Annotated in this window: 441 protein-coding genes and 4 tRNA genes (2 of these 445 cut by a window edge); 209 read left to right on the top strand and 236 right to left on the bottom strand. The window is 67.1% G+C overall.

Going from position 1 to position 451,072, the window contains the following annotated elements; genetic code table 11:
* Positions 1-167 carry the beginning of an efflux RND transporter periplasmic adaptor subunit gene (locus WG901_RS12495; protein WP_339587398.1) on the bottom strand. 898 nt of this gene lie to the left of the window's left edge, so 167 of the gene's 1,065 nt are visible here — the first part of the coding sequence; it begins with the start codon at positions 165-167; the stop codon falls past the left edge of the window.
* Complete coding sequence (locus WG901_RS12490) at positions 167-1,618, bottom strand: efflux transporter outer membrane subunit (RefSeq protein ID WP_339587397.1); 1,452 nt, start codon at positions 1,616-1,618, stop codon at positions 167-169. Before WG901_RS12490 ends, WG901_RS12495 begins: the two co-directional genes overlap by 1 nt.
* Before the next feature lie 125 nt (positions 1,619-1,743).
* On the opposite strand from WG901_RS12490, the gene WG901_RS12485 reads away from it, so the two are divergent.
* From WG901_RS12485 to WG901_RS12470, 4 genes are all read left to right on the top strand, one after another.
* The gene (locus tag WG901_RS12485) at positions 1,744-2,373 is read left to right on the top strand and encodes a TetR/AcrR family transcriptional regulator (RefSeq protein WP_339587396.1); all 630 of its coding nucleotides are present in this window, start codon (positions 1,744-1,746) and stop codon (positions 2,371-2,373) included.
* A 272-nt stretch (positions 2,374-2,645) separates the two neighbouring features.
* Entirely contained in the window at positions 2,646-2,921 is a 276-nt protein-coding gene (locus tag WG901_RS12480) for an HU family DNA-binding protein (protein WP_339587395.1), read from the top strand.
* 260 nt (positions 2,922-3,181) lie between these two features.
* Positions 3,182-4,294 (top strand): NADH:flavin oxidoreductase/NADH oxidase, encoded by a 1,113-nt coding sequence (locus WG901_RS12475; protein WP_339587394.1) that lies wholly within the window; start codon positions 3,182-3,184, stop codon positions 4,292-4,294.
* Positions 4,295-4,530: 236 nt separating this feature from the next.
* Positions 4,531-6,108, top strand: coding sequence for an ATP-binding cassette domain-containing protein (locus WG901_RS12470; RefSeq protein ID WP_339587393.1), 1,578 nt, complete (start codon positions 4,531-4,533; stop codon positions 6,106-6,108).
* Here the strand turns inward: WG901_RS12470 and WG901_RS12465 are convergent.
* From WG901_RS12465 to WG901_RS12455, 3 genes are read right to left on the bottom strand one after another with little or no spacing between them, the layout of a single operon-like run.
* Complete coding sequence (locus WG901_RS12465) at positions 6,105-7,517, bottom strand: TolC family protein (protein ID WP_339587392.1); 1,413 nt, start codon at positions 7,515-7,517, stop codon at positions 6,105-6,107. The genes WG901_RS12470 and WG901_RS12465 overlap by 4 nt on opposite strands.
* Positions 7,510-10,584: an efflux RND transporter permease subunit gene (locus WG901_RS12460; RefSeq protein WP_339587391.1), complete on the bottom strand. Its 3,075-nt coding sequence runs from the start codon at positions 10,582-10,584 to the stop codon at positions 7,510-7,512. The genes WG901_RS12465 and WG901_RS12460 overlap by 8 nt, the downstream gene beginning before the upstream one ends.
* Before the next feature lie 4 nt (positions 10,585-10,588).
* The gene (locus WG901_RS12455) at positions 10,589-11,713 is read right to left on the bottom strand and encodes an efflux RND transporter periplasmic adaptor subunit (RefSeq protein ID WP_339587390.1); all 1,125 of its coding nucleotides are present in this window, start codon (positions 11,711-11,713) and stop codon (positions 10,589-10,591) included.
* A gap of 144 nt (positions 11,714-11,857) precedes the next feature.
* Here WG901_RS12455 and WG901_RS12450 point away from each other — a divergent pair, with 144 nt between their 5' ends.
* On the top strand, positions 11,858-12,487 hold the full coding sequence (locus WG901_RS12450) for a TetR/AcrR family transcriptional regulator (protein ID WP_339587389.1): 630 nt from the start codon (positions 11,858-11,860) through the stop codon (positions 12,485-12,487).
* Here the strand turns inward: WG901_RS12450 and WG901_RS12445 are convergent.
* The 3 genes from WG901_RS12445 to ahpC all read right to left on the bottom strand — a co-directional run bounded on the left by WG901_RS12445 (position 12,484) and on the right by ahpC (position 15,816).
* Positions 12,484-13,440, bottom strand: a complete 957-nt coding sequence (locus tag WG901_RS12445) for a sensor histidine kinase (protein WP_339587388.1) — start codon at positions 13,438-13,440, stop codon at positions 12,484-12,486. The two genes, WG901_RS12450 and WG901_RS12445, sit on opposite strands and share 4 nt — an antisense overlap.
* Before the next feature lie 72 nt (positions 13,441-13,512).
* The gene (gene ahpF, locus WG901_RS12440) at positions 13,513-15,093 is read right to left on the bottom strand and encodes an alkyl hydroperoxide reductase subunit F (protein ID WP_339587387.1); all 1,581 of its coding nucleotides are present in this window, start codon (positions 15,091-15,093) and stop codon (positions 13,513-13,515) included.
* 156 nt (positions 15,094-15,249) lie between these two features.
* Positions 15,250-15,816 carry an alkyl hydroperoxide reductase subunit C gene (gene ahpC, locus WG901_RS12435; protein WP_264444102.1) on the bottom strand — a complete coding sequence of 189 codons (567 nt, stop codon included), beginning with the start codon at positions 15,814-15,816 and terminating at the stop codon, positions 15,250-15,252.
* 242 nt (positions 15,817-16,058) lie between these two features.
* Between ahpC and WG901_RS12430 the strand changes: the two genes are divergently transcribed.
* Together WG901_RS12430 and WG901_RS12425 are read left to right on the top strand one after the other, a co-directional pair.
* Positions 16,059-18,320 (top strand): TonB-dependent hemoglobin/transferrin/lactoferrin family receptor, encoded by a 2,262-nt coding sequence (locus WG901_RS12430; protein ID WP_339587386.1) that lies wholly within the window; start codon positions 16,059-16,061, stop codon positions 18,318-18,320.
* Between the two features lie 19 nt (positions 18,321-18,339).
* Positions 18,340-19,311 carry a DUF6607 family protein gene (locus tag WG901_RS12425; RefSeq protein WP_339587385.1) on the top strand — a complete coding sequence of 324 codons (972 nt, stop codon included), beginning with the start codon at positions 18,340-18,342 and terminating at the stop codon, positions 19,309-19,311.
* 46 nt (positions 19,312-19,357) lie between these two features.
* Here WG901_RS12425 and WG901_RS12420 read toward each other — a convergent pair whose 3' ends face one another.
* The 4 genes from WG901_RS12420 to WG901_RS12405 all read right to left on the bottom strand — a co-directional run bounded on the left by WG901_RS12420 (position 19,358) and on the right by WG901_RS12405 (position 21,839).
* Entirely contained in the window at positions 19,358-20,296 is a 939-nt protein-coding gene (locus WG901_RS12420; RefSeq protein WP_339587384.1) for a hypothetical protein, read from the bottom strand.
* A gap of 99 nt (positions 20,297-20,395) precedes the next feature.
* Complete coding sequence (locus WG901_RS12415; protein ID WP_339587383.1) at positions 20,396-20,671, bottom strand: hypothetical protein; 276 nt, start codon at positions 20,669-20,671, stop codon at positions 20,396-20,398.
* Positions 20,668-21,378, bottom strand: coding sequence for an HTTM domain-containing protein (locus tag WG901_RS12410; protein WP_339587382.1), 711 nt, complete (start codon positions 21,376-21,378; stop codon positions 20,668-20,670). The genes WG901_RS12415 and WG901_RS12410 overlap by 4 nt, the downstream gene beginning before the upstream one ends.
* Entirely contained in the window at positions 21,375-21,839 is a 465-nt protein-coding gene (locus WG901_RS12405) for a hypothetical protein (RefSeq protein WP_339587381.1), read from the bottom strand. The genes WG901_RS12410 and WG901_RS12405 overlap by 4 nt, the downstream gene beginning before the upstream one ends.
* 53 nt (positions 21,840-21,892) lie before the next feature.
* On the opposite strand from WG901_RS12405, the gene WG901_RS12400 reads away from it, so the two are divergent.
* Complete coding sequence (locus WG901_RS12400) at positions 21,893-22,297, top strand: thiol-disulfide oxidoreductase DCC family protein (RefSeq protein WP_339587380.1); 405 nt, start codon at positions 21,893-21,895, stop codon at positions 22,295-22,297.
* 290 nt (positions 22,298-22,587) lie between these two features.
* Here WG901_RS12400 and WG901_RS12395 read toward each other — a convergent pair.
* Positions 22,588-22,662: transfer RNA gene (locus WG901_RS12395), tRNA-Gly, on the bottom strand.
* Between the two features lie 201 nt (positions 22,663-22,863).
* Between WG901_RS12395 and WG901_RS12390 the strand changes: the two genes are divergently transcribed.
* Together WG901_RS12390 and WG901_RS12385 are read left to right on the top strand one after the other, a co-directional pair.
* Positions 22,864-23,772, top strand: coding sequence for a tetratricopeptide repeat protein (locus WG901_RS12390; protein WP_339587379.1), 909 nt, complete (start codon positions 22,864-22,866; stop codon positions 23,770-23,772).
* Between the two features lie 25 nt (positions 23,773-23,797).
* Positions 23,798-24,406 (top strand): LON peptidase substrate-binding domain-containing protein, encoded by a 609-nt coding sequence (locus WG901_RS12385; RefSeq protein WP_339587378.1) that lies wholly within the window; start codon positions 23,798-23,800, stop codon positions 24,404-24,406.
* A 71-nt stretch (positions 24,407-24,477) separates the two neighbouring features.
* On the opposite strand, the gene WG901_RS12380 is transcribed toward WG901_RS12385, so the two are convergent.
* The 7 genes from WG901_RS12380 to WG901_RS12350 form a co-directional block, all read right to left on the bottom strand.
* The gene (locus tag WG901_RS12380) at positions 24,478-25,101 is read right to left on the bottom strand and encodes a MarC family protein (RefSeq protein ID WP_339587377.1); all 624 of its coding nucleotides are present in this window, start codon (positions 25,099-25,101) and stop codon (positions 24,478-24,480) included.
* A 1-nt stretch (position 25,102) separates the two neighbouring features.
* Positions 25,103-25,846 (bottom strand): hypothetical protein, encoded by a 744-nt coding sequence (locus WG901_RS12375; protein ID WP_339587376.1) that lies wholly within the window; start codon positions 25,844-25,846, stop codon positions 25,103-25,105.
* Positions 25,843-26,742, bottom strand: coding sequence for a bifunctional methylenetetrahydrofolate dehydrogenase/methenyltetrahydrofolate cyclohydrolase FolD (gene folD, locus WG901_RS12370; RefSeq protein WP_339587375.1), 900 nt, complete (start codon positions 26,740-26,742; stop codon positions 25,843-25,845). Before folD ends, WG901_RS12375 begins: the two co-directional genes overlap by 4 nt.
* Positions 26,739-27,032, bottom strand: a complete 294-nt coding sequence (locus tag WG901_RS12365; protein WP_339587374.1) for a YggT family protein — start codon at positions 27,030-27,032, stop codon at positions 26,739-26,741. Before WG901_RS12365 ends, folD begins: the two co-directional genes overlap by 4 nt.
* 79 nt (positions 27,033-27,111) lie before the next feature.
* A complete protein-coding gene (locus WG901_RS12360) occupies positions 27,112-27,672 on the bottom strand; it encodes a hypothetical protein (protein WP_339587373.1) in 561 nt (186 codons plus the stop codon).
* Between the two features lie 47 nt (positions 27,673-27,719).
* On the bottom strand, positions 27,720-28,631 hold the full coding sequence (gene argB, locus WG901_RS12355; RefSeq protein ID WP_339587372.1) for an acetylglutamate kinase: 912 nt from the start codon (positions 28,629-28,631) through the stop codon (positions 27,720-27,722).
* A 40-nt stretch (positions 28,632-28,671) separates the two neighbouring features.
* On the bottom strand, positions 28,672-29,346 hold the full coding sequence (locus WG901_RS12350; protein ID WP_339587371.1) for a queuosine precursor transporter: 675 nt from the start codon (positions 29,344-29,346) through the stop codon (positions 28,672-28,674).
* Positions 29,347-29,452: 106 nt separating this feature from the next.
* On the opposite strand from WG901_RS12350, the gene WG901_RS12345 reads away from it, so the two are divergent.
* Positions 29,453-30,685 carry a NupC/NupG family nucleoside CNT transporter gene (locus WG901_RS12345; protein WP_339587370.1) on the top strand — a complete coding sequence of 411 codons (1,233 nt, stop codon included), beginning with the start codon at positions 29,453-29,455 and terminating at the stop codon, positions 30,683-30,685.
* Between the two features lie 106 nt (positions 30,686-30,791).
* On the opposite strand, the gene WG901_RS12340 is transcribed toward WG901_RS12345, so the two are convergent.
* Complete coding sequence (locus WG901_RS12340) at positions 30,792-33,278, bottom strand: TonB-dependent receptor domain-containing protein (RefSeq protein WP_339587369.1); 2,487 nt, start codon at positions 33,276-33,278, stop codon at positions 30,792-30,794.
* Positions 33,279-33,828: 550 nt separating this feature from the next.
* Here WG901_RS12340 and sugE point away from each other — a divergent pair.
* Positions 33,829-34,149 carry a quaternary ammonium compound efflux SMR transporter SugE gene (gene sugE / locus WG901_RS12335; RefSeq protein ID WP_339587368.1) on the top strand — a complete coding sequence of 107 codons (321 nt, stop codon included), beginning with the start codon at positions 33,829-33,831 and terminating at the stop codon, positions 34,147-34,149.
* Here sugE and WG901_RS12330 read toward each other — a convergent pair.
* Positions 34,146-35,609, bottom strand: coding sequence for a carboxylesterase/lipase family protein (locus WG901_RS12330; protein WP_339587367.1), 1,464 nt, complete (start codon positions 35,607-35,609; stop codon positions 34,146-34,148). The genes sugE and WG901_RS12330 overlap by 4 nt on opposite strands.
* Before the next feature lie 63 nt (positions 35,610-35,672).
* Here WG901_RS12330 and WG901_RS12325 point away from each other — a divergent pair, with 63 nt between their 5' ends.
* On the top strand, positions 35,673-36,464 hold the full coding sequence (locus tag WG901_RS12325) for an SDR family NAD(P)-dependent oxidoreductase (RefSeq protein WP_339587366.1): 792 nt from the start codon (positions 35,673-35,675) through the stop codon (positions 36,462-36,464).
* A 38-nt stretch (positions 36,465-36,502) separates the two neighbouring features.
* Complete coding sequence (locus WG901_RS12320; protein ID WP_339587365.1) at positions 36,503-36,850, top strand: DMT family protein; 348 nt, start codon at positions 36,503-36,505, stop codon at positions 36,848-36,850.
* Here WG901_RS12320 and WG901_RS12315 read toward each other — a convergent pair.
* On the bottom strand, positions 36,813-37,079 hold the full coding sequence (locus WG901_RS12315; protein WP_339587364.1) for a KTSC domain-containing protein: 267 nt from the start codon (positions 37,077-37,079) through the stop codon (positions 36,813-36,815). The genes WG901_RS12320 and WG901_RS12315 overlap by 38 nt on opposite strands.
* 74 nt (positions 37,080-37,153) lie before the next feature.
* Between WG901_RS12315 and WG901_RS12310 the strand changes: the two genes are divergently transcribed.
* Complete coding sequence (locus WG901_RS12310; RefSeq protein ID WP_339587363.1) at positions 37,154-37,588, top strand: hypothetical protein; 435 nt, start codon at positions 37,154-37,156, stop codon at positions 37,586-37,588.
* On the opposite strand, the gene WG901_RS12305 is transcribed toward WG901_RS12310, so the two are convergent.
* Genes WG901_RS12305 through ispG form a run of 3 tightly spaced genes read right to left on the bottom strand, consistent with a single transcriptional unit; the run spans position 37,579 to position 39,425 of the window.
* Entirely contained in the window at positions 37,579-38,061 is a 483-nt protein-coding gene (locus tag WG901_RS12305; RefSeq protein ID WP_339587362.1) for a GNAT family N-acetyltransferase, read from the bottom strand. The two genes, WG901_RS12310 and WG901_RS12305, sit on opposite strands and share 10 nt — an antisense overlap.
* Position 38,062: 1 nt before the next feature.
* Positions 38,063-38,320 (bottom strand): hypothetical protein, encoded by a 258-nt coding sequence (locus tag WG901_RS12300; protein ID WP_339587361.1) that lies wholly within the window; start codon positions 38,318-38,320, stop codon positions 38,063-38,065.
* Positions 38,292-39,425 carry a flavodoxin-dependent (E)-4-hydroxy-3-methylbut-2-enyl-diphosphate synthase gene (ispG, locus tag WG901_RS12295; protein WP_339587360.1) on the bottom strand — a complete coding sequence of 378 codons (1,134 nt, stop codon included), beginning with the start codon at positions 39,423-39,425 and terminating at the stop codon, positions 38,292-38,294. The genes WG901_RS12300 and ispG overlap by 29 nt, the downstream gene beginning before the upstream one ends.
* Positions 39,426-39,724: 299 nt before the next feature.
* On the opposite strand from ispG, the gene WG901_RS12290 reads away from it, so the two are divergent.
* Positions 39,725-40,339, top strand: a complete 615-nt coding sequence (locus tag WG901_RS12290; protein ID WP_339587359.1) for an energy transducer TonB — start codon at positions 39,725-39,727, stop codon at positions 40,337-40,339.
* 189 nt (positions 40,340-40,528) lie between these two features.
* Here the strand turns inward: WG901_RS12290 and WG901_RS12285 are convergent, their stop codons facing one another.
* The 9 genes from WG901_RS12285 to WG901_RS12245 form a co-directional block, all read right to left on the bottom strand.
* Positions 40,529-41,050, bottom strand: coding sequence for a GNAT family N-acetyltransferase (locus WG901_RS12285; protein ID WP_339587358.1), 522 nt, complete (start codon positions 41,048-41,050; stop codon positions 40,529-40,531).
* Positions 41,047-41,508, bottom strand: coding sequence for a GNAT family N-acetyltransferase (locus WG901_RS12280; protein ID WP_339587357.1), 462 nt, complete (start codon positions 41,506-41,508; stop codon positions 41,047-41,049). The genes WG901_RS12285 and WG901_RS12280 overlap by 4 nt, the downstream gene beginning before the upstream one ends.
* Complete coding sequence (locus WG901_RS12275) at positions 41,505-42,437, bottom strand: RDD family protein (protein WP_339587356.1); 933 nt, start codon at positions 42,435-42,437, stop codon at positions 41,505-41,507. The genes WG901_RS12280 and WG901_RS12275 overlap by 4 nt, the downstream gene beginning before the upstream one ends.
* On the bottom strand, positions 42,434-43,468 hold the full coding sequence (locus tag WG901_RS12270; RefSeq protein WP_339587355.1) for a stage II sporulation protein M: 1,035 nt from the start codon (positions 43,466-43,468) through the stop codon (positions 42,434-42,436). Before WG901_RS12270 ends, WG901_RS12275 begins: the two co-directional genes overlap by 4 nt.
* Positions 43,468-44,802, bottom strand: a complete 1,335-nt coding sequence (locus tag WG901_RS12265) for a DUF58 domain-containing protein (protein ID WP_339587354.1) — start codon at positions 44,800-44,802, stop codon at positions 43,468-43,470. Before WG901_RS12265 ends, WG901_RS12270 begins: the two co-directional genes overlap by 1 nt.
* A gap of 2 nt (positions 44,803-44,804) precedes the next feature.
* A complete protein-coding gene (locus tag WG901_RS12260) occupies positions 44,805-45,761 on the bottom strand; it encodes an AAA family ATPase (RefSeq protein ID WP_339587353.1) in 957 nt (318 codons plus the stop codon).
* A gap of 8 nt (positions 45,762-45,769) precedes the next feature.
* Positions 45,770-47,062 carry a DUF4350 domain-containing protein gene (locus WG901_RS12255; RefSeq protein ID WP_339587352.1) on the bottom strand — a complete coding sequence of 431 codons (1,293 nt, stop codon included), beginning with the start codon at positions 47,060-47,062 and terminating at the stop codon, positions 45,770-45,772.
* On the bottom strand, positions 47,059-47,751 hold the full coding sequence (locus tag WG901_RS12250; protein WP_339587351.1) for a hypothetical protein: 693 nt from the start codon (positions 47,749-47,751) through the stop codon (positions 47,059-47,061). Before WG901_RS12250 ends, WG901_RS12255 begins: the two co-directional genes overlap by 4 nt.
* 294 nt (positions 47,752-48,045) lie before the next feature.
* Positions 48,046-48,939 carry a prephenate dehydratase gene (locus tag WG901_RS12245; RefSeq protein WP_339587350.1) on the bottom strand — a complete coding sequence of 298 codons (894 nt, stop codon included), beginning with the start codon at positions 48,937-48,939 and terminating at the stop codon, positions 48,046-48,048.
* Between the two features lie 131 nt (positions 48,940-49,070).
* Between WG901_RS12245 and WG901_RS12240 the strand changes: the two genes are divergently transcribed.
* On the top strand, positions 49,071-49,739 hold the full coding sequence (locus WG901_RS12240; protein WP_339587349.1) for a c-type cytochrome: 669 nt from the start codon (positions 49,071-49,073) through the stop codon (positions 49,737-49,739).
* 284 nt (positions 49,740-50,023) lie between these two features.
* On the opposite strand, the gene WG901_RS12235 is transcribed toward WG901_RS12240, so the two are convergent.
* Positions 50,024-50,683 carry an RlmE family RNA methyltransferase gene (locus tag WG901_RS12235; protein ID WP_339587348.1) on the bottom strand — a complete coding sequence of 220 codons (660 nt, stop codon included), beginning with the start codon at positions 50,681-50,683 and terminating at the stop codon, positions 50,024-50,026.
* Positions 50,684-50,706: 23 nt separating this feature from the next.
* A complete protein-coding gene (locus WG901_RS12230; RefSeq protein WP_339587347.1) occupies positions 50,707-51,918 on the bottom strand; it encodes a Ppx/GppA phosphatase family protein in 1,212 nt (403 codons plus the stop codon).
* Between the two features lie 131 nt (positions 51,919-52,049).
* On the opposite strand from WG901_RS12230, the gene WG901_RS12225 reads away from it, so the two are divergent.
* Positions 52,050-52,123 (top strand) — tRNA-Gln (locus WG901_RS12225).
* 181 nt (positions 52,124-52,304) lie between these two features.
* Here WG901_RS12225 and WG901_RS12220 read toward each other — a convergent pair.
* Positions 52,305-52,967, bottom strand: coding sequence for a TetR/AcrR family transcriptional regulator (locus tag WG901_RS12220; RefSeq protein ID WP_339587346.1), 663 nt, complete (start codon positions 52,965-52,967; stop codon positions 52,305-52,307).
* Between the two features lie 117 nt (positions 52,968-53,084).
* On the opposite strand from WG901_RS12220, the gene WG901_RS12215 reads away from it, so the two are divergent.
* Entirely contained in the window at positions 53,085-54,485 is a 1,401-nt protein-coding gene (locus WG901_RS12215; protein ID WP_339587345.1) for an aromatic ring-hydroxylating oxygenase subunit alpha, read from the top strand.
* Positions 54,482-54,943 (top strand): hypothetical protein, encoded by a 462-nt coding sequence (locus tag WG901_RS12210; protein WP_339587344.1) that lies wholly within the window; start codon positions 54,482-54,484, stop codon positions 54,941-54,943. The genes WG901_RS12215 and WG901_RS12210 overlap by 4 nt, the downstream gene beginning before the upstream one ends.
* Here the strand turns inward: WG901_RS12210 and WG901_RS12205 are convergent.
* On the bottom strand, positions 54,940-55,902 hold the full coding sequence (locus WG901_RS12205; protein WP_339587343.1) for a 3',5'-cyclic-nucleotide phosphodiesterase: 963 nt from the start codon (positions 55,900-55,902) through the stop codon (positions 54,940-54,942). The two genes, WG901_RS12210 and WG901_RS12205, sit on opposite strands and share 4 nt — an antisense overlap.
* A gap of 179 nt (positions 55,903-56,081) precedes the next feature.
* Between WG901_RS12205 and WG901_RS12200 the strand changes: the two genes are divergently transcribed.
* On the top strand, positions 56,082-57,446 hold the full coding sequence (locus WG901_RS12200; protein ID WP_339587342.1) for a hypothetical protein: 1,365 nt from the start codon (positions 56,082-56,084) through the stop codon (positions 57,444-57,446).
* A 74-nt stretch (positions 57,447-57,520) separates the two neighbouring features.
* On the opposite strand, the gene WG901_RS12195 is transcribed toward WG901_RS12200, so the two are convergent.
* The 9 genes from WG901_RS12195 to WG901_RS12155 all read right to left on the bottom strand — a co-directional run bounded on the left by WG901_RS12195 (position 57,521) and on the right by WG901_RS12155 (position 65,597).
* Positions 57,521-58,153 (bottom strand): DUF4198 domain-containing protein, encoded by a 633-nt coding sequence (locus WG901_RS12195; RefSeq protein WP_339587341.1) that lies wholly within the window; start codon positions 58,151-58,153, stop codon positions 57,521-57,523.
* The gene (locus tag WG901_RS12190; RefSeq protein ID WP_339587340.1) at positions 58,150-58,437 is read right to left on the bottom strand and encodes a DUF3325 domain-containing protein; all 288 of its coding nucleotides are present in this window, start codon (positions 58,435-58,437) and stop codon (positions 58,150-58,152) included. The genes WG901_RS12195 and WG901_RS12190 overlap by 4 nt, the downstream gene beginning before the upstream one ends.
* A complete protein-coding gene (locus tag WG901_RS12185) occupies positions 58,434-60,047 on the bottom strand; it encodes a PepSY-associated TM helix domain-containing protein (RefSeq protein ID WP_339587339.1) in 1,614 nt (537 codons plus the stop codon). The genes WG901_RS12190 and WG901_RS12185 overlap by 4 nt, the downstream gene beginning before the upstream one ends.
* Positions 60,044-60,361, bottom strand: coding sequence for a hypothetical protein (locus WG901_RS12180; protein WP_339587338.1), 318 nt, complete (start codon positions 60,359-60,361; stop codon positions 60,044-60,046). The genes WG901_RS12185 and WG901_RS12180 overlap by 4 nt, the downstream gene beginning before the upstream one ends.
* An 11-nt stretch (positions 60,362-60,372) precedes the next feature.
* A complete protein-coding gene (locus tag WG901_RS12175) occupies positions 60,373-62,616 on the bottom strand; it encodes a TonB-dependent siderophore receptor (RefSeq protein WP_339587337.1) in 2,244 nt (747 codons plus the stop codon).
* A gap of 106 nt (positions 62,617-62,722) precedes the next feature.
* A complete protein-coding gene (locus WG901_RS12170) occupies positions 62,723-63,475 on the bottom strand; it encodes an SDR family NAD(P)-dependent oxidoreductase (protein ID WP_339587336.1) in 753 nt (250 codons plus the stop codon).
* A 15-nt stretch (positions 63,476-63,490) separates the two neighbouring features.
* On the bottom strand, positions 63,491-63,973 hold the full coding sequence (locus WG901_RS12165) for a nuclear transport factor 2 family protein (protein WP_339587335.1): 483 nt from the start codon (positions 63,971-63,973) through the stop codon (positions 63,491-63,493).
* The gene (locus tag WG901_RS12160) at positions 63,970-64,893 is read right to left on the bottom strand and encodes an NAD-dependent epimerase/dehydratase family protein (RefSeq protein WP_339587334.1); all 924 of its coding nucleotides are present in this window, start codon (positions 64,891-64,893) and stop codon (positions 63,970-63,972) included. The genes WG901_RS12165 and WG901_RS12160 overlap by 4 nt, the downstream gene beginning before the upstream one ends.
* 122 nt (positions 64,894-65,015) lie before the next feature.
* Positions 65,016-65,597 carry a TetR/AcrR family transcriptional regulator gene (locus WG901_RS12155; RefSeq protein ID WP_339587333.1) on the bottom strand — a complete coding sequence of 194 codons (582 nt, stop codon included), beginning with the start codon at positions 65,595-65,597 and terminating at the stop codon, positions 65,016-65,018.
* Between the two features lie 86 nt (positions 65,598-65,683).
* On the opposite strand from WG901_RS12155, the gene WG901_RS12150 reads away from it, so the two are divergent.
* Positions 65,684-66,136, top strand: coding sequence for a VOC family protein (locus tag WG901_RS12150; protein ID WP_339587332.1), 453 nt, complete (start codon positions 65,684-65,686; stop codon positions 66,134-66,136).
* Positions 66,133-66,456, top strand: a complete 324-nt coding sequence (locus tag WG901_RS12145) for a putative quinol monooxygenase (protein ID WP_339587331.1) — start codon at positions 66,133-66,135, stop codon at positions 66,454-66,456. Before WG901_RS12150 ends, WG901_RS12145 begins: the two co-directional genes overlap by 4 nt.
* Here the strand turns inward: WG901_RS12145 and WG901_RS12140 are convergent.
* The 8 genes from WG901_RS12140 to WG901_RS12105 all read right to left on the bottom strand — a co-directional run bounded on the left by WG901_RS12140 (position 66,453) and on the right by WG901_RS12105 (position 79,217).
* Positions 66,453-68,489 carry an MGH1-like glycoside hydrolase domain-containing protein gene (locus tag WG901_RS12140; RefSeq protein WP_417602839.1) on the bottom strand — a complete coding sequence of 679 codons (2,037 nt, stop codon included), beginning with the start codon at positions 68,487-68,489 and terminating at the stop codon, positions 66,453-66,455. The genes WG901_RS12145 and WG901_RS12140 overlap by 4 nt on opposite strands.
* A 160-nt stretch (positions 68,490-68,649) precedes the next feature.
* A complete protein-coding gene (locus tag WG901_RS12135; RefSeq protein WP_339587329.1) occupies positions 68,650-71,457 on the bottom strand; it encodes a TonB-dependent receptor in 2,808 nt (935 codons plus the stop codon).
* Positions 71,458-71,654: 197 nt separating this feature from the next.
* Positions 71,655-73,073 carry a glycoside hydrolase family 43 protein gene (locus WG901_RS12130; protein WP_339587328.1) on the bottom strand — a complete coding sequence of 473 codons (1,419 nt, stop codon included), beginning with the start codon at positions 73,071-73,073 and terminating at the stop codon, positions 71,655-71,657.
* Between the two features lie 23 nt (positions 73,074-73,096).
* Positions 73,097-74,110 (bottom strand): arabinan endo-1,5-alpha-L-arabinosidase, encoded by a 1,014-nt coding sequence (locus tag WG901_RS12125; protein ID WP_339587327.1) that lies wholly within the window; start codon positions 74,108-74,110, stop codon positions 73,097-73,099.
* On the bottom strand, positions 74,110-75,672 hold the full coding sequence (locus tag WG901_RS12120; RefSeq protein ID WP_339587326.1) for an alpha-N-arabinofuranosidase: 1,563 nt from the start codon (positions 75,670-75,672) through the stop codon (positions 74,110-74,112). The genes WG901_RS12125 and WG901_RS12120 overlap by 1 nt, the downstream gene beginning before the upstream one ends.
* Before the next feature lie 37 nt (positions 75,673-75,709).
* Positions 75,710-76,636 carry a Gfo/Idh/MocA family protein gene (locus WG901_RS12115; RefSeq protein ID WP_339587325.1) on the bottom strand — a complete coding sequence of 309 codons (927 nt, stop codon included), beginning with the start codon at positions 76,634-76,636 and terminating at the stop codon, positions 75,710-75,712.
* A gap of 4 nt (positions 76,637-76,640) precedes the next feature.
* Positions 76,641-77,639: an AraD1 family protein gene (araD1, locus tag WG901_RS12110; protein WP_339587324.1), complete on the bottom strand. Its 999-nt coding sequence runs from the start codon at positions 77,637-77,639 to the stop codon at positions 76,641-76,643.
* 51 nt (positions 77,640-77,690) lie between these two features.
* Positions 77,691-79,217, bottom strand: a complete 1,527-nt coding sequence (locus WG901_RS12105; RefSeq protein ID WP_339587323.1) for an aldehyde dehydrogenase (NADP(+)) — start codon at positions 79,215-79,217, stop codon at positions 77,691-77,693.
* A gap of 113 nt (positions 79,218-79,330) precedes the next feature.
* Here WG901_RS12105 and WG901_RS12100 point away from each other — a divergent pair, with 113 nt between their 5' ends.
* Positions 79,331-80,086, top strand: coding sequence for a FadR/GntR family transcriptional regulator (locus WG901_RS12100; RefSeq protein ID WP_339587322.1), 756 nt, complete (start codon positions 79,331-79,333; stop codon positions 80,084-80,086).
* Between the two features lie 6 nt (positions 80,087-80,092).
* On the opposite strand, the gene WG901_RS12095 is transcribed toward WG901_RS12100, so the two are convergent.
* Positions 80,093-81,442 (bottom strand): sugar MFS transporter, encoded by a 1,350-nt coding sequence (locus WG901_RS12095; protein WP_339587321.1) that lies wholly within the window; start codon positions 81,440-81,442, stop codon positions 80,093-80,095.
* A 134-nt stretch (positions 81,443-81,576) separates the two neighbouring features.
* Here WG901_RS12095 and WG901_RS12090 point away from each other — a divergent pair, with 134 nt between their 5' ends.
* The 6 genes from WG901_RS12090 (at position 81,577) to WG901_RS12065 (ending at position 89,548) form a co-directional block, all read left to right on the top strand.
* Positions 81,577-82,725, top strand: coding sequence for an aldose epimerase family protein (locus WG901_RS12090; RefSeq protein ID WP_339587320.1), 1,149 nt, complete (start codon positions 81,577-81,579; stop codon positions 82,723-82,725).
* Between the two features lie 10 nt (positions 82,726-82,735).
* The gene (locus WG901_RS12085; RefSeq protein WP_339587319.1) at positions 82,736-84,532 is read left to right on the top strand and encodes an IlvD/Edd family dehydratase; all 1,797 of its coding nucleotides are present in this window, start codon (positions 82,736-82,738) and stop codon (positions 84,530-84,532) included.
* 33 nt (positions 84,533-84,565) lie between these two features.
* Positions 84,566-85,420 carry an SMP-30/gluconolactonase/LRE family protein gene (locus WG901_RS12080; protein ID WP_339587318.1) on the top strand — a complete coding sequence of 285 codons (855 nt, stop codon included), beginning with the start codon at positions 84,566-84,568 and terminating at the stop codon, positions 85,418-85,420.
* A gap of 81 nt (positions 85,421-85,501) precedes the next feature.
* Positions 85,502-87,769 carry an NADP-dependent malic enzyme gene (locus WG901_RS12075; RefSeq protein WP_339587317.1) on the top strand — a complete coding sequence of 756 codons (2,268 nt, stop codon included), beginning with the start codon at positions 85,502-85,504 and terminating at the stop codon, positions 87,767-87,769.
* Positions 87,766-88,920: a sensor histidine kinase gene (locus tag WG901_RS12070; protein ID WP_339587316.1), complete on the top strand. Its 1,155-nt coding sequence runs from the start codon at positions 87,766-87,768 to the stop codon at positions 88,918-88,920. The genes WG901_RS12075 and WG901_RS12070 overlap by 4 nt, the downstream gene beginning before the upstream one ends.
* Complete coding sequence (locus WG901_RS12065; RefSeq protein ID WP_339587315.1) at positions 88,913-89,548, top strand: response regulator transcription factor; 636 nt, start codon at positions 88,913-88,915, stop codon at positions 89,546-89,548. Before WG901_RS12070 ends, WG901_RS12065 begins: the two co-directional genes overlap by 8 nt.
* Here WG901_RS12065 and WG901_RS12060 read toward each other — a convergent pair.
* The 12 genes from WG901_RS12060 to ccoN form a co-directional block, all read right to left on the bottom strand.
* Complete coding sequence (locus tag WG901_RS12060) at positions 89,541-89,894, bottom strand: hypothetical protein (protein WP_339587314.1); 354 nt, start codon at positions 89,892-89,894, stop codon at positions 89,541-89,543. The genes WG901_RS12065 and WG901_RS12060 overlap by 8 nt on opposite strands.
* 2 nt (positions 89,895-89,896) lie before the next feature.
* The gene (locus WG901_RS12055; protein ID WP_417603060.1) at positions 89,897-90,583 is read right to left on the bottom strand and encodes a Crp/Fnr family transcriptional regulator; all 687 of its coding nucleotides are present in this window, start codon (positions 90,581-90,583) and stop codon (positions 89,897-89,899) included.
* Positions 90,584-90,673: 90 nt separating this feature from the next.
* A complete protein-coding gene (gene hemN, locus WG901_RS12050) occupies positions 90,674-91,987 on the bottom strand; it encodes an oxygen-independent coproporphyrinogen III oxidase (protein ID WP_339587312.1) in 1,314 nt (437 codons plus the stop codon).
* A gap of 44 nt (positions 91,988-92,031) precedes the next feature.
* Positions 92,032-92,268 carry a hypothetical protein gene (locus tag WG901_RS12045; RefSeq protein ID WP_339587311.1) on the bottom strand — a complete coding sequence of 79 codons (237 nt, stop codon included), beginning with the start codon at positions 92,266-92,268 and terminating at the stop codon, positions 92,032-92,034.
* Entirely contained in the window at positions 92,265-92,417 is a 153-nt protein-coding gene (gene ccoS / locus WG901_RS12040; RefSeq protein ID WP_339587310.1) for a cbb3-type cytochrome oxidase assembly protein CcoS, read from the bottom strand. Before ccoS ends, WG901_RS12045 begins: the two co-directional genes overlap by 4 nt.
* The gene (locus WG901_RS12035; RefSeq protein WP_339587309.1) at positions 92,414-94,534 is read right to left on the bottom strand and encodes a heavy metal translocating P-type ATPase; all 2,121 of its coding nucleotides are present in this window, start codon (positions 94,532-94,534) and stop codon (positions 92,414-92,416) included. The genes ccoS and WG901_RS12035 overlap by 4 nt, the downstream gene beginning before the upstream one ends.
* On the bottom strand, positions 94,531-95,058 hold the full coding sequence (locus WG901_RS12030) for a FixH family protein (RefSeq protein WP_339587308.1): 528 nt from the start codon (positions 95,056-95,058) through the stop codon (positions 94,531-94,533). Before WG901_RS12030 ends, WG901_RS12035 begins: the two co-directional genes overlap by 4 nt.
* The gene (gene ccoG, locus WG901_RS12025; RefSeq protein WP_339587307.1) at positions 95,055-96,494 is read right to left on the bottom strand and encodes a cytochrome c oxidase accessory protein CcoG; all 1,440 of its coding nucleotides are present in this window, start codon (positions 96,492-96,494) and stop codon (positions 95,055-95,057) included. The genes WG901_RS12030 and ccoG overlap by 4 nt, the downstream gene beginning before the upstream one ends.
* Positions 96,475-97,371, bottom strand: coding sequence for a cytochrome-c oxidase, cbb3-type subunit III (gene ccoP / locus WG901_RS12020; RefSeq protein ID WP_339587306.1), 897 nt, complete (start codon positions 97,369-97,371; stop codon positions 96,475-96,477). The genes ccoG and ccoP overlap by 20 nt, the downstream gene beginning before the upstream one ends.
* Positions 97,361-97,534, bottom strand: coding sequence for a cbb3-type cytochrome c oxidase subunit 3 (locus tag WG901_RS12015; protein WP_339587305.1), 174 nt, complete (start codon positions 97,532-97,534; stop codon positions 97,361-97,363). Before WG901_RS12015 ends, ccoP begins: the two co-directional genes overlap by 11 nt.
* Entirely contained in the window at positions 97,531-98,280 is a 750-nt protein-coding gene (gene ccoO / locus WG901_RS12010) for a cytochrome-c oxidase, cbb3-type subunit II (protein WP_339587304.1), read from the bottom strand. The genes WG901_RS12015 and ccoO overlap by 4 nt, the downstream gene beginning before the upstream one ends.
* A gap of 11 nt (positions 98,281-98,291) precedes the next feature.
* Positions 98,292-99,950 (bottom strand): cytochrome-c oxidase, cbb3-type subunit I, encoded by a 1,659-nt coding sequence (ccoN, locus tag WG901_RS12005; protein WP_339587303.1) that lies wholly within the window; start codon positions 99,948-99,950, stop codon positions 98,292-98,294.
* Positions 99,951-100,235: 285 nt separating this feature from the next.
* On the opposite strand from ccoN, the gene WG901_RS12000 reads away from it, so the two are divergent.
* Positions 100,236-100,910, top strand: coding sequence for an OmpW/AlkL family protein (locus WG901_RS12000; protein ID WP_339587302.1), 675 nt, complete (start codon positions 100,236-100,238; stop codon positions 100,908-100,910).
* A 116-nt stretch (positions 100,911-101,026) separates the two neighbouring features.
* On the opposite strand, the gene WG901_RS11995 is transcribed toward WG901_RS12000, so the two are convergent.
* Entirely contained in the window at positions 101,027-101,431 is a 405-nt protein-coding gene (locus tag WG901_RS11995; protein ID WP_339587301.1) for a group II truncated hemoglobin, read from the bottom strand.
* Positions 101,432-101,554: 123 nt separating this feature from the next.
* On the opposite strand from WG901_RS11995, the gene WG901_RS11990 reads away from it, so the two are divergent.
* Positions 101,555-102,385, top strand: coding sequence for a sterol desaturase family protein (locus tag WG901_RS11990; RefSeq protein ID WP_339587300.1), 831 nt, complete (start codon positions 101,555-101,557; stop codon positions 102,383-102,385).
* A gap of 164 nt (positions 102,386-102,549) precedes the next feature.
* Here WG901_RS11990 and WG901_RS11985 read toward each other — a convergent pair whose 3' ends face one another.
* The 4 genes from WG901_RS11985 to WG901_RS11970 all read right to left on the bottom strand — a co-directional run bounded on the left by WG901_RS11985 (position 102,550) and on the right by WG901_RS11970 (position 107,683).
* Complete coding sequence (locus WG901_RS11985) at positions 102,550-102,762, bottom strand: hypothetical protein (protein ID WP_339587299.1); 213 nt, start codon at positions 102,760-102,762, stop codon at positions 102,550-102,552.
* Between the two features lie 78 nt (positions 102,763-102,840).
* Positions 102,841-104,394, bottom strand: a complete 1,554-nt coding sequence (locus tag WG901_RS11980; protein WP_339587298.1) for a SpoVR family protein — start codon at positions 104,392-104,394, stop codon at positions 102,841-102,843.
* Positions 104,391-105,713 carry a YeaH/YhbH family protein gene (locus tag WG901_RS11975; RefSeq protein ID WP_339587297.1) on the bottom strand — a complete coding sequence of 441 codons (1,323 nt, stop codon included), beginning with the start codon at positions 105,711-105,713 and terminating at the stop codon, positions 104,391-104,393. The genes WG901_RS11980 and WG901_RS11975 overlap by 4 nt, the downstream gene beginning before the upstream one ends.
* Before the next feature lie 26 nt (positions 105,714-105,739).
* The gene (locus WG901_RS11970; protein ID WP_339587296.1) at positions 105,740-107,683 is read right to left on the bottom strand and encodes a PrkA family serine protein kinase; all 1,944 of its coding nucleotides are present in this window, start codon (positions 107,681-107,683) and stop codon (positions 105,740-105,742) included.
* Positions 107,684-108,006: 323 nt separating this feature from the next.
* Between WG901_RS11970 and WG901_RS11965 the strand changes: the two genes are divergently transcribed.
* From WG901_RS11965 to WG901_RS11955, 3 genes are read left to right on the top strand one after another with little or no spacing between them, the layout of a single operon-like run.
* The gene (locus WG901_RS11965; protein ID WP_339587295.1) at positions 108,007-109,707 is read left to right on the top strand and encodes an NAD(P)/FAD-dependent oxidoreductase; all 1,701 of its coding nucleotides are present in this window, start codon (positions 108,007-108,009) and stop codon (positions 109,705-109,707) included.
* Complete coding sequence (locus WG901_RS11960) at positions 109,704-110,009, top strand: UBP-type zinc finger domain-containing protein (RefSeq protein WP_339587294.1); 306 nt, start codon at positions 109,704-109,706, stop codon at positions 110,007-110,009. The genes WG901_RS11965 and WG901_RS11960 overlap by 4 nt, the downstream gene beginning before the upstream one ends.
* Positions 110,010-110,048: 39 nt before the next feature.
* On the top strand, positions 110,049-110,537 hold the full coding sequence (locus WG901_RS11955; RefSeq protein ID WP_339587293.1) for a GAF domain-containing protein: 489 nt from the start codon (positions 110,049-110,051) through the stop codon (positions 110,535-110,537).
* Here the strand turns inward: WG901_RS11955 and WG901_RS11950 are convergent.
* Both WG901_RS11950 and WG901_RS11945 read right to left on the bottom strand, forming a co-directional pair.
* A complete protein-coding gene (locus tag WG901_RS11950) occupies positions 110,524-111,798 on the bottom strand; it encodes a cell wall hydrolase (protein ID WP_339587292.1) in 1,275 nt (424 codons plus the stop codon). The genes WG901_RS11955 and WG901_RS11950 overlap by 14 nt on opposite strands.
* A 69-nt stretch (positions 111,799-111,867) precedes the next feature.
* Positions 111,868-112,521, bottom strand: a complete 654-nt coding sequence (locus WG901_RS11945) for an FABP family protein (RefSeq protein WP_339587291.1) — start codon at positions 112,519-112,521, stop codon at positions 111,868-111,870.
* A gap of 184 nt (positions 112,522-112,705) precedes the next feature.
* On the opposite strand from WG901_RS11945, the gene WG901_RS11940 reads away from it, so the two are divergent.
* Positions 112,706-112,792: transfer RNA gene (locus WG901_RS11940), tRNA-Leu, on the top strand.
* 219 nt (positions 112,793-113,011) lie between these two features.
* Positions 113,012-113,257 carry a GlsB/YeaQ/YmgE family stress response membrane protein gene (locus WG901_RS11935; protein WP_339587290.1) on the top strand — a complete coding sequence of 82 codons (246 nt, stop codon included), beginning with the start codon at positions 113,012-113,014 and terminating at the stop codon, positions 113,255-113,257.
* A gap of 4 nt (positions 113,258-113,261) precedes the next feature.
* Here the strand turns inward: WG901_RS11935 and WG901_RS11930 are convergent, their stop codons facing one another.
* From WG901_RS11930 to WG901_RS11910, 5 genes are all read right to left on the bottom strand, one after another.
* Complete coding sequence (locus WG901_RS11930) at positions 113,262-115,172, bottom strand: glycosyltransferase family 2 protein (RefSeq protein WP_339587289.1); 1,911 nt, start codon at positions 115,170-115,172, stop codon at positions 113,262-113,264.
* Positions 115,173-115,324: 152 nt separating this feature from the next.
* Complete coding sequence (locus WG901_RS11925) at positions 115,325-116,086, bottom strand: SDR family NAD(P)-dependent oxidoreductase (RefSeq protein ID WP_339587288.1); 762 nt, start codon at positions 116,084-116,086, stop codon at positions 115,325-115,327.
* A 25-nt stretch (positions 116,087-116,111) separates the two neighbouring features.
* Positions 116,112-116,585 carry an SRPBCC domain-containing protein gene (locus WG901_RS11920; protein ID WP_339587287.1) on the bottom strand — a complete coding sequence of 158 codons (474 nt, stop codon included), beginning with the start codon at positions 116,583-116,585 and terminating at the stop codon, positions 116,112-116,114.
* The gene (gene nadB / locus WG901_RS11915) at positions 116,582-118,159 is read right to left on the bottom strand and encodes an L-aspartate oxidase (RefSeq protein ID WP_339587286.1); all 1,578 of its coding nucleotides are present in this window, start codon (positions 118,157-118,159) and stop codon (positions 116,582-116,584) included. The genes WG901_RS11920 and nadB overlap by 4 nt, the downstream gene beginning before the upstream one ends.
* A gap of 1 nt (position 118,160) precedes the next feature.
* Complete coding sequence (locus WG901_RS11910; protein ID WP_339587285.1) at positions 118,161-119,105, bottom strand: ABC transporter ATP-binding protein; 945 nt, start codon at positions 119,103-119,105, stop codon at positions 118,161-118,163.
* 88 nt (positions 119,106-119,193) lie between these two features.
* Between WG901_RS11910 and WG901_RS11905 the strand changes: the two genes are divergently transcribed.
* From WG901_RS11905 to WG901_RS11875, 7 genes are all read left to right on the top strand, one after another.
* The gene (locus WG901_RS11905) at positions 119,194-119,403 is read left to right on the top strand and encodes a zinc-finger domain-containing protein (protein ID WP_339587284.1); all 210 of its coding nucleotides are present in this window, start codon (positions 119,194-119,196) and stop codon (positions 119,401-119,403) included.
* Positions 119,404-119,440: 37 nt separating this feature from the next.
* On the top strand, positions 119,441-120,868 hold the full coding sequence (gene tldD / locus WG901_RS11900; protein ID WP_339587283.1) for a metalloprotease TldD: 1,428 nt from the start codon (positions 119,441-119,443) through the stop codon (positions 120,866-120,868).
* A gap of 67 nt (positions 120,869-120,935) precedes the next feature.
* Positions 120,936-121,337 carry a hypothetical protein gene (locus WG901_RS11895; protein WP_339587282.1) on the top strand — a complete coding sequence of 134 codons (402 nt, stop codon included), beginning with the start codon at positions 120,936-120,938 and terminating at the stop codon, positions 121,335-121,337.
* A 113-nt stretch (positions 121,338-121,450) separates the two neighbouring features.
* Positions 121,451-122,077 (top strand): TetR/AcrR family transcriptional regulator, encoded by a 627-nt coding sequence (locus tag WG901_RS11890; RefSeq protein WP_339587281.1) that lies wholly within the window; start codon positions 121,451-121,453, stop codon positions 122,075-122,077.
* 180 nt (positions 122,078-122,257) lie between these two features.
* Positions 122,258-124,603 carry a TonB-dependent receptor gene (locus tag WG901_RS11885; protein WP_339587280.1) on the top strand — a complete coding sequence of 782 codons (2,346 nt, stop codon included), beginning with the start codon at positions 122,258-122,260 and terminating at the stop codon, positions 124,601-124,603.
* A 35-nt stretch (positions 124,604-124,638) separates the two neighbouring features.
* Positions 124,639-125,160, top strand: coding sequence for a DUF924 family protein (locus tag WG901_RS11880; protein ID WP_339587279.1), 522 nt, complete (start codon positions 124,639-124,641; stop codon positions 125,158-125,160).
* Entirely contained in the window at positions 125,157-125,558 is a 402-nt protein-coding gene (locus WG901_RS11875; RefSeq protein ID WP_339587278.1) for a DoxX family protein, read from the top strand. The genes WG901_RS11880 and WG901_RS11875 overlap by 4 nt, the downstream gene beginning before the upstream one ends.
* Here WG901_RS11875 and WG901_RS11870 read toward each other — a convergent pair.
* Positions 125,555-125,899, bottom strand: coding sequence for a hypothetical protein (locus WG901_RS11870; protein ID WP_339587277.1), 345 nt, complete (start codon positions 125,897-125,899; stop codon positions 125,555-125,557). The genes WG901_RS11875 and WG901_RS11870 overlap by 4 nt on opposite strands.
* A gap of 174 nt (positions 125,900-126,073) precedes the next feature.
* Between WG901_RS11870 and WG901_RS11865 the strand changes: the two genes are divergently transcribed.
* On the top strand, positions 126,074-127,375 hold the full coding sequence (locus tag WG901_RS11865; protein WP_339587276.1) for an Hsp70 family protein: 1,302 nt from the start codon (positions 126,074-126,076) through the stop codon (positions 127,373-127,375).
* 88 nt (positions 127,376-127,463) lie between these two features.
* Positions 127,464-128,393, top strand: a complete 930-nt coding sequence (locus WG901_RS11860; protein ID WP_339587275.1) for an alpha/beta fold hydrolase — start codon at positions 127,464-127,466, stop codon at positions 128,391-128,393.
* A 27-nt stretch (positions 128,394-128,420) separates the two neighbouring features.
* Here the strand turns inward: WG901_RS11860 and guaA are convergent, their stop codons facing one another.
* Positions 128,421-129,980 carry a glutamine-hydrolyzing GMP synthase gene (gene guaA / locus WG901_RS11855; RefSeq protein ID WP_339587274.1) on the bottom strand — a complete coding sequence of 520 codons (1,560 nt, stop codon included), beginning with the start codon at positions 129,978-129,980 and terminating at the stop codon, positions 128,421-128,423.
* A 612-nt stretch (positions 129,981-130,592) separates the two neighbouring features.
* On the opposite strand from guaA, the gene gyrB reads away from it, so the two are divergent.
* Both gyrB and WG901_RS11845 read left to right on the top strand, forming a co-directional pair.
* Positions 130,593-133,112, top strand: coding sequence for a DNA topoisomerase (ATP-hydrolyzing) subunit B (gene gyrB / locus WG901_RS11850; RefSeq protein WP_339587273.1), 2,520 nt, complete (start codon positions 130,593-130,595; stop codon positions 133,110-133,112).
* A 119-nt stretch (positions 133,113-133,231) separates the two neighbouring features.
* Entirely contained in the window at positions 133,232-134,929 is a 1,698-nt protein-coding gene (locus tag WG901_RS11845) for a bifunctional metallophosphatase/5'-nucleotidase (RefSeq protein ID WP_339587272.1), read from the top strand.
* On the opposite strand, the gene WG901_RS11840 is transcribed toward WG901_RS11845, so the two are convergent.
* Entirely contained in the window at positions 134,926-135,975 is a 1,050-nt protein-coding gene (locus WG901_RS11840; protein ID WP_339587271.1) for a class I SAM-dependent methyltransferase, read from the bottom strand. The two genes, WG901_RS11845 and WG901_RS11840, sit on opposite strands and share 4 nt — an antisense overlap.
* Entirely contained in the window at positions 135,972-136,856 is an 885-nt protein-coding gene (lgt, locus tag WG901_RS11835) for a prolipoprotein diacylglyceryl transferase (RefSeq protein ID WP_339587270.1), read from the bottom strand. Before lgt ends, WG901_RS11840 begins: the two co-directional genes overlap by 4 nt.
* 122 nt (positions 136,857-136,978) lie before the next feature.
* Between lgt and WG901_RS11830 the strand changes: the two genes are divergently transcribed.
* Both WG901_RS11830 and WG901_RS11825 read left to right on the top strand, forming a co-directional pair.
* On the top strand, positions 136,979-138,679 hold the full coding sequence (locus WG901_RS11830) for a class I adenylate-forming enzyme family protein (protein ID WP_339587269.1): 1,701 nt from the start codon (positions 136,979-136,981) through the stop codon (positions 138,677-138,679).
* Positions 138,676-141,426 carry a [protein-PII] uridylyltransferase gene (locus WG901_RS11825; RefSeq protein ID WP_339587268.1) on the top strand — a complete coding sequence of 917 codons (2,751 nt, stop codon included), beginning with the start codon at positions 138,676-138,678 and terminating at the stop codon, positions 141,424-141,426. The genes WG901_RS11830 and WG901_RS11825 overlap by 4 nt, the downstream gene beginning before the upstream one ends.
* Here the strand turns inward: WG901_RS11825 and bluB are convergent.
* The 4 genes from bluB to WG901_RS11805 all read right to left on the bottom strand — a co-directional run bounded on the left by bluB (position 141,423) and on the right by WG901_RS11805 (position 145,437).
* Positions 141,423-142,046, bottom strand: a complete 624-nt coding sequence (gene bluB, locus WG901_RS11820) for a 5,6-dimethylbenzimidazole synthase (RefSeq protein WP_339587267.1) — start codon at positions 142,044-142,046, stop codon at positions 141,423-141,425. The two genes, WG901_RS11825 and bluB, sit on opposite strands and share 4 nt — an antisense overlap.
* An 8-nt stretch (positions 142,047-142,054) precedes the next feature.
* Positions 142,055-143,395: a glutamate--tRNA ligase gene (gene gltX / locus WG901_RS11815; protein WP_339587266.1), complete on the bottom strand. Its 1,341-nt coding sequence runs from the start codon at positions 143,393-143,395 to the stop codon at positions 142,055-142,057.
* Positions 143,392-145,047 carry an NAD+ synthase gene (locus tag WG901_RS11810; RefSeq protein WP_339587265.1) on the bottom strand — a complete coding sequence of 552 codons (1,656 nt, stop codon included), beginning with the start codon at positions 145,045-145,047 and terminating at the stop codon, positions 143,392-143,394. Before WG901_RS11810 ends, gltX begins: the two co-directional genes overlap by 4 nt.
* Before the next feature lie 105 nt (positions 145,048-145,152).
* Positions 145,153-145,437 carry a hypothetical protein gene (locus WG901_RS11805; protein WP_339587264.1) on the bottom strand — a complete coding sequence of 95 codons (285 nt, stop codon included), beginning with the start codon at positions 145,435-145,437 and terminating at the stop codon, positions 145,153-145,155.
* A 198-nt stretch (positions 145,438-145,635) separates the two neighbouring features.
* Between WG901_RS11805 and WG901_RS11800 the strand changes: the two genes are divergently transcribed.
* Genes WG901_RS11800 through metH form a run of 5 tightly spaced genes read left to right on the top strand, consistent with a single transcriptional unit; the run spans position 145,636 to position 151,789 of the window.
* A complete protein-coding gene (locus WG901_RS11800; protein WP_339587263.1) occupies positions 145,636-146,643 on the top strand; it encodes an ArsR/SmtB family transcription factor in 1,008 nt (335 codons plus the stop codon).
* Positions 146,640-147,563, top strand: coding sequence for a methylenetetrahydrofolate reductase (metF, locus tag WG901_RS11795; protein WP_339587262.1), 924 nt, complete (start codon positions 146,640-146,642; stop codon positions 147,561-147,563). Before WG901_RS11800 ends, metF begins: the two co-directional genes overlap by 4 nt.
* Entirely contained in the window at positions 147,560-148,606 is a 1,047-nt protein-coding gene (locus WG901_RS11790; RefSeq protein WP_339587261.1) for a homocysteine S-methyltransferase family protein, read from the top strand. Before metF ends, WG901_RS11790 begins: the two co-directional genes overlap by 4 nt.
* A 4-nt stretch (positions 148,607-148,610) precedes the next feature.
* Entirely contained in the window at positions 148,611-149,153 is a 543-nt protein-coding gene (locus WG901_RS11785; protein WP_339587260.1) for a GNAT family N-acetyltransferase, read from the top strand.
* Positions 149,150-151,789 (top strand): methionine synthase, encoded by a 2,640-nt coding sequence (gene metH, locus WG901_RS11780; RefSeq protein WP_339587259.1) that lies wholly within the window; start codon positions 149,150-149,152, stop codon positions 151,787-151,789. Before WG901_RS11785 ends, metH begins: the two co-directional genes overlap by 4 nt.
* Before the next feature lie 29 nt (positions 151,790-151,818).
* On the opposite strand, the gene WG901_RS11775 is transcribed toward metH, so the two are convergent.
* Together WG901_RS11775 and WG901_RS11770 are read right to left on the bottom strand one after the other, a co-directional pair.
* Complete coding sequence (locus WG901_RS11775; protein ID WP_339587258.1) at positions 151,819-152,508, bottom strand: SDR family NAD(P)-dependent oxidoreductase; 690 nt, start codon at positions 152,506-152,508, stop codon at positions 151,819-151,821.
* A complete protein-coding gene (locus tag WG901_RS11770) occupies positions 152,484-152,684 on the bottom strand; it encodes an SDR family NAD(P)-dependent oxidoreductase (protein ID WP_339587257.1) in 201 nt (66 codons plus the stop codon). The genes WG901_RS11775 and WG901_RS11770 overlap by 25 nt, the downstream gene beginning before the upstream one ends.
* A 132-nt stretch (positions 152,685-152,816) precedes the next feature.
* Here WG901_RS11770 and WG901_RS11765 point away from each other — a divergent pair, with 132 nt between their 5' ends.
* Positions 152,817-154,133, top strand: a complete 1,317-nt coding sequence (locus WG901_RS11765; protein WP_339587256.1) for a hypothetical protein — start codon at positions 152,817-152,819, stop codon at positions 154,131-154,133.
* A 132-nt stretch (positions 154,134-154,265) separates the two neighbouring features.
* Positions 154,266-155,525, top strand: a complete 1,260-nt coding sequence (locus WG901_RS11760; RefSeq protein WP_339587255.1) for an HD-GYP domain-containing protein — start codon at positions 154,266-154,268, stop codon at positions 155,523-155,525.
* On the opposite strand, the gene WG901_RS11755 is transcribed toward WG901_RS11760, so the two are convergent.
* A complete protein-coding gene (locus tag WG901_RS11755; RefSeq protein WP_339587254.1) occupies positions 155,522-155,746 on the bottom strand; it encodes a hexameric tyrosine-coordinated heme protein in 225 nt (74 codons plus the stop codon). The genes WG901_RS11760 and WG901_RS11755 overlap by 4 nt on opposite strands.
* An 89-nt stretch (positions 155,747-155,835) precedes the next feature.
* Positions 155,836-156,624 (bottom strand): oxygen-binding di-iron domain-containing protein, encoded by a 789-nt coding sequence (locus WG901_RS11750; protein WP_339587253.1) that lies wholly within the window; start codon positions 156,622-156,624, stop codon positions 155,836-155,838.
* 118 nt (positions 156,625-156,742) lie between these two features.
* On the opposite strand from WG901_RS11750, the gene recQ reads away from it, so the two are divergent.
* The gene (gene recQ / locus WG901_RS11745; RefSeq protein WP_339587252.1) at positions 156,743-158,533 is read left to right on the top strand and encodes a DNA helicase RecQ; all 1,791 of its coding nucleotides are present in this window, start codon (positions 156,743-156,745) and stop codon (positions 158,531-158,533) included.
* Here recQ and WG901_RS11740 read toward each other — a convergent pair.
* On the bottom strand, positions 158,530-158,835 hold the full coding sequence (locus WG901_RS11740) for a hypothetical protein (protein WP_339587251.1): 306 nt from the start codon (positions 158,833-158,835) through the stop codon (positions 158,530-158,532). The genes recQ and WG901_RS11740 overlap by 4 nt on opposite strands.
* A gap of 118 nt (positions 158,836-158,953) precedes the next feature.
* Between WG901_RS11740 and WG901_RS11735 the strand changes: the two genes are divergently transcribed.
* A complete protein-coding gene (locus WG901_RS11735; protein WP_339587250.1) occupies positions 158,954-159,928 on the top strand; it encodes an alpha/beta hydrolase in 975 nt (324 codons plus the stop codon).
* Here the strand turns inward: WG901_RS11735 and WG901_RS11730 are convergent, their stop codons facing one another.
* From WG901_RS11730 to WG901_RS11720, 3 genes are all read right to left on the bottom strand, one after another.
* On the bottom strand, positions 159,929-161,113 hold the full coding sequence (locus tag WG901_RS11730; RefSeq protein ID WP_339587249.1) for an amidohydrolase family protein: 1,185 nt from the start codon (positions 161,111-161,113) through the stop codon (positions 159,929-159,931).
* 82 nt (positions 161,114-161,195) lie between these two features.
* On the bottom strand, positions 161,196-161,468 hold the full coding sequence (locus WG901_RS11725; RefSeq protein WP_339587248.1) for a hypothetical protein: 273 nt from the start codon (positions 161,466-161,468) through the stop codon (positions 161,196-161,198).
* A 40-nt stretch (positions 161,469-161,508) separates the two neighbouring features.
* The gene (locus WG901_RS11720; protein WP_339587247.1) at positions 161,509-162,369 is read right to left on the bottom strand and encodes a TIGR03620 family F420-dependent LLM class oxidoreductase; all 861 of its coding nucleotides are present in this window, start codon (positions 162,367-162,369) and stop codon (positions 161,509-161,511) included.
* Between the two features lie 150 nt (positions 162,370-162,519).
* Between WG901_RS11720 and WG901_RS11715 the strand changes: the two genes are divergently transcribed.
* Positions 162,520-164,451, top strand: coding sequence for a PKD domain-containing protein (locus tag WG901_RS11715; RefSeq protein ID WP_339587246.1), 1,932 nt, complete (start codon positions 162,520-162,522; stop codon positions 164,449-164,451).
* 215 nt (positions 164,452-164,666) lie between these two features.
* On the opposite strand, the gene WG901_RS11710 is transcribed toward WG901_RS11715, so the two are convergent.
* The 6 genes from WG901_RS11710 to WG901_RS11685 form a co-directional block, all read right to left on the bottom strand.
* A complete protein-coding gene (locus WG901_RS11710; protein WP_339587245.1) occupies positions 164,667-166,772 on the bottom strand; it encodes a putative bifunctional diguanylate cyclase/phosphodiesterase in 2,106 nt (701 codons plus the stop codon).
* 108 nt (positions 166,773-166,880) lie between these two features.
* Positions 166,881-168,269, bottom strand: a complete 1,389-nt coding sequence (locus WG901_RS11705) for a L,D-transpeptidase family protein (protein ID WP_339587244.1) — start codon at positions 168,267-168,269, stop codon at positions 166,881-166,883.
* Between the two features lie 164 nt (positions 168,270-168,433).
* Complete coding sequence (holA, locus tag WG901_RS11700) at positions 168,434-169,456, bottom strand: DNA polymerase III subunit delta (RefSeq protein WP_339587243.1); 1,023 nt, start codon at positions 169,454-169,456, stop codon at positions 168,434-168,436.
* Between the two features lie 24 nt (positions 169,457-169,480).
* Complete coding sequence (gene lptE / locus WG901_RS11695; protein ID WP_339587709.1) at positions 169,481-169,915, bottom strand: LPS assembly lipoprotein LptE; 435 nt, start codon at positions 169,913-169,915, stop codon at positions 169,481-169,483.
* Between the two features lie 56 nt (positions 169,916-169,971).
* Positions 169,972-172,497, bottom strand: coding sequence for a leucine--tRNA ligase (gene leuS / locus WG901_RS11690; protein WP_339587242.1), 2,526 nt, complete (start codon positions 172,495-172,497; stop codon positions 169,972-169,974).
* Between the two features lie 15 nt (positions 172,498-172,512).
* Positions 172,513-172,938, bottom strand: a complete 426-nt coding sequence (locus tag WG901_RS11685) for a DUF3576 domain-containing protein (RefSeq protein WP_339587708.1) — start codon at positions 172,936-172,938, stop codon at positions 172,513-172,515.
* 302 nt (positions 172,939-173,240) lie between these two features.
* Here WG901_RS11685 and WG901_RS11680 point away from each other — a divergent pair, with 302 nt between their 5' ends.
* The 3 genes from WG901_RS11680 to WG901_RS11670 all read left to right on the top strand — a co-directional run bounded on the left by WG901_RS11680 (position 173,241) and on the right by WG901_RS11670 (position 175,136).
* Positions 173,241-173,999 (top strand): hypothetical protein, encoded by a 759-nt coding sequence (locus WG901_RS11680; RefSeq protein WP_339587241.1) that lies wholly within the window; start codon positions 173,241-173,243, stop codon positions 173,997-173,999.
* Positions 174,000-174,169: 170 nt separating this feature from the next.
* Positions 174,170-174,892 carry an acetoacetyl-CoA reductase gene (gene phbB / locus WG901_RS11675; protein WP_339587240.1) on the top strand — a complete coding sequence of 241 codons (723 nt, stop codon included), beginning with the start codon at positions 174,170-174,172 and terminating at the stop codon, positions 174,890-174,892.
* Between the two features lie 4 nt (positions 174,893-174,896).
* The gene (locus tag WG901_RS11670; RefSeq protein ID WP_339587239.1) at positions 174,897-175,136 is read left to right on the top strand and encodes a ribbon-helix-helix domain-containing protein; all 240 of its coding nucleotides are present in this window, start codon (positions 174,897-174,899) and stop codon (positions 175,134-175,136) included.
* A 3-nt stretch (positions 175,137-175,139) separates the two neighbouring features.
* Here the strand turns inward: WG901_RS11670 and WG901_RS11665 are convergent, their stop codons facing one another.
* Together WG901_RS11665 and murA are read right to left on the bottom strand one after the other, a co-directional pair.
* Positions 175,140-175,385, bottom strand: a complete 246-nt coding sequence (locus WG901_RS11665; RefSeq protein ID WP_339587238.1) for a hypothetical protein — start codon at positions 175,383-175,385, stop codon at positions 175,140-175,142.
* Positions 175,386-175,444: 59 nt separating this feature from the next.
* On the bottom strand, positions 175,445-176,728 hold the full coding sequence (gene murA, locus WG901_RS11660; RefSeq protein ID WP_339587237.1) for a UDP-N-acetylglucosamine 1-carboxyvinyltransferase: 1,284 nt from the start codon (positions 176,726-176,728) through the stop codon (positions 175,445-175,447).
* Between the two features lie 304 nt (positions 176,729-177,032).
* Here murA and WG901_RS11655 point away from each other — a divergent pair, with 304 nt between their 5' ends.
* Genes WG901_RS11655 through WG901_RS11630 form a run of 6 tightly spaced genes read left to right on the top strand, consistent with a single transcriptional unit; the run spans position 177,033 to position 188,852 of the window.
* Entirely contained in the window at positions 177,033-178,349 is a 1,317-nt protein-coding gene (locus WG901_RS11655; protein WP_417603056.1) for a multiheme c-type cytochrome, read from the top strand.
* Complete coding sequence (locus WG901_RS11650; protein ID WP_339587235.1) at positions 178,349-180,367, top strand: heme-binding protein; 2,019 nt, start codon at positions 178,349-178,351, stop codon at positions 180,365-180,367. The genes WG901_RS11655 and WG901_RS11650 overlap by 1 nt, the downstream gene beginning before the upstream one ends.
* Positions 180,367-182,289 (top strand): hypothetical protein, encoded by a 1,923-nt coding sequence (locus WG901_RS11645; RefSeq protein ID WP_339587234.1) that lies wholly within the window; start codon positions 180,367-180,369, stop codon positions 182,287-182,289. The genes WG901_RS11650 and WG901_RS11645 overlap by 1 nt, the downstream gene beginning before the upstream one ends.
* Positions 182,289-186,422, top strand: a complete 4,134-nt coding sequence (locus WG901_RS11640; protein ID WP_339587233.1) for an LVIVD repeat-containing protein — start codon at positions 182,289-182,291, stop codon at positions 186,420-186,422. The genes WG901_RS11645 and WG901_RS11640 overlap by 1 nt, the downstream gene beginning before the upstream one ends.
* Before the next feature lie 18 nt (positions 186,423-186,440).
* Positions 186,441-187,979 carry a DHA2 family efflux MFS transporter permease subunit gene (locus tag WG901_RS11635; protein WP_339587232.1) on the top strand — a complete coding sequence of 513 codons (1,539 nt, stop codon included), beginning with the start codon at positions 186,441-186,443 and terminating at the stop codon, positions 187,977-187,979.
* A 54-nt stretch (positions 187,980-188,033) separates the two neighbouring features.
* A complete protein-coding gene (locus tag WG901_RS11630; protein WP_339587231.1) occupies positions 188,034-188,852 on the top strand; it encodes an SDR family NAD(P)-dependent oxidoreductase in 819 nt (272 codons plus the stop codon).
* Here WG901_RS11630 and WG901_RS11625 read toward each other — a convergent pair.
* The 4 genes from WG901_RS11625 to WG901_RS11610 are packed head-to-tail and all read right to left on the bottom strand — an operon-like array spanning position 188,849 to position 194,898.
* Positions 188,849-189,700, bottom strand: a complete 852-nt coding sequence (locus WG901_RS11625) for a phosphodiesterase (RefSeq protein WP_339587230.1) — start codon at positions 189,698-189,700, stop codon at positions 188,849-188,851. The genes WG901_RS11630 and WG901_RS11625 overlap by 4 nt on opposite strands.
* 34 nt (positions 189,701-189,734) lie before the next feature.
* On the bottom strand, positions 189,735-191,447 hold the full coding sequence (locus tag WG901_RS11620) for a cytochrome c3 family protein (RefSeq protein ID WP_339587229.1): 1,713 nt from the start codon (positions 191,445-191,447) through the stop codon (positions 189,735-189,737).
* A gap of 29 nt (positions 191,448-191,476) precedes the next feature.
* Positions 191,477-192,400 (bottom strand): hypothetical protein, encoded by a 924-nt coding sequence (locus tag WG901_RS11615; RefSeq protein ID WP_339587228.1) that lies wholly within the window; start codon positions 192,398-192,400, stop codon positions 191,477-191,479.
* Positions 192,400-194,898: a cyclic nucleotide-binding domain-containing protein gene (locus WG901_RS11610; RefSeq protein ID WP_339587227.1), complete on the bottom strand. Its 2,499-nt coding sequence runs from the start codon at positions 194,896-194,898 to the stop codon at positions 192,400-192,402. Before WG901_RS11610 ends, WG901_RS11615 begins: the two co-directional genes overlap by 1 nt.
* Before the next feature lie 130 nt (positions 194,899-195,028).
* Here WG901_RS11610 and WG901_RS11605 point away from each other — a divergent pair, with 130 nt between their 5' ends.
* The gene (locus WG901_RS11605; RefSeq protein WP_339587226.1) at positions 195,029-195,979 is read left to right on the top strand and encodes a tetratricopeptide repeat protein; all 951 of its coding nucleotides are present in this window, start codon (positions 195,029-195,031) and stop codon (positions 195,977-195,979) included.
* A gap of 55 nt (positions 195,980-196,034) precedes the next feature.
* Here WG901_RS11605 and WG901_RS11600 read toward each other — a convergent pair whose 3' ends face one another.
* The 9 genes from WG901_RS11600 to WG901_RS11560 form a co-directional block, all read right to left on the bottom strand.
* A complete protein-coding gene (locus WG901_RS11600; RefSeq protein WP_339587225.1) occupies positions 196,035-196,634 on the bottom strand; it encodes a Pycsar system effector family protein in 600 nt (199 codons plus the stop codon).
* A gap of 17 nt (positions 196,635-196,651) precedes the next feature.
* On the bottom strand, positions 196,652-198,007 hold the full coding sequence (gene gdhA / locus WG901_RS11595; RefSeq protein WP_339587224.1) for an NADP-specific glutamate dehydrogenase: 1,356 nt from the start codon (positions 198,005-198,007) through the stop codon (positions 196,652-196,654).
* A 142-nt stretch (positions 198,008-198,149) separates the two neighbouring features.
* Positions 198,150-199,250 (bottom strand): TrbI/VirB10 family protein, encoded by a 1,101-nt coding sequence (locus WG901_RS11590; RefSeq protein ID WP_339587223.1) that lies wholly within the window; start codon positions 199,248-199,250, stop codon positions 198,150-198,152.
* Positions 199,247-200,032, bottom strand: coding sequence for a TrbG/VirB9 family P-type conjugative transfer protein (locus WG901_RS11585; RefSeq protein WP_339587222.1), 786 nt, complete (start codon positions 200,030-200,032; stop codon positions 199,247-199,249). Before WG901_RS11585 ends, WG901_RS11590 begins: the two co-directional genes overlap by 4 nt.
* Positions 200,029-201,279 (bottom strand): TrbL/VirB6 family protein, encoded by a 1,251-nt coding sequence (locus WG901_RS11580; RefSeq protein ID WP_339587221.1) that lies wholly within the window; start codon positions 201,277-201,279, stop codon positions 200,029-200,031. The genes WG901_RS11585 and WG901_RS11580 overlap by 4 nt, the downstream gene beginning before the upstream one ends.
* Positions 201,279-203,690, bottom strand: a complete 2,412-nt coding sequence (locus WG901_RS11575; RefSeq protein WP_339587220.1) for a VirB4 family type IV secretion/conjugal transfer ATPase — start codon at positions 203,688-203,690, stop codon at positions 201,279-201,281. Before WG901_RS11575 ends, WG901_RS11580 begins: the two co-directional genes overlap by 1 nt.
* A gap of 10 nt (positions 203,691-203,700) precedes the next feature.
* On the bottom strand, positions 203,701-203,982 hold the full coding sequence (locus tag WG901_RS11570) for a VirB3 family type IV secretion system protein (protein WP_339587219.1): 282 nt from the start codon (positions 203,980-203,982) through the stop codon (positions 203,701-203,703).
* A 6-nt stretch (positions 203,983-203,988) separates the two neighbouring features.
* On the bottom strand, positions 203,989-204,285 hold the full coding sequence (locus tag WG901_RS11565; RefSeq protein ID WP_417602782.1) for a TrbC/VirB2 family protein: 297 nt from the start codon (positions 204,283-204,285) through the stop codon (positions 203,989-203,991).
* A gap of 130 nt (positions 204,286-204,415) precedes the next feature.
* A complete protein-coding gene (locus WG901_RS11560) occupies positions 204,416-204,988 on the bottom strand; it encodes a lytic transglycosylase domain-containing protein (protein WP_339587217.1) in 573 nt (190 codons plus the stop codon).
* Positions 204,989-205,386: 398 nt separating this feature from the next.
* Between WG901_RS11560 and WG901_RS11555 the strand changes: the two genes are divergently transcribed.
* From WG901_RS11555 to WG901_RS11520, 8 genes are all read left to right on the top strand, one after another.
* Entirely contained in the window at positions 205,387-206,406 is a 1,020-nt protein-coding gene (locus WG901_RS11555) for a sulfate ABC transporter substrate-binding protein (protein ID WP_339587216.1), read from the top strand.
* A gap of 42 nt (positions 206,407-206,448) precedes the next feature.
* Positions 206,449-207,309: a sulfate ABC transporter permease subunit CysT gene (gene cysT, locus WG901_RS11550; protein ID WP_339587215.1), complete on the top strand. Its 861-nt coding sequence runs from the start codon at positions 206,449-206,451 to the stop codon at positions 207,307-207,309.
* On the top strand, positions 207,309-208,151 hold the full coding sequence (cysW, locus tag WG901_RS11545) for a sulfate ABC transporter permease subunit CysW (RefSeq protein ID WP_339587214.1): 843 nt from the start codon (positions 207,309-207,311) through the stop codon (positions 208,149-208,151). Before cysT ends, cysW begins: the two co-directional genes overlap by 1 nt.
* Entirely contained in the window at positions 208,148-209,125 is a 978-nt protein-coding gene (locus WG901_RS11540) for a sulfate/molybdate ABC transporter ATP-binding protein (protein WP_339587213.1), read from the top strand. Before cysW ends, WG901_RS11540 begins: the two co-directional genes overlap by 4 nt.
* Entirely contained in the window at positions 209,122-209,301 is a 180-nt protein-coding gene (locus WG901_RS11535) for a YezD family protein (RefSeq protein WP_339587212.1), read from the top strand. Before WG901_RS11540 ends, WG901_RS11535 begins: the two co-directional genes overlap by 4 nt.
* 106 nt (positions 209,302-209,407) lie before the next feature.
* Positions 209,408-211,885 carry a TonB-dependent receptor gene (locus WG901_RS11530; RefSeq protein ID WP_339587211.1) on the top strand — a complete coding sequence of 826 codons (2,478 nt, stop codon included), beginning with the start codon at positions 209,408-209,410 and terminating at the stop codon, positions 211,883-211,885.
* Between the two features lie 74 nt (positions 211,886-211,959).
* Entirely contained in the window at positions 211,960-212,664 is a 705-nt protein-coding gene (locus WG901_RS11525) for a glutamine amidotransferase (RefSeq protein ID WP_339587210.1), read from the top strand.
* A gap of 46 nt (positions 212,665-212,710) precedes the next feature.
* Positions 212,711-214,027, top strand: a complete 1,317-nt coding sequence (locus WG901_RS11520) for an MFS family transporter (RefSeq protein ID WP_339587209.1) — start codon at positions 212,711-212,713, stop codon at positions 214,025-214,027.
* Positions 214,028-214,151: 124 nt separating this feature from the next.
* On the opposite strand, the gene WG901_RS11515 is transcribed toward WG901_RS11520, so the two are convergent.
* On the bottom strand, positions 214,152-214,493 hold the full coding sequence (locus WG901_RS11515; RefSeq protein WP_339587208.1) for a hypothetical protein: 342 nt from the start codon (positions 214,491-214,493) through the stop codon (positions 214,152-214,154).
* Positions 214,494-214,655: 162 nt separating this feature from the next.
* Positions 214,656-214,730 (bottom strand) — tRNA-Thr (locus tag WG901_RS11510).
* Positions 214,731-214,863: 133 nt separating this feature from the next.
* Between WG901_RS11510 and WG901_RS11505 the strand changes: the two genes are divergently transcribed.
* The 10 genes from WG901_RS11505 (at position 214,864) to WG901_RS11460 (ending at position 223,155) form a co-directional block, all read left to right on the top strand.
* A complete protein-coding gene (locus tag WG901_RS11505) occupies positions 214,864-215,007 on the top strand; it encodes a hypothetical protein (protein WP_339587207.1) in 144 nt (47 codons plus the stop codon).
* A gap of 47 nt (positions 215,008-215,054) precedes the next feature.
* Positions 215,055-215,741: a 2,3-diphosphoglycerate-dependent phosphoglycerate mutase gene (gpmA, locus tag WG901_RS11500; RefSeq protein WP_339587206.1), complete on the top strand. Its 687-nt coding sequence runs from the start codon at positions 215,055-215,057 to the stop codon at positions 215,739-215,741.
* Position 215,742: 1 nt separating this feature from the next.
* Complete coding sequence (gene purE, locus WG901_RS11495) at positions 215,743-216,222, top strand: 5-(carboxyamino)imidazole ribonucleotide mutase (protein ID WP_339587205.1); 480 nt, start codon at positions 215,743-215,745, stop codon at positions 216,220-216,222.
* 4 nt (positions 216,223-216,226) lie between these two features.
* A complete protein-coding gene (locus WG901_RS11490; RefSeq protein WP_339587204.1) occupies positions 216,227-217,285 on the top strand; it encodes a 5-(carboxyamino)imidazole ribonucleotide synthase in 1,059 nt (352 codons plus the stop codon).
* A 4-nt stretch (positions 217,286-217,289) separates the two neighbouring features.
* Complete coding sequence (locus tag WG901_RS11485) at positions 217,290-217,775, top strand: dihydrofolate reductase (RefSeq protein ID WP_339587203.1); 486 nt, start codon at positions 217,290-217,292, stop codon at positions 217,773-217,775.
* 12 nt (positions 217,776-217,787) lie between these two features.
* Positions 217,788-218,723 (top strand): bifunctional riboflavin kinase/FAD synthetase, encoded by a 936-nt coding sequence (locus WG901_RS11480; protein ID WP_339587202.1) that lies wholly within the window; start codon positions 217,788-217,790, stop codon positions 218,721-218,723.
* Between the two features lie 78 nt (positions 218,724-218,801).
* Positions 218,802-221,642 carry an isoleucine--tRNA ligase gene (ileS, locus tag WG901_RS11475; RefSeq protein ID WP_339587201.1) on the top strand — a complete coding sequence of 947 codons (2,841 nt, stop codon included), beginning with the start codon at positions 218,802-218,804 and terminating at the stop codon, positions 221,640-221,642.
* Complete coding sequence (lspA, locus tag WG901_RS11470) at positions 221,639-222,172, top strand: signal peptidase II (RefSeq protein WP_339587200.1); 534 nt, start codon at positions 221,639-221,641, stop codon at positions 222,170-222,172. Before ileS ends, lspA begins: the two co-directional genes overlap by 4 nt.
* 3 nt (positions 222,173-222,175) lie before the next feature.
* A complete protein-coding gene (locus WG901_RS11465) occupies positions 222,176-222,589 on the top strand; it encodes a DUF3035 domain-containing protein (RefSeq protein ID WP_339587199.1) in 414 nt (137 codons plus the stop codon).
* Positions 222,590-222,720: 131 nt separating this feature from the next.
* Entirely contained in the window at positions 222,721-223,155 is a 435-nt protein-coding gene (locus WG901_RS11460; protein WP_339587198.1) for an EF-hand domain-containing protein, read from the top strand.
* 141 nt (positions 223,156-223,296) lie between these two features.
* Here the strand turns inward: WG901_RS11460 and WG901_RS11455 are convergent, their stop codons facing one another.
* From WG901_RS11455 to panC, 3 genes are all read right to left on the bottom strand, one after another.
* Complete coding sequence (locus tag WG901_RS11455) at positions 223,297-223,446, bottom strand: hypothetical protein (protein WP_339587197.1); 150 nt, start codon at positions 223,444-223,446, stop codon at positions 223,297-223,299.
* A 154-nt stretch (positions 223,447-223,600) separates the two neighbouring features.
* Complete coding sequence (locus WG901_RS11450; RefSeq protein WP_417603053.1) at positions 223,601-224,338, bottom strand: CsgG/HfaB family protein; 738 nt, start codon at positions 224,336-224,338, stop codon at positions 223,601-223,603.
* 196 nt (positions 224,339-224,534) lie between these two features.
* The gene (gene panC / locus WG901_RS11445; protein ID WP_339587195.1) at positions 224,535-225,401 is read right to left on the bottom strand and encodes a pantoate--beta-alanine ligase; all 867 of its coding nucleotides are present in this window, start codon (positions 225,399-225,401) and stop codon (positions 224,535-224,537) included.
* A 103-nt stretch (positions 225,402-225,504) separates the two neighbouring features.
* Here panC and WG901_RS11440 point away from each other — a divergent pair, with 103 nt between their 5' ends.
* Genes WG901_RS11440 through pgmG form a run of 3 tightly spaced genes read left to right on the top strand, consistent with a single transcriptional unit; the run spans position 225,505 to position 228,034 of the window.
* The gene (locus WG901_RS11440) at positions 225,505-226,329 is read left to right on the top strand and encodes a division plane positioning ATPase MipZ (protein WP_339587194.1); all 825 of its coding nucleotides are present in this window, start codon (positions 225,505-225,507) and stop codon (positions 226,327-226,329) included.
* 10 nt (positions 226,330-226,339) lie between these two features.
* Positions 226,340-226,615 carry a J domain-containing protein gene (locus tag WG901_RS11435; protein WP_339587193.1) on the top strand — a complete coding sequence of 92 codons (276 nt, stop codon included), beginning with the start codon at positions 226,340-226,342 and terminating at the stop codon, positions 226,613-226,615.
* 15 nt (positions 226,616-226,630) lie between these two features.
* On the top strand, positions 226,631-228,034 hold the full coding sequence (gene pgmG, locus WG901_RS11430) for a phosphoglucomutase/phosphomannomutase PgmG (protein WP_339587192.1): 1,404 nt from the start codon (positions 226,631-226,633) through the stop codon (positions 228,032-228,034).
* 192 nt (positions 228,035-228,226) lie between these two features.
* Here pgmG and WG901_RS11425 read toward each other — a convergent pair whose 3' ends face one another.
* Entirely contained in the window at positions 228,227-229,183 is a 957-nt protein-coding gene (locus WG901_RS11425; protein ID WP_339587191.1) for a BON domain-containing protein, read from the bottom strand.
* Between the two features lie 227 nt (positions 229,184-229,410).
* On the opposite strand from WG901_RS11425, the gene WG901_RS11420 reads away from it, so the two are divergent.
* Positions 229,411-231,876, top strand: coding sequence for a ligase-associated DNA damage response DEXH box helicase (locus tag WG901_RS11420; RefSeq protein ID WP_339587190.1), 2,466 nt, complete (start codon positions 229,411-229,413; stop codon positions 231,874-231,876).
* Between the two features lie 67 nt (positions 231,877-231,943).
* On the opposite strand, the gene WG901_RS11415 is transcribed toward WG901_RS11420, so the two are convergent.
* The 4 genes from WG901_RS11415 to WG901_RS11400 form a co-directional block, all read right to left on the bottom strand.
* Positions 231,944-232,396 carry an ExbD/TolR family protein gene (locus tag WG901_RS11415; RefSeq protein ID WP_339587189.1) on the bottom strand — a complete coding sequence of 151 codons (453 nt, stop codon included), beginning with the start codon at positions 232,394-232,396 and terminating at the stop codon, positions 231,944-231,946.
* 32 nt (positions 232,397-232,428) lie between these two features.
* The gene (locus tag WG901_RS11410) at positions 232,429-232,959 is read right to left on the bottom strand and encodes an ExbD/TolR family protein (protein WP_339587188.1); all 531 of its coding nucleotides are present in this window, start codon (positions 232,957-232,959) and stop codon (positions 232,429-232,431) included.
* Between the two features lie 116 nt (positions 232,960-233,075).
* The gene (locus WG901_RS11405) at positions 233,076-233,852 is read right to left on the bottom strand and encodes a MotA/TolQ/ExbB proton channel family protein (RefSeq protein ID WP_339587187.1); all 777 of its coding nucleotides are present in this window, start codon (positions 233,850-233,852) and stop codon (positions 233,076-233,078) included.
* A 72-nt stretch (positions 233,853-233,924) separates the two neighbouring features.
* Positions 233,925-234,581, bottom strand: a complete 657-nt coding sequence (locus WG901_RS11400) for an energy transducer TonB (protein ID WP_339587186.1) — start codon at positions 234,579-234,581, stop codon at positions 233,925-233,927.
* 394 nt (positions 234,582-234,975) lie between these two features.
* On the opposite strand from WG901_RS11400, the gene WG901_RS11395 reads away from it, so the two are divergent.
* The 5 genes from WG901_RS11395 to WG901_RS11375 all read left to right on the top strand — a co-directional run bounded on the left by WG901_RS11395 (position 234,976) and on the right by WG901_RS11375 (position 240,143).
* Positions 234,976-235,773, top strand: a complete 798-nt coding sequence (locus WG901_RS11395; RefSeq protein WP_339587185.1) for a hypothetical protein — start codon at positions 234,976-234,978, stop codon at positions 235,771-235,773.
* An 88-nt stretch (positions 235,774-235,861) separates the two neighbouring features.
* A complete protein-coding gene (locus WG901_RS11390; protein WP_339587184.1) occupies positions 235,862-237,196 on the top strand; it encodes a homoserine dehydrogenase in 1,335 nt (444 codons plus the stop codon).
* Positions 237,197-237,315: 119 nt separating this feature from the next.
* Positions 237,316-238,296: a class II fructose-bisphosphatase gene (glpX, locus tag WG901_RS11385; protein ID WP_339587183.1), complete on the top strand. Its 981-nt coding sequence runs from the start codon at positions 237,316-237,318 to the stop codon at positions 238,294-238,296.
* A 129-nt stretch (positions 238,297-238,425) separates the two neighbouring features.
* Positions 238,426-239,361 carry a ribose-phosphate pyrophosphokinase gene (locus WG901_RS11380; protein ID WP_339587182.1) on the top strand — a complete coding sequence of 312 codons (936 nt, stop codon included), beginning with the start codon at positions 238,426-238,428 and terminating at the stop codon, positions 239,359-239,361.
* Complete coding sequence (locus WG901_RS11375) at positions 239,361-240,143, top strand: inositol monophosphatase family protein (RefSeq protein ID WP_339587181.1); 783 nt, start codon at positions 239,361-239,363, stop codon at positions 240,141-240,143. The genes WG901_RS11380 and WG901_RS11375 overlap by 1 nt, the downstream gene beginning before the upstream one ends.
* Before the next feature lie 30 nt (positions 240,144-240,173).
* Here the strand turns inward: WG901_RS11375 and WG901_RS11370 are convergent, their stop codons facing one another.
* Together WG901_RS11370 and WG901_RS11365 are read right to left on the bottom strand one after the other, a co-directional pair.
* Positions 240,174-240,464, bottom strand: a complete 291-nt coding sequence (locus tag WG901_RS11370) for an antibiotic biosynthesis monooxygenase (protein WP_339587180.1) — start codon at positions 240,462-240,464, stop codon at positions 240,174-240,176.
* A 145-nt stretch (positions 240,465-240,609) separates the two neighbouring features.
* A complete protein-coding gene (locus tag WG901_RS11365; protein WP_339587179.1) occupies positions 240,610-242,124 on the bottom strand; it encodes an alpha/beta hydrolase domain-containing protein in 1,515 nt (504 codons plus the stop codon).
* A gap of 94 nt (positions 242,125-242,218) precedes the next feature.
* Between WG901_RS11365 and WG901_RS11360 the strand changes: the two genes are divergently transcribed.
* The 12 genes from WG901_RS11360 (at position 242,219) to WG901_RS11305 (ending at position 253,892) form a co-directional block, all read left to right on the top strand.
* A complete protein-coding gene (locus WG901_RS11360; RefSeq protein WP_339587178.1) occupies positions 242,219-242,659 on the top strand; it encodes a MarR family winged helix-turn-helix transcriptional regulator in 441 nt (146 codons plus the stop codon).
* A gap of 133 nt (positions 242,660-242,792) precedes the next feature.
* Positions 242,793-242,996, top strand: coding sequence for a 50S ribosomal protein L35 (rpmI, locus tag WG901_RS11355; protein WP_339587177.1), 204 nt, complete (start codon positions 242,793-242,795; stop codon positions 242,994-242,996).
* Positions 242,997-243,015: 19 nt separating this feature from the next.
* Entirely contained in the window at positions 243,016-243,372 is a 357-nt protein-coding gene (rplT, locus tag WG901_RS11350; protein WP_339587176.1) for a 50S ribosomal protein L20, read from the top strand.
* A gap of 131 nt (positions 243,373-243,503) precedes the next feature.
* Positions 243,504-244,403 carry a helix-turn-helix domain-containing protein gene (locus WG901_RS11345; protein WP_339587175.1) on the top strand — a complete coding sequence of 300 codons (900 nt, stop codon included), beginning with the start codon at positions 243,504-243,506 and terminating at the stop codon, positions 244,401-244,403.
* Between the two features lie 64 nt (positions 244,404-244,467).
* Complete coding sequence (gene pheS / locus WG901_RS11340; RefSeq protein WP_339587174.1) at positions 244,468-245,568, top strand: phenylalanine--tRNA ligase subunit alpha; 1,101 nt, start codon at positions 244,468-244,470, stop codon at positions 245,566-245,568.
* Between the two features lie 10 nt (positions 245,569-245,578).
* Positions 245,579-247,987 carry a phenylalanine--tRNA ligase subunit beta gene (pheT, locus tag WG901_RS11335; RefSeq protein ID WP_339587173.1) on the top strand — a complete coding sequence of 803 codons (2,409 nt, stop codon included), beginning with the start codon at positions 245,579-245,581 and terminating at the stop codon, positions 247,985-247,987.
* A gap of 138 nt (positions 247,988-248,125) precedes the next feature.
* Entirely contained in the window at positions 248,126-249,007 is an 882-nt protein-coding gene (locus tag WG901_RS11330; RefSeq protein ID WP_339587172.1) for an aldose 1-epimerase family protein, read from the top strand.
* Between the two features lie 9 nt (positions 249,008-249,016).
* Positions 249,017-250,537 carry a peptide chain release factor 3 gene (locus WG901_RS11325; RefSeq protein WP_339587171.1) on the top strand — a complete coding sequence of 507 codons (1,521 nt, stop codon included), beginning with the start codon at positions 249,017-249,019 and terminating at the stop codon, positions 250,535-250,537.
* Between the two features lie 45 nt (positions 250,538-250,582).
* Complete coding sequence (locus WG901_RS11320) at positions 250,583-251,161, top strand: pyridoxamine 5'-phosphate oxidase family protein (RefSeq protein WP_339587170.1); 579 nt, start codon at positions 250,583-250,585, stop codon at positions 251,159-251,161.
* An 8-nt stretch (positions 251,162-251,169) separates the two neighbouring features.
* Positions 251,170-251,874: an endonuclease/exonuclease/phosphatase family protein gene (locus WG901_RS11315; RefSeq protein WP_339587169.1), complete on the top strand. Its 705-nt coding sequence runs from the start codon at positions 251,170-251,172 to the stop codon at positions 251,872-251,874.
* A 151-nt stretch (positions 251,875-252,025) separates the two neighbouring features.
* Positions 252,026-252,364, top strand: a complete 339-nt coding sequence (locus WG901_RS11310; protein ID WP_217404757.1) for a P-II family nitrogen regulator — start codon at positions 252,026-252,028, stop codon at positions 252,362-252,364.
* 40 nt (positions 252,365-252,404) lie between these two features.
* The gene (locus tag WG901_RS11305; RefSeq protein WP_339587168.1) at positions 252,405-253,892 is read left to right on the top strand and encodes an ammonium transporter; all 1,488 of its coding nucleotides are present in this window, start codon (positions 252,405-252,407) and stop codon (positions 253,890-253,892) included.
* Between the two features lie 158 nt (positions 253,893-254,050).
* Here the strand turns inward: WG901_RS11305 and WG901_RS11300 are convergent, their stop codons facing one another.
* A complete protein-coding gene (locus tag WG901_RS11300; protein ID WP_339587167.1) occupies positions 254,051-254,482 on the bottom strand; it encodes a protein tyrosine phosphatase family protein in 432 nt (143 codons plus the stop codon).
* A gap of 284 nt (positions 254,483-254,766) precedes the next feature.
* On the opposite strand from WG901_RS11300, the gene WG901_RS11295 reads away from it, so the two are divergent.
* From WG901_RS11295 to WG901_RS11265, 7 genes are all read left to right on the top strand, one after another.
* The gene (locus WG901_RS11295; RefSeq protein WP_339587166.1) at positions 254,767-255,546 is read left to right on the top strand and encodes a cold-shock protein; all 780 of its coding nucleotides are present in this window, start codon (positions 254,767-254,769) and stop codon (positions 255,544-255,546) included.
* 164 nt (positions 255,547-255,710) lie between these two features.
* Positions 255,711-256,904 (top strand): aspartate aminotransferase family protein, encoded by a 1,194-nt coding sequence (locus WG901_RS11290; protein WP_339587165.1) that lies wholly within the window; start codon positions 255,711-255,713, stop codon positions 256,902-256,904.
* Positions 256,901-257,827 carry an ornithine carbamoyltransferase gene (gene argF / locus WG901_RS11285; RefSeq protein ID WP_339587164.1) on the top strand — a complete coding sequence of 309 codons (927 nt, stop codon included), beginning with the start codon at positions 256,901-256,903 and terminating at the stop codon, positions 257,825-257,827. Before WG901_RS11290 ends, argF begins: the two co-directional genes overlap by 4 nt.
* Before the next feature lie 4 nt (positions 257,828-257,831).
* Complete coding sequence (locus WG901_RS11280; RefSeq protein WP_339587163.1) at positions 257,832-258,746, top strand: Hsp33 family molecular chaperone HslO; 915 nt, start codon at positions 257,832-257,834, stop codon at positions 258,744-258,746.
* A gap of 166 nt (positions 258,747-258,912) precedes the next feature.
* Positions 258,913-259,278 (top strand): DUF3617 domain-containing protein, encoded by a 366-nt coding sequence (locus WG901_RS11275; RefSeq protein ID WP_339587162.1) that lies wholly within the window; start codon positions 258,913-258,915, stop codon positions 259,276-259,278.
* Between the two features lie 41 nt (positions 259,279-259,319).
* On the top strand, positions 259,320-260,021 hold the full coding sequence (gene queC / locus WG901_RS11270; RefSeq protein ID WP_339587161.1) for a 7-cyano-7-deazaguanine synthase QueC: 702 nt from the start codon (positions 259,320-259,322) through the stop codon (positions 260,019-260,021).
* A complete protein-coding gene (locus tag WG901_RS11265; protein WP_339587160.1) occupies positions 260,008-261,573 on the top strand; it encodes a spinster family MFS transporter in 1,566 nt (521 codons plus the stop codon). Before queC ends, WG901_RS11265 begins: the two co-directional genes overlap by 14 nt.
* On the opposite strand, the gene WG901_RS11260 is transcribed toward WG901_RS11265, so the two are convergent.
* The 3 genes from WG901_RS11260 to WG901_RS11250 form a co-directional block, all read right to left on the bottom strand.
* Positions 261,560-262,111, bottom strand: coding sequence for a superoxide dismutase family protein (locus tag WG901_RS11260; protein ID WP_339587159.1), 552 nt, complete (start codon positions 262,109-262,111; stop codon positions 261,560-261,562). The genes WG901_RS11265 and WG901_RS11260 overlap by 14 nt on opposite strands.
* 108 nt (positions 262,112-262,219) lie before the next feature.
* Positions 262,220-263,311, bottom strand: coding sequence for an OmpA family protein (locus tag WG901_RS11255; protein WP_339587158.1), 1,092 nt, complete (start codon positions 263,309-263,311; stop codon positions 262,220-262,222).
* A 187-nt stretch (positions 263,312-263,498) separates the two neighbouring features.
* Positions 263,499-263,960 (bottom strand): DUF2793 domain-containing protein, encoded by a 462-nt coding sequence (locus WG901_RS11250; protein ID WP_339587157.1) that lies wholly within the window; start codon positions 263,958-263,960, stop codon positions 263,499-263,501.
* Positions 263,961-264,011: 51 nt separating this feature from the next.
* Between WG901_RS11250 and WG901_RS11245 the strand changes: the two genes are divergently transcribed.
* Together WG901_RS11245 and WG901_RS11240 are read left to right on the top strand one after the other, a co-directional pair.
* Entirely contained in the window at positions 264,012-264,188 is a 177-nt protein-coding gene (locus tag WG901_RS11245) for a hypothetical protein (protein ID WP_339587156.1), read from the top strand.
* A gap of 221 nt (positions 264,189-264,409) precedes the next feature.
* On the top strand, positions 264,410-265,054 hold the full coding sequence (locus tag WG901_RS11240) for a YqaA family protein (RefSeq protein WP_339587155.1): 645 nt from the start codon (positions 264,410-264,412) through the stop codon (positions 265,052-265,054).
* A gap of 17 nt (positions 265,055-265,071) precedes the next feature.
* Here WG901_RS11240 and WG901_RS11235 read toward each other — a convergent pair whose 3' ends face one another.
* Positions 265,072-265,722 (bottom strand): peptidase, encoded by a 651-nt coding sequence (locus tag WG901_RS11235; RefSeq protein ID WP_339587154.1) that lies wholly within the window; start codon positions 265,720-265,722, stop codon positions 265,072-265,074.
* A gap of 76 nt (positions 265,723-265,798) precedes the next feature.
* A complete protein-coding gene (locus WG901_RS11230) occupies positions 265,799-266,521 on the bottom strand; it encodes an IclR family transcriptional regulator (protein WP_339587153.1) in 723 nt (240 codons plus the stop codon).
* A 77-nt stretch (positions 266,522-266,598) separates the two neighbouring features.
* Here WG901_RS11230 and WG901_RS11225 point away from each other — a divergent pair, with 77 nt between their 5' ends.
* The 4 genes from WG901_RS11225 (at position 266,599) to WG901_RS11210 (ending at position 269,276) form a co-directional block, all read left to right on the top strand.
* Entirely contained in the window at positions 266,599-267,465 is an 867-nt protein-coding gene (locus WG901_RS11225; RefSeq protein ID WP_339587152.1) for an alpha/beta fold hydrolase, read from the top strand.
* A gap of 99 nt (positions 267,466-267,564) precedes the next feature.
* Entirely contained in the window at positions 267,565-268,119 is a 555-nt protein-coding gene (locus WG901_RS11220; RefSeq protein WP_339587151.1) for a nuclear transport factor 2 family protein, read from the top strand.
* A gap of 56 nt (positions 268,120-268,175) precedes the next feature.
* Complete coding sequence (locus tag WG901_RS11215) at positions 268,176-268,739, top strand: NADPH-dependent FMN reductase (protein ID WP_339587150.1); 564 nt, start codon at positions 268,176-268,178, stop codon at positions 268,737-268,739.
* Positions 268,740-268,820: 81 nt separating this feature from the next.
* On the top strand, positions 268,821-269,276 hold the full coding sequence (locus WG901_RS11210; RefSeq protein WP_339587149.1) for a c-type cytochrome: 456 nt from the start codon (positions 268,821-268,823) through the stop codon (positions 269,274-269,276).
* A 50-nt stretch (positions 269,277-269,326) separates the two neighbouring features.
* Here WG901_RS11210 and WG901_RS11205 read toward each other — a convergent pair whose 3' ends face one another.
* Both WG901_RS11205 and WG901_RS11200 read right to left on the bottom strand, forming a co-directional pair.
* The gene (locus WG901_RS11205; RefSeq protein WP_339587148.1) at positions 269,327-270,142 is read right to left on the bottom strand and encodes a TerC family protein; all 816 of its coding nucleotides are present in this window, start codon (positions 270,140-270,142) and stop codon (positions 269,327-269,329) included.
* 219 nt (positions 270,143-270,361) lie between these two features.
* On the bottom strand, positions 270,362-270,805 hold the full coding sequence (locus WG901_RS11200; RefSeq protein WP_339587147.1) for an Lrp/AsnC family transcriptional regulator: 444 nt from the start codon (positions 270,803-270,805) through the stop codon (positions 270,362-270,364).
* A gap of 85 nt (positions 270,806-270,890) precedes the next feature.
* On the opposite strand from WG901_RS11200, the gene WG901_RS11195 reads away from it, so the two are divergent.
* On the top strand, positions 270,891-271,499 hold the full coding sequence (locus WG901_RS11195) for a LysE family translocator (protein WP_339587146.1): 609 nt from the start codon (positions 270,891-270,893) through the stop codon (positions 271,497-271,499).
* Between the two features lie 7 nt (positions 271,500-271,506).
* Here the strand turns inward: WG901_RS11195 and spt are convergent, their stop codons facing one another.
* From spt to WG901_RS11180, 3 genes are all read right to left on the bottom strand, one after another.
* A complete protein-coding gene (spt, locus tag WG901_RS11190; protein ID WP_339587145.1) occupies positions 271,507-272,736 on the bottom strand; it encodes a serine palmitoyltransferase in 1,230 nt (409 codons plus the stop codon).
* Positions 272,737-272,743: 7 nt separating this feature from the next.
* On the bottom strand, positions 272,744-272,983 hold the full coding sequence (locus WG901_RS11185) for an acyl carrier protein (RefSeq protein WP_339587707.1): 240 nt from the start codon (positions 272,981-272,983) through the stop codon (positions 272,744-272,746).
* 112 nt (positions 272,984-273,095) lie between these two features.
* Positions 273,096-273,473, bottom strand: coding sequence for a response regulator (locus WG901_RS11180; RefSeq protein ID WP_264444461.1), 378 nt, complete (start codon positions 273,471-273,473; stop codon positions 273,096-273,098).
* An 84-nt stretch (positions 273,474-273,557) separates the two neighbouring features.
* On the opposite strand from WG901_RS11180, the gene WG901_RS11175 reads away from it, so the two are divergent.
* Genes WG901_RS11175 through WG901_RS11155 form a run of 5 tightly spaced genes read left to right on the top strand, consistent with a single transcriptional unit; the run spans position 273,558 to position 276,849 of the window.
* Positions 273,558-273,821: a DUF3572 domain-containing protein gene (locus WG901_RS11175; RefSeq protein ID WP_339587144.1), complete on the top strand. Its 264-nt coding sequence runs from the start codon at positions 273,558-273,560 to the stop codon at positions 273,819-273,821.
* A complete protein-coding gene (locus tag WG901_RS11170; RefSeq protein WP_339587143.1) occupies positions 273,818-274,474 on the top strand; it encodes an HAD family hydrolase in 657 nt (218 codons plus the stop codon). The genes WG901_RS11175 and WG901_RS11170 overlap by 4 nt, the downstream gene beginning before the upstream one ends.
* The gene (locus tag WG901_RS11165) at positions 274,471-274,944 is read left to right on the top strand and encodes a RidA family protein (protein WP_339587142.1); all 474 of its coding nucleotides are present in this window, start codon (positions 274,471-274,473) and stop codon (positions 274,942-274,944) included. The genes WG901_RS11170 and WG901_RS11165 overlap by 4 nt, the downstream gene beginning before the upstream one ends.
* The gene (locus WG901_RS11160) at positions 274,916-275,689 is read left to right on the top strand and encodes a glycerophosphodiester phosphodiesterase family protein (RefSeq protein WP_339587141.1); all 774 of its coding nucleotides are present in this window, start codon (positions 274,916-274,918) and stop codon (positions 275,687-275,689) included. The genes WG901_RS11165 and WG901_RS11160 overlap by 29 nt, the downstream gene beginning before the upstream one ends.
* Positions 275,686-276,849: a GNAT family N-acetyltransferase gene (locus WG901_RS11155; RefSeq protein ID WP_339587140.1), complete on the top strand. Its 1,164-nt coding sequence runs from the start codon at positions 275,686-275,688 to the stop codon at positions 276,847-276,849. Before WG901_RS11160 ends, WG901_RS11155 begins: the two co-directional genes overlap by 4 nt.
* 72 nt (positions 276,850-276,921) lie before the next feature.
* Here WG901_RS11155 and WG901_RS11150 read toward each other — a convergent pair whose 3' ends face one another.
* Entirely contained in the window at positions 276,922-277,260 is a 339-nt protein-coding gene (locus WG901_RS11150) for an SEL1-like repeat protein (protein ID WP_264444469.1), read from the bottom strand.
* Between the two features lie 295 nt (positions 277,261-277,555).
* Here WG901_RS11150 and dksA point away from each other — a divergent pair, with 295 nt between their 5' ends.
* The 5 genes from dksA to WG901_RS11125 all read left to right on the top strand — a co-directional run bounded on the left by dksA (position 277,556) and on the right by WG901_RS11125 (position 280,775).
* On the top strand, positions 277,556-278,014 hold the full coding sequence (gene dksA / locus WG901_RS11145; protein ID WP_339587706.1) for an RNA polymerase-binding protein DksA: 459 nt from the start codon (positions 277,556-277,558) through the stop codon (positions 278,012-278,014).
* 125 nt (positions 278,015-278,139) lie between these two features.
* Positions 278,140-278,523 (top strand): PilZ domain-containing protein, encoded by a 384-nt coding sequence (locus WG901_RS11140; protein ID WP_417602756.1) that lies wholly within the window; start codon positions 278,140-278,142, stop codon positions 278,521-278,523.
* A 65-nt stretch (positions 278,524-278,588) separates the two neighbouring features.
* Complete coding sequence (locus WG901_RS11135) at positions 278,589-280,070, top strand: ABC transporter substrate-binding protein (RefSeq protein ID WP_339587139.1); 1,482 nt, start codon at positions 278,589-278,591, stop codon at positions 280,068-280,070.
* 53 nt (positions 280,071-280,123) lie between these two features.
* Positions 280,124-280,543, top strand: coding sequence for a DUF4112 domain-containing protein (locus tag WG901_RS11130; protein ID WP_339587704.1), 420 nt, complete (start codon positions 280,124-280,126; stop codon positions 280,541-280,543).
* A 37-nt stretch (positions 280,544-280,580) separates the two neighbouring features.
* Positions 280,581-280,775 (top strand): hypothetical protein, encoded by a 195-nt coding sequence (locus WG901_RS11125; RefSeq protein WP_339587138.1) that lies wholly within the window; start codon positions 280,581-280,583, stop codon positions 280,773-280,775.
* A gap of 2 nt (positions 280,776-280,777) precedes the next feature.
* Here the strand turns inward: WG901_RS11125 and arfB are convergent, their stop codons facing one another.
* The 4 genes from arfB to pabB form a co-directional block, all read right to left on the bottom strand.
* Complete coding sequence (gene arfB / locus WG901_RS11120) at positions 280,778-281,197, bottom strand: alternative ribosome rescue aminoacyl-tRNA hydrolase ArfB (RefSeq protein ID WP_339587137.1); 420 nt, start codon at positions 281,195-281,197, stop codon at positions 280,778-280,780.
* Complete coding sequence (locus tag WG901_RS11115) at positions 281,190-281,843, bottom strand: RluA family pseudouridine synthase (RefSeq protein ID WP_339587136.1); 654 nt, start codon at positions 281,841-281,843, stop codon at positions 281,190-281,192. Before WG901_RS11115 ends, arfB begins: the two co-directional genes overlap by 8 nt.
* A gap of 145 nt (positions 281,844-281,988) precedes the next feature.
* A complete protein-coding gene (locus tag WG901_RS11110; protein ID WP_339587135.1) occupies positions 281,989-283,158 on the bottom strand; it encodes a pyridoxal phosphate-dependent aminotransferase in 1,170 nt (389 codons plus the stop codon).
* Positions 283,155-284,939, bottom strand: a complete 1,785-nt coding sequence (gene pabB, locus WG901_RS11105) for an aminodeoxychorismate synthase component I (RefSeq protein WP_339587134.1) — start codon at positions 284,937-284,939, stop codon at positions 283,155-283,157. The genes WG901_RS11110 and pabB overlap by 4 nt, the downstream gene beginning before the upstream one ends.
* A 143-nt stretch (positions 284,940-285,082) precedes the next feature.
* Here pabB and WG901_RS11100 point away from each other — a divergent pair, with 143 nt between their 5' ends.
* Together WG901_RS11100 and WG901_RS11095 are read left to right on the top strand one after the other, a co-directional pair.
* On the top strand, positions 285,083-286,648 hold the full coding sequence (locus tag WG901_RS11100; protein WP_339587133.1) for a helicase HerA-like domain-containing protein: 1,566 nt from the start codon (positions 285,083-285,085) through the stop codon (positions 286,646-286,648).
* Between the two features lie 58 nt (positions 286,649-286,706).
* A complete protein-coding gene (locus WG901_RS11095; RefSeq protein ID WP_339587132.1) occupies positions 286,707-289,352 on the top strand; it encodes a M1 family metallopeptidase in 2,646 nt (881 codons plus the stop codon).
* On the opposite strand, the gene WG901_RS11090 is transcribed toward WG901_RS11095, so the two are convergent.
* Genes WG901_RS11090 through WG901_RS11080 form a run of 3 tightly spaced genes read right to left on the bottom strand, consistent with a single transcriptional unit; the run spans position 289,345 to position 292,149 of the window.
* A complete protein-coding gene (locus WG901_RS11090) occupies positions 289,345-290,757 on the bottom strand; it encodes a sensor histidine kinase (RefSeq protein WP_465263051.1) in 1,413 nt (470 codons plus the stop codon). The two genes, WG901_RS11095 and WG901_RS11090, sit on opposite strands and share 8 nt — an antisense overlap.
* 35 nt (positions 290,758-290,792) lie before the next feature.
* Positions 290,793-291,515, bottom strand: a complete 723-nt coding sequence (locus WG901_RS11085; RefSeq protein ID WP_339587130.1) for a response regulator — start codon at positions 291,513-291,515, stop codon at positions 290,793-290,795.
* Positions 291,516-291,540: 25 nt separating this feature from the next.
* A complete protein-coding gene (locus WG901_RS11080; protein WP_339587129.1) occupies positions 291,541-292,149 on the bottom strand; it encodes an EF-hand domain-containing protein in 609 nt (202 codons plus the stop codon).
* A 297-nt stretch (positions 292,150-292,446) separates the two neighbouring features.
* Between WG901_RS11080 and WG901_RS11075 the strand changes: the two genes are divergently transcribed.
* Both WG901_RS11075 and WG901_RS11070 read left to right on the top strand, forming a co-directional pair.
* Positions 292,447-293,838: a M48 family metalloprotease gene (locus WG901_RS11075; RefSeq protein WP_339587128.1), complete on the top strand. Its 1,392-nt coding sequence runs from the start codon at positions 292,447-292,449 to the stop codon at positions 293,836-293,838.
* 9 nt (positions 293,839-293,847) lie between these two features.
* Positions 293,848-294,591, top strand: a complete 744-nt coding sequence (locus tag WG901_RS11070; protein ID WP_339587127.1) for a DsbA family protein — start codon at positions 293,848-293,850, stop codon at positions 294,589-294,591.
* A 128-nt stretch (positions 294,592-294,719) separates the two neighbouring features.
* Here WG901_RS11070 and WG901_RS11065 read toward each other — a convergent pair whose 3' ends face one another.
* From WG901_RS11065 to WG901_RS11055, 3 genes are read right to left on the bottom strand one after another with little or no spacing between them, the layout of a single operon-like run.
* On the bottom strand, positions 294,720-295,850 hold the full coding sequence (locus WG901_RS11065) for an adenylate/guanylate cyclase domain-containing protein (protein WP_339587126.1): 1,131 nt from the start codon (positions 295,848-295,850) through the stop codon (positions 294,720-294,722).
* Positions 295,840-296,880, bottom strand: a complete 1,041-nt coding sequence (locus tag WG901_RS11060; RefSeq protein ID WP_339587125.1) for a TIR domain-containing protein — start codon at positions 296,878-296,880, stop codon at positions 295,840-295,842. Before WG901_RS11060 ends, WG901_RS11065 begins: the two co-directional genes overlap by 11 nt.
* A 26-nt stretch (positions 296,881-296,906) precedes the next feature.
* On the bottom strand, positions 296,907-297,875 hold the full coding sequence (locus tag WG901_RS11055; protein WP_339587124.1) for a TIR domain-containing protein: 969 nt from the start codon (positions 297,873-297,875) through the stop codon (positions 296,907-296,909).
* Between the two features lie 108 nt (positions 297,876-297,983).
* Between WG901_RS11055 and WG901_RS11050 the strand changes: the two genes are divergently transcribed.
* From WG901_RS11050 to WG901_RS11035, 4 genes are all read left to right on the top strand, one after another.
* Complete coding sequence (locus WG901_RS11050) at positions 297,984-299,144, top strand: sensor histidine kinase (RefSeq protein ID WP_339587123.1); 1,161 nt, start codon at positions 297,984-297,986, stop codon at positions 299,142-299,144.
* 56 nt (positions 299,145-299,200) lie between these two features.
* Positions 299,201-299,998, top strand: coding sequence for a LytR/AlgR family response regulator transcription factor (locus WG901_RS11045; RefSeq protein ID WP_339587122.1), 798 nt, complete (start codon positions 299,201-299,203; stop codon positions 299,996-299,998).
* Positions 299,999-300,142: 144 nt separating this feature from the next.
* Complete coding sequence (gene nadC, locus WG901_RS11040) at positions 300,143-301,000, top strand: carboxylating nicotinate-nucleotide diphosphorylase (RefSeq protein ID WP_339587121.1); 858 nt, start codon at positions 300,143-300,145, stop codon at positions 300,998-301,000.
* On the top strand, positions 300,997-301,698 hold the full coding sequence (locus tag WG901_RS11035) for a ribonuclease T2 family protein (RefSeq protein WP_339587120.1): 702 nt from the start codon (positions 300,997-300,999) through the stop codon (positions 301,696-301,698). The genes nadC and WG901_RS11035 overlap by 4 nt, the downstream gene beginning before the upstream one ends.
* Positions 301,699-301,714: 16 nt before the next feature.
* Here WG901_RS11035 and WG901_RS11030 read toward each other — a convergent pair whose 3' ends face one another.
* Positions 301,715-302,170, bottom strand: coding sequence for a nucleoside deaminase (locus WG901_RS11030; RefSeq protein ID WP_339587119.1), 456 nt, complete (start codon positions 302,168-302,170; stop codon positions 301,715-301,717).
* Between the two features lie 128 nt (positions 302,171-302,298).
* On the opposite strand from WG901_RS11030, the gene rpmB reads away from it, so the two are divergent.
* Complete coding sequence (gene rpmB / locus WG901_RS11025; protein ID WP_339587118.1) at positions 302,299-302,589, top strand: 50S ribosomal protein L28; 291 nt, start codon at positions 302,299-302,301, stop codon at positions 302,587-302,589.
* A 34-nt stretch (positions 302,590-302,623) separates the two neighbouring features.
* Here rpmB and WG901_RS11020 read toward each other — a convergent pair whose 3' ends face one another.
* The 6 genes from WG901_RS11020 to xseA form a co-directional block, all read right to left on the bottom strand.
* The gene (locus tag WG901_RS11020; protein WP_339587117.1) at positions 302,624-303,652 is read right to left on the bottom strand and encodes an esterase-like activity of phytase family protein; all 1,029 of its coding nucleotides are present in this window, start codon (positions 303,650-303,652) and stop codon (positions 302,624-302,626) included.
* Between the two features lie 37 nt (positions 303,653-303,689).
* Positions 303,690-305,705, bottom strand: a complete 2,016-nt coding sequence (locus WG901_RS11015; protein ID WP_339587116.1) for a tetratricopeptide repeat-containing sulfotransferase family protein — start codon at positions 305,703-305,705, stop codon at positions 303,690-303,692.
* 70 nt (positions 305,706-305,775) lie between these two features.
* Positions 305,776-308,922, bottom strand: coding sequence for a TonB-dependent receptor domain-containing protein (locus tag WG901_RS11010; RefSeq protein WP_339587115.1), 3,147 nt, complete (start codon positions 308,920-308,922; stop codon positions 305,776-305,778).
* A 269-nt stretch (positions 308,923-309,191) separates the two neighbouring features.
* Positions 309,192-310,070, bottom strand: a complete 879-nt coding sequence (locus tag WG901_RS11005; protein ID WP_339587114.1) for a M23 family metallopeptidase — start codon at positions 310,068-310,070, stop codon at positions 309,192-309,194.
* The gene (locus WG901_RS11000) at positions 310,070-310,273 is read right to left on the bottom strand and encodes a DUF2093 domain-containing protein (protein ID WP_339587113.1); all 204 of its coding nucleotides are present in this window, start codon (positions 310,271-310,273) and stop codon (positions 310,070-310,072) included. The genes WG901_RS11005 and WG901_RS11000 overlap by 1 nt, the downstream gene beginning before the upstream one ends.
* Before the next feature lie 27 nt (positions 310,274-310,300).
* Entirely contained in the window at positions 310,301-311,779 is a 1,479-nt protein-coding gene (gene xseA, locus WG901_RS10995; RefSeq protein ID WP_417602745.1) for an exodeoxyribonuclease VII large subunit, read from the bottom strand.
* On the opposite strand from xseA, the gene purD reads away from it, so the two are divergent.
* Together purD and WG901_RS10985 are read left to right on the top strand one after the other, a co-directional pair.
* Positions 311,779-313,068: a phosphoribosylamine--glycine ligase gene (gene purD, locus WG901_RS10990; protein WP_339587111.1), complete on the top strand. Its 1,290-nt coding sequence runs from the start codon at positions 311,779-311,781 to the stop codon at positions 313,066-313,068. The two genes, xseA and purD, sit on opposite strands and share 1 nt — an antisense overlap.
* A 106-nt stretch (positions 313,069-313,174) precedes the next feature.
* Positions 313,175-314,059 (top strand): HlyD family secretion protein, encoded by an 885-nt coding sequence (locus WG901_RS10985; protein WP_339587110.1) that lies wholly within the window; start codon positions 313,175-313,177, stop codon positions 314,057-314,059.
* 29 nt (positions 314,060-314,088) lie between these two features.
* Here WG901_RS10985 and WG901_RS10980 read toward each other — a convergent pair whose 3' ends face one another.
* Positions 314,089-315,078, bottom strand: coding sequence for an adenosine kinase (locus WG901_RS10980; protein ID WP_339587109.1), 990 nt, complete (start codon positions 315,076-315,078; stop codon positions 314,089-314,091).
* A 141-nt stretch (positions 315,079-315,219) separates the two neighbouring features.
* Between WG901_RS10980 and WG901_RS10975 the strand changes: the two genes are divergently transcribed.
* A complete protein-coding gene (locus tag WG901_RS10975) occupies positions 315,220-315,663 on the top strand; it encodes a hypothetical protein (RefSeq protein ID WP_339587108.1) in 444 nt (147 codons plus the stop codon).
* Positions 315,664-315,733: 70 nt separating this feature from the next.
* Positions 315,734-316,537, top strand: coding sequence for a hypothetical protein (locus tag WG901_RS10970; RefSeq protein WP_339587107.1), 804 nt, complete (start codon positions 315,734-315,736; stop codon positions 316,535-316,537).
* On the opposite strand, the gene WG901_RS10965 is transcribed toward WG901_RS10970, so the two are convergent.
* The 9 genes from WG901_RS10965 to WG901_RS10925 form a co-directional block, all read right to left on the bottom strand.
* Positions 316,534-316,929 carry a VOC family protein gene (locus tag WG901_RS10965; protein ID WP_339587106.1) on the bottom strand — a complete coding sequence of 132 codons (396 nt, stop codon included), beginning with the start codon at positions 316,927-316,929 and terminating at the stop codon, positions 316,534-316,536. The two genes, WG901_RS10970 and WG901_RS10965, sit on opposite strands and share 4 nt — an antisense overlap.
* A 40-nt stretch (positions 316,930-316,969) precedes the next feature.
* Complete coding sequence (locus WG901_RS10960; protein WP_339587105.1) at positions 316,970-317,326, bottom strand: HesB/IscA family protein; 357 nt, start codon at positions 317,324-317,326, stop codon at positions 316,970-316,972.
* The gene (locus WG901_RS10955) at positions 317,326-317,802 is read right to left on the bottom strand and encodes an SUF system Fe-S cluster assembly protein (protein ID WP_339587104.1); all 477 of its coding nucleotides are present in this window, start codon (positions 317,800-317,802) and stop codon (positions 317,326-317,328) included. Before WG901_RS10955 ends, WG901_RS10960 begins: the two co-directional genes overlap by 1 nt.
* A complete protein-coding gene (locus tag WG901_RS10950) occupies positions 317,799-319,004 on the bottom strand; it encodes an aminotransferase class V-fold PLP-dependent enzyme (protein ID WP_339587103.1) in 1,206 nt (401 codons plus the stop codon). The genes WG901_RS10955 and WG901_RS10950 overlap by 4 nt, the downstream gene beginning before the upstream one ends.
* The gene (locus WG901_RS10945; protein ID WP_339587102.1) at positions 319,001-319,738 is read right to left on the bottom strand and encodes a SufD family Fe-S cluster assembly protein; all 738 of its coding nucleotides are present in this window, start codon (positions 319,736-319,738) and stop codon (positions 319,001-319,003) included. Before WG901_RS10945 ends, WG901_RS10950 begins: the two co-directional genes overlap by 4 nt.
* Positions 319,735-320,487 carry a Fe-S cluster assembly ATPase SufC gene (gene sufC / locus WG901_RS10940; protein WP_339587101.1) on the bottom strand — a complete coding sequence of 251 codons (753 nt, stop codon included), beginning with the start codon at positions 320,485-320,487 and terminating at the stop codon, positions 319,735-319,737. The genes WG901_RS10945 and sufC overlap by 4 nt, the downstream gene beginning before the upstream one ends.
* 78 nt (positions 320,488-320,565) lie before the next feature.
* The gene (locus WG901_RS10935) at positions 320,566-321,075 is read right to left on the bottom strand and encodes an endonuclease domain-containing protein (protein WP_339587100.1); all 510 of its coding nucleotides are present in this window, start codon (positions 321,073-321,075) and stop codon (positions 320,566-320,568) included.
* Complete coding sequence (sufB, locus tag WG901_RS10930; RefSeq protein ID WP_339587099.1) at positions 321,072-322,553, bottom strand: Fe-S cluster assembly protein SufB; 1,482 nt, start codon at positions 322,551-322,553, stop codon at positions 321,072-321,074. The genes WG901_RS10935 and sufB overlap by 4 nt, the downstream gene beginning before the upstream one ends.
* Positions 322,550-322,996, bottom strand: a complete 447-nt coding sequence (locus WG901_RS10925; protein ID WP_339587098.1) for an SUF system Fe-S cluster assembly regulator — start codon at positions 322,994-322,996, stop codon at positions 322,550-322,552. The genes sufB and WG901_RS10925 overlap by 4 nt, the downstream gene beginning before the upstream one ends.
* A gap of 335 nt (positions 322,997-323,331) precedes the next feature.
* On the opposite strand from WG901_RS10925, the gene WG901_RS10920 reads away from it, so the two are divergent.
* From WG901_RS10920 to WG901_RS10910, 3 genes are all read left to right on the top strand, one after another.
* Positions 323,332-324,363, top strand: a complete 1,032-nt coding sequence (locus tag WG901_RS10920) for a quinone-dependent dihydroorotate dehydrogenase (protein WP_339587097.1) — start codon at positions 323,332-323,334, stop codon at positions 324,361-324,363.
* 10 nt (positions 324,364-324,373) lie between these two features.
* The gene (ggt, locus tag WG901_RS10915; protein ID WP_339587096.1) at positions 324,374-326,086 is read left to right on the top strand and encodes a gamma-glutamyltransferase; all 1,713 of its coding nucleotides are present in this window, start codon (positions 324,374-324,376) and stop codon (positions 326,084-326,086) included.
* A gap of 69 nt (positions 326,087-326,155) precedes the next feature.
* Positions 326,156-327,991 (top strand): AMP-dependent synthetase/ligase, encoded by a 1,836-nt coding sequence (locus WG901_RS10910; protein ID WP_339587095.1) that lies wholly within the window; start codon positions 326,156-326,158, stop codon positions 327,989-327,991.
* A gap of 18 nt (positions 327,992-328,009) precedes the next feature.
* Here the strand turns inward: WG901_RS10910 and WG901_RS10905 are convergent, their stop codons facing one another.
* From WG901_RS10905 to WG901_RS10890, 4 genes are all read right to left on the bottom strand, one after another.
* On the bottom strand, positions 328,010-329,104 hold the full coding sequence (locus tag WG901_RS10905; protein ID WP_339587094.1) for a calcium:cation antiporter: 1,095 nt from the start codon (positions 329,102-329,104) through the stop codon (positions 328,010-328,012).
* A 62-nt stretch (positions 329,105-329,166) separates the two neighbouring features.
* The gene (locus tag WG901_RS10900; protein ID WP_339587093.1) at positions 329,167-329,694 is read right to left on the bottom strand and encodes a hypothetical protein; all 528 of its coding nucleotides are present in this window, start codon (positions 329,692-329,694) and stop codon (positions 329,167-329,169) included.
* A 272-nt stretch (positions 329,695-329,966) separates the two neighbouring features.
* On the bottom strand, positions 329,967-330,977 hold the full coding sequence (gene thiS / locus WG901_RS10895; RefSeq protein ID WP_339587092.1) for a sulfur carrier protein ThiS: 1,011 nt from the start codon (positions 330,975-330,977) through the stop codon (positions 329,967-329,969).
* An 18-nt stretch (positions 330,978-330,995) separates the two neighbouring features.
* The gene (locus tag WG901_RS10890) at positions 330,996-331,367 is read right to left on the bottom strand and encodes a MerC domain-containing protein (RefSeq protein WP_339587091.1); all 372 of its coding nucleotides are present in this window, start codon (positions 331,365-331,367) and stop codon (positions 330,996-330,998) included.
* 118 nt (positions 331,368-331,485) lie between these two features.
* Between WG901_RS10890 and WG901_RS10885 the strand changes: the two genes are divergently transcribed.
* The 9 genes from WG901_RS10885 (at position 331,486) to WG901_RS10845 (ending at position 337,204) form a co-directional block, all read left to right on the top strand.
* Positions 331,486-332,541: a COX15/CtaA family protein gene (locus WG901_RS10885; RefSeq protein WP_339587090.1), complete on the top strand. Its 1,056-nt coding sequence runs from the start codon at positions 331,486-331,488 to the stop codon at positions 332,539-332,541.
* Positions 332,541-332,864 (top strand): divalent-cation tolerance protein CutA, encoded by a 324-nt coding sequence (gene cutA / locus WG901_RS10880; RefSeq protein ID WP_339587089.1) that lies wholly within the window; start codon positions 332,541-332,543, stop codon positions 332,862-332,864. Before WG901_RS10885 ends, cutA begins: the two co-directional genes overlap by 1 nt.
* Positions 332,861-333,580 (top strand): hypothetical protein, encoded by a 720-nt coding sequence (locus WG901_RS10875; protein WP_339587088.1) that lies wholly within the window; start codon positions 332,861-332,863, stop codon positions 333,578-333,580. The genes cutA and WG901_RS10875 overlap by 4 nt, the downstream gene beginning before the upstream one ends.
* Before the next feature lie 151 nt (positions 333,581-333,731).
* A complete protein-coding gene (rplM, locus tag WG901_RS10870) occupies positions 333,732-334,211 on the top strand; it encodes a 50S ribosomal protein L13 (RefSeq protein ID WP_264444540.1) in 480 nt (159 codons plus the stop codon).
* On the top strand, positions 334,211-334,744 hold the full coding sequence (gene rpsI / locus WG901_RS10865; protein ID WP_339587087.1) for a 30S ribosomal protein S9: 534 nt from the start codon (positions 334,211-334,213) through the stop codon (positions 334,742-334,744). The genes rplM and rpsI overlap by 1 nt, the downstream gene beginning before the upstream one ends.
* A gap of 171 nt (positions 334,745-334,915) precedes the next feature.
* On the top strand, positions 334,916-335,386 hold the full coding sequence (locus WG901_RS10860; protein ID WP_339587086.1) for a 2TM domain-containing protein: 471 nt from the start codon (positions 334,916-334,918) through the stop codon (positions 335,384-335,386).
* A 154-nt stretch (positions 335,387-335,540) separates the two neighbouring features.
* Positions 335,541-335,921: a PadR family transcriptional regulator gene (locus tag WG901_RS10855; protein ID WP_339587085.1), complete on the top strand. Its 381-nt coding sequence runs from the start codon at positions 335,541-335,543 to the stop codon at positions 335,919-335,921.
* Positions 335,911-336,477 carry a DUF1700 domain-containing protein gene (locus WG901_RS10850; RefSeq protein ID WP_339587084.1) on the top strand — a complete coding sequence of 189 codons (567 nt, stop codon included), beginning with the start codon at positions 335,911-335,913 and terminating at the stop codon, positions 336,475-336,477. The genes WG901_RS10855 and WG901_RS10850 overlap by 11 nt, the downstream gene beginning before the upstream one ends.
* Before the next feature lie 13 nt (positions 336,478-336,490).
* On the top strand, positions 336,491-337,204 hold the full coding sequence (locus WG901_RS10845; protein ID WP_339587083.1) for a GIN domain-containing protein: 714 nt from the start codon (positions 336,491-336,493) through the stop codon (positions 337,202-337,204).
* 72 nt (positions 337,205-337,276) lie between these two features.
* On the opposite strand, the gene WG901_RS10840 is transcribed toward WG901_RS10845, so the two are convergent.
* The 3 genes from WG901_RS10840 to WG901_RS10830 all read right to left on the bottom strand — a co-directional run bounded on the left by WG901_RS10840 (position 337,277) and on the right by WG901_RS10830 (position 339,355).
* Positions 337,277-338,155, bottom strand: a complete 879-nt coding sequence (locus WG901_RS10840) for a metallophosphoesterase family protein (protein ID WP_339587082.1) — start codon at positions 338,153-338,155, stop codon at positions 337,277-337,279.
* A complete protein-coding gene (locus WG901_RS10835; protein WP_339587081.1) occupies positions 338,145-338,999 on the bottom strand; it encodes a diacylglycerol/lipid kinase family protein in 855 nt (284 codons plus the stop codon). Before WG901_RS10835 ends, WG901_RS10840 begins: the two co-directional genes overlap by 11 nt.
* A gap of 89 nt (positions 339,000-339,088) precedes the next feature.
* Positions 339,089-339,355, bottom strand: a complete 267-nt coding sequence (locus WG901_RS10830) for a hypothetical protein (RefSeq protein WP_339587080.1) — start codon at positions 339,353-339,355, stop codon at positions 339,089-339,091.
* 222 nt (positions 339,356-339,577) lie between these two features.
* Here WG901_RS10830 and WG901_RS10825 point away from each other — a divergent pair, with 222 nt between their 5' ends.
* Positions 339,578-339,880, top strand: a complete 303-nt coding sequence (locus WG901_RS10825; RefSeq protein ID WP_339587079.1) for a UrcA family protein — start codon at positions 339,578-339,580, stop codon at positions 339,878-339,880.
* A gap of 114 nt (positions 339,881-339,994) precedes the next feature.
* Here WG901_RS10825 and WG901_RS10820 read toward each other — a convergent pair whose 3' ends face one another.
* The 3 genes from WG901_RS10820 to WG901_RS10810 all read right to left on the bottom strand — a co-directional run bounded on the left by WG901_RS10820 (position 339,995) and on the right by WG901_RS10810 (position 343,728).
* Positions 339,995-340,750, bottom strand: a complete 756-nt coding sequence (locus WG901_RS10820) for a LytR/AlgR family response regulator transcription factor (protein WP_339587078.1) — start codon at positions 340,748-340,750, stop codon at positions 339,995-339,997.
* Positions 340,743-342,095 carry a sensor histidine kinase gene (locus WG901_RS10815; RefSeq protein WP_339587077.1) on the bottom strand — a complete coding sequence of 451 codons (1,353 nt, stop codon included), beginning with the start codon at positions 342,093-342,095 and terminating at the stop codon, positions 340,743-340,745. Before WG901_RS10815 ends, WG901_RS10820 begins: the two co-directional genes overlap by 8 nt.
* Positions 342,096-342,201: 106 nt before the next feature.
* A complete protein-coding gene (locus tag WG901_RS10810; protein WP_339587076.1) occupies positions 342,202-343,728 on the bottom strand; it encodes a fumarate hydratase in 1,527 nt (508 codons plus the stop codon).
* A 194-nt stretch (positions 343,729-343,922) separates the two neighbouring features.
* Here WG901_RS10810 and WG901_RS10805 point away from each other — a divergent pair, with 194 nt between their 5' ends.
* The 5 genes from WG901_RS10805 to WG901_RS10785 are packed head-to-tail and all read left to right on the top strand — an operon-like array spanning position 343,923 to position 347,381.
* Positions 343,923-344,525: a protein-L-isoaspartate O-methyltransferase family protein gene (locus WG901_RS10805; protein ID WP_339587075.1), complete on the top strand. Its 603-nt coding sequence runs from the start codon at positions 343,923-343,925 to the stop codon at positions 344,523-344,525.
* Between the two features lie 2 nt (positions 344,526-344,527).
* Entirely contained in the window at positions 344,528-346,036 is a 1,509-nt protein-coding gene (locus WG901_RS10800) for a TolC family outer membrane protein (protein ID WP_417602731.1), read from the top strand.
* A gap of 5 nt (positions 346,037-346,041) precedes the next feature.
* Entirely contained in the window at positions 346,042-346,527 is a 486-nt protein-coding gene (locus WG901_RS10795; protein WP_339587074.1) for a DUF2497 domain-containing protein, read from the top strand.
* Positions 346,528-346,557: 30 nt separating this feature from the next.
* Positions 346,558-347,004, top strand: coding sequence for an acyl-CoA thioesterase (locus tag WG901_RS10790; protein WP_339587073.1), 447 nt, complete (start codon positions 346,558-346,560; stop codon positions 347,002-347,004).
* Entirely contained in the window at positions 347,001-347,381 is a 381-nt protein-coding gene (locus WG901_RS10785; RefSeq protein ID WP_339587072.1) for a (2Fe-2S) ferredoxin domain-containing protein, read from the top strand. The genes WG901_RS10790 and WG901_RS10785 overlap by 4 nt, the downstream gene beginning before the upstream one ends.
* On the opposite strand, the gene WG901_RS10780 is transcribed toward WG901_RS10785, so the two are convergent.
* Complete coding sequence (locus tag WG901_RS10780) at positions 347,378-347,674, bottom strand: hypothetical protein (RefSeq protein WP_339587071.1); 297 nt, start codon at positions 347,672-347,674, stop codon at positions 347,378-347,380. The genes WG901_RS10785 and WG901_RS10780 overlap by 4 nt on opposite strands.
* Positions 347,675-347,800: 126 nt before the next feature.
* Between WG901_RS10780 and WG901_RS10775 the strand changes: the two genes are divergently transcribed.
* The 4 genes from WG901_RS10775 to xth all read left to right on the top strand — a co-directional run bounded on the left by WG901_RS10775 (position 347,801) and on the right by xth (position 350,545).
* Positions 347,801-348,229 carry a CBS domain-containing protein gene (locus WG901_RS10775; protein WP_339587070.1) on the top strand — a complete coding sequence of 143 codons (429 nt, stop codon included), beginning with the start codon at positions 347,801-347,803 and terminating at the stop codon, positions 348,227-348,229.
* Between the two features lie 52 nt (positions 348,230-348,281).
* On the top strand, positions 348,282-349,244 hold the full coding sequence (locus WG901_RS10770) for a DUF481 domain-containing protein (protein WP_339587069.1): 963 nt from the start codon (positions 348,282-348,284) through the stop codon (positions 349,242-349,244).
* Positions 349,245-349,426: 182 nt separating this feature from the next.
* Positions 349,427-349,759 carry a HesB/IscA family protein gene (locus WG901_RS10765; RefSeq protein ID WP_339587068.1) on the top strand — a complete coding sequence of 111 codons (333 nt, stop codon included), beginning with the start codon at positions 349,427-349,429 and terminating at the stop codon, positions 349,757-349,759.
* 9 nt (positions 349,760-349,768) lie between these two features.
* Positions 349,769-350,545 (top strand): exodeoxyribonuclease III, encoded by a 777-nt coding sequence (xth, locus tag WG901_RS10760; RefSeq protein WP_339587067.1) that lies wholly within the window; start codon positions 349,769-349,771, stop codon positions 350,543-350,545.
* 151 nt (positions 350,546-350,696) lie between these two features.
* On the opposite strand, the gene WG901_RS10755 is transcribed toward xth, so the two are convergent.
* The 10 genes from WG901_RS10755 to WG901_RS10710 all read right to left on the bottom strand — a co-directional run bounded on the left by WG901_RS10755 (position 350,697) and on the right by WG901_RS10710 (position 357,144).
* Positions 350,697-351,338, bottom strand: coding sequence for a cell wall hydrolase (locus WG901_RS10755; RefSeq protein ID WP_339587066.1), 642 nt, complete (start codon positions 351,336-351,338; stop codon positions 350,697-350,699).
* 203 nt (positions 351,339-351,541) lie between these two features.
* Positions 351,542-351,865: a DUF1491 family protein gene (locus WG901_RS10750; protein WP_339587065.1), complete on the bottom strand. Its 324-nt coding sequence runs from the start codon at positions 351,863-351,865 to the stop codon at positions 351,542-351,544.
* A gap of 2 nt (positions 351,866-351,867) precedes the next feature.
* Positions 351,868-352,365, bottom strand: a complete 498-nt coding sequence (locus WG901_RS10745; RefSeq protein WP_339587064.1) for a PaaI family thioesterase — start codon at positions 352,363-352,365, stop codon at positions 351,868-351,870.
* On the bottom strand, positions 352,340-352,801 hold the full coding sequence (locus WG901_RS10740; protein WP_339587063.1) for a PTS sugar transporter subunit IIA: 462 nt from the start codon (positions 352,799-352,801) through the stop codon (positions 352,340-352,342). The genes WG901_RS10745 and WG901_RS10740 overlap by 26 nt, the downstream gene beginning before the upstream one ends.
* Before the next feature lie 112 nt (positions 352,802-352,913).
* Positions 352,914-353,480 (bottom strand): ribosome hibernation-promoting factor, HPF/YfiA family, encoded by a 567-nt coding sequence (gene hpf, locus WG901_RS10735; protein WP_339587062.1) that lies wholly within the window; start codon positions 353,478-353,480, stop codon positions 352,914-352,916.
* A gap of 24 nt (positions 353,481-353,504) precedes the next feature.
* Positions 353,505-354,194 carry a DNA polymerase III subunit epsilon gene (gene dnaQ, locus WG901_RS10730; protein ID WP_339587061.1) on the bottom strand — a complete coding sequence of 230 codons (690 nt, stop codon included), beginning with the start codon at positions 354,192-354,194 and terminating at the stop codon, positions 353,505-353,507.
* Between the two features lie 49 nt (positions 354,195-354,243).
* Complete coding sequence (gene coaE, locus WG901_RS10725) at positions 354,244-354,855, bottom strand: dephospho-CoA kinase (RefSeq protein ID WP_339587060.1); 612 nt, start codon at positions 354,853-354,855, stop codon at positions 354,244-354,246.
* Entirely contained in the window at positions 354,852-355,709 is an 858-nt protein-coding gene (gene aroE / locus WG901_RS10720) for a shikimate dehydrogenase (protein ID WP_339587059.1), read from the bottom strand. Before aroE ends, coaE begins: the two co-directional genes overlap by 4 nt.
* Entirely contained in the window at positions 355,706-356,290 is a 585-nt protein-coding gene (locus tag WG901_RS10715; RefSeq protein WP_339587702.1) for a Maf family protein, read from the bottom strand. The genes aroE and WG901_RS10715 overlap by 4 nt, the downstream gene beginning before the upstream one ends.
* Positions 356,291-356,301: 11 nt before the next feature.
* Positions 356,302-357,144, bottom strand: coding sequence for a pyruvate, water dikinase regulatory protein (locus tag WG901_RS10710; RefSeq protein ID WP_339587058.1), 843 nt, complete (start codon positions 357,142-357,144; stop codon positions 356,302-356,304).
* Between the two features lie 343 nt (positions 357,145-357,487).
* Here WG901_RS10710 and hemE point away from each other — a divergent pair, with 343 nt between their 5' ends.
* The 5 genes from hemE (at position 357,488) to WG901_RS10685 (ending at position 361,520) form a co-directional block, all read left to right on the top strand.
* Positions 357,488-358,516: a uroporphyrinogen decarboxylase gene (hemE, locus tag WG901_RS10705; protein ID WP_339587057.1), complete on the top strand. Its 1,029-nt coding sequence runs from the start codon at positions 357,488-357,490 to the stop codon at positions 358,514-358,516.
* 20 nt (positions 358,517-358,536) lie between these two features.
* Positions 358,537-358,980, top strand: a complete 444-nt coding sequence (locus tag WG901_RS10700; protein ID WP_339587056.1) for a CopD family protein — start codon at positions 358,537-358,539, stop codon at positions 358,978-358,980.
* A gap of 15 nt (positions 358,981-358,995) precedes the next feature.
* Positions 358,996-359,361, top strand: coding sequence for a hypothetical protein (locus WG901_RS10695; RefSeq protein ID WP_339587055.1), 366 nt, complete (start codon positions 358,996-358,998; stop codon positions 359,359-359,361).
* 164 nt (positions 359,362-359,525) lie between these two features.
* Positions 359,526-360,782 (top strand): transcription termination factor Rho, encoded by a 1,257-nt coding sequence (gene rho / locus WG901_RS10690; protein ID WP_339587054.1) that lies wholly within the window; start codon positions 359,526-359,528, stop codon positions 360,780-360,782.
* Between the two features lie 9 nt (positions 360,783-360,791).
* A complete protein-coding gene (locus tag WG901_RS10685) occupies positions 360,792-361,520 on the top strand; it encodes a YjbE family putative metal transport protein (protein ID WP_339587053.1) in 729 nt (242 codons plus the stop codon).
* 75 nt (positions 361,521-361,595) lie between these two features.
* Here the strand turns inward: WG901_RS10685 and WG901_RS10680 are convergent, their stop codons facing one another.
* Positions 361,596-362,543, bottom strand: a complete 948-nt coding sequence (locus WG901_RS10680) for a quinone oxidoreductase family protein (protein WP_339587701.1) — start codon at positions 362,541-362,543, stop codon at positions 361,596-361,598.
* A gap of 21 nt (positions 362,544-362,564) precedes the next feature.
* On the bottom strand, positions 362,565-363,263 hold the full coding sequence (locus WG901_RS10675) for a dienelactone hydrolase family protein (protein ID WP_339587052.1): 699 nt from the start codon (positions 363,261-363,263) through the stop codon (positions 362,565-362,567).
* A 109-nt stretch (positions 363,264-363,372) separates the two neighbouring features.
* Here WG901_RS10675 and WG901_RS10670 point away from each other — a divergent pair, with 109 nt between their 5' ends.
* The 7 genes from WG901_RS10670 (at position 363,373) to WG901_RS10640 (ending at position 370,901) form a co-directional block, all read left to right on the top strand.
* The gene (locus WG901_RS10670) at positions 363,373-363,609 is read left to right on the top strand and encodes a DUF6489 family protein (RefSeq protein ID WP_339587051.1); all 237 of its coding nucleotides are present in this window, start codon (positions 363,373-363,375) and stop codon (positions 363,607-363,609) included.
* A gap of 26 nt (positions 363,610-363,635) precedes the next feature.
* A complete protein-coding gene (gene mnmE / locus WG901_RS10665) occupies positions 363,636-364,910 on the top strand; it encodes a tRNA uridine-5-carboxymethylaminomethyl(34) synthesis GTPase MnmE (protein WP_339587050.1) in 1,275 nt (424 codons plus the stop codon).
* A gap of 77 nt (positions 364,911-364,987) precedes the next feature.
* On the top strand, positions 364,988-366,835 hold the full coding sequence (gene mnmG / locus WG901_RS10660; RefSeq protein WP_339587049.1) for a tRNA uridine-5-carboxymethylaminomethyl(34) synthesis enzyme MnmG: 1,848 nt from the start codon (positions 364,988-364,990) through the stop codon (positions 366,833-366,835).
* The gene (gene rsmG, locus WG901_RS10655) at positions 366,832-367,485 is read left to right on the top strand and encodes a 16S rRNA (guanine(527)-N(7))-methyltransferase RsmG (RefSeq protein WP_339587048.1); all 654 of its coding nucleotides are present in this window, start codon (positions 366,832-366,834) and stop codon (positions 367,483-367,485) included. Before mnmG ends, rsmG begins: the two co-directional genes overlap by 4 nt.
* Entirely contained in the window at positions 367,482-368,258 is a 777-nt protein-coding gene (locus tag WG901_RS10650; protein ID WP_339587047.1) for a ParA family protein, read from the top strand. Before rsmG ends, WG901_RS10650 begins: the two co-directional genes overlap by 4 nt.
* A complete protein-coding gene (locus WG901_RS10645) occupies positions 368,255-369,223 on the top strand; it encodes a ParB/RepB/Spo0J family partition protein (protein ID WP_339587046.1) in 969 nt (322 codons plus the stop codon). The genes WG901_RS10650 and WG901_RS10645 overlap by 4 nt, the downstream gene beginning before the upstream one ends.
* A gap of 211 nt (positions 369,224-369,434) precedes the next feature.
* Positions 369,435-370,901, top strand: coding sequence for a PQQ-dependent sugar dehydrogenase (locus tag WG901_RS10640; protein ID WP_339587045.1), 1,467 nt, complete (start codon positions 369,435-369,437; stop codon positions 370,899-370,901).
* 36 nt (positions 370,902-370,937) lie between these two features.
* Here the strand turns inward: WG901_RS10640 and WG901_RS10635 are convergent, their stop codons facing one another.
* On the bottom strand, positions 370,938-371,768 hold the full coding sequence (locus WG901_RS10635) for a DUF815 domain-containing protein (RefSeq protein ID WP_339587044.1): 831 nt from the start codon (positions 371,766-371,768) through the stop codon (positions 370,938-370,940).
* The gene (locus WG901_RS10630) at positions 371,765-373,507 is read right to left on the bottom strand and encodes an acyl-CoA dehydrogenase (protein ID WP_339587043.1); all 1,743 of its coding nucleotides are present in this window, start codon (positions 373,505-373,507) and stop codon (positions 371,765-371,767) included. Before WG901_RS10630 ends, WG901_RS10635 begins: the two co-directional genes overlap by 4 nt.
* Before the next feature lie 86 nt (positions 373,508-373,593).
* On the opposite strand from WG901_RS10630, the gene WG901_RS10625 reads away from it, so the two are divergent.
* Positions 373,594-374,565 carry an L-threonylcarbamoyladenylate synthase gene (locus WG901_RS10625; RefSeq protein WP_339587042.1) on the top strand — a complete coding sequence of 324 codons (972 nt, stop codon included), beginning with the start codon at positions 373,594-373,596 and terminating at the stop codon, positions 374,563-374,565.
* Here the strand turns inward: WG901_RS10625 and WG901_RS10620 are convergent.
* From WG901_RS10620 to WG901_RS10595, 6 genes are all read right to left on the bottom strand, one after another.
* Positions 374,562-374,948: a hypothetical protein gene (locus WG901_RS10620; RefSeq protein ID WP_339587041.1), complete on the bottom strand. Its 387-nt coding sequence runs from the start codon at positions 374,946-374,948 to the stop codon at positions 374,562-374,564. The two genes, WG901_RS10625 and WG901_RS10620, sit on opposite strands and share 4 nt — an antisense overlap.
* A gap of 35 nt (positions 374,949-374,983) precedes the next feature.
* Entirely contained in the window at positions 374,984-375,304 is a 321-nt protein-coding gene (locus WG901_RS10615; RefSeq protein WP_339587040.1) for a hypothetical protein, read from the bottom strand.
* Between the two features lie 153 nt (positions 375,305-375,457).
* On the bottom strand, positions 375,458-375,988 hold the full coding sequence (locus tag WG901_RS10610) for a CarD family transcriptional regulator (protein WP_339587039.1): 531 nt from the start codon (positions 375,986-375,988) through the stop codon (positions 375,458-375,460).
* 291 nt (positions 375,989-376,279) lie between these two features.
* A complete protein-coding gene (gene fdxA / locus WG901_RS10605) occupies positions 376,280-376,618 on the bottom strand; it encodes a ferredoxin FdxA (protein WP_339587038.1) in 339 nt (112 codons plus the stop codon).
* Positions 376,615-376,929 (bottom strand): RNA-binding S4 domain-containing protein, encoded by a 315-nt coding sequence (locus WG901_RS10600; RefSeq protein WP_339587037.1) that lies wholly within the window; start codon positions 376,927-376,929, stop codon positions 376,615-376,617. Before WG901_RS10600 ends, fdxA begins: the two co-directional genes overlap by 4 nt.
* 13 nt (positions 376,930-376,942) lie before the next feature.
* Positions 376,943-379,465 carry a helicase-related protein gene (locus tag WG901_RS10595; protein ID WP_339587036.1) on the bottom strand — a complete coding sequence of 841 codons (2,523 nt, stop codon included), beginning with the start codon at positions 379,463-379,465 and terminating at the stop codon, positions 376,943-376,945.
* 163 nt (positions 379,466-379,628) lie between these two features.
* Here WG901_RS10595 and WG901_RS10590 point away from each other — a divergent pair, with 163 nt between their 5' ends.
* The 6 genes from WG901_RS10590 to WG901_RS10565 are packed head-to-tail and all read left to right on the top strand — an operon-like array spanning position 379,629 to position 385,872.
* Positions 379,629-381,203 carry a M23 family metallopeptidase gene (locus tag WG901_RS10590; protein WP_339587035.1) on the top strand — a complete coding sequence of 525 codons (1,575 nt, stop codon included), beginning with the start codon at positions 379,629-379,631 and terminating at the stop codon, positions 381,201-381,203.
* A 45-nt stretch (positions 381,204-381,248) separates the two neighbouring features.
* Complete coding sequence (hemB, locus tag WG901_RS10585) at positions 381,249-382,244, top strand: porphobilinogen synthase (RefSeq protein ID WP_339587034.1); 996 nt, start codon at positions 381,249-381,251, stop codon at positions 382,242-382,244.
* A complete protein-coding gene (locus WG901_RS10580; protein ID WP_339587033.1) occupies positions 382,241-382,765 on the top strand; it encodes a GNAT family N-acetyltransferase in 525 nt (174 codons plus the stop codon). The genes hemB and WG901_RS10580 overlap by 4 nt, the downstream gene beginning before the upstream one ends.
* On the top strand, positions 382,762-385,032 hold the full coding sequence (locus WG901_RS10575) for a hypothetical protein (RefSeq protein WP_339587032.1): 2,271 nt from the start codon (positions 382,762-382,764) through the stop codon (positions 385,030-385,032). The genes WG901_RS10580 and WG901_RS10575 overlap by 4 nt, the downstream gene beginning before the upstream one ends.
* Complete coding sequence (locus tag WG901_RS10570) at positions 385,029-385,613, top strand: gamma carbonic anhydrase family protein (RefSeq protein WP_339587031.1); 585 nt, start codon at positions 385,029-385,031, stop codon at positions 385,611-385,613. The genes WG901_RS10575 and WG901_RS10570 overlap by 4 nt, the downstream gene beginning before the upstream one ends.
* Positions 385,594-385,872, top strand: a complete 279-nt coding sequence (locus WG901_RS10565) for a DUF167 domain-containing protein (RefSeq protein ID WP_339587030.1) — start codon at positions 385,594-385,596, stop codon at positions 385,870-385,872. Before WG901_RS10570 ends, WG901_RS10565 begins: the two co-directional genes overlap by 20 nt.
* A 277-nt stretch (positions 385,873-386,149) precedes the next feature.
* On the opposite strand, the gene WG901_RS10560 is transcribed toward WG901_RS10565, so the two are convergent.
* From WG901_RS10560 to WG901_RS10535, 6 genes are all read right to left on the bottom strand, one after another.
* Positions 386,150-386,416: a hypothetical protein gene (locus tag WG901_RS10560; protein ID WP_339587029.1), complete on the bottom strand. Its 267-nt coding sequence runs from the start codon at positions 386,414-386,416 to the stop codon at positions 386,150-386,152.
* Positions 386,413-386,688, bottom strand: a complete 276-nt coding sequence (locus tag WG901_RS10555; RefSeq protein ID WP_339587028.1) for a hypothetical protein — start codon at positions 386,686-386,688, stop codon at positions 386,413-386,415. The genes WG901_RS10560 and WG901_RS10555 overlap by 4 nt, the downstream gene beginning before the upstream one ends.
* 5 nt (positions 386,689-386,693) lie before the next feature.
* The gene (locus tag WG901_RS10550) at positions 386,694-388,319 is read right to left on the bottom strand and encodes a cisplatin damage response ATP-dependent DNA ligase (protein WP_339587027.1); all 1,626 of its coding nucleotides are present in this window, start codon (positions 388,317-388,319) and stop codon (positions 386,694-386,696) included.
* Positions 388,320-388,464: 145 nt separating this feature from the next.
* Entirely contained in the window at positions 388,465-389,478 is a 1,014-nt protein-coding gene (locus tag WG901_RS10545; protein WP_339587026.1) for a ligase-associated DNA damage response exonuclease, read from the bottom strand.
* A gap of 93 nt (positions 389,479-389,571) precedes the next feature.
* Complete coding sequence (gene clpA, locus WG901_RS10540) at positions 389,572-391,962, bottom strand: ATP-dependent Clp protease ATP-binding subunit ClpA (RefSeq protein WP_339587025.1); 2,391 nt, start codon at positions 391,960-391,962, stop codon at positions 389,572-389,574.
* A 124-nt stretch (positions 391,963-392,086) separates the two neighbouring features.
* Positions 392,087-392,290 (bottom strand): DUF1192 domain-containing protein, encoded by a 204-nt coding sequence (locus WG901_RS10535; RefSeq protein WP_339587024.1) that lies wholly within the window; start codon positions 392,288-392,290, stop codon positions 392,087-392,089.
* A 93-nt stretch (positions 392,291-392,383) separates the two neighbouring features.
* On the opposite strand from WG901_RS10535, the gene WG901_RS10530 reads away from it, so the two are divergent.
* The 4 genes from WG901_RS10530 to WG901_RS10515 all read left to right on the top strand — a co-directional run bounded on the left by WG901_RS10530 (position 392,384) and on the right by WG901_RS10515 (position 396,889).
* Positions 392,384-393,385, top strand: a complete 1,002-nt coding sequence (locus WG901_RS10530) for an NAD(P)H-quinone oxidoreductase (protein WP_339587023.1) — start codon at positions 392,384-392,386, stop codon at positions 393,383-393,385.
* A 67-nt stretch (positions 393,386-393,452) separates the two neighbouring features.
* Positions 393,453-394,097 (top strand): glutathione S-transferase family protein, encoded by a 645-nt coding sequence (locus WG901_RS10525; protein ID WP_339587022.1) that lies wholly within the window; start codon positions 393,453-393,455, stop codon positions 394,095-394,097.
* A gap of 160 nt (positions 394,098-394,257) precedes the next feature.
* The gene (locus WG901_RS10520; RefSeq protein WP_339587021.1) at positions 394,258-394,959 is read left to right on the top strand and encodes a DUF1013 domain-containing protein; all 702 of its coding nucleotides are present in this window, start codon (positions 394,258-394,260) and stop codon (positions 394,957-394,959) included.
* 241 nt (positions 394,960-395,200) lie between these two features.
* On the top strand, positions 395,201-396,889 hold the full coding sequence (locus WG901_RS10515) for an AMP-binding protein (protein WP_339587020.1): 1,689 nt from the start codon (positions 395,201-395,203) through the stop codon (positions 396,887-396,889).
* 46 nt (positions 396,890-396,935) lie between these two features.
* Here the strand turns inward: WG901_RS10515 and WG901_RS10510 are convergent, their stop codons facing one another.
* On the bottom strand, positions 396,936-397,304 hold the full coding sequence (locus WG901_RS10510; RefSeq protein WP_339587019.1) for a bactofilin family protein: 369 nt from the start codon (positions 397,302-397,304) through the stop codon (positions 396,936-396,938).
* A gap of 7 nt (positions 397,305-397,311) precedes the next feature.
* On the bottom strand, positions 397,312-398,451 hold the full coding sequence (locus WG901_RS10505; RefSeq protein ID WP_339587018.1) for a peptidoglycan DD-metalloendopeptidase family protein: 1,140 nt from the start codon (positions 398,449-398,451) through the stop codon (positions 397,312-397,314).
* Positions 398,452-398,718: 267 nt separating this feature from the next.
* Here WG901_RS10505 and WG901_RS10500 point away from each other — a divergent pair, with 267 nt between their 5' ends.
* The 10 genes from WG901_RS10500 to WG901_RS10455 all read left to right on the top strand — a co-directional run bounded on the left by WG901_RS10500 (position 398,719) and on the right by WG901_RS10455 (position 407,130).
* Positions 398,719-400,005 carry a glutamate-5-semialdehyde dehydrogenase gene (locus tag WG901_RS10500; RefSeq protein ID WP_339587017.1) on the top strand — a complete coding sequence of 429 codons (1,287 nt, stop codon included), beginning with the start codon at positions 398,719-398,721 and terminating at the stop codon, positions 400,003-400,005.
* Positions 400,006-400,066: 61 nt separating this feature from the next.
* The gene (locus WG901_RS10495) at positions 400,067-401,113 is read left to right on the top strand and encodes an aldo/keto reductase (protein ID WP_339587016.1); all 1,047 of its coding nucleotides are present in this window, start codon (positions 400,067-400,069) and stop codon (positions 401,111-401,113) included.
* Positions 401,110-401,754 (top strand): nicotinate-nucleotide adenylyltransferase, encoded by a 645-nt coding sequence (locus tag WG901_RS10490; protein WP_339587015.1) that lies wholly within the window; start codon positions 401,110-401,112, stop codon positions 401,752-401,754. Before WG901_RS10495 ends, WG901_RS10490 begins: the two co-directional genes overlap by 4 nt.
* Before the next feature lie 169 nt (positions 401,755-401,923).
* Positions 401,924-402,334 (top strand): ribosome silencing factor, encoded by a 411-nt coding sequence (rsfS, locus tag WG901_RS10485; RefSeq protein ID WP_339587014.1) that lies wholly within the window; start codon positions 401,924-401,926, stop codon positions 402,332-402,334.
* Position 402,335: 1 nt separating this feature from the next.
* A complete protein-coding gene (locus WG901_RS10480) occupies positions 402,336-402,761 on the top strand; it encodes a 23S rRNA (pseudouridine(1915)-N(3))-methyltransferase RlmH (RefSeq protein ID WP_339587700.1) in 426 nt (141 codons plus the stop codon).
* A gap of 10 nt (positions 402,762-402,771) precedes the next feature.
* A complete protein-coding gene (locus WG901_RS10475; RefSeq protein ID WP_339587013.1) occupies positions 402,772-404,007 on the top strand; it encodes a murein hydrolase activator EnvC family protein in 1,236 nt (411 codons plus the stop codon).
* A 108-nt stretch (positions 404,008-404,115) separates the two neighbouring features.
* A complete protein-coding gene (locus WG901_RS10470; protein ID WP_339587012.1) occupies positions 404,116-405,474 on the top strand; it encodes a S41 family peptidase in 1,359 nt (452 codons plus the stop codon).
* A gap of 8 nt (positions 405,475-405,482) precedes the next feature.
* Entirely contained in the window at positions 405,483-405,968 is a 486-nt protein-coding gene (locus WG901_RS10465) for a disulfide bond formation protein B (RefSeq protein WP_339587011.1), read from the top strand.
* Positions 405,965-406,477, top strand: coding sequence for a demethoxyubiquinone hydroxylase family protein (locus WG901_RS10460; protein WP_339587010.1), 513 nt, complete (start codon positions 405,965-405,967; stop codon positions 406,475-406,477). The genes WG901_RS10465 and WG901_RS10460 overlap by 4 nt, the downstream gene beginning before the upstream one ends.
* Positions 406,478-406,587: 110 nt before the next feature.
* Positions 406,588-407,130 (top strand): hypothetical protein, encoded by a 543-nt coding sequence (locus tag WG901_RS10455; protein WP_339587009.1) that lies wholly within the window; start codon positions 406,588-406,590, stop codon positions 407,128-407,130.
* Between the two features lie 177 nt (positions 407,131-407,307).
* Here WG901_RS10455 and WG901_RS10450 read toward each other — a convergent pair whose 3' ends face one another.
* Complete coding sequence (locus WG901_RS10450) at positions 407,308-408,204, bottom strand: response regulator transcription factor (RefSeq protein WP_339587008.1); 897 nt, start codon at positions 408,202-408,204, stop codon at positions 407,308-407,310.
* A gap of 330 nt (positions 408,205-408,534) precedes the next feature.
* Here WG901_RS10450 and WG901_RS10445 point away from each other — a divergent pair, with 330 nt between their 5' ends.
* From WG901_RS10445 to WG901_RS10410, 8 genes are all read left to right on the top strand, one after another.
* The gene (locus tag WG901_RS10445; RefSeq protein ID WP_339587007.1) at positions 408,535-408,843 is read left to right on the top strand and encodes a helix-turn-helix domain-containing protein; all 309 of its coding nucleotides are present in this window, start codon (positions 408,535-408,537) and stop codon (positions 408,841-408,843) included.
* A gap of 114 nt (positions 408,844-408,957) precedes the next feature.
* Positions 408,958-410,442, top strand: a complete 1,485-nt coding sequence (locus tag WG901_RS10440; protein ID WP_339587006.1) for a TolC family protein — start codon at positions 408,958-408,960, stop codon at positions 410,440-410,442.
* Between the two features lie 2 nt (positions 410,443-410,444).
* Complete coding sequence (locus tag WG901_RS10435) at positions 410,445-412,553, top strand: ATP-binding cassette domain-containing protein (protein ID WP_339587005.1); 2,109 nt, start codon at positions 410,445-410,447, stop codon at positions 412,551-412,553.
* Entirely contained in the window at positions 412,550-413,722 is a 1,173-nt protein-coding gene (locus tag WG901_RS10430) for an HlyD family efflux transporter periplasmic adaptor subunit (RefSeq protein ID WP_339587004.1), read from the top strand. Before WG901_RS10435 ends, WG901_RS10430 begins: the two co-directional genes overlap by 4 nt.
* A gap of 393 nt (positions 413,723-414,115) precedes the next feature.
* A complete protein-coding gene (locus WG901_RS10425) occupies positions 414,116-415,186 on the top strand; it encodes an Ig-like domain-containing protein (RefSeq protein WP_339587003.1) in 1,071 nt (356 codons plus the stop codon).
* Between the two features lie 88 nt (positions 415,187-415,274).
* Positions 415,275-417,686, top strand: coding sequence for a beta strand repeat-containing protein (locus WG901_RS10420; RefSeq protein ID WP_339587002.1), 2,412 nt, complete (start codon positions 415,275-415,277; stop codon positions 417,684-417,686).
* A gap of 175 nt (positions 417,687-417,861) precedes the next feature.
* On the top strand, positions 417,862-419,403 hold the full coding sequence (locus tag WG901_RS10415; protein WP_339587001.1) for a class I SAM-dependent methyltransferase: 1,542 nt from the start codon (positions 417,862-417,864) through the stop codon (positions 419,401-419,403).
* A gap of 323 nt (positions 419,404-419,726) precedes the next feature.
* Positions 419,727-420,326: a M23 family metallopeptidase gene (locus WG901_RS10410; protein WP_339587000.1), complete on the top strand. Its 600-nt coding sequence runs from the start codon at positions 419,727-419,729 to the stop codon at positions 420,324-420,326.
* A 1-nt stretch (position 420,327) separates the two neighbouring features.
* Here WG901_RS10410 and WG901_RS10405 read toward each other — a convergent pair whose 3' ends face one another.
* The 27 genes from WG901_RS10405 to WG901_RS10275 all read right to left on the bottom strand — a co-directional run.
* The gene (locus WG901_RS10405) at positions 420,328-421,929 is read right to left on the bottom strand and encodes an ArnT family glycosyltransferase (RefSeq protein ID WP_339586999.1); all 1,602 of its coding nucleotides are present in this window, start codon (positions 421,927-421,929) and stop codon (positions 420,328-420,330) included.
* 103 nt (positions 421,930-422,032) lie between these two features.
* Positions 422,033-423,391, bottom strand: coding sequence for a hypothetical protein (locus WG901_RS10400; protein WP_339586998.1), 1,359 nt, complete (start codon positions 423,389-423,391; stop codon positions 422,033-422,035).
* Positions 423,388-423,777 carry a GtrA family protein gene (locus WG901_RS10395; RefSeq protein WP_339586997.1) on the bottom strand — a complete coding sequence of 130 codons (390 nt, stop codon included), beginning with the start codon at positions 423,775-423,777 and terminating at the stop codon, positions 423,388-423,390. The genes WG901_RS10400 and WG901_RS10395 overlap by 4 nt, the downstream gene beginning before the upstream one ends.
* Before the next feature lies 1 nt (position 423,778).
* Positions 423,779-424,717, bottom strand: coding sequence for a glycosyltransferase family 2 protein (locus WG901_RS10390; protein WP_339586996.1), 939 nt, complete (start codon positions 424,715-424,717; stop codon positions 423,779-423,781).
* Positions 424,707-425,831: a GumC domain-containing protein gene (locus tag WG901_RS10385; protein ID WP_339586995.1), complete on the bottom strand. Its 1,125-nt coding sequence runs from the start codon at positions 425,829-425,831 to the stop codon at positions 424,707-424,709. The genes WG901_RS10390 and WG901_RS10385 overlap by 11 nt, the downstream gene beginning before the upstream one ends.
* The gene (locus tag WG901_RS10380) at positions 425,828-427,567 is read right to left on the bottom strand and encodes an SLBB domain-containing protein (RefSeq protein WP_339586994.1); all 1,740 of its coding nucleotides are present in this window, start codon (positions 427,565-427,567) and stop codon (positions 425,828-425,830) included. Before WG901_RS10380 ends, WG901_RS10385 begins: the two co-directional genes overlap by 4 nt.
* A 295-nt stretch (positions 427,568-427,862) precedes the next feature.
* The gene (locus tag WG901_RS10375; RefSeq protein ID WP_339586993.1) at positions 427,863-428,885 is read right to left on the bottom strand and encodes an NAD-dependent epimerase/dehydratase family protein; all 1,023 of its coding nucleotides are present in this window, start codon (positions 428,883-428,885) and stop codon (positions 427,863-427,865) included.
* Positions 428,886-428,892: 7 nt separating this feature from the next.
* Positions 428,893-430,653, bottom strand: coding sequence for a thiamine pyrophosphate-binding protein (locus WG901_RS10370; protein WP_339586992.1), 1,761 nt, complete (start codon positions 430,651-430,653; stop codon positions 428,893-428,895).
* A complete protein-coding gene (locus tag WG901_RS10365) occupies positions 430,650-431,354 on the bottom strand; it encodes a hypothetical protein (protein WP_339586991.1) in 705 nt (234 codons plus the stop codon). Before WG901_RS10365 ends, WG901_RS10370 begins: the two co-directional genes overlap by 4 nt.
* Entirely contained in the window at positions 431,354-432,136 is a 783-nt protein-coding gene (locus WG901_RS10360) for a hypothetical protein (RefSeq protein WP_339586990.1), read from the bottom strand. Before WG901_RS10360 ends, WG901_RS10365 begins: the two co-directional genes overlap by 1 nt.
* A complete protein-coding gene (gene rfbH / locus WG901_RS10355; RefSeq protein WP_339586989.1) occupies positions 432,102-433,460 on the bottom strand; it encodes a lipopolysaccharide biosynthesis protein RfbH in 1,359 nt (452 codons plus the stop codon). Before rfbH ends, WG901_RS10360 begins: the two co-directional genes overlap by 35 nt.
* Positions 433,457-434,551, bottom strand: coding sequence for a CDP-glucose 4,6-dehydratase (gene rfbG, locus WG901_RS10350; RefSeq protein WP_339586988.1), 1,095 nt, complete (start codon positions 434,549-434,551; stop codon positions 433,457-433,459). The genes rfbH and rfbG overlap by 4 nt, the downstream gene beginning before the upstream one ends.
* Entirely contained in the window at positions 434,548-435,318 is a 771-nt protein-coding gene (gene rfbF, locus WG901_RS10345; RefSeq protein WP_339586987.1) for a glucose-1-phosphate cytidylyltransferase, read from the bottom strand. Before rfbF ends, rfbG begins: the two co-directional genes overlap by 4 nt.
* A 600-nt stretch (positions 435,319-435,918) precedes the next feature.
* A complete protein-coding gene (locus WG901_RS10340; protein ID WP_339586986.1) occupies positions 435,919-437,532 on the bottom strand; it encodes a CAP domain-containing protein in 1,614 nt (537 codons plus the stop codon).
* 1,577 nt (positions 437,533-439,109) lie between these two features.
* A complete protein-coding gene (locus tag WG901_RS10335; RefSeq protein WP_339586985.1) occupies positions 439,110-439,727 on the bottom strand; it encodes a GNAT family N-acetyltransferase in 618 nt (205 codons plus the stop codon).
* A gap of 19 nt (positions 439,728-439,746) precedes the next feature.
* Complete coding sequence (locus tag WG901_RS10330) at positions 439,747-440,778, bottom strand: N-acetylneuraminate synthase family protein (RefSeq protein ID WP_339586984.1); 1,032 nt, start codon at positions 440,776-440,778, stop codon at positions 439,747-439,749.
* A 26-nt stretch (positions 440,779-440,804) separates the two neighbouring features.
* Complete coding sequence (locus WG901_RS10325) at positions 440,805-442,592, bottom strand: thiamine pyrophosphate-binding protein (protein WP_339586983.1); 1,788 nt, start codon at positions 442,590-442,592, stop codon at positions 440,805-440,807.
* 17 nt (positions 442,593-442,609) lie between these two features.
* Positions 442,610-443,086 (bottom strand): 3-hydroxyacyl-ACP dehydratase FabZ, encoded by a 477-nt coding sequence (gene fabZ, locus WG901_RS10320; protein ID WP_339586982.1) that lies wholly within the window; start codon positions 443,084-443,086, stop codon positions 442,610-442,612.
* A complete protein-coding gene (locus WG901_RS10315) occupies positions 443,083-443,331 on the bottom strand; it encodes an acyl carrier protein (RefSeq protein WP_339586981.1) in 249 nt (82 codons plus the stop codon). Before WG901_RS10315 ends, fabZ begins: the two co-directional genes overlap by 4 nt.
* 36 nt (positions 443,332-443,367) lie before the next feature.
* Positions 443,368-444,573 carry an acyl-CoA reductase gene (locus tag WG901_RS10310; protein ID WP_339586980.1) on the bottom strand — a complete coding sequence of 402 codons (1,206 nt, stop codon included), beginning with the start codon at positions 444,571-444,573 and terminating at the stop codon, positions 443,368-443,370.
* Positions 444,557-445,645, bottom strand: coding sequence for a LuxE/PaaK family acyltransferase (locus tag WG901_RS10305; protein WP_339586979.1), 1,089 nt, complete (start codon positions 445,643-445,645; stop codon positions 444,557-444,559). The genes WG901_RS10310 and WG901_RS10305 overlap by 17 nt, the downstream gene beginning before the upstream one ends.
* Positions 445,642-447,078, bottom strand: coding sequence for an AMP-binding protein (locus tag WG901_RS10300; RefSeq protein ID WP_339586978.1), 1,437 nt, complete (start codon positions 447,076-447,078; stop codon positions 445,642-445,644). Before WG901_RS10300 ends, WG901_RS10305 begins: the two co-directional genes overlap by 4 nt.
* Before the next feature lie 18 nt (positions 447,079-447,096).
* Positions 447,097-447,870 (bottom strand): cephalosporin hydroxylase family protein, encoded by a 774-nt coding sequence (locus tag WG901_RS10295; protein WP_339586977.1) that lies wholly within the window; start codon positions 447,868-447,870, stop codon positions 447,097-447,099.
* A gap of 23 nt (positions 447,871-447,893) precedes the next feature.
* Positions 447,894-449,003 carry a DegT/DnrJ/EryC1/StrS family aminotransferase gene (locus tag WG901_RS10290; protein WP_339586976.1) on the bottom strand — a complete coding sequence of 370 codons (1,110 nt, stop codon included), beginning with the start codon at positions 449,001-449,003 and terminating at the stop codon, positions 447,894-447,896.
* Between the two features lie 24 nt (positions 449,004-449,027).
* Positions 449,028-450,269, bottom strand: coding sequence for a glycosyltransferase family 2 protein (locus WG901_RS10285; protein ID WP_339586975.1), 1,242 nt, complete (start codon positions 450,267-450,269; stop codon positions 449,028-449,030).
* 4 nt (positions 450,270-450,273) lie between these two features.
* Complete coding sequence (gene rfbC, locus WG901_RS10280; RefSeq protein ID WP_339586974.1) at positions 450,274-450,807, bottom strand: dTDP-4-dehydrorhamnose 3,5-epimerase; 534 nt, start codon at positions 450,805-450,807, stop codon at positions 450,274-450,276.
* Positions 450,804-451,072 carry the 3' end of a class I SAM-dependent methyltransferase gene (locus WG901_RS10275; RefSeq protein ID WP_339586973.1) on the bottom strand. It continues 967 nt past the right edge of the window, so 269 of the gene's 1,236 nt are visible here — the last part of the coding sequence; its start codon lies beyond the right edge, outside the window — the gene reads right to left on this strand; it ends in the stop codon at positions 450,804-450,806. The genes rfbC and WG901_RS10275 overlap by 4 nt, the downstream gene beginning before the upstream one ends.

Here is a 451,072-nt window from a genome sequence, read left to right as displayed (position 1 = left end):
AAGCGGCCCGAAGCGGTCAGCGCGCCCGAGATGTCGTGCTGCGCGGCCGCGACGACTGTGACCGTCTGGGGCGGCAGCTCCTTGTTGGCATCCGACGTCTTCCTACCGCAGCCGCCAAGAGCGAGCGCGACGGCGAGGACGGAAACGGTAAGGGGAAGACGGTGCATCAAGGGGCTTCCGGAGTGGTCGGCGCGGAGGAGGACGGCAGCGGCGCCTGCGCGCCGAGATCGGTCTGCGGGTCCCAGCCGCCGCCGAGCGCGCGCACGGCGGTGACGGTGTCGGACAGCAGACCGAAACGCGCGGCATTGAGCGTCGCGAGGTTCTGCAGCCAAACGCGCTGGGCTTGCAGCAGGGTGGTGAGATCGGTCAGCCCGGCCGCATAACCGCGCCGCGCGGCGTCGAAGGCGAAGCGCGCTTCGTCGGTCGCGCGCACGAGTTGGACGATCCGTCGGCGCCCGGCCTCGACACGGGTCGTCGCGTTCTCGGCCTCGCCGAAAGCGGCCTGCACCGCGCGTTCGTAGCTGATCACCGCCTGCTGCCCGCGCGCCTCGCTGATCCGCAGGCTGGCGAGCAGGCGCGCGCGGTCAAGGATCGGCAAGGTCATGCCTGCGGCGAGCGACCAGAGCCCGGTGCCGCCGGCGTCGGTGGCGTTGAGCACGGCACCGGGCTGGATCGAGAAGCGCGGGAAGAGCGCGAGCCGGTCGATCTCGACCGTGCGCGCGGCCGAGGCGAGCGCCAATTCGGCGCGACGCACGTCGGTCCGTCGCGCGAGCAGCAGGCCCGGCGTCGTTTCGGGCAAGGTTGGCGGCGGCGCCAGCGCTGCCTCGATCGCGAGCGTGTCGGTCGCAGCGGCGGGATCGCCAATGAGGATCAGCAGCGAACGCTTGGCGGCGCGCAGCTCGGCCTCGAGCCGGATGACCTCGCCCTCGCCGCTCGCCAGATCGGCTTGGAGCCGGGCCGCATCCTGGCCCGAAGTCAGCCCCCGCGCGCGGCCGAGCTCGCCGGTGCGCGCCAGATCGCGCGCTATGCCCAATGTGTCGCGCGCGTTCGCGAGCTGGACCGCAAGGAACCGCGCCTGGAACAGCGCCGCGGCGACGTCGCCGGCAAGCGCCAGCCGCGCGCCGTGGAAATCGAGCGCGGCGGCGCGATAGTCGAGATCGGCACGCTCACGGATTGCGCCGAGCCGGCCGAACAAATCGATTTCCCAGCTCGGGTAGAAGGTGGCCTGATAGGCTTCGCCGCCACCCTGCGAAAGACCGTTGCCCCAAAGCCGTTCGCTGCCCTGCTCGGTGGCCGTGGCGGAAAGGCTGCCGGTGGGCAGGGTCGTGGCCCGACTCTGGCGGCGTGTCGCGCGCGCCTCGACGATCCGCGCATAGGCAAGGCGCGCCGTGGTACTGCGATCGAGCGCGGTGGCGATGAGGCCGGTAAGCTGCGGGTCGTCGAAGCCGTTCCACCAGCGGTCGAGCACGACGGCATCGGCCGCGACGGGCGCCGGCTTTTCGAAACCGGTGGGCAGATGCGTGTCGGGAGAAGGCAGGTGAACCGTCGGCGCGCAGCCGGCCAGAACAACCGAACCGACGGCGAACAGAACGGGGACAAGATATCGCGGCCGCGCCATCGTCGTGAAAGTCGATCCGTTTCAGTCCTGCCGCTCGACTAGCAGCGCGCAATTAAATAAACAAGCGTGTTTCTTTTATGCCGACACTCGCTTAAGGCTCACGGAGCCAGGCTGAAAGGATGGGAATGGCTGTTGGGATACGCGGCAAGGGCCGGCCAAAGCTGACCGAAACGGCAGAGATCGACCTCGCGATCCGCGAGGCGACGCTACAGGCGATGCTCGAGCATGGTGAGGCGGCCACGATGCATGCGATAGCCCAGGCGGCCGGGCTCTCGCGCAAGTCGCTCTATGCGCGCTATCCGAACAAGCAGGCGCTTTTCGTCGGCATCATCCGCGACGCGCTGACCAACGCCGAAGCGCTGCAGTATGAAGGCGGCGGATCCGCAGAGGAACGTCTGCTTCACTATATCGAAGCCGCGCTTGCCGCGATCACCCGGCCGGAATCGCAGGCACTCCAGCACCTGCTGCGCCGCGATCACGGATATATATCGGCGCTGAAGACCGAAATGCTCGATGCGACGCGCAAGATCTTCTTCGCACCGCTGGCCGCGCTGCTCGGCGAAGCAAAGGCCGCTGGGGAGTTGGCGATCGACGATGTCGAAGCCACGGCGCGTGCCACGATCCAACTCATATTTGCCGAGGGCCTCAGACCCGACGACGACCGGCCTCGGGGCCTGACTCACGGGCTCCGGGGAGACTATGCCGCCTTCCTGACGCGGCTGCTGACGCGTGGCCTGACCCCGCGTCGGCCGTGATCGCCCGCCGGACAGCGCAAAAACGCCTCGTTTGGGGCTTTTCCCTGCCGAAAACTCACGCAAATCGTGCTTCTTGCGATTTGCTTCGGCCGCGCGTGATGCTAGTCGAAGGCCATCGTCCGTTTCGGGTCCGGTGAGGGGAGCCGTCATCGGACGATGCCGATCCCGCCCCGCTATGGCGGAAACAGTACGATTCCGGATGGTTGGCACTGGAAATTGCCAGCTTCCTCGTCTAGCGGGCGCGCCTCATCACTGAAGGGAAACCGATTTCCATGAACAACAACGACATCGCAGACAGCCTCGCGGGCGAGCACGGCATCACCAAGGCCGACGCTCGCAAGTACGTCGACGGCGTTTTTGCCGCGATCGCTGACGCTGCCGGCAAGGGTGAGGAAGTCTCGCTGAACGGTTTCGGCAAGTTCAAGGTCAAGGACAGCCCGGCTCGCGAAGGCCGCAACCCGGCGACCGGCGCCGCGATGCAGATCGCTGCCTCGAAGAAGCTGACCTTCGCCGCTGCCAAGGCGGTCAAGGACAAGCTGAACGGCTAAGCCCTTCGTTTCGCGCCTCCTCTTTCGGGCGGAGCGCGAAGCTTGCTACCTTCGGTAGCACGACGAGTTCGGAGAGGGGCGGCCACCGAGGCGACCCCTCTCCAACTATCGTCGGGACCAGATTTTCTTTCGGTCCCCCTGCGCGTGCCGGCGCTTGTATTCCGGCCGATCCTCGCCAGCTTCTCCGAGCGCGGCCGTCCGGCCCACGCATCGGCCCGCGAGCATCCTTCCGTGCCGAAACCTGCGAATTAGGAGGCACGGTGTCCACACCCCGTTTGTTCGAACCCCTGACAGTGGGTGACCAGACCCTGGCCAACCGCATCGTCATCGCACCGATGTGCCAGTATTCGGCGGTCGATGGCCGCATGACCGACTGGCACACGATCCATCTCGGCCAGCTTGCGCTGTCGGGCGCCGCCCTGCTCACGATCGAGGCGACCGCGGTCCTGCCCGAAGGCCGCATCTCCTACGCCGATGTCGGCCTGTGGGATGACGCGACCGAAGCGGCGATGGCCGATGTCCTCGCCAGCGTGCGCAAGTGGTCGGACATGCCGATCGCGATCCAGCTCGCGCACGCCGGGCGAAAGGCTTCGACCGACCTGCCCTGGCACGGCGGCAAGCAACTCGCCCCCGATCACGAAAACGGCTGGCAGACCGTCGCGCCCTCGGCGCTCGCCTTCGAGCCGGACGAGGTGCCGCCCCTCGCGCTCGACAAAGCCGGCCTCGACGAAATCCGCGAAGCCTTCGCCGCCGCGGCCCGGCGCGCCGCGCGGCTCGATCTCGCCGCGGTGCAGATACACATGGCGCACGGCTACCTGCTCCACGAATTCCTCTCGCCGCTGTCGAACCACCGCGAGGACGAATATGGCGGCAGCCTTGAGAACCGTCTGCGCTTCCCGCTCGAAGTGTTCGACGCGGTGCGCGCCGCCTTCCCCGCGGACAGGCCCGTCACCGTCCGCGTCTCGGGCACCGACTGGGCCGAGCATGGCTGGGACATCGAGCAGACGGTAGCCCTGGCCCAGGCGCTCGAAGCGCGCGGCTGCGCGGCGATCCACGTCTCGAGCGGCGGGCTCGCGCATCATCAGAAGATCCCCGTCGGTCCCAGCTACCAGGTGCCGCTGGCGCGCGCGGTCAAGCAGGCAGTGACCATGCCCGTGGTCGCAGTCGGCCTGATCACCGAGTTCGAACAGGCCGAGGCGATCGTCGCCACCGGCGATGCCGATGCGATCGCGCTCGCCCGCGGCATCCTCTACGATCCGCGCTGGCCATGGCACGCCGCTGCGCATCTCGGCGCCAGCGTCAAGGCGCCGCCACAATACCTGCGCTCGCAACCGCGCCAGTATCGCGACCTGTTCGACGTGGAGGCGGACTGACATACAACCGGTCGTCCCCGCGAAAGCGGAGAGCGCTCGCGATCATTCCCGCAATCTCGTAAAGATCCGAAAGCGCCCCCCGCTTTCGCGAGGATGGCTGGCTGGGTTTGACCGGCAGGCGACGCAATCCTATATAGTCCCTGCGCCGGCGTCGTGTCGGCAGGGCACAGGAGGATGGAATGGACCGGAAGACGCGCTGAACCAGCCCGTCCTTTTTGATTTCCCGGTGCCTATCCATGCCTGTCTTTCTCACCCTCGCCTCTGTCGCGGCGGCTACGCCGTCGGGCAAGCCGCTGTTTTCCGATCTTTCGCTGAGCTTCGGCGCCGAACGCACGGGCCTCGTCGGCCGCAACGGCGCCGGCAAGTCGACCTTGCTGCGCATGATCGCCAGCGAACTGACGCCCCTGGCGGGCACGATCACGCGATCGGGCAGCATCGGCATGCTGCACCAGGCCCTGCTTGCCGATGACGCGAGCGTGGCCCAGGCGCTGGGGGCTGGCGAAGCCCTCGCCCGGCTCGATCGCATCGAGGCCGGCTTGGCCGACGAGGCCGACTTCGACCTGGCCGACTGGACCCTGCCCGCGCGCATCGACGAAGCCTTCGCCCAGGCTGGCCTGTCCGCGCCCGCACTCGATCGCCCGCTCGCGAGCTTCAGCGGCGGTGAGCGCACGCGCATCGGGATCGCGCGGCTACTGATCGATCCGCCCGACCTGCTGCTGCTCGACGAACCGACCAATAATCTCGATGCGGAGGGCCGCCAGGCCGTGGCAGAACTGCTCGCGGGTTGGTGCGGCGGCGCGATCGTCGCCAGCCACGACCGGGTCCTGCTCGAAGCGATGGACCGCATCGTCGCGCTTTCCCCGCTCGGCGCGACCGTCCACGGCGGCGGCTGGTCGTCCTGGGTCGCTGCGCGCGATGCCGCACGCGAAGCCGCCGAAAGCGATCTCGACCGCGCCGCGCGACAAGTCCGCAGCCAAGCGCGCGAGGCGCAGGTCGCGCAGGAACGTCAAGCCCGACGCGACAAGGCCGGCCGCACCTATGCCGCGAGCGGCTCGGCGCCCAAGATCCTGCTCGGCCGTCAGAAGGAACGCGCCGAAAACACCGCCGCGCGCGGCTCCACCCTCGCCGGCCAGCGCAGCGCCGAGACCCAGGCCGTACTCGACGGCGCGCGGGCGCGGGTCGAGGTCGTCACCCCGTTGACGATCGATCTGCCTTCGTCAGGCCTGCCCGCCAACCGCGTGCTCGTCGACTTCGACGAGGTGTCCTGGGGACCGGGCGAAAACGCGCTGATCGAGCATCTATCCTTCACGATCACCGGCCCCGAGCGGATCGCGATCACCGGTCGCAACGGCGCGGGCAAGACCAGCCTGCTACGTCTCGTTAGCGGCGTGACCGCCCCCCGTAGCGGGCGCGTGAAGGCGGCCTCCGATCGCATGGCCCTGCTCGACCAACAGGTCGCACTGCTCGATCGCGAGACCAGCATCGTCGCCAACATGCATCGGCTGAACCCCATGCTGACCGACAACGAGGCGCGCGCCGCGCTCGCGCGCTTCGCCTTCCGCAATGTCGATGCCGAAAAGCCGGTGTCGGTGCTGTCGGGCGGCGAGGCGCTGCGCGCGGGGCTGGCCTGCGTGCTCTCGGCCGCGCCGGTGCCGCAACTGCTCCTGCTCGACGAGCCGACCAATCATCTCGACATCGAATCGCTCGAAGTAATCGAGGCTGCGCTACGCGGCTACGACGGCGCGATTCTGGCGGTCAGCCACGATCCCGCCTTCCTCGCAGCGATCGGCGTGACGCGTGAGATCGCGCTCTAGTTCAGGCGTGGGGCCTCGGGTGGCAAGTCCGCCCAGCCACCACCAAGCGCCTTGAACAGGTCCACCCGCAGCGAGCCCAGCTGCTGGTCCGACGCCGCCAGAGCGCTGCGCGCGGCGATCAGCTCGCGCTGCGCGTCGAGCTGATCGAGCAGGCCGGTCGAACCCGCACGATAGCGCTGGTCGGACAGGCGATAGGCGACGTCGGCATGGCCCACGGCCTCGCGCAACCGCTGGTTGCGTTCGGTCTCGGCGGCATAGGTCGACAGCGCCTGCTCGGTCTCCTTGAGCGCGGTCAGCACCGCCCCGTCGAAGCTCGCCAGCGAAGCGCGGGTCGTCGCCTCGGCCTGGTCGATCCGGGTGCGGCCGGCGAGGACGCTGGGGAAGGACCACGAAAGCAGCGGCCCGAGCGCGAAAGTGAACGAGTCCGAACCACGCACCTGGCCGTTGCGGAAGAAGTTGCCCGAACCACCGAGCGAGATCTTCGGATAGAGCTCGGCCGTGGTCACGCCGATCCGCGCGGTGTCGGCGGCGAGCTTGCGCTCGGCCTCGCGCACGTCGGGGCGGCGCGCGATCAGCGCCTGGCCGTCGCCGACCGGAATTGCCTGGAGCACCTTGGGCGCCCGTGCGCAGGCCTGGGCTTCGGCGGGAACTTCGGCCGGGGTCAGCCCGAGAAGCGCCGCCAGTTCGAACAGCGACGCACGGCGGCGGCCTTCGAGCGTGGGCAGTTCGGCGCGGATGTTGGCGAGCGTGGTAGCCGAACGCTCGCTGTCGAGCCGCGCCGCGGCGCCGGCGCGCACGCGCTGATCGATCAGGCCGAGCTGGCGCTGGGCGATGTCGGCCGAACTGCGCGCGACCGCGATGCTCTCCGCCAGCGCGCAGGCATCGACATAGGCGCGCGCGGTCTCGGCCGCGACGGTCAGCGCAACGCGATCGCGCGTGGCCGCGGTCGCATCGGCATCGGCGCGCGCGGCTTCGACCGTGCGACCGATGCGGCCGAACAGGTCGAGCTCCCACTCGATGTTGATGCCGCCGTTGTAGATCCACTCCGAAGAGCGCCCGCCCTGGCCGACGAAACCGCCGGAGTTGCCGTATTGGCCGCTGCCTGTGGTCTGGCCCTGCGGCCGGTAATTGGCCCGCGCCTCGCGCAGCACGGCCTGGGCGCGCTCGAGATTGGCGCGCGCGGCGCGCAGGTCGGTGTTGGCCGCGAGCGCGCGCTGGATCAGGCCGTCGAGCGCGGGATCGTCGTAGAGCCGCCACCACTTGTCCTCGGCCGGGGCGCTCGAAAGCCCGGGCGCGACGGTCTGGAAGGTCCCCACCGCCGGCGGCGGCGTGGTCGGGCGCTTGTAGTCGGGGCCCACCGCGCAGGCAGAAGCCAGCAGCGGCAGCAGGATCGCGGCGAGCTTACGCATGCGAGAAGTCCTCCGGCCCGACCGTTGTCTTCGAGCGTTCGCTGTCGGCCGCGGCGCTGTGGTCGCGCGCGATGAAGCTGTAGACCGTGGGCAGCACGAACAGTGTGAACAGCGTGCCGATCAGCATGCCCATGACCACGACGATGCCGATCGCGAAACGGCTGGCCGCGCCCGCGCCGCTGGCGAAGAGCAGCGGGACCAGGCCCGCGACCATCGCCGCCGTGGTCATCAGCACCGGCCGCATGCGCACCGCCGCGGCCTTGCGGATCGCCGCCGTGCGGTCGAGCCCTTCGTTGTGCTGCATCTCGTTCGCGAAGGAGACCATCAGGATGCCGTGCTTCGATATCAGGCCGATCAGCGTGACGAGACCGATCTGGGTGTAGATGTTGAGCGTGGTGAAGCCGAGGTAGAGCGGGATCAGCGCGCCGCAGACCGCGAGCGGGACGGTGACCATGATCACCAGCGGATCGCGGAAGCTTTCGAACTGCGCGGCGAGCACGAGGAAAATGACGATCAGCGCGAAGCCGAACGACACGGTCAGCGCATTGCCCTCGTAGACGTATTGCCGGCTGTCCGAGAGCCAGTCGACCTCGAAGCCTGGGGGCAACGGCTGCGACTGGAGGAAGTCGACCGCCTGGCCCATCGTCGCGCCGGGCGCGAGAATCGCCGAGAGCGTCGCCGAATTCATCTGGTTGTACTGCGGCAGCTGGTTGGCCTGCGGGCGCATCTCGACCGTAACCACGGTCGAAAGCGGGACGAGTTGGCCCGACTGCGCTTTTACGTAGAACCGGCCGAGACTGTCGGGCGTCAGGCGACGGTCCTGCGGCACCTGCGCGATCACGTCGTAAGAGCGATCGTGATAGTTGAAGCGGTTGACGTAGTTCTCGCCCACCAGGGTCGCGAGAGTCGAGGAGATCGCCTCCATCGTCACGCCGAGTTCGCCGGCCTTGGCGCGATCGATCGTGATGCGCGCTTCGGGACTGTCGAAGGCGAGATCGCTGTCGACGAAGGCGAAGACGCCCGAACCCCAGGCCGCGCCCTTGATCGCTTCCATCTGCTGGTAGATCTCGCCAAAATCGGCCGAGGAGCGGATGACCATCTGCACGGGCAGGCCACCCGAGCCCGCGGGCAGCGAAGGCGGCTGGAACACCGCGGCGAAGACGCCGGTCAGGCCCGAACCCGCGGCGTTGAGTGCGGCCTGGATCTCGCCGGCGCTGCGATCGCGGTCTTCCCAGTTCTTGAGGATGACGCCGCCGAAACCGGTATTGCCCGGCCCTGCCCCGAACCACGACGAGCGGAACTCGCCCTGGTTCTGGAAGATCTTGGTCATCTCGCCCGCATAGCGCGCGGTATAGTCGACGTTGGCGTATTGCGGCCCCTTGATCTGGGTGAAGATCACGCCCTGATCTTCTTCGGGCGCCAGCTCGCGCTGCGCACCGGCGAACAGCAGGACGATACCCGCCAACACCGCCAGGCCCGCCAGCAGCACCGCGCCGCGCATCGCCAGGGTCTTGCCGAGCAGCCGGTCGTAGCGGTTGGTCAGCCCCTGCATCGTGTGCTCGATCTTCTGCGACAGCTTGCCGTCGTTGACCTTGTCGTTGAGCAGGTAGGAACTCATCATCGGCGACAGCGTCAGGGCGACCACGCCCGAGACGATCACCGATCCCGCCAGAGTGAAGGCGAATTCGCGGAACAGCGCGCCGGTGAGCCCGCCCATCAGACCGATCGGTGTATAGACCGCGGCCAGGGTGATCGTCATCGCGATCACCGGCCCGACGATCTCGCGCGCGCCGACAAGCGACGCCTTGATCGGCGACAGGCCTTCCTCGATGTGGCGGTGAATGTTCTCGACGACGACGATCGCGTCATCGACCACCAGGCCGATCGCCAGGACCATGGCCAGCAGGGTCAGCAGGTTCAGCGAGAAGCCGAAAGCCAGCATCAGCGCGGCGGTGCCGACCAGCGACAGCGGGATCGTGACGACGGGAATGATCACCGCGCGGAACGAGCCGAGGAACAGGAAGATCACGATCACGACGATCACGATCGCCTCGATCAGGGTCGAACGGACTTCCTCGATCGAGGCATTGACGAAGTGCGCGACGTCGAACTGGTTGAACACCTTGGTGCCCGGCGGCGCGACGCGCTCGATCCCGGGCAGCAGCTTGTTGACCGCGTCGACGATCTCGAGCGGGTTGCCGTCGGGCGTCGGCGCTATCGCGATGAACACCGCCGGCTTGCCAGAGCTGCTCGCGCTGCTGTCGTAGTTCTGGCCGCCGATTTCGACCGTGGCGACGTCGGCCAGGCGGACGATCGAGCCATCGGTGCTCTTGATCACCATCGAACGGAAGTCCTCGACGCTGGTCAGGTCGGTCGAGGCGGTGATGTTGATCGCGGTGCGCGCGCCCTTGAGCTGGCCAGGGGCCGACTGGACGTTGTTGGCCTGCAGCGCCTGCGCCACTTCGCCCGCCGAAATGCCGCGCGCGGTCAGCTTGTCGGGATCGAGCCAGATGCGCATGGCCAGAACCTGGCCGCCGCCGGTCTCGATCGAGCCGACGCCCGGAACCGAAGTGAACAGCGGCTCGGCCACGCGGCTGGCGAAGTCGGTCAGCTGCGGGATCGTCATCTTCGGGTTCTGGAAGGTGATGTACTGCACCGCCGAAGCGCCGTCGGTGATCTTGTTAATCACCGGATCGCGCGCGCCGGGTGGCAGGCGGTTCTTCACCTGCTGCACGCGCGCCAGAATCTCGGTCATCGAACGATCGGCATTCGCGTTGAGCACGAGCTTGGCGCTGACCGTGGAGAGCCCCTGGCTCGAGGTCGAGGTCAGGTATTCGATTCCGTTCGCAGTGGCGATCGCCTGGCTGATCGGGGTCGTGACGAAGCCCTGCATCACCTCTTGCGTCGCGCCGGGATAGGCGGTGGTGACGACGATCGTCGCGCTTTCCATGTTCGGATATTCGCGCGTGTTGAGCATGAACAGCGAGGCGCCGCCGACCAGAAGGATCAGCAGCGACACCACGATCGCCAGGATCGGGCTGCGGATGAAGCGATCGGTGAACTGCACCGGCCTATTCCCCCGCGGCCGGGATCAGCTTGGAAACCTTGAGATCGGCCCCGGGCTGGACGCGCAGCTGGCCCTCCGTGACGACGACGTCGCCTGCCTTGAGCCCGCTGGTGACCACGACCGAATTGCCGAAACGGCGCCCGGTCTTGACCGCGACCGGCTCGGCCTTGCCCTCCTTGCGAGCCTGAGCGCCGCGTACCGCCATGACCGAGTCGCCTTGGGCAGAGGTCATGATCGCGGTGACCGGGACGACCAGCGCGTTGGGTATCGGATCGAGTGCGAGCGCGGCGGTGATGTACATGCCCGGGCGCAGCGCGCGATCGGGATTGGCCAGGGTCGCCTGGACCCAGATGTTGCGGCTCGCCTCATCGACGCGCGGCTCGATCGTGGTGACGCGCGCAGTGAACACGCGACCGGGGAAGGCATCCGATGTCACACGCACCTCGCGGCCCGCCTGGAGCTTGGCCAGTTCCTGCTGCGGCACGGTGAAATCAACGAACAGCTGGTCGAGCGCGGTCAACGAAGCGACCTTGTCGCCGGGATTGAGATACTGGCCGGGGTTGATCTGGCGCACGCCGATCTGGCCCGAGAAAGGCGCCGCGACGCGCTTTTGCACAAGGCGGGCATCGAGCTGGTGCACGGCCGCTACGGCCTGAGCATATTCGGCCTGGCGCTGCTGAAGCATCTCGCGCGATTCGGCTCCGGTGGGCACGAGTCCGCGCGTGCGAGCGAGCTGGAGCCGGGCGAATTCGGCCTTGGCAGCGGCGGCCTGGCGATCGGCACGCTCGGGGCCGTCGTAGAGCTGGACCAAGGTCGCGCCGGCGCCAACGTACTGCCCGCCCGAGAAAGCGATCCGCGAGACGCGGCCGGCGACTTCGGGTGCGAGCATGACCTCGCGCACCGCGCGCAGCGAGCCGACAGCTTCGAGCGACGAGGGAACACTGATCGGATTGACCACCGCGGCGACCACGGCGGTGGGCGGCGGCGCAGGCGGCGGCGGTGCGGAATTGCGCCAAGAGCGCCAGCCGAACAGCAGCGCGAAGACCGCGATGACCGCGATCACGACAATTATCGCCGCACGCTTCTGCGGCCGTTGCGCGGGCTCGCCCGCTTCGTGTTCCGTTACCACCCCATCGCCCGACATTGCCGAACCGCCCTCATCTGTATAAATCGACTGGTGGTCGATTATTGACGCATCGGTTATCGCCGGAGCGGAACAAGGTCAATTGCAATTTGTTCGCAATAAGCACTCGATGAGAGTAATGATGCGCTGATGTCACCACCGCCACCCGTCACGCTTCTCCGCCCCAGCCGCGCCGCCGGCGCCCGTCCCGGACCGCGTCGACGCGACGAACGCCTCGCCAGCCTGCTCGATGCGGCCGCCGCGCTCTTCGTCGAAAAAGGCGTTACAGCCACCAGTATCGAGGACATCGCCGAGCGCGCCGGCGTCGCCAAAAGCACCTTCTACCACTACTTTCACGACCGTGCGGCGATGCTCGAAGCGCTGCGCAAACGCTATTCGCAACGCTTCGCCGATCTCGTCGACGCGGCTATGGAAGCCTGTCCGCCACAGGACTGGAATGCGCGACTCGCGGCCTGGACGCGATCGACGGTCGACGAATATCTCGCCACCTATCTGCTCCACGACGCGATCTTCCACGATCCCGACGTGTGCCAGCGCTGCGTGATCAGCGAAGAGGCCTTCGTCGTCAGCCTCGCCGCGCTGCTGCGCGCTGGGGCCGACGACCGCGCCTGGCAGATCGAGGATCCGCTGACCACGGCCGCCTTCATGTTCCACGGCCTGCACGGCCTGCTTGACGAAGCGATCGCGTCGGAATCGGAAACCGCGACGCTTGCGGACCGCGTCACCCGGCTGTTCAGCCAGCTCGTTCGCGCCGGCTAGCCCGACTCAGCCGCGATCACCGTCATTTCGCAGGTGACCCCGGCCGGGGCAAAGCGCAGGTCGACCGTCGGTATTCCGCCCGCCGGACGCAGCAAGCGACTACCGAGCCCGCGATGGACCGGCGCGCTGACCGGAGGTCCGCCGATCTCTTCCCAACGGATCTGGTAAAGTCCTTCCTCCTCCGCGGCTTGCCAGGCGATCCGCACTTTGCCGCTCGCGACCGAGAGGGCACCATACTTGCTGGCATTGGTCGCCAATTCGTGGAGCGCCATCATCAACGGCGTACAGGCGTTGCGCGCCACGGCCCAGGACGATCCGTCGACCTCGAACTGCGCGCCATTGAACGGCGCGATCGCAGCGCCGACGAGGTCGCCGATCGCGCAGGACTTTAGCGCGCCGAATCGCAGCAGTTCGTTCGCCTTGGCCAAGGCGCCGAGACGGCCCGCGAGCATCTCGTAGAATTCGGCCGGGTCGGTCGCCTTCGAAGCCTGAGAGGCCAGCGCGCGCATCATCTGCAGCGAATTCTTGGTGCGATGCTGCAGCTCCTGGTTGAAGTCGTCGCTCTGTCGCGTGCGCTCCTCCATCTCGATCAAGGCGTTGCGCAGCAGGTTGCCGACCCAGACCATCGTCGCCGCGGACACCGCGAAGAGGGCCAGCGCCACCATCTGCGACCAGGCGAACGAAAAGCCGAACTGCGGCGGCAGGAAAACGCCCCAGGCTGCGATCGCGCTGCCGAAGGCCGTCAGCGCCCCCCAGCGCCAACCGAGATAGGTCGAGATCATTTGGATCGCGGGAAAATACAGGACGAAGGGAACGCCCGAAGCGCCCGCGTCGATCAGCCAGCGCATCAGCGTCGGGATCGCCACGGCCAGCGCCGCACGGACAAGGCCCTCACCCAGCGAGGGCGCCGTCCGAATGAACCTTGTGATGTAGGCGAAGCTACGTGTCTTCATATCATCCCACCCGCTCCGTTGTCGGGGCGGGTGGGAAGCGAGTCAATCGAAAGCAGCCGGGGAATTCCCCCGTTACGCGGGTTCGAGCACGCTCGACCGGATCAGGTGATCGAAGGCCGAGAGCGAGGCCTTCGAGCCTTCGCCCATGGCGATGACGATCTGCTTGTACGGCACGGTCGTCACGTCGCCGGCGGCAAAGATGCCAGGAACGCTGGTGGCGCCGCGGGCATCGACTTCGATCTCGCCGCGGTTCGACAAGGCCACCGACCCTTCGAGCCATTCGGTGTTCGGGATCAGGCCGATCTGCACGAAGATGCCTTCGAGCTCGACCAGATGCTCGTCTTCCGAATTGCGATCACGATAGCGCAGGCCGACAACCTTCTCGCCATCACCGAGCACTTCGGTGGTCAGCGCCGAGGTGACGACGGTGACGTTGGGCAGGCTGCGCAGCTTGGCCTGGAGCACGGCATCGGCCCGTAGCTGGCTGTCGAACTCGATCAAGGTGACGTGGGCGGTGATGCCCGCGAGGTCGATCGCCGCCTCGACACCAGAGTTGCCGCCGCCGATCACCGCCGTGCGCTTGCCCTTGAACAGCGGGCCGTCGCAGTGCGGGCAATAGGCGACGCCGCGGTTGCGATATTCGTCCTCGCCGGGGACGCCCATCTGCCGCCAGCGCGCGCCGGTCGAGAGGATGATGGTCTTCGACTTCAGGCTGGCGCCGTTCTCGAGGCGAACCTCGTGCAGCCCGCCCAGATCCTTCGCCGGGATCAGCTCGACCGCCTTCTGCAGGTTCATCACGTCGACCTCGTAGTCCTTGACGTGCTGCTCGAGCGCGGCGGCCAGCTTGGGGCCTTCGGTGTGGCTGACCGAGATGAAGTTCTCGATTGCCAGCGTATCGAGCACCTGGCCGCCGAAGCGTTCGGCGGCGACGCCGGTGCGGATGCCCTTGCGCGCGGCGTAGATCGCCGCGGCCGCGCCGGCGGGGCCACCGCCGACGACGAGCACGTCGAACGGTTCCTTGGCCTGGATCTTCTCGGCGGCGCGCGCGGTGGCGCCGGTGTCGAGCTTGGCAACGATCTGCGCGAGATCCATGCGGCCCTGGCCGAACAGCTCACCGTTGAGGAAGATAGCGGGGACGGCCAGCACCTTGCGTGCCTCGACCTCGTCCTGGAACAGCGCGCCGTCGATCGCGACGTGACTGACGTTGGGGTTCAGCGCAGCCATGATGTTGAGCGCCTGCACGACGTCCGGGCAGTTCTGGCACGATAGCGAGAAGAAGGTCTCGAACCTGTACTCGCCCTCCAGGTTGCGGACCGCGTCGAGCAGTTCTTCCTCTTCCTTGGGCGGATGGCCGCCGACGTGGAGCAGCGCGAGGATCAGCGAGGTGAATTCGTGGCCCATCGGCAGGCCGGCGAAGACGACTTCGGCACGGGGATCGTCGACCGCATGGATCGCGAAGCTGGGCTTGCGCGCGTCGTCGCCGTCGGTGCGAGCGGTGACCTTGTCGGATAGCACCGCGATCTCTTCGACAAGGCTACGGATCTCCGCCGACTTGGGCCCGTCGCCGAGGCTGGCGACGAGTTCGATCGGACGGCGCAGGTTGCCGAGGTACTGCTTGAGCGTGGCGGTTGTGGAAGCGTCGAGAACGGGCATGACTGGCCTTTCCTGAACATGTCGCGTCGCACCGCGAGGCGGCGTCGCGAAGGTGAACTAACGAAAGCGGTTGCGGTTCGGGTCGCACGCGACCTGAAACGAAACGGCTCTCGGAGAGGATGGCCGGACGGGCGAACCGCCCGGCCTCTCCAAAAATCAGATCTTGCCGACGAGGTCGATCGAGGGCGCGAGGGTCTCGGCGCCTTCTTCCCACTTCGCGGGGCAGACCTGGCCCGGATGCTCGCGCCAGTACTTGGCGGCCTTGATCTTGCGCAGCAGCTCGGCAGCGTTGCGGCCCACGCCCTCGGGGGTGATCTCGACGAGCTGGATCGTGCCGTCGGGATCGGTGACGAAGGTCGCGCGGTCGGCCAGGCCGACGCCTTCGCGCAGGACGCCGAAGTTGTTGCTCAGCACGTGGTTCTGGTCACCGAGCATGAAGTAGTTGATCTTGCTGATCGCCGGCGAGGTGTCGTGCCAGGCCTTGTGACTGAAGTGGGTGTCGGTCGAGACCGAATAGACTTCGACGCCAAGGCCCTGCAGTTCGCCGTAGATGTCGGCCAGATCTTCGAGCTCGGTCGGGCAGACGAAGGTGAAGTCGGCCGGGTAGAAGAAGAACACGCCCCACTTGCCCTTCACCGTCTCCTCGGTGATGCCTTCGACGAACTTGCCCTGGTGGAAGGCGGTCGCATTGAACGGCTTGAGCTGGCTTCCAACGATTCCCATGTGATTCTCCAATGTGGCTCGGGATGAAACTGACCGAGCCTAGCTAGGGGTTGAGGCCGTGCTTATCCAATAGGAAATCTCGCCCCCATTGATCGGTTGTACCGATTAATCACCGCATACTATTTTCATATAGTCGATCAGCGACGCTCATAGAGCGAGCCGTCGCAATCCTATCATGCTTGACCCTGCGCAGCATTCTGCACATAGGCTAATGCGAATCATATTCATTAGCAGGGAAAAAGATGGGGCATTACCGATTTTCGCCGGCGCACGCCTGTGCTCCGCTGGCGCTCGCCGTGGCGCTCACCGCCGGTCCGGTCGCGGCGCAGGACAATGACGGTCTGTTCTGGGCCGAGCGCAAGGGCCAGATCGTCGTCAGCGCCACGCGCACCCCGGTGAAGATCGAAGACGTGCCTGCGACGATCTCGATCAAGACCGACGAGCAGATCGCCGACGAGATGGTCTCGGATATCAAGGATCTCGTCCGCTTCGAACCCGGGGTCTCGGTCCGGCAGGCGCCCAGCCGCTTCGGCGCGGCGCAGGGCGTCACCGGCCGCGACGGCGCGGCGAGCTTCAACATCCGCGGACTCGACGGCAATCGCGTGCTGATGCTGGTCGATGGCGTGCGCGTGCCCGAGGGCTTCGAATTCGGCGCCCAGGCCGCGGGCCGCGGCGCCTATGTCGATCTCGGCCTGGTCAAGTCGATCGAGATCCTGCGCGGCCCCGCCTCGGCGCTCTACGGCTCGGACGGCCTCGCCGGTGCGGTCAGCTTCGTCACCAGCGATCCGTCGGACCTGCTCGGCGAGCACAACGTTGCCGGGCGCGTCAGCGCCTCTTACGATTCGGCCGACGAGGAATTCAGCGAGACCGCGATCCTCGCCGCACGCGGCGGCGCGATTTCGGGCATGATCGCCTACACGCGTCGCGACGGGAAGGAACTCGACAACCAGGGCGCCAACGAAGCGCTCAACGCCACGCGCACCGCGCCCAACCCGCAGGACACCAAGTCCGATGCGCTGCTCGGCAAGCTGGTGCTCGACACCGGCACCTCGAGCCGCCTGCGCCTGACCGGCGAATGGCAGAAGGGCGTGGTCGATACGAACGTGCTCAGCGGCATCACCGCGCCTTCGACAACCGGCGCGCCGCTGGCAGCAACCGCGGTGATCGGCCTCCTCGCCCACGACACGGTCGAGCGCAAGCGCGCCGCCATCGACTGGCGCTACGAGGGAGAGGGCGGGATCGATTTCATCCAACTCACCGCCTATTGGCAGCAGGGCGAGAACCGCCAGTGGATCGCCGAGGACCGCAACACCGCGGCCGACCGCATCCGCATCAACACCTTCGACAACCGCGTGATCGGCGGCGCCGCCGACTTCCGCACCAAGCTCGCCACCGGCGCGATCCAGCACGAACTCGCCTGGGGCCTCGACGCCTCGGTCACGCGGCAGAAGGGGCTGCGCGACGGCACCGTGCCGACCGCGCCCGACGTCTTCCCGATCCGCGCCTTTCCGGTGACCGACTTCACGCTCGCGGGTGCCTACGTCTCCGACCGGATCCTGATCGCCGACGGCGCGCTGACGCTCTACCCGGCGCTGCGCTTCGATCACTACAAGCTCAGCCCGCAGGCGGATCCGCTGCTGCCGACTTTCGTCGCCGCCAAGCAGGACGGCTCGCGCCTCTCGCCCAAGATCGGCGCCGTGGCCAAGCTCGGCTCGGCTTTCTCGGTCTTCGCCAACTATGCGCACGGCTTCAAGGCGCCCGCGCCCAGCCAGGTGAACCAGTTCTTCGAGAACCCGACCTCAGCCCAGGGCGCCTATCGCACGATCACCAACCCGAACCTCAAGCCCGAGACGAGCAAGACGATCGAGGGCGGGCTGCGGATCAATGCGAAGCACGTCTCGGCCGGAATCATCGGCTTCTCGGGCCGCTACAACAACTTCATCAGCCAGGAACAGATCAGCGGCGTCGGCACGCCGGGCAATCCGATCGTGTTCCAGTACATCAACCTGGCGCGCGTGAAGATCGAAGGCATCGAGGGCAAGCTCGACCTGCGCTCCGAAAGCGGCCTCACCGGCCAGTTGGCGATCTCCTACGCCAAGGGCACGACGACGCGGAACGGGGTTGATACGCCGCTCGCCTCGATCGATCCGCTCAAGCTCGTCGCCGGCGTGGGCTATCGCGACCGGCAGGACCGCTTCGGCGGCCAGCTGATCATGACCCATTCGGCGCGCAAGTCGCCCGACGACGCGCCGGTCAACGCCTATCTGTCCAACGGCTTCACCATCCTCGACGCCACGGTGTTCGTGAAGCCCATGCCCAGCCTGACCCTGCGCGCGGGCCTGTTCAACATCACCGACGCCAAGTACGCCTGGTGGAGCGACGTCCGCGGCGTCTCGCGCGTGGCCGCCACGGCGCCCGCCACCGGCTTCGTCGACCCACCGGTCGCCGACGCCTATACCCAGCCCGGACGCAACGTCAGCGTTTCGGCCAGCTATCGCTTCTGATCCCGGGGAACGAGAGACCATGACCAAGCTTCATCACCTTCTCGGCGCCGGGCTGCTCGCCCTCGCCTGCGCGGTCAGCCCCGCGCTCGCGCATCCGCCGATCGCCGCCGCGCCTGCGCCAAGCTTCGACCAGGATAGGGCAGATATCCTCGCCATGGCCGGAACCTTCGAGGTCGAATTCGACATGCAGGAATCGACGCGCTGGGATCCCGCCTATACGCCGCTTCCCAACAAGCTCTCGGGCGGCAACGAGGTCGTCCGCGTGATCGAGGACACCGGCCGCAAGATCGTGCTCCAGCACCTGCTGGTGATCGAGCACGAGGGCAAGACGATGATCATCAAGCACTGGCGCCAGGACTGGGAATACGAGCCCGCGCGCGTCCTGTCCTATGCCGATCGCAACGAATGGCGCTGGGATGAGATTCCCGAAGCCCTCCGCAAGGGCCGCTGGTCGCAGACCGTCTGGCAGGTCGATGATTCGCCGCGCTACGGCGGATGGGGTCAGTTCGAATCACAGGCCGGCGTGCGCCGCTGGCGCTCGTCGTGGACCTGGCGCCCGCTCGCCCGCCGCGACGCCGTGCGCAAGCCGGTCTACGACCGCTACCTGTCGATCAACCGCCACCAGCCGAGCCCCGACGGCTGGATCCACTGGCAGGACAACACCAAGCTCGGCCTGCGCGACGAAAAGCTCGTGCCTTTCGTCCAGGAATACGTGCTCAACACCTATACGCGTAAGAGCGACTTCAATGTGAAGGCCGCCGACGACTACTGGGCTGCAACCAAGGACTACTGGACGCAGATTCGCGCGCTATGGGACGGCATTGCCGCCGGCGGCCAGGGCATCGGCGTGACCGAGGAGGCCGAGACCGGCACCGTCGTCAGCGGCCGCCTGCTCGAGCTCGCCGACGAGATCAAGGCGGGCAAGACCACCACCGCCAAGGCGCTGACCGAAGCCAAGGCGCTGGTCGCCGCCAAGGTTCGCAAGCTCTGACGGGGAGCGGCGGGCCGGTTATCTTGCAGCCGGCTCGCCGACTTTCTTATGCCTCGCCAAGCCTGACTTCGCCGCGGACGATCCGGCGGAAGGTCTCCGACGGACAGAACTCCTGGTTGTCGCCCCAAAAGGTCTCGCCGGCGACGTCCCATTCGGCGAGCGACCAGATGACCGTGTGATCGGTATAGCCGGTGAAGACCAGCCCCGGATCGATCGTGCCGCGCGCGGTGATCGTCCGGCCCAACGTATCGACGCCTTCGAACAGCACTCGCGCCGGACCGTGCGCGCCATATTCGAGCACGCTCCGCTTGCCCGAGGCGAGCGGTGCCATCTCGCCGTCGCGCAGCAGGAAGCCGCCCATGGTCTTGGCCTCTGGCTTCTTGCCCATGCACAGGGTCTGGAAGCTGCCGCTCTCTCCCATACCCCAGAAATAACCGCCATGCGGCCAGACCTCGGTGTCGTAGGGGCCCGAGGAGCCGTCGCGCATCGACCAACAGTCGACCGCCAGTTCCTCGCCGTGGCGGCGGATCACGCCTTTCATCCGCCCAGGGTGCTCGTAATGGAAGGCAGCGGTCTTGGCTTGGTCGGGATCGCCGGTCTCGAGCCGGTGGAGCGGGGCGACCGCGGTCCACTCGAGATCCATCAGGAAGCCTTCCTTGTCGTAGTCGATCTTGTAGCGCTGGAGCGGCTCGACAACCTTCACCGACAGCGAATTGCGCGCGACCACGTCGAACTTCTCGGCCCCCTCCGGAATCGCCTGGAGATGGCTCCAGTTATAATAGAGACAGTTCCACTGGTAGATGCCCGAAGGGTCCCACAGCACCGGCCCGCCGTTGAGCACGTTCATGTTCGGCCGGAAGAAGTGCTGGATCAGTCCGTGGATGCGTCGTTCGGGGATCGAGACCGAGAACCACGAGTTCTCGTTCCAGTAGGGATTGTCGGTGCGGCCGTCGCTGAAACGGTCTGCGGCAGGCAGTTCGCCCATGTCTGCTCTCCCCGGCCGCATGTCGGGCCCGGCACAAACCTAGCATCGCCATAGGGGGCCGCAATCGCGGCGGCTTGATCCGATCGGCAAAGCGTCCGGCTAGCGGCGCCCGGGCGGGTCGAGCGATTCGACGAGTTCGACGACCTCGAAATCGTAGCGCTCCCAGCCCCGCTGCCGCGCCGCGTCGGCGGTCGCGGCCTTCTTCTTCGTGGCTTCCTTGAGCGAGGTCGTGTGCCCCCAGAAGACTTCGGTGCGCCCGCCGCCGAGCTCCGCGACGATGCGCCAGTAATGGGTGAACGGCGAGGCCGTCGGGCCGATCGTCTTGACGTAGCCGTCGGCCATCGTCGCGGTCAGGTAGCGCTTGCGGCTTTTCACAGCACCCGCTCCTGCAGCCACAGGATCGATGGATAGGCGCAGATCCAGATCCAGAAGAAGCGGTTGAGCCCGAACAGGCAGGCGTTGGCGCCGTGGAACAGCGCCGCGATCACGAGCCCCGCGAGCAAGGTCGCCTGCGAGAGGAAAGTGAGCGGGAAAGCCAGCTCGAAGCCGATCACCGCCCAGCCCATGACGAACAGCACACGCGGGCGCTCGGCCCAGCGCCGCAGGTTTTCGCCGGCGGGATAAGCGGAAAACAGAAAGACGTCGCGGAGCGCGCGACCGCTGCGCCAGTCTCGGTTCACCACTTTGACCCAGCCCGCCATGAAGTAGGACAGCAGCAGTTGCAGGCCGAGATAGGCGAAGGCCAGTTCGCGCCAGGCGGGCTCGGGCAGATTGTAGGCCGCGGTCAGGCAGAGCAGCACGAGCAGGCTCATCCGGTCGGCCCCGCCGTTGTAGGGGCCATTGAAGAAGGGCAGGATGAAGAGGTGATTCACCACCAGCGCCAGCGTGAGGACACCCGGATCGAGCCCCGGCAGCCGCGCGCCGAGGCTGACCGCCAGCAAAAGCAGTGACAGGACCAGGCGCGGCGCGAAGAGCAGGCGCTCCGATCGCCGCACGGCCGGGCGCAGATGCTCGAGACTCTGCTGGACGAAGGCCAGCGCCATCAATGCCGCGGTCAGCTGTATCGCGCCGTCGAGCATCATGGTGTGAGCAGCCCCGCGATCGCACAGGGGCCGGACTGGTAGACGACCGCCTCGCCGATCGCGTCGCCCGGACCCGTGCGACTGACAAGCCGCAGACGAATCTGCAGATAGTCTTCCGGATTGCAGACAGCATGTCGATCGAGGTCTCGCGCCACGCGCAACAGCAGTTCACGCTGGCTATGCGCCGCGGTTTCGGCCGAAGTCGCGCTCATCAACCGCTCGGCCAGACTGACGAGAAACAGGCTCTCGTTCCACTGCGGGTTCCATAAAAGACGGCGCAGCATCGTGTCCGGCCGTAGCACCGCAGGACGCGGGCGGAACTCGCGCCATGGCTCGGCCGGCGTCTCGGGCGCGGACAGGAGCGCGTAGTCGAGACGGGGACTGGCGGTCACCGCATCGAAGAAGCGCCACGACGGCACGATCGCGGGCAGCAGAAGGCGCAGGCCGGTGAACGGAAACACCCGGCAGCGACTATCCTGTCGGTTTCGCGGTATCAACCGGCTAAGACGTCCCGATGGACGAAGCGCATCCCATCATCGTGTTCGACGCCGAATGCGTGCTGTGCTCGCTCAACGCCCGCTTCGTGCTGCGCCACGACCGCCACGGCCACTTCCGGCTCGCCTCGATGCAGGGCGCGGTCGGCGCCGCACTCTATCGCCGCTTCGGCATCGATCCGGCCGATCCCGAGACGCTGATCGTCGTCACCGGCGACGAGGCATTGCGCGACAGCACGGCGATCCTCGCGATCTGGTCGGGCTTGGGCTGGCCCTGGCGCGCGCTGACCATATTGCGCCTGGCGCCTCGAGCGCTGCGCGATCCGCTCTACCGGCTCGTCGCGCGCAACCGCTATCGCCTTTTCGGCAAGCGCCGGACCTGCTGGGTGCCACGCCCAGACCAGGCCAGCCGCGTGCTGCCTTAGCGGATCGTGCGGCGCGGGCATGAAAAAGCCCCGCGGGTGGAGGAACCGCGGGGCTCTATTCAACCAATAAAAGATCAGGCCGCGCACGGCTTCCGGATGACGGTCCGGCGGCTGCGACGGCGATGTTCATGAGCTATACCGTCATTTCGCCAGAGTCCATGGCTTCGCGCGGGCACTACGACCAATGTCCACCGATCGTTCAGCAGCGGGACACAATGAAAATGGGTCCGATCGGGCCTCGGCCCGGCGCCTGGTGGCCTGTGCGGCCTCGGCAATGTCTCGAGAGAGACTGGAGCGGGCGAAGGGATTCGAACCCTCGACCCCAACCTTGGCAAGGTTGTGCTCTACCCCTGAGCTACGCCCGCTCGAACGTCTCAGCCCACTCGATCAAGTGCCGGTGGGCCGGGGTGAGGCGCGCAACTAGCAGCGGCTTTTGGACCCGGCAAGGGGGAAAATGCGATAAAATTTCAAACCCCCGTCCCGCGCGCTTTCGCCCTTCACAAATGCGGCGAAAAGCCCACATTGGCCGCCAACCAACCATCCAGCGCACCAGTGGAGAACCTGCCTTGGCAAGCCTCGGCCTCAATATAGAAGAGCAGAAAGCCGTCGACCGGTTCCGCAGCCAAGTGGCCGAACCCTCGATGACCTCGCTCGTCATCCTCGATTTCTGGGCAGAATGGTGCGGGCCGTGCAAGGCGCTGACGCCGTTGCTCGAAAAGGTCGCGGCCGACTATGCCGACAAGGGCGTCATCCTGGCCAAGGTCAACGTCGACGAAGAGCGCTTCATCGCCGACCAGTTCCAGATCCGCTCGATCCCGACGGTCTATGCAATGTTCCAGGGCCAGCCCGTCGCGGACCTGACCAATGCGCGCACCGAATCGCAGCTCCAGGGCATGCTCGACCAGCTCCTGGCGAAGCTGCCGATCCAGCCAGGGGGCGAAGCCGCGCCAGACCTCGCGCCGCTGCTGGCTATGGGCGAGGAGGTTCTTGCGGAAGGCGACGGCGAGCGCGCGGCGAGCGTCTTCGCTCAGATCGCCGACATGGCGCCCGATAATGTCCAGGCGATCGGCGGCCTGATTCGCGCGCTGATCGTCGCTGATCGCATCGACGAGGCCGAAGAGACGCTGGCGGCGCTCGACCCCGCCCTCGCCGCAGACCCGGCGATCGAACGCGCGCGTTCGGCGCTCGAACTCGCCAAGGCCAAGCCCGACGACAGCGAACTGGCCACCCTGCGCGCCGCCGCGGCCGAGCGCCCGGCCGATCTCGACGCGCAGTTCGCTTTCGCCAATGCCGCCTTCGCGGCGGGCGAGCGCGACGCCGCTGCCGACACCTTGCTCAAGATGGTCGCCGCCGACCGCGAGTGGAACGAGGGCGCCGCACGGACCAAACTGCTGCAGATGTTCGAGGCGATCGGCCTGGAAGATTCCTGGGTCGCCGCGACACGACGACGGCTTTCGACCGTGCTGTTCGGCTGACGGCCGGGCGGCGGAGAGGAGGCAGATGCGCATCACGATCTTCCCGCTGACCGGCGCGATCCTCTATCCGGATCTGCACCTGCCGCTGCACATCTTCGAGCCGCGCTATCGCGCGATGATCAGCGATGCGCTGGCGCGCGACCGACGCATCGGCATGATCCAGCCGCAGCGCGAGTTCGAAGGCGCGCCGCTGTTCCAGGTCGGCTGCCTCGGCCGGATCGGCGATGTCGAGGCACTCGACGACGGGCGTTTCAACGTCGTGCTCGAAGGCGAATCACGCTTCCGCGTGCTGCGCGAGCTCGATGTCACCACCCCCTTCCGCCAGATCGAAGCTGAACTGCTCGACGAGCCCGACGAGGAGGTGCTCGCCGCCATCGAGCGCGCCGGTTTCGAGCGCGAGGCGCGCCGCTTCGCCGATGCGCAAGGCTATCGCGTCGATTGGGATTCGGTCTCGCGGCTCGACGACGTCTCGCTGATCAACGGCGTCTGCCAGATCGCGCCGTTCGACGCCGCCGCCAAGCAGGCGCTACTCGAAGCCAATGGCATCAACGAACGCTGCGAACTGCTGATTCAACTCATGCAGTTCTTCGCCCGGCGCGACAGCGACGACGAGGATGGCGAGACGCTACAGTAGTTGGCGATGCTCCACCGGGTGCTTCGGCAAGCTCAACCTGAGCTTGTCGAAGGCCACGATGCGGCCTTTCGTCAGCTCGCGATCACCGCGCGCAGGCCGTCGATTACATATTGCGCCGCCAGCGCCGCCAGCAGCACGCCAAGCAGCCGCGTGACCACGGCTTCGGCCTTGGCGCCGACCAGGCGCATGATCGGCCCCGCGGCCATCAGCGCGGCGAGGCACAGGAACATTACCGCGACCAGCGCGGCCAGGATCATCAAGGTCGCCTCGGTCCCCTGCGCACGCGACATCAGTAGCATGATCGTCGCGATCGAGCCGGGTCCGGCAATCATCGGGATCGCCAGCGGAAACACCGAAACATCGTCGACCTCGGCCGCGGTACGGACCTCCTCGGCGCGCTTCTCGCGGCGTTCGGTACGCTTCTCGAAGACCATGTCGATGGCGATCAGGAACAGCATGATGCCGCCGGCGATACGGAACGAGTTGAGCTCGATGTGCAGCGCGCCGAGCAGCTTTTCGCCGAACAGCGCGAAGACCAGCAGGATCATCGTCGCGATCAAGCAAGCGCGCACCGCCATGTGCCGCGCCGCGGCGGGTGGGGCGGTGGAAGTCAGCCCGGCGAAGATCGGCGCACAGCCCGGCGGGTCGATGACGACGAAGAGCGTGACGAAGGCCGAGATGAATAGCTCGAGCATGTCAGCCGCCTGCCCCCGTACCCGTGACACGCTCATTGCGGACATCCCGCACCTCGCCATCGCTGGCCATCCGCGCGACGAAGCTGCGCGCACCATCGGGCGAGACATTGACGCTCCAGGTCAGCGAGCCATCGTTCGAGCGGCCTTCGCGATGCGCGGGATCGAACGGCACCGGCGGCGCTTTCGGCGGCTTCGCCGGCTTGCGGGGCTTCGCTCCGGGCCCGGGGCGCGGTCCGGCGCGGCGCTCGGGACATTCGGCAACGCGGGCCGAGAGCATGTCGGGCGCCTCGATCGCCTCCCTGGTCTCATCGCCGTGGTCGAGCACCCATTTGTAGCCGCCCTTCTCCTGGCGTTGCCAGACGGTGGTGAACCAGCCGTGCTTGGCGCCGTTCTGCCAGGCACCGTGGGTGACCATCAGCGAGCCGTCGCAGCTCGACCAAACCTCGTGCGGTTGCCAGTTCAACCCCGCGGGCGGATTGGCGCGATCCTTGAGCCAGGTCTGCGCGAGCACCATGCGCGGCGTGAACATCACCGCATCCTCGGCCGAGGTCGCCTTGAAGGCGGTCCACTGGCCCTTCTCCTGCGCGAGCCGCGCGAAGGCAATCTCCGCGGCAATCGCCGCACTGGGATTGGCCAGGCTGCCGAGGCGAACGCCGCCGCCCCTTGGCGCGCCCGAAGGGCCATCCTGCGCCAGCGCCGCTGGCGTGAGAGCCAGCAGCGCAAGGCAGGCGGCCAGATGCTTCAAATCGCGTCCTCGGCCAGCGCGAGATCGGCGTTGCGGTGCGCGGCGACGATCGTGTTGCGCAGCAGGACGGCGATGGTCATAGGCCCGACGCCGCCGGGCACCGGTGTGATCGCACCCGCGACCGTGCTGGCATCGGCGAAATCGACGTCACCCACGAGACGCCCCTTCTCGGAGCCCTCGGCCGGCGGCAGACGGTTGATGCCGACGTCGATCACGGTCGCGCCGGGCTTGATCCAGTCGGCCTTGACCATCTCGGGCCGGCCGACCGCCGCGACGACGATGTCGGCGCGGCGCACCACCTCGGGCAGGTCCTGGGTGCGGCTATGCGCGATCGTCACGGTGCAGTTCTCGCCGAGCAGCAGCTGTGCCATCGGCTTGCCGACGAGGATCGAGCGACCGATGACCACGGCGTTGAGCCCCGAGAGATTGCCGAGCCGATCCTTGAGCAGCATCAGCGAGCCCAGCGGCGTGCAGGGCACGAGCCCGGGCAGGCCGAGCGCGAGACGGCCCGTGCTGATCGGGGTCAGCCCGTCGACGTCCTTGCTCGGGCTGATCCGGTCGACCACCGCTTGCTCGTCGAGGTGCTTGGGCAGCGGCAGCTGGACGAGGATGCCGTCGACCAGCGGATCGGCATTGAGCTGGTCCACCAGCGCGAGCAGCACGTCCTGCGTCGTGTCCTCGGGCAGCTTGTGCTCGAAGCTGGCCATGCCGCAGGCGACGGTCTGCTTGCCCTTCGAACGGACATAGACCTGGCTCGCCGGGTCCTCGCCCACGAGCACGACCGCAAGGCCCGCCTTGCGGCCCGCGGCCGGTTCGAACTTGGCGGCGAGTTCCGCGACTTTGCCGCGCAGGCCTTCGGCGAATGCCTTGCCGTCGATGATCGATGCTTGGGTCATAGCGCTGCGTAGGCCAGGTTCTTGAGGACGATCTGGATGATGGTCAGCCCGATGATCAGCACCATCGGCGAGAGGTCCACCGATCCGGTGTTCGGCATGATGCGGCGGATCGGCGCGAGCACGGGCTCGAGGATCGCGTTCACCGCCTGCCATATGGCGGCGACGAAATTGTTGTGCAGGTTCACCACGTTGAACGAGATCAGCAGGCTCAGGACGAACTGCACGATGACGACGACGACGATGATGTTGATGAGGTAGGAAATGATTTCGTAGAGCGTGAAGAACAGCAAGGCCGTGCCTTTCAGCGGTCGGGGTTCGGCCGCTGATAGCCGAGCACGGGCAGAGGGGGAAGAGCGGCTATGCGGCGCGCTACTGCTGCCCCGCGCCGATCGTGCTGCGCTCGATGTGCCAGCGCAGTTGATCGGCCGAGGCGCCGTCGACATCGTTGACCCGCCGCAGCACGAGGCTACCGCGTTCGGGCCGGGCATTGCCGAAGCGCAGCACGACAGGGGCTTCGTAGAAGAGCGAACCGGCACCCGCATCCTGCTGACCCTTGCCGACTTCGAGCACGGGCGCTTCGGCGCGATCGTAGGAGGCCTTGAGTGTGGTCGCGGTGACCCCGCTGCCCTTGCCCCAGGCCTTCGCCGCCGCCGTCCAGTCACGCGCGGCGAGCGCCGCGGCGTAGTAGCGAAGCAGGCGATCGGGGTTCTTGCGGTCCTGCAGCGCGGCACTGTCGAGCGCGGGCGCGGTCTCGCTCGGCGTCGGCGTAGGCGTGGGGACGGGCGGCGGCACGATCATGGGCGGCGGCAGCGGCGCGGGCGCCGTCGCGCTCGCGGTGGGTTCAGGCGTCGGCTCCGGCTTGCGTTCGCAGGCGGCCACCGACAGGCCGAGGATCGCGAGCCCTGCCAGGGTCGAAAGGCAATGGGTCATGGTCGCAAAGCGCACCGCCCTGTCCCCGGTTCCCGCCATCGACCCGCTTACCCCGCGCGGATCAGCGTGCCCGCGCCGCGCGAGGTGAAGAATTCGAGCAGCATGGCGTGCGGCACGCGACCATCGAGCACGACCGCCGCCTCGCAACCCGCGAGCACCGCGTGGACGCAGGTCTCGAGCTTGGGGATCATGCCGCCCTGGATCGTGCCATCGGCGCTCAGCCGGTCGATGTCGGCCGGGGTCAGGCTCGTCAGCAGGTTCTTGTCCTTGTCGAGCACGCCGGTGACATCGGTCAGCAGGAACAGCCGCGCCGCGCCGATCGCTGCAGCGATCGCGCCGGCCATGGTGTCGGCATTGATGTTGTAGGTCTCGCCGTCGGCGCCCGCGGCGATCGGCGCGATCACCGGGATCATGCCCGCGGCCGAGAGCGTGTCGATCACCGTGGTGTCGACCAGTTCGGGCTCGCCGACGAAGCCGAGATCGAGCACCTGCTCGATATTGCTCTCGGGATCCTTCTTGGTGCGGCGAACCTTGCTGGCCGTGACCATGCGGCCGTCCTTGCCAGATATGCCGATGGCCTTGCCGCCGGCGCCGCTGATCCAGTTGACCAGTTCCTTGTTGATCGATCCCGAGAGGACCATCTCGGCGACCTCTGCGGTCGCCTTGTCGGTCACGCGCAGGCCGTCGATGAACTGCGATTCGACGCCGAGCTTCTTGAGCATCGCGCCGATCTGCGGGCCGCCGCCGTGGACCACCACGGGATTGATGCCGATCGCCTTGAGCAGCACCACGTCCTCGGCGAAATCGCGCGCCAGTTCGGGATCGCCCATGGCGTGGCCGCCGTATTTCACCACGAAGGTGCGACCGGCATAGCGCTGCAGATAGGGCAGCGCCTCGATGAGCGTTTCGGCCTTGGCCAACAGCGCGTCGCGCTGCGCGGGATCGTTGGGATTCGACATGCCCGCGCTTTACCCCCGTCTGCGGGGATTTGAAGTGATTTTAGCTCGCCCGATCGAGCCGCCGCCCCAGCTGCACGAACAGATAGATGAACGGCGGCACCATGATCGTCGAAAGCACGAGCTTCGAGATGATCTGGCCCTCCATGATCTGGACGATCGGCATGGCCTGGCCGCTCTGATCGACCACGCCGTAGAACGAGATTGAGATGAACAGCACAGTGTCGACGATCTGCGAGAGCATCGAGGCCACCCAGGCGCGCAGCAGCAGGAATTTTCCCTGCCCGCCGGCGATCCGCGAGAACAGCGCGACGTTGAGCGTCTGCGAGGTGCCGTAGGAGATCAGCCCGGCGAACTGCATCCGCGCACCCTGGCCGAGCAGGCGGGCGAAAGCATCCTGGTCGCTCCAGAACGGCGCCGGCGGCACCACATGGATAACCAGGGTCAAAAGGATCATCGAGACGATCAGCGGGATGAAGCCATACCGCACGAGACGGTTGGCCATGTTCTGGCCGAACAGCTCGGCCACGGCACTCGACAGCACGACGAGGAGCAGGAAGGCGAATATCCCCGATTCCACCGCAAGATCGCCGAGCAGCGGCCAGTGCCCGAGCGACGCGAGCTTGGTGCCGAGCACGCCCGCGAGCACGGCGAGACCGCCGTAGAGCAGCGAGAAGACGAAAAGCGACCGGGGAATGGCCCCACCCTGTTCCTGCATCGAAAGACCCTTAGCGCCCTGGCGGAGCATTTGCACTATGCGCGATGACCGCGCCTCGTTACCTGTCGCGCTGTAAGTAACCGCGCAACGGGGGGAACCGGCGCCGATGCAAGTCGTCCACAGCCTGCTAGGCATTGTTCTGATTCTTGTCGTGGCAGTGCTGCTCTCGTCGAACCGCAAGGCGATCCGCCTGCGCGTGGTCGGCGCAGCCTTCGCGCTGCAGGCGGGGCTCGCCGCACTCGTGCTCTATTTCCCGCCGGGCAACCGCATTCTCCAGGCCGTCGCCGCGGGCGTATCCAGCCTGCTCGGCTATGCCCATGCCGGCACCGCCTTCCTGTTCGGACCGCTCGCCAACCCGGAGATCGGCGGCACCAGCTTCGCGATCTCGGCGCTGCCCGTGATCATCTTCTTCGCCGCGCTGATCTCGATCCTCTATTACGTCGGCATCATGCAGCTCGTGATCCGCTGGATCGGTGGCGGGCTCGAGAAGATCACCGGCGTCAGCAAGGTCGAGAGCCTCTGCGCCGCCTCGAACATCTTCGTCGGCCAGAGCGAGAGCCCGCTGGTGATCCGGCCCTACCTCGCCAGCCTGATGCCCTCGCAGCTGTTCTGCGTGATGACCGTGGGCATGGCCGGCGTCGCCGGGACGATCCTGGCCGCCTATGCCTCGATGGGCATCCGCATCGACTACCTCGTCGCGGCGGCCTTCATGTCGGCGCCGGGCGGCATCCTCATGGCCAAGCTGATCATGCCCGACCCGCAGGGGCTCGAGATCGACGCGCCACTGGACGTACCGGTCGAGCATCTCGACGAAGAACGCCCGGCCAACGTCATCATGGCCGCCAGCCAGGGCGCGCAGACCGGCGTCAAGCTGGCCGTCGCCGTGGGTGCGATGGTGCTCGCCTTCGTCGCGCTGGTCGCTCTGGCCAATGGCTTCGTCGGCTGGATCGGCGAGATGCTCGGCGCCGAGGGCCTGACCTTCCAGTCGTTGCTCGGCTATGTCTTCGCGCCGATCTTCCTCCTACTCGGTGCCGCCGACTGGGCCGAAGCGCTGCACGCCGGCAGCCTGTTCGGCACCAAGATCGTGCTCAACGAATTCGTCTCGTTCATCGATCTGGGCCAGGCGACCGACCTTACGCCACGCACCGCTGCGGTCGTGACCTTTGCCTTGTGCGGCTTCGCCAATTTCAGCTCGATCGCAATCCAGATGGCGGTGACCGGCGGGCTCGCCCCCAACCAGCGCCCGGCAATCGCGCGGCTAGGGCTCAAGGCCCTGCTCGCGGGCAGCCTGTCCAACCTGATGAGCGGCGCGCTCGCCGGACTCTTCCTGGGGCTCTGAAAGCAGAAACGGCACCGGTCCCGCGAGGGAGGCCGATGCCGCTTCCACTGGTTTGAGGAGCCGGCCGGAGCTTGGGGAGGGCTAGCGCTCCGGCCGATCCTCGGCCTTAGAAGTCGAACCGCAGCGAAGCGGAGACCGTCCGGCCGTTGGCCGTGCGCGCCTGGACGATTCCCGTGGCGGGGATCGTGGTGTCCTGGGCTTCGATGATCGCCAGCTTGTTGAACAGGTTGTTGGCGTTGACCGACAGCTGCACGCGGTCGGTGACGCGGTACTGCACGAAGCCGTTGACCAGCGTGTAGCCGGGCATCTTCAGGCCGTCGTTGTCACCGGCATAGCTGCTGGTAGTGCCGAGGAAGTTCGCACCGATGGTGAAGCGCTCGGTCTCTATCTGCGGCGTGACCTGGAAGATCAGATCAGCCTGATGCTTCGGCGTATTGCCCACCGTGGCGGCGACCAGAGCGTCCTTGGTGATCTCGGCCTTGGTGTAGGTCGCGCCCGCGTTCAGGCGGAACGGACCCTTCTTGATCGAACCCTCGAGCTCGACGCCATAGGCGCGATACGAGCGGTCGAGACCGATGTTGTGCTCCTTGGTCTTGGCGAAGAAGCCCGTGACGTAGAGCTCGGCGTCCTGGCCGCGATACTTCACGCCCGCTTCGGCCTGGGTGACTGGATCGTAGGCGGCGTCCTTGCGGGCAAGGCTGCCGTCGGTGGCGTTGATGTAGTTCGAGAACAGGATGCGGTCGGCATTGGCGCGGCCACCACGGCTGTAGCGCGCGAAGACCGACATGTCGTCGGCGAGGCGATAGTTCACGCCCAGCGAGTACGAGAGGTAGTCGTAGTTGTAGTTGACCGGTGCCGGGCGCGTCAGCGGGTAGATCGCCACGCGCGTTTCGGCGGCCGAGATCACGCCGTCGCCGTTCACGTCGTACGAGGTGATGCCCGTACGGCCACCGCCGAGGTCGGCACCGAACACCTGACCGCGGGCCGTGCCGAAGTCGTAACGGATCGAACCGCCGATCGCGAGCGCGCCGACATGGTAGTTCAGCGAGGCATAGGGCGCGTTCACCGAATAATCGGTGTCGTAGATGCTGCGGCGCGAATTGCCGAAGAAGGTCGAACCGAAGCCATAGAACCCGTTGAGCGTCAGCGGCACGCCAGCGGCCGAGGTCAGGTTCAACAGCGCGGCCTGGCCGTCACCCTTCACTTCCTGGAACACCGACGAGAAGTGCCAGGTCGTGTTGATCGTCTGCGCGGCCTTGTAGAAGCCCGCCGTGGCGGTCAGCTTGCCGCCACCGACGTTCCACACGCGGCTGGCGCGAATGTCGTTGGTGACGTTGGTCAGATCGTTGAGATCGGCGTCGAACAGCGTGGTCGACGAGACCAGGCCGTTGCCGTTGAGCGTCGACGGGCTGGTGATGACCTGGCCGGCGAGCGGGCCGTTGGCATAGCTGAGCACCGCACCGGGGCCGCCCCAGATGCCCGTGACCACCGAAGCCGGGCCGGTCAGCGAGGGCGCCAGGAAGGTGCCGCGGAACGAGCCCGAGATGTCGGCATAGCGGAAGCGCTCGGTCACGGTCCAATCGCCGATCTCGAACTGGGCCTCGCCGCCGATCGACTTGACCTTCGAATGCATGCCGTCGGTGTAGTCGTAGCGCGTGAACTGGTTGTTCTCGTTCATCGACAGGTTCGACGGCAGATAGCGCGAATACATCGTGTCCTGGCGCGGGTCGAAGCCGGGAACGGTCGAATACTTCGGATCGGCGTTGGTGCCGGTCACGCGCAGCGGCGCCGAGCTGTAGTTCGGCGACTTGTCGTCGAGGAACTTGCCGTAGAGGCGGACGTAACCGCCCTCGAAGGTCTTGGTCAGGTTGAACTTGAACTGGCCGCCCTTGTAGGCGTCATAGCCGGTTGCGCGCGGACCTTCACCCTGGCGATAGAAGCCGCCGATGTTGAAGCGCAGCGTGTCTGTGATCTTGCCGCCATAGTCGAAATCCATGCGGTAGGTTTCGTAGTCGAGCCCCGTGGTCAGCTCGACCGCGCCGCCTTCTTCCTCACCGGTCTTCGAGATCAGGTTGATCACGCCGCCCGGCGAGTTCGACGAGAAGGTCGAGGCCGAACCGCCGCGGATCGCCTGAACCTGCGACAGCGTCAGGTCGGCACGCAGGAACTGGTCGGCGTTGCCGAAGGCGATGTCGCCGAATTCGAGAACCGGCAGGCCGTCTTCCTGCAACTGCAGGAACTTGGCACCGCCCAGCGCGATCGGCAGGCCGCGGATCGAGATGCTCGAGTAGCCCTCACCCGCATAGGCTTCCGAGCGCATGCCCGGGATATTGCGAAAGATCTCGCTGACCGAACGCGGTGCGAACTTCTGGATCTCGCTCTCGTCGAGCGAGCTGGTCGAGATGGCGCTGTCGAGCAGGTCGCGGCCGCGGGCGACGCCCGTGGTGAAGGCGCGCTTGGTCGGCTGCGCAGCATCGGCGGATGGGCTCGATCCGGCTTCGACCTGCGTATCCTTGGCGGCGCCGGCATCCTCAGCGTAGGCCGAAGCCGGGAAGGCGACGGCTGCGGCGAGAAGAAGATATTTCAGTTTCATGTTGTCCCCATTGTCCCTGTTTGAACTTGGTGAACGGGGCGCTAGGCAAGACAGCGTTAACGCGATCATCCGCCAATATTACGGGAAATTACGAGGAGAGTGGTGCCTATGTGCTTTCGCGGCAACAGTCGCAATTGTCGCCAATGATGACATTGACCGTCGAATATTGCATTGATCTTCAAAATGAATCGAATTTGCTTCATTGGCAATTTGAACGCCGCGAATCAGCGGTTTCGAGACGGTGCGCCCGCGCGCATCTACTCGAGCGGAGAACGGGCCGAGCAAGCCCAGATGTATCCCCTTGCTCGGCTCTCGATCAGCGCGCGAGGCCATTGAGCGAGACTATCTCATTTTTTTGAACTCATGTTCAGCGACAGGGCGATCATAGGGAAAACGCTGTTCGTCGGACGGTTTTCTGCCCCTTGGCCGCGCGCCTTGCGGGTTGAACCGATGGGACCGGAAACTATATGCCGGGCAGCGAGGCCACGTCCTCCCCTGCATGCAGGCTGAAGTCCGGGACGGCCCGGCGGCTACGCCAAAGGGTGCCGTGATGGCCTGGTTCTGTCTGATAATCGCCGGCCTGCTCGAAGTGGTCTGGGCCTATGCGATGAAGCTGTCCGACGGCTTCTCGCGGCCGATCCCATCGGCGATCACGATCGCGACGATGATCGCCAGCTTCGGCCTGCTGTCCTACGCGATGCGTTCGTTGCCGCTCGGCACCGCCTATACGATCTGGACCGGCATCGGCGCGGTCGGCGCTTTCGCGCTCGGTATCGTCGCACTGGGCGAGCAGGCGAGCCTGATGCGGATCGGCGCCGCGGTGCTGATCGTGACCGGCCTGGTCCTGATGAAGCTGTCTTCGCCGGCCTAGCCCCGCACCAGTCCCGGGGTAACGTCGCGCCCGGCCCAGGCTGCGAAGCGGGCGGCTTCGGGATCGGTCTCCAGCCGATCGACCAGGCCGTAGATCCGCACGTTCCGGCTATCGGGCGCATAGGCCGGCCAGTCCGAGCCAGGCCTGCCGTGGCGCACGAAATGGGCGACGTCCGCACGCATGCGTCGGCCGAGCGCAGCACGCCGGCCGCTGTCGGGGCCACCACGGGCGAGCGCCATCTTGAAACCGGTGAACGGCCAGAACAGCGTGAGATCGAGCCCGTGCGTCGCGCCGGCGATCGGGTGGCTATAGTCGAAGCGGTAGAACCAGGTCGGCTGGGTCCGCGCGTGGCGATCGGCGAAATTGCGCGTCGGCATGACGAAGGTCAGATCGCTCGCCAGCGCGGTGCGCCCTTTGCGCGTGCGCGGATAGGCGGCGAGCACGGCTGCGGCCTGCGTCGCTGGAAGCTGACCGTGTAGCAGCGCTTCGAGATCGGGCCATTTCGAGGGCAGGATGTCGCCCGGCATCAGTTCGAACAGGCGAATTTCGTCGCGCGTCGCCCCGGCGAGCAGCGGCACGGGCGCCGTTTCCTGCGCATGCGCCTCGGCCAGCGAGGCCGGCAGCAGGTCGCCATCGTACCACGGCGCCGCGGGAATGCCGTTGCGGATCTCCTTGGCGACCGTGGCCTGGGCCTCGATCAGGCGGGCGATGTCCATCGTCCGCAAGGCCTCGAAGTCGCCCTGGTTGACCCCGAGCAATTCGGCGAAGCGGCGCGCGTCCTGGATCGAACGCTCGCGGTCATGGATCAGGCTGACCGCGCCGCTCTGCGCGATGGCGCCATGGAACAGGCTGCGCGCCTTGGGCGAAAGCATCAGCAACGAGACCGACATCGACCCTGCGGATTGGCCGCAGATGGTGACCTTGCCCGGATCGCCGCCGAAACCCGCGATGTTGTCGCGCACCCATTCGAGCGCGGCGATCTGGTCGCGCAGGCCAAGGTTCGAGGGGATCGTCGGCAGGCCCAGGGCATCGCCGAAATTGACGAAGCCGAGCACGCCGATGCGATAGTTAATCGTCACGACGACGATGTCGCCCTCGCGCGCCAGCGCCGCAGCGTCATAGGGATTGGCGCTGCCGGCCATGAAGGCGCCGCCGTGGATCCAGACCATCACGGGTTTGAGACCGGGCGCGCCGCCATCGGGCGTCCAGACGTTGAGATAGAGGCAATCTTCGCCATAGTCGGCGCTGTCGAGCGTCTCGCGGCGCACCTTGGGTCCGTACTGCTGCGCGCATTGCTTGCCGAAGTCTTGGGTGGATCGGACGCCGGGCCAGGGCGCCACCGGCTCCGGCGCGCCGAAGCGTTCGGCCCGCGCATAAGGAATGCCGCGCCAACGGCGAAGCCCCGGCCGCGCCGCCCCTTCGACTGCACCCGCCTTCGTCTGGACGATCAGTTCCGCCATCCTGCTTCTCCCCCTCTGCTCGCCATGGCATAGCCAGCACCAAGGCCGAAGACGAGGGTACCCATGACAAAAAATTCATTTCATGAACAATATGGTCCGGTCGCGCTGATTACCGGTGCCTCGTCGGGTATCGGCTGGGCCTTTGCCGAAGAACTGGCACAGCGCGGCTTCGACCTCGTACTCGCGGCGCGACGCACCGAGCGGCTCGAGGCGCTCGCGGCCAAACTCGCCGCCGCGCATGGCACGCACTCGCGCCTCTGCCAGTCGGATCTGTCGCAGCCCGATGCCCCCGCGAAGTTGCTCGCCGAGACGGCCGATGCCGAGATCGGCTTGGTGATCAGCAATGCCGGCTTCAACATCCGCGGCTATTTCGAGCAGACCGACGCCGCGCAGATGGCCGAGATGCTCACGGTCAACTGCCACGCGCCGATGCAGCTCGCCCACGGCTTCCTGCCGCGCCTCAAGGCGCGTGGGAAAGGTGGGCTGATCTTCACGAGTTCGGTCGAAGGCCTGATCGGCTGCCCGTTCTCGACTGCCTATTCGGCGACCAAGGCGCTCGTCGTCGGGCTCGGCGAAGGTCTCTGGGGCGAGCTCCAAGGCACCGGCGTCGACGTGCTGACGCTCTGCCCCGGTGCGACCGAAAGCGAGGCGACGGCGAAATATGCCGAGCAATATGCCGCCGTGCCCAACATGCAGCCCGCCGACGAGGTCGCGCGGCTCGCGCTCGACAACATCGCCGAGGGTCCGGTCTTCGTACCAAACGCGCATTACGAGGCGCAGTTCGAGCAGCTCACCGCGCTGCCGCGCCGGCAGGCGCTGACGGCGATGGCCGCGGGAATCAAGGCCACGCTCTAGGACTTGCACGCGCGCCGAGGCGAAAGCACAAGGCCGCCATGCCGACGCTGATCCTGCTCATCATCTCGAACGTCTTCATGACCGCGGCCTGGTACTGGCACCTCAAGGGCGGGCCGGAAGTGGCCAATGCCCGCCCGATCGCGATGGTGATCGCCGTGTCCTGGGGAATCGCGCTGATCGAATACTGCTTCGCCGTGCCCGCGAACCGGATCGGCTATGCCCAGGGCTGGAGCGCGGGCCAGCTCAAGATCGCGCAGGAAGCGATCGCGCTGATCGTCTTCGGCGTGTTCATGGTGACCGTGCTGGGCGAGGCCGTGACCTGGCGGCACTTCGCCGCCTTCGCCTGCATCATGGCCGCCGCTGGCTTCCTCTTCCTGGGGAAATAGCTGCGGACGCGGAGATCGCCGCCTCGGCCGCGGTCTCGAGCTCCTCGAACGGAAACCGATCGCGGATTCGCTCGTTGAAGTAGCGGCCCATCGAAAAGGCCTGATCGAGACCGTCCGCGACATAAGGCGGCACCAGGAAGTAGCGGTAGCGGCGCCCGCTGAAGAAGGTCACTTCCAGCGCAGCACTGGCGCGGTCGTAGGCATAGCTGTGAATGACGCTCGACGGCATGGCTCTCTAACCGCTGCCCGACGAAACGGTTTCCCCGCTGGCGGGATCTGTCGATCGATCCTAAGTCTTTCGCGATGAAGCGATTCTTCCTTGGCCTCGCCATGCTGACCCTGATCGGCGCGAGCACCGCGCCTGCGACGCGGATCCACGATTCCGCCGCGGCGGCGCGGCTGCGCGCGAACAAGGGCGTGACCTTGCAGTGGATCGACTGGAACAGCCGCGGCAGCGCGCATGTCAGCGTCCGCAAGGGCGTCTGGACGCTGCGCGCCGCCCAGGCCCAGGCGGGCGGTGCGGGCCGGCTGTTCCTCGACGGCACGATCACCGAGATCGGCCGCGACTATTTCCTGTTCGACGGTGTGGTGAAGATCACCGACACCCCCGACGCGGGCCGGGCCTGCGAGAAGCGCGACGTCTGGCGCTTCGCGGTCACCCAGAACCGCCGCTACTGGCGCATCCGCACGTTCGAGTGGTGCGACGGCCTGACCGACTACGTCGACATCTATTTCTGAAGCGAGAGCGCGGTGAGCGCCAGCCCGTCGACCCGCATCACCGTCCAGTCGTCGAGCGGACGCGCGCCGAGCTTGCCATAGAAACCGATCGCCGGTTCGTTCCAGTCGAGCACCGACCATTCGAGCCGGGCGCAACCGCGCTGCACGGCCAATGCGGCAAGGTGGGCCAGCAGCGCCTTGCCGAGCCCCGCGCCGCGCGCCTCGGGCCGCACGAAAAGGTCTTCGAGGTAGATCCCCGGCTTGCCCTCGAAGGTCGAGAAATTGTGGAAGAACAGCGCGAAGCCCTGGGCCACGCCATCCACTTCGCCGATCGCGACCTCGGCCATCGGCCGCGCGCCGAACAGATGACTGGCGAGCACCGCGGGTTCGAAACGGACTTCGTGGGCCAGCTTCTCGTAGTCGGCCAGTTCGCGGATCAGCGCGGCGATCAGCGGCAGGTCGTCCGGCGCGGCCGGACGGATCGACAAGGTCATCCTATTCGCCGACCTCGATCGAGCCGATCCGCAAGCGATCGATCTTGGCGTCCTTGATCCGCAGCTTGCCGATCGCCAGCGCGCCGATCGCGACCGCGCCCATGGCGATCGCCCCGAGCGCGAAGGAGCCCAGCGCCAGGGTCCCGGCCGACATCGCGCCGATGCCCACGGCGGGCAGCTTGGCGGGCGGCAGCTTGACCACGCCCTTCCGCGCCAGCTTGTCGTCGAGCTTATTCTGCAGCGTCGGCTTGTCCCGCATCGTCGTTCTCCGCTTCGATCTCGGCGGCCTTGGCTTCGACCAGCGAGACGATGTGATCGAGCATGGCCTCGCTCGACACCGTGTGATCGGTCACGCCCGAGAGATAGACCATGTGCTTGCCGTTGCCGCCGCCGGTCAGGCCGATGTCGGTCTCGCGCGCCTCGCCGGGGCCATTGACCACGCAGCCGAGCACCGAGAGCGACAGCGGCGTCTTGATGTGGCTGAGCCGCGATTCCAGCGCCTCGACCGTGCGGATCACGTCGAAGCCCTGGCGCGCGCAGCTCGGGCACGAGACCACGCGAACGCCGCGCGTGCGCAGGCCCAGCGCCTTGAGCATCTCGAAGCCGACGCGCACCTCTTCCTCGGGCTCGGCCGAGAGCGAGACGCGGATCGTGTCGCCGATCCCGGCCCAGAGCAGGTTGCCCATGCCGATCGAAGACTTGACCGTGCCGCCGATCAGCCCGCCCGCCTCGGTGATGCCGAGGTGCAACGGACAGTCGACCGCATCGGCCAGGCCCGAATAGGCGGCGACCGCGAGGAACACGTCGCTGGCCTTCACCGCCACCTTGTATTCGTGGAAATCGTGGTCCTGGAGCAGCTTGATGTGATCGAGCGCGGATTCGACCAGCGCTTCGGGGCACGGCTCACCGTATTTCTCGAGCAGGTCCTTCTCGAGGCTGCCGGCGTTGACGCCGATGCGGATCGCGCAGCCGTTGGCCTTGGCCGCGCGGACGACCTCGGCGACGCGATCGGACGAGCCGATGTTGCCCGGATTGATGCGCAGGCAGGCGGCACCGGCATCGGCCGCCTCGAGCGCCCGCTTGTAGTGGAAATGGATGTCGGCGATCAGCGGCACGCGCGCAGCACGCGCGATCTCGCGGAAGGCTGCGGTCGATTCGACATCGGGGCAGGAGACGCGGATCAGATCGGCGCCCGCATCCTCGCAGCGACGGATCTGATCGATCGTCGCCTTGGCGTCGGAGGTCAGCGTGTTGGTCATCGTCTGCACGGTGATCGGCGCATCGCCGCCGACGGGCACCGAACCCACCATGATCTGCCGGCTCTTGCGGCGCGCGATATCGCGCCAGGGTCTGATCGAAGACATCGATTAATTCCGCGTTTCTAATTCAAAGATGACGAAAGTGACAAAGGTGACGCGATCCTGCGTTTCAAAATGCGGGGCATGACGAGATCCGAGGGGGCCGACAGACCTTTGGACCGCGAATGTGACGGGAAGGCTCATGCCCCGCGCCATAGCAGGTGGGCAGGCTTTAGGAAAACACCAAGCCAGCCGGCGTGTTTGCGAACGATTCGCATTTGTTCGGGGATAGCCTTTCGGCGCATCTCGACGCAGGCGACGCCATCGGCCATTCGGCATCACGCTATCGCGGAGGAGCCGATCTCATGAGCGCCTGGTTGTCCATCGTCCTCGCCGGCGCGGCCGTATCGCCCGCCACCCCCGTCGAACCGAACACCTGGTTCAACAGCAAGGACAATCCCAAGACCGCGATGCGCGTGGCCGAGCGCGGCCATGTCACCTACACGATCGACGTGGCGGCCGACGGCACCCCGCTCCGCTGCACGCCCGATGAAAAGAGTGATCTCGATCATGACGTCTGCGCGCTGGTGATGAAGCGCGCGCGCTTCCTCCCCGCGAAGGACGATCAGGGCCGCGCCGTCGCCGGCACCTATGAAGCCGTCGCCAGCTTCCTGATGCCCGGCAAGCAGCGCTCGCGTCCCGATCGTTCGAAGCTGGCCGTCGCGGTCAACAGCCTGCCCGAAGGCGTGACCGGCCCGGCCTTCGCGCGCGTCGCCTTCCTCGTCGACGGCACCGGCACGGTCAGCCAGTGCACGCCGCTGGCCGCCGAGCGTCGGCGCTTCCAGCAGACCGTGCCAGCGCTCGGCCCGGCCGCCTGCGAGAGCCTGACGCGGGACTATCACCCCTCGCCGGTGACCGATGCTACCGGTGCTGCCGTGGCCTCAGTGCAGAGCGCGACGGTCCGCTTCGAGTTCCGGTAGGGTCGCAAGCGCGTCATCAGAGGAGCAAGGGGCGCCCCCTCCCTCGTCACCCCGGACTCGATCCGGGGTCCCGCTACTGCGGCAAGGGATGCGCTGGGCCTTAAAGCGGGACCCCGGGTCAAGCCCGGGGTGACGGAAGGGATAGCTTCGAGGGAAGGGAGAGGATCCGCAGAATTGCCCCCGCGCACCCTAAAGCGTCAGCGCGAAGAGGAATTCCTCGTCGATCTGCTCGCCGACCTCGAAGGTGATGTCGGCGACCTTGACGAAACCATAGCGCGCATAGAAACGCTGGGCGCCGTCGTTGCCGCTCCAGACCGAGAGCTGGATCACATCGGCACGATGGGCCCGCGCCTCGGCCATGGCCCAGTCCATCAGCGCGGCGCCGATGCCTTTGCCGGTCATGCCCGGCGCGGTGTAGAGCTGCTTGATCTCGATCGGCCGCGCCGCCGCGTGAAATTCGCCAAGCGTGCTCGGCACCGCCAGCTTGCAGTAGCCCGCAAGCGCGCCGTCGCTCTCGACCAGGCAATAGCGCCGCTCGGGATGCGCTAGCTCGCCTGCGACGGCCTCGTGCGAATGGGTCTGTGCGATGAAGGCTGCCAGGTCCTCGGGCTTGTACATATAGCCGAACTTGTCGACGAAGCTGTCGCGGCCCAGCGCCGACAGCGCGGGAATATCGGCCTCGGTCGCTTCGCGGAGAATCGGATCGGTCACAAGGTCCTCGTCAGGCAGACACTGAAATCGTCGAGCACATAGTCGGCGAAAGGCGGGCATTCCACGAAACCGTGCGCTTCGTAAAGCCGGCGGGCGGGCAGGAACGCGTCGGGCCGGCCGGTCTCCAGGCTGACGCGCGCATAGCCGCGCTTTCGTGCCTCGGCGAGGAGGTGCAGCAGGATCGCCTTGCCGACGCCGCGGCCGCGATAGGCGGGTGCGGCGCGCATCGACTTGAGTTCGCCGTGGATGCCGTCGAGGTGCTTGAGCGCGCCGCAGCCCGCGAGCACGGCGCCGTCCCAGGCCGCATAGAAGGTGACGTCGGGCTGGCGCAGCCGCTCGATCGGCATCGCGTGTACGGACTCGGGCGGCGACCACGCGAACATCTCGTCGAGATGCAGCCGCAGCAGCGCGGCGATCTCGGGGCCGCTGAGATCGTCCTCGACGATGTGGAGCTTCATGTGAACTTGTCCGCCTTGCGCTTGCCCATGCGCATGCCGGTTTCGAGCCGCTGGCGCAACGCGCGGTAATAGGCTTCGAGGAAGGCTCGCGCGTCGTCGCTGCCCGCGGTCCAGCCGATCTTGGCGCAGATCGTCTCGTAGACCGCCTGCATCGCCTCGGGCCGATCGTCGCGCAGCACGCGTTCGAGCATCTGCAATTCGTATTCGCCGTAGACCGCAAGCTCGGCCTCGCCGAAGCGGTAGCCGCCTGCGGGATCGGGGGCGGCCGCCGTGGCGGGCGCGACCGACAGCGCGGTCTCGAGCTTGCGCTTGGGCGCCTCGACCACCCAGGTCCCGGCGATGAGATCGCCCGCGCGCAGCCGGTCGCGGTTGAACAGCGGGAACAGCGCGAAGATCAGGAACCACAGCGCGGCGGTGATGCCACCCGCGCTCCAGTCGCCCTCGGCGCCGACCTGCGCGAGGAAGACCACGGGCAGGAACAGCTCGATGTCGCGCAGCAGATTGCGCGCGATCACCATCTCGGCGGTCAGGCGGCCGCCGCCGTCGCCGCTGCCGCGCGCGGCGACGCGGATGCCGGTGATGCGCTTGCCCGGCGTCGCGCCACGCGGGCCGAGCTCGAAGAACAGGAAATAGGCGTTGCGGAACAGGAACAGCGCAATGATCGCGAGAACGTAGAGGAACTGCAGCGAGTAGTAGAGCGAGCCGCCGTCGCCGCGCGTCGCCGCGCCGACGATCGCGCCCCCGGCCATCGAGGCGAGGGCGAGGATGGTCACGAAGATCAGCAGGCCGATGAACAGCAGGTCGAGCATCAGTGCGCCCAAGCGCGCGCCGCGGCTGGCGACGGTTAGCGGCAGGGCCAGGCCTTCGGGCGTCACCATGATCCGGTCGCGATCGCTGCGCCGGTGCCGCTCGGGGATGACGCCGGTCATGGCGTGCCGGCTCCGTCGACGTCGCGGCGGAACAGGAAGAAATAGCTCAGCCAGAACAGCAGCATGAAGCCGCCGACGCCGAAGCGCCCGGCCGTGTCGTTGATCAGCTGGCGGCCGAAGCCTTCAAGCAGCGCGGCGACGACGAGCATCAGCACGACCCCGGTCATAACCTGCGAGGCGCGCCGCCCCGCCTCGGCGGCGGCGTCGAGAATCGAACGCTCGCCGGGAAAGGCCATGGACCGGCCGATGTGCAGACCTGCCGCGCCCGCGAGCAGGATGGCGAAGAGCTCGGTCGTACCGTGGATCGCGATCCAGCCGGCGAAGTCGGTGGTCAGCCCGGCGCCGTGGTAGAGCCACAGCATCGCGCCGAAGCCGGCGGTGTTGTAGACGAGCATCATCAGCGAGGGCACGCCGAAGGCGAAGCCCAGCGCGAACGCCAGGATCGAGACCTGAGCGTTGTTGCCGAACAGCCCCGCGGCGAAAGCGGCCAGCGGCTCCTTCGACTTGTCGGCGAACAGCGAGGCGTGGAGCACCTCGCGGCTGGCGCCGGGCACGCGATCGTCGGCGAGCTGGCCGGGCATCAGCGCATGGTACCATTCGGCATCGCTCGCCACGAGCAGCCAACCCACCACGGTGCCCGCGACCATCACGCCAAGCGCCAGCAGCACGTCGAGCCAGATCGCGCGCACCGACGCACTCCAGCCGCCGCCGAGAAACCGCCGCAGCCACGAACCGAGCGAGGCGCGCGGGCCGTAGACGACGAACCAGGCGCGCTGGACCAGCGCTTCGAGATAGGCGAGCGTCGCGGCGTCGAGCGAAGTCTCGCGCGCGATCGACAGGCTCGAGGCGACGGTGCGATAGAGCACGGGCAGCGCCAGCACGTCCTCGTCGGACAGCTTGCGCAGCCGGCCCTTCTCCATCCGCGTGACGATCGCATCGAGCCGCTGCCAGTCGCCCTCGCGCTCGAGCCGGAACCGGTCCGAACGCAGCGCGGCGGCCTCGATCGCCGAAACGGGGTTCTGCTCCGCCATCAACCGATCGCCCCCGAACGCTTGATCGTCAGATAGGCATCGATCAGCCGCGTGCCGATCTGCGAATAGGGCGCCTCGACCACGTCGACGCCGAGCTGCTTCAGGCGCCGCGTCACCAGCGCGCGCTGGCGCAGCAGCGAATCGGCGGTGACCGCCATGGCCAGCGCCTGCATGTCGCCGGGTTCGGCCACGGCCAGGTCCTCGAGCTCCTCGTCGGTCATCGTCACGAACAGCACGACATGGCGCGACACCAGCCGCCCGATCGATTCGATCATCAGCTCGGCGCTCGTCGGATCGGTGAAATCGCTGAAGATGACGATCAGCGAGCGGCGCTGGAGCCGGCCGGCGAGCGTTGCCAGGACCAGGGTGAAGTTGGGTTCCTGCGCATGGTAGTCGAGCCCGGCGGCGGCGCTCTGCAGGCGGTGAAAATCGCGGCTGTCGGATACGAAGGGCGTCGAGACCTCGGGCCGCGCGGCGAAGCCGAACAAGGCCACCCGATCGCCGCCCTTGAGCGCCACATAGGCGGTCGCCAGCGCCGCCGAGACCGCGCGATCGATCCGCGGCACGCCATCTCCCCCCGCCTCCTTGGCGCCCCCCACCGGCTCGCACATCGTCTGGCCGCAGTCGAAGGCGAAGACGATCTGGTTGTTGCGCTCGGTCTCGAACTCCTTGGCATAGAGATGGACGTGGCGCGCCGAGCTCTTCCAGTCGATGCGGCGGCGGTCCATGCCGGGCTCGTATTCGGTCAGCGCCTCGAACTGGGTGCCCTCGCCGCGGATGCGCCGGGCGATCAGTCCGAACTGCGCGTCCTTGAGGAAGGTCTGCAAGGCCGGCGAGCGGACGAAGCCGATGTTGGGCCAGACACGCACGGCCTGGTCGAGCGGACGCTGCGCCTGCCGCGCGCCGAGCCCGAGCGGCCCGGCCCAGCGCAGCCAGAGCCGGTCGACTTGACCGGTGCCCCGCCGGCTTGGGGTAAAGGCAAAGGTCCCGCGCCAGGCGCCGTCGGCGCGCGCCAGCGGAAAGGCCGCGCGGCCGCCGGGCGCCAGGCGCGGATCGAGCGCGACGGCAAGGTCGACGCGGCTGCGCTGACCGCTCGAAAACTGCGCATGGCCGAGCAAGGTCGCCGCGTCGCCGACCTCGACGTCGCGCGGCGCGGTGAGGGTGACGTCGCGCAAGGAGCCCGCCACCAGCGCGTCGGCCAGCACGAGCAGCAGCAGCGCCCCGCCCAGCGCCGGCCCGGCGATCCAGGCGCCGGGCGCCGCCGCGGCGATCACCAGCGCGACCGGCGCGGCCAGCGCGACCAGCACCGCGGCGCGGAGGGTGGGGACGATCACGGCTAGCGCGGCGCCTCGGTCTGGTGGACGAGGTCCTCGACCAGCGCCTCGACCTGCTTGCCCTCGATCTCGGCGGCGGGGCTCAGCAGCAGGCGGTGGCGCAGGACCGAGTTGGCGAGCGCCTTGACGTCGTCGGGCACGACATAGTCGCGACCGTCGAGCGCGGCCTTGGCGCGCGCGGCGCTGGCGAGGAGCACGGCGGCACGCGGGCTCGCGCCGCACGAGAGATCGGCGCTGTCGCGCGTCGCGCGGACCAGGCGCACGACATATTCGGTCACGCTGTCGGCCAGCTTGACCGCCTGCACCGCCTTCGTCGCCGCGTCGAGCGCGGCGGGGGTGGCGACCGCGGCGATGCCCAGTTCGGCGGGGCTCGGCAGGCCAGAGCGCTCGCCGTAACGCGAAACGATCCGCGCCTCCTCCTCGAGGCTCGGATAGGGGATCAGCAGCTTGAACAGGAAACGGTCGAGCTGCGCCTCGGGCAGCGGATAGACGCCCTGGCTCTCGATCGGGTTCTGCGTCGCGACGACCATGAAATGCGAGGGCAGCTCGTGCCGCGTGCCGTCGAGCGTGACGCGGCGCTCCTGCATCGCCTCGAGCAGCGCGGCCTGGGTCTTGGGCGGGGTGCGGTTGATCTCGTCGGCGAGCAGCAGGTCGCAGAAGATCGGCCCGCGCGTCAGGGTGAACTGGCTGGTCTGGAAGTTGAACAGGTTCGAGCCGAGGATGTCGCCGGGCATCAGGTCCGGGGTGAACTGGATGCGCCCGAACTGGAGCCCGATCGCCGCCGCGAAGCTCTGCGCGAGGAAGGTCTTGGCGGTGCCCGGTGGGCCTTCGAGCAGGACGTGGCCGCGCGCGAGCAGCGCCACGAGCAGGTGATCGACGGTTTCGGTCTGGCCGACCACGGCCTTGGCGATCTCGCCGCGGATCGCATCGGCCAGTTGACCGACGCCGTCCAGGGTCATGCTGTCACTCATTGGGTAAGCGTCCTTTCGAGCGCGTGCAGATCCTGCGCCGCCTTCATGATCTCATGGGATGAGCGTGCCGCGCGCAAGCGCTCGGCGATGACGGAAAAGGGCGTGGCTTCGGGCGTGCGCGCGGCGAGGGCGCGGTCGATCGCGGCCTCGGTCGCGGTGACGTCGGCCAGGCGCGGCAGCGCCAGCACGCGCACCAGTCGCTCGCGCGCCCGCATGGCATAGGGGGCGGTAACCAGATGCAGCCGCTTGCTGCGGCGGATCAGCCCGGCGGCGTTGGCAACGAGCGCGCGCTTGCCGAACGCGATCGTGCGCGTGCCGGCGCGCGCCGGGCCGAAGCGCAGGAAAGCACGCCAGCCGACCGCGAGCGCCGCGAGCAGCAGGCACAGGGTCGCCGCGAGGAATGGCGGGGTGAAGGCCAGAGTCAGCAGGTTGGGCCGACGCCCGAAGCCGTTGAGCGTGAGGTCGAAATGGACCGCGCGCGCGCCGCCGGTCGTGGCGTGGACCAGCCGCTCGGCGAGCCGGGCATTGGCCAGATCGGCCATGCCGTAGTTGTCGAAGAGGTCCGGTTCGAACACCAGGACGATCGGCTGGAGCGCCCGGCCGTTCCCCTCTTCGCCACCCTCCGAGACCTCGCGCCCGGCCAGGGCTTCGAGCGCCGGATAGGGACCGCCGTCGTCGAGATAGGCGGCCAGAACGCGCCGGTCGGAACCGCCGACCACCAGCGGCACCAGCCGCGCCCCGGTCCCCGTCTGGACCTGGCGCGCGTCAGGCAAGCGCCCCGCCAGCCCGCCGCCGGTCCAGGTGCCGTGCTTGCCATCGCCCAAGGGCGCGATCCGGACGCCGACGTCGTCGAGGAAACCCTGCCAGCTCGGCGATGCCGTCCCCGCGAGCTGCACCCAGCCGCGCTTGGCCTTGGGTCCGTCGGCTTTGGCGGCCAGCCACTTGGGCGTGATCACCAGGGTCGGGCCCGCCGCGCGATGTCCGGCGACGATCTTGTCGATCTCCGCACCTTCGGCGCCGGCCGGCGGCGTCAGCACCAGCAACCCGGGATCGTCGAGCGTCGTCACGTCGCGCAGGCGCCGAACGTCGTAGCCGCGGCGATCGAGAAATTCGGCGAAAGCCGCATAGCCGTTGAGCCCCTTGCCGCCCGCGTGGCCGCCACCGTCGTTGGTCGAACCGCCGGTCAGCCCGGCGCCCATCGTGTAGAGCAGCGCGACGAAGGCCAGCGCACCGAACAGCACGAGCGCGATCACGGCGCGCGGCGAGAAGGGATTGGCGTTCGCGCTCATACCGCTGCACCGGGGGTCAGGCGCTGCAGCGCGAAGTCCGCATAAGCGGCGCGCGCAGCCTGCCAGTCGGCCAGGTCGAGATCCCGCAGGGCGAAGAGACTGCGCTCGACGCGCGTGGCTATCGCCGTGAAGGCCTGACGTGCGTCCCAGGGCAGCGAAGGCAGTCCCGCGATCTCGCGCGCGGTGCTCGCGGGGCTCAGCCAGTCGGGCCGCGCCTCGGCGATATGGTGGACGCTGCGTCGGAGCAGCAGGTGCACGGCCTCGCCATAGCGCCCCTCGGCCGCCAAGCGATCGGCATCCTCGAGCAGCGCGACCGCGGCCGCGCGATCGGGCAGCCATGCGGGCGTTTCTGCGTCGCCCTGGGCGCCTCGGCGCCTGTTCATCAGCGGGCGGATCACCACGAACCAGAGCACCGCGATCACGGCCACGCCGGCCAGCGCGATGCCCAGTTTCTGCATCCAGGGCCAGGACAGGCCGAACAGTTCGCCCAGCGGCTTGAACACGGTTTCGAGGAAATCGCCGAGCGCGCGCATCAACCGCTTGAGCCATTCGGGCCAGACGGGAATGTTCGGCTTGTAGGGCGGCACCGGCGCGTACTGGATCGCGTCATCGGCGCGCAGCGCCTGCCAGTCGCGCGCCGCGTCCTGCGCGGCCGTCGAGCCCGCGATCTCTCCACCAGCCCTCGTCACGCGCGATTGGTGGCAGACGGACCGGCGAAGGGCAACCGCGTTCCGCCCCGGTTTGGAGGGGGCGGTGGTGGAGACGGGGGGCGGAGAGTGGGGCGACACGTCCCCAACCCATACCGTCACCCTGAACTTGTTTCAGGGGCCATCGCGCCGCACGCTCAGCCGGTGCGAAGACCCCAGACGACACGACCGCGCTGCCGAACCGGGCCTAGGTTGCAGTCGAGAAATGGACCCTGAAACAAGTTCAGGGTGACGAGGGAAGGTTGGGCTCCGCCACATTCGACAGCCCCGGATAAATCACCCGCGCTTGCGACCCTGGCGATAGGTGCCGAGCACGCGCAGTTCCTTGCAGTGGAAAGCGAGCTCCTCGAGCGCGCGATCGATCGCGGCATCACCGGGCGCGCCTTCGATGTCGGCGAAGAACCGCGTTGCGGCGAAGCTCGCGCCCTTCTGGTAGCTCTCGAGCTTGGTCATGTTGACGCCATTGGTGGCAAAGCCGCCGAGTGCCTTGTAGAGCGCGGCGGGGATGTTCTTCACCTCGAAGACGAAAGTCGTCATCGCCGTGGCATCACCGAACGAGGTGGCGGCGCGCGGCGCGCGCGCCAGCACCACGAACCGCGTCGTGTTGTCGTCGGCATCCTCGACATTGTGCTCGACGATCCTCAGGCCATAGAGCTCGGCCGCGAGCGCCGGCGCGATCGCGCAGGCTTCAACGTCGCCCTGCTCCTTGACGAAGGCGGCAGCGCCGGCGGTGTCGGCATAGGACATCGGCACGATGCCGCGCTCGCGCAGATAGTGGCGTGACTGGCCGAGCGCCTGCGGGTGGCTGTAAGCCGCGGCGAAAGGCCCGTCGGTCAGGCCCATCAGCGCGTGCTGGATCGACAGGAAGTGCTCGCCGACGATGTAGAGCCCGCTTTCGGGCAGCAGGAAATGGATGTCGGCGACGCGGCCGTGCTGTGAGTTCTCGATCGGGATGATCGCGTGTGCGGCGCGGCCATCCTTCACCGCATCGAGCGCATCCTCGAAGGCGAAGCACGGCAGCGGCAGGCATTGCGCATCGTATTCGAGCGCGGCCCGGTGGCCGTTGCAGCCCGGCGCGCCCTGAAACGACACGGCCCGCGCGGGATCGGCAGCGGCGGCGCGGGTCATTTCGTCGACGAGGGCGACGGCGGGTTCGGGAAAGCTGTGCATGGTGACGGCCGCTTACGCAGCCCCGAAAAATCCTGCAATGGTCAAATCCCGCAATGGCTCTTGCGCTCGCCCATCCGCCTGACTAGAGCGGCGCGCAAACCGCTACAGGCACTTCCCACGGGGCTTTTTCGATGGACGATCGTTTCAACACCTTTGCCGGCTGGGCGCTTTTCGCAGGCATCGTCGCCTTCGGCGCGTCGAGCGTGAGCAGCCACTACTTCCAGGCCGACAAGGCCCATCGCCCCGAAAAGATGGGCTATGAGATCGAAGGCGTGGTCTCCAGCGAGGGCGGCGCCGACGCCGAAGAGCCGATCGAGGCGCTGCTCGCCAAGGCCGATCCGGCCAAGGGCGAGGCCGTCTTCAAGAAGTGCACCTCGTGCCACACCGCCAATGCGGGCGGCGCGAACGGCATCGGCCCGAATCTCCACGGCGTCGTCGGCGAGACCATCGGCACCGGCCACGGCTTCGCCTTCTCCGACGCGCTCAAGGGCCACGGCGGCACCTGGGACTGGAAGAATCTGAACGACTGGCTGCACAACCCCAAGAAGTTCGCGCCGGGCACGAAGATGACCTTCGCCGGCCTGTCGAAGGGCGAGGACCGCGCCAACCTGATCGCCTGGCTCAACACCCAGGGCCCGAACCTGCCGCTGCCGACCGCTCCTGCGGGCGACGCCGCACCGGCCGCCGCTGCAGCGGCTCCGGCCGAAGGCGCGGCAGCCGCCGGCGCCGTGGCGGCTCCGGCCCCCGGCACCGACGATGCGCCGGCCCAGGACAAGTCGACGGTTCCTGCCGGGCACTGATCCAGGCTCAGCCGAATTCGAAAGGGCGTCCCGTGAAAGCGGGGCGCCCTTTTTGGTTTGGGGATTTGGCAAGTTCAGCAATTGGCAGCCACCTTCCCTCCCCCTCGATGGGGGAGGGATACGGAAGCTTGGTCGCGTAGCGACCTAGCTGCATTTGGGTAGGGGTGATGTCTCCGGCGGGCACTGCACCTGCCGGCACCCGCACCCCCATCCAGCTACGACTAGGTTCGCTGCGCTCACCAAGTCTTCGCATCCTTCCCCCATCAAGGGGGAAGGATAGGGCACTACCCTTTGAAGCCTTGCGCGATCACGTACCACTCCGACGAATCCTTGCGACTCGCGGGCGGCTTGGCGTGCTTTACCGTAGTGAAGTGCTGCTTGAGCAGTGCGAGCAGCTGGGTATCGGTGCCCCCGGCCAGGACCTTGGCGACGAAGGCGCCGCCGGGCGCCAGCGTCGCGATGGCGAAGTCCGCCGCGGTCTCGACCAGGCCCATCGTGCGCAAGTGGTCGGTCTGCTTGTGGCCGACGGTGTTTGCCGCCATGTCCGAGAGGACCAGGTCCGGCGCGCCCTCCAGCGCCGCTTCGAGCGCCGCGGGCGCCTCGTCGGCCATGAAGTCCATCTGGAACAAGGTCACGCCCTCGAGCGGCTCGGTGGGCAGCAGATCGATGCCCACGACCTTGGCCTTGGGGCAGCGCTGGCGCAGGATCTGGCTCCAGCCGCCCGGCGCGACGCCCAGGTCGACCGCGCGCGTCACGCCCTTGAGCAGCGCGAACTTGTCGTCGAGCTCGGCCAGCTTGTAGGCGGCGCGGCTGCGATAGCCGTCGGCCCGCGCCTGTTTGACGTAGGGATCGTTGATCTGGCGCGACAGCCAGCGCGCCGAGCTGGCCGTACGCTTCTTCGCGGTGCGCAGCCGCTCGCCGGGATCGCGGCCCGATCGGCTCATGACAGGTTACTCATGGCGGGCCCTTAGCCCAGATCCCGCGTGCGGCGAAGCTCGGCGCGCATTTTCTCGCCCTGCCCGTTGGCGGCGATCAGACTGCGCAGGATGCCCTCGCGGATGCCGCGGTCGGCGACGCCGAGCCGGTCGGCCGGCCAGACGTCGAGAATCGCCTCGAGGATGGCGCAACCCGCAACGACCAGGTCGGCGCGCTCGCGGCCGATGCAGGGCAGCTCGCGCCGCTCGAAGATCGACATCGAGGACAGCCGTGTCGAGATCGACCGCATCGAATCGGCCGGCACGATCAGCCCGTCGACGGCGCGACGATCGTATTGCGGCAGATCGAGATGCAGGCTGGCGAGCGTGGTGACCGTGCCGCTGGTACCGAGCAGCCGCAGCGGCCCGTTGCCTGCGTCCTGCGCGCGGAACCGCGTCGCCCGGTCGGCGAACGGCGCGAAGCTGTCGCTGACCAGTTCGCGCATGCGCACGTAGCGCGCGGCGCGCGACGCCTGGCTATCGCCTTCGGCGCCGCAGGTCTCGGACAGCGAGACCACGCCCCAGGGCACCGACTGCCAGTCGAGGATGCGCGGCACCGGCGCGGTGCTGTCGATCAGCACGAGCTCGGTCGAACCGCCGCCGATGTCGAAGATCATCGCCGGGCCCTCGCCCGGCTCGAGCAGGATGTGGCAGCCGAGCACCGCCAGCCGCGCCTCCTCGCGCGCGCTGATGATGTCGAGCGCAATGCCCGTCTCCTCGCGCACGCGTTCGATGAAAGCCTCGCCGTTGCTCGCGCGGCGGCAGGCCTCGGTGGCGACCGAGCGCGCGAGCTGGACCGAGCGGCGGCAGAGCTTGTCGGCGCAGACGTGGAGCGCGGCGAGCGCGCGGTCCATCGCCGCCTGGCTCAGCAGGCCGGTCTGCGCGAGCCCCTCCCCCAGCCGCACGACGCGGCTGAAGGCATCGATGACGACGAAATTCTCGCCCGAAGGCCGGGCGATCAGCAGGCGGCAGTTGTTGGTGCCGAGATCGATCGCGGCATAGGCCTGCCGCGGGCCGATGCCCTGTCGTTGCGCGGGAACCGCCTGTCCGCTGGGCGGATCATTCCCGTACGGTCCATCGCCGGCACGCTGCTGGGGTGACGTCGAGGGCGCGCAATTGCGAACGTCGGCATTGCGCTCGTTCGTCGTCGCGTCCCTGTCGCCCGTAACCCCTGTGCGTCTTGCCGGCGGAAACTGTTCCGCCATAGTCTAAGCACTCGTTATCGTTTTCCCGCCGATTGCGACGGGTACCTGACACGATGCTAGCCGCAGTGCGGCAAAGGGGCAAGAGGACCGCTTGACGCGGCTGCCGGACATGCTTAGAGGCACCCGCCTGTTGCCCCGTCGTCTAATGGTAAGACTACGGATTCTGATTCCGTCTATCGAGGTTCGAATCCTCGCGGGGCATCCAGCTTCTCCCTTATTTTCAGTATCGTAGCGAACCAGGGCAGAGACTGTCGCTGGCCGGCGCTCACGGACGATTTCCGGCATTTCACGCGGTTTTCGCGGCTCGCCGACGGCGCCTTGCAACATCGACGCGACATGGCAGCCAAGCGAGATTCGATCTCGGCCCCATCCCACTCGGCAGGGGGCTAGCTCACCCCGTTCAGGAACAGCTTGGTTCGGTAGGCGATCTGCCGTTCGATCTCGGCATCGTCGGATCCGTGCCAGACCCGCGCCTGGAAGGCGCCGTCCACCACCAGCAGCATGAACGCCTTCGCGGCGTCCTCGGGATTCGCCAAAGCCAGTCGACGCCGAAACAGCGCGACCAGATAGGCCATTGCCCGCCGCTCGGTCCGTTCGGACAGATAGGTGCCGATCTCGGGCATGCGGATGACTTCGGCATGCGCGATCCGGGTCAGGCGCATGCCCGACGCGCTCGTCGCATGGCCGACCATCAGCCGCGCAACACCGAGCATCGTCTCCGGGAAATCGTCGGTCTCGGCCGCGCGTAGCTGTTCTTCGGGCACCACCCAATCATCGATCGCCCGCTGCAACGCGGCCTTGAACAGCGTGATCTTGTCGCCGTAGCGCGCATAGACAGTCCGCCGTGCCATGCCGAGGTCGTCGATGATCGCCTCGATCGTCGTGCCTGCGAAGCCGCGCTCGAGGAACAGATCGAGCGCGTGGTCGAGCAGTTCGCGGTTCCGCGCCTCGGTCCGCGCGCGCGAGGGCCTGCCTGGCCCCCGCCCGCCTTCGCGGCGAGCTTTCGCCGGCTTGCCGGTGAACAGCGGCGTGTCGCTTTCGACCTTCATGGCTCCGTCCTGCTGCGACAGCGGCAGAGGGTCAAGCATAAATAAGAATGACCCATGATATTTATTATTGAATCGACTCAGTCGGCGCGATAGCCCTGTGGCGAGAGGAGAGCGACGATGACGACGAGACCCGGCGCGGTGATCGACCAAGGCCCGCTGATCACGGAGATGGATTTCGCCGCTTTCGCCATGCGCGTCTCGACCGCGCGCTATCATGAGGCCGACCATCATCGCCGCGAACGCGAGCGGCTGTGGATGCGGGTCTGGCAAGCGGCGGGGCGCGCCGACGACATCCCCGAGGCGGGCGACTGGATGGAGTACCGCCTGTTCGACCAGTCCTTCCTGATCGTGCGCGGACGCGATGACCGGATCCGCGGCTTCGTCAACGCCTGCCGCCATCGCGGCAATGCCCTCTGCGAAGGGAAAGGCCGGTCCGCACGCTTCACCTGCCCTTATCACAACTGGTCCTATGGGCTCGACGGCAAGCTGCTCGCGGTCGCCAAGCCGGATTTCGCCGGCAGCCTCGAAGATTTCGTCGGTTGCAAGGACGAGTTGGGCCTGGTCGAGGTACCGATCGAGTGCTTCGCCGGCTTCGTCTTTCTCAATCCCGACCGCGCGGCCGCACCGCTGCGCGAATTCCTCGGCGAGATCGCCGATCTTCTTGCGCCCTACCGGCTCGAGGAGATGATCCCCGCCGGCCTCAACGTGCGCGAAGCGCTCGAGTGCAACTGGAAGGTCGTGATGGATGCCTTTCAGGAGGGCTACCACATCCAGGCGGTCCACCCCGAACTGGTCGCGGCGATGGACGAATCCCAGGAACGCTATGGCTTCTTCGGCGATCACAGTGTCGCCACGGGCCCCTTCGGCGCGGCGAACCTGGAGGCTTTCGGGCCCGAAAGTCAGGCCGAATCGATCCGCGGCCTGCCTGCGACCTTCCCCGGCGTCATCGAAGTGCTGCCGCGCTTCGAGCTGTTGCTCGACGGCCATCGCGACGGCGCGGGCGTGCTCAGCTTCCCCGCAGGCGTCACCGGCCGACTATTGCTACAGCAGGCAACGCGCGAGACGCTCGAGGCCAAGGGACTGGACGTGTCGGATCTCACCGACACGCAGATGAGCGACAACCACTTCCACCTGGTCTTCCCCAACCTGTTCATGACGATCCGCGCGGGCGAGGCGACGGTGATCCTGTCCACGCCGCACCCCGACGGCGATCCCGGCCGCTGCCACTGGCTGGTGCAGAACCTGATGTGGCTGCCGCCCGATGAACGCGCCGCCAAGCGCGAACCTCTTCGCGAAGTCCCGGAGGGCGAACACGTCCCCTACTTCCTGGCGCTCGAGCAGGACTGGGAGATGATGCAGCGCCAACAGCGCGGTCTGCGCAATGCGGGCCTCGATCACATGGCGCTGACCCGGCAGGAAGTGCGCCTGGCCCATTACCATTCGGTGCTCGATGGCTGGGTGGGCGAGACCGAACCCATGCCGAAACACACGTCGACACATACAGGGGAGAGACCATGACGCAGATCGTAACTGCCACCGCGACCAACCACGAGCTGGGCCCGCTGACGCAGGTCGTCAACCGCTTCACCGCGGCGCAGGGCGCGGTTCTGGCGACCGGGGTCACCTCGGCGGCCGACTATGCTCCCGTCGCGGAATTCGTCGCGGTCGAAGAGTTCAAGCGGGTCGGCGCCTATCTCGAAGAGCTCGACTGGTCGGCCTATACCGAATTCCTCACCGGCTGGGCGCGCGGGGGCACGCAGTTCGAGTTCACCCAGTTCCACATCACCGAAGTGGGCGACGCCGTGTTTCAGGAGATCGAGGAGCGCCACCAGCGCGGTGACCAGTTCATCCGAAAGAACGTGATCGCGGTCTATCGCTTCACCCCGGAAGGCAAGATCCGCCACCTCGACATTTACGAGCAGGCGAAGGACAGCGGCGATTGGATCAAGGATGCGGCCAAGGCGGCCATGGCCTAGCGGAAGGTCCAGCGCTGCCCCTGGCTGGGAATGATGAGGTTCAGGCCGAGACGGTTGGCGGCCGTGAGTTGCCGGGCGATCAGGTCGCGCGGATCCTCACCTGAGCCGGCCGGCTTGATATGGCTCACGATCAGCGGGAGTCCCTTGAGCGATCCCTTGCCGCCCGCCGCCGCCTCGAGCTGCGCGAGCTCATCGAAAAGCAGCGCCGGGGTCAGATGGCCGAACAGCAGGTTGCGCGGGCGTTCGCTGGGATAGGACACCTCGATGATGATCGCCTTCAGGCGCCGCGCGGCGATCAGCGGGCCGACCGCGCGCCACAGCTCGGCCAGACGCGACGCGCCTTCGACCGCATCGGCACCGGTGTCACCGAGACACAGGATCGCGTCCTGCTGCGATTCGACGAGGAAGGCGGTCGATTCCATTCCACCGTGCGCGAGCGGGTAGGCGGTGACGGTCATAGCCGTTCCGGCGAGCGGCACCGGCTTTCCCGGCGCCAGGTCGACAAGCTTGTATTTGCCGATCGGCGCCTGGCCGCGATCGGTGAAGTTCGCCCAGGCCTTGCCGTTGAAATAGCTGTCGAGCAGGACGCTGCCGACCGAGGGCAGCGCATAGACGGACTTGGCGCTGTCTTCCGGCGAGGCGATCAGCATGCCGGCGACATGGTCGAGATGCGGATGGCTGATCAGGTAGCCGACGATGTCGTCGTGCAGGATCGTCTCGCGCGATCGCTTGAGGGTGCCGCGTCGCCGCGCGATGTCGATCCCGTTCACCAGGGTGCCGGCGTCGCACATCACTGCCTTGGACTGTCCCTGCGCCGCGATCATCCAGGCGGAAAGGTTACCGTCGTCGAGCCCACCGCGCACGCCGATCGCGGTCACGTCGAAACCCGTGCCATAGGCGGGCGCCGTCGCCAGCACTGCCACGCCGAGCGCCGCCATCATCTTCGAGAACATCGTCATGCGCGGTCCGCCCCAGCCAGAAGTCAGCCTCCCTACCGCCGGGGGCATGGGCCGTTAAGAGCCAAGTTCCTTCACGCGCTCGGACGGACCGGCCGCGATCGTTCTTGCTTTTGCCCGTGCATCGTATAATGAAACGATGAAGTTGCCATTATTCGAGTGGCGACAATGGGAGCGGAAGCATGGCGACGACGATGGAAACTGGGGCAATCGAGCGGCTGACCGGTCTGGTCGAATCCCCCGATCGGTACGACTACGCCGCCGCCGACCTGCGCGAGGCGCAGATCGCGGCGATGAACGCGCGCTTCCAGGACCGCATGGGCAAGATCAAGCTCCTTCGGCATCGCGCCGAAGAGGCCGGGATCACCGAGATCCGCAGCCTCGAGGACGCCGTGCCGCTGCTGCTGCCGCACACGGCTTACAAGTCCTATCCCGAAAGCTTCCTGATGGAAGGCAAGTGGGACAAGCTCTCGAAATGGCTCGATTCGGTCTCGACCCATCGGGTGCCGGCGATCGACGCGAGCACGATCCGCGACGTCGATCACTGGGTCGAAACGCTGCAGGCAGGCGGCCACAACGTGTCCTGTTCGTCGGGCACCACCGGCAAGTCGGCCATGCTCGTGGCGTCGGACGCCGACATGGAATGGTGCAAGCGCGAGGCGCCGCAGGCCTATACCTGGGGTTCGGGCGTCCCGCTCGATCACAGCCGCCGCATTTTCGGACTGGCACCCGTCGCCAGCGTCCCGCGCAACGCCGCCACCGGCGAGGCCTATGTCGCAACGCTGCAGGATCCGAATTCGGAACGGTTCGCTTATCCGGTGCCGCCGATCACCGTCGGCAGCCTCACGCAGATGGTGGTGGCGCGCAAGAAGATCGCCGACGGCACGATCCGGCCCGAGGAACTGGCCGAGTTCGAGCGCATTTCGGCCGAACGCGCCAAAGCGGTCGAAGACGCGGTCGGCGTCACTGCCGAAGCCCTCGTCACGGCGCGCGGCGACAAGCTGCACCTGACCGGGCTGTGGTCGGGCCTCTACAACGTCGCCAAGGCCGTGCGCGACCTGGGCTACAGCGCCAAGGACTTCAGTTCCGAGAACTCGATCTACGTCGGCGGCGGCCTCAAGCGCGCCAACCTTCCGGCCGACTATCGCGAGTTCGTCTACGAGACCTTCAACATCCAGCCCGAGCGCAACTATCAGAACTACTCGATGCAGGAACTGCACTCGGGCATGCCGCGGTGCCAGAAGGGCGGCCGCTACCACCTGCCGGCCTGGCTCGTGCCGCTGATCCTCGACAAGAGCGGCGACAACCTGCTGCCGATCGTGGCGGGCGAGTACGAGGGCCGCGCGGCCTTCTTCGACCTCTCGATCGACGGCCGCTGGGGCGGCGTGATCTCGGGCGACAAGGTCTCCATCGACTTCAGCCCCTGCGCCTGCGGCGCCAGGAGCCCGTCGATCCGCGACACCATCGTGCGCTATGCCGACCTCGAGGGCGACGACAAGATCGGCTGCGCCGGCACGGTCGACGCCTACGTGCGCGGCCTTTCCTGAGCCGAAAGGCGAAACGCCCGCCGACCCCCAAGGGGCGGCGGGCGCTGGACATCGGACCCTGGTGATCGCGCGCGTCAGTCGAGGACGAAAGTCGTCGTCGTCGTGCGATGCAGGACGGCGACCTGGCCGTGCGGCGTGTCGAAGCTGCCCTCGTCCTTCTGCGAGGCCGAGAGCAGGTAGCGCCCCTTGCCGAGCAGCGGCACGGTGACGCCGCCCTGGGCGTCGGTCTTGAGCGATCGCGTCCACTTGTCGGGCGAGATCACGGTGATCGCGGCGTCGGCGACGGGCTTGCCGTCGCGCGTCAGCACGAAGCGGTCGCCGCCGGCGGTCGCGGGGGCCAGTTCGAGCGGCAGGATCGCGCGCGCCTCGCCGCGACCGGCGCGGGCGTAGTAGACCACGCTCTGTTTCTTGCCTTCGGGGCCCCAGGGCTTGAAGACATTGTCGTCCTGGACGCGCACGTCGCCCGCGGGCACCGCCACTTCGAGATAGCCCGCCTTGCGCGCCAGCGCCGCGGTGCTCGCCGGCAGCAGCTTGGGCGCCTGGAGATGGTCGAATTCGGGATCGCCGCCGTCGGGCAGCGGCGCTTCGGGCTCGCCCAGATAGATCCGCGCCGGGCCGGCGCCGTCGCGTTCGACCCAGACCTCGTGCGCCTGGGCCGGGACCGCGACGAGAAGACCGAGCGAAAGACCGATGTGCTTGAAGCTCATTTCGAATTCCTTGGCTTGGCGACGGGCGCCAGATTGAGAAACAGGAAGGTCGCGGCGGCGCCGAAGCTCAGCGCCCCCAACCAGAAGATCGCGCCATAGATCGCGCCCTTGGCGGCAAAGGCGAACAGGCAGCACACCGCCACCGCGACCCAGGCCCCGCGCTTGAAGGCGCGCTTGCGCAAGGTCCCCGGACGCGCGCCGAGCCTCTGCTGGTGATGCGTATCGGTCGACAGGCCGAAGAGCGCGAAGGCGATCACCGCGCTGATGATGCAGAGAAGCGTCATTCGGCAGGCTCCAGCTCTCCGAAGGTTTCGCTCGTCGCGGCCGGGGCCGGCGATGGCGCCTCGCGCCGCCGCCGCGGCTCGGCGACCCGGTGCGACGCGACGCGCCTCGCCGTCGCGAGGAAGCCCAGGCCGAAGAGGATCAGGACCAGGTCCACCCCGGCCAGGACGAAGTCGCCCTGCGCCAAGGTCTCGGGCAACCCGCGCGAGGTCGCAACCACATTGTAGAGCGGCAGCGCGACCAGCAGCACGCCCGTGGCGCCGAGCAGCACGGTCCAGACCTGCCGCGCCTTGAGCAGGCTGGCCAGGACCAGCGCCAGGCCCCAGGCGATGAACAGCCCTTGCACTTCCCATTCGGCGCGGCCCTTCATGGCCAGCGGCAACAAACGGTTAGCCCAGAGCATCGCGGCGATGCCGAAGGGGAAACCGCCGACCACGGCAACGTTGAGCCATTCGACCAGACGGAACCCGAAATGCGGTCGCGCCGGATCGGGCAGCTTCTCGCGCCGCTTGACCGTCCACAGCACGAGGCCGCTCGCCACCATCAGACAGCCGCCCAAGCCGCAGAGGAAATAGAACCAGCGCAGGCCGAAGTCGGCATAGCGCCCCGCGTGCAGGCCGATCATCGCGCCGGCGGTCTCGTTCGCGCCGCCCGGCGGTGGCGACTGCCAGACGAGCTTGCCGGTCGCATCATAGGCCAGCGACGGCTCGCGCGACGACAGCATCGAATTGGCCGACCGCGTGACCGTGATCAGCCCCGCGGCGTCGCCCGGCTCGCGCACGCTGATGAAGCCGACGGGGCCGCCCAGGCGCTTCTCGGCGTCGCGCACCACCCCGGCCAGATCGGCCAGCGGCACCGGTCGGCCCGAACGCTCGGGCTCCTCGACATGCGGGAACAGCTTGTCGGAGATCGTCTCGCGATCGGTGTAGTTGGCGACCACGGCCCAGGGCATCAACATCGCCATCAGGGTGACGAGGCCGGTATAGGTGATCATCAGGTGGAACGGCAGCGACAGCACGGCCGTGGCATTGTGCCCGTCGAGCCAGGAGCGCTGGCCCTTGCCGCGGCGCAGGGTGAAGAAGTCCTTGAAGATCTTCTTGTGCGTGACGATGCCGCTGAGGAGCGCGATCAGCATGGCCATGGCCGAAATGCCGACGAGCCAGCGCGCCCAGATGATCGGCATGTAGTGCAGGTCGAAATGGAAGCGGTAGAAGAAGTCGCCGCCGCGCGTGTCGCGCGCGACCGTGGCCACGCCGTCGGCGCCGATCAGCGCCTGGTTGTCGCGGCCGCGACGACCGCCGCGGCGCCCCTTCTCCTCGCCCTTCTTGGGCTGCGGCTGCCAGAAGACCTGCGAACCCGGCGAGCGCGCGCTGGGCATCGAGATCGACCAGGACTTGGCGTCGGGCACCTTGTTCTGGAGAAAGCGCTGCGCGCCGGCGAGCACCACGTAGGGCTCCTCTACGCGATCGAGCTCGGGCCGCATCCAGCGGTTGAGCCCCTCGCGCCAGAAGGCGATCGTGCCCGCGACGAAGATCACGAACAGGACCCAGCCGAGGATCAGCCCCGACCAGGTGTGCAGGAAGGACTGCGATTGGCGGAAGCTCTTGCTCATAGACGCCCCGTCGATGCGATGGACAGCCAGGTGATGCCGCCGGCCAAGCCGCCGAGCAGCGCCAGGGTCCAGAAGGCGCGCCAGCCGCTGCGCGCGGCAAAGGCCCACATCGCGGCGAAGGCGCAAAGCGCGAAAGCGACGAGCGTCGCCGTGACCGTCGCCTCGGCCCGATCACCGGGCAGCAGCCGCGCGAGCGCCATGGCCCAGAGGCTGCCGACGGCGTAGCCGAGCGGCACCGCGGCGATCACGCGCAGGGTCATGTCCCCGCGCCGCCGCCAGGCCTCGACCCGCGGGCTCGTCGCTTTCGTGCTCATTGGCCTGGAAGTCATTGGTAGGTGAACCGCAGGGTCGCGAAGACCGTGCGCGGACTTCCGAAGAAGTTGCCGCGGCCCGTGGTGCCGATGCGGGCGTAATAGGTCTTGTCGAACAGGTTGTTCACATTCACCGAGAGCGAGACGGCCTCGTCGAACTCGTAACCCGCGCGCAGATCGGCGACAACATAGCCCTTCTGGCGGACGATCGTGGAGCGGGTCGTGACCACCCCGGCGGCGTTGCGCACCGCCGGATTGCCGGCCCAGGTCTCGCTCAGATAGGTCAGGCCGCCGCCCAGGCTGAAGCCGGCCAGCGCGCCCGTCTCAGGCTTGTAGTTGGTGAACAGCTTGACCGAGTGCTTGGGAATGACCGGCGTGAGCGGCAGCCCCTCGAAGATCGGATTGGCATCTTCGAGATACTTGGTGTGGGTATAGCTGTAGCCGCCATTGACCCGCCAGCCGGGCAGGATCTCGCCGGCGACCTCGAACTCGACGCCGCGCGCGCGCACCTTGCCGATCTGCAGCACCACTGTGGGGATGTCGGGATCGTTGAACAGGCGGTTGGTCTGCTCGATCTGATAGCCGGCGAGCGAGATCAGCAGGCGGTCGTTCATCAGCGAGAGCTTGGTGCCGATCTCGTACTGCGCACCGAGCAGCGGATCGATCGCCTTGCCGTCGGGACGCGTGCGCCCGGGGGGCGCCGCCTGCGGGGTGAAGCTGTCGGCATAGGAGCCGTAGACATTCCAGTTCCCGGTGACGTCCCAGACGATACCCGCATAGGGGGTGAAGCGCGAGTCGATCGAATAGCCGGTCGGTGCGAGCCGGGTCGGCAGGATGGTCTGGCTGTTGGTGTCCCACCAGGTCATGCGGCCACCGCCGATCAGCGTCAGGCCCGCGACCGGATTGAACCGCAGCTGCCCGTAGATGCCGTACTGCTCGATCTCGCTCGTCGTCCCGCCCCAGACCTGCGTGACCGTGCTGGGTCCGCCGGGGACCAGCGGTCCGCCCTGGATCGGATAGGCCGGCAGCGCCCCGCGCGGATCGAGCGGCGGCTCGAGCGGCGAGACCGGGTTGTAGACGTCGATCCGCGCATAGCCCGACAGGCGGGTGAAATACTGCTCGTTGGAGATGCTCTGAACATCCATGCCCAGGATCAGCGTGTGATCGCGGCCGAAGGCAGGGAACGAGCCGACCGCGTTGAAATCGAACGAGCGCGTCTTTGCATAGGAATCGCCGCGATAGGCGATGTGGCTGGTGACGCCGTTGGTGGCGGTGACCGGTGCGCTGCCGATGTAGGAATAGACGTCGATACGATCGACGTCGGTGAACAGCGTCGAGGCACGCAGAGTCCAACGATCGCTGATCTTGTGCGTCAGATCGGCAAAGAACGACCAGGTGTCCGACTGGAAGCGGTTCCAGTCGGCGCCCAGATAGGTCGAGCGACGGACGTCGAGCAACTGCCCCTCGCTGCCGTCCGCCCCACCGATCAGGCCCGGCAGACCCGTCTGGATCGCGGGCCTGAAACGCTCGTAGGTCGCGCCGAAGGTGAAGGTCGTGCGATCGCCGATGTCGATCTTGCCGACGCCGAAGGCGCCGATCCGGTTGCGATGCGCAATGTCGTAGAACTGGTCCTGATCCTGCGCCATGACGCCCGCGCGCACGGCCACGCCGTCGCTCAGGGGAACCGAGACGTCGATCTCCGAACGCAGGTTATCGTAGCTGCCGTAACCGATCGCGCCCTGTACCTTGAGTTCGTCGAGCGGACGCTTGCGCACGATGTTGATCGAGCCCGCGGGATTGCCCGAACCGCTGAACAGGCCGGCCGGGCCGCGCAGCACTTCGAGCCGCTCGTAGAAGAACAGGTCGGGGACGACCGCAGGGAAGTCGAACGACAGCGTCGGCGTGCCGTCGACGAGGTAGTTGCTGATCGCAAAGCCGCGCGACATGAACGTGGCGCCTTCGCTGCCGACGCCGGTGACGGTGATCCCCGTCGTCGCCGTCAGCGCGTCTTCGAGCGTGAACAGGTTCTGCGCTTCGATCTGCTCGCGGTCGATCAAGGTGACCGTGTTCGGAATGTCCTTGAGCGGCGTGACGGTCTTGCCGACCTCTTCGCCATAACTCTTGCCCAGAACGACGATGTCAGCGCCACGCGCCTGGTCTTCGGCCTCGCTGGCTTCGTCCGCCCAGGCGGCCCCGGCCTGCAGCGATCCGGCCAGAATTCCGATGATTCCAACAGACTTACGAAGAATATGCTTCACGATTTGCTCCCTGATTCGGGAGCGCCAATAGCCTTATATCTATTGCGAGTCATTCTCATTTTCACATCGGTGTGACGTTTCCGATCACACCGATGTGGAGAAGGCCTCAGAGCATGACCTGGCCGCCGTCGGCGTTGATCGTCTGGCCGGTGACATAGCGGCTGTCCTCGCTAGCCAGGAATACCGCCACCGGCGCGATGTCGGTATCGAGATCGCCGAAGCGGCGCAGCGAAATGTCGTCCATGTATTTCTGCCCACGCTCGGGGTTTTCTTCGAAGAAGCGTGCGGCCGCCGGGCTCAGACCCGCCGGATTGATCACGTTGATGCGGATCCCGAACTGGCCCCACTCGCGCGCGGCCGAGCGCGACAGCGCGCGCACGCCTTCCTTGTTGGCGCCGTAGATGCCGTCGCCGGGCTCGCCGTAGATGCCCTGTCGCGTGCCGAAGTTGATCACCGAACCGCCGCGTTCCTTGAGGTGCGGGAAGGCCGCCTGCATGTGGTAGAGCGTGCCGAACAGGCCCGACCCGAAGGTCAGCGCGATTGCCTCGTCGGTGATGGACTCGACCCCGGCCTGGCGCGTGGTCTGGGCATTGTTGACCAACACATCGAGCCGCCCGAAGCGCTCGACCGCCGCGGCGATCGTGCGACTGGCATCGTCGCGGCTGGCGACATCGGCGGTGATTGCCAGGACCTGCGCGCCGCTGTCGGTCAGCTTCCTCGCCTCCTCCTCGAGGACCTCGCCACGCCGCGCCGACATCACCACGGCCGCGCCCTCGCGCACGAAGGCCTGGACAATGGCGAGGCCGATCCCCTGGCTCGCGCCCGTGACCACGGCGACCTTTCCGGTCAATCTAGTCATGCAGTGTCTCCCTGATCAGCCGATGCCGATGATGGTGTTCTCGCCCGAAAAGTCCGCCGCGATCGCGCTGGCGCCCGGCGAAGTCTCCGCGTGGGTGCGTTCGAGCTTTCGATAGGTGAAGCGCCAAGCGCCGTCGGCCTCCTTGCGGTAGGTCTCGTGGTAGAATCCGAAACCGCGCAGCCACTGCTTCTCGCCGTTGCGGTACCAGAAGAGGTTGTCTTCCATCGCCCAGACGCCGGTGGCGTTGTGGCTATCCTGGAACTCGATCACCGGCGTGTGGCAATGGTGGACCGTAGTCACCCCGGCCATCTGCACCGCGAGTTGCGCCGCCGCGGCCTTGCCGCCGACGATCGGCTCGGCGCCGATCGACATCGCGACATAGTCGTCGCTGTGCAGCGCGGCATAGGTGTCCCAGTCCTTGCGGTCGACCGCATGATCGCGCCGCGCCTTCATGTCGCGGATCGCCTCGAGTTCGATCAGGCGTTCGAGATCTGTCATTCCGTCGGCTCCCCGACCACATGATGCGCGCCGGAAAGCCGCTCGCGCCGGCTCTCGATCACCCGCCGTACGCCTTCGCCCACCGAAACCTTGTTCGGCCCGAGCAGCGAAACCATCTTCGTCGTGTCGCCCCAGATCGGCCAGGCCTTGCTGTTCTCGACGAAGATCGGCTCCTTGCCGAGAATATCGCCGGCGATCCTGCAATAGTCCTGGATCGTCACCGGCTCGGTACCGCCGACATTGACCACTTCGGCGCCGACCTTGGCGATGCCCGCGGCGGCGATCGTCTTCTCGACGTAGTCGTCCTCGTAGAGCGGGGTGTAGACGTTCCGCACCCCCGGATAGACGCTCACCGGCTGGCCCGCGGCGACCTGGTCGATCCGCTGGGTGATCGCACCTCCCCGCGGCCCGTAGAACGAGAAGATGCGCACGATGGTGACCGGCAGGCCGTAGTCCTCGCTCACATGCTTGAGCAGGAATTCCGACGCGATCTTGCTCGCCGCGTAGTTCTCGATCGAGGCGTGGAGGCCGTAGGGATCGTCCTCGCGCAGCGCCCGCTCGCCCTGGTATTCGTAGGCCGACCCTGTGCCGCCGTGAACGAAGGCCTGGGCATCGCGATAGCGGCGCGCAAGACGCCCCGTCGCAGCCGTATTCACTTCGTAGGACTGCGGGTACTGCTGGGGCAGCACGGCGTAGTTGATCACCACGTCCACGTCCGGCAGCGAAGACAGATCCGGGTTCGCGAGATCGAACGTGACCGCCCGCGCGCCCGTGGCTTCCATCTTGCGCTTCTGTTCGGGGTCGGACCAGCGCGCGAGCGCATGGACCTCGTTTGCCTTGGCCAGTTCTGTAGCCACCGGAAAGGCGACGAGGCCGCTCGCCCCCGTCACCAGCACCCTCTTGCCCGAAAGTCCCGCCATCGCTGATCCTCTTCCGCCTTGTTTTGTGCAGTCGCCTAAATCTGTCGGACGGGACCTTCGCTGTCAATGGCTCAGGCCGGGGGCTCAGGCTGGGGGCTCAGGCCGGGGCTCAGGCTGGGGGTTCAGGCGGGGAGCGGCGCGCCGTCCTCGACATGGGCGATCAGCGCCTCGATCCAGCCGAGCGTCTCCTCGTGCCCGCAATCGACGCCGAGCACCGAATCCATGGCCAGCAATCGCGACACCGCGAGCGCGAGGACCGAGAGGATCATCGGCGGCAGCGGCGCCGCGCCACCGCCGGACTCGGCGACCGCGCGCTCGATCACGGCGGACTGGAGCAGGCGCAGGCGCTTGCTCGCGCGAGCGATCTCGGCGCGCAGAACCTTGCGGTGCGTCGCCAGCGCGTTGAGTTCGAGCACCATCGCCGTGTTGGTCGAATCCATCGAGAGCCGCCACAGCGCGCGCAGCGGTTTGCGCTGGGCGAGGACCTGGGTGAGCTGGGCGAAGTGTTCGTCCTCGATGCGCTTGAACACCGCGAGGAACAGCTCGTCCATGTTGCGGAAGTAGTAATGGACCAGCTTCGACTTGAGCCCGGCGCGCGTGGCGATGCGGCGCGACGAGACCGCGGCATAGCCTTCCTCCCGCAAGAGCCCGATCGTCGCGTCGAGGATCGCCACGCGCGGCGGGGACGATGCGTCACTCTCCAAGTCTTGACTCCGCTCTGACGAATGTTAGGCACTTGCTCAAAATGTCTAGCGCGCAATTGCGTGATGCGCCAGACGGGAGAGCAGACATGATCCTGGCGATGCATGCAACCAAGCTCGTGGTCCGCGATCTCGATGCGGCCGATCGGTTCTACCAGGCCGTCGGGCTCAAGCCCGTCGCGCGCAATCTCGGCGGCGAGGGCGATGTCCGCCAGCAGCAGTCGTGGCTCTCGGTCTCGGGCGATTCGACCACGCACATGCTGATCCTCAGCCAGTTCCTCGAAGTCCCCGCCCCGGCCCTTCCCGCCTATCCGCGCGAGGTCTGGCTGGCCTTCAACGTCGCCGATGTCGACGCGACGATCGCCGCGGTCGAGGCCGCCGGCGGCAGCGTGCTGCGCGCGGGCGAGGACCGCCCCGAGCACGCCGTCCGCGCCGCCGTCGTCGCTGACAACGAGGGCCACGTCATCGAGATCGTCGGCCCGATCGGCGGCGCGGATGCGGTGACCGATCCGCTCGCCGCGGGTCAGGAGGACCAGGCATGATCACGATGATCGTGCATCTGCGCGTCGCGCCGGCGAATGCGGCGGCCTTCGAGACGCTGATGACTCACGTCGCCGAGATGACGCGCGAACACGAACCGGGCGTCGCCTACTACGCCTGGTCCAAGAGCGTCGACGAGGCGGACACCTATGTCGTCGTCGAGGTCTATGCCGATGCCGAGGTCCACGCCGCGCATATGGCCAGTTCCTGGGTCCGCGAGTCCCTGCCCAGGTCGGCGGCGCTGATCGACGGCCTGCCGCATATCCGGCAATATGTCAGCGACGGCAGCGCGCCCGTGCAGCGCAGCATCGCCTCGGCCTAGGGCCGCGCCGCGAACAGCTTGAACTCGACCAGGCGGATCGCCTGTTTGCCCGCAGGTATCATGCGCAAGCGGACGCGGTCGGTCGCGACCGTGGGCCAGTCGAGGCGCGTGATGCCATTGGCCAGCGGTGCTCCGGCAGGCTTGGCCACGGAATGCCACTGCCCATCGCGCCAGATTTCGATCTCGACCCCGCGCGGCGCGGCAAAGCGCCGAGCGTCGGCGAAGAAGGCCAGCTCGGCCTGAGCAAGCGGCATCGGCCGGCCGAGGTCAATCGCGAACCATTCGGGCTTGCCGGCGCCCGGGGAGTCCCAGCCGTTGGGCAGCTCGGGATAGAACCAGACGCGGCCATCGACCGCGTCCTGCAGCTTCGCGGGCTCCTGGTTGCTCGAAGCGCTGGGCTTGGGGAACTGACCGCGTACGAGCTGCACCGCCTGATTCACCTCGCGCGCGATCGCCGGCGGCGCGCGCCGCGCGACCGGCAGCGACAGCCGGCCGAGGTCCGCCCGGCGCGCGACTTCGCGGCCGTCGACCTCGATCGACAGACCCGCGCCGCGACCATAACGGCGGCCATCGGCATCCCAGGTCACCGCGATGCGGTGACCGCGATAGGGCACGTTCTCGGCACGGAACCAGCGCAAGGCCTGGGCGTCGCCGGCAGCCGGCAGCAGCGGATTGACCTCGAGCAGGTCGTCGGCCCGGGGACGGATCCCGACCAGCCCGGTCAGGACCAGATCGACGAAGCCCGAATGGAAATAGTGGTGGCTGCGGTCGAGCCCGACGATCGGCTTGCCCGTCTCGGGATGATAGTCCTCCTCGAGGTCGAGCCGGTCGCCCTGGTAGTGCAGCGCGGCATACTGGCGCAGCAGGCGCATGTAGTCGCCGCGCGTGACCGGTCCAGTGCCTTTGTAGTGGTCGAGCAGGTTGGCCATGGCCGTGAGCACCTGGGTGGTCTGATAGGGCCAGACCGGGCCGTTCCACTGGCATTCGGGCGCGCCGTCGAGATAGCGGTACTGGCGCATGTAGTGTTCGTAGCTCGCCTCGACCGTGCGCATCCCAGCCTGGCCCGCGAGCACCTTGGGATCGAGCAGATGCGCCCAGGCCCCGGCATAGCGCGCCTCGTCGGGCACCAGATCGAACATCCACGGAAGATAGCCGACGAGCTCGCGCGCGCGGATCGGCTGCCAGTATTTCACGTGTTCGTTGTCGACCTGATAGCGGTCGACGAAGTGCCCGAGCGAGGAGCTCCACAGATCGGCGAGTACGCGCTCACGGATGTCCTCGGCGCGCGCATCGTATTCGCGGGCCATGACCGCATCGCCCGCCAAACGTGCCATGTTGGCGAGCGCGCGGGCATTGGCGAACATGTAGCTGTTGACCGAAGGTCGGAAGGAATCGCCGCCGCGGAAGCCGTCCTGGCCGCCCGAGGCATCGATCGAAGAGACGGTATATTCGGTCGCGTCGAGCAGCGGTTCGACGAAATAGAGCCGCTTGGCGAAATCGTACTTCTCGTCCCACAGGCGATAGACGTGGCGCATGACCGACAGGTGCCGCAGCACCGCATCGCGATCGCCGTCGACGAGGTATCGGCCCCAGACCGAATCCGCCATGTGATCGGTGAAGTGGCGGTCGTTGCCGCCCGCATACATGAAGGCGATGTAATCGTCGGTGAAGCGCCGGTCGTTCAGCCAGCGTCCCTCGGCGATATGGAAGCCGCTGGCGTCGTTGAGGCTGGCATAGGGCTGACGCTGCCAGGAAACATCGTCGAGGAATTCGGTGGTGACATAGCCCTCGGCGCCGAGGTCGCGCTGGTGCGCGCGGAACAGCCCCCAGCGATAGTACCAGACGGCATCGAGCTTCGGATCGGAGGATTCGAAGAAGGGAATGCGATCGCGGTACCAGGCCGCATCGTTGCCGAAGTGCTTCCGCGCGATCTGCTCACGGTCGAGCGAGGATTGGGCGAGCGAGGATTGAGCGAGCGCGGGCGCGGCAGTCCCGGCCAGCGAGACGGCTGCTGCCAGGAGAATTGCCAACACGTGACGGATGACCAGGCCTTTCGTTGTCGCGTGGCCCGAAGCAGGGTGCGGCGGCCGTTCCAAGTCCGGGAGGGAGGAAGTTACCAGGAACGGCCGCCGCGGGGAAAGCGATGGGGACAGCGTCCGCATCGCCTCCGGGGGGCTCTATGGGCCGGGAGCGCTACTTGAACGTGTAGCGGACACCCAGCGCGAAGGTGCGCGAGAGCAGCGTGGTGCCGAGATTGAACTGGTCGGGACCGCCGACGTCTTCGAACTTGTAGTAGGTCTGCTGCTTCGACTTGGTCAGGTTGACCGCGTCGAAGGTGATGCCCAAGCGATCGTTGACGTTGAAGGTCAGCTGGAGGTCGAGGCTCTGCTCGGGGTTGCGCCAGACGCCGATCGGGTTGGCGAACAGGCGGGCTTCGTTGACCGCCAGGAACTCCTTGCGCCAGATGTACGAGAGGCGCGCGCCGAGCGGGCCGTTATCGTAAGCCAGGGTCGCGTTGTACGACAGGTCCGACACGCCGAAGAACGACGAGGTCGCCTGGCCCGTGATGTTGCCGGCCGCGTCGGACAGCGGGATGTTCTGCTTGGAATCGAGCACCGTCACGCTGCCCACGAAGCCCAGGCCGTCCATGAACTTGGGCAAGTAGTGCGGGAAGTAGGTGAGGCCGAGCTCGATACCCTTGAGCACGCCGTTCGAAGCGTTGACCGGACGGGTGATCGCGAAGCGGTTGGTGGCGCCGGCGACGATGCCGTTGTTCGGGATCGTCTCCAGCACCGTGAGCGGCACGACCAGCCCGTTGATCTCGCGGCGGAAGGCCGTCGCGGTGATCGCGCTGTCGCGGTCGAAGTACCATTCGAGCGCGACGTCGTAGTTCTTCGACGTCGTCGGCTTGAGCGACGCCGTGCCCGCCGTACCGCTGCCGTAGCCCACGTTCGTGAGGTCACCTGTCAGCGTGTAGTTCGGGTTCACGTCGGTGAAGTTCGGGCGGCGCAGCGTCTCGCCATAGTTGAAGCGCAGGCGCAGCTTGTCGGTGATCTCGTAACGCGCGGTAAAGGCCGGCAGCCACTTGCTCGAACCGTTCGAAACGCGGGTATGGGCGCCGTTGTTGTAACGGTCGAAGAAGTCGTAATTGGTGTCGACCGTGACATAGCGCACGCCCGCCTGCAGCATCAGCGGACGACCGAGGATCGAGACCTCGGCATCGGCCTGGACATAGGCGGCGATCGTGTTTTCGTTGATCCCGAAAACCTGCTGCAACGCGAGCTGATCGGAGGTCTTCACGCCGTAGAGGCTGCGGACGGCATCGGCGTTGTCGTAGAGCCACGAGCCGTTGGGCAGGACCCACGAGGTCGGCACGTCGGCGCGACCCTGGTAGAAATCCTTGTTGGTGAAGACCGATTCCGCACCGAAGCGCGAGACGAAGCTGGCCAGGTTGAGCCCGCCGACCGGCGCGCCGGCGTCCTGCGTGCGCACGAAGGACGAGCCCTTGCGATCGTCGATGCGGATGCCCGCCTTGATCTTGCGGAGGAAGCCTTCGTCCCAGGTGTAGTAACCGTCGAGCGTGCCGGTGATGGCGCTGCCCTTGTCGCGGTTGCCGTTGTCGTAGAGCTGGGCGACGTTCCACACGGCCGGATTGGTCAGCAGGCTGTCGTCGCTGAAGTGGTACGACGGGATTCCGCCGTTGGCGTTGAAGACCGTGCTGATCGAGCTGGCCACGCGATCGGTGCGCATCGCCAGGAACGAGGTGTCCACCTTGCTGGTCTGGTAAGCGAGGTCGGCGACGATCTTGCCGCGCTCGCCCACGTCCCACTTGCCGTTCAGTGCATAGACGAAGCTGTCGGTCTTCGACTTGTTGAAGTCACCGCTGTTGAAGCCATAGACGTCCGCCACGTTGCTGCGCGACTTGACGATGTTGGTGCCGTCATAGAGCCCGACCGTGCCGGGGTTGCCCCACCAGTCGACGAAGCTGAACTGCAGGCTGTTGAAGGTCTCGCCGCGGAAACCGGCGTAATAGACCTCTGCCGTATAGACCGAACTCGTGTTCGGCGCCCACTGCAGGGCGACGTTGAACGAGGGGCGCTCGCGCTTGCCGTAGAGATCCGAGCTGAACACGGCATCGCGCGACAGATAGTAGGGCGTGTTGACGCCGTTGATCCGCAAGGTCGATCCGGCAGCGGTCGACAGGCCGCGGTCGAGGCCGGGCGTCCAGTTGACGTTGTCGGCACCGGGGAAGATGCGCTCGAGCGGGGCGAGGCCCGAACCCGCGGGCGGGGTCTGGGTCGCGAAAGGCACGAGGGCGCCCGCGGTCACGGTCTGGTCGCGGAACTTGGTGCGGCTGTAGGAACCGTTCACCAGAAGGCCGATGTCGCCGATGCCCGTGTCCCAACGGTTGCTGATCAGCAGCGCAGCATTGGGGTTATAGGTATCGGCCTGCTCGTTGTAGATGCCGCGGACCAGGCCGGAGATGGCGAAGCCGTCGAAGTCGAACGGACGGCGCGTCTCGACGTTGATCTGACCGGCGAGGCCGGTCTCGATCTGGTCGGCGGCGCGCGTCTTGAACACGTCGACGCGCTTGACGAGGTTGGCCGAGATGTCCTGCAGCGCGAAGGATTGGCCGGTCGTGGTAAAGATGTTGCGGCCGTTGAGCGTGGTCAGCGCGTCGGGCAGACCGCGGATCGACAGCTTGGCGGCTTCACCGCCGGCGCGGTCGGTGACCTGGATGCCGGTGACGCGCTGGAGCGCTTCGACGACGTTGTTGTCGGGCAGCTTGCCGACGTCTTCGGAAACGATCGAATCGACGATCTGCACCGATTCCTTGCGGACGTTGATCGCGCCGACGATCGAGGCGCGGACGCCGGTTACGACGATGGCCTCGCCGTCACCCTCGGTGCTGTCGGGAGCGACATCCTGCGCCTGGGCGACGCCGGCGAAACCCAGCGCGAGAACGGATGCGGCACAGTATGCGAATGGCTTGAACGCCATGATTGAATTCCCTCCCATAAAGGCCGGCCCTCTGGCTCGGTGCCCTGGATTACTCGGACTAATTATTTGTCCGAGTAATCCGATGCAAGAGCAAATGAATGTCGAGCGTCAGATTTCATTCATATATATGAAATATAGTACTTTAATGCGACGCAACGACCCGATCCCGCGCCGATCTTGTCCTACCTGATAACGACTCAGTCCGCTTTCCACAGCGTGGCCGGGTCGGTCCGCGGCGCCAGGTGCAAACCGCCGGCCGCGGAGGACAGCGCCTTTCCGGGTTGCAGCCTGGACTCGAACTGAACGGTTCCGCGCGCGGCACCGGGAACACGCCGGAATTGGTCCGCGCCGTTCGCGAAACCGCCCGCGCCTGCCCGGGCGAGGCTGACCGAACCGTCGCTGGTGACGGCCAGGGCATGGTCGGGCAACAGGATTGGCGACAGACGCACGCTGCCCGCGTCCGCAGCCGTCGCGCGGAACTGCGTCGCGGGCAGCGCCGCGTCGCCCACGAAGGCGCGGGCGCCCTGATGCGCGAGATGAAGACCCGGCAGGCGCGCGGAAGAGAAACGCTCTGGCAGGGCGCCGTTGCCCACGGGCACGCCGAAGTCGGGACTGCCGTCGGGCTTGTAGTAGAGCCGCTGCATGCGCGTGTGGCGATTGGGATCGAACAGCGGATCGCCGGTGATCGCCTCGTAGTCGCGGCCGTGATAGACCAGCACGTCGCGGCCCCGCTCGTCCACCGTGAAGCTGTTGTGACCGGGACCGAAGACCGAGGTCTCGCGGCAGGTGACGAAGACCGGCTGCTCCGACTTGGTCCAGGCGCGCGCGTCCATCAGGTCGGCGTCGGCGTCGATCGTCAGCAGGCCAAGGCAATAACGCGCGTCGGTGGCGCTGGCCGAATAGGTCATGAACAGGCGGCCGTTGCGCTCGATCACCGCGGGAGCCTCGGCGACCTTGAAGCCGCGGATCTCCCAGTCGAGCGTCGGGATCGTCAAGCGCGTCGCCTGGGCCGCCAGGGTCAGCGGCGTCGCCAGCGGCGCGATGTAGAGGTTCGAATTGGTCTCGATTCCCGGCTCGCGCTGCGCCCAGGCGAAGTAGCGCTGGCCGCGGTGCGTGAAGACCGTGGAATCGAGGTTGAAGCTGTCCCACGGCGCCTTGAACTCACCGAGAACGGACCACTTGCCCTTCATCGGATCGGGCCCGTCGCAGACGATCGCGTAAGTGCGGATACGGAACACGTCCTCGCCACCGCCGCTCGGTCCCGCGGCGAAATACATGATCCAGCGGCCGTCGATCAGATGCAGTTCGGGCGCCCAGAGGAAGCCCGACATCGGCCCGCTCGCCTGGTGCCGCCAGAGCACCGCCTCGGGTGCGGTAGCCAGCCCGGCGAGCGTGCGCGAGCGGCGCAGGACCAAACGATCATACTCGGGCACCGAGCCGGTCAGGTAGTAATAGCCGTCGTCGTGACGGAACACCTGCGCGTCGGCCCGCTGGCGGACCAGCGGGTTTGCCGGCGCGGCCACGGGCCGCGACGCGCCGGCAAAGAGTTGGCTATTCGCGAGCGGGAGCAACGCGGCGCCGGCGGCGAAAGCGCGGCGCGAAATGGGAAAATGCATCGGGCCTCTCCGGTTATCGTGGATCAGTATTCTGCGACGGGCCAGCCGTCCGCGCCCCAGCGGATCGGCGCGATCCGCATGGTCGGAACACCCTGATTCTCGCGATCATAGGCATGGTAGACGACGTAGGTCGTGCCGTCGGTGTCGGTGAAGGCGCCGGCGTGGCCGGGGCCGCGGAAGCGCTGCTGCTCCTGCAGGTCGGCGCGCAGAAAGATCGAGCCGCCGCCCTGCATCATGGCGCTGCCGTCCTTGCCGAGGTAGGGCCCGGTCACCGAGCGCGACCGCGCGACGACGGTGTAATAGGTGCTGTTCACGCCCTTGCAGCAATAGTCGTAGGACGCGAGCAGGTAGTACCAGCCGCCATGCGGGATGATGAAAGGGGCTTCGACCGGTGCCGGGCCGCCCGCGGGGGCGGGGCGGCGCGCGATCGCATGGGGCGTGGCGCCCGGCGCAGGCTTGCCGGTCTTCGGATCGAGCGCGAAGAGCTTGAGCCCCGTCCAGAAGCTGCCCAGCGACAGCCACTGTTTGCCCTCGGCATCGATCACCAGGTTGGGATCGATCGCGTTGAAATCGCTCTGCGGGGTCGATTGCACGACCAGGCCGCGATCGGTCCAACCGTAGGTCTTGGCCTTGGGATCGAGCGTGGGGCTGGTGGCGAGGCCAATCGCCGAGCGGTTGGAGCCGAAGGTCGATACCGAATAATAGAGCCGGTATTCGCCGTTCACGAAGGATATGTCGGGCGCCCACAGATCGCCCGCGCCGGGCACGGCCTGCGTCGCCCAGGCGGGCAGTGCCTTGAGCAGGGTTTCGCCTGCGGTCCAGTGCTTGAGATCCTTGGAACTGCGCGAAACGATGTATTTCCCGCCCGTGCTGAACACGTAATAGGTGTCGCCCTCGCGGATCATCACCGGGTCGTGGACATGGGTGATGTCGCCCGAAAGCTGGGCGTTGAGCGTCGCGGGCTTGTCCGAGGGCTGCGCACCGGCGGCGCTGGCGGCGACGAGCGCCGCCAGGCCGATGAGCTTGCGCAAGGCCATCACCGCAGTTCGAGCACGACGACCGACTTCGCCGGCAGGGTCACCACCAGCTTGCCGCCCTGCACCTGCGCGCCGTTGAAGGCGGCCGGCTTGACCACTTCGGGCGCGGTGAAGGTGTTGTGCGCATTGATCGCCGAGGCCGTCAGGATCCGCCCGCTGACGCTGGCGGTCACCCCGTCGATGCCGATCGTCACCGTGTTGGTCTGGGTGGGATCGAGGTTCGACAGGCCGACATGGACCTTGCCGTCCTTGCCGCGCACGGCCGAGCCGCTGACCGCGGGGACCGAGAATTCGCCCTTCTTGTACTGCGGGGTCTTGAGCTCGAGCGGCAGCACGGTCGCGTCCTGCCAGGGCTTGTACATCTCGAAGACGTGGTAGGTCGGCGTCAGCACCATCTTGGGGCCGTCGGTCAGGATCATCGCCTGGAGCACGTTGACCATCTGGGCGATGGCGCTCATCCGCACGCGATCGGCGTGCTTGGCGAAGATGTCGAGATGGACCGAAGCGATCAGCGCATCGCGCAAGGTGTTCTGCTGACGCAGGAACCCAGGATGCGTGCCCGGATCCTGGGCGTACCAGGCGCCCCATTCGTCGACCGCCAGGAAAACGCGCTTCTGCGGATCGTACTTGTCCATGATCGCGCTGTGCTTGGTGATCAGCTCGTCCATGCGCATCGCGCCGGCCAGGGCATCGGCCCAGCCGGTCTCGTCGAAATCGACCGCAGGCGCGCGCGGCGGCCAGCCGCCGGCGGGGTGGACGTAATAGTGCAGCGAAACCGCGTCGAGCTGGCCCGCGGCGATCTTCATCATCGCCTCGGTCCAGTCGTAGTCGGAGACGTTGGCGCCGGCGGCGATCTTGACGATCTTGGTGCCAGCGGGCGCCTTGACGAAAGTGGCGTAGCGACGCGTGACATCGGCCGCATATTCGGCGCGCATGTTGCCGCCGCAGCCCCACAGCTCGTTGCCCACACCGAAATAGGGGACCTTCCAGGGCTCCTTGTGGCCGTTGCGTGCGCGCTCTTCGGCCAGGCTGCCCGCGGGCGCGGTCATGTATTCGACCCACTCGGCCATTTCCTGCGGCGTGCCGTTGCCGACGTTGCCGGCGATATAGGCCTCGGCACCGACCTGGCGCAGCAGCTCGAAGAACTCGTGCGTGCCGACCGTGTTGGGCTCGGTCACGCCGCCCCAATGGGTGTTGACCTTGACCGGGCGCTTGGCCTTGGGACCGATGCCCTCACGCCAATGATATTCGTCGGCGAAACAGCCGCCCGGCCAGCGGATCACCGGCACCGACAGGTTGCGCAGCGCCGCGACCACGTCGTTGCGGAAGCCGTTGGTGTTGGGGATCGTCTTGTCGTTGCCGACCCAGAGCCCGCCATAGATGCCGTTGCCGAGATGCTCGGCGAACTGGGTGAAGATCAGCTTGTCGTAGACCGGTCCAGGCTTGTCGGCGCGGATCGTTGCGCTGGTGGGCTGGCCGGCGGTGTCGGCCTGGGCCGCGCCGGCAATGGCGACGGTCGAAAGCAGCAGCGCCATGGCGGCGCGGCGCAGGGTCTTGATCATCGTGTCCTCTCCTGAAGGGCGATCTTGGCTTGGAATGTCAGTCGTGGAAGGCAGCGACGGTCTCGCGCCGGCCGCGCAGGAAGGCGTCGGCGACGAGGCGCAGCGGATCGATGTCGACGTCGCTGCGGCCGCCGCGGATCAGGTTGGCGAAACGCGCGTAGAGGCCGGCATATTCGAGATCGTCGGCATGTTCGGTGCCCGTCGGCAGGGTCAGCACGGCCCCGCCGCTCGACAGCTTGAGCGTGCCGGCGTCGGTCTCGACCTCGATGTCCCAGCTTTGCGGGCCGGTCTGGCGCCAGTCGAGGTCCATGTGGATGTCCGCGCCGGCGGTATCGCAGAACTGCAGGTCGGCGGCGATCGGCGCGGCGCGGTTCTCAGGAATGCTCAAGGTCGCGGTCTTGAGGAAGACCGGCCGCGGCAGGATGTGGGTGATGATCGAGAGCGCGTTGATCCCCGGATCGAACACGCCCAGGCCGCCCGGCTCCCAGATCCAGGCCTGGCCCGGATGCCAGACGCGCACGTCCTCACGCCAGGTGACGGAGACGCGCTCGACCTTGCGGTCGGACAGCCAGGCCCGCGCCGGCGCGACGCCTGCAGCAAAGCGCGAATGCCAGGCCGCGAACAGCGTCGCGTCGACCTTGGCGGCGCGATCGCGCAGCGCGGCGACTTCGGACAGGGTGGCGCCCGGGGGCTTCTCGAGGAAGACGTGCACGCCGCGCTTCAGCGCCATCGCCGCCAGACCATAGCGGACCTGCGGTGGCGTGCAGAGCGCGACCGCGTCGACCGCCGGGCCTTTGTTCAGCAGGTCTTCCAGTCGCGCCAGATGCGGCACGCCGACCGGCCCCGGATCGTCGGGGCTGACCGTCGCGGCCAGGCTGAAAGCCGGATTGCCCCGGATTGCCGGCAGGTGCTGATCGCGCGCGATCTTGCCGAGGCCGACGACCGCGATGCGGATCGGGTCCATCGCCTCAGAGCGCCTTGACCGCGACCGCGCTGTCTTCGGCGCGCGTCAACGGGTTGGCCAGCGGCAGCGCGAAAGGCGCGGCCGAGATCTCGAACACGTCGCCCTCCTGCGTCTGCACGCCATCGGCGAACGAAAGCGTCGCCGTGCCGAAGAAGTGGACGTGCACGTCGCCCGGGCGGCGGAACTGCGCGTACTTGAAGTGGTGATGCTCGAGATTGGCGATCGTGTGCGACATGTTGCCCTCGCCCGAAAGGAAGGGCTTTTCCCAGATCACCGCCCCGCCGCGCAACAGGCGGCTGGTGCCCTCGACATGCTCGGGCGGCGCCCCCAGCAACAGCTCGGCGCCCAGCGCGGCCTGGCGCAGCTTCGAGTGCGCGAGCCACAGGTAGTTGTGGCGTTCGGTGACATGGTCGCTGAACTCGTTGGCCAGCGCCAGGCCGAGGCGCCAGGGCGTGCCGTCCTCGCCGATGATGTAGATGCCGGCCAGCTCGGGCTCCTCGCCGCCGTCCTGCGCGAAAGCCGGCATGGCCAGCGGATCGGTCGCCGAGACGAGCTGCGAACCGTCGCCCTTGTAGAACCATTCGGGCTGCTGGCCGACCGTGCCGGGCGCGGGCTTGCCGCCCTCGAGGCCTTCGAGGAACATGCGCATCGAGTCCGTCTGCTTCTCGGTCTCGGCGGCGGCGCGGTGCATCTTGTCGCGGCCCTCGGCCGAGCCGAGGTGCGTCAGGCCCGTGCCCGCGAGCACCAGATGCGCCGCATCGTCATGGTCGATCGGCGCCAGCAGGTTGCCCGCGGCGAACTCGGCCGCGATGTCGACCGGCGCGCCTTGCGGGCAGGCCCTGGCCGCATCGAGCAGCGAAACGCCTGCGCCGATGGCCTTGAGCGCGAGCGCGCGCGTGCTGGTGATACCACCGAGGATGAAGTGCGCGGCGTCACCTTCGGCGAGGATGACCGAACGCGTGCCGTCGGGCGCGCGATGTTGGAGCAGGCGAATGGCAGTCATGGAATCTCTCCCTGCCGCGGCGCCCCTCTCGACGCCGCGGGTGCATGTTGGTCAGCCGAGCGTGAGCGTGCCGTCGATCAGGCGTGGTGCGCCGTCATTCCGGGCATCGTCCCGCAGTTCGGGGGGCAGGATGGATTGCGCGAGGTTCTGGTAGGAGACCGGGCGCAGGAAGCGGTCGATCGCGAGGCTGCCGACCGACGTCGTGCGCGCATCGGACGTGGCCGGGAACGGCCCGCCGTGAACCATGGCGTGGCAGACATCGACGCCGGTGGGCCAGCCGTTGGCCAGGACGCGGCCGGCCTTGCGTTCGAGCAGCGGCAGCAGGCGGCCGGCCAGCGGCTCGTCGGCCGCGTCCATGTGCAATGTCGCGGTGAGCTGGCCTTCGAGACCAGCGACCACGGCGGCGAGCTCGACCTCGTCGGCACAGCGCACGATGATCGACGAAGCGCCGAAGACCTCGTGCTGGAGCGCCTTGTCCGCAAGGAACTCGGTCGCCGTGGTCTGGAACAGCACGGCGCCGCCGCAGGTCGTGTTGCCGGTATCGCCCTGAGCCAGGGTCTTCACCGCAGCATGGCCGGCGAGCGCGTCGGTACCGCTGCCGAAGGCCGCACGAATGCCGGTGGTGAGCATCGTCTGCGGCTTGGCATCGGCGACCGCCCCGCTCGCCGCGGAAACGAAGGCGTCGAGGCCTTCGCCCTCGATCGCGAAGACGAGACCCGGATTGGTGCAGAACTGGCCCGCGCCCATGGTCAGCGAACCGACGAAGGCCGTGCCCAGAGCTTCGCCGCGCGCCTTGAGCGCTTCGGGCAGCAGCAGGACGGGATTGATGCTCGACATTTCGGCATAGACCGGGATCGGCACGTCGCGCGCCTGGGCGAGCTTGACGAGAGCGAGACCGCCCCCGCGCGAACCCGTGAAACCGACTGCGGTGATGCGCGGATCCTGGACGAGCGCCGCGCCGAGTTCGTTCGACGGACCCGCGACATGACCGAAAACGCCAGCGGGAAGTCCGCTGGCTTCGACCGCACGCGCAATCGCGCCGGCGACGAGCGCGCCGGTTTGCGGGTGCGCCGGATGGCCCTTGACCACGACCGGGCAGCCGGCGGCGAGCGCCGAGGCGGTGTCGCCGCCCGCGGTCGAGAAGGCGAGCGGGAAGTTCGAGGCGCCGAATACGGCAACCGGGCCGAGCGGAATCATGCGCAGGCGCAGATCGGGGCGCGGCGGCTGGCGATCGGGCAGAGCGGGATCGATGCGCAATTGCTGCCACTGGCCCGAACGGAGGACCTGGGCGAAGAGCTGGAGCTGACCGACGGTGCGGCCGCGCTCACCTTCCAGGCGTGCGCGTGGCAGACCACTCTCGGCCATGGCGGCTTCGACCAGCGAATCGCCGAGTGCGAGGATTTCGGCGGCGATTCGCTCGAGGAAGACTGCGCGATCTTCGCGGCTGGTCGCACGATAGACATCGAAAGCGGCCTCGGCGGCGGCGCAGGCCGCGGCGACTTCGGCCGGTCCGTCGACCTGGAAGGGCTCGCCGAAAGGCTCGCCGGTCGCTGCGGCCACGGAACGGAATTCAGTCATAGCGGTGCTCCTTATTTACTCCGACATATTATTCTCGCGCGGGAAACGCAATCTTTGTCGTTCCCTGTCGGCCAGATGGCTGTTAGGCTTTGATCGAAGGGGAATATCGAACTGTGACCAAGCCAGAATCCGCCAATGACGAAGACGTAGCAGACCGTCTGAAGGAAACGCGGGGACCGGGACGGCGACTACACGGGGCGATCGCGCACAAATTGGGCACCGCGATATTGTCGGGCCAATATGCCCCCGGCGACGTCCTCTCGGGCGAAGTCGCATTCGCCGAGGAGCTCAAGGTTTCCCGCAGCGCCTATCGCGAGGCGATCCAGGTGCTCACCGCCAAGGGCCTCGTCGCCAGCCGTCCCAAGGCGGGTACGCGCGTGCTGCCGCGCGATCGCTGGAACCTGCTCGATCCCGAAGTCCTCGCCTGGGCCTTCGCCGGCGAGCCCGACATCGAATTCGTCCGCGACCTGTTCGAACTGCGCGCGATCATCGAGCCGGCGGCGGCACGGCTTGCGGCCCAGCGCCGCGACAAGGCCGATCTCAAGGTGATGAAGGACGCGCTCGCGGGCATGCGCCGCCACACGCTGACCACCGACGCCGGCCGCGCCGCCGACCGCGACTTCCACAACGCCATTCTTCAGGCGACGCGCAATCACGCGCTCGTCGTGCTGAGTGCGAGCATTGGCGCCGCAGTGCACTGGACCACGCAGTTCAAGCAGCGCTCGCGCGAGTTGCCGCGCAATCCGATACCCGATCACGTGCGCGTCTATGACGCCATCGCCGCCGGCGAGGCCGAGGCCGCGGCCGAGGCGATGGGCGTGCTCGTCGATCTTGCGCTGGAGGACACGCGCAGTTCGATGGAGAACTGAAGCGCCTCAGGCCACCGGGGCTTCGACCTCCACGTCGACCAGCGCGGCGGTCGGGCGCGAGCCCCACAGCGCGTAGAACACGATGTAGAGCTCGCAGGCGGCGGTCAGCAGGAACGAGGTCTGCAGCCCGACGCGGTCGGCGATATAACCCTGGACCACGACGAGCGCGCCGCCGGCGATGGCCATGACCAGCAGGCCCGAGGCTTCCTCGGTCAGCGGACCCAGGCCCTTGATTCCCAATGTGAAGATCGTCGGGAACATGATCGAATGGAACAGGCCGACAAGGATCAGCGACCACATCGCCACCGGGCCCTGCGCGAAGACCGTGACGATCATCACCACGAAGGCGCCGACCGAGAACAGCGCGAGCACCTTGGCCGCGTCGAAGCGCTGCATGATCGCCGCGCCGGCGAAGCGGCCGACCATCATTCCGCCCCACAGCAGCGACAGGTACTTGCCGGCCTGCTCGTGCGTCAGGTTGGCGATGTCGGGCTGGCTGACGAAGTTGATGAACAGGTTGGCGACACCGATCTCGGCGATCAGGTAGATGAAGATCGCCGGCACGCCGAGCACGAGGTTGCGGTGCTGCCAGAGCGGGTGATTCCAGAAACGCTGCCAGGCGCCTTGCCCCGCAGCGTCGTGCAAAGCCTCCCGACGCGCTCCGGTCGAGACCATGGCGGGCAGCGGGAATTTCGCGATCACCACGGCGAGGATCAGCAGGACCGCGGCGACCAGGCCATAGGGCAGGATCACCGACTGCGCGTCCGCGAGACGCTCGGCCTCGGTCAGGACGACGCCGGCCTCGGCCGTGCCGCCCTTGCTGCGCCCCAGGATCAGATAGGCGCCGAACATGGGCGCCAGCATGGTGCCCGCCGAGTTGAGCGCCTGGACCAGATTGAGCCGCGACGAAGCCGTCTCCGGCTTGCCGACCACCGCGACATAGGGATTGGCCGCGACCTGAAGCAGGGTGATGCCGCAAGCGATCACGAACAGCATGGTCAGAGTCACACCGTAAGACGGCAGACTGGCCGCAAGCATCATGCCCAGCGCGCCCGCGGCCATGATCAGCAGGCCGACGACCAGCGCCTTCTGATAGCCGATGCGTTCGATCAGCTTGGCCGAGGGAATCGACGCCACGAAATAGGCGATGAACCACACGGATTCGATCAGGGTTGTCTGCGTATAATTGAGCTCGAACACGCTGCGCAGGTGCGGCAGCAGCGTGTTGTTGATGACCGTGATGAAGCCCCACATGAAGAACAGACTGGCAAGCAGCGTCAGCGCCGGACCATAGCGAACCGCGCCATCCTGCGGGTTCGTCAAAGGAGTGGCGCTCGAAGGGACCGCGGGGGGCATATCGTTCCTCTCAGATCACGAAGCCGAAGCACCGAGCGGCAAAGCGGCTTGCACATTTTCTATTTGTCGGACTATATAGATTGCAACGCTGCGTCAATGGAGCAGCGAATGCCATAGATATGGGAGCGTCGGGAATGCGGAAACTGGGCAAGAGACTGGCTACGTCGGCGGTTCTCGCCTTGGCTGCCACGCTCGCGGGTACGGCGCTCGCCGCCGACGCGACCCAGGCTTCGGCCGGCACTCTGGCCGATGGCACGCCGATCACCGCGATCACGCTCAAGGCCGGCAACGGCATCTCGGCCGTGATCCTGAGCTACGGCGCAACCCTGCAGAAGCTGTTCGCGCCCGATCGCACGGGCAAGGTCGCCGACGTCGTGCTCGGTTACGATGATATCGCGTCCTATGTCGATCACCCCAACTATTTCGGCGTCACCGTCGGACGCTATGCCAATCGCATCGCCGACGGCAAGTTCGCGCTCAACGGCAAGACCTACCAGCTGCCGCAGAACGACGGCGGCAACAGCCTCCACGGCGGCGGCAAGGGCTTCGACAAGGCGGCCTGGCAAGTGGTCTCGGTCAAGTCGGGCCCGACCGCCAGCGTCGTGCTCCGCCATGTCAGCCCCGACGGCGATTCGGGCTATCCGGGCAAGCTGACCGCCACCGTCACCTATACGCTCGACGAAGCCGGCAACCTGGGCATCCTGTTCGAGGCGGCCACCGACAAGCCGACGGTGGTCAACATGACCAACCACGCGATCTTCGACATGGGCGGCGAAGGCTCGGCCGAAGGCGCTACCGGCCATCGCCTGACCATCCCCGCCGCGCGCTTCACGCCGGTCAACGCCAAGCTGATCCCCACGGGCGAGCTCAAGCCCGTTGCCGGCACCGTGTTCGATTTCCGCGCCCCCCGCCGCGTCGCCGATGGCCAACGCGACGGCACCGATCCGCAGATCGTCTTCGGCCGCGGCTACGACCACAATTTCGCGCTCGACAAAGGCCTGACGGCCAAGCCCGAACTGGCCGCGCGGCTCGAGGATCCGGCTTCGGGCCGCGTGCTCGAGGTGCTGACCACCGAGCCCGGCGTCCAGTTCTATGCGGGCAACTTCCTCGACGGAACGCTGATCGGCAAGCACGGCCACGTTTACCGCATGGGCGACGGCATCGCGCTCGAGCCGCAGAAATTCCCCGATGCGCCCAACCAGGCCGCCTTCACCTCTCCGCGCGTCGATCCCGGCAAGCCCTACCGGCACGCCATGATCTACCGCCTGTCCACTTCACGCTGATCGAGACCCCATGACCGACCAAGCCAAGCCCAAGCTGCGTTCGCGCGCCTGGTTCGACAATCCCGACAACATCGACATGACCTCGCTCTATCTCGAGCGGTACCTCAACTTCGGCCTGAGCCTGGAGGAGCTGCGCTCGGGCAAGCCGATCATCGGCATCGCCCAGACCGGCAGCGACCTGTCGCCCTGCAACCGCCACCACATCGTCCTGGCCGAGCGCATCCGCGAAGGCATCCGCGAGGCCGGCGGCATCGCGCTCGAATTTCCGGTCCATCCGATCCAGGAAACCGGCAAGCGGCCCACGGCCGGTCTCGATCGCAACCTGGCCTATCTCGGCCTCGTCGAGGCGATCTACGGCTATCCGCTCGACGGCGTGGTGCTGACCACGGGCTGCGACAAGACCACCCCGGCGCTGCTGATGGCCGCGGCGACGGTCAACCTGCCGGCGATCGCGCTGTCGGTCGGCCCCATGCTCAACGGCTGGCACAAGGGCGAGCGCACGGGTTCGGGCACGATCGTCTGGAAGGGCCGCGAGATGCTGGCCAAGGGCGAGCTCGACAACGACGGCTTCATCAAGCTCGTCGCTTCCTCCGCCCCCTCGACCGGCTATTGCAACACGATGGGCACCGCGACGACGATGAACTCGCTCGCCGAAGCGCTGGGCATGATGCTGCCCGGCTCGGCCGCGATCCCCGCGCCCTACCGCGACCGCCAGGAATGCGCCTATCACACCGGCAAGCGCATCGTCGCCATGGTGGAAGAGGACCTCAAGCCTTCGGACATCCTGACGCTCGACGCGTTCCACAACGCGATCGTCGTCAATTCGGCGATCGGCGGCTCGACCAATGCGCCGATCCACCTGGCCGCGATCGCGCGCCACATCGGCGTCGACCTGCCGCTGACCGACTGGGAGCGCGTGGGCCACAAGGTGCCGCTGCTGGTGAACCTCCAGCCGGCAGGCGAATACCTGGGCGAGGACTACTATCACGCCGGCGGCGTGCCCGCCGTGGTGGCGCAGCTCATGGGCCAGGGCCTGATCCGCGAGAACGCGCTGACGGTCAACGGCCGCACCATGGGCGACAACTGCCGCGACGCGACGATCGAGGACGAGAAGGTCATCCGCCCGTTCGACCAGCCGCTCAAGACCGACGCCGGCTTCCTCGTGCTGTCGGGCAACCTGTTCGACGCGGCGGTGATGAAGACCAGCGTCATCAGCGCCGAGTTCCGCCAGCGCTACCTGTCGAACCCCGCCGATCCCGAAGCCTTCGAAGGCCCCGCGATCGTGTTCGACGGGCCCGAGGACTATCACCACCGCATCGACGATCCCGCGCTGGGCATCACCTCGCAGACCTTGATGTTCATGCGCGGCGCCGGCCCGATCGGCTATCCGGGCGCGGCCGAGGTCGTGAACATGCGGCCGCCGGCTTACCTGATCACCGAAGGCGTCAGCGCCCTGCCCTGCATCGGCGACGGTCGCCAGTCGGGCACCAGCGGCAGCCCTTCGATCCTCAACGCCTCGCCCGAAGCCGCAGCGATGGGCGGCCTCGCGCTGCTGCGCACCGGCGACCGCGTGCGCATGGATCTCGGCAAGGGCCGGGTGGACGTGCTTATCCCCGACGAGGAACTGGCCGAGCGGCGCGCAGCCCTGGTCGCAAAGGGCGGCTATCCCTACCCGGCATCGCAGACGCCATGGCAGGAGATCCAGCGCAGTGTCGTCGGCCAGCTCGACACCGGCGCGATTCTCGAGGGTGCGGAAAAGTACCAGCGGATCGCGCAGACGCAGGGCCTGCCTCGCGACAACCACTAAGCGGCGCTTAGCGGCACTAAGGGGGACACGGCGATGGCACAGTGGCGGATGATCGAGCGCGAGGTGCGCGACACGCTGGGCGAAGGCACGGCCTGGTCGGCACGCGAACAGGCGCTGTACTGGGTCGACATCCTCGATCCGGCGCTCAACCGCCTGTCGCTCGTTGACGGTGCAATCGCGCGCTGGGCCATGCCCGAGCCGCTCGGCTGGGTGGTCGAGCGCACGCGTGGCGGCATGATCGGCGGCTTCCAGAGCGGCTTCGCCGAAATCGATGTCGAACCCCTGGCGATCTGGCCGCTCGGCGATCCCGAACCGCATTTCCCGGGCAACCGCATGAACGACGGCAAGGCCGACCGTCACGGCGCCATCTGGTGCGGCACGATGGAAATGGCCGAGGAGAACCCCCGGGGCTCGCTCTACCGGCTCGATCCCGACGGCAGCTGGGCGCCGATGGACACCGGCTACATGGTGCCAAACGGCCCGGCCTTTTCGGCCTGCGGACGCTGGCTCTATCATTCGGACACCGGCCTGCGGACGATCTACCGCTTCGCGCTGACCGAGACCGGCCTCGCCGATCGCCAGGTCTTCGCGCGCTTCGAGGAGGCCGATGGCTATCCTGACGGCATGACCGTCGACGCCGAGGGTTTCCTCTGGGTCGCGCACTGGGATGGTGGCCGGGTCAGCCGCTTCGACGAGCAGGGCAGGGTCGAACGATCGATCGCCCTGCCCGCCCGCCGCACAACCAACATCGCCTTCGCCGGGCCGAACCTCGACCGCATGTTCGTGACCTCGGCCGCCATCGGCCTCGAACCGTCCGCCTACGACGGCGCGCTGTTCGAAGTGGACGCGGGCGTGCAAGGCCTTCCGACCCACACCTACGCCGGCTAGCGCCAAGCCCGATCGGCACCGGCCTCGGCCTAGACCCCATCGGCATTGCAAATGGGCCGCGAAGGCCCGACAGGGCTTCCCATGGACGATACGCTACGCCGCGCGGCACTCGACTATCATCGCTATCCCCAGCCCGGGAAGATGCGGATCGAGCCGACCAAACGCATGGTCAACCAGCGCGACCTCGCGCTCGCCTATTCGCCGGGTGTCGCCGCACCCTGCGAAGAGATCGCCGCCGATCCCGACAAGGCCTTCGAATATACCGCGCGCGGCAATCTGGTCGCGGTAATCTCGAACGGCACGGCCGTGCTCGGCCTTGGCGCGATCGGGGCGCTGGCCTCGAAGCCGGTGATGGAAGGCAAGGCCGTCCTCTTCAAGAAATTCGCCGACATCGACGTGTTCGACATCGAGGTCGACACGACCGATCCCGACAAGTTCGTCGAGGCGGTGGCGCTGCTCGAACCGACCTTCGGCGGCATCAACCTGGAAGACATCAAGGCGCCCGAGTGCTTCGCGATCGAGGCGGCGCTCAAGGCGCGGATGAACATTCCGGTCTTCCACGACGACCAGCACGGTACCGCGATCGTCGTCGCCGCGGCGGTGCGCAACGCGCTGGTGCTCCAGGGCAAGACCCTCGCCGAGGCCCGGCTGGTGACTTCGGGCGCCGGCGCGGCGGCACTGGCCTGCGTCGACCTGCTCGTCTCGATGGGGCTCCCGGCCGAGAACGTGACCCTGACCGACAAGGACGGCGTCGTCCACGCCGGCCGCGAAGGCATGGGCGAGAACATGGCGCGCTATGCCCGCCATACCGACGCGCGCAGCCTGCCCGAGGTCCTGCCCGGCGCCAACGTGTTCCTCGGCCTCTCGGCGCCCGGCGTGCTCAAGCCCGAGTGGCTGCCGCTGCTGGCCGAACGTCCGCTGATCTTCGCCCTGGCCAATCCCGAGCCCGAAATCCGGCCCGAAGTCGCGCGCGCCGCCCGGCCCGACGCGATCGTCGCCACCGGGCGTTCGGACTATCCGAACCAGGTCAACAACGTCCTGTGCTTTCCCTATATCTTCCGCGGTGCGCTCGATGTCGGCGCGACGACGATCAACGAGGCGATGAAGGTCGCCGCAGCCGAGGCCATCGCCTCGCTGGCACGTTTGCCCGCGCATGAAAGCGTCGCCCAGGCCTATGGCGGCCAGAAGCTGACCTTCGGTCCGGACTATATCATCCCGACGCCGTTCGATCCGCGCCTGATCGCCGAGATCGCGCCCGCCGTCGCTCAGGCGGCGATGGACAGCGGCGTCGCGCGGCGCACGCTCGATATCGACGCCTATCGCCAGTCGCTGAGCCGCCAGAACACCCGTTCGGCGCAGCTGATGATGCCCGTGTTCGAAGCGGCACGCCACAGCCAGACGCGTGTGGTCTATGGCGAGGGCGAGGACGAGCGCGTGCTGCGCGCGATCCAGGACGGGCTCGACGAAGGCATCGTCCGCCCGGTGATCGTCGCGCGACGCCGGATCCTCGAACACCGCCTGCCGAGCCTCGGCCTGCGCTTCGAGCTCGACCGCGATGTCGAGGTGATCGATCCCGAGACCGATCATGAGGTGATCGCCCCGCTGGTCGAGGCCTATCGCCAGGTCGCGGCGCGCAAGGGCGTGCCTTCGGCGGAGATCATCCGCCACGTCTATCGCCGCCCGACCGTGACTGCGGCCATGCTGCTGCGCACGGGCCATGTCGACGCGGCGCTGGTCGGCGGCAATTCGGAATACTGGGGCCAGATCGAATATGTCCTGCGCATCATCGATCGCGCGCCCGACAAGAGCCGCGTCTATGCGCTGTCGGGGCTGATCCTCGAGCAGGGCGCGCTGTTCATCACCGACACGCACATGGTGCCCGAACCGACGCCCGCGCAGGTGGCAGAGATGGCGATCCTGGCCGCCGCGGAAGTCCGCCAGTTCGGCCTAGAACCGCGCGTCGCGCTGCTCTCGCACTCGAACTTCGGCGCTTCGCACAGCCCCAGCGCGCGCAAGATGCGGACTGCGCTCGGCCTGATCCGCGAGGCCGCACCCGACCTGCTCGTCGACGGCGAGATGCACGCCGATGCCGCGCTGTCGCAGCCCGTGCGCGAGCGGCTGGTGCCCGACAGCGCCTTCGAGGGCGCCGCCAACGTGCTGGTCATGCCCAATCTCGATGCCGCCAACATCACGCTGACCGCGCTCTCGGCCTCGTCGAGTTCGCCCACGGTCGGACCGATGCTGATGGGCCTGTCGAAGCCGATCCATGTGCTCACACCCAACGTCACCGCGCGCGGCATCCTCAACCTGACGACGATCGCCGCAGCGGAGGTCGCCCAGCGGCGATGACCGATCGCTCGCCCGAAGTTCCTGGAAATTCGGGCGCGGTGGTGCTGGCGCGCGACGCCTATCTGCGCTCGCTGCTCGAGACCGTGCCCGATGCGATGATCGTCATCGACGCGCGCGGCACGATCCTCTCGTTCAGCGCCGCCGCCGAGCGGATGTTCGGTTTCCGCGAGGACGAAGTGCTCGGTGAGAACGTCTCGATGCTGATGCCCTCGCCCGACCGCGAGCGGCACGACGGTTATATCGGCCACTATCTCGGCACGGGCGAGCGCAAGATCATCGGTGTCGGCCGCGTCACCACCGCGCGTCACCGCGACGGCGGCACGTTTCCGATCGACCTTCACGTCGGCGAGGCCAGGATCGACGACGAGCGCGTGTTCACCGGCTTCATCCGCGACCTGACCGAGCGCCAGGAGACCGAGCTGAAGCTCCACAACCTGCAGTCCGAACTGGCCCACGTCTCGCGCGTGACCGCGATGGGCACGCTGGCCACTTCGATCGCGCACGAGCTCAACCAGCCGCTGACCGCGATCGCCAACTACGTCGAGGCCGCGCGCGACCTGCTCGTCGCGCCCGATGCCGCGACCCTGGAGATAGTCCGCGAGGCGCTCGACGAATGCGCGACGCAGTCGGTCCGCGCGGGCCAGATCGTCCGCCGGCTGCGCGATTTCATCGCGCGCGGGGAGAGCGAGCGTCGTGTGGAGAGCCTGGCGCGCGTGGTCAACGAGGCGATTGCCTTGGCACTGGTCGCCGCGGGTGAGCGCGCGGTCGAGGTCGAACTCGCGCTCGATTCCGCTGCCGACAAGGTCCTGATCGATCGCATCCAGATCCAGCAGGTGATCCTCAACCTCGTGCGCAACGCGCTCGAAGCCATGACCGCAAGCCCCGTGCGGCAATTGCGGATATCGTCGCGGCCCGAGGCGGGCTTCGTCGCGGTGACGGTCGAGGATAGCGGCCCCGGCCTCGCCGAAGACGTCGCCACGCAGCTGTTCCAGCCCTTCGTCAGCACCAAGACCGCGGGCATGGGGCTGGGCCTGTCGATCTGCCACACGATCGTCAACGGCCACGGCGGCCGCATCTGGGCCGGAGCCTCGGTGCTCGGCGGCACCGCCTTCCATTTCACCCTCATCGATGCCGGAGACAACGATGGCTGACGAGACCGGCCGCTTGGTCCACCTGGTTGACGACGACGAGGCCATCCGTCGCTCGGCCAGCTTCATGCTGCGCACTTCGGGCTTCGTGGTGAAGACCTATGCCTCGGGAGTCGAGCTACTGGACGCAGCCAAGGACCTGCCCGCGGGCTGCGTGCTGCTCGACGTGCGCATGCCCGAGATCGGCGGGCTCGAGGTCCAGCAGGCGCTGCGCGCGCGCGGCGTGCATCTGCCGGTGATCGTCATGACGGGGCATGGCGACGTCACCGTCGCGGTCCAGGCGATGAAGGCGGGCGCGGTCGATTTCATCGAGAAGCCGTTTGAGAAGGCGGTGATGCTCGCGGCGCTGGAGGAAGGCTTCGCACGGCTCGAGCGCAGCGGCAGAGTCGCGGTGCGCGCCGAAGAGGCCCAGGCCCGGCTCGAAGTGCTGACCACGCGCGAACGCGAGGTGCTCGAAGGCCTGGTTCGCGGCCATCCGAACAAGACGATCGCCTACGACCTCGAGATCAGCCCGCGCACGGTCGAGATCCACCGTGCCAACGTCATGACCAAGCTCGGCGTGCACAGCCTGTCCGAAGCGTTGCGCGTGGCGTTCGCGGCGGGGCTTGGCGAGCCCGATCCGGCTAGTTGAGCTGTTCCAGCCGGGCGACGCGGAACGGTAGCGCGGTGCCGTCGGGCTCGGCCAGGACCACTTCGCCGCCGCTGCGGAAGGCCGGAATTACGGGCTGGCGTACGGGTTCGCTGCGGCCATAGACGAAGGCCCAGCCGCCGGCCGCGGGGATCACATGGCCCGAGAGGTCGGCCTGGCTCGGCCAGAAGCGCCGCACCGTCGCGCGGTGCGGCAGGCGCGACAGGGCGGCCGAGTCGATCGCGCCGCAAGGGTCGAGCGGCAGCCGCAGCAGATAGACGCGACTGGCCGAACCGCGCGGGAAGTCGCGGGTTTCGGCCAGTTCCAGGCGTATTCTCTGCCAGGTCATGCTCAACCGGCGCAGGCTTCGAGCGCGTCACGATCGAGCACGACGATCGAGCGGCGATCGGGAGTTTCGATCACACCGTCCTCGCGCAGGCGGGTAATCTGGCGGCTGACGGTCTCGATCGTCAGGCCGAGCAGGTCGCCGATCTCCTGGCGCCCGAAGGGCAGCGCGAAGCGCAGGGGCGCAGCGTCGTTATCGTTGTCCGCCAGGCGGTCGGCCATCTCGAGCAGGAAGGCCGAGACGCGCTCGGTCGCGCTCTTGCGGCCGAGCAGCACCATCCACTGGCGCGTGCGGTCGAGCTCGGTCAAGGTGCGCTGGAGCAGGCCGTGTTCGAGATCGGGGTGGTCGCGCGCGAAATCGTCAAAAGCAGCGCGCGGGAAGGTGCATATCTTCGCGTCCGTTAGCGCGACGATCGAGTGATCGGTGACCTTGCCGAAAGGCCGCCCGATGAAGTCGCTGGCGAACATGATGCCCAGAGTCTGGTCGCGGCCGTCGGTGCTGGTCGAACTGAGCTTGAGCACGCCGTCGATGACGTTGCCGACGAGCAAGGAATCGTCGCCCTGCCACTGAAGCGTCTGACCGCGCTCGATAGTCTGGCGGCGGCCGATGCGATTGAGCGCATCGAGATCGGTGTCGCAGAGCGATTGGCAGATGGCGCGTTCGCGCACGCCGCAGTCGGCACAGGTGCTCATCGGTTTCGTCAGCCCCTCGGTGGTATTGCTCATGTCCAGGCTATCGCGCAACGGTGGCTCCGCCCGAAATACGTAATGGTCCTGAGGCGATCAGACGGCCGAGCTGAAGCGGCGCGCCGCCTGCCGTCGATAGGGATCGAACAGCGCGGCGATCGTGCGCGCATAGGGCAGCCCGCCGGGCAAGATGACGAGGTCTTCGCCCGCCAGATCGGCGAGCCCGGCATCGACGAAGCGATCGAGATCGCCGCCGACCTCGTGCCGCAATTGCGCATCGAGCCGTGCGCGGCCCTGGCAGAGCAGGCCCGCGATCACCGTGCCGCGGCGGCGGTCGTCGTCCGAGCGGCGCAGGCCACGCTCGACGGGCAGGCGATCCTGCGAAAGCAGCATGCGATAGCGCCCGGCGTTCTTCTCGTTCTGGACGAGCAGGCCGGGGAACGAACTGATCGCCGAAGCACCGAGGCCGATCAGCACCGGTGTCCGGTCGTCGGTGAAGCCCTGGAAGTTGCGCCGCAGCTTCCCGGCCCGCGCCGCCGCGGCCAGGGGATCGCCGGGCCGCGCGAAGTGATCGAAGCCGACCGCTTCGTAGCCGGCCGCGATCAGCCAGTCGTGGCCGAAGGCGGCCATGGCGAAGCGTTCGGCCTGGCCGGGCAAGGCCGCGGCATCGATCTTCTGCTGGCGCGGGATCAGGTGCGGGACGTGGGCATAGCCGAACAGCGCGACGCGATCGGCGCCGAGCATGTGGGTCAGCGCCAGGCTGGCCTTGAGCACGTCCCGGTCCTGGCCCGGCAGGCCGTACATCAGATCGTAGTTGAGCGAGGTCACGCCAGCCTCGCGCAGCAGGGCCGTGCAGCGCTCAATCAGGTGCGTGGGCTGGACCCGGCCGATCGCCGCCTGCGCGGCCGCGTCGAAGGTCTGGACGCCGAGGCTCGCGCGCGTGACGCCGACGCGGCCGAGCACCCGAGTCCATTCGCGATCCAAGGTGCGCGGGTCGAGCTCGATCGAGATCTCGGGCCGGTCGAGCGGGAAGGCCTGGGTCAGGGCGAGCATCAGCCGGACGAAGTCGGTCGGCTGGATCGCATTGGGGCTGCCGCCGCCGAAGGCGATGCGGCGAACGCGCGCGCTTGCGGGGAGCCGGCTGCCGACGAGCGCGATCTCTCGGTGCAGCGCGTCGAGATAGGAGGCCAGCCGCTGGCGCTTGTTGGCGCGGCCGGTGTTGCAGCCGCAATACCAGCAGATCGCCTCGCAGAACGGGATGTGCAGATAGAGCGACACCTCGCCGCCGGCGGTGGCGAGCGCGGCCTCGAGATCGGTCTCGTCGACGGCGGTGCCGAACTCGGCCGCAGTGGGGAAGCTCGTGTAGCGCGGCACCGGGGTGCTCAGCAGGTCGGGGTGATAAGGCCACATGCCGGGTTTCTGGCGCGGTTGCGGCAAGGGGTCATTGCGGCAGGTCAAGGATCGGGAGCGAGCACGCCCACCCCGCGCTTGCGGCTATGGCAGCCCTTGGCGCAGCAGGTCGGGCTCTGCTCCCGCGGCGAGTCCGGGCGCAGCGGCAGCGTGATCGCCCGCATACCGCCCGCGCAGTTCGCCACGGCCAGCGACACCCCCGCAGGGGCCGAGGCGTTCACCGCCGCGGGAACCAGCGCCAGCAGGCCGAACAGCGCCGTCCGTCCTCGGGCGCGCTTCACGGCTGCTCGCCCTCGTCGTCGATAAGGATGCGGTTGGCCGCGCCTTCGAGATCGTCGAACTGGCCGCTGCGCAACGCCCAGAAGAAGGTGGCGAGGCTGCACAGGCCGAGGAACAGCGCGATCGGGATCAGCGTGGCGAGACTGGTCATTTCGCGGCCCTCACCAGGCGCAGCGAACTGGCGATCACCAGGATCGAGCTCGCCGCCATCGACACGGCCGCGATCAGCGGCGTGACATAGCCGAACAGCGCCAGGGGCACCGCCAGCACGTTGTAACCGACCGCGAGGACGAAGTTCTGGCGAACCACGGCCAGGGTCGCGCGCGCGGCGCGGACGGCGCGCGGCAGCGCGATCAGCGAATCGCCGAGGAAGACCACGTCGGCCGCCTGGCGCCCGACGTCGCTGGCGCTGCCCGGCGCGATCGACGCGTCGGCGGCGGCGAGCGCGGGGCCGTCGTTGAGCCCGTCGCCAACCATCAGGACGCCATGGCCGGCGTTCTGCAAGCGGGCGATCGCATCGGTCTTGTCGCGCGGGCTGGCGCTGGCCTGGCCGGTGAGTCCGGTCTGGCGCGCGACTTGCGCGACCGCGCCGGCATTGTCGCCCGAGAGGATCGAGCTCTGAATGCCGAGCTGCTTGAGCGCCGCCAGCGCCTCGTGGCAATCGGGACGCAGCGCGTCGGTAAAGCCGATCAACCGCGCGGGCCATTCGACGATGTGCAGCGCGACCGCGATCCGCCCCGCGCCCTCGGGCCGGCGCAGCGCCACCGGCGTACCGTTCCACAGGCCACGCAGGCCATAGCCGGGCACTTCGCGCACCTCTTCGAGCACGGCCGGGTGATAGCCCAGGGCGGTCAGCCCCTCGGCCAGCGCGCGCGACAGCGGGTGGCGGCTGTGCGAGGCCAGGGCCAGCGCAACCGCGGCCTCGTCGGCCGAGAGCGGCGCCAGCGCCGCCGGATCGGGCACGGGGCGCCCCAGAGTCAGCGATCCGGTCTTGTCGATCAGCGCGCGGTCGATTCGCGCCAGCCGTTCGAGCGCCGAGCCGTCCTTGACCATGATCCCCCGGCGCATCAGCGCGCCGCAGGCGACGACCTGCGCCACGGGCACGGCGAGGCCGATCGCGCAGGGGCAGGTGATGATCAGCACGGCGATGGCGATCACGGTCGACTGGTAGAGCCCCGCCCCCGCGAGCATCCAGCCGGCGAACGCGGCCAGCGCCAGGCTGTGCACGGCCGGCGCATAGAGCCGCGCGGCGCGGTCGGCGATCCGCACATAGGCCGAGCGCCCCTGGCCCGCGCTTTCCATCAGCCGCGCGATCTCGGCGAGCGAGGTGTCCGGACCCGCGGCGGTGACGCGCACGTCGATCGGGGAATCCAGATTGAGCGTGCCCGCGTGTACGCCATCGCCCGCCCTAGCCGCGACGGGCGCGCTCTCGCCGGTCAGCAGCGACCGGTCGAGCGCGGTGCTGCCGGTGACGACCTCGCCATCGGCCGCCAGCCGCTCGCCCGCCGCGACGCGCATCAGCATGCCGGGCACGAGATCGCGCGCGGCGACCCAGTCGAGCCCACCCGCGGGGCTCAGCACGGTCGCGCCGGGCGCGGCCTGGCGCAGCAGGGCATCGACCCCGGCGCGCGCGCGGTCGCGCATCATCGCATCGAGCGCGCGACCCGTGAGCAGGAAGAACAGCAGCATCAAGGTGCCGTCGAACCAGGCGGCGTGACCGCCGGTCGCCGCCTCGTAGACGCTCAGCGCCGTGGCGAGCAGCACGCCGATCGCGATCGGCACGTCCATGTTGGTGCGCAGGCGGCGCAGCGCGGACCAGGCCGACCGGAAGAACGGCCAGCCGGCATAGGCCGTCGCCGGCACGCCGATCAGCGCCGAGAGCCAGTGGAACATCCAGCGCGTGCCGCCCTCGGCCCCCGACCAGACCGAGACCGACAGCAGCATGACGTTCATCGCCGCGAAGCCCGCGACCGCGAGCGGCGCGAGCAGCGGTCGGACCGCTGAGCCGCGCTCGGCCGCTTCCGTGCTGCGCGGCTGGCTGGCGAAGCCGATCGCATCGAGCGCGGCGACGAGAGCGGGCACGGCCAGCGCCGGGTGATGCGCGATCCGCACCTGCCGCGCCGAGAGATTGACGCGTGCCCTGGCGACCGCGGGCATCCGCTCGAGCCCGCGCTCGACCTTGGCCATGCAGCCCGCACAATGCATGCCGGGCACGACGAGCACCGTCTCCACGAGCGGCTCGTCGATGATCGGAACCACCGCGTTCATCGGACGTCTCCTTCGCTGCGCCAGACTGTCGCCGTGCGGTCGCGCACTTCGAGCCGGACACGCCAGCGGCCGGCGGGAAGGACCTCGTCCGAAACGAAATGCCCGGTCCGGGCGCGCGCGAAGCGCAGCGCCTGGTCACGCTGGCGGCCAAGCGGGTGGCGCGCGACGGCGCTGACCTGCGCGGCCTGCGGGCCGGTCAGGGTCAGCGCCACGCGGCCGTCGGCACGGCGCGCGAGAGCGGCCCGCCAGCCGAGCGCACGCTCGGCCGCCGCCTCGTCGAGCCAGCGATTGAAGTGCTGGCTGGCGACATAGGAATTCTCGACCACGACGCCGCCGAAGGTGGCACTGGCCTCGCGCGCCATGAACAGGTTGACCGCGATCACCACGGCGAAGAAGCCGATCATGATCGCGGCCATGTGACGGCCGGTGAATTTCGCGTCATCCCCGCGAAAGCGAGGAGGACGAAGGGGGGACTGGGGATGACGAAGGGTGCGTTGGGGATCACGGGAAAGGTTCGTGCTCATCGTTCGTCTCCCGGCGCATCGAAGCGGGTCTGGTGCGAGTCCGAGCCGCCCTCGGCGTCGAGCGCGCGGACGGTGAAGCTGAAGTCCTGCGCGGGCGTGCCCGCGGGAGCGGTGACGTAGATACGCAAAGGCGCGGCCTGGTCCGCGGCTACGGTGCGGCGCAAGGCGCGCGCGGCCTGCGAACGCGGCATGTCGTCGCTCCACATCACCGCGCCGTCCACGCCGAGCAGGCCGATCTCCAGCGCGCGCGGGCGACTCTCCATGTTGCGCAGCTTGACCGTGTAGGCGTTGCGCAAGGCGCCGTCGCTGAGCTGCATATAGGGCGGGTTGCGGTCGCGATCGGCCGAGATGTCGATGTGCCGGCGCGTGCCGAGAGCAAACAGAAGCCCCGCGCCGATCGCGCACCAGACGCCGAAGTAGACCAGTACGCGCGGGCGCAGGATCGCCCTGAGCGGCTGCTGGCGCGGCGCGCCGGCCTGCTCGGCCTCGGCGCCCTGCAGGGTGACGTAGTCGATCAGCCGCGGCGCGCGGCCGATCTGCGCCATGACCGCGTCGCAGGCGTCGATGCACAGCGCGCAGGTGATGCAGCCGACCTGCGCGCCCTCGCGGATGTCGATGCCCGTGGGGCAGACCGCGACGCACTGGTGACAGTCGATGCAGTCGCCGATCCTGGCGCCGCCGTGCTGCTTGACCGAGCCGCGCGGTTCGCCGCGCCAGTCCTTGTAGGTCACGGTCAGCGAATTCTCGTCGAGCATCGCGGTCTGGATGCGCGGCCATGGGCACATGTAGATGCAGACCTGCTCGCGCAGCACGCCGCCGAGCACGAAGGTCGTCGCGGTGAGGATGCCGACCGTGGCATAGGCGACGGGGGCGGCCTCACCGCTCCAGAAGGCGCGGACGAGCGTGGGTGCGTCGGCGAAGTAGAGGATCCAGGCGCCGCCGGTCCAGAAGCTGACGACGAGGTAGACCGCCCACTTGAGCCCGCGCTTGGCCGATTTCTCGGCGGTCCAGGGCGCGTTCTGCAGGCGGAGCTGGGCGTTGCGGTCGCCGTCGATCAGCCGGTCGACATGCTGGAACAGGTCGGTCCAGACGGTCTGCGGGCACGAATAGCCGCACCAGGCGCGGCCGACCGCCGAGGTGACGATGAACAGGCCGATGCCCGCCATGATCAGCAGGCCGGCGACGAAGTAGAACTCGTGCGGCCAGATCTCGATGCCGGCCATGTAGAAGCGGCGGTGCGCGAGATCGACGAGCACGGCCTGGTCGGGCGCATAGGGACCGCGGTCCCAGCGCAGCCACGGCGTGCCATAGTAGATCGCCAGGGTGACGCCCATCCAGCCCCACTTGATCCGACGGTAGAGCCCGTCGACGGCCTTGGGAAAGACGGCGCGGCGCTTCGCGTAGAGCGGGGGGAGTTCAGCGAGGCCCGGACGCATCGATCTCTTCCCCGCCGCCGAGCGAATGCACGTAGGCGGCGAGCATGCGGATCGTGACGGGATCGAGCCGCTGGCCCCAGGCGGGCATGACGCCGGCATGGGCATTGTGGATGCTAGCGGCGATCGCCTCGCGGCTGCCGCCGTAGAGCCAGATCCGGTCGGACAGGTTCGGCGCGCCGAACTGGCGGTCACCCTTTCCAGCCGAGCCGTGGCAGGCGGCGCAGTTGTCGGCGAAGGTCTGCGCGCCGCGGGTGGAGGCGGCGCTGGGCTTCTCCAGGCCCGAGAGCGTGCGGACGTGGCGGACCACCTCGTCGATCTGCGCCGGCGTCAGCATGCCGTCGCGCCCGAACGAGGGCATCAGGCTGACGCGCGTCTGGTCGTCGCCGGGCTGGCGGATGCCGTGGACGATCGTCTGTTCGATCTCCTTGAGATTGCCGCCCCACAGCCAGTCGTCGTCGGCGAGGTTCGGATAGAGCCCGGCCACCCCCGCGGCGCCGGCGCCGTGGCACTGGACGCAGTTGACGCGGAACGCCGCGCGCCCGCCCGCGACCGCGGCCTGCATCAGCGCGGGCTTGCCCGGCAGCTGCTCGATCGGGGTCGCGGCGATCTGCGCGAGCACTTGCGCCCGGCTCGCCTGGGCGGCCCTGGTCTCGGCGGCGAGTTCGCCGCGGCTGGTCCAGCCGAATACACCCTCGGTACCCTTGGTCAGCAGCGGCACCGCCGGATAGACCACCATGTAGCCGATCGCGAACAGGATGCAGAGGTAGAAGCTCCACAGCCACCAGCGCGGCATCGGCGTGTCGAGCTCTTCGATGCCGTCCCATTCGTGGCCGACGGTCGAAGTGCCCGTCGGCTCGTCGATGCGCTTATTCGCCATCGTTCTCGTCCTTGAAGATCAGCTGCGCGGCGGCCTCGTTGTTGGCGCTCGCGCCGGGGCGGAAGGGCCAGGCCGCGAGGCCGAGGAAGACCAGCGCCATAACCAGCAGGCCCCAGCTATCGGCGAGGTGCCGCAGCATGTCGTAGGTGGAGTGCAGGCTCACCGGCCCTTCTCCCGGGCCAGTTCCTCCTGGGCCGCGGCGGCGTTGACGTCGACCAGGGTGCCGAGCACCTGGAGATAGGCGACGAGCGCATCCATCTCGGTCAGCCGCCCCGGATCGCCGTCGAAGTCGCGCGCCTGCGCCTTGGGGTAGCGCGCGAGCAGGTCGGCGGTATCGGCTTCGGGATCGGCCTGGGCCATGAGGTCGGCGTCGGCCTTGGCGAGATCGGCCGCGCTGTAGGGCACGCCGACGCGGGCGAGCGCGAGGAGTTGCGCCGTCTGGTCGCCGGGCGCGAGATCGCGGTCGGCGAGGAAGGCATAGGGCGGCATTATGCTTTCGGGCACCACCGCGCGCGGGTCCTTGAGGTGCTGGACGTGCCACTCGTCCGAATAGCGCCCACCGACGCGCGCGAGGTCGGGCCCCGTGCGCTTCGAGCCCCACTGGAACGGATGGTCGTACATCGATTCCGCAGCGAGGCTGTAGTGGCCGTAGCGCTCGACCTCGTCGCGGAACGGCCGGATCATCTGGCTGTGACAGGCGTAGCAGCCCTCGCGCACGTAGATGTCGCGGCCCGCCTGCTCGAGCGGGGTGTAGGGCCGCACGCCCTTTACCTTCTCGATCGTGTTGTCGATCCAGAACAGCGGCGCGATCTCGACCACGCCGCCGATGGCGACGACGATGAAGGCGAAGAGCCCGAGCAGGGTGACGTTGCGTTCGAGCTTCTTGTGGTTTTCGACGATGGAGGACATGTCGCGCGTCCTTATTCGGCGGGAACGGGAGCGAGCGGACGGTCCTTGGCAGGATCGAACGCGGCATCGTGCATGGGCTTCTCGTCGCGCAGCCTGCCGGCGATGGTCAGCCAGACGTTGGCCGCCATGATCGCCCCGCCCGCGAGATAGAGCAGGCCGCCGAAGGCGCGCAGGACGAACATCGGATGGACCGCGACGACGCTCTCGACGAAGGCGTTCACAAGGTAGCCGTCGGCGCCGTATTCGCGCCACATCAACCCCTGGGTGATCCCCGCCACCCACATCGCCGCGGCGTAGAAGACGATGCCGACGGTCGCGAGCCAGAAGTGCCAGTTGACCCAACGCAGCGAGTAGAGCCGCTGACGCTGCCACAGCCGCGGGACCAGATAGTAGATCGCCGCGAAGGTGATCATCCCGTTCCAGCCGAGCGCGCCCGAGTGCACGTGGCCGATCGTCCAGTCGGTGTAGTGCGACAGGCTGTTGACCGACTTGATCGACATCATCGGCCCCTCGAAGGTGCTCATGCCGTAGAAGGCCAGGGCCATCACCATCATGCGGATGATCGGATCGGTGCGGATCTTGTCCCAGGCGCCGTTGAGCGTCATCAGGCCGTTGATCATGCCGCCCCAGCTCGGCATCCACAGCATGATCGAGAAGACCATGCCCAGGGTCTGCGCCCAGTCGGGCAGCGCCGTGTAGTGCAGGTGATGCGGCCCGGCCCAGATGTAGAGGAAGATCAGCGCCCAGAAGTGGATGATCGACAGGCGATAGGAGTAGATCGGCCGCTCGGCCTGCTTGGGCACGAAGTAGTACATCATCGCCAGGAAGCCCGCGGTCAGGAAGAAGCCGACCGCATTGTGGCCGTACCACCACTGCACCAGCGCACCCTGCACGCCGGCCCAGAGCGGATAGCTTTTCGAGCCCACCAGACTGACCGGCATGTCGAGATTGTTGACCACGTGGAGCATGGCCACGGTGATGATGAAGCCGAGGTAGAACCAGTTGGCGACGTAGATGTGCGGTTCGGCGCGCCTGACGATCGTGCCGACGAAGACCGCCAGGTAGGCCAGCCAGACGATCGTCAGCCACCAGTCGACGTACCATTCGGGCTCGGCATATTCCTTCGACTGGGTCACGCCCATGAGGTAGCCGGTCGCCGCGAGGACGATGAACAGCTGGTAGCCCCAGAAGACGAAACGGGCGAGGCCGGGGAAGGCCAGCCTCGCCCGGCAAGTGCGCTGGACCACGTAGAAGGACGTGGCGATCAGCGCGTTGCCTCCGAAAGCGAAGATCACGGCGGACGTGTGCAGCGGCCGCACGCGGCCGAAGGTCGTCCATTCGAGATTGAAGTTGAGCGCGGGGAAGGCCAGCTGGAGCGCGATGAACAGGCCCGCCAGGAAGCCCGCCATGCCCCAGAAGACGGTGGCGATCACGCCCCAGCGGATCGGATCGTCGTCATATCGGCCGGGGTCGGTCGGGGTCCGGATCACGCCTTTGGCGATCGCCGCATAGTCGACCCTGCCGATCGAGATGCAGAGGCCGACGAAGGCCGCCAGCGCGACGATCGTCATGTGCACGGCAAAGCCCCGGTCGAGCGCGACGGCACTCGCCATCACGGCCAGGATGAGCACGGCCAGCCAGATGCCGGCGCGCGATAGAACGCTGATCATGAGCCTTCCCTCATGTGATTGACGACAGCGCCCTGGGCTCTTTTCCGCGCTGCAACATTGACCGCGATCAACGATCGTCGGGGGATCGTTGGTCGCTCACGTTCCTTGTTCTGTTCGTCGCCCCTGCGCAGGGGCGACGAGGAATGAGGCAAGGCTGATTTCCGGAGAAACTCGCTGTTTTGCGCGCGATCAAGGCGATTCCACCGCAGACCGCGCAGCTCGCGGATGACGCCGCAACAACCCTGGTCCGCAGCCTGCGGACACTGCGGCGACGGATGAAGGATCATGAACAGACTGACGCTTTGCGCCGCCGCGCTCGCCGCCACGGCCCTGGGCGCTCCTGCGCTCGCCCGTGCCGAAGACGGCCGCTGGCAGATCAAACTGCTCGGCAGCGGCGTCCTGCCCGACGGCAGGATCGATGGGGTGAAAACGGACCTGATCGGCCTGCCCGCGGGCAGCCGGACCAGGGCCGACGACAATGTCGTGCCCACCATGGCGATCGAATTCTATGCGACGCCGAACCTCTCGATCGAGACGATCTGCTGCCTGACCCAGCACAAGGTCGATGGCGCCGGCGCGCTGGCGGGCGCTCGCATCGTCGATCACGTGCTGATCCTGCCCGCAACCCTGACGCTGAAATACCACGTCGATGCCGGGCCGATCCGGCCCTATGTCGGCCTCGGCCCGAGCCTCTTCGTGATCATGGGCGAGAAGCCCGGAGCCACGGCCAAGGCGCTCGGCGCGAGCCGCGTGACGATGAGCAACGAACTCGGCCTGGTGCTCCAGGGTGGCGTCGACATTCCCGTGGGCGACGGCGGCCTCGGCATCAACTTCGACGCCAAGAAATATTTCGTCGATACGATCGCGCGGTTCACCACCACGGCGGGCGTCAAGGCGCTCGAGACGCGTCACAAGCTCGACCCCTGGGTTATCAGCGGCGGGGTCTATTTCTCGTTCTAGGCCTGCACGAAAAAACGGGCCGGTGGTTGTGATCGCCGGCCCGTTTCGCACCGCCGCTCAACCGCTCGACCACCTTCGCGCGCTTGTCAGCCTGAGCCTTTCCGTCAGCGGACGACTTACCGCCCCACCCCGCCCATGTTCAGCGCCATGCCCGCCAAGGCCTGCGCCACCCCTTCCGCCAGCGCGGGATCGGCATCGGCATCGTGGACCGCGCGCGTCATCGCATCGGCCCACTGCCGCGCGGCCGGTTCGGTCATCGTCACACCGCGGTGCGCGGACATCATGCACATCCCCGGTCGCTCCTCGAACCAGTCGCGCGGGCCGCCGAGCCAGGCGACGAGGAAACCCGCCAGCGAACCACGCATCGGCGCCAGGTCCGGCGCGTGCAGCGCGCGCAGTTCGGTATAGGCCGGATCCTGGTCCATCAGGTCGTAGAAGCGATCGACAATGCGGCCCACCATCGGCTTGCCGCCGAGCAATTCGTAGGCCGTGCGCGGTCGGGTTTCTCTCGCCTGCTCCATCGTCGTCTCCTCTGCCATCGCGGAAGCGATAGTCGGCGCGCCGAACCGCAGCTTTGTCCTCGATCAAGGAGCACATGAGAACGGCGTTCCACACCTCCGGCGGACCAACCTGGGAAGCACGTCATGGACACAGGATTTTTCGCCCCGCTGCTCACGGGATACGAATGGCAGCTCTCGCTCTACGCCGCGGTCGGCATCGCCGCGGTCACGCTGATCGGCAAATATCTCGTCCTGCTGATTCCCGCGTTCCGCGCCGAGCACGCGCGCAACGCGGCGATGCGGCGCAGCAAGATGACCAAGCCGCACTATGCACAGAACCAGCGGTGGAACCGCCGCTGGGGGCCGGTCTTCCTGATCGCGATCTTCGTCGGTGTCCTGCCGTTCTGCCTGACGGCCGGCTCGCAACCGTGGTGGCAGATGCTGCTCGATATCGCCGCGATCCTGCTGGTCTACGACTTCTTCTACTACCTCGTGCACCGCTTCCTGTTCCACGACGGCGGCTTACTGGGCGGCCCGCTGATGTGGGTCCACGCCGTGCACCACCGTCAACACAACCCCTGCCGCCAGGATTCGAGCTACATCCACCCGATCGAGGTGGCGCTGGGCCTTGGCCTCTATGCCGGCACGATCTTCGGGCTGTCGCGGGTCCTCGGCGATTTCCACGTCGTGACGGTGGTGCTGACCTGGGTGGCCTTCTCGCAGATCAACCTGCACAACCACGACCTGTGGGAGACCGATCGTTTCCCGTTCCGCTACCTGGCAACGATGTCGCGGATGCACCACAACCACCACGCCCGTTTTACCGGCGGCAATTTCGCGACGATCACCTTGCTCTACGACTGGCTGTTCGGCACGCTCGATCATGGTCATGGCTATGGCAAAACGAAGGTCGCCATCCGCGCGCGGTCCGATGCCTCGGGCATTAAAAAACCCCCCGCCGAAGCGGGGGGTTGAAGTCTGGAGCCCGTGGAGGATGTAAAATTTCCGCGGGCGCGTCTTTCGAAGGACTCCCACGATGCATGTTGGAAAGCGGACCGTCAATATCCTGTCGTAAATGCAACATGAACCGCGCGCCGTTGTCGGCGCGGTTCGATTGTCGACGACGGATTCCGGTCGCTTTAGATGCTGTTGCTCATCATCAGGCGGCTGGGTGCCGCATCGAGCGGGATCGCTTGAACCAGCCGAGCCTTGGCCTCACCGGCCTTGCGGCGATAGGCTTCGGCCATGGCCTGATGCATCTTGCGGGCAGGTTCGTCGGACGTGGCGGCGGCGAGTTGTTCGTGCATTTCCGCGCGCTCGATATAGGCCTGGGCATCAGGTGAATCGAACATCTGATCGCTCCTATCCCCTGTGTTTATCCACAGGGCATACTCCGATTCCGGAGCGGATAGAAGCGGATTCCCCGGCGGTCAGCCCTCGGCCAGTCTCGGCCCCGTCGCCCTTGGCCGCGCCTTGTGCTCCTTGAGCGAAGAGCCGCCTTCGGGCTCGATCTCCCTGAGCACGACCTCGTAACCCCAGAGATCGGCGAGGTGCTGGACGACGCGGCCGGCGTCCTTCTCGGCCAGCAGCACGCCGTTGGTGACATGGTGCTCGAGCATCAGGGTGCGATCACCGGCAAGGTCGACGTCGACGATCTGGATGTCGGGCTCCTGCCACGAGATGTCGTACTGGCGCGCAAGGCCGCGGCGCAGCTCGCGATAGCCGCGCTCGTCATGGATCGCGTCGACCTTGATGTGATCGACCTTCTCGTGATCGTCGAGCTTGAACAGCCGCCATTGGCGCATGAGTCTGGGAGACAGGAACTGCGAGACGAAACTCTCGTCGCGATAGTTCGCCCAGATGTGTTTCAAGGTACCCTCGACGTCGCCATTGCCGGCAATGTCGGGCGACCAGAACCGGTCCTCCTCGGTCGGCGCAACGCAGACCTGGGCGATGTCCTGCATCATGTTGTAGCCGACCCAATAGGGGTTGAGCCCACCATAATGGCCCGAATCGAACATCGGCTGGCTGACGACGTTGGTGTGCGAGGTGAGGAATTCGAGGAAGGATCCCTCGGTGATGTGGCCGCGCTGGTGGAGCGTGGTCATGATCCGGTAGTGGACGTAGCAGGCGGCGCCCTCGTTCATCACCTTGGTCTGGCCCTGGGGATAGAAATACTGCGCGAGCACGCGGGTGATGCGCAGGATCTCGCGCTGCCAGGGCGCGAGCCGCGGCGCCGACTTCTCGAGGAAATAGAGCACGTTCTCTTGCGGCAGCCCCAGCGCCGCGGCGCGCGCGCTGACGCCGGCATCGGCCGCCTTGGCCTTGGCCGCGGGCAGCGTGCGGTAGATGTCGTCGTAATCGCGCTCGCGCTGCGCGTGGCGCACGTTCTCGCGCGCGAGCTCGGCCTTGAGGTCGCGCGCCTGGCCGCGCGGGTAGCGGTGGACGCCCTGGCGGTTGAGCGCATGCGCCGCGTCGAGCAGGCGTTCGACCTGGACCTGGCCATACCGCTCTTCGCACTGCGAGATGTAGCGCTTGGCGAATTCGAGATAGTCGAGGATGCCCTCGGCATCGGTCCACTGCTGGAACAGGTAGTTGTTCTTGAAGAAGTGGTTGTGCCCGAACGCCGCGTGCGCGAGCACGAGCGTCTGCATCGTCGCCGAATTCTCCTCCATGATGTAGTTGATGCAGGGGTCCGAATTGATCACCAACTCGTAGGCGAGCCCGCGCTGGCCCTTGCGGTACATCAGCTCGTTGGTCAGGAACTGCTTGCCGAACGACCAGTGGTTGTAGAGCAGCGGCATGCCCGTCGAGCTGTAGGCATCGAGCATCTGCTCGGCGGTGATGACCTCGATCTGGTTGGGATAGGTGTTGAGGTCGAGCTCCTCGCGGGCGATCGTTTCGACGGTGTCGTAGATTCGCTGGATCGTGTCGAAGTTCCAGTCGCTGCCCTCGTAGAGCGGCTTGGCGGCGAGCTTGGTCATGACTGGGCCCTCCCCGCAGCCAGACCGCGCTTGGCGAAAAGTTCGCGGAACACCGGGTAGATCTCGCGCCGGTGGTGGACCTTGCGCATGACGAACTTGCCGTTCTGCCCGTCGATCTGGCCGTAGGAGCGCCACAGATCGCTCGCGCGCATCAAGGGCCCGCCCATGGCCATCATCGGGTCTTCCTCGCGCCCTACCTCGAGATAGGCGACGTACTGCGCCACCGGCATGATCTCGTCCGCCATCAGCGCGATCGTCTTGGCCGTGTCGCTGGGCATGTTGTCGCCGTCCGAGGCTTGCGCCACGTAGATGTTCCAGTCGTTCGGCGAATAGCGGTCCTTCATCACCTGCAGCATCTTCTCGAGCGCGGTCGAAACCAGGGTGCCGCCGGTCTCGCGGCTGTAGAAGAAAGTCTCCTCGTCGACCTCTTCGGCGCGGTCGGTGTGGCGGATGAACACGACCTCGACGTGACGGTAGCAGCGCTTGAGGAACAGGTGGAGCAGCGCGTAGAACCGCTTGGCCAGATCCTTCATGTGCTCGGTCATCGAGCCCGAGACGTCCATCAGGCAGAACATCACCGCCTGGCTGATCGGCTTGGGCGTCGGTTCGAAGCGGCGGTAGCGCAGGTCGATCGGATCGACATATGTGATCAGCTTGCGGCGACGTTCGAGGCGTTCGTATTCCTCGCGCAGCTTGGCGAGTTCCTCGGCGTGATCGGCCCCGGTGTCTTTGGCCAAGGCTTCGAGCCGGGCGATCTCTGCCTCGAGCTTGGCCATGTCCTCGCCGCGCGGGCGCTTGAGCGCGATGCGGCGCGACATCGAATTGCGCATGGTCCGGCCGATCGACAGCGCCGAAGGGCTGCCGCTGGTCGAATAGCCCGCCTGACGCACGCCTTCGGCCTCGCCGCTGGTCAGCTTCTTCTTGGCGAGTTCGGGCAGTTCGAGATCGTCGAGGAACAGGTCGAGAAATTCCTCGCGGCTGAGCACGAAGCGGAATTCGTCGTCGCCCTCGCCCTGATGCCCGCCGGCGCCCTCGCCGCCACCGGGCGGACGCTCGATCTGATCGCCCGAGAGGTATTCCTTGTTGCCGGGCAGGATGTGCTCGCGGTTGCCACCACTGGCGCCGCGGCGGAAGCTGGGTTCGTGAACCTCGTCGCGCGGAATCGTGACCTCACCCTCCTGCTCGAGATCCTTGATCGAGCGATCCTTGAGGCTGTCGCGCACCGCCTGCTGGACCAAGGCCTTCGCCCGGCGCAGAAAGCGCTGTCGGTTCACCAGGCTCTTGCCACCCGGGTTCAGGCGGCGATCGACGATGTGCATCTAGTTCTAGCCCGCCTCCTTTCCCATCAACCGGCCTGCTTCACGCGCATGTACCATTCGACGAGGCGCCGAACCTGCCGCGCGGTATAACCGCGGGCGATCATGCGATCGACGAATTCGTCGTGCTTCTTCTCAGTATCGCCGTCCTTCTTTGAACCGAAGCTGATCACCGGCAGCAGATCTTCGACCTGGCTGAACATGCGCCGCTCGATCACCTCGCGGATCTTCTCGTAGGAGGTCCACGACGGGTTGCGGCCATTGTTCGCCGCGCGCATGCGCAGCGCGAACTTGACCACCTCGTTGCGGAAGTCCTTGGGATTGGCGATCCCCGCCGGCTTCTCGATGCGGGTCAGTTCCTGGTTGATGACCTCGCGGTCGAGCAGTTGGCCGGTGTCGGGATCCTTGAAGTCGAGATCCTCGATCCAGGCATCGGCATAGGCGACATAACGGTCGAACAGGTTCTGCCCGTAGTCGTGGTAGGATTCGAGATAGGCCTTCTGGATCTCGTTGCCGATGAATTCGGCATAGCGCGGCGCAAGGTCGCCTTTGACGAATTCGAGGTACTTCGTCTCGGTCTCGCCGGGCAACTGTTCCTGCTTTACCATCCTTTCGAGCACGTACATCAGGTGAACGGGATCGGCCGAGACTTCGGTCGGATCGTGGTTGAAGGTGGCCGACAGCGCCTTGAAGGCGAAGCGCGTGGAGATGCCGTCCATGCCTTCGTCCACGCCGGCCGCGTCCTTGTATTCCTGCATTGACTTGGCGCGCGGATCGACCTCGCGCAGGCTCTCGCCGTCGTAGACACGCATCTTCGAATAGGCGTTGGAGTTCTCGTGCGCGCGCAGCCGCGTCAGCACCGAGAAGCGCGCCAGCATATCGAACGTCCCCGGTGCGCAGGATGCCGATGCCAGCTCCGAGCCCGAGATCAGCTTTTCGTAGATCTGCCGCTCCTCGGTCGCGCGCAGGCAATAGGGCACCTTGATCACGTAGATACGGTCGATGAAGGCTTCGTTGTTCTTGTTGTTCTTGAAGTTGGCCCATTCGCTCTCGTTCGAGTGCGCCATGACGATGCCGGTGAAGGGGATCGCGCCGATGTTCTCGGTGCCGATGTAATTGCTCTCCTGCGTCGCCGTGAGCAGCGGGTGGAGCATCTTGATCGGCGCTTTGAACATCTCGACGAATTCGAGCATGCCCTGGTTCGCACGGTTGAGCCCGCCCGAATAGGAATAGGCGTCGGGATCGTTCTGGCTGAGCATCTCCAGCTTGCGGATGTCGACCTTGCCGACGAGGCTGGAAATGTCCTGGTTGTTCTCGTCGCCCGGTTCGGTCTTCGAAATGGCGATCTGGTGAATGCGCGAAGGCATCAGGCGCACGACCTTGAACTGCGCGATGTCGCCCTTGAACTCGTCGAGCCGTTTGCGGCACCAGGGACTGATCAGGCCGGAGAGGCGACGCTTGGGAATGCCGTAGGTATCAAGCAGCATGTCGCCGTGGATTTCGGCATCGAACAGCGCCAGCGGGCTGTCGAACACCGGGCTGATCTCATCCCCGGCCTTGAGCGCGTAGATCGGGTGCGTCTCCATCAGCGCCTTCAGGCGCTCGGCCAGCGAGCTCTTGCCGCCGCCGACGGGGCCGAGCAGGTAGAGCACCTGCTTACGCTCCTCGAGACCCTGCGCCGCGTGACGCAGGTAGGAGACGATGCGCTCGATCGTCTCTTCCATGCCGTAGAATTCGGCAAAGCTCGGATAGAGCCGGATCGTCCGGTTCATGAAGATGCGGCCGAGCCGCGGGTCCATCGAAGTGTCGATGATCTGCGCCTCACCGATCGCGGCGAGCAATCGTTCGGGGGCGCTGGCGTACATCATGGGGTCGCCGCGACACCCCTTCAAATACTCCTCCAGCGACATCTCCGTCTGTCGCCGCGCCTCGTAGCTCGCAGCAAAATCGGAAAACAGATCGCCGGTGGCCATACGCAACTCCTATGCCCGACTATGTAAGTGCTCAGTAGTAACATGGAGAAACGAAGCGAACGAACGAGAGTTGCCAAAAAACTGTTGGGAAACTCACATTCGTGTCGGCACGCGACTTGACGGCAACATCGCCCTGATGCTCATGGGCGCCCGCCTTCCGCCGCACGCGTTGACCTCGCCCGCCTCCTGTGTGAGCATTCGATCCTCCCGCACGGCAGAGGTCGTGGTCCGCTCAACCTTGGTATGATCGACAAGCGCCTCGCAGCTCGGCCACCATTGTCGCCGGCCAAGGGGACAGGCCGCCCCGACGAGGAACCGAAACGATGAGCACGCTCGACGATCGCCGCCCGCAGATGTTCCCCGTGCTCAGTGCCGCCCAGGTCGAAGAAGCCTCGCGCTTCGCCAGCGGTCCCGCACGCGACTTTGCCCCTGCCGAACTGCTCTACGACATCGGCGAAGTCGGCGCGCCGTCCTGGCTCCTGCTCGCGGGATCGGCGGACATCACGCGCCGCGACGGCTTGAACGCCGAAGCCACGATCACGACGATGACCGAGGGCCAGTTCACCGGCGAGGTCAACCAGCTCGCCGGCCGCTCGGCGATCGCGCGCGGCCGCGCCGGGCCCGAGGGTGCCACGGCCCTGCCCTTCGACGCCGCGCACCTGCGCGCGCTGATGATCGGATCGGCCGAGATCGGCGAGATCGTGATGCGTGCGCTGATCCTGCGCCGCGTCGGCTTGATCGAGGAAGGCGGCGCCGGCACGATCATCATCGGCACGCCGAACAGCCCCGACATCGTCCGCCTGCAGGGCTTCCTGGCGCGCGCCGGCTATCCGCACCAGGTGCTAGACGCCGCGCGCGACGAGGAAGGCCATGCCCTGGTCGAGCGGATCGGCGTCCAGCCCGACGAGCTGCCGCTGGTGGTCTGCCCCGACGGCAGCCTGCTGCGCCGCCCCAACGAGATCCAGCTTGCCTCGTGCCTGGGCATCACCCCCGAGATCGATCCACGCAAGCTCTACGACGTCGCCATCGTCGGTGCCGGACCGGCGGGCCTCGCCGCCGCGGTCTATGCCGCGTCCGAAGGCCTTTCGACCATCGTGCTCGACGAGCGCGCCTTCGGCGGCCAGGCCGGCGCCTCGAACCGGATCGAGAACTACCTGGGCTTCCCCACGGGCATCTCGGGCCAGGCGCTCGCCGGCCGCGCCTTCAACCAGGCGCTCAAGTTCGGCGCCGAAATCGCCATCCCGCTCGAAGTCACCAAGCTAGACTGCCCCGAGGGCAAGGTCTGCCCCGACCTGCCGCTGGGCCTCGTCCTGCCCGATGATCGCCACGTCCGCGCGCGCACCGTGGTGATCGCCTCGGGCGCACGCTATCGTCGCCCCGAGGTGCCGGGACTCGCGATGTTCGAAGGCAAGGGCGTGTCCTACTGGGCCTCGCCGATCGAGGCGCGGCTCTGCGAGGGCGAGGAAGTGGCGCTCGTCGGCGGCGGCAATTCGGCGGGCCAGGGCGTGGTCTTCCTCGCCCCCAAGGTGAAGCACCTCCACCTCGTCGCGCGGCGCCCCTTGGAGGCGACGATGTCGCGCTACCTGATCGACCGCATCGCCGCCCTGCCCAACGTGACCCTGCACATCGGCAAGGAGATCGCCAGCCTCGAAGGCGATTGCCAGACCGGCCTCACCGGTGCGGTCTTCCGCGACCGCGCAGACGGCAGCACCAAGCACTGCGATCTCAAGCACCTGTTCCTGTTCATCGGCGCCGATCCCAACACGAGCTGGCTCTCGGGCTGCGTCGAGACCGACGCGCACGGCTTCATCTGCACGGGCGACACCCTGGGCCGCGCCGGCATCCTCCCGCTCGAGACGACGCGACCGGGCATCTTTGCGATCGGCGACGTCCGCGCCGGCTCGGTCAAGCGCGTAGCGGCCGGTGTCGGTGAAGGCGCCGCGGTCGTCGCGCAGATCCATCAGGCGCTCGCCGCCCAGGCACCAAAGGCGCTAGCCGCGCAGGCTGGGGAGCGCGCGCGATGAGCCGGACCTGCGATCATCAGGCCGTCATCCAGCAGGTCGTACCCAGCGCCAAGGGCTGCGAGGAATGCCTCGCCAGCGGCGACTGGTGGGTCCACCTGCGCCTGTGCCGATCCTGTGGCCATGTCGGCTGCTGCGACGATTCGCCCAACAAGCACGCCACCGCCCATTACCACGCGAGCCACCACCCGATCATCGAAGGCTACGATCCGCCCGAAGGCTGGGGCTGGTGCTATGTCGACGAAACCTTCGTCGATCTGCCGAACCGAACGCCGCAGCTTGGGCCGATCAAGCGGTGGGTGTGATGCTGGCTCTTCACCACCGCCCCGGCTAAGATCGGCGCCATGTTCGAAACCACGATCGACACTTCGTCCAAACCCACGCTCTACGCCGATCTCGTCAGCGCCGCGCGCGGTCTGACCGAGGGCGAGCCGGACGGCATCGCCAACATGGCCAATGTCGCGGCCTTGATCTGGGATAGTCTGCCCGGTCTCAACTGGGCCGGCTTCTATCGCTTCGACGGCAGCGAACTCGTGCTCGGGCCCTTCCAGGGGAAACCCGCCTGCATCCGCATCGCCATCGGCAAAGGCGTCTGCGGCACCGCTGCGGCCGAGCGCCAGACGCAATGCGTCCGCGACGTCCACGCCTTCCCCGGTCACATCGCCTGCGACGCCGCCTCGCAGTCCGAACTGGTCGTGCCGGTGATCCACGAGGGCGCCCTCATCGGCGTGCTCGACCTCGACAGCCCGCACCTTGCCCGCTTCGACGAGGCCGACGTCGCCGGGCTCGAAGCACTCGTCGCGGCCGTGGCGCCCCGACTTACTTCGTCTTGAAGCGCACGCCGGGCAGCACGTCGGCCGCCTGCGCCGAGCCCGCGAGGCAAGTCTTGGGATCGCGGTTCGGATAGCGATCGCAGTCGAAGCGCGTCGCGCCGCGGCCGCCCAGGCCGTCGCGGCGATACTCGAACACCATCGTCCCGCGCGCGCCCTCGGGGATCGGGTAGGCACCGGGTATGTCGTCCTCGTTCGCCCAGGCGGCGACTTCGCAGGCGCCCGGATCCTTGCAGAGCGCCAGCGCGGCATTGACCAGATTGGCGGCACTGGCGCTCGCCGGCGCGAGCAGACCGAAGCCGCGACCGTCGGCTCGCACGAGCCGCACGCGGTTGCCGTAGAGCGGGACCTTGCCCATCCCCGCGGGTAGTTCCGCCTTGGGCTGGGGCAGACCCAGAATGCCCGAGCCGAGTTCGCCGACCGGCGCCGCCCCAGGCTGCGCTGCGGCGATCAGCGCCGCGGCGCCCGCCTCGTTGCCGCGGTACTCGCGCCGGAAAGCGCCGCTCCCGCCCCATGCGCCACGCCAGCCGAAGAACAGATGCGTCCCGACTCTCGCGAGCTTGTTCAGCTCCGGGCTCCAGTAGGGATAGACCCAGTCGGTGTGGTAATGCGTGGCGAGCCCCACGGGACCATAGACCTTCCCCGCGACCGCCTGCGCCGCGACCACCCGTGCGCGCGCCCAGGCGGCGTCGGAAATGCGCCGCCGCAGCGAACCGTCGCAGGTGAAGGTAAACTGGCAGCCGGTGGCGCGCTGCGAACCCTGGTAGACCACGCCGCAGACCGTCGCCGGAAAGGCTGCGTGGCGCACGCGGTTGAGCACGACCTGCGCCACGGCAGCCTCGCCTTCGGTATCGTCCCCGGCCTCGTAGAGCACGGCCGTCGCCAGACATTCGACGGCGCGCGCACGGTCCGCCTCGGAACCCTTGAAGACGAAGGGCCGCGCCGCGCCGAGCTTGTCCACGAGGAACGGGACGGCAGCATTGCGCGCACGCGCATCGTCAGGCGCGAGCACCGATGCGGCCTGAGGCCCATGCGCCTCGATGTCCTCGGGCCGTGCCGGCAGGTCCTTCAAGGCGGCCGACCGCGTCGCGCCAGCACGCGACGCCGCCGTCGGCCCCGTGCGCGCGAAGATCAGCCCGATGACGACGAGCAGGAAAACCCCTGCGAGCGCGATCACCAAGGTCGCACGCGCCTGACGACCGGCCAGCCGACGCTTGAGCATCGCACGCCAGGTCGCCGGCTCTTCGAAGGTTGCAGCGGTCATGGGTTCCGATGATCCAGACGATAAGCGGTCACTACGAACCGTGGCCCCCAAAGGTTCCCGCGGCTCGGCCTATCCCTGCCCGCGACCCGCGATCTCGAACAACGGGTTCGGCTGCGGTTCGCCGATCTTGACCAGGGTGTTGGTATCGCGGTGATTGAAGATTCCCTCCTGCCCATGAACCGCCAGCATCGTTTCGGTGACATAGGTGATCGAGCCGTCGGGATTGAAGGTGAGCTCGATCGAATAGGACTCGGTGCGGAAGGCCTGCTCGAGGAAACTGGTCGAGCAGATGCCGTAGTCGGTCTTGCCACGCACCGCCGATAGCCGCAGCGTCGTGTCCTCGGGCTTGGCGAAACCCGAGGCGAGCGCGACCTGCCCGCGCGGAATCGCGACGGTCTGCATGATCAGGCCGGTGTCGGGCTCGTAGAGCCAGTAGCCGGTCTGATCGTGGAAGGTGATGTCCTCCTCGGGCGTGTTGATGTGAACGTGATAGCGCAGCCCGTAGAGCAGTTGCGGCCCGTTGGACTGTGGATCGATCGGATGGGCCTCGAGCCGCTCGCTGTAGACGCGGTGTTCGGGGCCGTCCGCCTTGGGGTTGATGTCGGCGCCGCGCGGCCCTTCGCTCGCCCAGACCCCCGCGAGCCGCGCGAGCGGGCCCAGCTTCGCCAGCGTGTCGGGATCGGGCTCCTGCTCGGTGAAGATGTCGTCCGGAATGTCGGCCATGGTCGTGCTCCGCACAAAATAGGTTCCGCGCCGGCGATATGCACCGGCGGCGCCTAGCGCAAGATGACTGAGCGATCCGCATTCGCCCGTCGGCAAGCGGCCGGCAAACCGAAAGATCGATCCGGCCCAATAGCGCTGTTGACAGACCGCGCGGGACACCTCTAAAGGCCGGCGCCTACCCCGTGCCCAGATGGCGGAATTGGTAGACGCACCAGCTTCAGGTGCTGGCGCTCGCAAGGGCGTGGAGGTTCGAGTCCTCTTCTGGGCACCATTTTCCCGGTGGGTGATCTGCAGCGCAGTTTACCCTTAGCGACCGGAATCCCGACCGATCATCTCCTTATGCGTGGCAGCCGCCGCGGCTCGTCCGGCTTTGCTGGACCGCCGAGATCTGGGCAACTGCGCGTTACGCCGCCGTCATGCGATGCCGGACGACACGGATGGCTTTCTCGTGCGTTTGGCAGCAAAAGCCTTTCAGCGGAGGAGAATACCCATGCTCAACATCATCGGCGCGATCATCAGCGGCCTCGTCATCGGCGTGCTCGCGCGCTTCTTCTATCCGGGCGAAGTGCCGCTGGGCTGGATCTCGACGATCCTCCTCGGCGTCGGCGGTTCGCTGCTCGCGGGCTGGTTCGCCAGCCGCGGCAACAGTGACTTCAGCCGCGCGGGCTGTCTCGCCTCGATCATCGGCGCGATCGTGCTGATCTTCGTGGGCCGATTGCTCGGCCTCAACTTCTAAGCGATCACGCCGCGAGCGGCCGTGGCTCGGGCACGGGTACAGCGGTCACGCGCGTCGCATGGCGGTTGCCCAGGGCCGCCATCACCGGCGCACAGAAGAAGCGCAGCGCCATCGTCGCGAAGCTCAGCCCCAGCAGCAGCGCGAAGCCGCCACCGAGTTGTCCCGCCGCGAGCAGCGCCAGCAGCGCGATCGCCAGGCAGATCACTCCGGCCACGGTTTCACCGCGCGCGATGACGAAAGGCGATTCCTGCGCCGACTGCACGGCAAACTTGGGCGTGCGCCGCCAGGCGATCGGACGCTTTGACAGACCGGCGACACCCGCGAGCAGCACCACATAGTCGAGCGAAGCGCGGGCGATCTCGCCGCGGATCATCGCGCGCGGATCGTCGCAGCCCGACAGGCGATAGCGATGGACCGTGCGCACGATCCAGGTCGCGACTCCCACGACGAGCAGGAGCCAGGTGACCTCGGGCACCGCGATCCGCGGCGCATTGTCGCTGATCACGGTGATGGCGATGCCCACGGCCGAGAGCACGGCCATGGCGATCCCGGCCAGGTTGAGCAGCGGCGAGACGCAGCGCGTGACCTCGAGCAGCTTGCTCCAGCCCGGTAGCGGCGCGGCCAGCGGCGCGGGGCGGAACAGGCGCCAGTGGCGACGGAGCTGTTGCACCGGCCCGGCGGTCCAGCGGAAGCGCTGCTTGCGGTAGTCGTCGAAGGTCTCGGGAATCAGGCCGCGACCGAAGGTTTCGCCGAAATAGAGCCCGCGATAGCCGACCGCGCGGATGCGCACCGAGACTTCGGAATCCTCGGTCAGGCACCATTCGGCCCAGCCGCCCGCGCGGCGCAGCGCCTCGGCGCGCAGCAGGCACATGGTGCCGATCGTGAAGGCGCCGCCATATTCGCTGACCCCCGGGTAATCGACCTTGTTGGTCGGCATGTATTCCCAGTGGCAGGCGGTGAGGAAGTCGCTGTCCTCGTAACCGCGATAGTCGTGCGGGGTCTGGATGTAGCCGATCCGCGGACCGGCGAAGAAGGGCACGAGCCGCGACAGGAAGTCGGGGCGCGAGTGGTAGTCTGCGTCGATCACGCCGACGACTTCGGTGTCGGGCGCCATCTGCTCGAGGCAGAAGTTGAGCGCGCCGGCCTTGGCCCCGGGCAGCGGCGCGACGTGGAAGAAGCGGAAGACCTCGCGCCCCAGCCGCCGGTTGAGCACGGCGCAATGCGCCTCGAGCGGGCGCCAGAGCGTCTCGTCCTGCGTGTTGTTGTCGCAGACGAGCACTTCGAAATCCGCATAGTCGAGCCCGGCAAGGCCATCCATGGTCGCCTTCACCACTTCGGGCGGCTCGGCATAGCAGGGCAGGTGCAGCGAGACCTTGAAGCGCGGCGCGCGGTCGCAGGGCTCGGGCACCTGCGCCGGCATGCGCCAGTCCTCGTGGGTCATCACCGCCTCGCGTGCGAAGCCCGCGACGAGCGTGACGCCGCTGGCCATCATGCCCAGGCCCAAGGTCGCGAGCGCGGCGAGTTCGAGCCACAGCGGCAGGTCCGCCTCGACGATGAACAGCGCGCCCCAGATCGGCCCGACTACGAGCGCGACGGCCTGGGTCGCCAAGGTCAGCACGCCGGGCAGGCTGAGCCGGCGGACGAACAGGCACAGTGCCACGCCCGTCGCCAGCACCAGTGCCAGCATGGCCACGAGATCGATCGGGCGCGTCGTCAGCCACATCGGGATCGCCAGCGCGGCGAGCGTGGCAGCGACGAGTTCGATCGGCTCCTGGGAAACGGGCCGCTCGATCCGGTGCGGCGCACGCACGGCGCGCGCGGTCAACAGGGTCGTGGCACAGCCGAGCAGCGCCAGGAAGAGCACCGAACAGTCGAGCGAAGCTCTTGAGATTTCCAGCAAATGCAGTCCCGCCAATTTGGTATCCAATCGTTGACGGCGCAAACAAACGAGATGGCCTCATGGCAATCCCCTGCTGCGACGGACGGTGCATTTGCTGCCACACGCGGTTGGGGTAGCGCCGAGACGAATGGTTTCGTTGCCGGTCTGTTGCTAGTTCGGCGATGGATTCAGCGAGCGCGTGCCAGGATGTTGGCGGCGGTGGTGACCAAGCCACCGTTCGCCGCGATGGTCAGGCCGGTCAGCCAGCGCGCCTCGTCGCTGGCGAGAAAGGCCACGACGTCGGCGATGTCCTCGGGCTGGCCGAGCCGACGCAACGCGGTCCAGGGCGGCACCTGGTCGGGCCAGGCCTGGCCGGCGATCATCTCGGTCCGCGTGCAACCCGGCGCGACCGAATTGCAAGTGATACCGCGCTCGCCGAGCTCCTGCGCGACCGAGCGCATGAAGGTTTCCGAACCCGCCTTGGCCGCGGCGCCGACCGAGACGCCGGGCGCGGCGTGGGTCGCCATACCCGAGGAAATGAACACCACGCGTCCGTGCGGGCTCTGCGTCAGCCGCGCATATTCGGTGGTCGCCAGGATCGTCGCGCGCAGGTTGAAGGCGAGCACGCGGTCGATCGTCTCGACCGACAGATCGGTCGCGCGGCCAGAGCTGCCGCCGCCGGCGTTGAGCACGAGAATGTCGAGCGCGCCGTGGATCGCGTAGGCCTCGCGGACGATCCGCGTCGCGGTATCGCCCTCGGCGAGGTCGCCGAGCACGACGTGGGCCATGCCTCCCGCAGCGCGGATCTCGGCTGCGACCGCCTCCGCCTTTTCGGCGCCGCGCGCGTGGACCACGATCCTGCCGCCATCCTGCGCGAGTTTCAGCGCGATCGCCTTGCCGATCCCTTGCGACGAGCCGGTGACCAGGGCCACCCTGTCCTTGATCCGCACCTGTCTCTCCCCGCGGTTGTCGCGGCTATTGTTCGACGCAGGCCGCCAGATTGGCAAGCGAGGAGGCCAGCCCCAAGGCGTGATCGTCCTTGCTTATGCCGGCGGGGACATTCTCGGCGATAACGCTGACATCTGTCCCGCCGGCGCACCAGGTCAGGCCCCAGGTCATGCGCATGGTGCCGGCAAAGGCGGGATCGTCCGAGACGAAATCGAAGTCCTGGACCACGCATTCGTCAGGCTCGAGATCGACGAAACGGCCGCTGACCACGTCGCTGTCCTCGGTGGTCTTGCCGCCGCCACCCGAAGCGAAACGCAGGGTCATGCGGAACTCCCCGCCCGGCCGTGGATCGAATGCCTGCATCGTCGCGGTGGCGCCCTCGGGCGGCAGCCAGAGCGTCACGAGCCGCGGATCGGTCAGCGCGGCATAGACCACGGACACCGGTGCCGCGACGATGCGGTAGGCGCGGTCGGTGCGATCATCGTCGTCGCGCAGGCTCACGGCACCAGCACCGTATCGCGCGGCGTCGCCAGCGTCTTGGGATAGTCGAGCGTGTAGTGCAGCCCGCGGCTCTCCTTGCGGCGCAGCGCCGACTGCACGATCAGTTCGGCCGACTGCAGCAGGTTGCGCAGCTCGATCAGGTCGGTGGTGACACGGAAGTGGCCGTAATAGTCCTCGACCTCGCCGGTCAGCATCTGGATGCGGTGCTGCGCGCGCTCGAGCCGCTTGGTCGTGCGCACGATGCCGACGTAGTTCCACATGAAGCGGCGGATCTCGGTCCAGTTCTGCTTGATGATGACCTCTTCGTCCGAATTGGTCACGCGGCTCTCGTCCCAGGCCTTGACCGGCGGCGGCGCGTCGAAGGCGTCCCACTGGTCGAGGATGTCGGCGGCCGCCGCCTCGCCGAAGACGAAGCATTCGAGCAACGAGTTCGAGGCCAGGCGGTTGGCGCCGTGGAGCCCGCTCTCGGTGCATTCGCCGACGGCGTAGAGCCCGGGCAGGTCGGTGCGGCCGGTCAGGTCGATCAGCACGCCGCCGCAGGTGTAGTGCTGCGCGGGGACGACGGGGATCGGCTGCCGGGTCATGTCGATGCCCAATCCCATCAGCTTCTCGTAGATCGTCGGGAAATGCTCGCGGACGAATTCGGGCGGCTGGTGGCTGATGTCGAGATGGACGTAGTCGAGTCCGAAGCGCTTGATCTCGGAGTCGATCGCGCGGGCGACGACGTCGCGCGGGGCCAGCTCGAGCCGCTCGGGATCGTAGAATTCCATGAAGCGCTTGCCGGTGCGCGGGTTGATCAGGTGGCCGCCCTCGCCGCGCACGGCCTCGGTGATCAGGAAGTTCTTGACGTCGAGGTTGTAGAGGCAGGTCGGGTGGAACTGCATCATCTCCATGTTGGAGACGCGCGCGCCCGCGCGCCAGGCCATGGCGATGCCGTCTCCGGTCGCACCGCGCGGCGCGGTGGAGAACTGATAGACGCGGCCCGCGCCGCCCGTCGCCAGCACAGTCGCGCGCGCGGTGTGCGCCTCGACCTTGCCCGTCGCCTCGTCGAGCGCATAGACGCCCCAGACGCGGCCCGAGCCCGAATAGCGCAGCTCGTGCTTGCCGTTGATCAGATCGATGCACGAGCGGCCCGGAAGCAGCGTGATGTTGGGATGATCCTCGGCCGCCTTGAGCAGCGCCGACTGCACCGCCCAGCCCGTGGCGTCGTCTACGTGGACGATGCGGCGGTGCGAATGACCGCCCTCGCGCGTCAGGTGGAGGCTGTTGCCGTCCATGTTGAACGGCACGCCGAGCTCGACCAGCCGGTCGATCGCATGCGGCGCGCGCTCGATGACGAATTCGACGGTTTCCTGCCGGTTGAGCCCGGCACCCGCGATCATGGTGTCGCGGATGTGCTCCTCGAAGGTGTCGCCGGCATCGAGCACGGCGGCGATGCCGCCCTGTGCCCAGGCGGTCGAACCGCCGGTCAGCGATCCCTTGGCGAGCACAAGGACCTTGAGCTTCTCGGCCAGGGCCAGCGCGGCGGTCAGCCCGGCGGCGCCCGAACCGACGATGATGACGTCGTGGATCATGTCAGGCCGCCTTCACCGCACTCGTCAGCGAGACGAACACGTCCTCGAGATCGGCCTCGCGCGTCGTCACGTCGACGATCGCGAAGCCTTGCGCCTGCACCGAAGCCAGCACTTCGCCGGCATTGCTGCGATCCTTGTCGTAGGTGATCTCCACCATCCGCTCGCCCGTCTTCTCGCACTTGAGGAAGGCGGGATGCGCGGGCAGCGTGTCGATGTCGCGGTCGAGCGTCAGCACCACGACCTTTTCGCGCGCCATGCCGACGAGTTCGCGCGTCGGCTGGTTGGTGATCAGCTTGCCGTGGTTGATGATGGCGATCCGGTCGCAGAGCTCCTCGGCCTCCTCGAGGTAGTGCGTCGTCAGCACCACGGTCACGCCCTCGCGGTTCATCTCGGTGACGAGATCCCAGAGCTGGCGGCGCAGCTCGACGTCGACGCCGGCGGTCGGCTCGTCGAGCACGAGCACCGGCGGCGAGTGGACCATGGCCTTGGCCACGAGCAGCCGGCGCTTCATGCCGCCAGAGAGCGTGCGCGCATAGGACTGCGCCTTGTCGGCCAGGTGCACCGCGCGCAGCAGTTCCATCGACCGGCGCAGCGGCTTGGCCACGCCGTAGAGCCCCGCCTGGTTCTCGAGCACTTCGAACGGCGTGAAGAACGGATCGAACACGATCTCCTGGGGGACGATGCCGATCGCGCGCTTGGCGTTGCGCATGTCGCGATCGATGTCGAAGCCCCAGATCGACACTTCGCCGGAGGTCTTCATCACCAGCCCCGCAAGCGTGTTGATCAGGGTCGACTTGCCCGCGCCGTTCGGGCCGAGCAGGCCGAAGATCTGGCCCTGCGGCACGTCGAAGCTGACGTCGTCGAGCGCGAGCTTTCCAGGCCCCTCGCCGACGGGGGCATAGCGCTTGACGACATTGCGGATCGAGATCGCGGGGGCATCGCTCATAGCGACGTTCTCTGCGGCAGGAGCCCGCTCGCGTAAAGGCTGGAAAACTGCGCTAGAAAATCTGGGGGTCAGTTGCTATTCGCGCGACATGATCACGCCGCCCGAAACCGTCTACACCGATTCCCACCGCGTCAGCTGCGACGGGGCCACCGACATCCGCGGCGGCGCCGCGCTCGGCCATCCGCGCGTCTGGCTGGAGATCGACGAGAAGGGTTTCGTCGAATGCGGCTATTGCGACCGCCGCTTCGTGCTGCGCGGCGGTGAGGCTGATAGCGAGACCGGCGCCGCGGCGGCGTAACGCTGGCGCGCTCCGCAAAAGCGCTTATATCGACGGCATGACCGTCATCGCCGATCCCCGCTCGCTTCTCTATCGTTCAGGCCAGCTCTCCCCCGAGGAAGCCCAGGCGCTCGCGCAGGAGACCTTGCGCAAGTGCGACGACGGCGAGCTTTACCTGCAGTTCATCGCCTCGGAATCCTTCGGCTTCGACGACGGCCGGCTCAAGACCGCCGACTATTCGCGCGACGCGGGCTTCGGCCTGCGCGGCGTTTCGGGCGAGATGACCGGCTTCGCCCATGCCAACGACGTGTCGGCCGCGGCGATCCGCCGTGCCGGCGAAACGCTGCAACTGCTCGATCCCGCCACGGGCACGCGCGCGGCGCCGCCGCGCCAGTCGAACCGCCACCTCTATACCGACGCCTCGCCGCTCGACGCCGTGCCCTTCGAGAAGAAGGTCGCGCTGCTCGAGACGATCGATGCCGCCGCCCGCGCGCGCGACCCGCGCGTGTCGCAGGTGTCCGCCAGCCTTTCCGCCTCGTGGTCGGTGGTCGAGATCGTCCGCGCCGACGGCTTCGTCGCGACCGACGTGCGCCCGCTGGTGCGGCTCAACGTCGGCATCGTCGCCGAGGCCAATGGCCGCCGCGAGACGGGCAATTTCGGCATGGGCGGGCGCTGGCTCTACGACGACCTGTTCGACCCCGCCAACTGGAACCGCGCGATCGACACCGCGCTCGAACAGGCGCTGACCAATCTCGAGAGCGTCGACGCGCCCGCCGGCGAGATGACCGTGCTGCTCGGCCCCGGCTGGCCCGGCGTGCTGCTGCACGAAGCGGTCGGCCACGGCCTCGAAGGCGATTTCAACCGCAAGGGCACCAGCGCGTTTTCGGGCCGCATCGGCGAGCGTGTCGGCGCCCCGGGCGTGACCGTGATCGACGACGGCTCGCTCCAGGGCCGCCGCGGCTCGCTGACGATCGACGACGAGGGCACGCCCACCCAGGAGAACGTGCTGATCGAGGACGGCATCCTCAAGGGCTATATCCAGGACCGGCTCAACGCCCGCCTGATGGGCGTGCCCGCCACGGGCAACGGCCGCCGCGAATCCTATGCCCACGCGCCGATGCCGCGGATGACCAACACCTTCATGCGCGGCGGCAACGACGATCCGGCCGAGCTCCTGAGCCGCGTCAAAAACGGCATCTATGCCAAGAGCTTTGGCGGTGGTCAGGTCGACATCGTCTCGGGCAAGTTCGTGTTCTCGTGCACCGAGGCCTACAAGATCGAGAACGGCAAGCTGGGCGCGCCGATCAAGGGCGCGACGCTGATCGGCGACGGGCCTTCGGTGCTCACGCGGGTGACCGGCATCGGCAACGACATGGCCCTCGACGAGGGCGTCGGCGTCTGCGGCAAGGGCGGACAGTCGGTGCCCGCGGGCGTGGGTCAGCCGACTTTGCTGGTCGAAGGCCTGACTGTGGGCGGCACGGCCTGACTCCGCTAAGCCTGCGTTCAGCCTGATTGCGGTACTGAGTGCGAAATTGACGTTTAGGAGAGTCCCCATGCGCAAGACAGCCCTGGCTCTCGCGGCGGGCGCCGTGCTTTTGACCGGCGCCGCAGCCGGAGCGAAGCCCAAGCTCACCGGCGAGGAACAGCTCGCCAAGATCCTCGACGGCCGCCAGCCCGGCAATCCTGTCGACTGCATCAGCCTGACAGACTCGCGCGACCAGCGCGTGATCGACAAGACCGCGATCGTCTATGGCAATGGCGGCACGATCTACGTCAACCGCCCGAGCAACCCGCGCGATCTCGATCGCGACGACATCATGGTCACCGACATTCGCGGCAGCCAGCTCTGCCGCATGGACATCGTCCGCACCCATGATCGCGCCGGCTTCTTCTACAACGGTTTCGTCGGGCTGCAGCAATTCGTGCCCTATCGCCGCGTCGCCCGCGCGAACTGACGAACTTACCGATCGCGCAACTGCGCCATTCCGAAGCGGCATGGCCGCGCTAGAGCCTTGCCTCGCGTGACAATGCACGTCAATTTGGCGGCATTGTCACGAACGGAGAGCCAATGGCTTCCACGCCGGGATCCAAAGCGCGCGGCTCGCGCTCCAAATTGCGACTGATCGAGGCCGCCTACGATCTGCTTGGCGAAGAGGGCTACCACGCCTTCAGCGCGCGCCGCGTCGCACAGAAGGCGGGCCTCAAGCCGCAACTCGTGCACTATTATTTCCGCTCGATGGAAGAGCTGCTGATCGCGGTCTTTCAGAGGTCTTCCGCGCGCTATTTCCGCCTGCATGACGAAGCCTTGTCGTCGCGCCACCCGATGCGCGCGCTCTGGGCGCTCAACAGCAACCTGCCCGAAGGCAAGCGGATGACCGAATACGTCGCGCTCGGAAAAGTCTACCCGGGCCTGCGCGAAGAGATGCGTCATACCGGCGAGCGCTTCCGCTCGCAGCAGATCGAGGCGATGGAGCGCATTTACACCGAGCGCGGCTTCGACCACACGATCGTCGGCCCGCACGGGATGGTGCTGCTGATGTCCGCCGTCGCGCGCAACTTCGTCATCGAGGACGAAGTCGGCGTCAGCCTGGGCCACGACGAGGTCAAGCAGCTGATCAGGCAGGTGCTCGACCGGTTCGATCCGCTCGATGCGGACGAACTCGCGGGTGCCGATCTCGCTTCGCACGGGGCCTGACGCGCCGAATACTTGGCTCGAGCTGCGGCATTAATGATACATGGCGGCATGTTTTGACCCAGCCGCTTGACGCGAGTCCGCTCGTAACTAAGACGGTGCTCAGTTTTGTAGGCGCGCATGAGGGTGCGCGCCGTCGGCGACCGGGGGACATCGGGATCGCCGCCATCAAGGGAGGATATAATGGCTGCTCTTCTGAGGACTTTCCGCGCGCGCGCGCTGACCGGCGCGGCACTGATCGGTCTCGCCGGAATGGGCGCCGTTCCTGCTCTCGCACAGGATGCAGCGGCGGACACCGGCGGCCTCGAAGAGATCGTCGTGACCGCGCAGCACCGCCAGGAGCGCCTGCAGGACGTGCCGATCGCGGTCTCGGCGGTCACCGCCTCGGCCCTGCGCGAAAGCGGCGTCGACACCACGCGCGACCTGCCGCAGATCATCCCTTCGGTGCAGTTCACCCGTTCGGGCCCGAGCGGCCTGTTCTTCGTCCGCGGCGTCGGCACGACCAATGCGGCGGCCGGCGAGGAAGGCGCCAATGCGGTCTACGTCGACGGCGTCTACATGGCCGACCTCGGCCAGACGATTAACTACTTCAACAACATCGAGCGCGTCGAAGTGCTCAAGGGTCCGCAGGGCACGCTGTTCGGCCGCAACGCCACCGGCGGCCTGGTCCACGTCATCACCCGCGAGCCGGGCGACGAGACCGTGCTCGACCTCGACTTCGGCTATGCCAATTACCAGACCGTCTCCGCGCGCGCCTATGTCGCCGGCAAGATCGCCGACGGCCTCAGCGCCGACCTCGCGGTCACGCGCTATCACCAGAACGAAGGCTGGGGCCGCAACCTGACGCGGGGCGACAAGAACTTCTTCCAGGACTATTCGGGCATCCGCTCGAAGATCGTCGCGCAGCCCAGCGACCGGATCAAGCTGATCCTTTCGGGCGATTACCTCGAGAACCGCGACAATCCTGTCGGCTGGCGCATTGCCGACGGCACCATCGGCACCGGCCTGTCGCGCGGTCCCGGCGTGGCGGGCACCCCGGCGGGTGCGGTCGTCGCGGACGACCACGACACGACCTCGAACGACCTCGCCCTGACCAAGCAGCGGATCTACGGCGGCAGCTTCACCGGTGAATTCGACCTGGGCTTCGCCACGCTGACCAGCGTTTCGGCCTATCGCAACACGCGCACCAACAGCGACTTCGACGTCGATGGCGGGCCGATCTCGCTGATCCGCATCCAGTTCCTGTCGGGCATGAAGTCGTTCCAGCAGGAAGTGCGTCTGGCCTCGTCCGGCTCGGGCCCGCTGCAGTGGCAGCTCGGCGGCTTCTACCTCAACACCAAGGCCAACAACACGTCGTTCTTCTCGGGCGGAGCCTTCGGCGCGGCGCGCGGCCAGGACGTGCGCGCCAAACTCGACAGCAATTCCTACGCGGCCTTCGGTGAAGCCACCTACGCGATCACGCCGACCACCAAGCTGACCGGCGGCATCCGCTACACCGAGGACCGCCGCTCGTTCGACGCCAGCCAGTTCACCATCCTGGCCAACGGCACCGCGCTGCCGGGCGGCACGGTGACCAATCCCAGCGGCCAGCCGCTGACCGCGCCGGGCGTGCAGCGCACCAAGCTCAAGTACAACCAGGTCACCTGGCGCGTCGCGCTGCGTCAGGAACTGGCACAGGACGTCAGCGTCTATGCCTCGGCCAACCGCGGCTTCAAGTCGGGCTCCTACAGCCTGCAGAACCCGCTCAACGATCCCTATCTGCCGCAGACGATCATGGCCTATGAGATCGGCTTCAAGTCCGAGCTGTTCGACCGCCGCCTGCGTCTGAACCTGGCCGCCTTCCACTACGACATCGACGACTATCAGATCCGCTCGGCCGCGGCGGCGAACCCCGGCTCGTCGCTCGTGCTCAACGCGGCGACGGTCAAGGTCGACGGCGTCGAGCTCGAGTTCGAGGCCAAGCCGACCGACCAGCTGCGCCTGTTCGGTGGCGCCACCTGGCTCAATTCGCGCTACGGCAAGTTCGGCGGCGCGGGCCAGAACTTCCAGGCGCCGATCGTCTATCCGGTGATCGCCGGCCAGACCGCGGCCGCCACCTGCCCCGCGGCGCTGCGCGGCACGCGCAACCCCGGCGTCGTTCCCGCCGGCGGCGTCTGGACCGGTGGCTACGTCACCTGCTTCGGCGATGCGTCGGGCAACAAGGTGTCGAATGCGCCCGACTTCGCGGCCAGCTTCGGCGCGACCTACACGGTCCCGCTCGGCGGCGAGCGCGAACTGCGCCTGACCGGACTCTACGCGTTCAACAGCGGCTACTACTTCGAGCCGGACAATCGCGCCCAGCAGGACGAGTACCACCTCGTCAACGCCTCGATCGAATACCGCTCGTCCGAACATCTCGGCATCGAGCTCTGGGGCCGCAACCTGGGCAACACCGACTATGCGGCGCAGAAGATCACCACGGCCACGGGCATGACCCAATCCAACGGTGCGCCGCGCACCTACGGCGCGACGGTCAAGTACAACTTCTGACCATGTCCGCCGCCCGACTCCCTTGGGCGGCGGACATGCTGCACTTCTGGTTTGACGATCTGCGCCCGGACCAATGGTTCGGGCGCAATGATTCGGTCGATGCGGCACTGCGCCGCCGCTTCGCCCGCACCCTGGCCATGCTGGGTCGGCAGCCCGTTTGGGCTTTCCTCGGCGATCCGCTGACCGCGCGCGCCGCCGTGCTGCTGTTCGACCAGGTGCCGCGCAACCTGTTCCGCGACGATCCGCGGGCCTTCGCCTACGATCGCCTGGCCCGCGCGATCACCCGCGGGGTCCTGGCCAAGGGCTGGGACCGGGGCATGGCGAAGTCCGCGCGCCATTTCCTCTACATGCCGCTGATGCACAGCGAGGCGATCGCCGACCAGTTGCTCGCGCTCCGGCTCTTCGCCGCGCTCGGCGACAGCAGCACGCTGCACTTCTGCCGCTCGCACGCGCGGATGATAGAGCGCTTCGGCCGCTTCCCGCACCGGAACCCGGTGCTCGGCCGCAAGTCCACCCGCGCCGAGAAGCGTGCAGTCGCCGCCGGAAATTCCTGGTGAGCCGGCGCGATTGGGCTCGCCGGGGCCTCGCGCTGTTCTACGGCCTTGCCGGCGTGCTCCACCTCGTGGCGCCGCACCCCTTCGTCTCGATCGTGCCACCCTGGGTGCCCTTGCCCGAGCTGATCGTCGCGCTGACCGGCCTTGCCGAGATCGCGGGCGCCATCGGCCTGGTCCAGGGCCGCGCGCCGGGCCTGCGCCGGGGCGCCGGCTGGGGGCTCGCGCTCTATGCGCTCTGCGTCTGGCCCGCGAACGTCCAGCACATGCTGCTCGATCTAGCGCGGCCGAGCGGAGGCCTGCCGCTCGCCTACCACGTCCCGCGCCTTGCCGCGCAGCCGCTGCTGATCTGGCTCGCGCTCTGGGTGGGCGGCGCGACCGACTGGCCTTTTCGGCGGCGCTAGCCCCTTTCCTTCGCAAAGACCACGCCGGTGGCCTCTTCGTAGAGCATGACCGTCGTCGCATCGAGGTTGAACGCCGGGTGGATCGGCATCGCCTCGGTATTGCGGTTGGCGAACATGTTCTCGATCACCCAGTCGGGGTCGTCGGTCTCCATGTCGTAGATCGCCAGGTTCTGATTGAGACTCGTTCCCATCGACACCGAGTGCAGCTTGAAACGCTGCGCCGTGGTGAAGCCCGGCAGCGCGACGATGTCGTCGAGATGGCGCCCGGTATACCATTCGTCGAATTCCGCATCCCGGCCCGCAAAGGGCTCGGAGAAGACCAGCATCTTGAAGCGCCGCATCGTTTCTCTCCCGTCTTGTCAGGCCAGGATGCGCAATCGCGGCGCTGCGGTCGATAGCGTACTTCGTCAGCGCGCTTGTCCCAGCCGGCGGCCCAGTGCCTCGCCCGGTGCTTGCCCTGCGCGCGAGCCGGTGCCATAGGCGCCGCCCGCAGCCCGCGCCCGCCGGAGATTCCCATGTCGACCAATGCTGCCGGCCCTGCGCTGGGCCTCGACTTCGGCACGACCAACAGCGTGGTCGCGCGATCGAACGGCTCGCCCTCGCCCGACCTGATCGAATTCGCCGCGCCGCAGGCCACGAGCGCGGTGTTCCGCTCGGCGCTGTCGTTCTGGGAGGACGACAGCGTGCGCGGCGGGCTCGACCACGAAGCCGGACCTTGGGCGATCGCCGAGTATCTCGACTTCCCGCTGGGCAGCCGCTTCATCCAGTCGTTCAAGACCGTCGCCGCGAGCCCGCTGTTCGAACACGCCTCGGTCTTCACCAAGCGCTATCGCTTCGAGGAGCTCGGCGCGAAGTTCCTCGAAAAGCTGGTGAGCCATGCCGGCGGCGCGCTGAGCCAGCGGCCCGAGCGCGTGATCATCGGCCGGCCCGTGTCCTATGCCGGCGCCCGCGCCGATGCCGCGCTGGCGCGTGAGCGCTATGACAAGATGTTCGCGGATTTCGCGCGCGAGATTCACTATGTCTACGAGCCGCTGGGCGCGGCCTTCTCCTACGCTTCACGGCTGACCGAACCCGCGACCTTGCTCGTTGCCGACTTCGGTGGTGGCACGAGCGATTTCTCGATCGTGCGCGTCGCCGAGCCGGGCGCCGCGCGGCGATGCGTGCCGCTGAGCGCCTCGGGCGTGGGCATCGCCGGCGATCGCTTCGATTCGCGCATCGTCGAACGGCTGGTGCTGCCGCTGCTCGGCAAGGGCGGCCTCTATCGCTCGTTCGACAAGGAGCTCGAGATCCCCGCGGGCTTCTTCAACGATTTCGCCGACTGGTCGAAGCTGGCGCTGATGCGCAACCGCCGCACGCTCGACGAACTGGCCAAGCTCCAGCGCGCCGCGCTCGATCCCGAGGCGATCGGCCGGATGATCGCGATCGTCGAGAACGAGCTCGGCTATCCGCTCTACGAGGCGGTCGGCCAGGTGAAGCGCGCGCTCTCGACCGAGAGCCACGCCGAATTCCGCTTCGCCGGCGGCGGGCTCGACATCTCGGCCGACGTCACGCGCGCGCAGTTCGAGGAATGGATCGCCCCCGACGTCGCGCGTATCCAGGCCTGCGTCGACGACGCCCTGGCCAAGGCCGATTTGGGCGCGGAGGCCATCGACCGCGTGTTCCTGACCGGCGGCTCCTCGCTGATCCCGGCGATCCGCCGCCTGTTCGTCGAGCGCTTCGGCGAGGAGCGCATCGCCAGCGGCGGCGAGCTCACTTCCATCGCCCACGGCCTCGCGCTGATCGGCGAGGCGGACAACATCGCCGATTGGGCGAGCTGAGCGCGGGCGCAACGCTCCGTTTACAAGTGCACGCACCGCGATCATTCTCGCGCCGCGGCCGAGTCCCGGCCTGCGGGAGTCCCCGGCCATGAAATCGCTCACCTCGCTTGCCCTGACCTCGCTCGCCGCGCTGTTTCTCGCAAATTCCGCCATGGCAGAGGTCCCGCCTTTCGCCAGCGGCTTCAAGACCGAAACCGTGGCGACCAACGGCACGGACCTGTTCGTGCGCGTCGGCGGGCGCGGCCCCGCGGTGGTGCTGCTCCACGGTTATGGCGAGACGGGCGACATGTGGGCGCCGCTCGCCAATGCCCTGGCCGCCGATCACACCGTCATCGTCCCCGACCTGCGCGGCATGGGCCTCTCGTCACACCCCGCGGCCGGCTACGACAAGGCCACCCAGGCGCGTGACATCGCCGGCCTGCTCGCGCGGCTCAAGATCGATCGCTTCGCGCTGGTCACCCACGACATCGGCAACATGGTCGGCTTCCAGCTCGCCGCGCAGCAGTCCGCGCGCGTCAGCAAGTTCGTCCTGATCGACGCGCCCGTTCCCGGCGTCGGACCTTGGGACGAGGTGCTCAAGATGCCGCTGCTCTGGCACTTCCGCTTCGGCGGCCCCGACATGGAGCGGCTCGTCGCCGGGCGCGAGCGGATCTATCTCGACCGCTTCTGGAACGAGTTCTCGGCCACCCCGGCGCGCTTCGACGAGGCCTCGCGCGCGCACTACGCCAAGCTCTATGCACTACCGGGCGCGATGCATTCGGGCTTCGCCCAGTTCGCCGCCTTCGACCAGGACGCGGTAGACAACCGCGCCTGGCTTGCCAAAGGCGGCAAGCTGGCGATGCCCGTGCTGGCGCTCGGCGGCGAGAAGTCGTTCGGCCCGATGATGGCCACGGTCATGCGCGCGGCGGCGAGCGATGTCACCGGCGGGGTCGTGCCGGACTCTGGCCACTGGATCATGGAAGAGCAGCCGGCAGCGACCGTGGCTCTGGTCGTGCCGTTCCTCAAGGACGCGAAGTAGGCGGCCTGAGTTAGGCCGCCTGCCCGCTCACTCCCACTCGATCGTGCCCGGCGGCTTCGACGTATAGTCGTAGACCACGCGGTTGATGCCCTTGACCTCGTTGATGATCCGCGTCGACACGCGGCTGAGGAAGCTCGCGTCGAACGGATAGATGTCGGCAGTCATGCCGTCGGTCGAGGTGACGGCGCGCAGCGCGCAGACGTTGTCGTAGGTGCGGCCGTCGCCCATCACGCCGACGGTCTTCACCGGCAGCAGCACGGCGAAGGCCTGCCAGATCGCGTCGTAGAGCCCGGCGTTGCGGATCTCCTCGAGGTAGATCGCATCGGCCTTGCGCAGGATGTCGCAGCGCTCGCGCGTGACTTCGCCGGGGATGCGGATGGCGAGGCCCGGACCGGGGAACGGATGGCGGCCGACGAAGACCTCGGGCAGGCCGAGCTCGCGGCCGAGCTCGCGGACCTCGTCCTTGAACAGCTCGCGCAGCGGCTCGACGAGCTGCATGTTCATGCGCTCGGGCAGGCCGCCGACGTTGTGGTGGCTCTTGATCGTCACCGAGGGGCCGCCCGTGAACGAGACGCTCTCGATCACGTCGGGATAGAGCGTGCCCTGTGCGAGAAAGCCGGCGCCGCCGATCTTGTTCGCTTCGGCCTCGAACACGTCAATGAAGGTCTTGCCGATGAACTTGCGCTTCTGCTCCGGATCGGTGACTCCGGCGAGGCCGTTGAGGAACAGCGTGCTCGCGTCGACGTGGACCAGCGGGATGTTGTAGTGGCCGCGGAACAGCGAGACGACCTGCTCGGCCTCGCCCGCGCGCAGCACCCCGCCATCGACGAAGACGCAGGTCAGCTGGTCGCCGATCGCCTCGTGGATCAGCAGCGCGGCGACCGCGCTGTCGACGCCGCCCGACAGGCCGCAGATGACCTTGCCCGAACCGACCTGAGCGCGGATTTCCTCGATCTTGGTCTTGCGGAACTCGGCCATCGTCCAGTCGCCGGTGAGGCCGCAGACGTGGCGCACGAAGTTCTTGAGCAGCTTGCCGCCGTCGGGCGTGTGCACGACTTCGGGGTGGAACTGCATCGCGTAGATGCGCTGCTCGTCGTTGGCGATCACCGCGAAGGGCGCGCCGGGGCTCGAGGCGACGGGGCGGAAGCCGGGGGCGAGGCTGGTGACCTTGTCGCCGTGGCTCATCCACACCTGATGCGTCTCGCCTTCCTTCCACAGGCCGTCGAACAGCACGCAGCCGTCGGCGATCTCGATGAAGGCGCGACCGAACTCACCCGAATCGCCCAATAGCACCTCGCCGCCGAGCTGGTGCATCAGCGCCTGCTGCCCATAGCATATGCCGAGGATCGGTAGGCCGCTGCCGAGGATCGCCTGCGGGATGCGCGGGCCGTTGTCGTCGAGCACCGAGGCCGGCGAGCCCGAGAGGATGATCCCCTTGGGCTGCATCCGCGTGAAGGCGGCTTCGGCCAGCGTGAACGGCGCGATCTCGGAATAGACCCCGGCTTCGCGAACGCGACGCGCGATAAGCTGCGTCACCTGGCTGCCGAAGTCGACGATCAGGATGGAATCCGAAGGCTGTAGGCTCATGGCCAGCCGTTACGCGCGTGCGTGCGAGGTGTCCAGAGGGCGAAGGCGGCAAACCTCCGCCCGCGGCCCGTCCAATTCGCATCCGCAAAAATCACCGCCCGCACGCAATCCTAACCAAGGTAACCTTTTTCTAGGGTTCTTGGACTATATCGCGATCAGCGGCAGAGAATCGCTCGCCTCGGCGACGCATGACCTCGCTTCGCCGATGGTTGCATTTTACGCAACTTCGATTGTTGCTTTTGCGCGTGCAAAAATTACTAACCTAGGTATGTTGCACTTGCGAAACGGGGAAACAAACCCATTTCGCGGGTGGTTATAAAAAACAAGAAAGGTGGAAACATGGAACGCATTTATCGTGCGGTCGGTCTCGCGGTTGCCCTGGGCACCAGCGGTCTGATGTTCGCTCTGACGCTGGCCTGATGCCGGCGCATTCGCTCGTGCCTTGCGGCTGACGGCGGGACATCCCGGACCGCACCCGCAAGGCCGAGTTGCAACGCCTTCACGAAGGCGGATGGAGCCCGCGATTTTCGCGGGCTTTTTCATGCCATCTATCTGTGAATTGACGGCCGAAAACGGGTTCCGCAAGCCCCCCTTCGTGCCTATATGCTGGGCATGGCCAGCACCCCCGAAAACACTCCCAACCAGAACTCCTACGGCGCCGATTCGATCAAGGTCCTCAAGGGCCTCGACGCGGTGCGCAAGCGCCCCGGCATGTACATCGGCGATACCGACGACGGTTCGGGCCTCCACCACATGGTGTTCGAGGTTTCGGACAACGCGATCGACGAAGCGCTGGCCGGTCACTGCGATCTCGTGCTGATCGAACTCAATCCCGACGGCTCGGTCTCGGTCACCGACAACGGCCGCGGCATTCCCACGGGCATCCATGCCGAGGAAGGCGTGTCGGCGGCCGAGGTCATCATGACCCAGCTCCACGCCGGCGGTAAGTTCGACAACACCAACGACGAGAACGCCTACAAGGTCTCGGGCGGCCTCCACGGCGTCGGCGTCTCGGTGGTCAACGCGCTGTCCGAATGGCTCGAACTGACGATCTGGCGCGATGGCGAAGAGCACTGGATGAAGTTCGCCCACGGTGACGCCGTGGAGCCGCTGCGCGTGGTCGGCCCGGCCGCGCCCGGCCAGAAGGGCACGCGCGTGACCTTCCTCGCCAGCACCGACACCTTCAAGAACGTGACCGAGTTCGATTTCGAGAAGCTCGAGCACCGCTATCGCGAACTCGCCTTCCTCAATTCGGGCGTCCGCATCCTGCTGCGCGACAAGCGCCACGAGGAAGTGGCCGAGCACGATCTCTACTACGAGGGCGGCATCGCCGCCTTCGTCGGCTACCTCGACCGCAACAAGACCCCGCTTCTGCCCGATCCGATCGCGATCAGCTCCGAGCGCGACGGCATCGGCATCGACGTCGCGCTCGAGTGGAACGATTCGTATTACGAGAACGTCCTCGCCTTCACCAACAACATCCCGCAGCGCGACGGCGGCACCCATATCGCCGCCTTCCGCGCGGCGCTGACGCGCACGCTCAACTCCTATGCCGAGAAGACCGGCCTCCTGAAGAAGGAGAAGGTCAACCTCACCGGCGAGGACATGCGCGAAGGCCTGACCGCGATCGTCTCGGTCAAGCTGCCCGATCCCAAGTTCTCGTCGCAGACCAAGGACAAGCTCGTCTCGTCCGAAGTGCGCCAGCCGCTCGAGAGCCTGATGGCCGACCGCCTGAGCGAATGGCTCGAAGAGAACCCGGCCAATGCCAAGCAGGTCGTCGGCAAGATCATCGACGCCGCCGCCGCGCGCGAGGCCGCGCGCCGTGCGCGCGAGCTGACCCGCCGCAAGGGCGCGATGGACATCGCCTCGCTGCCCGGCAAGCTGGCCGACTGCCAGGAACGCGATCCCAGCAAGTGCGAACTGTTCCTGGTCGAAGGTGACTCGGCCGGCGGGTCGGCCAAGCAGGGGCGCGACCGTTCGATCCAGGCGATCCTGCCGCTCAAGGGCAAGATCCTCAACGTCGAGCGCGCGCGCTTCGACAGGATCATCTCCTCGAAGGAAGTCGGCACGCTGATCCAGGCGATGGGCACCGGCATCCGCGACGAGTTCAACCTCGAGAAGCTGCGCTACCACAAGATCGTGATCATGACCGACGCCGACGTCGACGGCGCGCACATCCGCACCCTGCTGCTGACCTTCTTCCATCGCCAGATGCCCGACATCATCAAGGCCGGACACCTCTTCATCGCCCAGCCGCCGCTCTACAAGGTCGCCAAGGGCCGCAGCGAGGTCTACCTCAAGGACGGCGCCGCGCTCGATCGCTACCTGGTCGAGGCCGGCACGGCGGGCCGCGTGCTCGAGACCGCGGGCGGTGCGCGCGGTGGCCAGGAGCTCGCAGGCCTGGTCGAACATGCGCTGCGCCTGCGCAGCCTCATGGGCTTCGTGCCACGGCGCTACGATCCGGCGATCGTCGAAGCCCTGGCCCTGGCCGGGGCACTCGATCCCGACCTGTCGCGCGATGCGCGCCAGGCCGCCCTGACTCGCACTGCAGCCTGGCTCGATCGCGGCGATCGCGAGGCCAAGTGGACCGCCGAGCTGACCGAGGATGGCCATGTCGAGATCAACCGCATCTGGCGCGGCGTCACCGACAATCACAAGATCGAGGCGAGCTTCCTGACCAGCGCCGAAGCCCGCAAGCTTTCCAAGCTCGCCGGCGAGCACGCCGAGGTCTATTCGGCCCCGGCACGTCTGGTGAAGGCTGGTACGGCTGCCGAAGAGACGGCCGAACCCGAGCCCACCGTCGACGAGACCGAAGAGGTGCAGGACGCCGCACCCGCGCGCCCGACCACGTCGGACGGCGCGATCACGCGGCCGACACAGCTGCTCGACACGGTACTGGCCGGTGGCCGCAAGGGCCTGTCGATCGCACGCTACAAGGGCCTCGGCGAGATGAATGCCGAGCAGCTCTGGGAAACCACGCTCGACCCCGACAACCGTATCCTGCTGCAGGTGAAGGTCGAGGACGCCGATGTCACCGACGAGATCTTCACCCGCCTGATGGGCGATATCGTCGAACCGCGCCGCGACTTCATCCAGGAGAACGCGCTCAACGTCGCCAATCTCGACGTCTGATCGCGCGTCCTCCGGGACGTCTTGCCAGTGACACAAAGCCGCGCCAGAGCGGGGATATGACGCTTCGCCTCATCCCCGCTCTGGCCGCGGCCCTCCTTGTTTCCGCTTGCGCCGCGCCGATGACCTCGCGCCCTGGCACGCCCGCCACTGCCTCGGCCGATCCCGTCACGGTCGGCATCATCGGCATCAACGATTTCCACGGCGCGCTCGAACCGCCCAAGCAGTCGGTCTTCCTGCCCGATGGCAAGGGCGGCACCGTCGGCATTCCCGCGGGCGGCGCGGCCTGGCTGGCCTCGGCGATCGACGGCGTGCGCGCCAACTACCCGAACAACGTCGTGGTCTCGGCCGGCGACATGATCAGCGCCTCGCAGTTCGCCTCGTCGGTCTACCTCGACGAGCCGACCATCGGCGTGATGAATCGCATCGGCGTGGCGTTCAACGCGGTCGGCAACCACGAGTTCGACCGTGGCCGCCAGGAACTGCTGCGCATGCAGAACGGCGGTTGCGAACAGCACACGGCGCGCCAGCCCTGCCAGCTCGAACGGTTCGCCGGTGCCCAGTTCAAGTACCTCGCGGCCTCCACCAAGACCGAGGACGGATCGCCCCTGTTCCCCGCGACGGGGCTCAAGAGCTTCGGCGAGGGCAGCCGCAAGGTCACCGTCGGCTTCATCGGCCTGACCCTGAAGGGCACGCCCGAGCTGGTCTCGGGCGCGGGCATCAAGGGCCTGACCTTCGCGGACGAGGCCGACACGATCAACGCCGCGGTACCGCAGCTCAAGGCGCGGGGCGCCGATGCCGTGGTCGTGCTGATCCACCAGGGCGGCAAGACCCCGGCGGGCAGCGATCCCAGCGGCTGCAAGGACTTCATCGGCGACATTCAGCCGATCATCGACCGGCTCGATCCGGCGGTCGACGTCGTCGTCTCGGGCCACACGCATTGGGCCTACGTCTGCGACTACGCCGCGATCAATCCGGCCAAGCCCGTGCTGCTGACCAGCGCCGGGGTCTATGGCGAACTGGTCAGCGACATCGAGCTCAAGATCGATCCGGTCTCGCACCGGGTGGTGAGCAAGCGCGCACGCAACGTCGTGGTCCAGTCGCTGCCCTATGTCGCTTCGCGCGGCCCCGTGCCGAACAGCGACCTCGTCCCCGTTATCCAGCCGCGCGCCGATGTCGGCGAATATGTCGCGCGCTATGTCGATGCGGCCAAGAAGTTCTCCGAGCGGACGATCGGCAGGCTCGGGGGCCCGGCGGCGCGGCGCGAGATCGGCGACGTCGACTACGGCGGCCCGCTGGCGAGCCTGATCGCCGACGGCCAGCTTGCCGCGACGCGCGAGGCCGGCGCACAGATCAGCTTCATGAACGCCTTCGGCGTGCGCGCGCCGCTCGTCCCTGCGGCCGACGGCAGCGTCTCCTTCGGCATGATCTATGCGACCCAGCCGTTCAACAACCAGCTCGTCACGATGACGATCAGCGGCGCCGAGCTGAAAGCCGTGCTCGAACAGAGCTTCATCGACAGCGGCCCCGAACAGTTCCTGACGCCCTCGGCCGGCTTCACCTACACCGTCGACCGCAAGGCCGCCCCGGGTTCGCGCGTCTCGGCAATGAGGCTGAACGGCAAGGCGATCGATCCCAAGGCGGATTACCGCATCTCCGTCAGCGACTTTCTGTCCAACGGCGGGGACGGCTTCTCGGTCTTCGCACGGCAGCGCGACAAGGTGCGCGGCACGACCGACATCGATGCGCTGGAAGCGTGGATCAGGGCCGTGCCCGTGCGCGCCGTGCCCAGCGAGCGTCGCGTCCTCGAAAAGCGCTAGAAGCCCGCGCCGTCGGGCCAGCCTGGCGCGGCCAGGCCCATGACCTTGAACAGGGCGCCCATCTGATCGGGCGCGACGAGGCGATCGCGCGCCGTAACTATGCTCTCGGCCTGATCGGGGGCCGAACGAGCCAGCGCCTGCGCGCGCGCGTCGATGCCCAACGCCTGCAGCCAAGCGCCTTGTTCGGCGGTGCCAAGCCAACGCGCTCCGCCGGCGCGCGCCACGTCGGCCAGGGTCGCGAAATCGACGAGCGCCGTGAGATCGGCCTCGCCCGGATCGACGAAGGGATCGACCTTCTGGTGTGCGCGCACCGCCTGCAATGTGGAGCCCGTGCGGAACTGGGCATGGCCATAGTCGACGAACAACGCCGCCCCGCCCTGCGCCGCGAGCCGCCGTGCAACCTCGTCGACCACCGCGGCGGCGCCCGGGCAGGTCTCGATGATCGTGCCCGGTTCAGCTTCGCGCAGCTCTTCCGGCACGGCCACGTCCATCGGGCGGTCGCCGATTACCGGACGGAACGCTCCCGCCTCGCAGCCCACCATACGCTCGCGCCAGCCCGTCTCGCCACGCACGAGCTGACGCACGGGCAAGGCATCGAGGAATTCGTTGGCGACGAGCAGTATCGGCGCGTCCTCGGGCAAGGTAGAAAGATCGTCATGCCATTGCGCCGTGGGCACCGCCTGACGCTGGACGGCGCGCAAGGCCGGCGACCCCTCGACGAAATGGACCTGCGGCGCGAGGCCTGCCTTGGCCGCCGCGCGCAGGGCGTCGCGCGCGAGAGTGCCGCGACCAGGACCGAGCTCGACATAGTGGACCGCCGCCGGCGCCCCCGCACGCTGCCACAGGTCGGCCAGCCACAGCCCGACGAGTTCGCCGAACATCTGGCTGATCTCGGGCGCGGTGACAAAATCGCCGGCAACACCCAGGGGATCACGCGCCGCATAGTAGCGGGTGTTGGCTTCACCCATGTATTGCAGGATGCTGATCGGGCCGAAGCTGGCGATGAGCCGGGCGAAGACCGTCGACAGCGACTCCTTCCCGCTCATGCCGGAGCGGCCACCTCCGCGGCGCCGAGCGGCCGGCGGGTGAGCGCGCGCACGACGAAGAACAGGCCGAGCAGGATCAGCGGCACGGTCAGCCACTGACCCATCGACAGGCCCGTGCGCACGGCGAATTCCTGGAGCTGCGCGTCAGGCTCGCGGAAGAACTCGACGACGAAGCGCGCGAGCGCGATGCCGAAGGTGAAGACGCCGACGAGCAGGCCCTTGCGCCAGCGCGCGCGCGTCTTCCAGAACAGCAGCAGCATCACGACGATCAGCACTGCGCCCTCGAGCGCGGCCTCGTAGAGCTGGCTCGGATGGCGCGGCAGCGTGCCACCGTCGGGAAAGACCATGGCCCAGGGCACGCCCGTGGCGACGCGACCCCAGAGCTCGCCGTTGACGAAATTCGCAAGGCGGCCGAACAGCATGCCGAAGGGCACGCAGACCGCGATGTAATCGCCGACCCTTACGAAATCGAGCTTGTTGCGCCACGACACCCAGGCCATCGCCAGGACCGTGCCGATCAGCCCGCCGTGGAAGCTCATGCCGCCGTTCCACAGCTTGAGCAGCTCGCCCGGATGCGCCCAGAGGCTGGGAATGCCGGTGTCGCCGCCCGTGTAGAACGTCGCATAGCCGAGCCGCCCGCCCAGAATGATGCCGAGCGTACAGTAGAAGAACAGGTCGTCGGCATGGCGCTGTGCCATCGGTGCGCCGGGCGCCTTGATCATCCGCGTCAGGTGCCAGTAGCCGAGGACGATGCCCGCAAGATAGGCGAGGCTGTACCAGCGCAAGGTGAAGAAGCCGAGGTCGATGCCACGGGTCAGGCCCAGGTCGACCCAGTGGATCGGCGCACCGGCGGTCGCTGCAGCGGAAAGCAAGGACAACAAAGGTTTAACCCCATCGACGTATAGTTGCGGAAAGCGCGTTTCCGCTTGGCCTTCTGGCATAGCGGCTGCCGCGATGTAAGCCGGCTTTTGACCGGCGTCTAACAGGGATGAAAAGCGGGCGCATGCCGAGCGAACTCGATCAGCGATTGACGGCCACCACAGCGCGCGTCACCGCTCCTGGCACGCCTTTCGAGATCGGATTTCTCGATCGCAGCGGCGCGCTGCTGCCCGTCTTTGCCGAGGCACCCGCCACTCTACCCGATCTGTTCGCCAAGTTCTGCGCCGAGCACGGCGATGCCGAATTCCTCGTCGATGGCGACGTGCGGCTGACTTTCACGCAGACTCACGCGCTCGCCAACCGGGTCGCGGCAGGGCTGATCGCGCGCCACGGCCTGCGCTGCGGCGACCGTGTCGGTCTCGCCGCGCGCAATTCGGCGAACTGGATCGTGCTCTACATGGGCATCCTGATGGCGGGCGGCAGCGTCGCGCTGCTCAACGGCTGGTGGACCGGCGACGAACTGGTCGGCGGTGTCGCCCTGGCCGGATGCTCGCTGGTGCTCGCCGATCCGGCACGAGCCGACCGGCTCGCCGGTGTCGCGTCGGCAGTGCAGGTCGTGTGCTTCGAGCACGGCCGGCCCGAGACCGGCCTTGCGGCCGTGCTCGACAGCGGCCGCGCCTCGCCACGGTTGCCTTCGCCGTCGGCCGACGATCTCGCCACGATCGTCTTTACCTCGGGATCGACGGGCACGGCCAAGGCCGCGGCCTCCGATCATCGCGCCGTCGTCCAGGCCACGTACAATTTCGGGGTCGCGAGCCAGGTCGTCGCGGACGCCCTGACGCCGGCGGGAGCATCTCCTGTCCCGGCGTCGGCGCTGGTCACCGTGCCGCTGTTTCACGTCACCGGCGAGATCGCGGTATTCCTCCAGAGCTTCCTGATCGGCCGCCGGCTGATCATCATGCCCAAATGGGACGCGCGCGACGCGATGCGGCTGATCGAGCAGGAGCGGATCACCTTCTTCGCCGGCGTGCCGACGATGGGCGTCGAGATCGCCAATCATCCGGCCCGGCGCGACTACGACCTGTCGAGCTGCGTCACCTTCGTCGCCGGCGGCGCCCCGCGGCCGGTGCAGCACCTCGACGATCTGCGCGGATCGCTGGCGCATGCCGCGCATGTCTTCGGCTACGGCCTGACCGAGACGAATTGCGTCGGAAGCTGCAACATCGGCGACAACTATGCGGCCAAGCCGCGCAGTTCGGGGCAGGCCAGCCTGCCGCTCGCCGAAATCGCCATTCTCGGCCCCGACGGCGCATCGCTGCCGCCGGGCCTGCGCGGCGAGATCGCGGTGCGATCGGTCTGCAACATCCGCGAGTATCTGGGCAATCCCGCCGAGACCGCCGCCGCGCTGCGCGACGACGGCTTCTTCCTCACCGGCGACCTCGGCTATCTCGACGCAGACGGCTATCTCTTCGTCGTCGCGCGGCAGAAGGATATCATCATCCGCGGCGGCGAGAACATCGCCAGCGCCGAGGTCGAACAGGCGCTCTGCGCGCATCCCGGCGTATCCGAGGCCAGCGTCTTCGGCCTGCCGCACGCGCGCTACGGCGAGGTGCCGGTCGCGGTCTATGCGATCCGCGATGGCCACCGCCTGAGCGAGGAAGAACTGCGCGCGCATCTCGAGGCGCGCATCGCCGCCTTCAAGGTTCCCGTGCGTCTCTGGCGCGAGAACAGCGCGTTGCCGCGGCTCGGCAGCGAAAAGATCGACAAGCAGGGTTTGAAAGCCCGCTATTCGCGGGACTGGGAAGGCGCTAAAGGCGCTCTATGAGCGCATCGCGGATACCCAACCAGCGTGCCATCGTCGACCGGCGCGCCCTGACCGATGCGATCGGCGAAGCGGTCGCGGAAAAAGGCAGCGGCGCCGCCGCACGGCAGCGCGTGGTCGAACTTTTGCGCGCCACGCTCGCCGCCGGTCGTACCGAGATCGCGCGCCGCCTCGCCGACAAACCCTCGGCCGGGCACGACGTCGCCGAGGCACAGGCCTTCCTGATCGACCAGATCGTCCGCATCATCCACGATCACGTCGTCGGCGACGTCTATCGCGCGAGCAACCGCTCGTCGGGCGAGCGGCTGACGATCATGGCCGTCGGTGGCTATGGCCGCGGCGAGATGGCGCCGCATTCGGATCTCGACATCGCCTTCCTCACGCCGATCAAGGCCACGGCCTGGTGCGAGCAGGTGATCGAGGCAATCCTCTATTTCCTTTGGGATCTGGGGCTCAAGGTCGGCCATTCGAGCCGCTCGCTGAGCGAGATGGTGCGCATGTGCCGCTCCGACCTGACGATCCGCACGGCCATGCTCGAAGGCCGCTACGTCTGGGGCGACCAGCCGCTGTACGAGGAAGGCACGCGCCGCTTCTGGGCCGAGGTCGTCGCCGGGACCGAGCGCCAGTTCGTCGCCGAGAAGCTTGCGGAGCGCAACGATCGCCACAAGCGGCTGGGTGACAGCCGCTATGTCGTCGAACCCAACGTCAAGGAGGGCAAGGGCGGGCTGCGCGACCTCCACACGCTCTACTGGATCGGCAAATACATCCACAAGGTGCGCGACGTCAGCGAACTCGTCACAGTCGGCCTGCTGAGCCAGGACGAGTACCGCGCCTTCCGCCGCGCCGAATCGTTCTTCTGGGCTGTGCGCTGCCACCTCCACACGATCACCAACCGTGCCGAAGACCGCCTGACCTTCGACCTGCAGCGCGAAGTGGCGCTGCGGATGAATTTCTCCGACCGACCGGGGAAGAGCCCGGTCGAGCGCTTCATGCAGTATTTCTTCCTGCAGGCCAAAGTCGTCGGCAACCTCACCGGACTGTTCCTCGCCCAGCTCGACGAGCAGTTCGCCAAGCAGCCGCGCGGGCTGCTCGCCGGCTTCCGCGCGAGACCGCGCATGGTAAAGGGCTATCGCGTCTTCGGCGGCAAGATCCAGGCGCTGGGCGACGACTGGTTCGAACAGGATCCGGTGCGTCTGCTCGAGATCTTCGTGATCGCCGACAGCGAGGGGCTCGAGATCCATCCCGAGACCATGCGCCTCGTCGGCCGCGACGCGCGCCTGATCAACGGCGACACGCGCAAGGACCCGCGCGCCAATGCGTTGTTCCTCGACCTGCTGACCAGCCGCAAGGATCCCGAGACCGTGCTGCGCTGGCTCAACGAGGCCGGCGTGTTCGGCCGCTTCATCCCCGATTTCGGCCGCGTAAACGCGCAGATGCAGTTCGACATGTATCACCATTACACGGTCGACGAGCACACGATCCGCGCGATCGGGCTGCTGGCGCGGATCGAGAAGGGCGAGCTCAAGGCGGATCATCCGCTAGCCCATGCGATCGTCCACAAGATCCAGTCGCGCCGCGCGCTCTATTGCGCGGTGCTGCTGCACGACATCGCCAAGGGCCGCGGCGGCGACCATTCGGTGCTGGGCGCCGAGATCGCCAGGCGGCTCTGCCCGCGGCTGGGGCTCGACACGGCGGAAACCGATCTCGTCGCCTGGCTCGTGCGCTATCACCTGCTGCTCTCGGCCACCGCGCAGAAGCGTGACCTCGCCGACTGGAAGACGATCTCGGACTTCGTCGAACAGGTCCAGTCTATCGAGCGGCTGCGCCAGCTCACCCTGTTGACGATCGTCGACATCCGCGCGGTCGGTCCGGGCACCTGGAACTCCTGGAAGCGCCAGCTCATCGGCGAGCTCTACCACGCCGCCGAGGAACGCCTGCGCCTGGGCCACGTCCGCCACGGCCGCGAGGAGCGCGTGGCTGCCAAAAAAGCGCGCGTTGCCGAACGGATGGGCAATCAAGCCGCGCTGGTCGAAGGTGTCGGCTCGCAGCTCGTCGATGCCTACTGGATCGCCGAGCCCGAGGACATCATCGTGATGAACCTCGAGCAGCTCGCCGCCGCGGGCGCGGCGCCGCTGACGATCGCCACCGAATACTACGCGGCGCGCGGCGCGACGCTCGTCACCGTGGTCGCGGCCGACCATCCGGGTCTGTTCTACCGCATCGCCGGCGGCATCCACCTGGCCGGCGGCAACATCATCGACGCGCGCATCCACACGGCCAAGAACGGCATGGCGGTCGACAACTTCCTGGTCCAGGACCCGCTCGGCCGCCCCTTCATGGAGGACAGCCAGCTCGCGCGGATCAAGTCGACGATCGAGGATGCGCTGGCCAACCGCGTCAAGCTCGTGCCGCAGCTCGCCGCCCGCCCGCTCGCCCGGCCGCGCGCCGATGCTTTCGAGGTGCGCCCGCGGGTCGAGTTCGACAACAAGGCGTCGAATCGCTTCACCGTGGTCGAGGTCAACGCGCGCGATCGCCCGGCGCTGCTCAATCGCCTGGCGCGCGCGCTGTTCGAGGCGCGGCTGATGGTCCACTCGGCGCACATCGCCACCTACGGCGAGCGCGCCGCCGACACCTTCTACGTCACCGACCTGCTCGGCGAGAAGATCGATGCGGCACCACGGCTCAAGGCGGTCGAGAAGAAGCTGCTCGAAGCCGCGAGCGAGGATTCGGTCGAGGTCGAAGCGGCCTAACGCGTTTCCCAGGTGCTGGCGGTGTTCTCCTGCCAGTCGACGCGGTGGAGCAGCGGCGTGTCGTCGTCCGCGCGCAGCGGATAACCCAAGCACAGATAGGCCGAAAAATGCCAGTCTGCGGGCGCGGCGAACAGGCGCGTCATCGCTTCTGGATCGAGGATCGAGACCATGCCGAGCCCGAGGTTCTCCGCACGCGCCGCCAGCCACAGCGTGTATATCGCCATCGCGGTCGACTGTCCGAGCGTCTCGGGCATCGACTGCCGACCGAGCCCGTCGCCCTCCTCGGGATCGAGCGCAGTGAAGACCGCGAGTTGCAGCGGCGCAGAATCGAGCCCGGCGAGGACCAAGCGCTCGTATTCGGCGCGACGCTCGTCATAAGCGGCCGCAGCCGCGAGGTTGGTCGTCTCGAACTGCTGCCGGACCTGGGCACGCAGCGCCGCGTGCTCGACCCGGATCACGCGCCAGGGCCGCGAATTGCCGACCGAGGGCGAGAGGTCCATCGCCTCGTGCAGCCGCGCGATCAGGTCCTCGGGAACCGGGTCCGTGCGGAACTCGCGAACGTCGCGTCGCCAGGCGAGCAGGCGGTGGAAGACTTCGCGGTCGGGTGGGGTGAACTGCATCGCGGCCGTCAGGCGGTCGCGGCCAGCCGCAACCGTTCGACCGCCGCCTCGCGCCCGATCAGCGGCAGTAGCGCCGCCATGTCGGGGCCATGATCGCGGCCGGTCAGCGCCTGGCGCAGCGGCAGAAACAGAAGCTTGCCTTTGCGTCCCGTGGCCTGCTTGAGCTCGCCAGTCAGCTCCTGCCAGACACCGTCGCTCCACTGCACGGCGGCGAGCGTATCGGCGGCGAGTTCGAGATAGCCCTTGGTCTCGCCGTCGAAGGCTGGCGTCGCTACCGAACCGGTGACGATCTGCCACCACTCGCCCGCCTCGCCGATATGCGCGAGGTTCGGGCGGACGGCGTCCCAGCCGGCTTCGCTCATGCCCTCGGGCAATAGGTGTGCGACGCGGGCGAAGGGCAGGCCGTGCACGATCGCCGCGTTGATGCGCTGCAGTTCGACTTCGTCGAAGCGCGCGGGCGCGCGGCCGAAGTGCGAGAGGTCGAAGCTGCCCGCGAGCGTCTCGGCATCGAGCGCAGGATCGACCGGGTCGGAGGTGCCGAGCCGTGCCAGCAGCGCGATCAGCGCTTCGGGCTCGATGCCCGCTTCGCGCAGTTCGGCCATGCCCAGCGAACCGAGCCGCTTCGACAGCTTACCCTCGGTGCCGACGAGCAGCGCCGCATGGCTGAAGTTCGGCGCGGGCGCGCCAAGCGCGGCGAACATCTGCAACTGGACCGCAGTGTTCGAGACGTGATCCTCGCCGCGCAGCACGTCGGTTACGCCCATGGCGACGTCGTCGATCACCGAGGGCAGCATGTAGAGCCAGGAATCGTCGGCGCGGCGGACGACCGGATCGGACATCTGCCTGGCATCGAAATGCTGCGGCCCGCGAATGCCGTCGGTCCATGCGATCGGACTGTCGTGATCGAGCAGAAAACGCCAGTGCGGCCGCTCGCCACCGGCCCACTTGGCGGCGTGATCGGATTCGGTCAGCGCCAGCGCGGCCCGGTCGTAGATCGGCGGCAGGCCGCGGCCGAGCAGCACCTTGCGCTTGAGTTCCAATTCCTGCGCGCTCTCGTAGCAGCGATAGACGCGCCCCTCTTCGCAGAGGCGCGCGAATTCGCGCTCGTAAAGATCGAAGCGCGCTGACTGCCGCTCCTCGCCGTCGGGCACGAGCCCGAGCCAGGCGAGATCCGCGCGGATCGCCTCGACATATTCCTCCTTGCTGCGCTCGGCATCGGTGTCGTCGATGCGCAGCAGGAAACGGCCGCCATGTTTCTTGGCGAGCAGCCAGTTCTGCAGCGCCGTGCGGACATTGCCGACATGGAGCGTGCCCGTGGGCGAAGGCGCGAAGCGGGTGACCGTGCTCATGCCGTGCGGAACGCGTGGGTGATCGGGTAGCGGCGATCACGGCCGAAGTTGCGCGTGCCGAGCTTGACCCCCGGCGGCGCCTGGCGGCGCTTGTATTCGGCGAGGTGGAGCAGACGTTCGATGCGCGTCACCGTCGGCTTGTCGAAGCCTTCGCCGACGAGCTGGTCGACGCTCTTGTCGTGCTCGACGAGGCCGAGCAGGATCGGATCGAGCACTTCGTAGGGCGGCAGCGAATCCGAATCCTTCTGGTCGGGGCGCAGCTCGGCACTCGGCGGTTTGACGATGATGTTCTCGGGAATGACCACGCCGTCGCGACCGAGGCCGATCTTCGGGCGGCGCTGGTTGCGCCACTTCGAGATCGCGAAGACGGTCATCTTGTAGGCGTCCTTGATCGGGTTGTAGCCGCCCGCCATGTCGCCGTAGATCGTCGCATAGCCGACGCTCATCTCGGACTTGTTGCCCGTGGTCATCAGCATGTGGCCGAACTTGTTCGACAGCGCCATCAGGGTCACGCCACGGATGCGCGACTGCAGGTTCTCCTCGGTGATGTCGACCGCCTTGTCGGCGAAACTGTCGGCGAGCATCGCGTCGAAGCCTTCGACCGCCGGCTGGATCGGGATCACGTCATGGCGGATGCCGAGCGCCTTGCAGCAGTCGGCCGCGTCGTCGAGGCTTTCCTGGCTGGTGAAGCGGCTCGGCAGCATCACTGCCCAGACCCTCTCGGGCCCCAGCGCATCGGCGGCGATCGCCGCGCAGATCGCGCTATCGATGCCGCCCGACATGCCGAGTACGACGCCGGGGAAGCGGTTGCGATCGACATAGTCGCGCAGCGCCATGGTCATCGCGCAGTAGATGTCCTCGGGATGATCGGCGAGCTGGGCGATCTCGCCGCGGTCGCAGCGCCAGCCCTGCGCGGTCTTGGTCCAGCGCGTCTCGACCGACTGCTCCTCCCAGTCGCGCATCTGCACGGCGAGGCCGCCGTCGCCGTTGACCACGAAGGAGGCGCCGTCGAACACGATCTCGTCCTGGCCGCCGACGCGGTTGAGATAGGCGAGCGGCAGGCCGGTATCGACCGCGCGGCGCTTGGCGACGCCGTCGATGCGCAGCGTGTCCTTGTCGATCTCGTAAGGGCTGCCGTTGATGCAGACGAAGATCTCGGCGCCGAAATCGGCGAGGTGACGGCAGACGTCGGGCTGCCAGATGTCCTCGCAGATCGGTACGCCGATCATGGTCCCGCGCACGATGATCGGCTCGGGCAGCGGGCCTGGCTGGAACAGCCGCATCTCGTCGAAGGTGCCGTAGTTGGGCAGCTCGCGCTTGAACCGCGTCGCGGCGATCTTGCCCTGGTCGAGCAGGGCGACGCCGTTGTGCAGCGCGCCGTCGCGGATGAAGACCGAGCCGACGAGCATTGCCGGGCCGCCGTCGTTGGTCGCCTGCGCCAGCTTCTCGAGCTCGGCCTGGGCGCGCTCGATCAGCGCGGGCTTGAGGATCAGGTCTTCGGGCGGATAGCCGATCAGCTGCAGCTCGGGAAAGGCGATCAGGTCAGAGCTGCGCGCCTTGGCGCGCGCGGCCAGCATGCCCGCGGCATTGCCGGCCAGGTCGCCGACCGACTGGTTGAGCTGGGCGAGCGTGATCTTGAGCGTATCGGGCATGACGGCCTGATGCCGCCTCCCCCAACCGCATGCAAACAAAAAGCCCTCCCGTCGGGGAGGGCTTCGTGTCCGCTCTCTGCCGAGGCGAAGCGCTAGCCTGACGGCTTACTTCTTCTCGGCTTCGGTCTTCTTCTCGGCCGCCGTGGTGGCGGCTTCGGCCGCGCCCGAGGCAGCAGCGCCAGCCTCAGAGGCCGCGGCGGCGGCATCGCCGGCCGCTTCCGAAGCGTCAGCCACCGGGGTCGCGCCGGCATCGGCAGCGTTCACCGCTTCCTCGGCAGGCATCTCGACGTTCTCGGCCTGGGCCGCCTCGCTGGCCTTGTCCGAGCTGCCGCAGGCCGACAGCGCCAGCGCGGCGACGGAAGCGAATGCGGCGTAAGCGATCTTATTCATGCTAATCCCTTTTCGACTGGCGTGACGCAGTGCGGCCACGATCCGTGGAAAACCGCCCCCCTGCGGGGGCGGACACTAGTCGAGCCTCCAATACATCGCAAACGGCAATGGTTCCCGGTAGAAGCCCCCACGCCACGTAGTTCTACCTAAATCGGCCGGGTTGAAGTCATATAAAGATTTCTTTATATGATACTCGCAATGAAGATCGATCCCCTCCTTCGCGCGCTGGCAGACCCGACGCGACTGCGCATCATGCGCCTGCTCAGCGCCATGGAGCTGGCGGTGGGAGAGCTTGCCCAGGTTCTAGGGCAAAGCCAGCCGCGCGTCTCGCGCCACGTGCGCATTCTCTGCGACGCGGGTCTGGCCGAGCGGCGCAAGGAAGGCTCCTGGGTGTTCCTGCGCAGCGCCATCGGCGAACATCGCGCACCCCCGTTGGGCGCTGCTGCGGCGGGACTGCTCGCCGCGGCCGAGCGTGACGATGCCGGCTTCGCCGCGCGCTGCGGCGAGGACCGCCGCCACCTCGCAGCGATCCGCGCCTCACGCGAGACCAGCGCCGAAGCCTATTTCGCGCGCCATGCCGAGGAGTGGGACACGCTCCGCTCGCTGCATTCGCCCGACGGCCCGGTCGAGGCCGCGCTGGCACGCGCGCTCGGCGCCATGAGCGATGGGGGCAATCTCGGCGAGCTGCTCGACATCGGCACGGGCACGGGCCGCATGGCCGAACTCTTCGCGCCGCGCGCCAGCCACGTCACCGGGCTCGACAAGAGTCCCGAGATGCTGCGCATCGCCCGCGCCCGGCTGCAAAACATCCCGGCCGAGCAGGTCTCGCTGGTCCAGGGCGAATTCGCCGCCCTGCCTTTCGCCGACGCCAGCTTCGACACGGTGCTGTTCCACCAGGTGCTGCACTATGCGCTCGAGCCCGAAGGCGCGCTGGCCGAAGCGGCGCGCGTCGCGCGACCCGGCGGGCGCATCGCCGTAGTCGACTTCGCCGCGCATGATCGCGAAGAGCTGCGCGAGCGGCATGCCCATGCCCGCCTCGGCTTCTCCGACGAGCAGATGCTGGCGCTGCTGAGCGACGCCGGGCTCCAGCCCGAGCCTGCGATCGCACTGCCCGGCACGCCGCTGACGGTAAAAATCTGGACGGCGCGCCAGGATACGCGCAGGAGCCCCGACATGAATTCCGAGACAAAGGCCGTCGCCCGATGAGCACCCTACCGGCCGTCGAAAACTATCGCGCCCACGCCACACCGCTGTTCGCCGACGTTGCGGGCGACATCGACGTGTCCTTCGAATTCTTCCCGCCCAAGACCGAGAAGATGGAAGAGACCTTGTGGGAGTCGATCGAGACGCTCTCGCCGCTCAATCCGCGCTTCGTCTCGGTGACCTATGGCGCCGGCGGCTCGACGCGCGAACGCACGCACAACACCGTCGCGCGGATCGCCCGCGAGACCGCGATCCCGGCCGCCGCCCATGTGACCTGCGTCGCCGCGACCAAGGACGAGATCGACCGTATCGCCGACGATTACTGGAACGCGGGCGTGCGCCACATCGTCGCGCTGCGGGGCGATCCGCCGACCGCGGGTGAGAAGTACGCGACCCATCCAGGCGGTTACGAGAACGCCGCCGACCTCGTCGCCGGGCTGACCAGGCTGCACCCCTTCGAGATCTCGGTCGCCGCCTATCCCGAGTGCCACCCGGATTCGCCGCACGCCGCGGCCGATCTCGACAACCTCAAGCGCAAGATCGACAACGGCGCGACGCGCGCGATCACGCAGTTCTTCTTCGAACCCGACACCTTCTTCCGCTTCCGCGACGATGCCGCGAAGGCGGGGATCGAGGCCGAGATCGTGCCCGGCATCATGCCGGTGATGAACTATGCCTCCGTCGTGCGCATGTCGGGCATGTGCGGCACCGATGTCCCCGGCTGGATGGAGCGCCTGTTCGAAGGCCTCGACGATCGCCCGGCCGCGCGTCAGCTCGTATCCGCGACGCTCGCAGCCGAACTCTCGCGCCGGCTCTATGCCGGCGGCGTCCGCCAGTTCCATTTCTACACCTTGAACCGCGCCGAGCTGGCCTATGCCATCTGCCACCTGCTCGGCGTGCGGCCCCAGGAGAAAAGCGCATGAGCGCCGAACAGGACTTCCGCAAAGCCGCGGCCGAACGCGTGCTCGTGTTCGACGGCGGCTACGGCACCTCGATCCAGAAGTTCAAGCTTGAGGAGGCCGACTATCGCGGCACCCTGGACCTGCCGATGGACCAGAAGGGCAACAACGACCTGCTCTGCCTGACGCGGCCGGACATCATCAAGGGCATCCACACCGCCTATTTCGAGGCCGGTGCCGACATGGTCGAGACGAACACCTTCTCGAGCACCAAGATCGCCATGGCCGACTACGGCTGCGAGCACCTGGTCTGGGAGATCAACGTCGCCGCCGCCAAGCTGGCGCGCGAGGCCGCCGAGGAAGCCCAGGCCAAGGACGGCCGCCGCCGCTTCGTCGCGGGTTCGATCGGCCCGACCAACAAGACGCTGTCGCTCTCGCCCGACGTCAACGATCCGGGCTTCCGCGAGGTCGACTACGACGGCCTCAAGGCCGAATATCGCGAACAGTGCGACGCGCTGATCGCCGGCGGGGTCGACTTTCTGCTGATCGAGACCTGCTTCGACACCTTGAACGCCAAGGCCGCGGGCATGGCCGCGCGCGAAGCCGAGGCGGCATCGGGCCGAGAAGTGCCGCTGATGGCCTCTTTCACGATCACCGACATGAGCGGGCGCAACCTCTCGGGCCACACGATCACCGCCTTCTGGTATGCGCTGCGGCACCTGAAGCCGCTGACCATCGGTGCCAACTGCGCTTTCGGCGCCGACCTGATGCGCCCCTATCTGACCGAGCTGGCCAAGACCTCGGACACGCTGATCCTCGCCTATCCCAACGCCGGCCTGCCCAACGAGCTGGGCCAGTACGACGAACTGCCCGAGAAGACCGCGACCTTGATCGGTGACTGGATCGACGGCGGACTGGTCAATGCGGTCGGCGGCTGCTGCGGCACCACGCCCGAGCACATCGCGGCGATCGCCCGCGCCGTGGCCAGCGCCAAGCCACGGGCGGTGCCGGTGCTCGAGCCGGTGACACGCCTCGCGGGGCTCGAACCTTTCGTGATGGCGGCGTAAAGCCATGACCGCGACGATTACATGGCGGCTGCGCGAGGCCGGGCCGGCCGACGTGGAGACGCTGGCGCTGATCGGCGCGGCAACCTTTCTCGAGACCTTCGCCGGCATTCTCGACCGCGAAGCGATCGTCGGCCATTGCGCTGCGCAGCATAGCGGTGCCCGATATGCCGCCTATCTGGCGGACGGCGCGCGCGCCTGGCTCGCCGAGGCCGAAACCGGCGGCGCACCCGTCGGCTTCGCCCTGCTTGGCAAGCCCGATCTCGATGCCGCGCGCGACGGGGATATCGAACTCAAGCGCATTTACACGCTGTCGCGCTTCCACGGCTCGGGGTTGGGCGGCGCGCTGATGACGGCTGCGGTGAACGCGACGACAGGCTATCGCCGCCTTCTGCTCGGCGTCTATGCGAACAATGCGCGTGCCTTGGCATTCTACCGCAAGCAGGGCTTCCTCGATCTCGGCACGCGGCAATTCAATGTCGGCGGCAAGCTCTACGACGATCGTGTGCTGGCCCGCCCCCTCGACCCCTCTTCCCTGGACCAGGCATGACCGAAACCCTTTCCTCGACCCGTTTCGTCAATATCGGCGAGCGCACCAACGTCACCGGATCGGCGGCGTTCAAGAAGCTGATCCTCGCGGGCGACTATGCCAAGGCGGTCGACGTCGCGCGCCAGCAGGTCGAAAACGGCGCGCAGGTGATCGACGTCAACATGGACGAAGGCCTGCTCGACGCGGTCGTCGCCATGACCACCTTCCTCAAGCTGATCGCCGCCGAACCCGACATCGCGCGGGTGCCGGTAATGATCGACAGCTCGAAGTGGCACGTCATCGAGGAAGGCCTGAAATGCGTTTCGGGCAAGCCGATCGTCAATTCGATCTCGATGAAGGAAGGCGAGGACCAGTTCCTCGAGCACGCGCGCAAGTGCATGGCCTATGGCGCCGCCGTGGTGGTCATGGCCTTCGACGAGACCGGCCAGGCCGACACCAAGGAGCGCAAGGTCGAGATCTGCGAGCGCGCCTACAAGCTGCTCACGGGCATCGGCTTTCCGCCCGAGGACATCATCTTCGATCCCAACGTCTTCGCGGTCGCCACGGGCATCGAGGAGCACAACAATTACGGCGTCGACTTCATCGAGGCGGTGAAGGAAATCCGGGTTCGCTGCCCGCACGTCCACTTCTCGGGCGGGCTTTCCAACCTCAGCTTCTCGTTCCGCGGCAACGAGACCGTGCGCCGCGCGATGCATTCGGTCTTCCTCTACCACGCGATCCCGGCCGGGCTCGACATGGCGATCGTCAACGCCGGCCAGCTCGACATCTACGACCAGATCGACCCCGTGCTGCGCCAGGCATGCGAGGACGTGATCCTCAACCGCAACCAGGACGTGCCCGAGGGCGAGGAGACCGCGACCGAGAAGCTGATCGCGCTGGCCGAGAGCTTCAAGGGCAAGAACGCCGAGACCGAGAAGGCCGCCGAGGAATGGCGCGGCTGGGACGTCGTGCGCCGGATCGAGCACGCGCTGGTCAAGGGCATCGACACCTATGTCGTCGAGGACACCGAGATCGCCCGCCAGGAGATCTTCGACCGCGGCGGCAAGCCGATCGAGGTGATCGAAGGCCCGCTGATGGACGGCATGAACACCGTCGGCGACCTGTTCGGCTCGGGCAAGATGTTCCTGCCGCAAGTGGTCAAGTCGGCGCGCGTGATGAAGAAGGCGGTCGCCTACCTGTTTCCCTTCATCGAGGCCGAGAAGGTCGCGGGCGCCAAGGCCAAGGGCCGGATCATCATGGCCACGGTCAAGGGCGACGTCCACGACATCGGCAAGAACATCGTCGGCGTCGTGCTCCAGTGCAACGGCTACGAGGTGATCGATCTGGGCGTCATGGTGCCCTGGTCGAAGATCCTCCAGGCGGCCAACGAGAACGAGGCCGACATCATCGGCCTGTCGGGGCTGATCACGCCCTCGCTCGACGAGATGGTCACCGTCGCCGAAGAGATGCAGCGCGCCGACATGAAGATCCCGCTGCTGATCGGTGGCGCGACGACGAGCAAGGTGCACACGGCGCTGCGCATCGACGTCGCTTACGAAGGCCCGGTGGTCCACGTGCTCGACGCCAGCCGCGCGGTCGGCGTCGCCTCGCAGCTGCTGTCGGACACCCAGGCCGCCGGTTTCGTAACGACCACGGCCGATGAGTACGAGCACATCCGCGACGTCCGCGCGGGCAAGGAAGGCTCGATCCTGCTCAACCTGACCGACGCGCGCGACAACGCCTTCAAGCCCGACATGCGCGAGAAGGCGCCGCCGCCCGCGCAGCCGGGCGTGCACGTGTTCGAGGAATGGGATCTCGCCGACCTGCGCGCCACCTTCGACTGGACGCCGTTCTTCCGCGCCTGGGAACTGGCCGGGGTCTACCCGGCGATCCTCAACGACGAGATCGTCGGCGAGAGCGCGCGCAATCTCTTCGCCGACGCCCAGGCGATGCTCGACCAGATCGTCGCCGAGAAATGGCTGACCGCCAAGTCGGTCTGCGGCTTCTGGCCCTGCGCGCGCGTGGAAGACGACGTGGTGATCCATATCGAGGGACCGCAACCACCGATCCACCTGGCCTTCCTGCGCCAGCAGATCCGCAAGAGCCGCGACCGCGCCAATTTCAGCCTCGCCGACTTCATCGACCACGACGGCGACTGGATCGGCGGCTTCGCCGTGGGCATCCACGGCATCGAGCCGCACCTCGAACGCTTCCGCGCCAACCACGACGACTACAACGACATCCTGTTGAAGGCGCTGGCCGACCGCTTCGCCGAAGCCATGGCCGAACGCCTGCACCAGCACGTCCGCACCGACCTCTGGGGCTATGCGCCGGGCGAGCAGCTCGACAACCAGGCGCTGATCAAGGAGCAGTATCGCGGCATCCGCCCGGCGCCCGGCTATCCGGCCTGCCCCGACCACAGCCTCAAGCCGATCCTGTTCGACCTGCTCAACGCGGGCGAGAACGCCGGGCTGGTGCTGACCGAAAGCTATGCGATGCTGCCCACCGCGGCGGTCTCGGGCTTCTATTTCGCACATCCCGAGAGCCAGTATTTCGGCGTCGCGCGGATCGGGCAGGACCAGCTCGAGGACTACGCCACGCGCCGCGGGGTCGATCTCAAGACCGCCGAACGCTGGCTGCGACCGAATTTGGATTGATATCCTCCCCGGTACGGGGAGGATGAAAGCTAACCCCGCACGCTGTCCACCAGCCGCTCGCTTTCCTGCCAGAACCGCGCGACCGCATCGGCATCGTCGACCTGCGGATGCGGGGCACGCGGCGCGCGCTTTTCCCAGTACCCGCCGCTGCTGCGTCCGGCTTCCTCGCCCAACGCAAGCCAGATCAGCGTGTCCGCACCCTCGGCGACGGTCAGCTTGGACAGGTTATCGGTATGGGCGCGGGTCTCCGCGGGGGCATTGCTGAAGAACGGCGTGTCGGTCGCGCCCGGCGCCATGGCGTGGGCGACGATACCCGTGTCATCGAGCCGCGAAGCCAGGGCGCGCGCGAACAGCACGTTGGCGAGCTTGCCCGTGCAATAGGCCAGGCCCGGGTTGAACCGCGAGAGGTTCTGCATGTCGTCGAAATCGACCGGCAGGCCCATCTCGCTGGCATCCGAGGCGGTCATGACCACGCGCACCGATCCCGCCGGCGCCCCGGCCGCGGTCTGGCGCAGCAACGGCTCCAGCCCTTGCGTCAGCGCGAAAGGCCCGAGGTGATTGCCCGCGAAATTGGCTTCGAGGCCTTCGGCGGTCATTTCGAGCCGGTCGGTCATGCCGCCCGCGTTGTTGACGAGCAGGTCGAGCCGATCGGTGCGCGCGGCGACGTCCTGCGCCAGCCGGTCGGCCTCGGCGATCAGAGAGAGATCGGCGCGCAGCATCTCGATGCTGCCGCCTGGGCTTCGGCTGCGATCTCGCCTTCGGCTGAGGCCATGCGCGCCCGATCGCGGCCTGTAGCGAGGACCCGCCAGCCCTTTGCTACCAGCGCCTTGGCGACCTCCTTGCCAATGCCCGAACTTGCGCCGGTCACCAGTGCCACCTTCTGTCTGTCGCTCATGTTTCGTCCCATAGTTGCCGATGAACCTTGGCGGCACCGCGCGCGCCGAGCAAGCCGTTCCCCTCGGGGCAAATGTGGATCGCGCCGCGCCTATTTCGCCCTGGCCGGGGTTCTGTCATGGCAAAGCCAGCCATGAACGATGCTTTCCCAACCGACATATCACCCGAGCGCTGGGCCACCGGCGACGCGCTGGGCCTGCCACTTCCAGCCGACGCCGAAACGCTGCGCGAGGGTGGGGCCGAATGGCTGACGCGCGCGTTCCACGCGATGGGCTCCTTGGCACCCGACAATCGCGTTACCGCGATCACCCGTTGCCAGGGCTTCGCGCAAGGCGGCACCGGCGCCAAGGCGCTGCTGTCGGTAACCTACGAAAAGCCAGGCGCCGATCTCGCCGAGGATCTTTTCGTCAAGTTCTCGCGCAATTTCGCCGATGCCTCGATGGACGGCGCGCGCTTCCACATGGGCCCCGAAATCCGCTTCGCCGCACTGTCGCGCATGCCGGATTTCCCCGTGGCCGTGCCGCGCTGCCTTTTCGCCGACTACCAGGCGGAGAGCGGCACCGGCGTGCTGATCACCGAGCGCATAGCCTTCGGCCGGGACGGAATCGAGCCGCAGTACGAGAAGTGCATGGACCACGTCATGCCAGAACCGCTCGCACACTACCGCGCGCTGATCGGCACCTTGGCGCGACTCGCGGGCAGCCACAAGGGCGGGCGCCTGCCCGAATACGTTTCGTCCGAATTCCCCTTTGACCACGCCAAGGCGCTGGCCAGCGACCGCCTGCCCTATACGCCGCAGCAGGTCGCCAACCGCGTCGCGCGCTATGCTCAGTTCGCCGAGGAGCTGCCGCAGCTCCTTCCGCCCGAGATCCGCACACCCGCATTCATCGCCGACCTCGGCCAGGGCGCGGCACTGTTCCAGACGCACGAGGACGCCATAAAGCGCTTCCTCCACGCCGAGCCCGATCTGATCGCGCTGTGCCACTGGAACGCCAATTCGGACAATGGCTGGTACTGGCGCGACGCAAGCGGCGACCTGCAATGCGGCCTGCTCGACTGGGGTAGCGTCGGCCAGATGCACGTCGCGATGACGCTGTGGGGCTGCCTGTCGAGTGCCGAGCTGTGGATGTGGCGCGACCATCTCGACGCGTTGCTGGCCTTGTTCGTCGCCGAATATGCCGCGGCCGGCGGCCCCGCGGTCGACCGGGCCGAGCTCAGGACGCACCTGCTGCTCTACACGGCGATGATGGGGCTGTGCTGGCTGATGGACGCGCCGCCGCGCGTGCGCCGCGAGGTGCCCGAACTCGCGCTCTGCACCGGTCCGCTCGACCCGCGCATCACCGCCAGCGAGACCGCGCGCGTGCAATTGCAGATGATGACCAACTTCCTCGCCTTCTGGCAGCGCGAGGATCTGACCGGCACCCTGGCACGACTGTTCGCCGCCGTGTGAACCGAACCGGAAATTCTCAAATCTTCCAAATATTTAAGGCTATCGTTAACCAAGTTCCTAGCGGCGTTTGTTCACCCAATCGACCTAACCGTTCAAAATAAGAACAGTAGGCGGTTTCAAGGGGATAGCGCCATGCAGCGCCAGATACGACCCGAGGACGTGCGGTTGGGCATGTATGTCTGCGGCTTCGGCGGCTCATGGTTCAGCCATCCCTTCTGGCGCGCCAAATTCGTGCTCGAAACCCAGCACGACCTCGACCGCGTGCAGGGATCGAACGTCGCCTACGTCGTGATCGACGACGCGCTCGGCATCGAGCCTGCAGTCCAGGCCGAAGCAAGGCCCGCACCGGCAGGAACCCCGTCGGCGCCCGTGCGTCTCCGCAGCCCCGAGCGCAGCGCCCGCGCGCAGTGGGACGAACGCGAGAAGGCGCTCGAACGCTCGGACAAGCAGCAGGCCAAGGCGCTCGTCGCACGCTCGATGAAGGTCCTGCGCACAGCCTTCGCCGATGTGCGGCTGGGCCGCGCGGTGCGCATGGACGAGGTCACGGCCATCGTCGACGACGTCGTCGGTACGATCGATCGCAACCCGCGCACCCTGCTCGAGATACTTCGCCTCAAGAGCAAGAACGAGTACACCTATCTGCACTCGGTCGCGGTCTGCACCTTGATGGTCAACGCCGCGCGACACATGGCCAAGGGTGCGACCGAGACGCGCGAATATGGCCTGGCCGGCCTGCTCCACGATTTGGGCAAGATGGGTGTGGACGACGCGATCCTGAACAAGGAAGGCAAGCTCACCGACGCCGAGTTCCTCGCGGTGCGCAACCATCCCGAGCACGGCTATCAGGTGCTGTCGCAGTCGCCGAACATCCCCGAGGCCGCGCTCGACGTCTGCCGGCATCACCACGAGAAGATGGACGGCAGCGGCTATCCCTTCGGCCTGCCCGCCGAGGCGATCTCGATGGTCGCGCGGCTCGGCGCGGTCTGCGACGTCTACGACGCGTTGACCTCGGAGCGCGTCTACAAGCACGCCTGGTCGCCGGTCGAGGCGCTGACGGCGATGTGGTCCTGGGACGGTCATTTCGACCGGGCGCTACTGTTCACGTTCATGCAGTCGATCGGCGTGTTCCCCGCCGGCATGCTTGTGCAGCTCCGTTCGAACCGGCTGGCCCTGGTGCTCGAGAACAAGCGCCGCGCTTCGCGCCCGCGCGTGCTGGCCTTCTATGCCACGCGCGACCGTGCATTCATCGCGCCCGAGGAAGTCACCATCGAAGACAATCTCGCGAACGATTCGATCGTCGGGGCGGCCGATCCCGAGGCATGGGGCTTCGCCGACTGGGACGCGCTCGCCGAACGCCTGCTACGCGGCGACCGACGCGCGCTTGCGGCCTAGCGCCAGTAGCCGTTGGCTGCGGCGATCGTCTGGAAGTTGACCGCCACGACCTGCGACGAGGCGATCAGCGCGCCGGCGTCGATCTCGTAGATCCCGCGCAACCTAGCGCGCACTTCGTCCGAGGGCTGGGTCTTCTTCACGCCCATGCGCGCAAGCTTGATCGCCAGGTCGAAGCCCGCCTCGGGTGTCTCGGTGATCAGCGAGGGAAGCCAACCAGCCATCGCGCAACTCCTTTTCGGTCCATCAGCGCCGGTTCGGCGAGCACCACGGCATGCGCCCGGGCACGGGCCGGCTCCAGCTATACGATCGTCTAGGCCGGCACCGCCGCAGCGGGCAGGCGAGCCAGGAGTTCGAAGGCCCGCGCCACCGCAGCGCCGCGGATGACGGGCGAATGCGCGCTGACGATCGTGCCGATCGCACGCCGTGCCAGTGCGTCGATCTCCGCCTGGTATTTGGCCGGATCGACCAGCGCGACCCAGGGGCAGAGCGAGGCGTGGTGGAACCGCGCGAGGCCTTCGGCCCAGAGATCGGGGTCGATCTCGTCGGTCCAGTCCACCGGCGCGCCGGGGATCGGTGCGCAGAACGCGTCCGAGGCATAGTAGACCCCCGTGGACTCGTCGAACAGCCCGCGGGTGTAGGGGCTGTCGTAGACCGGCGGCCGCAGCGCCGTGAGTTCGCGATCACCCACGGCGAAGCACTCGCCCTCGTCGACCAGGCGCATGCGCGCGAATGGCACGCCGAGCGAGGCCGCGACGCGGAACGATTCTCCGCGGCTGGTGATCATCGCGGCATTCGGGCAGCGCGCGAGCGCTTCGATGAGGTTGCCGGCGTGGTCGGTGTCGATGTGGCTCACGAAGATCCAGCGCAACTCGTCGGCCGGCACGAGCGAGAAGACATCCTCGAACCATTGCTCGCGGTGCGTGACCATGCCGGTATCGACCACGACCGGCTCGGCGCCGCGGATCACCATCGAGTTGAGATTGGTCCAGGTCCCGCCGACCGAAGGCGTGAGCGCGCGGATGCAGAAGGTATCGGGCGCGACCTCAAGCGGATATTGGCGCGGCGCGGTCGCGGCCGGGTCGAAGTCGAAATGGCTCATGTCTCTCTCCGGACCTTTTGTCCGAGCCTAACCCATCGCCAGGGTCGCGGAACCCGGCATTGTTGGAACGATCAGGCCTTCCGTTTGCGAGCGCGCGCCAATCTGCCATAAGCGCCGCGTGTCCGCCGATCTCCTGACCGATCCCGCCGAAGCGCTCCACGCGACTTTCGGCTTCTCCGCCTTCCGCGGCGTGCAGGAGGACGTGGTCGATCGCGTTCTCGCGGGACGATCGACCCTGGCGGTCATGCCCACCGGCGCGGGCAAGTCGCTGACCTATCAGCTGCCCGCCGTGATGCAGCAAGGCACCTGCGTGGTCATCAGCCCGCTGATCGCGCTGATGCACGACCAGCTGCGCTCGGCCACGGCCAACGGCATCCGCGCCGCGACGCTGACCAGCGCCGACATGGACCGCGAACAGACGATCGACCGCTTCCGCGCGGGCGAACTCGACCTGCTCTACATCGCCCCCGAACGCGCCAGCCAGCCGCATTTCCGCGAGCTGCTGAGCAAGGCGCCGATCTGCCTTTTCGCGATCGACGAGGCGCATTGCGTTTCCGAATGGGGTCACGACTTCCGCCCCGACTATCGCCTGCTACGGCCGCTGATGGACGCCTTCCCCGAGGTGCCGCGGCTCGCGCTGACTGCGACGGCCGATGCCCATACGCGCGCCGACATCCTCGCGCAGCTCGGCATTCCCGAGGAAGGGCTGATCGTCGCCGGCTTCGACCGGCCCAACATCCGCTACACGATTCGCCACCGCGAGAGCGTCGCCCGTCAGATCGCCCAGCTCATGGCCGACGTGCCCGGCCCGGGCATCGTCTACACCACGTCGCGCGCGAAGACCGAGAAGCTGGCCGAGCAGCTCGCCGCCGCTACCGGCCGGACGGTGCTGCCCTATCACGCCGGCCTCGAGCCGCAGGTCCGCGCGGGCAACCAGGCCGCCTTCGTCGCCTCCGAGGACATGGTGATCGTCGCGACGATCGCCTTCGGCATGGGCATCGACAAGCCCGACGTGCGGTTCGTAGCGCACGAAGGCATCCCCAAGTCGATCGAGGCCTATTACCAGGAGACCGGCCGCGCCGGGCGCGACGGCGACGATGCCCAGGCCGTGATGTTCTGGGCCGCGGGCGATTTCGCCCAGGCCCGATCGCGCCTGTCCGAGATCGAGGAAAGCCGCCGCGCGGGCGAGAACGCGCGACTGAATGCGCTGGCTGTGCTGGTCGAGACCGGCAGCTGCCGCCGCGCGATCCTGCTCCGCCACTTCGGCGAGGACCCGCCCGCGCGCTGCGGCAATTGCGACAACTGCCTCGACGCGCCAGGCGTGATCGACGCCACGGTCACCGCGCAGAAGCTGCTCTCGGCCGTATTCCGCACGGGCCAGACCTATGGCTTCGGCCATGTCGAAAAGGTCCTGCTCGGCCAGGCCGACGACCGCGTGCTGACGCGCGGGCACGACCAGCTCTCGGTGTTCGGTATCGTCGACGGGGACGAAGTGCGCCTGCTCAAGCCGCTGTCGCGCGCGCTCCAGGCCCGCGGCAGCCTGCTGCCGACCGAGCACGGCGGCCTGATGCTCGGCGGCGATGCGAGGCTGATCCTCAAGGGCGAGGCGAGCGTGCAACTCGTACTGCCGCCCAAGAAGGAAAGCCGCGGACGGCGAGATCGCAGCGGCAGCGGTGGCGGCGTCAATCCGGTCGGCGATCCGCTGTTCGATGCCTTGCGCGAGCTGCGCCGAGCGCTGGCGCAGGAGGCGAGCGTGCCGCCCTACGTCATCTTCCACGATTCGACCCTGCGCGAGATGGCGGCGGTGCGGCCGACCTCGCTGGGCGCACTCGGCGCGATCGGCGGCGTCGGCACGCGCAAGCTGGAGGCCTATGGCGACGCGTTTCTGCAGATCCTCCGCGAGTTCTAGCCGAGCCGGTAGGGCGTGGGATCGCCGCGCTCGGCGATGAGCTGGCGTCGCGCTTCGGCCCGCGCCTGATGGTATAGCGTTTCGACGACCTCGGCTTCGCGCCCCGCCGCCTGCGCGAGCAGCCCCAGCGCCGCGTCGAGGCCATGATCGGCCAGTTCGTGCAGCACCGGCGTCACCTCGACCGCGAGGTCAGCCGCGACCAGCCTGACGGCGCGCACCATCTCGCGGAACTCGAAATCGGTAAGACGCGAGGATTCGAATTCCTCCTTGGCGAGCAAGGCGCGGCGTAGATCCCAGACCATAAGTCCATCCTAGTCACTTCACGCCGTCCGGGCGATCTCGTGCTGCGCAAACGCACTTGCCTTGCGCGCAAGTCCGTCTGCAGCGATGCTCCCGCCAAATACATAAGGGAGAGACACGATGGCCGAAGGCGAAACCGACGCGCTGCGGATAGCCGCGCGCGAGATCCCGATCCCCGCGCATCTGAGCCCCGAAGCCCGGGCCTGGCTGGCGATGCCGCGCCCGCCCGAGGGCGCCAACGTCTATCCCGCGCTTGACGACGCCGAGGCCTGGCGCCAGCGCGTCGCCGCGAGCGACGCGATGATCATGTCCGTCCACCTCGGCGGCGGGAGAGCGTTCGACGGCACCGTGACCGAGATTGCCGAAGGCGCGGCGCGCGGCTTCGAGATTCTGTCCGCCGGGGTCGATCCGGCCGATCCACGCGTCTTCCTCGACGTCCACGGCGGCGGCCTGATCATGGGCGCGGGCGAGGTCTGCAAGGCCATGGCGATCAACACCGCTGCCTATGTCCGCGCACGCGTGGTCGCGCCGGACTACCGCATGCCGCCCGATCATCCGTTCCCCATCGGTCTCGACGACTGCCTGGCTTTCTACCGCCGGCTGCTGCGCGACCGCGATCCGCGCGAGATCATCGTCGGCGGCGCCTCGGCGGGCGGCAATCTCGCCGCGGCGCTCGTGCTCCGCGCGCGCGACGAGGGCCTGCCCCTGCCCGCCGCGGTCGTGCTGCTCTCACCCGAGATCGACCTCACCGAATCGGGCGACACCTTCCGCACCAATGCCGGGATCGACGGCATGGGCAGCCTGATGCAGGCGAACCTGCTCTATGCCGCCGGACGCGACCTGAGCGATCCCTATGTCTCGCCGCTGTTCGGCGACTATGCCAAGGGCTTCCCGCCGACCTTGCTCACCGCGGGCACGCGCGACGTCTTCCTGTCGAACGCCGTGCGGCTCCATCGCAAGCTGCGCACGGCGGGCGTGCCCGCCGAACTGCACGTGCTCGAAGCCGCGGCCCACGGCGCCTTCGGCAACCGCACCCCCGAAGAGGCCGAGCTCGACGCCGAAGTGCGCGGCTTCTGCGAGCGATGGTGGGGCTAGCTACTTCAACCCGAAGAACTTCTCGGCGCAGCCCGAGAGGATCCAGGCCATCTCGTCCTTGGGCACGCCCTGGAAATTCCGCGCGATCGCCTTGTGCGAATGCGGGAAGGTCGTTTCCGAGTGCGGATAGTCCGATGACCACATGATGTTCTTCGCGCCCGGCTTGTGCCGCAGCTCGACGCCGACCGGATCCTCGATGAACGAGGCGTAGACGTTCTGGTCGAAGTAGAAGCTCGGCGGATGCTTGATCGCGCATTCGGTCCAGTGGCGCTGCATCTCCCAGGCTCGGTCCATGTATTCGCAGGCCCAGGGAATCCAACCCACACCGCTCTCGATCAGGCCGACGCGCAAGGTCGGGAAGCGATCGAACACGCCCGAGTAGAGCATGATGTTGATCATCTCGAGCATCGCCGGCTTGCCCATCGGCAGATCGCAGAGAAAGTTGGTCTTGTCCCTGAAGCGCGAGATGCGCGCGCCGAGGTGGAAGGTCACCGGCATGTCGAGATCGACCAGGGTCGCCCAGAGCTTGTCAAATTCAGGATCGCGGTACTGACGCGCGCCCTGAGGATCGCCGGTCATCGCCTGCCAGACCGCGCCTTCCTTGGTGAACTGGCTGACCGACTGCGGGAAGGCCGGCAGGTTCACCGCGACGTCGCCGCGCGCCTTGGCGGCCTTGACCCCGGCGATCGTCTGGTCGACGTCGACCGTGGTCAGATAGGCGCAGGCATAGATGCGGCCGTTCGAATCGGCGCAGAAGTCCGACTGCCAGCGATTGAATGCGTCGAAGCTGTCCAGATAAAGCTCGAGATTGCCCGTGCCGAGCGGCCCGCCGCCAAAGCAGACGGCCTTGTCGATGCCGTCGCGATCCATGTCCTCGAGCCGCTTGTCGACCATCCAGCCGCCCAAGCGCTGATCCGCGAGCTTGCCCGCGTTCTTGTACTTGTCGAAGGTCCGGCCGGCCTGCGAGGCCATGAGGTTCACCGCGCGCCGCTGGCCTTCGAAGACGATGTAATCGAACTCGCCTTCGCTCTCGACCTTAGGCGCGAGATCGCGGAATTGCGGCGAGAGGTATTCGGCCCAGAAGGTCGGCGGAGGCGTGACGTGAACGTCGGCGTCGACCACGTAATCGTGAACGCGCGGTTCGGCCTCGAACTGCTGATTAACGTCGAAATCGGCTTCGGCCATGTCCCAAACTCCCATGCCCCGGGCTTTTCCCGGATGTCATGAGAATTTGTAGCAAGCGCTTGGCTAAAGCGCAATATTGCGATTATTCCGTTGTGGTTCCGAAGGTTACTGGGACGGCCAGCCGCATCGGCAGGTCAGGCGAGGAGATGCGCGATTCGCTGCCATCGTCGTGGATCAGCACGACGCGTCCCATCCCCGGCGTGGCGACGACGGCGGTGACGCTATCGACCCAACGATGCAGGATCTCATGCGCACGCGCGAGCGCATCGCCGCCGGTGGTCGCGTCGGTCGATGCCTCGAGCTCGGATTCCAGTTCGGTGACGCGCTCGATGGCGCTGCTGATCTTGTCGTCCATCGGACTCACTTGGGGGGCCTGGCCGAACCGCGCAAGCCCGTTAGAGCAGCGCCTCGGCGATCTCGCGCCAGGCGCGGCGCTGCTCGGCGATCGGCGCGCCCTGCGGCGCGATGACCTGCAGGCAGACGTGGTCGGCACCGGCATCGCGATGCTGCTTCACACGCGCGGCGATCTGCTCGACCCCGCCCCAGGCGAACAGCGCGTCGATGAAGCTGTCGCTCATCGCCTCGATGTCCTCCTCGGCAATGCCGAGCCGCACCCAGTTGCTGCGGTAGTTGGGCAAAGCACGATAATGATCGACCGCGGCGCGCGCGAGGTCGCGCGCCTTGGTCGGATCGCTTTCGAGCACGACGCCCTGCTCGGGCGCGAGCAGCTTGTCGGGGCCCAGGATCTCGCGCGCGATCGCGGTGTGCTCGGGCGTGACGAGATAGGGATGCGCGCCGGCCGTGCGATCGCGCGACAGCGCCACCATCTTCGGACCGAGCGCGGCGAGGCACTGGTTGTCGGCGGGCACGCCCAGGGCGGTCAGCCGCTCCACCCAGTCGCGCGTCACCGGGATCGGCTTGCCCCAGTTCTCGCCGATCAGCGGCCCGTGGCTGATGCCGATGCCGAGCAGCGCGCGCGCCTTGTGATCGTCGGACAGCGCGTTCCACCACGCCGCGATCTCTGCCGGCTCGTGCTTCCACAGGTTGATGATGCCCGTGGCCAGCGTGGTGCGCTTGGTGGCGTTCAGCAACCGGCTGAAATCGCCGGTGACGTCGCCGCCGATGCCGCCGGGAAACCAGATCGCGCCATAGCCGAGCTCGTCGAGCTCGGCCGCCGCCTCGGCCGCCGCGCCCGGATCGCCGAAGCGCAGTTCCATCGACCAGATGCCGACACGGCCCAGATTGGGTACGGTCATGAGAATCTCTCCGAAAAATAGTTTCGCCGATCCTGCTGCGCAGCCCCGCAAGCGGCAAGCGCATTCGCGCTTTCATCTCTGGAACGAAAAGCTTGTGCGTCGCGCCGTCCATGTTATCACTTGGAAACATAAGAAGCGGGAGAGACGATCATGCCGATGCACGTGACTGCGGATTCGATCGATCCCGACTACGCCGAACCCTTCATCGACATTTCCGAGGAACGCGCCGAACCCGTTCCGCACCGCTATGTCAGCGGCGGCTTTGCGGGCACCGACGCGCGCTTCTCGTTCTATTTTCCGCCCCGGCCGCAGTACCAGGGCCGCTTCTTTCACAACACCTATCCGATGGCGGTGACGTCGGACATCGGCCCCTTTCCGATCCAGTTCGAAGTGGCGGTCGGCGATCTCGGCTTCACGCTCGATTCGGGGGCCTATTACGTCCAGACGAACAACGGCCTGGTCTTCCGCAATCCCGGTGCCGATCCGACGATCGCCGCCTATCGCGTCAACGCCGCTGCGGCGAAGTTCTCGCGAAAGGTCGCGGCCGAGCTTTATGGCGAGCATCGTCCCTGGGGCTACCTGTTCGGAGGTTCGGGCGGCGCGTACCAGACGATGGGCGCGGCCGAGAACACCAGCGGGGTCTGGGACGGCTTCGTCCCCTTCGTCCCCGGCTGCAACCACGCGATCCCCAGCATGTTCACCGTGCGCATGCACGCGCTGCGCGTGCTGCGCCAACGGCCGGGCGTCTTCGCGAGGATCGCCGATGCGGTGGAGGTTGGCGGCAGCGGCGATCCCTATGACGGCCTCACCGCGGAAGAGGCCGGCGCCCTGCGCGAAGTCACGCTGATGGGCTTTCCGCCGCGCGGCTGGTACCTCCACGAGACGCTCGACAGCGGCTATTTCGCCAACATCTCGGGCATGATCCCGATGATGGACCCGAGCTACGCCGAGGATTTCTGGTCCAAGCCCGGCTACCTCGGCACCGATCCCGAGAGTTCGATCGCGGCGGCGCGCTTCCGCTTCGACTCCACCGTCGCCGCGGTCGGCGGCCCGCCTTTCGTGATCGAACTGGCCGACCTGCCCGAGGGCAACGACGCCCAGGACGCGCATCTCGTCGTGCTCAGCGGCGAAGCCGCCGGGGTCAGCCTGCCGATCGCGCGGGTCGAAGGCAAAACCGTCCACCTGATCGCGGTGCTCGATCACGCCAAGGCGGCGGGCATCCGGGCCGGCGACCAGGTGCGCATCGACAACTCGTGGGCGCTGGCATTGCAGACCTACCACCGCCATCAGGTGCCGCCGACGCAGGACTACTACGGCTGGAACCAGTTCCGCGACGCTCAGGGCCAGCCGATCTACCCGCAACGGCCCGTCCTCGTCGGGCCGACGGGAACCGCAAACGCCGCCGGCGCGGTGCTGACCGGAAAAATCCACGGCAAGATACTGATGCTCTCGGCGCTGATGGATATCGATGCCTATGCCTGGCAGGCCGACTGGTATCGCGATCTCGTGCGGCAGGCCAAGGGCGCCAACTTCGCCGAGGACTTTGCCCTGTGGTTCATCGACCGCGCTCACCACGAGAACCCGCTGACCCCGCGCCAGCGCACGCAGGTCGCCAGCTTTTCGGGCGCGCTGCAGCAGGCCTTGCGCGACCTCGCGGCCTGGGTGGAGACGGGCCGCAGACCGTCCGAAACGAACTATACGATCGCGCACTCACAGGTGATCGTCCCCACCAATGCGGCGGAACGCGGCGGTGTGCAGCCCGTGGTCGATCTTCTTGCCAATGGCGCCGTACGGGCTGCAGCAAGCGTGGGCGAGACCGTCAGATTGACCGCGACGATCGCGGTGCCGCCCGGCGCCGGCAGGATCGTCTCGGTCGAATGGGACTTTGCGGGCACGGACGATTTCTTGCCGGCCGAACTCGCCACGCCAGCGGAATCGGTCACTTTGGCCATCGACCATGCCTACCCGGCGCCGGGCACCTATTTCGCGGTGGTGCGCGTTGCCGCCCAGCGTGACGGCGATGCGGCCACGCCCTATGCCCGCGCGCTCAACCTCGCTCGTGCCCGGATCGTGGTGGCCTGACGCCTTGCGCCGAGCCGCGACGGACCCGCGTCAAACCGCAGGAGCGATGCTTCGAGCGGGTTGAACGCACCCGAGGGCACCCCCATCTTCGAGGAGCACCACGAACCGAGAGGTTCGCCGAACCGCGCTGATCCGACGCTTGGCGCGAATGGCCGGGCCGGGGACCTCCCCGCGCCCGGCTCTTTGTTGGGCCGCTCTTTCTGCGGCGCCGCGGATCAGGCCACGTTGCGGCGTGGTTCCTGCGCATGCGGCAACTGGTCGCTCGGCTTGGTCTTGCCAATCAGATAGCCCTGGCCCTGACCGCAACCGATGCCCTTGAGATATTCGATGTGCTCGGGCTCCTCGATCCCTTCGGCGGTGACCGTCATGCCGAGGCTCTTGCCCAGGCCGATGATCGCACTGACCACGGCCTTCGAATTGGGTTCGGCCAGCCCCATGATGAAGCTCTTGTCGATCTTGATCTTGGTAAAGGGATAGCTGAGCAGGTAGGACAGCGACGAATAGCCGGTGCCGAAGTCGTCCATCGAAATGCCGACGCCGAGCGCACGGATCGATTCGAGCAGGTGCGCGATCGCCGGACTGCGGTCCATCAGCACCGCCTCGGTGATCTCGATCTCGAGCCGCGAAGGATCGAGACCCGACATTGCCAGCGCCTGCAGCACGATGTTGAGCAGGTTGCCGCCGCGGAACTGCAACGGTGAGGCGTTGACCGCGACCTTGAGGTCGCCGGGCCAGGACGCGGCCTCGCGACAGGCGGCCTGGAGCACGTATTGGCCGATCACGTCGATCAGGCCGATCTCCTCGGACAGGCCGATGAAGCTGTCGGGATAGAGCAGGCCACGCTCGGGATGCTGCCAGCGCAGCAGCGCTTCATAGCCGATGATGTCGCCGCCCGCGATGTCGATCAGCGGCATGTAGTGGATGACGAGTTCGCCGTGGCGCACCGCGCGACGCAGGTCGTTCTCGAGCTTGGCCTTTTCGCGCGCGGCCGCGTCCATCTCGGGCTCGAAGCGGCGGACGGTACCGCGCTGGTCGGCCTTGGCGGCGTAGAGCGCGAGATCGGCGTAACGCAGTAGGTGGTTGGCATCGAGGCCGTGCTCGGGCGCCATGGCGATGCCGATGGTCGCACCGATATGCAAGGTCGTGCCAGCGATCGTGATCGGCTCGGCCATGACCGTGACGATCGAGCGGGTGATCAAGTCGATCTTCTCGTCGGTTCGCGCCTGGCAGATGACGGCGAATTCGTCGCCACCGAGGCGGCAGAGCAGCGCGTTCTGCTTGGGAGTCAGCGCACGCATGCGCCGCGCCGCTTCGGCGAGCACGATGTCGCCGACGTGGTGGCCGTAACTGTCGTTGATCTGCTTGAAGTTATCGAGGTCGATCATCGCGATCGCCACGGTGCCGCCGGTCTGCGGCAGACCGTCGAGCATGTCCTGCAGTCCCTCGCGGCAATGCGCGCGGTTGGCGAGACCGGTCAGCTCGTCGTGCTTGGCCATGTGCTCGATCCGCGCCTCGGCCTTGCGACGTTCGGTCACGTCGAAGACCGAGACGATCGTGGCGAGCCGCCCGTCGATCACCGACTGGCGCGTGAACAGCACCGATTCCATCTCGCTCCAGTCCCGCGCGACCTGCCGCCAGAAGCGATCCTTGTCGGAGCAGGAGGTGGCGAGCAGACGGCGCGCCTCGGGCCATTCGTCGGCGGCGAAGAGGCGCTCGGCAGCCAGGCCTTCGAGCTCGGCAAGCGCATAGCCGAAGTGCTCGGCCGCCGCGGCATTGGCCGAGCGCACGCATTCCTCGACTGGATCGTAGACCAGCAACGGCACCGGATTGCTCTCGAACAGGAGCCGGAAGCCCTCTTCGCGCGCCTTCATCTCGGTAATGTCGACGCGCAGGCCGATCGTGCCGCCGTCGGCCGTCTTGCGCTCCTCGATCATGATGCAGCGGCCATCGGCGAGCATCTGTTCGTGGCGGCCGCGCGGGTTCTGCAGCAGTTCCAGGCGCTCGGCGATCCAGGCTTCCTCGCGGCCAACGGCCTCGGGATAGTCACCGCGCTCGACGCCCTGGCGCAGCGTGTCCGCCAGTCGGGCGCCGACATGGAAGAGATCGGCCGAACGCTGGTAGGTCTCGGCGTACTGCTTGTTCCACAGGATGTAGCGGCCCTCGGGATCGAGGAAGACGACGCCGTGCGGCATCGCCTCGATCGCCTCGCGCAGGCGCGCTTCCGCACGATCCACGGCGCGTTCGGCGCGCGTCAGAGCATCGAGCGTCGTTTCGTCCTGGTCGTCGCCGGCCCCGCACGTGCCGCGCGCACTGTATTCCATGGCGTACCCCCTGAGGATTTCGGGGGAGCGTTAAGGGTAAAGCGTTAAGAAACCGTCGAAACGGCGGATTTCCGCCAGTTCGCCGCCCTCAACGCATCCCGCCAGAGATCACAGAGGGTTGTCGAGCTGGATCACCGGCTCGCTGCTGATCCGTTGCGTCGTCTTGAGCTCGCGCGCCTTGGCGAAGCTCGCCAGGACCGGCGCATCGCGACGGTAGATGTCGGCATAGGACACCACCCGGCCCGTCATCCCGGTATCCTGCCCCATGGTGAAGTAGCTGATATAGACCGGGAAAGTCCGGGTCATCGGCACTTTCGTGTACTTGCCCGAGGTGGCGTTGGCGACGAGTTGTTCCTGCGGCATGTCGGCGCCCATGATTGCCATGGTCATGCCCAGCACCAGTGCGTTCTGGGTGCGGATGCAACCATGGCTCTCGGCGCGGATCGGCTGGTTGAAATACTGCTTCGCCGGGGTGTCGTGGAGGTAGATCGCATGCGGATTGGGCATGTCGATCTTGATCACGCCGAGCGAATTGCTCGGCCCGGGCTGCTGCACCACGGTCAGCGAACCGTCGCTATTGCGCGTGACCTTGTAGCCCTTGCGCGGTGCGCGCATCAGCGAGGCGCCCAGCCCTTCGCCAACGACGATCGACTGCGGCACGGTCCAGGTCGGGTTGAACACCACCGCCTTGACCTCTTCGGCCAGCTGCGGAGTTGCGGTCCGACCCGGTTTGCCGACGACGGTGCGGAAGGTCTTCACCAGCTGGTGGTTGGCCTTCATCAGGCGCAGCTGGTATTCGGGCACATTGGCGATCAGGTAGATCTCGCCCAGGTCGCGGCGCAGCCAGCGCCAGCGGTCCATGTTGATGCGGATCTTGGACCGCGTCGCCGTATCGGCCCGGGGCGTGGTCGCCAAGGCGGCCTTGAGCGCCTGGTAATCGGGGTGCGTCGGCGCGAGTTCGGCGAGCGTGCCCGCGACATTGTGCGTCGCGAGCGCCTTGGTCATCAGCCCGGTCGTCGGCGTCACGTCCTGATCGGGATCGACCGCGAACCACTGCACGCGCGATTCCATCGGCGTGCGGCCGTCGCGCAGGTCCTCGGCAAGCCAGGCGAAGCTCTTGCTGGCCACGGCGTCGAGCGCCTGGCCCGGACCCGCGGCGATCGCGGCGCGCAGCGCTTCGGGCTGATAGTCCTTCGAGAACAGGCCTTCGCTCTCGATCGTGTCGATCACGGCGAGCAGCGCCCGCGCATCGGCGACTGGCCAGGCCATGACCGGCTCGTTCACCGGCAAGGGCTGCACTTCGGGGATACCGATCACCGGCGCTCCCGACTTCGTCGTCGGCGCGGGCGGCGCTACGATCGGTGCGGGCGCTGGAGCCGGAAGCAGGACTTCGGGCGCGGGCGTGCGGCGCGGCTGTGCGGTCGTCGCCGGCTGCGCGGCGACGGCCGCTCCGGACACCGCGAACATTCCCGCGATCAGCGCTTTACGCAATTCCACCTTCGTCCCCTGCTTCATTGTTTCGACCATCTATGCTGGCTGCCGGGCGTGCATCACGAGCGGCACCCCGCACCATGATTTTGCCCTGTTCGGCGGCGAGCATCAAGCATTGCGGCTTACGCTGCGATGAATCGTGAAGGATTCCAGTGAATATCGCGGTAGGCCTAACCGGCGGCCGCGCGCGCGATCTCGGCAAGACCCTGCGAGAGCAGCAGTTCGGAATCCTGGCTGTTCGACAACAGTGACCGATGCAGGCCCATGAGCTTGTCGACCAGCCGCTCGAGCTTGCGCCCGCGCCACTGGCGCAATTGCGCGCCGAGCTCGCGCTCGTCCTTCCAGAACACGCGCCTTGCCTGGACTTCGGCCTTGAGCAGAGCGGTGACGTCGCCTTTCGGACCCAGCTTCGCGGCCAGAGCGGCAAGCTGCGCGGCGCGGCGCTCGATCGCCAGCAGCAGACCGATCGGATTGAGCCCGAGTTCGCGCATGCGCCGCAGTTCGCCGGGGATCTTGGCCTTGTCGCCGCCGAGCACGACATTGACCAGCGCGCCGAAGCCGTCCTCCTCGGTCTTCGCGCCGATCGCGTCGAGCGCCGCGACATCGGCGCTGCGCGGGCTTTCGGCGCTGGCATCGAGATAGAGCGCGAGCTTTGCCACCTCCGAGCGCGCAAGCCGCGTGTCGAGCCCCGCCGAACGCGCGATCCGCTCGGCCATGTCGCCACCGATGCGCAGGCCCGCCGCGTCGGCCATGGCGCGCACCGAGCCCGCAACCGACTTGAGATCGGGCGGATAGAACATCGCCACGAGCGCATCGGGCCGGTCGGCGAGCAGCTTGGCCGTGCGCGATTTCTCGGTGGCGCTCGTCGCGACGATCAGCACGGGACAGGGTTCGACGTCGCCCGAGATCAGCACCTCGACCGCGTCGTACGCCTCGTCGCCCTGGGCGCGCACGAAGATGTGGCGCTTGTCGCCGAATAGCGAGTTCGAGCGCGCCTCGTCGCCGAGCTTGACCGGATCGCGCTTGAGATCGGCGCCCGAAAATTCGATGCGCTCGCCGGGATCGCGCAGCAGCGAGACGATCTTCTGCGCGGCATCGTGGGCGCTCGAATCGTCGCCGCAGAAGAAGAAGACCTTCGCCTCGCCGGCTGCGCGTGCCGCCATGCCGGCAAAGTCGCGACCGGTCGCTTTCATGACCGCGCTTTCACCGGGCCGGCTTCACGATTGCTTGCGAAGCTGCAGCGCCACCTTGGTGACGATGCGATCGGCAACGTCCTTGGCCAGATTCTCGAGCGCGGTGTTCTCGGCCGCGATCGTCGCATATTCGGAGCTGACCACGTCGATGCCCGCATCCGAACCGTCGCTGGCGTCGAGCAGGATCTGGCCGCTGCTCAGATCGACGAGCTGGTAGCGCGCGCGCAGGGTGCGGCGCTCGCGGCCGATCGTGTCGTTCGACAGCAGCGCCAGGCCTTCAAGCTTGTCGTCGAGACGGATGTCGAGCCGATAGCGCGGCGTGCCATTGTCACCGGTCGCCGCGCCGAGCCTGTCGTTCAGGGCATTGCGCACGAGCCAGCCCGACTTGCCCTCGATCGGCGAGACGTCGATCGCGGCGAGCCCCTGGGCGACCGCGCCCCTGCCCCCGCCCGCGTACATCGGCTGGAGCCCGCAAGCGGCCAGCAGGAGCGGCAGGACAAGGACAGTAAGCTGTTTCACGCGACGATGTTCACCAGGCGATCGGGCACGACGATGACTTTCTTGACCTCGGCCCCGTCGATCGCACGCTGGACCTTCTCGCTGGCGAGGGCAAGCGCCTCGAGCTCGGAGCCCGGGGTGCCCTTGGCCACGGTCAGCGTATCCCGCAGCTTGCCTTTGACCTGGACCGCAATGGTCACCTCGTCCTCGACCAGCAGCGCGGGATCGACTTCGGGCCAGAGCGCCTCGGCGACGAGGTTCTCGCCGATCGTCGACCAGGCCTCTTCGGCGAGGTGCGGCATCATCGGCGCGACGAGCAGCAGCAGCGCCTTGATCGCCTGGCTGCGGCTGGCCGACGGCGCGGCCTTCTCGATCGCCGAGGTCAGCTCGTAGATCCGCGCGACGGCCTTGTTGAACGACAGCGCCTCGATGTCCTCGGCCACCAGCGCGACGGTCTGGTTGCGCTTGCGGTCGAGCGGCTTGTCCTCGCCAGTCGCGGCGGCATCATATTGCGCGAACAGGCGCCACAGCCGCTGGACGAACTTGCCGCAGCCCTCGATCCCCGCGGCCGACCAGGGCAGGTCGCGCTCGGGCGGGCTGTCGGACAGCATGAACCAGCGGATCGCGTCGGCGCCGTAGGTCGCGACGATCTCGTCGGGATCGACCACGTTCTTCTTCGACTTCGACATCTTGATGACGCGGCCGATCTCGACCGGCGCGCCATCGGCGCGCAAGGTCGCGCCCTCACCCGAACGCTCGACCTCGGCGGGCGAGAAGAACACGGGCTGGCCGTTCTCGGGATTCTTCCGTTCGTAGGTCTCATGCGTGACCATGCCCTGGGTGAACAAGCTGCCGAACGGTTCGGCCACGTCGATCAGGCCGATGCGCTTGAGTGCGCGCGTCCAGAAGCGCGCGTAGAGCAGGTGCAGGATCGCATGCTCGATGCCGCCGATGTACTGCTCGACCGGCAGCCACTTGGCGATCTGCTCGGGATCGAACGGCTTGTCGGCCGGCTGGCTGGCGAAGCGCAGGAAATACCACGAGCTATCGACGAAGGTGTCGAGCGTGTCGGTCTCGCGCTGGGCCGGACCGTTGCACTGCGGGCAGGACACGTCCTTCCAGGTCGGATGGCGCAGCAGCGGATTGCCCGGCGTCTGGAAGTCGACATCCTCGGGCAGGGTAACCGGTAGCTGCGCCTTGGGCACGGGCACGACGCCGCAGGTGCCGCAATGGATGAACGGGATCGGCGTGCCCCAATAGCGCTGGCGGCTGACGCCCCAGTCGCGCAGGCGGTACTGCGTTTCGCCCTGGCCCCAGCCTTCGTGCTGCGCCTTGGCGATGACGGCCGCCTTGGCCTCGTCGACGCCCATGCCGTCGAGCCATTCCGAATTCACGATACGGCCCGGGCCGGTATAGGCCTCGTTGCCGTGGAAGGTGCTGCCCGTCTCGTCGCCGTCAGCGACGACGCGCGTCACCGGCAGCTCGTACTTGCGCGCGAAGTCGAGATCGCGCTGGTCATGCGCCGGGCAGGCGAAGACCGCACCCGTGCCGTAGTCCATCAGCACGAAGTTCGCGACGTAGACCGGCAGGCGCCAGGCCTTCTTGAGCGGATGCTCGACCGAGAGCCCGGTGTTGAAGCCCAGCTTCTCGGCGGTCTCGAGCTCGGCCGCGGTCGTGCCGCCGCGCTTGCATTCCTCGATGAAGGCGGCGAGCTCGGGCGCGTTGGCGGCCATCTGCTGCGCGACCGGATGATCGGCGGCGATCGCCACGAAGCTCGCGCCGAACAAGGTGTCGGGGCGCGTCGTGTAGACCTCGATGCCGTCCTGGCTGTCGACGAAGTGGAATTTGGCGCGCAGGCCCTGGCTCTTGCCGATCCAGTTCTCCTGCATCAGCCGGACCTTCTCGGGCCAGGTATCGAGGCTGCCGAGGCCCTCGATCAGCTCATCGGCGAAGTCGGTGATCTTGAGGAACCACTGGCTGAGCTTGCGCTTCTCGACCAGGGCGCCCGAGCGCCAGCCGCGCCCGTCGATGACCTGCTCGTTGGCGAGCACGGTCATGTCCACCGGATCCCAGTTCACCGCCGATTCCTTGCGGTAGACGAGGCCGTTGGCATAGAGATCGAGGAACAGCGCCTGCTCGTGGCCGTAGTATTCGGGCTCGCAGGTGGCGAGTTCGCGGCTCCAGTCGAGCGCGAAGCCCAGGCGCTTGAGCTGCGCCTTCATGTTCGCGATGTTCTCGCGCGTCCAGCCGCCGGGGTGGACGCCCTTCTCCATCGCCGCGTTCTCGGCCGGCATGCCGAAAGCGTCCCACCCCATCGGGTGGAGCACTTCGAAACCCTTCATCCGCTTGTACCGCGCGAGCACGTCGCCCATCGTGTAGTTGCGGACATGGCCGATGTGGATGCGCCCCGACGGATAGGGGAACATCTCCAGGACATAGCTGCGCGGCTTGGTGCTGGCGTCGTCGGCGCGGAAGCTCTGCTTCTCGTCCCAGACGCGCTGCCAGCGGACGTCCGCGACGGACGGTTCGAAACGCTCGCTCATGATCTGCCTAAAGCCTTAACCGCCAATGGCGTTCCGGCGCAGATCGCGAGCCTTGGTGAGGATGATGTCCTCGAGCTTCTGCACGGTCGCCGCCTGGACGGGCGCGTCGATCCAGTTGACGCCCTGGGCGACCTGACGGCTCGCCGCGACGCGCAGGGCATCGGCGCGCAGGTCCTGGTCGAGGATCGTGACCGTCACCTTGACGCGCTCGCCCGGGTTCTGCGGGTTCGCATACCAGTCGGTCACGATGACGCCGCCGTTGCTGTCGGTCTGCACCAGCGGCATGAACGACAGCGCGTCGAGGCTGGCACGCCACAGGTAGGAATTGACGCCGATCGTCGTAACCTTCGAGGCGGCGATGTCCTGCCGCGCCAGCTCCTTCTTGCCGCCGCAGCCGGTCAGCGCGAGCGCGACCAACGCGGCAGCGCCGGCGCGCATCATCCAGCGCGAAGAAAAGGGACCGGTTTCAGTGCCGGTAACAGTGCTGGCCGTCATCGTCGTTTCCAAATCCTAGAGCCCAAATCCCTGAGCAAGGTTAGGCGGCCTTAGCCCGCGCCGCTGCAGCCTCTATAGCCGCGCCGCGCCGCGCGGCAAGTGCAGGCTCATTGTCGGCGCACGGCTAAACCCGTGCTGAACGGGGAACGCTGTCGAACGAAATCAGCCTGTGTTAAGGTTGCTTGCGCGAGTCTCTGTCCACAGAGTAGGTCGCGGCCGGCGCAAGGGTCGAACGAAGGGGAGTAACCATGGCCAGCGGATCGAAGAGCGGCATGACGGCCGGTCTCTGGCTCGCCGGCGCGGTTTCGTTGCTGGCGCTGCCCAGTGCCGTGCTCGCTTTCGCGACCGACTTCGAAGCCCAGTTCGCCCCCACCAGCGCGAGTTCGCTGCAGGCTATCGATTCCGCAGAGACACCACCGCGTCTGGCGCGCGCGATCCCGATCCGCTCGCTCGCCAAGGGATCGCTCTATCCGTTCACGCCGGCCGGCACGCCGAACCGGCCCGACCGCTCGGTCACCGTGGCCGTACGCGTCGATTCGGGCGCGCCGCAGATGATCTCGGTGCGCGGCATCCGCGTCCGCAACCTCGCCGACGCGGGCAGCGCGCCGCTGCGCATCGCGCCCACCGCCTTCAACCTGGGCGTGTCGCGGGGCTATCACAATTTCGCGCAGAACCTCGTGCCGCCGGCCGATGGACGCAAGCCGGACCTGGCCGACCTCAGCAAGTTCTCGATCGCCTCGGGCGGTGGGGCCGGCGCCGATCCCGCCTCGCGCCTGCGTCCGCGGATCGTCGTCGACGAGAAGCAGGCGGCCGGCCGCGCGCCGCGGACCTTCGCCGGCGACGGCGACGACCAGGTCGATGTCGGCGGCTCCTATCGCCTGACGCGCAACCTCAACGTCACCGCCGGCGTGCGCTATTCGCAGTCGGAGCGCGAGCGGCTTCACCCGCTGACCGACGGCAAGCAGGACAACCAGGCGGTCTACGTCGGCACACAGTTCCGCTTCTGATTTCGATCTCGCCGGTTACCGCCGGATCGGACACGACAGCCCTCTAAACCGTCATCACGCCATCATAAATTCTTCCGAATAGCGCGCACGCGATCACGCCCCGCATTGCCTTCGGGCGCGATCCGACGCATTCCTTCTACGGGAGGAGCGCAACAGCAGAAGGACAAGATATGGCGCGTGTGGCAGTCGTGACGGGCGGAACCCGGGGCATCGGCGAAGCGATCTCGCTGGTTCTCCAGGAACAGGGTTTCACCGTGGTCGCGAACTATGCGGGGAATGTCGAGAAGGCCAAGGCCTTCACCGAGCGGACAGGCATACCGGCGGTTCGCTGGGACGTGGGCGACCACGAGACGACGTTCCACAACTGCGTCGACATCGCGGCGCGCTTCGGCCCGATCGACGTCGTGGTCAACAACGCCGGCGTCACCCGCGACGGCGTGCTCCACAAGATGAGTTTCGACGACTGGAACGAGGTGATGCGCATCAACCTCGGCGGCTGTTTCAATATGGCCAAGGCCACTTTCCCCGGCATGCGCGACCGTGGCTGGGGCCGGATCATCAACATCGGCTCGATCAACGGCCAGGCCGGCCAGTACGGTCAGGTCAACTATGCCGCGGCCAAGTCGGGCATTCACGGCTTCACCAAGGCGCTCGCCCAGGAAGGCGCCAAGTTCGGCGTCACCGTCAATGCCATCGCGCCGGGCTACATCGACACCGACATGGTCGCCGCCGTGCCGGCGCCCGTGCTCGAAAAGATCGTCGCGAAGATCCCGGTCGGCCGCCTCGGCCACGCCGAAGAGATCGCCCGCGGGGTCGCCTTCCTCGCGTCCGAGGAAGCGGGCTTCGTCACGGGCTCGACGATGTCGATCAACGGCGGGCAGCACATGTATTGAGGCGGTGAGCGCGGCCTACCACCCCCCGGTCAAGCGATCGGTCGAGATCGCCGGTCACAAGACCTCGATCAGTCTCGAACCGCTGTTCTGGGATCTGTTGAAGCAGGCCGCGCAGGCAGAAGGCGTGCCGCTAAACGCGCTGGTCGCGCGGATCGACGTCGAGCGGATCGCGGCGGAAACGCCGCCCGGGCTCGCCAGCGCGATCCGCCTGTGGCTGGCCGATCGTCTGGCGAGCGATGCCTGATGGTCAGGTGAAGCGATTGGCCGCCGGCGGATCGCTGGCGGGATAGGACTCGTCGCTGGCCTCGTCGACCGCGTCCCACTGCGGCGGATCGCTGCGCATCGATTCGGGGCCGGCGTTGCGAACTTCGACCGGTCCCGGCGTCGATTCACCGCTGGCGAAAGCCGCGCGACGCAGCTCCTTTTCGCGCGTGGCGTAACGGTAGAGACCGTAACCCACGGCACCGGCGAAAGCGATCTGAAGCAAACCCATCGGAGCAACTCCTTGCTGTTTGCTCTTCAAAACGCGCCAGTCCGATTAAGGTTCTCGGCTCAATCGTCGCCGACGCGTTCGATATCGGCGCCGAGCAGCGCCAGCTTCTCCTCGAGCCGCTCGTAGCCGCGATCCAGGTGATAGAGCCGGTGCACCTGGGTCTCGCCCTCGGCGGCGAGACCGGCGATCACGAGGCTCATCGAGGCGCGCAAGTCGGTCGCCATGACTTCGGCGCCAGTCAGCTTGGGCACGCCGTGGACGATCGCGGTGCGGCCCGAGGTCTCGATCCGCGCGCCCATGCGGTTGAGTTCGGGCACGTGCATGTAGCGGTTCTCGAAGATCGTCTCGGTCAGCACCGAGGCGCCCTCGGCGCGGCAGAGCAGCGCCATGAGCTGCGCCTGCATGTCGGTGGCAAAACCGGGGTAGGGCGCGGTCGACAGATTCACCGCGCGCAGCGGTCCATCGGCAGCGACGTGCATGCCGCCATCGCGCGGCTCGACGCTGACACCCGCGTCGCGCAGCGCCTGGACGGTCGCTTCCATCTCCTCGATGACCGCGCCCTTGAGCGTGACCTCACCGCCGGTGATCGCCGCGGCGCAGGCGTAGGAGCCGGCCTCGATGCGATCCGACATCACGCGGTAGGTGGCACCGTGCAGCCGTTCGACGCCGTGGATCGTCAGGTCAGAGGTGCCGATGCCTTCGATCTGGGCGCCCATGGCGACGAGCATGTTGCACAGGTCGACGATCTCGGGCTCGCGCGCCGCGTTGTGCAGGGTCGACTTGCCGCGCGCGGTGACAGCGGCCATCAGCGCGTTCTCGGTCGCGCCGACCGACACCACCGGGAACGAGTAGCGCCCTCCGGGCAGGCCGCCGTCGGGCGCGATCGCGCGGACGTAGCCAGCGGCGAGCTCGATCGTCGCGCCGAGCGCTTCGAGCGCCTTGAGGTGCAGGTCGATCGGGCGGTTGCCGATCGCGCAGCCACCGGGCAGCGAAACGGTCGCCTCGCCCATGCGCGCGAGCATCGGGCCCAGCACCAGGATCGAGGCGCGCATCTTGCGTACCAGTTCGTAAGGCGCGATCGACGTGGTCATCCGCGTCGCCTGCAAGGTCATGACGCGGCCGAAGTCCTCGGGCCGCGAGCCTGCGATCGTCGTCGAGACGCCGAACTGGTTCATCAGATGCTGGAAACCGTCGATGTCGGCGAGCCGCGGCAGGTTGCGCAGGGTCAGCGGTTCGTCGGTCAGCAGGGCGCAAGGAAGCAGGGTGAGCGCGGCGTTCTTGGCGCCCGAGACGGGCAGGGTGCCGGCGAGGCGGTTGCCGCCACGGATGATGATCTTGTCCATCGCGTCGCCTTAGCGCGAAACGGGGCGCGGGCAAACGTGCCCGCGGCGCGAAGCGAAAAGAACCGTGCAAGGCGTCGGAATTGCTTGACGAAAGCGTGCTCGGCGCGAGAAAAGCCAAGCACTGCGCAAGGAACTGTGCGCTTCATCACACGGGTCGATGCCGTCGTCTGCAATAAGGCGGTAACAACTTGAAGATGTAGCGGAGCGGCTTCGCGCAGCACCGGGGGGTGAAAACATGATGAGGGCAGCGGTACAAGACGCAGCGAACGGACGGCGTGCCGTGGCGCATCTGCGCGTCTTGGCGATGCTGGCATTGCTGACAGTGCTGCTGCTCGCCTCGGCCGCCTGGGCCGGCGGCACCTTCCAGGGCGTGGCGAGCTGCGCCGGTTCGACCTGCCACGGCCGCAGCGAAGGTGACGGCAAGGTCGTCCGCCAGGACGAGCTCATGCAGTGGCAGGAGCCTTCGAGCAAAGGCGGCGCGCACAGCCGCGCCTATGCCGCCCTGACCAGCCCGCGCGGCCAGAAGATCCTTTCGGCCTTGAGCCTGGGCAAAGCCGAGAGCGCCTCGGCCTGCCTCGGCTGTCATGCGACCAATGCCGGCGCGGGCGAGCGCGGCGGGCGCTTTCGGCTGACCGACGGCGTCGGCTGCGAATCGTGCCACGGCGCCGCTTCGGGCTGGATCTCGAGCCACTATGCCGTGCCGGCGACCCACGTCTCGAACATCGCGCAGGGCATGATCCCGCTCGAGAATCCCAAGGCGCGCGCTTCGGTCTGCCTCGATTGCCACTTCGGCAGCAGCAAGACCGGCCAGTTCGTGACCCATTCGATGATGGCCGCGGGCCACCCGCGTGTCGCTTTCGAACTTGACCTGTTCTCCGACCTCCAGCGCCACTGGGACGACGATGCCGACTATCGCCAGCGCAAGGGCCGCGGCGATTCGGTCCGCCTCTGGGCGGTCGGCCAGGCCGAGGCCGTACAGCGCTCGCTGTCGCTGTTCCAGCAGCCGCAGTTCGCCAGCGAAGGGATCTTCCCCGAGTTCTACTTCTACGACTGCCACTCGTGCCATCGTTCGATCGACGATCAGCCGAACCGGGCGCGCACCTTCGAGACCAATCCCGGTCGCCCGATGACATTCGGCCTGCCGCCCTACAACGACGAGAACATCATCATGCTCTCGGCCGTCGCCCAGGTGCTGGCACCAGGCCAGGCAGGCGCCTTCGACGCCGCCAGCCGCCAGTTCCACGCGGCGATGGGCGAAGGTCGGCCGCAGGCGGTCGCTGCCGCGAGCAGGCTGCGCGCCGCCGCCGCCTCGCTCTCGAGCGCTCTGGCCGCACGCCAGGGCAGCGCCGACAGTGCCTTCGCCGTGGTCGACGCGATCGCCGGACGCGTGATCGCGCCGCGCTTCACCGACTATACCGGTTCGGCCCAGGCCGTGATGGCGGTCGACACGCTGCTCAATTCCATGGTCCGACAGGGCCGCGTCACGGTGGGCGCGGCGGCGGGCATCCGCGCCAACATCAACCGCGCCTATGCCGCGGTCGCGAGCCCATCGTCCTATGACCCACCGGCCTTCCGCGCTGCGCTGGGCCAGGCCGCCGGCGCCATCGGGAGCCTGCGCTGATGCGAGCATTTCGCCGCAAGACCACGCACCTCGCGGGCACCCTGCTGGCGACGACCTCGCTGCTGCTCGCGGCCTGCGGCGGCAGTGACAGCGGCACACCCACGCCCGTCGCCACACAGAGCCCCGCCCCCACGCCGACCCCGACCACGGGTAGCGTGTTCCAGGTGCCCGCCGCCGCCAACCTGACCGTCGCCGATATCCAGAAGGTGATCAGCCAGGGCGTGGCCGAGGCTCAGGCGCAGAACTTCAAGGCCGGCTTCGTCGTGATCGACCGCGTCGGCAACGTGCTCGCGGTCTTCGCCATGACCGGCGCCGATCTCACCTTGAAGACCCCGCCCGCGCCCGACGGCAACAGCACCGATCTGCAGAACCTGAACCTGCCGGCCCCCGCCGCACTGGCCGGCGGCATCTCCAAGGCGCTGACCTCATCCTACTTCTCGTCGGTCGGCGGCGCCTTCTCGAGCCGCACCGCCAACGACATCGTCCAGGCCAACTTCCCGCCCTCGGCGATCACCAAAGGTTTCGAGAGCGGCGCGCTGTTCTCGGTCCAGCTGAGCCAGCTGCCCTGTTCGGACGTGTCGCGCCGCTTCCTCGGCGTCGGCGTGCCCGGCAATCTCGCGGGCACCCATCGCGGGCCGCTGGGTGTGGGCGCCGATGCCGGCGCCTTCCCGCTCTACAAGGACGGCGCCGTGGTCGGCTCGATCGCGGTGGTCGGCGACGGCATCTACGGCTTCGACAGCGAATACCGCGAGCGCGACGCCGACCTGCGCGAGGAAACCGTCGCGCTCGCCGCTACGCGCGGCTTCGAGCCCAAAGATGAAATCCGTGCCGATCGCATCTCGATCGACGGCACCCTGCTGCGCTATTCCGAGGCCAGTCCGGCCGATTTCAAGAGCAGCGCCTCCGCGGTACCCAGCTTCGCCGCGATCAACGGCCCGATCGGCACTCTCGTCTCGGTCCGCGGCTATTTCGACGCCGCCACGGGCATCGTCGCCGGCGCGGTCTACGGCGCCGAGGAATCGGGCGTGCGCCCGGCCAAGGCATCGGACGGCTACAGCGATTCGGACATCTGGGTGGTCAGCGACGGCCAAGGCAACACGCGCTACCTGCCCAAGGCGGGCACCGATGCCGGCGCCGTCACCCAGCCGCTGACCGCCAACGAAGTGCGCACGCTTCTGGTGGAAGCCTTCAACATCCAGCGCCGCGCCCGCGCGCAGGTGCGCCGCCCGGTCGACAACCGCGCGCAGAACACGATCGTCGTGGTCGACACCAATGGCGAGGTCCTGGGCCTGGTCCGCGGCCCCGATGCGCTGGTCGACGCGATCGACGCCGTGCCGCAGAAGGCGCGCACGGCGATGTTCTTCTCGAGCACATCAGCTGCCGCTGATCTCGCCGCGAACGGCGATCCGGCCGTGGCGCCGTTCCTGACCGCGACGCGCAGCTTCCTCAACGATCCGACCGCGCTGACGGGCAAGATCGCCTTCTCGGGCCGCGCCATAGGCAACCTCTCGCGCCCCAACTTTCCCGATGGCGAGGCCGGGCGCCCGAACGGACCGCTGTCGGTCCCCGAATCGCGCTTCTCGATCTTCTCGACCGGGCTCCAGTCCAAGCTGGTGACACCCGACATCGTGCGCCACATCGAATGGATCCTCGGCGCGCGGCCGACCGACGTGCCGCAGACCTGCTCGCAGAGCCCCGTGGTGCCCGCGACCGCGCGCAATCGCATCAACAACGGCATCACGCTGTTCGGCGGCGGCGTGCCGATCTACCGCAACGGCCAGCTCGTCGGCGCGATCGCCGCCTCGGGCGACGGCGACGACCAGAGCGACATGATCGCCTTCCTCGGCCTGGTGAACGCCGGGCTCAAGCTCGGCAGCCTCGGCCCGCCGACCCCCGCGATCCGCTCGGACACGATCGTCGTTCCCGTGGGCAGCGGCAGCCAGCGACTGACTTTCATCGCCTGCCCCTTCGCGCCGTTCATCGACACGTCGCAACAGAACGTCTGCGAGGGCTTCTGATGACCGCCCTGGCGCTCTCGCTGCCGCTTCTGCTGGCCCAGCCTGCCGGCGCGGCCGTGGCGAACGAGGCTCCGGCCGAGCCGGCGCCCGATGCGGCCGCTGCGCCGGCTCCCGCCGAACCGGCAAGGACCGAGGCTGCGGCAAGCGAACCCAACATCATCGCCGCGCCGGGCATCGATCCCGCGCCGGGCGACGTCGATTCCGGACGCATCGATGGCCGTCGTCGCCCCGGTCAGGATCCGCGTCTGCCCGACCGGATCACCCAGGAGAACGCCGGCGCGCTGCGTGCCCCGCCACCCGAGGCCTTTCCCGCGGACCAGATACCGATCCCCGATCGCTGGCGCCTGATCCAGTCGCTCGGCGTGGTCAAGGAACGCTGGTTCGATCCCTACCACCAGAACACCTACAAGGGTGACCGGCCGATCGACCGCGAGAAGGTGAAGTGGCTGCCGATCACGGGCGAGGACTGGTTCTTCGTCGCCAATCTGGTTTCGGACACCGTGGTCGAGCCGCGCAGTTTCCCGATCCCGGTCGGCATCCAGTATCCCGAACGCCCGGGTAGCAACGATGTCTTTGGCAAGGACTCCAGCCTCGTGCTGTCGCAGACCTTCATCGGCGGCGTCGCGCTGATCAAGGGGCAGACCGCCTACAAGCCGCCCGACATCGAATACCGCGTCACCCTGGCCTACAACATGAACTACGCGCGGGTTCCCGAGCGGCGCCTCCTCTACGTCGAGCCGTCGCGGGGGCGCACGCGCTTCGACGACTTCCTGGGCGTGCAGGAAGCCTTCATCGACTATCACCTGCACAACTCGTCCGACCGCTACGACTTCCACTCGATCCGCGTCGGCATCCAGCAGTTCCAGGCGGACTTCCGCGGTTTCCTGTTCAACGACAACCAGCTCGGCTTCCGCCTGTTCGGCAACCGGGACAACAACCGCTTCCAATACAACCTGTCGGCCTGGTGGCGTCTCGAGAAGGACACCAATTCGGGCCTCAACGACGTGACCCAGGGCCTGCGCAAGGACTGGATCTTCCACGCCAACCTCTATCGCCAGGACTTCCCCTTCGTCGGCCTGACAAGCGAGCTTTCGGCCACGGTCAACATCAACCGCGAAGGCGGCGACGTGGAGATCGACGACAACGGCTTCCCCGTGCGACCGGCACTGATCGGCAATCTCAAGGGTCGCGACTACGACGTCGCCTATATCGGCTACGGCGTCGACGGACGCCTCGGTCGCCTGAACCTGACCGCCTTCGCCTATGCCGCGCTGGGCGAGGACCGCAACAACGTGTTCACCGGCCGCGAGGCCGAGATCCGCGCCTATTTCGGCGCCGCCGAGCTGAGCTACGACAAGGATTGGATGCGCTTCCGCCTGTCGGGCCTCTATGCCACCGGCGACGACGATCCGTTCGATGACACCGAGAAGGGCTTCGACGCGATCTTCGAGAACCCGATCTTCGCGGGGGCCGATACCTCCTACTGGATCCGCCAGGCAGTGCCCTTCATCGGCGGCGGCCGCGCGATCGGCCTGACCGGCCGCAACGGCGTGCTCAATTCGCTTCGCTCGTCGAAGGAACAGGGCCAGTCGAACTTCATCAATCCCGGCACCATGCTGCTCGGTGCCGGCGGCGATTTCGACATCACGCCGCAGCTGCGCATCTCGGCCAATGCCAACCACCTGTGGTTCGAGAACACCAAGGTGCTCGAAACGCTGCGCAGCGAGGGTTCGATCCCCAAGGCGATCGGCTGGGATCTCTCGGCCGCCGCGGTCTGGCGGCCCAAGGCCACCCAGAACCTGGTCTTCCGCCTGTCCGCCGCGACGCTACGCCCCGGTGGCGGCTTCCGCGATCTCTTCACCAATTTCGACCGGAACCGAGCCTACTACTCGGTGCTGGCCAACGTGATCCTGAGCTACTGATGCGGCTGGTTAGACCCCTCCTTCTCCTGCTGGGCCTGCTGGTCCTGGCGATCGTCCCGGCCAGCCTGACGCGCGCGTCGGAGGGCGAGAAGCCCGTCATGCGCGACTATTCCAAGGTCCGCGTCGGCCCCGCCCCCGCCCAGCAGACCACGGCCATGGTACTCGCCAAGTCCGAGGGCTGCCTGTCTTGCCACGTCAAGACCGACGCGCCGACGATGCACGTGACCGAAGCGGTCCAGCTCGGCTGCACCGACTGCCATGGCGGCGACGCGGTCAACCGCGCGGCCTGGGGCAAGCCCGAGCTCGGCTACGAGAGCGCGTTCAACCGCGCGGCGATGGAGAAGGCGCACGTCCTGCCCAAGTATCCCGAGGGCTGGCACTATCCCTCGTCGGCCAATCCGGCGCGCTCCTACACCCTGCTCAACCGCGAGAGCCCCGAATTCGTCCGCTTCGTCAATCCGGGCGACTATCGCGTCGCGCGCGAATCCTGCGGGGCCTGCCACCTGCCGGTGATCGAGGCGGCCGAGCGCTCGCTGATGGCCTCGGGCGCGATGCTGTTCGGCGGCGCGGCCTACAACAACGGCATCGTGCCGTTCAAAAACTACATCTTCGGCGAGGCCTATACCAAGGACGGCGTCGCCGCGAAGATCGTCTCGCCGGGCAACCCGCCGGGCGAGCTGACCGAAGCGCAGAAGGCGCGCGGCGCGCTGGCCGCGCTCTATCCGCTGCCGCGCTGGAACGTGATCCCGCCGGGCGACGTGTTCCGCGTGTTCGAGCGCGGCGGCCGCAACATCTCGACCCAGTTCGCCGAAGTCGGCCTGCCCAATCCGACGGGCTCGATCCAGCGCTTGGAAGAACCGGGCCGCCCCGATCTCAAGCAGTCGAGCCGCGGCCCGGGCACCGGCCTGCGCGTGTCGATCCCCGTGCTCAACATCCACAAGACGCGCCTCAACGATCCCTACACCTGGTTCATGGGCACCAACGATCAGCCGGGCGACTATCGCCACTCGGGCTGCACGAGCTGCCACGTGATCTACGCCAACGACCGCGAACCGCGGCACAGCCTGATCTACGCCTCGCTCGGTCGCGACGGGCAGACGATCACGGTCGACCCGACGATCGCCAACAAGCTCAAGCACGATGACGGGCATGGCGAAAAGCACGGCGGGGATCACGGCAAGAGCGACCACGGCGCGCTGAAGACCGGCCACGAGGGTGAGCACGGCGACGGACATGGCGACGAAAAGGCCGCGCCCGAGAAGGAATCGGGCCACCCGCTCCAGCACGTCTTCACCCGCGCGATCCCGACCGCACAGTGCATGAACTGCCACATGCACCAGCCGAACATCTTCCTGAACTCGTACCTCGGCTACACGATGTGGGACTACGAGTCCGACGCGCCGAAGATGTGGCCCGAGAAGCAGCACTACCCGACCGCCGCCGAAGTCCGCGAAGTCAACGAGCGCAACCCCGAAGGTGCGGCGCCGCGCGGCAAGTGGGGCGACATCGACTTCCTGCGCAACGTCTACGACGTCAACGAGACCGCCAAGGACACGCAATTCGCCGATTATCACGGGCACGGCTGGAACTTCCGCGGCATCTTCAAGCGCGACCGCGAAGGCAACCTGCTCGACGCCGAAGGCAACATGGCGACCTACGGCACCGACACGGCGCACATCGTCGATCCCAACGATCCCGAGAAGTGGCGCAAGGCCGGCGAAGGCAAGTTCGTCGAGCCCGGCGTCAACCCCGGCAAGACCGTCCACCTGATGGACATCCACGCCGAGAAGGGCCTCCAGTGCGCCGACTGCCACTATGCGCAGGACAGCCACGGCAACGGCCTGATCTATGGCGAGGTCGCCAACGCGGTCGAGATCGGCTGCAAGGACTGCCACGGCACGGCCGACGACTATCCCACCCTGCTGACCTCGGGCCCGGCCGCGCCGCCCAAGGGCACCAACCTGGCGCTGCTGCGCAATCCCGACGGCCAGCGCCGCTTCGAATGGAGCACCGACAACTTCGGTCGCAAGGTGCTGATCCAGCGCTCGATCGTCGATCCGCGGCTCTCGTGGCAGGTCAGCCTGGTCAAGGACGCGGTCGATCCGACCTCGCCCAACTTCAACCCCAAGTCCGCGCGCGCCAAGCTGATGAGCGCGAAGGGCGCTGAGGACGGCAAGTTCGCCTTCGGCCCCGGCGTGCCGCTGTCCGAGCGCGCGCACAAGACCGACGAGGTCGCCTGCTTCACCTGCCACCTGTCCTGGACTACGAGCTGCGGCGGCTGCCACCTGCCGATCGAGGCGAACTGGAAAACCACGATGCACCACTACGAGGGTGAGGAGACGCGAAACTTCGCGACCTACAACCCGCAGGTGGCGCGCGACGAGATGTTCCAGCTCGGCAAGCACATGACGACCAAGGGCAACCAGACCGCACCGATCCGCTCGACCTCGGCGCTGGTGCTGTCCTCGACCAACGTCAACCGCGAGCGTATCTACATCCAGCAGCCGCCGATCAGCGCGATCGGCTTCTCGAGCCAGGCCTTCGCGCCGCACTTCCCGCACACGGTGCGGCTCAACGAGACCAAGACCTGCACCGATTGCCACCTGTCGGACAAGGACGACAACAACGCGATCATGGCGCAGGTCATGCTGCTCGGCACCAATTTCGTGAACTTCGTCGGCATGAACGCCTGGACCGGCCTCGAAGGCGGGTTCGAGGCGGTGCGCGTCACCGAATGGGACGAGCCGCAAGCGGTGATCGGCTCCTACCTGCAGAAGTACGCCTATCCCGACTTCTACAAGCTCCACGTCGAGCAGAACGGCCGCGAGCTCAAGAACTGGACGCGCGGCAAGAATTTCGACCGCAAGCTCTCGGGCGAAACCCACGCGCTCGAGCAGTTCCGCAATGTCGTCCAGTCCACCCGCGACAAGGTCGGCTGCCTGCAGATGCGCGGCGAATACATGTTCGTTGCGGAGGGCCGCGGCGGCTTCAAGGTCTACGACATCGCCTCGATCGCTAACAAGGGGTTCTCCGACGCCATCGTCTCGGCGCCGTTCTCGCCGCTCGGCCAGAAGAACCACGTCGGAACCAGCAACGCCACCTGCATGGCGATCCCGACCAACCAGGCGATCGCACCGACGCGCAGCACGCCCGAGCTGCGCCGAATGAACCAGGAACAGCCGTTCAGCCCGATCTACAACTACGCTTTCGTCACCGACAGCGTCGAAGGCCTGATCGCGGTCAACGTCGATACCTTCGCCGACGGCGAGTTCCGCAACAACGACCTCAAGCGCGCGCTGACCTTCAATCCCGACGGCGCGCTGACCGGCGCGCGGCATATCACCCTGGCGGGCGACTATGCCTATGTCGTCACCGACAGGGCGCTGGTCACGGTCCACCTGACCAAGCCCTGGTCGCGCGAAACGCCCTGCGAGATCGGCAAGGACGAGACCTGCCTCGCCCCCGAGATCACCAGCGTCACCCCGCTCAGCGATCCGCGCGCGACCGCCGTGCAATTCCGCTACCTCTGGGTCACCACGGCCAACGGGCTCGAGCTGTTCGACGTGACCAAGCTGGCGAGCCCCGTGCACCAGCCCTCCGCCACGGTGCCCCTGGCCGACGCCCGCCGCATCTATCTCGCCCGCACCTATGCCTATGTCGCGGCCAAGCGCGACGGCCTGGTGATCGTCAACATCACCCGCCCGCACGCCCCGACGATCTACCAGAAGGTCACCTTCGACGGGCAGCTCAACGACGCCGAGGACGTGATCGTCGGTTCGACCAACGCCTCGCTCTTCGCCTATGTCGCCGACGGGCGGAACGGCCTCAAGGTGCTCCAGCTGACCTCGCCGTCGAGCCAGCCGAACTTCTACGGCTTCTCGCCCGCGCCCAAGCCCGAACTGATCGCCTGGGCCAAGACCCCCTCGCCGGCGCTGGCACTGTCGAAGGGCCTGGACCGCGACCGCGGGGTCGACGAGACCGGCGGCCAGATCGCCGTGTTCGGCCGCCTCGGCTCGCGGCCCTTCACCCGGCCCGAGATGGAAAAGCTGTTCATGACCGGCAAGGGCGCGCCCTTCAAGGTGACCGACGAGGTCGACATGTCGGCCTGGGTTCCCCTCGCCTACCGGAAGTAGGCACCGCAGGAACCGGCAATGGCCAGTCAGCCCGCAACCCTGGCGCAGCCGCTGCTGTCGCCCAACCTGCTCTGGCCGGCGGCTTTCGTGCTCGCCTTCAGCAATTTCATCGTCGTGCTCGACATGACCGTGGCCAATGTCTCGGTGCCGCACATCGCCGGCAGCCTTGGCGTCTCGCTGAACCAGGGCTCCTGGGTGATCACCTCCTATTCGGTGGCCGAGGCGATCACCGTGCCGCTGACCGGCTGGCTTGCCGGACGCTGGGGTTCGCTGCGCATGTACCTGCTGGCGATGACGGGCTTCGGCCTGTTCTCGCTGCTTTGCGGCTCGTCGGTCACGCTCGAGATGATGGTCGTCTGCCGCGTCGCCCAGGGGCTCTGCGGCGGCCTCGTCATGCCGCTCGCGCAGACCTTGCTCTTGCGCATCTTCCCGGTGGAACAGCGGCCCAAGGCCATGCTGCTCGCGGCGATGACGACGATGCTTGGCCCCGCGCTCGGGCCGAACGTCGGCGGGCTGATCAGCGACAATGCCTCGTGGCACTGGATCTTCCTCATCAACATCCCGCTGGTCATGGGCTGCGTCATTGCCGCGCGCACGCTGCTGCCGCCGGCCGAAACGCCGACGCGCAAGCTGCCGATCGACGTTGTCGGCCTCTGCCTGATGCTGACCTGGGTCTGCAGCCTGCAGCTGATGCTCGACATCGGCCGCGAGCATGACTGGTTCGACGATCCGCTGATCGTCGCACTGGCCTGCCTGGCCGGAGTCGGTTTCATCGCCTTCCTGATCTGGGAACTGACCGACGAGCATCCGGTGGTCGATCTGCGTGTATTCCGCCATGGCGGTTTCACCTTCGGCGTGATCGCGCTGTCGCTGTGCTTCGGCGCCTATTTCGCCTCGATCGTGCTGATCCCGCAGTGGTTGCAGAGCTCTATGGGCTATCCGGCGATGCTCGCGGGCTTCGTCACCTCGTGCACGGCGCTGACGGCGCTGACCACGTCCCAGCTCGCCTCCAAGGCCCTGGCGCGCGGGATCGACGCGCGGCTGCTGGTCTCGCTCGCAGTCGCCTGGCTCGGCTGCATGGCACTGGTCCGCGCGACCTGGACCAGCGAGACCGACTTCTGGGCCCTGGCCGCGCCACAACTGATCCAAGGCTTCGGCATGAGCTTCTTCATGCTGCCACTGACGACGATCTCGCTCGGCTCGGTGCCGATGGAAGAGACCGCCACGGCCGCGGGCATCCAGAACTTCGTACGCACCCTGGCGGTCGGCGTCGCCACGGCGCTGGTACTGTCGGTCCAGGGCAACACCCAGCAGGAAGCGCGCAGCGAGATCGCCGGCAAGCTCCAGCCCGACGAGACCCTGCGCACGCTGTCGGGCGCCGGCTTTAGCGATCAGGGCGCCACAGCCTATATCGCGAACCTGGTCGATCGCGAGGCGACCACCCTGGCGGTAGATCACGTGTTCTGGATCACCGCCGCGGTGTTCTTCCTTTGCGCCGTCGTCGTCTGGTTCGCCCCGAGGCCCAAGGGTTTCGGCGGCCCGCCCAAGGCGCATTGACGCGGCACCGCGATCGGCCCGACAATCGAGCAAACGCTCAATTGGGGAATCGGGATGCCTGCCAAGACCTGGATGATCACCGGCTGTTCGACCGGCTTCGGCCGCGCGCTGGCCGAACTGCTACTGACGCGCGGCGAACGGGTCGTGGCGACCGCACGCAGGCCCGAGACCTTGGCAGAACTCGTCGCCTCCCACGGCGACCGCGCGCTGGCCCTGCCGCTCGACATTACCGACGGCGACAGCATCACTGCGGCCGTGGCCGCGGCGAGCGACCGCTTCGGCGCGATCGACGTGCTCGTGAACAATGCCGGTTACGGCGGGCTAGGCACGGTCGAGGATGCGCCGCTGAGCGAAGCCCGCGCCATGTTCGAGACCAATATCTTCGGCACACTCGCCATGACCAAGGCCGTGCTGCCCGCGATGATCGCACGGCGGAACGGCCAGATCGTCATGATCGGTTCGGTCGCAGGGCAGATCGGCTTCCCCGCGCTCGCGCACTATTCGGCCTCGAAGTTCGCGCTCGCCGGGCTGACCGAATCGCTCGCCGCCGAAGTCGCGCCGCTCGGCATCGCGGTGACCCTGGCCGAGCTCGGCCCTTTCGCCACCCATTTCACCAGCTCGATGGGCATGACCGCGCCGTCGGCGCACTACGATCTCGGTGCCCTCTCTGTCGCGGCGGGCAATTCGCAATGGGGCGCGGGTGACGATCCCGCGGATGGCGCCGCGGCCTTGCTGGCAGCGCTCGCGGCCCCCGAGCCGCCGCGACGCCTGATCCTCGGTCAGCCAGGCCTCGACGTCGTCGCGCTGCACGAAGGGCGCCGGACAGCCGAGCGCGCGCAATGGCTTGCCGTGTCCCGGCTGGAAATTCCCTAAGCTTCGCGGCGCTCGGCCATCATGCCCTTGATCATCGGCTGCAGCCCGCGGTCGAAGCGGGCCAGGGCGACGTGCCGCCCGACGGCCTCGAAATGGGTCATCAGGTTGCGTCCGTCCCAGCGGTGCAAGGCGTAACCGGGCAGTTCGTCGGTGATCAGCTCGCGCTGGTCGGGCCGGTCCTCGTCGATCGGAGTCAGGTCCAAGGCCACGGCCGGCGCGGTCGAGGGGCAGACGCTCAGCGACAGGCCCTGCCACTGCGTGTGGATCGTGCGATGGAGATGCCCGGCGATGATCCCGCGCACCTGGTCAAAGCCCGTCACCGCGCTGGTGAAGCGCGCGATCCAGGGTTCGTCCGCCGCGCTGTCGAGCCAGGTGATGCCCGATTCGATCGGCGGGTGGTGCATGACGATGAAGGTCGGCGTCGCGCGATCGCGCGCGAGCTGATCGCGCAGCCAGGCCACCCGCGCCGCGCAGAAGGCGCCGCCGTGGCGCCCGGGCTCGAGCGTATCGAGCACGATCAGCCGCAGGCCGGCGAGCGCGATCGCATAGTGGACGAAACCGCCGTCGATCGGCGTATCGGGGAAGGCGGCGACGAGTTCGGCGCGATCGTCGTGATTGCCGACCATCGCGTGGACCGGAAAAGGACAGTCCGCGACCGCGGCCGCCAGCCGCGCGTAGGAGTCGGGATCGCCCGCCTCGGTCAGGTCACCCGTCATCAGCAACAGGTCGGGGCGGTTGGGGCCCTGGGTCAGCCGCGCGATCACCGCGCGCAGCCGCTGCATGTTGAGCTCGTCGGGATTGTCCCGGTCGAAGCCGATGTGAACGTCGGTGATCTGGGCGATCAGCACGCGCGCCTCGCTTTCTCCGACCGGCTCGGGATTCTCAGGTCTTGTCCTGCTTCGTCCCGCGCGGGGCACCTTGCGTGGGGTGATAGCCGTGACACATCGCGCAACCCGAAGGCACCTTGGCCCGCCGATCGTCGCCGCCCATGTGACAGGTCCGACAGGACGCCAGGTTGGGCAGCAGCACGTCCGATGACGTGGAGGATTTCTCCGCGGAATGGCACGAGGTGCACTTCTCCTGCGCGTGCGCCTTATGGTTGAACCAGCCATCTGACATGAAGCGTGCGGTCTGCCGCACCGGGACGACCCCGGGCCGGCCGCCCTGCATGGTCGGCGTATGGCACTCGCCGCAGACGCCGTCCTTCGACAGAGCCTGCTGGAAAGTGGAACTGGTATAGCGCGGCGGTGCGAAGTCGATGTGGTAATTACCACCAACTCCGAATTGTCCGGGGCGCTCGCGCGGGGCGGCGACGGGCGGGTTGTAGCCCGATACCGCGAGATCGGCGATCATCTGGTCGACATCGCCATGCCGCAGCCGCCGTACGGTGCCGCCGACGTTGTCATAGGCCAGACTGTGACAGCCCTCGCAATCGCGCTCCATGTCGATCGGCTTGAAGCGGATGCCCTCCTCGGTCGGACGGTGGCAGTTCGAGCACTGCAGCCCGGCCCGGCCATAGTCGCGCTCCCGCCCGATCGAGGCAGCCATTCGCGCGGCGCCGCCCAGCGGATCGAGGTGCAGCTTGTGCGGGAAGGTCAGGCCGTTGTTTTCCTTGGGATGCCCGTCGAGCGACATCGGCACCGACTTGCCCGCGACCGGATCGGTGACCACGGCCGGGGTGAACTGCGGGTGCAGCAGGCCAAAGTCGGCGGCATTGCCGAGCCGTGTGTCGGCCAGCCGGGTCTTGAGATCTTCGTGGCAATCGGCGCAGAACTGCTGTGCCGGAGCGGCCATGCGCGTCGCGCCTTCGTGTTCGGTGTGGCAATCGGCGCAGGCCCCGGGCCCTTCCTTGCCGAAGCTGTGCGCCACGGCCCAGAGCAGCCGCTCGCCGAGCGGACCGTTACCGCCGCGCGCGAGCGCCAGTCGCGCCGGGCTGGCGTGATCGTGAACCGTCTTGTGGCACGACATGCAGGTCGCATCCTGCACGGGCTGGAATGGCTTGACGTGGCAGGCCGTGCAGTTCTGTTCGAGCGAATGGTGCGCGAGGCTGAGCGCGCCCGCGCTCCAGGCCTTGTCGCCGCGCACCGCGACCTTGGGATTGGCCTGGTGCACCAGGTTGAAGAAGACCGGGATCGCCAGGAAGGCGAGCAGGATCAACGCCCCGAAGATCCAGGCCATGCGGCGCTTGCCCGGCATCGCCGCGGCCAGCGAGAAGCGCGCCTTGTCGTCGGCCGCCTCGCCCGGATCCTGGCTCGCGACCTGGGCGATCGTGATCAGCGGAATGCCGTCGGCATCGCGCGAGATGGTGAGGTTATAGGACCCGAAGCGCAGTTCGGCGCCGCGCGCCGGGTCGATCACGGTTTCCTGGCTCGCCACGCCGTCGACGCCGAAACCCAGCGTGCCGAGCGCCGTGACCTCGAGCAGATCGCCGTTGCGCTCGATCGCCGCGTGATGGGGATCGATCGCCAAGTCGGGCAGATGAACGTCGTTCTCCGCCGCACGGCCGATCGTCAGCCGGCTCGCCGCGAGGTCGCGGTCGCGCACGATCTGCCGGCCGTCCGCCGTGACGTCGATCGTTCTAAGCCTGAATGTCATGCCCCCCGGTCCATCTTCTGGCTTCGCCCCTACCAGTAATAGAAGACGCTGATGATGTGCGCCGTGAGTGCTGCGAGCAGCGCGAAGGTGATCGGCACGTGGACGTAGAGCCAGACCTCGAGCATCCCGCGGATGCGCATGTGCCGGCGCATGCGATCGAGCTGCGACTGGCGCCGCTGCAGCAGCGATTCGATGCGCTGGATCGCCGGTTCGCGCGTCTCGACGAGCGAGGCGCGGCTGAAGCCGTTGATCGCCGCGCGCGTCGCGCAGCCCGGATAGAGGCTGGTCAGCCGCGCGAACAGGCCGCCGGCGAAGGGATCCTGCTCGAGCGCGGCGAGCACGAGGTCGGCATAGTGCCGGTCGAGCGGCTGCGCTGCCTCATGCAGCTGGCGGTCGATCGCGCGCAGCGCGTCGAGCATCTGCCGCTGGGTCAGTTCGCCGCGGTTCGACGAGAGCTGCTGCGGCAGGGTCGCATAGACGCTGATCCCGAAGATCCCCGAGAGGATCACCAGCATCATCAGCACATAGGCCAGGGTGTGCACGTTCCAGCCGAACTGGAAGCCCGTGTGCAAAGTCGCGACGATGATCAGCGAGAGGCCCAGGTAGACGTGCGCCGAAGTCCAGGCCTTGAGCGACCAGGCACCGCGCGTCATGTGCCGCTTGCGGTAGCCGAGCAGGGTCAGCCAGACGATCAGGCCCGCGCCGATCGTGCCCAGGGTATAGCCCATCCACGAGCCGCCGTTGGGCCGCGGTTTCACGTCGGCGCCGAAATAGCCGATCAGCGACAGCACGCAGAGCACCACGGCGATCTTGAGCCAGCGGAACTTGGCGTGGCGCAGGAAGCCCTCGTGATCGCTGACCGCCTGGCGGCCGGTCTGGCGGCCTTTCTGCGCAGCAGGCGGGCGGACTTCGGCCGGTGCGCCGGGGGCGCCAGTGTCGGGCTGCGTCGCCATCAGCTCTCGTCCCCCAGCCGCGCGACGGTGAGGAAGGCCTCCGGCGCGACGCGGATCGCGGCGCCGGTCGGGCAGGCGCGCACGCAGGCCGGGCCGCCTTCGATGCCCGAGCACATGTCGCACTTGATCGCCTTCTTGGGCTTTTCCTCGCCCGGCACGGCGTTCTTCTTGCGCCAGTATTTCGACGGCTCGCCCGGCCCCGGACCCTTGCCGAAGAACAACCACTCGAGCAGCGTCGGCTTGGGTGGCGGCACCGAATCCATACGGATCACACCGTAAGGACAGTTGCGCTGGCAATTGCCGCAACCGATGCAGGTGTCGTCGATGAACACCTCGCCGTCGGGGCCGCGCTTGATCGCGTTGGGCGGGCAGTCGGCCATGCAGTGCGGATGCTCGCAGTGGCGGCATGAGGTCGGCACGTGGAGGTGAGCATAGGTCTTGCCCGCCTCGCGATCGAGCCGCGACAGACCCTCGTGACTGTCGGCGCAGGCCTTCTCGCAATTGTCACAGCCCACGCAGAGCGTCTCGTCGATCAGCAGCACGTCGGTCGCCTCGCCGATGCCGTTGTCGACGAGGAACTGCGCGGTCTCCGAATACATGTCGACCACCGAGGAGAAGATGTCGCGCCGCCCCTCGATGAAGGCGTTGACGTCGCGGCGCGAGGCCATCTCGGCCTGGGCCTTGGCGAGCAGTTGCGGCTTCTTCTTCAGCAGCCGGCTAAAGGCTTCGCCCGGCAGGCGGATGACTTCGGACTTGATCGCCGCCTTTACCGTGGCCGAGCGCGGCTGCCCGTCGATCAGCGCCATCTCGCCGACATAGGAACCGGCGGGCAGGTAGGAGAGAAACACGGGCTTCCCGGCGATGGTCTTTTCGACGATCATCGAGCCGCGACGGATGACGTAGATGTCGTCGCCGGTTTCGCCTTCCTTCAGCACGACGTCGCCCGCGCGCACGTCCCTGACCTCGGCGCCCTCGACCACTTCGGCGACGTCGGCGCTGGTCAGCCCCGAACCGAAGATCTGCAGCAGCTGGCGCTCGATCGAGGTGCGCGTGATCGCGCGGCCCGCGGGCGGCACGGTCGAGATCAGCTTGAGCGCGGCGTTGCGCGCGAGCTCGACCACCACGGTCGGCTCGGCCGCGCGAATGGTGGAGCCGCGGCGGCGGCCCGAGATCAGGCCGACCTCGCCGAAGATCGATCCCTGGCCGATCGGCACGGTCTTGCTCGGATCGTCCTTGTCGATCTCGACCAGCACCGAGCCCTCGGCGATCGCGAAAAGCGAGGTTCCCGGATCGTTGCGCTCGAACACGGCCTCGCCCGCGGTGAAGCTGGCGACGGTCGAGTCGAGCATCAGCTCGCGCAGCTGGAGCGGCGAGACCTCCTGGAAGATGTCGATCTGGCTGCCGAAAGTCGTCAGCCACTCGTCGACCGACCTGTTGCCGGGCAGCTTGGCGAACTTGTCTGCCAGGATCGGTTCGTCGGCCGGCTTGAGGCTCTTGTTGCCGTTGATGAACTCGACGACGTCGTAGCCCTGGTTCATGCAGTGCTTGATCAGCGGATAGCCCGCCAGGGCGCCGATGACGTAGATTCCGGGCACGGTCGATTCGAAAGACGGCGAGAGCTTCGGATAGGCGACGCGGTCGGCGCTGGTGAATTCGATGCCGGTGCCCGGCTTGATCACCTTGCGCCCGTCCTTCTCCTCGAACTCGGCACAGGCGCCTTCGACGAAAGCGCGCGGCGGGGCCGAGCCCATACGCGCGATGACGCGGTCGCAAGGAACCTGGAGTTCACCGTCGCGCGTGTCGAAGGTGATCGTGCCCTTGTCGATCTTCGAGGCCGTGGTCTCGCGGAGCACGGTGATGCGGCCTTCGGCCTCCATCGCCACCAGCGCCTTGACGTTGGCGTCCTTGGCCGTGGCGAAATCGGCCGAGCGGTTGACGATCGTCACCTTGTTGCGCTGCTGCGGATCGGCGGCGAGGCCCATCGCGTTCTCGATACCTGCGTCACCTGCGCCGATCACGGTGATGTGCTCGTCGATGTATTCGCCGGGGTCGTCGAGCTGGTACTGGACGACCGCGCCCTCGCCCACCGGGCAGCGCACGAGGTTGGGATTGCCCTGGGTGCCGATCGCCAGGATCACCGTCTCGGCGATGACGACGTCCCCGCTCTTGGTCTTGAGCGAGAAATTGCCCTTCTCGCCGGTGATCGCGCTGATCTCGGCGTTGTAGAGCACGTTCACCTTGTTGCCGGCGGTCTGGTCGTCCCAGGTGCCGAGCACGGTTTCGCGCTTGCCCGCCTCGAAATCGAGATCCGACCGCAGCACCAGCGACGAGGGCGTCGCCATGACGTGCTTGCCCTTCTGGTACTTGTAGATCGTGTCCGAGAGGTGGTCGGTCTTCTCGATCAGGACATGCGCCAGCCCCAGCTGCGCTGCGCGCGAAGCTGCGCTGAGCCCAGCCGGACCCGAGCCGATTACGGCAATGCGAACACGCGTTTCCAACCCCGTTTCCCCCCGGGTCCCCATCCGTCGTCGGCGATTGCTTTATCGGCCAATTTTCCGCACATCGCGAAAACATCGCCGGCAAAGCGGATCTCCGCAATGGTCGGCCGACTATGACGGGAAGGGCGGGATGACACAAGCCGTGAACGGGGCGGAAGCCCGCAAGTTGCCGTGGGGCAAGATCGCGCTCTTCGCCGCGGCGCTGATCGCGGCCTTCGCGGTAGGCCTGGCGGTCATGCGCAAGTCGGGCGATTCCGCGTCCCCCGCCGCCGCAACCGACGCCGGGCTGGCACCGCAGTCGATCGAGGCGCTCGAGCAGCGCAGCAAGGCGGAGCCCGACAACGTCAGCGTCTGGCGCCAGCTCGCCACGGCCTATTTCGTCGCCGATCGCTATGCCGATGCCGCCGGTGCCTACGAGAAGGCCAGCGCGATCGAGCCGAACAACGCCGTGATCTGGTCGGCGCTCGGCGAAGCGCGGGCCATGGCGAGCGGCAGCGACGTGCCGGCACCCGCGGTCGAGGCGTTCCAGCGCGCGCTCAAGCTCGACCCCAAGGATCCGCGCTCGCGCTACTTCCTCGCGGTGAAGCGCGATCTCACCGGCGATCACGAAGGCGCACTCGGCGACTGGCTCGCCCTGCTCGCCGATACGCCGAGCGATGCCGTGTGGCACGACAACCTCGTCCGCACGATCGAACAGATCGGCAAGATCAACAAGATCGACGTCGCGCCGCGCATCGCCGCGGCCCAGGCCAAGGCGCCCAAGCCGACCACGCCGCCGCAGATGGCCCAGATGCCGATGGCCGCGCAGGGCATTCCCGGCCCGACCGCGCAGGACCTCCAGGCGGCCACCGCGATGGCGCCGGGCGAACAGCGCGAAATGGCCGAAGGCATGGTCTCGCGGCTAGAAGGACGGCTCAAGACGCAGCCGAAGAATCCCGAAGGCTGGGTGATGCTGATGCGCAGCCGGATGACCTTGAACCAGCCCGACAAGGCCAGCCAGGCCCTCAAGGACGCGATCGCGGCGAACCCCGACAAGGCGGACCTGCTGCGCGAACAGGCCGGCGTGCTGGGGGTGAAATAGGACCGATATCCTCCCTGTTTTTGGCGAAACCACGAACGGGGAGGATCTCAGCGGCCTATAACAACCGCTCCAGGGCCCCGCCGCTCTCGACGAGGAAGGTCACGAGCGTCAGCGTCAGCCCCGCGAGGAATATCCGGTAGGCATAGCCGAGATAGCGGTACTTCTTGCGCTGGAGCACCACGCCGTTCTGGTGGATGTCGCGCAGCATGGTGCGAAACACCGTCTCGTCCGAACGCAGCGCCGCGAGCACACGATCGGCATATTCGTCCTCGCTGAGGTGCGCGAAGACACCGAAGAACAGGATGTTGTCGCGCTCGGAGCTCTGCACGCGCGGCGGCCGGAACGACGGCAGCACCGCGGCGATCGCGCAAAGCGCCGACAGGAAGGCCGAGATCGCCAGCACCATCAGCGCATAGGGGAAATCCCCGCGGCTCGCCTGACCCACCGCGATCGTGAAGACCACGAAGGTCGCGCCCATCAGGATCGACGCCTTCTGGTCGGCCATCTGGCTCATCGTCACGTTGACCTGCATGGTCGTACGCACGAGGTGGATCGCCTGGATCGAGAACCCGTCGGCATTGCGTGCGGGGCCGATGGGAGCTGCACTCGGCGGCGGCGGTGCAACCACCGCCGCCGGCTTGTCTTCGCTGGTCACGCTTGAACGCTTTCGGGTCAGACGACGCCGAAGGCCAGCATGGCGTCGGCGACCTTCTTGAAGCCGCCGATGTTCGCGCCCTTGACGTAGTCGATGTAGCCATCGCCCTGGCGACCATAGGTTTCGCAGCTCTTGTGGATTCCGGCCATGATGTCCTTGAGCATCTGCTGGAGTTCCTCTTCCTTCCAGGAACGGCGTTCGGAATTCTGGCTCATCTCGAGGCCCGAGACCGCGACGCCGCCGGCATTGGCCGCCTTGCCCGGCGCGAACAGGATCTTGGCGCCACGGAAGGCGTGCACGCCGTCGAGGTCGGTCGGCATGTTGGCGCCTTCGGACACGGCCTTCACGCCGTTGGCGATCAGCGCCTTGGCATCTTCACCAAGCAGTTCGTTCTGCGTCGCGCAGGGCAGCGCGACGTCGCAGGGCACGCCCCAGGGGGTCTTGCCGGCGGTGAAGCTGGCGCCGGGGAACGCCTCGACATATTCCTCGATGCGGCCGCGGCGGTGCGTCTTGTGCGTCTTCACCCAGTCGATCTTCTCTTGGGTCAGGCCGTCGGGATCGTGGATGAAGCCGCCCGAATCGGACAGGGTCAGGACCTTGCCGCCAAGCTGGACGATCTTCTCGGCCGCGTGCGTCGCGACATTGCCCGAGCCCGAGATCACCGCGGTCTTGCCGACGAGATCCTGATCCTTGGTCGCGAGCATGTTGGCGAGGAAATAGACCGCGCCATAGCCGGTCGCCTCGGGACGGATCAGCGAGCCGCCGTATTCAAGGCCCTTGCCCGTCAGCACGCCGGTGAACTGGCCGGTGATGCGCTTGTACTGGCCGAACATGAAGCCGATCTCGCGGCCGCCCACGCCGATGTCGCCTGCGGGCACGTCGACGTCGGCGCCGATGTGGCGATAGAGCTCGGTCATGAAGCTCTGGCAGAAGCGCTGGATCTCGCGCACGCTCTTGCCCTTGGGATTGAAGTTCGAGCCGCCCTTGCCGCCGCCCATCGGCAGGCCGGTCAGCGCGTTCTTGAAGGTCTGCTCGAAAGCCAGGAACTTGAGCACCGATTCGGTGACCGAGGGGTGGAAGCGTAGGCCGCCCTTGTAGGGGCCGATCGCATTGTTGTTCTGCACGCGCCAGCCGCGCTGGACGCGGACGTTGCCGTTGTCGTCTTCCCAGCAGACGCGGAACGAGACCACACGGTCCGGCTCGGCGATGCGGCGCAGGATCTGCTGCGAATGGTATTCTTCGTTGCTGTCGAGGAACGGAAAGATGTCTTCGGCCACTTCCTGGACAGCCTGAACGAACTCGGGCTGATAGGGATTGCGCCGCTTGACGCCCTCCATGAAGCCGTTGAAATCGACGTGATCCGATACCGCCATGTAGTCTTCCCCCTTGAGTGCCAAGCCATTCCCGACACTCGGTTTCCGAGTCGGATGGCGCCGCCGGGGCCGAGTGTATAGGCGGAATGCGACGCCTTCTATTGTGATTTATGCCACCAGCCCGTCAGCCAGGGATCGCGCCTCAGTCCGTCTTCACCTTCGAGAAATCGAGGTCCTTGGCGGTGAAGACGCGGATCGGCTCGCCCTGGCGCACGCGAATCGTCGGGCCGATCTGACCCGACTGGCCAACTGCGGCGGCCGCCGCCGACTGGCCGCCACCGGCGATGATCACGCCGGCATTGCCGCCGATCGCCGAGAGACCGCCGATCACCGAGAGCAGCATGGCCGAGCCGAAGCGCTCGAAGAAGTGCGAGTTCACCTTGCCGGCGAGGCCCGTCTCGCCCGAGAAGGCGACGGCCGGCGAAGCGATGTTGACCGAGACGCCGTCGGGCCGGATCACCCGCGTCCAGATGACGTAGGCGCGCTTCTGCCCGGCCTGGAGCCCCGACTTGTACTGGCCGATCAGCCGCGACGACCGCGGCACGAGGACGCGGCTGCCGTCGAACGAGCGCACGTCGGCCGAGACGATCGCGCGGACGTAGCCAGGCACGTCGGTGTCGATCGCGGTTTCGAGGATCGCCGGGATCAGGGTGCCCTGGGTAACGGTCGACTTCGGGTCGATCATCTTGGTGGCCGTGGCCATGCCCGAGCCGCCGCCGACGCCGAGGCGCGAGGCGAAATCGTCGTTGCTGTTACCCGAGCCGGCGGGCGCGCCCGGAACGGCGACGCCGCCCAGCGGTGCGGGCAGCGCCGAAGCGTCGAACACCACGGCGGGCGAGCCGGCCGGATTGGTGCGCGGGGCCAGGCCCGCTGCGGTCTGCGGCGGCGCGGCGAGCACCGGGGCCGGGGCGGGCGCGGGCAGCGCCGCGGGATTCGGCGCGGGCGTGATCGCCTGCGGCGGAACCACGGGCGCGACCGGCACCGGCGCGGGCACCGCAGCCTGTTGCGGCTGAGCAGGCCTCTGCCCGTCGCGCGCGGCGTTCATCGACCACAAGGTCACGCCGCCGAGCAGGGCGACCACGGCCACGCCCGCGGCGAGGCCCAGTCCGTCCGAACCGCGCTTGGTGGCCGCGACCTGCGGCAGCACCGAACGCGTGGCGAGATCGATGACCTCGGCGCCCTGCTGATCGCGCGGATCCTCGAAGTCTTCGGGCTGGCGGCGGGTACCGAGCTGGCGGTTCATGGCTGTCCCCCTTGGACGCTGGCATTGCTGGCGGTCTGGGCCTGCGGGCGGGGTTTGGGCCCCGGCCCCTTGTAGTCGAGCTGGGCGCGGTCACGCCCGACGCGCAGGACCAGCTGCGCGGGCACCCCGTCGATCACGATCGTGTCGCCGCGCACGGCGAAGTTCACCGGGCCTTCGTCGCCCTTGTCGTTGGTCACCAGGATAGCCGGGATCGGCACGTCCTTGGGCCAGACCGCATAGGTCGATTCGCCGTCGTCGTAGAGCCGCTGCGGGATCAGCCGCGCCGGACCCTTGGAGGCCCAGGCAAAGTTGAGCCGGGCGGGATCGATGGGCTCGGCGTCGAGCGCCTCGCGCTCGTCGTCGGTCAGCGCCACCGCCGGCGCGCCCGGGGTCGCAGCGGACTTGGGCTCGGCCGGATAGGTGAACTTGAGCGCATAGAGCGGCGCCGTCACGCGCGGATTGGCGATCAGGTCGAAGTAATAGGTGTGGCGGTCGGTCACCACGGTCATGTTGGTGCGCGCGGTCGCCGCCAGCGGTTTCACGAAGAGCAAATTGGCGCGCTTGTTCGGGGTGATCTGCCAGGATTCGGCATCGCCCACGGCGACGTTCTCGATGTGCTCGTCGTCGGCGAAGGCGACGGTCGCCTGGACTCCCATCTTGCCATCGATGCGAACGACCTCGTTGGCGTTGTAGAGCCGTTGCGTCAGCCTTGCATCGGCGGCGTGGGCCACGTGCGGCGCCGACATGGCGAGCAGCGCGAGGGCGAAAAGGCGGCTATTCATCGTTGCATTCCTCCGGCGCGGCCGGTGCCGCCCGTTGACTGGGGCGCGGCGAAGCGGCTGCCGATCCCGCGCGCGCGACTGCGCGGCAGCGGCGGCAGGCTGGCTGTCGAACCGCCCGAAACCTGGGTGATGTGGGTGCGGCTCGAACTCGCGCCGCCGCCCGTCGCGCCGCCGCCTTGCGATACGACCTCCACGCTCGCGGGTCCGACCATCGCCGCGGCCCGGCCGCCGAGCGCGGCTGCGCCGCTCGCCGGCATCATCGGCGCGATCGCGGCGGCGGGCATCAGCGGCGCCACCGACGGCGCGCTGTCGCGAGATTCGCGGTCATTGCTCGCCAAGCCAAAGACCTGCCAGGCGGAGACCATCGTCCCCGCCACTTTCAGGATCATCGACATGAGCGCGACGTGGACGCAGGCGATGACGAACAGCGCCAGGGCCGAGCGGCCGTTGACGCCCTCGACGCCGTGGAGCGAAGCCACGACCGGCACGAGCAGTTCCATGACCACGCCGCCGCCGACGACGACGAACAGCGGGGTCACCGCGGTCAGGGTCAGCCCGCGCAGCCAGCCGACGAAGAGCCCGCGCGTGCCGTTGAACAGCGCAAAGATGACGAAGACCGGCCCGACCGCGAGCAGCACCGCCAGCGCGATCCGCGCGGTGACGAGCACGCCGACCGTGCCGAGCAGCAGCAGCAGCCCGCCGAGCCACATGACGTTGGCCGGGGTGAAATTGCCCGAGACCGCGGCGCTCGCCGCCTGGGCGCCCTGCTGGGCGGCCGCGGCGGGCGGTGCGCCCTGCTGCTTGCCGGCCTCGGCCGCCTCGGCGATGGCGTTGAAGACGAGGTCGACGCGGTCGCCGAAAATCTGCGTCGCCGAGCCCTGCGAGCCGGTCAGCACCGAGGCGATCTCGTCGGGCGCGCCGGTGGTCAGGTTCCAGACGACCTGGCTGTAGGCGACCCAGCTCGTCGCGAAGGTCAGCACCAGACCCAGGGTCAGCATCCGTGGGGTCAGCGCCGAGACGCCGATGCGGCTGCGGCCCGTGAGGAGCCCGATCGCGAAGAAGGCGATGTAGAGCGTGAGCCCGATCGTCAGCGCCGGCAGCAGCGCACCGCCGCCGCCAGCCCCGCCGCCGAACAGCCGGGCGAAGGCCGAAGCGACGGTTTCGCCCGCAAGGCAGTCGACCGCGCGCAGCGCCGAAGCGACACCGCCAGAGGCTTCGGCTGCCAGGACTTCGCAGGCGCTGGCCATTATTCGGCCGCCTCGGTCCAGAGAGGGTCGCTATCCACGTCGTCGGGCCAGACCTGGCCGGTCAGCGCCGGATACCAGGCTGCAGGCGCGTCGCCATAGGTCTCGCGCAGGGTGTCGAGCCGGCGCACGATGCTCTCGCGGCCCGACAGCACGGTCAGGACTTCGGGCATGCCTGAAAGATCGAGCCGCACGACGACCGAAGCGTCGGGCTGGCGGATCAGGAAGCAGCGGCTCTGCGCCGGCAGGGTGCGGATCAGTTCGAGCTCGTGCTGCGTCAGGCCGAAGCCCTCGCAATAGTCCTCGGCCCTGGCGCGCGCGTTGGGCATGAAGATCATCGTCGCGGTCTGCTCGACCAGCGCCGCCGAAATCCGGCTTTCGAGCGCGTCGCGCGCCGACTGCGTGGCGAGGCCGACCAGCGCGTTGCGCTTGCGCAAGGTCTTGAGCCAGTCGCGGATGCGCGCGGCGAAGACCGGATCGTCGAGCGCCTTCCAGCCCTCGTCGATCAGGATCATCGTCGGCTCGCCGTCGAGGCGCTCCTCGATGCGGTGGAACAGGTACATCATGACCGGCGTGCGCAGGCGCGGCGTCTCGAGCAGCGCGGTCATGTCGAAGCCCAGGGTCTTCGCAGAAAGATCGAGCCGGTCGTGCTCGTTGTCGAACAGCCAGCCGTGCTCACCGTTCCCCAGCCAGGCGTCGAGGCGGCTGGCGAGATCGCCGGGTTCGGGCCGGCGCGAACCGGCGAGCAGTTCGCGGAAATGCGTGAGGCGGCGCAGGCGCGCGTCGTTGTGATAGGCGGCGTCGACCGCCGCCGAGATCGTCGCCAGTTCCTCGGGCCCGCTCGCTTCGAGCAGCACGCCGAGCCAGTCGCGCAGGAAGGCGCGGTTGGCGGCGCTGTCGGGCAGGGCGAGCGGGTTGAACCCGGTCGGATGGCCCGCAGCAACGCGACTGTAGGTGCCGCCGATCGTGCGGACGAAGACTTCGGCGCCGCGGTCCTTGTCGAACAGCACCGTGCGCGGATTGTACTTCTGCGCCTGGGCGGCGAGGAAGTTCATCACCACGGTCTTGCCCGAGCCCGAGGGGCCGATGACGGTGAAGTTGCCGAGATCGCCGGCGTGGAAGTTGAAGAAGAACGGCGTCGCGCTGGTCGTGGTGAGCAGGGTCACCGCTTCGCCCCAATGGTTGCCGCTGGCCTGGCCCATGGCGAAGCCGTGGAGCGAGGCGAAGCAGGCCATGTTGGCCGAGGAGATCAGCGAACGGCGCACGAGGTACTGCTCGTTGCCGGGCAACTGGCCCCAGAAGCCGGGCTCGAGATTGGTATCCTCGCGCACCGCGACCGCGCCGGCATCGGCGAGCGCCGCGGCGCAGAGCGCGACGGCATCGTCGAGGCTGTCGAGCCGATCCGAGCGGACCAGGACCGAAAGGTGATGATCGCCGAAGGCCGCAGAGCCGGTGCCGAGCGCATCGCGCGCCGCGGTCATCTCGCGGCGTTCGGCCAGGGCTTCCTCGTCGGCCGACTTGAGCCTGCGGATCGCGAGGTCGATGCGCTCGCGCGAGACCTGGCGGTCCGAAGGCGCGTAGCTTTCGGTCAGGGTCAGTTCCTGCGGCAGGCGCAGCAGCGCGTCGGTCAGGCCCGGGCCGGTCGAATCGGGATAGTCCTTGAGGCTGACCAGCGCGCCGAAGCTCGTGCCCTGCGCGCCCTTGAGCTCGAGCGCGTCGAGGCCGAAGGAGAGCCGGCGATAGGGCAGCATCTGGCCGACGTCCACGTGATCCTCGGGCCGGCGCACGGGGCGCATCTCGCCGTTGTAGAGCGCCGAAAGCAGTTCAAGCACTTCGGAACAGGTGCCGACACCACTTTCATAGTCGCCGAGCATGCGCGCACCATAGGCGCCGAGCGCGGCGAGCATCGCCGAGGCCGCCGAGCGCAAGGTGCGAACGTCGCCGGGTTCGGCCTCGATCGCTTCCTGGCCACGGTTCTTGAACAGACGGCCGATGCGCTCGGGCCAGCCGGCCTTGCCGCGCGCGGGGCGGCGGACGAGCGTGACGAACTGGTCGTTGACGAAGAGCGCGCCCGAGCCGAGCTTCTCGCGCCAGCGCGCGTCGATATGCGCGGCCAGCGGATCCTCGAACCCGCCGGCGAGCTCGACGTGGACGCGGCGGCGGACGACGTGGTGATAGAGCACGAAGCGCGCGTCGAGGCTGGCGCGGAGCAGAACCTCGCGCACCGCGGTGTGCGCGTTCAGCTCGTCGGCATCGGCGGTCTCGAACGAGATGCCGGGAACCAGCAGCGAGCACATGACCGAACCGTCGCGCAGCAGCACGACGTTCTCGTCGACCAGCGCGCGGTAGGGCAGCCGATCGCCGGCCTTGGCTTCCTTGGTGGCCCAGGGCAGGGAAAGCTTGGGTTTCGCCATCGCTAGATCCTCACGCCGAATAGGAGTTGCAGCCCCAGTGCCGGAAGTTCGGCACGCGCGGGCAGCGCGAAACTTTGGTGATCCACAGGTCGAACACCCGCGGCTCGCGCAGACAGGCCAGGTAGCCGACGCCATGGATCAGGGCGGCGGCTGGCAGGGCCCAGAAACTCTTGGTCATCAGGAACAGCTCGGTCGTGACCGCCATGTTGATGACGAAGAACGAATAGGTCACGCCCGCGAACATCTGCGGCCGCGTGAGCGCGCGATGGACGGGGTGGCGGATGAGTTCCACGAAGGGTCAGCCCGCCGCCGACTGGATGCCGGTGACGATCGCACCGGCGCCGAACAGGATGAAGCAGCCGATGATCACGGTCGCACCGAAGCGCCAGTTCATCCGGCCCGTCAGCATCATGAAACCGACCGCGGCAACGGCCATGACCGCGACGGCCGTGGCGACGTTGCCGAGCAGAGTCCCCTGGAGCCAGCCGAGCGCCGCGACGATCGGGCCCGATCCCGCAGGATCGGCAGCACGCACTTGTGCCCAGGCCGGCGCCGGCAGCGCGGCAATCGACAGGAACGGAACGAGCGAAAGCAACGCGCGGCAAGAGAATCGATGACTCAAAGGGCCCTCCTGGCGGCTCCGTTGCGCTAGTAACATGACAGCACTGTGACGATTGCGGCAACCCGGAACGACGGCAAGCGGCGGGTCGGCCGGCATCGCGCGCCTATCTGCGCACCGGCGCGGATAGCCGTGCCATGATCGAGGAAACGTAGAGCTGCGTCTCGCGGATCGCCGGAATGCCGCCAGCGCGAACCACGCGCGCGGGGCCGGCATTGTAGGCGGCCAGCGCCTTTTCGAGATCGCCTTCGAAGGCATCGAGCTGCAGCCGCAGATAGCGCGCGCCGCCTTCGAGATTGGCGCTGGGATCGTGCGGGTTTACCCCCATCTGCCGTGCGGTGCCCGGCATGAGCTGGGTCAGCCCGCGCGCGCCGACCGGTGAAACCGCGCCGGTGTTCCAACGACTCTCCTGCCAGACCACGGCTTCGAGCAGCGACGGGCTGAGATCATACTTGGCGGCGAGTTCCGCGACGCGCGGCTGCCACTGCGCAGGTCCTGCGGTATCGCCGATCTGCGTGAACGAGAGCGGATAGGGTTCGCCGTCGGGCGCGCGCTCGGCGACGTCGCCAACCGACGGCGCAGCGATCTCGACGACGGCTGCGCGAGGGCCACCCGCGACCCAGCTATGGCCGCCGACGCCGATCTCCATCACGTCTGCCGAGGCGACGGATGGCAGCATGGCCGCGACCGCAGCCCCGGCGAAAGAAAGGAAAATACGGCGATGCACCCGATTCGGTCTCCACGGCCCCGCGCCGCGATAAAGCAAGGCAGCCAATTTCGCCAGTGCGGCTGAATGGCGCCTGATCGGCGGCCGATCGCAGAGGCGATGGAATGTCTACTCATTTCATCGAGATTTGACATCGACTCGTCGACGCGCCATTGTCTACTTCAAGAGTTGAGTTAGTTGATCCGGTCAGTCGCAGGCCTTCGATTCGTTCGATGGCCTCCGCAACCCTGCAGACAGTTCAGCTGGAGCGGCCGCGATGAAAGCCGCGCTTTAAGGCGCAACAGATCAAATTGAATGTCTACCTGATTAATTGAGTTTAAGCGCGTCCAACCCACGAGGGAGACCACGAAATGCAACGCCGCCTGTTCCTGACCGCAGCCCTGGCTTTCACCGCTGCGCTGACCGCCTGCTCGGGCGGTGCCAAGCAGGATGGCAATGCGGTCGAGCTGACCAACGTCTCCTACGATCCGACGCGCGAACTCTACCAGGCGGTGAACCCCGCCTTCGCCGCCTACTGGAAGCAGAAGACCGGCCAGGACGTCACCTTCAAGATGAGCCACGGCGGTTCGGGCAAGCAGAGCCGCGCTATCATCGACGGGCTCGAGGCCGACGTCGCGACGCTGGGCCTCGCCTATGACGTCGACGTGATCGCGCAGAAGGCCAAGCTGCTGCCGGCCGACTGGCAGAAGGCGCTGCCCGACAATTCGGCGCCCTATACCTCGACGATCGTGTTCCTCGTCCGCAAGGGCAATCCCAAGGCGATCAAGGATTGGGGCGACCTGATCAAGCCGGGCGTGCAGGTGATCACGCCGAACCCCAAGACGAGCGGCGGCGCGCGCTGGAACTTCCTCGCCGCCTGGGCCTATGGCCGCAAGGCCGGCGGTTCCGAGGCCGCGGCCGAGGACTTCGTCAAGCGCGTCTACGGCAATGTTCCCGTGCTCGACAGCGGTGCGCGCGGATCGACCACGACCTTCGTCGAGCGCGGCATCGGCGACGTGCTGCTGGCCTGGGAAAACGAAGCCTTCCTCGCCGAGAAGGAACTCGGCGCGGGCAAGTTCGACATCGTCGTCCCGTCGATCTCGGTGCTGGCCGAGCCCTCGGTCGCGGTCGTCACCGAGAACACGAAGAAGCACGGCACCGAGGCGGTGGCCAAGGCCTACCTCGAATACCTCTACACGCCCGAGGCGCAGACCGCGATCGCGCGCAACTTCTACCGCCCGCGCAACGCCGAGGTCGCGGCCCAGTTCAAGGCGCAGTTCCCCGAGATCAACCTCGTCACGATCGACAAGGACTTCGGTGGCTGGACCCACGCGCAGAAGACCTACTTCGACGATGGCGGCGTTTTCGACCGCATCTCGGTCAAGAAGTAAGCCGCAGCCCTTTCCGCCCCGCAATCGAGCAGGCCACTGCAGATGTCGATCTCCCACCCTCGCAGCCTTGCGCGCGCCCGGACCTGGCGCCAGCCCTCGGTGCTGCCCGGCTTCGGACTGACCTTCGGGTTCACTCTCGCCTGGCTCACCCTGATCGTGCTGATCCCGCTCGCGACGATCTTCTTCAAGTCGGCCGGCCTCGGCTGGACCGACTTCGTCGCGGTCGGCTTCTCGGACCGGGCGCTCGCCGCCTATCGGCTGAGCTTCGGCACCGCCGCAGCCGCCGGGCTGATCAACGCGGTGTTCGGCCTGCTCGTCGCCTGGGTGCTGGTGCGCTACGACTTTGCCGGCAAGAAGGTGGTGTCGGCGCTCGTCGATCTGCCCTTCGCGCTGCCGACCGCGGTCGCAGGCATTGCCCTGACCGCGCTATATGCGCCGACCGGCTGGGTCGGCCAGTTCCTCGACCCGCTGGGCATCAAGGTCGCCTTCACCGCACTCGGCATCACCGTCGCGCTGGTCTTCATCGGCCTGCCCTTCGTCGTCCGTTCGGTCGAGCCGGTGCTCGCCGATCTCGGCAAGGACGTCGAGGAAGCCGCGGCGACGCTCGGCGCCAATCGCCTGCAGACCTTCAACCGCGTGATCCTGCCCGCGATCGGCCCGGCGCTGCTGACCGGCTTCGCGCTGGCCTTCGCGCGCGGCGTCGGCGAATACGGCTCGGTGATCTTCATTTCGGGCAACATGCCCGGCAAGACCGAGATCGCGCCGCTGCTGATCGTCACCCAGCTCGAGCAGTACAACTATGCCGGCGCCACCGCGATCGCGACGGTGATGATGCTGGCGAGCTTCGCGATCCTGCTGCTGATCAACCTGATCCAGGCGCGCGCGCGCGGGAGGGCGATCTGATGGCCCGCCTGCGCTCGACCACCGAGGACCGGCTGACCCAGGGCGTGCTGATCGCGCTCGCGCTCGGCTTCCTGACCTTCTTCCTCGCGCTGCCGCTGATCGCGGTGTTCTTCGAGGCGCTCGAGCAGGGCCTCGGCATGTTCCTCGACGCGATCAAGGATCCCGACGCGATCGCCGCGATCCGGCTGACCCTGATCATCGCCGCGATCGCGGTGCCGCTCAACATGGTCTTCGGCCTCGCCGCGGCCTGGGCCATCACCAAGTTCTCGTTCCCCGGCAAGAGCCTGCTGATCACGCTGATCGACCTGCCCTTCTCGGTCTCGCCGGTGGTCTCGGGGCTGATCTTCGTGTTGCTGTTCGGCGCGCACGGCTATCTCGGTCCCTGGCTCCAGGCCCACGACCTCAAGATCGTGTTCGCGGTCCCCGGCATCGTCCTGGCAACGGTTTTCATCACCTTCCCCTTCGTCGCGCGCGAGCTGATCCCGCTGATGATGGAGCAGGGCAAGGCCGACGAAGAGGCCGCGATCTCGCTCGGCGCCAACGGCTGGCAGACCTTCTGGCACGTCACCCTGCCCAACGTCCGCTGGGGCCTGCTTTACGGCGTGCTGCTGTGCAACGCGCGCGCGATGGGCGAGTTCGGCGCAGTCTCGGTGGTCTCGGGCCACATCCGCGGCCTGACCAACACGATGCCGCTGCACGTCGAGATCCTCTACAACGAATACGACTTTGTCGGTGCCTTTGCCGTCGCCTCGCTGCTGGCGCTCCTCGCGCTGGTGACGCTGGTCGCCAAGAGCCTGCTCGAATGGCGTTTCGACCTCCGCCATGAAGGGATCGGGCATTGATCACCGTCAACCAGGTGACGAAGCGCTTCGGCGACTTCCCCGCGCTCCACGGCATCGATCTCAAGATCGAGCCTGGCGAATTCATCGCGCTGCTCGGCCCCTCGGGCTCAGGCAAGACGACCCTGCTGCGCATCATCGCCGGCCTGGAATTCCAGGACACGGGCGAGGTCCTGTTCGACCGCGAGGACGTCTCGCGTACCGGCGTGGGCGACCGCGGCGTGGGCTTCGTGTTCCAGAACTATGCGCTGTTCCGCCACATGACCGTGGCCGAGAACGTCGCTTTCGGGCTCAGCGTCAAGAAGCGCCGCGACCGGCCGAGCAAGGCCGCGATCAAGGCGCGGTCCGCCGAATTGCTGAGTCTCGTCCAGCTCGACGGTCTCGGCGATCGCCTGCCGAGCCAGCTTTCGGGCGGCCAGCGCCAGCGCGTCGCCCTGGCCCGCGCCCTGGCGATCGAGCCCCGGGTGCTGCTGCTCGACGAGCCGTTCGGCGCGCTCGACGCCAAGGTCCGCAAGGACCTGCGCCGCTGGCTGCGCGAGCTGCACCAGCAGATGGGCCTGACCTCAATCTTCGTGACCCACGACCAGGAAGAGGCGCTCGAGCTCGCCGATCGCGTCGTCGTCATGGACCACGGCAAGATCGAGCAGATCGGCACGCCCGAGCAGGTCTACACCGAGCCGGCGACGCCCTTCGTGGTGAACTTCGTCGGCGAGACCAACACCTTGCCCGGCGGCATCCACGTGCGCCCGCACGACATCGAGATCGTGGCCGAAGGCGGCCACGCCGTCGTCGTCGACAACGTGTTCCGCAAGGGCGGCGCGTGGCGGATCGAGGGCCAGCTCGCGAACGCCTCTGGGGGCAACGGTATCGTCGAGATCGACCTCGACGCCGAACACGCCGCCCCCGCGCTCGGCAGCACGATCCGCATCCGCCCTCTCCGTTCGCAGACCTTCACCCCCACTGGAGCCCAGCCATGACCAACCAAGAAACCTCCCCGATCTCGCCCGAAGCGGCGCGCATCCTCGAGGAAAGCATCACCAGCGTCCGCGAGGCGCTGACCGGCCTCAAGTACGGCAACGTCTCGTTGACCGTGCACGAGGGCCGCGTCGTCCAGATCGACGTGACCGAGAAGAAGCGGCTCAAGCCGAACTGATCGCTCGCGACCGGGGGCAACCCGACACTTCAACCACAACCAATAATTCGCTGACGACCGACCGGGCAACTGGAGGCGTCGGGATCTCTACCAGGAGGAAAAAACGATGACTTCACGCAATCTGCTGCTGGCGAGTGCCGCCGGCCTGGCGCTCTTCGCGTCTCCCGCTTTCGCCGATACGGCCGCCGATGCCGCCACCGGCGTCGACACCGGTGCCGATCAGGTCGATGCCGACAGCCCCAGCCGCGGCGACGTGATCATCGTCACCGCCCGCCGCCGCCAGGAAACCGCGCAGGAAGTGCCGCTGGCGATTTCGGTGATCCGGGGGGACTCGATCGAAGCCACCGGCAATTTCAACGTCGTCAAGCTGCAGCAGCTGGCGCCGACCCTTCAGGTCTACACCTCGAACCCGCGTAACACCTCGGTCAACATCCGCGGCCTCGGCGTGCCGTTCGGTCTGACCAGCGACGGCTTCGAGCAGGGCGTCGGCATCTATGTCGACGACGTCTACAATTCGCGCGTCGCCGCAGCGACCTTCGACTTCCTCGACGTCGACCAAGTCGAAGTGCTGCGCGGCCCGCAGGGCACGCTCTACGGCAAGAACACCACGGCCGGCGCGATCAACATCACGACCAACCAGCCGACCTTCGACTTCGAGGGCCGCGCCGAGCTGACCGCCGGCAACCTCAACTACAAGCAGGGCAAGGCCGCAATCTCGGGCCCGCTGTCGGAAACCGTCGCCGCGCGCATCGCCGTCGCCACGACCAGCCGCCGTGGCGTCTATTACAACACGCGCACGCAGCGCTACATCAACGAGCAGGACAACCTGGGCCTGCGTGGCCAGCTGCTGTTCAAGCCCAGCGAGGATCTCTCGATCACGCTGTCGGGCGACTACAGCCAGCAGGACCCCGAAGGCGTCGGCACGGTGTTCGTGCGCACCGGCCTGACCCAGCGCGCGCTCAACCGCCAGTACGATGCGCTCGTCGCGTCGATCAACGCGGCCAATCCGGGCCGCAACTACGCCGTGCCCAGCCGCAACCCCTATGATCGCCTGACCGATCTCGACAGCAATCTCAACGCCGGCAACAAGATCGGCGGCGCTTCGCTCAAGGTGAAGTGGGACCTGGGTGCCGGTACCCTAACCTCGATCAGCGCCTGGCGCTTCTGGGACTGGAAGCCCGAGAACGATCGTGACTTCACCGGCCTGTCGATCGTCGCCAAGTCGCAGAATCCCTCGCAGCAGAACCAGTACAGCCAGGAATTCCGCTACAACTACACGAGCGACAAGGTCGACTTCGTCGTCGGCCTGTTCGGCTTCAAGCAGCGGATCGACACCCAGGGCACCGAGCAGCAGGGCGCCGACGCCAGCCGCTGGAGCCTGACCGGCGCCCAGGCGGCCGACGCCTCGATCCTCAACGGCCTGACCGCCACCAACACGCAGTTCCTCAAGAGCGAGAGCGTCGCACTCTACGGCCAGGTCAGCTACAAGCTGACCCCCGAACTGACGATCCAGCCCGGCGTGCGCGTCAACTACGACAAGAAGGAAGGCTTCTATCAGCGCGTCGTGACCAACGGCGCGGGCCAGGTCATCAGCTGCAGCCCGGCACCCGCCGCGGGCACCGTCCTGGCCGCGCAGTGCGGCGTCTACCAGCCGCAGTCGACCTCGCCTTCGGTCAGCGACTGGAACTTCAGCTACGATCTGAACGTCAACTACAAGGTCGCGCCCGACGTGCTGGTCTATGCGACCTACGCCAAGAGCTTCAAGACGGTCGGCATCAACCAGAACGGCCTGCCGCTCACCACGGCGAACGTGCCCGACCTTTCGGCCAGCACCGTGAAGCCCGAATCGGTCAACCACTTCGAGATCGGCCTCAAGACCCAGTTCTGGGATCGCAAGGCGACTTTCAACCTCTCGGCCTTCCTGACCGACATCAAGGACTTCCAGGCGACGGTGAACGGTGGCCAGTTCGGCACGGTGCGCGGTTACCTCGCCAATGCGGAGAAGGTGCGTTCGCAGGGTATCGAAGCCGACCTCAAGATCCGCACGAGCGACCGCTTCACCGCCTATGCCAATGCGGCCTACACCGATGCCAAGTACAAGAAGTTCACCAATGCGCCCTGCCCGCCCGAGCTTTCGGGCGGCACCAGCCAGGCGGCCGGCGCCACGCCGGACTATTCGCAGCCTGGCGTCCCCGGTGCGCTGAGCCCGCGTGCCTGCGACATCTCGGGCCAGGGCCTGCCGGGTGTCTCGAAGTACGCGTTCTCCTATGGCGCGGAGTACAACATCCCCGTCAACCTGCTCGACAAGGAAGGCCAGATCTACCTTGGCGTCGACGGCAACTACCGTTCGGACTGGAACTCGAACGCATCGCCCTCGCGCTACACCAAGGTGGAAGGCTATGCCCTGACGAACTTCCGCGCCGGCTTCCGCGGCGACGGCTTCGACGTGTTCGGCTGGGTCCGCAACGCCTTCGACGTCAACTACCTCGAACTGCTCCAGGTCGCTCCCGGCAACGTCGGCCTGATCGCCGGCCAGCCGGGCGACCAGCGCACCTGGGGTGGCACGCTGAAGTTCTCGTTCTAAGGCCCAAGTCTATTTTCGCTTGATGAGCGGCCGGCGACGGGTCAACCCGAGCCGGCCCTCACGAGAGGATATCGATGACGCAGAAGACTGCCCTGATCATCCGGCACGTTCCCTACGAAGGGGTCGCCGGCTACCGCGTGCCGATCGAGGCCGCGGGTTACGACGTCGACCGCATCGACGTGTCCGACGCACGCTTTTCCTCGGTCGACCTGGCCGAGCCCGACCTGCTGATCATGATGGGCGGCCCGATGGGCGTCTACGAGCAGGACAAGTATCCCTGGATCACCTGCCAGCTCGGCCGCCTCGCGCGCCGGCTCGAGGCGAACCGCCCGACCTTGGGCGTCTGCTTCGGCTCGCAGATGATCGCCGCGGCGCTCGGCGCCGAGGTCTATGCCGGCCCGGACTGCGAAGTTGGCTTCCACCCGGTCAGCCTGCACGGCCCCGCGCTCGACGGCCCGCTGCGCCACGTCGCCGAGGTGCCCGTGCTGCACTGGCACGGCGACACCTTCACCCTGCCCGAAAACGTCGAGCTGCTGGCCTCGAGCCCGCTCTACCCGCACCAGGCGTTCCGCCGCGGCAACCACATCCTGGCACTGCAGTTCCACGCCGAGATGGGGCTCGACCCGCGCTTCGAGGCCTGGATCGAAGGCGGCCAGGAAGCGATCGACCGCGCCGGCACGACCGAAGCGCGGCTGCGCGCCGATCACGACGCGCTGGGGCCCGGTGCCGTCGCCGCAGGCCAGCGCATGATCGCCGAGTGGCTCGAAGGCTTCGATTAGGCATACGGCGCATTCCCCCATCCCGCTTTTGCGCTACCGTGGCGGCATGAGCACGATCAGCGCCGACCTTTCGACCACCCCCGCCGACGAAACCCTGACGCTGACGCCGCGCCAGCGGGTCAAGGCGATCGTCGCTGGCTCCACCGGCAATCTCGTCGAGTGGTACGACTTCTACGCCTACGCCTTCACCGCGCTTTATTTCGCCGCGAGCTTCTTTCCCCAGGCCGATCGCACCGCGCAACTGCTCAACAGCGCCGGGATCTATGCGATCGGCTTTCTCGCACGGCCCGTCGGCGGCTGGTTCTTCGGACGCTATGCCGATCGCAAGGGCCGCCGATCGGCGATGCTGCTCTCGGTGCTGCTGATGTGCGGCGGCTCGCTGATCATCGCCGTCCTGCCGACCTATGCCGAGATCGGCGCGGCGGCGCCGGCGCTGCTGCTGGCGGCCCGGCTGCTCCAGGGTTTCTCGCTGGGCGGCGAATACGGCACCAGCGCCACCTACATGAGCGAGGTCGCGATCGCCGGGCGGCGCGGGTTCTATTCGTCGTTCCAGTACGTGACGCTGATCGGCGGCCAGCTCACCGCCGTGCTGGTGGTCTTCGTACTCCAGCTTGTGGTCAGCGAGGCGGCGATCCACGCCTGGGCCTGGCGCGTGCCTTTCGTCATCGGCGCGGTTCTGGCGCTGTCGGCGCTATACCTGCGCCGCGGTCTGCACGAGACCTCGAAAGGCGCCGCCGTCTCGGCCGAAGCGGGCACGATGAAGGGCCTGATGCGCCACCCGCGCGCACTGGTGACCGTGATCGCGCTGACCGCGGGCGGCTCGCTCGGCTTCTACACCTTCACCACCTACATGCAGAAGTACCTCGTCAACACCGCGGGCCTCACGACCAAGGACGCGACCGCGGTGATGACCCTGGCGCTGCTCTGCTTCATGCTCGTCCAACCGCTGTTCGGCCTGCTCTCGGACAAGATCGGGCGGCGCAACATGCTGATCGTCTGGGGACTGCTCGGCACCGCCGCGACCGTGCCGCTGCTCACCGCGATCGGGCAGGTGCGCGATACGACCAGCGCTTTCCTGCTGATCATGGCGGCGATGCTGATCCAGAGCTTCTACACATCGATCTCCGGCCTGTTCAAAGCCGAGCTGTTCCCGATCGAAGTGCGTGCGCTGGGCGTGGGTTTTTCCTACGCCGTGGCCAATGCCGTGTTCGGCGGCTCGGCCGAATATGTCGCGCTGGCCTTCAAGGCCGCGGGCAGCGAGAGCCTGTTCTACTGGTACGCCGCGGGCATGAGTGCGCTGGCGCTGATCACCGCCGTGACCATGCGCGATTCGCGCCGCCATGGAACGTTGAACGACGTTTGATCCACTCCGTGGATACGGCGCCGGCCCACGCCCCCACCCGGCCTCCCAACGATAGTACCCTATGGGAGGTCGGGTGGGGGCGTGGGCCGGTCCCGTGCCGATTCAGCAGAGCCGAATCGAGAAGCTACGCCGCGTCGAGATCCAGATCGGCATTGGCCGCATCGAGCGCGCCACGATCGACGAGATAGCTGCGCACGGTCTGCGACTGCACCTCGTAGCGCGCGGCGATCAGGCCGATGTCGGTACCGCTGCGAAAGGCCTTGAGCACGTCGGCGCCGACCGAATCGAGCTTGCGCTTGCGCGGCTCCTGACGAAGCGGCACCTCATGGCTGATCAGGAAACGACGGATCGTTCCCCAGCCGCAATCGAAATGCTCGGCCAGATCGGCGAAGGATTCGCCCTCGGCATACCTTTGCTTGATGACACCCGCATGCGGCTGCAATCGACGCAGCACAAAACCCTTCATCCCCGCCTCCGTGGCGAAATTCGCACAGTCAGGCGATCGGCCCCCCGCTCACCTGGAACGGACATAGCAGATCGGCCGCGGCAGGGCGACGCAGGATAAGTATAATTACGAGAAGTTCATCTTAGCCGTGACGGCAAAGCCCGATGCCGGCGAAGGGACGAATGGTGCTGCTGGGGAGGATTGAACTCCCGACCTCAGCCTTACCAAGGATGCGCTCTACCACTGAGCTACAGCAGCCAACCATTCGAGTGCGCGGCACCTGGGGCGCCGGGCAGGGGCGCGCTTTGGCCGCGAGCCGGAGCAATGTCAAGCGCTCGCATGCGGATTGCGCCGGCTTGAGCTTTCACGCGGCACACGGCAAGGCGGCGTCATGGTGAAGAAGCCCGAAACGCTCTCGCGCGAAGACCGTCTGGCGGCCAAGCTGCGCGAGAACCTCAAGCGCCGCAAGGTACAGGCGCGCGCGCTCGAGGGCGAAGACAAAGCCGCTCTTCCCAAAGCCCCGCCGAAAAGCTAGGGCCGCCAACTTCCAAGCAGACCTTCCGAAACAGGGAGCGATAGACCTTGCCTCGTCTGATTCTCGTGCGCCACGGCCAGAGCCAGTGGAACCTGGAAAACCGCTTCACCGGCTGGTGGGACGTCGACCTGACGCCCAAGGGCGAGGAAGAAGCCTTTGCCGCGGGCAAGCTGCTCGCCGCCAAGGGCGTTCTGCCCACCGTCGCCTTCACCTCGTTCCAGACGCGCGCGATCAAGACACTGCACCTGGCGCTCGAGGCCGCAGGCCGGCTGTGGATCCCCGAAACCAAGGACTGGCGCCTCAACGAGCGTCACTACGGCGGCCTAACCGGGCTCGACAAGGCCGAGACCGCAGCCAAGCACGGCGAGGATCAGGTCAAGGTCTGGCGCCGCAGCTTCGACATTCCCCCGCCGGTGCTCGACGCCGGCTCGGAGTTCGATCTGGCCAAGGACAATCGCTACGCCGGCATCGCAATCCCCTCGACCGAGAGCCTCAAGGACACGATCGCCCGCGTCCTGCCCTATTACGAGAGCGCGATCGTTCCCGAGCTGCGCAAGGGCGAGACCGTAGTCATCTCGGCGCACGGCAATTCGTTGCGCGCGCTGGTCAAGCACCTGTCGAACATCTCCGATGAAGAGATAACCGGCCTCGAGATCCCGACCGGCCAGCCGATCGTCTATGAGCTCGACGACAACCTGGGCGCGATCGAGCGCTACTACCTCTCGGAGAAGTAGCATGGGCGCTCTCGTCGCTATCGTCATGGGCAGCCAGTCCGACTGGGCGACGATGAGCCGCGCGGCCGAAGCGCTCGAGAAGCTCGGCGTCGACACCGACGTCCGGATCGTCTCGGCGCACCGCACGCCCGACCGCCTGGTCGACTTCGCCAAAGGCGCCGAGACCGCAGGCTTCAAGGTCATCATCGCCGGCGCCGGCGGCGCCGCGCACCTGCCGGGCATGGTCGCGTCGATGACGCACATTCCCGTGCTCGGCGTGCCCGTGCAGTCGAAGGCGCTGTCGGGCCAGGACAGCCTGCTGTCGATCGTGCAGATGCCCGCGGGCATCCCCGTCGGCACCCTGGCGATCGGCGAGGCCGGCGCGACCAATGCCGGACTGCTCGCCGCGGCGATCCTCGCGGGCAACGATCCGGCGCTCGCCGAACGCCTCAAGGCCTATCGCGCGGCGCAGACCCAAGCGGTCGCCGAGCGGCCGTCCTGATCCGATGATCCCGCCGGGCGAGACCATCGGCATCCTCGGTGGCGGCCAGCTCGGCCGGATGCTGGCCATGGCCGCGGCCCAGCTCGGCTATCGCAGCCACGTCTATGCGCCCGAACCCGATTCGATCGCGGCCGAGGTCTGCGGCGGCTTCACCCGCGCCGAATGGGACGATGCCGAGGCCATGGCCCGCTTCGCCGCCGACTGCGCGGTGGTGACCTACGAATTCGAGAACGTACCCGTGCCGCCGCTCGCCGCGCTGGGCACGGTGCCGCTGCTCGCGCACCCGCGCGCGCTCGAGACCGCGCAGGACCGGCTCAACGAGAAGCGCTTCGTCGAGACGCTGGGCGGCAAGCCCGCGCCTTACGCCACCGTCGATTCGACCGAGGATCTCGCCGCGGCGCTCGCGACGATCGGCACGCCCGGCATCCTCAAGACGCGCCGCGACGGTTATGATGGCAAGGGCCAGTGGCGGATCATGACGCCCGCGGACGCGCACGGCCTCGATCTTCCGGACGTGCCGCTGATCTACGAAGGCTTCGTCACGTTCGAAGCCGAATTCTCCGTGATTCTCTGCCGCGGCGCCGATGGCGACATCCGCTACTGGGACAGCGCCGAGAACGTCCACAAGGGCGGCATCCTCGCGCTGTCGACCGTGCCCGCCTCGGCGCTGATCCAGGACCAGCTCGCACATGCGCGCGCGCTGGCACGCCAGGTCGCGGATGCGCTCGACTACGTCGGCGTGCTCACGCTCGAATTCTTCGCGACCGCCGATGGTCCCGTGTTCAACGAGATGGCGCCGCGCGTACACAATTCGGGGCACTGGACGATCGAGGGCGCGGTCACCAGCCAGTTCGAGAACCACGTCCGTGCGATCTGCGGCCTGCCGCTCGGCGACACCGCGCTTGCTGCGCAGCGCGTCGAGATGCGCAACGTCATCGGCGACGCGGCCGAGGACTGGCCCAAGATCCTTTCGGACCCGGCCAACCACCTGCACCTCTACGGCAAGGCCGCGGCGCGGCCGGGCCGCAAGATGGGCCATGTCACGCGCCTGACCTTGTGCTGACGCCGTGACCCAGACGCTGTTCCTGATCTACGCCCGCGCCGCCAACGGCACGATCGGCAAGGACGGCACCCTGCCCTGGCACCTGCCGGCCGATCTCAAGCGCTTCAAGGCAATGACCATCGGCAAACCCATGATCATGGGCCGCAAGACCTTCGAGAGCTTCCCCAAGCCGCTCCCGGGCCGCCGCCACATCGTGCTGACGCGCGACACCGCCTGGCAGGCCGAGGGTGCCGAAGTCGTCCATTCGGTCGATGAAGCGCTGGCCACCGCCGGTGAGGGCGAGGTCGCGGTGATCGGCGGCGCAGAGATCAATGCGCTGTTCCTCGACCGCGCCAACCGCATCGAGCTGACCGAGATCCACGCCGAGGTCGCGGGCGACACCGTCATGCCACCACTCGATGCGTCCTGGCACGAAGCGTTCCGCGAAGAACACGCCGCCGAGGGCGAGCGCCCCGCATTCGCTTTCGTGACGCTGACGCGCGATCTATAGCCCTCGCCAGACATGATTCTCCTCGATCACCGCGACCCCATGCCCGAAAACCTGCGCGGCGCCATTCTCGCGCTGGGCAATTTCGACGGCTTCCATCAGGGCCACCAGGCCGTCATTGGCACGGCGATCGACTGGGCGCGGCGCGAGGGCCGGCCGGCGATCGTCGCGACCTTCTCGCCGCACCCAATGCGCTATTTCCGGCCCGAGACACCGCCGTTCCGGCTGACCCGGCTCGACCAGCGGATGGAGCTGTTCGAGGCGGCCGGAGTCGATGCCGTGCTCGTGTTCTTCTTCGACGCAAGCCTGGCCGAAATGCCCGCCGAGCGCTGGATCGAGGACGTGATCGCGCGCCACATCGGCGCCGCGGGCGTCGTCACCGGCGAGGACTTCACCTTCGGCCAGCGCCGCGGCGGCAACACCGACCTGCTGCGCACGCTGGGCGCCACGGTCGGCGTCACCGCGCGCACGGTCGGCGCGGTCCACGACGCACAGGGCCCGATTTCGTCGAGCCGTATCCGCGCTGCGCTCCAGGCCGGCGACTGCGACGAGGCGGCACGGCTGCTAACGCGGCCTTTCGCGATTCGCGGCACGGTCCAGCACGGCGACAAGCTCGGCCGCACGATCGGCTTTCCCACGGCCAATGTCGACGTCGGCGACTATCTGCGCCCGCGATACGGCATCTATGCGGTTACCGGCCTGCTGCCCGACGGGCGCCGCGTCGGTGGCGCGGCGAACCTCGGCATAAGGCCCAGCTTCGACCCGCCCAAGGAACTGCTCGAGCCCTATTTCTTCGACTTTTCCGGCGATCTCTACGACCAGGAAATCGAAGTTGCGTTCCATTCCTTCCTGCGGCCGGAAGCCAAGTTCGACAGCCTCGAAGAGCTCACCGCGCAGATCGCACGCGACTGCGACGAGGCGCGCACCAGGCTGGCTCCTCTCGCACTCTGATTCTTAACGGCAAAGAGCCGTTCATACGTGCAGCGCGGACTTCCCTCCTTAACCACTTTCCTTTAACGGCGGCCGGTCATGAGCGAGCGCGACTACAGATCGACCGTCTTCCTTCCGAAGACCGATTTCCCTATGAAGGCCGGGCTTCCGCAAAAGGAGCCGGGCATTCTTGCGCGCTGGCAGGAGCAGGACCTCTACGGCCAGCTGCGCGACGCGCGCCGCGGCCGCGAGAAGTTCATCCTCCACGACGGCCCGCCCTATGCCAACGGCGACATGCACATCGGCCATGCGCTCAACCATATTCTCAAGGACATGGTCGTGCGTACGCAGAGCCTGCTCGGCAAGGATGCGCCCTACGTGCCCGGCTGGGACTGCCACGGCCTGCCGATCGAGTGGAAGGTCGAGGAACAGTACCGCAAGAAGAAGCTCGACAAGGATCAGGTCGATCCCGTCGAGTTCCGTGCCGAATGCCGCGCCTATGCGCAGCAGTGGGTCGACAAGCAGCGCGAGCAGCTCAAGCGCCTGGGCATCAACGGGGACTGGGACAATCCCTACCTGACGATGGACTTCCAGGCCGAGGCGACGATTGTCACCGAGCTGCTGAAGTTCGCCGAGACCGGCCAGCTCTATCGCGGCGCCAAGCCGGTCATGTGGTCGCCGGTCGAGAAGACCGCGCTGGCCGAGGCCGAGGTCGAATACGAGGACATCACCTCGACCCAGATCGACGTCGCCTTCGAAGTGATCGACGCGCCCGAATGCACCGAACTGGTCGGCGCCAAGGCCGTGATCTGGACGACCACGCCCTGGACGATCCCGGCCAACCAGGGCATCGCCTATGGCGCGCCGATCGACTACCTGCTGATCTCCGTTCCCGGCCGCGACGATCGCTACATCGTCTCCGAGCCGCTGGTCGACGCCTTCCTCAAGCGCATCGGCGCCGAAGGCTTCAAGATGGAGATGTACGTCAAGGGCCCGCTGCTCGAAGGCGCCACCGCGCGCCATCCGATGCATGCTCTCGGCGGTTTCTTCGCCAAGCCCCGACCCTTCCTCAACGGCAGCGACTTCGTCACGACCGAGAGCGGCACGGGCCTCGTCCACATGGCGCCCGACCACGGCGAGGACGACTTCCTGCTCTGCAAGAAGCACGGCATCGATCCGGTCTTCGCAGTCGAGGGCGACGGCAAGTACAAGCCCGAATGGCTCTGGCTCGGCGGCCAGGGTTCGGTGATCAATCCCAAGTTCAACGCGCCCGACGGCCCGATCTGCTCGGACCTGCGCGAATCCGGCGGGCTGCTGTCCGCCTCGGCCGACTACAAGCATTCGTACCCGCATTCGTGGCGCTCGAAGGCCAAGGTCATCTACCGCTGCACGCCGCAGTGGTTCGTGCCGATGGACCGCGAATCCGATGCCCTGGTCCGCAGCGACGAGCGCTATGCCCTGCTTGACGAGGTCATGCCGCCGACGCTTCGCCAGGTCGCCAAGGACGCGATCGCCGACACGCGCTTCGTGCCCGAGAAGGGCCGCAACCGCATCGGCGCCATGGTCGAGGGCCGGCCCGACTGGGTGCTGAGCCGCCAGCGCGCCTGGGGCGTGCCGATCACCTTGTTCGTCGATCGCAAGACCGGCGTCTATCTGGCCGACCCCGCGGTCAACGCGCGGATCATCGCCGGCGTGCTAGCTGGCGGCGTCGACGCCTGGTCCGACGCGCGCGCGCAGGAATACCTCGGCGCAGACTATAAGGCCGAGGACTACGAGCGCGTTGCCGACATTCTCGACGTCTGGTTCGATTCGGGTTCGACCCACGCCTTCGTGCTCGAGAGCGGCCGCTGGCCAGACCTGCAGCGCCCCGAAGGCTATACGGGCCCGCCGGCCGACCTCTATCTCGAAGGCTCGGACCAGCATCGCGGCTGGTTCCAGTCCTCGCTGCTCGAGTCCTGCGCGACGCGCGGCCATGCGCCGTACAAGGCGGTGCTGACCCACGGCTTCACGATGGACCAGAAGGGCATGAAGATGTCCAAGTCGCTGGGCAACACCATCGATCCGATCAAGGTCATGGAGACCAACGGCGCCGACATCATCCGCCTCTGGGCGCTGTCGGTCGACTATACCGAGGACCACCGCATCGGTGACGAGATTCTCAAGGGCGTCGCCGACCAGTACCGCAAGCTGCGCAACACCTTCCGCTACCTGCTGGGCGCACTCGACAGCTTCGACGAGAGCGAACGCCTGGCCGTCGACGAGATGCCCGAGCTCGAGCGCTATGCGCTGCACCGGCTGTGGCAGCTCGACGGCGACCTGCGCGTCGCGGTCGCCGAGTTCGATTTCAACACCTATGTCCGCAGGCTCAGCGAGTTCTGCAACGAGGACCTTTCGGCCTTCTTCTTCGATATCCGCAAGGACAGCCTCTACTGCGACGCGGCGACCGATCCCAAGCGCCGCGCCTACCGCACTGTGCTCGACCTGCTGTTCCACGCGCTGGTCCGCTATGCTGCGCCGGTGCTGGTCTTCACCGCCGAGGAAGTCTGGCAGGCGCGTTATCCCGACCAGGGCAGTGTCCACGTGCTAGAATGGCCCGAACTGCCGGTGTTCACCGACGAAGGTCTGGCCGGAAAGTGGGAAGAGCTGCGCGCGCTGCGCGCCCAGGTGCTCGAGGCGATCGAGCCGCTGCGCCGCGAGAAGGTGCTCGGTTCGGGACTGGAAGCGAACGTCACGGTGCCCGAGAGCGCGCCCGAAGCCGATCTCGCCGAACTGTTCATCACCGCGAAAGTCACGCGCGCGCAGGGCGAAGGCGTGACCGTCACCCGCTCCGACAACCACAAGTGCGGCCGCTGCTGGCGCTTGCTTCCCGAAGTCAAGGAAGACGGCGATCTCTGCGATCGCTGCGACGACGTGGTCGAAGGACCGGACGCCGCGGCATGAGCGCGCCGCTACCGAATGTGACAAAACGGCGCGCGATCGCGCTGATCGTCGCGGCGCTGGTCTTCGGCGTCGACCAGTGGGTCAAGATGCTGATGCTCGGCGAATTCGCCCTTCCCGACGTCGGCCAGATCTATGTCCTGCCGTTCTTCAACCTGACCTGGACCGAGAACTACGGCGTCTCGCTCGGCATGCTGACCGCGCAATCGGTCGAGATGCGCTATTTGCTTGTGGCGCTGACCAGCCTGATCTCGCTCGTGGTCCTCGTTTGGATGATGCGCGAGAAGGCCTGGCCCGAACTGCTGGGACTTGCCTTCGTACTCGGCGGTGCCATCGGTAACATCCGCGACCGCTTCACGCGTGGTTACGTGATCGACTATGCGGACTTTCACATCGACGGATTCCGCCCCTTCCTGATCTTCAACATCGCCGACGCCGCCATCACCATCGGCGTCCTGATTATCCTTGCCCGGTCCCTGTTTTCGCGCGAGAAGCCGAAGCCCGAGACCGAGCAGGCCGCTCCGGAGAGCTAAGACATGCGCAAGACCACCGCCCTTATTTGTGTCGCGACCGCTTCGGCGCTGCTCGCCGGCTGTGGCGGCGGCGGGCTGCTCAACCGCGACCGGCCCGACGAATTCGCCGTCCAGCGCCAGTCGCCGCTGGTGGTCCCGCCCGATTTCGCGCTGACCCCGCCGCAGCAGGGTGCGCCGCGCCCGGTCGACGGTGGCACCCGTCAGCAGACGCTCGACGCGCTGTTCGGCGGCCCGGCCGCGCGCAGCGACATCGAGAAGAACACGATCGGCCGCGCCGGCAGTGCCGCGCCGGGCATCCGTTCGAACGTGGGCGACAATCAGACCAACACCGTCGCCAAGGGCGAAGTCACGCGCGACATCCTCGCCGCGCCGCAGGGCGACGGCCGCGAGGCTCAGGCCGGCCTCGGCGCGAGCTGAGCGGCGGGCCGGTCGCAACCGGCCGCCTGCCTTCCCGCGACAATTCGCGACCATTTCCCAAATTGCGCGTCCGCCGCACCTGCGCCATTCGCATGCGCAGGCGGGCTCTTCCGCCTTGGGAAGACGATGACATGAAACATGTGACGATGGCCGCGGCAGCGCTGGCCGTGGGTCTCGCCGGCGTGGCCCAAGCCCAGGCGTTTCAAGATCCCTGGGGCGACGCCACCGTCGCGCGCGCCGACGAGGAAGCCAAGGCCGGCGAGCGCTTCGCCGTGGCCGACGCGAACCACGACGGCGCGATCTCGACCGACGAGCTCGAAGCCGCTTCGCAAGGCCAGCGCGGCCCCAATGGCGATCGAGGGGGCGGCGGCGGTCTGCGCCGCGCCGATGCCAACGAGGACGGCAAGATCACCAAGGACGAGTTCGTCTCCGCGCAACTGCGTCGCTTCGACATGCAGGACGCGAACAAGGATGGCCAATTGACCAGGGCCGAACGCGATGCCGCGCGGGCCGCGCGCATGCGCAACGGCGGCGGTGGCTGGGGCGGACCGCCGCCGGGGCAGTGATTCATCCGATTCGGATCGATCACTATAAACGCGCGATCTCCAGGACATCGGGCTTAAACCAGGGCTGGCGGTGACGTTCTGTTAACTGGGCGCCTGCCGGATGCCATGTTCCGATGCCGGGCGCCCAAACCTCCGCTACATTCAGCTCCAGCGGAACAGGCGCTCGAGCAGGCTTGGTTCTTCCATCGGCCGGATCGGTCCGTGCACCTTGCGGCGCATGCTCGGATCCAGGCTCTGGCGTGGCTTTGCCCATCGATCCGACAGGCCGCTGTGCATGCTGTAATTGGACATCGGAGCCTCCCTCATCGGATGCCCCTCCCGCAATCCGGCTAAGCTATCGTCAATCCCGCGCCGCGATAATACCTGGCGCTGGCCCGAGGTTCCCGGTCCGCAAAAGAAAAGGGCGGGCCCAGCGGACCCGCCCTTCGCAAAGCTCTGAATTGTGTCAGTTCGCGCGCGGCGCCGCGGCCGAAGCATTCTCGGGCAGGCCGCCGAGCTGGGTGACCAGCTTGGTGTAGGCGTCGAGGTAGGCGAGCACGATGATCTGGCCGATCGCGGTATCCTGATAGCCGCCGCCGCCGGCACCGGCGAAGGTACCCCAGAACGAGCCGCCGCCACCGCCGCCGCCGAAGCTGACGTCGGACTTGCGGGCATAACCCTCGGTCAGCGCCTCTTCCTCGGTGGTACGGGCGTTGACGATCGAGAGCGTCACGTTGGCCTCGCCCTTCTTGACCGAGATTCCGCCGGCGATCGCGCCGAAGCCGCGACCGAACAGGCCACCGCCGATCGAACCGAGCACGGCGCCGGCACCGCCGCCGCCCGAATTGCGGTTGGCCGAGACGATGTTCGGCTCGAGAAAATAGTCGGCCGCACGGACCTGGCCGCGGCCGAGGTTCGAGCCCTTCTGCAGTTCGCCGTCATCGGCGAGCGCACGCTCCATCGCGCGGCTCTGCATCGAACGGCCGCGATTGACGAGCGTGAAGCAGCCCGACTGCTGGACGAAGACGCGCAGGATCTGCTCGGGGCTGCCGAGGTTGAATTCGCGCCACCACTGGTTGTCGGGCTCGACGATCGCGAGCGCGCCGAGACGGCGGCTGCAGCGCGGGATCTCCTGGGTTTCGCGGCTCTGCTGCTGGCGCGCCGACGAACCCTTGGTGTCCTTGGCCCCAGCGACCGAACCCATGCCGAGGGCAAGAGCAAGCGCAGCCACCCCACAGACGAATTTCTTCATCAATTCAACTCCTTGCATGGGCACAGTGGCCCATTTCGGGCCAAAGCCCTTACCCCGAATACCGATAGATGCTGAGCGCCCGTTTCGCCGGTCATAGCCCGCTTTGGGCGCCGCGCAAATGTGGAAATATCAGTACCCTGCGACCGATCTACGCCGCCGTCGCGCGACCGACCGGCATGTTGTCGATGAGCCGCGCGCGACCGATGCGGGCGGCGACGAACAGACGCGCATCGCCCTGTGCCAAGGTCGTGCGGAGTGCCAGGCTCTCGGGATCGCGCAGTGCGACATAGTCGATCGCGGCGAAGCCGCCGCCGAGCAGTTCGGCCTCGATCACCGCCAGGGTGGGCGCTGGATCCGCGCCCGCTTCGAGCGCCGCGATCGCCGCGCGCATCGCCCGCGGCAGCGCTGCGGCCTGGGCGCGCTCCTGGGACGTGAGGTAGCCGTTGCGCGAGCTCATCGCCAAGCCGTCGGCCTCACGCACCGTCGCGACGCCGTGGATCGCATCGGCATAGGGCGCGATCAGATCGAGATCGCGCGCCATGCGGCGGATCACCGCGAGCTGCTGCCAGTCCTTCTCGCCGAAGAAGGCGAGGTCGGGGCGCACCTGGTTGAACAGCTTGCAGACCACCGTCGCGACGCCATCGAAATGGCCGGGCCGCGCCGCGCCGCAGAGCTCCTCGCTGACGCCCGAGACAGAGACGTTGGTGGCATAGCCGGCCGGGTACATCGCCTCTACCGTTGGCGCCCAGACCAGCGACACGCCCTCGCGGCCAAGCAGTTCGAGATCGCGCTCGCGCGGCCGCGGATAGGCGTCGAGATCCTCGCCGACACCGAACTGGCGCGGATTGACGAAGATCGAGGCGACGACGTGCGCCGCCCGCGCCTTCGCTTCACGCACGAGAGTCAGATGACCTTCGTGCAGCGCCCCCATCGTCGGCACCAGCGCCACCGGCCCATCGGCGCGCAGTCCCTCTACGGCACGGCGCAGTGGATCAAGCTGGTCGACGGTTTGCATGGGCCCTGCCCCTCCGATAAGAGTCGTGGAACGGCTCGCTCTGCCAGCGTGTTGGGCAGATGGCCATAACCGTTTCGCAGGCAACAGTTTTAGAAAGAATACCGTGGCTCCTCATCGCATCGTCTTCGCCAATGAGAAGGGTGGCACCGGCAAGTCGACCACCGCCGTGCACGTCGCCGTCGCGCTCGCCTACCAGGGTGCCAAGGTCGCCGCGATCGATCTCGATCCGCGCCAGCGCACGCTGCATCGCTATCTCGAGAACCGCGCCGAGACGGTCCGCCGCCGCGACATCGACCTACCGACCCCGCGCTTCGACGTGTTCAACGGCGCCGAAACCGGAGCCGGCGTGGAAGCGCTCGAAGCCCTGGCCAGCGAAGTCGGCGAAGGCATGGACTTCCTGCTGTTCGACACGCCCGGCCGCGACGATCCCTTCGCGCGCCACGTCGCGACGACCGCCGACACGCTGGTGACCCCGCTCAACGACAGCTTCGTCGACTTCGACCTGATCGGCCAGGTCGATGCCGAGACCTTCAAGGTCCGCCGCCTGTCGTTCTATGCCGAGCTGATCTGGGAAGCGCGCAAGAAGCGCGCGATGGCCACGATCAAGGACCAGCGCCGCGAGATGGACTGGGTTGTCGTGCGCAACCGCACGGGCTTCACCGAAGCGCGCAACATGCGCCGCATCGAACAGGCGCTGACCGAGCTGTCGAAGCGCGTCGGCTTCCGCGTCACGGGCGGCCTGTCCGAGCGCGTGATCTACCGCGAGCTGTTCCCCTCGGGGCTGACCCTGCTCGACAAGGGCCATCTCGGCGAGCTCGGCACCAGCCATCTCGTCGCCCGCCAAGAGCTTCGCCAGCTGATCGCCGGGCTCAACCTGCCGACCCCCGCGCAACGCCAGAAGGAACTGGCGCTCGCCGAGCCGGCGTGAGCCCCAGGCCATGAAATTCCTCGTCCTCATCGCGCTCGGCGTGCTGGCTTTTCGCTTGGTCGCAGGGCGCTGGCCTTGGGAACCACGCCGTGTTCCCACGCGTTCCGGGGCCAAACAAGCTCGCGTCCTGCTCGGGGTAGGCGAGGGCGCCAGCCGAGAACAGATCATCGAAGCGCACCGGCGGCTCGTCACCCAGGTCCATCCGGACAAGGGCGGGACGAGCGAGCTGATGCATGAGGCCAATTCTGCGCGCGACCTGCTGCTTGCCGAGCTGCCGGTCCGCTAAGGACTAGGAGCAGCAATGACGCACAAATTCCACCCGACGGTTCTTCGGGAATACGACATCCGCGGCATCATCGGCGAAACGCTCGACGTCGAAGACGCGCGCGCCATCGGCCGCGGCTTTGCGACCCTGCTGCGCCGGGCGGGCGGCAAGAAGGTCGCGGTCGGCTATGACGGCCGCGTCAGCTCGCCGATCCTCGAGGATGCTCTGGTCGAAGGCCTGACCGGCAGCGGCGTCGATGTCTTGCGCGTCGGCATGGGGCCGACGCCGATGCTTTATTACGCGGCCGCCTCAGCGGATGATGTCGATGGCGGCATTCAGATAACCGGCAGCCACAACCCCGCAAACTACAACGGCTTCAAGTTGGTGTTTCAGGGTCGGCCGTTCTTCGGCGACGACATCCTCGAACTCGGTCGCCTCGCGGAAACGGGCGACTGGCTGCACGGGAACGGCACGAGCGAACGGCGCGAGATCCTCGACGAATATATCGACCGGCTGCTCGAAGGGCTCGCAGGCGTCGACCGCGACTGGCTCTCGACCCTGCGGATCGCCTGGGACGCCGGCAACGGCGCCACCGGGCCCAGCCTCGAAAAGCTCACAGCCTTGCTTCCGGGCGAGCACCACCTGCTGTTCACCGAGGTCGACGGACGTTTTCCCAACCATCATCCCGATCCTACCGAGGAAAAGAATCTCGCCGACCTCAAGGCGATCGTCGCCGAGAAGAAGCTCGATTTCGGACTGGCATTCGATGGTGACGGCGACCGCATCGGCGCGATCGACGGCGAGGGCCGGGTGATCTGGGGCGACCAGTTGCTGATGATCTATGCCGAGGACGTGCTGCGCGACCTGCCTGGGGCCACGATCATCGCCGATGTAAAGGCCAGCCGCGCCTTGTTCGAGCGCGTCGAGGAACTCGGCGGCAAGCCGTTGATGTGGAAGACCGGGCACAGCCTGATCAAGTCCAAGATGAAGGAAACACAGGCTCCGCTCGCCGGAGAGATGAGCGGCCACGTGTTCTTCGCCCACCAGTATTACGGCTACGACGATGCGCTCTACGCCGCGATCCGGCTGATCGCCGCCTCGGCGCGGCTCGGCAAGTCGGTCACCGAGCTGCGCGGCGCCATGCCCGCGCTGGTCAACACGCCCGAGCTCCGCTTCCAGGTCGACGAAAGCCGCAAGTTCGCCGTGGTCGAAGAGGTGAGGGAACGCCTCAAGGCCTCGGGTGCCGATGTCGATGCGACCGACGGCGTCCGCGTCTCGACCGCCGATGGCTGGTGGCTGCTGCGCGCCTCGAACACGCAGGACGTGCTCGTCGCGCGTGCCGAGAGCAGCGATCAGGCCGGGCTCGACCGCCTGCTGGCCGAAATCGACGCGCAGCTCGCGCAGTCGGGGCTCGAGCGGGGCGAACAGGCCGGGCATTGAGGTCTGATCCTCCCCGGAACGGGGAGGTGGCGCGCGCGAAGCGCGTGACGGAAGGGGCTATCCGGCGAGCACCGCTTTAGCCGAGAGCCCCCTCCACCCCCAGCTGCGCTGGCGGTCCCCCTCCCCATTCTGGGGAGGATAAAGCGAAAGGCGCCCCCCGCAAGGGAGGCGCCTTCCTCGTTCCAACGCCGATCAGATCTTGTCGCGATCCTTAGCGCCGGTTCCGACCTGGCCCAGCGCCTTGCCCTCGGTCGCGAGGCCCGCATCGTTGCTCCAGCCGGTGCCAGGCGTGACCTGTGCCACGCGCAGGTTGTTCTGCACGTGCTTCACGCCCGAGACGTTGTCGACGACGTCCTCGGCGCGGCGCTTCGCCTCGCGGCTCGCGACGGTGCCATTGAGCGTGATCTCGCCCTTTTCGACCGTCACGGTCACGTTGCTGGCGTCGACGCGCCAGTCCTCGGTCAGGCGATCGTTGGCATCCTCGCGGATGCGCTCGTCGGAACGCGTATAGTCCTTGGGACCATGGCCGCGATGGTCCTCATCGCGGCGGCGCGCGGCATCCTCGTCGCCGAACCACGAAGCGACCTCGTCGCTTGCGCGATCCCAGAAGCCGCGCCGGCCGTCGTCGCGGCTGCCGTAGCCATGCTGGCGATAGTCGGCACCATAACCACCGCTCCCGCCATAGCCGGTGCCGCCGTAGTAGTTGTGCGAGTTCTGCGGCCCGCCGACGCCCCAGGACCCTTGCTGGCCGGTGAAGTAGCTCGAATCGCCCGTGCCGCCATAGGTGCCCTGATAGGGCTGGCCCGAACGCAATTCGCGATCCTGTTCGTGCCAGTGATGGACCGGCTTGTCGTCGCGAGCTTCGTCGAAACCGCGTTGATTGTAGGTCCGCTGATCGCGCCAATCATTGCGCCCCAGCCCACCACGGCCACCGGCCTCGTCGTCGCGGAAGGTCCGGCCATAGCCGAAATCGCGGCTGCGACGATTGGCTTCGTAGCGGTCGTCATCGAAGCGATTCTCGTTCGGGCTGCCGCTGGATGCGCCACTGGCCTCGCGGCGATAGCGTTCCTCGTTGCGGCGCCAGCGCTGGCCAGGATCCTCGCTGCGGTCGTCGTCGTGGCTGCGATAGCGGTCTCGGTAGTCGGTCATCGGGGGTTCCTCTCTAGGTTGAAAGGAGCGCTGCCAAGCGAGCCCGGCGCGCGTGCTTCCAGGAAAGGAACGTCGGCTGGGCCGCGCGTGTTCCGCATGCCCATCGCAACCGTCCCGCGCTTCATCGCATTGCTGCAGGTGCAGCAAAGTGTTTGATTTCCGGAAAGAAAGCTTGCCGTATTAAAGACCTATCGACAGCGAGGCGGGCCACGCCCATCTCTTGCCTCGTGCACGACGTCTCCGCCCTGCCGCCCGAAATCGAGGCCTGGTTCGCCGGCCGAGGCTGGCGCGTGCGACAGCATCAGAGCGAAATGCTCGCCGCGGCCGATGCCGGGCAGCACGCACTGCTGGTGGCCGATACCGGGGCAGGCAAGACGCTCGCCGGATTCCTGCCGACGCTTGCCGATTTCGCACCCTCGCGTCTCGCCGGAAAGAAGGTGCCGGACGGGCTGCACACGCTCTACGTCTCGCCGCTCAAGGCGCTGGGGCACGACGTCCAGCGCAACCTGATGACTCCCGTCGAGGAGATCGGGCTGGCGATCCGCATCGAGACGCGCAGCGGCGACACGCCGTCCGATCGCAAGGCGCGCCAGCGCGTCAGGCCGCCGCACGTCCTTCTGACCACGCCCGAATCGCTGTCGCTGTTGCTGTCCTATCCCGAGGCGGCCGAACTGTTCGGCTCGCTCAAGCGCGTGGTGATCGACGAGGTCCACGCCTTCGCCACGGGCAAGCGCGGCGATCTGCTGGCGCTGTGCCTGACGCGGCTCCAGGCGCTCGCGCCCGATCTTCAGCGCGCGGCGCTGTCGGCCACCGTCGCCGATCCCGACGCCTATCGCGCCTGGCTCGCGCCCTGGGGCGACATCGATAGTGTCGCCATGGTCGAGGGCGAGCCGGGGGCCGATCCCGACGTATCGATCCTGCTGCCGGGTGAGGAGACCGGCGTGCCCTGGTCGGGCCACGCCGCCGCCTGGGCCGTGCCGCAGCTCTACGAGGAGATCCAGCGGCACAAGACCACTCTGATCTTCACCAACACGCGCTTCCTCGCCGAATACATCTTCCAGCTCCTGTGGGACGTCAACGAGGCGCACTTGCCGATCGGCATCCACCACGGCTCGCTGGCCAAGGAGGCCCGACGCAAGGTCGAAGGCGCAATGGCGCGCGGCGAGCTGCGCGCGCTGGTCTGCACGGCCAGCCTGGATCTCGGCGTCGACTGGGGCGACATCGACCTCGTCGTCCAGATGGGCGCGCCCAAGGGCTCGTCGCGCCTGCTCCAGCGGATCGGCCGCGCCAACCACCGGCTCGACCTGTCGAGCAAGGCACTGCTGGTGCCCGGCAACCGTTTCGAGTTCCTCGAAGCCATGGCCGCCGCCGATGCCGTCGCCGCGGGCCAGCGTGACGGTGAGGACTTCCGCCCCGGCGGGCTCGACGTCCTCGCCCAGCACGTCATGGGCTGCGCCTGTGCCGGGCCGTTCCGCGAGGAGGACTTGCTCGCCGAAATCCGCTCGTCGCTGCCCTATGCCTGGCTCGATGCGGCCGGGCTGAGCCGCGTGCTCGATTTCGTCGCGACCGGTGGCTATGCGCTGCGCGCCTACGATCGCTTCAAGCGCATCGTCAAAGGCCGCGACGGGTTCTGGCGGCTGACGCATCCCGAGCAGGCCGCGCGACATCGGCTCAACGCCGGGATCATCGTCGACAACGAGATGATCGAAGTGCGTTTCCGCAATGGCCGCGCTTTGGGAAAAGTGGAGGAGAACTTCGCCGCACAGCTCTCGCCCGGCGACACCTTTCGTTTCGCGGGCACGGACCTGGAAGTCGAGCAGTTCCGCGATCTCGACCTGATCGTCCGCGCTTCGAAGAGCTCGGCGCAGATCCCGAGCTATACCGGATTGCGCCTCGCGCTGACCACGCATCTGGCCGACAAGGTGCGCGATCTCATTGCCGATCGCAGCCAGTGGGGCCGCCTGCCCGACGACGTCCGCGAATGGCTCGAGGTCCAGGCCTGGCGCTCGCACCTGCCGGTGCCTGGGCGGCTGCTGATCGAAAGCTTCCCGCACCGCGGGCTCGCCTATACGACCTATTATACGTTCGAGGGGTGGAACGCGAACCAGTCCCTCGGCATGCTGATCACGCGGCGGATGGAGGATCGCGGGCTGGGGCCGCTGGGCTTCAACGCCACCGACTATGCGCTCGCGGTCTGGGGGCTCAAGCCGGTCGAGGATCCGGCCGCGCTGCTCTCGCCCGATATCCTGACGCACGAATTCGTCGACTGGGTCCAGCAGTCGCACCTGCTGCGCCGCGCCTTCCGCGAGGTCGCGGTGATCTCCGGCCTCGTCGAGCGCCAGCATCCGGGCAAGAAGAAGACCGGCAAGCAGGTCACCTTCTCGACCGACCTGATCTACGACGTACTGCGCAAGTACGAACCCGACCACCTGCTGATCGAGGCCGCCTGGGCCGATGCCCGCGCGCGCATGACCGACGTCGCGCGCGTCGCCGACGTGCTCGACCGCGCCGCGCGGCAGATCGACCACGTCCAGCTCGAACGGATCAGCCCGCTGTCGGTGCCCGTGCTGTCGATGATCGGCCGCGAGAGCCTGCCCGCGGGCTCGGCCGACGACCTGCTGCTCGAGGAGGCCGAGAGCCTGGCCTCGGCGGCGATGCGGGTCGATCGGTCGGAAGCTGACGACAACGCCTGACGCCCAAACGAAAAGGGGCGGATCGCTCCGCCCCTTCCGTGTCCGATCGGACCGGGGTTCTGCCGAATTACTTCGGGTTTGCCGCCGACTTGTCGAATTCCGAGAACTGCTCGTTCCCGACGAAACCGAACTTGGTGACCTTCGAGCCCTTGATGATGTTCAGGACCTTCGCCGACAGATCATAGCTGGCGTCCTGTTCCGGCTGGAACTGGAGTTCCGGCTCGGGATTCATCGTGGTGGTCGTCTTGAGATTGGTCACCAGCTGCCCGGCGTTCAGGACGTTGCCGTTCCACATGATCTCACCGTTGCGGGTGAGCACCAGCTTGTTCACCACCGGCAGAACCGGCGGCGGCGGCTGATCGTTGGGGTTCGGCACCGGCAGGTCGATATCGACCGAGTGGGTCGCTACGGGGATGGTGATGATGAACATGATGAGAAGCACGAGCATGACGTCGATCAGCGGCGTCGTGTTCATTTCCATCATCGGCGAGCCATCGTCCTTGCCGCCTGACATTGCCATGGGAAGTTACTCCTGAATTAACCGTGCCGCGCTCAGGCGTTCGGATCGACGGGGTTCGAGATGAAGCCGACCGTCGGATAGCCCGAGATCTGCACGTTGTAGATCGCGCCTGCGACGCAGCGCCAAGGAACGTTCACATCACCGCGAATGTGGACCTGGGGCACCTTGTCCGGGTTGTCGCGCAGCGCTTCGGGGCCACCCTCGCGCTTGACGATGGCGTCGAGCCGCTTGAATGCCTGTTCGCGCAGTTCGACCGAGGTCACCGGCGTGATGTTGTTGAAGTAAATGCGGCACTGGCCATAGCGCGTCGCGCCCTCGTAACCGGGCTCGCCCGCGCTGCGGCCTGCACCGTCGGTGGAGCTGACGGTCAGGAGCAGGTTCTCGACCTTGTCCTTCGATTCCGACGAAGCGATGATCGGGAGCTTGAGCTTCTCGATCGTCTGGATCGCGACCGGCACCGCAATAAGAAAGATGATCAGCAACACCAGCATCACGTCGACGAGCGGCGTGGTATTGATGTCCGACATCGGGGTTTCTTGCCCGCCGCCTACTGAAACTGCCATAGTTTCATCCTATCCTTGCATTCAATCCCGAGAGGGCGACGGGCCCGCATGCAGCATGCCCGTCGCGATAACCCCCGGTGTTGGCGGCGAGACGAGCCCGCCGCCGCTGCGCGCGCTCAGGGCTTGGTCGGCGCAGCAGCCGGCTTGGCGGCAGCAGCCGGGGCAGCCTTGGCCGGCGAGACGATCGTCGCCGGACGCACGGCACCGCCCGAAGCGATGTTGGCGAGAACGTCGGTCGAGAAGCCGGTCAGCTGCTCGGCGATGCCCTTGTTGCGTGCCTGCAGGTAGTTGTAGGCGAGCACCGCGGGAACGGCGACGAGCAGACCGAGCGCGGTCATGATCAGAGCCTCACCGACCGGACCCGCGACCTTGTCGATCGAGGCCGAACCGGCGATGCCGATGTTGATCAGAGCGCGGTAGATGCCGACGACGGTGCCGAACAGACCGATGAACGGCGAGGTCGCACCGACGGTGGCGAGAAACGGCAGGCCCGAAGCGAGGCGTGCGTTGATCGAGGCTTCCGAGCGGGCCAGCGAACCGTGCAGCCAGTCGTGGGCTTCGGTCGAGTCCTTAAGCTTGAGAGCTTCATCTTCGGCCTGGAGGCCGTCGTCGACGATCTGGCGCCAGGCGCTGTTCTTCTCGAGCTTGGTGGCGCCGTCCTTGAGGGTCGGGGCCTTCCAGAAGCTGGTGCGGACTTCACGACCCTGGCGCAGGATCTTCGACTGCTCGAACCACTTGGTGAACAGGATGTAGAACGAGCCGAACGACATGACGCCGAGGATGACGACGGTCGCGTAGGCGATGAAACCGCCCTGTTCGAGAGCTTCGGCAAAACCGAACTTGTTCTGCGGGGCAGCCGGGGCAGCCGCGGCGAGAAGATCGATGATGTGCATGCGGTAGGTCCTCTCAAGAATGGAATAGAGAAGGCCGGCAGCGTAGGGGGCGTACCGGCTTGGTCAGGAAAATCAGTCCTTCGGGATGACCCAACGGACGCGGTTCGCATAGGTGCCGCTGGTGGGCTGGCCCTCGCCGTCCTTGGCCGGCGTAAACCGGGCACGACGACGGACGTTGTCGCAGGTCGCCTGATCGAGGTCCGGATGGCCGCTCGAGTTGGTGATCTGACAATCGGTGACACGACCATCGGGGCCGACCGACACGCGGAAGCCAGTGGTGCCTTCGCGCTCCTCGCGCAGAGCGCGCGCGGGATAGTCGTTGGTGGTGGCCCAGGAACCGGGATTGCCACGCGGCACGGCGCCGGTGGGCGTGAACCGCGGTGGCGGGGGAGCCAACGGCGGCGGCGGCACGACGACCATCGGCGGAGCCGGCGGCGGTGGCGTGTCAACGACCGTGATCTGCGGCGCCACAGGCGCGACATTGATCTTCGGCGGCGGCGCCACGACGGGCGGCGGCGGCGGAAGATCATCCTTCGGCGGCGGTGGCGGCGGTTCTTCCTTCTTGACTTCTTCCTTGATGTCGACGGTGGTCACCTTTTGGATGACCTTCTTGGCTGCCTCATAGGCCAAACCCGTGACAAGCGCATAACCAACAAAAACGTGAATGAGGGCAACGATGATCAACGCGGTAACTTTGTTACCGCTCATCTTTTGGTCAGCGTAAGCCATTCCGACGCATCACTCCATAACAATGCCATGGGCCACAGCCCGAGGCGCCCACAGGCGAGCCGTTAGGCAACAACCCATGTGATTCTTAACGCACCACCCCGAACGGACGACCGGCTCCCCTCTCGGGGCATCGGCGCCCGATTAGGCGAACGGCAGGGCCTTTTATATTTTTTGGCCCAGAATTCGGGCATGCTTTAGCTCCGTTGCCAAACCCGCGCAACGCCTTATGCGCGTGTCGATAAGTTAACATCTGATTCAGACGTGTTAAGCTGAATGGCCCTGTGGACGGGCTTTGCACTCGTCAGAAAACCTGAGAAATTCCGGGAGTTCGGTGGAGATGAATTCAACCAAGCGCTTCCTACGGTCCGCGACGGCAGCGATAACGGCAATGGTGATGTCGATAAATTTTGCGCCGGCATTCGCTGCCCAGCCTGCCGCGCCGGTTGTCGTGCCGACCTATGCCGACCTCGCCGATCTATCCGATTCGGCGCGAATTGTGGTGCGCGCCGAGGTCCGCAAGATCGCTCCCGTCGAACCGGCGCGCGCGCGCGGCGTCCGACCCGGTTGGGCGCGCTATTACATAGAGGCGCGCACCCAGGCGCTGATCCGTGGCGACACGCCGCTGGGGCAATCGCTGCGCTATCTGGTCGATCTGCCGCCCGACCCGCGCGGCAAGCCCCCCGCCATCAAGAAGAAGGCCGTCCTGCTCTTCGCGACCAGCGCGCAGGGACCGACAGGCGATCTCCAACTCGCCGCGCCCGACGCGCAGATCCTGTGGAGCGCCGAGACCGAGGCCCGGCTGCGCACGGTGCTGGCGGCACTCGTCGCGCCCGACGCCCCGCCATCGGTGGCCCGCGTGCGCGAAGCGATCCACGTTCCGGGCAACCTCGCCGGCGAAGGCGAGACGCAGTTCTTCCTCGAGACAGCGAAGCATTCGGCCGCCTCGATCACGGTCCAGCACCGGCCCGGCGCGGCGCCGGCCTGGGGCGCATCGTTCTCGGAAGTCGCCGCGCTCGTCGGCAGCCCGCCGCAGCGCGACACCCTGGCCTGGTACCGCCTCGCCTGCTTCCTGCCCAATGCGCTGCCGCGGGGCGTCAATCTGTCCGAAGGTCCGGGAAGCCGTGCCCAGGCCGAGGCCGACTATCGCATGGTGCTCGGCGAGCTCGGGACCTGCGCGCGCACGCGATCGTGACGACACGCCGAGCGGTGATACGCCTCTCTTGAAGAGACTGGCCTTTCGGCCGAGGCTCGCTTAGGGCGCGGCCGCGAAAGGGAACATCATGGCCGCACCGCTTAGAATCGCATTGGCAGGGCTGGGTACCGTCGGCGGGGGAGTCATCCGCCTGATCGAGACCAACGCCGCATTGATCACCCGCCGCGCGGGCCGGCCGATCGAGATCGTCGCGGTGAGCGCGCGCGACCGTGGCAAGGATCGCGGCGTCGATCTCTCGCGCTACGCCTGGGAAGACGACATGACCGCGATGGCCGCGCGCGACGACGTCGATGCCGTGGTCGAACTGGTCGGCGGCGCCGACGGTCCGGCGCTGACGCTGGCGCGCAACGCGATCCAGCACGGCAAGTCGCTCGTCACGGCCAACAAGGCGATGATCGCGCACCATGGGCTCGAACTCGCCGAGCTGACCGAGAAGGCCAAGGTCGCGCTCAAGTTCGAAGCGGCGGTCGCCGGCGGCGTGCCGGTGATCAAGGGCCTGCGCGAAGGCGCGGCGGCCAACAACATCGACCGGCTCTACGGCATTCTCAACGGCACCTGCAATTTCATCCTATCGACGATGGAAGACACCGGCCGCGACTTTTCCGACGTCCTCTCGGAAGCGCAGGCCAAGGGCTATGCCGAGGCCGATCCGAGCTTCGACGTCGAAGGCACCGACGCGGCGCACAAGCTGGCGATCCTCTCGGCGATCGCCTTCGGCACGCGCATCGACTTCGCCTCGGTCGAGACCCAGGGCATCACCCGCATCCAGGCCGCGGACATCGCCCAGGCCGATGCACTCGGTTATGTCATCCGCCTGATCGGCATCGCCGAAGTCGACGAGCACAGCGAGAATGGGGAGGGCGGCCAGCGCCGCCTGTTCCAGCGCGTCCACCCGCACCTCGTGCCCTTCGATCACCCCCTGGCCCATGTCGACGGCGCGACCAATGCGGTCGTCGCCGAGGGCAATTTCTCGGGCAGGCTGCTGTTCCAGGGCGCCGGCGCCGGCGACGGCCCGACCGCGAGCGCCGTGGTGGCCGATCTGATCGACATCGCCCGCGGCGATCTCGGCGGCGAGGCCGGAGCGCCCTTCTCGATCCAGGTCTCCGAGATGGAGACGATGGCGCCGGCCCCTTCGGGCCATCGCCTGGGCCGCGCCTATATCCGCTTCACGGTCGCCGATCGCCCCGGCGTGCTCGCCGAGATCACCGCCGCCATGCGCGATGCCGGCGTCTCGATCGAGAGCCTGATCCAGAAGGGTCGGCACGAGGAAGGCGGCAACGTCCTGGTCGCCATGGTCACGCACGAAGGCCCCGAGGCGCGCGTCAGCGAAGCGCTGCGCCTGCTCGAAGGCTCACCCGCGCTGGCCGAACGCCCGCTCGTCATGCAACTCCTGGGCGAATAAACACGGTTCGACGACGCAGCGGCACCGTCCACCGCCGCGTCTCGACAAGCATCGAAGCCCTGTCTAAGCCGCCCGCAAGTCGCTCCCGCAGCCGCTCATCGAAGAGGACCATCGATCTCATGACAGTCACGCCCGCCAGCCACGTCCTTGACCGTGTCCTCGTGCTCGAGATGGTCCGCGTGACCGAGGCGGCCGCGATCGGCGCGTCGAAGCTGATCGGCCGCGGCGACGAGAAGGCGGCCGACGCCGCCGCTGTCGAGGCGATGCGCGCCGCGCTCAACGAACTCTACATGGACGGCACCGTCGTCATCGGCGAGGGCGAGCGCGACGAAGCGCCGATGCTGTTCATCGGCGAGAAGGTCGGCGCCGCGCAGGGCAAGGGGCCGAAGATCGACATCGCGCTCGATCCGCTAGAAGGCACGACGATCTGCGCCAAGGCCGGCCCGAACTCGCTGGCCGTGCTGGCCGTGGCCGAGGAAGGCAACCTCCTCAACGCGCCCGACGTCTATATGGACAAGCTCGCAGTCGGCCCGGGCTATCCCGAGGGCATCATCGACCTCGCCAAGTCGCCGACCGAAAACGTCAAGGCCGTGGCCGCCGCCAAGGGCGTCGAACCGCACGAGATCATCGTCTGCGTGCTCGACCGTCCGCGCCACGCCGATCTCATTGCCGAACTGCGCGGTCTCGGCTGCGGCGTCGTGCTGATCGGCGACGGCGACGTCGCCGGCGTGATCGCCGTGACCAACGAAGACACCACGATCGACCTCTACATGGGTTCGGGCGGCGCCCCCGAAGGCGTGCTCGCCGCAGCCGCGCTGCGCTGCGTCGGCGGCCAGTTCAACGGCCGCCTGCTGTTCCGCAACGACGACGAGCGCGGCCGCGCCCGCAAGTGGGGCATCGAGGACCTCAACCGCATCTACAAGCTCGAAGACCTGGCCAAGGGCGACTGCATCTTCGCCGCGACCGGCGTGACCGACGGTTCGCTGCTCCAAGGCGTCAAGCGCCGCAAGGACGGCACGATGACCACCGAGAGCGTCGTCATGCGCGCAAGCTCTGGCACCGTGCGCTGGGTCAAGGGCGAGCACCGCAAGCCGCGTTGATGGGTTGCGCTGACAGGGAAGCGGCACAGCTCTTCCCCCGTCTCGCAGTCGCAAAATATTGCAATCCCGCGACGCTCGGCTAGGGCGCACGCAGGTGCTCGAATCGTGCGAGTGGGGAAAGGCAGCGCAATGAAGATCATGGCCGGCAACAGCAATCTGCCGCTCGCTCGGGCGATCGCAGGCTATCTGGAAGTGCCGCTGACCGACGCCAGCGTGCGCCGGTTCGCCGACGAGGAAGTCTTCGTCGAGATTCACGAGAACGTGCGCGGCGAGGACGTCTTCGTCCTGCAGTCAACCAGCTTCCCGGCGAACGACAACCTCATGGAACTGCTGATCTGCATCGACGCGCTGCGCCGCTCGTCGGCCAAGCGGATCACCGCGGTGGTGCCCTATTTCGGCTATGCCCGCCAGGACCGGAAGCCCGGTCCGCGCACGCCGATCTCGGCCAAGCTCGTCGCCAACCTGATCACCCAGGCGGGTGCCGACCGCGTGCTTTCGGTCGATCTCCATGCCGGGCAGATCCAGGGCTTCTTCGACATCCCGACCGACAACCTCTACGCCGCGCCGGTCATGGCCGCCGATATCCAGGCGCGCTACGGCGACCAGGCGCTGATGGTCGTCTCGCCCGACGTCGGCGGCGTGGTCCGCGCCCGCGCGCTGGCCAAGCGCCTCGACAACGCGCCGCTGGCGATCGTCGACAAGCGCCGCGACAAGCCCGGCCAGTCCGAGGTCATGAACATCATCGGCGACGTCAAGGGCCGCGCCTGCATCCTGATCGACGACATCATCGATTCGGGCGGTACGCTGTGCAACGCCGCCCAGGCGCTGATGGACGCGGGCGCCGCCAGCGTCACCGCCTATATCACCCACGGCGTGCTCTCGGGCGGCGCGGTGGCGCGGGTCAACGGTTCGGCGCTCAAGGAGCTGGTGATCACCGATTCGATCCTGCCGACCGACGCGGCCAAGGATTCGAGCCGCATCCGCTTCCTCACGATCGCGCCGCTGCTCGGCGAGGCGATCCGCCGCACGGCCGACGAGAGCTCGGTCAGCTCGCTGTTCGACTGATGAATCTCGACGCCGACATCGCCCTCGCCCTGCGCCTCGCCGATGCCGCGGGGGAAGCGATCCGGCCGCATTTCCGCACAGGCGTCGACTCCGAGCGCAAGGGCGACGCCAGCCCGGTGACGATCGCCGATCGCAACGCCGAAGAGGCGATGCGCCGCATCCTCAAGGCCGAGGTCCCGCAGGACACGGTGATTGGCGAGGAATTCGGCTCGACCCCCGGCACCTCGGGCCGCTCCTGGGTGCTCGATCCGATCGACGGCACCTGCTCGTTCCTCGTCGGCCGGCCGATCTTCGGCACCCTGATCGCGCTCGTGGTCGAAGGCTGGCCCGTGCTCGGGATCATCGACCAGCCGATCCTCGGCGAACGCTGGATCGGCGCGACCGGACGACCGACCACGTTCAACGGCCAGCCGGTGCGCACGCGCCTTTGCCGCGAATTGTCCGACGCGACCCTGGCGACGACCGGACCGCAATACTTCGACGACCACGAAGGCCAGCACTTCATGAGCCTCGCCGCCAAGACCGACCACAAGCGCATGGTCATGGGCGGAGACTGCTACAACTACGGCCTGCTCGCCTCAGGCCACCTCGACCTGGTCTGCGAGGCCGGGCTCAAGCTCCACGACTGGGCCGCGCTCGTCCCCGTGGTCGAAGGCGCCGGCGGCACGATGTGCGACTGGAACGGCGATCCGCTCCACGCCGGATCGACCGGCCACGTGATCGCCCTGGGCGATCCGGCGCGGCTCGAGGACGTGGTCGAGGCCATGGCCTGCCACCACTGATTCCGCGTCCCGCCTGCGCGGGGACTCGGCTCAGCCTGCCAGCCGATCCCAATCGGCCATCTGCAGCGGGCCGCCGAGCGCGGCCATGATCTGACCCATGACCTCCTTGGGCAGCTGCGACCCGGCGGCCTTGCGGGATTCCTCGCCGTCCCAGAACTCGAGGAACAGGAACTTCTGCGGTTCCTTGCGATCCTGCAGCACCATGGCGCCCTGCGATCCGGCAATCGCCTTGGCCGCTTCGCCCAGCGCCTCGAGCGCCGCACCGAGCGCGCTTTCGCTGCCCGGCCGCGCGATCAACTGATAGCTGTGAACCAGCGCCATGATGTTTTCTCTCCCGCACAAGTTGACGAAGTTGACAAAGTTGACACGCTCCTGAGCCCGACATGTATCGGGCTCAGGAGCGTGCCGCGTCGGCGGTTATGCCGGTTCGCCAAGCCGTAGGAAAGCGATGCGATCGTCCGGGGCCTTACGGCGCCGTGTCGTAGTTGATCGCGGCGATCGCGAGGATCTCGGCGCGGTCCTCGCGCACGATGTGGCCGGCCGCGATCGCCGCATCGAGCGCGGTGGTGAAGCGGCGCAGATAGTCTTCCCGGCCGTGCGGATAGAGCTTTTCGAGTTCGGCTTTGGTCATCGGCTCGCCGCTTCCGCCCAGCATGCCGATGAACGAGTTGGGATCACCCTTGCCCGAAAGCCGGATCGTCGGCGCATCGACCCAGGGCGTGCGCACGCCGCCCTTGGCGAGCCCGTTCGCGTCGAGCGCAAGGCTCGCGGTCTCGCCCGGCTTGCCGCCGGTTGCGAGCGTCAGCAGCGGCGTCGAAGCCGGCGCGCGGCCCGTGCGGACCCAATCGTTGAGCGCAGCGAGCGCGCCCTGGACCACGTAATGATGCGCCATGCCGGGGTTGAGCGGCTTGGCCAGCTTACCCATCGGCGAGTTCAGCGACGGCACGAAGATCCTGGCCAGCTCCTCGGGACGTTTGAGCCCCGAATCGGTGAAGGCGCCCATGAACAGGTAGTTGTCGGCATGGGCCGTGCCCGCGACTTCCCAGACGCGCAGGCGACGATCGTCGAGACGGCGCGAGGCGTGATAGCCCGGCAGGCGCGCGCCGAGCAGGTCGGTCTCGGTGATCACCGTCAGGACGGGCACGCGCAGGTCGGGGCGGAAGCGGACGTGATCGGGCACGAGCCCCTGGCCGGCGGTCATGCGCGTGCCGTCGATCGCCGCGCCGCTGCCGAAGCGCGAATGGATCAGGAAGCCGTCGTAGACCCGGGCGAGCCGGTCGATGGCGTTGACGTAGGTCGTGAGGAAGGCCGCCGACTGCGATTCGCCGATGCCGATCACCTTGCGCGGCACCAAGGGCCCGAGCAGGCCCCCCGCGCGCTGGGTCTTCAGCAGCGCGCCGGCCTGGGAGAAGATATCGTAGGACCAGGCGTCGCCCGGATGGGCCAGCGTTCCGTAGCGCTTGGGATCGGCCTTCTTGAGCGAGACGCCCTGCCCCATGATCGAATCACCGCCCTCGACCCCGACCTTCTGCGCCGAGACGCCGACATAGGCATAGCCTTTGCGCAGCATCTCGCGGTGCGCGACCATCCAGTCGGCCGGGGTGTCCTGCCCGGCCGTGACGTTGAACCATTCGACCAGCGCCGTGCCGTTGAACTTCAACGGATCGCTGGGCCGGATCACGACCACGCGTGTGACATAGGGCGCCGCCGCGTCGGGCTGGGCGGTCCACACGCCACTGGCCTCGGGCTGGCCCGAGAGGCGGTAGGAGGTCGCATTGCCGGCAATGAAGTATTCGTCGACCTGATAGCCGAGCGTCGCGAGATCGTAGGCGCCGATCATGAGGTTCGGCTTGCCGGGCACGGCGGTCACCTGCGGACGCGGCGCCTCGGGCGCGGCCGAGACGGGGGCGGTCATGAGCGCCATTCCGGCAGCGGCGGCATAAAGAGCATGGCGAATCCTGCGCGTGATCGAAACCGGCATCCTGTCTCTCCCCTCGACGCCCCGTGGCGCTTTCGAAGAATTGGTAACCCTATTACCAGTTGTCCGCAACGGGCGATTCGCTAAAGCTGGCCCAATGACCGGCAAAGCGCCCCTGATCGATCCGCTCGAGCACTTGCTCGGCTACCAGTTGCGCCGCGCTTCGCTGGCGACGCTTTCGGCGCTGAGCGAGGCCTACGAAGCACTCGACCTGCGGCTGACCGACGCCATCGTCCTGCGCTTCGTCGGCGCCAATCCCGGCTGCAATCAGGGCGAAATCAGCAAGGCGCTGGGCGTGCGGCGCACGAACATGGTGCCCGTGGTCAGCGGTCTCGTCGAGCGCGCGCTGGTCGCGCGCGCGGCGGCCGACGGGCGGACCCATGCGCTGACACTGACACAAGCCGGCGCAGCGCTGCACGCGCAGATCGACGAACTCGCCCATGCCAACGAGGAACGCTTCTTCGGTGGCTTCGACGAGGAAACCCGCAAGGTTCTGCTGCGCGCGCTCGACACGATAAGGGCGCGCGCCGAGAGCTGATCTGTCGATCCTGCTTGCCTTGGCCCGCATCTATCACTATGGGCGCCCGCTTCACGACACGGTTTCAAGCCACCGGCCTGGCTCAAAGGGCTGCCAGGGCTGGTTGGACGTGTCCCTGAAAAAGGAGACAAAAATGCCCAAGCTCAAGACCAAGAGCGGCGTGAAAAAGCGCTTCAAGCTCACTGCCACTGGCAAGATCAAGCACGGCGCCGTCGGCAAGCGCCACCGCCTGATGAGCCACAATGCCAAGTACATCCGCCAGCATCGCCGCACCGACACGATTTCCGACGCCGACGCGAAGGTAATCAAGAAGTGGGCGCCCTACGGGCTCGGCTGAAGCTAGGAAGGATTGATAAATGGCACGTGTCAAAAGGGGTGTTACCACCCGCGCCAAGCACAAGAACATTCTCGAGCAGGCCAAGGGTTACCGCGGCCGCCGCAAGAATACGATCCGCGTTGCGCGTCAGGCCGTCGAAAAGGCCGGTCAGTACGCTTACCGCGACCGCAAGGTTAAGAAGCGGACCTTCCGCGCCCTGTGGATCCAGCGCATCAACGCCGCGGTTCGCGCCGAAGGCCTGACCTACTCGCAGTTCATCCACGGCACCAAGCTTGCCGGCATCGAGCTCGACCGCAAGACTCTCGCCGACCTGGCGATGAACGAAGGCAGTGTGTTCTCGGCGGTGATCGCGCAGGCCAAGGCCGCGCTCGCCTAAGCTCTCGTTTTTCGAGAAAACCAAAAAGGCGCAGACTCTTAGGAGTCTGCGCCTTTTTGTTGCGCCGCAATAAGGTTTGCGGTTAGGCCCCGGCGAAGGGGAGCTTCGGCTTCGACGTTCAGGGGTGGGCGGTGCAAGAATCCTGCGACGTACGCGTGCGGTTTCTGTCGCCACCCGAAGAGCTCCGCCGCTATTTTACCTCGTTCTATCATGCCGAGATCGTCCCGCCCGAAGGCGGCCTGACGACCGACCTGCTCCATCCCGAATGGGCGAACCTGCGATTCTTTTCGTTCGCGGGAGATCCTCCCGTGGCCGAGGGCCGCGACGGCACCCGCGTGACCGGCACGCGCTTTTCGGCAACCGGCCCTTCGAGCCAGGCCGTTCGCTTCATCACCGGCCCGATCAAGATCTGGGGCATCGGCCTGCTGCCGCTGGGCTGGGCGAAATTCGTCCGCGGCGATGCCGCCGATCTCGCCAACGCCGTCGCCGACGGCAATCTGCATCCCGCCTTCACCGACTTCCGCCCGCTGACCGAAACGCTGTTCGCCCCCGACGCCAGCGTCGAGAGCGATGCTGAACGCATCGCCGAACTGTTCCTCGCGCGCATGGGCGACTCCCTGCCCGACGAGGACCGCATCGTCGCGATTCACGAAGCCCTGGTCGATCCCGAGATCGACAGCGTCTCCGCGCTGGTCGAGCGCACGGGCGGCACCCCGCGGACGGTCGAGCGCATCTGCCGCCGCGCCTTCGGCTTCGCGCCCAAGCTGCTGCTGCGCCGCCAGCGCTTCATGCGCAGTCTCGCCCAGTTCATGCTCGATCCCTCGATGCGCTGGTCGGGCGCGATGGACGGCCACTATTACGACCAGGCGCAGTTCGTGCGGGATTTCCGCCAGTTCATGGGCATGACCCCGCGCGCCTATGCCGCGCTCGACAAGCCCGTGCTCTCGGCGGTGATGCGCGAGCGCGCGCGGATCGCCGGCGCCGCGGCGCAGACGCTCGACGGCCCCGAGGGCGGCGCCGTCGCGGGCTGATTGCGATTCGCCCTATTGGCCCCTAAGGAGCCCGCCTGAACGTCAAACATTGGGTGATTTTTCCTTGGACCATGCGGCAACCGAGCAAGCGGCGCTCTCGCGGATAGCGGCGGCGCAGGATCTTGATTCGCTTGAAGGGCTGCGCGTCGAGTTTCTCGGCAAGCAGGGCTCGATCTCGGGCCTGCTCAAGACGCTGGGCGGCATGAGCCCCGAGGAACGCCAGAGCGAAGGCCCCAAGATCCACGCGCTGCGCGAAGCCGTGACCAATGCCCTGGGCGACCGCAAGGCCGCGCTGGAAGGCGCCGCGCTCGACGCGCGCCTGGCCTCCGAGACGATCGATCTGTCGCTGCCGGCTCCCGAAGCTGCGCGCGGTTCGGTCCATCCGGTCAGCCAGGTCATGGACGAGATGGCCGAGATCTTCGCCGACATGGGCTTCGCCGTCGCCACCGGCCCGGAGATCGAGGACGACTGGCACAACTTCACCGCGCTCAACATGCCCGAGAGCCACCCGGCGCGCGCGATGCACGACACCTTCTACTTCCCGGACAAGAACGCGGAAGGTCGCGAGATGCTGCTGCGCACGCACACCTCGCCCGTGCAGATCCGCACGATGCTGGCGGTTGCCAAGCCCAGTCCGGGTGGCGCGCCAGTGCGCGTGATCGCGCCGGGCCGCGTCTACCGCTCGGACAGCGACGCGACGCACACGCCGATGTTCCACCAGATCGAAGGCCTGGTGATCGACAAGGGCATCCACCTGGGCCATCTCAAGTGGACCCTGGAGACCTTCCTCAAGGCCTATTTCGAGCGCGAGGACATCGTCCTGCGCCTGCGCCCGAGCTATTTCCCCTTCACCGAGCCGTCGGTCGAGGTCGACGTCGGCTTCACCCTGGTCAATGGCAAGCGTGTGCTCGGCGGCCAGGAGGGCTGGATGGAACTGCTCGGCAGCGGCATGGTCAACCGCAAGGTGATCGCCGCGGGCGGGTTCGATCCCGATCAGTGGCAGGGCTTCGCCTTCGGTGTCGGCGTCGATCGCCTGGCCATGCTCAAGTACGGCATGGACGACCTGCGCGCCTTCTTCGACGGCGATGTCCGCTGGCTGTCGCACTATGGTTTCGCCCCGCTCGACGTGCCGACCCTGTCGGGCGGCGTCGGCACCGCGGCCTAAGGATACTACGATGAAATTCTCGCTCTCCTGGCTCAAGGATCACCTCGATACGACCGCCTCGGTCGACGAGATCGCTGCCAAGCTCAATGCCATCGGCCTCGAGGTCGAAGGCGTCGAGAACCCGGCCGACAAGCTCAAGGGCTTCCGCGTCGCCAGGGTGCTCACGGCAGAACGCCATCCGAACGCCGACAAGCTGCAGGTGCTGACCGTCGACGCCGGAGACGGCCAGCCGCTCCAGGTCGTCTGCGGCGCCCCCAATGCGCGGGCGGGCCTCGTCGGCGTGCTCGGCCTGCCGGGCGCGGTGGTGCCGGCCAACGGCATGGTGCTCAAGGTCGCGGCGGTGCGCTCGGTCGAATCGAACGGCATGATGTGCTCCACGCGCGAGCTCGAACTCGGCGAGGATCACGACGGCATCATCGAGCTGCCCGAAGACGCGCCGATCGGCCAGGCCTTTGCCGACTACCACGGCGCCGACCCGGTGTTCGACGTGGCGATCACCCCGAACCGTCCCGACTGCATGGGCGTCTACGGCATCGCGCGCGATCTCGCCGCCGCCGGGCTCGGAACGCTCAAGCCGATCGTCGCCCCGCAGATCGCCGGCACTTTCGCCTCGCCGGTCGATATCCGCACCGAAGACACCGAGGGCTGCCCCGCCTTCTACGGCCGCACGATCCTCGGCGTGACCAACGGCGCTTCGCCCGACTGGCTCCAGGCGCGGCTCAAGAGCGCGGGCCAGCGCCCGATCTCGGCGCTGGTCGACATAACGAATTACGTGATGCTGACCTATGGCCGCCCGGCCCATGCCTATGACCGCGCCAAGCTGACCGGCGCCGTCGTCGCGCGCCGCGCTAAGGATGGCGAGGGCGTCACCGCGCTCAACGGCAAGCATTACCTGCTCGATCACACGATGACCGTGATCGCCGACGAGGCCGGTGTCCACGACATCGCCGGCATCATGGGCGGCGAGCACTCGGGCTGCTCGGACGATACCAGGGACGTGCTGCTCGAGATCGCCTATTTCGATCCCGTGCGCATCGCCCAGACCGGCCGCACGCTCAACCTGACCTCGGACGCGCGCGGGCGTTTCGAGCGCGGCATCGATCCGCAGTTCCTCGACACCGGGCTCGACCTGCTGACCGGGCTGGTGCTCGAGATCTGCGGCGGCCAGGCTTCCGAGGTGATCCGCGCGGGCACGCCGCCCTCGGGCACAAGGCAAGTGCACTACGAGCCGACCCTCGCCGAGACGCTCGGCGGCGTGGCAATCCCTTCGGCACAGCAGCGCACGATCCTCGAAAGCCTCGGCTTCTCGGTGGTCGCGGTCGACAGCCAGGACGGCGAGCAGTGGAGCGTCACGGCCCCCGGCTGGCGCCCCGACGTCGACGGCGCGCCCGATATCGTCGAGGAAGTGATCCGCATCCACGGGCTCGACAAGGTCGAGAGCGTCGCCCTGCCGCGCGCAGATGGCGTCGCCCGGCCGACCGCGACGCCCGCGCAGAAGCTCGAACGCCGCCTGCGCCGCGCCGCCGCGGCGCGCGGCAACCACGAGGCGGTGACCTGGTCGTTCCTGCCCGAGGCCGACGCTGCCGTGTTCGCGGATAGTGCGGTTTGGACCCTGGCCAACCCGATCAGCGAGGACATGAAGGCCATGCGCCCCTCGCTGCTGCCCGGCCTGCTCGCCGCGGTGCGCCGCAATCTCGACCGCGGCGCCTCGGGCCTGCGCCTGTTCGAGATCGGCCGCCGCTATCTGCGCGCCGAGAACGGCGCGAGCGACGAGCGCCTTTCGCTCGCGGTCGTCCTCGCCGGTGAGAAGACCGCGCGCGGCTGGGCCACCGGCAAGCCCGCGACTTTCGACGCTTACGACGCCAAGGCCGAAGCCCTGGCCCTGCTCGCCGAAGCCGGCGCGCCGGTCGACAACCTGCAGGTCATGGGCGAGGCTGGTAGCCAGTTCCATCCCGGCCAGTCGGCGACCTTGCGGCTCGGACCCAAGACCGTGCTCGCACGCTTCGGCATGCTCCACCCGGCGGTGCTCAAGCAGTTCGACATCGACGCGCCCGTCGCGGTCGCCGAGCTGTTCCTCGACGCGATCCCGGGCAAGAAGGGCGCCGCGAGCTTTGCCCGCGTCCACTATGCCCCGCCCGCGCTGCAGGCGGTGACGCGCGACTTCGCCTTCCTCGTGCCCGCCGACCTGCCCGCGGGCGATCTCGTCCGCATGGTCAAGGGCGCCGACAAGGCTAACATCGTCGCCGCGCGCCTCTTCGACGACTTCCGCGGCCAGGGCGTGCCCGAAGGCAGCAAGTCGCTGGCGATCGAGGTCACGCTCCAGCCGGGCGAGAAGAGCTACGCCGAAGCGGACCTCAAGGCGATCGCCGACAAGGTGACGGCGGCGGCGGCGAAGCTGGGCGCAGTGCTGCGCGGATAGGACGGACCGCTCGCCACGTACCATCGTCACCCTGAACTTGTTTCAGGGTCCATCTCTCGGTTGGCACGAACAGTGCCGTGAGGCACCATGGACCCTGAAACAAGTTCAGGGTGACGGCTTTATGGTGAGGCGAGGCTTATGACCGACCTGATCTCGATCACCTCGGGCGATCTCACCGCCCGCATCAACCCGCTCGGCGCCGAGCTCTGGTCGCTGACCGATGCCCAAGGCCGCGAGTACATGACCGATGCCGATCCGGCCTTCTGGACCGGCCGCGCGCCGCTGCTGTTCCCGATCGTCGGCGCGCTAAACGGCGGACACTATCGGCTCTGCGGTTCGGCGCACGAGCTGGCCAAGCACGGTTTCGCACGTCAGAGCCGGTTCGAGCTCGTGGCCAGCGATTCCGACAGCGCCACCTTCCGCCTGACGGCAAGCGAAGCGACGCACCTGGCCTATCCGTTTCCCTTCACGCTCGACATGGCCTTCCGGCTCGACGGTGCCACGCTGCATATGACCGCCACGGCCACCAACAAAGGCGTGACCGACATGCCTTTCAGCTTCGGCTTCCACCCGGCCTTCGCCTGGCCCCTGCCCGGCGGCGCGGCCAAGGCGGACCATCGCGTGACCTTCGCCGAGCCCGAGCCCCAACCGATCCGCCGGATCGATCCGCCGAGCGGCCTGCTGCTGCCCGAGCCGCAACCGACACCCGTCGTCGGGCGAGAATTGGTCCCCGACGCGGCGCTGTTCGAGGCCGATGCGCTGATCTGGGACCATCTTGCGAGCCGTTCGCTGACCTTCGGCGCCGAGCAGGGCGCCCGCCTCGACATCCATTTCCCCGACACGCCGATGCTCGGCATCTGGCAGAAGCCCGGCGCGAACTACCTCTGCATCGAGCCGTGGCAGGGGATCGCCGATCCGCAGGGCTTCGCCGACGATTTCCGCAACAAGCCCGGCGTCGTCAGCCTCGCCCCTGGCGCCGAACGCAGCTTGCGCATGGACGTAACCGTTCGCACCGGCTAACCGCGCGCGATGTCCAATCGTCGCACTTTCGCCATCATCTCGCACCCCGACGCCGGCAAGACCACGCTGACCGAGAAGCTGCTGCTCCAGGGCGGCGCGATCCATCTCGCCGGTCAGGTCAAGGCGCGCGGCCAAGCGCGGCGCGCGCGGTCGGACTGGATGAAGATCGAGCAGCAGCGCGGCATCTCGGTGACCAGCTCGGTGATGACCTTCGAGAAGGACGGCATCACCTTCAACCTGCTCGACACACCGGGCCACGAGGACTTCTCCGAAGACACCTACCGCACGCTGACCGCGGTCGATTCGGCGATCATGGTGATCGACGCCGCGAAAGGCATCGAGCCGCAGACGCGCAAGCTGTTCGAGGTCTGCCGCCTGCGTTCGGTGCCGATCATCACCTTCGTCAACAAGGTCGACCGCGAAGGTCGCCCGGTGTTCGAGACGCTCGACGAGGTCGCCGACGCGCTCGCGCTCGACGTCGTGCCGATGTCCTGGCCGGTGGGCATGGGCGGCCAGTTCCAGGGCGTGCTCGACCTGGCGACCAACAAGGTCAGCCGTCCCGAAGGCGACAGCCGCGAATTCCTCGGCAAGGTCGACGAGGCACCCGAACTGCCCGCGGACATCGCCGAGGAGATCGAACTGGCGCAGGTCGGCTATCCCGAATTCGACATCGAGGCCTATCGCCACGGCGACCTGACCCCGGTCTATTTCGGCTCGGCGCTCAAGAACTTCGGCGTAGCCGAGCTGATCGACGCGATCGCGCGTTTTGCACCGCCGCCCCGGCCCCAGCCCAGCGAGCAGGGCACGATCATGCCCGAGAACAAGGAAGTCACCGGCTTCATCTTCAAGGTCCAGGCCAACATGGACCCGATGCACCGCGACCGCATCGCCTTCATGCGGCTGGTCTCGGGCACCTTCAAGCGCGGCATGAAGCTGACCCCCTCGGGCCTCGGCAAGCCGATCGCGGTGCATTCGCCGATCCTGTTCTTCGCACAGGACCGCGAGATCGCCGATTCGGCCGAGCCCGGCGACATCATCGGCATCCCCAACCACGGCACCCTGCGCGTGGGCGACACCCTGAGCGAGGCCAACAAGGTGCGCTTCACCGGCCTGCCCAACTTCGCGCCCGAAATCCTGCGCCGCGTCGCGCTCAAGGATCCAACCAAGACCAAGCAGCTGCGCAAGGCGCTCGACGACCTGTCCGAAGAGGGCGTGATCCAGGTGTTCTATCCCGAGATCGGCGCGCAGTGGATCGTCGGCGTGGTCGGCCAGCTCCAGCTCGAAGTGCTGATCAGCCGGCTCGAGGCCGAATACAAGGTCGAGGCCATGCTCGAACCCGCGCCGTTCGATACGGCGCGCTGGCTCAAGGGATCGGATGCCGCGCTCAAGGGCTTCGTCGACTTCAACAAGTCGAACCTGGCCAAGGACCGCGACGGCGACCCGGTGTTCCTCGCGCGCTCGGCCTGGGATGTGAACTACCAGCAGGAGCGCAATCCCGAGCTGACCTTCAGCGCCACCAAGGAACGCTGAGACCGCGGGATTGCCGCGATTGCGCGATCGGCCTAGCCTGGATCCATGGCGCAATTCACCGATCACCTGACCGAGGATCACGTCGCGATGATCTCGCGGCAGAGCCTGTTCTTCGTCGCCACCGCGGCCGATGAAGGGCGGATCAATCTCAGCCCCAAGGGCTACGATGCCTTCCGCGTGCTTTCGCCGACGCGCGTCGCCTGGCTCGATCTCGGCGGCTCGGGCAACGAGACCCATGCGCACCTGGTCGCCGACGGGCGCATCACGATCATGATGTGCAATTTCGGCCAGCCCCCGCTGATCCTGCGGATCTATGGCCGCGGCCGCCCGGTGCTGCCCGCCGAGGCCGACTGGCAGGCACTGGCCGCGCATTTCGAACTACTGCCCGGCACACGTCAGATCTTCGAAGTGGCTGTCGAAAGCGTGCAGAGCAGTTGCGGCTGGGGCGTCCCCGTGATGCAACTCGATCAGGAGCGGCAGACCTTGATCAAGTACCACGCCCAGGCCGATCCCGAAGCCTGGGAAGCCAAATACCGGGACCGCACCCACAGCATCGACGGCCTGCCCGTGACGCCGACCGATCGCTACATCTCCGGGAACAAAACCGCCGCCACCGACGCTTGACCGCGGTGATGGAGCTCACTTTCGCCAGCTACAACATCCACAAGGCCGTGGGGCTCGACCGGCGCCGCGATCCCGATCGCATCCTCGCGATCCTCAACGAGATCGGCGCCGACGTCGTCGCGCTGCAGGAGGCCGATCGCCGGTTCGGCCGGCGCGAGACCGTGCTGCCGCTGGCCGCGATCGAGGGGCACACGCCCTATCGCGCGATTCCCTTGCAGATGAAGCCCGATTCGATCGGTTGGCACGGCAACGCCCTGCTCGTGCGCCGCGAGATCGAGGTTGAAGAGGCCGCGATCGTTCCGCTGCCGACGCTCGAGCCGCGCGGGGCGATCCGGGCCGACCTGAAGATCGAAGGCCGCCGCCTGCGTGTGGTCGGCATGCACCTCGACCTCTCGGGCCTGCGGCGGCGCCAGCAGGTGCGCTCGATCCTGGCCCACGTCGCCGCGTGCAACGGCGCGAGCCCAACCGTGCTGATGGGCGACTTCAACGAGTGGGCACGCCACGGCGGTTGCTTCCACGAATTCCTGCACGACTGGCACCTGCTCGCCCCCGGCCGCAGCTTCCCTTCGCGCCGCCCCGTGGCGCAGCTCGACCGCATCGTCGTGTCGAACGATTGGCAGCTCGTGGGAACCGGTGTGCATCATTCGGCGTTGGCGGCGAGAGGGTCCGACCATCTGCCGGTCTGGGCGCGGCTTACTCTGCCTAAAAATTAGGCATCTGCTCATGATTCGGGCGCCGTTTCTCGACGCTGGCGGCCGCCTATCGCTTCCGCGACCCTGATTTATTGACGATTCCTTAAATTGGCACGCCCCTTGCGATGTGCTGCCCGCCGGCGATCGGTCCGGTGGCTAGCAGGGGATAGGCATGAAATTCATCATCGCCATCATCAAGCCGTTCAAGCTCGACGAGGTGCGCGAAGCTCTCGGCGCCATCGGGGTCGCGGGGATGACCGTCTCCGAGGTCAAGGGCTTTGGACGGCAGAAGGGGCAGACCGAAATCTATCGGGGAGCCGAATATTCGACCAACATGCTCCCGAAGGTTAAGATCGAGGTCGCCGCGCCGGACAGCCTGGCTGACCAGATCGTCGAGACCATCCAGCAGACCGCCAGCACCGAAGCGATCGGCGACGGCAAGATCTTCGTTCTCGACCTCGCGTCCGCCGTGCGCATCCGCACCGGCGAGTCCGGGGACACCGCGCTTTGATGCGCGCATCCGACACATCTTCCCACAGGGGGGTAACACCATGATCCGCAAGATGATTTGCGGCGCAGGGGCGCTGGGTACGTCGCTCTTCGCCGCCACAGCCGCCTGGGCTCAGGATGCCGCGGCCACCGCTGCGGCCGCTGTCGCCACGGCTGCGCCGACGCCCGAAGCCACCGAAGCCGCCACGACCCTGATCAAGGCGCCGACCGCCGAGCAGATGGTCGGCATGGTCAACAAGGGCGACACCGCCTGGATGCTCGTCTGCGCCGCGCTGGTGCTGATGATGAGCGTTCCCGCGCTCGCGCTCTTCTACGGCGGTCTCGTCCGCACCAAGAACATGCTCAGCGTGCTGATGCAGGTTCTGACGATCGTTTCCGTCGCCGCGCTCGTCTGGGTCTGCTGGGGCTATTCGATGGCCTTCACCAGCGGCAGCGAATTCGTCGGCGGCTTCTCGAAGGCGTTCCTCGTGGGGGTCGACGCGACCACCTACGCCGCGACCTTCTCGAACAACGTCTATTTGCCCGAACTCGTCTTCGTGGTCTTCCAGATGACCTTCGCCTGCATCACGCCGGCGCTGATCGTCGGCGCTTTCGCCGAACGCGTGAAGTTCACGCCGCTGATCATCTTCGTCGTGCTCTGGCTGACCTGCATCTACTTCCCGATGGCGCACATGGTCTGGTACTGGGCCGGTCCGGACTTCCTCGTCGATGCTCCGACCGACTACGGCATGCTCTGGGGCTGGGGCGCGCTCGACTTCGCCGGTGGCACCGTCGTGCACATCAACGCCGGTATCGCGGGCCTCGTCGGCTGTATCATGATCGGCAAGCGCACGGGCTACGGCAAGGAAGCCACCCCGCCGCACTCGCTGACCATGACCATGATCGGCGCCTCGCTGCTGTGGATCGGCTGGTTCGGCTTCAACGCGGGCTCTAACCTCGAAGCCAACGCCGTTACCGCGGTCGCCTTCATCAACACCTTCGTCGCCACGGCTGCCGCTGCGGTCAGCTGGTCGATCGTCGAGAAGCTCCACCACGGCAAGCCTTCGCTGCTGGGTGCCGCCACGGGTGCCGTCGCCGGCCTCGTCGCGATCACCCCGGCCGCCGGCTTCGGCGCTCCGGGCACCTCGATCGTCCTCGGCCTGATCGTCTCGCCGATCTGCTACCTCTTCGTCAGCACGATCAAGAACAAGCTCAAGTACGACGACACGCTCGACGTCTTCGGCGTCCACTGCATCGGCGGCATCGTCGGCGCCATCGGCACCGGCATCATGGCCGCTCCGTCGCTCGGCGGTCAGGGCGTGTTCGACTACACCGTGTTCCCGGCCGGCTTCGACGCCGACAGCTATGACATGGGCAAGCAGGTCTTCGTCCAGATCAAGGCCGTGCTCTTCACGCTGGTCTTCTCGGGCGTTGGTTCGGCGATCCTGTTCTTCATCGTCGACAAGATCTTCGGTCTGCGTCCCGCGGAAGAAGCCGAGCGCGAAGGCCTCGACCTCTCCGAGCACGGCGAGCGCGCCTACAACTACTGAGACTTACCGAGCTTGGCGGGGGACGGGACCTTTCCTCCTCTCCTCCCACCCGGACCCCGCCATCCGATGTTCCTCCTGCGAACAGCAAACTAAAGGGCCGGAGCCAGCCGCTCCGGCCCCTTTTTTGTGCCGCGTCGAGGTGAGGAAGGCGAAGCCGCTCAGGACTTGCCGGCGGCCAGCATATCGACGAGTGCGCGCACCGGCGTGATATCGTAGCCAGCCGCCGCGGCATGCGCCGCGATGGTATCGGGATCGCCGCCCTGGCTGGCCTCTGCCAGCGCCCAGAGCAAGGTCGAGCGCGTACCCGAGCGGCAATAGGCCAGCACCGAGCCGCCCGCCGCCGACAGCGCCTGCGACATCGCCTCGACCTGCGCCTGGCTGAAGCCCGCGTGGGTCACGGGAATCTCGACATAGGCGAGACCAGCAGCCTGCGCCGCGGCGGCGATCTCGGCGCCGGGCGTCTGATCGTCGCTCTCGCCCTCGGGCCGGTTGTTGATGATCAGGGTGACGCCCTGGGCCGCAGCCGCTGCGACATCGGCCACCTCGATTTGCGGGCTGGCCAGCACACTGTCGGAAAGCTTGCGAAACATCGATCAATCTCCATCACGGCCGGATAATTCGGGGGAAAGCGTCTCTCTGCCAAGCGCCGCAGCGACTAGCAAGCCGATGCGAAAGGCCGCGTTGGCGACAAAAATCGAGCCTATTCATGCAAGAGACATGATTCCGTTCGCCATTCTACATTTTCTCGTATATGTCCAATGCTGCAGAGGAAAGCGTTGTGCGCGCAGCATGGACGCTTGCCCTGTCGCCTGGCGCGATTCGTCCGCGTTGCCAGGCTCGTTGGATGGGGCGAATTGAAGGTATACCTGGGTTTATGGGTTTCGACAGAGGTCGTCGCGGTAGGGGACGCGACAAGCGGGACGGTTTCGGTGAAGACGGCGGCGGCTTCGATCCGTTTGCCGGCGGTGGCGGCGGCTTCGGCGGCGGCGATCGCTTCGGCGGTGGCGGCGGCGGCGATCGCTTTGGCGGTGGCGGCGGACGCGGCGGCTTCGGCGGCGGTGATCGTGGCGGCGGCGGCGGCTTCGGCGGCCCGCGCAGCGGCGGTGGCGGCGGCTTCGGCGGCCCCCGTGGCGGTGGCGGCGGCGGTGGTGGTGGCGGCATGCCCGCCCAGGTCGTCGGCCAGGGCAAGGGTGTCGTCAAGTTCTTCAACTCGGGCAAGGGCTTCGGCTTCATCCAGCGCGATGAAGGCGGCGAAGACGTGTTCGTGCACATCAGCGCGGTCGAACGTGCCGGCCTCGAAGGCCTGGCCGAAGGCCAGCAGCTCGAGTTCACGCTGGTCGATCGCGGCGGCAAGATCTCGGCGAGCGACCTCGTGGTCGTCGGCGACGTCATCCCCGTGGAGAAGCGCGCGGAAGCTCCGCAGCGCTCGCTGACCGGTGAGAAGGCAACGGGCACGGTCAAGTTCTTCAACACCATGAAGGGCTTCGGCTTCATCACGCGTGATGACGGCCAGCCGGACGCTTTCGTTCACATCAGCGCGGTCGAGCGTTCGGGCATGTCCGCCCTGAACGAGGGCGACCGTCTCGAATTCGATATCGAGGTGGATCGACGAGGCAAGTACTCGGCGGTCAACCTGGTGCCGCGTCAGGGCTGACACCGCCGAAAAGGTTGTGGCGCACCCGCTTCCGGGCATTTGACCGGAAGCACGCGACAGAATAAACGCGCGCAAATGGCGGCCCCTAGGGTTTTCGAACCTCGGGGGGCCGCCATTTGTCGTTTGCGTTTCCTCTCGAATTCGAAATGCCGAAGGAATGTGAAATGTCGATCACCCCGCTCATGCCCGTCTACCCTCGGACCGCCTTTCGGCCCGTCCGTGGTGAGCACTGCCATCTGATCGGCGAGGACGGTCGGCGATACCTCGATTTCGCCGCGGGCATCGCGGTGAACGCGCTCGGCCATTCGCATGCGGGACTGATCGGCGCGATCCAGCATCAGGCCGCGACGCTGATGCACGTGTCCAACCTCTACGGCAGTCCGCTGGGCGAGGTGCTGGCACAGCGGCTGGTCGATCTGACCTTCGCCGACACCGTGTTCTTCACCAATTCCGGCGCCGAGGCGGTCGAATGCGCGATCAAGACCGCGCGCGCCTATCACCAGCATGTCGGCAACAACCACAAGTTCGAACTGATCACGTTCAATCAGGCCTTCCACGGCCGGACCCTCGCGACGATCAGCGCATCGAGCCAGGAGAAGATGCACAAAGGCTTCGAGCCGCTGCTCCCAGGGTTCAAATACGTCGAGTTCAACGATCTCGACGCGGTCAAGGCCGCGATCGGCCCGAACACGGCCGGCTTCCTGATCGAACCCATCCAGGGCGAGGGCGGCATCCGCGCCGCTTCGGACGATTTCATGAAAGGCCTGCGCGCGCTCGCCGACGAGCACGACCTGATCCTGGCGCTCGACGAGGTCCAATGCGGCTATGGCCGCAGCGGCACCTTCTTCGCTTATGAACAGTATGGGATCACGCCCGATGTCGTTGCCTCCGCGAAAGGTATCGGCGGGGGCTTTCCGCTCGGAGCCTGTCTGGCCACGGAGAAGGCGGCACGCGGCATGGCGGCGGGCAGCCATGGCTCGACCTATGGCGGCAACCCGCTGGCCATGGCTGCGGGCGTCGCCGTTCTCGACGCCTTCGCCGCCGAGGACGTGCTCGCCAACGTGCGCGACAAGAGCGCGAAGATCGTCGGTCGGCTCGAACAGTTCATCGGCAACTATCCCGAGCTGTTCGAGGAAGTACGCGGCCGTGGCCTGTTGCTCGGCGTCAAACTCAAGGTCGAGCCGCGCGGCTTCGTCGCACACCTGCGCGACAATCACGGCGTGCTGACCGTATCGGGCGGCGACAACACGCTGCGCATCGTTCCGCCGCTCGTCATCGACGACAGCCACATCGACGAATTCATGGACAAGCTCTCGGCGGGTGCCGCGAGCTTCCCGCTGGAGCCCGCAGGACAATGACCCGGCACTTCATCGATCTCACCGACGCAGGCGGCGATGCCCTTGCGGGGATGCTCAACGACGCGCTCGACCGGAAGGCCACGCGCGATTCCTGGCCCAAAGGCAAACCGGACGCGGATGCACCGCTCGACGGCCGTGTCCTGGCGATGATCTTCGAGAAGAACTCGACGCGCACGCGCGTTTCGTTCGACATGGCCATGCGCCAGCTCGGCGGCAGCGCGATCATCCTCGAGGCGGGCTCGACCCAGCTCGGTCGCGGCGAGACCGTGGCCGACACGGCGCGCGTGCTGAGCCGCATGGTCGATGCGATCATGATCCGTACCGACGATCACGCCAAGATCGAGGAACTCGCACACCACGCCAGCGTTCCCGTGATCAATGGCCTTACCGACCTCTCCCACCCGTGCCAGATCATGGCCGACCTGCTGACCGTAGTGGAGCGCGGCCACGCGCTGCCCGGGCTCCAGCTCGCCTGGCTGGGCGACGGCAACAACGTGCTGCACTCGCTGATCGAGGCGGCAGGTCTGATGAAGTTCACCGTTCGCGTCGGCGGTCCGGCGGGCTACGAGCCCGATGGCGGTTTCGTCGAGCGCGCGCGCGCGGCGGGCGGCGAAGTGATATTCACGCAGGACCCACGCGAGGCCGTGGCGGGCGCGCAGGTCGTGGTCACCGACACCTGGGTCTCGATGGGCCAGGCCGGCGGCGACGTCCACATCGCGGCGATGCAGCCATATCAGGTCGATGCCGGGCTGATGGGCGCGGCCGCCCAGGACGCGATCTTCATGCACTGCCTGCCCGCGCACCGCGGCGAGGAAGTGACCGACGAAGTCATGGACGGGCCGCAGTCGGTCATCTGGGACGAGGCGGAGAACCGCATTCATGCCCAGAAGTCGATCCTGCGCTGGGTCTTCGGCCAGATTTGACGTCATGAAACACGAGGCCGCCCTGCCCGAAGGCGAGACCGGTTTCGACCGGGTGCTCGCCTTCGCGCTACCGCAACGCGACGCCCGCGGCCGCGTGGTGCGGCTCGGCCCCGCGCTCGACACGATTCTCTCGGCGCACGAATATCCGACCGCGATCCGCCATCTTTTGGCAGAAGCGCTGGTGCTGACCGCGCTGATCGGATCGCTGCTCAAGGACGAAGCCGGCCAGTTGACGATCCAGGCCCAGGCCCAGAACCGGGGCGGCATCGTCGATCTGCTCGTCTGCGACTACCGTGCCGGGGAAGTCCGCGGCTATGTCCGCTTCGATCCCGAGCGACTGGCTGCGCTCGAAACCTATCCGACGATCACGGCACTGTTCGGCGCCGATGCCTATCTGGCGCTGACCTTCGATCTCGCCACAACCAAGCAGCGCTACCAGGGCATCGTCCCGCTCGAAGGCGAATCGCTGGCGGAGGCCTGCCAGTCCTATTTCGCTCAGTCCGAACAGATCCCGACGCTGATCCGCACGGGAATCCGCTGGGATGGTCACCACTGTGTCGCCGCGGGTCTGCTGGTCCAGCATCTGCCCGAGGGCGAAGAAGGCCGGGAACGCCTGCACGTCCGGCTCGACCACCCCGAATGGGACCATGTGGCGACGCTGGCCGGGAGCACCCGGCACGAAGAGCTCGTCGATCCGGCACTCTCGCTCGAGGCACTGGTCTGGCGGCTGTTCCACGAGGAAGACGAGGTCCGCGTCGAACGGCTCGATCCCCTGACGCGCGGCTGCCGTTGCAGCGCCGAATATTATGAAGGCGTGCTTTCGCGGTTCCCCGAAGAGGACCGCCAGGACATGCGCGGCGAGGACGGAATGATCTCTGTCGACTGCGCGTTCTGCTCGCGGATCTTCAAGATCGCTTGAAAATCAGCACTTCATCGCTCATATTGCACGCTTGATCGGTGCTGAACTTATCCTGACCATTTCACTGCACAGATCGCGGTGAAGATCAGGAACCACCAACCTCAAGCCGACGCGACGGGACCTAGGGATGAAAAGCCGGATGCGAATTGCTGTGGCGGCAACGGGCATGCTCGTCGCTCTCGCCGCACCCTCGGCGGCGCAGCGACCTGCGCTCGCCATGCTCGGCCAGCTCGAGGCGGGCCGTTGGGAACTGCGTATCCGTGACACAGGCTCGGTCGAACGCCTGTGTCTTCCTGATATCCGCCGACTCATCCAGCTGCGCCATCCCGCAGACAGCTGCGAGCGGCTGGTCGTCGACGACGGCGCCAGCGAGGTCACCGTGCAATACACCTGTCGCGGCCGCGGATACGGCCGCACCCATATCCGACGCGAGACCAACAGGCTCGTCCAGATCGACAGCCAGGGCATCGCCGACGGCCTGCCCTTCTCTTTCGCCGCCGAGGCACGCAAGGTCGGTGATTGCGCGACCTGAGCCCGGTTGCCAGGCTGGCACCGAGGGGCTAGCCCGGAACGATGTCGACACTTCCCCCGGGTAATGGCCGAGAGGCCGTGGTGCTGCTGTCGGGCGGCCTGGACTCCATGGTCGTCGCCGGTCTCGCACGCGAAGCCGGCTATCGCGTCAACGCCCTGACGATCGACTACAACCAGCGTCACCGGCGCGAGCTCGATGCCGCGCGGACGGTCGCGCAGGACATCAGCGCAGCGCGACACGTGATCCTGCCGCTCGACCTGCGCCAGTTCGGCGGTTCGGCGCTCACCGACGATATCGCCGTTCCCAAAGACGGCGTCGCCGAAGACGTCATCCCGGTCACCTATGTGCCCGCGCGGAATCTCGTGTTCCTGTCGCTGACGCTGGCCTGGGCCGAGGCGCTCTCGGCGCGCGACATCTTCATCGGCGTCAACGCGCTCGACTATTCGGGCTATCCCGATTGCCGGCCCGAATTCATCGCCGGTTTCGCCGATCTCGCCGACCTGGCGACCAAGGCGGGCGCCGAAGGCGAACGCTTCGCGATCCACGCGCCGCTCCAGTTTCTCGGCAAGGCCGAGATCGCGCAGGAAGCGCACCGCCTGGGCTTCGATCCTGCCATGAGCTGGTCGTGCTACGATCCGCAGCCCGACGGCCGCGCCTGCGGGCGCTGCGACAGTTGCCGGCTGCGCCGCGCGGGCTTCGCCGATGCGGGCCTCGTGGATGGCACCCTCTATGCTGCAGACTGAACCGGCGCCCATCGCCCAGGAAGATCGCGAGCCCGCGGTCGAGAGCGAGCCTTATCGCTTCTACGTGCTCGGCGTGTTGATGCTGGTCTATGCGCTGAACTTCATCGACCGCCAGCTCATCACCATCCTCGCGCCCGATCTCAAGCGCGATCTCGGCATCAGCGACAGCGATTTCGGCTTTCTCTATGGGACGGCCTTCGGGGTGTTCTATGCCGTGTTCGGCATCCCGCTGGGCAAGCTCGCCGACCACTGGTCGCGCGTGCGACTGCTCGCCGTAGGCCTGGCGCTGTGGTCCGCGCTGACCACGCTGTCGGGTTTCGCCAAGAACTTCACCCAACTCGGTGCCGCACGCATCGGCGTGGGCATCGGCGAAGCGACCGCCAGCCCTTGCGCCTATTCGCTGGTCAGCGACTATTTTCCGCCGCGGCGACGCGCGCTGGCCCTGTCGATCTATTCGGCGGGGCTCTACGTCGGCGGCGGCATTTCGCTCGCTTTCGGCAGTTCGATCGCCGCAGAATGGAACGCGCATTTCATCGACGGCAGCGCGCCGCTCGGCCTGGTCGGCTGGCAGGTCGCCTTCATGACGATGGGCGTTCCCGGCCTCTTGCTGGCCCTGCTGGTAACGACCATGCGCGAGCCCCCGCGCGGGCGCTTCGATCCACCCCACGACGGACCCGAGACGGCATTGGTGAAGCCCCTGGCCGACTTCGTGCGCTCGCTCGAAAGCGTGCTGCCGCCTTTCACGCTGATCGCCGCCGGTCGCCACGGCATCGGCGCGCTACTGGTCAACGCCGCCGGCGCTGTGACCGCGTGCCTGCTCGTCTGGGGCATGCAGCGACTGACCGGCGACCTCGTCCAGTGGATCGCCTTCGCGCTCGGATGCTATGCAGTGTTTTCGTGGGGCCAGAGCCTGCGCCTGCGCGACAGCGCGACTTTCGATGCCGTCTGCCGCTCGCGCGCGCTGGTCGGCGTCACGCTCGGCTATGGGCTCGTCACGATCGTCGGCTATGCGATGACCGCCTTCGCGCCACTCTATGCGATCGAGGTGCTTGGCGCCGATGCGCGCGAGGCAGGCTTCTGGCTAGGCGGCGCGGGCACGCTGGGCGGGATCATCGGCGTCGTCGGTTCGGGTGCCCTCGCAGACAGACTGGCTGGCAGCACGCACAATCACCGTCGGGTTTGGGTGATCGCCGGGACTGCGATCGGGTCCGCACTGCTTTACGCCCTGATGTTCACCGCCAGCGACCGCTCGGTCTACTATGCCCTGAGTTTCATCGGCTGGATCTTCTTCGCCGGCACGCTCGGCGGATCGTCGGGCGCCGTGGTCAATGCCGTGCCCGCGCGCGTGCGCGGGATCGCCACGGCCGGCTTCGTCCTCGGATCGACGCTGCTCGGGCTGGCGCTCGGCCCCTATTCGGCGGGCAAGTTCTCGGCCCTGCTCGGTGGGCTCGGCAACGGACTGCTCGTCCTGCTGGTCGTCGTGCCGTTCGGCTTGATCGCGCTCGCCGTAGCCGAGCGCGATCTTCGCCGTAGGGCCATCACCCCCGCGTAAGCACACCGCAGGCGACACGACCGCCGCTGTTGCCGCTTGGATCGGTGCGGTTGTCATCGGGGCCGGCGTGGATCACCACGGCGGTGCCGTCGGCATCGAACAGAGCGGCCGTGAGCTGTGCGGCCGTCCCGGTCAGGCCTGCGGTCAGGGCGCCCTTGCCGTCGGTTCCGGCAATCAGGTTGGGCAGGTCGCCCAGGTGCGGTCCCTGCGGATTGGCCGTGCCATGCAGCTTGCCGTGCGGATTGAGATGGCCACCGGCAGTTGAGAAATCGGGCGCCTCGCACTTGCCCACCGTGTGCAGATGCGCGCCGTGCGCGCCCGGCGCCACACCGGTTACTTCGATCTTCAGTTCCCACCGGCCGTTGCGATTGGCGATCCAGGCCTTGCCGCGCGGCGTGCCGTCGATCGCCTTGAGCGTGGCGCTGGCAAGCGCGGCGGGACGGGCGGCACGGGTGGGCTTCGCATTGGCCGCGACGACAAGTGCCGACGTGACAAGCGCGCCAGCAGCGAGCAGCAGGGGTAGGGTTTTGGTCGTCATGTGGGGCCTCCGGCTAGACGCCCCGCATCTTAGTGAAGGGCCGTGCACGCACAACGAAAAAGGGGCCGGATTGCTCCGGCCCCCCAATCGTTTTGCCCTGTCGGGAACTTACTGACCCGAACCCGGACCGTAAGTGATCTCGACGCGACGGTTCTGCAGCTCGCGCACGCCGTCCGCAGTCGGGACGCGCGGGTTGCTTTCGCCGAAGGCCTGGCCGGTGATCGAGCCGTCGGGAATGCCACGGGCGCCCAGATACGAGCGGACCGAGGTGTTACGACGCTCGGACAGGCCGAGGTTGTACTGGACGGTACCCGAACGGTCAGCATAGCCAGCCAGCATGATCGGAACGCGATCGCAGTTGGCATAGGCGCTGATCGCGCTGTCGAGGATCGTCGCGGCCTCCGGCGTGATGTCCGACTTATCCCAGTCGAAGAACACGATGTACGGACCCTTGTTGCACACAGCCTGCGGCGGAGGCGGCGGCGGCGGGGGCGGCGGGGGAGGCGGCGGCGGGGGCGGCGGGGGCGGCGGCGGAGCTTCGCCACCGAAGTTGTAGGTCAGGCTTGCCAGCAGCGAGTGCGAGCGGAAGCGCGTGCTGACCGGCAGACCCGCGTTGTTCACCACGTCGACATTGTCGACGTTGAAGAAGCGATACTTCAGACCCACGTCGACATGGTCGCTGAGCGGCGTGCGAACGCCGGCCAGAGCCTGCCAAGCGAAGCCGCTGTCGCTGTCGTTGATGGCAGCCGAGGCGCCGAGGTTGGCGGCCGGGCTGGTTGCCTGGAGCTTGACGCGAGCAACACCGACACCACCGCCGACGAAGCCCTGGATGCCGTCATCGTTGCCGAAGTCGAGCAGGCCGTTCAGCATGAAGCTGAGAGCGCTGGCACCGCCATCGATCTGGGCACCCGTGAAGGTGGCCGCACCGACGCGGTAGTCTTCGCCTTCGTTCGCGCGACGATAGCTGGCTTCGGTTTCGAGACGGAACGCACCGAAGTCGTAACCGATCACGCCACCGAAGTCATAGCCGGTTGCGAGGTCGAGATTGCTGGCATTGTTGACGTTGTTGATGTCGAACTGGAGATCTTCAACGATCATCGCGCCGCCGTCAGCTTCGACGTACCACGAACCTTCGCGCGCCAAAGCCGGTGTGGCGAGGGCTGAAGTAGCCAGCGCCATCCCAATGACGAGTTTCCGCATTATTGTTCCCCTATTATAGAGACTGGAGCCACCGAGTGCGGCCTTGTCTACTGCCTTAAATTTACCCGCGCAAGTGTGCAAAACTGACCGCTGTTGCAGAAATGCCGCGATTCCGGTGGGTTGCGAACCAGAAACGACCGCCCAACGGGCTTCGTCGATTTTCGGCAGTTCCCTCACGTTCGTTCCCTCACGGCTCGCCGGAATATATCCCGGCGTCTTTAAGCGCGGCAATCATTTCCACAATTGCTTGGCGAGCTTCGGCATCAACGACGCTGCCGCCGATTGGTTCCAGCGGCGCACCAAGAAATCTCCAGGAGCCGAAAAAACGTCGTTCCTGACCCGTCGAGCGATCGAGCAGACGCAGGCCGTCGCGCGGGCTGACGAAGATCCAGTTGTCCGCCTGACGGGACGCCAGCTTGCCCGCCTGCCCCGCCCAGACGCCGCTCGGCGTGGCGCCGACCAGCCAGGCCTCGCCATCCGTCGGCGAGGACGGCGGCACCGCGGCCTCGCCCTCGATCGCACAGTGCAGCAAGGCATCGGTCAAGGCATGGGCCTCGTTGACGAAGACCTCCTTCTGGGACTGGCCCGGGAATAGCAAAGGCAGCCCATAGCGCGGGCTGGCGGTGTCGAAGAGAAACGGATCGCTCATGGCGGACCTCCATCAGGCGAGTGTGGTGAGGACCAAAGGTTCGGAAAGCGCATGACTGCCCTGCTGGCGCACGCGCAGTACGCCCGCCGGCAGCGCGGCCAGGGTTACCGCGGAAAGCGCGAGCCGCGGCTCGTCGATCTGCCAGACGGCTGGGCACTCGCGGTGACGTTCGACGTCTCCGCCAGTGCCGCCAGAAATGTCACCCTCCAGTTCTTGGGCGCGCCATAGCGGCGACGCGGTCGATCGGCGGCGTTATCATCTAGGCGCATGTAGAAATTCCCATCGATGGCGGCCTGGCCCGAAGGCGACTCACTTCATCGCGATGTTCCCGTTATGTACCTATTAAGCGTGACGACGTCACGCGGAAATAACCCATTTGGTTATTGCTCCCGGAATCGCGCCCGTCTAAACGGCAGCATCGCCCGGACGGATCGGCGCGGGAGAACCACATGCTGCGCCGCCTCTATGATTGGACCATGGCCAAGGCCGCGCATCCCAAGGCCGAATGGTGGCTCGCGCTGTTCGCATTCGTCGAGGCCAGCTTCTTCCCGATCCCGCCGCATCCGCTGCTGGGGCTGATGTGCCTGGCCGAGCCCAAGAAGGCGATCCGCTTCGCGGTGATCGCCACGCTCGCCTCGGTCCTGGGCGGCATGCTCGGCTATGCGATCGGCTATTTCGTCTACGAGAGCGTCGGCACCCAGATGCTCGCGGCGCTGGGCTTGGCCGAGAGCTTCCCCCAAGCCGCCTGCTACCTGCGCGAATACGGTGCCGAGATCATTATGATCAAGGGCGCGACACCGATTCCGTTCAAGCTGCTGACGATCACCGCGGGCTTCATCGCCATGCCGCTGCTGACCTTCATCGGCGCCAGCCTGGTCTCGCGCTCGATCAGCTTCATGATCGTCGGCATTCTGTTCCGCCTGTTCGGCGCGCCGATCAAGGCCTTCATCGACAAGTACCTGGGCCTTGCCACGGCGGCTTTCGCGGTCGCCGTGGTCGGCGGCTTCGTCGCGGTGGTGATGCTCAGCGGCGGCGGCGAAGAGACCAGCGCGAAATGCAAGCAGGTCGCGGCCATCGTCGCGACGGCGAAATAGGGCCCGCCAAAAGCCTGCTATTGCCGCTGCTGACGGCGACCGCCCCAGCCCCGATCGCTGGAACCCTGGCCGCCGGCATCCGGACCACGCGGCCGACCCTGCCAGCCTTCACCCGACTGCTGGCGTTGCTGGCGCTGCGCCTGCCAGGCCTCGCGGCGCTGCTGGCGCGCTTCGTCGGTCAGGCGTTGGCCCGATTGCTGGCGCTGCACCTGCCAGGCTTCTCGACGCTGCTGGCGGGCCTCATCGGTCAGGCCCTGGCCCGACTGCTGGCGCCGCGTCTGCCAAGCCTCGCGGCGCTGTTGACGCGCTTCGTTGGTGAGGCCCTGACCCGAAGGCTGGCGCTGGCCGCGCCAGGCCGAATTGCCGTCGCGGCGGAAGCCGCTCCAGTCGTTGCGGCCCGGGCGACTGCCGCGGCGGCCTTCCCAATAGGCGCGCTGGCGATCGTTCCAGCGGTGGCGGGTGCCGCCGCGATCGTAGATGTAGTAGCCAGCGCCCGGATAGTAGAAGTCGTCGTACCAACCCCAATAGGGGTCACCATAATAGCCGCCCCCACCATAGCCGGTGCCGTAGCCGAGGCTGACGCCGCCATAGCCGTAGTCGTCGGTGACGCAGCCCGAGAGGCCGAATGCGGAAGCGGCGAGAAGCGCCGCGAAAAGGCGAGTCTTCATGAAGCTAAACTCTCAAAAGCCCGATTAACCGGGACTGACGAAAAGTAAACGCCTGGAAAGTCGCGATAGTTGCGGCTCAACCGACCGCCTGGGTCAGCGCCTCGGCCTCGCGCCGCAGCCGTTCGCCCACTTCGGGTCGCCGCGCGGCGGTCAGGCGCTCGGCCGGGCCGGTCAGCACGAGCGCGCCCGCAGGCACGCCCTGGCGCGAGACGATCGCCGAAGCCATGGCCACCGCGCTCGGCGCGACCTCGCCGTCGTTGACCGCATAGCCGCGCGTCAGGGTCGCGCGGAATTCCTCGCGCATGGCCGACGTCACGCCCCGTCCCAGCAGGCGTTCCTGCTCGGGCTCGGGCAGGTGCGGCAGGATCGCCCGCGCGGTCGCCGTACCTTCGACCAGTACGACCATGCCCACGGGCTGGGCCATGCGCAGCAGGTGCTCGCTCTCGATCGCGTCGATGACGACGAACTGGTCGCCGTCCGGCACGGTCAGGTAGGCGGTCTCCCCGGTCTCGCTGCGCAGCCGCTCGAGCGCGGGCCGCGCGCGCTGGCGCAGGCTGTCGGTCGAGTGCGGCGGACGCGCGATCGTCAGCACGTGTGGGGTCAGCTCCCATTGCCCCGACGCGCCGACGGCGCCACGAATCCAGCCGGCGTCGGCGAGGGTCATCAGGTCGCGCTGCACGGCCGACTTGTCCGCCTCGAGCACGCGCGCGAGGGCGCTGACGCCGATCGGCTGGCTCGCCGCAATCTCCTCGAACACCTTGAGCACGCGCGAGGCGCTGGAACTCCGCTTGACCGCCATGCCCATCCCTGCAATGTTACTATTCGATAAATCATATTACATTGTAATACGAATAGCGCAAGCGGAGAGATGGGGCGATGGCACGGATCGATGTCGACGGACTGGAGATCGACTACGAACTGATCGGCGACGAGAACGCCCCGCCGCTGATGCTGACTCCGGGCGGCCGCTACCCGCGGGATACCGCCGGCGTACCCGAGCTGGCCAGGATTTTCGCCGACAACGGCTATCGCGTGCTGATGTGGGACCGCCCGGGCTGCGGCGCCTCGGACATCGCCTTCACCGCGCCCAGCGAATCGGTGATGAACGCCGAGGCCGGTGCCGGCCTGATCCGCGCGCTCGGTCTCAAGGACATCACGCTCGTCGGCGGCTCGGCCGGATCGCGCATCTCGTTGATGATCGGCACGCGCATGCCCGAAAACGTCAAGAAGATCGCGGTCTGGTGGCTGTCGGGCGGCGCGATCGGTCTGGCCGGCCTCGCCTGGTTCTACTGCGGCGATCAGGTCGCGGCCTGCTCGAAGGGCGGCATGGAAGCGGTCGCCGCGCTGCCGAGCTGGGCCGATCAGACCGCGCGCAACCCGCGCATCCGCGAGATCCTGCTGCGCCAGGATCCCGACACCTACATCGCAACGATGCAGAAGTGGGCCGCCGCCTTCAACTATCGCGAAGACACGCCGATGCCCGGCCTCACCGAGACCGACTTCGCCAAGCTGACGATGCCGATTCTCGTTTTCCGCAGCGGCAAGAGCGACATGGCGCACACCCGCCGCACCAGCGAATGGGTCAACGAACTGCTGCCCAATTCCACGTTCCGCGAGCCGCCCTGGGACGACCAGGAGTGGAACTACGTCTCGACCTTCCCGATGGATTCGGCCAATCGCCGCGGCCGTTTCGAACGCTGGCCGCTGATCGCGCCCGACGTGCTGGAGTTCCTCAAGGACTAGCCCTGGTCGTCGCATCGCCCCCACGGAAAACCGGCGCCCACTTTTCCGCGCGATGCTCTGGCGATAGGCTTGCGCGCAAGCGAACAACGGGAGACGGACATGGCGATCGATGCCGAACTCGAGCGCAAGCTGCGCGAACAGGTGGACCGCAGCGAAATCTGGCGCGTGATGCAGAAGTACGGCCGCGGACTCGACCGGCTCGACAAGCCGCTCGCGCTGTCGTGCTACTGGGAGGACGCCATCGAGGACCACGGCAACTACGTTGGCCATCCCAGCGATTTCATCGACTGGGCCGACCAGTCTACCCTCGCCTTCCAGTCGAGCCAGCACGGCCTGCTCAACCATTCGTGCGACCTCCAGGGCGACGACGCCTATTGCGAAACCTATTACCTGTTCAGCGGCGTGACCGGCGGGCCGACCAACTTCATGTCCACCGGCCGCTACATCGACCATTTCCAGAAGCGTGACGGCGTCTGGAAGATCGCCAACCGCGTCTGCATCATCGAGGGCAAGTTCGACGTGCCGGCGTCGCAGTTCGGCGCCGACCTGCCGGAGGCTTACACGCCCGAGGAGCCCTGCCAGGCCGCGCGAGACCGCACCGACGTGTCCTATCACCGCCCGCCGGTGCCGCGGCGGCCCAAGCAGCTGGCCTGACCATCGGGAACCCTCCTTCGCACCGGGCATTGCACCCGGCGTAGAAGGAGGCCCCCATGTCAGCAGCGAATCCCCTGACCATCGCTATCGTCGTCGGCAGCCTACGCCGGGAATCGATCAACCGCCGCTTCGCCGAAGCGCTGACCAGGCTGCCCGGGGCCAAGGGCATCGGCTTCACCTGGCCCGCGATCGGCGACCTGCCGCTCTACAATCAGGACGACGACGCCGATCAGCCCGCGGCGACCAAGCGCCTCAAGGCCGAGATCCGCGCCGCCGACGGCGTGATCTTCGTCACCCCCGAATACAACCGCTCGATCCCCGGCGTGCTCAAGAACGCGCTCGACCATGCCTCTCGCCCCTATGGCGACAGCGCGTGGGCAAAGAAGCCGGCGGCGGTGATCGGCACGACGCAAAGCCCCGCAGGCACCGCGCTGGCACAGCAGCACCTGCGCAACGTGATCGCCTATCTCGACATGCCGACGCTCAACGCGCCCGAGGTCTATATCCAGATGACCGACGCGCTGATCACGCCCGAGGGCACGATCGGCCCGAAGAGCGCCGAATTCCTCGACAGCTGGATGCAGGCCTTCGTGGCCTGGGTCGAGCGGCACCGCAGCTGATTGCGGCGGCCCGGAATTTATTGGCCAGGCGATACCGCGCGCGGCAAACTGGCCGAACACGAACGAGGGAACATTGAGATCATGAAGCGATTGATCCTGCCGGCCGTGCTGTGCCTGGCGCTCGCCGGGTGCGGCGGTAGTCCCGATACCCCTGGCGCCAAGGCGGCGCACGATCGCCACGAGAATTTCGAAGCGATCGGCAAAGCCTTCAAGACGATTGGCGACGAACTCAAGAAGGGCGCCCCCGACCTCGCTGCGATCAAGACCCAGGCCACCAAGATCAATGGCTTCGCGCCGCAGGTGAAGGACTGGTTCCCCGCCGGCTCGAGTCCGAAGGACGGCGTCAAGACCGACGCGCTCGCGGCGATCTGGGAGCAGCCCGACGAATTCGGCAAGGCCGCCGCGCGCTTCGCCGAAGCTGCCGCAGCGCTCGACGCCGCGGCAGCTTCGGGCGATCTCGCCGCGGTGCGCGGAGCCACCGGCCCGCTGGGCGCCGCCTGCAAGAGCTGCCACGAGCGCTTCCGCGAAAAGGATTGATCGCACCGTTGTCCCGCGTCCCCGAGCTGGGGAACGCGGGAGGCCGGCTATCACGGAGCCGTTTCCGCTTCCGCCCGCTCGCGCCGCTTGCGCGCCCAGATGTTGAGCGCTTCGACACCGGCCGAGAAGGCCATGGCGACGTAGATGTAGCCCTTGGGTACGTGCACGCCGAAACCATCGGCGATCAGCACGACGCCGATCATCAGCAGGAAGCCCAGCGCCAGCATGACCACGGTCGGGTTCTGGTTGATGAACTCGGCCAGCGGATCGGCGGCGACGAGCATGACCACGACGGCCGAGATCACCGCGATCACCATGATCGGCAGGTGATCGGTCATGCCCACGGCCGTGAGGATCGAATCGATCGAGAAGACGAGATCGAGCAGCAGGATCTGGACGATCGCCGACCCGAAGCTCAGCGCCGCCTTGCCGGCGACGCCGCTCTTCGTCTCGCCACCGCCGAACACGCTCTCCGCCGGGCGCGGATCGACGTTGTGGTGGATCTCCTTGGTCGCCTTCCACACGAGGAACAGGCCGCCGGCAATCAGGATCAGATCACGCCAGGAGAACTGCGTCTCGAACGTCGGTTCGCCGTGTGGGCCGGGCATGCCCTGAAGCCCGAGGTCGATCACCGGTGCGGTCAGGCCGACCAGCCAGGCGATCGTCGTGAGCAGGCCCAGACGCATGATCAGCGCCAGCGCGATGCCCGTGCGCCGCGCCTTCTGCCGCTGCTCGGGCGGCAGCTTGTTCGAGAGGATCGAGATGAAGATGAGGTTGTCGATGCCGAGCACGATCTCCATGATCACCAGAGTCAGGAGCGCGGCCCAGACGGCCGGATCGGAAAATAGCGTGACAAGTCCGTCCACGTTGGTCCCTTTACATCAGCGAGGCCATGGCCTCAGCGGGGCTGGTGTCGATCGGGTCACGCGCGGTGAATGAGGCCAAGGATTGGGCCGCCTGCACCGAGAGTGACTCGATGCGGTCCGACATCACGATCGTCGCTGAACGATCGCCAGAGGGGCCCGGGCCGCAGCTCGATACTATGAGCAGTCGAGTAATCCATCAAGCCAGTCTCGGTTCCCGGATCAGGCGCGCTCGTCCTTCGCCGATTCCATGACGATGTAGCTGGTGATCGTCGCCACCTGCGGCAGGGCGCCGAGCACTTCGGTGTGGAAGTGCTTGTAGGCGGCAAGGTCGGGCACTTCGACGCGTAGCAGGAATTCGATCGAGCCCGTGACGTTGTGGCATTCGCGCACCGCCGGCGCTTCCAGCATGGCGCGTTCGAAGGCGCGCTGTTCGTTGATCGTATGCCGCGATAGGCCGACCGCGACATAGGCGATGAAGCCCCCGCCCATGGCGATCGGATCGAGCACGGCGCGGTAGCCGCGGATCACGCCGATGCGCTCGAGCTCGGACACGCGGCGCGAACAGGCCGAAGGCGAAAGCCCGACGCGATCGGCGAGTTCGGCATTGCTCAGCCGGCCCTCTCGCGAGAGCTCGTGCAATATTCCACGGTCGATCCGATCCATTTCCGGCGATCCTTGCAAATAAACCGCAACCTGATCGAGGATATGCACCCAATCGCCGCGCGTCACGCGCTATCATTGCGCTATCATGCTCGACACCGGCACCCTCATAGCGCTCGCGGTCTTCGCTTTGGTCTCTTCGGCCACGCCCGGGCCCAACAACCTGATGCTGATGGCATCGGGGACCAATTTCGGCTTCGCGCGCAGCAGCGCTCACATGCTGGGTGTGGCCCTGGGGTTCGTAGCGATGATCGTCGTGGTCGGAAGCGGCGTCGGCCTTGCTATCCATTCGAGCTACTACGCCGGGCTGACGCTCAAGGTCGCGAGCACGGTCTACATGCTCTACCTCGCCTGGAAGATCGCCACGGCGCCGCCGCCGAATGTCGAACTGCGCGCCGGCGGCAAGCCGATGACCTTCGTTCAGGCCGCGGCGTTCCAGTGGGTCAATCCCAAGGCCTGGGCCATGGCGCTGACCGCGACCGCGGTCTACGTGCCCGCCGACAACCAGGCGCTCGGGCTCGTCCAGGTCGCCGTTGTCTTCGGCATGATCAACCTGCCCGTGGTCAGTATATGGACCGCGCTAGGCGTGCAGCTGCGCCGTCTGCTCGACCGCCCGCAGACCCTGCGCGCGTTCAACGTGGTGATGGCGCTGCTGCTCGTCGCATCGCTCTATCCGACGCTGACGATGGAGGCGTGAGCCGGGATCAGATGATCCCGACCGTCCGGCCCGCGCGTTCGAACATGCCGATGATCGTCTGAACCTGCTCGGCCGAATGTTCGGAGCAGAGCGAGCAGCGCAGCAGGGTCATGTTGGCCGGGGTCGCCGGCGGCCGCGCCAGGTTGACGTAGAGGCCTTCCTTGAGCAGCGCTTCCCACATGCCTGCGCCGCGCTCGAGATCGGGCATGATGACCGAGATGATCGCGCTCTGCGGGTTGTCGGTGCCGAGCTGGAAGCCACGGTCCTTGAGGCCCTTGTGCAGGGTGCGCGAATTTTCCCAGAGGTGCGCGCGCTTGTCGCCGGCATGCATGAGCTTGCGGATCGAGGTCGCGGCCGTGGCGACGACGCTGGGCGGCAGGCTGGCGGTGAACACGTAAGGCCGGCAGACCAGCCGCAGGATCTCGAACTTGGGATGGTTCGACACGCAGAAGCCGCCGACCGTGCCGACGCTCTTGCTGAAGGTGCCGATGACGAAGTCCACCTGGTCGAGCACGCCCTGGTCCTCGGCGACGCCGCGGCCGTTGGGACCGATGAAACCCATCGAATGCGCCTCGTCGACCAGGACCATCGCGCCGTTCGCCTTGGCGACCGCGATCATCTCCTTGAGCGGGGCGATGTCGCCCATCATCGAATAGACGCCCTCGAGGATGACGAGCTTGCCGGCGCCCTCGGGAATGCGCTTGAGGCGCTTTTCCATCGCCTCGATGTCGTTGTGCTTGAACGGCACGACTTCCGCGTCGCCCATCTTGCAGCCGTCCCAGATCGAGGCGTGGCTGTCGATGTCGAGGACGATGTAGTCGCCCTTGCCGGCGATCGTCGAGATGACACCCAGGTTCGCCTGGTAACCGGTCGAGAACACCATGGCGTGGTCCATGGCGTAGAAGTCGCAGAGCGCCTGCTCGACCGCCTTGTGTCCCGCATAGGTGCCGTTGAGCACCCGGCTGCCCGTCGTGCCCGCGCCGAAATCGTCGAGCGCCTGCTTGCCCGCGGCGATCACGTCGGGGTCGAAGGTCATGCCCATGTAGTTGTAGGTGCCGAGCAGGATCGTCTCGCGACCGTTGCAGATCGCCGTGGTCGGCGAGAGCACCTTCTCCATGACCAGGCTAAACGGATCCTCGACGCCCGAGGCCAGCAGCCCGGCGCGCAGGTCGATGATCGGCTGGAACTTGTCGAAAAGATCGCCCCTGGGCGCCGTGTCGTGCGCGGTATCGCTCATGTCCCGATCAGCCCTGCAGCTTGACCACGGCATCGACGAGCTGGCCGTAGGTCTCGATCTCGGCCTGCTGGTTCATGCTGATGATGATGTCGAACTCGTCCTCGATCGCCGCGACGAAATCCATCACGGTCAGGCTGTCGAACTCGAGGTCGCCCGAGAAGGTCGAGGCGTCGGTGATCGCGATGCCCTTCTTGTTGAAGGGCGCGATCAGCGCTCCGATACGATCGGCAGTGGCGGCGCGGTCGATGGTCAAGAAGATGCTCCCGAAACAGGTCTGGCGCTCTGGCCAAGAAATGCGGCGCAAAAGCGGCGCTTGGACACGGTGTCAAGTCTAAGGGAAACCGTGCAGGTCGCCAGAGCTAGAGCGCGGGCCGCTCTACGAGGCCCTTCACCGCCACCATGAACGGACCGATCGACACCGGCTTGGCCAGATAGGAATCGGCGCCCGCCTCGCGGATGCGCTCCTCATCGCCCTTGCCGGCATAGGCCGTGACGGCCAGAACGGGAATCATGCGCAGCAGCGGATCGGCCTTGGCGGCCTCGATCAGGTCGAGTCCCGAGACGTTCGGCAGCTGGATGTCCATGATGATCAGGTTGGGAACGAAGTTTTTCGCCTTGTCGAGCGCGTCGAGTCCATCGGACACGGGTTCGACGGCGTAGCCCTGACTCTTCAGGACATCGCAGAACAGCTTTCGATTGAGATCGTTGTCCTCGACAACGAGGATTCGCTTTGCCATTCGCCCGCCCGCGCACCATGTTGCGTGCTGCCCCTCTAGGCGCTGCAAGCGAGGCTGACAATTCCGGTAAATCCTTCATCCCCCGTGCCAAAATTGGGCGTTGACGCCCAAACGCTGGCACTTTCCGCTTTGGGCTGGGTCCTGAGCGATCAGGACCGTGCCGAGCGCTTGCTCGCCCTGACCGGATTGACCCCCGAAAGCCTGCGCGAAAGACTCGGCGATCCCGCGCTCATGGGCGCCGTGCTCGACTTCCTCTGCGCCCACGAGCGCGACCTCGTGGCGGCGGCCGAAGCGCTCGACGTGCCCCCGCAAACGCTTGCGACCGCGCGCGAAAGGCTGGTCTCGTGAGCCGTCCCTTGATCATCACCGATTGCGACGAAGTGCTGCTGCACATGATCGTGCCCTATCGCGACTGGCTGGCAGAGCAGCACGGCATCGCCTTCGACCTCGGCCGCGGCGATTTCGCCCAGTCGATGACGCATGTCGGCACCGGCGACCAGATCGCCCCCGACGGCGTCTGGCGCTACCTCAACATGTTCTTCGACGACGAGATGCACCGGCAGTTTCCGATCGCCGGCGCGGTGGACGCCATGAAGGCCTTGGCCGAACATGCCGATGTGGTGGTGCTGACAAACCTGCTCGATCATCGTCAGCCGACGCGGACCCGCCAGCTCCGCGACCACGGCCTCGACCTGCGCGTCTTCACCAATCAGGGACCCAAAGGGCCGGCGCTCAAGGCGATTCTCGACGAATATCGGCCGAGCCGCGCGGTGTTCATCGACGATCTCGCGCAGCACCACGATTCGGCGGCGAGCCTGGTGCCCGAGCTACACCGCCTCCACCTCTGCGGCGAGCCGCTCCTAGCGCCGCACATCGCCTGCGCGCACAGCGCGGGCCACGCCCACGCCCGGATCGACGATTGGGCCAGCGCATTGCCCTGGCTGCTCGACAGCCTCCACACCGAAAAGACCCGGCAAAACGCTCCTGGGGAGACTGCATGACCACCGACGCCGCAATCGATGCCAAGCTTGCCGAACTGGGCCTGGTGCTGCCCGCACCCGCTGCGCCGGTGGCAGCCTATGTCCCGGTGGTCGTGGCGGGCGGGCTCGCGCATGTGTCGGGCCAATTGCCCTTCGTCGACGGCGCGCTGGTCAAGGGCCGGCTGGGCGAGAACGTCAGCGCCGAGCAGGGCTACGAAGCCGCACGCGCTTGCGGCCTCATGATCCTGGCGCAGCTCCGCGCCGCACTCGGCTCGCTCGACCGCATCGAGCGTATCGTCAAGCTGGGCGCCTTCGTGAGCTCGACCGGCGATTTCACTGAGCAGCCGAAAGTGGCGAACGGCGCCTCGGAACTAATGGCCGCGCTGTTCGGCGAGGCCGGCAAGCACGCGCGCAGCGCCGTCGGAGTGCCGGTGCTGCCGCTGGGCGCTGCCGTCGAGGTCGATGCGATTGTCGCCGTTCGCGCCGATTGATCGCTGGCTGGCGCCGGCGCCCGACCCCGCCCGTGTGGCGTGGATCGGCGCGCACGTCTTCGCGCATCGCGGACTGCACGGCGCCGATAGGCCCGAGAATTCGCCGAGCGCCTTCGCTGCGGCGATTGACCGCCGTTTCGGCATCGAGTGCGACATCCAGCGCTCGGGTGACGGCCAGGCCATGGTCTTTCACGATTGGGAGCTCGAGCGCCTCACCGGTGCGAGCGGCCCTGTCGCCAAGCGGACGGCGGCCAATCTCGGTTCCATCGCGCTGAGCGGCAGCGGCGACACCATTCCGACCTTGCGCAACCTGATCGATCAGGTCGCCGGGCGGGTGCCGCTGCTGATCGAGATCAAGTCGCGACGCGACATGCGCATCGCGCCGGTCTGCCTGGCGGTGCGCCGCGTGCTCGAAGGCTATCGCGGCGCCCACGCGGTGATGAGCTTCGACCCGCGCGTGGTCCATTGGTTCGCGCGGCAGGCACCGCTGACCTTGCGCGGTCTCGTCGTCACCGAAGAAAATGCCAAGGACGCGATTGGCGCCTTCAAGCGGCATCTCGCGCTGTGGCGGGCCAAGCCGCATTTCCTCGCCTACGATATCCGCGACCTGCCCAGCGCTTTCGCCGAGAGCCAGCGCAAGCGGGGTCTGCCCGTCGCGAGCTGGACCGTGCGGAGCGCCGAACTGCGCGCGCGCGCCGCCGAGCATGCCGACGCGCCGATCGCCGAGGGAGCCGGCATCGCGTGAGCGAGGCCGATCTCACCGTCCGGGTCCTGTCGGCGGTCGGCGAGACCGAGGCCGCCGAATGGGACGCGCTGACCGCCGAAGATCCCGGTGGCGCCAACCCCTTCGTCAGCCACGCCTTCCTGACCGCGATGGAGGATTCGGGAAGCGTCGGCCAGGGCACCGGCTGGCTGCCGAGACCACTGGTGATCGACGGCCCGGACGGCCGCCTCGCCGGGGCTCTCCCGGCCTATGTCAAGGCGCACAGCCAGGGCGAATACGTGTTCGATCACAGCTGGGCCGATGCCTGGCACCGCGCTGGCGGGTCCTATTACCCCAAGCTGCAGATCGCCGTACCGTTCACCCCGGCGACCGGCCCGCGCGTGCTGACGCGCGAATCCGCGCTGGCCACGCCGCTGCTACATGCGGCCGAGCGGTTCTGCGCGGCACAAGGTCTGTCCTCGGCCCATGCGACCTTCATCGCGCCCGAACAGGCGCCGCTGTTCGAGAGGGCCGGTTGGCTGCTGCGCGACGACATCCAGTTCCACTGGACCAACCGCGGCTATGCCAGCTTCGACGATTTCCTGGGGGCGCTGTCGTCGCGCAAGCGCAAGGACCTGCGCAAGGAGCGGGCGGCGGCGCAGGAGGGCGTGACGATCCGCGCATTGCGCGGCGACGCCATCCGTGCCGAACATTGGGACGCCTTCTGGCATTTCTATCAGGACACCGGCGCGCGCAAATGGGGTCAGCCCTATCTGACGCGCGAAGCCTTCACCCTGCTCGGCGAGCGGATGGCGGACAAGATCCTGCTGGTGCTGGCTTTCATCGAGGACACGCCGGTGGCGGGCGCGCTCAACTTCATCGGCGGCGACGCACTTTACGGACGGTACTGGGGCGCCGTGATCGACAAGCCGTTCCTCCATTTCGAGCTCTGCTATTACCAGGCGATCGACGCGGCGATCGCGCTCGGGCTCGAACGGGTGGAGGCAGGCGCGCAAGGCGGCCACAAGCTGGCGCGTGGCTACGAACCGGTGCGCACGATTTCGGCGCATTACATCGTCCACGCGGGCTTTCGCGAGGCCGTGGCCGATTTCCTTTTGCGCGAACGCGAAGGGATTGAGAGCGATCAGCTTTATCTCGGCGGTCGAACGCCGTTTCGTAAGGATGACATGTCCCGGCCCTGATCCGGGACTGGCAGGACGCTCAGCGCTGTCCTGCTGTGATAGTCGGCGTATCCGCCTACGCCGCTATGGTCTTCAGGCCGCTTTCCGGCTTGTAGCAGCCAGCCACTGGCGCGCTCGGCGCTGGGCTTCTGCGATTTCACGCGCAGTCATCTCTTCGGAGATGTCGGCGCGGCACATCTGGGCTTCTTCGTGACCGACGACCGCGGCCAGGTTGAACCACTTGTGGGCTTCGACGAGATCGACGGCAATGCCGTGTCCGCCGGTCGAGAAGGCAACGCCGAGTTCGAAATAGGCGTTGATGTCGCCGTGCGCCGCATTGGCGAGGCAACGGGCCACCATCATGTCGCCGGCCGTATCGTGGCACTCGCTGACGGTGGAGAGATCGACTTCATGTAACCATGCTTTGCTCATCGGGATGCCCCTTCATAAAAACCGGGCCCTCCTTCGCCCGTCCATGGCAGGAGAATTGCCAGATTTATGGTCAACAAAGCGTTAACGCCGCACGCAAAATCGCGGGATCGCACTTCGACATAGGTCTAACCCTGAAAGCGCATCGAAATTTCGCGTAGGACAACCGCCATTGCCGCTTGTGCGGTTCCGGGGGGGCAACTATAGGCGCGACAACCGTGGCTCGCTCTACGTCACCGGCAAAAGCCGGGACAGCATAACGCAAGCGGCCCTGGGGAGGAGTGGTGCGGAGACTCTGATGGCGACTGCCCTTGCTGATGAAATCGACGTTCTTGCTAAGGCCAAACGTGCGATTGGGGGGGATTACGCCCCCAGTGAAGACGAACCCTACATGTCCGAGGCGCAGCAGGATTATTTCCGCCGCCTGCTCGGTGAATGGAAGAAGTCGATCCTGAACTCTGCGGCGGACACGCTACAGCAGCTCCAGGAAGGCCCGATCCGCGAGCCCGACCTCAACGATCGCGCATCGAGCGAGACCGATTGGGGTATCGAGCTGCGTACGCGCGATCGCCAGCGCAAGCTGATCGCCAAGATCGATTCGGCGCTGCGCCGCATCGAGGAAGGCGAATACGGCTACTGCGAAGTCACCGGCGAGCCGATCGGCATCGGTCGACTCATCGCGCGACCCGTCGCGACGATGACGGTCGAGGCTCAGCAGGCACACGAACGCCGCGAAAAGATCTCCCGCGACGACTGACGGCCTTCGTTTCCGATACGGATCTACCAAGGCTCCGATTAAGGCTTTGTTGGGCAGTTCCATTTATCAGTCGGCGAGGTCACAGCCGGTATGATAGAGACTTGGCTGCACATGAGAGTCGCAGGATGGCGCTGGGCAATCGGCTAGGCGAGATGATGGACGGAAGCGAAAATAGGCAAATCGCGCGCGACAGCCTGTTCGTGATGGCCGACTTGCGCCTGCCGGGTTCGAACGACGAGCACCGAATCAAAGTGCGCAATCTTTCGGCTGGCGGCTTGATGGGCGAAGGTGCGGTGCGCGTCTCGCGCGGCGACGAAATCGAAATCAAGCTTCGCAACGTCGGTTGGGTCGCAGGTTCGGTCGCCTGGGTGCAGGACGACCGATTCGGCGTGGCCTTCCGCGACGAGATCGATCCCAAGGTCGCGCGCGCTTCGGTCGGCTCTGACAGCGCCGTCTCGCCGCTCCATCGCCCGGCGCCACGCGAAGCCCGCGCGCTGCGCAAGATCTGATCGCGGCGGACCGCAAGCGCGATCCGCATTTCCGATTCTCGGCAAAATCCGGTAGTCCTCGCGCCGTGCGCAAGGCTTTCCAGATCGCCACCCGAAATCTTTGGCTCTCCGCCTTGCTGCTGCTGGCCGCCTGCGGTTCCGGCCAGGATGCCGCGCTGAGCGTCGTCGCGATCGGCAGTCCCGCCACGCCGTTCGAAAGGGGCGTGCGCCTGCCACCCGCGGCGCGGCTGATCCGCGGCGCGACGAGCGAGGGAATCGTCGCCTTCGACGAACAGGGTCAGGTCGTACCCGCGCTGGCCGATCGCTGGATCGTGACCGATGACGGCCTCAGCTACATCTTCCGGCTGCGCGACGGCACCTGGGCAGATGGCAGCCCACTGACCGCGCAGACGCTGCGCACCGCCCTGCGCGAGACCATGGCGAGCCTGCGCGGAACCCCGCTCGCGCTCGACCTCGCAGAAATCGGCGAAATCCGCGTCATGACCGGGCGCGTCATCGAGATCCGGCTCGCCGCACCGATGCCGAACCTGCTGCAGCTCCTCGCCCAGCCGGAACTCGGCATCGCCCCGAATGGACGCGGCACCGGGCCGATGCGATTGGCGCGCCAGGGCGACGTCGCCATGCTGACCCCGATCGCCCCCGAGGCGCGCGGACTGCCCGCGGTGGAAGGCTGGGCCGGCCACGTGCGTCCGCTGCGCCTCCGCGCGCTGCCGGCCGAGCAGGCGGTGGACCTGTTCAACAGCGGCGAGGCCGACGTCCTGCTCGGCGGCCGGATCGAGGACTTCCCGCTCGCGCGGTCGGTCGGGCTGATCCGCGGGACGATCCAGCTCGACCCCGTCATGGGCCTGTTCGGCCTCGCCGTAGCCGACGGCCAGGGCTTCCTGGCTGCTCCGGAGAACCGCGAGGCGGTAGCCCTGGCGATCGACCGCGAGGCACTGATCGCACCGTTCGGCCTCGGCGGCTGGACCCCGACGACCCGAATCGTCGGCACCGGCGTGGCCGACGATCCCGGCTCGATCGGCGAACGCTGGGCCGGGCTCAATATCGACGAACGCCGCGCACAGGCCGCCGCGCGCGTTGCAGGCTGGCGCCGCGGACATGGCAATGCGCCGCTGTCGCTGCGGCTAGCACTGCCGGGCGGCCTGGGTGGGAAGTTCCTGTTCGAGCGCCTCCAGGCCGATCTCGAGGCGATCGGCGTTCAAGCGCTGCGGGTTGGTGCCGACGACGACGCCGACCTGCGACTGTTCGAAGCGGTGGCGCGCTATCCGCGTGTCGGCTGGTACATGAACCAGCTGAGCTGTGCCGGCCAGCGGGGGCTCTGCAGCGAAAGCGCCGACCGCACGCTCGAGCAGGCCCAACGTGCGATCGATCCCGCGGTTCGTGCCGAGCTTTTGGCCGATGCCGAGGCCGAATTGACCAAGGCCAACGTATTCATTCCGTTCGGTCCGCCGATCCGCTGGTCACTGGTCCGCGGCGACGTTCACGGCTTCGCCACCAATCGTTGGAACGTTCATCCCTTGATGCCCATGGCCCAGCGCCCCAAATAGGAGGTAGGGCCGCCGCCTTGCGGTTGCGGACGATGAACAGGATTAGGAGCGAGATGGCCGGTTCGGCACAAGAGGCGCGCCGCATGGCGCCCGAATTTCCTCTCGGCCGTGACGGCGCTTCGGTGCGGCAGCGCGTCGAGGCGGTCGAGAAGCTGCTCGAGCGCAGCTTCACCCTGCCGGGCACCAACCAGCCGGTGGGTCTCGACGCGATCATCGGTCTGGTGCCTGTCGCGGGCGACGCGGTGGGTGCGCTGATGGGGCTTTACCTCGTCTGGGAAGCGCGCAATCTCGGCATGTCGAAGTGGCAGATGACTCGCATGCTGGGCAATGTCGGGCTCGACACGGTGATCGGGGCGATCCCCTTCGTCGGCTTGGTCGGCGACTTCCTGTTTCGTTCGAACAGCCGCAACCTCAAGATCGTGCGCAAGCATCTCGACAAACACCATCCTGGCTCGCGCGTGATCGAAGGCTAGCGGTACCGGCGCCATGGGCTATGATGGCTCCATGCGAATGGCCCTTCCTCTGGTCGTCCTGCTGGCGCTCGCCGCCTGCGGCAAGTCGGACAATGCGCCCGGCCCCGGCGGGGTCACGGTCGGCGAGGCGCGCGCGCTCGACGAGGCGGCCGAGATGATCGAGAAGCGCCAGCATCCCATCGCTCAGCCAACGACTGCGGCTTCGCCCATTACCCCTACGCCACCGTCCTAGAATCAGTCGAACTTCACCTTGCCGCGCCCGGCCTTGACGGCGCCGCGGATTTTCTTGCCGGCCAGGCGCTGAACCTTGCCGACGCGGTTGAGCCGCGATTTCGCGCGCTTCTCGGGCAGATTGTGCGCATCGCGCAGCAGTTCGGCCAGGCGCTCGCGCGCATCGGTGCGGTTGGCCTCCTGTGTGCGGAAGCGCCGCGCGGTCATGATCAGCTCGCCCTTGGCGGTCATCTTGCTGCCCGCCAGCTCGCGGAAGCGGTGGAACACCGCCGGCGCCAGCCGCACCGCGAAGACGTCGAGCCGGATCTGCACCGCGGTGGCGACCTTGTTGACGTTCTGCCCGCCGGGTCCGGCCGCGGCGATGAAGCTCTCCTCGATCAGCGAGAGCGCGCGCGCGATGACCGTGTCGACGGTCTCAGGCATCCGCGAAACCGAGTGCGACGAAGTCCGCCGGCAGCGGCGCCACCGCGACGATCGCCGGCTTGGTCTCGCGCTGGACGGTCAGCCCGGCGCCGTGGAGCATCGTGCGACCCGCACCGCCCGCCGTGCCGTAGACCGGATCGCCGAGCAGCGGCACGCCGAGGCCGGAGGCGGCGTGGACGCGGATCTGGTGGGTGCGGCCGGTCTCGGGGCGGAATTCGACCAGGGTCAGCCCGCCCGCGACCATGAGCTTGCGCCAATGGGTGATCGCGGGCTTGCCCTTCTTGGCCGGGATCATCCGCCAGCCCTTCTCGGCGCTGGAGATCTTCGACAGCGACAGCTCGATCGTGCCCTCGTCGGCCTCGAGCAGCCCGGCAACGATCGCGACATAGCGCTTCTCGACCAGCCGCGCCTCGAAGGCCGCGGAGAAGCGCTTGTGCGCCTTGGGATTGCGCGCGAGCAGCAGGCAGCCCGAGGTGTCCTGGTCGAGCCGGTGCACGGGCAACGGCTGGCGTTGGAAGCCGAAGCGCAGGTCGTCGAGGTAATCCTCGAGGCTGCGCCCGCCGGCGCGCGGCTGGTCGAGCGGCAGGCCCGCGGGCTTGTCGATGACCAGGGATTCGCCGTCTTCGAAGAGAATGGGTATGTTCATAGGGTTTCACGCGAAGCCGCGAAGGCGCGAAGAGGTCGCGCTGCGCTGCAGGCTTCGATCGTCTTTCTGAACTTGAGGCAGGAGAGAGCGGCTGCGCCGCCAGCGGGTCTTCTTTGCGTCTTCGCGGCTTCGCGTGAACTGACAGTCACGCCACAGCCTTGGCGATGCGACGCATCGCCTCAGCCAGGGTGGCATCGTCCGCCGCGAAGCTGATGCGGAAGCCATCCGCCCCGCCGAAGGCCGAGGCCGCGACGATCGCGACGCCGTGATCTAGCAGGTGGAAGGCGAGCTTCTCGTCGTCCCCGAACCGCGTCATCAGCGGCGCGGCGTCGACCATGCAGTAGAAGGCGCCGTCGGGCACGGGGGCCGACAGGCCCGGAATCGCGTTGACCGCGCCAACCACCAGGTCGCGCCGCGCGCGGAAGCGTTCGCGCCAGTCGAGCAGGAAATCCTGCGGGCCCTCGAAAGCCGCGACCGCCGCGGCCTGGCTCACCGAAGCAGGGTTGCCCGACGAGTGCGACTGCAGCTTTTCCATCGCCTGGATCAGCCAGGCCGGACCGGCGGCGACGCCGATGCGGAAGCCGGTCATCGCGTGGCTCTTCGACACGCCCGATACCGTCAGCACGCGGTCGGCCAGGTCGCGGCATTCGACCGCGAGCGTCGCGTGGGCGCCGTCGCCATAGCGGATCGGCGCATAGATATCGTCGCTCATCACCAGCACCTGCGGGTGACGGCGCAGGACTTCGCCGATCGCCTGCAGTTCCTCAGCGGGATAGGTCGCGCCCGTGGGATTGCCCGGACTGTTGAGCAGCAGCCAGCGCGAGTGCGGCGTGATCGCCGCCTCGAGCTGCGCGGCCGTGATGCGGAAGCCGCCCGCGGCATCGGTCGGCAGCTTGACCACTTCGCCACCGGCGAAGCGGACGATCTCGGGATAGGAGACCCACCACGGCGCCGAGATCAGCACTTCGTCGCCGGGATCGAGCGTCGCCAGCAGCGCGTGGAAGATCGCCTGCTTGCCGCCCGCGCTGATCGTCACCTGCGACGTCGGGACCGCGATGCCGAGATCGCGCGCGAAATGCAGCGCCGCCGCCGCCTTCATCCGCGCGGTGCCGCCGACCGCGGTGTACTTGGTGTCGCCGGCATCCATCGCAGTCTTGGCCGCGGCGATCACGTGCGCGGGCGTGGCGAAGTCGGGCTCGCCGACCGACAGCGAGATGATGTCGCGCCCCTGCGCCTTGAGCGCGATCGCGCGGTCGGTCATGGCCGTGGTCTGCGAAGGGGCGATGCGCGACAGCGCGATAGAGGTCTGGGTCATGGCAAAAGTCTGGCCGGCATCAGCCCGCGCAGGGCATTGCCGATCAGGAAGCCGGGGCCGAGGTCCGCCAGGGTCAGCTCGGCTTCCTCGGCGCGACCGTCCTCGATCAACTTGCGGCGCAGCACGCCCGGCAGCAGGCCCAGGCCGAGCGGCGGGGTCAGCAGCTTGCCGTCGCGCTCGACGAAGATCGTGGTGAAGCAACCCTCGGTGACGAGCCCGTCGCTGCGCAGGAACAGCGCCTCCTCGGCGCCTTCCCGGCGGGCGGCGGTGAGGCCGATCTCGTAGAAACCGCGGTCCGAGTTCTTGTGACGCAGCCGCCAGTCGCCGGGATCGACGGGCAGCCGGAACACCGCGCAGGGCGCGGGATCGGGCAAAGGCGGCGGCAGGTCGGCGAGTTCGAGGCTGAACGAACCGCTCTTGGCCACGACCAGCCGGAGCTTCGAGGGCTGATCGGCCTCGAAGCAGAGCGCCTGGATCGCATTGCGCACGGCGTGGCGATCGAAGACGAAACCGAGTTCGGTGGCACTGGCCTTCATCCGTTCGAGATGGAGCTCGAGCAGCGGTATGCCGTCGTCGGGCGTGAAGGCCATGGTCTCGATCAGATCGAAACTCTCGGCAGATTCTCGCACGAAACCCCCTTTGACCAGGCACTCTCGCCATTCGCCCGGCGCATCGGAATCGGCGACGATCGCCGAGCCCACCCCTAGCACCGCACGGCCCCCGTTCTCCCCGGGGGTCAGACGCAGAGTGCGGATTGCCACATTGAACGCGCTATCGCCAGAGGCATCGATTCTGCCGATAGATCCGCAATATGCGCCGCGGGCATCACGCTCGACCTGATGTATCAGTTCCATCGCCCGGATTTTCGGCGCGCCGGTGATCGAGCCGCAAGGGAACAGCGCGCGGATCATGTCGACCGCGCCTTTGCCCGGCAGTAGCCGCGCGCGGACGGTCGAGACCATCTGGTGCACGGTCGGATAGGTCTCGACTGCGAAAGCCGCCTCGACGCGCACTGAGCCCGGCTCGGCGACACGCGACAGGTCGTTGCGCATCAGATCGAGGATCATCAGGTTCTCCGCGCGGTCCTTGACCGACGCGGCGAGTTCTTCGGCCAGCGCGCGGTCCTCCTCAGGCGTGCGGCCGCGCGGGCGCGTGCCCTTCATCGGCTTCACCGTCGCCGCGCCGTCCTTGAGCGCGAAGAACAGCTCGGGTGAGAAGCTGAGCAGCCAGTGCGCGCCGTCGAAGACCAGCCCGCCATAGCCCGCGGCGGCGGCCGGTCGGATCGCCGCGTAGAGCGCCAGCGGATCGCCCGACCAGGACGCGGCCAGCCGGAAGGTCTGGTTCGCCTGGTAGATGTCGCCGGCCTGGATCGCCGCCTGCAGGGTCGCAAAAGCGCGTTCGTAGCTGCCGAAGCTCGTCTGTGGCTCGACCGGACCGATCGTGCCCGGCCCGGCGGCATGGGCTGCCAGCCATTGCGGCATGTCGGCGGCGGCAATCGTCTCGTAGCCCGCGAAGGCGCCGAACCAGACGAGCGGCCCCGCCGCGCCCGCACGCTCGGCCGCGAGCGGCATCAGCCGCGGCTCGAGCGCGAGCCCGGCTTCGTAGGCGAGATAGCCGGCGAGTTCGTGGCCTGCCGAGTGGAGTTCCGCGATCCGCGCGAGCGCCGGGGCGACCTCTTCGGGCCGCCGCGCGACGACCCGCTCGACCGGCGCGCGATAGAGCCGCGCGTCGCTCGCGCCCGTGCTGCGGGCATCGTCGAGCAGGATGAAGGGTTCCGCCATGCCGGGCCGCCTCTAGCCCCATCGTCATCCCCGCGAAAGCGGGGATGACGTGTTGGGAAGAGGGCGACGGCATCGCAAAAAGTCTCTCGCCGCCACCCGCGCCGCCCGGTATCACCCACACCACAAATCGGATGGAGCAGCGGATGAGCGAGATCTACGTCGGCCTGGGCGCGAACGGCGAGCGGCAGGTGCTCCATCTCGGGCGGGCGAACCGCCACGGCCTGATCGCCGGCGCCACCGGCACGGGCAAGACCGTGACGCTGCAGACCATTGCCGAGCAGTTCTCCGCCGCGGGCGTGCCCGTGTTCCTGGCCGACGTGAAGGGCGATCTCTCGGGCGTGGCCATGGCCGGCAGCCCGCAGTTCAAGAACGCCGCGATCCTCGAGGCGCGCGCCAAGGAGATCGGCATCGAGGGTTACGCCTACGGCGACAATCCGGCGATCTACTGGGATCTCTACGGCGAGCAGGGCCACCCGATCCGCACGACGATCTCCGAGATGGGGCCGCTGCTGCTGGCGCGGCTGCTGGGGCTCAACGAGACGCAGGAGGGCGTGCTCAACGTCGCATTCCGCTATGCCGACGACAACGGCTGGCTACTGCTCGACCTCGAGGATCTCCAGGCCGTGCTCGCCGCGACCGCCGAGAATGCGAGCGCGCTGGCGACCAAGTACGGCAACGTCACCAAGGCCTCGGTCGGCACGATCCAGCGCCAGCTGCTCTCGTTCGAGAGCCAGGGCGCGGCCTCGTTCTTCGGCGAACCCGCCTTCGAGATCGCCGATTTCCTGCGCGCCGACGACCAAGGCCGCGGCTACGTCAACATCCTCGCCGCCAACAAGCTGATGCAGAGCCCCAAGCTCTACGCCACCTTCCTGCTGTGGCTGCTGTCCGAGCTGTTCGAGGCGCTGCCCGAGGTCGGCGATCCCGACAAGCCCAAGCTCGTGTTCTTCTTCGACGAGGCGCATCTGCTGTTCGAGGACACTCCCGACGCGCTGATGGACAAGGTCGAGCAGGTCGTGCGCCTGGTCCGCTCGAAGGGCGTGGGCGTCTATTTCATCACGCAAAACCCGATCGACATTCCCGAGAAGATCGCCGGCCAGCTCGGCAACCGCGTCCAGCACGCGCTGCGCGCCTTCACCCCGCGCGACCAGCGCGCGATCAAGGCCGCGGCCGAGACCTTCCGCATCAATCCCGATCTGAATGTCGCCCAGGCGATCACCGAACTGAAGGTCGGCGAGGCGCTGGTCTCGACGCTGCAGGAAGACGGCAGTCCCTCGGTGGTCCAGCGCACCCTCGTGGCGCCGCCGCGTTCGCGGCTCGGGCCGGTAACCGATAAGGAGCGCGCGGTCGTCCAGTCGATCAGCCCCTGCGAGGGCAAGTACGACACCGCGGTCGATCGCGACAGCGCCGCCGAAGTGCTGGAACGCAAGGCGCAGGACGCCGTCGCCGCAGCGCAGGTCGTCGAGGAGAAGGGCGAGGACGCGCAGCGTGCGCAACCGCGCCAGTCGCCCTCGCTGTGGGAGAAAGCGGGCAAGGCTGCGCTCGGCGCCGCCGCGGCTTCGGCCGGGACGATGGTCGCGCGCTCGATGAGCGGCAAGAAGTCGAGCGCTTCGCCGATGGCCTCGGCCGCGACCGCCGCGGTCGGCGCGGTGCTCGGCAGCGGCGCGCTCGGGCGGTTCGCGCGGGGGTTGCTGGGCGGGCTGCTGCGCTGACGGCAGGGCGGCGGCGATGACGCATGGATTTTGCCAATCACCGCGCTAAGCTGGGGCGATGATCCGCATTCTTCTGGCCTCGCTGCTGGCCACCGTTCCGGCGCAAGTTCTCGCCCAAGCTCCCGCTCCGACCGAGTCCGCGCCCTACCCCAAGGGCCAGCTCACAGATGCGGTGCAACCCCAGGACTACCGCCTCGACCTGACCCTCGACCCCGCCAGGGAGGGTTTCTCGGGCAAGGTCGAGATCGACGCGCTGCTCAAGCGTCCCAGCGCCACGATCCATCTGCACGGCCGCGACCTCACCATGCGCAGCGCCACGGCGCGTGTCGGCAACCGGACGATTCCCGGCACCTGGAAGCAGCTCGACGACACCGGCGTCGCCGCGCTGACCTTTGCCGAGACCTTGCCCGCGGGGCCGGTCATCCTGACCTTCGACTACGACGCCAAGTTCCAGGAGGGTCCCGCCGGCCTGTTCCGCGTGAACGTCGGCGGCGTCTGGCACCTGTGGAGCCAGTTCCAGTCGATCGACGCGCGCGCCGCCTTCCCCGGTTTCGACCAGCCCTCGTTCAAGACCTCGTTCACCGTCACCCTGCGCACGCCGCCGGGCCTCAAGGCGGTGAGCAATGCGCCCGAAACGGGTAGCAAGCAGGAGAACGGGCTCGAGGTTCATCGCTTCGCGCGGACCCTGCCGCTGCCGACCTATCTGGTGGCCATGATGGTGGGTCCGTTCGAGACGCTCGCCGGCGAGGTCGCGCCAACGCCCCAGCGCGCGAAACCTCTGCCGCTGCGGGTCGTCTCGACCAAGCAGAACGCAGAAAAGCTCGACTTCGCGCTCCAGGGCTCGAAAGAGATCGTCGCGCTGCTCGAGGACTATTTCGCCGACGGCTTCCCCTATCCCAAGCTCGACCAGATCACCTCGCCGATCATGCCGGGCGCGATGGAGAACGCGGGCGCCGATCTCTACGGCGATCCGATCCTCATCATGGACCGTGACGCGCCGACGCCGCAGAAGCGCCAGTTCGGCATGGTCGTCGCGCACGAGCTCGCGCACCAGTGGTTCGGCGATCTCGTCACCCCGACCTGGTGGGACGACATCTGGCTCAACGAGAGCTTCGCCAACTGGATGGGCTATCGCATCGGCGAGGCCTGGCGCCCCGATCTCAACATCGGCGCCGGCGCGCTGGCCGAGGGCTTCGCGGCGATGGACACCGACGCGCTGGTCGCCGGCCGGCCGATCCACCAGCCGATCGCCACCAACGGCGAGATCGATTCCGCCTTCGATTCGATCACCTACGGCAAGGGCGGGCACGTCGTGGCGATGATCGCCGCCTTTATGGGCGACGCCAAGTTCCGCGACGGCGTGCGCCGCTACATGGCCGCGCACCGCTATGGCAATGCCACCAGCACCGACTTCTTCAAGGCCATGGCCGAGGCCGCGCACGATCCGCGCATCATTCCCGCGATGCAGAGCTTCGTCGACCAGCAGGGTGTGCCGCTCCTGACCTTCAGCCGCACGTCCGAAGGCGGCTACAGCGTCCGCCAGAGCCGCTATGCCGCGCTCGGGAGCACGCCCCCGGCAACGCGCTGGGGCGTGCCGCTGTGCGTGCGCCGCGGCGAGGCGCGCAGTTGCAGCCTGCTGACCGAGGAAAACAACGCGGTCAGCCTGCCGACTGGCAACGGCCCGCTCGTGCCCAATGCCGGAGGCACCGGCTATTACCGCTTCGAACTGCCCGCGGTCGACTGGGATGCGCTGATCGCCGGCGCCGAAGGGCTGAGCGGCGGCGAGGCCCAGGCACTCGCCGATTCGCTCCAGGCCAGCGTGCTCGCCGGCCGCGGCAACGCCACGCGGCTCGCCACTCTGGCCGAGAGGCTGGTCCATCACCCCGACACCTATGCGAGCGACACCGCAACCGACGCGCTGGGCGATCTCGCAGCGATGGGCCTGATCGACGATCGCGGGCGGCGCGGTCTGCGCCGGCTCGTCGAGCGGCTCTATCGCCCGCTGCTGACGCAGTATGGCTTCGATCCGCGCGCCGGCGCCTATGCCGCCGAAGCGCCCGAGCGCGCACAGCGGCGCGTACAGATCGTCGCACGGCTGGCCGGCGCCGGCCGCGACAAGGCGCTGCGCAGCCGCATTGCCGCGGCGACGCGCGCCTTCCTCGCCGGCGACGACAAGGCGCTCGATCGCGCCTGGTATGGCATCGGCTTCGAGATGAACGTGGCCCAAGGCAAGATTTCGGCCGCGAAGGTGCTGATCGACAAGGCGCTTGCCTCGGAAGACCCGGCGTTCCGCCCGGTCGCGCTGGCTGCCGCCGCGAACAGCGGTTCGAAGGACGTCGCCAACTGGCTGCTCAACGGCCTGTCGGACAGGCGCCTGCGCGCCAGCGAGAAGCACGACATGCTGCGCGGCGTGCTGCTGACCGGCCAGACGCGCGAGATCGGCTATACCTATCTGCGAGCGCACCTCGACGCGCTGACCTCTGGCAGCAACGGGATCTTCTTCGCCTCGAAGCTGCCGCAGTTCCTCGCGCGCTTCTGCTCGGCCGAACGCGCCGACGAGTTCGCCCGCGACCTGCGCCCGCGCTTCGCCGGCAAGCCCGGTGCGCTCGAGCTCGAGCGCACGATCGAACGCGTGCGGAATTGCGGACTGCTGCGCGACAAGCGCGAGACCGCGATCTCGTCGGAGTTCGCGCGGTTCAGGTGAGCGGCAGGCTCAAGGTCGCGACGAGACCCATCACCTCGCCATCCGCCCCCCGGCGGTTGGCCAGGGTCAGCGCCCCGCCGTGCTGCTCGGCGATCGCGCGCGCGAGCGTGAGGCCGAGGCCGGCACCGCCGGTAGAGCTGTTGCGCGAGGGATCGCCGCGCGAGAACGGTTCGAGCATCCGCTCGAGATCGGCCTCGGCGATGCCCGGGCCGTCGTCCTCGATCCAGATCACCACCTGGCGCGTCTCGCGCACCAGCGAGACCCGCGCGCGCTGGCCATAGCGCAAGGCGTTGTCGATCAGGTTGCGCAAGCCCCGGCGGAGCCAGGTCGCACGCAAGGGCAGGACCACGCGCTGCGTGTCGAGCAGCTCGACCGGCTCACCCATGTCCTCGTATTCCTCGACCACCGAAGCAACGAGCGCCGAAATTTCCGACTTCTCGAGCGGATCGCTCGGTCGGCCGACGCGGGCGAGCGAGAGAATGTCGTCGAGCGAACGGGTGATGTCCTCGATCGTCGCGGCCATCTTGGCACGTTCGGCATCGTCCTCGACCGATTCGATGCGCACGCGCAAAGCCGCGAGCGGCGTCTTGAGATCGTGGCCGATCGCGCCGAGCATCACGTCCTTCTCGTCGAGCAGGGCGGCGATGCGCGCTTCCATGGCATTGTGCGCGACGATCAGCCGGCGCACGTCGCCGGGGCCCTGCGGCGCGATCTGGCCTTCGGGGCTGCGTGTCTCGGCGAAACGTTCGAGCCGCTCGGTAAGCTCGGCCAGCGGCCGGGTGATCCGCCGCAGGATCAGCGCGATCGCCCCGACGAGGACGATGTAGATGAACAGCGTCTGGAGCAGCAGCGACATCACGATCGCGCGCTCGCCCGGTGGCACGAGGGCGCGGGCGACCACCCAGCCACTGCGATCGGGCATCTGCACCGCGGCGAGGACCACCTGGGTGGGGCTCTGCTCATGCTGTGCGGCGAGCATGCGCTGCTGGCGATCGATACGACGGCGGGTGATCTCGTCGCGCGCGATCTCACGGCGCAGCACGACCACGTCGGCGGCAGCGAAATCCTGGTCGGCAAGAATCCGGCGCAGTTCGCGCGCTGCCTCGGCATCGGTCTTGTCGCCGACCTGCAGCGGCGCGGCGGCGCGGCGTTCGAGGCGGAAGCCGCCGCCGCCGTCCCGCCGCGGCGCCCCGTTGGGACCGCGCTCGCGTCGAGCGTCGGCGTCCCGCTCGCGCGGCCGGCGCTCCTCGCGACGATCCTGATCGTCGTCACGCGCGGTCATCAGCAGGCGGAAGGCGGCCGAATGGAGCAGCGCGGCCTCGCGACGTTCGGCTCCCGCGCGATAGGCGAGCACTGCACCGATGGTCTGCGCCGCGAGGAGCGCGACGGCCACCGCGAGCATCATCTGCCCCATCAGGCTGCGCGGAAGCAGGCGACGGATCACGCGGCGGTGCGTTTCACGTCGGCCGCGAACATGTAGCCGCCACCCCATACGGTCTGGATGAGCTGCGGATTGCGGCTGTCCAGTTCGATCTTGCGGCGCAGGCGACTGACCTGATTGTCGACAGCACGGTCGAACAGGTGCGCCTCGCGGCCCTGGACCATGTCGAGCAGGCGGTCGCGGTCGAGCACCTGACGCGGATGTTCGAGGAAGGCCATCAGCAGGCGGAACTCGACCGAGGAAATGGCGACGATCGCGCCCTCGGTATCGATCAGCCGGCGCTTGAGCGGATCGAGCTTCCAACCCTCGAATTCGAACAGCTCGTTGTCGGTCGGCTGTGCGGCGCGGCCGGCGCGGCGCAGGACCGAGCGGATACGCGCGACGAGTTCGCGCGGCTCGAACGGCTTCACGACATAGTCGTCGGCGCCGATCTCGAGCCCGACGATGCGGTCGGTGGCCTCGCCGCGAGCGGTGAGGAAGATCGTCGGGATCGCCTTGGCCTCGACCAGGTGGCGGCACAGCGACAGGCCGTCCTCGCCGGGCATCATGATGTCGAGCAGGACGAGATCGGGTGTCTCGTCGCGGATATGGGTGCGCGCCTCGGCAGCGCTGGCCGCCTGCGCGACGTCGAACCCCTGGCGCGAGAGGTACTCAGCCAGGGGTTCGCGCAAGGCTGCTTCGTCATCGACAAGCAGCAGCCGGATGGGCGCGGTATCGGTCATCGTCACGTTCTACCGCGCTCCGTTTTCAGTTGGCCTTGGGCGTCGCGGGAGCACCGGCGCGGTTCTGCCACTGCTCGCGCGCCTGATCACGTAGGGCCTGACGGGCGGCCTGGCGCTCTTCCTTGGTCACCGTGCCGTCCTTGTTGGCATCGGTGCGATCGAAACGCGTCAGCGCGGCCTGGGTGAATTCGGCCTGGGTCACCGCACCATTCTTGTCGGCATCAGCACCAGGGCCGAAGCCGCCGGCGCGGCCGCTGCCACGATGGCCCCAATGGCCGCGACCGGGTCCGCCATGGCCGCGCATGCCGGGACCACGCTCACCGGGCGCGCCGGCAGCCTGGGGGCCACGCTGGTGGGCGCCATCGAATTCGGCGCGCGAGATCTGACCGTTCTTGTCGGTGTCGATGCGGTCGAACATCGCAGCACGACGCGCCGCGCGATCGGCCTGATCGACCTTGCCGTCCTTGTTGACGTCCATGCGGGCGAAGTGTTCCTGCGCCTTGGCCTGGGCTTCGGCGCGCGTGACCGGCGCGTCGCGCCGATCCTGCCTGGCGCTCTGCTCGGCATAGGCCGCGCCGGCCAATGCCGTGGCGGTCAGCGAAATACCCAGCGCGATCTTGCGGGTGAGGGTCATGTCAAATCTCCGTCCATTCTGGAATCAGGGGGAGACCGCGATGACTGTGAAGGGAGGGGGAAACCTCACCGCGATCTCTTGTCCTTGCTTCTAGATGCGGAATGTCGCGCGTTTATGCCGGGTTCCGGGTTTATTGTCGTCAATTGTCACAAGCCGCGTTCCTCGTTCATCCTGTCGCAACCGTCAATCGACGGCAAGCGATCGGCTGTGGTGCGAGCGCCGGGGCGGAGCTAGAAGAGCGCCATGCCGCTTCCGCTTCACGCCCGGTTCAGGGCTTCTCCGGCTAGTCCCGCCGCCATGCGCCACCCATTCGCAAGGACCGGTCGCCTCGCACGTCACCGATGGGCACGGGGCCTGATCGCGGCCCTGGCCGCCTCGACGCTTCTCGCCCAGCCCGCCGCCGCCCAGTCGATCCTGCGCGATGCCGAGACCGAGGCGCTGCTGCGCGACATGTCGACGCCGCTGGTCAAGGCTTCCGGGCTCGATCCCAAGAACGTCGACGTGGTTTTGGTCAACGACCCCTCGGTCAATGCCTTCGTCGCCGGCGGGCAGGTCGTCTATCTGCACAGCGGCCTGATCAATACGGCCGATACGGCCAACGAGGTCCAGGGCGTGATCGCGCACGAATTGGGCCACGTCGTCGGCGGGCATGTGATCAGCGACGCCGGCGGCAAGGCGGCCAGCGGCATCAGCCTGCTGTCGCTGCTGCTCGGCGCGGCCGCCGCGGCCGCAGGCGGCGGCGATGCCGCGATCGGCGTGCTGATGGCCGGCCAGCAGGCGGCCATGGGCAAGTACCTCGCCTTCAGCCGCGGCCAGGAATCGAGCGCCGACGCCGCCGGCGCGCAGTTCCTCTCGACCGCGGGGATCAGCGGCCGCGGCTCGGTCGCCTTCTTCAAGAAGCTCCAGAACCTCGAGTTCCGCTATGGCTATTCGCGCAACGCCGACAGCGAGTTCTATTCGAGCCACCCGATGACGGGTGATCGCATCACCACGCTGCAGGACGTCTACGAGAAGGATCCGGCCTGGGCCAAGCCCAGCGATCCGGCTATCGAGGCTCGCTTCCAGCGCGCCAAGGCCAAGCTGTTCGGCTACCTTGCCGAGCCCGCGGATACGCTGCGCGTCTATCCCGAGACCAACACCACCGTCCCCGCGCGCTATGCCCGGGCCTATGCCTGGCACAAGGACGCGCATGTCGACAAGGCGATGGTCGAGGCCGACGCCCTGCTCAAGCAGGCGCCCGACGATCCCTATTTCCTCGAGCTCAAGGGCCAGATCCTGCTCGAATCGGGCCGCCCGACCGACGCGCTGGGCCCGCTGCGCCGCGCGACCGAGCTGACCGGCAACCAGCCGCTGATCGCCACGACCTTTGGCCACGCGCTGATCGCCACCGAGGATTCGAAAAACTTCCAGGAGGCGCAGCGCGTGCTCAAGGCGGCGGTGGCGCGCGATCGCGAGAATCCCTTCGCCTGGTATCAGCTTGGTGTGGTCTATGCCGCCAATGGCGACAATGCCCGCGCTCGCCTGGCCAGCGCCGAACAGCAAGTGCTGTCGATGCGCATGCCCGAGGCGCTGGCCAGCGCCGAGGCTGCCGAAGCTGCGCTGCCCAAAGGTACGCCCGACTGGCTGCGTGCGCAGGATATCGCGCTGCAGGCGCGGGCCGAGATTGAACGCAACCGGAAACGCCGCTAGCTCCGGCCCATGCCGCAAGCTTCCACGCGCAACCGGACGGTCCTCGCCGTCGTCGCCATCCTCCTCGCGCTCGGCGCCGGGCTGCTCGTCGGCTGGTTGTGGCGCGGCACGGCCGTACCGACCGGCGATCGCGCCGCGGTCGAGAAGATCGTTCGCGAATATATCCTCGAACATCCCGAGATCCTGCCCGAGGCGATGCAGAACCTGCAGAAGCGCGAGAACGCCCAGGCACTGTCGGGTATCCGCGACCAAGTTCATGCGCCGTTCCCCGGCGCAGTACTGGGAAATCCGCAAGGCAAGGTCACGCTGGTCGAGTTCACCGATTACGCCTGTTCCTTCTGCCGCCAGAGCGTGGCCGAGGTCGAGCAGCTGATCGCCGCCAATCCCGAGCTGCGCGTGGTCGTGCGCGACCTGCCGATCCTCAGTCCGCGAAGCGCCGACGCCGCCAAGATGGCGCTCGCCGCGGCCGAGCAGGGCAAGTATGCGGCCTTCCACCACGCGATGTTCGCTGCCGGCCAGCCGGGGCCCGAGACGATCCAGGCGGCCGCTCAGGCGGCGGGGCTGGACCTGGCGCGCGCGCAGCGGGTGATTGCCGATCCGCGGATCGAGACCGAACTCGCGCGCAACATCGATTTCGCGCGCCAGCTCGGCTTCAATGGTACGCCGGCCTGGATCGCCGGCGATCAGTTGCTTTCGGGCGCCGTGGGTCAAGCCCGCCTGGCCGAAGCGATCGAGGCCGCGAAGAAGGGGTAACCCTCCCCGGCACGGGACGTGGCAACCCGCAGGGCTGACGAAGCGGGCTCTGGACCAAACCTGCGCTTGCCGAGAACCGCCTCCACCACCGGCTGCCCGGGCGGTCCGCCTCCCCATTCTGGCGAGGATTAGATCCCCTCCAGCCGATACAGCTCGAGCTCGCCCGCATCCTTGGGCAGCGCTCTCAGTCCCACCGAAGTGAACCGGCAATCGCCGCAATCGTCGATCAGCAGCGCCGCGGCGAAACTTTCGGTGCAGTAGACCCCTCCGACCGGCGTCACCGGTTCGATCCGCGCCGTACGGTTGACCTCGCCACCATACCAGATGCGGTTGCCCGTGATGCGGTCTGTGCCCTGCCAGATCGGGCCGTAGTGAACGCCGATTCGCATGCCTGCCTCGGCGCCCGGCGGGATCAGCACCGCGGGAAGGCCTTCGAGCCGCTTCTGCAGGGCCAGCGCCAGCCGCGCCGCCACGCGCGGCTCGTCGACGATCGCATAGATCGCATCGCCCCAGGTGTTGCGGAACTCGACGTGATCGCCGAACTCGGCCAGCACTGCGCCGATCCGGCCCATGACTTCCGCCATGAACAGAGGCAGTTCGCGCTCGCCGAGCCGCGAAAAGCCTTTGTAGTCGGCAAAGAGGATCGAGCGGATCTCGCGCCGGGTACCGCCCGCGACCGGGGGATGGGTGGGAAACACGAGCTCGCGTGGCACCGGGCCGGCAGGGATCGTCACGGTCTCGCGTCCGAGCGCCTGCCACATGCCGATATCGGCGAGCGTCCCCGCCAGCCCGGTCTTCGACAGCGAGCGGAACTTGTCCGAGATCACCGCCACCTGCACGGCCGCACCGCCGGTCTGCTGCGCGCGCAGCGCGGCTAGCCCCATGGCGAGGCGCGTATTGTAGGCGAACTGGTTGTCGTCACCGACATAGGCGCCCGGCGTCGCGAAATGGAGCGAGGCGGCGGCATCGATGCAGGCACGATAGCGCGGCAGCCAGGCCTCACCGCCGCAGAGCACCGATTCGGCGACGAAATCTTCCTCGGCGAAGGGCAGCACGACGTTGAGCTCGCCACCGCGCGCGAGCAGCGCCTCGGCGACGAGGATATCGGCACCGCAGGCCAGCGGGCCGAAGCCAACCCTGGCGCCGAGATCGTCGAGCGCCGCGCCGACCCGCGCGGCGAGTGCCGTTTCCTCGGCGCTGCCGGCGTTGAACATGTGGCCGCAGTAGACGACGACCGGCGGCGCGCCGTCAGTTCCCATCGCGCGCCCGCAGAGTCTGGCGGATCAGCACGGTGTTCTGCTGCTCGATGGCATTGGCGCGCGCCTGATCGACGCGCGGTTCATACCAGGGATACTGGCTGAACCAGGCCAGCAACTCGGGATCCTTGAAGCGGAAGCCATGGCGCGCCGGCATTTCGTTGAGCGCGATCCGGAGCTGGCGCGCGGTCAGCGGCGCAAGCTCCTCGGCGGTCAGCAGGCGCCGGCTTGAGTCGGGGAAGACCAGCCGCGGCCAGGTTACCTTGCGCGCGGGAGCGGCGCTGGCCGACGGGGTCGGTGCGGCGGCCGCGGAGAGCGGCGCAGACGGCATGACCGGCGGCCGCGCGATCGTAACCTGCGGAATCGGCACGACATTCGTGGCGATCGTCGGACGCGGTTCGGGAACGGGGGTCGCGCTCGGATCCGCCGCAACGGCCGCGGCAGTGGGCGCTGGCGCAAGCACAGCCGGCGCAGGAGTCGTATCGCGCGGCGCGAGCAGCGCTCCGCCAGCCGCGGCCAGACCCAGCGCTGCGACGCCGATCCCGGCCAACAGCGGCCAGCGCGCGAAAGGGGGCGCTTCCGCCAAGGGCGGGCGCGGCGGCGGGGTGCCGGGCAGCGGCGTCGCCCGGCGTTCGTCCGAACCCGCCCCGCAAAGCTCGTTCAGGCTGGCCTTGACCTTGCGCCAGCCCCGATGATCGGGCTCGCCGCGCCAGTCGCCGATCTCGGCGAACTGGATCTGGTTGAACGGCAGCGGCGGCATCGCCGCGTCGACTGCGGTCTGGATCAGCTTGTGCTGGTTGCGCGCCATGTCGGCCTCGGCCCGCACCCATTCGCTCTTCACCGCGTCGGCCGACCAGACGACCACCGTCGCCTTGGCTTCGGCGATCTTGTCGGTGATCACCTCGCCATAGGACTTGTGCGGCGGCAGCTCGGCGTCCCACCACACCGCATAGCCTTCGGCGATCATCGCTCGCGCGAGCACCGCGACGAGCGCCTCATCCTTGCGCGAATAGGAAATGAACACGTCGACCATGCGGCCTCTTCCCCGTTTCCGGCCTGCTACTGGTAGCGGCCCTCGGCCTGCTGGATCAGCGCGACGTTCTGCTTCTCGATGTCGTTGAGTTCGACCGTGTCGAAGCGCGGCTGATACCACGCATAGCGGCCAAACCAGTCGCGCAGCCACGGATCGGCAAAGCGGCGGCCCTTGCGCGCATAGATCTCATTGCGCGCGACGCGCAGCGTCGTCGGGCCGAGCGGCGCGATCTCGGCCGAGGTGAGCAATCGCGTGCTCGAATCGGCGAAGGTCATGTCGGCCGGATTGGGTGGCGGCGCATCCTCGGCGCCGTCGGAGACGGGGCCTGCTTCGGGCGTCGCGCTCGATGTCGGCGCCGCGGAAGGGACCGGCCGCGCTGCGACCGCCGCGGTCGAGGCCAGGGTCGCGGTCGGGACAGGCGCCGCGGTCTCGCCACCGCTGCGGCCGAGCAGCACGCCTCCCGCCACGGCCAGCGCGATCACGACAGCCCCTATGGCGATCCCCGCGATCAGCCCGCCGCGCGAGCGGCTCTGTGGCAGGGATGCCGCCGGCTGCGGCTGCACGCGTGGTATCGGACGCGCGAGCGGCGGCATCGCACCTTCGCGCGCGCCGCAGAGCGTGGCGAGGCTGAGCTTGACCTTGGCCCAGCCGGGATGATCGTCCTCGCCCTGCCAGTCGCCGATCTCGGCATATTGGATCTGGTTGAACGGCAAAGGCGGTACCACCTGGTCGAGCGCGGTCTGGATCAGCTTGCGCTGGTTGCGCGCCATGTCGGCTTCGGCGCGGACCCATTCGCTCTTCACCGCGGTCGGCGACCAGACGACGATCGCCGCCTTGGCATGGGCGATCTTGTCGGTGATGACGTCGCCATAGGATTCGTGCGGCGGCAGTTCGGCGTCCCACCAGACCTTGTAGCCCGCCGCCTCGACCGCGCGTGCCAGCACCGCGACCATGGCCTGGTCGCTGCGCGAATAGGATATGAACACGTCGACCATCGGCAGCCCCACCTCGGCACCAAGCCTTGGCGGGGAACGATAAAGCCCCGCAGAAGTCTCTCCAAGCAGGGATTCGCCTAAGCGGGTTTTTTCGGTAAGAGTAAGTTCATGGCCGTGCTGCCCTTTCGACCGACGCCGTTCTTCGCCAACAAGAACCAGGCCTTCTGGCGCCTGCAGTCGGCCGGCTGGGCCGGTGCGATGCTGCTGCGCGCCATGTCGAGCCTGGCCAATGCCCAACCGCCGTCGTTCCTCGTCCTGCTGCTGATCGCCACGATCACCGGCTTCTCGATCTCGCTGCTGCTGTCGGTGATCTACCGCCAGCTCATCACGCAGCGTCCGCTGATCACCTGGGGCGTGACGATGATCGTCCTCCCCTTGGCGGTCGGTCTCAACGCCTTCATCGATGCCTGGGTGATCTCGCTCTACCGCGCCGAGAGCGAGGCGAGCTTCGCCCAGCTGTTCATCGGCGTGTTCTATCTCGACCTCACCCTGCTCGGCGCCTGGTCCGCGCTCTACTACGCGATTAACTTCTACCTGCAGATCGAGGAACAGCAGGACCAGCTGATCCGGCTCGAGAACCAGGCGACCTCCGCGCAGTTGACCATGCTGCGCTACCAGCTCAACCCGCACTTCCTGTTCAACACGCTGAACTCGATCTCGACCCTGGTGCTGCTCAAGCAGACCGAGCCGGCCAATGCGATGCTGAGCCGACTGTCCTCGTTCCTGCGCTACACGCTGATCACCGAGCCGACCGGCCGCGTCACCGTCGCGCAGGAAATCGACACCCTGAAGCTCTACCTCGACATCGAACGGATGCGTTTCGAGGAGCGGCTGCGCACCACCTTCAACATCGATTCCCAGACCGAGGCGGCGCTGCTGCCCTCGCTGCTGCTCCAGCCCTTGGTCGAGAACGCGATCAAATATGCGGTCGGCGCGCAGGAAAGCGGCGCCGAGATCACCATCACCACGCAACTCATCGGCCAGAACCTTCGCATCACCGTCTCGGACACCGGCCCGGGCTTGCAAAGCCCCAGCGCCTCCAACAGGTTGTCGGGCGTGAGTTTCGACGGCGGCGAACCTGTTTCCACCGGGGTGGGTTTGGCGAACATCCGTGATCGCCTGGCGCAAGCCTATGGCGAACAGAATCGTTTCGAAACGTTGGAACCACCCGAAGGCGGCTTCGCTGTCGTCATCGAAATCCCCTTCGAACGCCTAGAGGCGACTGAATCGAAACCGATTGCGCCGCGGATCGTTGCTGCGGCGAGCTAAGCCGCGCAACCATCGCACTGGGCGGCGCCAATCGGAATCCCAGCAAAGGTACTTGCATGAGCATCCGCACCATCCTCGTCGACGATGAGAAACTGGCCATCCAGGGTCTGCAGCTTCGCCTGGAGAAGTTTCCCGACGTCGAGATCATCGACACCTGCTCGAACGGGCGCGAGGCGATCCGTAAGATCAAGACCGAAAAGCCCGACCTCGTCTTCCTCGACATCCAGATGCCCGGCTTCGACGGCTTCTCGGTGGTCAAGGGCGTGATGGAGATCGAGCCGCCGCTGTTCGTCTTCGTCACCGCCTATCAGGAACACGCGGTCCGCGCCTTCGAGGCCAACGCGGTCAACTACCTGATGAAGCCGGTCGACGAGGACAAGCTCGCCGACACGCTCGATCGCGTGCGCACGCGCCTGGTCGAGAAGCGCGGCGCCGAAGAGGCGGAGAAGCTCAAGACCGTGCTGGCCGAAGTCGCGCCGGACGCGATCGATGCCATGCCCGAAGAGACCGACGCCAACGCCTCGCGCTACGAAAAGCTGATCAACATCAAGGATCGCGGCCAGATCTTCCGCATCGACGTCGATTCGATCGAGCACATCGAGGCCGCGGGCGACTACATGTGCATCCGCACCGCCGACAATTCGCTGATCCTGCGCGAAACGATGAAGGACCTCGAGCGCCGGCTCGATCCGCGCGTGTTCCAGCGCGTCCACCGCTCGACCATCGTCAACCTCAACCAGGTCCGCCAGGTCAAGCCGCACACCAACGGCGAATGCTTCCTCGTGCTCGATTCGGGCGCGCAGGTGAAGGTCAGCCGCTCCTATCGAGACGTGGTGGCGCGCTTCGTCCACTGATCTGGCCTCGCGCCAGCATCCTTCGACAAGCTCAGGATGAGAGGGTGATGTGTTGGTTTTCAGCCCTCACCCCGCTCAGGCTGAGCTTGTCGAAGCCCATGCGCGACGCTTGACCCGCACCGGCCGGACGCTAGGTCGAGACGCATGACCTTCTCGATCCCCGGTTTCGACCTCGACGCCTTCGTTGCCGCCACGCTCGCCGAGGACCTCGGTGAAGGCTGGCCCGGCGGCGGGCGTGATGTCACTTCGGAAAGCGTGATCCCCGCTGCGGCGCGCTTCGCCGGGGTGATGGACAGCCGCGATGCGATCACCGTCGCCGGCCTGCCGATAGCCGCAGCCTTCTTCCGCAAGCTCGATCCCGCCGTGGAGATCGAAATCCTCGTCGCGGAGGGCGCGCAGGTTCCCGCGGGCTCAGACCTGATGCGGCTTTCGGGCAATGCCCGCGCGCTGCTCACGGCCGAACGCTCGGCGCTCAACACGGTCCAGCACCTCTCGGGCGTCGCCACGCTGACGCGGCAATACGTCAATGCCATGGCGGGGCACGCCACCCTGCTCGACACGCGCAAGACCATTCCCGGCCTGCGCCACCTCGAGAAGTACGCGACGCGCATGGGCGGCGCGCAGAACCACCGTCTCGGCCTGTGGGACGCGGCTATGATCAAGGACAACCACGTCGCCGTCGCCGGCTCGATCGGCCAGGCGGTCGGCGCGGCCAAGGCGGCCGGGGTGGAGCGGATCATCTGCGAGATCGACCACCTCGACCAGATCGAACCCGCGATCGCCGCGGGCGCCAACCACCTGCTGCTCGACAACATGGGTCCGGACACTTTGCGCGAAGCCCTGGCCCTGGTCGCCGGCCGCGTACCCTGCGAGGCCTCTGGCGGCGTCAACCTGCAGACGATCGCCGCGATCGCCGCGACTGGTGTCGACTATGTCTCGGTCGGTCGCCTGACCCAGAGCGCCCCCGCCGCCGACATCGGCCTGGACTTCACGCCGCTTTGAGCTGGCGCACCGCTGCGCTGCTACTGCTCGCGCTCGCGCCGACCCCCGCGCTGGCCCAGGCCTATCAATGCACCGCGCCGCGGCGCTTCGATCCGCCGCGCGCCGTCCAGCCCGACGGCGAAGTGCGGCGCGTGCCCGTGGCGCGCTATATCCTAGCGGCAAGCTGGTCGCCCGAATATTGCCGGCGGCCGCAGGACAAGGGCACGATGCAGTGCTCGGGCCAGAATGGCCGCTTCGGCTTCGTGCTGCACGGGCTCTGGCCCGAGGCCGCCAACGGACCGCCGCCGCAATGGTGCTCGCTGACCCCGCGCCCGTCGCCGCAGGTGATTCGCGGCAATCTCTGCATGACGCCGGTACCCTGGCTGATCGAACACGAGTGGGCCAAGCACGGCTCGTGCATGGCCAGGACGCCCGAGGCCTATTACCGCTCGAGCGCGGCACTCTGGCGCTCGCTGCGCTGGCCCGATGCCGACCGCCTCTCGCGCCAGGACGGGCTGACGGTGGGCGACCTGCGCAGGGCCTTCCTCGAGCGCAATCCGCACTGGCGCGCCGAGCAGGTCAAGGTTCAGTTGAGCCAGGCCGGCTGGCTCCGCGAGATCCATCTTTGCTACGGTCGCGACTTCATGCCCGCGGCTTGCGATCGCCAGGATCGCGGCGTGCCCGATTCGGCACCGCTGAAGATCTGGCGCGGATTATAGGAACTTCCCCGTCCTTTCACCGCCTTTCGCGAAAGAACCCCCGCAGCAGGTCCGCCGCCTGCGCCTCGCCGATGCCCGGATAGACCTCGGGCCGATGCAGGCACTGGTCCTGCTCGAACACCCGCGCGCCGTGCTCCACCGCGCCGCCCTTCGGATCGGCTGCGCCATAATAGACGCGAGCGATTCGCGCATGGACGATCGCGCCCGCGCACATCGCGCAGGGTTCGAGCGTGACCCACAGCTCGCAACCGTCGAGCCGCTCGTTGCCCAGCGCCTGGGCGGCGGCGCGAATCGCCAGGACCTCGGCATGGGCCGTGGGATCGCGCAAAATGCGCGGCGCGTTGTGCGCAGCGGCGATCACCCTGCCATCCTTGAAAACGACCGCGCCGATCGGCACCTCGCCCGCAGCCACGGCCTTTTCCGCCTGGGCCAGCGCAAGCGCCATCGGTTCGGGAAGTGGCCAGCGGGTCATGATGACTGGCGCTATTGCATCCAAACGGCCTGTGCACAACTTGACCTCGGCCGGGTGAATCGCTATGCGGCCGCCTCCACGTTCCAGGTCGTCATCTGGGACCCGAAATCCTTGAAGCGAGTAGAGCCATGTCCCGTATTTGCGAACTGACCGGCAAGGGTCGCCAGATCGGCCACAACGTCAGCCACGCCAACAACAAGACCAAGCGCGTGTTCCTGCCCAACCTGCAGAACGTCACGCTGCTGTCGGATGGCCTGGAGCGCAGCTTCAAGTTCCGCGTTTCGACGCACGGTCTGCGTTCGGTCGAGCACAATGGCGGCCTCGACAACTGGCTGCTGAAGACCTCGGACACCAAGCTCTCGCCGCGCGCCGTCAAGGTGAAGCGCGAGCTGGCCAAGAAGGCGGCCGTCGCCGCCTGATCCGCTTTAAGCGGTAAGCGCAGGGCGCGAGGCTTCAGTCTCGCGCCTTTTTGCGTGCCTGGCGTTTACGCATTGGCGGCAGTCGGGCGGGATCGAGCACGAGCTTCCAAAGCAGGGTGCGCTGGGTCGCCGCGGCGTTCTTGTCGGAGATCAGCCAGACCGTGACCTTGCCGTCCGCGCGCGGCACGATTGCGAGACCTTCGAAATTGTCGACCGGCAGCGGTGCCTCGAGCTTTGCCACCTCGCGCGTGCGCCAAACCGCGCCAGGGCGAATCGTCGCGGGATCGGCGATCAGGATCCGCCCCGCAAAGCGCAGCGGCAACGGCCAGGCGAGCCGCCGCATCAGGATCAGCACACGGCCGTCGGGCAACTGGGCCATGTCGGTCGGACTGTAACCGGTGCTGCCGTCGAACGTGAAGCGCAACGGCGCGACGCCCTTGACCGGATCACCCGGAAACAGGAGGGCCGCATGCTCGCGCCATTCGAACGTGCCGGTGAAGCCCTCGCACAGCACCAGGAACCGCCCGTCGGCGAGCCGCGTCAGCGCCTCGGGGCCCGAGTTGTCGCCCCATTGGCGCATCGCCGGCGGCTGCTGATTGACCATCGTGTGGAACTGCGGATCGTGACGCGAGATCGCATTCAGATACTCGCGCGCCAGCCAGATCGTCCCCGTCGCAGGATCCCGCGTCGCAGCCTCGACGTCGACGTCGAACTTGCGCCGCCGCGCCTCGGGCAGGACGGTGCCACGTTCGGGCGCCAGCTGGGGCGCACCGGGCGGCGAGAAGGTGAGCACACGGCCGCTGTCGCTGATCGCCATGAGCCGCTCGCCCGGCAGCGGCACCAGCGCCGAATAGCCGCCGAAGCCGCTATAGGGGCTCTGCATCGCCCAGGCGCCGACGAGATCGAACGGCCCAAGCGAGGCGGCGCGCTCGGCCCTGGGGGGCAGCTTCAGCGGCTCGAAATGCAGCGAGAAGGCGTCGTTCCAGGGCTCGCCGCGTTCGAGCAGGAAAGTGCCCGGCACGAGCCCGACGAACAGCAGCAGGGCAAGAACGGCGCGACGCACGCCGAGGCCATAGCGGACGCTGCCGGCGCCGCAAGCGTCAGAGCGATGGATAGCCGAAGTGTTCGACCCAGGGACGCAGCACCGGCAGCACCACGTCGAGATGCGCGCGATAGCGCTCCCAGCGCCCCGCGGCGCGCTTGTAGATCGGCTCGGTGACCTGCGAATAGGAGGCCGTGGTGATCAAGCCGCGCGCGCGCGCCGTGCTCGTGTGGTCGAGCACGCTCTCGTCCCATTCGAGCCCGAGCCAGTCGAACAGCGGCCGGACCTCGGCGCCGACGTCTTCGATCAGCCGCTCGTAGACGATGGTGCGGCTGTCGGGTGCGAAGAGCTCGGCCGCACGGATCCAGTGCGTGAAGGCGCGATCGTAGAAGGCGGCGGCGTCTTCGAGCCGCAGGAAGTTGGACATCGCCGAATTGAGCCGGAAGTTGCTCATGAAGCAGCTCAGCACGACGTCGCAGGGATGCCGCATGGCGAGAATGATCCGCGCACGCGGGAACAGCCGCCGGATCAGCGGCAGCCGATAGAGGAACAGCGGCGACTTATCGATCAGCAACTGGTCGGGCCCGACCTCGGCGACCTTGGCGACCTCGACGAAATAGCGATCGCGCGCGGCGGCAATCGCCGTGGCATCGAGATCGGGAAGCGCCGCCATTCCGCCGATCATGTCGTCGACGAGATTGAGCGGCGGCTGCTCCTCGAGCACGACCGCGCGCCGATGACCCATGAGGATCGTGTCGAGCAGAGTCGTGCCCGAGCGCGGAAAACCGACCAGGAAGACCGGGTCCGGGCGCCCCTGATCGAAACGGGCGTCTACAGGCTCCACGGCCCGCCAGCCGTCGCGCCATTCGGGCGTCAGCAGCGCGATCTCGCCGTCGAGCTTGTCACGCAGCGCCGCGGCGCGCGCCAGCGGATCGGTGGGGCTGGCCTCAAGCAGGTGATTGGCCGCGGCATAGGCCGCGTAAGCTTCGTTGGTGCGCCCCAGACGATCGAGCAGGGTCGCGCGGATATGTTCGGCGCGTTCGGGCTCGATCGTCTCGGGCACGTCGGCCATGCGCGCCAGCGCTGGTTCGAAGCTGCCGGCGCGGCGCAGGTCGAGCGCCTCGATCAGCGCCACGGCGCCCGGATCGGCACCGCTGTCGCGCGCCAGGGCGGCGAGCGGCGCAAATTCGCCCTCGCGGTTGGTATGCTCGTACTGGACGGCGAGGCCGAGATAGGCGTCGGTCAGGCCCGGATCGAGCGAGATCGCCCGGCGATAGGCGCGCTCGGCCCCCTCGGTCCGCCGCGCGAGACCATATTCGATGCCGAGCTTGAGCTGATAGTCGGCCGAGGCGGGATCGCGCGATCCCGCCGCTTCGAGCGCGGCCAGCGCCGGTTCCTGCCGTTCCGCGCGCTTGTGCAGGACATAGAGCTCGAAGGCCGCGCGCGGATCCTGCGGGAAATCGTGCAGCGCCTGTTCGAGCAGCGCCTGAGCCTCGTCAGGCCGATCGAGCGCGATCAGCGCGGTGGCGAGGTTGAGCCGGACCGGCGCGGCTTCGGGATCGAGCCGCATCGCTTGGCGCAGACCCTCGACCGCTCCGGCATGATCGCCGAGCCCGGCGCGGGCATTGCCGAGGTTGTTCCAGGTCTCGAAATCGTCGGGCGCCTGGCGCAGGATGTGCTCGTAGGCGGCGATCGCGCCATCGAAGTCGCCGAGCTTCTGCGCCAGGAAGCCCCGATAGCGCGCGACGCGCAGCGAGGGATCGGCCTGCGCGAGTGCCTCACTCGCCACGGCGAGCGCGGCTTCGTCGTCGCCCGTCTGCATCAGCACGGCGATGAGGTTGCAGGCGATCGTCACGTCGGCCGGCTTGGCCACGTGGGCGGCACGCAGATGCGTGGCGGCGAGCGCCGGCTCGCCATCGCGCGCGGCCAGCATGCCGAGGAAGGCGTGGAAGGGAACGGGGTCGGAAGCGCGCCCGAGCCCCTCCGTGGCCAGGGCGCGAGCCCGATCGAGATCGCCGTGCCGCGCGGCGTCGAGCGCGGCGGGCAGGAGCTCTTCGGGATTGGGTTCGGCCATGCGCTCCAGGAACAAATGGAAAGCGGAGGGCCCCCAGGGGAGCCCTCCGCAATCGTGGTGCTACGCCGACTTAGAAGTCAAGCGTGACGCTGGCGTAGAGGTAGCGGCCCAGCGCGTCGTAGGTGCCGGGGTAGGTGTTGCCGTTGCACGGACCGGTCGGGCACAGGTTGGTGCCCGGAACGGCGCCGCTGCCCGAGGTGACGTAGGGCGGCTGCTTGTCGAACAGGTTGTTGACGCCCAGGCGGAACGTATAGGCGTCCTTGAAGTTGTACGACGCCGCCAGGTCGAAGTAGGACTGGCTCTTGATGCGCAGGCCCGGATCGAAGTTGGTCGGCGCGGCCAGCGACGGGTTGTCCGACAGGGTCTCCGCCGTGACCTTGCCGATGAAGCGCCACTGCAGCGAGACACCGATCTTCGATTCGGTGGTCAGCGACAGACGCGCCTTGTGGCGCCAGCGCGGCAGCGGTGCGCCGCTGTCGGTGGTGCCGCCCTTCGAGCAGGTCGGGCCGTAGAAGCCGGCGCAGTCGTAAGCCGGGGTCAGGCCGTTATCGATCTTGTACTGATCGAGGTAGGTGCCGTTGAAGGTCAGCGACAGGTTGCCGAAACCGACGTCGTGCGAATACGAACCGGTGATCTCGAGACCCTTGGTCTGCACCGAACCGACATTGCTCGGCGTATCGATGACATAGCCGCCCGGCGTCAGCCAGAGCGAACCGGCCGCGTCGCGCTTGACCAGGCCGCACGAGACAGGGGTGAAGGTCGCCGTGGCGTTGGTGACGCAGTCGGACAGGATCGCGTCCTGGCCGAACTGGCGGATGGCATCCTGGACCTTGATGTCGAACCAGTCGACCGTCAGCGCGAAGCGCGGCAGGAAGCTGGGCTGCAGCACGACGCCGAAGGTCTTGGTCGTGGCGCGTTCGGGGCGCAGGTCCTGGTTGCCGCCGATCAGGCCGTTGTACTGGCCTGCCGGGTTGGCGACGGTGCCGCTGCCCGCGCGCAGGCCCTGGGCGATACAGCCATAGTCAGCCGCGGTGAGCGTGCGACCCGAGCAGGGATCGCTCGAACCGTTGAGGCCCACGGTCGGCGTCGCGAACAGCTCCTGGATGTTCGGGGCGCGGACGGCGCGGTTGTAAACGGCGCGGAAGCGGACGTCGCTGATCGGCGCGAAGTCGATACCGAACTTGTAGGTGTCGGTGCCGTACTTGCGGTCGGCGCTCGTCTTGTAGTCCGAGCGACGATAGCCGGCGTTGAAAGTCAGGTCCTTGATGAAGCCGTCCTGGACGATCGGCAGCGCCACTTCGCCGAAGAACTCAAGCACCTTGAAGTTGCCCGACAGCGGCAGGGTCGCACCGCCCTGACCGGTGAGATCGCCGGTCGAGAAGGCCTGGTCGGTCTGCAGGTCGAGCGATTCGCGGCGCCATTCGACACCGAAGTTCACCACGGCGCCGTCGTTGGCCCAAGGGGTCTTGAGACCGTAGTTGGCGAGGTCGCCGGTGAACGACAGGTTGGCAACCTGCTCGGTGGTGCTGCCGCTCTGGAAGCCCGTCGCCGAGAGGTAGTTCACCGACGCGGCGCTGGCGCCGCCGGCACCGGCGAACACGTTGTAGGGCACGCAGCTGGTGTCGCTGCCGTCGATCACCGAACGGCAGACGACCTGACCGTTGGTCGCGCTGCCGGGGCGAGTGTCGACCACGGCGTTGAGCGCGCGGTTGAGCTTCGCCACCGAGAACTCGTTGCGGTAGATCTGCGTGTAGTTCGAACGGCCGTACTGGTAGTAGGCGTCATAGGACCAGGCCTCGCCGAGCTGGCCCTTCGAGCCGAGCACCGCGCGGTAATTGGTGTGCTGCAGTTCGGCCTGACGCGCACCGCCCTCGACGTTGCGGCGCAGCAGCTGGAAGAAACCCTGCTGGTACTGCACGCCACGCGAATCGACGAAGTTGATCGGCGCCGCACCCGGATTGTTGTTGTAGGGTGCGCTCTGTGCGAGCGGGAAGGTGCCGAGGAAGCCGTTGATCAGGTTGCCGGGATTGCAGACCACGCCGCGCTGGGTCGCCGACATCAGCGGGTTGTCGCAGTTGATCGTCAGCGTGTTGCCGAAGTTGCCCGACGGCGCGATCTGCGCGACCGTCTTGTCGTCCATGAACATGAACTCGACGTAGGGCTTGATCGATTCGTTGATCTCGTAGTCGGCGAAGAGGCCCGCGGTGTAGCGCTTGTCGGGGCGCTGGAAGTAGTTGAGCGGCGCGAAGTTGTAGAGCGTCGAACCGTTCCGGAAGCCGCCGTTCGGCGCGAAGGTATAGATCGTCGACGAATCGGTGTTCACCGCCGGATCGAACAGCAGGACGTTGCCGTTGTCCGAAGTCGCCGAACCGCCGCACTGCGGACGACCGGCACCGCTGTTCTGCAGCACGCAGGCGCTGTAGTCGCGGTTGCGCTGGGTTACCGGATTGACCTTGCGGTAGCCGAAATAGACCATCGCGTGGCCGCGGTCGTCGGCGAACTTGGTGCCGAAGGCGACCGTCGCGTCGATCGTGTGGCCATCGCTGACGCTGCCCTTGGGATAGTCGTAGCCGGCCAAGCCTGCATTGGCGCGCGTGTCGAGCAGCGGCGTCAGGAACTTGTCGCGGTTGTTGTGCTGGTAGAAGTTGTAGTTCGCATCGACGCGGAAGCCCTCGAAATCGGTATCGAGGATGAAGTTGACCACGCCGGCGACGGCGTCGGCGCCGTAGACCGAAGAGGCGCCGCCGGTCAGCACTTCGACGCGCTTGAGCATGGCGGCGGGGATCATGTTGACGTCGGCGGCCGAACCGCTGGTGGGGCTCGGGTCACCGGGCAGCAGGCGGCGGCCGTTGACCAGCGACAGCGTGCGCGTGGTGCCGAGGCCGCGAAGGTCGATCGAGGCCGTGCCGTCGGCACCGTTCGCCAAGGCGGAGGTCTGGCTGGCATAGACCGAGGGCAGCGAGTTGAGCACGTCTTCGACGCGGCTCGAACCCTGCAGCTTGATGTCCTGGTTGGAGATGACCGAGACCGGCGACGAGGCCGTCAGTTCGGGACGTGCGATGCGCGAACCGGTGACGATGATCGCGTCGCCGTCGTCGGCGGGTGCGGCGGCCGGCGCGCTGTCCTGCGCGAAGGACGGCGTGGCGGCCAGCGCGACGCTGACCGCAAACGCGGCCGCGCCCGCCTTCAGCATGGCAAAGTGAGTGTTGGTGTTCATGGTTGGGACCCCTGAAAAGGGCCACTCTTTCACCTTGCGCATAAACGCATGCCCGCGCTCCGGGAAAAGCGCAGGCGGCAGGCGGTTCGAGCAGCCTCGTGGATAACAACTTACATGTCTGAAAGTTTTTGTTTCAGCCAGTTGCTGACAGGACTGTAGGTGTATTTTTGAACGTATGTAACATTCCTGCAACACGAACCCCCCCGGACACGACCATGCCCAAGGACCACAACCATCTGAAAATAAATAATAAAGTCAGTCGATATCGACTATTGCATCGGTCCCGTGAAAAGGATCGGGTCGAGACGCGCATCGCGCCATTTGACGCTCCAGTGCAGATGCGGCCCCGTTGCACGACCGGTCGCGCCGATCCGGCCGATGATCTGCCCCTGCTTCACCGCCTCGCCCTGACGAACGAGGATCTGCGAGCAATGGAGGAAGGCGCTGTTCAGCCCCATGCCGTGATCGATCATCAGCAGATAGCCCTCGAGCGAGAACGGGCTCGAGGCCGCAAGGATGACCACGCCGTCGGCCGGCGCGGCGAAGGGCGTGCCGCTGGCGCCCGTGGCGATGTCGGTGCCCGAATGGTATGAGCCCGGCACGCCATTGTAGATCCGCTGCGAACCGAACACGCCCGACAGACGCCCCTTGGCCGGCCAGACGAAGCGTTGGCGCCAGCCCTGGCTGCCGCTGTCGATCGCGCGCGCGGCGTTGATCTGCTTGAGCTCGCCCTCGCGGCGGATGCGATAGGCCTCGCTCGGCGGTGTGCCCGGTCGTGGCCCGATCGGAATCCGCTCGAGCCGCCAGGCGCGAGGCGCGATGGCGAGCTTGCGGATCACCGCGCCGCCATCGGCAAGCCGCGCGACGACCCGCGCCTCGGCGCCGGCATCGCGATCGAAGGCCACGAAGAAACTGCGGTCTGGCGCCACGACCACGGGCTTGTCGTTGAAGGTCAGCTCGACGGTGCCCGCGGGCGCCGTGCCGCGTGCCCAGCCGCCCTGAGTCAGTTCCCCCGCGAGCGCGATGTCGCCGGGCGCCAGCCGCGCGGTATTGCCGGCATTGGCTCGCAGTCGGTTCACCCCCGCGCCCGCCGCAAGCAGCAGCGCCGCGCCGGCAAGGCCCAGGCCGATGGCGGCAAACGGCCGCATTACGCGCGCTCCAGCAGCCTCCGCGTCGCCAGTTCGGGACTGGCATAAGCCTCCTGCAGCGCGGCGCTCCAGTAGCGAAGCGCATCGAGCGGGATCTTCTCGCCAGAGACTGCGCAGACCACGTGGCTGCCGGTGGTCACCACGCGAAAGCCGTTGGGACCATAGTGCAGCGTGGCGGGACGATCGTTCGAGGACATCAGCATGACCGCCATTCTAGCGCCCCCCTCCAATCAAAGCAATTTGCCCTGTTCGGGCGGCGAAGGCTTGTCCTTCGGCGCGGCGCGCGCAGGCCGCGTTGCGGCACTGCCGTCGAGCGGCGCCACCGCCAGCTCCCCGTCGCGGAAGTGCAGCGAGAGCGACACCTCCTTCGCTGCCGCCGCCTTGCTCACCAGCGTGCGTCCGTCGCCGGCCGTCACGCGGACATAGCCGCGTTCGAGAATGTTGTCGGGATTGAGCGATGTCATCAGCCGGCCCAGCCCCTCGAGCCGGTCGCGCTGCGAGGCGATCCGCGCCGTCACGAGCGCGGGCGCGAGCCGCTGCGCCACGAGGCGGTGCCGCGCCTGATCGAGCCGGGCGGCGAGCAGCGGCGCCGACAGCCGCGCGCGATCGTTCTGCAGCTGCTGGCGCGCGACGACGATGCGCTCGCCCAGCCCGCGCCGCAGCCGCTCGCCGAGATCGTCGAGCCGCTGGACGAACGGAGCGAGCACGGCGTCGCCCTTGGGCAGGCGCTGGACGCGCGCCTCGAGGCGTTCGCGACCCAGCGCGACCGGGCGCGCCACGGCGCGGCGCTTGCGCAGCGCGAGTTCGGCCACCTGGTTGAGCAGTTCGCCGCGCACCGGCACGGCATGTTCGGCCGCCGCGGTCGGGGTCGGTGCGCGCAGATCGGCAGCGAAGTCGGCGAGCGTGGTGTCGGTCTCGTGGCCCACGGCCGAGATCACCGGGATCGACGAACCGGCGATGGCGCGGACCACGACCTCCTCGTTGAAGGCCCAGAGATCCTCGATCGATCCGCCGCCGCGCGCGACGATGACGAGATCGGGCCGCGGCACGCGACCATCGGCCGCGAGCCGCGAGAAGCCCTCGACCGCCGCCGCCACCTGCTCGGCCGCGCCCTGCCCCTGGACCAGCACCGGCCAGACAAGGACATGGGTGCCGAAGCGATCGGCCAAGCGGTGGAGGATGTCGCGGATCACCGCGCCGGTGGGCGAAGTCACGACCCCGATCACCGAGGGCAGGAAGGGAACCGGCCGCTTGCGCGCGGGATCGAACAGCCCTTCGGCCTCCAACCGCGCCTTGGTCTTGGCGAGCAGCGCCAGCAGCGCCCCTTCGCCCGCCACTTCCATGCGGTCGATGACGATCTGGTAGTTCGAGCGCCCCGGATAGGTCGTCAGCTTGCCCGAGGCGATGACCTCGATGCCGTCCTCGACGCGGAATCCGAGGTTGCCGGCATTGCCGCGCCACATGACCCCGTCGAGCCGCGCGGATTCGTCCTTGAGGCAGAGATAGAGATGGCCCGAAGCCGCGCGCTTCACCCCCGAAAGCTCGCCGCGCACGCGCACGAAGCCGAAGCGTTCCTCGACCGTGCGCTTCAGGCGGCCCGAAATCTCGCTCACCGACAGCGCGGCAGCGTTGTCCCCCGGCCTGTCCTTCGCTACCAGCCCCCCCGGAACGTCGGCGGCATCGTCGTCATAATGAGAAGGCACGGGCAATGAACATCCTGCTGCTGGGCTCGGGCGGGCGCGAACATGCGCTGGCATGGAAGCTCGCGCAATCGCCGCTTTGCGATAGGCTCTTCGCCGCGCCGGGCAACCCCGGCATTGCCGAGCATGCCGAGCTGGTCGCGCTCGACGCCACCGATCATGCCGCGACCGTAGCCTTTTGCGAGGCCCATCGCGTCGGGCTGGTGGTGATCGGTCCCGAGGCGCCGCTGGTCGACGGCCTCGCCGATTCGCTGCGCGCCGCCGGTTTCGCCGTATTTGGGCCCAGCCGCCTCGCCGCCCAGCTCGAAGGCAGCAAGGGCTTCACCAAGGACCTCTGCGCCCGCGCCGAGATCCCCACCGCGGGCTACGAGCGCGTCACCAGCGAAGCGGCCGGTCTGGCCGCGCTCGCGCGTTTCGGCGCCCCGGTCGTGATCAAGGCCGACGGCCTCGCCGCGGGCAAGGGCGTCACCGTCGCCATGACCCTGGCCGAGGCCGAGGAGGCCGTGCGCGAGATCTTCTCCGGCCGCTTCGGAGAAGCCGGTGCCGAGGCGGTGATCGAGGAATTCCTCGAAGGCGAGGAAGCGAGCTTCTTCGCTCTGACCGACGGTTCGACCATCATGCCCTTCGGGTCGGCGCAGGATCACAAGCGCGTCGGCGACGGCGACACCGGCCCCAACACCGGCGGCATGGGCGCCTATAGTCCCGCGCGCGTGCTGACGCCGTTGCTCGAAGGCGAAGTCCTGTCGAAGATCGTCGCGCCGACCGTGCGGGCGATGGCCGACGCGGGCATGCCCTATTCGGGTGTGCTCTATGCAGGGCTGATGCTGACCGCCGAAGGCCCGAAGCTGATCGAATACAACGCGCGCTTCGGCGACCCCGAATGCCAGGTGCTGATGATGCGGCTCGAAAGCGATGTCGCCGAGATCCTGCTCGCTTGCGCCGAGAACCGGCTGTCGGCCTGTCAGCAGCCCGCGTTCTCGCGCGACACCGCGCTGACCGTGGTCATGGCGGCCGAGGGCTATCCGGGCACACCGAAGAAGGGCGGCCGCATCGACGGCATTCCTTCGGCCGAGCTGAACGGCGCAAAGGTGTTCCACGCGGGCACCGCGCTGGGCATCGACGGCGTGCTGACCGCGAACGGCGGCCGCGTGCTCAACGTGACCGCGCGCGGCGAAACCGTGCGCGCAGCCCAGACCGCTGCCTATGCCGCGGTCGATACCATCGTTTTCCCCGAAGGCTTCTGCCGCCGCGACATCGGCAAGAACGAAGTCGCGCGCGAGATCGTACGCGAAGGCTGAGCGTCACACTCCGCCGCGGCAGTTAACCGCGTCCGGCAAGGCGTTGCCAAACCCGGACTCCGAGATAGAGTTCGCTTGCCGAACGACGGCGACGGGGGGAATTGCCATGCGCCGGATCAGTGCGACTTTCACGCTCGGCCTGCTGCTGCTGCTCGCGGGCTGTTCGAAAGGCCATCGCGAAGAGACGGCCAGCGAAGCCCGAGAGCCGCAGAAAGTCACGTCGATCGACCTTAAGGAAAGCGTCGGCGCTCCTGCCATCAACCTGACCGCAGCGCCGGGCGTGGCCTTCGACTATCGCTATGCCTTCGTGCTGCCCGACACCGCGATCTCGGCCGTGCAGGAACGGCACGCCGCGGCCTGCGAGAAGCTCGGTCCGCAGCACTGCCGCATCACCGGCATGCGCTATACGCTGGTCGATGAAGACGAGGTCCGCGGCCAGTTGCTATTCAAGCTCGATCCCGCGCTGGCGCGGAATTTCGGTAAGGAAGGCATTGCCGCGGTCGAACAGGCGAAGGGGCGGTTGGTCGATGCCGCGATCGAAGGCAACGACGTGGGCAGCGTGATCGACCAGTCACAACAGCGCAGCAAGCGGATCGAGGACGAGCTGGGCGGCGTCGACAAGCGCCTGGCAGAAGGCGTGAAAACCGCTTCGGAGCGCGAGGAATTGCAGCGCCGGGCCGAACAGCTGCGCCAGCAGCAGAACGTCGAACAGACCAGACGCGACGAAGGCGCCGAGATGCTGGCCAATACGCCGATGACGTTCAACTATGCCGGCAAGCGCGGCTTCAGCTGGGGCGACAGCCCGATCGGCGATGCCTGGGCGACGAGCCAGTCGAGCTTCACCACGATGGTGAGCATAATCCTCGTCGCGCTGGGGGCGCTGCTGCCCTGGGCCCTGCTCGCCGCGCTACTCGTCGTGCTCTGGCGCAAGACACCGCTGCGCAACCTGCGCCGCAAGCCCAGAGAGGCCACGCCAGCGAGCGAAGCGTAGTTCCTCCCGATCCGGGGAGGAACCGATGCTCAAACCGTCGCGGTCAACGCCTTGAGATCGGCTTCGGGCCGCGCGCCGTAGTGCGAGATGATCTCGGCCGCGCAGATCGCCCCGAGCTTGAGGCTTTCCGCCAGCGATCGCCCGCGGACATGGCCGAACAGGAAGCCCGCGGCGAAGAGATCGCCCGCGCCCGTGGTGTCGACCACCTTGTCGATCGGCTCGGCCGAGACTCGCGCAAAGTCGTCACCGGCCTGGGCGACGGCACCCTCGGCGCCGCAGGTCACGACCAGCAAGGGCACCTTGGCCGCCAGCGAGGCCATGCCCTGGCGATAGTCCTCGATACCGGTCAGCGCCGCCAGTTCGCCCTCGTTGGCGAAGAGGATGTCGATCTCGCCCGCTTCGATCAGCTTGCGGAAGTCGTCACCGTGACGCGAGATGACGAAGGCGTCGGACAGGGTGAAGGCGACCTTGCGGCCGGCCCCGCGCGCCGCGGCGATCGCCTTGCGCATAGCCGCGCGCGGTTCCTCGGGATCCCACAGATAACCTTCGAGATAGAGCACCGCCGCATCGGCGATGACCTTTTCGTCGAGCGCCTCGGCGGGCAGGAACTGCGAGGCGCCGAGATAGGTGTTCATCGTCCGCTGACCGTCGGGCGAAACGAAGATCAGGCAGCGCGCCGTCGGCGGCTCACCCTCGCGCGAAGGCGTGGCGAAAGCGATACCGCCGGCGCGGACGTCGTGCGCGAAGACCTCGCCGAGCTGGTCGTCGGCGACCTGGCCGATGAAGGCGCACTTGGCGCCGAGCGCGGCGAGCCCCGCCAGGGTATTCGCCGCCGATCCGCCAGAGATCTCGCGTGCGGGACCCATGGCATCGTAAAGTTCGCGCGCGCGGTCGGTGTCGACCAGGGTCATGCCGCCGCGCTGCAGGCCGAGCTGGGCAATGAGCTCGTCCGAACTGGGAGCCATGACATCGACGATGGCATTGCCGATGGCGATCACGTCGATCGAGGGCTGGGTCATGGCAGATCCTGTGCTGGGAAAACTATCGGGCGCGCCTAGCGGTCGGCAGGGCGGGCGGCAAGCGCCGAGGTGCCCATCGCCCACCCGCATCGCTACCTCCGGCGTTGACAGCAACCGCCGTCCCGGCGATGCCGCTCGGCGATGCCAAGCTTGCGTGCGATTCCCCTCGTCCTGGCGCTCGCCGCCGTGGTTTCCGCCTGCAGCTCGACGGGCAGCAAGCCGCGCACGGGTACCACGGACCCGCGCAAGTCCCCCACCCTGCGCGAAGGCAAGCCGCGCCAGCCGGTGCGGACACCGGTCAAGCGACCGCCACCCGTTGCGCAGGTCCAACAGCTTCCTGGGCTCGAAGGTGTGATCGGCTCGACCGTCGCCACGCTCAACCGACAGTTCGGCACGCCGCGGCTCGACGTGTGGGAAGGCGACGCGCGCAAGCTGCAGTTCAGCGGCACAGCCTGTATTCTCGACGTCTATCTCTATCCGCGCGCTGGCGGCGCCGAACCGCAGGCGACCTATGTCGATGCGCGGCGCAGCGACGGCCGCGACGTCGATCGCGCAGCCTGCATCCAAGCGCTGCGGAAACCATGAGCGCCCCGGGGTAACGCGGATTTAAGACGGCTCCGGCTAGGTACGCGCCGAATTCGGGAGTTTGGCACCCATGAGTACGCAGTTCCGCGATCTTGCCGCGCAAGTTGCCACCGATGGTACGATCGCTTCCGACGAGATCCTGATCCTGCGCCGCGCCTGCTGGGCAGACGGCAAGATCGACGCCGACGAGGCCGAGGCGATCCTGGCCGTCGATGGCCGGGTCTCCGTCCCGAACCCGGAGTGGACGACGTTCTTCGTCGAGGCGGTTCACGACTTCCTGCTCAATGGCGCCGAGCCGTTCGGCGAGATCGACGAGGCCAAGGCCGACTGGTTGCTGGCCCGCATCGATCGCGAAGCCCTGCCCGCATCGATCGCCGCGCTCGAGCTCCTGGCCAAGCTGTTCGAGCGCCTGACCAACGTGCCCAGCCGGCTGCGCAGCCACGGCATCGCCACGGTCGAACGCAGCGTGCTGGCCGACGGGATCGCCGATCCCGAAGCCCGGCTGCTGCGCCGGCTGCTGTTCGCCCCCGCCAGCGATCGTGCGACCGGCATAAGCCGTGCCGAGGCCGAGTTGCTGTTCCGCCTCAAGCAGGCCGGAACCGCTGGCGGCGAATGGCAGCGGCTGTTCATCCAGGGCGTCGGCAACTATCTGGCGCCCTTCACGCGCTACGACCCGCTGTCGCTCGATCGCGCCGCGGACCTCGAAGATTTCATGACGCGACCCGATGACGGCCTTGGCCGCTTCTTCGGGCATCTGGGGCAGCGCGGCCTGCTGCCGGGCTTCTCGCCCGCAGCGGCCGCGGGCGCTGTCACCGGCGAACTCGACGCTTTCGAGACGGCGCTGATCGACTTCCTCGTCGAGGAACGCCGCTAGCCTTTGCGGAAGGCCGCTTCGATGTTGTTGCCGTCGGGATCGAGCACGAAGGCGCCGTAGTAGTTCGGAACCCCGTCGCGCGGCCCGGGCGGACCGTTGTCGCGCCCACACGCCGCCAGCGCCGCGGCGTGAAAGGCGCGGACAGCCTCTTCGTCGGGCGCGCGGAAGGCGACGTGCATCTGGTTGATGCCGGGGCGCGAGCCCTCGACCCAGTAGGACGGGATCAGGGTGCCGATCCACAGATAGGGTATCGGCTCTTCGGCGTTCTTGCCGAAGAGGAACGAGTCGGGGCCATTGGTTTTGGTGGCAAGCCCAAGCGGCACGGCGATCGCATCGTAGAAGCGGCGCGCCTTGGCGAGATCGGTGACGACGATGCCGGTGTGGTCGAGCATGGACCGGGAACGCCCCGGTCCGTAAAACGGTTCCGCCGTGCTAGACGGTGAAGCTCTCGCCGCAGCCGCAGGCGCCCTTTGCGTTCGGGTTCTGGAAGGTGAAGCCGGCGGTGAAGTCGTCCTCGACCCAATCCATCGTCGAACCGATCAGATAGAGCACCGAGGCGCTGTCGATGAAGAACAGCCCGCCCGGCGTCTCGATCCGCTCATCGAAGCCTTGCGCCTCGGTCACGTAGTCGACCGAATAGGCGAGCCCCGAACAACCGCGGCGCGGGGTCGAGAGCTTGACACCGATCGCATCGGCAGGCGCCTGGTCCATCAGCTTGGCGATCCGCGCTTCGGCCGAAGGCGTCAGGATGACGGCGGCAGGGCGCTGGCGGGTCTTGACCTCGGTCATCACAACATCCCCAGTTCGAGCTTCGCTTCGTCGCTCATCTTGGCCATGTCCCACGGGGGATCCCAGACGAGATTGACCTCGGCATCGCGCACGCCGGGCACCGCGCTGACGCGCATCTCGACCTCGCCGGGCATCGATTCGGCGACCGGGCAATGCGGTGTGGTCAGGGTCATGGTGATCGCGACCGAGCCTTCGTCCGACACCTCGACGCCGTAGATCAGGCCGAGCTCATAGATGTTCACCGGGATCTCGGGATCGTAGATCTCCTTGAGCGCCTCGATCACGCCATCATAGATCGATCCGCCAGGCTCGCCGGCAGCAATGCCTTCTGGCTTGGCCGCGAGGAAACCCTCGAGATAGTCGCGCTTGCGCTCCAGCTTCTCGGCCGGAGCCTCGATGTCCTCGACGCGCGCCCGTGGCGGCGGCGAGACGGCCTCGACCTCTTCCACGCTGAACTTGGTCTCTTCCTCACTCATCCGAAGATCCTCTTGGTCCTCTCGATGCCGCGCAGCAGCGCGGCAATGTCGCTTTCGTCGCTGTAGACGCCGAAGGAGGCGCGCGCCGTCGCCGGCACGCCGAGCCAGTCCATCAGCGGTTGCGCGCAATGATGCCCGGCGCGGATCGCCACGCCTTCCTCGTCCAATATGGTGCCGAGGTCGTGCGGATGCACCCCATCGAGCGCGAAAGAGACGATGCCCGCCGATTCCTCGGGTCCGAACACGGTCACCGAATTGAGCCGGCGCAGTTCATCGCGCGCCTGGGCGGTCAGCGCCATCTCGTGCGCGGCGATCTTTTCGACGCCGAGCGCCTTCACATAGTCGACCGCCGCGGCGAAACCGATCGCCTCGATGATTGCGGGGGTGCCGGCCTCGAAGCGCGCCGGAGGCGGCGCATAAGTCGTCTTCTCGAAAGTCACACGATCGATCATCGCACCGCCGCCATGCCAGGGGGGCATCGATTCGAGGATTTCGGCTCGCGCCCAGAGCGCGCCGATGCCCGTCGGGCCATAGATCTTATGCGCCGAGAACACGTAGAAATCGGCACCGAGCGCCGCCACGTCGATCGATAGGCGCGGCACGGCCTGACAGCCGTCAATCAGCACCTTCGCACCGACGGCCCGTGCAAGAGCCACGGCGTGTTCCACGTGGAGCATCGAGCCGAGCACGTTCGAGACATGTGCCAAGGAGACGAGCTTGTGCGCTGGCGTCAGGATCTGCTCGGCCGCGACGAGATCAATCAGGCCGTCCCTGGTCAGCGGACAGACGTCGATCTCTATGCCGACACGGTCGCGCAGCAGCTGCCAGGGAATGATGTTGGCGTGATGCTCGAGCGTCGAGAGCAGCACGCGGTCGCCGGCCTTGAGGTGGGTGTTGCCCCAGGCGTGGGCGACGAGGTTTATCGCCTCGGTCGCGCCGCGGGTGAAGACCAGCTCGTGCTCGGGCGCGCCGACGAAGCCCGCGATCGTGCGTCGCGCCGCTTCATAGGCCAGCGTCATGTCGGCCGAGCGCGCATAGACGCCGCGGTGGACCGTCGCATAGTCGGCGCCCATCGCGCGCACGGTCGCGTCGATCACCGCCTGCGGCTTCTGCGCGGTCGCGGCGGTGTCGAGATAGTGCCAGGGCTTGCCCTCGGCGGTCAGCAGACCGGGAAAGTCGTCGCGCACCGAACGCAGGCTCATACGATCGCCTCCAGCCGCGCGAGCGCGAGCGCCTGCAGGCGCTCCTCTTCGGGCGCACCGGTGAAGGCCTCGGCAATGAAAGCCTGCAGCATCAGCCGCTTGGCCTGCGGCGGGGTGAGGCCGCGCGACTGCAGGTAGAACAGGCCCATCGCGTCGAGCTCACCCACCGCGCAGCCGTGCGCGCACTTGACGTCGTCGGCGTAGATCTCGAGCTCGGGCTTGGCATTGGCCGTCGCCGTGCGGTCGAGCAACATGGCGCGGACCGACTGGCTGGCATCGGTGCCATCGGCCCCGCGCGCGACCGCGACCTTGCCGAGGTAGGTGCCCGTCGCCCGTTCGCCGAGAACCGAGCGGACGATCTGGCTGCTGGTGGCGTTCGGCTCCGCATGGCTGACCTCGGTGACGATCTCCAAGGTCTGCGCGCCCGAACCGAGCTGCGCCGCGCCCAGGGTGAAGTCCGCGCCCTCGCCCAGCCGCACGTCGACCGCGACGCGGCCGAAGACGTTGCCGGCGTTGAGAATGCGCAGGTCGAACCGGGCGCCGGCCTCGATCTCGATCAGCAGGTGTCGCGCCACCGCGCCCTCACCCTCTTCGACCACGCTCAGCGATGTGCTTTGCCCGCTCGGCACGAGAATTTCTTCGCGCGCGACGGGCCAGACGCCGGCCAGGGCATCGAGATCCGAATAGCGAAACGCCTCGTCCTTACGCGTGGGAAGTTCGGCGACTTCGCTCACGCCACCGCCTCGTAGCCCTGTTCCTCGAGCTCGAGCGCCAGCTCGGGCCCGCCGGTCTTGACGATGCGGCCGCCGGCGAGGACATGGACGAAATCGGGCTTCACGTAGTCGAGCAGCCGCTGGTAGTGCGTGATCAGCAGCACGGCCTTGCTCGGCTTGCGCATGATCGCGTTGATGCCTTCGCCGACGATGCGCAGCGCATCGATGTCGAGCCCCGAATCGGTCTCGTCGAGGATCGCCAGCTTGGGATCGAGGATGCCCATCTGGACCATCTCGGCGCGCTTCTTCTCGCCGCCCGAGAAGCCGACGTTCACCGGCCGCTTGAGCATGTCCATGTCCATGCGCAGCAGGCCCGCCTGCTCCTTGGCCAGCTTGAGGAACTCGCCGCCCGAAAGCGCCGGCTCGCCGCGGCTCGCGCGCTGGGCATTGGCCGCCTCGCGCAGGAACTGGACGAAGGACACGCCGGGGATCTCGACCGGATACTGAAAGCCGAGGAACAGACCCGCGGCCGCGCGCTGGTAGGGCTCGAGTTCGAACAGGTCCTTACCGTCGAAATCGACCGAACCGCCGGTCACTTCATAACCGGGCCGGCCGCCGAGCGTATAGCCGAGCGTCGACTTGCCCGCGCCGTTCGGCCCCATGATCGCGTGGATTTCGCCTGCATTGATCTGCAGCGAGAGCCCCTTGAGGATGGGCTTGTCGGTCCCGGACGCGGTGACGTTGGCCTGGAGGTTATCGATCTTGAGCATCGGTGTCCTTACGGCGCCGCCTGCGGGCGCCCTGAATGATCGGAAAAGCGACGGCGACCGCGATCCAGCTAGCCGCGCTCATCGGCGGCTGTCCCTGTCGCGATCGCCCTTGTAGCCACCGCGGCCGTTGCCGCGCGGCCTTGCGCGCTGCTCCGCATAGCGCGCCTTCATCTCGGCGACGATCTTGGCGGTGACGGCCTCGACATCGGCCAGCACCTCGGCCGCGGGAAAGCGCAGCACCTTGATGCCGACATGCTCGAGGCTGGCGTCGCGTCGCCGGTCGAGCTCGGCATTGGCGTCGGGCTCGTCGATCTCGACGACGATCTTGAGCGACTGCGAAGCGAAGTCGACGATCGCCGAGCCGATCACCACCTGCCGCCGGAAGCGAAACTTGCCGAGCTCGGCCGCGACCAGCGCCTCGCCCAGCAGGCTCTGCGCCTCGGTCGGCGCGCGGCGCATCTCGCGCGCAGTCTCATGCAAGGTATCGAGCCGCGATTCGGCAATATTCCAGCCGCGCCCTTTCTTCTGGAGCTGCGGCGCCTCGGCGCGCTCTTCGGGCGGGAGGACGGAGAGAGTCTTTCTGGTCAACCGACCGATCCTTCAAGAGAAATGCCGAGCAGCTTCTGCGCCTCGACCGCGAATTCCATCGGCAGCTGCTGGAGCACTTCCTTGGCGAAGCCGTTGACGATCAGCGCCACCGCCGATTCCTGGTCGAGCCCGCGCTGCATCGCATAGAACAGCTGGTCGTCCGAAATCTTGCTGGTGGTCGCCTCGTGCTCGATCTGCGCGGTGGGATTGCGCACCTCGATATAGGGCACGGTGTGCGCGCCGCAGTCGCCGCCGAGCAGCAGGCTGTCGCACTGGGTGAAGTTGCGCACGCCCTCGGCCTGGGCGCCGACGCGGACGAGACCGCGGTAGGTGTTGTTGCTCTTGCCCGCCGAAATGCCCTTCGAGACGATCGTCGAGCGGCTGCCCTTGCCGTTGTGGATCATCTTGGTGCCGGTATCGGCCTGCTGGTAATTGTTGGTCACCGCGACCGAGTAGAACTCGCCGACCGAATCCTCGCCGTTGAGCACGCAGGAGGGGTACTTCCAGGTGATCGCCGAGCCGGTCTCGACCTGGGTCCACGAAACCTTCGAGCGCTTGCCCTGGCAGAGCGCGCGCTTGGTGACGAAGTTGTAGATGCCGCCCAGCCCTTCGGCATTGCCGGGATACCAGTTCTGCACGGTCGAATACTTGATCTCGGCATCGTCGAGCGCGACCAGTTCGACCACGGCGGCGTGGAGCTGGTTCTCGTCGCGCATCGGCGCGGTGCAGCCTTCGAGGTAGCTGACATAGCTGCCCTTGTCGGCGACGATCAGCGTCCGTTCGAACTGGCCGGTGTTCTCGGCATTGATGCGGAAATAGGTCGACAGCTCCATCGGGCAGCGCACGCCCTCGGGAATGTAGACGAAGGTACCGTCGGAAAAGACCGCGCAGTTGAGCGCCGCGAAGTAGTTGTCGTGCGTCGGCACGACCTTGCCGAGCCACTTCTTCACGAGATCGGGATATTCGCGGATCGCCTCGCTGATCGAACGGAAGATCACCCCCGCGGCCTCGAGCTCCTTGCGGAAGGTCGTGGCGACCGAAACCGAATCAAACACCGCATCGACCGCGACCTTGCGTGCGCCGGCGACCCCGGCGAGCACTTCCTGCTCGGCCAGCGGAATGCCCAGCTTCTCGTAGACGCGCAGGATCTCGGGATCGACCTCGTCGAGGCTGCCGAGTTCCTTCTTCGCCTTCGGCGCGGCGTAGTAGTAGGCGTCCTGGTAGTCGATCGGCGGCACGTTGAGCTTGGCCCAGTCGGGCGGCGTCATCGTCAGCCAGAGGCGATAGGCCTTGAGCCGCCATTCGAGCATCCACTCGGGCTCGTCCTTCTTGGCCGAGATGAAGCGGACGGTATCCTCGGACAGGCCCTTGGGCGCGAATTCGGTCTCGATCCCCGACGACCAGCCGTGCTCGTAATCGGCGACCTTCGCGGCGGCGTCGCGCGCGGCCTGATCCTTCAGGGTGATTTCCTCGGTCATAGGGCAGTCTCGGCCAGATAGGGCTGTGCGGGTTGCGGCTGAACCTCGGCCAGCTTGGTCAGCGACACCTGCGCCAGTGCACCGCGCAGGGCGGCGGTGACGATCGGCCAGTGCGGACGGACCATGCAGGCCGATTCGAGCGTGCAGTCGTTGCGGCCGTGTTCGACGCAGGCGGTCAGCGCGATCGGCCCTTCGACCGCCTCGACGATATCGGCCAGGGTGATTGCCGCCGCAGGGCGCGCGAGCTTGAGTCCGCCGCCGACGCCGCGCGACGAGCGCAGCAGGCCCGCGGCGGTGAGCCGGCTGACGAGTTTCTGCACGGTGGGTGCCGGGAGGCCGGTCTCTTCGGCCAGTTGCGCCGCCGAAACGCGCGCGCCACCGCAGTGCCGCGAAGCCGCAGCCATCGTGACGACGGCATAGTCTGCCATGCTCGACAAGCGCATCTTGAGAACCGTTCGCAAAATCGGAGTGATTCGTTCCGGTTTCAACTAGGAGCCATGCGCCGACAATTCAACCCGGCGCTTCCCGTCGCGGCTTGCGAGCAAAAAAAGGCGGCCCCTGGTCAAGCCGGGGGCCGCCGCTAAAGTCGAGAACTCGCTGCAGAATTGCTGCGAGCCCTTCGGGTCGCACGGCCGCGTTATGCCTGGCGCCGCCCAAAAAATTGTACGAATGCGACACGATAGCACTCCAACCTCGTAGTTTTACGATGAATGGATCGGTGGGCGATCGTGATGTCGCAGATTGAGCCAGATGCCCGACCGAGGCTATGGCGGAAACGATGTTCTATTCCCTGCTCCGACCCGCCTTGTTCCGACTCGACGCCGAACGCGCCCACGTGCTCGCGCTCAATGCGCTCAAGCTTGCCCCCGCCGGCCGTCGCGCGCCGACCGGCGGACCGCTGGCCGTGAACGTGGCCGGCCTGTCCTTTCCCAATCCGGTCGGCATGGCGGCTGGCTTCGACAAGGACGGCGAAATTCCCGACGCGCTGCTGGGCTTGGGCTTCGGCTTCGCCGAGGTCGGCTCGATCACCCCCCTGCCCCAAGCCGGCAATCCCAAACCGCGCCTGTTCCGCCTGGCCGAGGATCGCGCGGTCATCAACCGCATGGGCTTCAACAACCGCGGCGGCGCCGAGGCGGCCGAACGGCTGCGCGCGCGCAACGGGCGGCCGGGCGTGGTCGGAATCAATGTCGGTGCCAACAAGGATTCGGCCGATCGCGTGGCCGACTATGCGATGATGACGCGGCTGATGGCACCCTATGCGTCCTATCTCGCGGTCAACATCTCCAGCCCCAACACCCCCGGCCTGCGCGCCCTGCAGGACGAAGGCGCGCTGACCGCGCTGCTCGACGCCGTGCTCGAAGCGCGAGGCCAGCCAGGTCCGCCGATTTTCCTCAAGGTCGCGCCCGATCTCCAGCCCGCCGACATCGATGCGATCGCGCGGATCGCGCTCGGCAAACAGCTCGGCGCGCTGATCGTCTCGAACACGACGATCTCCCGCCCGCCCCTCCAGTCGCGCCATGCGGGCGAGGCCGGCGGGCTCTCGGGCGCGCCACTGCGCGACCTGGCGCAGCAGCGGATCGTCGACTTCCGCAAGGCCACGGGCGGCGCGCTGCCGCTGGTCGGCGTCGGCGGCATCGCCACGGCCGAAGACGCCTGGGCGCGCATCCGCGCCGGCGCCAGCCTCGTCCAGGTCTACAGCGCGATGGTCTACGAAGGCCCCGGAATCGCCCGCAAGATCGCACGCGGTCTTGAAAATCTGATGCGACGCGACGGCTTCTCCTCGATTGCCGAGGCGGTCGGAAGCGGTTAGCCCTGCTGCAATGCAACACAGGCTTCTCGCTTCGCTTGCCGCCGCCCTGCTTCTCGCGGGTTGCGCCACCGCTCCGCAGACTCCGACCGCAAGCGTCCCGCGCTACGACAAGGGCATGGTCAGCGCCGCCGATCCGCGCGCGGCCGAAGCCGGCGCGCAGGTGTTGCGCGAAGGCGGCAGCGCCACCGATGCGGCGCTCACCATGCTGCTCGCGCTCAACGTGGTCGAGCCGCAAAGCTCGGGCATCGGCGGCGGCGGTTTCCTCGTGCTCGACGACGGGAGGGGCACGGTAGAGACGATCGACGGCCGCGAGACCGCGCCCGCTGCGGCAACGCCGCGCTGGTTCGAGATCGGAGGCAAAGTTCTGACGACGGCCCAGGCCATCCCCGGCGGGCTCAGCGTCGGCGTACCCGGCAATCTCAGCCTGATGGAGCAGGCGCACGCCCGCCACGGCAAGCTCGCCTGGAAGCGGCTGTTCGATCCCGCGATCGCGCTGGCCCGCGACGGCTTCGCGATTTCGCCGCGCATGCGCCAGTATCTCGATCGCTCGCGCGGCACCGGGGCAATGACCGCCGAGGGCCGCGCGCTCTACTACGGCGCCGACGGCAATCCGCTGCCCGTGGGCGCCTTGGTGAAAAACCCCGCGTTGGCCGCATTTCTCACCCGGTTGGCGAACGAAGGCGCCAAGGCTTTCTACACGGGCGCCAATGCCGAGGCGATCGCCAAGGCGGTCTCCACCACGCCGCGCAACCCCGCACCGATGACCGTGGCCGACCTCGCCGCCTACCAGGCCAAGCCGCGACAGCCGGTCTGCACCCTGTACCGCGCCTACAAGGTCTGCGGCATGGGACCGCCCAGTTCGGGCGCGACGACGGTCCAAGGCGTGCTCGGCATGCTCGAGCGCTTCGACATCGGCGCCATGGGCAAGGATTCGCCGCAGGCCTGGCACTTGATCGCCGAGGCCGAGCGGCTCGCCTATGCCGACCGCGACCGCTATCTCGCCGATGCCGATTTCGTATCGGTGCCCGTCGCGGGCCTCGTCGCGCGCGACTATCTGGCCCGGCGCTCGCAGCTGATCGCCCCCGACCGGACGATCCCCGCGGTCGAGCCGGGCACGCCCGCCGGGGCCAAGGCTGCGCTGGCCGACACGCTGACGCCCGACGTGCCCTCGACCTCGCACTTCGTCGTGGTCGACCGTTATGGCCGCGCGGTGACCAACACCTCGACGATCGAGAGCTCATTCGGTTCGGGACTGATGGTCAACGGCTATTACCTCAACAACGAGCTCACCGATTTCAGCCTGGCGCCCGAACGCGACGGCAAGCCGGTGGCCAACCGCGTCGAAGCCGGCAAGCGCCCGCGCAGTTCGATGGCGCCGACCCTGGTCTACGGCCCCGACGGCAAGCTGCGGCTCGCGGTCGGCGCGGCCGGCGGCGCGACGATCCCCGTCCAGGTGCTGCGCGTCATCATCGGCGTGATCGACTGGAACCTGCCCGTCGGCGATGCGCTCGCCCTGCCCGTGCTCTTTGCGCCCGGCGGCACCCAGGTCTTCGTCGAGAAGGGTTCGGCGCTCGAAGCCATGATCCCCGCGCTCCAGGCGCTCGGCCACGCCGAAGTCGGGGCTCGCGAACTGCCGCTCAAGGCCAATGCGATCGAGGTCGTCGGCGGCAAACTGCGCGGCGCCGCCGACCCGCGCAGCGAGGGCGCGGCGGTTTCCGAATAGCCGCGCCTTGCTGGCAGCCTCTGCCCGCCCTAGACGTTACGCCATAGTCATGGTGAGAGGCGAGCAGGGGTGCAGCTTTCCGATTTCGATACCAGTAACAGTCTTGTTGCCCTGTTCCTGTCGCGCGCCGACGAACTGGGCGACAAGCCCATGCTCTGGGCCAAGCGCGACGGCACCTGGCAGTCGATCTCCTGGGCGGAGGCGGCGCGGCGCGTCTGCCTGATCGCCGAGGGCCTGCGCGCGCTGGGTCTCAAGGCCGGCGACCGCGTGCTGCTCGTTTCGGAAAACCGCCCCGAATGGTGCCTGGCCGATCTCGGCGTGATGGCCGCGGGCTGCGTGACCGTACCCGCCTATACGACCAACACCGAGCGCGATCACCTCCACGTCCTCGAGAACTCGGGCGCCTGCGCGGTGATCGTCTCCGACGCCAAGTTGGCCAAGGCGCTGCTCCCCGCGGTGCTCCGTTCGAACCTCGCGCAGCACGTCATCAGCCTCGAACCGCTGCGCGCCAGCCAAGCGGGCGCGATCGCCTACCACGCCTGGGACAGCCTGCTCGCAGGCGACGCGCAGGCCGCGCGCGCCGCGGTCGAGGCGCGGCTGGCGACGATCGGGCGCGGCGACCTGGCCTGCATCATCTACACCAGCGGCACCGGCGGCGCGCCGCGCGGGGTCATGCAGCACCACGGCGCGATCCTGCGCAACGTCGATGGCGCCGCCCATGTCCTCGCCGAGGATTTCGGCTGGGACCGGTCGGCCGAGCAGGGCGAAGTCTTCCTCTCGTTCCTGCCGCTAAGCCACGCCTACGAGCATACCGGCGGGCAATACCTGCCGATCGGCATGGGCGCGCAGATCTATTACGCCGAAGGGCTCGAGAAGCTCTCTTCGAACATCGAGGAGGTGCGCCCGACGATCATGGTCGTCGTCCCGCGCCTGTTCGAGGTGTTGCGCACGCGGATCATCAAGCAGGTTGAGAAGCAGGGCAAAGTCGCGTCCTACCTGATGGACCGCGCGCTCGCGCTCGGCGAACGCAAGGCGCAGGACAAGTCGCGGTTGATCGACCGGCCGATGGACCTGATCCTCGAGCGCACCTTGCGCCCCAAGATCCGCGCGCGCTTCGGCGGGCGGATGAAGGCGCTGGTTTCGGGCGGCGCGCCGCTCAATCCCGACATCGGCGTGTTCTTCGATGCCATGGGCCTGGTCCTGCTCCAGGGCTACGGTCAGACCGAGGCAGGGCCCGTGGTCAGCGTCAACCGCCCCAACGTCGGCAGCCTCAAGGGCGACGGCATCAAGATGGACACGGTCGGCCCGCCTTTGCGCGGCGTCGAAGTGAAGATCGCCGAGGATGGCGAGATCCTCGTCCGCGGCGAACTCGTGATGCACGGCTACTGGCGCAACGAGGCCGAGAGCGAACACGTGCTGCAGGACGGCTGGCTCTCTACGGGCGACATCGGCCATCTCGACGCGCACGGCCGCATCGTCATCACCGACCGCAAGAAGGACATGATCGTCAACGACAAGGGCGACAACGTCTCGCCGCAGAAGGTCGAGGGCATGCTGACGCTCCAGCCCGAGATCGCCCAGGCCATGGTCGCGGGCGACAAGCGGCCCTACCTCGTCGGGCTGATCGTGCCCGATGCCGAATGGGCGCTCGAATGGGCGCGCGCCAACGCCGAGAAGTTCGACATGAAGGCGCTGCAACGCCTGCCCGCCTTCCGCACCGCGGTGCGCGAGGCGATCGACCGCGTGAACCGCGACCTCTCGGTGATCGAGAAGGTCCGCCAGTTCTGCTTCGCCGACGAGGCCTTCGCGATCGACAACGACGAGATGACGCCGAGCCTCAAGATAAAGCGCCACAAGCTGCGCGATCGCTATGGGGCGCGGATGGATGGATTGTACAAGGGGTAGTCCGATCCTCTCTCTTGGCTAAGGCACCAGGGTCGTGAACAGCCAGGTCGCGAAGATCACCAGGTGGACGACGCCCTGCACCACCGTGGTGCGCCCCGTGCCCAAGGTGAGTGAGGCCACCAGCAAGGTCAGCGCCAGCATGACGACGCCGTGCATCGACAGGCCCAGCTCGAGATCGAGCCCGATCACCAGCGCGGTCACCGCCACGGCCGGGATGGTCAGCCCGATCGTCGCCAGCGCCGAGCCGATCGCCAGGTTGAGGCTGGTCTGGACGCGGTTGACGCGCGCGGCGCGATAGGCGGCGAAGCCCTCGGGCGCGAGCACGAGCGCGGCGATGATGATGCCGACCATCGCCTCGGGCGCTCCGGCCGCCCGCACGCCGGCCTCGATCGACGGCGACAGCGCCTTGGCCAGCATGACCACGCCGACCAGCGCGACGAGCAGCATCGCCCCCGCCGCCAGCGCCTTGGTGCGCGTGACCGGCGCTTCGTGCGCGTGATCGTCCTCTTCGGGATGGAGGAAATGGTCGCGGTGACGGATCGTCTGCGCGACCACGAAAGTGCCGTAGACCACGAGCGAGATCACCGCCGCGAAGGCGAGCTGGGTCGGCGAATAGAAGGCGCCGCGCGCGCTGGTGGTGAAATTGGGCAGGACCAGCGTGGTCACGGCCAGGGTCGCCAGCATGGCAAGCCCGGCGCTGACTCCCGACTGGGTATAGGATTGCTCGTGATGCCGCCGCCCGCCGGCGAGCAGGCAGACGCCGACGATACCGTTGATCGTGATCATGATCGCGGCGATCAAGGTGTCGCGCGCGAGACTGGGGGCGCCGTCGCTGAGCATGATCGAGACGATCAGCGAGGTCTCGATCACCGTGACCGCGAGCGCGAGGACCAGGGTGCCGAACGGCTCGCCGAGGAAATGGGCGAGGATCTCGGCATGATAGACCGCGGTCATGACGATCGCCGCCAGCAGGACGGCGACGATGAGGACGAGCGTGAAGGAGGACGGCTTGCCCAGCGCGATCGCGGCGAGGCCAAGCAGCGGAACGGCGATCGCCCAGGGAGCGAGACCGAACGTGGGAAAGCCGGATCGTGCCGGTGCGGGATGGTTCATCGCGGCACTATAGCCGCGATGCCCGTCAGGCCAAGGCCGGTGGGGCCTTGGGAAACCTTAGCTTACGCGGCTTCCTTCTCGATCCACTCGGGGAAGAAGCAGGGTTCGCGCGTCGACCAGCCCGGCGCCGTGGCGGCGGCTTCGCTGATCGAGTGCAGCAGCTTCTTGCGGCGGTCGGGACGGATCTGCGGCAGCGCGGCGGCAGCACAGAAGGCGCTGGGCAGCCACGGGCGGACCGGGGCGCCGAGCAGACGCTCGTAGAGGAAGCGATAGGCCGAGAAGCAGGTGATCCGCTCCTGGGCGAGGTCGAAGCCGGTCACGCGGACCAGCTTGCCCATGAATTCGTCGAGGCCTTCGAAGCCGTTCTCGTCGGGGGTCACGCCGCGCAGGGCCTTGAGCTCCTGATAGGCGACGTACTGCGATCGGATCGAAGCCACCTCGGCGGCATCGCGCGCCCAGAGCTTGAACGCGTCCTGACGGCCGAGGCCGATGTCGAGGCTGCGCCGGATGTAGCGCTGCTCGCAGGAGCTGAAGCTGGCGAACTCGCGCAGCTCATTGATCGTCAGAGAAGCCGTACCCGTGCTGGCCATGACTAAAGACCCTCGTCGCGGGCCTGATCGCCCGACAAGCAGACTTCACCAGAATAGGGTTATCATCGGGTTAACCACGCCACGCACGACGCCCGATCGGGCGTTAGACTTTGGTGGGAGGGGGGAGGATTTCGATCCTCCCCGGCACGGGGAGGTGGCGCAATCTAAGCGCGTGACGGAGGGGGTTCTCCGCCAACGCAGCGCCAACCGACAGCCCCCTCCACCATTCGCTTCGCGAACGGTCCCCCTCCCCGTACCGGGGAGGATAAGCCTCAGATCAACCCCGCCAGCGGGCTCGACGGGTCGGCATATTTGCGCGTCGCCATGCGGCCCGCCAGATAGGCGTGGCGTCCCGCCTCGACCGCGAGCTTCATCGCGCGGGCCATGCGGATCGGGTCCTTGGCCTCGGCGATCGCGGTGTTCATCAGCACGCCGTGACAGCCCAGCTCCATCGCCACGGCCGCTTCCGAAGCCGTGCCAACGCCGGCGTCGACGAGCACGGGCACGTTCGCGCCCTCGACGATCAGGCGCACGGTCACCTTGTTCTGGATCCCCAGGCCCGAACCGATCGGCGCGCCGAGCGGCATGACCGCCACGGCGCCGACTTCCTCGAGCTGCTTGGCCGCGATCGGATCGTCGACGCAGTAGACCATCGGCAGGAAACCTTCCTTGGCCAGGATCTCGGTCGCCTTGAGCGTCTCGCGCATGTCGGGGTAGAGCGTGCGCGCCTCGCCCAGCACCTCGAGCTTGACCAGGTCCCAGCCGCCCGCCTCGCGCGCCAGCCGCAGCGTGCGGATCGCGTCGTCGGCGGTGAAGCAGCCGGCGGTGTTGGGCAGGTAGGTGATCTTCTTGGGATCGATGTAGTCGGTCAGCATCGGCGCCTTGGGATCGCTGACGTTGACCCGGCGCACGGCGACGGTGACGATCTCTGCGCCCGAGGCCTCGACCGCCGCGGCGTTCTGCGCGAAGTCCTTGTACTTGCCCGTGCCGACGATCAGCCGCGAGCGGAAGGTGCGGCCCGCCACGGTCCAGCTGTCGTCATCGCTCGCAGCGTGATCGCCGCCGCCGACGAAGTGGACGATCTCGAGCACGTCGCCATCGCCCATGACCGCTTCGGCCAGGGTCGAGCGCGGCACGATCTCGCCATTGCGCTCTACCGCGACCTTGAGCGGGTTGAGCTCGAGGCTCTCGACGAGCTGGGCGATCGTGGCGCCGGTGGCGATGCGGCGCGGCTCGCCGTTGACGGTGAGGGAAAGTTGCCCCGAGGATTCTTGAACGGTCATGCCGCAGGCAGATAGCGCTCAGGCGGCGTGACGCAAGTTCCGTATATGGGCAGTTGCCACGAGCGCGACGCCGGCGATCGTCAGCACCGCCTCGGGCAGGCCATGGCCGACGAACAGCGCCGAAGTCATCAGCGCCAGGCCGGCGCCACCGATCAGCAGCGGGCCGGCGCGGCCGTGGCGCAACACGCCAAGGCCCAGGGTGAAGATGCCGACGACGATCGCGAGCAACAGGCCGATCTCGTGGATCGCCGGCGCGAGCAGAGCCTGGCCGCCGAGGCCCAGCACCGAGACGAGCACGATTCCGGCGATGCAGTGCAGCGCGCAGAGACCCGAAAGGAGCATCCCGACGCGATCGAGCCGGTCACGAATCGAGAGAATGGCGCGTGTCATCCCGCCGAATTATGTAATGTTGTATCATCGTGCAACCCATCAGCGCGGAATTTTATGCGATGGCGCACCTCGGAAAGCCCGGCTTGCGATTTCGTCTGCTCCGGCGCAGGACGCGATCATGTTCGATTCCACCCCTTTGCGGCCCGTCACGGCCAAGCCGCTGGCGCTGGCGCACTGGCTCTTCGCGGTTGCGGCGATCGTCATCCTCATCGTCGCGGTCGGGGGCATCACCCGCCTGACCGAATCGGGTCTGTCGATCACCGAATGGAAGCCGGTGACGGGCGCGATCCCGCCGCTGACCGAGGCGCAGTGGCAGGCAGAATTCATCCGCTACCAGCGAATCCCGCAATACACCGAGGTCAACGGCCCCGCCGGCATGACCCTGGCCCAGTACAAGTTCATCTACTTCTGGGAATGGGTCCACCGCCTGCTCGCGCGGATCGTCGGCCTGGCCTTCGCGCTGCCGCTCGCCTGGTTCTGGGCGAAGCGCCAGATCCCGGCAGGCTACAAACCGCGCCTGGTCGCGCTGCTCGCGCTCGGCGGGCTGCAGGGCGCGATCGGCTGGTGGATGGTCTCCTCGGGCCTCACCCAGGACGTCAAGGTCAGCCACTTCCGCCTTGCCGCGCACCTGCTCGTCGCCCTCGCGACCTTGGGCGGCCTCGTCTGGACCGCGCTCGACCTGCGCGCGCTTGCCCGCGGCGAACCGCGCTCGCGGCTGAGCTCCTTCACCGCGCTCGCCTTGGTCATGCTCGTGGTCCAGCTGTTCTTCGGCGCGCTCACCGCGGGCCTGCGCGCAGGCCACGTCGCCAACGACTGGCCCTTGATGCAGGGTAGCCTGTTCCCCGAGGGTGTCGAATGGGCGCTGGGGCCGATCCACACGCTGTTCAACGATCCTTATCTGATCCACTTCATCCATCGCTGGTGGGCCTGGGCCGTCGTCGCCGTACTGGTCGTCATGGGTCGCAAGCTCAAGGCGCACGGGCAGCGCCGGCCCTCGATCGCGCTGCACAGCGCTTTCGGCACGCAAGTGATCCTCGGCGTGTTCACCGTCTGGTCGGGCATCGCGCTGTGGCTCGCCGTGGCGCACCAGCTCGTCGGCGCGCTGCTGGTGGCCGCGACGGTCTGGGGTGCGCATGCGCTCGGCGGACGCGGTAGGACCGGACGGGGCGACTGATGCAACAGCTCGGCCCCGCGCTGATCTGGTGCCCCTTTCCCGACGCTGCGACGGCCGCTGCCACCGCAAAAACGCTGCTTGACGAAAGGCTGATAGCCTGCGCCAATATCGTGCCCGCCATGCTCTCGCTTTTCGAATGGAACGGCGAACGCGGCGAGGCGACGGAGGCGGGGGCCTTGCTCAAGACGGACGCGGCATTGCTGCAGCGCGCGATCGCGCGACTGGGCGAGGAACATCCCTATGAGGAACCGGCGATAGTCGCCTGGCGCTGCGACGAAGCGGCGCCCGCGACCGCCGCCTGGCTCGGAGCGCTGACGCGGTGAGCCGCGCGATCTGGATCGCCGGCGCCGCTGCGATCATGCCTTTGGCGGCGATCGGTGCCGCGCAGGCCCCGGCCATGGCGGGAGCCTTCAATCCGCCCGCCGCGCCACTGCTTCTCACGCGCACCCTGCGGCACGAGCTGCACGACGGCCAGGCCGTGATCACCCGCCGCGCCTATCGCGTGCAATTCGTCGCCGAGCGCGACGGCTTCCGGCTCGACGGTACGCTCGCCGAAGTCACGGTCGAGGCACCGCCAGGCCTCGAAGCCCTCGCCGCGCTCGAACGCAAGCGGCCCGACGCCGCGCTGTTCCCGATGCAGCTCGATGCCGGCGGCCGGCTGCTCGCCGCGCCCGAAGTCGCGCCGAGCCTGGTCCAGCGCCAGGCGATCGGCGTGGCCGCCTCGCAGATCGCGCAGATGGACCTGCCACCGGGCGACGCGGCCCAGGCGCAGGGGTTCGTTTCGCAATTGCAGGCGCGTCCCTATCGCACCGCCTGGCCGCTCGACCTGTTCCGCCCCCAGCCCGGCGACCGGCGCGAGAAACGCGCCATTCCGCTCGCTGACGGCCTCAACGGCCAGGTGACCACCGAGATCGCCGCGCGCGCCGATGCCGCCTCGGGCTTGCTGGCCGCTTTCAGCCGCAAGGTGACCACCGATCTGGGCGGCAACACGCGCGTCGTGGTCGAGGAATGGACCCTGACGCCGGCGCCCGAGGCCTAGAGGTATTATTTTACCTCCTCGCAAAACGCCTGATTTGCTTGACTTCCGAAGCGCTTTGCACGAATGGCCCGCCTTCGCTGCGCCTCTCGGTAACGGGATTCGCACGTTACCAAGGGAATAGACCCTCCTTTATCATAAGGAAGATTGAGCCATGAAGGCGCTCAGCAAGGTCACCCGGTCGATCAAGCCGGCCGAGGTGGAGAAGAACTGGCATCTTATCGATGCCGACGGTCTGGTGGTCGGTCGCCTCGCGGTGATCATCGCCAACATCCTGCGCGGCAAGCACAAGCCGAGCTTTACCCCGCACGTCGATTGCGGCGACCACGTCGTCGTGATCAACGCCGACAAGGTGCGTCTGACGGGCAACAAGCTCAAGCAGAAGACCTACTACAAGCACACCGGCTATGCCGGCGGCATCAAGGCGGTCACCGCTGCCAAGGTTCTCGAAGGCCGCTTCCCGGAGCGCGTCCTGGAGAAGGCCGTGGAGCGCATGATCCCGCGCGGCCCGCTGGGCCGCGACCAGATGCGCGCGCTGCATCTTTACGCCGGCGCCGAGCATCCGCATGGTGGCACCCAGCCCCAGCCGCTCGACGTTGCCAGCCGCAACCGCAAGAACAAGGTGGGTGCCTGATGTCCGATAACACCGTCACCGATCTGGCCGACCTCGGCCAGCTCGCCGCCGGCGCTCCCGCCGCTGCTCCGACCGACGACGCTGTCGAAGCGCCCGTCGTGCGCACGGGTCCGCCCGCGCCGATCCGCGAAAAGGAAATCGACGCCCAGGGCCGCGCCTATGCGACCGGCCGCCGCAAGGACGCCGTCGCCCGCGTGTGGATCAAGCCCGGCTCGGGCAAGATCACCGTCAACGGCCGCGATCAGGAAGTCTACTTCGCACGTCCGACGCTGCGTCTGGTCATCAACCAGGTGTTCGACGTCGCCGATCGCGCAGGTCAGTACGATGTCGTCGCGACCGTCAAGGGTGGTGGCCTTTCGGGCCAGGCCGGCGCGGTCAAGCACGGCATCGCACAGGCCCTGAGCAAGTTCGAACCGCTGCTGCGCAGCTCGGTGAAGTCCGCGGGCTTCCTGACGCGCGATCCGCGCGTCGTCGAGCGCAAGAAGTACGGCCGCGCCAAGGCACGCCGCTCCTTCCAGTTCTCGAAGCGCTAAGCGTTTCCTTCCGGAACACGAAAAGGGTCAGCTTCGGCTGGCCCTTTTTTTGTGCCTGCAATCCGCGGCCCGCCTGGCCGACAGCAGCCGACTGTCGGGCCATTGTCGAGCGGCTGTCGTTGGGCGACAAGCTTGGCCTCGCTAGTCCGGAAAGCGAACGAAGGAGGCACCATGATCGTCCAGAAGATGCGGTTGCAACGTGGCTGGTCCCAGCAGCAACTTGCGGATCTCAGCGGACTGAACGTCCGTACGATTCAGCGCATCGAAAACGGACAATCGGCCAGCCTCGAATCGTTCAAGGCATTGGGCGCCGCGTTCAATGTCGATTTTTCCGAACTGCAGGAGGAAGCCGTGCGCGACATTGCCCGCAATCCCGAACAAACCGAAATCGCCCTGGCCTTCAGTCACGTTCGTGAGGTCCGCCAGTTCTATCACGGCCTCATCGTCTACGTGGCCGTGATGAGCGCGCTGGTCGCCTTCAACCTATCGGCTACGCCGCGCGTACTCTGGGTGATCTTCCCTGCGATCGGCTGGGGGCTCGGCCTGGCGGGCTGGGCTCTACGTGTGTTCGAAGTCATTCCATGGTTCGGTCCGGAATGGGAACGACGTCAGGTCGAGAAGCGGCTGGGTCACAAACTCTAGCCTTTAGCGCCATCCGACCTTCAAGGCCGCGGGAAACCGCGGCCTTTTTGCTGCCTGCGCCGGTAACACGCATAAATAGGAACCACGCATCACAAGCTATCTTGCAATGAACAATACCATGTTATAGACAGTCTCCATAGCAGGAGACCGATTCGTGCCAGAGGCCATCGAAATACAGCTCAAGAAGGGGGTGCTGGGACTTTGCGTCCTGGCGCTGCTCTCGCGAGGGAACAGCTATGCCTACGAGATCGCCAGCACGCTCTCGCATGCGGTGGATATGGGGGAAGGCACGATCTACCCCCTGATGCGGCGCATGCAGAACGAGGGGCTGGTCGCGACCTATCTCGAGGAATCGCCCTCGGGCCCGCCGCGCAAGTATTACAAGCTGACCGAGGCCGGCCATGCCAGTCTCAACACGCAGATCGCCGAATGGCGTTCCTTCACCGCCGCCGTCGAGGGCCTGATCGGCCAGGTCGGCGCGGCATCCACACCCATCGACAACGACAACCGCGCGGGAGGCAATCATGACGCGTGACGAATTCCTCAAGCGCATGCGGCGCGATCTCGCCGGCCTGCCCGCGGATCGCATCGACGACGTGCTCAACGACTACACCGACCACTTCGACGCCGCCCGCGAGGACGGTCGATCCGAAGCCGAAGTCGCCGAGGCGCTCGGCGATCCCGGCCGCCTGGCGCGCGAGCTTCGGCTCGAGGCCGGGATCAAGAACTGGGAAGAGGTGCGCTCGCCGTCCAACGCCTGGACGGCGGTAATCGCCCTGCTCGGGCTCGGCGCGATCGACATCCTGATCCTGCTGCCGATCCTGGCATCGGTGGTCGGCGTCATCGTCGGCTTCTTCGCCGCGATGATCGGCCTGTTCATCGGCGGCGGCGGTGTCCTCATCATCGGCCCGTTCCAGGGCTTCCCGGGCGGCTCGGCCGCGGCGATCCTCACCGGGCTCGGCATGATGGCCGCCTCGGTCGCGGGCACCGCGCTGCTGACCATCGTCACAATTTGGCTGGTCAACGGCCTGATGTGGTTCGGCCGCCTCCACTACCGGGTGGTCAAGCCCGCCATCGACGCTCAAGCCTGAAGGGGCCCGTGACATGATCAAGAAGCTGCTCATCGTCTTCGCCAGCGGTCTCGCGCTGTCGATCGTCGCGCTCAGCGCCGCCTGGGTGATCGGAGGTCAGGAACTGATGACCCGGATCCAACGCGACGGCCATTTTTCCATCGACGTCGATGACGACAAGGCCGACACCACGCCGCAGGCGACGCGCACGCTGACCTTCGACGGTGCCCGCCTGCTGACCGTCAACGTGCCCGTCGAAATGCGGTTCATCCGCGGCGACAAGGCCGAGATGACCGTATCGGGACCCGCCAGCGTGATCGACGCGCTGACCTGGGAGAACGACGCGCTCTCGCTGCGCGACAAGATCCGGCACAACCGCGGACTGCGCGTCACGATCACCGCGCCACAGCTCGCCGGACTGATCCTCAACGCGCCGGGCGACATCGATCTGCGCGAGCTCGATCAGCCCTCGCTCAAGCTCGAGGTCCACGGCCCCGCGAGCGTCGAGGCGCGCGGTCGGGTCGACAGCCTGGACGTCAGCACCAGCGGCGTCGGGTCGCTCGACCTCGCGCATCTCGATGCGCGCGACGCCAAGGCCGAGATCTCGGGCGTCGGCTCGATCGATCTCAATGCCTCGGGCAAGGTCGATGCGAGCATCTCGGGCGCCGGCTCGGTGAGCCTTCACCGCAAGCCGGTGGCGCTGACCAGCCGCGTCAGCGGGCTGGGCGCGATCGACCACGATTACTGATCCAGCCTGACGGCTGGTTGCGGCACCGGCCCGCGCCGTAGGCAATCCCGGATGGGATTGCCACCCCGAGCCTCAATGCACGGGCGGGTCCTCGGCGGGCACCGCCTTGACCGGCGCGACCGGTTCGTCGGCGTTTCGCGGCGGCATTGCGTCCTCCGGAACCTCGTCGATCTGCATCGCCGGGGTCGGCACGGCCTCGAGGTTGCGCACCTTCACCGCCACCTCGCGTCCGGTGATCGTCAGCTCGTTGAAGCTCGGCGGGGTCGAGCGGATGCGGCGGGACAAGGTCCCCGCACCGATCATGCGCACCGGCCCGAACCGCGTATCGTGCGAAAGGTCGAAGGCGTCGTGGACATGACCCGACAGCACGGCGAGCACGTTGCGCGTGGCCAGCGCCTCGAGCGCACGCTGGCCGCCGCGGGTGAGCGCGGTCCCGCGCGTGCCGGTCTCGACCAGCGGATGATGGCAGGCGACGAGCACGCGCGTCCCCGTGGGTAGCGCGTCGATCTGCGTCAGGGTGTGTTCGAGCGCCGCCTTGGTCACCCAGCCCTTCGACCAGTTGAGACGCCACTGCGCGCGCGCCGTGGTCTTGAGCGGGACGATGGCGATGCCGCCCGCGCCCTGACGCAGCTCGAGCTTGCGCTCGACCAGGGCCTCGATCTTGCGAAAGCGGCGATAGGGATCGGTAAAGCGCTCGATCAGGTTGAAATAGGGCAGGTCGTGATTGCCGACCTCGACCGTCACCGGGGCCTCGAGGCCGAGGATCCAGTCGCAGGCGGCGCCGAACTCGTGGCGGCGCGCACGCATCGTCAGGTCGCCCGTGATCGCGATCGCCGCGGGCATCTCGCCGCGGATGCACAGCTTTACCCAATCGAGCGCGCGCCGGTCCTCGAGGCCGAAATGGATATCGCTGAAATGAAACAGTTTCAGCGGGGCGGGATCATGCGCCATCGACCGTCGCCAACAGATCGACCTCGCACAGCGCGAGGTCGAACGTCTCCTCGGCCGCCGCGGCGTTCTGCTCGCCGTCGATCAGCAATCCCATCTCTTCCCCTTCCGGACAAGCGAGCCGCACCGCGTGGTGGCACCCCAGATCGTCGTGCGGTCCCTCGCGGAAATTGCGCCGCAACAGCGCAATCCCCTGCTTGGCATAGTCGCCGATTGTTTCGGCATAATAACCTTCGACGGCAAGTCCAGCCGCGGTGGGAACCACCTGTATCGCAGAATATCCCTCGGCGCGGCCGCAATCGGGATTGCGGCAGAAGACCTTGGCGCCGCCTGTCGATTCGCCGATCGCTTCAGCCGCGCCCTTGATCGTGCCGAGGAGATCGGTGTCGCGCATCGCCTCGCGCACTTCGGCCCAGGCGGTGCCCGGCCCCACGAGTACGCCAGAAAGCCCGTCGCCCAGGCGCGAGCGGACCAAAGTCGGACGAATGCGACGGGCCTTCCCTGCCCCGACCTTGGCAATGATCTCGACCGGCGTCGCATCGCCGTGCAGCCGCCCCGCCAGGATGTTCATCGTCCCGCCGGGCAGCACGAGCACCGCACCCTCCCAGCCGTAGAGCGCGGTGACGATCGAATTGACCGTGCCGTCGCCGGTGAAGATCACCAATATGTCGACGCCCTCGCGTCGCAATTCGTCGATGGTCGGAGCGCCTTCCTCGTGGAAGCCGATCCGCCGCGCGACCAGGCAGGCCGCATCGGCGAAGGCCTGCTCGAGCTCGGTCAATGCCGCATCGTTGTTGCTGCCGCTCGCGGCGTTGACCGCTAGCCAGATTTTCTTGCCTTCGAACATGTCGGATCAGCGCTTTCCGCGCGGGGAGGTTCCCTAGAACTTGTCTTGTTCGAGCGGCATCGGCCCGCTTCAGCCGTCAGGCGGAAAAATCAAACTCTCCCCGAAAGGATCAGCCAGGCCGACAGGCCGTTGATCAGGCTGTAGATCGCATAGCCCCAGGCCCAGCCGATCGCGCCCGCATCGACCATCAGCATCGCACCGAGCAGCATGAGGAATTCGACCACGAGGCTGAACCGCCCGCCGAGCATGTGCACGAACCACGAGACCTGGCCGAGCAGAACGTGCCCGCTCTGGAGCACCGCCTTGTGCATCGCGAAATTGGCGATGCCGAGCAGGAAGAGCGCGACGATGGCCACCACGCGAGTCTAGGCCGGACCGGCGGCAAAGGCCAGCTTTCGCCCAACTTTATCCATGCCGCCCCTCCCCCGTTCCATGACGTTCGTCGACCCGAGATCGCCGCTCGTCGAGCGTCGACGTCCTTGATCGTCCGAAGCCGGCTTTGGTCGAAGGATGCGGGAAGCGTCGCGGTGGGCGGGGTAATAGTCCTTCCAGGAATTCAGGAAGGAAGGGAAAACGAAATGCGCAAGATCTTCATCAACTCGCTCGCAATCGCCGCCACGGTTCTGGCCGCCACTCCGGCTTTCGCCGCCGACGCCAAGCTGGTGTGGAAGGACCTCGATCTGACCACCGAGGCGGGCAAGGCCGAACTCGACAGCCGCATCGACGCCGCCGCCACGCAGGTCTGCTCCCCCGGCGCGATCACCGGCAGCCGGATTTCGCGTGGCGCTTCGGCGACCTGCCTCGCCGATGCCCGCAATGCGATGAAGACGCAGATCGCGGCGAAGACGGCCCAGGGCCGCGTAGCCAGCAACGTCCGCTAAAGCGTCACTCGCGCGGGGCAGCCCCCTCGCACGACCCGAGCCAGCGGACGGGACTCCGGCTGGCTCACCTTGCCCGGTCCGGCTTCAAGCCGGGCCGGGCATTTTCATGCCGCTCTAGCGCCCCGCCATGGCCTTGGCGCGCGGCAGGTAGGTGCGACCGATGCGGACCAAACTGCCGTCGTCGAGCTCGGCCGACCAGGTTCCAAGCCCGTCGTGCCTGAGCCCGCGGATGCGGTCGCGACGCAGGATGCACGAGCGGTGGAGCCGGATGAACCGCGCCGGATCGAGCCGCGTCTCGAGCCCCGAGACCGTGTGGAGCAGCAGATAGCTCGTCTCGCCGACGTGCAGCCGGACATAGTCGCGCTCGGCATCGATGCGATCGACCTCGGCCGCGCCCACGCGCAGCAGCTCCGAACGATGCGGCACCCAGAACTCGTCGAGCCATTCGCCCGAATCGCGCTCGCTCGTGGCGCGACGCGCCAGCGCGCGGCCCACGGCGCGCTCGAGCCGATCGGGCGCGACGGGCTTGAGCACGTAGTCGACCGCTTCGAGATCGAAAGCCTCGACCGCGAAGTTCTCGTGCGCGGTGACGAAGATCACCACGGGCGGCACCCCGCCCGCGGCCCCCGTCTGTTTGGGCGGCGCCTGCCTGGCGAGCGCGCCGGCAAAGGTCAGCCCGTCCATCTCGGGCATGGTGATGTCGAGCAGGACGAGATCGGGCGTCAGCGCCTCGATCAGCCGCAGCGCCTGCGCGCCGTCGCTCGCCGTGCCGACCACGGCGATGCCCGGCAGACCGGCGCAGACGATCTGCAGCCGCTCTACCGCCAGCGGTTCATCGTCGACGATCAGCGTGCGAAGGACCTCACCCATGCCCCAAGGGTAGGCGAATCACCGTGGCGAAACCACCCCCCAGCCGCGGTCCGGCTTCGAGGCTGGCCGCCCCGTCGAACCGCGCCTTGAGCCGGTCGCGGACATTGGCGAGGCCGATGCCGCAGCCATCGGACTTGGCGCCGCCCGGGCCAATACCGGGGCCGTCGTCGCTGACCGTGAGCACCAGGGTCCGTTCCTCCGCGCGCGCGGTGATCGTCACCGTCACCGGTGTCCTGCTCGCCGCCACCGCATATTTGATCGAGTTCTCGACCAGCGGCTGGAGGATCATCCCCGGCACCGGCGCGTCGGCGAGCGCCTGGGCCACCTCGATCGTGGTGCGCAGGCGCTCGGGAAAGCGCACGGCCTCGATCTCGAGATAGAGCTTCTGCAGGCCGATCTCCTCCTCGAGCCGGACGTCGCCGGTCGAATCGCCGGTCAGGCTACGGCGGTAGAAGGTGGAGAGCGTCTGGATCATCCGCTCGGCCGCCTCGCCCTTGCCCGTCATCACCAGCGCCGACAGCGAGTTCAGCGTGTTGAACAGGAAATGCGGGTTGATCTGGTAGCGCAGCGAACGCAGCTCGGCCGCTTGCGCCGCGCGGCGATACTCGCCCTCGCGCCGCTCGGCCCCGCGCGCCTGCTCGGCGCTGGCCAGCGCCAGATAGATTGCCGCCCAGGCCAGCAGCAGGAAATAGCGGCCGAGAATCAGGTCGGCGTTGTCTTCCCAGAAGCCCGCCTCCTTCTTCTTCTGCGCGACGATCACGCGCGTGGTGCTCTTCGCCGCGTCGGAAGGGATCGACGACGCGTCGGACGCTGGCGGTGCCGGCGGGCTCGGTGGGGCCGGCGGCGTGGGCACTTCGGTGGTCTCGTCGCCGTTGCGGATGATCAGCCGGCCGTTCTGCATCTCGACGACGCGACCGCTCTTGCTACGCACGACGAGCCGACCATCGCCCATCTCGACCGAGGAACCCTTCTCGTCGCGCAGGATGTCCATGCCACCCTGCGCCTCGAGCCGGGTCTTGGCCTGGTGATCGAGATCGGCGAAGACCTGGCCGTTGATCATGGTCAGCCCGATGGCGAGCGGCAGGCCGAGCACCATGACCGCGCCTATCCGCTTCCACAGCGGCTGACGCGCCATGGCCACGAGCAGCGGCCAGAGCAGCGCGGTCCCGACCATCGAGGCCAGCGTTACGAGCAGCCGCCGCGAAAAGAAGGCCTGGTTGAACTCGTAGTCGAGCACGACCCCGCGCAGGGTCGCGAGGAGGAAATAGGTGGTCCAAAGCCCGAAGATGGAGGCCAGGACCAGCCGCGGCGGAACGCGCACGGGCCCGGCATGGGATTCGCTCATCGCCAGCGGAATAGCGCGATCGGAGCCGATCGCGCCAGTCGCTTGGTCGATCCGGGTAGGACGTTGGTGGATTAGGATCCTCCCCTGCAAGGGGAGGATCCAGCAATTACGATACCGGCAGCAGCCCCTCGTCGGCGATCTTCTTCTGCCAGACCGGCGGCGCCAGGGTGTGGACGTTGTTGCCCTCGCTATCGACCGCGACCGTCACCGGCATGTCCTCGACGGTGAATTCGTAGATCGCCTCCATGCCGAGGTCGGCGAAAGCGATGACCTCGGCCTTCTTGATCGCGCGCGCGACCAGATAGGCGGCGCCGCCTACCGCCATCAGGTAGGCCGACTTGTGCTGGGCGATCGACTGCGTCGCCGCCGGGCCACGCTCGGACTTGCCGACCGAGGCGAGCAGGCCGAGATCGAGCATCGTGTCGGAGAACTTGTCCATGCGCGTCGCGGTCGTGGGACCGGCCGGGCCGACGACCTCGTCGCGGACCGGATCGACCGGGCCGACGTAGTAGATCACGCGACCCTTGAAATCGACGGGCAGTTCCTCGCCCTTGGCCAGCATGTCGGCGATGCGCTTGTGCGCGGCGTCGCGGCCGGTCAGCATCTTGCCGTTGAGCAGCAGACGATCGCCTTGCTTCCAGCCCTGCACGTCTTCGGCAGTCAAGGTATCGAGATCGACCTTCTTGGCTTCCTTGCTCGGCGCCCACTGGACCTTGGGCCATTCGTCGAGCTTGGGGGTCTCGAGGAAGCTCGGCCCCGAACCGTCGAGCGTGAAATGCGCGTGGCGCGTGGCGGCGCAGTTGGGGATCATCGCGACGGGCTTGCCGGCGGCGTGGCACGGCCAGTCGAGGATCTTGACGTCGAGGATCGTGGCGAGACCGCCGAGACCCTGCGCGCCGATGCCCAGCGCGTTGACCTTGTCGAAGATCTCGATGCGCAACGCCTCGATGTCGTTCTGCGGGCCACGCAGCTTGAGCTGGGCCATGTCGATCGGCTCCATCAGGCTCTGCTTGGCAAGCTTGACGCAATGTTCGGCCGTACCGCCGATGCCGATGCCGAGCATGCCCGGCGGGCACCAGCCGGCACCCATCTGCGGCAGCATTTCGACCACCCAGTCGACGATCGAATCCGACGGGTTCATCATCTTGAACTTGGACTTGTTCTCGCTGCCGCCGCCCTTGGCCGCAACGTCGACCGAGATCTTCGAACCCGGGACCATCGAGACCGACAGCACCGAGGGGGTGTTGTCCTTGGTGTTGCGGCGGGTGAAGGCAGGATCGGCGAGGACCGAGGCGCGCAGCTTGTTTTCGGGGTGGTTGTAGGCGCGGCGCACGCCCTCATCGACGACTTCCTGCAGCGACTTTTCGCTCTCGAGCCGGCAGTTCTGGCCCCATTCGACGAAGACGTTGACGATGCCCGTGTCCTGGCACAGCGGGCGGTGGCCTTCGGCGCACATGCGGCTGTTGGTCAGGATCTGCGCGATCGCGTCCTTGGCGGCCGGGCCCTGCTCGGCCTCGTAGGCGTCGCCGAGTGCGCGGATGTAGTCCATCGGGTGAAAATAGCTGATGTACTGGAGCGCGTCCGCGACGCTTTCGATGAGGTCTTCCTCACGGATGGTCACCATGTCGGCCATTGTGCTTGTCCCTATGCTCGCCTCTTCGGGCCAGAAATGCGCGGTCGCCATAGGCGCGAGAGCGGCCTCCGTCAAAGCGCTTGGCGAGCTTGCGGGCTTCGCCTAGAAGCGGGCGGCTTTGCGCCGGGGGAATGGGCAGAACGGGGCCTTTTCCCCAATGGACGCGCAATGGAGCGCAATAGGGATTGCATTCGATGACTTTGACCGAAAACCGGCCCGCTACGGCTTCCGACGCGGCCCGCCGCGCGATGATCGACAGCCAGCTTCGCACCAGCGGCGTCAACGAGCCCTGGGTGCTCACCGCCATGTCGCGCGTCGCGCGTGAGGACTTCGTTCCCGAGAACGCCAAGGCCTCGGCCTATATCGACCGCGCCGTGCCGCTGGGCGAAGGCCGCTTCCTGGCCGCACCGGTGGTCCACGGCATGCTGCTGACCGAAGCCCGTCCCACCGCCGAGGACAAGGCGCTGATCGTCGGCGACGCCAAGGGCTATCTCGCCGCACTGCTCGGCCCGCTGGTCGGCTCGCTCGACGCGATCGATCCGGCCGACGCCGCCAAGCGCCGGTCGAAGGGTCCCTACTCGCTGATCGTCGTCGACGGCGCGATCGAGGAACTGCCCGCGGCGCTCGGTGCCCAGCTCGCCGAAGGCGGCCGCATCGTCACGGGCCTGGTGCTGCGCGGCGTGACGCGTCTGGCGGCCGGCCGCAAGGCCGCGGGCGACGTCGCCCTGCTGCCGCTCGCCGAGCTTGGCATCCCCGCCCTTCCCGAATTCGCAGCTCCGAAGCGCTGGAGCTTCTGAACGTGCCATCTATCGGTCCACGGGTCTGGCTGCTGGCCGGAGCCGCCCTCGTGGCGACTCCGGCGGCAAGCCCGGCGTGGGGCGAAGACCTGCGGTCCGCGCTGATCGCCGCCTACAATACCAATCCGACGCTTCAGGCCGCGCGCGCCAACCAGCGTGCCACCGACGAAGACGTGGCGATCCAGAAGGCGCCCGGTCGCCCCTCGATCACCGGCCAGGCGACGCACACCGAATTCGTCCGGCAAAGCGGCAACAATTTCACCGCGCCCGACCGCAATCTCAACGCCCAGCTCTCGCTGTCCGTGCCGATCTATTCGGGCGGATCGGTGCGCAACGGCGTGAAAGCGGCCGAGACCCGGGTCGAAGCCGGCCAGGCCGACCTGCGCGGCACCGAGAGCTCGGTGTTCAGCCAGGTCGTCGGCGCCTATATGGACGTCATCCTCAACGAGGCCGTGGTCGGGCTTAACCGCAACAACGTCCAGGTGCTCGAGGTCAATCTCCAGGCGACGAGCGACCGGTTCGAGATCGGTGACCTGACGCGCACCGACGTCGCCCAGTCGCAATCGCGGCTGGCCCTCGCACGGGGCGATGCGCGCACCGCCGAGGCCAACCTCGTCGAAGCGCGCGAACGCTATATCCGGCTGGTCGGCCTGACGCCGGGCCTGCTCGATGCGCCGCCGCCGTTGCCCGGTCTGCCCGCGAGCCCCGACGAGGCGGTGACCGTCGCGATCGACAACAATCCCAACCTCGTCGCTGCGCACGAGCGTCGCAAGGCGGCGGGCTACGACGTCAAGGTCGCAGGCTCGGGCCGACTGCCAACGCTGAGCGCCTTCGGCCAGGGCGCCTACAACGACTATTACGGCACGCTCGGCGGCAGCCTGGGCGGAGTCCAGACCTTCGCGCAGAACGAGACCACCGCGCAGGTCGGCCTGCGCGCCTCGATCCCGATCTTCCAGGGCGGCCGCCCCGCCGCGCAGCGCCGCCAGGCCCAGGCGCGCGAGGGCGCGGCGATGGAGCAGGAGATCGAAGTCGAGCGCGGCGTCATCGCGCAGGTCCGCTCGGCCTATTCGTCGTGGCAGGCCTCGAACGAGATCATCGCCTCGACCCAATCGGCGGTCGATGCGGCGGGCTTGAGCCTCGAAGGCGTGCGCGCCGAGAACTCTGTCGGCAATCGCACGATCATCGACATCCTCGACGCCGAGCAGGAATTGCTGCGCGCGCGGGTCCAACTCGTCACCGCACGGCGCAACGCCTATGTCGCCGGCTTCTCGCTGCTCGCGGCGATGGGCCAAGCCGAAGCCCAGGATCTCGGGCTCGAAGGCGGGCCGCTCTACGACCCCGAAACCAACTATAAGCGCGTGCGCGGCAAGTGGTTCGACTGGGACGACGATCGGGCGCCGAAGCCGCAATCGACACGCACCGTTGACACGCCGCCCCAGGACGGCGAAATTCGCGGTTCGGAAGCGACGACGATTCAGTCGACCAATACCAGTGCGCCAGGGGGTCAATAGCGCAGATGCGTAATGCCGGAGAGCCGACCGTCGAGGAAATCCTCGAATCGATCAAGAAGGTGATCGCGCGCGACAATCGCGCCGGTGCCGTCGAGACGCGTCGTCAGCGCGAAACCCACGGCGTGACCGAAACCGCCTTCCCGCAGGCCAAGGACGCGCCTGAGGAAGACGTGCTCGATCTCGCCGACGAAGGCCAGTTCGCCCCGGTCGACCTCGCGCAGGACGACGAGGACGAGGATGAAGCCCCCGAGGCCCCGCTGCTGACCGACGACGTCCGCAGCTCGATGCAGGATTCGCTCGCCGCGCTCGCCATGCTGGCGCAGCCGGGCGTGCCGCCGCAGATCGTCCGTTCGGGCGAAACCTCGCTCGAAGGCATGGTGCGCGACCTGCTGCGCCCCGAGCTCGCCAAGTGGCTCGACAAGAACCTGCCGCCGATGGTGGAGCGGATGGTCGCCACCGAAATCGCCCGGATCGTCGGCAAGAAGGGCTGATCCGGCTCTTCCCGCCAAGGCCATTTCGTCATGCCCAAGCCCGATCCCGCGCTGCTCGACCCGGCGCGCTACCCGTTTAGCTGCGCCATCGAGACCCGCTTCAGCGACATCGACGTCAACCAGCACATCAACAATGTGTCGCTGGTCTCGATGCTGCAGGAAGCGCGCGTGCGCTTTCACCGGGCGGCCGGCTATACGCCGGGTGCCAGCGAAGATGAGGGTGGCGGCCCCAGTTCGATGGTGGCCAGCATTACGGTCGAGTATCTCGGCCAGAGCCACTTTCCCGCGCCGCTCGAGATGCACGTCGCCCCCGCGCGGCTGGGCAACACCAGCTATACGCTGAACCAGCTCGTCACCCAGGACGGCCGGATCGTGGCCTATGCCCAGGCGGTCATGGTCTGCGTCGACGCACAAGGCCCGGCGTCGCTGCCCGAAGCCTTCCGGAGCAACTCCGAGCGCTGGATGATGCGCGCGTGAGCGAAGCCGCAGCGCCGGAGACGGTCGCTCAGGCCGAACGTGCGCTCGAGATTCTCGGCGGCTTCCGCACCCAGAGCCACATCATGATCTGTGCCGAGGCCGACAAGGCCAAGTGCTGCGACTACGAAACCGGCGCCGAGGCCTGGGGCTTCCTCAAGAAGCGGCTCAACGAACTAGGGCTGGGCGGCAAGGCCGGGGTGCTGCGCAGCAAGGTCGGCTGCCTGCGCGTCTGCATGGCCGGGCCGGTGGCTGTCGTCTATCCCGAGGGCGTCTGGTACCACTCGTGCACGCCGCCCGTGCTCGAACGGATCATCCAGGAGCACGTGATCGGCGGCGTTCCGATCGCGGAATACCGGCTCGATCCGCCGATCGACTAACGCTGGTCTTCCTCGTCCTCGAGCGGATCAACGATCGCCTCGTCATGACCCGTGCCGTGCGAGAGGAACACCAGCCCCATCAGCGCCGACATCAGCAGCATCATGAAGCCGATGCCCAGCGCGGTCGCGATGTAGAAGTGGACCGAGACGAAGCCGTTCTCGCGATAGAGCAGCACGCAGGCGCCGATCACCATCGTGATCGTGACCGACAGCATCAGCCACATCAGCCGCCGGAATCGCGCCCAGGCAAAGGCGGCAACCGCGGGATCGTCGAGGGGCGAACGGGGAATCATCGCATCGCCTTGCGCCTTGCCGCGGCTCGTCGCAAGCATCGATGCGACGAACTGGCACTTCCCCCCGCGCTGTGGCATAGTCTGCTGCCCCCAGTCCTGAACGACGGCGAACCGGGAGAGCAGCCAATGACCATTGCGCGCCTGATCGAAGGCAGAGACGCTGCCATCGTTACCTGCAACACCGATACCCTGGTACGCGAGGCGATCGCGCTTCTCGCCGAGCGCCGCATCGGCGCGATGCCCGTGCTTGAGAACGGCAAGGTCGCCGGCATCTTCTCCGAACGCGACGTGATCTACCAGCTTCAGGCCCAGGGCCCGGCCATGCTCGAAGCGAAACTGGGCACAGTCATGACCAGCCCCGCGGTAACGGTCGATCCCGAGACCTCGGTGCTCGCCGCGCTGTCGCTGATGACGCGGCGCCGCATTCGCCACCTGCCCGTGGTGCGCGGCGACGACATGGTCGGTCTGGTCTCGATCGGCGACCTCGTCAAATACCGCATCGAGCGCATCGAGTCCGAGGCCGAAGCCATGCGGGCCTATATCCAGACCGCCTGATCGACCGATGTTTGCAGAAGAAACGGCGGCGTGCGGCCGCCGAAAAGGAATCATGACCGTCAGAATCCTGCTGGCCGCCCTGGCCGTCGCTCCCGCAGTCATTTCCCATGCCGCCGCGGCCCAATCGGCCGGCGATGCCCCGCCGGCGGCCGACGTCGACGCACTCGATCCCGGCATCCGCAAGATGATCGATACGGCGATCGCCAAAGGCAACGAGGCCACGGTCACCAGCGTGCTCGCCGTCGCGCGCCAGGCGGCACCCGACGCCAAGGCCGAGATCGACCAGCTCGAACAGCAATGGCGCAGCCAGTTGGCCGACCAGAAGGTGCGGGCCCACGAGCGCCACCTCGCCGAGCTGCGCGCCGCCAGCGCGCTCGAGAACTGGAAGGGCGAGGTCGAATTCGGCGCCTCGCGCTCGACCGGCAGCACCACCAATTTCGGTCTGCTCGGATCGCTCGACCTCAAGCGCGAGGGCATCGACTGGACCCACCAGCTTTCCGCGCGCGCCGAGGTCCAGAGCACCAACGGGATCACCACGGCCGAGCGGACCTTCGCCGCCTGGCAGCCCAATTACCGCGTCCAGGCCAAGACCTATGCCTATGGCCTCGCGCAGTACGAGCACGATCCCTTCGCCGGCTACGACAGCCGCTACACGCTCGGCGGCGGCCTCGGCTACCGCGCGCTGAGCTCGGATCGCGTGAAGCTCGAGTTCGAGGGCGGTCCGACCCTGCGCCGGGTGCTCGAAGTCGACGGCGACGTTCAGTCGCGCCTGGCCGGACGCGGTTCGATGAATTTCGCCTGGCGCGTCACGCCGACCCTGAGCTTTTCGCAGAAGACCGCGGTCTATGTCGAAGGCGCCGACGGCAACGTCGTCGCCAACACCGCACTCGACACCAAGCTGATCGGCAATCTCAAGGCGCGCTTCTCGTACAATGTCCAATACGAGCGCAATCCGCCTATCGGCACGGCCGGTGTCAACACGCAGAGCCGCGCAACCTTCGTCTACGGGTTCTAGGCGTCCCGATCGTTCCCGGTCCGGGGAGGGGAAGCCGATGGTGGTGGGGGCTGTCGGCAAAAGCAGCGCTGCCTGAGAACCCCCTCCGTCATCGCTGCGGGACGCCGCCTCCCCGTGCCGGAGAGGAAGAAGACGCGCCCCCACCGCTTGCCGCGCCGTCGCCCAGCCCCTACATCGGGCCCATGGACAATGCCTCGCTGACTCTGAGCCCTTCGGCCGCCGCGCGCGTGTCGGCGATTGCCGCCAAGACGGGCAAGCCCGCGATCCTGCGGCTTTCGGTCGAGGGCGGTGGCTGCTCGGGCTTCCAGTACCAGTTCGGCCTGGCCGAAGCGCCCGATGCCGAGGATCTCGTGAGCGAGACCGACGGCGTCAAGCTGGTGGTCGATCCGGTGAGCCTCGATCTCGTCTCGGGTTGCGTCGTCGATTTCGTCGAATCGCTAGGCGGCGCGGCCTTTCGCGTAGAGAATCCCAATGCTGTTGCCGGCTGCGGTTGCGGATCCAGCTTCGCCGTCTAAAACCGCGCGATGATCAAAGTCGCCACGTTCAACATCAACGGGGTCAAGGCCCGTCTGCCGCGCCTGCTCGAATGGCTCCAGGAAACGCGTCCCTCGGTCGCCTGCCTGCAGGAGATCAAGAGCCAGGATGAGGGCTTTCCGATCCAGGATATCGAGGCGATCGGCTACAAGGCCATCTGGCACGGCCAGAAGGGCTTCAACGGCGTCGCCATCCTCGCCGACGGGGTCGAGCCCGTCGAGGTCCGCCGCGGGCTCGAGGGCGAGCCCGAGGACGAGCATTCGCGCTATATCGAGGCGGACGTGTTCGGCCTGCGGATCGCCTGCATCTACCTGCCCAACGGCAATCCCCTGCCCGGCCCCAAGTTCGACTACAAGCTGCGCTGGATGGAGCGGCTGCGGAAACGCATGCGCGAGATCAGCGCCGAGGAAGTGCCCGCGATCGTCACCGGCGACTTCAACGTCATTCCCGAGGACAAGGACGTCTGGTCGCCGTCCGCCATGGCAGCCGACGCGCTGATGCAGCCCGAATCACGCGATGCCTATGCGCGGCTGCTCGGCGACGGCTGGACCGACGCGCTCGACCTGCACAATCCGCGCGGCGGGGTCTGGACGTTCTGGGACTATCAGGCGGGCGCCTGGCAGCGCGATCACGGCTTCCGCATCGACCACGCGCTGCTGTCGCCCGAGGTGGCCGACCGTCTCGTCGCCGCCGGTGTCGACAAGGAATATCGCGGTCGCGAGAAATCGAGCGATCACACCCCGGTCTGGGTGCAGATCCGCGATTGAAGCCAGACCGTCATCCCCGCGAAAGCGGGGACCCTTGGCCATCTTGTCCCGAGATTTCGGAATGAACCGCCAGCGGTCCCCGCTTTCGCGGGGATGACATGGTCAGGATTGGAGGGCACGCCGGTCCGGCCTAGCCGAACCGGTCAAGCCATCACCGATAGAAGACGTGATTGTCGATCCGCGTGACGCGGGCGAGGCGCCAGCCGGGCGAGACGCGCGCGGCGTGGAAGAACAGCGCGCCCTCGGCGGGGCTGCGCCAGGAACCGGCATCGGCGATCCGCGCGATCGCGACGGCTTCGCGCCAGTCCTGCGACCCGGTGTTGATCGTGGGCATCGAGCGGCCGCGCACGAAAGAGAACTGCGAAGGCTGGTAGACGACGCCGCAGTAGGATGCGGGGAAGCGGCCCGACTTCGAGCGGTTCACGACGACGCGACCGACGGCGAGCTGGCCGGGGAGCGATTCGCTCTTGGCTTCGAAGTAGATCGCACCGGCCAGGCAACGCATCTCGGATGAAAGCTCACCGCTCGATTCCTGATCGGCGACGAGTTCGGCGAGCGAAGCGGCGGGCGTGTCGGCCTCATTGTCCTGCGGTGCGGCGTCTGCGCTCTGCACCTGCGCTTCTCCCGGAAGCGGCTGGACGACGGGCTCGGAAATACTGTGGAGGGGTTCCATCATCACGGGCTCGAACGCTTTGTCCTGAGCCACGGCGCCCGAACCCTGGGCGCTTGCAAGAGCCGTCACGAGCGTAGCGGCGATCGCTACCGTGCTGGCCGGAAACAACTTGAATTTCATCAAACCAAATTCGAGTGCGGTGAACGCGCCCGACGCAGAAGGAACGAACCGCCGCGAACGGCGTTGAATATTCGTGGGCTCCTGCCGGCTGCCCCCCGTCTGCGTGCTTGCGAGGATTGCCGATCCGCAAATCCCGCCGCCTGCGCGTAGGTGAGGCGCCCCTCTGTTGCCCGTTCAGCCCGGAGTCAACTTTTGACTTCGGCTTATCCGATGAATCGTTCCGCCTGAGCGATGTCCAGCTCTATGATCCACAAGTCTCGATCCTGGGCTCCGCGGCGCATCACATAATCCCGGAATTCCTGTTTGTTTTCAGGATCTTCCACGCGCGATTCCTGCCATTTCCGGCTGCCGTCGAGCTGCGGCATGCGCTCGTAAGTGCGTGCGTTCGTGTCATTTTCGCACAGAACAAGCAGGATCGTTCCGGCCTCGCGTTCGCCCTTCTGGAGCACGGTCGCAAAGCCACCTTCGGCCTGGATTTGCCGAATCAGCCCCGCCGCTTCGAGATGGGCCGGAAGCCGTGAGTCCATGCTCAACGCAGCGCTTCGGCATAGCCCGCGAGCGAGGCCAGCGAGATTCGCGAACGCTGGAACGTCCCCGTACCGCGACCGATCTCCTCGCCGTCGCCGTCGATCAGTCGCGATTCGGCAACGAGCACGCGACGGCGGCCGCTGATCCAGCGGCCTTCAGCGATGACCGGACCGACGCGCACCGGCCGGGTAAAGTGGAGGTTGAACGAGGTGGTCAGCAGGAAGCGATCGGTAACCAGGGTGTTCGCCGCATAGAAGGCCGCGTCGTCGAGCATCTTGAAATAGATCGTCCCGTGCGCCGCGCCGGCTGCGTGATAATGGCGTTCCTGAACCTCGAAGGCGATCCGCGCCCGGCCTTCGCCGAGGACTTCTAGCCGGGAATCGAACAATTGGTTCACCGGGGCCGAGGCATAGAGCCCTTCGAGCGCGTGCCAGTGTAGCGCCGCACCCGAAACCTCCGGCTGCGGCGCGCTGTCAGGCGGCGTCGCGATCGATGACATTGCAGAGCAGGCCGTAGATCGCCTCGGGTCCCGGCGCGGCCGTCAGCGCCGCGTGCATTTCCTCGTCGCGCATCAGCCGCGAGATCGCCGCGAGCGCGTGGAGATGGGTGGCGCCGGCGTGCTCTGGCGAGAGCAGGCCGAAAATCAGATCGACCGGCCGGCCATCGACCGAGTCGAAGGCGACGGGCGCTTCGAGCCGGAGCAGCGCCGCGACCGGACGGGTGACGCCCGCGACGCGCGCATGCGGAATGGCGACGCCGCGGCCGAAACCGGTGCTGCCCAGCTTCTCGCGCTGTTCGATCTTGGACAGCACTTCGCCACGGTCGAGCGCGTAGACCGCGACAAAGCGATCGGCGAGCAGGCCGAGAATCGCGGACTTGCTATCGGCGCGAATGGCACCGACGGCTTCCGGAAGGAGGGTGAAGAGAGCAGCCATTACCCGTCAAACATAGTCCACCGCCCGTTGCCAGAAGGTGTAAGCACCGCGACCCCGGGGTTTCCCGGGGGCGCGGCATTTCCTGGTCTGGAAGCAGGCGCGATTGAAAGCGTCAGGACGGCTCGACCCAGCCGATCGACCCATCGCCGCGGCGGTAGACCATATTATGCTTGCCGGTACCAGCGTTTTTGAACAGCAGCGCATTGGTGTTGCGAAGGTCGAGCATCATGACAGCGTCCGAAACGGTCGCTTCGGGAACGTCGACGCGAGTCTCGGCGATGACCACCGGGGCATCGACCGTGATCTCGTCATGCTCGTCGGCCGGCTCCTCGAAAATCACATAGGCCGCATCTTCGGCCTTCTGCGCATGCGAGCTCTGCTCATGACGATCGGTCAGACGCCGCTTGTAGCGACGCAGCTGCTTGTCGATCTTGTCGGTCGCCTGGTCGAGCGCGATGTGCGCGTCCTGCGCGATACCGGCGCCCTTGAGCACCAGGCCATGCATGACGTGGGTGACGATGTCGCAGCGGAATGCACCGGCCGGCGCACGACCGAAGGTCACCTGCGACGACAGCGCGCGGCTGAAATACTTGTCCACCACGGTGGAGAGACGCTCGCTGGCATGGGATTGCAGCGCTTCGCCCGTACTCATCTGATGACCGGATACTCGGATTTCCATGGTTCATCCTCCTTTGGGCTAAGGCTAGGGTGTCTCGACGCTCCAGAGAGGAGCTTTGAGAGTCTTGATAAACTCCGCGTGGGCCGCAAGTTCCGTCTCGCTCGCCGCATGCGGTCGGGCCGGGCGGAACACGCGGTCGGTGCGGATCGTAACCGTGGTCACGATGTCGTCGCGTTGATCCGCCGCAAGTTCGAGCCCGATCTGCCGACCGCCGCGCAGCTCGACATAGACCTGTGCGAGCAGCTCGGCGTCGAGCAGGGCACCGTGCTTGGTGCGGTGACTGCGGTCGACACCGTAGCGCGTGCAGAGCGCATCGAGCGAGAGCTTCGCCCCGGGATGACGCGTGCGCGCTATGGCGACGGTATCGACCATGCGCGAGCGACAGACCGGATCGAGGCTGCAGACCGCCAGTTCGGCGTTGAGGAAGCCGAAGTCGAAACCGGCATTGTGCGCGATCAAGGGAGAGTCGCCGATGAACTCGATCAGTTCTGCGGCGCGCTCGACGAACTTCGGCTTGTCGGCGAGGAAGGCCGCGGACAGGCCGTGAACGGCCTCGGCCTCGGCCGGCATGTCGCGCTCGGGATTGAAATAGGCGTGGAACGTGTTCCCGGTCAGCACCCGGTTGACCATTTCGATGCAGCCGATTTCCACCATCCGGTCGCCGCGCTGCGGATCGAGGCCGGTCGTCTCGGTGTCGAAAATGATCTCACGCATTAGAAGGAATATCTGCCTCCGCGGCGCGAGAGGCAAGGGGAAACGGCGATTAATCGCGTCCGGTCAGCCGATGGACCAGCTGCTGCACCGTATGACGCGTCTCGGCGAGCGAAGTGCCGGTATCGACGAGATAATCTGCCCGCGCGCGCTTCTCGGCATCGGGGACCTGCAGCTTGAGGATCTGCTCGAACTTCTCGACGGTCATACCGGGCCGGGCGAGAACTCGCGCCCGCTGGGCTTCGGCCGAGGCCGATACGACGACGACGGCGTCGACCTGCTCCCAACCGCCCTTCTCGAACAGCAACGGGATGTCGAAGACGATCAGCGGGGTCTTCGCATGTTCGGCGAGGAAGGCCTGGCGCATCGCCCCGACCGCGGGATGGACGATCCGTTCGAGCCGCTTGAGCGCGTCGGCATCGCCGAAGACCGCGGCGCCGAGCTTGGGCCGATCGACCCCGTTCGGCCCCGTCGTCCCGGGAAAGGCCGCTTCGATCGCGGGGAGCAGCGCGCCGTTGGGCCCCTGCAACGCGTGAACCGCGGCATCGGCATCGAACACCGGCACGCCGAGGCCCTCGAACATCGCCGCGACCGCACTCTTGCCCATGCCGATAGAGCCGGTGAGGCCGAGAATGAAGGGGGAGCGGGCGCCGTCCTCGCTCATGCGGCCAACCGCGCCCGCAGTTCGGCGTCGTGTTCGCGCGGTGGCTTCACGCCGAAGAAATGCTCGAAGGCTTCGGCGGCCTGGCCGATCAGCATGGCCAGGCCGTCGATCGTCGCGAAACCGGCCGAGCGCGCGTTCCGGAGGAAGGCCGTGTCGAGCGGGTGGGTGACGATGTCGTAGACCACCGAACCCGGCGGGGCATGGCTGAAATCGAAAGCCAGCGCCGGCTGACCGTCCATGCCGAGCGGGCTGGCGTTGACGATCAGGTCGAGACAATCCTCACGATCGTCGAAGGTGAAATCGGTCCGGTCGGCAAAGTGGCTCAGTGCGATCGCGTGGTGGTCATTGCCTTTCGCCAACTCGTCGAGCAGCGCACGGGCCTTGGCCGCGTCGCGTCCCGCCAGGACGACGACACAGCCGCGGTCCGACAGCGCCGCGACGATCGCGCGGGCCGCGCCGCCCGTGCCGAGCACGCGCGCCATGCGGAAGTAGTGCTTGCGGTCGAGCAGGAGCCGCAACGGCTCGAGGAAACCGCCCGCGTCGGTGTTGTAGCCGATGAGCCGGCCGTCGGTGCCGCGCACCACGGTGTTGACCGCGCCGATCCGCGCCGCCAGCGGATCTATCGCATCGAGCAGCGGCATGATCGCCTGCTTGTGCGGCATCGTGACGTTGCAGCCGCGCCAGCCTTCGCGATCCCGCGCCCGCGCGACGTAGTCGGTCAGATCCGCCGGCGTAACGAGGTTGCGGCCATAGCTGCCGTCGAGCCCGAGCTTCTCGAGCCAAAAGCCGTGGATCGCGGGCGACTTGGACTGGGCGATCGGATCGCCGATCACTTCGGCATAGGGGCGGATCATCGCGGCAGAGCGTGCAGGTCGCGCAGCGCGCCGAGCACCGGCAGCAGCGGCATGCCGAGCACGGTGAAGTGATCGCCGTCGATCTCCTCGAACAGCTGCACGCCGAGCCCTTCGATGCGGAATACGCCGACGCAGCCCGCCACCGCCGGCCATTCGGCATCGAGATAGGCGGTGATGAACTCCTCGGACATCTCACGGACGTGCAGCGTGGCCGTGGCCGCATGAGTCCACAAGGTCGCACCGTCGCGCACGAGCGCTGCGGCGCTGTGCAGATGCATGACGCGTCCGGAAAAGAAGCAGAGGTGCGCCTCGGCTTCCTCGCGGCTGTGCGGCTTGTCGAAGCGCTTGCCGTCGACCGCGACCAGCGAATCGCTGCCGAGCACGAGCGCCTCACGATGCTCGCACGAGACTGCGAAGGCCTTCTGTTCGGCGAGCAGCAGCGCGATCACTTCGGGCGGCTTGCCGCTCTGGCTCTCCTCGATCGCGCGTTCGTCGATATGCGCAGGCACGGCCTCGAACACGACGCCGGCGGCCTGCAGCATCGCCTTGCGCGATCCGCTCTGCGAAGCGAGGATCAGCATGGGCTCCGCAGTCATAATGGGTTGGCTCCGGGGGCTGGCTCGCCCGCAGCGTGGCGTTCGTTGAGCAGGTTTATCACGGCGGCAGCGGTTTCCTCGATCGAGCGTCGGGTGACGTCGATCACCGGCCAGCCGTTATCGGCAAACATGCGTCGTGCGAACTGCACTTCGCGATTTACCTTCTCGATATCCACATAGGCGGTCTCGGGTGCCTGGTTGAGCGAGAGCAGGCGGTTGCGGCGCACCTGGATCAACCGTTCGGGCGCGGTGGTCAGGCCGACGATCAGCGGCCGGCGCAAGCCGAACAGCTCGGTCGGCGGCGGGCTCTCGACCACGATCGGAATGTTGGCGACCTTGTAGCCGCGGTTGGCGAGGTAGATCGAGGTCGGCGTCTTCGACGAACGCGACACCCCAGCAAGCACGATGTCGGCCTCCTCCCAGTCCTCCCAGGCAACGCCGTCGTCGTGGGCAATGGTGAACTGGATTGCCTCGACACGCTCGAAATAGGCATCGTCCATCAGGTGCTGGCGGCCGGGCTTGCCCTTGGCCTCTTGTCCGAGCACGTCCTCGAGCGCATCGGTCACGGCATCGAGCGCCGGCACCGATGGCAGGCCGAGCGCGCGGCAATGTTCTTCGAGCCGGGTGCGCGTTTCGCTGTTGACCAAGGTGAACAGCACGAGCCCGGGATTGGCGGCGATGTCGGTCATGATCCGGTCGAGATGCTGGCGCGAACGGACCATCGGCCAGAAGTGGCGGATGACGTCGGTGTCCTCGAACTGCGCGAGCGCCGCCTTGGCCACCATCTCCAGCGTTTCGCCGGTGGAATCCGACAGGAGATGGAGATGAAGACGCGACATGGATGCTCTTCTTGGACCGTGCCCTGGGGCGAGGGAAGGGCTGGGGATAAGCGCATGCATAAACCATGCGATAAGAGGTCTGACAACTTCGGCACGGGATTCGCTCCCCGATTCCCGACTCTCCCACCGCTCTTTGTGGACAGGTGGACGCGGCTACCCACAGGCTGAGGATAGGGGGGATAAGCCGTGCTTGACGGTAGGAGTCACGGAGTCGGTCCCCGCTGCCCTCTGTTCAGGACGGGACAAATCGGGCAAGGCGCCGCAAACCCCGATATCCACAGGGCCAACTGCTTACAGAATCCTTATATAAACTCTTTATTTTATTGGATTGGACCTATCCGAGATGCCCGGTCTCCTCCTGAGAACCCTGCGCGGTGAGAATGCTTCCGAGCGTCCGGTCTGGCTCATGCGCCAGGCAGGACGATACCTTCCCGAGTACCGCGCGCTGCGTGCCGAGAAGGGCGGATTCCTCGCGCTCGTCTACGATACCGACGCCGCTGCCGAGATCACGCTCCAGCCGATCCGGCGCTTCGGCTTCGACGGCGCGATCCTGTTTTCTGACATCCTGATCGTGCCCTACGCCATGGGCCAGGATCTCGAATTCCTGGTGGGCGAGGGGCCTCGGCTCTCGCCCAAGCTCGTGGACAGCACGCTGGATAGCCTCAGGGCCGTCCCTGAGCGCCTCTCGCCGATCTACGAGACCGTGTCCAAGGTCCGCGCCGGCCTCGGCGCTGGAAGGACCCTCCTGGGCTTTGCCGGCAGTCCGTGGACCGTGGCCACCTACATGGTCGCCGGCGAAGGTAGCCGCGACCAGCATGTCACGCGCGCTCTGGCCTATCGCGATCCGCAGGCGTTCCAGGCGATCATCGATGCGATCATCGCGGTCACCGTCGAATATCTCGCCGGCCAGGTCGCCGCGGGGGCGGAGGCCGTGCAGCTGTTCGATTCCTGGGCCGGCAGCCTTTCGCCGTCCGAATTCGAACGCTGGGTGATCGCGCCGAACGCGACGATCGTCACCGCGCTCAAGCGGCGTTTTCCCGAGCTTCCCGTCATCGGTTTCCCCAAGGGGGCCGGCGAGAAGCTGCCCGCCTATGCCCGCGAGACGCGCGTCGACGCGCTCGGCCTCGACGAGACGATCGATCCGCTGTGGGCGGCCAAGACCCTGCCCGAAGGCCTGCCCGTCCAGGGCAATTTCGACCCGCTGCTGCTCGAGGCCGGCGGCGCCGAGATCGACATCCAGGCGCGCCGGATCCTCGACGCCTTCGCCGACCGGCCGCACGTGTTCAACCTCGGCCACGGTATTGGCCAGCACACGCCGATCGAGCATGTCGAACAGCTGCTGGCCTTCGTCCGCGGCTGGCGGCGTCCGTAGCGGCTCGCTATGTTCAGTTCATGCAGCAGGTTCTCGCGATGACCTATCTCTGGCTCAAGGCTGGCCATATCATCTTCGTGATCTTCTGGATGGCCGGGCTGTTCATGTTGCCGCGCTATTTCGTCTACCATCAGGAGGCCGCGCCGGGTTCGCCCGAGGAAAGGCTGTGGATCGATCGCGAGCGCAAGCTGCTCAAGATCATCCTCTGGCCGGCGCTGACCGTGGTATGGGTGCTCGGCCTCGCCCTGGCCGTGTCGATCGATGCCTTCGGGCAGGGCTGGTTCCATGCCAAGCTTGCCTTCGTGCTGGCGCTGACCGCTTACCACGTCTGGCTGGCGGGCTATGCGACGGCCCTGGCCCGGGGCGAACGCAAGCTCACGGGCAAGAAGCTGCGCCTGCTCAACGAGGTGCCGGGTATCGCCGCCGCGCTGATCGTCGTGCTGGTCGTGGTCAAGCCGTTCTGACCGAAGGGGTAACCGATGTTCTCGTTCCTGCTCGCGGCCGCTGCGGCCAACCAGGTGCCCTTCTCGAAGGATCGCGACGTACGCTGCCTGGCCGCCTATCTGGTCGCGGCGGGCGAGGCGCAGGACGATGCCTCGGTCTCGGCCGAGGACAAGGCCGGCATCCAGTCGATCGTCATGTATTTCCTCGGCAAGCTGTCGGCCAGACGTCCCGATGCCGATCTGCGCGGCGAGGTCATGACGCTGGTCGGCTCGCCCGGCTATTCGGCCCTGCTCACCGCCGATATCCAGAATTGCAGCGCCGAGGCCGAGGAGCGGGGCAAATACCTGTCGAGTTTCGGTGACACGCCCGATCCCGCGAAACCCGCCGCAGCGAAGCCCTAGTTCGGCGCGCACGCAATTGACGCCGGCGCGGCGTCCACCTATGTAGGACACCGTCTCTACCGGCAGATGACGGCGATTTTTCGCGCCATCACGATCCGCTTTCTCCAAGCCCTTCGATCGGCCGGCCATCCAGACGCTCAAACATCCGCAAAATCGGACTCACAATGCATCTCAAAGAACTCAAGAAGAAAACCGCTGCCGAGCTGGTCGAAATGGCCGAAGAGCTCGAGATCGAAGGCGCATCGACCCTGCGCCGCCAAGACCTGATGTTCGCCATCCTCAAGGAAGTGGCGGAAGACGGCGAGGAAATCATGGGCCTCGGCACGATCGAGGTCCTGACCGACGGCTTCGGCTTCCTGCGCAGCCCCGAGGCGAACTATCTCGCCGGTCCCGACGACATCTACGTCTCGCCGAACCAGGTCCGCAAATGGGGCCTGCGTACGGGTGATACGGTCGAAGGCGAAATTCGCGCGCCCAAGGACGGCGAGCGCTATTTTGCCCTGACCAAGCTGACCAAGGTCAACTTCGACGATCCCGACGCCGTGCGTCATCGCGTCAACTTCGACAACCTGACCCCGCTCTATCCCGACGAGCGCCTCATCCTCGACACGTCGGACCCGACGCTCAAGGACAAGTCGGCGCGCGTGATCGATCTGATCAGCCCGCAGGGCAAGGGCCAGCGCGCGCTGATCGTCGCGCCGCCGCGTACGGGTAAGACCGTCCTGCTCCAGAACATCGCCAAGGCCATCACCGACAACCATCCCGAAGTCTTCCTGCTGGTCCTGCTCGTCGACGAGCGTCCCGAGGAAGTCACGGACATGCAGCGCTCGGTGAAGGGCGAGGTCATCTCCTCGACCTTCGACGAACCCGCGCAGCGCCACGTCCAGGTCGCCGAGATGGTCATCGAGAAGGCCAAGCGCCTCGTCGAGCACAAGCGCGACGTCGTCATCCTGCTCGATTCGATCACGCGTCTGGGCCGTGCCTACAACACCGTGGTGCCGAGCTCGGGCAAGGTCCTGACCGGCGGTGTCGACGCCAACGCCCTGCAGCGTCCCAAGCGCTTCTTCGGTGCGGCGCGCAACATCGAGGAGGGCGGTTCGCTCTCGATCATCGCCACGGCCCTGATCGACACGGGCAGCCGCATGGACGAGGTCATCTTCGAAGAGTTCAAGGGCACGGGTAACTCCGAAATCGTCCTCGATCGCAAGGTTTCGGACAAGCGCATCTTCCCGGCGCTCGACATCGGCAAGTCGGGCACACGCAAGGAAGAGCTGCTGGTTCCCAAGGACCAGCTCTCGAAGATGTGGGTCCTGCGCCGTATTCTCATGAACATGGGTACGATCGACGCGATGGAATTCCTGCTCGACAAGCTGAAGGACTCGAAGACCAACGAGGACTTCTTCGCGACCATGAACCAGTAAGCGCGGAGCATGATGGACCTCGCTCTCCTCGCCGCGGCGGCTTCGGCCGCTGCACCCGATCTCACGGCCGGCAACATCTGGGACCTGATCGTCAAGGACTTCGCCAACATCGGCACGCCGACGGCCCTCGCGGCCTTCGCGCAAGTGCTGATGATCGACATTGTCCTGGCCGGCGACAACGCGATCGTCGTCGGCGCGCTGGCGGCGGGTCTGCCGGACTCGCAGCGCAAGAAGGTCATCGCCATCGGCGTGCTCGCCGCGCTGGTGCTGCGCGTGATCTTCGCGCTGACCGTGACCTGGCTGCTCGGCATCGTCGGCCTGGTCCTTGCGGGCGGCGTCCTGCTGCTCTGGGTGGCCTGGCGCATGTACCGCGACATCCAGGGCCATAGCGGCGCCGAACAGTCGCCGGGCTCGCCCGAGATCGAAGGCGACGAGAAATCGGGCCTGACCGCGTCGAAGAGCTTCGCCTCGGCCGCCTGGGCCGTCGCCGTCGCCGACGTCTCGATGAGCCTCGACAATGTGCTCGCCGTCGCCGGCGCGGCGCGCGAGCATCCGGGCATCCTAATCGTCGGGCTGATCTTCGCGGTCGCGCTGATGGGCGTCGCGGCGAACATCATCGCCAAGTACATCGAGCGCTATCGCTGGATCGGCTGGATCGGTCTTGTCGTGATTCTCTACGTCGCGGTGAAGATGATCATCGACGGCTGGGCGGAAGTGACGCCCTACGTTTTCGGATAACGACGTTTTCGAACAAACGGAAAGGCCGGCGAGGGAAACCCCGCCGGCCTTTTTCGTTCGCGCTCTGACCTGAGGTCAGGGTAGCAAAATCGTCGATCCCGTCGTCTTGCGCGCCTCGAGCGCGCGGTGCGATTCCGCGGCCTCGGCGAGGGCGAAACGCTGGCCGATCACGGCCTTGACCACGCCGCGTTGCATGCGGTCGAAGAGCCGTTGTGCCGTATGCGCGAGGTCGGCAGGGGTGGCGATATAGTCGGCCAGGGTCGGCCGGGTGGCATAGAGCGAACCGCCGCGCATGAGCTCGAGCAGGCTCACCGGCGGCACCGCGCCCGAGGCATTGCCATAGCTCGCGATCAGCCCGCGCCGCTTGAGGCAGGCGAGCGAGGCCGCCCAGGAATCCTTGCCAACGCCGTCGTAGACCGCGTCTACCCCATTGGGCACGATTTTGCGAACGTGCTGTACCACATCGGTGAACGATCCGGTCAGACTGTGATCGGCGTCGACGCTCGCGGCCTTCTCGGGCGTGCCGGCGTGAGCGATCACGACCACGCCTTTGTCGCGCAGCCAGGGAACGAGAATCGAACCGACCCCGCCTGCCGCCGAATGCACGAGCGCGACCTGGCCGGGCTGCAGCGAAATCGTGTCTTCGGCCAGATAGCAGGCGGTGAAGCCCTTCAGCATCGTCGCCGCCGCATCTTCGGACGAAATGCCGTCAGGGATCGCGACGATCCGATCGGCGGGCAGGATCCGGTGCGTGGCATAAGCGCCCGGCGCGGAAACCGAGCCGACCCGGTCGCCCACGACAAAGTCGCCTACCCCGCGGCCCAGCGCGACCACCGTGCCCACGCTCTCGGAGCCGAGCGCGATGGGGAAGGGGGCGTCGTAGAGGCCCGTCCGAAAATAGGTGTCGATGAAGTTGAGGCCGATCGCCTCGTTCGCCACCAGCACTTCGCCCGGACCGGGCTGGCCCGGGTCGAAGTCCTCGCGCTCGATCACTTCAGGCCCGCCGAACTTGCGGACCACCATGCGCCAGGGCTGGGTCACGGCTCAGCCCAGATGCTGCGCGAAGAAGTCCGCGGTGCGCTTGTCCGCGAGCTTCGCGGCCTCTTCGTTGCGGCGCACGCCGTGCTCGGCGGCGAAGCCGTGATCGAGGCCCTCGTAGTCGTAGAGCGTGACATGCGGATTGTTGTCGAGGCCTGCATGCATCGCCTTCTGCGCTTCGGGCGAGACGAAGCCGTCGGCCGTCGGCACGTGGAGCAGCAGCGCCTTGGCGATCGCGTGCGACTCGCCCAGTATCTGGTCGATGCCCACGCCGTAGTAGCCTACCGAGGCGTCGATATCGGTGCGCGCGGCGGCCATGTAGGCGACCTTTCCGCCCATGCAGAAGCCGACGAGCCCGACCTTGGCGACGCCCTGTTCGCGACGAATCCAGTGGATCACGGCTTCGACGTCCTGGATCCCCAGGTCGAAGTCGTGCTTCATCATGTAGCCGACGGCTTCCTGGAACTGCTCGGGAATGTCGGAATCGAGTTCGATGCCCGGCTTTTGGCGCCAGAACACGTCGTGCGCCACGGCGAGATAGCCCTGGGCCGCCCAGTCCTCGACCTTCTTCTCGATACCGGGATTTACCCCGAAGATTTCCTGGATGACGATGATCGCACCGCGCGGCGTGCCTGCCGGCTTGGCGACATAGGCGGGGATGGTGCCGGCGCCGTCGAGCGTCGGGAGCGTCGTGTTGGTCGTCATCGGGGCTCTCCTGCGGGGTAGGGGGTCGCTATTCCTAGGCCCCGGCGATGGACTTTGCCAAGGGCGTGTGTCACCCATGCTACATCCGCGCAAAGCCCGAGGAAGCGTCATGAAAGTCAATGTCGAGATCGATTGCTCGCCCGAGGAAGCGCGGCGGTTCCTGGGCCTGCCCGACGTCAGCAAGGCGAATGAGGCCTATGTCGACGCGACGATGAAAGCGATGCAGGGTGTCGGCTCCTTCGAGCAGCTGCAGGAATATGCCAAGCAGCTCGCGCCGATGGGGCAGATGGGCATGAAGCTGTTCGAGCAGTTCCTGTCGGCCGGCGGAGTCGGCTCGAAGAAATAGCCGCTCCGCGTGATGCTGCCCCGGCCATGACCGATACGATCTTCGCGCTGTCGAGTGGCGCGCCGCCCGCGGCCATCGGCGTCGTCCGGATCAGCGGGTCGCGCGCGGGCGAGGCGCTGATCACGCTCGCGGGCGCGCTGACCCCGCCACGTCACGCCGCGTTCCGTCGCTTGCGCGATCGCGCAGGGGCCGTGCTCGACGAGGCGCTGGTGCTCTGGCTGCCGGGGCCCGGAACCGCGACCGGTGAAGACACGGTCGAACTCCATTGCCATGGCGGCCGGGCGGTGATCGCCGCGGTCGAGACAGCGCTCGAAGCCTGCGGCCTGCGTCGCGCCACCGCTGGCGAATTCACCCGTCGCGCCTTTGCTCACGGCCGCATCGATCTCGCCGAAGCCGAAGGCCTCGCCGATCTGCTCGCGGCCGAGACCGAGCTTCAGCGCAAGAGCGCGCTGGCCATGGCCGGCGGTGCTTTCTCCCGCCAGGTCGAGCTTTGGCGCGAACGCGTGTTGGCGGCCTCGGCGGCGGTCGAAGCCGTGCTCGACTTCGCCGACGAGGACGACGTCGCGGTGCTGCCCGATGACTTTGCCGCGCGGCTCGAAGCGCTCGAGGGGGAGATCGGTGAGTGGCTCGAACGTCCGCGCGCCGAAGCGCTGCGCGAGGGGTTCCGCGTCGTGCTCGCCGGCCCGCCGAATGCGGGCAAGTCGACCTTGTTCAACGCGCTCGTCGAGAGCGAGGCGGCGATCACCGCGCCGAAAGCAGGAACCACGCGCGACGTTCTGACGCGGCCTGTGGCGATCGCGGGCGTGCCGTTCCTGTTCGTCGACACGGCCGGGCTGCGTGACGAAGCCGGGGATGCGATCGAAGCGGTCGGCGTCGAACGCGCGCGCGATGAACTCGGCCAGGCCGACCTAGTGCTGTGGCTCGGCGACGAGGGCGGAGGGCCCGAGGCCGCATGGGAGGTCGAGCCGCAGGCCGATCGCGCCGATCGCACGACCAAGGCGGCGCCGCGGCATCGTGTGTCGGCGGTGACGGGGCAGGGTGTGCCCGAGCTCCGCGCCGATCTCGTCGCCACGGCGCGGGGCCATCTGCCCAAGCCGGGCGAGGCGGCGCTCAATCGACGACAGCATGGTTTGCTCGCGCAGGCGCGCGCGGCGCTTGCCGATGCGCGCTCTGTCCGGGATCCGCTTCTCGTCGCGGAAAATCTCCGCCGCGCGCGACTGGCCTTCGATGCGATGATCGGCCGCGCCACCACCGAGGACATGCTCGATGCGCTGTTTGGGCGCTTTTGCATCGGCAAGTGAGACGATCTGTTCCACGTGGAACATGTCTGACACGCACGGGCTTTGACCCGAGTCCGCGGCTCGGGTAAGGGCAGGCCATGCAGAGCTTCGATGTCATCGTGATCGGCGGCGGCCATGCCGGCGTGGAGGCGGCGGCGGTCGCCGCGCGCATGGGCGCGCGCGCGGCGCTGGTCTCGTTCGATCTCGAGGCAATCGGCGCGATGAGCTGCAACCCGGCGATCGGCGGGCTCGGCAAGGGTCACCTCGTGCGCGAGGTCGATGCCTTCGACGGGCTGCTCGCGCGCGCTGCCGATGCCGGCGCGATCCACTATCGCATGCTCAACCGCTCGAAGGGGAGCGCCGTCCAGGGCCCGCGCGTCCAGGCCGACCGCAAGCGCTTCAAGGCGGCCATCCACACGCTGATCCGTGCACAGGGCGATCTGACCTTGATCGCGGGCGAAGCCGCCGAACTCGTTCTAACCGGCGCGCGCGTCGCCGGCCTGCGCCTGGCCGATGGCACCGAACTGAGTGCGCCCGCGGTCGTGCTCTGCACCGGCACCTTCCTCGGCGGGACCTTGTTCCGCGGCGAGGAGCGGATGACCGGCGGGCGTATCGGCGAAGCCTCGGCCCAGGTTCTCGCCGCGCAGTTGCGCGCTGCGGATTTGCCGATGGCGCGGCTCAAGACGGGCACGCCGCCGCGGCTCGATGGGCGGACGATCGACTGGGCGCGGCTCGACGAACAGCTGTCCGATGTCGAACCCTGGACGATGTCGCCGCTCGGGGCAGGGCGGATCAATCCGCAGGTGTTCTGCGCGATCACGCGCACCAACGAAGCGAGCCACCAGGTGATCCGCGACAACCTTCATCGCTCGCCGTTGTTCAGCGGCGCGATCGGCGCTTCGGGTCCGCGCTATTGCCCGTCGATCGAGGACAAGATTCACCGCTTCGCCGATCGCGACGGCCATCAGATTTTCCTCGAACCCGAAGGCCTCGACACGCCGCTGGTCTATCCGAACGGCATCAGCACCTCGCTGCCCGCCGACGTCCAGCTGGCGATGCTGCGGACGATGGAGGGGCTTGAGGCGGTCGATATGGTCGTGCCCGGCTATGCCGTCGAATACGATCACATCGATCCGCGCGCGCTGCGGCACAGTCTCGAGCTGCGCGCTATCCCCGGGCTCTACTGTGCCGGGCAGATCAACGGCACGACGGGTTACGAAGAGGCCGCCGCCCAGGGTCTCGTCGCCGGGATGAACGCCGCGGCGAAGGTGCTCGGTCGCGAACCCGCCGCGCTCGATCGCGCCAATTCCTATATGGCGGTGATGATCGACGACCTTACACTCCAGGGCGTGAGCGAGCCCTATCGCATGCTCACCGCGCGCGCCGAATATCGCCTGCGTCTACGCGCCAACAACGCCGGCACTCGGCTGACGCCTCTGGCGATCGCGGCTGGTTGCGCCGGACCCGAAAGGAAGGATTGGTTCGCCCGCCGTGAAGAGGCGAGGGCGCGGCTCTCGGCCGAACTCGATCGCGAGGTGACCGGCGCTGTGCTCTCGGCTGAAGGCTTGCCGGTGAAAGCGGACGCCGGACGTTCGTCGCTGCGCGACTGGCTGCGTTTCGACGGCATCGATCTCGCGGGTCTGTCACCATGGATCGACGATGCCAACCTCGCCGATACCGCGCTTGCAGAAGAGGTTACCGAAGACGCAGCCTATGCGCCCTACCTCGCGCGCCAGGAAAGCGAGCTCCGCGAACTGCGTGCGAGCGAGGCGCTACCGCTCGGCGATTCGTTCCCCTATTCCGCCATACCGGGTCTGTCGCGCGAGATGGTGGAGCGTCTTTCCAAGGCGCAGCCCGCGACTCTCGCCGCAGCGGGACGCGTGGCGGGAATCACACCCGCTGCCCTGGCCGCCCTACTCGTCCATGCCCGCAGGCTTGCCGCATGATCGAGACCGAGGCGCAGGCCCGAGACTGGCTGCGCGAACTTCCCGACTGCGACGATGCGGCTATGCTTCGGCTCGAACGGCTGGTCGAATTGCTCAGAGAAGAGAACCAGCGGCAGAATCTCGTTTCGGCCGCGAGTCTGGGCGAGGTTTGGCGCCGACATATCGTCGATAGTGCGCAGCTGCTTGCCCACGTTCCACGTGGAACATCGCCATGGCTCGATCTGGGCACCGGCGCAGGCTTCCCCGGCCTTGTGATCGCGACACTGCGTCCTGATTGCGAAGTGCGGCTCGTCGAATCGCGCAAGCGCCGGATCGAGTGGCTCGAACGCGCTGCGCACGATTTGCGATTGCCGCATGTCAAAGTGCACGGCGCGCGCCTCCAGGATGTGCCAAGCCGAAACGCCGCCATCATATCGGCCCGGGCCTTCGCGCCACTGGACCGATTGCTGGAACTATCCGCACGATTTTCCACAAGCGACACCATCTGGCTGTTGCCCAAGGGGCGGTCGGCGAAGCAAGAATTGCAGATGCTTCGCGGATGGCACCACACGTTCCACGTGGAACAATCGCTGACCGATATCGAAGCCGGCGTTATCACCGGGACATTGCAGGGATCGGCCAAGCCGGTTCGGAAGGGAAAAGCTTCGTGATTCGCGTAGCCATCGCCAATCAGAAGGGCGGGGTGGGCAAGACCACCACCGCGATCAACATCGCCACGGCCATGGCCGCGACGGGTTGGAAGACCTTGCTGATCGATCTCGATCCGCAAGGCAACGCCTCGACCGGAATAGGCATCGCCGCGGCCGACCGGCTGCGCTCGTCTTACGACCTTCTCGTCGACGAGGCGACCGTGGCCGAATGTGTCATGCCGACCGCGATCCCCGGGCTCGACATCCTGCCCGCGACGGTCGATCTCTCGGGCGCCGAGGTCGAGCTCGTGGCGGTCGAGAACCGCACCGATCGCCTGCGCAATGCGCTCGCACGCGAAAACGGCTACGACATCGCCTTCATCGATTGCCCGCCGTCGCTCGGTCTGCTCACGCTCAACGCGCTGACCGCCGCCGATACCCTGCTCGTGCCGCTGCAGTGCGAATTCTTCGCGCTCGAAGGCCTGAGCCAGCTGCTCCAGACGGTCGAGCGCGTACAGCAGCGCTTCAATCCCGAGCTCGGCATTATTGGCGTCGCGCTGACCATGTTCGATCGCCGCAACCGCCTGACCGACCAGGTTGCCGACGATGTGCGTTCTTGCCTGGGTGCGCTCGTGTTCGATTCGACGATCCCGCGCAATGTGCGCCTGTCCGAAGCGCCGAGCCACGGTCTCCCCGCGCTGGTCTACGATCACGCCTGCGCGGGCAGCCGCGCCTATATGGCGCTGGCCCGCGAGCTGATCGCCCGACTGCCCGAACAGAGGAAGGCCGCATGAGCGAAGATCCCGTCGTCCGCATATCGGCGCCGCCGGCAGCCAAGCGTAAGCCGCCGGCGCTCGGTCGCGGCCTCGGCGCGCTGATGGGCGAGACGCGACGCGAGGAACCCGTCGCTGCTGCGGCGCGTGGCGAAGGTGGCACGGCGACGCCAGTGAAGAGCGGTCTTGCGACCTTGGCCGTATCGGACATCGAGCCGCATCCCGAGCAGCCGCGCCGGCATTTCGACGAGGCTGCGCTCGACGAGCTCGCCGCGTCGATCGCGCAGCGCGGCGTGATTCAGCCCGTCATCGTTCGTCCTCTGAGCGGCGGCGGCTATCAGCTCGTCGCCGGCGAGCGTCGCTGGCGCGCGGCGCAGAAGGCACAACTGCACGAAATTCCGGCGATCGTCCGCGAGCTGTCCGAGCGCGAGGTCATGGCGCTGGCGCTGATCGAGAACCTCCAGCGCGAGGATCTCAATCCGATCGAGGAAGCGCGCGCCTATCACCGTCTCGCCGAGCACGAAAGCCTGACCCAGGCCGAGATCGCGCGGATGGTCGACAAGAGCCGCAGCCACGTCGCCAATATCCAGCGCCTGCTGCTGCTGCCCGAAAGCGTGATGTCGCTGGTCGAGCAGGGCAAGCTGTCGATGGGCCACGCGCGTGCGTTGATCGGCGCCGAAGGCTGCGAAAGTCTCGCCAAGGACGCCGTCGACAAGCAGCTGTCGGTGCGCGAGGTCGAGAAGATCGTGCGCAGGCAGACGCGCGGTGACACCCCGCCGAGCGCACCGCGCACTGCGCGCGCCGAACGCAGCTCGGCCGACGACGCCGATATCGCCGCGGTCCAGGGCCATCTCGAGGAGTTCCTTGGCCTGCCGGTCAAGATCCTCGCCGATGCCGATCCACGCTCGGGCGCGGTGACGATCCGCTATCGCACGCTCGACCAGCTCGATCTGATCTGCCAGCGGCTGACCGGTGGTGGGATTTAAGATATTGATATTAAATACATTAATCCTCCCCGATACGGGGAGGTGGCGCGCGTGTAGCGCGTGACGGAGGGGGCTATCGGCTGACTATGGTGCTCGCGGAGAGCCCCCTCCACCACGATCTCCGCTCGCGGTCCCCCTCCCCGTACCGGGGAGGATGACAAGCCAATCTTTCCGCTCGCAACCTGATCGCGCGGGCTCTATTTCTTCCCGCATGAACCCTCGTCTGCGCAAGCCGCTCATCACGCTCGGCGTGATCTTCGTCGTCCTCCTGGGCCTGTTCCTCTGGATCCAGCACGGCAATCCGTCGAACCGTCCGAGCGACGCGACCACGGGCAAAGATCCGCTTCTCGTCGAAGCCGAAGCCGAGCGCATTCCTAGCGTCGGGCTGGCCGAGACGGTGGGCTGGAAGGCCAACGAGGCACCCCAGCCGGCGCCGGGCCTGGCCGTCGCGCGCTTTGCCGAAGGGCTCGACCATCCGCGCACGCTCTTCACGCTGCCCAACGGCGACGTGCTCGTGGCCGAGACCAACAGCCCGCCGCGCGAGGGCGGGGGCATCACCGGCTGGTTCATGAAGCTGTTCATGGGCAAGGTCGGCGCCGGCGATCCCTCGCCGAACAAGATCGTCCTGCTGCGCGACGCCGATGGCGACGGCAAGGCCGAGACGCGCTCTGTGTTCCGCGAGAAGGATCTGGCCTCGCCCTCGGGCATGGCTTGGGCAGCGGGCAAGTTCTACGTCGCCAATCACAACGCCGTGCTGTCCTTCGACTTCACCCCCGGCGCGACTGCGCTGACGGGCGCGCCGAAGAAGCTGATGGACCTGCCCGCGGGCGGCAACCACTGGATGCGCAACCTGCTGGTCAGCGAGGACGGCAAGAAGCTCTACGTCGCCGTCGGTTCGGCATCGAACATCGGCGAGAACGGCATGGCCGTCGAGACCGGCCGCGCGGCGATCTGGGAGATCGATCTCGCCAGCGGCAGCCGCCGGCAGTACGCCGCGGGCCTGCGCAATCCCAACGGCCTGGCCTGGAACCCCTCAACCGGCGAACTCTGGACCACGGTCAACGAGCGCGACCAGCTCGGCCCCGATCTGGTGCCAGATTATCTGACCAACGTGCCGGTGGGCGCGCAGTATGGCTGGCCCTGGGTCTACTGGAAGGATGTGATCGACTGGCGCGTCAAGGATCCGATGCCCGACTATCTGACCGAGTATACGCGCAAGCCCGAGTTCGCGCTGGGTGCGCACACGGCGTCGCTCGGCCTGCTGTTCTCGACCGGCGGCAACGTTATGGGCCCGGCCTACGGCAACGGTGCCTTCATCGCGCGTCACGGTTCGTGGAACCGCAAGCCTCTCGCCGGTTACGACGTGGTATTCGTCAAGTTCGACGCCAACGGTAATCCGCTGGGCAAGCCGCTGCCCGTGCTGACCGATTTCCTCACAGGCGACGGCAAGACCCACGGCCGCCCGGTCTGGCTGGCCTGGGACAAGCCCGGCGGGCTGCTGGTCAGCGACGACACCGCGGGCGTGATCTGGCGCGTGGTTGCGCCCGGGGCGACGCCTTCTGTTGCGCCCAAGGCGGTGGTGACCGCGCCGATGCCCGTGCAGAAGGGGCTCAGCGATCCCCAGGCGCAGTTCGAAGCGAAGCTGGGCGAGGCGGAGAACACGATGGAGCAGAAGTAGGGGCCGATGAAATCCTCCCCGTACCGGGGAGGATGATTAGATCGCCGTGCCCGCGCGCCCTGCCAGTTCGGTGACATAGTGCCAGGCGACGCGGCCCGAGCGCTGGCCGCGGCGGCGCGACCATTCGAGCGCGTCGGCGGCCTCGAATTCGAGCCCGAAATGCGCGGCATAGCCGGCGATGATCGCGAGATAGTCGTCCTGGCTGCAGTTGTGGAAGCCGACGGAGAGGCCGAAGCGGTCGGCCAGGGCGAGCTTGTCGTCGACCGCATCGCGTGGATTGATCGGATCATCCTGCTCGCTGGCGTGGCGTGGCAAGATCGCCCGGCGGTTTGACGTCACGGCCAGGCGCACGTTGCCCGGGCGGGCCTCGACCCCGCCTTCGAGCCACGAGCGCAGCAGGCGCGGGCCGCTGCCGTCGCCCTCCTCAAAGCCGAGATCGTCGATGTAGACGAGAAAGCGGCGGTCGATCCTGCCGAGGCCGGTGAACAGGCCGGCGATGCCCGCCATCGCGTCCTGCGCGACCTGGACCAGCGCGATGCTCCCCGGATGGGCGGTTTGGGCGGCGACGACACTTGCGCGGATCAGCGCCGACTTGCCCATTCCGCGCGAGCCCCAGAGCAGCATGTCGTGCGCGGCGTGCCCGGCGGCGAGACGCGCGACGTTGGCCGTCACAGTTTCCTTCTGCGCATCGATCCCCAGCAGCAGCGCGAGCGCAGGGGCGTGAATCTGCGTGACCGGGCGTGCGCCGTCACGATCCCAGACATAGGCGGGATGGACGAGCCAGTCGGTCGTCGGCGGAGCAGGGGGCACCAGGCGTTCTAGCGCTTCGGCGATACGGGCGAGTGGCTCGCCCTGGTCGAGGATCATGCCATCAGGCTTTCGGTATCGAGTTCATAGAGCAGGGCTGCACCGGCCGTTGCGCCGGCCTGGAGCCCGAGCGCTTCGGGAACAATGCGCGAGAGGAAGTAGCGGGCGATCACAGGCTTGCTGCGCGCGATCGGGCCCGGGGTCCCCTCGGCGGCCGCCGCGCGGCTCTGGCGCAACAACTGCCAGCCGGCTACCGCCACCGCGCACATCGTCTGGAACGGCACCGAGCCGGCGAGCCTGTCGTCGAGGCTGGCTTCACCGGCCATCCATCTGCCGACGGTGGCGCAGGCCCGGGCGAGTTCCGCCAGCGTCGTGACGTCACCGGACTCGCGGGCGATCTCGGCCATCAGCGCGGCCAGCACCTCGCCGTTGTCGAGGCCGAGCTTGCGCGTGACGAGGTCTGCCGCCTGGATGCCGTTGGTGCCCTCGTAGATCGGCGTGATGCGCGCGTCGCGATAGTGCTGCGCGGCGCCGGTCTCTTCGATGAAGCCCATGCCGCCGTGGACCTGGACGCCGATCGAGGCGACCTCACAGCCGATGTCGGTGCCCCAGCTCTTGATCAGCGGCACTAGCAGTTCGGCGCGCGCCTGGGCGGAGGCATCGCCGAGGCTGCCGCGATCGACCTGGCCGGCGGTATAGTAGAGCAACGCGCGGGCGGCTTCGGTCAAGGCGCGCATGCGCAGCAGCATGCGCCGCACGTCGGGGTGCTCGATGATCGCCACGGGGGTCTTGTCGGGCGAGCCGGCGCGCGCCGACTGCACGCGATCGCGGGCATAGGCCATCGCGCGCTGGGTCGCGGCCTCGGCCACCTGCACGCCCTGGCTGCCGACGTTGATCCGCGCCGAATTCATCATCGTGAACATGGCGCGCAGGCCACCGTTCTCGGCGCCGACGATCTCGCCGAGGCAGTCGTCGTTGTCGCCGTAGCTCATCACGCAGGTCGGCGAGGCGTGGATGCCCATCTTGTGCTCGAGGCCGACCACCTTGAGATCGTTGCGAGGCCCGGGCGTGCCGTCGTCCTTGGGCAGGTACTTGGGGACCAGGAACAGCGAGATGCCGCGCGAGCCGTCGGGCGCGCCGGGCACGCGCGCGAGAACGAGATGAACGATGTTGTCGGCCAGCTCGTGCTCGCCGTAAGTAATGAAGATCTTGGTGCCCTTGATCTTGTACTTGCCGGCGTGTTCGCCCTCGGTGATCGGCGTCGCGGTCGTGCGCAGAGCGCCGACGTCGCTGCCGGCCTGCGGTTCGGTCAGGTTCATCGTGCCCGACCATTCGCCGCTGATCAGCTTGGGCAGGTAGAGCGTTTTCTGATCGGCGCTGCCGTGATGGTCGATCGCCTCGATCGCGCCGACGGTGAGCATCGGCAGCAGGGTAAAGGCGAAGTTGGCGGCGCCCAGCGTCTCGAGCGTGCAGCAGGCGAGGGCATAGGGCAGGCCCTGGCCGCCGAAGGCCTCGGGCGCCGAGACCGCGCCCCAACCGGCGGCGACGAAGCCCTTGTAGGCCTCGGCATAGCCCGCGGGCAGCCTGACCAAACCGTTCTCGAGCTTTGCGCCCTCTATATCGCCGACGCGGCTCAGCGGGGCCCATTCGCCTTGGGCGAACTGGCCGATGCCCTCGGCGATCGCTTCGACCATGTCGGGACTGGCGGCCGCGAAGCGGTCGTGCGCGGCGAGCTCGACGATACCGGCGTTGACCTTGAGCGCGAAGATCTGGTCAGGGGTGGGGGGCGTGAAATCCATCTCGGCTTGTCCTCGGCTGCGTGCCTTTTTCTTGGCTCAAAGCCTTTTTCTTGGCTTTAGGGGGCCAAGGCCTATAGCGGCGAGCCATGACGGGCAACAGCCAAGCCTCGATCCGCCCAACCCCGATTCGACAGGCCGACGCCGCGGGGATCGCCAGCGCCGCCGAAGCGCTGCGCGCCGGCGGGCTCGTGGCGCTGCCGACCGAGACCGTCTACGGCCTCGCCGCGCGCGCCGATAGCGATCGGGCCGTGGCGGCGATCTACCGCGCGAAGGGGCGCCCCGATTTCAATCCGCTGATCGTCCACGTTCTGGACCTGGCCGAGGCCGAGCGCCTCGCCGTGCTCGACGAACGCGCCCAGCGACTGGCCGAGGCCTTCTGGCCGGGGCCGCTGACCCTGGTCCTGCCCAGGCGTGCCGAGGCGCCGCTCGCGGCCGCCGTCACGGCGGGCCTGGCCACGGTGGCGCTGCGCTGTCCCGCGCATCCGATCATGCGCGCGGTGCTGGCTGCGGCGGGCCTGCCGCTGGCGGCGCCTTCGGCGAACCGCAGCGGCGCGGTGAGCCCGACACGCGCCGAGCACGTCGCGGCGTCGCTGGCGGGGAAGGTCGATCTCGTGATCGACGGCGGCGCCTGCGAGGCGGGCATCGAGTCTACGATCGTCGCGCTGCGCGGCGACGGCGGCTGGCAGGCGCTGCGGCCGGGACCCATCGCACAGGCGCAGATTTCCGCGCTGCTCGGACCGCCGAGTGACGTCACGCTGTCGGCTTCTGGGACGGGCATCGAGGCACCGGGCCAGCTCGCCAGCCACTATGCGCCGGGCAAGCCGGTGCGGCTCGGGGCGGCGGCAGCGGCGGCCGACGAGTTCCATATCGGTTTCGGCGCGGTGGGCGGTGACGTCACGCTGTCGGCCGAAGGCGATCTCGCCGAGGCCGCGGCACTGCTCTATGCGGCGCTGCACCAGGCGGCCGCGGCGGCACAGCCGCGCATCGCGGTCGCGCCGATTCCCGACGACGGCATCGGCCTGGCGATCAACGATCGATTGCGGCGCGCGGCGGCCTAGTTGCCCAGCGCCTGGCGCGCGGTCTCTGCGGCTTCGGCGGCGGCAGCGGCAGCCGCACCGGCGTTCGACCCGGCCCGGCGCGGCGCCGGATCGGAAGCCTCTTCGCCCTCTTCGCGACTGTCGACCAGCAGGTCCGCCGGAACATCGGGTGCGAGCGGGATCATTGGTGGCGCGAAGGCAGGCGTCGGGCCCTTGGCGCGCTCGGCGGCGACCATTGCTTCCTCGGCCTGAAGGCGCGCGTCGGCGAGCTGCTGCTTGAGGAGGTCGTTCTCGTCCTCGAGCTCGGAAATCTTCGCCTCGAGATCCTGGCGCGAGGATTTGTTGCCGCAGGCCGACAGCGCGAGCACCAGCGCGATGGCAGCGACGTGCGTCAGGCGGGGCATGGGCATCAATTCCCGATTTCGATTCCTGGGAGGCCTCAGGGCCAATTGGCGCGCAGGTTCTGGATTTCGCCGTAGTCGAGCCGGGCCTGTTCGCAGGCCTCGCGATCGCCGTCCATGCAGTCGCGGTTGTGGCGCTCGTAATTGCGCTGGAGCTTGCCGAGCCGCTCCTCCTGCTTGCGCATGTTGCGTCCGCGCTTCTCGTCGGCTTCGGACTGGCTGGTGGTCATCATGTCGACGCCCTTGCCGGCCATGCGCACCGGCGCGGTGACGAGGCTCGCGGCGGTGCTGGCGATGCAGCCCGACAGGAGCAGCGAAGCGGCGAGCGCGGTCAGCGCGAGGCGAGGGGTGCGGTACATGGCGCCTTCCATAGGCGCTCAGGGCTTACCGTCCCATGAATTTGCGGCCAGTGGAGGCCCTTATGAAGCGGAGCGCCGACAAAGAAGAAGGGCCGCTCCTTGCGGAACGGCCCCCTTGGTGATCCCGAAAGATCGGAACGCGGCGCGATCGGCTCAGGCCGGTGCAGCCTCGTAATACTTGGGCGCATATTCGTTGAGGATCGCGAGGATCTTCTTGAGCGCTGCCGGTTCGTCGGTCTTCTCCATGGCGGCCAGCTCGCGTGCGAGACGCGACGAGGCGGCTTCGAAGATCTGGCGTTCCGAATAGGATTGCTCGGGCTGGTCGTCGGCGCGGAACAGGTCGCGCGTGACCTCGGCGATCGAGACGAGATCGCCCGAATTGATCTTGGCTTCGTATTCCTGGGCGCGACGAGACCACATGGTACGCTTGACCTTGGGCTTACCCTTCAGCGTGTCGAGCGCCTCGCGCAGAGTCTTGTCCGAGGACAGCTTGCGCATGCCGATGGCTTCGACCTTGTTGACCGGAACGCGCAGCGTCATCCGTTCCTTTTCAAAGCGAAGCACGTAGAGCTCGAGCTGCATCCCGGCGATTTCCTGCTTTTGCAGTTCGATGACCCGGCCCACACCGTGCTTCGGGTAAACAACGTAATCACCAACGTCGAAGGCGTCAGCCTTGGCTGCCATGTATAGTCCTTTCGCCTGCAGGGCGCCTGGAACGGCGTAAGGATCGGAGATGGAGAAAGACCGGCGAATCACTTCGCACGGTCCGATGAGGCCCATCAACCGATCTGTTTGCGACCCTGCCTTTCGTGATGCCAGCTGCCGTCTGCGGACGGATAGCCCCGGCAGTCGGTGGTCTATATAGCAGCTCTGTAACAAAATTGCCAGAGGCGAGAATCCTGCTGGATTCCCGCCTCGATTGTTCACAGCGGAACGGGCACCGGGGCATGCCGGTGCCGCACGATCAGATTGCGATCAGTCGCCTTCGCCGGGCTCAGGCGAGAACAGGTTGTCGAACTTGTTCTCGACGCCCTTGAACTCGTCGGCGTCGGGCGGGGTTTCCTTCTTCGAGGTCAGGTTGGGCCATTCCGCCGAATACTTGGCGTTGAGCTCCATCCACTGCTCGAGACCGCTCTCGGTGTCGGGCAGGATCGCCTCGGCCGGGCACTCTGGCTCGCAGACGCCGCAGTCGATGCATTCGCTGGGGTTGATGACGAGCATGTTCTCGCCTTCATAGAAGCAGTCGACCGGGCAAACTTCTACGCAATCCATATACTTGCAGCGAATGCACTGGTCGGTGACGACATAGGTCATGGCTGCAGATCCTCTGTGGCAGCGTCGGAACGATTCGGCGCTGCTAAGGGGAAATCGCCGCCCTCGTCAAGCACGCGGTAGCAGCTCTGCGCCTCTGGAGCCGGGCCGCGGCGCGTGGGCAACACCAGCAATTCGATCACGCGAACGCGCAGACCGAGCGGCAGGGTCAGCACGTCGCCGGGCGCGACCTTCTGGTGTGCGCGATCGATCCGGCGCGAGTTGAGGCGGATATGGCCCTCTTCGGCCAGCGCCTGGGCCAGACTGCGGCTCTTGGCGAGCCGGAGGTACCAGAGCAGCTTGTCGATCCGCATGGCGATTCGAGCCCTACCGGACCAGTTCGGCGAGCGCCGCGAAGGCGCCCTCGGGGCGGCGCGCGGGCGCAGGTGCTTCGGGCTCGGCCTGGCGGCGCGGCGGACGCCAACGCCAGGTCAGCGGCGTAGGCGGGCCATGCGCGCCTTCGCGCAGCGCGCGCGGCACCAGCGGCTGGAACCCAGCGAGCCGCAGCAGCTGCGCATAGCTCGCGGTGGTCAGCCCCATCGACACGGCTTTGGCCGGATCGAGCGCGAAAGGCCGGCGGCCGGCGGCGATCCGCGCGGCATGGGCGTCGCGCAGCAGCTTCTCGGCCATGTCGAGCCGCAGCCACTGCTGCCCGAGCGCGCGATAGCCGGGCGGCAGCGCGTGCTTCGCGGCTGTGAGCGTCGGCGGCATTGCGGCGTCGGGCAGGCTCGCCTTGCCGCCTCCGAGCGCGCGCCAGGCGATTCGTGCGGCGGGCCGCAGCATGCCCGGCACGAACAGGTCGAGCGCGCCGACGCGCAGGCCCAGCCGCGCCAGCATCGTGCGCTGCCCCTTGTCGAGCGCGTCGAGCCCCGAATCGGCGCGCGTCATCAGCCCGCCGGCCTCGACCAGGCGGATCAATAGCGCGCGCAGCTCGGGCCCGGCCTCGGGCGCCGTCGTCGCCTCTTCGAGCTTGCGCAGCGGCGCCAGCGGTTCGAGCGCGCGGGCGAGCCAGACCTCGATCGCCGCGACCAGATTCTTGCGCGCCGGCGCGGGCAGGGAGTCGAGCGCGGCATCGGGCACGATCGCGGGCGAAAGCAGGCTGCGGCCGCGCGTCAGCCTGGCCAGTTGCTGGTCATCCCAGGCAATCGTCCCTGCCTGCAGGGTCAGTTCGGCGGTCCCGTCGGCCAGGTCCCGCGCAAGATCGGTGGCGCGCTCGGCGAGCAGCGCGGGGACATGGCGCTCGGCCGCGGCGAGCAGCAGCTTGCGATCGGCGTGGCGCAGGGTGGCGTCGACCACGAAGCGGAAACCCTTGAGCGTGCCGATCGCTTCGCCGTCGACCTGGACCTCCTCGCCTTCGAGCCGGACAGGCAGCAGCGCGGCGTCGGGGCCGAGCTTCTTCATCAGCACGGTCGTGCGGCGGTTGACGAAGCGCTCGGTCAGCCGCGCGTGGAGCGCGTCGGACAGCCGCGCCTCGACCGCGCGGGCCCGCGCCGCCATTTCGTCCTTGGCGATCACCCAGTCCGGCCGCTGCGCGATATAGGCCCAGGAGCGGATCGAGGCGACGCGGTGCTGGAGCGTGTCGATATCGCCCGAGACGTTGTCGAGCGCGGCGATCGCGCCCGCGACATAGTCGCCGCCGAGCGCGCCGCGGCGCAGGTCTTCCCAGATACGCGCGACGAAGCGGCTGTGCGTCTCGACCCCCTGGTGGCGGAAGTCGGGCAGGCGGCAGGCGTCCCAGAAGCGGCGCACCGCGGCCTTCGACCGCAGCGTGCCGGCGATCGCCGGGTCCTCGGCCAGCCGCTTAAGCACGGCGAGGTCGATCGCCTCCGGCGCGGCGACGAGCTCGGGCGAGCGCGGCGGCGCCTCGAGGTCTGCGATCAGATGGTCGACCGAATCGAAGCGCGGCTCGGGTTCGCGCCAGAACAGCCGGGTCAGCGGCGGGAAGCGGTGTTCCTCGATCGCGTAGACCTCTTCGTCGGTGAAGGCCGCGTCGTGGCTGCCGGTCCCGGCGAGCGTGCCGAAGGTGCCGTCGCGCTGGTGCCGCCCGGCGCGACCGGCGATTTGCGCCATCTCGGCGGTGGTCAGCCGCCGCTGGCGCACGCCGTCGAACTTCGATAGCCCGGCGAAAGCGACGTGGGTGACGTCAAGGTTCAGCCCCATGCCGATCGCGTCGGTGGCGACAAGGTAGTCGACCTCGCCCGACTGGTAGAGCGCGACCTGGGCGTTGCGCGTCTGCGGGCTCAATGCCCCCATCACCACCGCGGAGCCGCCGCGAAAGCGGCGCAGCATCTCGGCAATGGCGTAGACCTGCTCGGATGAGAAGGCGACGATCGCGCTGCGCGGCGGAATCCGCGAGAGCTTGAGCGCGCCGGTATGGCTCAAGGTCGAAAAGCGCGGACGGGTGACCACTTCGGCTTCGGGCACCAGCGCCTTGACCATCGGCTCGAGAATCGACGAGCCGAGGATCATCGTCTCCTCGCGGCCGCGCATGTTGAGCAGGCGATCGGTGAAGACGTGGCCACGCTCGCGGTCGGCCGCGAGTTGCGCCTCGTCGAGCGCCATGAAAGCCAGATCCCTTTCGAGTGGCATGGCCTCGGCCGTACAGAGCAGCCAGCGCGCCTCCTTCGGCTCGATCCGCTCCTCGCCGGTGATCAGCGCGACGCGGTTCTCGCCCTTGATCGCGCAGACCCGGTCGTAGACCTCGCGGGCAAGCAGGCGGAGCGGGAAGCCGATGGCGCCGCTCGAATGGGCGCAGAGGCGCTCGATCGCGAGATGGGTCTTGCCGGTGTTGGTCGGACCCAGCACCGCCTTGACCCGGGAATCTGCCTGTACGGGCGGATAGGTGGCCATGTCGAAAATCAATGTGGCATCGGCACTTGGCACCCGCAAGCCGTGCGCCACGATCCGGCCCGCCTCTGCGCCGGAATCCACAGGTTTTAGCCGAAGATTAACCTTGATCGTGCAGGGGGGAGGGATCGCCGGTCCCGATCGACCGCGCGCGGGGATTCGCCGCTTGTACAGGCCACACGACGAACTCGACGGTTTCGCTGCCGGTCCCCGGGCCGATGCGGTCCCGCCGGCGCGCGTGGAATTTCCATCGCGGCCGACTTGGCGCGCGCGGATCGAGCGGCGGTTTCATGCGCTCGATCTCGTGCACGATCTCGCCGAGGAGATCGGCACCCGGCGCTGGTATCGCGGGATGGGCACGATGCTCGCGCTCGGCACCGTGGCGCTCGCCTTCTGGCCCGATTTCTCCGCGGTCGAAGCCGCGACCGGCTCCCACCCCGACGACGCCGTGCGCCGCGAGCTGCGCGGTCAGGCGATCGCCCCGCTCGCGCTCGGCGCCGGCAGCGGCCTGCGCACGCGCGCCGATGCGCGCGTGATCCCGCTCGCCGGCGTGCCAGAGCGCGCGAGCCTGCAGATGGTCGCGACGCTCGGCGAGGGCGACAGCCTCGGGCAGATGCTCCAGCGCGCCGGCGTCGGCATCGTCGACGCCGCCCAAGCCTCGCAGATGGTCGCCGCGGTCATGCCGCTCAGTGACGTCAAGGCGGGCACCCAGTTCGCCATCACGCTCGGCAGTCGCGCGGCGCCGGGCGAGCCGCGCACGCTCGACAAGCTCACCTTCCGTGCGCGCTTCGATCTCGACCTTGCGATCGCGCGCCAGAACGGCGGCCTCGGCATCGCCCGCCAGCCCGTCGCGGTCGATGCGACGCCGCTGCGCGTGCGCGGCACGGTCGGCGCCAGCCTGTTCCGCTCGGCCCGCGCCGCCGGCGCGCCGATGAAGGCGATCGAGCAATATCTCCAGACCCTGGCCGCGCACGTCAGCCTCGACGGCGGCGTCACGCCCAGCGACCAGTTCGACATGATCGTCGGCTACAAGCGCTCGGCCAATGGCGAGAACCAGGTCGGCGATCTCGTCTATGCCGGGCTCGAACGCGAGGGCAAGCCGGTGGCCGAGCTCGTGCGCTGGAAGGACGGCCAGTTCGTCGACGCCGCCAACAGCGGTGGCGGTATGATGGCCGCGCCCGCGCAGGTCCTGAGCGGCGGCATGATCATGCCGGTCAACGGCCGCATGACGTCACCCTTCGGCGCACGTCGCCACCCGATCCTCGGCTATGTCCGCATGCACGCGGGCGTCGATTTCGGCGCGGCCTGGGGATCGCCGATCTTCGCCACGGGCGAGGGCGTGGTCTCCTTCGCCGGGCGTCACGGCGGCCACGGCAACTACGTGCGGATCGAGCATGGCGGCGGGCTCGGCTCGGGCTATGGCCACATGAGCCGCATCGCCGTCTCGCCGGGCGCGCGCGTCTCGGCCGGGCAGGTGATCGGCTATGTCGGCTCGACCGGGCTCTCGACCGGCCCGCACCTCCACTACGAGGTCTACCAGCACGGGCGCACGGTCAATCCGCTGTCGGTCAGCGTCAATTTCAAGACCGTGGGCGGCGCGCCCGCCGGCATGGAGAAGGGCCAGCTCGACGCGCTCAAGGGCAAGATCGCCCAGCTCAAGGGCGTCGCCCCCGGCGCGGCGCTGCAGAAGCTCTCGCCCAAGTACCCGCCGGTGAAGGCGCTTTCGGGCAAGGTTCCCTAGCGACAACGATTGAAGCGGCGGGGGAATTCCGCCTAGAAGCGCGGCATGACCGCGAACTACCCCGCCCTGCGCCTCCGTCGCACGCGCGCCACGGCCTGGAGCCGGGCGATGCACCGCGAGAACTTCCTCTCGCCCGCCGATCTGATCTGGCCTTTGTTCGTCACCGACGGCTCGGGTGTCGAGGAGCCGATCGGCTCGCTGCCGGGCGTCTCGCGCTGGTCGCTCGACGGCATCGCCGCGCGCGCCAAGGAGGCGGTGTCGCTCGGCATTCCCTGCCTGGCGCTGTTCCCCAACACCCAGCCCGGCCGACGCAGCGAGGACGGGCGCGAGGCGCTCAATCCCGACAACCTGATGTGCCGCGCGATCAAGACGATCCGCGATACCGTGGGTGACGGTCTCGGCGTGCTGACCGACGTCGCGCTCGATCCCTATACCAGCCACGGTCAGGACGGGCTGATCGACGCCAAGGGCTACGTGCTCAACGACGCGACGGTGGAGGTTCTCGTCGGCCAGTCGCTGAACCAGGCCGCGGCCGGCGCGGACATCATAGCCCCGTCGGACATGATGGACGGTCGCATCGGCGTGATCCGCGCCGCGCTCGAAGAGGCCGGCCACCACAACATGCAGATCATGGCCTATGCCGCCAAGTACGCCTCGGCCTTCTACGGACCGTTCCGCGATGCCGTGGGTTCGGGCGGGCTGCTCAAGGGCAACAAGATGACCTATCAGATGGACCCGGCCAACGGCGAGGAAGCGCTGCGCGAAGTCGCGCTCGACCTGGCCGAGGGCGCCGACAGTGTCATGGTCAAGCCGGGCCTGCCCTATCTCGACATCGCCCGCCGCGTGAAGGAGCGCTTCGAGGTGCCGGTCTTCGCCTATCAGGTGTCCGGCGAATACGCGATGATCGAGGCGGCGGTGACGGTCGGCTCGGGCGATCGCGACGCGCTCGTGCTCGAGACCCTGACCGCCTTCAAGCGCGCGGGCTGCTCGGGCGTGCTGACCTACCACGCCGCCCACGCGGCGCGGCTGCTGAACGCGTGATCGAAACCGATCGCTTGGTCATCCGGCGCTGGCGCGACAGTGATCGCGCGCCGTTCTGGGCCATGGCGCAGGACGAGGAGGTCATGCGCTTCCTGCTGCCGATCGCGAGCCGGGCCGAAAGCGACAGCGTCATCGACCGGATGCACGCGGCCCAGGGTCAGCACGGCCATTGCTTCTGGGCCGTCGAGCGCAAAGATGACGGCCGCTTTCTCGGCTTCTGCGGCCTGATGGCGCCGCGCGCGCCCTTGCGCGAGACCGAGATCGGCTGGCGCCTGGCGAGGGATGCCTGGGGGCAGGGCTATGCGCGCGAGGCGGCCGAGGCCTGCCTCGCCTGGGCCTGGCGCGAACTGCGTGCGAAAACGATCGTGGCGATCACGGTGTCGGCCAACGAAAGGAGCTGGGGGCTTATGGAGCGGTTGGGCATGACACGCGATCCGGACGAGGACTTCGATCATCCCGCGGTGCCCGACGGCGATCCGCTCAAGCGGCACATGCTCTACCGGATCGATCGCCCGCAATGAGCGCGGATCAGCCCGCCGGCAGCCAGCCGGATTCGCAACGGCCGGACTCGCAGCAGCCGGTCAGGCGCGCGCTGTTCATCGCGACGATCCTCACGGGAAGCTTCCTGCTGTTCCTGGTCCAGCCGATGGTCGCGCGCATGGCGCTGCCGCGGCTGGGCGGCGCGCCCAACGTCTGGAACAGCGCGATGCTGGTCTACCAGGCGCTGCTGCTCGCCGGTTATGCCTATGCGCACAATCTTGGGCAGATGCCGATCCGGCGTGCGGCCAAGCTGCACCTGATCCTGCTGGTGGTCGCGGCGGTCACGCTGCCCGTCGCGCTGGTGGCCTTGCCCCCACCCGCGCCGGGCTGGGAAGTGCTTTGGGTGCCTGCGCTCTTCGCCGTGACGATCGGCCCGGTGTTCTTCCTCGTCTCGGCCCAGGCGCCGCTGATGCAGCGCTGGTTCTCGCTCCATCCGCGCGCGGGCGAGCCCTGGGCGCTCTATGCGGCGTCGAACGTCGGCAGCTTCGTCGGCCTCGTCGCCTATCCGCTGCTGGCCGAGCCGCTGCTGTCGATCCACGCGCAGAGCCTCGGCTGGAGCCTCGGCTATGCCGCGCTGATCGTGCTCGTCGTCCTCTCGGCGCGTGCGCGCTGGCGGGTCGAGGCGGCTCAGCCCGAAACCGCGCCGTCTGTCGAGGACGAAGCCGAAGCGATCGGTTGGCCGCGCATCTTTTTGTGGCTGGGCCTGTCGGCCGTGCCTTCGGGCCTGATGCTGTCGACGACGACGCACCTCACGACCGATGTCTTTGCGATGCCGCTGCTCTGGGTGATCCCGCTCGGGCTCTACCTGCTGAGCTTCGTCGTCGCCTTCTCCGATCGGCGGGCACTCGCCGGCACGATCACCCTGGCGGCGCCTGCGGTCATGCTGCTTGCGGGCGGCACGGCGATGATCTCGCGCAGCTCGGGTACGATGATGCTCGCTATGGGCTCCGTCGCGTTGCTCTTCGTCGTTGCGGTCGTGCTCCACGCGCGCATGTACGAGCTGCGCCCGCCAGCCTCGAAGCTGACCTTGTTCTATCTCGTCATGTCGGCCGGCGGCGCGCTCGGCGGCGTGTTCACCGCGCTGATCGCGCCCGTGGTATTCGACTGGGTCTGGGAGCATCCGCTGCTGGTCATCGCCGCGGCGCTGCTGATGCCGCTGCGGCCGCTCGAAGACCTGCGCCGGCTGCCCGGGCTCGATCCGGGCATGGCACGGCTTGCCGCCTACGTGCTCTTCGCCGTCGCGGCCTTCCTCTGCTGGCAGCTGGCGCAATATGCGATTATGCCCGATCCGCCCGTCACGCGGCTCTACTTCACCACGGGCATCGTCCTGATCGGCCTGGTGCTCGTTCCCTGGCGACCGTTGTTCGCCGGGCTGCTCGTCCTGCTGATGCTGGCGCAGGGCGGGATGGAGACGGTCTACGGCTCGGGCCAGGGCAACCGCACGCGCAGCTACTTCGGCATCTACACGGTGCGCGACTACGACACGCTCAAGCTGCGGTCGCTGGCGCACGGGACCACGCTGCACGGCCAGCAATCGACCGACAAGGCGCTCGAATGCGCGCCGATGACCTATTACGGCGCAAGTTCGGGCGTCGGTATCGTCATGGGTCAGGCGCAGAAGCTCTACGGGCCCGGCGCGCGGATCGGCGTGGTCGGGCTCGGCACGGGAACGCTCGCCGCCTATTACCAGCCGGGCGAGCGCTGGCGTTTCTACGAGATCGACCCGGCCGTGCTGCGCCTGTCGCAGAACGGCACTTTCACCTACCTCTCGCACTGCGCGCACAACCCGCAGGTGGCGATCGGCGACGCGCGGCTCGAACTGGCCAAGGCGCCGCCGAGCTCGTTCGACGTGCTGGCGATCGACGCCTTCTCGTCCGATGCGATTCCGCTGCACCTGCTGACCGACGAGGCCGTGGGCGTCTATCTGCGCGCGCTCTCGCCCAGGGGCGTGCTGCTGATCCACATCTCGAACCGCTACATCGGGCTGCAGCCCGTGCTTTCGGCGATCGCGCGGCATCGCGGCCTCACCGCCGTGGTGCGCGACGACAACCCGCAGGACCGCACCCTGCTGACGCCTTCGGCCTGGGTGCTGCTGACGCGCGATCCGGCGCAGCTCCAGACTTTGTCACAGTTGCGGCCCGACGCGCCGTGGACGAAGCTGGCCAAGCCGGGCGCCCAGGTGTGGACCGACGACCACGCCTCGATCCTGCCCTATATCCGCTGGAACAACATGATGAGACAGCCATGAGTATCGCCGACCTGAGCAAGCGTACCGACATCTCGCTGATCGCGATCAATGGCAAGGCGCCGCGCATCCATTCGAGCGCCTTCATCGCCCCGGGCTGCCGGATCATCGGCGACGTCGAGATCGGCCCCGACGCTTCGGTCTGGTACAATTGCGTGATCCGTGCCGACGTGAACCGGATCGTCATCGGCGCGCGCACCAACATCCAGGACGGCAGCGTCGTACATTGCGACAGCCCCAAGCCCAAGCGTCCGCAGGGCTTCCCGACGATCATCGGCGACGACGTGCTGATCGGCCACCTCGCCATGGTCCACGGCTGCACGCTCGAGGACCGCGCCTTCGTCGGGCTCGGCGCGATCGTCATGGACGGATGCACGATCCATTCGGACGGCATGCTCGCCGCGGGCGCGCAGCTGACGCAGGGCAAGGTCATCGATTCGCGCCAGCTCTGGGTCGGCCGGCCCGCCAAATATGTCCGCGACCTCACCGACGAGGCCTTGGTCGACATGCAGGCCGGCGTGAACGGCTACGTGATCAATGGCCGGATCCACGGCGCTGCGATCGATGGCGCGAGCCAAGCCTGAGGCGCCGACGGCCGAAGCGATCCGCGCGCTGGTGGACGGCGAAGGCCGGCTGGCCCTGCGCGTGACGCCCGGCGCCCGGATCGAGATGCTGGAGATCGCCGAGGGCCGATTGCTCGCGAAAGTCCGCGCCAAGCCGGAGGACGGCAAGGCCACGGCGGCCGTTCTCGCGCTCGTGGCGCAGGCCCTGGGTATCGCGCCCTCGCGCGTCACCTTGTTGCGCGGCGCAACTTCGCGCGGGAAGTTGCTGCGGGTGAGATGAGGGGGCGGCCTTGTTCCTCGAAGAGGCTGTTGCCGATCAATTGACCTGATCCCGATCCGACCTGCCCTGACCTGACCCAATACTTCCTCGTCACCCTGAACTTGTTTCAGGGTCCAGCGGGTCGGAAGCGCGGTCAGCGCGGAAAATCCCGGCGGTACGGCCGCGCTACCCGGCAGAGCTTCGGTGGCCGCGGAGAAATGGACCCTGAAACAAGTTCAGGGCGACGGAGTTGGTTTTGGACAGGGGCATAGACGGCCGTTCTGGAGCGCCTCGCCGCTCAATCAGCCCAATCCAAGCCAGCGACCGCGAACTCGAAGCGCGGCGTGCCCGCGCCGAGCATGGGCTTGCCGATCGTCACGTGTTTCGCCTTGGTCAGCGCGGCGATGAAGGGCTTGGGCTCCTTGACGAAGACGGTGTTGGTGCCGCTTTGCAGGAAGCCTTCGAGGCGCAGTTCGCGCGTCGGTCCTTCGTCGAAGCGCACGGTGCCGGCGCAGCCCGCATAGGACGGGCACATCAGCTGGCCCGAACTGACGCGCAAGGTCACTTCGGGCCTTTCGCGGTCTGGCCGACGATCAGTTCCATCGTCGTTTCGGCCTCGTAGGGCGGCTTCTGGCGCACGCGGTTGCTGCTGAGCAAGGTCGCGAAACGATCCTCGCTGCCCTCGGCGCCCTTCTCGGTACTGTAGATCCAGGCGCCCGAAGGCGCGTGCGCCGCATCGAAGGCGAAAGCCGCGGCGATCGTCGCGAGCACGGCCAGGCCGGGCAGGGCGAGGCGGCGCAGGCGCGAACGCGCCGGTGGGGCTGGCGGAGTCGTCATCGGACTCAGTCTTTGACCAAAGCGCGCAGCGTGTCGATCCGGTCGGCCTCGTGCGCGGGCTTGTCTGCGCGGATGCGACTGATCCGCGGGAAGCGCATGGCCAGCCCCGACTTGTGGCGCTTGCTCGCGTGGACCGAATCGAAGGCGACCTCGAAGACCAGGCTCTTGTCGGTCTCGCGCACGGGACCGAAGGTCTTGACCGTGTGCTGGCGGACATAGCGGTCGAGCCACTTGAGCTCCTCGTCGGTGAAGCCGAAATAGGCCTTGCCGACGGGGAGCAGTTCCGCCCCCCCATTTTCGACATCGTCGGGATCGCCGTCCCAGCAGCCGAAGGTGTAGTCCGAGTAGAACGAGCTGCGCTTGCCCGAGCCGCGCTGGGCATACATCAGCACGCAGTCGATCAGCAGCGGATCGCGCTTCCACTTGTACCACAGGCCCGTGCGCCGGCCGGCGACATAGGGGCTGTCGCGGCGCTTGAGCATCACGCCTTCGATCGCCTCGTCGCGCGACCGCTCGCGGATCGCGGCGAGCTCGTCGAGCGTCGCGGCCTCGATCACGGCGCTCACGTCGAAGCGCGCCGGATCGAGGCGCGGGGCGAAGCGCTCGAGCAGCGCGCGCCGCTGCTCCCAGCTATGCTCGCGCAGGTCCTCGCCCTCGACGATCAATGCGTCGTAGAGCCGGACGAAGGCCGGGTACTCCTCGAGCATCTTCTTGGAGACGGTCTTGCGACCGAGCCGCTGCTGGAGCGCGTTGAAGCTCGCCGCGCCGGCCTGTTCGGCGCGCTCGCCACCCTGGTGGCTGCCGCGCACGAGCAATTCGCCGTCGAGCACCGCGGGAATGTCCAGAGCTGCGGCGATCTCGGGGAAGGTGGCCGAGATATCGTCGCCCGAGCGCGAATAGACGCGCGTCTCGCCGCCGGTATCATTGGCGACATGGACGAGCTGGACGCGGATTCCGTCCCATTTCCATTCGGCCGCATAGTCGGCCATGTCGACCACGGTATCGTCGAGCGGATGCGCGAGCATGAAAGGCCGGAACAGCGGCATGTCTTCGCCCGAAGGCGGCTCCGCGCCGTTCGCGGCCCAGTCGAACAGCGGCAGGTAGGGCGCGGTCTGGCCGTGCCAATATTCCTCGACGTCGTCGACCGAGACCGCGAAGGCCTGGGCGAAGGCGGTCTTGGCGAGCCGCGCGGAAATGCCGATGCGCATGGCCCCGGTGGCGAGCTTGAGCAGGGCATAGCGGCCATAGGCATCGAGCTGGTCGAGCAGCGCGGGCAGTTCGCGCGAGACCGTGGCACGCGTCATGCCGGCGAGGATGTCGACCGCCTCGGACACGGTCGGGGGCGAGGGTGGCGCGGGCGGTTCGGGCCAGAGCAGGCTCGCGGTTTCGGCCGTATCGCCGACATAGTCGCGCGACAGCGCGTAGAGCACGGGATCGACGCGCTCGATCAGCAGGTTGCGGATGACGGCGGACTTGACCGCGGGGAAGTCGAGCCCGTCGGTCAGCGCGGCGAGCGCCCAGCCGCGATCGGGATCGGGGGTCCGGCGCAGGTAGTCGGCGAGCAGCCGCAGCTTGGCGTTGCGGGAGCTGGTGTAGACGAGCGCGTCCAGTAAGGCGGCGAAGGCTTCCACGCTTTAGATCCTCCCCTGTAAAAGGAGGGGGACCGCCGACGCAGTCGGTGGTGGAGGGGTGTCACCCTCACCGAAATGGGGACACCCCTCCGTCAGCGCTTCGCGCTGCCATCTCCCCTTGCAGGGGAGGAACTGGACGGCCCCCTCAATCATCCTCGTCCTCGTAACCCACCATGGCCAGCGCGCGGGCCTTGCGCTGGTGGAGCTCGCACCAGCGCAGCAGGGCTTCCTCGCGGCCGTGGGTGATCCAGGTCTCGGCGGGATTCACCTCCTCGATCGTGCGCGTCAGCTCGTCCCAGTCGGCGTGGTCGGAGATCACCAGCGGCAGTTCGACGTTGCGTTGCCGCGCGCGCTGGCGGACGCGCATCCAGCCCGAGGCCATCGCCGTGATCGGATCGGGCAGGCGGCGGCTCCAGCGGTCGTTGAGCGCCGAGGGCGGGCATACGACGATCTGGCCCATGAGTGCGGCCTTCGGCAGGCCGGCGACGGGCTGGAGATCGCCGAGGTCGATGCCGTGGTCCTGATAGAGCTGGCACATCCGCTCCATCGCGCCGTGGAGGTAGATCGGTTCGCGATAACCGGCGATCCGCAGCTCGGCGATCAGCCTTTGCGCCTTGCCCAGCGCATAGGCACCGATCAGCACGCAGCGATCGGCATTGGCCTGGCGCGCGGCTAGCAGCTTGGCGATCTCCTCGGCGATCGGCGGGTGGCGGAACACGGGCAGGCCGAAAGTCGCCTCGGTGATCAGCACGTCGCAGGCCGTGGGCGCGAAGGGCGGGCAGGTGGGATCGGGGCGGCGTTTGAAATCGCCGGTGACGATGACGCGCTCGCCCGCATGTTCGAGCAGAATCTGCGCCGAGCCGAGCACGTGCCCCGCGGGCAGCCAGGTCGCGGCCACCCCACCCTTGAGTTCGATCGTCTCGCCATAGGGCGCGGGGGTCGCCCGCCCGATATTCTCCGCCTCGACGCCGTAGCGCAGGCTCATGATGTCGAGCGTCGCCGGCGTGGCGACGGTGCGGCCATGGCCACCACGCGCGTGATCGGCGTGGCCATGGGTGACGAGCGCGAGATCGACGGGCCGCGCCGGATCGATCCAGCAATCGGCGGGGGGAATGTAGATCCCGTGCGCTTCGGGACGAATCCAATTGGCGGCGGGCATTGAGGAAAGATGGTTGGACGCGGCGGTTTGTTCCAGCCCCAACGAAAACGGCCGCCCCTTTCGGGACGGCCGTTTCAATGTCTGGGCTATGGCTTATTCGCCGTCGGTGCTGGGCTCCGAGGACGAGGCCTTCTTCGCGGCCGGCTTGCGCTTGGTTGCGGTCTTGGCCGGTGTTCCCTTCGCGGCACGCTTGACGAGCTTGGGCGGCGCCGGAGTCAGCTCGAAGTTCAGCGCGTCGTCCTTGACCGAGACGTGGACCTCGCCGCCGTGCGCGAGCTTGCCGAACAGCAGCTCTTCGGCGAGCGGCTGCTTGACCTTGTCCTGGATCAGGCGGGCCATCGGGCGGGCGCCGTAGAGCTTGTCGTAGCCGCGCTCGCCCAGCCAGCCGCGCGCGTCGCCGTCGAACTGGATGTGGACGTTCTGGTCGGCCAGCTGCAGTTCGAGCTGGAGGATGAACTTGTCCACGACCCGGCTGATGACTTCGGTCGGCAGGTAGGAGAAGGGCACAATCGCATCGAGGCGGTTGCGGAATTCGGGGGTGAACATCCGCTTCACCGCTTCGTCGCCGGCGTCTTCCTTCGAGACGTCGCCGAAGCCGATGCCCTGCTTGGCCATGTCCGAAGCGCCCGCATTGGTCGTCATGATGAGGACGACGTTGCGGAAGTCGACGGTCTTGCCGTGGTGGTCGGTCAAACGGCCGTTGTCCATCACCTGAAGCAGGATGTTGAACAGGTCGGGGTGCGCCTTCTCGATCTCGTCGAGCAGGAGCACGCTATGCGGCTGCTGGTCGACCGCGTCGGTTAGCAGGCCGCCCTGGTCGAAGCCGACATAGCCCGGAGGCGCGCCGATCAGGCGGCTGACCGAGTGGCGCTCCATGTACTCGGACATGTCGAAGCGCTGCATCGGAATGCCCATAATCGCCGCGAGCTGCTTGGCGACCTCGGTCTTGCCGACGCCGGTCGGGCCCGAGAACAGGAACGAGCCGATCGGCTTGTCCGGATCGCGCAGACCCGCGCGGCTGAGCTTCATCGCGATCGAGAGCTTCTCGACCGCCTTGTCCTGGCCGAAGACCACCCGCTTGAGGTCGCGGTCGAGATGTTCGAGCACCTTCTTGTCGTCGCTCGACACCGACTTGGGCGGGATGCGCGCCATCGTCGCGATGACCTGTTCGATCTCGCGCGCGGTGATGGTCTTCTTGCGCTTGTTCGGCGGCACCAGCATCTGCATCGCGCCCACCTCGTCGATCACGTCGATCGCCTTGTCGGGCAGCTTGCGGTCGTTGATGTAGCGCGCCGAGAGCTCGACCGCGGTCTTGATCGCGTCGGGGGTGTACTTGACCTTGTGGTGGTCCTCGAAGGCCGAGCGCAGACCCTTGAGGATCTTGATCGTGTCCTCGATCGTCGGCTCGTTCACGTCGATCTTCTGGAACCGGCGCAGCAGCGCGCGGTCCTTCTCGAAGTGGTTGCGGAACTCCTTGTAGGTGGTCGAGCCGATGCAGCGGATCGTGCCGCTGGAGAGCGCCGGCTTGAGCAGGTTCGACGCGTCCATCGCGCCGCCGCTGGTGGCGCCGGCGCCGATCACCGTGTGGATCTCGTCGATGAACAGCACGGCTTCGGGCATCTTCTCGAGCTCGGAAACCACCTGCTTGAGGCGCTCTTCGAAATCGCCGCGATAGCGCGTGCCCGCGAGCAGGCTGCCCATGTCGAGCGAATAGATCACCGCGTCGGTCAGGACCTCTGGCACTTCGCCCTCGACGATCTTGCGCGCCAGGCCTTCGGCGATGGCGGTCTTGCCCACGCCGGGATCGCCCACGTAGAGCGGGTTGTTCTTCGAGCGGCGGCAGAGGATCTGGATCGTGCGATCGACCTCGGGGCCGCGGCCGATCAGCGGGTCGATCTTGCCGGTCAGCGCCTTCTCGTTGAGGTTGACCGTGAACTGGTCGAGCGCCGAATCCTTCTTCTGGCTCTTGCTCTCGTTCTTTTCCTCGGCCTGCGGGGTCTCGCTCTCGCTGTTGCCTTTGGGCGTGCGATCCTCGATGCGGCGGCCGCCCTTGCCGATGCCGTGGCTGATGAAGCTCACCGCGTCGAGCCGGCTCATGTCCTGCTGCTGGAGGAAATAGACCGCGTAGGAGTCGCGCTCGGAGAACAGCGCGACGAGCACGTTGGCGCCGGTCACGGTGTCCTTGCCGCTCGACTGGACGTGCAGGATGGCGCGCTGGATCACGCGCTGGAAGCCCGCGGTGGGGGCGGGGTCGCCCTTGTCCTGGGTCTTGAGCGACTGGTATTCCTGGTCGAGGTACTGGCGCACCACGTCGCCGAGATCGCCGAGATCGACGCCGCAGGCCTCCATGACCTGCGCGGCATCGGCATCGTCGATCAGCGCGAGGAGCAAGTGCTCGAGCGTCGCATATTCGTGACTACGCTCGGAGGCCTGGGCCAGCGCCGAATGCAGCGTCTTTTCGAGGTTCTGGGCGAAACTGGGCATTATCGGTCTTTCGCTGAGGAGAGAGAGTCTCCGACGACACGGAAACATGAAGATAGATGGTTAACGAATCCCATATGGGAAGCATCAGGGCCATTGCGAAGGCCGGGAAAAGATCCGGGCCGCGTCACGGTACCTTGGGCTTGAAGAAGGCGTCGGCGGCAAGCCGGTGCGCGGCGGCTCGGTCCTTGTGGGCGGCGACGCGGGCGATCTCGGCCTCGAGCAGTTCGACGCGTAAGTCGAGCTCCTCCTGCGAATAGCTGTCGAGGCTCTCGCCGGCGAGTCGGCTGGCGGAATCTCCGCGTGGCCGTGGTCGATCGTCGTCGTCCATTGCGATCGAAACATCGGACGCTCTTGGCTTGCTGTCAACCGGCACCATGACGTAGGACTACGGCAGGGGATTTCCCGGCTCGAAGGGGGCTCAATGCCGGCAAGCGTTCCGCAGACCATGACGGCCATAGGTTTCGACACGCCCGGCGGGCCCGAGGTGCTTCGGCCGCAGAGCCTGCCCGTGCCCAGGCCGGGCCCGGGCGAAGTCCTGATCAAGGTGGGCTTCGCCGGGGTCAATCGCCCCGACGTGGTCCAGCGGCTGGGCCTGTACCCTGCGCCTCCCGGTGCCTCGCCGATCCCCGGCCTGGAGATTTCGGGGCAGGTGGTCACGCTCGGCGACGGCGTGGTCGAACTCATTCCCGGGCAGCAGGTCTGCGCCCTGGTCGCGGGCGGCGGCTATGCCGAATATTGTCTCGCCCGCGCCGATCACTGCCTGGCCGTGCCCGAGGCGCTGTCGATGGCCGAGGCCGCGGCGCTGCCCGAGACGCTGTTCACCGTCTGGCACAACGTGTTCGAACGCGGCTGGGCGATGGAGGGCGAGACGATTCTCGTTCACGGCGGCACCTCTGGCATCGGCACGATGGCGATCCTGCTCGGCCGGCTGTTCGACCTGACCGTGATCGTTACCTGCGGCGGTCCCGAGAAGTGCGCGAAGGCGCTCGAGATCGGCGCGGCCCATGCGATCGACTACAAGGCGCAGGACTTCGTCGAGGAAGTGCGGCGGATCACCGATGGCCGCGGCGTGCAGCTCGTGCTCGACATGGTCGCGGGCGACTATGTGCCGCGCAATCTCAAATGCCTGGCCGAAGATGGCCGCCACGTGACGATCGCGGTGCAGGGCGGGGCCAAGGCCGAGGTCAACATGGCCGTGGTCATGAGCCGGCGCTATACGCTCACGGGCTCGACGCTGCGCCCGCGCTCGGCCGAATTCAAGGCGCTGCTCGCGCAGGAGATCGCGCGCAATGTCTGGCCCTTCGCCGAACTCGGCCAGCTCCGCCCGGTGATGGACCGCACTTTCCCGCTGGCTCAGGCCGCGGCGGCACACGCCCACATGGAAGCAGGCGATCATATCGGGAAGATCGTGCTCGAGGTATAAGCCGGGCTTGTCGCTCGTGCCGTATTTTCCGGCAGTCGACGGGTCCCGGCCGCGCTAGGATTGCGCCATGGAAACCCTGATCCTCCACGAAGATCCGTGCAGCGGCAATTGCTACAAGATCCGGCTGACTGCGGCGCTGCTCGGCCGGTCGCTCGAACGGCGCTTCTACGACATCACCAGGGGTGAGACGCGCACGCCGCAGTTCCTTCGTGACGTCAATGCCAATGGCCGCATTCCGGTGCTGCAGGTCGGCGCCCATGACGAGGGGGGCGAAGGCGCGCGCTTCCTGCCCGAGAGCAATGCGGCCTGCTGGTATCTGGCCCACGGCTCGGCTCTCATCCCAGAGGATCGCTTCGACCGCGCCGACATGCTGCGCTGGATGTTCTTCGAGCAGTACAACCACGAACCCAACATCGCGACCCTGCGCTTCTGGCTGAGCGTGGTCGGCGAGGCGAACCTCACCGAGGCGCAGCGCGGCCAGATCGTTGCCAAGCGGGCGGGCGGCGAGGCCGCGCTGGCGCTGATGGACCAGCACCTCGCGCAGCGTGAATGGCTGGTGGGAAGCGGACCGACGCTCGCCGACATCGCGCTCTATGCCTATACCCATGTCAGCGAGGAAGGTGGCTTCCGTCTGGCCGACTATCAAGCCGTCGTTGACTGGCTCGCACGACTTGCGGCTCTGCCCGGCCATGTCGTGATGGACCGGCGCTAGCGACGATTCGCGGCAATACTTGCGCGCCGCCGCGTTTGACTTGCCGAACCCGGCGATTGCGCCTAAATGGTTCGCGGTACGGCCGCTCCGCAAGGGGCGGCCCTTATTATTTCAGCTTGCAGGGCGGCCTTGGAATCGAGGCCCCTTCGGGAGAATCACCGTGACCCAGCCCACCCCGTTGATGCCGCACGCGACTGCGTCCTGGCTTGTCGAGACGACGGCGCTGACCTTCGAGCAGATCGCTGATTTTTGCGGCCTCCACATCCTCGAGGTTCAGGCCATGGCCGACGACCTGACCAGCAGCAAGTATACGGGCCGCGATCCGGTACGCTCGGGCGAGCTCACCATGGCGGAGATCGAGAAGGGCCAGGCCGATCCCAGCTACGCGCTGCGGATGCAGAAGGCGCCGGTCACGGTTAACCGCACCAAGGGTCCGCGCTACACGCCGGTCTCGAAGCGCCAGGATAAGCCCGACGGCATCGCCTGGATCCTGCGCCACCACCCCGAGATCTCGGATGCGCAGATCGGCAAGCTGATCGGTACCACGCGCAACACGATCGCCGCGATTCGTGATCGCTCGCACTGGAACATCGCCAACATCCAGCCCAAGGACCCGGTGACCCTGGGCCTCTGCTCGCAGCGCGAACTCGACGGACTTGTCGCCAAGGTCGCGAAGAAGGCCGGCGTCGTCGATGATGGCTTGGCCGAACAGCGCCTGGGCGACGATCGCGAAGCGCTGATCGAAGAACTGCGCGCCGAGCGCGAAGCCTCGACCAAGGCCGCGGGAGAAGCTGCGCAGGAGGCCGAGGCCGCGGCCTGGCTCGAAGCGAAGCGCGCTGCCGAGGCTGCCGGCCAGGCGTGAGACTCGCGCGAGCGACTTAACAAGCCACTCCAGGTTCCTCCTCTGCAAGGGAGGTGGCATCCCGTAGGGATGACGGAGGGGTGTGTTCACCCTGCAATGGTGTGACACCGCCTCCACCACGCGCTTCGCGCCCGGTCCCCCTCCCCTGCATCGGATGGTAAGGTGCTCGGCTGCACCTCACTGACATCCATGTAAACTAGGCCCCTTGCCCTTCGCGCGGCGAGCGTACACACTCGTCCCCATGACGAACGGGAGCGGGACGGAAATCTGGCGGACGCGCTATGCGCATCCGTGCGCCTGGGATCAGCAGTTCCCGCCTCTGGCGATGACCGAGCTGTTCGCTCAGGCAACGGCGGAGAAGGGTGATGCGCCGCTGGTCGACTTCTTCGGCCGCCTCTACAGCTACAAGACCTTGATGGCCGAGGCGCGCTGCTTCGCCGCGGGTCTTCAGGCGATGGGCGTGACCAAGGGCGATCGCCTGGGGCTCTACCTGCCCAATGTGCCGGTCTACATCCCGGCCTATTTCGGCGCGATGATGGCCGGCGCGACCGTGGTCAACTTCTCGCCGCTCTACACCGCGCACGAGCTCGAGGCGCAAGTCGAAGATTCGGGGACGAAGATCATCGTCACGCTCGACGTGCCCGCGCTCCAGCCGACCGCGCTCGAAGTGCTCAAGAGCTCTTCGCTCGAGAAGCTGATCATCGCCCGGCTCGAGCATATGCTGCCTTTTGTCCAGTCGATCGGCATCCGGCTGTTCCGCCGCAGCGACATCATGGCGATCCCGCAGCAGGACGGCGTGATCGAGTGGCGCCAGGCGCTGGTCGACAAGACGCCCGAGCCTGTCGCCATCGATCCGCTGACCGATCTCGCGCTGCTCCAGTATACCGGTGGGACCACGGGAACGCCCAAAGGTGCGATGCTCACGCACCAGAACCTATCGGCCAATGCGCGCCAGGTCGTGGCGATCGATCCGCACCGCGGCGAGCGTGACATGATCGTCGGCGTCCTGCCGTTCTTCCACGTCTTCGCCAACGCCTGCGTGCTCAACCGCACGATCCACGACGGCGGCTGCATCGCCATGCTGCCGCGCTTCCAGTCGGGCCAGGCGCTCAAGACCCTCGCGCGCGCACGCGCGACAGCGATGCCCGGCGTGCCGACGATGTACCAGGCGCTGCTCGATCATCCCGACCTGCCCAAGACCGACTTCTCGTCGTTGCGCGTCTGCGTCTCGGGCGGGGCGCCGCTGCCCGCGCCGCTCAAGCAGCAGTTCGAAGCGGCGACCGGCGCCAAGCTGATCGAAGGTTACGGCCTGACCGAGACCTCGGGCGTGGCGACGAGCAATCCCTATGAGGGTGACGAACGCCCGGGCACGATCGGCCATCCGCTGCCCGGCACGCGGCTGGCGCTGCTCGACAAGGAGGATCCCACGCGCTGGGCGCCTGCGGGCGAGCCCGGCGAACTCGTCGTGCTCGGCCCTCAGGTCATGCTCGGCTACTGGAACCGGCCCGAAGCCGCGGCCTCGGCCTTCGCCGATATCGACGGCGAGCGCTGGCTGCGCACGGGCGACATCGCGGTGATCGAGGCCGACGGCTTCACCCGCATCGTCGATCGCAGCAAGGACATGATCGCGGTCGGCGGCTTCAAGGTGTTCCCAAGCCAGCTCGAGGCGGTGATCCTGCAGAATCCGGCGATCAAGGAAGCCCTGGTCATCGGTGTGTCCGATTCCTACCGCGGCGAAGTGCCGCGAGCCTTCGTCACGCTGCAGGATGAGGCGCAGGACGGCGCCGATGCTCTCAAGGCCTGGGTCAACGACCGTCTCGGCAAGCACGAGCGCGTCGACTCCGTGGTGATCCGCGGCAGCCTGCCCAAGACGATGGTCGGCAAGCTCGATCGCAAGGCGCTGCGCGAGGAAGTCGCGGCCGAAGGCTAGGGGGTTTTAAGATCTCCCCCTGCAAGGGGAGGATCTTAGTTTCTGCTCAATCCTGCGAGGCGGCCAGCACGAGGTGCGTTTCGTGCTCGGGCACCTTGGCCGCGCGCGGCGAGAGGCGGCCGTCGACCTGCGCACCCTGCTCGATCGTCAGTGCGTCGTAGTGGACGTCGCCCTCGATGCGTGCGGACTTGAGGATCACCAGCTCGCGGACGGTGATCGTGCCCTTGACCGAACCGGCGAGCCGCGCGGTCTCGGCGGTGACCGCGCCGATCACCTGGCTCGATTCGCCCTGGACGAGCGCGGCGCAGGTGATGTCGCCTTCGACCTTGCCGTCGAGATGGAGGTCGGCTGAGGCCGAGATGTCGCCGCGGATCGCGGTGTCGGCGCCGAGGACGGAAAAGGTGGAACCGCTCATGACGGGGTTACCGGCGCCCGCCGGGTTGGCCGGTCCGGGCTTCTTCGAGAACATGGGGCGCTGCCTCCAGAAAGGGTCGCGGATTGACGGGCCGGTCGTTGATCCGGACCTCGAAATGCAGGTGGGGGCCGGTCGAGCGGCCCGAACTGCCGATCTGCGCGACGAAGTCGCCGGCCTTGACCGGCTGGCCGACGCGCGCGTGGAACGCGGAAAGGTGCGCATAGCGCGTCAGCAGGCCGTTGCCGTGGTCGATCTCGAGGCAATTGCCGTAGCCCTGCTTCTGGCCGACGAACGAAACCGTGCCCTTGGCCGCAGCATGGACCGGCGCACCGATCGGGCCCTTGAAATCGAGCCCGGCGTGGAACGCGCCCTCGCCGGTGAAGGGGTCGGCGCGATAGCCGAAGCCCGAGGACACATAGTCCATGTCGGCCGGCTCGACCTGCGGGATGCCCGCGAGGCCGCGCTCGAGCAGGTTCATCCGCGCCAGGCTCATACCCATGCGCTGGAAGCGCGGGTCGATCGCGCCATTGGCGGAGGTTGCGAGGTGAAGCAGCGGTCCGCCCTGGGCGGTGCGATCGTCGAGCTGCGCGATCATCTGTTCGGGATTGAGTCCGAGCGAACGGATCGCCTGGGCGGCGCGGCCCGAGCGACGATCGGCGAGGCGGGTGAGCTGTTCGACGAAGGCCAGCTGACGCGCCTCGATCCGCGCGAGGCCGGCGGCTTCGGGCAGGGCGGCGCTGACCTTGTCGACCGTGCGCCCGGCTTCGCCGCGGCTGTCGGAGACGGTCTCGCCGGCCTGCACGTCGCCGGGCAAAGCCCCCATCTCGGACTCGACCATCTTCTGGATGAAGTCCTGACGGCGGTCGAGATCGGCCGCTACGGCCTTGAGATCGTTGCGATATTCGGCAACGCGGCTCTCCGCCGTGGTCACCTTGGCCTCGCGGTCGAGCAAGGCGACGCGGTCGCGCGTGGACAGCAGTTGCGAGATTGCCACGGTGGCCATCGTGACCACCCAGGCCAGCAGCAAGGCCGCGACGATTCCCGCAGCCGCCATCTGCAGCTTCGCGGAAATCTTGATGAAGCGGACCTGCCCCTGCGAACGCATGAAGAACTCGCGTTCCGGGAAGTGAGTCCGCAAGCGGTCCATTACGCCGCCAGCGCTCATACCTTTCAAGACGACCCCGTGCTTAATCTTTTCCCACCGGCGCGGCGGCTAGCAGTTTGCAAAGTCGGGCGCGAATCCAGGCACTCAATTCACGCCGAAGCGAGGCTTGTCGTCGACGAACCGAGTGGCTGCGCGGAAACCATTCATCATGAATCGATCCGAACCGGAGGAATCGATTCGAATTCGCGCGCGTTGCCGAAGTAAAAGCGCGTGGATGACAAGCTTGGGGCGCGATGCTAGCGCCCGGACATGGCAACGCAGACTCTCGACCCGGCAACCGCGCAGGAAACCCCCGAAGCGCTCGTCGCGCGCATGGCCGCGGCCGGCCGCGCCGCGCAGCGCCAGCTCGCGCTGCTGTCCGATGCCGACAAGGCCGCCGCCCTGCGCGCCGCGGCCCAAGCGCTGCGCGCGGACGAGGCCGAGATCCTCGCGGCCAACGCCCGCGATCTCGCCGCGGGCGAGGCCAACGGCCTGACAAAGGCCATGCTCGACCGGCTCAAGCTCGACGCCGGCCGCCTTGCGGGCATTGCCGACGCGGTCGACCAGGTCGCGAGCCTTGCCGATCCGGTCGGTGAGGTGATCGACCGCGCCGAGCGTCCCAATGGCCTCGTGCTGACGCGCGTGCGCGTGCCGATCGGGCTGATCGGCATCATCTACGAGAGCCGCCCCAACGTCACCGCCGATGCCGCTGCGCTCGGCTTCCGCTCGGGCAATGCCGTGCTGCTGCGCGGCGGCAGCGAGGCGGTCCATTCGAACCAGGCTATCCTTGCCGCGCTGAGCCGCGGTCTCGCGTCGGTCGGCGCGCCGGTCGATGCGATCCAGCTCGTGCCGACGCAGGACCGCGCGGTGGTGGGCGCCATGCTGACGGCCGCCGGGCTCATCGACATGATCGTCCCGCGCGGCGGCAAGAGCCTGGTCGCGAGAGTCCAGGCCGATGCCCGCGTTCCCGTGCTCGCGCACCTCGACGGCATCTGCCACACCTATGTCCACGTCGCCGCCGATCGCGAGATGGCGAAGGCGGTCACGCTCAACGCTAAGATGCGCCGCACGGGCATCTGCGGGGCGATGGAAACCCTGCTGCTCGACGCGCGCTTCCCGCACAACGCCGAAGTCGTCGCGAGCCTGATCGAGGCCGGCTGCGAATTGCGCGGCGATGCCCGCGCCCGCGCGCTCGATCCGCGCATCCAGCCCGCCAGCGACGAGGACTGGGACACCGAGTATCTCGATGCGATCCTCTCGGTCGCCGTGGTCGACGGGCTAGATGCGGCGCTCGATCACGTCGCGCGCCATTCGTCGAACCACACCGACGCGATCGTGACGGGCGACGACGCCGCGGCGACGCGCTTCCTCAACCAGGTCGACAGCGCGATCGTCATGGTCAACGCCTCGAGCCAGTTCGCCGACGGCGGCGAATTCGGCCTCGGCGCCGAAATCGGCATTGCCACGGGCCGCCTCCACGCGCGCGGCCCGGTCGCGCTCGAAGGCCTGACGACCTACAAATGGGTCGTGCGTGGGACGGGCCAGACGCGGCCCTAAGCCCCTTGCGCCGACGGGCAGGGTCCGCCCATCCTGGGCGCCAACGAAAGGATCCTCCCCCATGCGCTACAACCGTCTCGGCTCCACGGGCCTCGTCGTTTCCGAGCTGTGCCTCGGCACGATGACCTTCGGCACCGATCCCGGCCGCTTCTCGGCCATCGCCGGGCTCGATCAGGCAGAAAGCACCGCGCTGGTGCGGCAGGCGCTCGACGCCGGGATCAATTTCCTCGACACGGCGAACATCTATACGGGCGGGCAGTCCGAGCGCTTCACCGGTCAGGCGCTCAAGGACCTCGGCGTGCGGCGGAGTGACGTCATCGTCGCGACCAAGGCGATGGGCCGCATGGGGCAGGGCGTCAACGACGGCGGCACCAGCCGTCTGCACCTGATGGCCGAGATCGATGCCAGCCTCGAACGGCTCGGGCTCGATCACGTCGATCTCTACCAGATCCATGGCTGGGATGCGCACACCCCGATCGAGGAGGCGTTGCGCGCACTCGAGGACATCGGCCGCTCGGGGCGTGCGCGCTATATCGGCGTGTCGAACTGGGCTGCCTGGCAGATCGTCAAGGCGCTGGGCATTGCCGAGCGTCGCGGCTTCGACAAGTTCGTCAGCCTGCAGGCCTATTACACCGTGGCGGGCCGCGATCTCGAGCGCGAGCTGGTGCCGATGCTCGAAAGCGAAGGCTTGGGCCTGATGGTCTGGAGCCCGCTTGCCGGCGGGCTGCTCTCGGGCAAGTACCGCAAGGGCACTTCATGTGAGGGTGAGGGACGTCGCGCGCAGTTCGATTTCCCGCCGGTCGATCTCGGCCGCGCCTATGACGTCATCGAGGCCATGGCGCCGCTGGCCGAGGCGCGCGGCATCGGCATCGCCCAGATCGCGCTGGCCTGGCTGCTGCACAAACCGGTGGTCTCGACCGTGATCGTCGGCGCCAAGCGCGCCGACCAGTTGGCCGACAACATTGCCGCCTGCGAAGTCGCGTTGACCGCCGCGGAACTGGCTGCGCTCGATACAGTGAGCGCTTTGCCGCGCGAGTATCCGGGCTGGATGTTCGAAACGCAGGGCGCGGGCGCCGATCTCGCCTCGCCGCGGCGGGAGATCCGATGACGCGCATCGTCGGCCTCCTCGGCGGGAGCTTCAATCCCGCCCATGGCGCCCACCGCCGAATCAGCCTGTTCGCCGCCCAGGCTCTCGGCCTCGACGAGGTCTGGTGGCTGGTGTCGCCGGGCAATCCGCTCAAGCCTGCCAAGGGCATGGCGCCGCTGCCCGCGCGATTCGCCTCGGCACGTCGCCAGGCGCGCGGCACGCCGATCCGGGTCACCGCGATCGAGCGCGAACTGGGCACGCGCTACACGGTCGACACGCTGCGCGAACTGGCCCGTCGCTGGCCCAAAAGGCGCTTCGTCTGGCTGATGGGCGCAGACAATCTCGCGCAATTCGTGCAGTGGAAAGGCTGGCGGCAGATCGCCCGGACCATGCCGATTGCAGTTATGGCGCGTCCGGGGTATGATCATGCCGCTGTCGCGAGCCCTGCGATGGCCTGGCTCAGGCGTTACCGGACGTCTGCTGCCGGTATCCGCAACCGGATTGGATGGAGCGCTCCGGCGCTGGTGTACTTGCGTTTTGACCCCGATCGGCGTTCGGCCACGGCAATCCGCCAAGCCGATCCGCATTGGGCAGACAGCCTCGCAACAGGTGGTCTGCGCGACGGGGTTTCGCACCGTCCGATCCCGGCAGATGCGGCGTGAGCGTGCAGGGCCTCCCGGGTCCTACGCTGACTTCCTTCGGTCACACACTGCGATCAATTCTTGATCCCGTGGTCTTTGACCGATGCGACGTGCGTCTCATCTTTCGGCCGGCTCTTTTCGGTCCGGCCGTCCCCGACAGCATCGTTTTACAGGAGCATTTTCGACTTACATGAACCAGGCGCAAAACCAGCCGGCCACCGCCGGCGCCGCCGCCCCGGCCCCAGCTCCCATCGCTGCCGAGCCCGACTCGCTGCACGCGCTGGTGCTCAGCTCGCTTGACGACGATCAGGCGCAGGAACTCGTCTCCATCCCGCTCGAAGGCAAGAGCTCGATCGCCGATCACATGATCATCGCTTCGGGCCGCTCGACGCGCCAGGTCACGGCCATGGCGCAGAAGCTCGCCGAGCGGATCAAGCATGCCGGTTTCGGCCATGCCCGCATCGAAGGCCTGCCCGCCGCGGATTGGGTCCTCGTCGATGCCGGGGACGTCGTCGTTCATCTGTTCCGCCCCGAAGTGCGCAGCTTCTACAATCTCGAGCGCATGTGGGGCTTCGGCGACGGCCCGGTCGGAGCCGCGTGATCTGAAGCTGCACGTCATTGCCAGGGGCAAGATCGGCCGCTCGCCGGAGGCCGATCTCGTCGATCGCTATGCCAAGCGGATCACCTGGCCGTTCAAGATCAGCGAGCTGCCCGATGTGGGTGGCACGCTGCCGGCGCCCTCCGCCACGCCATTCCGCGAAGTGCTGCTCGACGAGCGCGGCCGCCAGCTCACGTCGGAGGAATTCGCGACGCTGCTCGGGCGTTGGCGCGACGAGGGCGTGCGCGAGACGCGCTTCCTGATCGGCGCGGCCGACGGACATGGCAACGCGATGCGCGACAAGGCCGACCTGCTGATCGCCTTCGGCAACATGACCTGGCCGCACATGCTGGCACGGGCCATGCTCGTCGAACAATTGTGGCGCGCCACCAGCATTCTCGCTGGCCATCCCTACCACCGATCTGGTTAGACGTGCGACGATGACGTCGTCGCGCCGTATTCTGCATCTGTTGCTGCCTGCGAGTCTGCTGGCGGGCCTGAGCGCGTCGGCTTCGCTCGATGCGCAGCAGGCCGCGCGGTTCGACGATGTCGGCGATGCGCGCCGCGCGCTGGCCGAGGCGCAGGCGCAGGGCGCCGCCGCGCGCACGCGGGCCGAGCGGCTCGAGGGCGAGGCATCGCGCGCTTCGGCGGCGGCGGAAAAGACCGCGCGCGAAGCTGCGGCGATCGCCGCGCGTATCCAGCAGACCGAGGCCGAGATCGCCGGCCACCAGGCCCAGGTCGCGCTGATCGGCCGCGAGCGCGAGGTGCTGCGCGCGCGGCTGGCCGAACGCCAGCGCCCGGTCGTGCGGCTCACCGCCTCGCTGCAGCGGCTCTCGCGTCGGCCGCCGGCGCTGGCGCTCCTGCGCCCGGGCTCGGTGCGAGAGACGATGTACATGCGCGCGCTGCTCGCGACGATGTTGCCCGAAGTCCAGCGCCGCACCGCCGCGCTGCGCGCAGAGATCGAGCGAGGCAAGGCGCTCCAGCGCCGCACGGCGCTGGCGACGAAGAACCTGCGCGAGAGCCAGCGCCGGCTGACCGTGCGGCGCGGCGTGCTGGCCGGACTGGAGACCCGCCAGCGCCTCGAATCGCGCCAGGTAACGGGCGCCGCCGACCGCGAGGCCGAGCGCGCGCTGGCCCTGGCCGAACAGGCGCGCGATCTCGGCACGCTGACCGACGATCTGCGCAAGGCCGGGGCGCTGCGCGACCAGCTCGCGCGGTTGCCCGGGCCGATCATGCGTCCGGCGCGGCCCGAGGCGGCGCAGGTCACCAGCCTGGGCGATGCGCCAAGCCCCGCGGCTTCGGGGCTGCCTGGCTACATGCTGCCCGCGACCGGGCGGCTCGTCAGCGGCTTTGGCGACACCCAGCGCGGCGGCGGCGCGCGCGTGCGCGGCATTGCCCTGGCGACGCGCGCGGGCGCGCAGATCGTCGCGCCGGCATCGGGACGCGTGGCTTTCGCGGGGCCCTATCGCGGCTATGGCAACATCGTCATCGTCGAGCATCCGGGCGGCTGGACCTCGCTGGTGACCGGGCTCGCGCGGCTCGACGTCGGCGTCGGCGGGCAATTGCTCGCGGGCTCGCCGCTCGGAGCCGCGGGCGGCGACCAGTCGCTCGTCACGCTCGAGCTGCGCCGCGACGGCGTGCCGGTAAATCCGCTCGAATTCGTCCAGTCGCGGTGATCCTTGCGCCGCTCGCGCGCTTTTCGCTGGCATTCTCGCGACAAAGCGCCATCTGGCGTTCATCGTCCGGGCGCGATAAAAGCGCCGCTCATGGTTGAAAGACGCACGATGCCCGCCCTTACTCGCAAATCCTTGGCTTCCATCGCCCGCGCCGCGCTGCTGGTCAGCGCCGTCGCGCTGCTGCCGGTAACGACGCAGGGTCTCGCCGCGGTCGACGGCCGCTCGGGCCCCGAATTCGGCAAGCTCGTCGCGGTCTACCAGCTCGTCCGGCAAAACTACGTCGACAACATCGACGACGACAAGCTGCTCAAGGGCGCGATCAACGGCATGCTCGAAAGCCTCGACCCGCACTCGTCCTACCTCGACGGCGCCAGTCTGCAGCGGCTCGAGACGATGATCGACGGCAACTACTCGGGCCTCGGCCTGTCGGTCGTGATGGACGACGGCGCGGTCAAGGTGGTCTCGCCGTTCCGCGGCAGCCCGGCCGAACAGGCGGGGATCAAGGCCGGCGACTTCATCACCCATCTCGACGGCAAGCTCTACTACGGCGGCGATCTCGACGAGGCCGTGGCCAAGATGCGAGGGGCACCGGGCACTTCGATCCGCCTGACGATCTTCCGTCCGGGCCGCGACGATCCCTTCGACGTCACGGTAAGCCGCGGCGTGATCCAGCTCGAGCCGGTGACCTCGAAGCTCGACGGCAATGTCGGCGTCATCACGATCAACGAGTTCTCGCGCGACGTCGGCAAGGACGTGAACCTGGCCGTGGCCGACCTCAAGGCCAAGAGCGGCGGCAAGCTCAGCGGGCTGGTGCTCGACATGCGCTCGAACCCGGGCGGCTCGCTCGACGAGGCGATCGGCCTGTCGGACCTGTTCCTGACTTCGGGCGACATCGTCTCGCAGCGCGGCCGCGTCGCCAGCGAGAACGAATATTACAAGGCCGAATCGGTCTACAAGGGCGACGTCGCCAAGGGCCTGCCGATCGTCGTGCTAGTCGATGCCGGCAGCGCATCGGCCTCGGAGATCGTCGCCGGCGCGCTCCAGGATCAGGACCGTGCGATCGTCATGGGCGAGCGGACCTTCGGCAAGGGCTCGGTCCAGTCGATGTTCACGCTCGACCGCGGCTCGGCGGTCAAGCTGACGACGGCGCGCTACTTCACGCCGTCGGGCCATTCGGTTCAGGAAGGCGGCATCGAGCCCGACATCCGCGTGCCGCAGCTGTCCGATCCCGATGCGCGCAAGCGCTCCGAGCGCGCGCTGCGCGAGAGCGATCTGCGCGGCCACCTGATCAACGAGGTCAATCTCGAGGACAAGCAGCTCGAGACCGACAAGCAGGACGATCCGCGCTTCAAGCAGACAGCCGAGCAGCTCAAGGCCAAGGGCATCACCGACTTCCAGCTCCACTATGCGGTCGACACCTTGCGGCGCACCGCGCAGCCGGGTTTGCTGGCGGCACGCAAGCGCTGAGCGGCGGCATGAATCAGGGGGGACGCACGGCGCTCAAGCTCGCGCGGCTGGTCGCGCTGGCGACGCCGCTGGCGCTACTCGGCGGCGCCTACATCGGCCAGTTCGCCTTCGGCCTGTTCCCCTGCGAGATGTGCTGGTGGCAGCGCTATGCCCATTTCACCGCGCTGGGCCTTGCCGTGGTCGCGCTGTTCCTGCGCGAGAGCCGCGCGATCGTCGGCCTCGCGGGCTTTGCGATCGCCGTCGCTGGGCTGATCGGCCTATTCCACGCCGGGGTCGAGTACCACTGGTGGCAGGGCTTCACCGCCTGCACCTCGACCGCGGCGGCGGGCGGCGATCCGCTCGCGGCGATCATGAACGCGCCGCTGGTGCGCTGCGACACGGCGCCCTGGGACCTGCTGGGCGTCTCGCTCGCGGGCTGGAACTTCCTGTTCTCGGGCTCGGCCGCCTTGGCGATCGCGTTCCTGCTGCTGCGTAGCCGGGAGACGGCACGATGAAGCCCGATACCGAAACCATGCTGCGCGTCGACCAGGCGGGCGAATACGGCGCGACGCGAATCTATGCGGGCCAGCTCGCGGTCATGGGCAACCGGACGCCGCGCGCGGCCGAAATCGCGGCGATGGCCGCGCAGGAAGCCGAGCATCGCGCGCGCTTCGATGCGCTGCTTGCCAAGCGCGGCGTGCGCCCGACGGCGCTGCAGCCGCTGTGGGACGTCGCCGGCTTCGCGCTCGGTGCGGTCACGGCGCTGGCCGGCCCGACGACTGCCATGGCCTGCACCGCGGCGGTCGAGGAGGAGATCGACCGCCACTACACGCGCCAGCTCGAGGAGCTCGGCGACAGCGATCCCGAACTGTCGGAGATGATCGCCGATTTCCGCGACGAGGAGCGCCAGCACCGCGAGGCCGCGCTGGCGGCGGGGGCCGAAGACGCGCCCGCCTATCCCCTGGTCTCCGCGGCGATCCGCATGGGTTGCCGTTTGGCGATCCGCCTGTCTGAGCGGATCTGATCCCCGTTGTGCAGGAACAATGGCGCGCCGCCGCCGCTTAATTTAGCATTCACGGGCGGCGACCGTATATCGTCGATACGTCAGCCAGACGCCCAGCAAGGAGCTCCGCCGTGTCCCGCTTTTCCCTGATCGCTGCCGCAACCCTGACGTCCATCCTGCTGCTTCCTGCCGCTCCCGCTATGGCGCAGAGCCCGGACGAGAAGGTCAACCTCGTCATCGTCTACGGCCAGGACGCTTGTCCGCAGGGTAAGGACGACGAGATCACGGTCTGCGCGCGCAAGGAGGAATCGGAGCGCTATCGCATTCCCGAGGCGCTGCGCGGGAGCGACTCGCCGCGCAACGATGCCTGGAACAACAAGGTCCTGGCTTATGAGACCGTAGGCCGTACCGGCACGCAGAGCTGCTCGCCGGTCGGCGCGGGCGGGGCGCTCGGCTGCACCCAGCAGCTGATCAACCGCGCCTATGCCGAAAAAGGCCAGGATCCCTCGATCCGCTTCGGCGAACTGATCCAGGCCGAGCGCGAGAAGCGCCTGTCGACGCTCGATGCCGAAGCCGCCGACACCCAAGTCCGTGTCGAAGAGGCCGAGCGCCAGTACGACGAGCGCAAGCGCCGCGAGGCTGAAGGTGGGACGCCCGTGCCGGCGGGGAACTGACTCGCCGCCCCCGTTCAAGGTCCGCTAGCTCCTGACGGAGCAAGCTACTCTTTCCTTCGACGCCAGCGGCAGAAGTTCGGACGCGCTTCGTCTGCTCTCACGTTGGCGGGAGAGGCAGCTAAACTTGCTGAACGCAGTGAAGATATTCGTAGCGGTGAGGGTGGTGCGTCGCTGCGCTCAAACCCGCCGCAGCACTGCATGCACCGCGCAGAGATATTCGCGCATGTGACCCGCAGTGGCGTCGGTCAGCGCGATCAGGTCGCGGCGGCCGTCGCGCGCGTCGGGCCAGCGGCGCAGCAGGCCACTGTCGGTCATCTGGCCGACCCAGCGCAGCGCCGTGGACATCGGCACCGAAGCTGCGATGCAGACGCTCGACACCGAGACCTCCTGATTCTCGAGTTGCGCGCGCGTCAGGTCGAGCAGAATTTCCCAGGCCGGATCGGCGAAAAGCTGACTTGAGAAGAATCGTCCGCGCAGCGCGCGCGAAGTGATGATCGCGCGCAGGGTCGCGGCGAGATCCTCGTTGGTCGGCGTGCGGGCGAGGCTGGTATCGTGGCCGCGGCTCTCGAGCGCCGAAACGAGCCGGTTGAGCTGGCTGCCGAAATTCGACAGGCTGGCCTGCTGCTGCAAGTCCTCGCGGCTGCGCAGATGGGCGACCGCACGCCGCAGCGCGGCCGAGCTCGTCATCAGGTCGAGCGGCCGGCAGAGCACGTCGACCGCACCAAGATGCAAGCATTTCATCGCCAGTTCGGCCGTGATCGCATCGGTCAGCACGATGGGCGCGATGGCGCGCGCTGTGCCCAGCCGCGTGCGGATTTCCTCGATCATCGTCAGACCGTCCATCACGGGCATGCGCTGGTCGGTCAGGACGATCTGGATCGTAGTGTCGCGGCAGACGCGGTCGATCGCCTCTTCGGCACTGGTCACGCCCGAATGAGCGTAGCCCAGCGTTTTGAGCACGCTCATGCAGTGCGTCAGACCAGGATCCTCGCGTTCGACGACGAGCACCGATGGCAATTGAACGGGCGAGGAATCGGCGACGAGCGAAGGTACTTCCAGAAGTTGGGTTGCCATCACTGATAAACCTTTGAACCCTGAACCTTATGCGACGCCTGCGTGACTATCAGACAGATCGACTAGCAAGCCGGCGGCTTTTTCACGAGGAAAATCGCTTGGTCACCGCTGCGACTAGTCGCGTCTTGCCCACATGACATCCCCCAAATAACCCTCGGTTCTGTGCGAGCAGGCCCAAAACGCGGCATATTTTCGACCCGACCCGGGTGGTTGGCAGCCGCTTAGGCGCTCCATCGTGAAATCCACAGATATGGTGAAATTTTGCGTGTTAAATTTGCATATACTCGGTAGAGGCATCGCGACTCGCGACAACTGGGATTTCGACGGCAGATGGAGGAGGACGCCCAGGACGTATTGACGATCGACGCGGCCGATCCGCGCTGGAAGGAACTGGTCGAGTTTGACGCCAAGCTCTTCAAGAAGAAGAAGTTGCGGCTCCTCACACCTGAAGCGCGGGTTCTGCTCTGTCTGATGATGTCCGGACCACTGCGCGTGAACGAGGCGATGCAGGTCGCCGGCACGTCGTATCGCGGATTCTACGCGGTGCTGGAACGTCTCAAGCAGGCCGGATTGGTGAACATTTCCAAGGACGAGCAGGATCAGCGCGCGCGCAACCTGACCGTCGAGCAGCAGGGATAGACATGATGTTTCGGGGCATCCGGCAGCATCAACTAGGATCGAACTTTGGCTTTTGAACGCAAAGCTGGCTCGCGCGCTTCCCGCAGCGCCGCCCCGGTGACCATTGCGGTGACCATGGCGGCGGCCATCGCGCTGTGGCCCGCGCTCGCCACAGCGCAGAACGCGAAGACCAGCACGGCGACCAATGCCGCCGTTCAGGGCGATTCCGCGATGACTGCCGATCCAGGGACTATGGCCAAGCCGGTCGATGTGCCGCCGGCCACGCCCGATCGTGGCGGTGCGCGGCTCCAGCCCGGTCAGACTCCGACCTTCGATCCGCCGACGGTTCAGGGGCCCGCGGTCGAGGTCTACGGTCCGCCGGCGCCCAAGGCGACCAAGGGCAAGATACCGCAGATCGGTTGGACCGATGCGCCGCCGCAAGTGCCGCCGGCGCTCGATGAAGCCATTAGCATCGTCACCCGCAATTATCCTTCCGCAAAGTCAGCTCGCGCGGCTCTCGCTGCCGCTGCCTCTGACGTCAGTGCGGCAAAATGGCTGCGTTTCCCGAACCTGACGGGAAATGTAGCCTACCTCGATAACAACAGCTCGCCGGATCCGCAGGTCGCAGTTGAACTGCCCGTCTGGACCGGTGGCCGCATCGGAGCCGGTATCCGACGGGCCAGGGCTGCAGAGGATGCGACCTCGGCTGACTATGTCGTGACTATCCAAAGTCTGGCTCAGACCACGTCTCAAGCCTACTTCGAAGTAGCGCGGCTGGCCCAGCGCGAGCAGCTGCTGGCCGACAGCGTGCGCGAGCACCAACGCCTGGTTGGGACGATGGAGCGCCGTGTTGAGCAGGAAGTCAGCCCACTGGCCGATCTTGAGCTGGCGAGATCGCGCGCGGCGCAGATCGAACAGGAATATACGGTCACGCGCGCACAGCGCCGTTCGACGCTGCGCATCCTCGCCGAATTGATCGCCGATCCTAACTACGATCTCGGGCCGATTCCCCCCTACAAGATCGTCGAACTTCCGAATCGAGATTCCCTCGAGGAGCAGGCAATCGCGTATGATCCGACGATCAAACGTCTGAACTCGCTTGTCGATCTTGCCCGCGCTGATTTTGACGCGCGAAAGGCTTCGCTGTTTCCGCAGCTCAACGCTCAGTATTCGTACGATAACGTCTTTGGCAGCCGTGTCGGTTTCGTGTTGCGTCAGCAGGCGACGGGGGGGCTTAGCCAGCTTTCGCAGGTCGATGCCTCGCGGCTGCGCATCCAGGGCGCGCTCGAGGACGTGCGCGTCACCGACCAGCAGCTGCGCCGCGAGATCGCCAACGACCTAATCGAGTACGATGCCGCAAAGGCGCGCGCGCAGATCTCGACCGGTGCTTCCGAAACCGCATCGCGCGTGAGCGAGAGCTACATGCGCCAGTTCATTGCCGGTCGTCGATCGTGGCTCGACGTCATGAACGCGCTGCGCGAGGCCGTCACCGCCCAGATCGGCAAGGTGGACGCACAGGTCGGGGCGATGTCGGCCTCGGTGCGGCTCCTGCTGCGCAGCGGCCGCTGGCATCCCGTCTTCGAACAACCGGCCACGGTGCCGGTCTCTAAGGAAAACTAAACGTGTCGAATTCGATTGTCGCGGCGATCGCGACCCTTGCCCAGATGCGCCGGATCGACCTGAGGCCCGACTGGGCCGATGCCGCCGTGCAAGTTGGTCGAGATGATCAGGAGGCGCTCGACCTCGTCTGCCAGGCGATCGGGTGGGCACCAGCGACAAAATATAGTGAGGCGCCGCGCGCGCACGAGTTTCCGTTGCTCGTCTACCATGACACGAACGGCTGGGCCGTGGCCGAGCGAATCGAGAACGACAATCGGCTGGGTATCGTCAAGGAAGGCATTAGCACGACCTGGCGCGATGCCGATCAGGCGCATCTCTACGACATCGTCATTCCGCTGCCCGCCGGAAAGCTGACCTTCGACAACGCGTTCGACGTGTTCAAGTCGGCCGTGTTCCGCCGCAAGAACACGATCTTCTTTGCCGTGCTTGCGACTTTCGTGGTCAACCTCATTGCGCTGGTGACGAGCCTCTATTCAATGCAGGTCTATGACCGCGTCGTACCGCGCGGCGCTTTCTCGACGCTATGGGTGCTCTCGATCGGCGCGATTATCGCGATCCTGTTCGACTTCGCTCTGCGCGTTATCCGCGCCAACATGCTCGAGGACGAAGCGGTCAAGATCGACACCGAAGTCTCCGAATTCTTTTTCTCGCGCACCGCTGAAGTCCGGCTTGACGCAAGGCCGCCGGCGATCGGCACGACCGCAGCGCAGCTAAGAGGTCTCGAGCAAATCCGTGTGATGCTGTCGTCGGCCGCGCTGTTCGCGCTGGCCGATCTGCCTTTCGCGATTCTCTTCATTCTTGTCATTGCCAAGCTGGGCGGCATCATAGCCGTGGTCATGGCAATCTCCTTCCCGATTGCGATCGGCGTCGCGGTGATCTTCGCCAAGCTGATCCGCGAGGATACGGCAAAGGCCCAGATCAGCGGTAACCGAAAGAACGGCCTACTTGTCGAATCGCTCGATGCGGCTGAGACGGTTAAAGCGAACCGCGGCCAATGGTACCTCCTGTCCCGCTGGAACCACCTTCTTGAGGAGGTTCACGAAGCGGAAATCCCGGTACGCCGGCTGCAGACCATCTCCGGCACGATCTTCGGCACTTTGCAGCAGATTTCCTATATCTGCCTGATCGCCTGGGGCGCGGTCGAAGTGTTCGAGAATCACATCTCGATGGGCGCGCTGATCGCCTGCTCGATCCTCTCAGGCCGCGTCAATGGGCCGCTGCTCGGCCAACTGCCTTCGCTGCTGGTCCAGTGGACCTATTCGAAGATCTCGCTGCAGATGCTCGACGGTATTCTCCAGCTGCCAGTCGACCGTCCGGCCGACGTAGAGCAGCTGCGTCCGAATCGCCTGGCGCCGGCGCTGTCGTTCTCCAACGTCGGCTTCGCCTATCCGGGTGCGCGCACCGGCGTCGGCGTCCAGCGGCTCGAGATCGCCGCGGGCGAGCGCATCGGCATCATCGGCGGTGTCGGCTCGGGCAAGTCCACCCTTCTCAAGCTCATGGCCGGTCTCTATGCGCCGCAGCAGGGCCAGATCCTGATGGACCGGCTCGACATGAACCAGATCGCCGAGGACGTGCTGCGCGGCCACATCGGCTACTTGCCGCAGGACTATCGCCTGGTGAACGGCTCGCTGCGCGACAATATTACGCTCGGCCTGTCCGATCCCGGCGACGAGGCGATCATGGAGGCCGCTCGCGGCACCGGCCTCGCCAGCCTGATCACCGCCCACCCGCGCGGGCTCGACCTCCAGATCAGCGAGGGCGGCCGCGGCCTCTCGGGCGGCCAGCGCGTGCTGACCGGTCTGACTCGCCTGCTGCTTGCCAAGCCCAAGCTGATTCTGCTCGACGAGCCGACCGCAAATCTCGACATCGATACCGAAGCGCTCGTGCTCAAGACGCTCGCCGCTAGCCTCCAGCCCGACACGACATTGATTCTCGTGACGCACAAGCTGCAGCTGGTGAACATGGTCGGCCGCGTCTTCGTCATGGGCAATGGTTCGATCCTGCTCGACGGGCCGACCGGCGAGGTCATGAAACGACTGCAATCACCCGCCGCCGCGCCGCCACCGGCGCAGGCGCCGGCCATTGATGCTGCCGAGGGGGCTGGAGCATGAAGATCTCACCTGCATTCCGCAACCGCTGGCTCAGCCCGTCAAAGCTGATCATACTCGGCATCATCGGCTTCTTCGCCATCGCGCTTGCTTGGTCGTTCTGGGCCGAGCTCGACCAGGTCAGCCGCGCTCCCGGGCAGATCATTCCGACCGGCCGCGTCCAGGTGATCCAGTCGACCGATGGCGGCAAGATCGACCAGATCCTCGTCCGCGAGGGCGACAAGGTGACCAAAGGCCAGGTCCTCGTCGAGCTCGACTCGACGAAGATCTCCGCGGCGGTCGGTGAGGCGCGCGGCAAAGTCGCCTCGCTGATGAGCTCGATGGCGCGCATCAACGCCGAGCTGTTCGACCGCCCGCTGATTTTCCCGCCCGAAGTCGAGGGCTTCCCCGACTTCATGGCCAACCAGACCCTGCTCTACCAGAAGCGCCGCCAGGCGCTGCAGGATCAGCTCGGCTCGCTCAAGTCCATGCTCGCGCTGATGCAGCAGGAACTCGACATGAACATGCCGCTGCTCAAGCAGGGTGACGTCAGCCGCGCCGACGTGCTGCGCCTCCAGCGCGGCGTCTCGGACATCAAGTCGCAGATGGTCAACGTCCGCAACAAGTACATCCAGGACCTCCAGGCCGAATACACCAAGACCGAGGAGGATCTCGTCACCGCGCGCGAGGTGCTCGCCCAGCGCAGCGACGCGCTCGCCGACACGCGGATCGTCGCCCCGGTCGACGGCATCGTCAAGAACATCAAGCTCACCACCCTCGGCGGCGTCCTGCGCGCTTCGGAAGAGGTGCTCTCGATCGTCCCCACCGGCGACAAGCTGATTCTCGAGACCAAGATGAGCCCGCGCGACATCGCCTATGTCCGCATCGGCCAGGGCGCCTCGGTCAAGTTCGACGCCTACGACAGCTCGATCTACGGTTCGGCGCTGGGCCGGGTGACCTATGTCAGCCCCGATACCCTGACCGAGCAGACCCCCCAGGGCGAGCAGGTCTTCTACCGCGTCCACATCACCGCCGACCCGAGCCCGATGAAGCCGCACCTGCCCGGCGAGAAGGTCGAGATCCAGCCCGGCATGACCGCGACGGCGGAGATCCAGACCGGCCGCAACACCGTCTGGCACTACCTGACCAAGCCGATCAACAAGACCATGAGCGAGGCGATGACGGAGAAGTGATTCTTTGTGGGTCCGCCGAGCCCTCCGGCTCGGCGGGCGGCACCGGCCCTCTCCCACGATTCTTTGTTGGGTGCGGTCAACCCATCCGGGTTGACCTGCGGCACCGGCCCATGTCCCCACCCGACCACCCAACGATAGTACCCTAGTGGGCGGTCGGGTGGGGGCGTGGGCCGGTGCCGCCCAAGGCAGGGGCGGATGCCCCTTCCGCACCGACAAACAATCCTCACCTTCCTCATTAACCGTGAATTCACCTTTGGATTCCCGCCGGAAATTACCCTCAACACTCTACCAAAATGGTTGCAATTGCCTTGGCCAAAGCCGGCGGCCGTTGCTACCCACGCGGCAGCGGGTGGCGTGTGCCCCCAGCTTTAGGCTTCCATGTTGGGGGATTCGATGAGTAAAACTGTCGTGACGGCGACCACCGCGGCTCGTGCAAAGGCGCAGGCCCGGGCCAAGGCCCTTAAGGGTGAACAAAACAAGACGGCCGAAGCGGTCGTTGCAGAACACGCAAATGACGATGCCCAGGCCCTGGCCGTGCATGACGTCAAGGGCGACAGCACCCTCGCTGGCGATTTCTCCTTCTCGGGCGTGATGGCCGATGCGGCTTCGTCGGCTTCGATGATGGAAGCCACGGGCGCCTCGCTCGGCGGCGTCCACAGCTTCGCCCAGGATTCGGGCGGTGAAGGCGGCGGCGCTTTCGGCGGTGACAGCACTCCGCTGATCATCGGCGGCGTCGTTCTCGTCGGCGCCGGCATCGCCATCGCCGCTTCGGGCGGTGACGACGACAAGACCCCGACCCCCACGCCGACCCCGACCCCGACCCCGACCCCGACCCCGACCCCGGCTGCCAACAAGGCGCCCACGATCACGGCGCCAGCAACCGTCGCGATCAACGAGGACTCGAAGGCAACCGGCAAGATCACCGCGACCGATCCCGATGGCGATGCGATCACCTTCGCCGTCAAGGGTACCGCGCCGCAGGGCTTCGTCCTCAACAAGGACGGTTCCTACACAATCGACACCACGGGTTCGGACTATCAGTCGCTGAACACGGGTCAGAGCAAGGACTACACGGTCACTTTCACCGTCACCGACGCCAAGGGCCTCGGCACCGACGGCACGCTGACCTTCAAGGTCGCTGGCGCTGACGAAGCGAACGCGGTCACGATCTCGGCTGCTGGTACGAACAACGCCGCTGGCGCCAACGTCACCTACACCGTGACGGCGGGCAACTACGTCAACACCATCAGCGGCTTCGGCGCTGGCGACAAGATCATCAGCCCCGCCGGCAACCCCGGCACGCTGGAGAACTCGAGCTTCACCGATGGTAAGGCTGTGATCCAGTACGCCAACAATGGCCAGGTAACCCAGATCGAACTGACCGGGCTCTCGGCCACCGATGATGCGAAGCTCTTCGGCACCAGCGACCTGAACACGGTCTTCGGCGCGGGAACCTTTGCCTGATCTAGGAGTCTCGCCCTTTGGGGCGAGACTTTCTCCATTCAAGACCAAACGACCTAACTGGGGCACCCAGTTTTCTGGAGCATGAAAAATGGCTAATCTCTATCTTGCGGCGGGCGATAATATCTCCGGCCTGACCTTCGGCGGCAACGTGTTCGGCAGCACCGGCAGCGAATCCGTCACTTACGCTGCCGGCGTGACCGGCATCGTCGCTGACCAGAATGTCGAGCAGGTTCGCCTCGCTGGCACCACCGGCAGCTACACCTTCCAGCAGTCGGGCAACCAGCTTCTGGTCTTCAGCGGCGCAACTCAGGTTGCGCGCATCACGCTGCAGAATGATGCCAATGGCACGCTGATCACCTTTGGTAACGGCACTGTCGAAGCAAAGGTTTCGGCTTCGGGCATGACGCTCGGCGGCGGCACCGTTCCTTCGGCTGCTCCCTCGGCTGTCGTTCCGACCGCAATCGACACCAGCAATACGACTGGCACGCTTCAGTTTGTTCTGACCGCGGGCATCGACGCCCTGACCGGTAGCGGCGGCGACGACGTGTTTGTCGGCGATGCCGCGACGATCACCGCAGCCGACTCGATCAACGGCGGTGGCGGTAACGACTCGCTGAACATCTTCGGCGCGACTGGCGCGACTGTCGTTCCGCAGCTGACGGACGTCGAGAACGTTAACTTCAACGCCCCGACGGTTGATATCGCTGTGAACACGCAGTCGGCAACCGGCGTGAATAACATCGGCCTCGTCAACACGGCTACGAAGGTGTTTGCCGGTCTAACCATCGGTGCGACCCAGAACATCACCTTCAACAACGTCACCGGTGGCCTGGGTCACACTGTTACAACGACTGCGACCGATACGGCCGTTGGCGTTGGGCTGACCGGCTCGACGCTTGGCACGCTGGCGCTTACCGGCGCTGCTATCACCTCGGTTAATGTCACGTCGAACGGCACCGCCAACACGATTGGTGCGCTCACGACCACTGGCGCTGAAGACACTGTGAACGTTACCGGTGCTGCTGATCTCAAGATCACGACTGCTCTGGATACCACGGTCAAGACCGTTAACGCTGCTGCTGCAACCGGCGCTATCAATGTTGGGATCACGACGGCTACGACCGCAGCGATCGCCGCTGACGTCTCGACTGGCTCGGGCAAGGACACGATCGCCGTCGCAACCACGGGTACGGGCACGACGACGGTCAACGCTGGCGCTGGCAACGACACGGTTAATATCACCGCTCGTTCTTCGGGTAAGCTGACCGTCAACCTTGGCGCTGGCGACGATACGCTCAACATCACGGGCGCAGCGATTGCTGCCGGTGACGTGATCGACGGTGGTGACGGCAAGGACACGCTGCTTCTCAGCATCGTTGGTGCTTCGAACATCGCCTCGTTCTCGAACTTCGAAGTGTTCGACGCCAAGGGTCTCGGCAAGACGCTCGATATCGACATTCTCGCCAGCAAGAACACCGTTACCGAAATCATCACCACCGGTGACGTCGGTGCAACGGCTGCTCTGACGAATGTCGGCGCGGGCGTTGGGTACCGTGTCACCGGCGATACCGACGTGACCAAGGCACTCACGCTGACGCAGAAGGCAGCGGGTGCGCTCACCGTCACGATCGATATCGACGAGCCGGCGACGACTCCTGCCGCTACCACGACGGCCTCGACGGCGCATGACGCTGCAGTGGTCGCCGCGAACGCGACTTCGCTGAAGGCGGTCTTCGACTCGGCGTTCTTCGACAAGGCGACTGGCGCTGGCGATAACGTTGCTAACCTGGCGCTGACCGGTTCGGCTGCTACCACCCTGGAAATCGTCTCGGGCGGCACCAACGCTGTGAACGATCTGGACTACACCACGGGCAGCGCTTCCTCGAAGGGTGTGCTGACCTCGGCGACCATTTCGGGCACGCAGGCGATTGATTTCGACGTGACCTCGGCTGATCCGACGCAGCTCGCAACTGTCAATGCTTCGACCCTTACCGGTGCGCTGACGTTCAGCCTGAACGATCTCAAGCTCGCAACGGTTGCTGCAAACAGCAAGGATCAGGTCTTCAACGGTGGCACCGTTACGCTTGGTTCGGGCGCTGACATCATCACGGCAGTGACCGCCGCGAATGGCTCGACCATCTCGGGTATCCAGAAGGGCACGGGCGAAGATCAGACGACCGCTGGCGCTGCAGACACGATCAAGATCGCTGCTGCGGTTCAGGCGAGCGACGTTGCCGACACTGGTGTCTTCGCCGTTAAGGACGGTCTGCTGACCTTCAGCGGTGCAGGTCCGGCGACGCTGCAGGCCGCTATCTTGATCGCTCAGGGTGCTGCCGAAAGCGCCAATGAGACCGTTGTCTTCCAGTATCTGACTGACAGCTACGTCTTCGGTCAGGGCACGACCAATGGCACCGGCGATGACGTTGTCATCAAGCTCGCTGGTACGACGAGCCTGGTTGGTCTGGACAACTACTCGGCCGGTAACGTCTACGTCTTCTGATAGAAGAGTAACCGCTAGCTCAGAGGTTTCGGCCTAGGAGAGACAGGCCCCCGGTTGAAAGACCGGGGGTTTTGTCTGTCTAAGTCCCGCGACAAAACGAGTTGCCACCCGCCGTTTCCGTTTGCGCGCAAGGCCTTGGCTGGTATGCCTGTCCCTCGACAAAGATGAGGGTTTTATGAGCGACTGGACTTCGGGCTATGTGGCCGACATCGGCTACACGCATGGTTTCTACCGCGAGCTGACCCCCAAGGTGCTTGACTTCGTCGCGCTGTCGAAGGGGCTCCACAGCCCGGACAGCGCCGGCCCCCTCGCCTATTGCGAGCTCGGCTGCGGCCAGGGCTACTCGGCCAACCTGCTCGCCGCCGCCAACCCGCAGGTCCAGTTCCACGCCACCGATTTCAACCCGGCCCACATCGTCGGCGCCCAGGCGCTCGCCCGCGCCGCCGGGACCGAGAACGTACATTTCTACGACGATGCCTTTGCCGATTTCCTCGATCGGCCCGAACTTCCCCAGTTTGACGTCATCAGCCTCCACGGCATCTATTCGTGGATCGGCGCCGAGCACCGCGCCACCATCGTCGAATTCATCCGCCGCAAGCTCAAGCCCGGCGGCCTCGTCTACATTTCCTACAACTGCCTGCCCGGCTGGTCCCCCGGCGCCCCCGTGCGCCACCTCATGTACCTCCACGGCAAGGCCCAGGGCGGGCCGACGATCGGCCGCCTCGACCCCGCGCTCGGCTTCATCGACAAGCTGATCGGTGCCGACGCCAAGTATTTCGCCGCCAACCCCGCGCTCAAGGCCCGGCACGAGGCGCTGACCAAGCAGAACAAGAACTACCTCGCCCACGAGTACCTCAACGACGCCTGGACCTTGTTCTACCACTCGGACGTCGCCGCCGAACTCGGCGAGGCCAAGCTTGGCTATCTCGGCTCGGCCAACCTGCTCGATCACATCGACGCGGTGAACTTCACCTCAGATCAGAAGGCGATCCTCGTACAGGTCACCGATCCCGTCCTGCGCGAGACCGTCCGCGACTACATCGTCAATCAGCAGTTCCGTCGTGACGTCTTCTCGAAGGGCGCGATCCCCTTGCCCGATTCGGTCCGGCGCGAGGCCTGGCTCGATCAGCGCTTCGCGCTCATGGTCGCGCGCCCCGACGTCTCGATGAAGATCCGCGGCGGCATCGGTGAGGCCGATCTCCACGCCGACGTCTACGGCCCGATCCTCGATGCCCTCGCCGGCGGCCCGGTCACCGTGCGCCAGCTCGTCGACGGCAACCCGGCCGTCGCCGCGCTCGGCTGGAACCGCCTGGCCGAGGCCCTGGTCATCCTTGTGGGCTCGGGCCAGGTCCAGCCCTGTCTTCCCGCCCGCACCGACGCCAAGCGCCACAAGTCGACCAAGGCTTTCAACTCGGCCGTCCTGCGCCACGCCCGCGACAGCGCCGATCTCCAGCAGCTCGCCTCGCCTGTCACCGGCGGCGGCGTCCCCCTTTCGCGCTTTCAGCAACTCTTCCTCCTCGCGCTCGAAAGCGGCCGCAAGGGCACCGACGACGCCGCGCAGTTCGCCTGGGAGGTCATTCAGCAGCAGGGCCAGGCCATCCTCAAGGACGGCAAGCCGCTCAACACCCCCGAAGAGAACCTCGCCGAGCTCCAGCGCCAGGCCGCCGCCTTCTTCGAAAAGCTCGTCCCCGTCCTCCGCCAGCTGCAGGTCATCTGACGACCAACCAATTCCTCCCCGAGTTCGCTCGGGGAGGGGGACAGCCGGAGGTGGTGGAGGGGCACTTTCCCGCTCGCCCCGAGCGAATTGCAGGGCCCCCGGAACCCCTCAACGGCAAGCACCCCGCTTGCAGTCCCCTTGCAGTGCCGTTGCAGTCGTCTCGCAGCGATCGTGCATGCCCCGAGCGCGTTCCGCCGCGGAATCGGCCCATTCCGGCCATCCCGCGCCCGCACGCCCTTGCGTTCGCGCCGCTTTTCCGCTCTGGCTGCGGGCACCACGCGGGATGGGGTCTTTTGAAGAAATTCAGATTTTTCAGTGCTCTGTTGGCCGTCTGCGCGCTTCCGGGCGTCGCCCTGGCGCAGTCGGCAGAGGCCCCGCGACCCGACGCGAAGGGCTTCGGCGACAGCCAGTTCGACCGTATGATGCAGGGCTGGCAGGCCGAACCCAGCCGCGTCCCCCAGCTCGCCGCGCTCCTCGACGCCGCCCCGAATAAGTCTCTTAATTCAACGGTTTCGGCGCTTCCTGTCGAGGGGCAGACCCCCGCCGGCCTCCCCCTGGCCTCGTTCCGCCAGACCAGCCAGTTCGGCCTGCGCCTCCATCCGGTGCTCGGATTGTTGAGGAATCACAAGGGCATAGACCTCGCTGCGCCGCTCGGCACGCCTATCCGTGCTACCGCCGACGGCACCGTCTCCCGCGCCGCCTGGGCCGGCGGCTATGGCCTCATGGTCGAGCTAAGCCACGGGAATCGCACCGAAACCCGCTACGGCCACATGTCGCGCCTGGCCGTCATGCCCGGCGAGAAGGTCGCGAAGGACAGCATCATCGGCTATGTCGGCTCGACCGGCCGCTCGACCGGCCCGCACCTCCATTACGAGGTCCTGATCGATGGTCGCGCCGTCGATCCGCTTGCCTTTAAGCCTTGATCTAACGCGAGAATTTCACGATCCGCACGACCGGTCCGCCGACCTTGCCGGGCTCCGGCCGGAACGTCGCGACCAGTGTCCCCCGCGCGATCAGCTCCCGATAGGCCGCCGCTTCGACCGGGAAAGCCCGGCTTTCCGCGGCATAGCGATCCGCCTGGGTCAGGATCGCATAGTCGGCCGCGCAGGATTCCCGCTTGTCCGCCGCCACCGTGCCGTAGTCGATATTCGTCCGCGTCCCGCGCCCGGACTGGACCGTCGAGAGCTGGATCTTGCCGCCCAGCGTCGCCCGCGCGTCGATGCAACCGACGGAGCCGAAAGGAAAAAGAAAGCGCCACGGGCGCGGCAGCAGGTCGAAGGCGAAATGCTCGAGCAGTACCGTCGAGCCCGGCGCGACGTGGGCTGCGGCCCATCGCGAGGCGAACTGGCGCGTATCGTCGAGCCGCGCCCGCGTGTCAGCCTGGGCCCGCAGCGCCGGCGGCACGAGAAGCGCCAGCCCCACGACCGCGATCGCACCACGAGCCAGGGGCCGAGGCAGCCGGGCCGTGCGGCCGACGAGGTCGCGAAAGGCAACCCCGGCGGCGATCGCCAGCAGCGGCATCAGCGAGAGCACCCAGCGCTCCCAGACGAGGTTCTGCACGCAGAGCACCAGCGCGAAGCCGATGACGACGGGCAGCACCACCGCGGCGGCCTCGCGTCGCCGCACCATGATCGCGAGACCCCAGCCGGCGAAGGCCAGGCCAAGGCCGCCGAGCCCTGTGGCGAGGGGACCGGTGAGATACCACCAGGCATTCTCCCACGGCGTGCCGCCGGTCGCCCCAAGGTGGTGGATCTGGGCCTCGCCGTGCATGTTGCGCAGCGCGGTCTGATGATCGAGCAGCAGGTAGGGTGAGATCAGGAACAGGAAGACGAGCGCCAGGACGCCGCATAGGGCGAGCCGGATCAGGCCGGGCAGGCGCTCGGCCGGGTGGGCGACGCCCCGCGCCACCACCGCCGCGATCACCGCCAGGGCGGTGAGCGCATAAGGCCATTTGGTCGCCATCGCGGCGCCCAGCCAGAGCGCGGCGAGCACGTAGTCGCGCCAACGGTCGTGGCGCAGGATGCGCAGCGCCGCGAGCATGCCGAGCAGCATGAAGAAGCAAGCCATCATGTCGGAGCGGATGATCTGCGACCAGGTCACGTGCACCGGATTGATCGCCAGCAAGGCCGCGGCGGCGAGCGCGGTGTTCCGATCGAACAACTCGCGCGTCAGGCGATAGGCGAGGTAGATCGTCGCCACAGCGAAAAGCACCATGGCTACGCGGCCGGGCAGCAGGGCCCAGCTCGGATCGGCGTAGAGCGCGTCGGCGAAGGCTTCGATCGTCGGAAAACGGCCGAACAGGTGGCCCAAGCCAAAGATGGCGATGGTCAGCACCGCGAGGACGTACATCGTCGTGGTCGCGGGATGTCCGAACCAGCCGGGGTTGAGCGTCGGCCCGCTGAGCATCTTGATCGCGCCGAGCTCGAAGGTCAGCTCGTCGGGATCGTTGAGCGCCGGGAGTCCGAAGGCAACGCTGTAGAGCCGTACGGCGGCGGCGAGGAGCAGGATTGAACCGAGCAGAAACATCCCGCGACGCGTGGACGACGCTTTGCCGGCTGCGATCCTATCGTGGGTATCGGAGTGAGCGTTCATAGAGAATCCGCCAGAGGGCGGCGCAAGGGCGGCCGTTTCATGCTGCCTGCGGCGGACGCGGGCGTTGAATCCACGGGAGCGGGTTCGCGTCGCGGCGGAACCGCCAGCGGGTGGCCCATCCCTGCTGTCGGATATCGATCCAAACGTCTGCAATCGTTCGGAGGGAAAGCAAGACGGGAATCGCCAGGGTCAGGACCGGTCGTATGAATGGGCCGATCTGCACCACATATTCGACCAGGATCGGGCGCTGGAAAAAGAACGATTCCTTTACGAGCACCGGCAGGCGATCGACGTTGATGTCGAGCGGAATGCAAATGAGGTAGCCAATGAGGATCGCTGCGCGCCTCAGCCCGCCCCGCGATGGCTCCATGAAGCAAAAAAGCAGCACGAGGATCTGCGTGTAAGAGCTGACTTCAGTCGATAGGAGCGCGATTCCGATCGACAAGGTCAGCATGCGATAGCGGGGTACGGCTTCCGGCCTGACCAGGCAGGCCAGCGCGGCGAAGGCTATGAGAGCTTGCGCGGTGCGCATGATGATCGGAATGATGAACGAGATCACGGTGACCGCGTCGGAGCCGAAATAAAGGGCAGTAGGGAAAATTTCCGATCGCATCAGTTCCTGAAGGGGTAGCAGTGAGGACGCCATCCAGATGTCGAGAGGATTGTTGATGACAAGCCCCTCGGCGAAGGAAGTAATGTTTTCGAAGATCTCGAGCGGGCTTCCCGTGCCGAATGCAGCGTAGGTCAGCAGATACACCAGCACTGTTGCGATCAAGGCGCCTTCGGCCCAGCGCCAGCGGCGGTGGAGCAACTGGGCGGCTAGAGCGCCGATCAGATAGATCTTCATGTTGATCGCCATGCCGGCAAACAGCCAGCGTACACGCGCCGACTTTAACAGTGGACCGTAGGCCAGAAGCACGAAAATGTAGGTGATCAGGATGACGTTGCCGCGGTCCAACGCCCAGAGCATAGGCAGACCGATCGACACGGCTATCGATCTCGGAAGCGCAGTCCGACGGTCGATCTTGAGAAACACTTTCGCCGTAAGAAAAATGCAGAGCACGTAAATCAGGTGCAGCGAAGCGATCCCCAGCACGTCGCATTCGCGCCCGAGGCCGGCGCCGCCGTTCTCATAACATGAACCTTGGGTTATGAGATTAAGGATCACATAGGTCAGGGGCGGGTAGATCGTCTTGTAGGTGTCGTAGGCACCTGGACGATGCGAGAAATCGGCAGGATTGAACCAATCCATCCAAGTGTCGCCGACGTCGTAAAACATTGGCTGAGGAAAGTACTGGTTCTCGAAGAAAAACCAAAAGTCGTAGATAAAGCCGCAGGCGACAAGCGCCGCCAGGCAGTATTCCAGCACGATAAAGGAAGGCAGCCCGCGCTTCACGCTCTTGCCTTCTTAAACGCGAGACGGCCTAGCACGAAATAGTTGATGATCGAGACGAGCACCGTGGAGATCAGGCCTGCGGCGTAGGGCGACGGCCAGACTTGCATGCAACTCCAGATGAAGCCGAGCCCCAAGAGGTAGTTGACGGCGTAGGAGACGACGAAACCGCTTTTGGAGGCCTGCCGATCCCGAAATGCGTAGCGACTGTAGGTCAGATAATTGAACGCCATCCCGGCGACATGCGATAGCGCTTGCGCGGCATAGAGATTGACGTGCGCGGCGACGAGGATCGAGAACAGCCCGTAGCCGAACAGCGTGTTCAGAACGCCAGCTTGGTAGTAACGCCAGAGCCGCTTCCATTCGGCGGGCGAACGCCAATCGAACATACTAGTAGCCGGCAGGGAAATTGATGCGCTCGCGTTCGAGCACGAGCGGTTGGTTGCGTGTTCGTTCTGAAACCAGGGCAATCTGGACGCCCAAGAGGCCTAGGAATAGAAACAGCAGGCAGAACTGGCTTTCGATCATGGCGGCGAGGAGCCACAATTGCACCGATCGGCCGGTGAAAGCTGCTAGAATAGCGCCGGAAAGGCAGATCAGCGTCAGGAGGCCCATAAAGAAGGCAACATAGAGCGGCGCGCGCAGCAGATTCTTCGATGAGCCTGCAAGGCCGTTCAGCGCGAAATCAAGCAATGTGAAGAAGTTGTTGTTTGAGCGCCCGCCCGCGCGCACCGGTCGCTTGAACGGGATCGTCTCGATCTGATAGCCGGTCTCGACCAGGAGGCCGCGGAAAAACGGCTCGGGCTCGTTGAGCCTGCGGATCGCTTCTACCACGCGGCGATCGTAGATACCAAAGCCTGTGGCGTTGGGAATGATCGGGTAGTCGCCGAATCGCTTCTGTAGTCGGTACGACAGATTGCGCATGAAGCTAAGAACGGCGCCCGACTTCTCGCTTTCGCGAATGCCCAGCACGATATCCGTCCCCGCGCGCCAGCGGCGCACGAATTCGGGGAGCAGCAAGGGCGTATCCTGAAAGTCGGCGCACATCGAGATGACCGCACGACCGCCCGCCTGGTAGATACCGTGCGTGGGCGAGCGCATCTGGCCGAAATTGCGAGTATTGATGATCAACCGGATGCGCGGATCGCGCGCGCACATACCGCGAATGATTTCGACCGTGCGGTCCTGGGACTCGTTATCGATGAAGATGATGTCGAAGCTCTCGCAGACCTGTTCGAGCTGCTCGATCACGGCCGCGGCAATGGCCTCGGCGTTGTCTTCCTCATTTCGACAGGCGATTACGACCGAAACTTCCGGACTAGCCGACATAGCGGTCCTCCGCCTCGAGCCGGGCGCCCAGCGGCGGGCGCAGCCGATAGAATTCGATCGACAGCCAGAGCATGATCATCGCGAGGGCTGCCGCCAGCGCGGGCCACCAGACCTGCCGTTCGGTGTCGATAAAAGGAGGTTCCAAGATGCGCACGTTGGCCGACGACGTCAGGTCTTCCACCGCGGTGCCCTGCAAAAAGCGCAGGTAGCTGTCGTACAGCGTTCGAGCGACCATAACCTCGCGCTCCAGCCGGAACAGCTGGCTCGAGGTCGCAACTGCCTCGCCGACTGTGGCGTTGTTGCCGACACTCGCGTCGTTACCGTTCGTGGCGCGAACCTGCGCCAACTGCTGCCGCAACATGGCCAATTCGGCATTCATCTGGCGGATGATGCTGTTGTTGTCGCTGTACAGCTCGCGCGCGGCCGCGATACTGATAAGCTTGGCTTTGATGGCGCTCTCCAGCATCGGAATACGCGACGAAACCGCTTCGACTGCTAGCGCGGGGAGAGGGGTTCTGTTGCGCAACCGGAAACGGTCATAAACGGCCTGAGCCTTTTCGAGCTGGTCCGAGGCTTCGTTCACGAGTTGCTCGAGAACCTTGCGCTTGTAGGACGTCTGCTTGCGGCTAATCTCGGCAAGCTGCTCCTGCATCGCATCGCCGTAGGCCGCGACGACATCGCGCGCCAGTTTGGGGTCGCGGTTCTGCATTTCAATCGAAACGATACCGCCGCGCAGTGACCGGATGGTCACGCGCTTGTCCAGCCAGCGGTGGAGCTCCAGTCGGTTAGACATGTCCAGGCGTTTACCTAGCGCTAATCGATGGATCACGAGATCGCGAACGTAGACGCCCTTGCCCACGCGCAGGGCCACTTCGACGGCAGCCTGATTGCCGAAGACATTGTTGATGGCGCCGAGCTGCCCGAGAGCGCCGCTGAGGCCCAGGCTCTGCGGATCGGTTGGCGTCAGCGTTACGGCGGCGCGGTAGCGCTGCGGAAATAGCGCAAGGGCCACGAAAAGAAGCGTAAGTAGCCCGAATATCAAGGCTCGGGTGTGGAAACGCGCCAGCCAGCTATGGCTGGTCAGCGTGCCGACGAAGCTGCGGGGCGGGGTCATTTCGTCACCGCCACAACGGTCGCGGCGCTCAGACCCAGCTGGAACAGCGTCTGGGTGATGTCCTTGAATTTCGCCCAGAACGAATTGCCCTGGGTGCGGACTGGGACGAAAACGATGTCGCCGGGGAGCACCCTTGCGCGCAGCGAACCGCGCTTCTTCGAAACAACTTCGCCGTTGGCGCGGACGAGAAAGATATTGCCCCGATCGGCCGCGCGCAGCGTACCGCCGGCTTTCTCGATATAATCAGCGACGCGGATGGGCTTGCCCTCGCCGACGAAGAACGAGGCGGGGCGATAGACCGCGCCAAATATACCGACCGTCGTCGGCCGCGGCGGCACGTAGATCGCATCGTTGTTCTCGAGCAGGATGTTGCCCGGTATCGTCTGCGCGTTGGGTGGCAGCTGCAGCACGACGCGGCCGTCGGGCTCGGCCTGGCGCAGGCGCTCGAGTACCGAGCGGGCCGCGGCGATCTGGTTCGCGCGCTCGCTTTCGCTGACCGAGGTGCTCGCCGACAGCGGTGCCGCGGCCAGGCTGAGCTCGAGCTGGCGCACAGCTTCGCGGAAGCTTTCCTGCTGCTGGATCTTCACCGATTGACGCGTAAACTTCGTGCCATAGGGGAAAGCGATCGAGGTCATCCCGCCGGCCTGGGCTACGATGTCGCTGGTGGGCGTGTTAGGCGCGACGAAGTAGATGCCGGGCTTGCGAACCTCGCCCTCAACGCGGACGAGGACCGACTGGCGCTCGATCGGCATCGCCAGGCTGCCCGTGGATAGCACTTGGACGATGTCGGCTCCGCGGATCGGCTGCAAGGCGGCCTGGCCGATTGCCATCTCCTGCGGGCCGACCATGTTGATGTCGCCGGTCCGGTAGAGGATGAAGCGCGATCGGTCGGCCAGCGTATTGGGGCCGCCGGCAGCTGCAAGCATGTCGGCTATGGTCTCGCCGGGCTTGGCCTCGTAGATCGCTTCTTCCTGGACAGAGCCGATCACGGCGACCTGCTCGCCCGCAGGCGGGATGAAGAGAACGTCCTCGTTCTGCAGCGGCACATCGCTGATGCGGCTGCCGCCGCGCATCAGCTGGTAAAGGTCGAAATCAGCGATTTCCGCGCCGTTGCGGTACAGCTTTACGCTGCGCCAGCTACCCCCGCTGGACGGGCCGCCAGCCTGGAAAACGGCGTTGGCAAGCGTCGAAAGACTGCTGACCGTAAAGGCACCGGGATTGTTGGCGAGACCGGTTACGTAGACGCGAATCCCGCGTACTTGCCGGACGCTGACGGAAACCGTGTAGCCACGGTACTGGCGGCCGACCGCGTTCGAGATGACCCCGCGCAGATCCGAATGGCGCACGCCGGCGACCTTGATCGTACCTACGCCGGCCAGGAAGATGTTGCCGTTGGTATCGACCTCGCGGCTGACGCTGCCGTCGATGGAGCCCGACAGGGCGATGACGATTTCGTCTCCGGGCTGGACGATGTAGCCGGGAGGCACGGTGGCGGTCGCGGGCGCGGCGAAGTCGCGCAGCGCAGGCAGCACGAGGTTCTCGCCGAAGCGCGGCAGCTTCCGTCCAAGCAGTCGCGTCGTGTAAAGCTCGAACTCGCCGGGTTTGGGCAGAGCCTTGGTCAGCGTGCTGCTGGAGTCGACCGGATTGCTACTGCGCGCGTTTAGCAGTTGCTGCAGACTCAGAGCCGAGTTGTCCTGATCACCCACGCTGCGCGGTTGGAGGATCTGCTGGCCCACGAACGGGTTCTGCTCGCTCGAGCCGCCTGATGCTGAGTTTTGCGACGCACCGCCTTGCGCCGTAGCGTTAGGGTCAAGCGGCGAGCCCGAGGGCATGCGGTTGTCGTTCCCACCCTGCTGCGCAAGCGCGGTGGATGCCGCTCCGAGCATGAGAGCGAGTGCGATAGCCTTCCCGTACGAGCAACCGTGCGCGATCTTCGTTTTCAAACTTCGGTCCTTTGAATTGCAGGGCATTTGGCTGCCGACGAGTGCATGTCGGCGGTGCACCTCACACCAAGCGAAACCCGCCGCGCTGCTACCACCTTGTCACGCGCTTAACTAGACGTCGCGGTGCGTGTTCGCGCGCCAGATAGGCCATGGTTTCAGCCAATTGATCGGCCAGCGGCACGGGCGCCATGCCGAAGCCGGCGAGCGCTCGCTGCCACGCCGCATCGTCCCCGATGTAGCGATTGTCGCCCGCTTCGGTAATCGGTCGCCGGCGGACCTGGCCGCTGACTAGATCGGCGACCACCTGCGCGACTTCGCCGAGTTCGAGCGCTTCGCCGCCCGTATCAATCCGAAGCGCCGCGGGGCCGCTACCGGCCAGAAGCTGCGCAAATACAAAGGAGATCAGCTCACGCACAGCGACATAGCTGCGCAGCACACGCATCGGCGCGCGCACTTCGATCGGCCGCCCGGCAAGCGCGTCGGCGATGAAGCTCGCGAGGGCATAGGTCTCGTGCTTGTTTATGTAAGGGCCGGAGACGCTGTAGATGCGTGCAATTACAGCGCGGCGATGCGCTGGCTGCGCCTCGGCCCAGTCTGCGAACAGATCCTCGTCGGCGCGTTTCAGCGCGCCGTATAGCCGCAGGTCGGACGCAGCCGCAGGATCGTCGGCAAAGGCCGCGGCGCCCGAAGACGCTATGAAGAGCCGGTCCACGCCGATCGGGTCGAGCGCTTCGAGCACGCTGCGTGAAAGGGCCCGGTTGGTCTGCGCATAAGTGTCGGCGTCCATACCGGCCACCTTGTCCTTTGTAAGAAAGGCCAGGTGGAAAAGGACGCTTGGCATCGTATCCAGCGCGGAAAGTTCCGAAAGCGGGCGCTGGCTCAAGTTTGTGCCGTCGTCGAGCGTTACCGTCGCTTCGGCCGATCCGAAGCACACCACACGCCGCATGAGATCGCCGGGACCCAAGGCCTCGTGCAGCAGCGTCAACAGGCTCCGTCCGATCCATCCGCGCGCGCCGACGAGCACGATCCGGCGGTTGTCCGCCGAGATCATCCGGCGGGCCGGCTCGCTCAGTCTGGCGTTGCGGCGGTCAAGATCGCGGTCGTAGGCCACGTGGCGCTCAGGCGTCGATCGGCTGCTCGGTGAGATAGTCGATGTCAGGGCTCATTCGATCGATCGGATTGGATTCCATCGACCCCGAAGCGGTGATCCGGCTGCTGATCTTCGGAAAATAGGTCTGTTCGGGATCGACCGGAACGATGAACCCATGCGGTCCGGGCGCTGAGAGCTTGGCGATGAATTCGGCGTTCTCGGTGAAGTCGAGAGGCACTTCCATCACCGGAATGTCCCATGCCGCGAACAGCTTCGCCCACTGCGGCAGGCCCAGACCCGAGGCGCGATCGCAGCCCAGGTACTTGCCGTCGAAATAGTTGCGCTGCGTCATGCGGATCGAGGCATGGCCCTGATCGTGGAAGATGAACATCTTCAAGTTGAGATCGTTCACGGCCACGGTGCCGAGTTCCTGCATGTTCTGCGCGAAGCCGCCATCGCCTTCGACTAGGATCGTACGCCGGCCTTCTGGACCGGCCGCCGCGCCCGCAATCGCAGCGCCGATCGCACCGGAAAGCCCATAGCCCATCGAGGCAAGCGACTTGTTGGTGAGAATGCGCTGGCCGAGCTTCTGCTTGTAAAGCTGCATCGACAGCGTGAAAGCGCTGCCGCTAGAACAGGGAATGACGAGGTCGTCGGAATTGGTCAGCGTCTCGAGCCCGACGATGAATTCGTAAGGCGAAAGATAGCCTTCGCCGGTGTGGTTGACCTCCTCGATCCGAGGAACGGCCTTGCGGATCTGCTGCGCCTTTTCCAGCCAGTTCGGCTTGGCCGGCAGATCGTGAGCGACCAGGCGTTCGAGAAAATCGTTCGCATCGACTGCGAAACCGTGATCGACGCGCGGATGGCCTTTTTCCAGTTCCTGCGGGTCGATCTCAATCTGGACGATCTGCGCGTCGCGGCCGAATTCCTGCCAGTTGAAGCCGGTCTGCTGCAGGCCGAGCCGCGTACCGACGGCAAGGATCAGGTCGGCATTCTGGATGACGATATTGGCGGAGCGCTGGCCCCAGGTGTTCGGTCGGCCCAGATAGTTGGGCGCATCGCCATCGAAGCGGTCGGCGCCGTTGTAGGTCGTCATCACAGGCATCGCGAGCGCGTCGATCCGAGCGCGGAGGCGTTCCGTGGTCGCATAGTCCACACCGCCGCCGACGAGCAGAATCGGGCGTTCGGCCTTGCGATAGAGCTCTGCGACGCCAGCGATATCTGCATCGGTGGCCACCGGTAGTGGCGGGTCGCCGATGGGAGGAAGGGGGGTCTCGTCGACGGCTGCTCCCTGCACGTCGAGCGGCATCTCGAGGAACACCGGCCCCTTGCGCGGTTGCCAGCTCTGCTCGATCAGCGAGAGGAATTCGGCCGCGTCGATGGGCTCGAGAAAGCGATAGGACGCCTTGGCCGTCGATCGCATCAATTCGACGCCGTCGATTTCCTGGATTCCGCGGCTGCGAACCTTGCCGAGCGCGAGATCGCTGGTCTTGACCTGTCCGCCAATCACCAGCAACTCGCGGCTCTCGAGCCAGGCGCCGCTGACGGCGGTCACGATGTTCGTAGTGCCCGGGCCCGTCGTGACGAGCGCCAAGGCCTTGGCCGGTGCCGCGATCTCGTTGAAATACTCGGCGGCGATGCCGGCGGCGACCTCGTGGACGACCGGCACACCCTTCAGGTAGCGATCGAGGCTCTCGGTGAGGTGCATGATATTGCCGCCGCCTACGAAGAAGTAGTGCGTATATCCTGCGGCCTTGAGCCAGGCGCCGATCTGGTCGCTATACTTCACGTGCGATCCTTTTCTGCGATCGTCAGCAGAGACGAAATGATCGTGTGTACCTGGTTGGCCGAGAGGCTGCAGGGCGTTCCGTTGTCGTAGCCCCAATCGGCGTGGAGCGGCAGATGGATCTGGCCTTCGAACGGTTCGAGATGGCTGTTCATGTCATCGACATAGACGACGAACCACTTGCCGCCGTCGAGCCAACGCTGATCCGTGGCGACGGCGAACTTGCTGCCGAGCCGGCGAATGTCTTCCTGGCCGAAGATCTTGACCACGTCGGCACCGTGAAAGGCCATCGTTTCGCGGATCGATTGGATGTTGCGCGTCGAGAGAATAGCGAAACGCTCGGGATGCTTGAGGAGCAGCGGTTTCAGCAGGAAGAAGAAATCGTAGGGCGGCATCACCTTGGGCCACTCTGCGTCCTGCATGATGACCTCGCGCGCGGCAAAGAAATCGCGTGCGAAGGCCCAGTCCCTTTCCTCTGGCTGAAAGTCGTGCAGCGCTTGAGCGGGCAGGGACTGTTCCCGACAGTACAGTCGGTTGTATTGCCAGGCATCGGTCACGAAAGCCCGATAGGCGAGGAATTCTTCGTAGGTGATGTCCTGCCGGAAAGCGGGATTGCCTTCTATGGCCTTGTTGGCCACGGAATAGGCCTCGAACGCGCTGTTGAAGAGCACGCCATCGAAATCCAGAACGAACTTGATTTCCATTACAGGCGACCCCGCAACTGACCGACGCGATCGTTCGCGGCCGTGGCGATCGTTCCGTGATAGGCGAGCTGGAGTTCGAGGAGCGCTTCCTCGATCGCGAAGGCCGCTTCCAGGGCGCCATCCTCGAGGAATTTCGCCACCGGCATCACGCATTTGCGCGTTTCGACGCAGGCAACCAGGCCGCGCAGCTCTTCGTCCTCGCGGAGCAGCGCGATGGTCTTGGCGTTGACCGAGCCGCCCATCGTGGTCTTCAGGCCGCGCTTCTGCGCAGCCCTAGCGACCGTCTTGACCATGGCGATCGTTTCCGCGCTGTCGACGCCGCTGCCGCCGAAGCTGGCGGTCAGGTCGGTGCGGCCGACGGTAACTTCGCTGAGCTTGACGCCAGCGTCCAAGACCGCTTCGATCCGCTGCACGGCATCGATCGTCTCGATGGTGACGCCAACGTGTTCAAAGGCTCCGGCGGGCAGCATGTCCTGATACTTGCGCATAGCGAAAGCGCTCTCGATCATCGGAGCGACGATGCTTTTTACGCCGATCGCCATCAGGAAGCGCATGTCTGACTTAGCTTCGCAGCCACCGATCTTGACCAAATAGGGAAGCCCGTTACGCGCGGCGAACCCCGCCTCGGCCGCTACGCTGTCGCGGGGCAGTCCTTCGGCCTCAAATTCCCCCTTCAACGAAACGACTTTTGAAAAATCCATCTTTCTCTCTCTCCGAACCACTCGTTCTTGCGCGAAGCCTAAAGCCTTATCGCGCGCGCTTCTCGGCCACGAACTTCGCAATAGTTTCGACCGCGTAGGCGAGGTGGTCCGCGGTCAAGCCGGGGAAAAGGCCGATCCAGAAGCAATTTCTGGTGACGATGTCGGCGTTCGTCAGATCGCCAACTACGCGATAGTTCTGGCCCTTCATATAGGGCTGACGCAGCAGGTTGCCGCCGAACAGCAGGCGCGTGCCGATCTTGTACTCGTTGAGGTACTGGACGAGTTCGTCGCGATCGACGCCGCTCTTCTCGCGGATGGTGATCGGATAGCCGAACCATGAGGGTTCGCTGTTTGGCGTCGCCTCGGGCAGGATGAACACGTCCTCGAGCGGGCGCAGCAGTTCGGTCAGGATGTCGAAATTGCGCTGGCGCGCGGCAATGAATCCCTCGAGATGGCCGAGCTGGGCGAGACCGACCGCGGCCTGCATGTCGGTGATCTTCAGATTATAGCCGACGTGGCTGTAGGTATACTTATGATCGTAGCCTTTGGGCAGGGTGCCCAGCTTTTGGCCGAAGCGCTTGTTGCAGGTGTTGTCGACACCCGGCGCGCAATAGCAGTCGCGACCCCAGTCGCGCATCGTCTCGATCGCGCGCTTGTAATTAGGCTTGTTGGTGAAGACCGCGCCGCCTTCACCCATGGTGATATGATGCGCGGGATAGAAGCTCAGAGTGCCGATGTCGCCGAAAGTACCGACGCCTTTGCCATCGTAAGTCGCGCCCAGCGCGTCGCAGCAGTCCTCGACCACGAGCAGGTCGTACTTCTTGGCGACGCGCATGACCTCGCCGAGGTCGAAGGGATTGCCGAGCGTGTGCGCGACCATGATAGCGCGCGTCTTGTCGGTGATCGCGGCCTCGATCATCTCGGGCTTGATGTTGTAGGTCGGGATGTCGACGTCGACGAAAACCGGCACCAGCCCGTACTGCAGCGAGGGATTGACCGTGGTCGGGAAGCCCGTCGCCACGGTAATGACCTCGTCGCCCGGCTTGAGCGCCTTGTCGCGGACATAGCGTGTCGAGGTTAGCGACGAGAGCGCGAGCAGGTTCGCAGAGGAGCCCGAATTGGTGGTCAGCGCAAAGCGCACGCCCATGCGTTCGGCGAGCTTGGCTTCGAACTGCTCGTTGAAGCGGCCTGTGGTCAGCCAAAAGTCGAGCGAGGAATCGACGAGCATCCGCATGTCGGTCTCGTCGTAGACCTTGCCCGAGACCTGCACCGGGCTCTGGCCCGGAACGAAGGGCTTGGGCGCATGGAAGCGGCGGGCATATTCGCCCGTCATGTCCAGGATGAGTGCGCGCAGCTGCGCTTCATCCAGGCCGGACGGATCGAACATCGGAGTATCGGCGGTCATGCAGCCCCTTTCTGGGAGAGCGCGCGGCGGAAACGGTCGCGGTAATCGTCGAGCTGGGCCAGCGAAATGGCCCGGGCATCGCCGCCATCGGCGACGTGGCGATGCCATTCAACGATGCGCGTCAGCGCCGTGTCGAGGGTATAGGCGGGGCGCCAGCCGAGTTCGGCGTGGGCCTTTGTGCAGTCGAGCTTGAGCAGCTTGGCCTCGTGCGGCTGGGGGCCGTCGGGCTGGTCCCAGCCAGGAGCGCCCCAGGCCTGGGTCATGTGCTGGGCGATCCAGCGCACCGGCCGTGCATCGGCCTCGGCCGGGCCGAAGTTCCAGCCGGTCGCGGCCCATTCCCGGCCGTGGAACAGGTGCTCTGCGATCATCAGATAGCCGCCCAGTGCCTCGAGCACGTGCTGCCAGGGCCGGATCGAATCGGGCGAGCGGATCAGGGGCTTTTCGCCGGCAATCATCGCGCGGACCAGGTCTGGGATCAGCCGGTCGGTCGCCCAATCACCGCCGCCGATAACATTGCCTGCACGAACCGAGGCAACCTTGGTAGCGCCATCGGAGAAGAAGCTGCGCCGATAGGTCGAGACGACCAGTTCGGTCGCGCCCTTGCTCGCGCTGTAGGGGTCGTGCCCGCCCATGGCGTCGTCTTCGCGGTAGGGGCGGTTGGTCTCGCGGTTCTCGTAGCACTTGTCGCTGGTGATCGCGACGATAGCCTTGAGCCCGGCGATCCGGCGGCAGGCGTCGAGCACGTGAACCGTGCCTTGGACATTGGTCGCGAAAGTTTCCACCGGCGTGCTGTAGGACAGCCGCACGAGCGGCTGCGCGGCGAGGTGGAGGACAACCTCGGGCTGTGCCGCTTGCATCGCCGCCTCGACCGCCGCGAGATCGCGGATATCGCCTTCGACATGGGTGACCAATTCGGCCACGCGCGCTTGGTCGAACAGGCTCGGACTCTCGGCGGGCAGTGAGAAGCCGGTTACGTCGGCGCCCATGCGCGTTAGCCAGAGTGCCAGCCAGGCACCCTTGAAGCCGGTGTGCCCGGTCAGGAAGACCCGGCGACCGCGCCAGAAGGCTTCGTCGACAGTCAGGGGGGTCACCAGATCTTCCACGGCGCCCCGTCCTGCCAGAGCTGCTCGAGGTTCTGCTTGTCGCGCAGCGTGTCCATCGGCTGCCAAAAGCCTTCGTGCCGGAAGGCTACCATCTCGCCCGAAGCGGCGAGATGCTCCATCGGCTCTTTCTCCCATATCGTCTCGGGTGTCTCGATAAGGTCGATCACCGAGGGGTCGAGCACGAAGAAGCCGCCATTGATCAGGCCGCCGTCGCCGGCGGGCTTTTCACGGAAACTGGTTACCTTGTCGCCGTCGAATTCGAGCGCACCGAAGCGACCCGGAGGGGCGACTGCGGTGATCGTCGCTCTTTGGCCATGCGCCTTGTGGAAGGCGAGTTGCGCGGTCACATCGACCGATGAGACTCCGTCACCATAGGTGAAGAAGAATGGTTCGTCCTCATCCAGGAAGCGGCGCACGGCCTTGAGGCGGCCGCCGGTCTGCGTCTCCGCGCCGGTTTCCACCAAGGTGATTTTCCACGGCTCGGACCGCTTTTCATGAACCTCCATGCTGTTCTGCACGAGGTCGATGGTTACGTCGGCGGCATGAAGGAAGTAGTTCGCGAAGAACTCCTTGATCATGTAGCCTTTGTAGCCAAGGCAGATCACAAAGTCGTTCACGCCATGAGCGGAATAAATTTTCATGATGTGCCAAATGATCGGCATCCCACCGATCTCGACCATAGGCTTGGGCCTGAGTGAGGTTTCCTCACCCAGCCTCGTGCCTAGGCCTCCGGCCAGAATTACAGCCTTTGGCAATCATTTGCTCCTGTCGAACACCCCTGATCGAGAGGTCATTAGGTACCAATACCGTCGTTCGTCAACGTTCGTGAACGGGGAACGTGCCGACGCAACCACGGCTCTCTTGGGCGCGCCTTTGTTGCAGGTTGGCTGAACGTGAGATTTATGCGGGCAACTAGATGGAATGAAGGCGCCGTCAGCACCCGTCGTCGGGCCATCATGACCGCAGAGTCCTTGCCGCGCAACGCGTAGAGGAAGCGCAGCGATCGGTACGCGCGAACAGTTCCGCGCGCGCTGGACCACGCGATATTCTACTGCGACCGCTCTAACGGACGCGTTTTCCGGCGCTTGTCTCGCCAATTTGCCATGCGTCACCCGGATTAACGCTCGGCCACGCACGGTTTGCCTAACGCGATCCTCGCGAAATCTTGGTGGTCAGGCCAATTTTCTTGCGCAGAAATAGCGACCAAATCCGCAAGATAAAAGTTGGGGAAACACAAAGCATTTCCCCATACATCGGTAATTTTTGTTAAAGCCCTGATCAAGTTTTCGTTCGGCCGAAAAGGCAATGATCGGAAGCGGATTTCGTGTTTCCGCGACCGCGACCGCGGCACGGCCTCAGCCGAACGTCTGAAGGCTGAGCGTACCCGTTGCGGCATTCCAGACATAATCGCCGTCCGCAAAGCGGATAAGCTCGATTCCCGATAGCTGATCGGTCCCGCTCGATGCGTGGGTGATTGCAGCACCGGTATTGCTGCTCGCGACCGTATAGGCCGCGCGAGCGAGCGTGTAAGTTGCCACGTCCTGCCCGGCGCCGCCGATGATCGTGTCGTTGCCGGCGCCGCCGATGAAGATGTCCTCACCGTCGCCGCCGTTCAGCGTATCGTCGCCGCTCGTCCCTTCCAGCGTCTGGTTGCCGGCACCGGCCGTGATCGAGAGGCCCTTCGTGCCGAGGCCGCGGATGGTGGAAACCGATCCGAGGACTGAGATCGACCCCGAAGTCAGCAGCGTGGTCCCACCGACGATGTCGAGTTTGAGGTTCTCGGTGATTGTGGCGCCGACGGTTACGGTGCCCGAAAGGCCGCCGCCCGAGATGGCGATGGACTTCGTACCACTGCCGACGTCGAGCGTGTAGCCGCCGCTGGCATAGGTCGATACCGACGTCGTTCCGACCTGGACGGTCAGATCGCCGCGGCCTTCGCCGACCGAATAGAACTTGTCGCCATTCGTGTCGTTGTAGGCGACGCCGGTGACGAAGACCTTGCCCGTGCGGCCACCCAAATCCTGCGTGACAACCCACGGACCGACTTTGGTGGCGGCATTGGTCTCGGCCGTGACCGCGATGCCGACTTCGGTCAGGTTGGCCGACATGATGTTGTTGCGATGGCCGGCCGGCGACTGCATGCCGCTCGGGCCTTCGCCCCAGTCAATCATGAAGCCGGCATGGCCGTGAATGACGCTCTGCGCATAGGAATAGACGTTCTCGCCGGCGCGCGTGAAGTTGTAACCCTCGGCCTTGAGGCGGTCGCCCAGGCTCAGTTCACCGGCAACCTGGTGGGATTGCTCGTCGGCTGCGATGAGCGCGGCGTTGTGCTTCTGCGCCGCAGCGGCGAGGCTGCTGTTCCAGGCCAGTGGCGCCACCGGCGTGAGGGCCTGATAGGCGGCCTGGAGATCGGCGCCCACGACGGCGAAATAGTCGATCGCGTTTTGAATCTGCGCGTCCTTGGCCGTCAGCGGCGTGTAGGACGAAAGATAACGCGAGGCGTCGAGCATCGGATTGAGTCGCGTGTCGTTCAGCAGTTCGAGGTAGAGCTGCTCCTGCGCCGATGGCGCGGGCGAGGGGCCCGTGCTCGTGCCACTGCCGGCAGTGATGGGGCTGGGCGCGGTCGACGAGATCTTGACGTCGCCAATGGTCATGCCCGCGGCAGAGACCTTGACCGAAGCTAGCTTGTCGGCGAACTGCACCTGCGTGCCGTCGGCATCGCCCTGGACGGCGATCGTGGCGACCTTGCTGGCGCCGTTGAAGACGACGAGCTGATTGCCCTGCTGCTGGTACGTGTAGGCGGTCGAAAGCGCCGTGAAACTGACCTTCTCGATATTCTGGTCGAAGAGGGCGCCGCTGGCGCCGGCCGTGAGGCCGATGCTTTCATTGCCGGCCGTTCCGAAGAACCGGGCGTTGGTGAAAGAGATGTCAGCGATCGACTCGCCGTTGTAGAGGTATACGTCAGGCATGGGCGGGCCATACCGGATTATGGTTAACGTTTCCGTAATTGCCTCTGGCTACACCCCGTTATAGGCGGCAGGCCGTTGTCAGATGCGACGCCCCGCAAGGCTGTGATTGACAACGCCACGCGTCTGGCCGGTGCCAGGAACGCTAGTCGCGCGCAGCTTTGTCGAGACGGGACGCGTCCGTGGGTTTTGCAGCACGACCCCGACTGCTTAGCCTGTTGCGAGTTTGTGCCCCGCTCGCTGAGCAACTTACGTTGGCAAGCATTTGCGGAGAGACCTTCCGGCACAATCACGCCTGTGACCCACTGGACAAGCCGCTATCGGTTCAGGTGATATAGCGCACTGCTCCGGCAAAATTAATCATGTCCGCGTCCGGTGGGCGTGGCGCGATCACGGCGACCTCTGGAAGGAAAAGCAGGCTGTGCTGTGGTTGAAGGTAGCAGTCCTCCAAAATCTGACACAACAAGAGCAATGCGACGTGGGGCAATATTGCCTCAGGTCATGTACCCATTGATTTCCCGGTCTTGGCGCGAGGAATCGGTTCTGTTAAAGTGCCGCTGCGCTGTGCAAACGGCAGCGCCGGGACTGGTAATCCCGCTTGTGAAGCAGCTCGGAAACCTCGGTTTCCGGGGTGTCGTCGTGCATGTCCAGACCTTCGGGTTAAAGGCGGCGACGCATGTCACAAGCATGTTACCAGCTCCGGCGGCTCCCGCGCCCAGCGTGCGGGAGTTCGGGACTTCATTCCGCATCCGTCTCGCCTTCCGCGTAATCGCTACGATGCGGACCGGAGGTTCTATGGACAACCTTAGCCCTGCTACATCGCAGCGCCCCGCGCCCCGTGCTACGGTGACTCAAGCCGTTTTGGGATCGATAGCGCCTGTCGCGGTGTTCCTTGACACCACGCGGACTGGGGCGTGGGCGACTTACGAGGCCGACCCAATTCAACTCTTGCGAACTCGTGAAGGGCGGAGACTGAGCCGAGCGCGCTATTTGCGCGCAAACGAATTCATGCTGCCCCTTGCCCATGGCGGGCCTGGTGACTGGCCAGACTATCTCTATGGCGCCGGTATCGTCGCTCAGCTTGTCCTGTCTTCGCATCTGATGGACGTTGGATTTCCTGACGCCTGGTGCGCTCGCCACATCGGCCTCCATGTTGCCAGATCGCTGGATTTCGCACAGGCGACCGGACTAGGGCTCGATTGCCCAGAGACAGTACGGCTGGTTCAAGTACTCACACCCTACAGTAAGTGGAACTGCCTCTCGCTAGCGCATGGCCTGAGGCCAGATGACGACGGCTTCACATACGAGGAGACCCAGGCGCTACTGCGGGCACTGATCGATCATGTAGGGTCGGTTACCGGCCATCGCGATTTGCAACCTCGGGCTCGATCTAAACGCTCAATCAAATCGTGATGTCCTCGGACGATGAGATCACTGTAAACATCGCAGTCTTGACACGATTGAGCAGTCGGTGGTCCAGGCGTGCCGTTATCTGGGGCCGATTATCTGTGACTATGTGAGTGATCTCGTCTCCATGGGATCTTGCCCTGCGACCAGCTCGACACTCCAAGCTCGTCGGCTCAGGGCGCGTCCTTTTGCAGTTTGTAACAATAGCTTCCATCCGGGCTCACATCTCCCGGCTCCCCCACGATCAGGCGCACCTCGCCGTCGGCCTCTTCACGACGCACCGACAATTTCTCCCATCGGTCGAAGCCGATCGCACGGTTCAGCATGATCGCGGCGGGGTTGGTGGACAGGACGTAGCCCGTCACCGTCCTGACGCCGGCGGTCGCGAACAGCCAGTCGATCAGCGCGCGGCCGGCGATCTGCAACAGCTTGGGATGTCCGCCGCGCTCGCCGCGCATCGCGTTGTCGAGCAGCACGGTCTCGTGGGTCAGGTCCTTGAAGCCGAAATGACCGATGAGCACGTCGTCGGCATAGATCAGAAACATCATCTGCGAAGTTGAGGCGAAGACCGCGTTTCGCAGCCAGCTGCGCGTGCGTTCTGGTGTGGCGGTGAACTGGGTGAGGAAGGAGCCCATGCTGGCGTTGCGCCAGTCGGTGAGCTTGCCGATCACTTCGTCGTTGGCCAGATGCGCTTCGGTCAGCGGTACCAGCCGGCCGATCGCGGTGCCGTCATCGTCGTTGAGGTCGATCACGATCGTCTCGCGCCCCGCGATCACGTCGCGGACGAGCATCTCGATCCGGTTCGCGGGCTCAGGCGACATCGTCGCGCGCCAGCAGGGCGCCGGCCTCCACGTCGCGCGCCAGGGTCCGACCGATCAGCGCGTCCATTTCGGTCGGGGGGATGCCGTCGCCGGGGCGTTTGGCCTCCAGATCGCCGGAGGCCAGGACTTCACCGGCTTTGAGGGCGCGCGCCGTGACAACGCTGCGCCGCATCTTGGGGATCTGCGCCAGTTCCACGTCGGTCAGCAGACGCTCGGTTCCGCCCAGCGCCGCATGGACCTTGCGGCAGGCCGCGATCATCCGCGCCATGCCGTCGGGTTCGGTCGCCATCTGGTTGTCCATGCCGATCTTGCTCCTGTCGAGCGTGAAATGCTTCTCGATCAGACAGGCGCCCAGAGCCACGGCTGCCGCCGGAATCTCGCTGCCAAGGCTGTGATCGGAATAGCCGATGGGATGGCGGGGGAACGCGCTGCGCAGCCCTTCGACGTTGCGCAGGCGGATCGTCTCGGGCGGCGACGGATAGACCGAGGTACAGTGCAGGATGACGATCTCGTCGTTGCCCGCCGCCGTGATCGTGGACACCGCGCGCGTGATCTCGTCGAGCGTGCCCATGCCGGTCGACAGCACCAGCGGCACGCCCAGCCCCGCCAGGTGGGCGAGAAAGGGCAGGTTGTTCAGTTCCATCGAGGCGATCTTGATGAAAGGTACGCCGCAGGTCTCGACCAGGAACTCCGCTTCCGCGTGCGAATAGGGGGTCGAGGCGAAATCGATTGCCACCGCCCGGCAATGGGCCGCGAGTTCGGCCAGTTCGGCATCGTCGAGCGCGAACTTGGTGACCATGCGTTTGGCGATCGGGTTCTGCCGGTAGTGGTTGTCCGAATAGAGCGATTCCGCGCTCCACGACTGGAACTTGACGCAGTCGCAGCCCGCCGCTTTCGCCTGATCGATCATCGACCGCGCCACATCGACATTGCCGAAGTGGCTCGTGTTGAGTTCGGCGACGAAATAAGGGGCGAGATAGTCGCCGACCACGCGCCCGTTCGGAAGTCTTACCTGTGACATGGCGTTCTCGTTACTGGTCGATCGGCCTATTGATCGATGGGGTCGACGATCATTTCCGACAGGAACAGATCGCGGTCGAGGAACGGCGCCTGATCCTCGAGCGGACGGCGGACGAAGCGGCGGTCGACGGCGCTGCGCGTGTGCCAGAGTTCGATATAGCCCTGATCCTCGCGGCCATGAATCTCGCAGAGCACCGGCCCGCTCCGCGCGAACAGGTCGGCCAGGCCGGCGCGCAGGTCCGCCGTCGTCTCTATCGCCATATAGTCGAGGCCGAAACAGGCGGCGACTTTCGAAAATTCGGGGCAACTCACGCCATTTGCCGGGTCGGTGCCGATCACGCGCTTGCGGAACAGTTCCTGCTGCCGCCGCCGGATGATCGAATAGACGTTGTTGTTGATGACCACGATCTTGAGCGGGAGGCCGCGATAGCGGACCGTCTCCAGTTCCTGCAGGTTCATCATGATCGAGCCGTCGCCGATCACCGTCACCACGGGGCCTTTGTCCGCCATGCAGGCGCCGATCGCCGCGGGCAGGGCAAAGCCCATCGCCCCCTGCATCGCCGGGTGAATGCAGGCCTGGCCCTCGGCGAAGCGCACGTTGCCCGGCAGGATGACGTCGTTGAGGCCCGAATCGACGACGAGCGTCGCCGAGGCCGGCAGCAGGTCGGAGAGGGCTTCGGCCAGTTCGTAGAGATCGACCCGCTCGGCATCGCGGAACGCCGGCTCGACGCCCGCGAACAGCCTCTTCCAGTGCAGGCATTTGTCCACCCATGCCGCATCGGTCCGCCGCGGCGGCTCCTCTCCGATCGCGGCCAGGAAGCGCGCGATGTCGGCAGGGATGAACTGGTCGATCCGGATGCCTTCCTTGCTGTGCTCCACGGGATCGATGTCGACAACGATCGTCCTGGCGTCGCGCGCAAACTTGCAGAAATCCGGGCCGGTGACGAGCGAGGTCAGCCGGCATCCGAGCACGAGCACGAGGTCGGCGTTCTGCACGGCGAAATTGCCCGCGCGCGAACAGCCCTGCGCACCGACCGAGCCCAGCGAGAGGGCATGGGCGCTGCCATAGCTGTCGGGCGCCGACGGCGCATAGGTGACGGGGATGTTCCAGTCCTCGGCAAAGCCGCGCAGCGCGGCCTCGGCCCCGCTCGAACGCACGCCGCTGCCGATCAGGATGACGGGACGCTCGGCTTCCGTCAGCGCATCGACGACCTGCCGGACCGCCGCGGCATCGGGCTGCGGCCGATGCTCTTCGTCGTCGAACCGCGGTGCGGGAAGCGCTTCCACATCGATCTGCGCGCTCTGCAGGTCGAGCGGCACGTCGATCCAGACCGGCCCCTTCCGCCCGGAACTGGCCAGATGCAACGCCGTCTCCAGCGCCTCGACGATCTCGTCGGCCGAAGTGATCATCCGCGCATATTTGGTGATAGGCTCGACCAGCGCGACGATGTCCGCTTCCTGCTGGCCATAGGTGCGCAGCGGGATGCCGGTGAACCGGGTCGTTTCGCGCAGCACGTTCTGCCCGGAGATGAAGATGCAGGAAATGCCGTCCTGCCAGGCCGACAGCACGCCGGTAATCGTATTGGTCGAGGCGCAGCCGGTCGACACCAGGCAGGCGCCGAGGCTGCCGGTCCGGCAGGCATAGCCGACGGCGGCGAAGGCGGCCGATTGCTCGTGATGGACCGACACCGGCTGGAGCTCGGGATGCTTGGCCAGGGCATCGGTCAGGAACAGCGCGCCGCGCCCCGTGACCAGGAATACCGACCCGATCCCCGCCTGCGCCAGGCGCTGCATGATGTAGTCGGCAACTCTCATGACGCTCGTCTATCGCCTTACGTCCGGGGTTTGAAGCGGTCCAGGATCGCGGGGACCGCGACGACGAAATCGCCGCTGCAGGCCGGCTCGCCATCGACCGCGCTGCGCACCGATCCCATCGCGATGCCGCGCTTGAACGATCGCAAGGTCGCCTCGATGGTCAGCACGTCGCCGGGCACGATCTTGCGCTTGAACTTCACCTTGTCGATCGAGACGAAGCTCGTCTTCATGCCCTGATATTCGTCCATGCAGAGGAAGGTCATGATGAAGGTCTGCGCCAGCGATTCGATCTGGACGAAGCCCGGCACGTTCGGATCGTCCTCGAAATGCCCGGGAAAGAACCACTCGTTGTAGGTGTAGCACTTGATGGCCGTGGCGCTCTTGCCCGGATCGAAGGCGGTCACGCGGTCGATCAGCAACACCGGAAAGCGGTTGCGCTGGTGCCGGATGATCGCGTTGATGTCGAGCGTCGCCGCGGCCGGTGCTTCGCTCATCCGACGGGCTCGACCTGCACGTCGTATTTGGCGAGGATCGCCTTGCCGGCCTCGTAGCTCGAGAACTCGATGATGTCGTCGATGTCGAGTTCGATGCCGAAGGCCTCTTCGAGCGCCGCCATCAGCGCCATGTGCCCGACGCTGTCCCAGGATTCGACCTCCTGATACTTGAGCGCCGCCAGATCCTTCGGCTCCAGCATGAAGGTCTCGACGAAGGCTGCATCATATTTCTCGGCGCTGCTCATTTCCTGCCTTCCTTGCACGTTCGCATGTCGCAAATCTCAGCCGCTATGCACGATCCGCGAGAGTTCTTCGACCAGCATGTAACCGTCCCAGACGACGCCCATGTCGAGCGCCTTGCCCACCGGAACCACCCGGTCGATCCCGAGCAGACCCCGCTCGACGACGAAATCCACCACCGCCTGTCGGTCCAGCCCGAAGCAGGTGACGGTCTGATAGCGCTCGGTGACGATATGCGCCAAACCCTCGAGGCCGTCCGCCACATGTTCGAAGAAGGTGCCGCTCTGGCCGCGATGCCGCTCGATATCGACCGGCATCGCATCCAGGGCGATGCGGTAGATCAGGTTGTCGTGGCGAACGGCGCCGCGCACCGCTTCGACCGTGCCGGCCGTCCGGCACAGGTGCGCGAACTTGTCGACGGCCCGCGCGTCGGTCAGCGGGTAACGGTCGCGCACCAAGGGTTCGAGCGCCGGCCAGAAGCGTCGCTGCGCCGCCGCAGATGCCTCCGCCGACCCCTGCCACAGGACGAGGTGCGGTGACGAACAGCCGTTCTGATCGAACAGGTAGCTGTCGTTGAAGAAGCCGCGGGCAAGGTCCGCCAGCGCCTCTTCGCTCGCCGCAAGGACCGCCTCGGCGCCCAGCAGGCACAGCGAATAGCGATCGGCGAAGGCGACGTCGACGCAGCGCGGAGGCGCGGGCAGTTGTTTCAGATGCGCCACGGTCGCGTCGCCGCCCCAGATCATTCGCGCCTGGCATTCGGCCGAAAGCGCGGTGGTGATCGCGTCGTCGCGCGGATAGCGCACCAGTCGGTTCATCGCCGCCACCCGCGCATGGTCCGGCATGGCGAACAGGGCGGCAATGGCGTCGCAGATGATCTCCACTTGAGCAAAGCCATCGGGAATGCGCACGATGTTCGCATTGCCTGCGAGCAGGCCGAAAGCGAAGGAGTAGGCAAAATTCACCGGCACGTTGCTGGGCGCGACATGCAGGACCAGCCCGCGCCCGATCCGCGCATGACGCCGGTCGAGCTCTGCCGACAGCCGCGAGAGATTGGCCGGGCGGCACCAGAAGGCGAAGGCCGCGATGTCGGGATGGTCGCGGACCTCCGCGCGGCCGAGCAGGGCTTTCGACAGCGCCGAGAGGAACGAGAGCACCGGCTCGGCATAGGGCCGCAGCGGCCGCCGTTCCAAGGCGTCCAGCGGCCCGCCGACGCGGATCGTCAAGGGCAGGTCAGGCAGCAGGTTCATAGGTGTCGCTGCAGCCGCGGACTTCGGCCTTGGCCACGCGTCCGGCGATGGTGAAATGGGTGCCACGCCGCCCGCAGGCGCAGCCGTCGAGCCCTTCGATCCGGCCGAGGTCCTCGGTCAGCAGGGCATGCCCGGGATAGGAGCGGGGGATCATCGAGAGCACTTCGACCAGACCCGTCTGCCCCGGCGGCAGGGCGCTGAAGTCGGCGACGTCGCGGATGATGACCTCGGCATAGGCGGGCGCATGGAGAAAGCCCCGGTCGCATTCGAGAAAGATCGACCCCGTCTGCTCGACCATGCCGTAATAGTTCACCACCCGGTCGATCCCGGCGCGCTCGCGCAAGGCCGCGTGGAAATCCCGGCTGGAGACCGCCTCGTCCTGCAATTTCTTCCAGCCCCCGCCATGCAGCAGCACGCCCTGGTCGATGGTCAGCCGACGTCCCAGAGCCTGGAGCGGCTTGTAGAAATGCTGCCAGATCATGAAGGTGAAGCCGAACAGGAAGACCGGCTGGCCGGCATGCCGCTCGAGAAAGGCGTCGATCGCCGGCAGGTCGAGGTTCATTTCGGCGTCGAGCGCATAGGTCACGTTCTGGCCGAACATCGAGAAACCGAGAATGCCCGCGCCGCGCGCCGAGAAGGCGTTGCGGTCCTTGAGCACGCTGGCGGAATCGATGACCAGCATCGGCAGGCGCTTGCGGCCGATCACCTCGCCCATGAGACGCGACAGGATCTTGGTCTGTAGCGCAGCAGTCTCGCGATCGAGGAAGATCTTCGACACCTGCTGGCCGCTGGTGCCCGACGAGGTCATGGTCTTGAACACCTGTTCCTCGGGCACGCTGCGCAGGTCCATTTCCTTGAACAGGCGAACCGGGATGAACGGCACGTCCGCCAGCGTCGCGATCGGCCGGTCCGCATCGGTGGCCACGTCGAGAATGCGCGCATAGGCGGGGCAGTGCTGCCGGTGCCATCGGGTCAAGGCGTCCATGGCATGGGTCAGCGCCGCGGCCTTCGCACCGGCGGGCATGGCGAAGGGTGACTGGTCGAGCCAGAAGGCCGGATCGAGCCCCGTCATGCCAGCGTCCTCCTCTCCAACCCGTTCAGCTCGCCATATAGGATCTTGCCCGCTGCATTGCGCGGAACCGCATCGATCGCCAGGACGCTGATCGCGTTGGGGGTGAGCTTCAGGTGCGAGACGAGGTGCTTCTTCACCTGCCTTGCCCCGTCGGGCGTCGCTTCGGCGAGATAGACGTCGAGATGATCGTCGCGCCCGGCACAGACGGCCTGATGGCCGGCCGCCTGCAAGCCGGCTTCGACATCCTCCAGATTGACCCGGTTGCCGAACAGCTTGAGGAAGCGTTTCAGGCGGCCGACGATCGTGAAATCGCCCTCGGCATCGCGCTTGGCGAGGTCGCCCGTGTGCAGCACGCCGCCCCAGTCGTCGCCGCGAGCCAGGTCGGCATGGCCTTCGGCATAGCCCAAGGCCACGTTCGGTCCGCGATAGACGATCTGACCCACGCCGTCGGGGCGGGCGATGCGATCGCCGTGCTCGTCTTCGAGCCACATCTCGCCACCCGGTATGGCCTGGCCAATGCTCCCCGCCTTCACCGCGACGTTCTCCGGCGGCAGATAGGCCATGCGCGCGGTCGCTTCGGTCTGCCCGTACATGACGAAGAGTCGCCGGTTCGTGTCGCGGCACAGCGCGGCGAAATCCTCCACCAGCGCCGGTTCCATCCGCCCCCCGGCCTGCGTCATGACGCGCAGGTCGGGCAGGTCCATCTTTCCGAAGCGCAGCTTGGCGAGCATTTCGTAGTGATAGGGCACGCCGGCGAAGCTCGTAATCCGGGCATCGCGCATGAAGTCCCAGAAGCCGCGATCGAACAGCGTCTTGTTCGTCAGCGCGATCGTGCTGCCCGCGAGCACGTGGCTATGCAGCACCGACAAGCCATAGGAATAGGCCAGCGGCAGGCTCGTCACCGGGACATCGTCGGCGCCGATGTCGAGATAGCTGCGGATCGCTTGGGCATTGCTCAGGACATTGTCGCGCGACAGCCGCACGAAGCGCGGGCTGCCGGTGCTGCCCGACGTGCCCAGCAGCAGCGCCAGCGTCTCGTGCAGGGGGGCGCAGGCCGCGGGCCGCCTGGCCAGCAGGCAATAGCCCCGCTCCGACAACACGATCTCGGCATCGGCCACGGCTGGAACGCGCGCTTCCGGCAGCCAGACGAAGGCCGGTCCGTACCGCTCGATCAGCGCGCGCAACGGTTCCTCGGGCAGGCCCGTCGCCACCATCATCGGCACTGCGCCGACCTGCATGAGCGCGAGGTAACCGAGCGCACCGCCGGGATCGTTGTCGCACAGGCACATCACGAGGCGGCGCTGGCACGCCCTGATCGCAGGCCGCTCCGCCAGATCGGCGAGCGCGGCGACCGCGATCGCCGCGCCATCGTCCGTCCGGAACAGCGGGCGGTCGCCATAGGCGGCCGCCATGTCCGCGAACGGATCACCCATGATGGCCTGCCGCTATCGTCATGACCCGATGCGTTTGAGGAAACCGTCGGGCGATACGGTGATCTGCAGCTTGTGCTCGATGGCCCTGTCGATGACGAAATCATCGCGGCCTGCCAGGAAGGCATGGACCGCGGTCTTGGGATTGTTGCCCTTGCCCCAGGGCCGGTCGGCCGAGAGATGCTCGGGCGCGTCTTCGACGATCGTGTCGCTGACCACGCAATAGCAGCCCGCCGTCACCAGCGGCGCATAGAGCTCGAGTTCGCGCAGCACGTGGTCGTGGGTGTGGTTGGAATCGAGGCAGACCATGATCCGCGCATAGTCGCCGGCAAAGGCGCGGACCTGCTCGGCGATGTCCGTGTCGATGCTCGAACCCTGGAGCATGTGCACGCGCGGCGCCATCGGATGGGCTTCGATCGCCGCGCGATTGTGTTGCCGGATGTCGATGTCGAGACCCAGCACCTTACGCTTCGGCGCGCGCGGATCGACGACCTCGCCCGCCTCGAAGGCATCGGCATAGTCGAGTAGCGCCAGGGTAGCGGCATTGGCGATCAGCGAGCCGCCATGGGCGATACCCGTCTCGACGATCAGGTCGGGCCTGGTCTCCCAGATGATTTCCTGAAAGGCGATCATGTCCTGCGGGAACTGGATGATCGGCCGCCCCAGCGCGCGGAAATTGTAAGTATACCGGTGCCGCGCCGAGGCCAGATTCCAGTCGAGCGACTGGCGCTGGAATGCCGCGTCGCGGCCCAGGCCTTCGATGTTGTCGCGAACTTCGTCTTCAAAGGCTTGCATGGGGCTGTCCTTGCCTCTCTCCGTCATCGGGCGAGCGCCGCGACGACTGCGCAGACCCGCGCAATATCCTCGTCCGTCATGTCGTGATAGCTGGGCAGATTGATCGCCCGGCGGGGAATGTCCCAGGCGTGGCGGTTCTCGCGCCGCGCTTCGAACATCGGCAGTTCGGACAGCGGATGGAAGAACACGCGCGCGTCGACGTTCGCCTCGGCGAAGGCCTGCTGCATGTCCTCGCGCGTGACGCCGCTCTCCTGCGAGAAGACGACCGTCGGCATCCACGCGCCGTTGACCGTCCCTGCGGGTTCCGGGTTCATCGACACGCCGGGCAGACCGCAGAGTTCCGCGCGGTAGCGCGCGAAGATCGCGCGTTTGCGCGCCACCAGATCCTCGATCCGCTCGAGCTGCGCGCAGCCCATCGCCGCCTGCACGTTGGACATCTTGTATTTGAAGCCGACCATGTCGGGCCAGAACTGCTTGACCTGTCCACGCGCACGACCGTGGTTCGACAGCGTCAGCACGCGTTCGTAGAGCTCGGCGTCGCTGGTCACGAACATGCCGCCTTCGCCCGTCGTCAGCGTCTTGGTGCCGTGGAACGAGAAGGTGCCGAACCGCCCCATAGAGCCGGCCCGCCGCCCGCCGTGCCAGGCCGAGCCGATGGCTTCGGCGCCGTCCTCGACGATGGGAATGCCGGCCTGGTCGCCCAGCGCCAGCAGCGCGTCCATGTCCGCGAGATTGCCGTAGACGTGCGTGGCGATGATCGCCCGCGTCCGCGGCGTGATCGCCCGTTCCGCCGCCTGCGGATCGATGCACCAGCTTGCCGGGTCGATGTCGACGAAGACCGGCGTCGCACCCAGATGGACGACGGGCGCGACCGTGGCGACCCAGTTGGTATCGGCGAGCACGACCTCGTCGCCCGGCCCGATGCCCAGCGCCGCCAGGCCCATGTGCAGCGCGCCGGTGCAGCTCGACGTCGCTATGGCATGGTCACTGCCAAGCCAGGCGCCGAACTCGCGCTCGAAGCGGATGATGTAGTCATAGCATTGCGCGCCCCAGCCGTTGGCGGCGGCGTCGGCGGCATAGTCTCGTTCCAGCGCGGTGATGGACGGCTTGGTGTAGAAAATCCGGTCGGTCACCGAGAATCGCTTTCGTGGCCGCGCTCAGAGCAGGACGTGTTGAGTCAGGTCGAGATCGGAGAAGATCACGGTCGGACGGTAGCCCTTGGCCAGATAGTGCTCGCGCCGGGCTTCCTCGCTGACGAAGACGATCGAACCTTCGATCAGGGCTTCGGCGGACAGGCCTTCGGGCTCTTCGGCGACGATCGCGACTTCGGTGGGTACGCCGAGATCCTGGAGGAGTTCGGCCACCATTTCGGGGTCGGTCATGCCGTCGAGGATCAGGCGCTCGATGCCCGTCATCGCGCCGACCTTGCCGGCCAGGGTCTGGAGCCCGACCATCGCGGGCAGGGTGTCGGCGACCTTGGTGACCTCGACGTTGTCGCCGTGGCCCGCGAAGATCATTCGCGCGCAGAGCTCGTAGGCCTTGATGTAGTCCTTGCGCGCGAACCAGAACCGGATGGCGACGCCCATGCGGACCATCATGAAGTGTCGGCACATCTGATCGTAGGCGATGCGCGATTCGTCCGACATGTCGATGACGCCGCGCTTGGCGCCGATATGCAGGAAGTATTCGAGCCCGCCGCGATAGCGGTCCCACGAGGTCACGACGTCGTCGAAGCCCGCTTGCTGCCGCGACGGGGCGATCTTGGAAACCGCCACCGAGCGGTAGAACGGCGTCTTGAGGAAGGTGACCGCGCCCATGTCGAGGAAATGGGCGAGATGCGAGAAGGCGTAGAAGCAGAGCTCGCGCGGCACCCAGGCCGAGCGCATCGCCGACGAGCGGACGATGGCGATCTCGGGGAAGATGTGCCCTTCGAACAGGAAGCAGAACATCTCGAAGAAGTCCCGGCGTTCGAACTTGCGGTCGGCGGCCACGGCGTAGAACTGCGACAGGTCGAGGTCCTGCACCTCGTCGTAGATCGTCCAGGGGGCATGCGCCGCGACGACGTCGGGGTTCTCGTCGAGATAACGGACCACGTTCTCCACCTCGGGCGCGATCAGCAGATCGTCGTCGGCGAGGTAGATCGTATATTCGCCCAAGGCGTGCTGGAAGGCGTTGATCTGGTTGGGCGTGGCGCCGCCGTTCACCGCCCGTCGGAAATAGCGGATTGGCAGGCCGCGCTCGATGAACCCCGCGACCATGCTTTCGGTGCCGTCGGTCGAGGCGTTGTCCGAGATGACGATCTCGTAGGGGAAGCTGAAGGCAAAGCCTTCGCAATATTCCAGAGCGTTCCGGAGATAGGCCTCGCGGTTGTAGGTCGGAATGCAGATGCTGAGCTTCACCGGACTATCTCCTGACATAGGACGGATAGGTCGCATCGCGCTCTCCGATCACCACCGGCGCAAAAGGCCAGTCGATGGCGAACAGCGGATCGTCCCACCGAACCCCGCGGGCGAGGTCCGGGGCGTAGTTGGACGACAAATGGTAAATAAGTTCGCAACCATGTTCTAGGGTCAGGAAACCGTGCGCGCATCCCTCCGGAATGGCGAAGGCGTTGCGCCTTTCCGCGCTCAGCTCGACCGAGGCCCATTGCAGGTAGGACGGAGAATCTGGCCGCAGGTCGACGGCGACGTCGAACACCGAGCCGCGCGTGGCGCGCACGAGCTTGGCCTCGGCCTGCGGGGCGATCTGGTAATGCATGCCGCGCAGGGTGCCGCGGCTGTTGTTCACCGAGACGCTGCATTGCGGATAGGACGACACCAGCCCCTGGGCCGCGAAGGTTTCCGCGCAGAAGGTGCGCGCGAAAAGGCCCCTTTCATCCACCCACGGCTCGACCTCCACGATGAAGGCGCCGTCGATGGCGGTGGGCAGGAATTTCATCCGAAAACCGTGAGTTCCGGCACTGCGACGACGAAGCGTCCGCCCCATTCGGCGATCCCGCGATTGATCGCGACGACCTCGTCGAGAATGTTCCACGGCAGAATCAGGACATAGTCGGGCCGCGTCTCGAAAATGCGCTCGGGCAGCAGGATCGGCAGGCGGCTGCCCGGCATGAACCGGCCCTGCTTGGCCGTATTGGCGTCGACCGCATATTCGACGAGATCGGTCGTGATGCCGCAGACGTTGAGCAGGGTATTGCCCTTGG

This window comes from Novosphingobium anseongense (genome assembly GCF_037482895.1).
Classification (GTDB): domain Bacteria; phylum Pseudomonadota; class Alphaproteobacteria; order Sphingomonadales; family Sphingomonadaceae; genus Novosphingobium; species Novosphingobium anseongense.
This window is presented reverse-complemented; position numbering and strand designations above follow the sequence as displayed.

Bases quoted from the DNA above. Each gene is read 5' to 3' on its own strand.
- WG901_RS12490 (WP_339587397.1), bottom strand. From the start codon at position 1,618: ATGGCGCGGCCGCGATATCTTGTCCCCGTTCTGTTCGCCGTCGGTTCG.
- WG901_RS12485 (WP_339587396.1), top strand. From the start codon at position 1,744: ATGGCTGTTGGGATACGCGGCAAGGGCCGGCCAAAGCTGACCGAAACG.
- WG901_RS12480 (WP_339587395.1), top strand. From the start codon at position 2,646: ATGAACAACAACGACATCGCAGACAGCCTCGCGGGCGAGCACGGCATC.
- WG901_RS12470 (WP_339587393.1), top strand. From the start codon at position 4,531: ATGCCTGTCTTTCTCACCCTCGCCTCTGTCGCGGCGGCTACGCCGTCG.
- WG901_RS12465 (WP_339587392.1), bottom strand. From the start codon at position 7,517: ATGCGTAAGCTCGCCGCGATCCTGCTGCCGCTGCTGGCTTCTGCCTGC.
- WG901_RS12450 (WP_339587389.1), top strand. From the start codon at position 11,858: ATGTCACCACCGCCACCCGTCACGCTTCTCCGCCCCAGCCGCGCCGCC.
- WG901_RS12445 (WP_339587388.1), bottom strand. From the start codon at position 13,440: ATGAAGACACGTAGCTTCGCCTACATCACAAGGTTCATTCGGACGGCG.
- ahpF (WP_339587387.1), bottom strand. From the start codon at position 15,093: ATGCCCGTTCTCGACGCTTCCACAACCGCCACGCTCAAGCAGTACCTC.
- ahpC (WP_264444102.1), bottom strand. From the start codon at position 15,816: ATGGGAATCGTTGGAAGCCAGCTCAAGCCGTTCAATGCGACCGCCTTC.
- WG901_RS12430 (WP_339587386.1), top strand. From the start codon at position 16,059: ATGGGGCATTACCGATTTTCGCCGGCGCACGCCTGTGCTCCGCTGGCG.
- WG901_RS12425 (WP_339587385.1), top strand. From the start codon at position 18,340: ATGACCAAGCTTCATCACCTTCTCGGCGCCGGGCTGCTCGCCCTCGCC.
- WG901_RS12420 (WP_339587384.1), bottom strand. From the start codon at position 20,296: ATGGGCGAACTGCCTGCCGCAGACCGTTTCAGCGACGGCCGCACCGAC.
- WG901_RS12410 (WP_339587382.1), bottom strand. From the start codon at position 21,378: ATGATGCTCGACGGCGCGATACAGCTGACCGCGGCATTGATGGCGCTG.
- WG901_RS12400 (WP_339587380.1), top strand. From the start codon at position 21,893: ATGGACGAAGCGCATCCCATCATCGTGTTCGACGCCGAATGCGTGCTG.
- WG901_RS12385 (WP_339587378.1), top strand. From the start codon at position 23,798: ATGCGCATCACGATCTTCCCGCTGACCGGCGCGATCCTCTATCCGGAT.
- WG901_RS12380 (WP_339587377.1), bottom strand. From the start codon at position 25,101: ATGCTCGAGCTATTCATCTCGGCCTTCGTCACGCTCTTCGTCGTCATC.
- folD (WP_339587375.1), bottom strand. From the start codon at position 26,742: ATGACCCAAGCATCGATCATCGACGGCAAGGCATTCGCCGAAGGCCTG.
- WG901_RS12360 (WP_339587373.1), bottom strand. From the start codon at position 27,672: ATGACCCATTGCCTTTCGACCCTGGCAGGGCTCGCGATCCTCGGCCTG.
- argB (WP_339587372.1), bottom strand. From the start codon at position 28,631: ATGTCGAATCCCAACGATCCCGCGCAGCGCGACGCGCTGTTGGCCAAG.
- WG901_RS12350 (WP_339587371.1), bottom strand. From the start codon at position 29,346: ATGCAGGAACAGGGTGGGGCCATTCCCCGGTCGCTTTTCGTCTTCTCG.
- WG901_RS12345 (WP_339587370.1), top strand. From the start codon at position 29,453: ATGCAAGTCGTCCACAGCCTGCTAGGCATTGTTCTGATTCTTGTCGTG.
- WG901_RS12340 (WP_339587369.1), bottom strand. From the start codon at position 33,278: ATGAAACTGAAATATCTTCTTCTCGCCGCAGCCGTCGCCTTCCCGGCT.
- sugE (WP_339587368.1), top strand. From the start codon at position 33,829: ATGGCCTGGTTCTGTCTGATAATCGCCGGCCTGCTCGAAGTGGTCTGG.
- WG901_RS12330 (WP_339587367.1), bottom strand. From the start codon at position 35,609: ATGGCGGAACTGATCGTCCAGACGAAGGCGGGTGCAGTCGAAGGGGCG.
- WG901_RS12325 (WP_339587366.1), top strand. From the start codon at position 35,673: ATGACAAAAAATTCATTTCATGAACAATATGGTCCGGTCGCGCTGATT.
- WG901_RS12320 (WP_339587365.1), top strand. From the start codon at position 36,503: ATGCCGACGCTGATCCTGCTCATCATCTCGAACGTCTTCATGACCGCG.
- WG901_RS12315 (WP_339587364.1), bottom strand. From the start codon at position 37,079: ATGCCGTCGAGCGTCATTCACAGCTATGCCTACGACCGCGCCAGTGCT.
- WG901_RS12310 (WP_339587363.1), top strand. From the start codon at position 37,154: ATGAAGCGATTCTTCCTTGGCCTCGCCATGCTGACCCTGATCGGCGCG.
- WG901_RS12305 (WP_339587362.1), bottom strand. From the start codon at position 38,061: ATGACCTTGTCGATCCGTCCGGCCGCGCCGGACGACCTGCCGCTGATC.
- WG901_RS12300 (WP_339587361.1), bottom strand. From the start codon at position 38,320: ATGCGGGACAAGCCGACGCTGCAGAATAAGCTCGACGACAAGCTGGCG.
- ispG (WP_339587360.1), bottom strand. From the start codon at position 39,425: ATGTCTTCGATCAGACCCTGGCGCGATATCGCGCGCCGCAAGAGCCGG.
- WG901_RS12290 (WP_339587359.1), top strand. From the start codon at position 39,725: ATGAGCGCCTGGTTGTCCATCGTCCTCGCCGGCGCGGCCGTATCGCCC.
- WG901_RS12280 (WP_339587357.1), bottom strand. From the start codon at position 41,508: ATGAAGCTCCACATCGTCGAGGACGATCTCAGCGGCCCCGAGATCGCC.
- WG901_RS12275 (WP_339587356.1), bottom strand. From the start codon at position 42,437: ATGACCGGCGTCATCCCCGAGCGGCACCGGCGCAGCGATCGCGACCGG.
- WG901_RS12270 (WP_339587355.1), bottom strand. From the start codon at position 43,468: ATGGCGGAGCAGAACCCCGTTTCGGCGATCGAGGCCGCCGCGCTGCGT.
- WG901_RS12260 (WP_339587353.1), bottom strand. From the start codon at position 45,761: ATGACCCTGGACGGCGTCGGTCAACTGGCCGATGCGATCCGCGGCGAG.
- WG901_RS12255 (WP_339587352.1), bottom strand. From the start codon at position 47,062: ATGAGCGCGAACGCCAATCCCTTCTCGCCGCGCGCCGTGATCGCGCTC.
- WG901_RS12245 (WP_339587350.1), bottom strand. From the start codon at position 48,939: ATGCACAGCTTTCCCGAACCCGCCGTCGCCCTCGTCGACGAAATGACC.
- WG901_RS12240 (WP_339587349.1), top strand. From the start codon at position 49,071: ATGGACGATCGTTTCAACACCTTTGCCGGCTGGGCGCTTTTCGCAGGC.
- WG901_RS12235 (WP_339587348.1), bottom strand. From the start codon at position 50,683: ATGAGCCGATCGGGCCGCGATCCCGGCGAGCGGCTGCGCACCGCGAAG.
- WG901_RS12230 (WP_339587347.1), bottom strand. From the start codon at position 51,918: ATGGCGGAACAGTTTCCGCCGGCAAGACGCACAGGGGTTACGGGCGAC.
- WG901_RS12220 (WP_339587346.1), bottom strand. From the start codon at position 52,967: ATGAAGGTCGAAAGCGACACGCCGCTGTTCACCGGCAAGCCGGCGAAA.
- WG901_RS12215 (WP_339587345.1), top strand. From the start codon at position 53,085: ATGACGACGAGACCCGGCGCGGTGATCGACCAAGGCCCGCTGATCACG.
- WG901_RS12210 (WP_339587344.1), top strand. From the start codon at position 54,482: ATGACGCAGATCGTAACTGCCACCGCGACCAACCACGAGCTGGGCCCG.
- WG901_RS12205 (WP_339587343.1), bottom strand. From the start codon at position 55,902: ATGACGATGTTCTCGAAGATGATGGCGGCGCTCGGCGTGGCAGTGCTG.
- WG901_RS12200 (WP_339587342.1), top strand. From the start codon at position 56,082: ATGGCGACGACGATGGAAACTGGGGCAATCGAGCGGCTGACCGGTCTG.
- WG901_RS12195 (WP_339587341.1), bottom strand. From the start codon at position 58,153: ATGAGCTTCAAGCACATCGGTCTTTCGCTCGGTCTTCTCGTCGCGGTC.
- WG901_RS12190 (WP_339587340.1), bottom strand. From the start codon at position 58,437: ATGACGCTTCTCTGCATCATCAGCGCGGTGATCGCCTTCGCGCTCTTC.
- WG901_RS12185 (WP_339587339.1), bottom strand. From the start codon at position 60,047: ATGAGCAAGAGCTTCCGCCAATCGCAGTCCTTCCTGCACACCTGGTCG.
- WG901_RS12180 (WP_339587338.1), bottom strand. From the start codon at position 60,361: ATGAGCACGAAAGCGACGAGCCCGCGGGTCGAGGCCTGGCGGCGGCGC.
- WG901_RS12170 (WP_339587336.1), bottom strand. From the start codon at position 63,475: ATGACTAGATTGACCGGAAAGGTCGCCGTGGTCACGGGCGCGAGCCAG.
- WG901_RS12165 (WP_339587335.1), bottom strand. From the start codon at position 63,973: ATGACAGATCTCGAACGCCTGATCGAACTCGAGGCGATCCGCGACATG.
- WG901_RS12160 (WP_339587334.1), bottom strand. From the start codon at position 64,893: ATGGCGGGACTTTCGGGCAAGAGGGTGCTGGTGACGGGGGCGAGCGGC.
- WG901_RS12150 (WP_339587332.1), top strand. From the start codon at position 65,684: ATGATCCTGGCGATGCATGCAACCAAGCTCGTGGTCCGCGATCTCGAT.
- WG901_RS12145 (WP_339587331.1), top strand. From the start codon at position 66,133: ATGATCACGATGATCGTGCATCTGCGCGTCGCGCCGGCGAATGCGGCG.
- WG901_RS12135 (WP_339587329.1), bottom strand. From the start codon at position 71,457: ATGGCGTTCAAGCCATTCGCATACTGTGCCGCATCCGTTCTCGCGCTG.
- WG901_RS12130 (WP_339587328.1), bottom strand. From the start codon at position 73,073: ATGCATTTTCCCATTTCGCGCCGCGCTTTCGCCGCCGGCGCCGCGTTG.
- WG901_RS12125 (WP_339587327.1), bottom strand. From the start codon at position 74,110: ATGGCCTTGCGCAAGCTCATCGGCCTGGCGGCGCTCGTCGCCGCCAGC.
- WG901_RS12120 (WP_339587326.1), bottom strand. From the start codon at position 75,672: ATGATCAAGACCCTGCGCCGCGCCGCCATGGCGCTGCTGCTTTCGACC.
- WG901_RS12115 (WP_339587325.1), bottom strand. From the start codon at position 76,636: ATGGACCCGATCCGCATCGCGGTCGTCGGCCTCGGCAAGATCGCGCGC.
- araD1 (WP_339587324.1), bottom strand. From the start codon at position 77,639: ATGACTGCCATTCGCCTGCTCCAACATCGCGCGCCCGACGGCACGCGT.
- WG901_RS12105 (WP_339587323.1), bottom strand. From the start codon at position 79,217: ATGACTGAATTCCGTTCCGTGGCCGCAGCGACCGGCGAGCCTTTCGGC.
- WG901_RS12095 (WP_339587321.1), bottom strand. From the start codon at position 81,442: ATGCCCCCCGCGGTCCCTTCGAGCGCCACTCCTTTGACGAACCCGCAG.
- WG901_RS12090 (WP_339587320.1), top strand. From the start codon at position 81,577: ATGCGGAAACTGGGCAAGAGACTGGCTACGTCGGCGGTTCTCGCCTTG.
- WG901_RS12085 (WP_339587319.1), top strand. From the start codon at position 82,736: ATGACCGACCAAGCCAAGCCCAAGCTGCGTTCGCGCGCCTGGTTCGAC.
- WG901_RS12080 (WP_339587318.1), top strand. From the start codon at position 84,566: ATGGCACAGTGGCGGATGATCGAGCGCGAGGTGCGCGACACGCTGGGC.
- WG901_RS12075 (WP_339587317.1), top strand. From the start codon at position 85,502: ATGGACGATACGCTACGCCGCGCGGCACTCGACTATCATCGCTATCCC.
- WG901_RS12070 (WP_339587316.1), top strand. From the start codon at position 87,766: ATGACCGATCGCTCGCCCGAAGTTCCTGGAAATTCGGGCGCGGTGGTG.
- WG901_RS12065 (WP_339587315.1), top strand. From the start codon at position 88,913: ATGGCTGACGAGACCGGCCGCTTGGTCCACCTGGTTGACGACGACGAG.
- WG901_RS12060 (WP_339587314.1), bottom strand. From the start codon at position 89,894: ATGACCTGGCAGAGAATACGCCTGGAACTGGCCGAAACCCGCGACTTC.
- WG901_RS12055 (WP_417603060.1), bottom strand. From the start codon at position 90,583: ATGAGCACCTGTGCCGACTGCGGCGTGCGCGAACGCGCCATCTGCCAA.
- hemN (WP_339587312.1), bottom strand. From the start codon at position 91,987: ATGTGGCCTTATCACCCCGACCTGCTGAGCACCCCGGTGCCGCGCTAC.
- ccoS (WP_339587310.1), bottom strand. From the start codon at position 92,417: ATGACCAGTCTCGCCACGCTGATCCCGATCGCGCTGTTCCTCGGCCTG.
- WG901_RS12035 (WP_339587309.1), bottom strand. From the start codon at position 94,534: ATGAACGCGGTGGTTCCGATCATCGACGAGCCGCTCGTGGAGACGGTG.
- WG901_RS12030 (WP_339587308.1), bottom strand. From the start codon at position 95,058: ATGAGCACGAACCTTTCCCGTGATCCCCAACGCACCCTTCGTCATCCC.
- ccoG (WP_339587307.1), bottom strand. From the start codon at position 96,494: ATGCGTCCGGGCCTCGCTGAACTCCCCCCGCTCTACGCGAAGCGCCGC.
- ccoP (WP_339587306.1), bottom strand. From the start codon at position 97,371: ATGGCGAATAAGCGCATCGACGAGCCGACGGGCACTTCGACCGTCGGC.
- ccoO (WP_339587304.1), bottom strand. From the start codon at position 98,280: ATGTCCTCCATCGTCGAAAACCACAAGAAGCTCGAACGCAACGTCACC.
- ccoN (WP_339587303.1), bottom strand. From the start codon at position 99,950: ATGATCAGCGTTCTATCGCGCGCCGGCATCTGGCTGGCCGTGCTCATC.
- WG901_RS12000 (WP_339587302.1), top strand. From the start codon at position 100,236: ATGAACAGACTGACGCTTTGCGCCGCCGCGCTCGCCGCCACGGCCCTG.
- WG901_RS11995 (WP_339587301.1), bottom strand. From the start codon at position 101,431: ATGGAGCAGGCGAGAGAAACCCGACCGCGCACGGCCTACGAATTGCTC.
- WG901_RS11990 (WP_339587300.1), top strand. From the start codon at position 101,555: ATGGACACAGGATTTTTCGCCCCGCTGCTCACGGGATACGAATGGCAG.
- WG901_RS11985 (WP_339587299.1), bottom strand. From the start codon at position 102,762: ATGTTCGATTCACCTGATGCCCAGGCCTATATCGAGCGCGCGGAAATG.
- WG901_RS11980 (WP_339587298.1), bottom strand. From the start codon at position 104,394: ATGACCAAGCTCGCCGCCAAGCCGCTCTACGAGGGCAGCGACTGGAAC.
- WG901_RS11975 (WP_339587297.1), bottom strand. From the start codon at position 105,713: ATGCACATCGTCGATCGCCGCCTGAACCCGGGTGGCAAGAGCCTGGTG.
- WG901_RS11970 (WP_339587296.1), bottom strand. From the start codon at position 107,683: ATGGCCACCGGCGATCTGTTTTCCGATTTTGCTGCGAGCTACGAGGCG.
- WG901_RS11965 (WP_339587295.1), top strand. From the start codon at position 108,007: ATGAGCACGCTCGACGATCGCCGCCCGCAGATGTTCCCCGTGCTCAGT.
- WG901_RS11960 (WP_339587294.1), top strand. From the start codon at position 109,704: ATGAGCCGGACCTGCGATCATCAGGCCGTCATCCAGCAGGTCGTACCC.
- WG901_RS11955 (WP_339587293.1), top strand. From the start codon at position 110,049: ATGTTCGAAACCACGATCGACACTTCGTCCAAACCCACGCTCTACGCC.
- WG901_RS11950 (WP_339587292.1), bottom strand. From the start codon at position 111,798: ATGACCGCTGCAACCTTCGAAGAGCCGGCGACCTGGCGTGCGATGCTC.
- WG901_RS11945 (WP_339587291.1), bottom strand. From the start codon at position 112,521: ATGGCCGACATTCCGGACGACATCTTCACCGAGCAGGAGCCCGATCCC.
- WG901_RS11935 (WP_339587290.1), top strand. From the start codon at position 113,012: ATGCTCAACATCATCGGCGCGATCATCAGCGGCCTCGTCATCGGCGTG.
- nadB (WP_339587286.1), bottom strand. From the start codon at position 118,159: ATGATCCACGACGTCATCATCGTCGGTTCGGGCGCCGCCGGGCTGACC.
- WG901_RS11910 (WP_339587285.1), bottom strand. From the start codon at position 119,105: ATGAGCGATGCCCCCGCGATCTCGATCCGCAATGTCGTCAAGCGCTAT.
- WG901_RS11905 (WP_339587284.1), top strand. From the start codon at position 119,194: ATGATCACGCCGCCCGAAACCGTCTACACCGATTCCCACCGCGTCAGC.
- tldD (WP_339587283.1), top strand. From the start codon at position 119,441: ATGACCGTCATCGCCGATCCCCGCTCGCTTCTCTATCGTTCAGGCCAG.
- WG901_RS11895 (WP_339587282.1), top strand. From the start codon at position 120,936: ATGCGCAAGACAGCCCTGGCTCTCGCGGCGGGCGCCGTGCTTTTGACC.
- WG901_RS11890 (WP_339587281.1), top strand. From the start codon at position 121,451: ATGGCTTCCACGCCGGGATCCAAAGCGCGCGGCTCGCGCTCCAAATTG.
- WG901_RS11885 (WP_339587280.1), top strand. From the start codon at position 122,258: ATGGCTGCTCTTCTGAGGACTTTCCGCGCGCGCGCGCTGACCGGCGCG.
- WG901_RS11880 (WP_339587279.1), top strand. From the start codon at position 124,639: ATGCTGCACTTCTGGTTTGACGATCTGCGCCCGGACCAATGGTTCGGG.
- WG901_RS11870 (WP_339587277.1), bottom strand. From the start codon at position 125,899: ATGCGGCGCTTCAAGATGCTGGTCTTCTCCGAGCCCTTTGCGGGCCGG.
- WG901_RS11865 (WP_339587276.1), top strand. From the start codon at position 126,074: ATGTCGACCAATGCTGCCGGCCCTGCGCTGGGCCTCGACTTCGGCACG.
- WG901_RS11860 (WP_339587275.1), top strand. From the start codon at position 127,464: ATGAAATCGCTCACCTCGCTTGCCCTGACCTCGCTCGCCGCGCTGTTT.
- guaA (WP_339587274.1), bottom strand. From the start codon at position 129,980: ATGAGCCTACAGCCTTCGGATTCCATCCTGATCGTCGACTTCGGCAGC.
- gyrB (WP_339587273.1), top strand. From the start codon at position 130,593: ATGGCCAGCACCCCCGAAAACACTCCCAACCAGAACTCCTACGGCGCC.
- WG901_RS11845 (WP_339587272.1), top strand. From the start codon at position 133,232: ATGACCTCGCGCCCTGGCACGCCCGCCACTGCCTCGGCCGATCCCGTC.
- WG901_RS11840 (WP_339587271.1), bottom strand. From the start codon at position 135,975: ATGAGCGGGAAGGAGTCGCTGTCGACGGTCTTCGCCCGGCTCATCGCC.
- WG901_RS11830 (WP_339587269.1), top strand. From the start codon at position 136,979: ATGCCGAGCGAACTCGATCAGCGATTGACGGCCACCACAGCGCGCGTC.
- WG901_RS11825 (WP_339587268.1), top strand. From the start codon at position 138,676: ATGAGCGCATCGCGGATACCCAACCAGCGTGCCATCGTCGACCGGCGC.
- bluB (WP_339587267.1), bottom strand. From the start codon at position 142,046: ATGCAGTTCACCCCACCCGACCGCGAAGTCTTCCACCGCCTGCTCGCC.
- gltX (WP_339587266.1), bottom strand. From the start codon at position 143,395: ATGAGCACGGTCACCCGCTTCGCGCCTTCGCCCACGGGCACGCTCCAT.
- WG901_RS11810 (WP_339587265.1), bottom strand. From the start codon at position 145,047: ATGCCCGATACGCTCAAGATCACGCTCGCCCAGCTCAACCAGTCGGTC.
- WG901_RS11805 (WP_339587264.1), bottom strand. From the start codon at position 145,437: ATGAATAAGATCGCTTACGCCGCATTCGCTTCCGTCGCCGCGCTGGCG.
- WG901_RS11800 (WP_339587263.1), top strand. From the start codon at position 145,636: ATGAAGATCGATCCCCTCCTTCGCGCGCTGGCAGACCCGACGCGACTG.
- metF (WP_339587262.1), top strand. From the start codon at position 146,640: ATGAGCACCCTACCGGCCGTCGAAAACTATCGCGCCCACGCCACACCG.
- WG901_RS11790 (WP_339587261.1), top strand. From the start codon at position 147,560: ATGAGCGCCGAACAGGACTTCCGCAAAGCCGCGGCCGAACGCGTGCTC.
- WG901_RS11785 (WP_339587260.1), top strand. From the start codon at position 148,611: ATGACCGCGACGATTACATGGCGGCTGCGCGAGGCCGGGCCGGCCGAC.
- metH (WP_339587259.1), top strand. From the start codon at position 149,150: ATGACCGAAACCCTTTCCTCGACCCGTTTCGTCAATATCGGCGAGCGC.
- WG901_RS11775 (WP_339587258.1), bottom strand. From the start codon at position 152,508: ATGCTGCGCGCCGATCTCTCTCTGATCGCCGAGGCCGACCGGCTGGCG.
- WG901_RS11770 (WP_339587257.1), bottom strand. From the start codon at position 152,684: ATGAGCGACAGACAGAAGGTGGCACTGGTGACCGGCGCAAGTTCGGGC.
- WG901_RS11765 (WP_339587256.1), top strand. From the start codon at position 152,817: ATGAACGATGCTTTCCCAACCGACATATCACCCGAGCGCTGGGCCACC.
- WG901_RS11760 (WP_339587255.1), top strand. From the start codon at position 154,266: ATGCAGCGCCAGATACGACCCGAGGACGTGCGGTTGGGCATGTATGTC.
- WG901_RS11755 (WP_339587254.1), bottom strand. From the start codon at position 155,746: ATGGCTGGTTGGCTTCCCTCGCTGATCACCGAGACACCCGAGGCGGGC.
- WG901_RS11750 (WP_339587253.1), bottom strand. From the start codon at position 156,624: ATGAGCCATTTCGACTTCGACCCGGCCGCGACCGCGCCGCGCCAATAT.
- WG901_RS11740 (WP_339587251.1), bottom strand. From the start codon at position 158,835: ATGGTCTGGGATCTACGCCGCGCCTTGCTCGCCAAGGAGGAATTCGAA.
- WG901_RS11735 (WP_339587250.1), top strand. From the start codon at position 158,954: ATGGCCGAAGGCGAAACCGACGCGCTGCGGATAGCCGCGCGCGAGATC.
- WG901_RS11730 (WP_339587249.1), bottom strand. From the start codon at position 161,113: ATGGCCGAAGCCGATTTCGACGTTAATCAGCAGTTCGAGGCCGAACCG.
- WG901_RS11725 (WP_339587248.1), bottom strand. From the start codon at position 161,468: ATGGACGACAAGATCAGCAGCGCCATCGAGCGCGTCACCGAACTGGAA.
- WG901_RS11720 (WP_339587247.1), bottom strand. From the start codon at position 162,369: ATGACCGTACCCAATCTGGGCCGTGTCGGCATCTGGTCGATGGAACTG.
- WG901_RS11715 (WP_339587246.1), top strand. From the start codon at position 162,520: ATGCCGATGCACGTGACTGCGGATTCGATCGATCCCGACTACGCCGAA.
- WG901_RS11710 (WP_339587245.1), bottom strand. From the start codon at position 166,772: ATGGAATACAGTGCGCGCGGCACGTGCGGGGCCGGCGACGACCAGGAC.
- holA (WP_339587243.1), bottom strand. From the start codon at position 169,456: ATGAAAGCGACCGGTCGCGACTTTGCCGGCATGGCGGCACGCGCAGCC.
- lptE (WP_339587709.1), bottom strand. From the start codon at position 169,915: ATGTACGCGGGCGGGGGCAGGGGCGCGGTCGCCCAGGGGCTCGCCGCG.
- leuS (WP_339587242.1), bottom strand. From the start codon at position 172,497: ATGAGCGAGCGTTTCGAACCGTCCGTCGCGGACGTCCGCTGGCAGCGC.
- WG901_RS11685 (WP_339587708.1), bottom strand. From the start codon at position 172,938: ATGATGCGCGCCGGCGCTGCCGCGTTGGTCGCGCTCGCGCTGACCGGC.
- WG901_RS11680 (WP_339587241.1), top strand. From the start codon at position 173,241: ATGGCCAGCGGATCGAAGAGCGGCATGACGGCCGGTCTCTGGCTCGCC.
- phbB (WP_339587240.1), top strand. From the start codon at position 174,170: ATGGCGCGTGTGGCAGTCGTGACGGGCGGAACCCGGGGCATCGGCGAA.
- WG901_RS11665 (WP_339587238.1), bottom strand. From the start codon at position 175,385: ATGGGTTTGCTTCAGATCGCTTTCGCCGGTGCCGTGGGTTACGGTCTC.
- murA (WP_339587237.1), bottom strand. From the start codon at position 176,728: ATGGACAAGATCATCATCCGTGGCGGCAACCGCCTCGCCGGCACCCTG.
- WG901_RS11655 (WP_417603056.1), top strand. From the start codon at position 177,033: ATGCTGGCATTGCTGACAGTGCTGCTGCTCGCCTCGGCCGCCTGGGCC.
- WG901_RS11650 (WP_339587235.1), top strand. From the start codon at position 178,349: ATGCGAGCATTTCGCCGCAAGACCACGCACCTCGCGGGCACCCTGCTG.
- WG901_RS11645 (WP_339587234.1), top strand. From the start codon at position 180,367: ATGACCGCCCTGGCGCTCTCGCTGCCGCTTCTGCTGGCCCAGCCTGCC.
- WG901_RS11640 (WP_339587233.1), top strand. From the start codon at position 182,289: ATGCGGCTGGTTAGACCCCTCCTTCTCCTGCTGGGCCTGCTGGTCCTG.
- WG901_RS11635 (WP_339587232.1), top strand. From the start codon at position 186,441: ATGGCCAGTCAGCCCGCAACCCTGGCGCAGCCGCTGCTGTCGCCCAAC.
- WG901_RS11630 (WP_339587231.1), top strand. From the start codon at position 188,034: ATGCCTGCCAAGACCTGGATGATCACCGGCTGTTCGACCGGCTTCGGC.
- WG901_RS11620 (WP_339587229.1), bottom strand. From the start codon at position 191,447: ATGACATTCAGGCTTAGAACGATCGACGTCACGGCGGACGGCCGGCAG.
- WG901_RS11615 (WP_339587228.1), bottom strand. From the start codon at position 192,400: ATGGCGACGCAGCCCGACACTGGCGCCCCCGGCGCACCGGCCGAAGTC.
- WG901_RS11605 (WP_339587226.1), top strand. From the start codon at position 195,029: ATGACACAAGCCGTGAACGGGGCGGAAGCCCGCAAGTTGCCGTGGGGC.
- gdhA (WP_339587224.1), bottom strand. From the start codon at position 198,007: ATGGCGGTATCGGATCACGTCGATTTCAACGGCTTCATGGAGGGCGTC.
- WG901_RS11590 (WP_339587223.1), bottom strand. From the start codon at position 199,250: ATGAACCGCCAGCTCGGTACCCGCCGCCAGCCCGAAGACTTCGAGGAT.
- WG901_RS11585 (WP_339587222.1), bottom strand. From the start codon at position 200,032: ATGAATAGCCGCCTTTTCGCCCTCGCGCTGCTCGCCATGTCGGCGCCG.
- WG901_RS11580 (WP_339587221.1), bottom strand. From the start codon at position 201,279: ATGGCCAGCGCCTGCGAAGTCCTGGCAGCCGAAGCCTCTGGCGGTGTC.
- WG901_RS11575 (WP_339587220.1), bottom strand. From the start codon at position 203,690: ATGGCGAAACCCAAGCTTTCCCTGCCCTGGGCCACCAAGGAAGCCAAG.
- WG901_RS11560 (WP_339587217.1), bottom strand. From the start codon at position 204,988: ATGCTGCCATCCGTCGCCTCGGCAGACGTGATGGAGATCGGCGTCGGC.
- WG901_RS11555 (WP_339587216.1), top strand. From the start codon at position 205,387: ATGCAACGCCGCCTGTTCCTGACCGCAGCCCTGGCTTTCACCGCTGCG.
- cysT (WP_339587215.1), top strand. From the start codon at position 206,449: ATGTCGATCTCCCACCCTCGCAGCCTTGCGCGCGCCCGGACCTGGCGC.
- cysW (WP_339587214.1), top strand. From the start codon at position 207,309: ATGGCCCGCCTGCGCTCGACCACCGAGGACCGGCTGACCCAGGGCGTG.
- WG901_RS11535 (WP_339587212.1), top strand. From the start codon at position 209,122: ATGACCAACCAAGAAACCTCCCCGATCTCGCCCGAAGCGGCGCGCATC.
- WG901_RS11530 (WP_339587211.1), top strand. From the start codon at position 209,408: ATGACTTCACGCAATCTGCTGCTGGCGAGTGCCGCCGGCCTGGCGCTC.
- WG901_RS11525 (WP_339587210.1), top strand. From the start codon at position 211,960: ATGACGCAGAAGACTGCCCTGATCATCCGGCACGTTCCCTACGAAGGG.
- WG901_RS11520 (WP_339587209.1), top strand. From the start codon at position 212,711: ATGAGCACGATCAGCGCCGACCTTTCGACCACCCCCGCCGACGAAACC.
- WG901_RS11515 (WP_339587208.1), bottom strand. From the start codon at position 214,493: ATGAAGGGTTTTGTGCTGCGTCGATTGCAGCCGCATGCGGGTGTCATC.
- WG901_RS11505 (WP_339587207.1), top strand. From the start codon at position 214,864: ATGGTGAAGAAGCCCGAAACGCTCTCGCGCGAAGACCGTCTGGCGGCC.
- purE (WP_339587205.1), top strand. From the start codon at position 215,743: ATGGGCGCTCTCGTCGCTATCGTCATGGGCAGCCAGTCCGACTGGGCG.
- WG901_RS11490 (WP_339587204.1), top strand. From the start codon at position 216,227: ATGATCCCGCCGGGCGAGACCATCGGCATCCTCGGTGGCGGCCAGCTC.
- WG901_RS11480 (WP_339587202.1), top strand. From the start codon at position 217,788: ATGATTCTCCTCGATCACCGCGACCCCATGCCCGAAAACCTGCGCGGC.
- ileS (WP_339587201.1), top strand. From the start codon at position 218,802: ATGAGCGAGCGCGACTACAGATCGACCGTCTTCCTTCCGAAGACCGAT.
- lspA (WP_339587200.1), top strand. From the start codon at position 221,639: ATGAGCGCGCCGCTACCGAATGTGACAAAACGGCGCGCGATCGCGCTG.
- WG901_RS11465 (WP_339587199.1), top strand. From the start codon at position 222,176: ATGCGCAAGACCACCGCCCTTATTTGTGTCGCGACCGCTTCGGCGCTG.
- WG901_RS11460 (WP_339587198.1), top strand. From the start codon at position 222,721: ATGAAACATGTGACGATGGCCGCGGCAGCGCTGGCCGTGGGTCTCGCC.
- WG901_RS11455 (WP_339587197.1), bottom strand. From the start codon at position 223,446: ATGTCCAATTACAGCATGCACAGCGGCCTGTCGGATCGATGGGCAAAG.
- WG901_RS11450 (WP_417603053.1), bottom strand. From the start codon at position 224,338: ATGGGTTCGGTCGCTGGGGCCAAGGACACCAAGGGTTCGTCGGCGCGC.
- panC (WP_339587195.1), bottom strand. From the start codon at position 225,401: ATGCAAACCGTCGACCAGCTTGATCCACTGCGCCGTGCCGTAGAGGGA.
- WG901_RS11435 (WP_339587193.1), top strand. From the start codon at position 226,340: ATGAAATTCCTCGTCCTCATCGCGCTCGGCGTGCTGGCTTTTCGCTTG.
- pgmG (WP_339587192.1), top strand. From the start codon at position 226,631: ATGACGCACAAATTCCACCCGACGGTTCTTCGGGAATACGACATCCGC.
- WG901_RS11425 (WP_339587191.1), bottom strand. From the start codon at position 229,183: ATGACCGACTACCGAGACCGCTATCGCAGCCACGACGACGACCGCAGC.
- WG901_RS11415 (WP_339587189.1), bottom strand. From the start codon at position 232,396: ATGGCAATGTCAGGCGGCAAGGACGATGGCTCGCCGATGATGGAAATG.
- WG901_RS11410 (WP_339587188.1), bottom strand. From the start codon at position 232,959: ATGGCAGTTTCAGTAGGCGGCGGGCAAGAAACCCCGATGTCGGACATC.
- WG901_RS11405 (WP_339587187.1), bottom strand. From the start codon at position 233,852: ATGCACATCATCGATCTTCTCGCCGCGGCTGCCCCGGCTGCCCCGCAG.
- WG901_RS11400 (WP_339587186.1), bottom strand. From the start codon at position 234,581: ATGGCTTACGCTGACCAAAAGATGAGCGGTAACAAAGTTACCGCGTTG.
- WG901_RS11395 (WP_339587185.1), top strand. From the start codon at position 234,976: ATGTCGATAAATTTTGCGCCGGCATTCGCTGCCCAGCCTGCCGCGCCG.
- WG901_RS11390 (WP_339587184.1), top strand. From the start codon at position 235,862: ATGGCCGCACCGCTTAGAATCGCATTGGCAGGGCTGGGTACCGTCGGC.
- glpX (WP_339587183.1), top strand. From the start codon at position 237,316: ATGACAGTCACGCCCGCCAGCCACGTCCTTGACCGTGTCCTCGTGCTC.
- WG901_RS11380 (WP_339587182.1), top strand. From the start codon at position 238,426: ATGAAGATCATGGCCGGCAACAGCAATCTGCCGCTCGCTCGGGCGATC.
- WG901_RS11375 (WP_339587181.1), top strand. From the start codon at position 239,361: ATGAATCTCGACGCCGACATCGCCCTCGCCCTGCGCCTCGCCGATGCC.
- WG901_RS11370 (WP_339587180.1), bottom strand. From the start codon at position 240,464: ATGGCGCTGGTTCACAGCTATCAGTTGATCGCGCGGCCGGGCAGCGAA.
- WG901_RS11365 (WP_339587179.1), bottom strand. From the start codon at position 242,124: ATGCCGGTTTCGATCACGCGCAGGATTCGCCATGCTCTTTATGCCGCC.
- WG901_RS11360 (WP_339587178.1), top strand. From the start codon at position 242,219: ATGACCGGCAAAGCGCCCCTGATCGATCCGCTCGAGCACTTGCTCGGC.
- rpmI (WP_339587177.1), top strand. From the start codon at position 242,793: ATGCCCAAGCTCAAGACCAAGAGCGGCGTGAAAAAGCGCTTCAAGCTC.
- rplT (WP_339587176.1), top strand. From the start codon at position 243,016: ATGGCACGTGTCAAAAGGGGTGTTACCACCCGCGCCAAGCACAAGAAC.
- pheT (WP_339587173.1), top strand. From the start codon at position 245,579: ATGAAATTCTCGCTCTCCTGGCTCAAGGATCACCTCGATACGACCGCC.
- WG901_RS11330 (WP_339587172.1), top strand. From the start codon at position 248,126: ATGACCGACCTGATCTCGATCACCTCGGGCGATCTCACCGCCCGCATC.
- WG901_RS11325 (WP_339587171.1), top strand. From the start codon at position 249,017: ATGTCCAATCGTCGCACTTTCGCCATCATCTCGCACCCCGACGCCGGC.
- WG901_RS11320 (WP_339587170.1), top strand. From the start codon at position 250,583: ATGGCGCAATTCACCGATCACCTGACCGAGGATCACGTCGCGATGATC.
- WG901_RS11315 (WP_339587169.1), top strand. From the start codon at position 251,170: ATGGAGCTCACTTTCGCCAGCTACAACATCCACAAGGCCGTGGGGCTC.
- WG901_RS11310 (WP_217404757.1), top strand. From the start codon at position 252,026: ATGAAATTCATCATCGCCATCATCAAGCCGTTCAAGCTCGACGAGGTG.
- WG901_RS11305 (WP_339587168.1), top strand. From the start codon at position 252,405: ATGATCCGCAAGATGATTTGCGGCGCAGGGGCGCTGGGTACGTCGCTC.
- WG901_RS11300 (WP_339587167.1), bottom strand. From the start codon at position 254,482: ATGTTTCGCAAGCTTTCCGACAGTGTGCTGGCCAGCCCGCAAATCGAG.
- WG901_RS11295 (WP_339587166.1), top strand. From the start codon at position 254,767: ATGGGTTTCGACAGAGGTCGTCGCGGTAGGGGACGCGACAAGCGGGAC.
- WG901_RS11290 (WP_339587165.1), top strand. From the start codon at position 255,711: ATGTCGATCACCCCGCTCATGCCCGTCTACCCTCGGACCGCCTTTCGG.
- argF (WP_339587164.1), top strand. From the start codon at position 256,901: ATGACCCGGCACTTCATCGATCTCACCGACGCAGGCGGCGATGCCCTT.
- WG901_RS11280 (WP_339587163.1), top strand. From the start codon at position 257,832: ATGAAACACGAGGCCGCCCTGCCCGAAGGCGAGACCGGTTTCGACCGG.
- WG901_RS11275 (WP_339587162.1), top strand. From the start codon at position 258,913: ATGCTCGTCGCTCTCGCCGCACCCTCGGCGGCGCAGCGACCTGCGCTC.
- queC (WP_339587161.1), top strand. From the start codon at position 259,320: ATGTCGACACTTCCCCCGGGTAATGGCCGAGAGGCCGTGGTGCTGCTG.
- WG901_RS11265 (WP_339587160.1), top strand. From the start codon at position 260,008: ATGCTGCAGACTGAACCGGCGCCCATCGCCCAGGAAGATCGCGAGCCC.
- WG901_RS11260 (WP_339587159.1), bottom strand. From the start codon at position 262,111: ATGACGACCAAAACCCTACCCCTGCTGCTCGCTGCTGGCGCGCTTGTC.
- WG901_RS11255 (WP_339587158.1), bottom strand. From the start codon at position 263,311: ATGCGGAAACTCGTCATTGGGATGGCGCTGGCTACTTCAGCCCTCGCC.
- WG901_RS11250 (WP_339587157.1), bottom strand. From the start codon at position 263,960: ATGAGCGATCCGTTTCTCTTCGACACCGCCAGCCCGCGCTATGGGCTG.
- WG901_RS11245 (WP_339587156.1), top strand. From the start codon at position 264,012: ATGACTGCCCTGCTGGCGCACGCGCAGTACGCCCGCCGGCAGCGCGGC.
- WG901_RS11240 (WP_339587155.1), top strand. From the start codon at position 264,410: ATGCTGCGCCGCCTCTATGATTGGACCATGGCCAAGGCCGCGCATCCC.
- WG901_RS11235 (WP_339587154.1), bottom strand. From the start codon at position 265,722: ATGAAGACTCGCCTTTTCGCGGCGCTTCTCGCCGCTTCCGCATTCGGC.
- WG901_RS11230 (WP_339587153.1), bottom strand. From the start codon at position 266,521: ATGGCGGTCAAGCGGAGTTCCAGCGCCTCGCGCGTGCTCAAGGTGTTC.
- WG901_RS11225 (WP_339587152.1), top strand. From the start codon at position 266,599: ATGGCACGGATCGATGTCGACGGACTGGAGATCGACTACGAACTGATC.
- WG901_RS11220 (WP_339587151.1), top strand. From the start codon at position 267,565: ATGGCGATCGATGCCGAACTCGAGCGCAAGCTGCGCGAACAGGTGGAC.
- WG901_RS11215 (WP_339587150.1), top strand. From the start codon at position 268,176: ATGTCAGCAGCGAATCCCCTGACCATCGCTATCGTCGTCGGCAGCCTA.
- WG901_RS11210 (WP_339587149.1), top strand. From the start codon at position 268,821: ATGAAGCGATTGATCCTGCCGGCCGTGCTGTGCCTGGCGCTCGCCGGG.
- WG901_RS11200 (WP_339587147.1), bottom strand. From the start codon at position 270,805: ATGGATCGGATCGACCGTGGAATATTGCACGAGCTCTCGCGAGAGGGC.
- WG901_RS11195 (WP_339587146.1), top strand. From the start codon at position 270,891: ATGCTCGACACCGGCACCCTCATAGCGCTCGCGGTCTTCGCTTTGGTC.
- spt (WP_339587145.1), bottom strand. From the start codon at position 272,736: ATGAGCGATACCGCGCACGACACGGCGCCCAGGGGCGATCTTTTCGAC.
- WG901_RS11180 (WP_264444461.1), bottom strand. From the start codon at position 273,473: ATGGCAAAGCGAATCCTCGTTGTCGAGGACAACGATCTCAATCGAAAG.
- WG901_RS11165 (WP_339587142.1), top strand. From the start codon at position 274,471: ATGACCACCGACGCCGCAATCGATGCCAAGCTTGCCGAACTGGGCCTG.
- WG901_RS11160 (WP_339587141.1), top strand. From the start codon at position 274,916: ATGCGATTGTCGCCGTTCGCGCCGATTGATCGCTGGCTGGCGCCGGCG.
- WG901_RS11150 (WP_264444469.1), bottom strand. From the start codon at position 277,260: ATGAGCAAAGCATGGTTACATGAAGTCGATCTCTCCACCGTCAGCGAG.
- dksA (WP_339587706.1), top strand. From the start codon at position 277,556: ATGGCGACTGCCCTTGCTGATGAAATCGACGTTCTTGCTAAGGCCAAA.
- WG901_RS11140 (WP_417602756.1), top strand. From the start codon at position 278,140: ATGGCGCTGGGCAATCGGCTAGGCGAGATGATGGACGGAAGCGAAAAT.
- WG901_RS11130 (WP_339587704.1), top strand. From the start codon at position 280,124: ATGGCCGGTTCGGCACAAGAGGCGCGCCGCATGGCGCCCGAATTTCCT.
- WG901_RS11125 (WP_339587138.1), top strand. From the start codon at position 280,581: ATGGCCCTTCCTCTGGTCGTCCTGCTGGCGCTCGCCGCCTGCGGCAAG.
- arfB (WP_339587137.1), bottom strand. From the start codon at position 281,197: ATGCCTGAGACCGTCGACACGGTCATCGCGCGCGCGCTCTCGCTGATC.
- WG901_RS11115 (WP_339587136.1), bottom strand. From the start codon at position 281,843: ATGAACATACCCATTCTCTTCGAAGACGGCGAATCCCTGGTCATCGAC.
- WG901_RS11110 (WP_339587135.1), bottom strand. From the start codon at position 283,158: ATGACCCAGACCTCTATCGCGCTGTCGCGCATCGCCCCTTCGCAGACC.
- pabB (WP_339587134.1), bottom strand. From the start codon at position 284,939: ATGGCGGAACCCTTCATCCTGCTCGACGATGCCCGCAGCACGGGCGCG.
- WG901_RS11100 (WP_339587133.1), top strand. From the start codon at position 285,083: ATGAGCGAGATCTACGTCGGCCTGGGCGCGAACGGCGAGCGGCAGGTG.
- WG901_RS11095 (WP_339587132.1), top strand. From the start codon at position 286,707: ATGATCCGCATTCTTCTGGCCTCGCTGCTGGCCACCGTTCCGGCGCAA.
- WG901_RS11090 (WP_465263051.1), bottom strand. From the start codon at position 290,757: ATGATGCTCGCGGTGGCCGTCGCGCTCCTCGCGGCGCAGACCATCGGT.
- WG901_RS11085 (WP_339587130.1), bottom strand. From the start codon at position 291,515: ATGACCGATACCGCGCCCATCCGGCTGCTGCTTGTCGATGACGAAGCA.
- WG901_RS11080 (WP_339587129.1), bottom strand. From the start codon at position 292,149: ATGACCCTCACCCGCAAGATCGCGCTGGGTATTTCGCTGACCGCCACG.
- WG901_RS11075 (WP_339587128.1), top strand. From the start codon at position 292,447: ATGCGCCACCCATTCGCAAGGACCGGTCGCCTCGCACGTCACCGATGG.
- WG901_RS11070 (WP_339587127.1), top strand. From the start codon at position 293,848: ATGCCGCAAGCTTCCACGCGCAACCGGACGGTCCTCGCCGTCGTCGCC.
- WG901_RS11065 (WP_339587126.1), bottom strand. From the start codon at position 295,850: ATGGGAACTGACGGCGCGCCGCCGGTCGTCGTCTACTGCGGCCACATG.
- WG901_RS11060 (WP_339587125.1), bottom strand. From the start codon at position 296,880: ATGGTCGACGTGTTCATTTCCTATTCGCGCAAGGATGAGGCGCTCGTC.
- WG901_RS11055 (WP_339587124.1), bottom strand. From the start codon at position 297,875: ATGGTCGACGTGTTCATATCCTATTCGCGCAGCGACCAGGCCATGGTC.
- WG901_RS11050 (WP_339587123.1), top strand. From the start codon at position 297,984: ATGGCCGTGCTGCCCTTTCGACCGACGCCGTTCTTCGCCAACAAGAAC.
- WG901_RS11045 (WP_339587122.1), top strand. From the start codon at position 299,201: ATGAGCATCCGCACCATCCTCGTCGACGATGAGAAACTGGCCATCCAG.
- nadC (WP_339587121.1), top strand. From the start codon at position 300,143: ATGACCTTCTCGATCCCCGGTTTCGACCTCGACGCCTTCGTTGCCGCC.
- WG901_RS11030 (WP_339587119.1), bottom strand. From the start codon at position 302,170: ATGACCCGCTGGCCACTTCCCGAACCGATGGCGCTTGCGCTGGCCCAG.
- rpmB (WP_339587118.1), top strand. From the start codon at position 302,299: ATGTCCCGTATTTGCGAACTGACCGGCAAGGGTCGCCAGATCGGCCAC.
- WG901_RS11015 (WP_339587116.1), bottom strand. From the start codon at position 305,705: ATGGCCGAACCCAATCCCGAAGAGCTCCTGCCCGCCGCGCTCGACGCC.
- WG901_RS11010 (WP_339587115.1), bottom strand. From the start codon at position 308,922: ATGAACACCAACACTCACTTTGCCATGCTGAAGGCGGGCGCGGCCGCG.
- WG901_RS11005 (WP_339587114.1), bottom strand. From the start codon at position 310,070: ATGCGGCCGTTTGCCGCCATCGGCCTGGGCCTTGCCGGCGCGGCGCTG.
- WG901_RS11000 (WP_339587113.1), bottom strand. From the start codon at position 310,273: ATGCTGATGTCCTCGAACGATCGTCCCGCCACGCTGCACTATGGTCCC.
- purD (WP_339587111.1), top strand. From the start codon at position 311,779: ATGAACATCCTGCTGCTGGGCTCGGGCGGGCGCGAACATGCGCTGGCA.
- WG901_RS10985 (WP_339587110.1), top strand. From the start codon at position 313,175: ATGCGCCGGATCAGTGCGACTTTCACGCTCGGCCTGCTGCTGCTGCTC.
- WG901_RS10980 (WP_339587109.1), bottom strand. From the start codon at position 315,078: ATGACCCAGCCCTCGATCGACGTGATCGCCATCGGCAATGCCATCGTC.
- WG901_RS10975 (WP_339587108.1), top strand. From the start codon at position 315,220: ATGCCAAGCTTGCGTGCGATTCCCCTCGTCCTGGCGCTCGCCGCCGTG.
- WG901_RS10970 (WP_339587107.1), top strand. From the start codon at position 315,734: ATGAGTACGCAGTTCCGCGATCTTGCCGCGCAAGTTGCCACCGATGGT.
- WG901_RS10965 (WP_339587106.1), bottom strand. From the start codon at position 316,929: ATGCTCGACCACACCGGCATCGTCGTCACCGATCTCGCCAAGGCGCGC.
- WG901_RS10960 (WP_339587105.1), bottom strand. From the start codon at position 317,326: ATGACCGAGGTCAAGACCCGCCAGCGCCCTGCCGCCGTCATCCTGACG.
- WG901_RS10955 (WP_339587104.1), bottom strand. From the start codon at position 317,802: ATGAGTGAGGAAGAGACCAAGTTCAGCGTGGAAGAGGTCGAGGCCGTC.
- WG901_RS10950 (WP_339587103.1), bottom strand. From the start codon at position 319,004: ATGAGCCTGCGTTCGGTGCGCGACGACTTTCCCGGTCTGCTGACCGCC.
- sufC (WP_339587101.1), bottom strand. From the start codon at position 320,487: ATGCTCAAGATCGATAACCTCCAGGCCAACGTCACCGCGTCCGGGACC.
- sufB (WP_339587099.1), bottom strand. From the start codon at position 322,553: ATGACCGAGGAAATCACCCTGAAGGATCAGGCCGCGCGCGACGCCGCC.
- WG901_RS10925 (WP_339587098.1), bottom strand. From the start codon at position 322,996: ATGCGCTTGTCGAGCATGGCAGACTATGCCGTCGTCACGATGGCTGCG.
- WG901_RS10920 (WP_339587097.1), top strand. From the start codon at position 323,332: ATGTTCTATTCCCTGCTCCGACCCGCCTTGTTCCGACTCGACGCCGAA.
- ggt (WP_339587096.1), top strand. From the start codon at position 324,374: ATGCAACACAGGCTTCTCGCTTCGCTTGCCGCCGCCCTGCTTCTCGCG.
- WG901_RS10905 (WP_339587094.1), bottom strand. From the start codon at position 329,104: ATGAACCATCCCGCACCGGCACGATCCGGCTTTCCCACGTTCGGTCTC.
- WG901_RS10900 (WP_339587093.1), bottom strand. From the start codon at position 329,694: ATGGCCAGCACGGGTACGGCTTCTCTGACGATCAATGAGCTGCGCGAG.
- thiS (WP_339587092.1), bottom strand. From the start codon at position 330,977: ATGACCGTTCAAGAATCCTCGGGGCAACTTTCCCTCACCGTCAACGGC.
- WG901_RS10890 (WP_339587091.1), bottom strand. From the start codon at position 331,367: ATGACACGCGCCATTCTCTCGATTCGTGACCGGCTCGATCGCGTCGGG.
- WG901_RS10885 (WP_339587090.1), top strand. From the start codon at position 331,486: ATGTTCGATTCCACCCCTTTGCGGCCCGTCACGGCCAAGCCGCTGGCG.
- cutA (WP_339587089.1), top strand. From the start codon at position 332,541: ATGCAACAGCTCGGCCCCGCGCTGATCTGGTGCCCCTTTCCCGACGCT.
- rplM (WP_264444540.1), top strand. From the start codon at position 333,732: ATGAAGGCGCTCAGCAAGGTCACCCGGTCGATCAAGCCGGCCGAGGTG.
- rpsI (WP_339587087.1), top strand. From the start codon at position 334,211: ATGTCCGATAACACCGTCACCGATCTGGCCGACCTCGGCCAGCTCGCC.
- WG901_RS10860 (WP_339587086.1), top strand. From the start codon at position 334,916: ATGATCGTCCAGAAGATGCGGTTGCAACGTGGCTGGTCCCAGCAGCAA.
- WG901_RS10850 (WP_339587084.1), top strand. From the start codon at position 335,911: ATGACGCGTGACGAATTCCTCAAGCGCATGCGGCGCGATCTCGCCGGC.
- WG901_RS10845 (WP_339587083.1), top strand. From the start codon at position 336,491: ATGATCAAGAAGCTGCTCATCGTCTTCGCCAGCGGTCTCGCGCTGTCG.
- WG901_RS10840 (WP_339587082.1), bottom strand. From the start codon at position 338,155: ATGGCGCATGATCCCGCCCCGCTGAAACTGTTTCATTTCAGCGATATC.
- WG901_RS10835 (WP_339587081.1), bottom strand. From the start codon at position 338,999: ATGTTCGAAGGCAAGAAAATCTGGCTAGCGGTCAACGCCGCGAGCGGC.
- WG901_RS10825 (WP_339587079.1), top strand. From the start codon at position 339,578: ATGCGCAAGATCTTCATCAACTCGCTCGCAATCGCCGCCACGGTTCTG.
- WG901_RS10820 (WP_339587078.1), bottom strand. From the start codon at position 340,750: ATGGGTGAGGTCCTTCGCACGCTGATCGTCGACGATGAACCGCTGGCG.
- WG901_RS10815 (WP_339587077.1), bottom strand. From the start codon at position 342,095: ATGAGCGAATCCCATGCCGGGCCCGTGCGCGTTCCGCCGCGGCTGGTC.
- WG901_RS10810 (WP_339587076.1), bottom strand. From the start codon at position 343,728: ATGGCCGACATGGTGACCATCCGTGAGGAAGACCTCATCGAAAGCGTC.
- WG901_RS10805 (WP_339587075.1), top strand. From the start codon at position 343,923: ATGACTTTGACCGAAAACCGGCCCGCTACGGCTTCCGACGCGGCCCGC.
- WG901_RS10795 (WP_339587074.1), top strand. From the start codon at position 346,042: ATGCGTAATGCCGGAGAGCCGACCGTCGAGGAAATCCTCGAATCGATC.
- WG901_RS10790 (WP_339587073.1), top strand. From the start codon at position 346,558: ATGCCCAAGCCCGATCCCGCGCTGCTCGACCCGGCGCGCTACCCGTTT.
- WG901_RS10780 (WP_339587071.1), bottom strand. From the start codon at position 347,674: ATGATTCCCCGTTCGCCCCTCGACGATCCCGCGGTTGCCGCCTTTGCC.
- WG901_RS10775 (WP_339587070.1), top strand. From the start codon at position 347,801: ATGACCATTGCGCGCCTGATCGAAGGCAGAGACGCTGCCATCGTTACC.
- WG901_RS10770 (WP_339587069.1), top strand. From the start codon at position 348,282: ATGACCGTCAGAATCCTGCTGGCCGCCCTGGCCGTCGCTCCCGCAGTC.
- WG901_RS10765 (WP_339587068.1), top strand. From the start codon at position 349,427: ATGGACAATGCCTCGCTGACTCTGAGCCCTTCGGCCGCCGCGCGCGTG.
- xth (WP_339587067.1), top strand. From the start codon at position 349,769: ATGATCAAAGTCGCCACGTTCAACATCAACGGGGTCAAGGCCCGTCTG.
- WG901_RS10755 (WP_339587066.1), bottom strand. From the start codon at position 351,338: ATGAAATTCAAGTTGTTTCCGGCCAGCACGGTAGCGATCGCCGCTACG.
- WG901_RS10750 (WP_339587065.1), bottom strand. From the start codon at position 351,865: ATGGACTCACGGCTTCCGGCCCATCTCGAAGCGGCGGGGCTGATTCGG.
- WG901_RS10745 (WP_339587064.1), bottom strand. From the start codon at position 352,365: ATGTCATCGATCGCGACGCCGCCTGACAGCGCGCCGCAGCCGGAGGTT.
- WG901_RS10740 (WP_339587063.1), bottom strand. From the start codon at position 352,801: ATGGCTGCTCTCTTCACCCTCCTTCCGGAAGCCGTCGGTGCCATTCGC.
- hpf (WP_339587062.1), bottom strand. From the start codon at position 353,480: ATGGAAATCCGAGTATCCGGTCATCAGATGAGTACGGGCGAAGCGCTG.
- dnaQ (WP_339587061.1), bottom strand. From the start codon at position 354,194: ATGCGTGAGATCATTTTCGACACCGAGACGACCGGCCTCGATCCGCAG.
- coaE (WP_339587060.1), bottom strand. From the start codon at position 354,855: ATGAGCGAGGACGGCGCCCGCTCCCCCTTCATTCTCGGCCTCACCGGC.
- aroE (WP_339587059.1), bottom strand. From the start codon at position 355,709: ATGATCCGCCCCTATGCCGAAGTGATCGGCGATCCGATCGCCCAGTCC.
- WG901_RS10715 (WP_339587702.1), bottom strand. From the start codon at position 356,290: ATGCTGATCCTCGCTTCGCAGAGCGGATCGCGCAAGGCGATGCTGCAG.
- WG901_RS10710 (WP_339587058.1), bottom strand. From the start codon at position 357,144: ATGTCGCGTCTTCATCTCCATCTCCTGTCGGATTCCACCGGCGAAACG.
- hemE (WP_339587057.1), top strand. From the start codon at position 357,488: ATGCCCGGTCTCCTCCTGAGAACCCTGCGCGGTGAGAATGCTTCCGAG.
- WG901_RS10700 (WP_339587056.1), top strand. From the start codon at position 358,537: ATGCAGCAGGTTCTCGCGATGACCTATCTCTGGCTCAAGGCTGGCCAT.
- WG901_RS10695 (WP_339587055.1), top strand. From the start codon at position 358,996: ATGTTCTCGTTCCTGCTCGCGGCCGCTGCGGCCAACCAGGTGCCCTTC.
- rho (WP_339587054.1), top strand. From the start codon at position 359,526: ATGCATCTCAAAGAACTCAAGAAGAAAACCGCTGCCGAGCTGGTCGAA.
- WG901_RS10685 (WP_339587053.1), top strand. From the start codon at position 360,792: ATGATGGACCTCGCTCTCCTCGCCGCGGCGGCTTCGGCCGCTGCACCC.
- WG901_RS10680 (WP_339587701.1), bottom strand. From the start codon at position 362,543: ATGGTGGTCCGCAAGTTCGGCGGGCCTGAAGTGATCGAGCGCGAGGAC.
- WG901_RS10675 (WP_339587052.1), bottom strand. From the start codon at position 363,263: ATGACGACCAACACGACGCTCCCGACGCTCGACGGCGCCGGCACCATC.
- WG901_RS10670 (WP_339587051.1), top strand. From the start codon at position 363,373: ATGAAAGTCAATGTCGAGATCGATTGCTCGCCCGAGGAAGCGCGGCGG.
- mnmE (WP_339587050.1), top strand. From the start codon at position 363,636: ATGACCGATACGATCTTCGCGCTGTCGAGTGGCGCGCCGCCCGCGGCC.
- mnmG (WP_339587049.1), top strand. From the start codon at position 364,988: ATGCAGAGCTTCGATGTCATCGTGATCGGCGGCGGCCATGCCGGCGTG.
- rsmG (WP_339587048.1), top strand. From the start codon at position 366,832: ATGATCGAGACCGAGGCGCAGGCCCGAGACTGGCTGCGCGAACTTCCC.
- WG901_RS10645 (WP_339587046.1), top strand. From the start codon at position 368,255: ATGAGCGAAGATCCCGTCGTCCGCATATCGGCGCCGCCGGCAGCCAAG.
- WG901_RS10640 (WP_339587045.1), top strand. From the start codon at position 369,435: ATGAACCCTCGTCTGCGCAAGCCGCTCATCACGCTCGGCGTGATCTTC.
- WG901_RS10635 (WP_339587044.1), bottom strand. From the start codon at position 371,768: ATGATCCTCGACCAGGGCGAGCCACTCGCCCGTATCGCCGAAGCGCTA.
- WG901_RS10630 (WP_339587043.1), bottom strand. From the start codon at position 373,507: ATGGATTTCACGCCCCCCACCCCTGACCAGATCTTCGCGCTCAAGGTC.
- WG901_RS10625 (WP_339587042.1), top strand. From the start codon at position 373,594: ATGACGGGCAACAGCCAAGCCTCGATCCGCCCAACCCCGATTCGACAG.
- WG901_RS10620 (WP_339587041.1), bottom strand. From the start codon at position 374,948: ATGCCCCGCCTGACGCACGTCGCTGCCATCGCGCTGGTGCTCGCGCTG.
- WG901_RS10615 (WP_339587040.1), bottom strand. From the start codon at position 375,304: ATGTACCGCACCCCTCGCCTCGCGCTGACCGCGCTCGCCGCTTCGCTG.
- WG901_RS10610 (WP_339587039.1), bottom strand. From the start codon at position 375,988: ATGGCAGCCAAGGCTGACGCCTTCGACGTTGGTGATTACGTTGTTTAC.
- fdxA (WP_339587038.1), bottom strand. From the start codon at position 376,618: ATGACCTATGTCGTCACCGACCAGTGCATTCGCTGCAAGTATATGGAT.
- WG901_RS10600 (WP_339587037.1), bottom strand. From the start codon at position 376,929: ATGCGGATCGACAAGCTGCTCTGGTACCTCCGGCTCGCCAAGAGCCGC.
- WG901_RS10595 (WP_339587036.1), bottom strand. From the start codon at position 379,465: ATGGCCACCTATCCGCCCGTACAGGCAGATTCCCGGGTCAAGGCGGTG.
- hemB (WP_339587034.1), top strand. From the start codon at position 381,249: ATGACCGCGAACTACCCCGCCCTGCGCCTCCGTCGCACGCGCGCCACG.
- WG901_RS10575 (WP_339587032.1), top strand. From the start codon at position 382,762: ATGAGCGCGGATCAGCCCGCCGGCAGCCAGCCGGATTCGCAACGGCCG.
- WG901_RS10570 (WP_339587031.1), top strand. From the start codon at position 385,029: ATGAGTATCGCCGACCTGAGCAAGCGTACCGACATCTCGCTGATCGCG.
- WG901_RS10565 (WP_339587030.1), top strand. From the start codon at position 385,594: ATGGCGCGAGCCAAGCCTGAGGCGCCGACGGCCGAAGCGATCCGCGCG.
- WG901_RS10555 (WP_339587028.1), bottom strand. From the start codon at position 386,688: ATGACGACTCCGCCAGCCCCACCGGCGCGTTCGCGCCTGCGCCGCCTC.
- WG901_RS10545 (WP_339587026.1), bottom strand. From the start codon at position 389,478: ATGCCCGCCGCCAATTGGATTCGTCCCGAAGCGCACGGGATCTACATT.
- clpA (WP_339587025.1), bottom strand. From the start codon at position 391,962: ATGCCCAGTTTCGCCCAGAACCTCGAAAAGACGCTGCATTCGGCGCTG.
- WG901_RS10535 (WP_339587024.1), bottom strand. From the start codon at position 392,290: ATGGACGACGACGATCGACCACGGCCACGCGGAGATTCCGCCAGCCGA.
- WG901_RS10530 (WP_339587023.1), top strand. From the start codon at position 392,384: ATGCCGGCAAGCGTTCCGCAGACCATGACGGCCATAGGTTTCGACACG.
- WG901_RS10525 (WP_339587022.1), top strand. From the start codon at position 393,453: ATGGAAACCCTGATCCTCCACGAAGATCCGTGCAGCGGCAATTGCTAC.
- WG901_RS10515 (WP_339587020.1), top strand. From the start codon at position 395,201: ATGACGAACGGGAGCGGGACGGAAATCTGGCGGACGCGCTATGCGCAT.
- WG901_RS10510 (WP_339587019.1), bottom strand. From the start codon at position 397,304: ATGAGCGGTTCCACCTTTTCCGTCCTCGGCGCCGACACCGCGATCCGC.
- WG901_RS10505 (WP_339587018.1), bottom strand. From the start codon at position 398,451: ATGGACCGCTTGCGGACTCACTTCCCGGAACGCGAGTTCTTCATGCGT.
- WG901_RS10500 (WP_339587017.1), top strand. From the start codon at position 398,719: ATGGCAACGCAGACTCTCGACCCGGCAACCGCGCAGGAAACCCCCGAA.
- WG901_RS10495 (WP_339587016.1), top strand. From the start codon at position 400,067: ATGCGCTACAACCGTCTCGGCTCCACGGGCCTCGTCGTTTCCGAGCTG.
- WG901_RS10490 (WP_339587015.1), top strand. From the start codon at position 401,110: ATGACGCGCATCGTCGGCCTCCTCGGCGGGAGCTTCAATCCCGCCCAT.
- rsfS (WP_339587014.1), top strand. From the start codon at position 401,924: ATGAACCAGGCGCAAAACCAGCCGGCCACCGCCGGCGCCGCCGCCCCG.
- WG901_RS10475 (WP_339587013.1), top strand. From the start codon at position 402,772: ATGACGTCGTCGCGCCGTATTCTGCATCTGTTGCTGCCTGCGAGTCTG.
- WG901_RS10470 (WP_339587012.1), top strand. From the start codon at position 404,116: ATGCCCGCCCTTACTCGCAAATCCTTGGCTTCCATCGCCCGCGCCGCG.
- WG901_RS10465 (WP_339587011.1), top strand. From the start codon at position 405,483: ATGAATCAGGGGGGACGCACGGCGCTCAAGCTCGCGCGGCTGGTCGCG.
- WG901_RS10460 (WP_339587010.1), top strand. From the start codon at position 405,965: ATGAAGCCCGATACCGAAACCATGCTGCGCGTCGACCAGGCGGGCGAA.
- WG901_RS10450 (WP_339587008.1), bottom strand. From the start codon at position 408,204: ATGGCAACCCAACTTCTGGAAGTACCTTCGCTCGTCGCCGATTCCTCG.
- WG901_RS10445 (WP_339587007.1), top strand. From the start codon at position 408,535: ATGGAGGAGGACGCCCAGGACGTATTGACGATCGACGCGGCCGATCCG.
- WG901_RS10440 (WP_339587006.1), top strand. From the start codon at position 408,958: ATGGCGGCGGCCATCGCGCTGTGGCCCGCGCTCGCCACAGCGCAGAAC.
- WG901_RS10430 (WP_339587004.1), top strand. From the start codon at position 412,550: ATGAAGATCTCACCTGCATTCCGCAACCGCTGGCTCAGCCCGTCAAAG.
- WG901_RS10425 (WP_339587003.1), top strand. From the start codon at position 414,116: ATGAGTAAAACTGTCGTGACGGCGACCACCGCGGCTCGTGCAAAGGCG.
- WG901_RS10420 (WP_339587002.1), top strand. From the start codon at position 415,275: ATGGCTAATCTCTATCTTGCGGCGGGCGATAATATCTCCGGCCTGACC.
- WG901_RS10415 (WP_339587001.1), top strand. From the start codon at position 417,862: ATGAGCGACTGGACTTCGGGCTATGTGGCCGACATCGGCTACACGCAT.
- WG901_RS10405 (WP_339586999.1), bottom strand. From the start codon at position 421,929: ATGTTTCTGCTCGGTTCAATCCTGCTCCTCGCCGCCGCCGTACGGCTC.
- WG901_RS10395 (WP_339586997.1), bottom strand. From the start codon at position 423,777: ATGTTCGATTGGCGTTCGCCCGCCGAATGGAAGCGGCTCTGGCGTTAC.
- WG901_RS10390 (WP_339586996.1), bottom strand. From the start codon at position 424,717: ATGTCGGCTAGTCCGGAAGTTTCGGTCGTAATCGCCTGTCGAAATGAG.
- WG901_RS10385 (WP_339586995.1), bottom strand. From the start codon at position 425,831: ATGACCCCGCCCCGCAGCTTCGTCGGCACGCTGACCAGCCATAGCTGG.
- WG901_RS10365 (WP_339586991.1), bottom strand. From the start codon at position 431,354: ATGGAAATCAAGTTCGTTCTGGATTTCGATGGCGTGCTCTTCAACAGC.
- rfbH (WP_339586989.1), bottom strand. From the start codon at position 433,460: ATGACCGCCGATACTCCGATGTTCGATCCGTCCGGCCTGGATGAAGCG.
- WG901_RS10340 (WP_339586986.1), bottom strand. From the start codon at position 437,532: ATGCCTGACGTATACCTCTACAACGGCGAGTCGATCGCTGACATCTCT.
- WG901_RS10335 (WP_339586985.1), bottom strand. From the start codon at position 439,727: ATGCTCGTCCGCGACGTGATCGCGGGGCGCGAGACGATCGTGATCGAC.
- WG901_RS10330 (WP_339586984.1), bottom strand. From the start codon at position 440,778: ATGTCACAGGTAAGACTTCCGAACGGGCGCGTGGTCGGCGACTATCTC.
- WG901_RS10325 (WP_339586983.1), bottom strand. From the start codon at position 442,592: ATGAGAGTTGCCGACTACATCATGCAGCGCCTGGCGCAGGCGGGGATC.
- fabZ (WP_339586982.1), bottom strand. From the start codon at position 443,086: ATGAGCGAAGCACCGGCCGCGGCGACGCTCGACATCAACGCGATCATC.
- WG901_RS10315 (WP_339586981.1), bottom strand. From the start codon at position 443,331: ATGAGCAGCGCCGAGAAATATGATGCAGCCTTCGTCGAGACCTTCATG.
- WG901_RS10310 (WP_339586980.1), bottom strand. From the start codon at position 444,573: ATGAACCTGCTGCCTGACCTGCCCTTGACGATCCGCGTCGGCGGGCCG.
- WG901_RS10305 (WP_339586979.1), bottom strand. From the start codon at position 445,645: ATGACGGGGCTCGATCCGGCCTTCTGGCTCGACCAGTCACCCTTCGCC.
- WG901_RS10300 (WP_339586978.1), bottom strand. From the start codon at position 447,078: ATGGGTGATCCGTTCGCGGACATGGCGGCCGCCTATGGCGACCGCCCG.
- WG901_RS10295 (WP_339586977.1), bottom strand. From the start codon at position 447,870: ATGCAAGCCTTTGAAGACGAAGTTCGCGACAACATCGAAGGCCTGGGC.
- rfbC (WP_339586974.1), bottom strand. From the start codon at position 450,807: ATGAAATTCCTGCCCACCGCCATCGACGGCGCCTTCATCGTGGAGGTC.